This is a genomic window from Streptomyces sp. NPDC008079, from assembly GCF_042957385.1.
In the GTDB taxonomy this organism is placed as follows: Bacteria; Actinomycetota; Actinomycetes; order Streptomycetales; family Streptomycetaceae; genus Actinacidiphila.
Window position 1 is genome coordinate 112,294 of record NZ_JBIBIC010000004.1, and the last position, 369,665, is coordinate 481,958.

Genomic DNA, 369,665 nt, shown 5'->3' on the forward strand with positions numbered 1-369,665 from the left:
TCGCGCAGCCAGCGGGCCAGCCCGTCCGCTCCCCCGAAGCCGCCGATCCTGACCCGGCCGTCCGGCAGCCGGGGCTCCGCGACCCGCCCGGCCAGCGAACTCGTCGTCACCAACCCCGGAACGGCCGCGAGCAGCTCCGCGAGCCGCCGGGCCTCCCCCGTACCGCCGAGGATCAGCACATGCCTCGACTCCGCGCCGGGCGAGGTCACTTGGGGACGCCGCGCCGCAGCAGATAGGTGTCCATGATCCAGCCCTTGCGCGCCCTGGCCCGCGCCCGTACGTCGCTGATCCGTTGCGCGAGGGCGTCGTCCAGCGGTCCGGACAGCAGGATCTCGTCGGGCGTGCCGAGATACGCGCCCCAGTAGATCTCCAGCCCCTGGCCGGTGAAGCGCCCGAAGGTCTGGTGGGCGTCCAGCATCACCACCACGTCGTCCACCCCGTCCGGCAGCCCGCCGTCGGCGAGCCTGCGCCCGGTGGTGATCTGCACCGGCCGCCCGACCTGGTTGAGGCCCGTGCGGTGCTTGGCGGCCAGCGACGAGACGCTGCTGACGCCGGGCACGACCGTCCACTCGAACGCGGCGCTCCCCCGGCCGTGCACCTCTTCGAGGATGCCCAACGTGCTGTCGTACAGGGCCGGATCGCCCCAGACGAGGAACGCCCCGCAGCCGTCGTCCGGCAGTTCTCCGGCGATCAGCCGCTCGTAGATGTCGGCGCGGCGCCGTCGCCAGTCGTCAACCGCCTTCGCGTAGCCGGGAGTTGTCCGTTCCCGGTCGCGCTCCGGGTCGCGCGCGACGACCACGCGGTGCGGCCGTACGGCGTGCCGCCGCAGGATCTCCTCGCGCAGCGCGACCAGATCGGCCTTCTCCTCGCCCTTGTCGAGCAGGAAGAACACCTCGGTGCGGCCGATCGCCCGCACGGCCTGGAGGGTGAGCTGGTCCGGGTCGCCCGCCCCGATACCGATGACGAAGATCTGTTTCACGGTCCGGAGTCTCGCACAGCGGTCAGGGGCGTATGTCACAACGTCGCAGGCCCGATTGACGTGCCTGTTCGACAGCCCCTACGCTCAATTACGTGATGGCGTGAGGAAGCTGGTGAAAATCCAGCACGGTCGCGCCACTGTGTAGCCGGTCATCGAGGAGGTGGCCGGTGAGTCAGATACTCCGCCGTCACAACGCCCCATTCGATCGAGGGACGCCGAATCCCTGAAGGAGGCCCATCCGTGAGCTCTGTGTCCGCTCCCACCACCACCGCCACACCGGTCGTCCTGCCGGTCTCGAAGGCCGTGATGTGGCTGGTAGGCACCGCGATCCTGGCTTTCGCCGTCTACTACTTCATCGGTGTCGACCAGGGCGCGGTCAGCGTCTTCGGCAAGGACACCCACATCCACGAGTTCGTCCACGACGCCCGGCACTTCCTCGGTTTCCCCTGCCACTGAGTTCGCGCCGACGGAGCCGACAGAACAGACGGACAATTCGACATGGAAAAGAAACTCATCCTGCGCGGCATAGTCGTCGGCGCAGTCGCAGGGCTGCTCGCATTCCTCTTCGCGCGGATCTTCGCGGAGCCGGACATCAGTAAAGCGATCGACTACGAGAACGGCAGGGACGACGCGCAGGCCGCGCTCGACAAAGCCGCCGGGCTGCCGATGGAGCACGCGGGACACGAGCTGTTCAGCCGCACCGTCCAGGCGGACGTGGGCATCGGCGTCGGCATGATCTTCTTCGGCATGGCCATGGGCGCGCTCTTCGCGGTCGCCTACGCGGTCTGCCTGGGACGCGTCGGCAATCTGCGGGCGCGCAATCTCGCGCTGCTGGTCGCGGGCGGCGGATTCCTCGGCATCTACCTGGTGCCGTTCCTCAAGTACCCGGCGAATCCGCCCGCCATCGGGCACGAGGACACCATCAAGGACCGCACCGGGCTCTATCTGGTGATGGTCGTGTGTTCGCTGGCCTTTCTGGTCGGCGCGGCACTGCTCGGCAGAAGGCTCCAGGCCCGGTTCGGGAACTGGAACGCGACCCTGCTCGCCGGTGCCGCCTTCGTCGTCGCGATCGGCGTGGTGATGGCGCTGCTGCCGCAACTGGGCCACCTGGCGTACAACAAGGAGAATTTCGGCAACCACGCGACGGAGACGCCGCTGCCGCTCACCGACGACAAGGGCCGGATCGTCTATCCGGGATTCCCCGCCGATGTGCTGTTCTCCTTCCGCTTCTACTCGGTGGCCGCGCAGCTCCTGCTGTGGACGGTGATCGGGCTGGCCTTCGGCCCGTTGGCCGAGCGGGTGCTCGCCTCGCGCACCGCCCCCGCCGCGCAGACCGGCAGGACGGACCCGGTCAGCGCGTGAACCGATGAACGACGACGCGCCGCCGCCGTCCGAGCCGCCCGCCGAGGCGTCCCGGACGGCGGATCTCGCGGCCCTCGGCCCGTTCTTCGCCGCCGAGGGGCACCGCGCCGGTTCCGATACCGGCGTCCCCTGGCGGTCGATGGCCGAGCTGGCCGACGGCGGACCCGCGCTCGGCGACCGGGTGGCGGGCGTCAGGCGGTATCTCGCGGCGGCGGGCGGCCGGGAGGCGGAGGCCGTGGAACCGCGGGTCGCCGCGTCCGTGGCCCACCTCGGCCTGGTCGCCCGGGTGCTGTCGCCGACGCTGGCCCTCGCGGTCCTGCGCGGCGAGGTCACGCCGGGCCTGCGGCTCGCCGATCTGCGCTGGCAGCCGGTCCTGGGCGGCCCCTTCCCGCTGTCGCTGCCGCACACGCCTCAGGACACCGGCCAGGACACGGCTCCCGGCGCGCCCGCGGGAGGGGAGGCCCTGGCCGCCGCCCTCGCCCGCCATCTGCTCGACGGGCCGGTGCGCGAACTGGCCGACGCCTTCACGCCCTTCAAGGTGTCCCCGCACATCCTGTGGGGCAACAGCGCCTCCGCGCTGAACGGCGCCGCCGGGATGCTCGCCGCGGCGCGCCCCGCCGACGCCGGGCGCGTACGGTCGCTGGCCGCCCTGCTGCTGGACCGGCCGCCGCTGCGCGGTACGAGCACGGGGGCGCGTACGGGCGCACCGGGCGCGCCTTTCCGCCGGCGCAGTTGCTGCCTGATCTACCGGGCCGCGCCGGGGGGCGCGGGCGGGCTCTGCGGCGACTGCGTCCTCGCGCCGGTGGTACCGGCACCCCGCTGAGCTTGGGGCAGGCCAGGGTGGGCATCCTTATTGCCAGTACCTTGCAACAAGGACAGAGGTGCGTCTAGCTTGGCTTCGCCCGCTTCGACAAAGGACTGATGAAATGACCACCGCCACGTCTCCGGACGCACCGGCACCACCAGGGTCCCGCTGGCGCCGCATCGCCGGCTCGATGACCCGCGCCGAGTGGACGAGGGTCGGCGGCATGTTCGCCTTCATTCTCGCCCTGCACATCATCGGCTGGTTCACGCTGGTGGCGATCGTGGCCCCCGAGCACTACAGCCTCGGCACCAAGTCCTTCGGCATCGGCATCGGCGTCACCGCGTACACCCTCGGCATGCGGCACGCGTTCGACGCCGACCACATCGCGGCGATCGACAACACCACCCGCAAGCTGATGGGCGAGGGCAAGCGGCCCCTGTCGGTGGGCTTCTGGTTCTCGCTGGGCCACTCCAGCATCGTCTTCGGCCTGGCCTTCCTGCTCTCGCTCGGCATCAAGGCGCTCGCCAATCCCGTCGAGGACGACAACTCCCAGCTCCACAACGTCACCGGCTGGATCGGCACCACCGTCTCCGGCACCTTCCTGTACGTCATCGCCTTCATCAACCTGGTGATCCTGGCCGGGATCTGGAAGGTCTTCCGGCAGATGCGCGAGGGCCACTTCGACGAGGCGGCGCTGGAGGAGCAGCTCAACAACCGCGGTTTCATGAACCGGTTGCTGGGCCGGGTCATGAAGTCGATCACCAAGCCGTGGCAGATGTACCCGCTGGGCCTGCTCTTCGGCCTCGGCTTCGACACCGCCACCGAGATCGCGCTGCTGGTGCTCGCGGGCTCCGGCGCGGCGTCCGGGCTGCCCTGGTACGCGATCCTCTGCCTGCCGGTGCTCTTCGCCGCGGGCATGTCGCTGCTGGACACCATCGACGGCTCGTTCATGAACTTCGCCTACGAGTGGGCGTTCTCCAAGCCGGTCCGCAAGGTCTACTACAACCTGACCATCACCGGCCTGTCCGTCGCCGTCGCCCTCATCATCGGCACCGTCGAACTCCTCGGCCTGGTCGCGGACAAGGCGGGGTTCCACGGCGCCTTCTGGGACTGGGTCGGCGGGATCGACCTCAACATCGTCGGCTACGTCATCGTGGGCCTGTTCTTCGCCACCTGGGCCGTCGCCTTCGCCGTCTGGCGGTTCGGCAACATCGAGGAGAAGTGGTCGGCGGGCCTGCGCACCGCCGACCAGCAGGCCGACTGACCGGCGGCCAGCCCACGGCCCACGACGCGTCCGGGGCGGGCCCTAACCGCCCGCCCCGAGCGGCGGCCGGGTGCCGACGACGACGGTCGCGTACAGCTCGTCCGAGTCGGCGACGTGGGCGCGGAGCCCGGCGGCGGTGAAGAGGCCGACCGCCCGCCGGGCCTGCCGCTCGCTCGACTCGACCAGCAGGGAACCGCCGGGGGCGAGCCAGTCGGTGGCCCGCGCGGCGACACGGCGCATGACGTCGAGGCCGTCGGCGCCTCCGTCGAGCGCCATCAGGGCCTCGTGGTCGCGGGCCTCGGGCGGCAGCAGGCCGACCTCTTCGCTCGGTACGTAGGGGACGTTGGCGGCCAGCAGCCCGACCCGTCCGCGCAGGTCGGCCGGGAGCGGCGCGAAGAGGTCACCCTCGTACACCCGCCCGCCGACGCGGGCCACATTGCGGCGGGCGCAGCGCACCGCGGCCGGGTCGAGGTCGGCGGCGTGCAGTTCGACGCCGCCGCCGAGCGCGGTGGCCAGGGCGACGCCGACGGCCCCCGAGCCGCAGCACAGGTCCACGACGACGGCGCCGGGCGCGGCGAGCCCGGCCGCGACCCGGACGAGGAATTCGGTACGGCGGCGCGGTACGAAGACGCCGGGGTCCACGGCGAACCGCTGTCCGGCGAACTCGGCCCAGCCGAGGACGTGTTCGAGCGGCAGACCGTCCGCGCGGCGTGCGACCATCGCGGTGAGTTCTTCGGGGGTCCCGGCCGCCGCGATGAGCAGCCGCGCCTCGTCCTCGGCGAAGACGCAGCCCGCCGCCCTGAGCGCGGCGACGACGGTGGATTCGGGCGACGGTGCGGTGAAGTCCGACATGTAGAGCCTTTCGGGAAGCCCACGGGCACTCCCCCGGCCTCACCTACGTCGGAGAGACCGCTCGGCCGTACGGCGGGAGCACCCGGCCTGCGATACCGGTAATCGGTCCCACCTCCTCGGCTGATCTCGGCTGATCTCCACTGCTGTGGCGGGTCCTGGCCCGCCGCTGACGGCATCGACCCTACCCCACGGCGCGCCGCGCCCGTCGCCCCGAACCCGCGCCCTCGGACGGCGGCGCGCTGAACCGCAATGTAACGGTTAAGCATCAGCGCTGAATCAGTCCCTTTACCGGCCCACAACCCAATGCAATAGTGCGGTCGTTCCGCCACTGAATCGCTTAAGTACCGCGCTGTGGAGACGGAGATGGTGCACATGAAGGGCAAGGCACTCGCCGGGTCGCTGCTGGCGACCATGGCGCTGCTCGCCGCGGGTTGCGGTGGCGGGGGCTCGACGTCCAAGGGCGGTACCGCCACCGTGCCCGCCGACCCGTCGGCGGTGTCGGGTGACATCAAGGTCCTCACCCAGCGGACCGACCTCGTGCAGGACGGCACGATGAAGAAGTACGCCGCCGAGTTCAGCAAGCGCTACCCGAAGGTGCGGGTGACCTTCGAGGGGATCACGGACTACGAGGGCGAGGTGAAGATCCGGATGAACACCTCGAACTACGGCGATGTGCTGATGATCCCGGCGGCCATCAAGACCGACGACTACCCGAAGTTCTTCGCCTCGCTGGGCAGCGCCGAGGAGTTGGGAAAGAAGTACACCTTCACCGGCAAGGCCACGGTCGGCGGCAAGGTCTACGGCATCGCGAACTTCGCGAACGCGGCGGGCTTCGTCTACAACAAGGCCGTCTGGCGGCAGGCCGGGGTCACCGACTGGCCGACCACTCCCGACGCCTTCCTCGCCGACCTCAAGGCCGTCAAGGCCAAGACCTCCGCGACGCCGTACTACACCAACTACAAGGACGGCTGGCCGCTGACCGCCTGGACCTCGGTGCAAGGCGCGGCCACCTGCGACGCCAAGGCGGCCGACGAGCCCGCCACCGACCCGGACCCCTGGCGCGCGGGCACCGACCTGAACGTCGGCGACACGCTGCTCTACACCATCGTGCACGACAAGCTCTCCGAGCAGGACCCGACCACCACCAACTGGGAGAACAGCAAGAATCTGCTGGCCACCGGCAAGATCGCCACCATGTGGCTGGGCTCGTGGTCCATCGTGCAGATGCAGGACGCGGCGAAGAAGGCCGGGCGCGACCCGTCCGAGATCGGCTACATGCCCTTCCCCTCCCAGAAGAACGGCACCTTCTGCACCCCGGTGGCGCCCGACTACCAGGAGGCGGTGAACGTCCACTCCAAGAACAAGGCGGCGGCCCGCGCCTGGATCGACTGGTTCACCGACAAGTCCGGCTACGTGCAGACCAATCAGGCCGTCCCCACGCTCAAGGGCGGACCGCTGCCGTCGGCCCTCAAGCCGTTCCAGGACGCCGGTGTGCGGTTCGTGGAGATGTCGCAGGCGCAGAGCGCCAAGGTCACCAGGATCGACAACCAGTCCGAGATCGGCATGACCGACAAGCCCGAGTACCGCCAGCACCTGATCGACGTGGCGCGCGGCGCCGCGGGGGGTGATCTCCCCGGAATCTTCGCCGGCCTCGCCAAGAAGTGGGCGAACGCGCAGAAGACCGCCGCCCTGTGACGCGCGCCCGGGTCTGGCGGACCGTGACGCCGTGGCTGTACCTGGCGGTGCCGCTCGCTCTGCTGATCACGTTCACCTACCTGCCGGTCGGCACCATGATCAGGGACAGCTTCACCGACTGGGACGGGGTCAGCCCCGACCGGAACTACGTCGGGGCCAAGAACTACGTGGAGCTGTTCACCAGGCCCGAGCTGTTCCAGGTCTTCTTCGTCAGCGTCTACTACCTGGCTGCGTCGGTGGCGCAGATCGCGCTGGCGCTGTACTTCGCGACCGTGCTCAGCTTCGATCTGCGGTTCCGGAATCTCTTCAAGGGCCTGCTGTTCTTCCCCTACCTGCTCAACGGGGTCGCGATCGGCTTCGTCTTCCTGTACTTCTTCCAGCCGCACGGCACCCTCGACACCGTGCTGAGCGCCTTCGGGGTGCACGGGCACCACTTCTGGCTGGGCAGCGGGCGGACGGCGAACACCTCGCTGTCCGCGGTGTCGGTGTGGCGCTTCATGGGCCTGAACTTCGTGCTGTTCCTCGGCGCGATCCAGTCGATCCCCGGTGAGCTGTACGAGGCGTCGGAACTGGACGGCGCCAACCGCTGGCAGCAGTTCCGGCACATCATCGCGCCGGGCATCAAACCGGTGCTGAGTCTGAGCGCGATCCTGGCGATCTCCGGCTCGCTGTCGGCGTTCGAGATCCCGTACATCATGACCGGCGGCGCGGCGGGCACTCAGACCTTCGTGATCCAGACGGTGAAGCTGGCATTCGAGTTCAACAAGATGGGGCTGGCCTCGGCGGCGGCCGTCGCCCTGCTGGTGATCATCTTGCTGGTGACCTGGTTGCAGCGCGTCGTGGTGCCCGACGAGAGGAACGATCTCGTATGACCTCGCTGCTCGTCCGCGACACGGCGCAGGCTCCGCCGCCGGAGACCGTCGACCGGCCCGCGCGCACCCGCAGGGTGCTGGTCAGGGCGCTGGTGTACCTCTCGCTCGTGCTGGCCTCCGCGGTGGTGCTGCTGCCGCTGGTCGCGGTGTTCCTGACCTCGCTCAAGACGTCGCGGGAGATGACGGCGGACGGCGGGGCGCTGTCGCTGCCGCACAACTGGCTGAACTACCACAATTATGTGACGGCCTTCCGGGCCGGGAAGATGCTGCGCGCGTTCGGGAACACCGCCTTCATCCTGGTCTTCTCGATCGCGGGCACGGTGCTGATCGGCTCGATGGCGGCGTACGCGATCGACCGGTTCCACTTCCGGCTGCGGCGGCTGGTGATCGCGCTGTTCCTGATCGGCTCGCTGGTGCCGAGCGTGACGACACAGGTGGCGACCTTCAAGATCGTGAACAACTTCGGCATGTACGACAGCCGTTGGGCACCGATCGTGCTGTACATGGGCACGGACATCGTGTCGATCTACATCTTCCTCCAGTTCATCCGGAGCATTCCGGTCTCGCTGGACGAGGCGGCCAGGATCGACGGCGCGAACACCTTCACGATCTACTGGCGGATCATCCTGCCGCTGCTCAAACCGGCCATCGCCACGGTGGTGATCATCAAGGGGATCACGGTCTACAACGACTTCTACATCCCCTTCCTGTACATGCCGTCGGAGAGTCTGGGGACCATCTCGACGTCGCTGTTCCGCTTCAAGGGGCCCTACGGCGCGCATTGGGAGGACATCTCGGCGGGCGCGATCCTGGTGATCGTGCCGACGCTGGTGATCTTCCTGTTCCTCCAGCGGTTCATCTACAACGGATTCACCAGAGGCGCGACGAAGTAGGGACGCAGCGGGAGCGAAGCGGACCGGCGCTCGCCGGTCAGGTCGTACGGGCGGGCGGGGCGGTGCTCTCGCGCGGGGTCAGTACCGGGGTGGCCACCGGTCCCGTCGCGGGTGTGCCGCCCTTCAGCACGGTCAGCAGCCGCCGGGCCACCTCGGCGCCGATGCCGAAGACGTCATGGCTCATCGCCGACAGCTTCGGCAGGGTGAGCTGGCACAGCTGCGAGTCGTCCCAGGCGAGCAGGGAGACGTCACGGGGGGACGGCGAGGCCCATCTCGGCGGCCACCGCCAGACCGGCGACGGCCATCAGGTCGTTGTCGTAGAGGATCGCGGTGGGGCGGCGTCCCGGCTCCCCGGCCGGAGGGCTCACCGCTCGTCGCCCGGATCCGTGCGCTGGACCGCGGAGTTGACGCAGTACAGCGCCGCGGCGGCGGCTCCGGGCTCCGGCCGGTCCCAGCCGCGTACGGTGATCGTGACGCGCTCGCCGGGCAGCAGGGTGACCAGGCCCCGGTCGGCGTGGGCCGCGGGGTCGAGCCGGTCGGCCTGGAGCAGCAGGTCGCGCAGGAGCGTCCGGGCGGTGACGGTCACTTCGGTGGCGCCGCCGTCGGAGGTGGCCAGCTCCAGGTCCCAGCGGGGCGCGGGGTAGGCGAAGTCCTTGTCCCTGGCCGGGAACCACAGGGCGCGGACGTCCTCGCCGCCGCCGGGTCCTTCGGCCTCGACGGTCAGCAGTTCCTTGGTGCTGTCGCCCGGCGGTACGAGGTCGCGCGGTACGGCGATCTCGGCGACCGTGCGGGCCGTCGCGGTGAACGGCAGCCGGGCTTCGGCGAGTACGGCGCCGTCCACCGCGACCCTGCGCAGGACCGCCGTGCCCGACCAGTCCCGCGCGCTCTGGTTGACCAGGGCCGCGATCAGGCCGTCGGCGCGCTCCTGGACGGTGAGCAGCCGGTCCGCGTAGAGCCGCTTCAGCTCGTGGTAAAGCGGCTTCTCGCGCTCGTCGCCGTCGATCGCGGCCCACGACGTCACCGGCCAGCAGTCGTTGAGCTGCCAGACGACGGTGCCCGCGCAGGCAGGCCAGTGCGAGCGCCAGTGCTCGATGCCGCACGCGATGGCGCGGACCTGGTTGACCTGCGTCAGGTAGTGCCAGGTGTCGAAGTCGGCGGGGGCCGGGAAGTGGTGGGCCAGGCCGCGGTCCAGCTTGCCGTTGCCGTCGGCGGCCTTCTGGTGGTGCAGCATGCCGGGCGAGTCCGGGGTGAGCGGGTCGTCGGTCAGCGCCCGGCGCAGTGTGGCGTACGCGGGCGGCGCCTGCCAGCCGAATTCGGCGACGAAGCGCGGCACGTCCTCCAGGTAGCCGGTCCAGTCCCGGCGGTTCCACACCTCCCAGGAGTGGGCGGTGCCGTGCGCCGGGTCGTTGGGGTGGTGGTTCCAGGAGCCGGACCAGGGGCTGCCCGCCCAGTAGGGCCGGGTGGGGTCGGTCTCGGCGACCACGCGGGGCAGCAGGCCCAGGTAGTAGCCCTCGCCCCAGGACGCGCCCGCCAGATCCTGCTCCCAGTCCCAGTCGCGGAAGCCCCACAGATTCTCGTTGTTGCCGTTCCACAGCACGAGGCTGGCGTGCGGGGCGAGCCGGGCCACGTTCTCCCGCGCCTCGGCCTCCACCTCCGAACGCAGCGGCTGCTCCTCGGAGTAGGCGGCGCAGGCGAACAGGAAGTCCTGCCAGACCAGCAGCCCGGCCTCGTCGCAGGCGTCGTAGAAGTCGTCGCTCTCGTAGATCCCGCCGCCCCAGACGCGGATCAGGTCGACGCCCGCGTCCTTGGCCTGCTGGAGCCTGCGGCGGTAGCGGTCGGGGGTGATCCGGGTCGGGAAGACGTCGTCCGGGATCCAGTTGACCCCGCGGGCGAATATCGGCTCGCCGTTGACCAGCAGGGTGAAGGGGGTGCCCTTCTCGTCGGGGGCGGTGTCGAGGGTGACGGTGCGGAAGCCGATGCGGCGCTGCCAGTGGTCGAGCGCGACGCCGTCTTCGCTGTCGGGGCTCTCGGTCCCGGCGTCGACGAGGGTGACCTCGCAGTCGTACAGCGGCTGGGCGCCGTAGCCGTGCGGCCACCACAGCTCGGGGCCGGGCACCTCGGCGGTGACGGTGCACCGGTCGGCGCCCGCGGGCACGTCGGCCTCGACCCGCGTCTCCCCCACCCGCAGGCGGACGGTCAGCGGGCGGTTCAGGCCGGACGCGGTGCGCTCGATCTCCAGCCGGGCCTCGACCCGTCCGGTGCCGTCGGCCACCGTGACCAGCGGGGTGACGCCCGACAGCCGCGCGGTCGACCAGTGTTCGAGCCGCGCGGGCTTCCAGATCCCGGCGGTGACCAGTGTCGGACCCCAGTCCCAGCCGAAGGAGCAGGCCATCTTGCGGATGTACTGGAAGGGCTCGGGGTACGAGTTGGGCCGGTCGCCGACCAGCGCGCGGACCCGTTCCGCCTCGGTGTAGGCGGAGGTGAAGGCGACGGTCAGCGCGGTCTCGGCCGCCGGTCCGTACCGCTCGGTGACGTCGTAGCGGTAACCGCGGTGCATGTTGCGCGTGGCGCCGAGGACGGTGTCACCGAGGCGGATCTCGGCCACCGTGTCCAGGCCGTCGAAGACCAGGTCGGTGCGCTCGTGCCCGGTGGCACGCGGCGGCAGCGCCGTCTCGTACGTCCAGTCCGCGCGTCCCACCCACGCCGCCGCGGTCTCGTTCCGGTCCAGGAACGGGTCCTTCAGCAGCCCGGCGGCCATCAGGTCGGTGTGCACGCAGCCGGGTACCTGGGCGGGTACGGTGCCGGACCCGAGCGCGGGCGCGGCGTCCGCTCCGGCTGCCGACCCGGACTCGGGAAGGCGCAGCCTCCAGCCGTCGGCGATCGGCGTGACGTCCTTCATTCCTGCTCCTTGCCTGCTGTTGCCTTGCCGCCGGGCGGTTTCCGGCCGGTTGTCGGCCCCGTGGCCCGCGGCGCCCAACTTCGCGACCCCGCCGACCGGCTGTCCATTAAACGGTAAAGCACCGCAAGTGCTGATGGGAAGCGGGGTGTTCCCTCGATGTCAGGGGCTTTGCTGAACCGATACAGGGCCGTCCCGGGGCCGGCCCGGAGCCTGTCCGGGGCCGGTGCGGGACCCGGCGGACCGTGGCGGTGAAAAAACCTCCGCCGGAGGCGATGAGTTTCGGACGCCGCGCCGGTCAACCCCGCACAAGCCGTATCCGATCCTCGGGAGTGATCCGCATGGCCACGTCCACCACCACCGTCACCGACTACCTCGCCGCCCTGGAGGAGCCGCTGCGCGAAGTCGGCACGAAGGCGCGGGAGATCATCGAGGCCGCGCTGCCGGACGCGCCCGGCGCCATGTGGCACGGCCACCCGGTGTGGAGCCTGGGCGGAGCGCCGGGCGTCGCACCGGTCTGCCTGCTCAAGGCGTACGGCTCCTATGTGACCTTCGGGCTCTGGCAGGGCCAGCAGGTCGAGGACGCCAGCGGGCGGCTGGAGCCGGGCGCGCGGGCCATGGCCTCGGTCAAGCTGCGCGCTCTGGACGACGTGGACGCCGAACTGTTCACGCGGTGGCTCGCCCAGGCCCGCGCGCTGGCCGCGGCGGAGTCGGCCTGAGCGCGGGAGGCCGCGGCACGCGGCGAGGCCGCACCGCGCGAGGAGGCGGCGGTCAGCGCGGGCCGCGCCGGCCGCGCACGGCCAGGGCGACGCAGCCGACCGTCGCCGCCAGGGCCAGCGCGGCGGGCAGCCGTGCCCAGTCGGTACCGGCCACCGGCACCGTCGCGCAGACGAAGGTCAGGGCGACGGCCGCCGCCGCGGTCCGGGCGGGGGCCGGGCCGCGGGCGGCGCGCGGCGCGGTCGCGCCCCGCGTCCAGTCGTCGGTGATCAGCAGATACGCCAGGAAGAGGCCCGCGACGCAGGCGGCCAGCCAGGTCGGCGGTTCGGTGACCGCCGCGGCCACCACCGACCCCACGGCGAGGACGGTGGAACGGCGGCGGGCGGCAACCTTTGCCCAGCGCATCGAATTGCGCACCGGCCGCTCGTCCACCATCGGCGCCGCCCACCAGGCGACCCCGGCCACCACGAGCAGCGCCACCTGTGCGCCGAGCGAGTGGCGTACGGCCTCCGGCGCGTCGCACGCCGCGAGCGCGAGCGCCACGGCCAGGCAGCGGGCGGGCAGTTGGGCGGGAAGCCGGATGCGGCGGGCCGCCCGGGCGGGGGCCGAAGGTACAGAAGGTGCCGAAGGCGCGTCGGCCGAGGGGGCCGGGGCCGCGGGCGTCAGGGCGGGAGCCGAAGGCGCCGCGGGCGCGTCGGCCGAAGGTGCCGCGGGCGTCAGGGGCGAGGGTGCCGGGGCCGCGCCCGGCCGCTCCGCCGTACCGCTCATCGCCTGCCTCCGTGGATACGTGTGCGCACCAGCGGCGCCAGGGCCAGATCGAGGGTCTCGCCGCGCTCGTGGGTGACCACCGCGATGCCGCGCTCCTTCAGCGCGAAGCGCGTCGCGTCCCGCTCGGACCGCCACAGCCGCAGGCCCAGCTCCGCGTTGACGTCGCCGGGTTCGATGTACGGGTCCGCGGTGGCGATCTCGATCACCACCAGGGCGAGGGCCCGCGCGGCCACGCGATGCAGCACGTCGAGGATCCGCTGGTCGGCGAGCGGCGTGAAGACGTACACGATCGCGCCTTCGGGCAGCGCGGGCGGCGGGAGGTTGCTCACGCCCTCGGTGCGGTAGGAGATGTCCTTGCGGACTTCGAGGACGCTCTCGACGATCCGGTAGAAGTAGCCGTCCCCGCTGCCCGGCTGGAGCCAGCGGGTCGTGCCGCCCACCGAGACGACGCCGACCCGGTCGTGGGTGCGCAGATAGGCGCGGACCAGTCCGGCCGCCGCGCGGAAGGTCTCGTCCAGCGAGGACGTGCCGATGACCGGGTCGAGGACGTCGCCGAGTCCGTCGAGCATGACGACGGTGTCGGCGGCGCGCTCCGCGGCGAACTGCTGGAGTTGCAGGGAGCCGCGGCGGGTCGTGGCGGGCCAGTTGATCCGCCGCTGCCGCTCGCCGCGGATGTACGGGTGCACACCGGTGACCTCGACGCCCTCACCGCGCTGCGCCGCGGTGTGCTCGCCGAGCCGCTGCGGGAGGCGGACCGGGATGGGCGTCATCCCGGCGCGGGACGGCACGGGGAACACCCGCACCTCGCCGAGGTCCGCGCGGACCGTGCGGCGGGCGGTGCCGCCCGCGTCGTAGAGGTCGAGATCGACGGTACCGAGCGTCCAGCGGCCCCAGCGCTCGGCGGTCAGCCGCAGTTCCACGCGCGAGCTGCCCACGGTGAGGTGGTCGAGCCGTACACCGGGCCCCAGCGTGACGCCGGGGTCGAGCCGCCCGCGGTCGCCGTCGTACGCGACGGTGATCCTGGCGGTGACGGTCTCGTCCTCGAACAGCCGCCGCGGTTCGACGTCGACCGTGACGTCCATCCGCGCCGTGCGCGTGCCGTACGGGAGTGAGAGCGCGAGCAGCACCAGCGGGCCGGCGGCCAGCGCGATCAGCCACGGCCGTCCGGTGAGCAGGGCGGCGGCGACGGCGACCGCGGTCACCGTGCCGTACCGCAGGGCGCGCTCGCCCGCGCGCCAGCCGGTCGGCGGCGGTGGCGGTGGCTCCGCGGGCACGGCCCGCCGCTCGCCGGGCGGAGGCTGGGCGCCGCCGAGCGCGCGGGCGACGGCCGCGTGGGGGTCGGTCATGACGCGACGGCGTCACGGGCCGCCAGCGGCAGGGTCTGCGGGGCGGGTACGGACTGCACGATCTCCCGGATCACGTCGTCGGCGTTGATCTGCCGGACCCACAGCTCGGGGCGGAGCGTGACGCGGTGGGCGAGCGCCGGGACCGCCACCCACTTCACGTCCTCGGGGGTGACGTAGTCCCGGCCGTCGAGCACGGCGCGGGCGCGGGCGAGTTGGACCAGCGCGAGGCCGCCGCGCGGTGACGCGCCGACCTGGATGTGCGCGTGGTCGCGGGTCGCGCCGACCAGCGCCACGATGTACTCCAGCAGGTCGTCCTCGACCTCGACCCGCTCCACCGCCGCGCGCATCGCGAGCACTTCCGACGGCCCGCTGAGGGTGCGCAGCTTCGCCTCGGGCGCGGCCCTGTCGATCCTGGACCGCAGCATGTCGGTCTCCTGCGGCGCCGACAGATAGCCCATCCGCACCCGCAGCAGGAACCGGTCGAGCTGCGCCTCGGGGAGCGTGTACGTGCCCTCGTACTCGATGGGGTTGGCGGTCGCGATCACCACGAACGGGTCGGGCAGTTGGCGGGTGCTGCCGTCGATCGACACCTGCGACTCGGCCATCGCCTCCAGCAGGGCGGCCTGGGTCTTGGGCGGGGTGCGGTTGATCTCGTCGGCGAGCAGCAGGTGCGTGAAGACGGGGCCGGGCCTGAAGACCATCTCGCCGCTGTGCTGGTCGTAGAAGGGCGCGCCGGTGACGTCGGAGGGCAGCAGGTCGGGGGTGAACTGGATGCGGCGGAACTCCAGTCCGAGGGTGGTGGCGAAGGATCTGGCCAGCAGCGTCTTGCCGAGTCCCGGCAGGTCCTCGATGAGGACGTGGCCGCCCGCGAGCACGCCGAGCATGACCAGCTCCAGCGGTTCCGGCTTGCCGACCACGGCGGTGCGGATCTCGGCGAGCACCTCGGCGGCCCTCTCACCCGCCCGCCGCGGGCTCAGGGCGTCGGCGTCGTGGTCGGATATGCGCTCGGAGCTGGTCACTGCGGTCCTCACCTTGCCTGGTCGTGGAGCGTCGTGAAACGGGGTACGGGGGCGCGCCGCATGGTGCACGCGCGGAATGCGGGCGCGGTCACAGCGTCTCCAGCCGGTCGAGCAGCGCCCGCAGTACGGCTTCGGGAATCGCCGGCTGCGGCGGGCCGGTCGTCGGGTCGATCCACGGCCACAGGTCGGGACCGACGATCGCGCGGGCCCGGTCGGGGCTCTTGCGCAGCAGCACCCCGTGCCGCTCGGCGAGCCGGGCCGCGAAGAGCCGCTGCAACTGCGGGCGGAGCGTGGAGTGGAAGTGCAGGGCGCCTTCGGGGCCGAGCGCCTTGCGGACGACCCGCGGCCATTCGCCGAGCGCCGGGGCGCGACCGCCGAGCAGCCGCACGGACTTGCGGTATCCGCTGTCCTGCGCGCCCGCGCCGCCGACGTACCGGGCGACGCCCAGCGCGACGACGGTGATCAGGGCGAGGCCGGTGGCCGCGGCGACGAGGCCGTCGGTGAGCGCGAGCAGCACTTCGGCGGCGACGACGAGGCAGCCGAGCAGGGTCAGCGAGTGGCGTACGGAGCCGGGCGGGCCCGCCGCCCGCCGGAGGCGTTCTTTCACTGTGCGGCCTCCGCGGCTGTTTCGGTGGTCCGCTTCCCGGGACCGCCGCCGTCGCCCGACGCGGCCTCGTCCGGGGCGAGTTGGGCGGCGATCTCGGTGAGTGCCCGCGCGGCGCGGTCCCGGTGGCCGTCGTCCATGGGGTGGGTGGAGTAGCGCGCCTCACGGAAGAGCGCGGTGAGCGCCGCCGCGCTCGGGCCCGCCAACCGGCCTGCCGTGACGGCCCGTTCGAGCAGGTCCTGCGGGCTGTCGGAGGCGCGGCGGGCGATGCCGGAGGCGGCGAGGGACCGTTCCATGGCGGCGTAGCAGGCGATGACGGCGGCGCGCGCGTCGGCGTCGTCCCGCAGCGCCCGGCGCCCGGACTCCACGGCCTCGGCGAGCAGTTCGTCCTCGTCGTCGGCCTGGTCGTACCCGGGGCCGTCCTGCCGCTCCGCCTCGCCCGACCGCAGATAGCGCCAGAGCAGCACGGCGGCGAGGACGACGGCCAGCACCAGCAGTCCGATGCCGATGCCGATCAGGACGTGCGTCAGCCAGGAGGGGAAGCCGTGGTTGTCCTGGTGCCTCTTGAGCGGACGCGGCGGTGTGGGGGCGCTGGGGGTCGGCGCGGTGGCGTCTCGCCATTTGCGGTCCTTGCCGCCGCCCGAGTTACGGCCGGACGCGTGGAACCGGTGCATGACGAAGATCAGCAGCGGGACGACGAAGGCGGCGCCCAGCAGTGCGGCGCGGACCACGTCCGCGAGCCGCTGCCGCAGCGGGTCGGACTCGGCGTCGTCACCGGCCTGGAGCACATAGCGGTTGTGGAGCATCAGCGCGCCGATGAACCACGCGAGGCCGAGCGCCACCACGAACACATTGCCGCCGAGCGGTCCGCCGCCCTTGCCGAACGCCTTGCCCTCGGGCCGCAGCACCAGGGCGCTGAGTGCCAGACCCGCGATCACCAGGACGCCGAGCGCCGCCCGTGCCCCGGCGCTCGTCCGCGGCCCTCCCCCGTTCCCCGCCCGTCCCACCGCCACCTCCCCTTGTCGCGGAAGGCAGCTTCGCACACGAGTCCAGGGCTGTCAGCAGGCCCCCCGCCGGGGCGGACGCGCTGACGGAGGGCGGGAGCGGGCCGGGGCGTCCTTCAGTAGCGCTGGGCCTGGGCCACGCGCGGGAAGAGCGTCTTGTCGGCGTCCTTCGTGCTGAAGGCGACCGGCTGGGCGTGTTTGCCGGGCTCGACGTCGCGGGCGCCGACGACCGTGGAGTCCACGACGGCGCCGTCGGAGTCGGCGAATTCGACCTTGACGGCGAAGGACGCCTTCGTGTCGGTGGTGTTGGTGATGCTGACCAGGACGGCGTTGAGGCCGCCGGTCCTGGCCTTGGGGAAGCCGGTGAGCTGGACGTCCTTGACGGCGTTGCCCTGCCCGTCGACCTTGGCCAGCTCCGACTTCGCCTCGGCCGCGGCGCTGCCCGCTCCCGCTTCCACCGACGCCTCGAAGCTGGAGGCGGCGGCCTTCGCGGAGGACTGCGCGGCGGAGGCGGTCTGCTGGGCGGCGGAGGCGAGGGAGTCCAGCGGGGAGGGCAGGGTGCCGGAGAAGTTCCCGGTGCTGGGCGGGCCGCCGGGCGTCGTCGCTCCGGTCGAGCTGTTGCCGGAGGAGTTGTCGCAGGCCGACACCAGCGCGAGGCCGCCGGCCGCCATGGCCACCAGCGCCGCCGCGGTCAGTGAGCGCAGGCGGCGCGAGCGGGCCGTACGGGCCCGTCCGTCACCGGTTTCTCCTGCGCGGGTCCCCTCGGTACGACGTCGGCTCACGGGCTTCCCCTCCGGTTTCTGCGCTGGTCACCGGTCGGGCACACGCTCCGGCCGCCCCTCCACCGTGCGGGGTGCCCCGGCGGCGCGCAGCGTGCGCGGTGCCGTACGGGTGACGCGCCGGGCCCGGCGGTCGGGTGTCCGCACCGGCCCTGCGAGGGGGTGCCCGCCGCGGGCCTTGCGCGTTTGCGGGGTCGGCGGGGCGGGCCGAGCATGAGGCCATGACCGATCCGGTGGCGTTCGACGTGGTCAGCGAGGGCTTGGCCGAGGTGCACCGGCGGCTGCTGCCGCTGCGGGACGGCGAGGTGGCGTCGTACATCCCGCAGCTCGCGCTGGCCGACCCGGACGACTTCGGCATCTCGCTGGTGAGCATGGGCGGCCACCGTTACGAGGCGGGCAGGTCACGTACCGAGTTCACCGTGCAGTCGGTGTCCAAGCCGTTCGTGCACGCGCTGGCCCTGTCCGAGCTGGGCCTCGACGAGATGACCCGCTGGGTGGGCAACGAGCCGAGCGGCGACGCCTTCAACGCGATCAGCCTGGAGCACGGCACCGGCCGCCCCGCCAACCCCATGATCAACGCGGGGGCCATCGCGACGACCAATCTCGTACCGGCCGCATCGCCGGGCGAACGGTCCGCGCGCATCCTCGACGCGCTGAGCGCCTTCGCCGGGCGGCGGCTCACCGTGGACGAGGACGTCTACCGCTCGGAGGCGGCCACTGGCGACCGCAACCGGGCGCTGGCGTATCTCATGCACGCGGCCGGTTCGCTGCGCACCGACCCGGTGGAGGCGGCGGAGGTGTACTTCCGGCAGTGCTCGGTGCTGGTGAACACCGTCGATCTGGCCGTGATGGCGGGGACGCTCGCCAACGGCGGGGTCAATCCGGTGACGCGCGAGCGGGTGGTGGCCGAGCAGGTGGCCGTCGAGGTGCTGTCGGTGATGGCGACCTGCGGGATGTACGACGCGGCCGGTGACTGGCTGGTGCGGGTGGGGCTGCCCGCCAAGAGCGGGGTGTCCGGCGGCCTCGCGGCGGCCAGCCCGGCCCGGTTCGGCATCGCCTGCTACAGCCCGCCGCTGGACCGTACCGGCAGTACGATCCGCGGGGTGGTCGCGCTGCGGGAGCTGTCGCGGCGGTTCGGCATGCATCTGATGCACCACCCGGTGCCGGGCGCGGACACCGTGACGCGGGTCGGCACGGGCGGCAGCGGCGGTACGGGGACACGGGTCTCCTCCGGGCGGGAGCGGGTGACGGCCGACCGCGACCTGCTGGACCGGGACGGCGACCGGGTGGTGCTGGTGGCCGCGCGCGGCGAGGTGGACTTCCCCGCGGCGGAGCGGCTGCTGCACGCCCTGGCGAGCGCCGTGCCGCTGGTGCCCGGCTGGGTGGTGGTCGACATGGAGCGCGTGACGCACGTCAATCAGGTGGCCGGGCTGATGCTCGGCAACGCCTTCGAGCGGATCTCGGCGGCGGGGCACCAGGTCGCCCTGGTCGGCGCGCCGGACCAGCACTGGGGCGGTGTCGCGGTACGGCACGACAGCGTGGAGGACGCGCTGGCGTGGGCGGAGGACGCACTGCTGTACGAGCTGCGGCCACTGCCCCAGTGAGATATCCATAAAGAGACAAAGGGATTTCATGTCCGGGGGGACTTCGCCGGAAGGGCCTGCCATGCACTCGCCTCTCAGCCCCGCCACCCTCGCCGACCTGCGCCGTCCGCGCCACTACCCCGCCGTCTCCGTGCTGATGCCGACGCACCGCCGGGAGCCGGACAACGCACAGGACGCCGTACGCCTGCGCAATCTCATCGCACGGGCCAAGGACGAGGTGGAGTCCGACCCCGAGGTGTCCAGGGCCGACCGGATCGATGTGGTCGAGCAGCTGGACAAGGCGCTGTCCGAGGTGGACCTGGTGCACGCCGAGGACGGTCTGGCGATCTTCGCGGCGCCCGGTGAGCACCAGGTGTGGTCGCTGGACCGCTCGGTGCCGGAGCGGGTGCTGCTCGCGCAGACGTTCCTGACCCGAAATCTCATCGCCGCGCAGGCGGCCGACCAGCCGTACTGGGTGCTGGCGGTCTCCGCCGACCACGCCACTTTGTGGGGCGGCGGCCGGGAGCGGCTGACCGAGCACACCGCGAGCGGTTTCCCGAAGACCCGGTCGCTGCCCGACACCGACATCGAGCGCGAGGAGCGCATCGGGGACCGGCCCAGCACCTTCAACGACGAGGAGACCCGCCGCTATCTGCGCGAGGTCGCCGACGCCGTCGGTACGGTGCTCACGGCCGAGCCGCGGCCCCTCTACGTCGTCGCGGAGGCCGAGGCCCTCGCCGTCCTGGACGAGGTCAGCCCCGATGCCAAGGAGGCCGTCCGGGTCCTCCAGGGCGGTCTGTCCAAGGGGCCCGCCGAAGCCGTCCGGCAGGCCGTGCTGCCCGCCGTCCGCGAGCGCGCCGACCAGGACGTCTCCGATGTCCTCGCCGAACTCGACGCCGCCCGTGGCCGCCGTACCTTCGCCGCGGGCGTGGACGAGGTCTGGCAGTCCGTCGTCGAGGGCCGCGCCGCCGTCGTCGTCATCGAGGACGACTACCGCACCACCGTCCGCGACGACGCCGACCACCTCGTCCCCGCCACGCCCGAAACCCCGGGCGCCCGTGAGGACATCGTCGACGAGATCGCCGAACAGGCCCTCGACACCGGCGCCCGCGTGCACTTCGTCCCCGACGCGATGCTCAACGGCTCCCACCACATCGCGGCCGTGCTGCGCTACTGACGGCCCGCACGGCCTTTCTCCGCCTCGGGCCTCGCCTCATACGCGGTCTCTTGCCCGGTCTCTTGCGCGGCGGGCCCCGCCTCTTGCCCGCTCCCCCAGCTCCGGCAGCCGCCGCGCGTCGTGGCGCGGGAACCGCACGGCGGCGCCGCGCTGGCGCGCCTTGGACTCCGCGGCGCGCAGCGCGGTGTCCGCCAGGTCCACCCCGGTCGCGTCCAGATCCAGCCCGGCGCACATCAGCACGTGCTCGCCGGACCGTGTGCCTGCGGTCCGCCCGTACGAGCGCCTCCGTCAGAAGTCGATTTCCACGTAGTCGATGTCGGTGAACTCGACCAGCAGCCCGTCCGCGCGGCGGCCGCTGTCCTTGAAGTAGACCTCCTGGAGGCCCTCGGCGGCGATGGCCTGGAGCTGCTGTTCGGTGGCGCCGGAGGACTGGGCTTCGAAGAGCCGGGCGGCGTAGGCGGGCGGGAGGTGCTGGGTGATCCGCCGCATGCGGCCGTCGTCGGTGGAGCCGGGGGCGGCGGTGAAGCCGAAGCGGGCGCGGGTCTCGATGACGAGGCCGTCGGAGGTGGCGGCGCGGCGCTGGGCGCGCTGTTTGACACGGGGCTGCCAGTCCTGCCGGACGGCGGCGGCGAGGCGGTCGGCGAGTTCGCGCCGCGGCCGTTTGAGCGTGCCCTTCAGGTAGCGCTCGACGGTGCGCTGGGTGACGCCGAGGCGCTGGGCGACGGCGCGGGTGGAGCCCTTGGCGTATTTGACCAGGAAGCGCATCTGGGCCTGCGCGGACTTGGGGATCGGCCGGGTCTGGGTGTTGGCCGTCGCCTTGTCGAGGCTGTCGCCGATGATGCCCACGCTGTGGTCCTACTCTCCGTCGACGGCGGCGTCGGTGCCCTTGATGTGCCGGGCCGGGTTGTGGCCCTGGTCGAGGAGTTCGACCGCCCACATCAGGTCCTGGGTGCCTTCGTGCTTGACCATGCCGGGACTGACGCCGAGCCGGAATCCGCCGGGCAGCGGCTTGCCCTCCGGCGCGCGCGGCAGGAAGTCCAGCGGCGAGGGGCCGTCCGAGGCGTAGACGGCGCAGTCGGACAGCACGGCGAGCGGGTAGAGCCCGACGGCGGCGAACTTCCGCATTTTGCGGTGCATGTTGACCCGCGCGGAGGAGATCACGGCCGCGCGGATGTCGGGCCGCCAAGTGGGGCGGTCCAGCGCGGACCACCGCTCCCCCGGCCGGTAGCCCGCGCCCTGCGGGCGCTCGCGGAGCTTGCCGATGCCGCCCTTGACGGTCGCCTTGACGGCGGACAGCACGGCGGCCAGGCCCGGATCGGTGTCCTTGTGGACGGCCATCGCGGCCAGGAAGTCCGCCTCGTCCATCCCCGCGGTGACGCCGAGCTGCCCCATCGTGGCGAGGTAGGCGTCCCGCAGCCGGGTGTACCAGGCGTCCAGATACGCGCCGGTCTCCGGCCGTACGTACGCCTCGACGGGCTTGACGTCGTGGCCGAGTTCGACGGCGTAGGCGACGGTCGGGGTGGCGTACCAGGCGGGTCCCTCGGGGCGGGTGCCCTGGGGGGTGAAGGGGCTCGGCAGCCGGGGGTCGAGTTCGATGCCGGAGAGGTCGACGAGCCAGCAGCCGGGCAGCGCCTTGTCGAAGCCGGGGGCGGTGCGGTGGACGGGGGCGCCGAGGCCGACGGTGAGGCGGTTCGCGGCGGCGGCGAAGGCCATGTTGACGTCGATGCCGACCGCGTACGGCCGGGCGCACTCGTCGTCACCGAGGAGCTGCGGGTCGCGGATCCAGTCGTACGCCTCCTCGTCCAGCACCTGGTCCGGTGTGCGCCGGTGGCCGCGCGGATGGAGCCGGGCCGCCACGGGGTGCTCGTCGGGGGCCTCGGGCGGCGCGGGGTCGACGGCGGCGCCGAGCGCGCCGGCCACCTGCCCCGACACCCACGCGCCGCTCGCCTCGTCCCGTACGGCCCTGGTCGGCGGGCGCAGGCTCGTCATCAGTTCGAGGCCGCAGACGGCGGTCGAGCCGCGCGGGGTGATCACGCGGGTGGCGTACGTGCCGAGGACGCGGGCCACTTCGGCGGGCGGCGCCTGGTCCACGTTCCCCCACGACCGGCTGTCCAGCGCGCCCCAGGGCAGGATCGCGAGCTGTACGCACTGGCGCTGTCCGGCCTGCGCGGGCCGGTAGACGCGTGCCCAGGGGCCGAAGCCGCGCCGGGTGAGCTGCCAGCCCGCGCGGGCGACGCGGCGTACGGCCTCGTGGTCCTCGGGCAGCCGCAGCCCGCGCCGGTCGGCCAGTTCCGCGGGGAGGCCGAAGCGCGTGGTGGCGGACTCGGTGAGGACGACCAGCGGGTCGGCGTCCTTGCCCGAGCGGTGCAGCCGGGCCGCGCCGAGGCGTGCGTCGGTGAGGGCCCACTGCACGAGCGACGGAATGTCGTCCGCCGGGCATTCCAGGACGAGGCCGCCGACGCAGTACGCGCTGCCGTCGCCGTCCACGACGGCCAGCGGTCCGTTGGCGAACCGCGGATCGGCACCGGGCTCGGGGGCACGGACGGAGGCGGGGGCCTGGGGGCGGCGGGCGGGGGCGGGGCGGCGCGGCGGCGGGGCGGGCTGGCGCGCGGGGGCGGCTGCTGGTTCGGGTGCGGGGTCAACGGGGGCCGGGAGCCGGGGAGTTGGCGGCGCCACCACGGCGACCGGCGCGGGCACAGGTACGGGCACAGGTTGCGGGGCCGGCTCAGGAGCCGTGGCGACCGGCGGCGCCGGATGCAGCGCCGCGAGACCGTCCAGCAGCCGTACGTACGCCGCCCGCTTCGGCGACCTCGGCTCGGCGCGGCCGGACTCCCACGCGGTGACCGTCTCGCGCCGCACCTTGAGCGTCTTCGCGATCTGGTCCTGGCTGATCCCGGCCGCCTCACGCAGCCGCTTGCGCTCGGCGGGTTCCGGCAGCGAGTCCTGCGCGGCCACCTGTTCGAGCAGCGCGTCGACCGAAGCGAACAGCTCGCCCTGCTCATTCGACAACCGGACCACCTCCGGCCGTCACCCTAGCCAAACACACACCCGAACACACGCCGGACACACAGTGTCCGGCGATCATGCCGGCGCGGCGACCGGCTACGGCTGCCGCGTCACCCCGCTCACCGTGAGCCGTACCGGCAGGGCGCCGCTGCCGATCAGAGCGGCCAGGTCCTCCGCGCGCTGCCGGTCCAAGTCGCCGAAGATCTGCGCCGCGCCGTCGGTGATGGCCTGCTGGACGGCCGGTGCGGACAGCAGGTCGTCGTCGAGCAGGATCGCGAACTGATTGGCGGGCGGCGTCTCCTGGGCCAGCGCCGCGGTGACCGTGCCGAATGTCTTCGCGCCCCGCTCGGTGAAGTTCAGATTCACCATCCACTGGCCGGAGTTCGGCTCGTACGCGGACTTGGCGCTCTTGACGTCCTCGCCGTCGAGCGCGACCGGGCCGAGCAGGTACTTCTGGCCGGTCTTGGCGTCGCAGGCCGGGGTCGGCTCCTCGGGCCTGGACAGCGGGGGCGTGCCGGTGACCGGGCAGGTGAGGGCGTCGAAGCGCTGCCGAATCTCGGCGGACCCCTCCGCGTGATCGCCCTTGACCGCCCGGAAGGCCAGCTCGGCGGTCGCAGCCAACTGCCGCAGCCGGTCGCCGCTGTCGCCGGGCGCGTCGGCGGTGATGACGTTGCCGCGCTGTTCGATACGGGTGCCGGTCAGTCCGAAGGCGGCGGCGCGTTCCTTGAGCCGCCGCACCGTCTCCTGGAGTTGGTCCGCGCTCATCGCCGAGGCGGCGGTGTACGTGGCGACGGTGCGGCCCGAGGCGGTCGACTCCGACGGCTTCACACCGCTGTTGGGGTCGACCGCGTCGGGATCGACGGCGCCGGGGCCGGACGGGCCGGAACGGGCGGCGCCGGGCGAGCCGGGGGACGGCGAGCCCGACGAGCAGGCGGCGAGAGCCGGGCCGAGCGTGATCAGGACGACGGTGAGGGCGACCGTGGAAACCGTACGGTGAGGACGCATCCGCCCAGTCTGACGTGTGATCAGCCGCTACGACAGTACGGGCGGGCTCGGCGCCGGCCCAGTCGACGGCCGCCGTACCCACACCAGGAGGACGACGGAGACGACGGCGGCGAAGGCGCACCAGGTGGAGACGAATTCGGTCCGCCACACCGCCGCGCAGACCGCGGCCCCCACCCCGGTGAGGACGCCGAGCAGCCGCAGCATCCGGTCCGCGCTGAGCAGCAGGGAGCCGACGGTGGCCACCAGATATCCGGCGATGACCAGCGGTACGGCGGGCACGTCCACCGCGTAGCCGACGGTGCGGCCGCGGATGTCGGCGACGGGCGCCCGGTCGATCAGGCAGGCGACGAGCACGACGGCGGTGGCGAGTCCGGCCAGCACCGGTACGGCCAGCCGCAGCCGCCCGCCCGGCGGCGCGGCGGTCAGCACGGCGAGCGGCACATAGGCGGCCAGCAGCGGCAGCGCGATGATCGCCCACGCGAGGGTGGCGGGCCCGGTGCCGCCGCCGCGGTGCCAGACCGCGGCCTCGATGAGCTGATGGGCGCCGAGCACCAGCGGCAGCGCCGCCAGCGGCAGGTCCCGGGCCCGGCGTACGCGCGCGACGCAGGTCACGCCCAGGGCGCAGATCACCGAGCCCGCCGCCAGATCGGCCGTGGCGCTCCAGCACATGAGGTCCCCTCGCGTCGTGCGGTCCGATGATCCGTTGTACGTCCCCGTCACGCTACGACGCCTGCCCTCTTCCGGCCGCGGGACCCCGCCGCGCGGCCGGGGGAAATCGCCTCCGGCGGGAATCGCGGGTGAGACGACGAAAAACGGCCCCACGCGCCGAAGCGCGTGGGGCCGTTGACGGTGCTCAGTGCTCAGTGCCAGTGCTCAGTGCTCAGTGCTCGAAGCGTCGGGCGCTCAGGTACTCCTACGGGACCGCCCGCGCTCAACTCGCGAGCAGATCCCGGGTCCCGGCGGTCCAGGCGCGCGGGCCGGTGAAGCCGTGCGCGCGCCAGCGGGCGGCGCCCCGGCGGCGGGCGGCCGTCGCGTGGTCGGCGTCGGCCGCCGCGCGAACGGTGGCGGCGCGGGCGAGCAGCACGGCGGTGACCGCGGCGATCTCCTCGGGTGTCGCGGTGCCGCGCTCGACACGTACCAGCGTCGTCGGCGCCGGAGCCGCCTCGGGTGCGGCGAGCGGCACCACGGCGGGCGCGGCGTTGATCGTCTCCAGCGCGGGCGGTCCCGGCTGCGCCGGGATGGTCAGCGTGCCGACCCGCACCAGGTGCGGTGCGGCGGGGGTGGGAGCGGTGATGGCGGCGGGCATGGGCGGTGTCCCCTTCGGTCTCGGAACTGCCGGACGGAATGCACGAGTTGCGGGCGGCTGCGCTGACGCACCGTCAAGGGCTGTGCGGAGTACGGCGGGCTACTGCGGCGGGTTGCCGTGCTTGCGGCGCGGCAGGTCCGCGTCCTTCGTCCGCAGCATGGACAGCGACCGGATCAGCACCGACCGCGTGTCGCGCGGGTCGATGACGTCGTCCACCAGGCCGCGTTCGGCCGCGTAGTAGGGGTGCACGAGTTCCCTGCGGTACTCCTCGATCTTCTGGATCCGCATCGCCTCGGGGTCCTCGGCGGCGGCGATCTCGCGGCGGAAGACGACGTTGGCCGCGCCCTCCGCGCCCATGACGGCGATCTCGTTGCTGGGCCAGGCCAGCGCGATGTCGGCGCCGATCGACTGCGAGTCCATGACGATGTATGCGCCGCCGTACGCCTTGCGCAGCACCACCGAGATCCGCGGCACCGACGCGTTGCAGTAGGCGTACAGCAGTTTGGCGCCGCGCCGGATGATGCCGTCGTGTTCCTGGTCGACGCCGGGCAGGAAGCCGGGGACGTCGACCAGGGTGACGATCGGGATGTTGAAGGCGTCGCAGAACTGCACGAAGCGCGCGGCCTTCTCCGACGCCTTGATGTCCAGCACCCCGGCCATCGCCGACGGCTGGTTGGCGACGATGCCGACGGTCTGCCCGTCGAGCCGGGCCAGCGCGCAGACGATGTTGGGCGCCCAGGCGGCGTGCACCTCCATCGAGTCGCCGTCGTCGACCAGTTCCTCGATGACGTCCCTGATGTCGTAGCTGCGGTTGCCGTCGGTCGGCACGATCTCCAGCAGCGCGTCGCCCGGCCGGTCCACCGGGTCCTGTCCGGGGCTGGCCGGGGGCAGTTCGCGGTTGTTGGACGGCAGCAGCGACAGCAGGTAGCGGACCTCGGCGAGGCAGGTGTGCACGTCGTCGTAGGCGAAGTGGGCGACACCGGAGACGCTGGCGTGCACGTCGGCGCCGCCGAGCGCGTCCTGGGTCACCTCCTCGCCGGTGACGGCCTGCACGACGTCGGGCCCGGTGATGAACATCTGCGAGATGCCGCGGACGGCGAAGATGAAGTCGGTCAGGGCCGGGGAGTACGCGGCGCCCCCGGCGCAGGGGCCGAGCATCACGCTGATCTGCGGGATCACGCCCGATGCCTTGGTGTTGCGCTGGAAGATGCCGCCGTAACCGGCGAGCGCGGAGACGCCTTCCTGGATACGGGCGCCCGCGCCGTCGTTGAGCGAGACCAGCGGGGCGCCGGCCGCGATGGCCATGTCCATGATCTTGTGGATCTTCTCGGCGTGCGCCTCGCCGAGCGCGCCGCCGAACATCCGGAAGTCGTGGGCGTAGACGAAGACCGTCCGGCCCTCGACGGTGCCCCAGCCGGTGACCACGCCGTCGGTGTGCGGGCGCTTGCCCTCCAGGCCGAAGCCGCTGGCCCGGTGCCGCCGCAGCGCCTCGACCTCGGTGAAGCTGCCCTTGTCCAGGAGCAGGTCGATCCGCTCCCTCGCGGTCAGCTTGCCCTTGGCGTGCTGGCGTTCTGTCGCCGTGGGGTCAGGGCCCTGGCGGGCCAGCTCCTTGAGGTCGCTCAGTTCCTGCAACCGGTCGGGGACCTCGGCGGGAGACTCCGCGTTGGGCATGGCGCTCCACCCTCCCTTGCTCGGGTTCATGTCGATCACTCCTGTGGCCGCCGGACGGCGGCCTGCGGCACGCGGTGCACCCGCGTGCGTGAATCGGCGATCAGCTCCGTGGCGTCCTCGGCGTGGAGGCAGTCGGCGGTCAGTGTGCGGACGACGGTGCGGTAGTGGTGCGGGGTGCGGACGGCCGCCGCGGTGGCGTGGCCCGGCGGTCCCGGCACATCGGTGACGGACCATCCGGACGGGCGGTGCGGGCCGCCGCGCCGGGCCGCCGCGGTCCCGAGGTAGTCGGCGGCCAGGTCGCGGCGCAGACCGGTGCCGAGGCCCTTGAGATACGCCTCCTTGCGGGTCCACAGCCGGGCGAAGGCCGCGGGCCTCCTGCGGCCGGGCACAGCGGCCAACTCCGCCTGTTCCGCGGGGTGCAGGTCGGGCAGGCACAGCCGTACGGCGTTGGCCGGCGGCACCCGCTGCACGTCCACGCCGACGGTGGCGCCCGCGAGGGCGACGACCGCGACCTGGTGGCTGTGGGACAGCGAGAAGTGCGGCCAGTCGGGCACGGGGCCGCGCGGGCGGTCGAGCAGCACCGGGCGGCCGTGCGGGCCGCCGCAGCAGGGGCAGCGGTCCCGGCCGAGCCGCAGCGCCCGCGGCGGGAGGCCGGTGTAGGCCGACAGCAGGCGGCGCAGGGCGACGTGGGCGGAGAGGTAGCGCACCCGGTCGCCCGTACGCAGCAGGCCCGCGGCGCGCTCGCGTTCGTCGTCGTCCAGTTCCCCGACCGGCAGCGGCGCCGGGTCGGTGTGCGTCCAGGGCCGGGGCAGCACCCAGATGTGCAGGTCGCCCGGCGCGACGGTCAGAGCCGGTGCGGTGGCGGCCCCCGTACGGTCCACCGCGGCGCTCACCGCGCGGTGCGCGCCGCTGCGGTGAGCCGCGGCCTCTCCGCCGGGGTGTCGAAGACGGCCCCGGCGACGGCGCCGACCGGGGCCGTCTGCGGGACGCTCTGCGGTACGGGGGTCACCAGCCCGGCCAGCAGCGCCGCCACCTCGGTGACCGAGTCGTCCCGCAGCAGGTCCGCGGCGGGGACGTCGACGCCCAGCGCCGAGACGAGCCTGCGGCGCAGCGCCAGCGCGGTGATCGAGTCGACGCCCTGACTGCGCAGCGACCGGTCGGTGCTGATCCGGTGGGCCGGGGGCACATGAAGATACGGCTCCAACTGACGGCAGATGTAACGCTCGATGATCCTGGTCCGCACGTCGATGCCCGCGGCACGCAGGACGTGCGGGTCGGGAAGCCCCCTCAGGTGCAGGGGGACCGTCTGTTCCATCACGGCATACCGCCTTCCATCGGTAGTGCACGGACCGGTGCCGCCGTTGCGCTGTGGCGCGGCGGTTCACCGGCAGGTTCGAGAACGTGCCGCGCGGACGGCTCCGCGGGGCACGGGTCGCTCCGCGCGGTGGCGGAGCGTCGGCCCGCGGCGGTCGTCCGGAACCGGGCCCGCGGCCCTCGTGGGGACGGGCGCGGTACGGACGGGGCGCGTACGGGCGGGGGTTCGGGGGCCTCGGGGCACCGTGCGCGCGCCGGCGTCACGCGCCGGTCGTCGGGACGGCCGGGGTCTCGGGCGACCGGCTGTCGGTCTCCCGCGCGCGCCCGGCCTCCCGATCACCGTCGCCCTCGCGCTCCGCCCGGTCGCCGTCGTCCGCCCGGTCGCCGCCGTCCCCTCGGCCCCCGCCGTCCCCTCGGCCCGGACGGGGCCGGTCAAGCAGCATGGCGACCGCCGCCGCGGCCAGCGAGACGATGCCACCCGCGTAGAGTCCGGATCTGGCGCCCCAGTGCTCGGTGAGCCAGCCGACCGCCAGCGCGCCCAGCGGGGTGGTCCCCTGGAGGATGAGCGCGTAGATGGCCAGCACCCGCCCGCTGAACGCGGGGTCGGCGCCGAGCTGGATGCGGTGGTTGGCCGCCTGGGCGAAGTAGAGCGTGGTGAAGCCGGTGACCGCGAGCAGCAGCAGCTCGCTCAGGTAGTTCGGCGCCCAGCCCGCCGCGGTCTCGGCCGCGCCGAAGGCCAGCGCGGAGCCGGTCACCAGCCGTCCGCTCGGCCGGGTCGTACGCGAGGTGGTGACCAGCGCCGCCAGCAGCGATCCGGCCGCCAGCGCCGTGGTGAGCAGTCCGAAGGAGGCCGCGGAGGTGTGGAAGACCGTCTTGGCCACCAGCGGCAGCGTGAGCTGGAAGTTGAACCCGGCCAGGCCGATGACGGCGACCAGGGCGAGCGGCAGCAGCAGGTCGGGGCGGCTCGCGGTGTAGCGCAGGCCGTCGATCACGCGGGCGCGGGCTGCGCCCGGCGGCCCGCGGTGCAGTTCGGCGGGCCGCATCATCCGCAGCGCGACGACCGTGGCCAGATAGCTGACGGCGTTGAGTAGGACGACGGGTCCGGTGCCGAGCCAGCCGACGAGCAGGCCGCCGAACGCGGGCCCCGCCACCCGTGCGACGTTGAAGTACGCCGCGCTCAACGCCGAGGCGTTGGGCAGCAGTTCGGGGCCGACCATCTCGCGCACGAACGACATGCGGGTGGGGATCTCCACGGCGCTCGCGGTGCCGAGGCCGAGGGCGAACAGATACAGATGCCACAGCCGCAGCGTGCCGGTGAGCATCAGGGGCGCGAGCAGGGCGGCGAGCACACCGCAGACCAGGTTGGCGGCGACGAGCAGCGCGCGCTTGTCGTGGCGGTCGGCGAGCCGCCCGCCGTACAGCGCGAGGAGCAGGACCGGGGTGAACTGAAGGGCCGTCACCAGGCCGAGCGCGGTGGGTGAGTTGTCGGTGAGCGAGAGGACCGCCCAGTCCTGCGCGACCACCATCATCCAGGTGCCGGCCGCCGAGACGACCTGGCCGAGCGCGAAGAGCCGGAAGTTGCGCACGGCCAGCGACCGGAAGGGCCCGCCCGCGGACCGCCGTGCCCCGCCCTTCGGTTGGCGGAGGGCGCCGGCCCTCGAACGGTCGGCGCCCTCCGGTCGGAGGCTGGAACTCACGCGCCCGTCTCGGGCGCGCCGAACCACCGCTGGAGCGCCTCGGCCAGGCCGTCCTCACCGCCCGTCGAGACCCAGGCGACATGTCCGTCGGGCCGGAGCAGGACCGCGGTGGCCCCCGCCAACTCCCGTGCGGACAGCCCCTCGGGCTCGGCGACCGTGCCGCTGACGGTCAGGACGCGGCTCTTCCAGGGCGCGGCGACCGCGCGCACGGCCGCCGCGTCGGCGAGGTCGACGAGCACGCCCTGCGCGGTGTGCAGCAGTTCCGTGGTGTCGGTGCCGCCGCCGTCGGTGTCGACCTTCAGCGGGGTCAACCGGCGTCCGGTCAGCGGGTGGTCGTCGTCCTTCGCGCCGAAGTCGTAGCGGATGTCGAGGCCGCTGACGGTGCCCGCGAGGTGCCGCTTGACCTCGTCGTACTCGATCAGCTCGGCGAACATCTCGCGGATCGGGTCCATTTCGGGACCGCCGACGTAGACCATGCCCTGGGTGGCGGTGTTCATCATCAGCCGCTCACCGACCCGGTGCCGCTCGGCGTGGTAGGTGTCGAGCAGACCCTCGGGCGCCCAGCCGGTGACGACCGCGGCCAGCTTCCAGCCGAGGTTGGCCGCGTCCTGCACGCCGGTGCTCAGGCCCTGGCCGCCCGCGGGCAGGTGGATGTGGGCGGCGTCGCCCGCCAACAGCACGCGCCCGCGCCGGTATTCGGTGACCAGCCGGTTGGCGTCGGTGAACGAGCCGACCCAGTCGGCGGTACCGGCGCTGATGTCCTCGCCCGTGATCCGCTGCCAGGCACCTGCCACTTCGGCGAAGGTCGGCTCCTCGGTGCGGTCCGGCGGCGGGGTGCCGTTCTCGACCACGATGACCCGGTCGACGTTCTCGCCCAGCGGCGCGGCCATGATCATGCCGCCGGGCAGCCGCTCGCCGAGGAATCGCGGGCGCAGCCCGCAGCCGACCACGTCGGCGAGGTACATGCCGCGGGTCGGGTCGGTGCCGGGGAAGTCGAAGCCGACGGCCTTGCGGACCGCGCTCTTTCCGCCGTCGCAGCCGACCAGGTACGAGGCGCGCAGGTGGCGTACGCCGTCCGCGGTCCCCGCGGTGAGGGTCACCGCCCCTTCCCCGTCGGCGACTTCGAGGAATTCCCAGCCGCGGCGGATGTCGGCGCCCAGGCCCACGGCCCACGCCTCCAGCACGGACTCGGTGAGCGACTGCGGGATGCCGCGGGCGCCGAAGTGCGCGCCCTCCAGCACCGTGTAGTCGAAGACCAGGCCGCCGAAGTGGCCGACCGGGGAGATCTCCAGGGTGCCGTCGGGGCCGCCGAAGGCGGGCAGCAGCCCGCGCTGGTCGAACACCTCCATGGCGCGGGCGGTGAAGCCCAGGCCGCGCGACTGCCCGGTGGGTTCGTCCAGGCGTTCCACGACGATCACCCGGGCGCCGCCCAGCAGCAGTTCACCGGCGAGCATCAGCCCGGTGGGCCCCGCCCCCACGATGATCACATCGGTGTCCAGGGCAGCGGCTCCGCCCGCGTCCGTGCTGTCCCTCTCGTGCACCTTCTCGTCCACCTTCTCGTCCACGTCTGACTCCTGTCTGAAAGGAAGTTGCCTCCGGCGAACGGGGCCACGGGCAGGGACGCGCCGCCGGACGGCCCGTCAGGAGGCGTCCGGCGGCGCTGTCGCGGGTGCGGTACGTCTGCGATGCGTACGGCGGGGGGCCCTGCGTACGGCGGCGCTCGACGACCTGGGTACGGCGGGGGCTCAGCGCGCGAAGAGCTGCGCGATGTGCGCGGGCGCGTCCGTACCGGCCCATTCGACGGCGCTCTGGATCACCGCTGGCGTGGCCTCGAAGCACCTGTTGTCGGGCGAGCCCAACTCGAAGGGGGCGGGGAGGAATTCGGACGTCCGCAGCCGCTCGAAGAGCTGGGCCGCGCCGGCCTTGGCCTCCAGCGTGCCCGCCTCGACCTGCTGGCAGATGGAGCGGGTGAAGCCGAGCAGCTCCGATATGTCCTGGCCGACCGGGGCCGGGAGTCCGGGCACATCGCGCTTCTCCAGGTCGCGGAAGACCTGCTCGTCGCGCTCGGGGTCGGCCATGAAGGTGCGGTACGCCCGGTCGATGGTGACCGTCGGCAGGATGCTGGTCGACTCCCACACCCGGATGACCGCGTTCCACAGGTCGTAGTCGCGGAAGCCGACGAAGGAGCAGTAGACGAGGTCGTCGTGGATGTCGAACAGGCCCTGCTGGAGGCTGTCGACATACGCGAAGCGCTCGACGGACCAGTCGCCGTCCTTGGACGCCTCGATCAGCCGCCAGGCGAGGGCGTTGACGACCTCGAGGGTGTTGGTCAGGCCGCGCGAGTACAGCGCGTCGATGAATCCGGCGGCGTGCGCGGTCAGACAGTAGCGCTCGCCGACGGTCTGCGTCGCGGAGTACTGGAGCCGGCCGGTGGCCACCCACGGGCGTACGGCGGTGGCGCCGGTGAACTGCTCGGCGATCTCGGGGTACCGCTCCAGGAACTGGTCGAACTGCTCCTGCGCGGAGACGCCGGGCTCGGCGGGGAATTTGCGCTCGTCCAGTTGCAGGCCCACGCTGCACAGCGGGTTGAGGGCGCCGTCGTGGTTGTCGAACGGGATCACCCAGAGCCAGCCGCCGTCGAAGACGTGGTGCAGGGTGCCGTTGTGCCAGGGGCTGGGCTGCTTGTGCGAGCGGGCCGCCTTCGCGTCGTCGAAGGGTGTGACGCCGACCATGTGCGTGAACAGCGAGCGCGAGTGCGCCCTGGCGCGGGTCGGGGTCTCGCGCAGCCCGAACTTCTCCGCGACCGGCGACCGGAAGCCGCTGCCGTCGATGAGGTAACTGGCGTGGAATTCCTCGCCCTTGTCGGACCTCAGCAGCACCCCGTGCTCGGGGAACACCTCGATGTCGGCGATCTTCGTGGCGACCTTGGGCACCGCGCCGTACTTCACGGCGAGGTTGAACAGATAGGCGTCCACGTCCTGCCGGAACAGGTGCGTCTCGGTGCGCTGCCACTCGGGCACCACGAGCTGGTTGATCTGTTCGGGGTCCTGCGGCTGCCCTTCGACGTGGTAGACGAAGCCGAAGTTCTGCTTGCGCCCGCACGACGGGGCGATCTTCTCCTGGATGCCCTTGAAGCTGGCCAGCGGCTCGATCTCGGGCACCTGGTAGCGCTCGGCGATGATCCGGGTCATCGACGAGGTGTACGGGATGGTGGACTCCCCCACCGCGAAGCGCGGGTGCACGCCCGCGTCGATGAGCAGGACCTTCACCCCGTTGCGGGCCAGCACCGAGCCCAGCAGACCGCCGGCCATACCCGCGCCGAGGATCGCCACATCGAACTTCTCATTGGACTGGGCCTGTTGGGCGGTTGTGTTCATGCTGCTTCGTCCCTCCCGGGTAGGAATGTGTCGGGGCACGCGAAAACGTCCCCGGCTCCCGGTGCGGGAGAGGGGACGTCACGGGGTCGGTGCGGTGCTGCTGCTCGCCGCGCTGTCGCGGGGCGGTGCGGTCAGTCCAGGGTGCGCAGCACGACGGCGGAGTTGAAGCCGCCGTGGCCGCGGGCCACCACCAGCGTGGTGCGCAGTTCCGCGGTGCGCGGCGACAGGACCAGATTGAGGTCGTAGCCGGGGGACGGCAGATCGTCCGCGGTCGGCGGGATCAGGCCCTCCTCCATGGCGAGCAGGGCTGCCGCCAGGTCCAGCGGCGCGGCCGTGCCCGGGTAGCGGCGCCCGGTCATGGTGCGGGGCGCGGTGACGGGTACCGCGTGCACGCCGAACACCGCGGTGACGGCGGCCGATTCGGCCGCGTCGAGGCCGGGGACGAACACCGCGTCCACCTCTCCGGGGACGGCTCCCGCGTCGCACAGGGCCAGTTCCACCGCGCGCCGCAGGCCCGGTTCGCGTCCGCCGCTCGGGTCGGGGTCGAAGGTCGCGCCGTATCCGGCGACCTCGCCGTAGATCTTGGCGCCGCGGGCCAGGGCCGCGTGCGCGGTCTCCAGCACCAGCAGCGCTCCGCCGCCGGGCCGGGCGGCGGGCGGCGGGGTGTGCGCGCTCCAGGTGGCGGGGCAGACCGGCGCGTCCACACCGCCGGAGACGATGAGCCGACCGCCCTGCCTGATCTGCCGCCGGGCGTGCGCCACGGCGTCCAGGCCCTTCATGCCGTCCCTGATCGAGATCTGGCCGCTGCTGACGGCGTAGAACCAGGCGAAGGAGCGGTACGCGCCGCTCTGCCGCCCGGCCTGGCCGCGCGGTCCGCCGGTGCCGGTGCCGGCCCGGAAGCGGGCGCCGAAGCCGGGCCCGCGGCCCTCGCCGTACCGCCCGCCGGGAGCCGCGGCGGCGGCAGCCGCGGCGGTGACGGCCGTCACCGCGTCGGGGCCGAAGTCGGGCAGGTCCTGCGGGCGGATGCCCGCGTCGGCCAACGCCCAGTCCGCTGCGGCCAGCGCGAGCCGGGCCATCCGGTCGGCCTGCGGCGCGGGCCTGCCCCACAGTTGGTCGCCCGGAGCGGGGTCGAGGAGGGCGGCGGTCTGCCATGCGGGTTCGCCCGCCGTACGGGCCTCGCCGTGCCGTCCGGCGCCGCGCCCGCTCCCGCACGCCTGCGCCCAGTAGTCGCGGGCGCCCAGTCCCGCGGGCGAGACGATGCCCAGACCTGTCACCACCACAGCGCCGGTCACGGCACCCTCCGCAGCAGCTCGGCCGCGCCGGGCACCCGCCCGGTGCGGCGGGCGGGCGGGGCCGGTCGGGCCCGCTCCACGATCGCCGTGCTGTCCATGGCCACGCCTTTCCGCAGTGCCCGAGCATGGACACCGCGCCCGAGCATGGACACCGCGCCCGGTGGCGCGGTGCCCGCCGATTCCGGCCGTTCAGGCGCCCGGTCGTCGGTGCCCGGGTCCGGTCAGACCTTGAACAGCTCCTTCTTCGCGTAACCGCGCTGCCAGATCAGCTTGTTGACGACGCGCAGCGGCGGCGGGAAGGACCCGAGGAACCGCTTCTGGTCGTCCGGCGTCGCGTCGTCGATGACCCAGGGGATGTAGACGCTGACGCCGCTGATGCCGAGGTTCTTGGCGTTGGCGAGCCCGAAGGTCCGCCATTCGGCGGGCGACAGCACGTCCTGGATCAGCGGCAGCGCGGCCTCCTCCTCGTGCGTGAAGTGGCCGTCCATCACCTGGTAAAGGTCCTCGATCAGCGCGGCCAGGTCGCCCCCGCCGCCCTTGATCGCGGTGTCCACCGCCTCGATGCGCGGGCCCAGCTCGGCGTGCTCCTCTTCCATTTCCTTCATCAGCCGCTGATCGTCGGGACGGTCGGCGATCTTGGCCTCCACCTGCGGCCACAGCGCCCGGTCCTCGACCGAGTGGTGGTTGTGGAGCTGGTGATTGAAGTTGTCCCACCCCGCGCGCACCTGCGGCGCCGTCGCCTGACCGGCGGCCACCGCGGTCGCCAGCCGGCGCAGGTCGCGTCGGAACGCCTTGTGCGTCGCATACATGACGGTGAAATCGATGTCCACGTTCGGGTCTTTCGACTCGGCCACGACGGCCCACCACTTTCTTCGTACGAATGTCGTTATCGGCCCCCCGGGGATCGGGGTGACCGCTCGGAGCCTCGACGGTCCGGAGGCTCCCCTCCGGGCCCGGCGTCCGGGCCACCGCCAGACCGTGTCCGGCCCCGCGGATAAAGAGCTTCGGGCCACGGTCGATGTGACATCGTGGCACCGTGTGATCATTCCAGCACTCATGGAGATCGGTGGGGCGCGCCGGAATATCGCAGGTGAAAGAGACGCGCGTCACATTTCGCGGCGCGAGTGTCACGCTTTCGGGTCCGTCGTACCTCATAGGTGAAACGCATCACGGGAGGCTCACATCGTGTCCGACACTCCGGCTCAGCTCCCCTCGGCTGCTGGTGACCGCGCGACCGAGGTGTTCGTCGGCCATCGGGAACTCCTGTTCTCGGTGGTCTACAACCTGCTCGGCAGTGTCTCCGACACCGAGGACGTCCTCCAGGAGACCTGGCTGGCCTGGGCCCGCCGGGTCCGCCAGCCGGACGCCGAGGAGATCGACAACCCGCGCGCGTACCTGGTGCGGATCGCGGTCAACCAGGCGCTCGCCCGGCAGGCGACGATCAGCCGTCGCCGCGAGACGTACATCGGCCCCTGGCTGCCCGAGCCGCTGCTGACCCGTACGCCCGACGCCCTCGACAGCCCGCAGGGCGCGCAGGCCGTGGACGCCGCGGAGTCCGCGCTGCGCACCGAGTCGGTGTCCATGGCGCTGCTCGTGGTGCTGGAGACGCTGACGCCGCTGGAGCGGGCGGTCTTCGTCCTGCACGAGGTGTTCGGCTACGCGCACACGGAGATCGCCGAGATCCTGGGACGCAGCCCGTCCGCGATCCGGCAGCTCGCGCACCGGGCCCGCGAGCACGTCCAGGCCAGGCGGCCCCGCTACCAGGCCGATCCGCACCTCCAGCAGCAGGTCACCGAGCGGTTCGTGGCCGCCGCGCTCGGCGGCGACATCGCCGAGCTGATGAGCCTGCTCGCGCCGGACGTGACGATGTGGACCGACGGCGGCGGCAAGGTCCGCTCCGCGCTCCGGCCGGTCAACGGCCGGGACAAGGTCGCCCGCTTCCTCAACGGCTACGCCACCAGCCGGCTGCCCGAGTCGCTGGACATCCGCTACCAGCAGGTCAACGGCGACCCGTCGGCCGTCGTCTTCTCCGGCGACTCGCCGTACGCGGTCATGGTCATGGACCTCAACCCGAGCAACGACCAGATCACCGACATCTACCTGGTCACCAACCCCGACAAGCTCTCCCGGGTCCGGCTCGACGAGAGCGGTGAGCCGACGGGCGCGCCGCGGCTCGCGCCGGACGCGGTGCCCGAGCCGGAGCTGGACCCCGAGCAGGAGGACGCGCACCCCCGGGAGGCCGGACGGCGCGCGGACACCCCCTAGGCCCGGGAGCCGCCGGGTGAATCCCCCGGACCGGCCGCCCCCCGTCACCCGACGGCGCGCAGGGCGCCGGTCACCCGGCGGCTCCCGACCCCCGTCGCGAGGACGGTGCGCGACGGTACGGACTACTGCGGCGCGCTGACCGGCGGGCCGCCGTGCGGTCCGCCCTGCGGCCGGGCGGCGGTGATGCCGTGCCGCTCGCCGACCGCCTTGATCGTGTCCCAGTCGGGCCGCTCGGGGCGGGTCAGCACCTCGCTCAGCTCCTCGAAGAACAGCTCGATGCCGCCGGGCGTCATCGTGCAGAGCATGAGTCCCGTGGTCTCGCCCACGTTGAAGAAGGAGTGCCACACGCCGCGCGGGCCGTGCACCATCGTCCCGGCGGGCGCCTTGTGGATCTCCTCGCCGACCTTGACCTCGAATTCACCCTCGAGGACGTAGAAGGACTCGTCGGTGTCATGGTGCACATGCCACACCGAGCCCTCCCCCGCGGGCATCCGGACCTCGTAGAACGAGGAACGGCCGCTGGTGTCCGAGCCGCGCAGCAGGAAGCGGGTCTCCTCGCCTCCGCCGTATGTGATCGGTACGACGTCCTCCAGTCGGACGACCTTGCCGGAATCCACGCCCATCACACCCTCCACCGGTCGAATTCGGGAACTCGCAGAAACGTCAGGAACACGAACAGCGCGGATCACCTCGGATCCACGCGGAAGACCGCGGGGCGTCGCGAAATACCGCCGTGCGACGCACCGCCGTGCCAAGGAGACAGGGAACGGGCGGGGCGGTCAGCCGTCGATGATGGGGTGCACGCCGCGCAGTTCCTCCTCCAGCGCGCCGAGCCAGCCGCGGAAGAAGACCAGCGGCTCCTGGTGCTGCCGGGGCACGCCCAACTCGACCACGCGGCCGAGGAAGATCGTGTGGTCGCCGCCGTCGAACTCCTCGACCAGGTGGCAGGACAGGAACGCCAGCGCCTCGCTGAGCACCGGAACGCCCGTCACCGACGGGTGGTTGGCCACGTCGTGGATCTCCGCGGTGCCCTTGCCCGCGAAGGCGCGGGCCACGCCCTCCTGCTGCCCCTGGAGGAAGTTGACGACGAATTTCCCCGACTCCCGCACGACGGACCGCAGTCGGGACTCGTTGTGCAGGCAGAAAAGCACCAGCGGCGGGTCGAGGGAGACCGAGGTGAACGAGTTCACCGTGGTGCCCTCGGCGTTGCCGTCCTCGCCGCTGGTGATCACCGTCACGCCGGTCACGAACATCCCGCACACCGTCCGCAGTGACCGGCCGTCCACCGGGTGCGCCTGGTGCAGTGACATCAGTCTGCTCAACGGGGCAGGTTCGCCCACCCGTTCATCCGGCGGCGCCACCGTATTTCCGGCGACGGTCCCGGCCGCCACCGCGTTCGACGACATCGCACCTGCCATCGTCCACACCTCCCACACCACAGAGCCCGACAACGCGATTCAGGGGCCGCACCCGGACGTCAGGGGACGGTCGCCATGGTCGTTCGGAGAGAATCAAAGAGAATCAGGGAGAATCCGCGAGATTCGTGAAGATTCGTAGAGATTCCGAGAGAAAGGACCGCGCCGGGGGCTTTCGCCGACACCGCACCGGATCCTGACTACCAGGTTCTTCGGTCCGCCGGTCCGTCACAAGATCCCCGGCTTCAGGTCTCGGTCAGGAACCACAGATGCACCGCCCGACCTTCCGGAAAGGGCCAGGCGCGTGTCAGAGGAGTGTCAGATCCGGCGGTCGGCGGGCGAGAGCCGACCGACCGGCGGCCCGCCGACCGACGTCCGGCCGGAGGCGGTTGGCCGTCAGACCGCGCGGCCGAGCACGGTGAGCATCTGCCGTCCGCCGGGGCCGAGCGGGAAGCAGTTGGTCCTGGCGAGCCCGGCGCGCAACGCGAGGCTCCCGCCGAAGGACGCGAGGTCGGCGTCGGGCGCGGTCACGACCAGCGCCACGCCGAACCGGCCTCCGACGGCGACGACGCGCTCGGCGAGCCGGGTGGCCTCCAGGTCGTCGGCGAAGACGAGTCGGCAGTCCTCGACGGCGAGCACGATGCCCTGCCAGGTGTCGGTGGGGTCGGGGACCGGGCCGTGGTGGCGGGCGCGGTCGGCGATCACCGCCACCGCGTCGCGCAGCAGGTCCACGGTCTGCTCGCGGGTGGCGGCGGTACGGGCGGCGGCCTCGGCGATCGGCGCCGGGGTGTCGTGCCGGCCGCCGGGGTCGGCCAGCCACAGCGTGAACTCCTCGCGGCGCGCGGCCTCGTAGAGCACCATCAGCAGGAAGCTGCTCTTGCCGCTACCGGGCGCGCCGCAGATCAGGCCGCTCTCCATGCCGGAGCCGGGGGTGTTGAGCTGCCAGTAGGCGGGCTCGCCGGTCGCGCCGACGCCGACGCGGTGCCGTCCGGTGGTCTCGTCGTAGGTCGGGCCGGGATAGCGCGGGCCGCGCTGCTGGGGCGCGGTATCGCGGGCGGCCCTGTTCTCGGCCTCGCTGAGCGCGGACTCCAGGACGCGGCGGGCGCGGTCGGCGACCTCGGGGTCCACGGCTCCGGTCGCCACGGCGGTGTCGTGCTCGGCGACGGCGAGCAGGCGGCGCCTGGCCCGGTCGTCGCCCGCGGCTCCCGCGTCGACCACCAGCCGGGCGGCGCGCTCGCACAGATCGGCGGCCCTGGCATAGGCGCGGGCGTCCTCCGGCCGTTCGAGCCGCGTGTCGACCGCGGTGCGGTAGCAGGTCCTCGCGGTCGTCTGGAGGCGGCCGAGGTCGGCCCCGAGGGCGATCAGGACGAGCTGGGCGTGGACGATCTGCACGGCCTCCGCGTGCGAGAGCATCCTGGGCCCCGTCTCCGTCCCGACCGTCTCCCCCGAGCCGCCGTCGGCCTCGCGTAACAGGCAGTCGGTGCCCTGCGTCCACGCGTGGACGACGTCTTCCACGGCCTGCGACCGGTCCTCTGCGAACGACACGGCAATTCCCCTTCGCGTCACTGGTGTTGCGCCTGTGCCCTACGGTACGGGGCGGTAGCGTCACCCAACAGCGCGCCAGGGGGTCAGTAACCGGTCAATGCCGTGCCGCCGTCCACCGTGCCGATGGCGATGTGCGGCTGCGCCGCGGGCCGCAGCCACGCGAGGATCCGGCTCATCGCGTCGGCGGGTACCGAGACGCAACCGGCCGTCGCGCCGCTGCCGTTGACGTGCAGGAAGATGCCGGCGCCGCGGCCCTTGACCGGCTTGGCGTAGTTGAAGTCGATCAGGACGGCGTGCGCGTACTGCCCGGGGTAGTCGGCCAGGCGCTCGGACTCGGTGCCCCGGCAGTCCTTGGGCAGCGGGTCGACCCAGCGGTTGTAGGAGGTCGACTGGGTGTCCTCGCACCACCAGGCGGTCGGGGTGACCGCGCGGTACGGCAGGGCGGTGCCCGCGGGCGCGGCGGCGTTGCCGAAGGCGAGCGGCAGGCCGTAGAGGCCGGTGGGCGTGGTGCTGGTGTTCTGGGTGCGGGTCGCGCCGTCGGCCAGGCCGTGGGCGCCGAAGCGGGCGGGCGCGGTGCCGACGGCCTTCCAGCCGCCGCTCTGTTTCTCCCACCAGGTGAGGGTGCCGCTGGTGGAGCCGAGGGTGGGGGCGCTCGCGGTGATGAGCTGGGTGCCGCCGCCGGTGTCCTTCATGATCTGCGGGAGGTTCGCCACGGGCCGGGGCTGCGCCGTACCCGAGCCGGGAGCGGGACCGGCGCCGGTGCCGCCGACCGCGAGCGTGGTGGCGAGGGCTGCGGCGGTGACCAGGGTGGTCGGGGTCAGTGGGCGCACGGGGTCTCCTCGGTGCGGTGGTGGCGGATGAGCGCCAGCCGGGTGTGTGCGGGGTGTGGATGGGCAGCAGCTAAGCATGACCGTTGTGGTAATCGGCCGTATGGAGAGCATTGTCAGCTCCGCGACCACGGTCCTTCGCGAGGAGGGTTTCGACGCGCGTGGCGTCACCGGCGCGCGCGACGCCGTCTCTCTGATCGGTGCGGGCGGTGTGACGGCGCTGGTGATCGGCGGCGGTGTGGGCCCGCTGGCCGCGCGTCGGCTGCGGAAGGCCGCCGCCGCGCACTCGGTGACGGTGATTCGTGGTGGCCTGCGCGGCCAGGACGTGCGCGGTTACGTACGGCAGCAGATCGTGCCCCAACTGCGGGCCGCCGGTTCCTGACGGCCCGCGGCGTCCCGCGGCGCCCCGCGAACGCCCCGCGACCGTCAGCCGGTCGCCGTGGGAGCTCCGGCCGGGTCAGCCTCAGGGGCGTCCGGCGTCAGGTCGATCACCCAGTCGTGGCACGTGATCGGGTTGCCCTTGGGGTACTCGAAGTCGGCCTCGCCCAGCAACGTGAATCCGGCCTTGCGGCAGACGGCGTTCGACGCCGGGTGGCTGACCTTGGGGAAGGCGTGCAGGTGGCGGTGGGCACCGGCGGCTCTGGCCGCCTCGGTCACCGCGCGGGCGGCGTCCGCCGCCAGGCCCCGGCCCTGGAACTCCGGGAGGATCGCCCAGCCGGTCTCGTAGACCTTCCCGCCCCGCCACGTCTGTTCCCAGAAGCCGATGGAACCGGCGACCTCGCCGTCCGGGACGAGCACCACGCGGTACATCCTGCCGCCGGTCTTCTCGATGTCCTGGTAGCGCTGGTGCCGGGAGAGCAGTTGCTCCTCGGTCTCCGGTCCGCCGAGGTACTCGGTCATCTCGGGTGTGTTCGTCCTGCGGAGCAGCCACAGGTCGTCCGCCGACCAGGGCTCGATGCGAATTCGCGGCTCATGTGCGTCGTTCATGTCCGCACCGTACGACGAGGGTCTGACAGTCGACCCCCGAGGCAGGCCGGCGCGGGCCGGACACAGGCGGGAACGAGCCCGGAGCGGGTCCGGAGCGGGTCCGGACATGGAGGAGCCCCGGCCGGGACGGGGGGACCAGGCCGGGGCAGTAAAGGGTGAAGAACGTGTGCGAACGTCTTCACATTATTAGTTTAACACTCAATGAGCGAAGTCAAAGCCACTCGGCGCGGACGTGGACCGCGCCGGGTCCTCGGGGGCCGAGGCGACCGCGGGGGCGGACACGGGAGCGTGCAGCGGGGCGGCCGGGGCGCGGGAGCCGCCGAGCAGATCGCAGAATTTCCTGGCGTCCGCGGGCAGGTCACGGCGCCAGGCCATGGCCACGACCGGGGCGAGCAGGACGAGGGCCGCGCGCAGCGAGCTGGTGACCGACAGCCGCACCAGCGTGCCGTCGGCGTGCGGGGCGAGCTCGAAGCCGTACACGGGCACCTGGGTGCCCAGCGGGCACCACATGCGCTGGCCGCGGAAGACTATCCGGCGGCCCGGTTCGAAGGCGGCGCAGACCAGCCGGTGCGGTCTGCGCCGTCCGGGGTAGCGGTAGCGGTACTCCGCGTCCACGCCCGGCGGGACGGGCGCCGAGTCGACGAAGGCCACCCCCGAGCTCCACAGGGCGAGATTGCGGGCGTCGGCGAGGAAGTCGAAGACCTCCGTGGTCGGCCTCGACACGAACACGTTCGTGGACACGCTCGGCATCACAAACCTCCCCGGTAGCGGCGTGGGCGGCGAGCCGTCGCGGGTACGCCGACCGCACCCGTGGGGTGCGCGGCTCCGGCGCGGTACCGCCGCCTGTTTCACTCCTCTCGCACAGCGTGCCCCGCAAAGGTGCACATGTCGTGGCAATGCGCCCATTGGAGTGAGAACGCTGCGTGCCGGGGGATGAAACCGCAGGCCGGAGGCCGATAGCCTGGCGCGCGTGGAAGAGCAGAAGCTGCCGGCGCACTTCGAGCGCGGCACGGACGGACCGAAGGTCATCCTCGCCGGACTGGACGGCTCCGACACGTCGTGGCGGGCCGCCGCGTACGCGGCGGGGCTCGCGAGGCGGCAGCACGCGCTGCTCGCCCTGGTCTACGTGCAGCCGTACATGCCGACCGGCGCCGCCCTCGGGGTCCCGGTGTCGGAGGTCGACACCGGGATCGCCGAGCAGCTCATGGCGGAGATCCGCGACTCCGTCGAGCGGTTGCAGGGGACGTTCACGGTGCGGTGGGAGTTCCACACCTTCCGCGGCGACCCCTACAACGGCCTGACCACGGCCGCGGAACAGCTCACCGCGGACGCGGTCGTGGTGGGCGCCTCGGAGCGCGCCGGGCACCGGTTCGTCGGCTCGGTCGCCGTCCGGCTCGTGAAAGCCGGACGGTGGCCGGTCACGGTCGTGCCGTAGCCGCGGTCGCGCCCGCGGTCGATACCGGCGCGGCGGGGGCGTACTTGTAGCCGACTCGGCGCACCGTCACGATGCTGGCGCGGTGCTCCGCGCCGAGCTTGCGGCGCAGCCGGGCGACGTGGACGTCGACCGTGCGGCCGTCGCCGACATGCCCGTATCCCCAGACCGTGGTCACGAGCTGGTCGCGCGAGTGCACCCGGTGCGGGTGCGCGACGAGGTGCGCGAGCAGTTCGAACTCCAGGTAGGTCAGGTCGAGTTGGCGACCGTCGACCGCGGCGGTGCGGCGCTCGTCGTCGATGCTGATCGGCACCTGGGACAGCGGGTCGGAGGTCTCCGCCCGGCCGGTGCGGAACTCGGGGGCCGGGGCGGGGACGGCGGTCGGGACCTGCTCGGCCGGGACGAGCACCAGGTAACCGACCATCGGGGCGCCGCCGGGGATGGTGGGCAGCACATGCCCCGGCGCGGGCAGCCAGGTGGCGCCGGGCGGCAGGAAGTCCGGTGCGGGCGGCACCTCGTCGGGGCGTACGGCGCGCAGTCGCTGCCGGTTGACGGCCGGAGCGCCGCCGGAGGAGGGCGCGCCGCCCGGTCGGGCGGGCAGCGTGGAAAGGGAGTGGACGTTCGGCAGGTTCGACATGATTCGGCTCTTTCGCGCGATGGGGTCGTCAGGACGCCGTATTGCGCGGGGACCGGTGGCTGCGGGCAGCGGCTCGGAGGCCGGTGCGGCGGGGTCAGCTCAGGACGCGGGTCCGCGCGGGGGTCGCGCGGCAACACCAGCGGTCGAAGTGGTGCTCCTGCCGGGACGGCCAGAAGGGTTCGAGGTCGTCGCGACCTGTCCCGGAGTCAGTAGTGCTGGCCATGTGTCCTATTGAACCAGACGACGTGCGCGTGCGGTGACCGCCCGGACACACTGGTGCCGCTTTGCCCGCATTCCGGCCACTGACCTGGGCGCGCGCTCCGGGTCGGCGCGCGGGCCGACCCGGAGCGCGGACGGCTCGGGGCGCGGGTCTACCCTGGGCAGCCGGACCATAAGGAGTACCCCCATGCATACCCACATGGATCTCGGCGCGTTCCACGACGTCACGACGTTCGCGATGTCGAATTCGCCCGGCCCCGGTCCGGTGATGCGCAGCATCATCGTCGTCTCGGTGGTCGGTGTGGTGTTCCTCGCCTGGTTCCTGCTGCGCGGTTACCGCAACGACGGGGACTAGTCACGCGGGGCCGCGCCGGGCGGCGGCGGTCATCTCGCGCGCAGGCCGTACGCGACCTCGTAGGCGTACAGCCAGGTCAGCGGCCCGACGGCGCCGTCCGCCGGGCCGAGCGCGGCGACGTAGTGCCGTTGGAGGGCCTTGACCTTGGTCAGGTCGAGCGCGGTCATGGTGCGGGACGGGCCGACCTTGTACGGCGGGCCCCAGTTGCCGCGTTGCAGCCAGGTCTGGAGCAGCAGGGTGTGGTCGCTGACCGCGCCGAGGACGAAGTACTCACGGCCGGGGAACGCGGGCGCCGGGTGCGTGGTGGCGGTCGGGCGCACTCGGTAGGAGGCGACCGCCGTGCCGCCGCGCGGGTCGGCGGGGTCCGCGGTCGGCGGGCAGATCCCGTCGGGGAAGCGCGGCGCGAAGTAGCCGGTGACGCGCTGGGCGTGACGCAGTTCACGGTGCGACCACACGCCGTTGCCCTGGCCCCGGTCGGTGGCCCCGGCCTTCACGCTGTTGCCGCCCTTGGTGTGGACGTAGCGCTCGTCGAAGCCGGTGACGATCTCGGTGTGCCCGCCGCCGTCCAGATTCACCCAGGCGCCGATGCTCGGGTACGCGGACCAGGTGCCCTTGCGTCGGGCCCATGTGCTGAACGCGGTCACGTTGTCGGTCTTCGGGACGGCCTGGTCGAGACCGACGTCGTGGTACATGTCCCAGTCGAAGATCACGCACCAGGAGACGCGGTTCTCTCCGTACTCCTTGCCGAATTCGGTGTCGTTGTCCCAGCCGTCGGCGCCGCTCCAGTGCTCGTAGACGCGTTCCGGGACCGCCATGACGTGTTCGATGAGTCGTTTCCACTGCGGGTCGGCCATCGGCCCTCCCCGGGGCTTGCGCCGGAAATCGGCGCGTATCGGATGATGTACACCCTGCCCAACGAGGGGGTGGCCGCCGGGACATGCGTCAGGGGCGGACACCCCCGGCGTCCGCCCCTGAGCCCTGTGCCGTCGCGCCGCCTCAGCGCAGCGGCATCCCGGACAGCGTGCGGGCGATGACCAGACGCTGGATCTCGCTGGTGCCCTCGAAGATCGTGTAGATCGCGCTGTCGCGGTGCATGCGCTCCACCGGGTACTCGCGGGTGTAGCCGTTGCCGCCGAGGATCTGGATGGCCTGGGCGGTGACCTTCTTGGCGGTCTCGCTGGCGAAGAGCTTGGACATCGAGCCCTCGGCGGAGGTGAAGGGCTTGCCCGCCGTCGCCATCCAGGAGGCGCGCCAGACCAGGAGGCGGGCGGCGTCGATCTGGGTGCGCATGTCGGCGAGCTGGAAGGCGACGCCCTGGTTGTCGATGATCGGGCGGCCGAACTGCTCGCGGCCGGTGGCGTATTCGAGGGCGTATTCGTACGCGGCGCGCGCCGTGCCGACGGCCATGGCGCCGACCGCCGGGCGGGAGGCCTCGAAGGTGGCCATCGCCGCGTTCTTCACCCGCTCGCCGCCATGGGCCGACTTGGCCCGTTCGCGGGCCCGTGCCAGCCGCTCGTCGAGCTTGTCCTTGCCGCCGAGCAGGCAGTCGCCGGGAATCCGTACGTCCTCCAGGACGACCTCGGCGGTGTGCGAGGCGCGGATGCCGTGCTTCTTGAACTTCTGCCCCTGGGACAGGCCGGGGGTGCCGGGGGGCACGATGAAGGAGGCGTGGCCCTTGGTGCCCAGCTCCGGGTCGACCACGGCGACGACGACGTGGACGTTGGCTATACCGCCGTTGGTGGCCCAGGTCTTGGTGCCGTTGAGCACCCACTCGCCGGTGGCCTCGTCGTAGACGGCGCGGGTGCGCATCGCGGAGACGTCGGAGCCCGCGTCGGGCTCGGAGGAGCAGAAGGCGGCGAGCTTGACGTCATCGGCGTCGCCGTACATCTGCGGGACCCAGGTGCCGATCTGCTCCTCGGTGCCGTTGGCGAGGACGCCGACGGCGGCGAGTCCGGTGCCGACGATGGACAGGGCGATGCCCGCGTCACCCCAGAACAGCTCTTCCATGGTGAGCGGGATGCCCAGGCCCGTGGGGTCGAAGAACTGCTGGGCGTAGAAGTCCAGCGAGTACAGTCCGATCTTGGCGGCCTCCTGGATGATGGGCCACGGGGTCTCCTCGCGCTCGTCCCATTCGGCGGCGGCCGGGCGCATCACGTCGGCGGCGAAGCCGTGGATCCAGTCGCGCACGGACTGCTGGTCGTCATTGAGTTCGAGCGTGAAGTCGCCCATCTTCCCCTCCACGTGCCAGTTACTAGCGGTAACAGCAGTCTGTTACCGACCGGTAGGCCATGTCAACTCATTCCGCCGCGCGCGGGGGGCGGCTGGCGGGGTGTTACGTTGCGCTGACCACCAGCAATCGAACAATTGGGGAGGCGCGGGTGGACACCGGCCAGCGGCAGGACCAGCGGACGGCCACGGAGCGGCGCCGGGCGGAGCTGCTCGAAGCGGCCGACCGCGTCGTCCTGCGGGACGGGCCCGAGGCGTCCATGAACGCCATCGCCGCCGAGGCGGGCATCACCAAGCCGATCCTCTACCGGCACTTCGGCGACAAGAGCGGCCTGTACCGGGCGCTGGCCAAGCGGCACACCGACGCGTTGCTGGCCACCCTGCGGGCCGCGCTGGACTCCCCCGGCGACCGCAGGGACCGCGTCGAGGCCACCTTGCACGCGTATCTGTCCGCCATCGAGGCCCACCCGCAGGTCTACCGCTTCCTGATGCACCCGGCCGAGGCGCCCGCCGACGGCGACAAGGGACTGGACGCCGGACGGCACTCCGTACCGCTGCTGCGCCGCATGGGCGAGGACCTGGCCGAGGTGATCGCCGAACGCCTCGACCTCGGCCCCGACTCGGAGCAGCTCGCCCGCGCCTGGGGACACGGCATCGTCGGCATGATGTACGCGGCGGGCGACTGGTGGCTCGGCGAGCGGCCGTTCTCCCGCGACCTGCTGGTCAGGCACCTGGCCGACCTGCTGTGGGGCCGCCTCGCGGCGGCCGGCGACCGGGCGGGCAGCCCGGGGCTGTGACGCGGTCGGCGGATCAGGAACCGCGGGCGGGCCGCACCCGTCCCCACAGACAGCGCCGGTGGCGCGGATGCCCCCGGTGCGCGTGGAGTTCGGCGCACGGTCCGACCGGGGCGGCGCGGTGCGGTCCGGGGGCCCGGAGTCGATAGGCTGAGCCGGGACCGAACCTTGTCGGCCGCCCAAGTGGCGCTCGGAGGCGTACAACCAGCCGCCACGGGGCAGCGGGGCCGGTCGCAGTCGAGGAGGAAGAGAGACGATGGCAGGCAACTCGGAGCCGCTGTCGCCGCGGGCGAAACTGGCCGTGACGGCGGGCAAGGTGGCGGCGGGCGTGTCGCGTGCGGCAGGCCGTGGCAGCGGCTCGGTGATCGGCGGCAAGGTGGCGCTGAGATTCGACCCCGACCTGCTGGCCAGGCTCGCCCGGCACCTCGACGTGATCCTGGTGTCGGCGACCAACGGCAAGACCACCACCACCCGGCTGCTGGCCGAGGCGCTGCGCGCGGGCGGCCCCGTCGTCTCCAACGCGCTCGGCGCGAACATGCCCGCGGGGATCACCTCCGCGCTGGCGGGCGGCTCCGAGGCGCGCTTCGGCGTGATCGAGGTCGACGAGAAGTACCTGGCGGGCGTCGCCCGCGACGTCGCCCCCAAGGCCATCGCGCTGCTCAACCTCTCCCGCGACCAGCTCGACCGCGCGGCCGAGACCCGCATGCTGGCCGAGAAGTGGCGCGAGGGCCTGGCAGGCGTCGAGGCGATCATCATCGCCAACGCCGACGACCCGCTGATCACCTGGGCCGCCTCCTCCAGCCCGACCGTGGTGTGGGTCGCGGCGGGCCAGGAGTGGAAGGACGACGCCTGGTCGTGCCCGTCCTGCGGCGGCGTCCTGCAACGCCCGTCGGAGGACTGGTTCTGCGCCGAGTGCGGCTTCCGCCGCCCCACCCCGACCTGGGCGCTGTCCGGCGACCACGTGATCGACCCGCACGGCTCCGCCTGGCCGATCCACCTCCAGCTCCCGGGCCGCGCCAACAAGTCGAACGCGGCGGTCTCGGCCGCCGCCGCCGCGGCCTTCGGCATCGACCCCAAGGTCGCGCTGGAGCGGATGTACGCGGTGCAGGCGGTCGCGGGCCGGTACGACGTGGTGAGCTTCCAGCAGCGCGAACTGCGGCTGCTGCTGGCGAAGAACCCGGCCGGCTGGCTGGAGACCTTCTCGCTGATCGACGGCCCGCCCACCCCGGTGATCCTGTCGGTCAACGCGCGCGGCGCCGACGGCACCGACACCTCCTGGCTGTGGGACGTGGACTACACCCGGCTGGCCGGACACCCGATCATGGTGATCGGCGACCGCAAGCTGGACCTCGCGGTCCGCCTGGAGGTCGCCGGGCTCCAGTTCCGGGTCTGCGCCAACCTCGACGAGGCGGTGCGCTCCGCGCCGCCCGGCCGGATCGAGGCCATCGCCAACTACACCGCCTTCCAGGACCTGCGCCGCCGGGTCGGCAACTGACCGCGACCACGTCGCGTCACATCGCGTCACGTTGCTGACGACGGACAAGGAGAAGCACGCATGAGTGAGTCCAGCCTCCGCCTGGTGTGGGTCTACCCCGACCTGCTGAGCACCTACGGCGACCAGGGCAACGCGCTGGTCGTGGAGCGCCGCGCCCAGCAGCGCCGGGTGCCGGTCACCCGGGTCGACGTCCGCTCCGACCAGCCGGTGCCGACGTCCGGTGACATCTATCTGATCGGCGGCGGCGAGGACCGCCCGCAGCGGCTGGCCGCGGAGCGGCTGCGCCGCGACGGCGGCCTGAACCGGGCGGTCGCCAACGGCGCGATCGTCTTCTCGGTCTGCGCGGGCTACCAGATCCTCGGCCACGAGTTCGTCAACGACCTGGGCCGCCCCGAGCCCGGCCTCGGCCTGCTCGACGTGGTGAGCGTGCGCGGCGAGGGCGAGCGGTGCGTCGGCGACGTCCTGGCCGACATCGACCCGCACCTCAATCTGCCGCCGCTGACCGGCTTCGAGAACCACCAGGGCGTCACCCATGTCGGCCCGCAGGCCAGGCCGCTGGCCCGGCTGCGGATGGGCAAGGGCAACGGCACGGGGGACGGCACCGAGGGCGCCTTCAACGACACGGTCTTCGGCACGTACATGCACGGTCCGGTGATGGCCCGCAATCCGCAGATCGCCGACCTGCTGATCAAGCTCGCGTTGGACGTCAACGCGCTGCCGCCGGTCGACGACCAGTGGTTCGAGGCGCTGCGCGCCGAGCGGATCGCGGCGGCCGTACAGCCCGCGTGACACCGTTCCGAGCCGCCTGACCCGTACCGCGCCCGTGTCCTCGCAGGAGGGCGCGGGCGTCGTGCGTCGGCGCGGGTCCGAGGTGGGTCCGTCACGCTGCGCAGGCGTTCCCCGGAGTTTGAGTAATCGTCAGGTGTCCGCAGTTCGGTCGCCGTGGAGGCGTGACAGCCGCTCTCGGTAAGCTGGCTGCGATCCATCCGGACGACGGGGTCCGGCCGTCCGGTCGAGTTGCGGGAGTAACGAGAGCAATGCGTATTGGTGTGCTGACCAGCGGCGGCGACTGCCCCGGGCTGAACGCCGTCATCCGGTCCGTGGTGCACCGCGCCGTGGTGGACCACAGTGACGAGGTCATCGGCTTCCACGACGGGTGGAAGGGCCTGCTCGAGTGCGACTACCGCAAGCTGGACCTCGATGCCGTGAGCGGCATCCTCGCGCGCGGCGGCACGATCCTCGGCTCCTCGCGGGTCCAGCCCGCCCACCTGCGCGGCGGGGTCGAACAGGCCAGGGGCCACGTGGCCGACCTGGGCCTGGACGCGATCATCCCGATCGGCGGTGAGGGCACCCTCAAGGCGGCCCGGCTGCTGTCGGACGCGGGCCTGCCCATCGTCGGTGTGCCCAAGACCATCGACAACGACATCGCGTCCACGGACGTGACCTTCGGCTTCGACACCGCCGTGATGGTGGCCACCGAGGCCCTGGACCGGCTCAAGACCACCGCCGAGTCGCACCAGCGGGTGCTGATCGTGGAGGTCATGGGGCGGCACACCGGGTGGATCGCGCTGCACTCCGGGATGGCGGCGGGCGCGCACGCGATCCTGGTGCCGGAGCGGCCGTTCGACGTGTCGGAGCTGGCGCGGGTCGTCGGCCAGCGCTTCGAGGCGGGCAAGAAGTTCGCGATCGTGGTGGTCTCCGAGGGCGCCAAGCCGCGCGAGGGCACCATGGACTTCACGTCGGGCGCGACCGACATCTACGGCCACGAGCGGTTCAGCGGCGTCGCCAACCAGCTCTCGGTCGAGCTGGAGGAGCGGCTGGGCAAGGAGGCCAGGCCGGTCATCCTCGGGCACGTCCAGCGCGGCGGCACGCCCACCGCGTACGACCGCGTTCTCGCCACCCGCTTCGGCTGGCACGCCGTGGAGGCCGTCCACAAGGGCCGGTTCGGCATGATGACGGCGCTGCGCGGCACCGACATCACGCTGGTCCCGCTCGGGGAGGCCGTCGAGCACCTGAAGACGGTGCCCGCCGAGCGGTACGTCGAGGCCGAGTGCGTGCTGTGAGTGGCGTGTCCTGACGCTTCATGACGTGCTCCGACCACGTGGGTCGGCGCTCCCCGCCCCCGGCCGAATCGGCGTCCGGGGGCGGTTCTACTCTGGAGCGGGCACAAGGGTCGAATCGGAGCACGGGCCGGACCGGCAGCACGCGGCCCGGCGCGACAGGAGAGTGACGGATGGACCACGGCGGACACGGCATGCACATGGACTTGCCGCCGTTCACCCTCGGCCGGGGGCTGTCGTTCAGCGGCGGCGATCCGTTCTTCCTCATCGGCTGCCTGGTGGCGCTGGTCCTCTACGGCTGGGGTGTGCTGCGGCTGCGGCGGCGCGGTGACTCGTGGTCGCCCGGCCGTACCGTGGCGTTCGTCACAGGGGTGCTGACGGTCGCTCTGGTGATGTGCACCAAGCTCAACGACTACGGCATGGTCATGTTCAGCGTGCACATGGTGCAGCACATGGTGCTGAGCATGCTCTCGCCGATCCTGATCCTGCTGGGCGCCCCGGTGACGCTGACGCTGCGGGCGCTGCCCGCCGCCGAGCGCGGCCGCACCGGACCGCGCGAGCTGCTGGTGAAGCTGCTGCACAGCCGGTATCTGCGGATCATCACGCACCCGGCCTTCACGCTCCCGCTGTTCATCGCGAGCCTGTACGGGCTGTACTTCTCGCCGATCTTCGACACGCTGATGCACACCAGGACCGGGCACATCGCGATGATGGTGCACTTCCTGCTGGTGGGCCTGCTGTTCTTCTGGCCGATCATGGGCGTCGACCCGGGGCCGCACCGGCCCGGTTATGTGATGCGGATGCTGGAGCTGTTCGCGGGGATGCCCTTCCACGCGTTCTTCGGCATCGCGGTCATGATGGCCAGCGAGCCGATGCTGACCACCTTCGAGCACCCGCCCGCCTCGCTGGGCATCGACGCGCTCGGCGACCAGACGGCGGCGGGCGGCATCGCCTGGGCGTTCAGCGAGATCCCGTCGGTCGTCGTGCTGGTGGCGCTGCTCTTCCAGTGGTACACCTCCGAGCAGCGGCAGGCACGGCGCGGCGACCGGGCCGCGGACCGCGACGGTGACGCGGAACTCGTCGCGTACAACGCGTATTTGGCATCGTTGGAGGCGCGCGGTCGCGGCTGACGGAGGGGGGCCCGGGATGGGCGAACAGGTACGGATCTCGGGGGCGGCGCTGGAGCTGCCCGGCGGGGTGACGGTCCGCTTCATGCGGACGCTGCGGCTGCCCGAGAAGGGCACGCACCCGCTGCCGCCCGGCCTGGGCTCCTTCCCGCTGCGCCGCGTGGGCGACTTCGCCGGGCGGACTCCGGAGCGGTGGCGCGCGCACGGCGGGGTGCTGCTGCCGGTGTATCAGCGCGAGGCGATGTGGCTCAGCTTCTCCTCGGCCGCGCCCGCCGCCCTCCAGGTCGGTGTCGGGAAGGTGTGCGCGGTGTCGGGCCGGCCGTGGAGCGACCGGCTGTCGCGCGACCCGCAGAATTACGTGGTGCTGCCCCGGCAGCCGTGGCTGGACGGCATCAACTCCGGCCCCGGCACGATCCGGCAGTTCGTGGCCGTGCCCCTGGGGCTCGGGGCGACCGTGGAGGGGCAGGTCTCCGGCGAGGAGGTCTGGGGCGGGGTGCAGCTCCAGGTGTTCGAGCTGCGCGAGGAGCCGCTGGCGCGCTGGCGCGCCGAGCAGAGCCGCAGGACGGTGACGACGAACGGGCCGTGGGGTGTGTCGGCGCAGGCGGGCGGAGGGTACGGCGGGCCCGCGCTCCCGTCGATGGCCCCTGGCGCGGGTCCCGTGCCGCCGCCCGCACCGATGGCGGCCAGGTCGGCGCCCGCGATGGGGCTCGGCGCGGGCGGCCGGATGCGCCAGGAGGTGTACCGCGACGAGCGGCCCGCGCAGGACTGGCGGAAGAAGCCGTCCGGCCGGGTCTTCGTCCATCTGGCGACGGCCCCGCAGTGGCGGGAGATCACCGGCGAACCGGCGCCCGCGTCCCCGGTGGACCGGGCGGCGTACAACGCGGCGGGGCTGCCGTGGTTCGACTACTACGACGCGGACGGCGAGGATCTGGCCGCCACCGAGCCGTTGACCGGGGTCAAGCCGGTCGGTGACTGGCTGGGCGACGACGAGCAGCCGTGGGCGCCGCCGAAGCCGGAGCAGGTCGAGCACCTGGGCGACGATCCGGGCCGGGTGACCGACGGGGAGTGGTGAACGGCCTGGCGCGCGGCGGGCCGAGAGGCGTGGTGGCGCGCGGGGTGCCCGTGGGGTCACCATGAAGGAAGGGCCGCGATACGGCTTCCGCCTCGTCGGCGGGTGCGCGCACGCGCCTGCGGAAGGGAGGCGTGCGATGCCGGGTTCCGTGAAAGCGATGGCGTTGACCACGGTGGCGTTTCTGGTCGCGGTGGTCGCCTACACCGTGGCACTGGGGTCGAACGGCTGGCTGTGGTTCGGCTGGGTGGTGCTGGGCCTGTGCACGGCGGGGGCGGCGGCGATCCGGGAGCCGCACTGAGTGTGCGGGCGCGCCGAACGAGCGGGCCGGCTGAGCGAGCCCCGGGCCGGGCGGGCGGCCGACCGGCCTGATACGGATACGGGCGGGCGGCCGGATCTGGGCAGGCGGCCGGATACGGGCGGGCGGCCGGATCTGGGCGAGTGGCCTACTCCCCCGCCGCCGGGACCGCGTGCCGGGCGAGGCCGGAGACCAGCAGGTCGAGGCCGAATTCGAAGCGTTCGTCGCCGACGTCCCGCATCAGCTCGTCGACCATGCCGGTGATGACGGGGAACTGCCCGCTGGGCAGGCTCTTGTAGTAGTCGCGGACCTGGGCGAGGAAGTCGTCCTTGCCCGCCGTCGTGACGCCGGTGCGGAAGGCGAGGGCGGCCTCCTCGGCTGCGGCGGCGGTGACGTACAGCGCGAGCGCGTCGACCCCGTAGGCGCAGACCTGCACGGGCAGTCGCCCCGCGGCGAGGATGGCGAGCACGCCCTCGGCCGTGCGCATCGCGTTCTCGCCGGTGGGGACGCCGATCTCGATCGAGAGCCGGGCAAGGTCGCCGTGCGCGGCCAGCGCCGCGCGGGCCTGCCGCATCACGTCCTTCACCTGCTCCTGCCACCGCTCGGGGTCGGGGACCGGGCAGTGGATCTCGGCCCTGACCCGGTCGAGGACCAGGGCGATCAGCTCGTCCCGCCCGGCGACGTGCGCGTAGAGGGAGGCCGCTCCCGTGCCCAGTTCCTGGGCGACCCGGCGCATGCTCATCGCGTCGATGCCCTCGGTGTCGACGATCCGCAGGGCCGCCGCGATGATCCCGTCCTGGCTGAGGACGCGGCGCGGCGCGCGCTTGCGGGTCGGCCCCCAGGGCGGGGCGGGGATCTCGGTCACGGCGGTGGAACCTCCAGGGACAGCTGCTGCGAACATCGTACTTGACGCGAACAGTGTTCGTAAGTAGAACAGTGTTCGTTCCCAGCACGCCGTCCCGCCACCGCCCGGAGGAATCACCGTGACCGCATCGACCCTCACCGAGGACCCGGATCGCGCGTCGGAGCCGGACGCGGCCCCGGCCGGCGGTGCGCGGCTGCGCTGGCTCGCCCTCGCCGTGGTCCTGGCCGTGGAGGTGATGGACCTGCTGGACGCCACGATCGTCGGCGTGGCCTCGCCCTCGATCCAGGCGGACTTCGGCGGCAGCTCCACCCGTATCCAGTGGATCGCCGCCGCGTACACCCTCGCCTTCGCCGTCCTGATGATCACCGGGGCGCGGCTCGGTGACATCGTCGGCCGCCGCCGGATGTTCCTGATCGGGGTGGCGGGCTTCGCGGTCTGCTCGCTGCTGTGCGCCTGCTCGGGCTCCGCGGACATGCTGATCGGCATGCGGGCGGCGCAGGGCGCGTTCGCCGCGATGATGGTGCCGCAGGGCCTCGGCCTGATCAGGGAGGTCATTCCGCCGGCCGAAATGGGCGCCGCCTTCGGCGTGTTCGGTCCGGTGATGGGTCTGGCGGCGGTCGCCGGTCCGGTGCTCGGCGGTTTCCTGACCGACGCCGATCTCTTCGGCACCGGCTGGCGGGCGATCTTCCTGATCAATGTGCCGATCGCGCTCGTCGCCTTCGCCGCCGCCCTGCGCGTACTGCCGGAGAGCCGCGCCCCACGGCCGCCCCGGCTCGACGTGCCGGGTGTCGGCATCCTCAGCGTCGCCGTTCTGCTGCTGGTCTATCCGCTGGTGCAGGGCCGCGACCTGGGCTGGCCGCTGTGGAGTCACCTCTGCATGGCGGCGTCCGTACCGGTCCTCGTCCTCTTCGCGCGCTACCAGAAGTCAGTACGGGCCCGCGGCGGCTCGCCGCTGATCGAGCCGGGGCTGTTCCGGCACCGCGGCTACACCGGCTCCCTCGCCGTCGGCCTGGTCTTCTTCGCCGCGCTGACCGGCCTGATGCTGGTGGTCACCCTCTACCTCCAGTACGGGCTCGGCTTCAGCGCCCTGCACGCGGGCGCGACGATGATCCCTTGGGCGTTCGGCTCCGCCGTCGGCGCGACGCTGTCCGGCATGTGGCTCGGCCCGCGCTACGGCCGCCGTGCCGTACAGGGCGGACTGCTGCTCACCGCGCTGTCCGTGGGCGCGGTGGCGCTGACCGTGCGCCTGGCGGACGACTCCGTGACGAGCTGGCAGCTCGTACCGTCCCTGCTGGTCAGCGGCGCGGGACTCGGTGTGGTGATGGCGCCGTTCTTCGACATCGCGCTGGCGGGCGTGTCCGACCAGGAGACCGGCTCCGCCTCCGGGGTGCTCAACGCGGTGCAGCAGCTCGGCGGTTCGATCGGCGTCGCCGTCCTGGGCACGGCCTTCTTCGCCCGGACCGGACACGGCATGGGCGCGGCGGCCGTGGCCACCTTGCTGATGGCGGCGGGCGGCCTCGCCGCTGCCTTCCTGGTGGCCTTCCTGATGCCGCGCGCGGCCCAACACGCCGGGCAGGGCGAGGAGTCGGAGCCGGCCGGACACTGACCGGAGAACCGTGCGTACGCCCCGGGCCGGGCAAAGGCGCGGGTCGCGGGCGTGCTCCGGGCTCGCGCGGCGGGGGCGCGGGCACTACTCTGCCGGGGCACCGAGGATCGGGGCACCGCTCTCCGGGCGCACCGGGACGGGTCAGGGGAGGCAGCCACCGTGTTCTACCGACTGCTCAAGTACGTGGTCCTCGGGCCGCTGTTGCGGCTGATGTTCCGGCCCCGGATCGAGGGGATGGAGAACATCCCCGAGAGCGGCCGGGCGATCATCGCGGGCAATCACCTGTCGTTCACCGACCATTTCGTGATGCCCGCGATCCTGCCGCGCCGCATCACCTTCCTGGCCAAGGCCGAGTACTTCACCGGTCCCGGTCTGAAGGGGCGGCTGACGGCGGCGTTCTTCCGCAGCGTCGGACAGATCCCGGTCGACCGGTCGGGCGGCAAGGCGTCGCAGGCGGCCGTCACCGCGGCGATCGAGGTCCTGGAGCGCGACGAGCTGCTGGGCATCTACCCGGAGGGCACCCGCTCGCACGACGGGCGGCTGTACCGCGGCAGGACCGGCGTCGCGCTGATGGCGCTGCGCGCCCAGGCCCCCGTGATCCCCTGCGCGGTGCTCGGCACCTTCGAACTCCAGCCGCCGGGACGGAAGTTCCCGCGGATCGGCCGGGTCACCATCCGCTTCGGCGAGCCGCTGGACTTCAGCCGCTTCTTCGGCATGGAGGAAGAGCGGTACGTGGTGCGGTCGGTGACCGACGAGATCATGTACGCGATCATGGCGATGTCCGGGCAGGAGTACGTGGACCGGTACGCGGGCGAGGTGAAGGCCGAGCAGGCGGCGCTCGCGCAGGGCGGCACCGGGGGGCGGCTGCGCCGCAAGTCGTCCTGATCCGGGGCCTGTTCCCGCCCCGCCGGGATTGCGCCGCGCCCCGCCGGGACCCCGCCACGCGCTGCCGGGGCTCCGCCTCGCGCTGCCGGGGTTGCGCCGAGGGCGAATCCGCGCAGGGCGAACCCCTCTGGTCCGCGCGGTGCCCGCCCGCATAGCGTCCTCACCATGACGGGAACCGCGTTCGTGATCGGCGCTTCTGGACAGATCGGGCGGCAGGCCGTACGCGCCCTGGCCGCGGACGGCTGGCAGGTGACGGCCGCCTCGCGCGGCGGCGGCTCGGACGAGGGGTGGCCGCCGGGCGTGCGTACGGTCCGGGTCGACCGCTCGGACAGCGCCGCGCTGGCCGCGGCGCTCGGCGACGGCTGCGACGTCCTGCTGGACTGTGTGGCCTACGACGGCGCCGACGCACGGCAGTTGCTGTCGCTGTCCGACCGGATCGGTTCCGCGGTGGTGATCTCCAGCGCGGCGGTGTACGAGGACGAGGCGGGCCGTAATTTCGACACGCAGGCCGAGCCGGACGGCTCCCCGCGCTTCCCGGTGCCGCTCCCGGAGACCTGCGCGACGGTCGCGCCGGGCCCCTCGACGTACGGCACCCGCAAGGTCGAGTTGGAGCGGACGCTGCTGGAGGCGGGCGACCGGCTGCCGACGACGCTGCTGCGCGCCGGGGCGATCCACGGCCCGCACAGTCCGCTGCCGCGTGAGATGTACTTCGTCAAACGCGCGCTGGACGGCCGTCCGGTGCGGGTGCTGGCGTACGGGGGCAGGAGCCGGTTCCATCCGGTGCACGCGTCGAACATCGCCGAGCTGGTCCGGCTGGCGGCGGCGAAGCCGGGCTCCCGCGCGCTCAACGCGGGTGATCCGCGGGTGCCGACCGTCGCGGAGATCTCCGCAGCGGTGGACCGGGCGCTCGGTGTGACCAGCGAGACCGTGCTGGTGGACGGGCCGCCGCCGGAGCCGACCGTGGGCGACACTCCGTGGGGCATGCCGTACCCGATGGTGCTGGACATGTCGGCGGCCGAGCGCGAACTGGGCTACCGCGCGGTCACCTCGTACGAGGAGTCGCTGCCGGGGACGGTGGCCTGGCTGGCGGCGGAGCTGGACAAGGCGGACTGGCGCGAGGTGTTCCCGCTGCCCGCGCGGCTGTCGGAGCACGGCGACTGGTTCGACTACGCGGCCGAGGACCGCTGGCTGGCCGGGCGCGGGGCGTGACGCCCGGTCGGCGCCGCGGCGTCAGCGGCCGTCCCGCCAGGGCCACTTGAAGCGGCGCATCACCCGGACGTGGCCGAAGACGGAGCGTCCGGTGATCCGTACGACCGGTCCGTCCACGCCGCTCTTGTCGCTGCGGCGGCCGTGCTGGGAGCGCTTGCCGAACAGCGCCGTGCCGACGTCGTAGACCTGCGCGTGGTCGGGGACGATGACCTCGACCTTGCCGAAGAAGGAGTCGGCCTGGATGACCACCTCGCGGCGGGTGAACACCGCCTGCCGCAGGTCGATCACGACGGCGCCGAAGCTGGCCCGTACGACGGTGTGCGGCGGCACCGGCCACTGGCCCGAGCGGCGGACCTTGCTGAACAGCGCCCGCACCGCCTCGTTGTCGGCGGGCGAGGCGAGCGGGGCGCCGGGCGCGGGGGCGGGCAGGTCGGCGGTGAGCGGCGCCAAGTCGCCGCGGGTCCTGGCGGCGTAGGCCGCCTCCATCCGCTCGGCATGCTCCTCGGCGGTCAGCCGGCCCGCGGCGAAGGCCTCCGCCAGCAGCGCCGCCGTACGGTCGCGCTCGTCGTCGGACGCCCGCATCCTCGGCTCGCCGGAACGCGCCTTCGGGGACAGCTCGGACACGGCACTACCTCCCAGGGAAACGGAACGCGACTCACGATATATCGCGTCCACCGCCGCCCGCAAGAAGCCGGCCGGAAGGCCGGACGAAGCCGTACGACGTCCGGGATCAGCCGTACGGATCGGCCCGACGGCCGCCGCGACCGCCCGAATTCACTCGCGCCGGAGCCCGTACACGCCCTACCGTCCTGGGCATGAGTGCTCGTCTGCGGAACATCGCCACGGAGAATCAGCGGATCGCGGCGGAGGGCGGGTACGACTCCCCGGCCGGACGGTACGTCCCGCTCGGCGAGGCCGTCGCGGCGGCGGCCGACGGGACCCGGATGTACGGTCCCGCGCCGGTCGCGGTCCCCGGCGAGGGAGCGTGGGGCGACGGGCCCGTGCGCTGCGAGGTGACGCCGGAGAGCAGCATGGAGGCGGCGGCCAGGCTGGTCGCGGCAGACGCCGCGGGCGGCGCGGTGGCCGTGCTCAACTTCGCCTCCGCACGCAATCCCGGCGGCGGTTACGTCAAGGGAGCGCAGGCGCAGGAGGAGGCGCTGTGCCGTTCCTCCGCGCTCTACACCTGTCTGCTGCGCGCGCCCGAGTTCTACGCCCACCACCGGGCGGACACCGATGTCTTCTACAGCGACCGCGTCATCCACTCCCCCGCCGTGCCGGTCTTCCGCGACGACAGCGGCACGCTGCTCGACGTGCCGTACACCGTCGGCTTCCTCACCTCGCCCGCGCCGAACGCCGGGGTCATCGCGCGCACGACGCCCGAGCGCGTGCCCCTCGTCGGAGCGGCCCTCGACGCGCGCGCCGAGCGGGTCCTGGAGGTGGCCGCCGTACACGGCTACCGGCGACTGGTGCTGGGCGCCTGGGGCTGCGGGGTCTTCATGAACGACCCGGCGCGGGTGGCCGCCGCCTTCGCCCGGCTGCTGACCGGCGACGGCCGCTTCGTGGGCGCCTTCGACCAGGCCGTCTTCGCGGTCCTGGACCGGCGCGCTGACTCCCCCACCCGTGCGGCCTTCGCCGCCGCCTTCACCGACACCGCCGCGAAGCGGCCGTAGCCGTACCGCGGTCGTCGTCGCCCCGTGGCGGCGCGGCCGTCACGCGGATGCGCGCCGGGCGGCCCACCGCACCGTGAAGGTGGGTGGACCGCCCGTACGCGGTCTCGCCGGTTCCTCGCCCTAGGACGCGGCGGGTACGGGTGCGGCGTGGGGTCCGCACACCACGTCGTGGGCGTCGACCGTGCCCGTCAACAGATAGCTCTCGACACGGGAGTTGATGCACGGGTTCACCAGGTTGGTGACGCCGTGCGAGCCCGCGTCCTTCTCGGTGATCAAGCGGGAGCCCGCCAGGCGGCGGTGGAGTTCGAGGGCCCCGGTGTAGGGGGTCGCCGCGTCCCTGGTGCTCTGCACGATCAGCACGGCGGGCAGCCCGTGGTGCGAGCGGACGTCCACCGGGCGCTGCTGCTTGACGCCCCAGGTGGCGCACGGCAGGTTCAGCCAGGCGTTCTCCCACGTCAGGAAGGGGTACTTGGCGTGCAGCGCGGTGTTGTCCCGGTCCCATGTGCGCCAATTCGTGGGCCACTTGGCGTCGGTGCACTCCACCGCGGTGTACACGGCGTTGCTGTTCTCGGCCGAGATGTTGCCCGCGGTGTCGGACAGGTCGGGCGCCGCCGCGTCGAGCAGCGCCTGGGTGTCACCCGCCTCGTAGCGGCTCCAGACGCCCGCGACCGTGGCCCACGTCGAGTCGTAGTAGGGCGCGTTCTGGAAGAAGCCGAGGAGTTCGTTCGGCCCGACGACGCCGCCGATCGGGTGGCTCTTGGCGGCGGCGCGCAGCGCGAGCCACTTCTGTTCGACCTTCGCGGGCGTGTCGCCGAGGTGGTAGACGGAGTCGTACGTCGCGACCCACGCCTCCCAGTCGTCCCAGCGGCCCTGGAAGGCCACGTCCTGGTCCAGGTTGTTCCGGTACCAGATCTGGTCCTGCGCCGGGTTGACGACGCTGTCCACGATCAACCGGCGCACGTGCGTCGGGAAGAGCGTCGCGTAGACCGCGCCGAGGTACGTGCCGTAGGAGACGCCCAGGTAGTTGAGCTTCTTCTCGTGCAGCGCGGCGCGGATGACGTCCAGGTCGCGGGCGGTGTTCTGCGTGGTCATCTGGGAGAGCGTCCGCGCGCCGGTGCGCTCCAGGCAGCCGTCGGCGTACTCGGCGGCGAGCTTGCGCTGTGCGAGCTTGTCGGCCTCGCTGTCCGGCACCGGGTCGGCCTTGGGGGCTTTCACGTACTCCTGCGGGTCCTCGCAGGAGATCGGGGCGGAGTGGCCGACGCCGCGCGGGTCGAAGCCCACGAAGTCGTACGCCTTCGCCGTCTTGACCCACAGCGCGGAGGAGGTGGTGACCCGGACCGGGAAGCGCAGTCCCGAGCCGCCGGGACCGCCCGGGTTGTAGATCAGCGCGCCTTGCCGTTCGGCCGGGGTACCGGTGTTGCCCGCCCGGTCCACGGCCAGCTTGACGGTCGCGCCGAACGGCTTGCCGTAGTCGACGGGCACGGTCACATAGCCGCAGGTGATCGGCGATGGAATGTTCCAACTCGCCGGGCAGGCAGCCCAGTCGATGCCCTTGCGGGCGGCGTTCGCGGCGGCGATCACCACGCCGACGGACTCGGGTACGGTGACGGACCGCGCCGATCTCGACGGCTGGTCGTGCGACTGTGCGGTGGCCGCCGGGGCGGCTGCGATGGCGCCCGCGATCAGGGCGCCGGTGGAGACGAGCACGATCGTGCGTCTCAAGGCGGAAACTCCCCTCCTGGTCCGTGGCTTGTGGCCACGGTGGTCACAGTTGCTGCGGAGCGAATCCTTTCCCCTGTGAGTCGCCTGTGAACAGGCCAGGCGGGTGATTCTTCATCAAAGTGTGATTCTGCGGACGAGTTGGGCGTGAGGTGGCTGCCGCCGCACGCGTGACGGCCGTTCCCCCGGGCCTGCGCTGGTCGCGCTCCGGGCAACGCGACGGCCGGGCGTGCCAGGCGCCGAAGGGGCCGTTCGTGATCCGCCGGACAGGCTCTAGTCGGCCGGGGCGCTCGCGGCCCGGACGGCCGCCAGACCGGCGTCCAGCAGACGGCGCAGGCGCAGGCCGTCCGCGGCCACCGCGGTGATCAACGCGGCGGGGCCCGCGAGCGGGGTGACGGCCGCCCGGCCTTCGGCGGGGTCGGCGAGCAGCGTGCGGGCGACGGCCGGGAGGTCGGCGAAGCCGGGTTCGATCAGCAGGAGTTGGCCGACTGCCCGGTAGCGGCCGAGGACGGCCGGGCCGTCCCAGCCGGTGGGGGCGCCGGGGCCGAAGCGGAGTTCCTGGTCCAGGAGCGGGCGGCCGTCGAGGTGGGCGGTCAGCCGGGTGCTGAGGTGGCCGGGGGGTTCCGCGTGGCGGCCGAGGATCTGTTCGTCCCGCAGCAGGAGGCGCGCGCCGGGGCCGAGGTCCACGCGGGTGGTCATCCGCAGGTCGCTGCGGTGGGCGGCGATCACCGGCTCGGGCAGCCAGCGCAGCGCGCCACCGGCCCGTACGGTCAGCCGCACGTCGTACGTCGCCCGCCCGCCGTCCCGCCCCGGCAGGGACACCGTGGCCGCGGCGGACCCCACCGCGAGCCGTGCGCCCTGCCCCACCTCCGCCTCGATCCGCAGCCGGTCGCCGCCGAGCGGCGCGCTCATCGCGCCGACCACCATCACCCCGGCCCCTTCGCCGTCGGCGCCGCCGACGACCCGGCTGCGCCGCAGCGCCAGCGGTCCGTCACCGGCCAGCACGGGCAGCGCCGTACCGCCGTGCCCGTCGGGGGCGGCGACGATCCGCGCCGTGGCGACGACGCCGCGCGCGGTGTCGCGGACCGCCACGTCGTTCACGCCGTCGTCGCGGGGACGGCGGCCCAGGCGGCCAGGCGGTCGCCCACCCAGGCGGCGACCGGGGCGACGCCGTCGGGGGCGGCGACGGAGGTGAGGACGACGGGCAGGTCGCCGCGCTGGGCGGCGGCGTCGCGGGACATGCGGGTGAGGTCGGCTCCGACGTAGGGGGCGAGGTCGGTCTTGTTGATCACGAGGAGGTCGGCGGTGGTGACGCCGGGGCCGCCCTTGCGGGGGATGTCGTCGCCGCCCGCCACGTCGATGACGAAGATCTGCGCGTCCACCAGTCCCTTGGAGAAAGTGGCGGTCAGATTGTCGCCGCCGGACTCGACGAGGATGAGGTCGAGCGGGCCGACCGCGTCCTCCAGGTCCTCGACGGCTTCGAGATTCGCGGAGATGTCGTCCCGGATCGCGGTGTGCGGGCACGCGCCGGTCTCCACGGCGGCGATCCGTTCGGCGGGCAGCACCGCGTTGCGCAGCAGGAATTCGGCGTCCTCGCGCGTGTAGATGTCATTGGTGACCACGGCGATCGACAGGTCGTCGCGCAGTCTGCGGCACAGCGCCGCGACGGTCGCGGTCTTGCCGGACCCGACCGGGCCGCCGAGCCCGATCCGCAGCGCGCGCCGCCTGCCGTCGGCGCGGACGGCGGGCGAGGAGTGCGCGTACCGCTCGGGGAAGGTCTCGGGGTGGTCGAGATGCATGGTCAACTCCGTTGGTGCGGACGGCGTTCGGAACCGGGCGGCGGATGAGGCTGCGGATCGAGAGGCGGATCAGGCTGCGGATCGGAAGGCGGATCGGGAGGCGGGTCAGGAGGCGAAGAGGCGTACGGGCCAGGCGGCGTGGTCCTGCGCGGCAAGGTCGAGCAGCGGCGCGGACGCGGCGGGCAGCACGTCCGGGCCTTCGGCGAGGGCGCGTTCGGCGGCGAGCGCCGCAGCGGCGGCCGCCTCGTCGACGCACGGTGCCAGCCGGGCGAGTACGGCCGCGGCGTGGAAGGGGTCGAGGCTCAGCAGCCGTACGGCGGCGGTCGCGGGTCCGCTGACGGACTCGTAGGCGGCGACGTGTGCCGCGTCCTGCGGGAGCAGGCCGGCGGCGCGGGCGGTGACGCCGAGGACGACGGGCTGGTGGGCGCCGCGCGGGCGGGCGGCGGCGAGCTGGTCGAGCGCGGGTGCGGGCCAGGCGGCGCGGGCGGCGCGCAGGAGCTGGCGGCCGAGCTTGCGGGAGGTGGTGCGCAGGGCGGGCGAGGGGGTGCGGGCGTCGGCCGCCGCGTCGAGGACGAGCGGGTCGAGGCCGAAGGTCGCCGCCGCGGCCAGTGCGGCGGCGACCAGTCCAGTGGTGTGCAGACGGCCCCGGCAGAAGTCCGCCAGGGTCGCCGCGTCCCGCACCCGGCCGTCGGCGACCGCGGCCTCCGCGCCGCCGGAGTGCGCGTGGCCGCCGGCCGGGAAGCGGCCGTCGGCGAGCAGCAGCAGGGCGGCGCGCGCGGCGGGTGTCGTGGTCGTAGGGGGCGGTGTCGTCGGGGTCATGGTCTCAGAAGAGGAAGTACCGCTGGGCCATGGGCAGTTCCGGCGCTGGCGCGGGCTCCACGACCTCGCCGTCGATCCGTACGGTGAACGTGTCGGGTTCGACCTCGACTCTCGGCAGCGCGTCGTTCTCCCGCATGTCGGCCTTGGTCAGGGCGCGTGTACTGCGGATCGGCACGAACTCCTTGCCGAGGCCGAGGCGTTCGGGCAGGCCGTCCTCCAGCGCCGCCTCGTTGACGAAGTTGACGGAGTTGGCGGCGGGCGCGGCGCCGACCGCGCCGAACATCGGCCGGGGAAGCACGGGTTGGGGGGTGGGGATGGACGCGTTGGCGTCGCCCATCTGGGCGTAGGCGATCTGCCCGCCCTTGATGACGAGTTGCGGCTTGACCCCGAAGAACGCCGGTTCCCACAGCACCAGGTCGGCGAGCTTCCCGGCCTCGACGGAGCCGATCTCGTGGTCGAGGCCCTGCGCGACCGCAGGGTTGATGGTGTATTTGGCGACATAGCGGCGGGCGCGGTGGTTGTCGGCCGCGCCGTCGCCGGGGAGCGCGCCGCGCCGTCGCTTCATCACGTGCGCGGTCTGCCAGGTGCGCAGGGCGACTTCGCCGATCCGGCCCATGGCCTGTGAGTCGGAGCTGATGATGCTGATCGCGCCGAGGTCGTGCAGGACGTCCTCGGCGGCGATGGTCGACGGGCGGATCCGGGACTCGGCGAAGGCGAGGTCCTCGGGGACCGACGGGTTGAGGTGGTGGCAGACCATCAGCATGTCGAGGTGCTCCTCGACGGTGTTGACGGTGTGCGGCCGGGTCGGGTTGGTCGAGGACGGCAGCACGTGCGGCTGCGAGACCACGGTGATGATGTCGGGCGCGTGCCCGCCGCCCGCGCCTTCGGTGTGGTAGGCGTGAATACCGCGGCCCGCGATGGCGGCCAGGGTGTCCTCGACGAATCCGGCCTCGTTCAACGTGTCGGTGTGGATGGCCAGTTGGGCGCCGGTCCGCTCACAGACCGTCAGGCAGGCGTCGATGGCGGCGGGGGTGGCGCCCCAGTCCTCGTGGATCTTGAACCCGACGGCTCCGGCGCGCAGTTGGTCGTGCATGGACCGCTGGTTGACGGTGTTGCCCTTGCCGAGCAGCCCCACGTTGACCGGGTACGCCTCCAGGCCCGCGAACATCCGCGCCAGGTGCCAGCCGCCGGGCGTGACGGTGGTCGCCTTGGTGCCCTCGGCCGGTCCCGTGCCGCCGCCGATGACGGTGGTGACGCCCGCCGACAGGGCCTGCGGCAGCAGCGTCGGCGAGATGAAGTGGACGTGCGCGTCGATGGTGCCGGCGGTGAGGATCTTGCCGTTGCCCGCGATGATCTCGGTCTCGGGGCCGATGACGAGGTCGGGGTGGACGCCGTCCATCGTCTCGGGGTTGCCCGCCTTGCCCAGCGCGGTGATCCGGCCGTCGCGGATGCCGATGTCCGCCTTGACCACGCCCCAGTGGTCGAGGACGACGGCGCCGGTGATGACGGTGTCGGGCGCGCCCTCCGCCCGGCTGGTCCGCGCCTGGCCCATCGATTCGCGGATCACCTTGCCGCCGCCGAAGACGGCTTCGTCGCCCGCGAGTCCCGGCCCGCCCGCCAGGTCGCGTTCGACCTCGATCAGCAGGTCGGTGTCGGCCAGCCGGACCCGGTCCCCGGTGGTGGGGCCGTAGAGGTCGGCGTATACGGCCCGCGAGAGGTCAGCCATCGAGCGCCCCCGCGGTCTCGCCGCGCAGCCCGGCCACGACGCGCTGTCCGGCGATCGGCACGAGTTCGACCTCGGCGGGGATGCCGGGCTCGAAGCGTACGGCGGTGCCCGCGGCGATGTTCAGCCGCAGTCCGCGGGCGGCGGCGCGGTCGAACTCCAGACCGGGGTTGGCCTCGGCGAAGTGGTAGTGCGAGCCGACCTGGACGGGCCGGTCGGCCGCGTTGAGAACGGTGAGGCGGGTCACCGGACGGCCCGCGTTGAGCGGCACGGGCGCGTCCGCGCTGAGGATCTCTCCGGGGATCATGGCGCTCCTGCCCGTCAGACGATCGGCTGGTGGACGGTGACGAGCTTGGTGCCGTCGGGGAACGTGGCCTCGACCTGCACGTCGTGGATCATCTCGGGGATGCCGTCCATGACGTCGGCGCGGGTCAGCACGGTGCGCCCGGACTCCATCAGTTCCGAGACGCCGCGGCCGTCGCGGGCCCCTTCGAGCAGATGCGCGGTGATGAGCGCGACCGCCTCGGGGTGGTTGAGCCGCAGCCCGCGGGCGCGCCGCTTGGCCGCCACGTCCGCGGCGACATGGATGAGCAGGCGTTCCTGCTCGTGGGGGGTCAACTGCACAGCCACACCTCACAGTCGTCAGAACCCGCGAGATTAGTTCGACGCGGTTTCGACTGCGTTAACCCCTGTTACGGGCGGCGGTCGCTGTTACGGACGGCGGTCGCCGGTCTGGTGACCCCGGTGCTCGGCCGCGATGCCGAACCGTCGGCGTTCGCCCGTGGCGGACGTACGGGAGCCGACGGCGGAGACCGTACTGATCACCTGCTCCTCGGCCTGCTCGTCGAGATCACGCAGTCGTTGCAGGTCAGCGGCGGACACCAGGGCGACGAGGGGCTTGCCGTGGCGGGTCAGCACCACCTGTTCGCCGCCGTAGACCACGCGGTTGATCAGTTCCGCGAGCTCGGCACGCGCTTGTGTCACCGGGACGTCATGGGTCATGCTCCCCATCATAACGAGATGTACGTCCTGTACATTTTGACCAGTGGCCAGTTCCTGCGCCCAGATCCGCCCGGAGGTGCACGCCGTGTTCCGTCCCACCGCCCGCTACGTCCTGCCCGAGTTCACCGAACGCAGCAGCAACGGCGTCCGCACGATGGACCCGTACTCCAAGCTGCTCCAGGAGCGGATCATCTTCCTGGGCACCCAGGTCGACGACACCTCGGCGAACGACGTGATGGCCCAGCTCATCCACCTGGAGAACGCCGCCCCCGAGCAGGACATCAACCTCTACATCAACTCGCCCGGCGGCTCGTTCTCGGCGATGACCGCCATCTACGACACGATGCAGTTCGTCACCTGCGACGTGGCGACGGTCTGCATCGGGCAGGCCGCCTCGGCCGCGGCCGTGCTGCTGGCGGCGGGCGCGCCGGGCAAGCGCATGATCACTCCGGGCGCGCGGGTGCTGATCCACCAGCCGTCGCTCGGCGAGGTGGTCCAGGGGCCCATCTCGGACCTGGAGATCCAGGCCAACGAACTGCTGCGCACCCGCGAGCAGTTGGAGACGCTGCTGGCCCGGCACACTGGCCAGGACATCGAGCGGATCCGTACCGACATCGAGCGGGACAAGGTCCTCGACGGCGAAGAGGCCGTCGCCTACGGGCTGGTGGACAAGCTGACCACCAGCCGCAAGACCAACGGCCCCGCGTACGGCCTGCGGTGACCCGCGGTGGTCCCGGAACTGCCGCCGCTTCCGGCGCTCACCCGCTCCGAGGGTGAGCTGATCGACTCCTACCTGGAGGTCGTCGATCTGCTCGGCCGGATCAATCCGTCCCGCACCGCCGACACCTACAGCGCCCTGCGGGCCGCCCAGGCGCTGGTGGGCCGGGCGACCGCGCTGCGCGACGCGCTGACCGTGATGCACATGCGGGGCGAGACCGAACTGCACCACGCCACACTGGCCCGCGCCCTGCGGGTGCTGGACGGCGAGCGGCGGTCGGGGCTGGTGGCGCTGGCGCCCGATCCGGCCGCGGGGCCGCCGCCCGCGTGAGGCTGGTGCGGACAGCGCGGCCCGTGCGGTCCGTGCGGCCCGTTGGTGTGAGCCTCGTGCGGTCCGCCGACGGAGAGCTCGCGCGGCACGCCGACACAGGCCAGGTGTGAGCGCGGTCACTCTGCGCGCTCGAAACCGTCGGCACTGCACCAAAGGGGCTCATCCCATCGGCGTATCCACCGCCACTTCATGATCTCCGGCCGAATTGCGCGCACCGGCCAAAACCGCCCATCGTCCGTCACATATCCGCAGGTCAGATGATGCGACCGGAGGCGTGGACCGGGCGATTCGCCCCGGTGTCCACCCGAATAGGTGAGTCGTGACCTGACTCACACCGCGCGTTTCCCGCCCGGCTGTGGCCGGTTCTGTGCGTCACCATCCGTAGTGACGACAAGCCCCCGCCGCCGTGGCGGGGCGGTCCACGCGGACGCCCAGTCCCGCCGCCGCGTGGACGTCAGGTCGACATGAGTGCACCGGCGGGAGCGGAGGACCCAGGTACGACGGGTCGGTCACGGCACAGCGCCGGAGCCGTCCCTTGGGGTGAAGCCGCACCACGCGGCCGGGCATCTTCGCCAGCCCGAACCCGACAGGTCATCCTTCGGAGGCTGATGACGAAGGGTTGCGCATGTTCGCGCTCAAGTGCATCTCCGGACGGCTGTCCCGGCTCGGGACGGCCTCCGTGCTCACCGCCACAGCGGTCGCACTGCCCGCGCTGCTGCCGGGCACCGCCCAGCAGGCCGAGGCCGCGACGATGGGCGTGAAGGCCCTGAACGTGGCGGCGTCGAAGAAGGGCTCGCCCTACCAGTGGGGCGCCACCGGCCCGAACCGCTTCGACTGCTCGGGGCTGACGCTGTACTCGTTCAAGCGCGCGGGCAAGAAGCTGCCGCGTACCGCCGCCGCCCAGTACAACAGCACCCGGCACATCTCGTCGGGGGCCCGCCGCGTCGGTGACCTGGTGTTCTTCCACACCGGCCGGTCCATTTACCACGTCGGGATCTACGCCGGGAGCGGCCGGATCTGGCACGCCCCCAAGACCGGCGCCAGGGTCCGGCTGGAAAGGATCTGGACCAGCGCCGTCTGGTACGGGCGGGTGGCGTGACCCGGACGGCCGATTCCGGCCGCGCCGCGTATCGCGCCCGTACGGCGTATACGGTCCGTGGAGCGGTGGGCACTCGCCGCCGCGCGGCCCGGCCGTCGTCCGGCCCGAACAGCGGCCCGGAGCCGTAGGACAGTGCGGGCCGGCGGCTCGGGTGCGACGGGGGCGACCCGCCGCACCCCCTTCAGCGGCGTGGACAGCCGGTCCGGCCGGGGGTACGGCTCCCCCGGCCGGATCAGGGACGGTCAGCCCGCCGGGAGCAGCACCGGCGCGAGCGGACGCGGCGCCGGAATCCCGCGCCACGGCACGTAGTACGGGTTGCGTACGCAGCCGGCCAGGTCCTCGTCCTTGGTCGCCTTGTCGACGGGACAGGCGCCGACGATGAAGCGCCGGGCGAGGCCGCCGGGGAAGGCGACCTCGTGCTGGTCGGCCCACTTGTGGGTGTCACCGATCGTGGCGTTGACGTCGATGCCGCCGGGCGCGTCCACGTAGTAGTTGAAGCCGGGCTTCCACTGCTTGTAGAGGTCGTGGTCGTAGCTGGTGCTCACGAACGGCGACGGCTGGTTCTTCAGCACGTACGCCGCGAGGTCGTACTGCCCGTCCTGCGCGGCCTTGGGCTGGAAGCCCTCCTGGAAGACCACGGCGGGGGCGCGGCCGTCCGAGCGGAACAGCTCCCCGCACGTGCGCCGGTAGGACGGCTCGGGGGTGATGCGCTCGACGTCGACGCTGCGGTCGGCGGCGGCGAACAGCGGGTCGTGGACCACCGGGCACCAGCCGTCGTCGCCCGCGGGGGCGGGACGGGGCACGAGGGACGTGGAGGGCGCGGACAGGGCGGTGGGCGCCGCGGGGGACAGGGGTCCGGAGGCGACGGCCGACGCGGTTTCCGACGTGGCCGCGGTCTGCGCGGCGAGTACGGCGGTCAGGGTCAGCGCGCCGGTCGTGAGAAGCGACCGGACTCGGTTCTTGATCATGACGCACAGACTCGCGGGACCGGCCCCGCGATCGGCCGCATGTCACCCGATCGTAGGCGCGTCCGGCCGCGTACGGGACGGCTGAGAGGATGGTCGGATGAGCTCGCCGACCACCGCGGCGCACCGCGCCGGGCCCTCCCTGCGGTCCCTGCTGGACGCCGCCGCGCGAGGCGACTTCCCGCCCGCCGACGGCACCGTCACCTTCGTCGCCCAGCCGTCGGCCCGCGACGCCGGAGTCATCGCCTTCACCGCCCACACCGTGGTCTTCGCCGACATCGCCGACGCGTCGGGGACGGCGGGTACGGCGGGTACGGCCGAATGCCCGGCGTCCGAAGACACCGGTGCCGGTCTCCGCGCCCTGCTCCCGCCCGACGACCTGTCCGCTCCGCTCAACCCGCCTTTCCTGACCGCTCTTTGCGCCCGCACCGGCCGTGTGGTCAACAACCTCGACCTGCTGGCCCTGGCCGCCCCGCTGCCGGGCCCGCCCCCGCTCCCCCTCACCGAGACCACCGACCGCTCCCATCCGCGGATCGTGCGGGCGCTCCAGCACCGCGACGACGTGCGGGCCTGGACCGCGCCCGGCGGCACCGTCCTCATCGGCCGCGGTGTGGCGGGCCGTTGGGAGACCGCCGTCGAGGTGGACCCGGACGCCCGCGGCAAGGGCCTCGGCCGCCTTCTCGCCCTCGCGGCCCGTCATCTCGTCCCGGACGGCGCGGCGTTGTGGGCCCAGATCGCCCCGGGCAACGCGGCGAGCGTGCGGGCCTTCCTCGCCGCCGGTTTCGCACCGGTCGGAGCAGAGGCGCTGCTGGTGCCGCCGACGCGCCCGTGAACAGCGCCCGTCGCTCAGGCCACCGGGACCGCCCAGGGGATCGTGATCCAGACCGTCTTGCCGCCCTCGTCGGTCGGCGTGATCCGCAGCCTGCCGCCGGACTCCGCCGCCAGATGCCGAATGATCACCATCCCGCGCCCGTTGTCCTGCTGGACCGCCGCGGGCAGCCGCTGGGGCCAGCGCGGGTGGCTGTCGGTCACGCCGATCAGCAACTGCTCCTGCCGTTCGAGACGCACGTCCACGGTGAAGGTCGGCGACATTCCCGAGGTGTGCAGCACCGCGTTGGTGGCCAGCTCGGAGACGATCAGGCGCACGGCGTCGACCGAGGGGGCGTCCGACGGCAGTCCCCATTCGGCGAGTCGGGCGCAGACATAGCGCCGGGCCGCCGGTACCGAGGCAGGGTCGCTCGGCAGAGTGACGGAAGCTTCCTGCAGATCTGCCATGGCGACATCGTTCCTTTCCCATCCCACCGCGGACCGGGGTATCGGCGCGGGCTCTCCGGGCCACGCCCGGAAGTGGCTGGTTCGCGCCAGACTGCCACTAATCGTGCCGCCGTTTCGGACGGTCCACCGCGCAATGCATATATCTGTCGCTCAAATCGGTGAACTCTGCTACGTGGATACGCATTTGGTCGGCACACTGTCGTAATGACTGCCCGACTACCGGCATCCCTCACTTCAGGAGGTGCGAGAGGCCATGGAACGGGTCCCCGCCGTACGACGACGCAAGCTCGGCGGCGAACTGCGCCGACTCCGCGACCTGTCCGGAATGACCAGCGAGCAGGTCGCCGAGGCGGCCGGCTGGCACCAGTCGAAAGTCAGCCGTATCGAGACCGGCCGCAGCAGCGTCAGCGCCGAGGACGTCGACGTGCTGCTCGACGTCTACGAGGTGCGCGACCGCGATCTGCGCGACCTGCTGGGCACGCTGGCAGGTCAGGGCAGACAGCGCGGCTGGTGGCAGGACTTCCGCGACGTACTGCCCGTGGAGTACCGCGACTTCATCAGCCTGGAGGCGGGTGCCAGCCGGGCCCGCTCGATGGAGAACAGCGTGGTGCCCGGCCTGCTCCAGACCCCCGCCTACGCCCGGGCGCTCACCCGCGACGTCATGCCGCATCTGACCCGGAGCGAGGCCGGCGCACTGGTCGACGTGCGGATCGCCCGGCAGGCGGTGCTGCGCCAGGACGAGCCGCTGGAACTGTGGGCCGTGCTGGACGAGGCCGTGCTGCGCCGCGTGGTCGGCGGCCCCGCGGTCATGTCCGATCAGTTGCGGTCACTGGAACGCGCCGCCGCGCTGCCGCAGATCCGGCTCCAGGTGCTGCCCTTCGGTGCCGGAGGCCACATAGGAGTTACGGGTTCGTTCGTTATCTTCTCATTTCCGCGCATCGCTGATCTCGACGTGGTTGTTATCGATCATTTGACGAGTAGTCTCTACGTCGATCGAAAAGAAGACATCACCGCTTACGGCGCCGCTTTCACCCGATTGAGCAACATTGCCCTTCCTCGCGACGAGTCCGTCGCGTTGATCAGTAAGATCGCCGGGGAGATGTCGCGATTCGCAGGCGCATAAAGGAGGCCACCATGGCGGCACAGTCCGGGTACGTTTCCTCGAGCGCGTCGATTTCCGGCGTGACATGGCGGAGGAGCAGTCACAGCACCGCCGCGAACAACTGCGTGGAGACCGCGAGACTGGCCTCGGGGCTGCTCGCCGTCCGCGATTCCAAGGACCAGGAGGGGCCCGCGCTGCTCTTCCCACCGGGTGCCTGGTCGCACTTCGTCGGGGCGCTGCGCCGGGACGACCTCGGCCCCGCGTAGGACCGGGTCGGTTCCTGCGGCGGACGGACGGCGGCGGGCCGCGCCCTCAACCGCGCGGCGCCGTACGGACGATGACGTCCACCGCGCCCGCGACCTGCGCGTCCGTCAGGTCGCAGCGCGCGGTCAGCCGCAGCCGGGACACTCCGTCGGGGACGGACGGCGGCCGGAAGCAGCCGACGGCCAGACCCGCGGCCCGGCACCGGGCCGCCCACTCGACGGCCGCCTCGGGCGAGGGCGCGCGCACCGACACCACACAGGCGTCGGGCGCCGTCGCGTCCAACTCCGCGGCGGTCAGCATCCGGTGGAAGGCGCGGGCCACGTGCAACGCGCGGTCGGCGCGCTCCGGCTCGCGCCGCAGCAGCCGCAGCGCGCCGAGGGCGGCGCCCGCCGCGGCCGGGGCGAGACCGGTGTCGAAGATGAAGGTGCGGGCGGCGTTGACCAGGTGCTCGATGACGGCCGCGGGGCCGAGCACCACACCGCCCTGCGCGCCGAACGCCTTCGACAGCGTCGCCGTGCTCACCACGTCGGGGGCCCCGGCGAGTCCGGCCGCCGCGAGCGCGCCGCGCCCGCCCTCGCCCAGCACGCCGAAGCCGTGCGCGTCGTCGACGAGCAGCGCGGCGCCGTACTCGCGGCAGGCCGCGGCGAGCGCGGGCAGCGGCGCCGCGTCGCCGTCCACCGAGAACACCGAGTCGCTGACGACGACGGAGGACGCTCCCCCGGACCGGGACGCGTCGGCGTCCCGCCGGGCCCGCGCGCCGAGCGCCTTGCGTACGGCCTCGGGGTCGGCGTGCGGCACCACTTCGGTGGTGGCGCGCGACAGGCGGCAGCCGTCGATCAGTGAGGCGTGGTTGGCGGCATCGGAGACCAGCAGGGTGTCGGGGCCGGTCAGCGCGGTGACGGCGGCGAGGTTGGCGGCGTAGCCGGAGGCGAGGACCAGGGCCGCCTCGAAGCCGGTGAAGTCGGCGATCTCCGCTTCGAGTTCCGCGTGCAGCGCGGTGCTGCCGGTGACCAGCCGGGAACCGGTGGCGCCCGCGCCCCAGCGCAGGCAGGCGTCGGCGCCCGCCTGCGTGACCTCGGGGTGCCGGGTCAGGCCGAGGTAGTCGTTGCCCGCGAGGTCGAGCAGTTCCCAGTCCGCCGGGCGGGGGCGCAACTCCCGCCGGAGCCCGGCCTCGCGCCTGATCCGGTCCTGTTCCGCGATCCAGCCGAAGGGACCTGACGGATCGGCGGTGCCGCTCCCGGCGGAGGCGTGCGGGTCGGCGGGGTCGGTGCTCTTCACGGGTGTCCCTGGGGTCGGCGGGTCGATGGATCGGGTGGATCGGGCGGATCGGTGCGCGAGCCGGTCGGGCGGATCGGCGGCTTTTCGGCTCAGCGGTTCTTCGGCTCAGCGTTTCAGTGGCACTTCGGTTCAGCGGCACTTCTGGTCGGGCCGCGCGCCCCCTCACACGGACGCCATCAGCAACGTACTGGCCCGCACACATGCACAGGGTGTGGTGATGCACACACCAGTAGCCACCCGAGTTGTGCGGTCCGCCATTGGCCGCGGGTGCCGTCGTGCGCGAGGATCGCCCCTATGGATCTGCTGACCACTCTCGTGGACAAGGGGCTGCGGCGCGAGCTGCCCACCAGGGACGAGGCGCTTGCCGTCCTCGCGACCTCCGACGACGAACTGCTCGACGTGGTGGCCGCCGCGGGCAAGGTGCGCCGCCAGTGGTTCGGACGCCGGGTCAAGCTGAACTACCTGGTCAACCTCAAGTCCGGGCTGTGCCCCGAGGACTGCTCGTACTGTTCGCAGCGGCTCGGCTCGAAGGCCGAGATCCTCAAGTACACCTGGCTCAAGCCCGACGAGGCCGCCGCGGCGGCGCGCGCCGGGGTGGCGGGCGGCGCCAAGCGGGTGTGCCTGGTGGCGAGCGGGCGCGGTCCCACCGACCGCGACGTGGACCGGGTCTCGGCGACCATCGCGGCCATCAAGGACCAGAACGAGGACGTCGAGGTGTGCGCCTGCCTCGGCCTGCTCTCCGGCGGCCAGGCCGAGCGGCTGCGGACGGCGGGCGCGGACGCGTACAACCACAACCTCAACACCTCCGAGAACACCTACGGCGACATCACCACGACGCACACCTACGCCGACCGCGTGGACACCGTGCGGCAGGCGCAGGCCGCCGGGCTGTCCGCGTGCTCGGGGCTGATCGCGGGCATGGGCGAGAGCGACGCGGACCTGGTGGACGTGGTGTTCTCGCTGCGCGCGCTCGACCCGGACTCGGTGCCGGTGAACTTCTTGATCCCGTTCGAGGGCACGCCGCTGGCCAAGGAGTGGAATCTCACCCCGCAGCGCTGCCTGCGCATCCTGGCGATGACGCGGTTCGTCTGCCCGGACGTCGAGGTACGGCTCGCGGGCGGCCGTGAGGTGCACCTGCGCACGATGCAGCCGCTCGCCCTGCACCTGGTCAACTCGATCTTCCTGGGCGACTATCTGACCAGCGAGGGCCAGGCGGGCCAGGCCGACCTCGACATGATCGCCGACGCGGGCTTCGAGGTGGAGGGCGCGGGGACGTCCACGCTGCCCGCGCACCGCGCCGACGTCGCGGAGGCGGCGACCGGCTGCGGTTCCCACGCTTCCGGCTCCGTGTGCGGCTCGCACGAAGGCGGCTGCGGCCCCTGCGGCCACGACGAGGACGCGGCACCCGCCGCGAGCGCGGCGCCCGTGCGGACCGAGACGGTGCGGACGGAACCGGTACGCGCCGAGGGCCCGCGCCCCGATCTGGTGGCGGTACGGCGACGCGGCGCGGGGACGGACCTGCCGCCCAATGCCTGAGCCCTGCCCCTCGCCCGACGCGCCGCTCGACCCGGACACGCTGCTGGCGCTGGACCGGGAGCACGTCTGGCATCCGTACGGCCCGATGCCCGGCCGTCAGGAGCCGCTTGTCGTCGCGTCCGCCTCCGGCGTACGGCTGCGGCTCGCGGCGCCCGCCGAGGGCCGTACCGAACTGGTCGACGGCATGTCGTCGTGGTGGTCGGCGATCCACGGCTACCGGCACCCCGTGCTGGACGACGCGGCGCACGCCCAGCTCGACCGGATGAGTCATGTGATGTTCGGCGGGCTCACGCACGAGCCCGCCGTACGTCTCGCGGCCAAGCTGGTGGAGATCACGCCGGAGCCGCTGCGGCATGTCTTCCTCGCCGACTCGGGTTCCGTGTCGGTCGAGGTCGCGATCAAGATGTGCCTCCAGTACTGGCGTTCGCTGGGCAGGCCGGACAAGCAGCGGCTGCTGACCTGGCGCGGCGGCTACCACGGGGACACCTGGCAGCCGATGTCGGTGTGCGATCCGGACGGCGGCATGCACGAGCTGTGGTCGGGCGTGCTGCCCCGGCAGATCTTCGCCGACGCCCCGCCGCCCGGCTTCGACGCGGCGCCCGACGCCGTGTACACCGCGCATCTGCGGGAGTTGATCGGACGGCACGCCGACGAGCTGGCCGCCGTCATCGTCGAGCCGGTGGTGCAGGGCGCGGGCGGCATGTCCTTCCACTCCCCCGAGTACCTGCGGGTGCTGCGGGAGGCGTGCGACGAACACGACGTCCTGCTGGTCTTCGACGAGATCGCCACCGGTTTCGGCCGCACCGGCACGCTCTTCGCGGCCGAGCACGCCGGGGTCTGCCCCGATGTGATGTGCGTCGGCAAGGCGTTGACCGGCGGCTATCTCACGATGGCGGCGGCGCTGTGCACAGGCGAGGTCGCCGAGGGCATCTCGCGCGGCGAGGTGCCGGTGCTGGCGCACGGCCCGACCTTCATGGGCAATCCGCTGGCCGCCGCCGTCGCCTGCGCCTCCGTCGACCTGCTGCTCGACCACGACTGGGCGTTGGAGGTCAAGCGCATCGAGTCCGGGCTGCGCGAGGGCCTGGACGGGGTCGCCGCGCTGCCCGGTGTCCGCGATGTGCGGGTGCTCGGCGCGATCGGCGTCGTCCAGCTCGACCACCCGGTCGACATGGCGGCGGCCACCGCCGCCGCGGTGCGCGCCGGGGTGTGGCTGCGGCCCTTCCGCGACCTCGTCTACACGATGCCGCCCTATGTGACGGGCGACGACGACGTGGCGCGGATCTGCGCGGCGGTACGGGACGCGGCCGTCGCGGGCTGACCGGGCCGCGTCCCGGGCGGCAGACGCACGGCATCCGACATACCGCGCGCCGTACGGCATACGTCGTACGAGCTGACCGCGCTCGTCACCAATTGGGCGGAATGAGCGGTCCCGGCACGGGTACGAGGCGCGCCGGGACCGTACGCTCCGGGCACACGCGCGGCGCCCGGAGCGTACGGCGACATGACATGGCACGGCAACGAGGAACGGAGCGACACCATGGCCATCGTGGTCATCACCGGAACGGGTACCGAGGTCGGCAAGACGGTGGCCACCGCCGCCGTGGCCGCCGCGTCGCTCGCGCAGGGGCTGAGCGTGGCCGTGCTCAAGCCCGCCCAGACGGGCGTGGCGGACGGCGAGCAGGGGGACGCCGCGGAGGTGGCCAGGCTCGCGGGTCCGGTGACGGCGGCCGAACTGGCCCGCTACCCCGAGCCGTTGGCGCCCGCGACGGCGGCCCGCCGCGCCGGACTGCGGCCGGTGGGCCCCGAGGACATCGCCGAGGCGGCGGCCAAACTGTCCGCGGTGCACGACGTCGTGCTGGTCGAGGGCGCGGGCGGGCTGCTGGTCCGCTACGACGAGCAGGGCTCGACCCTCGCCGACGCGGCGGCGCTGCTGCGGGCCCGTGTGCTGCTGGTCGCCCCGGCCGGGCTCGGCACCCTCAACAGCACGGCGCTGACCGTCGAAGCGCTCAGCGCCCGCAAGGTCGACTGCATCGGTGTGATCATCGGAAGCTGGCGCGCCGAGCCGGAGCTGGCCGAGCGCTGCAACATCGCGGACCTGCCCGAGGTCGCGCAGGCGCCGCTGCTCGGCGCGCTGCCGGAAGCCGCCGGCGCCCTGTCCCCCGCCGCCTTCCGCACCGCCGCCCCCGACTGGCTGGCCCCGCAGCTCGGCGGCACCTGGGACGCGGCCGCCTTCGCGGAGGTCTTCGCCCCGGCGCCGTACAAGGCGTAGGCGCGCGGGGCATCGCCGTACAGGGCGCAGCCGTACGTACGGGCGACCGCGAGCGGGCGCAGCCGTACGTACGGGCGACCGCGAGCGCGCCGCTATCCGACCTGTCCGGCCGGGCCCAGCTCCGCCTCCGTCGTCCAGGTGCGCAGCTCGTCGGCTATCCGGTCCAGTGGCGCCGAGCCGTCCTTCACCAGCCGGGCCAGGTCACGTACCTGTTCCGGCGTCATGGAGGGCTTGAGGCGGCTGGCGACGAGGTAGGCGTAGGCCACGGCGGAGGCGAACAGCGCGTTCGTCTCCTCCAGCGCCGGGACGTGCACGAGCAACTGGAGCATGGCGGCGGCGCGGGTGTGGGTGTCGGTGTAGACGGGCGTGCCGAAGATCTCCGCGTCGTGCCTGCTGACGGCCGCGACGAGCGCGCCCCAGTCGGTCACCTGCGGGTCGCCCGGCGTGTAGTGCTCGGCGACCATCAGCAGCCATGCGAGGTCGATACGGAGGGTCAACGCGCGCCTTCACCCCGGGCGGCCGCCCGGGTGCCGAACTCCTCGGCGAAGACCTCTTCGTAACGCTTCATGAAGTCGGCGGCGGCCTCGACGAATGCCTTGCCGTTCTCGCCCTCGTCCTGCTGGACGAGTTCCTCGATATAGCGGTTCACACTGATACCGCGCTGCGACGCGCGCTGCCGGGCCGTCTCGGCCGTGGCTTCGTCCACCCGAACGTTCAACTGGGTCTTCGACATGCGTCCACGCTAGCGCCGTGGCGCTAGTAGCGGCAAGGGCGCCTTCCGCGGCAACGCCGGGAACCTCCCGCGCCCCCCGGGGACGGATCGGGGCCTTCGACCGTTGGCAGGGCATGAACGACATTCATCTCGCATGCCGGAATTCCCCACCCGGAAATCGGTGCGGTGATTGGCTGCGGTGATGAGCGATCTTCACCTTCGGACCGCCACCCCCTCCGACGCCCTGCCCGTCCTCGCCTTCTGGCGGGTCGCGGCCGAGGGCACCAGCATCAGCGACGACCGGGCGGGAGTGGAACGACTGATCGCCCGCGACCCCGGCGCCCTGCTCCTCGCCGAGCGGGACGGCGACCTCGTCGGTACGGTCATCGCCGGTTTCGACGGCTGGCGCTGCCACCTCTACCGCCTCGCCGTCCACCCGGACGCCCGGCGTCAGGGCGTAGCGACCGCGCTCCTAGACGCCGCCGAACGCCGCTTCACCGCGCTCGGCGGCAGGCGCGGCGACGCGATGGTGCTCGAACGCAACGAGCGGGCGCAGCACGCCTGGAGAGCGGCCGGGTACACCCGCGAGTCCCGCTGGCGCCGGTGGACCAAACCGCTCACCTCATGACGGTTCACCGAGCGACGACCGGGCCGGCCCCGGACCGCCAATACCGAGCGGTCGGCCCGGTCGTGGCCGATCATGGGACCGAGGTGACCGGATGACTGAAACACTTCTGCTGTTGGTGGCCGTACTGCTCACCCTCGCCTGCGGCGTCTTCGTCGCGGCCGAATTCTCCCTGACCACGATCGAGCGCGGTGAGCTGGAGCGCGCTGCGCGGGACGGCGAGCGCGGCGCCGCGGCGGCGCTGGCGGCCGTCCGCACACTGACCGTGCAGCTCTCCGGCGCGCAGCTCGGCATCACCGTGACGGGGCTGGTCATCGGCATGCTCGCCAAGAGCTCGATCGCGGAGCTGCTGCGCGGGCCGCTGCGGGCCGCGGGGCTGCCGGACTCGGCGTCGTCCTCCGTCGCCCTGGTGCTGGGCACCGCCCTGTCCACGGTGGCGCTGATGGTGGTCGGCGAGCTGGTGCCGAAGAACTGGGCGATCTCCACTCCGCTGCCGGTCGCCAAGGCCGTGGCGGCGCCGCAGCGCGCCTTCACCGCCGCCTTCCACCCGCTGATCCACCACCTCAACAACACCGCGAACCGGGTGCTGCGCGCGATGGGCCTCGAACCCGCGGAGGAGCTGGCGTCGGCGCGCGGCCCGCAGGAGCTGGCCGCGCTGGCCCGGCACTCCGCCAAGGAGGGTGTGCTGGAGGCGGACACCGCCGAGCTGTTCGTCCGTACCCTCAACCTCGCCGAGCTCACCGCGGAGAACGTGATGACGCCGCGCGTCCAGGTCACCGCGCTCGAAGCGCAGGCCACCGCCGAGGACGTGGCGAACGCGACCCGCGCGACCGGCCTGTCCCGCTTCCCCGTCTACCGCGGCAGCCTGGACGCGGTGATCGGCACCGCCCACATCAAGGACGTCCTCGCGGTCCCCGCCGACCGGCGCCCGCGCGTGCCGGTCACCGAGCTGCTGCGCGAACCGCTGCTGGTCCCGGAGACGCTGACGGTCGACCGGCTGCTCGACCGGCTGGGCGGACGGCGCTCGATGGCCGTGGTGATCGACGAGTACGGGGGCACGGCGGGCGTGGTGACCATGGAGGACATCGTGGAGGAGGTCGTCGGCGAGGTCCGTGACGAGCACGACCCGCACGAGCTTCCCGACCTGCTCTTCCTGCGGGAGGCGCCGGACGGGCGGCGGATCTACGACGCGGACGGCGCGACCCGTACCGAGGACCAGTTGGAGCGGATCGGGCTGCACGCCCCCGACGGGCCGTACGAGACGCTGGCCGGTCTGGTGGCCCAGCGCCTCGGCCGTATCCCGGCGCGCGGCGACGCCTTCGAGCTGGACGGCTGGCGGATCGAGGTCACCGACGCGAGCGGGCACCGGGCGTCGCGGGCCCGGCTGATCTCCCCCGCGCGGGCGGCCCGGCCCCCCGCCGCCGCGGACAGGGCGGCGGGCGGCACGCCCGGCGCCACGGCGGGCACCACGCCCGGCGACACCGCGGGCACGGCCGAGCGGAGACGTGACCGATGACCGTCGTCCAGTTGCTCATCGGCGCGCTCACCCTCGTGGTGAACGCGTTCTTCGTCGGCGCCGAATTCGCCATGATCTCGGTACGCCGCGGCCAGGTGGAAACCCTCGCCGAGAGCGGCGACCGCCGCGCCCGCAGCGTGGTGTGGGGTCTGGAACACCTCTCGCCGCTGCTGGCCGCGGCGCAGCTCGGCATCACCGTGTGCACGCTGGTGCTCGGTATCGTCGCCGAGCCCGCCATCGCGCACCTGCTGGAGCCGGTGTTCCACGCCGTGCACGTGCCGGAGGGCGCGATCCACGTCATCGCGTTCGTGATCGCGCTGGCCGTGGCCACGTATCTGCACATGCTGTTCGGCGAGATGGTGCCGAAGAACATCGCGCTGGCCGATCCGGTGCGGTCCGCGCTGGTCCTCGGCCCCCCGCTGGTGGGGCTGACCAGGGCGCTGCGGCCGGTGATCTTCGCGATCAACGCGTTCGCCAACACGCTGCTGCGGCTGCTGCGGGTGGAGCCGCGCTCCGAGGTGGCGGCCGTCTTCTCCGACGACGAGCTGTCCCGGATGGTGGTGGACGCCGGGGCGGCGGGGCTGCTCGACGAGCGGGCCGCCGAGCGGCTGCGGGACGCCCTGGAGCTGGGCAGGCGGCCGATCGGCGAGATCGTGGTGCCGCCCGAGCGGGTGGTACGCGCGCCGCTGGGCATCACGCCCGAGGGCCTGGAAGCGCTCGCCGCCGACTCCGGTTACTCCCGATTCCCGGTCGCCGACCCCGACGGCCGGGTCCTGGGCTACCTGCACGTCAAGGACGCCCTGGACGCCGATCCGCGGGACGCGCCCTTCCGGCGCACCGCCCTGCGGCACATCACCCGCGTCGGCGCCGCCACCCCGCTGGACGACGTCCTCACCGCGATGCGGGCGGGCAGCGCCCACCTGGCGGCGGTCGTGGACGACGCGGGGCGCGGCATCGGGCTGGTGACGATGGAGGACGTGCTCAAGGAACTGGTCGGTCCCGGACGCCCCTGAACGGCCGGGCGACCGGTAACGGGTCCCGACCTCGTTGCCGGTGCTCCTGAGCGGTCGCATAGGATCTCCGGCGCCATGCAGAATGACGCACAGACAGACACACAGGCGGGCGCGCGGACGCCGGCCGCGTACAGCAGCTTCGTCGCGGTCGGCGACTCCTTCACCGAGGGCATGTCCGACCTGCTGCCCGACGGGTCCTACCGGGGCTGGGCGGACCTGCTCGCCGCCCGCCTCGCCGCCGCTTCCCGCACCGCCACCGGTGGCGGGGACGGAACCGCGACCGCGACCGCTCAGCAGCCGGAGCCGGGGGACGGTCCGGGCTTCCGGTACGCGAATCTCGCAGTGCGCGGCAAGCTGATCCGGCAGATCTCCGAGGACCAGGTCGACGTGGCCGCCGCGATGGGCGCCGACCTGATCACCCTGGTCGGCGGCCTCAACGACGTGCTGCGGCCCAAGTGCGACGTGATGGAGGTCTGCGCGGTCCTGGAAAGCTGTGTCGAACGGCTCGCGCCGGCCTGCGGCCAGCTCGTCCTGATGCGCAGCCCCGCCCGGCGCGGGCCGGTCGCCGCCCGCTTCCTGCCCCGGATGGAACAGCTCTTCGCCTTCATCGACGACCTCGCGGCCCGCCACGGCGCCCTGGTCGTCGACCTCTACGGCGCCGAGGTCCTGGGCGACCAGCGCATGTGGGCCGACGACCGGCTCCACCTCACGGCGGACGGCCACCGGCGCGTCGCCGAGGCCGTCTGGCAGACCCTCGGCCATCCCGCCGAGTCCGACTGGACGGTCGGTCTCCCCCCGGCGGTCCGCCCCGGCTGGACCGCCCGCCGCACGGCCGACCTGCGCTTCACCCGGCGGCACCTCGTCCCGTGGATCGGCCGCCGCCTCACCGGCCGCTCCTCCGGCGACGGCCGCCCCGCCAAGCGCCCCGACCTGCTGCCGTGGGCGGCCGGTCCGTCGTACGACGACTGATCCGCCGTACGACGGGGTCGCCCGTCAGCCCAGCGGCAGGTCCAGGTGGGACTCCTCTCCCGGCGGGGAGCTGACGGTGGTCGTGCTGCCCTCGACGTCGGCGTCGGAGTACAGCTTGTCCTTGCTGTTGACGACCAGGGCCAGCCGGTGGCCGACGGGCACGTCGTAGGCGGCGGCCTGGAGCTGCCAGGTGACGGTGGTGTCCTGGCCGGGCACGAGGTCGGACAGGGTGTACGGCTCGTGCGTGACGATCCGCGCCGTCCGGTCCTCGGCGATGTCGAAGAGGTACGCGACCAGGGTCGTGGACGCGGCGGAGCTGCGCACGGTCAGCCGGACCTCGGGGATGCCGCGAATCCGGCGCGCCACGTGCCGGTCCGCGCCCGCGGGGAGCGGATCGGTGGCCCACAGCGCCAGGTGCTGCCGGTCGAACTTCTCCGTCTCGTAGGTCTTCGGATTGCCGTTCCACTCGGCGTTGCCGGTCGCCACGATCCCGTCCACCGCCGTGGCCTCGGTCAGGTGCCCGGCGATGAACCCGCGCGACCAGCCGGGCGCGGGCTCCTCGGTCAGTGACCCGTCCCGGCGCCCGGCCCCGGTGTTGGCCAGATACCAGCGTTCGGTGGAGACGGTGACGTCGCCCCAGGTCTGCCGGGGTTCGCGCCGCGCCGGGGTGACGACGGTGTCGTCTCCGGTGCCGGTGCCCGGCCGGGTCTCGTAGGTGAACATGATCTGGTTGTTGACCTGGGGCCAGTCGGGCACGTCGTTCGCCTCGCCCCGCAGGTGGTGGTCGAGCCAGGCGTACGCCTCGGCCATCGCGAGGTTGGGGCCGGTCGGCCCGGCCAGCGGTCCGGTCAGTCCGGGACCCTCCGGCACCGCGTGGTCACCGATCCACATGTTCAGCCGCTTGGGGACGGTGAGGCGGTTGAAGGTGGCCAGCACCTGGTTGACCGGGAACAGGCCCTCGTGCCAGGTGTTGGAGATGAAGGTCGGCACACCGCGGTCGTTGGTGGCGTCGGTGTACGCCTCCGGTGCGCGCTCCGTGCCCCACGCCACGACCGCGTCCATGTTCTGATTCGCGTGGAAGTCCGCCAGGATCTGCTGGGTGGCCTCGTCGAATTTGCGCTCCACGGGTCCGCCGGTCAGGGCGAGCAGGACGGCCACGGCCTGGAGGTGCCGGGTGTCGTGGTGGTAGAGGCTGGTGGCCAGATTGCCCCAGGTGCTCAGCGCCACGACCGCGTCCACCCGGTCGTCGTTCGCCGCGACGAGCTGGCTGATCCCGGACCCGTAGGACTCGCCCAGGAATCCGATCCTGCTCGGCGCGAAGTGCTCCTGCGCGTAGTCGATCACCGAGGACCCGTCGGCCCAGTCGTTGGGTCCGCCGACGTCGATGAAGCCGCCCGAGGTGAACGGGCCGTCCACGTACCCGTGGCCGGGGATGTTCACGGTCAGGCCGATCCCGCGCGGGGTGTACGCCAGCACGTGGTAGCCCTTGAGGGCCAGGGTCAGGTGCGCGTACTCGAACAGCGGCCAGCCGACCGGGGTCCAGCCCGCGGGGAGGATGACCAGCGGGCGCGGTTCCGCGGAGTTGAGCCTGATGGTGTGTGCCGCCAGCCGGGTCCCGTCCTGGGCCCGGATCCACGGGAAGCCGACGGTGGCGACCCGCAGCACGTCGTCGGTGAGCCGGCGCAGGTCGCGCGGCAGCAGGTTCTGGGTGGTGTTGCCCTGCAACGCGGCGACCAGCGCCTCGCCCAGGTTGGCCGCGTCGGGATTGACGCTCGCGCCCGTGCCCCAGATGCCGTTGTCGGCGACCTGGGTCAGTTGGGCGGTGGTGACCGCGCGGACCTCGTCCTGCGGAGGTCCGTCCCCTGATGACGTGCTCATGAGCGTGTTCCTTCCGTCTCGGTCCCGGACAGCCGGGTGACCGGGTAGCAGAACATGTGGCAGAAATCGTGCGAATCGCCACACCTCGATCGTGGGACCTCGCCGATCACCGGGGACAGGGCGCGAACCGACGCGCGGAAGCGTCCGGGCGGCCGCGTACGCCCGGCGCAGACCTACGACAGACCCGGGTCGACTCGGCAGTGGTACGGCGCCGGGGGCACCTGCCGCGCGCGGCGGTCACGGCCCCGTTCCCGGACCGCTGACCAGGGCTCCGGCGCGTGTGACCGGCGGAATCCGGCCGCCCGGATACCCGGTAAACTCTCCGCACGTGACTGCTAAGCCGCGCATCCCCAATGTCCTCGCCGGCCGCTACGCCTCGGCGGAGCTGGCCACCTTGTGGTCTCCCGAGCAGAAGGTGGTGCTGGAGCGCAGGCTGTGGCTGGCCGTGCTGCGGGCGCAGAAGGACCTGGGGATCGAGGTGCCGGAGCAGGCCATCGCGGATTACGAGCGGGTGGTCGAGCGGGTCGACCTCGGCTCGATCGCGGAGCGCGAGAAGGTCACCCGGCACGATGTGAAGGCGCGCATCGAGGAGTTCAACGCGCTGGCCGGGCATGAGCAGGTCCACAAGGGCATGACGTCACGGGACCTGACGGAGAATGTGGAGCAGCTTCAGATCCGGCTGTCGCTGGAGCACGTCAGGGACCGTACGGTCGCGGTGCTCGCGCGGCTGGGGCAGCTCGCGGGTGAGTACGCGGAGCTGGTGATGGCGGGCCGCTCGCACAATGTGGCGGCGCAGGCGACGACGTTGGGCAAGCGCTTCGCGACGACCGCGGACGAACTGCTGGTGGCCTTCGAGCGGGTCGAGGACCTGATCGGCCGCTATGCGCTGCGCGGCATCAAGGGTCCGGTCGGCACCGCGCAGGACATGCTGGACCTGCTGGGCGGCGACAGCGCGAAGCTGGCGGATCTGGAGCAGCGGATCGCCGACCACCTCGGCTTCTCGCGGGCCTTCACCTCGGTCGGCCAGGTGTACCCGCGGTCGCTGGACTACGACGCGGTGACGGCGCTGGTGCAGCTCGCCGCCGGTCCCTCGTCGCTGGCCAAGACGATCCGGCTGATGGCCGGGCACGAGCTGGTCACCGAGGGCTTCAAGCCGGGCCAGGTCGGCTCGTCGGCGATGCCGCACAAGATGAACACCCGTTCCTGCGAACGCGTCAACGGCCTGATGGTGATCCTGCGCGGTTACGCGTCGATGACCGGCGAGCTGGCGGGCGACCAGTGGAACGAGGGCGATGTGTCGTGCTCGGTGGTGCGCCGGGTCGCGCTGCCCGACGCCTTCTTCGCCTTCGACGGGCTGCTGGAGACGTTCCTGACGGTGCTGGACGAATTCGGTGCCTTCCCGGCCGTCGTCGCCCGCGAACTGGACCGCTACCTGCCGTTCCTGGCCACCACGAAGGTGCTGATGGGCGCGGTGCGCGCGGGCGTCGGCCGCGAGGTCGCGCACGAGGCGATCAAGGAGAACGCGGTGGCGTCCGCGCTGGCCATGCGCGAGCAGGGCACCGAGCGCAACGAACTGCTCGACCGGCTCGCCGCCGACGCGCGGATCCCGCTGGACCGGGCGGGTCTCGACGCGCTGATGGCCGACCGGCTGTCGTTCACGGGCGCGGCGGCCGGACAGGTCGCCGAGGTCGTCCGGCGGATCGAGGACGTCACCAAGGCGCACCCGCGGGCCGCCGCGTACCGCCCCGGCGCGATCCTCTGACCACCGGGACGAGCAGGACGAGCAGGCGGCAGCCCGTATGACTCCGGAACAGCTCACGGCGGCCCGCGACCGCACCCTGGACGATGTCATCGGGGGCGGTCTGCGGGTGCTGTTCTGCGGGATCAATCCGGGGCTGATGTCCGCGCATCTCGGGCAGCACTTCGCCCGGCCGGGCAACCGCTTCTGGCCCGCGCTGCACGCCTCCGGTTTCACCCCGCGCCGGTTCGCCCCGGCCGAGCAGGAGGACATGCTCGCGCTCGGCCTCGGGATCACCAACGTGGCCGGGCGGGCGACCGCGCGGGCCGACGAGCTGACGGCGCGGGAGCTGGTCGAGGGCGGGAAGCAGCTGACCGTGAAGGTCGAGGAGTACCGGCCCGGCTGGCTCGCCGTACTGGGCGTCACCGCCTACCGGGTGGCCTTCGCGGACAAGCACGCCCAGGTCGGCCCGCAGGAGCGGACGATCGGCACGACCCGGATCTGGGCGCTGCCGAGCCCCAGCGGCCTCAACGCGCACTGGTCGCCGGCCGCTCTCGCGGAGGAGTTCGCCCGGCTGCGCGTCGCCGCGGGTCACGAGCCGAAGCCGTAGCCCCCCGCCCTGCCGTTCCGCCTGGGCCGGCGGGACGGCCGCGCGCGGCACCGGCACTCCACCCGTCCCGCGCACCGTCCCCGTAGGACGTTTGGCGTCCCGTCAGCGCTTACGGGACGCCACGCGTCTTGGCGGGTACGGGCGACCACTCGCCGCGACGGCCCGCGCCCGGTACGATCCGCCACACACAGGTACAGGCTGGGAGGACATACGTTGGGGCGGCTCACCGGCGGGGACCCATCCCTGCTCCGGCGGATCAATTCCGCGGTCGTCCTCCATGCGCTGCGCGGGGCGCAGGCCCCGACGCTGACCGAGCTGGTGCACAGCACGGGACTGTCGCGGCCCACCGTCGAGGGCGTCATCGAGGGCCTGGCCGAGTCGGACCTGGTGGTCGAGGTGGCCCCCGAGGGCGCCGACGCGCGCAAACAGGGCCGTCCCGCCCGCAGGTTCCGTTTCCACGCCGAGGCCGGGCATCTGCTGGGCATCGAGATCGGCGCGCACCAGGTACGGGTGGTGCTGTCGGACCTCAGCGGCCAGGTGCTGGGCTCGCACGGCCGCGAGGTCGACGAGGCCGCGTCCGCCGACGACCGGCTGGAGCGGGTCCGCGGCACGGTCGCCGAGCTGCTGCGCAAGGCCGGGGTGGCCCGCAGCACCCTGTGGGCGGTCGGCGTGGGCAGCCCCGGCATCGTGGAGGCGCACGGCGAGGTCCGGCTGAGCACGGCGCTGCCCGGCTGGACGGGGCTGCCGCTGGGCGAGCGGTTGCAGCGCTCCTTCCGCTGTCCGGTGCTGGTGGAGAACGACGCGAATGTCGCGGCGGTCGCCGAGCACTGGAAGGGTGTCGCGGTCGACACCGACGACGTGGTCTTCGTCCTGGCCGGGCTGAGCCCCGGCGCGGGTTCGCTGATCGGCGGGCGGCTGCACCGCGGCTTCGGCGGCGCGGCGGGCGAGATCGGCGCCCTGCACCTGCTGGGCCGCGAGGTCACGCCCGAGCACCTGCTGTCGACCACCGGCACCCCGCTGCACCCGCTCGACGAACCTGCGGTCGCGCGGGTCTTCGCGCTGGCGAAGAAGGGCGACGTACAGGCCAAGGACGCCGTCGAGCGCTTCCTTCGCCGCCTGGTGCACGACGTCGCCGCGCTGGTGCTGGCGATCGACCCGGAGCTGGTGGTCGTCGGCGGCTGGGCGGCGGGCCTCGACGGGGTCCTGGAGCCGCTCCGTTCCGAGCTGGCGCGCTACTGTCTGCGGCCCCCGAAGGTGACGCTGTCCGCGCTCGGGCAGGAGGCCATCGCGACCGGCGCCCTGCGGCTGGCCCTGGACCATGTCGAGGAGCAGCTCTTCGCGGTGGAGCAGACGTCACTGGCGCGGCACTGACGTATCAGTACCGCGCCATGGTGACGTCGGGTCGGCGTACGGCCGCCGGGCTCGGCGCCTCCGGTCGTCTCGACCGGTGGGCGCTCGCCGCCGGGGCAGCCGCCCGGTTCAGGAAGCCTGGCGGCTGTCGTCCTGGTGGTGGGTGACCTCAAGAGCACCCGAGTCGCCGAAGGTCAGCCGGCAGGTGTCGGCGCGGTACGTGGCCACCGACGCGGCGGCGACCCGGCCCTCGGAGAAGTAGCGGGTGGTGACGACCAGGACGGGCGCGCCGGGCAGCCGGTCGAGCTGCTTGGCGTCCTGGGCGCTGGCCGAGCCCAGCTCGACGGAGCGGTCTTCGCCCTCCAGCTCCAGCGTGTGCAACTCGCGCAGGACGGCGGGGCCGTGGTTGGCGGGCGTGAGCATCGTCGACAGCTCGGGCACCGAGGCCGGGGGCACGTACAGCAGCTCGGTCGCGACGTGCTGGCCGCGCATCACGCGCTCGCGGCGGATGGTGTGCACCGCCTCGTCGCCGCCGGTGCCGAGGAGCGCGGCGATCGGGCCGGGCGCGGCGGCCTCGACGCAGCCCACCGTGTTCCAGGAGTCACGGCCGGAGCCGGGCCACGCCTCGGCGACCGGTCCCACGGACACGCCCATCCGCGGCGGTGCCACGGTGGTGCCGACCCCCCTGCGCCGCTGGAGGCGCCCTTCGAGTTCCAACTGTTCGAGCGCCTGCCGGAGCGTCGCGCGCGCGACACCGAAGCGGGCGGCCAGGTCCCGCTCGTTCGGCAGGATCTCACCGACCTCGAACTCCGAGTCGAGGGCGTCGTTCAGCACGGTCTTCAGGTGCCAGTACTTCGGCTCCTGCACCGATTCGAGCTGCGTGGTCCCCACCCTGTCCTCGCAATCACCGGGTCCGCGACGGGCTCTGGCTTGTCGGCCACACCCTCGGCTTGTTCAGCCTTGTTTCCGAACCACTATTTATTAAAGGTCCTTGCACTACTACGTCTCGAAGATAGAGCCGCCTCGTGAACTTGGTCAAGACCAATCCTCGAACGCGACGGCCTGCTATGGGGCGGGCGCGCGAGACGTTCATGAGTTGTTGACGGTGTGCTGAGACGCCGTTCGTGATGTCCGTGGGAAACGACGCGGGTGTTGACCTGGGCATGACTGAAACCCGACGGTGATACGGGGTAACGCCACGGAAACCCGCCGCGGCCGACCGGGGAGCACAATCCGTGTGCCCCGCCCTCGTTCCACCGTTTGTTGAATCCAGAGGAGCACCATGTCAGGACCCGTCGTGGACGCGGAGAAGCCGTCGTCCGGACCACCACCCGCGGCCAGTCCGCTGGACCGCTACTTCCGGATATCGGAGCGCGGATCCACGCCCGGCCGGGAGATACGCGGCGGTCTCGCCACCTTCTTCACGATGGCGTACATCCTCGTGCTCAACCCGATCATCCTGGGCAGCGCCACGGACAAGTTCGGGCACCACCTCTCGGTCGCCCAACTCACCACCGCCACCGCGCTGGTGGCGGCCGTGATGACCGCGATCATGGGCGTCGGCGGCAACCTCCCGCTGGCGATCGCGGCCGGTCTCGGCCTGAACGCCGTGGTGGCCTTCCAGCTCGCGCCCAAGATGAGCTGGCCCGACGCGATGGGCCTGGTCGTCCTGGAGGGCCTGCTGATCTGCGTGCTCGTCGCGACCGGCCTGCGCGAGGCGATCATGAACGCGATCCCGCAGCCGATCAAACAGGCGATCAGCGTGGGCATCGGCCTGTTCATCGCCTTCATCGGCTTCGTGGACGCCGGATTCGCCAGCCGTATCCCCGACGCGGCGAAGACGACGGTCCCGGTGCAGCTCGGCGCGACCGGGACGCTCACCGGCTGGCCGGTGCTGGTCTTCTGCCTCGGTGTGCTGCTGACGGTCGCGCTGGTCGCGCGGCGGATCAAGGGCGCGATCCTGATCAGCATCGTGGTCATGACGATCGTGGCGATCGTCGTCAACAAGATCGCCGACCTGCCCGACTCGGCGTGGGGCCTGACCGTGCCCAAGGTGCCGCACCATGTGACGTCCACGCCCGACTTCGGGCTGATCGGTCACTTCAGCCTCTTCGGCGGCTTCCGCGAGGCGGGCATCGTCACGGCCGCGCTCTTCGTCTTCACCCTCGTGCTGTCGGACTTCTTCGACGCGATGGGCACGATCGTCGGCATCTCCAACGAGGCCGGTCTGCTGGACGAGCAGGGCCGGGTGCCGAACATCGGCCGCGTGCTGTTCATCGACGGCGCCGCCGCCGTCGCGGGCGGCGCGGCCTCCGCCTCCTCCAACACCGCCTACGTGGAATCCGCCGCGGGTGTCGGCGAGGGCGCCCGTACGGGTCTGGCCAGCGTCGTCACCGGCGCGCTCTTCGTGGTGGCGCTCTTCCTGACCCCGCTCGCCGGCGTCGTCCCGTCCCAGGCCGCCGCCCCCGCCCTGGTCGCGGTCGGCTTCCTGCTCATGGCGCAGGTCCGCACCATCGACTGGACGCAGTACGACATCGGCATCCCGGCCTTCCTCACCATCGCCGTGATGCCCTTCACCTACAGCATCACCAACGGGATCGGCGCGGGCTTCCTGTCCTTCGTCGTGATCAAGATCGTGCTGGGCAAGGCGCGCGAGGTGCATCCGCTGGTGTGGGGTGTGTCGGTGTGCTTCCTGGCGTACTTCGCGATCGATCCGCTCCAGCAGGTGCTCGGCGCCAAGTAAGCACTCACGGAGGTCTGGTGACGCGCCGCACGGTCCCTCGGCGCCGCCGAGGGACCGTGCGGGAGGCGCCGCGCGCGGCGGCACCGGGCGGACGACGCCCCGACCGGGACGGGGGCGCCCGGTCGGGGCTGCTGGCCGGACCGGTGTCGCGCACCGGCCCGTACTGTCACAACTCGCCCACCCCAGCGGGAGTTCCCGGCCGCGCGGAATTTTGCCATCCGGCTATGGGGCGTCCGCCGCCGGAACGGTCCGCCGATCGCGGTCGGGTACGTGCTCGGGAAGCCGGTGCTCGGGAAGCGGGTTCGCGGGAAGGGGCTTCGCGAGAGGCCGGTTCGCGAGAGGGCGGTTCGCGGAAGGTTCCTTCGCGAGCGGCCGTCGGCGGGACCGCAGCGCTCCCGAGCCGACGGCGACACCGACCGCGACCAGGACGCTGCCCGCGAGTTGACCCGCCCCGAAGGTGCCGACCGCCACCAAGGGCGCGGTCACCGCGGCGGACACCGGGATCAGCCCGGAGAAGAGGGTGGCGCGCTCGGTGCCGATCCGCTGCACGCCCGCGTACCAGCACAGGAATCCGATCACGGTGGCCACCAGCGACTGCCAGCCGAGCGCCAGCGCCTCGGATCCGGTGGGTACGCGCACCGCCGCCCGGCCCTCGGTCACCAGCCCCAGCGTCCCCGCCTCCACGGCGGCCAGCGCGCACACGCACGCCGACAGCAGCGGCGGCCCCAGCGGCTTCACCAACGGCGCCGCCAGCAGAGCGAATCCGCACTCCCCCACCAACGCCATCACCGACCAGAACAGCCCCACGCCGTCCGTGCCGCCCCAGCCCTGCACCACGAAGGCGCCGGACGCCACGAGCACGGCCCCCGCGGCGACCGTCCGCGTCGGCCGCCGCCCCGCCCCGAGCGGTACGAGCACCGCGACCACGACCGGGGCGCACCCGACCAGCACGCCCGGCACCGCCGGTTCCGCGGTGCGCTCGGCCGCGAGGATCGCGAGGTTGAAGCCGACCATGCCGATCGCCGCCACGCCCGCCGCCAGCGCCCACTGGCGTACGGTCAGCGCCCGCAGTCTCCGCACGGCGCCTTTGCGCGCGGGCCACAGGAGCAGCAGACAGGCCGAGCCGTAACGCAGCGCCTGGCCGCCCGCGTGCGGATAGTCCACGAGCGCGCCGCCCGCGGTGAAGGACGCGCCGACCAGGACACAGGCGACAGTGGCGAAGAGGAAGCCGGCGCGTGGGGATGAGTTCATACGACGACGGTATGGAGACAAGCGGTCCGGTTTAAGGTCCATTCCCATGGGAGTTAAGAGGACCAATTCGGATGGTGCCGGTGCGGACCCGGAGGGGGCGGGCGGCACGCCGACCGCGGCGGCCGGGTCGGACGTACCCCGGACGGCGGTCCCGGCGGGCCCGCCGGACGGCGGGCCGCACGGCGCCCAGCCCGAGGGGTGGACCGCCGCGTGGGAGCTGTTGCTGCCCTCCGCGGGGGCGTCGCCGCGGGGTCGGGGGCGGGCGCTCCAGGCGGCGCTGCGGGACGCCGTGCGCTCGGGGCGGCTCGCGCCCGGCACGCAACTGCCCGCCAGCCGCGAACTGGCCGCCGACCTCGGCGTGTCGAGGGGCCTGGTCACCGACGCGTACGCGCAGCTCACGGCCGAGGGGTATCTCAGCGGGCGGCAGGGCTCCGGCACGTGGGTGACGGGCGCGGGCGCCGTACCCGTACCGGCCGCGACGGCCATGCCCGCCGTGGACGACCGGGGCGGTCCCGCGGACCTCAGGCCGGGTCTGCCGGACCTCTCCCTGTTCCCGAGGGCCGCGTGGTCGGCCGCCCACCGGCGGGTGATCGCCCGGCTCCCGCACCGCGCCTTCGGCTACCCGGATCCGCGCGGCCTGCCCGAACTGCGCGAGGCGCTCGCTGAGTTGCTGGCCAGGCGGCGCGGGGTGGCCGCGGACCCCGACCAGGTGATGGTCTGCTCCGGCGTGGCCCAGGCGCACACCCTGCTCGGCTTCGTCCTGCGCGGGCGCGGCGAGCGCGCGACGGCCGTCGAGGACCCGGGCAGCCCCGAGCAGAGCGGGCTGCTCGGCGCGACGGGGCTGACGGCGGTGCCGGTGCCCGTCGACGAGGAGGGCCTGTCGGTGACGGCGCTGGCCGCCGCCGGAGTACGGTCCGCCATCGTCACGCCCTGCCACCAGTTCCCGACCGGGGTCGCGTACTCGGCGCGGCGGCGCGCCCAACTCACCGACTGGGCCCGTACGGTCGACGGTCTCGTCATCGAGGACGACTACGACGGCGACTTCCGCTACGACCGCGCGCCGGTCGGCGCCCTCCAGGGCCTGGCGCCCGGCCATGTCGCCTACACCGGCTCGGTGAGCAAGACCCTCGCCCCTGGGCTGCGGCTCGGCTGGCTCGTCGCGCCGCCGGACATCATCGCCGACGCCGCCGCGCGCAAGCGCACGATGGACCTCGGCAACCCGGTCACCGAGCAGGCCGTCCTGGCCGACTTCCTCACCTCCGGGCAGTACGACCGCCACCTCCGCCGCTGCCAGCGCCTCTACCGCCGCCGCCGCGACACGCTCACCACCGCGCTCGCCGCGTACTTCCCCGGCGCCACGACCAGCGGCATCGCCGCCGGTCTGCACGCCATCGTCACCCTCCCACCGCGCTGCGGACCCCCGTCCCGTCTGCTGTCCGCCGCGACCGCCGCCGGAATCACCCTCCGCCCCCTGTCCGACTACGAGCACGCGCCGACGCGGGTGCCCGGCGTCCGGTTGGTCATCGGGTACGCGCACCTGTCCCCGGAGTCGATCACTCGCGCGGTCGAGCTGCTGGCCAGGGCGGAGTCGGCCGCACCGCGCTGAGACGAGCGGTCCTGAGCCCGGCCTCAGCTCTCGTCGTCCGCCCGGTCGGCGCTGGTGTAGTCGAGGATCGAGGCGGCCTCGGCGCGGCGGGCGTCGGCCGTGGGGTCCTGGGCGTCGGCGTATTCGGCGGTGACGGTACGGGCGCGGGTGGCGGCGGCGGCGGGGCGGGCGAGGTCGGCTTCCAGCCAGGCGGCCATGAGGGTGGCGGCGGTGCGGTCGTCGCGGGCGGTGGCGCCCAGCGGGGTGAGGGTGGCGATGGCGAGGTCGGCCAGTGCCAGGGCCTCCTCGTGGACGGCGTCCGTGTCGCCCGGACCGTCGTCGGAGCCGACGGTGCCGTCCGCCGCGCGTAGGACGATCTCGGCGGTCTGGCGGTAGGTGTCGGCGAGGTCCACGCGCAGGTGGGCGGTGGCCGTCCCGTCGTCGGGGTCGGCGGCTTCGAGTGCCTGACGCACGGTGTCGGCGGCGGCGGTCATGAGGGAGCGGGCCACGGTGATGCCGCCGCGGCCTTCACCGACTTCGATCCAGGCGCGGGCGCGCAGGGTGCGGATCAGGGCGTGCGGGTCGCCCACGGCGCGCCAGAGGTCCTCGGCGCGGGCGTAGGCGCGTACGGCCTCGTCGTGCAGACCGGCGCGGTTGAGCGCGTCGGCGGCGAGATTGGCGAGCATGGCGTGGTCGCAGGGGTCGTCCCAGCCCTCGGCGATCCGGGCGGCGCGCAGGAACTGCCCGGCGGCCTCGCGGGCCTCGCCGAGGTCGAGTTGGCACTCGGCGAGCCACCAGCGGGCCTGGACGATCTGGGCCTCGTTGCCGCCGCGTTCCAGGTCGGGAAGCACGGACTCCAGGACGCAGGCGCCCTCCTCGGCCCGGCCGAGCCGCCGCAGCGCGCCGCCGAACAGCAGCCGGCCGGTGGCGCCCATGTCGTCGCCGTGGCCGGCTTCGTCGGCCCAGGTCGCGGCCTCCAGCGCCTCGGCCGCGGCCTGTTCGTCGTCGCCGAGCGCGGCGCGCGCCTGGGCGATGAGCAGGTGCAGATGGGCGCGGTGCGGCGGTTCGAGTACGTCGGCGCCGTGGTCGAGCGCGGCGCGCGCGCAGTCGGCCGCGGTCTCGGGGTCACCGCCGCGCAGTGTCAGGTCGGCGAGGGCCGCCTCGGGCTCGGCCGCGTACCAGGGCTGTTCCGCCGCGTGGTGCAACTCGGCTCCTCGGGTGAGGAGTCGGACGGCCCGCTCGCCGTCGCCGCGGCCCGCGGCGAGCCGTCCGAGCATGACGGTGGCGTCCGCGAGTCGTCCGGTCATCCCCGGCTCGGCCTGGTGCTCGTCGCTGAACTCGGCCACGTCGGCGGCCTGTTGGGCGGCCTCCGCGAGCGCGGCCCGCCGGGCCTCGTCGTCGCCTCCCGCCGCGGCGGCCAGCAGGACGCGGCAGCGCAGCAGACCCGCGCCGCTGACCTGGCGGGCGGTGGCCCGCTCCCCGCCGTGCAGGTCGCGCAGCACCGCGCACTGCTCCTCGACCGCCCGCAGCGCCTCGTCCGCCTCGCCGGTGAGCGCGAGCGCGTAGGCGGCGCGGGCCCGGCTCGCCGCGGCCTCCCCCGGCTCCCGCGCGTCCTCGAACTGCCGCGCGGCGCGCAGGAACAGCTCGCGGGACCGTACGGGTTCGCCGATCGCGGCCATCGCGGCGTTGTCGGTGATCTCCGCGCGCGCCGCGGCGTCCACTTCGGCGCCGGTCCGTTCCACGGCGGCGGCCACGTCCGCCCACGCCTGGTGGGCCCGCGGGTCGCCGCCGCCGCTGAGCCGCCGCGCCTCGGCGACCATGTCCGGCAGGTCGTCGGCGGCGGGTTCTGCCGGTACGGAGTCGGCCCGCGGCGGGGGAAGGGCCGGTCCCTCCTCCGTGCCAGCCGCCTCGCCGAGCCGCGCCGCCCGAATTCCCAACGGCAGCCGCTCCAGCAGGGGTTGGCGCGCCATCCGCTCCCGTACGGCCTCGGAGACGGCCCGTGTGCCGTTGCGGGCGTCGAAGCTGTGCGCCAACTCCAGGGCGCGGGTGCGGGCATGGGTGTGCAGGTCGGCGGCGGTCCAGTCACGTCCCGCCGGTCCCGGCACCGGTCGGTCGGCGTGGCCGAGCGCGGTGAGCCGTGCGGTGAGCAGCGCGGTGACGGCGTGGTGGTCCATGAGGCTGTCGGGGTCGCCCGCGGCGGTGAAGTGCGCGGGGTGTGCGGCCAGGATCTCCAGGCCGCGCGCCTCGTTGCCGGTGAGCGCGCAGAATTCGATGTGCTGGGCGACGGCGGACCGCATGCTCTCCATCGACCGGACCATCCGGTAGCCGCGCAGGTGGTTGGCGCGGGCCAGGTCGGCGCTGCCGGTCCTGAGCAGCGGCAGCAGCGAGGAGGCCAGCACCCCGTGCGGCTCGTGCGCACACGTCAACTCGCCCGCCAGCACCGGCTGCCAGCTCTCCAGCGCCCGCCGGTCGTCGCCGAGGCGCACCCGCCAGCCGCCCTGGGCGTGCAGTTCGCAGGCGTGGCAGTCGCTCATCACGTCGCGGTCGGCGGCCAGCCACGCGGCGAAGGCGGCCTCGGCGCGCGGCAGGTCGCCGATGTGCCGGGCGATCCTGAACTGGCCCTGCCGTACGGCGCGTTCGGAGTATCCGGCGAGCCGGTAGCGGTGTTCCATCTCGGCCTGCCATTTCTCGATGGCGGCCAGCGGGATGTGCGGCTGGTCGAGCATGCCGCTGGAGACCCACTTGAAGTACCAGTGCAGGCTCTTGGCGCTGAACTCGTCGAAGTCGCCCGGCTGTTCGTCCCACATCCGCAGCGCCTTCGCGAAGGGCACGAATCTCTTGTCGGACTCGGAGCTGTAGTTGTACGCGGTGAGCAGATTGAACAGCGCCTCGATGATCAGCGGCCGGTCACCGGTGCGGTCGGCCTCCTCGGCGATGCGCTCGGCGCGGGCGTTGCGGGCCGCGCCCTCCGGCTCCGCCGCGTTCTCCTGGATGGCCCGGTGCAGATCCGCCGCGGTCGTGGGCTCGCCGGTCATCGTGGGCTCCCTGGGACGCCGCGCCGGGGCCCGGTCGGACACGTCGTCCTCATCGGCCCTCCTCCTGCCCGGCCGGGTGGTCGGTGGCCCACTGGAGCAGGTCGAGGAAGGCCCGGTTGAGCAGCGCGGTGTCGGCGGGCCGCAACGGCCGCTGCGCCATCAACAGCGCCTGCCCGTAGAGCGCTTCGACGGAGCTGGCCACCAGGTCGCGGGCGCCGAGCGCGCCGATCCTGCGCACCAGCGGGTTGAGGTGGTTCAGGACCAGCCGGGCCCTGGGCGCGGTGCCGCGCAGCGATCCGAGGATGCCCGCCCACAGGTCGTCGGCCTGTTCCTCTTCCTCCTCGCGGGCGCGCTCGTGCCGGGCCGACCGGTCGTCGAGGTGCAGCGCGGGGACGGTCAGCGGGTGGAACGTGCGCAGGACGACGTCGCACCCCAGCGGGTCGAGTGCGGCGCGGGCGACGGCGAGGAAGCCGGACAGGGCCAGTTCCTCGGCCGGGTCGACCGTGTCGAGGTGGGCGGTGACGGTGTCGGCGTCCAGTTCCGCGACCGGGGTGCCCGGCCGTACCCGCGGGAGCATCCCGACCAGGTCGGCGTCGTACGTGTAACCGCCGTTGACCACGCCCATGCCCTGGGCGGCGGCGATGGCGGCGACCTGGCGGAATTCCTCGACGGTGCGGGTGAAGTGCACGGTCGGGTGGCGGCGGGCGAATTCGTCGAGCGACTGCTGCCCGTCGGTGGTCTCGAACGGCAGCCAGGGCAGCATCACCCGCAGCAGGTCGGGGTCGTGCCGGGCGAGCGTCTTCACGCCGAGGTGGTGCACGGACAGGAAGTGTCCGAGGCGTTCCGGCTCGCCCGCGGCCAGCGTCGTCAGCCACTCCTTGATCCGCTCGCCCAGCGCGTCGCGGACGGCGGCGAGCGTCTCGTCGGCGTAGAGGTGTTCGCGGGACGCGGTCGGCCGCAGGCTGTCGGTGTCGATGACGCAGCGGACGAAGAAGGCCCAGTCCGGGAGGAGTTCGTCGGCGCGGTCGGTGAGCAGCATGCCCTTGAGGTGCACGCGGTGGCCCGCGCGCTGGGCCGGGCTGACGGCGGAGGGCAGGACGTACGCGATGCCGCGCACTCCGGCGACCGGCACGTCGAGGTCGATGGCGTCCAGCGGCAGGAAGCCGAACTGCTCCTGGCAGTGCCTGGCCAACTCCACCCGGCGGGCCCCGGCGCTGGCGTGGCGGCGCTCCCAGACCGGCGGCCGGTCGGTGACGGGCGTGTCGTCCACCCGGATGTCGTACGGCAGCAGCGAGCCGAAGTCGCGGGTGACGGCGGTGACCCGCTCGGGTGTGAACCAGTCGGCGGCGCCGGGCCGCGCGGTGAGGTGCACGGTGGTGCCGGGTTCGGTCCTGGCGTCGTCCGGCAGCGTGCGTACGGTGTACGAGCCGTCGTCGCGCGCGGACCATTCGACCGGCGGCGCGTCCGGGGTGCGGGCGGAGCGGCTGACCACGCGGATGGTGTCGGCGACGACGAAGCAGGCCAGCAGGCCGATGCCGAACTGGCCGAGGAATTCGGTGCGGGCGGAGGCGATGCCGTTCTCCAGCGCGTCGCGCTTGGAGCTGCGTCCGATGGTGGCCAGCAGATTGTGCACGTCGGCCTCGGTGAGGCCGATCCCGGTGTCCTCGACGCGCAGCGCGCCGGGTTCGGTGTGCAGCAGGACGCGGGCGGGCGCGTCCTGGTCCTGCGCGCGGCGGGCGGTGATCGCGTCGACGCCGTTCTGCAGAAGTTCCCGCAGGTAGACCTTCGGGCTGGAGTAGAGGTGGTGGGAGAGGAGATCCACCAGGCCACGCAGATCGACCTGGAAGGTGTGCGGTGTCTGTTCTGCAGTCATCGTCGCTGCGCCGGTGGGGGTAGCTGCTTCGGCGCGGGTAGGGCGGCTCGGGTGGTCCGCGGCGGGGTGAAGTCGGGCCATCGTAGGCGGCGCGGGGGCTCGTTGACCATGGGGCCATGGATGCCGCACTCCGGCGCGAGAGGGGCGCATTCGGCAAAAACGTTGAAAACGTAAGTTAACCGAAAAGATCCGTCCTTTACCGGCCGGTCACGGAACGTTCGTGATCACGCAACACATCTTAGGCATGGTAGACGTATGTCTCAGTCGACTCCTGCCCATCCCGGATCCCGTCAGCCTCACTGGCGCCGCGAATTCGTCGAAGTGGCCGCGCTGTTCACGGCGATGGCCACCGCCGACCTGATCGCCGAGACGGTGGGGCACGGACCCGACGGCCGGGTGCTGCTGGTCATGTCGGCGGCGGCGCTGCTCGCGGTGGCGGGCTTCCACACCTGGTGGGCACGCGGGCGCGGCCACGCGCCACCGGCCGCCGCGCCGCGGACGGGCGAGGACGGACGCGCCGACGCATCCGCCGACGAGGCAGGCGCCGAGCGCGCGGGCGGCCGTACCGACGGCGAGACGACGCTGTGGCGGCTGCGGACGACCGTGCGCGACGCCCCCGGCAGCCTGGGCGCGGTGTGCACGGCGCTCGCGGGCAGCCGCGTCGACATCGTCACCCTTCAGACGCACCCGCTGGCCGACGGCACGGTGGACGAGTTCCTGCTGCGGGCCCCTGCGGCGCTGCCCGCCACGGCGCTCGCCCGGACCGTCACCGCCGCGGGCGGCACCGACACATGGACGGAGCGGGCGGACGCCCACGACCTGGTGGACACCCCGACCCGCATGCTCACCCTGGCCACCCGTACGGCGCTCGACGCGGCGGAACTGCCGCTCGCGCTGCGGCAGTTGTTCGGCCGTTGCACCATCCGCTCGACGCCCGCGCCCGCCGACGCCCCCGCTCACGCCGAGGACGCGCTCGACGGCACCGTGATGCGGCTGCGCGACCCGTCGGGCGGCACGATCACCGTCCAGCGCGACCATCTCCCCTTCACGCCCACCGAGTTCGCCAGGGCGCGGGCCCTGCTGGAACTCGACGCGCGGCTCGGCGCGCGCCTCGGGGCCAGGACGCCCGACGCCAGGGACGTCCTGACGCTCCCCGAGGGCAACGAGATCACGATCCGCCGCGCCGGGCCCGAGGACCGCGAAGCCGCCCTGGCGATGCACGAGCGCTGCTCCCCCGGCACTCTCGCCCTGCGCTACCACGGCCCCGTGGGCGACGCCGACCGCTACCTCGCCCACCTGCTCAGCCCCCGCTTCGGCCAGTCCCTCGCCGTCGAGACCGCCTCCGGCCGTCTGGTCGCCCTCGGCCATCTTCTCTGGGACGGCGACGAGAACGAGGTCGCCCTCCTCGTCGAGGACGGCTGGCAGCGGCGCGGCATCGGTGCGGCCATGCTGCGCAAGCTGGTCGCCATGACCGCCGAGGCCGGGCGTGACAGCGTTTACGCTGTCACGCAGTCGACCAACACCGGCATGGTCGCCGCCATGCGCGAGCTTGCGCTGCCGCTCGACTACCAGGTCGAGGACGGCACCCTCGTCATCACCGCCACCCTGGCGTCTGCCGACGCCCCTTCCCCCCTCCCCCGCACCACCCAGGACCGCACCTGACGCTTCGGGTCACGCCCCCCAGGGGCGCGGGAAGGGCGCGCTGCCGTCGCGCAGGGCCTGCTCTTCAGGGGCGCGGGAGAGGTGCGCTGCCGTCGCGCAGGGCCTGATTTCCAGGGGCGCGGGGAACTGCGCGGCCCGCCCCCACCGGGCTGTCAGCCCGAAAACACACAGCAACTGCCCCACTGGGGCCGGTTCTCAGACGTGCCACCGCGCGAGCTGAGCGCGCAGTTCCCCGCGCCCCTCAAACGATCGGCCTACCCTCCTGCGTCAGCGGAGACCGCGGTCAGACGTCGATGCGACGTACGCCGGGTGCGGCCGAGGTAGTGGAGGACGCGAGCGCGAGCGTCAGGTCGAACCAGAGGTCGTCGACGTCTTCGAGGCCGACCGAAAGGCGGAGGAGCCGTTCGCTGACGCCGGAGCGGGAGCGATCGGCCTCGGGGACGATGCGGTGGCTGATGGAGGCGGGGTGCTGGATGAGGGTGTCGACGCTGCCGAGGCTGACGGCCGGGGTGATGAGCCGGACGGCGCCGATGACGGCGTGGGGGTCGCCGATGACTTCGAAGGCGATCATGGCGCCGCCGATCCGCGGGTAGTGGACGGCGCCCACGCGGGGATCGGCGGTGAGGCGCCGGGCCAGTTCCGCGGCGGTCGCGGAGGCCGCCCGCATGCGTACCGGAAGGGTGGAGAGCCCGCGCAGCAGGAGGTAGCCGGCGAGCGGGTGCAGGACGCCTCCGGTGGCGAACCGCACCTTGCGCAGGCGCCGCGCGAAATCCTCGTCGCAGGCCACGGCGCCGCCGAGCACGTCGCCGTGGCCGCCCAGGTACTTGGTCGCGCTGTGCAGCACGATCCGGGCGCCGGATTCGGCGGGCCGCTGGAGTACGGGCGTGGCGAAGGTGTTGTCGACCAGCAGCGGCACGGTGCCGCAGGAGTGGGCGACGGCCCGCAGGTCGACCTCCGCGAGCGTCGGGTTGGCGGGCGTCTCGACGATGACGAGACCGGTGTCGGGCCGCATCGCGTCCGCGATGCCCGCCGGGTCGGTCCAGGTCACCTCGGTACCGAGAAGTCCGGCCGTCAGCAGGTGGTCGCTGCATCCGTACAGCGGCCGGACGGCGACGACATGGCGCAGCCCGTCGGCGGCGCGCGCCAGCAGGCAGGCGGTCAGCGCGGCCATCCCGCTGGCGAAGGCCACCGCGGCCTCGGTGCCCTCCAGCCGGGCCAGCGCGGTCTCGAAGCGGGCGGTGGTGGGATTGTCCAGCCGGGCGTAGACGGGCGGGCCTTCGAGCTGTTCACCGGTGGCGGCGAAGGCGTCGATCCGCCGGGCCTCGGCGCGGCTGTCGTACGACGGGTAGGTGGTGGACAGGTCGAGCGGCACGGCGTGCACGCCGAGGGCCGCGAGGTCTTCGCGCCCGGCGTGCACGGCCTCGGTGGCCAGGGTCAGGCGGGGCCGGGACGGTGTCGTTGCTGCTGTCGTCTCCATGTGCTCCAGGCTGAACGCTCACCGGGCGTCGTGGGAGAACGCCCGTGCTACGTTCGCCCGATGTCTGATTCCGTCGCGCTGGATCCGGTGGATCTGGAGATTCTCCGGCTGCTGCAGAACGATGCCCGGACCACGTACCGCGACCTCGCGGCGGCCGTCGGTGTGGCGCCGTCGACCTGCCTCGACCGGGTGGCCCGGCTGCGGCGCGGCGGCGTGATCCTCGGGCACGAGCTGCGGCTGGACCCGGCGAAGCTGGGCCGCGGTCTGGAGGCGCTTCTTCTGGTGCAGGTACGGCCGCACCGCAGGGAGCTGATCACACCGTTCGTGGACCGCGTCCGCGCGCTGCCGGAGTCCCGCGCCCTGTTCCACCTCACCGGGCCCGACGACTATCTGGTGCATGTCGCGGTGACCGGTGCCACCGATCTCCAGCGGCTGGTGATCGACGAGTTCACCTCACGGCGGGAGGTCGCGCGGGTCGAGACGCGGCTGATCTTCCAGCAGTGGGCGTGCGGCCCGCTGCTGCCGCCCACGCCGTGACCCGGACGGTCCGATCCGTACGGGCCCGGCGGGGCTGTTCCGCGGGGCGCGAGGGCCGGGGAACACGCCCCCAGCTGCGGCGTACGCCCCAGGCGTAAGGCACCACGCACACAATGGTGGTGACGCGAGGGCCGGTCTCGTACCAGGATGGCGCCATGTCCAATATCACCAGCAGCCCTCTGCCCCGCCAGGTCGCCGACACCTACGTCGACGATCTCCTCGCTCTCGACCCGGTCCTCGGCACCTACCTCGGCGCCCCCGGCAGCGCCCGCCGCCTGCCGGACTTCTCACCGGCCGGCGCCGACGCGCTGGCCGCGCTGGCCCGTGCCACGCTGGACCGGTTGACCGAGGCGGAGGCGCGGCCCGGTGGCGAGAGCGACGCCGAGCGGCGGTGCGCGCGGCTGCTGCGCGAGCGGCTGAGCGCGGAACTCGCCGTGCACGCGGCCGACGAGCACCTGCGCGCGGTGAGCAACCTCAGCTCCCCCGCGCACAGCGTCCGGGACGCGTTCACCCTCATGCCGACCGACTCCGCGGCGGACTACGCCGACCTCGCCGCCCGGCTGCGCGCCGTCCCGGCCGCGCTCGACAGTTACCGCGCCGCGCTCGCCGAGGGCCTGTCCCGCAAGCTGTACGCGGGCCCGCGCCAGGTGTCGACGGTCATCGGCCAGATCGGTGAGTGGATCGGCGACGACGGCGGGGAGAGCTGGTTCACCGCGCTCGTCGCCGAGGGGCCGCAGGAGCTGCGCGCCGAGCTGGACGCCGCCGCCGCCGAGACCACCGCCGCCTACGCGGCCCTGCGCGACTGGCTGCGCGACACGTACGCCCCCGCCGCCGAGGGCACGTCCGACACCGTGGGCCGCGAGCGCTACGCCCGCTGGTGCCGGCTGTGGAACGGTACGGACCTCGACCTGGACGAGGCGTACGCGTACGGCTGGTCCGAATACCACCGCATCCACGCCGAGATGGTCGCCGAGGCCGCGAAGATCCTGCCCGACAAGTCCCCCTGGGAGGTGCTGGCCCACCTGGACCAGCACGGCACCGCCATCGAGGGCGTGGACGAGGTACGCGACTGGCTCCAGGGCCTGATGGACGAGGCGATCCAGGCGCTGGACGGTACGCACTTCGAGCTGGCCGACCGGGTCAAGCGCGTCGAGTCCCGGATCGCGCCCCCCGGCGGCGCGGCGGCCCCGTACTACACCGGTCCTTCGGAGGACTTCAGCCGTCCCGGCCGTACGTGGCTGCCGACGATGGGCAAGACCCGTTTCCCGATCTTCGACCTGGTCTCCACCTGGTACCACGAGGGTGTGCCGGGCCATCACCTCCAGATCGCGCAGTGGGTGCACGTCGCCGAGAGCCTGTCCCGCTACCAGGCCACCGTCGGCATGGTCAGCGCCAACGCGGAGGGCTGGGCGCTGTACGCCGAGCGCCTCATGGACGAGCTGGGCTTCCTCACCGACCCCGAGCGGCGCCTGGGGTACCTGGACGCCCAGATGATGCGGGCCAACCGCGTCATCGTCGACATCGGCATGCACCTCGAACTGGACATCCCCGCCGACTCGCCCTTCCACCCGGGCGAGCGCTGGACGCCCGAGCTGGCCCGCGAGTTCTTCGGCCTCCACAGCGGCCGGCCCGCCGACTTCGTCGACAGCGAGCTCATCCGCTACCTCGGCATGCCCGGCCAGGCCATCGGCTACAAGCTCGGCGAGCGTGCCTGGCTCACCGGCCGCGAGACCGCTCGCGCGGCGCACGGCGACGCCTTCGACGCCAAGGCGTGGCACATGGCGGCCCTGTCGCTCGGGTCGCTGGGACTCGACGACCTGGTGGCGGAGATCTCGGCGCTCTGACCTCCGGTCGGGGCATTTCCCGGTGACGCGAGCCCCGCCTCGCCCCCCGGGGAGACCTGTGCCCCGAAGACGCGCCGGGGGAGGAACCGCGCGCTCGGCCCCCACCGGTCCGGTGGTCGCGAAACAGCGTCTGCCCCACTGGGGCGACCCTGTGCCCGCGGCCCCGTGGGGGCCGGTCGCGCGGTTCCCCCCGCCCGCGGAAAAGCCGGGCGCGGCCCTCGGCACGGGGTCGCCGCGCGAGACGGTTACGCTGCTGCCTTCCGGTTCGACGCCGGGACGACAGCTCGCAGAAGGCGGTACGGCTCGATGACGTTGCACGCTTCCCATGACGGTGGACGGCTGGTGCTGACGCAGGGCCGGTTGACCCTGCGTGAGCAGCTTCCGGAGGACGCGGCGCTGTTGGCGGACGGCAAGCCCGCCGGGTTGGTGTGGGTCGACGGCGTGCCGGGGGACGGCACGGTGGGCGCGGCCTCGATGACGGTGGCCGCCGCCGCGGCGGGCGTCTACCGGCCGGGCTGGGGCGTCTTCGCGATACAGCGCAGTGACGACCTGGTGGCGCTGGGCGGCGCCGGGTTCCACGGGCCGCCGGACGGCGGCGCGGTGGAGATCGGGTACGACCTGTCGGAGTCGGGGCGGGGCGCGGGCTGGGCCACGGACGCGGCGCGGGTGCTGTGCCAGTGGGCGCTCGCGCAGCCGGGTGTGCTGGTGGTGCTCGCCACCACGGAACCGGCGAACCGCCCGTCGCAGGCCGTTCTGGAGCGCGTCGGCTTCGTGCGGGTCGCGGACCGCGGCGAGCTGTGGGCGTACGAGCTGACGTCGCTGCCGGACTGAACGGCCGAACAGGCGGACGTCAGGGTCAGCAGCCGCAGTCGTCGGCGCCGACCGGCGCGGTCAGGGGGTCGGCCGCGCGCCGGGCGGGGCCGTCGGCCGTCTCGTACGCGTAGCCCTCGCGGATCCAGTACTCCATGCCGCCGAGCATTTCCTTGACCCGGTAGCCGAGGCCGGCCAGGGCGAGGGCGGCGCGGGTGGCGCCGTTGCAGGCGGGGCCCCAGCAGTGGACGACGACCGGGACGTCGCGGTCGAGGAATTCGGCGGCGAGTTCGGGGACGCGCGCGGTCGGCAGGTGGACGGCGCCGGGGATGTGGCCCTGGTCCCAGGACTCGGTGGAGCGGGAGTCGAGCACGACGAAGCCGGGGTCGCCGCCCGTGGCGCGGGCCGCCTCCAGTGACGCGGCGACATCGGAGACGTCGGTGTGGAAGGCCAGGGAGGCCGCGAAGTACGCGGCGGCGTCGGCGGGGGCTGCCGGTGGCACCCGCAGGACCGGGCCGACGGCGGTGGCAGGGGTGGCGCTGAGCTGGGATGTCCGCTGTGTCATGGCGCAGAATCTACGGTCGCGCCCGGCTTGCCGGAAGTGCGCTTCCCCCGCAAATGCCTTGATCGGCCGGGCTTTCCCCTGCTATCCCTCGTGCATGACCGCTTATTCCCTCGACCCGACCGACTGGCGGCTGCTGGAGGCCCTGCAACGCGACGGCCGGGCCAGTTACGCCGAGCTGGCCCGTACCGTCTCGATGTCGCCGAGCGCCGTCACGGAGCGGGTCCGGCGCCTGGAGGAGGCCGGGGTGATCACCGGATATTCGGCGGTGATCGACCACGACCGGATCGGGCTGCCGATCCTCGCGATGGTCCGGCTGCGCTATCCGACCGGCAATTACCGGCCGTTCCACGACATGCTGGCGACCACCCCCGAAGTGCTCGAGGCGCATCACGTGACGGGGGACGACTGCTTCGTGATGAAGGTCGCGGCGCGGTCCATGCGGCATCTGGAGGAGACCACCGGGCGGATCGCCGGGCTCGGCGCGGTCACGACCAGCATCGTCTACTCCTCACCGCTGGAGCGGCGCCCCCTCACGCTCTGACCGGCCCGCCTCCGGCGGCGGCAGGTGCCCCGGTCCGCATCCGCACGCTCGATCCGTCCCTGCCCTTGACGACCCGCAGTTGGGCCGGGATGCGGTGCCGCAGGTCGGCGACGTGGCTGACGATGCCCACCGCGCGGTCGCGTTCCCGCAGGCCGTCGAGGACGTCGAGCACTTCGTCGAGGGTCTGGTCGTCGAGGCTGCCGAAGCCCTCGTCGATGAAGAGGGTGTCGAGGCGGGCGCCGCCCGCCTCGTCGGTCACGACATCGGCGAGGCCGAGCGCGAGGGCGAGCGACGCGAAGAAGGTCTCGCCGCCGGAGAGCGTCGCGGTGTCGCGTTCGGTGCCGGTCCAGGCGTCGACCACCATCAGGCCGAGCCCCGACTTGGCCCGGCCGCCGCCGCGCGCGTCGGTGTGCACGAGGGTGTAGCGGCCCGAGGACATGCGCTGGAGGCGTACGGCCGCCGCGGCGGCGACCTGTTCCAGCCGCGCCGCCAGCACATACGTCTCCAGCTCCATCCGGTAGCGGTTCTCCGCGGTGGTGGCGGAGGCGAGGTCGGAGAGCCGCGCGATGGCGTCGAACTCCGCGCGGGCCGGGGCGAGTTCCCTGGTACGGGTGGCGGCCTGCGCGGACAGCCGGTCGAGTTCGGCGCGGCGGGTCGCGGCGGCGGACTCGGCGGCCGATGCGGCACGCAGCCGGTCGGTCGCGGCGGCGAGTGCGGCCTGCGCGGCTGCCGGGTCCGCGGGCGGCAGTTGGGCCGCCGCGGCGGGTTCGGGCGCGGCGAGATCCGCTTCGACGGCGGCCTCCTCCTTGGCCCACGCCTCGGCCTCGCGCTCGGCGCGCCACAGCCGTTCCGGGTCGAGCAGCGCGGCCTCGGCGTCGGCGGGGGCCGCGAAACCGGCGCGCGTCGCGGCCTCCGCGAGCGCCGTGTCGGCCTCCGCGAGCCGCTGCCGGCTGTCGCTCCGGTCGCGTACGGCGTGCGCCGCCCGGTCGAGCAGCGCGATCCGCGCCGACAGCCGGGCCCGCCGGTCCGCGACGCTCGCGTACCCGGCCCGCGCCTGGGCCAACTCGGCGCTCAACCGGCGCTGCTGCGCGTCCAGTTCCTCCCGCCGCGAGGTGCGTACGTCGGTCCTGCTCTGTGCTTCGTGCCGCTGCGCCGTGCGGCGGTCGCGCTCCTGTTCCGCGCGCTCCAGCGCCCGGCGCGCCTCGGACACGTCGGCCGCCGCGCCTGCGGCGGTGGAGTGTTCGGCCTCCAGTACGACGCAGGCGGCGGTCAGCCGGGCCAGGGGCTCGTCCCCCGCCGTGGCGGCTGCGGCCTCCCACGCGGCCCCGATCCGGTCGGCTTCGGCACGCGCCGACTCATGCCCGGCCGTGGCGCGTTCGTAGGCCGCGCCCGCCGCGTCCTCGTCGGCGCGGGTGACCTGCTGCGCGGCGGGCCGCGCGGGGGCGGGGTGTTCCGGCGAGCCGCACACCCGGCAGGGCTCGCCGTCCGCCAACTGCTCGGCCAATTCGGCGGCGATGCCGTCGATCCTGGCCTCCCGCAGGTCCTGCCACGTCTCCCTGGCCCGTGCCGCCGTGTCCCGCGCGTCCCGCGCCCGGTCCTGAGCCCGCGTCAACTCCTGCGCCAGCCGGTCGCGTTGGTCCGCCGCGTCCCTGCGGCGGCGCGCGGTCTCCAGCTCAGCCGCCAGGCCCGCAGCCCTGGTCGCGGCCTCGGCCGCGCCGTCCGCCCTGGCCTGCAAGGCGGTGCGCAGCGTCGGCCACTCCTCCAGCCAACCGTCGGCCTCGCGTACGGCTCCCTCGTCCGCGCGCTCCTCCCGGTCGAGCGCCGCGCGCCGCTCGGCGATCTCCCGCACGCGCTGCTCGGCCTCTCCGGCCCGGGCGAGGCCGCCCAGCTCCTCCCGCAGCTCCCCCGCGCGTCCCGCCAGCGCCTCGGCGCGCCAAGGCCCGTGCTCCGCCGGGCTGTTGAGCGACACAGAGGCGGATTCGGGTGCCACCTCGCCCCGGCCGGCCTTCCGTTGCTCGCCGAGCCTGACGTCGTGACGGTCCACGGACCTGACCTCGGTCGGGCCGACGGTCCGCTCTTCGCCGTACCCGATCGACGCCCGATCGGCGGGCCCACCGGCCGACCGCTGCCCGCCGGGCCCGCCGTGCGGCGACTGGCCACCGGGCCCGGTGTCTTGGCCGTCCGAGGACCGGCCGGGCTCGGCCGGGGCGGAAGCCGGTCGGGGGCCCGGCGCGTCGGCCGCCAGTGGACCGGCCGCCTGCCGGGCGGGCGTCTCCACCGGGGATCGGTGGTGCGGTACGGCGGGCGTCGGGGGCTGTTCGCCCGCGGTCGTCAGGTCCGTGAGGACGCGGTGTTCGAGGGCGACGGCTTCGCGGTGTTGGAGGGCGGCCTTGTCGCGCAGGGCGAGGGCGGGTTCGACGGTCGCGGCGCGGTGGGCGCGGGCCAGTCGGTCGCGGGCGGCGGCGCGGTGGGCGCGCTCACCGTCGAGGGCGGCGGCGCGGCGGCGGGCCTCGGCGTGCCGGGACTGGAGGGTGGAGAGGTCGCGGGCGGCGTCGAAGCCGGTGGCGGCGGCGCGGTGGGCGGCCTCGGCGTGCCGCAGGGCCTGCGCGGCGATCGTGGCGGTCTCGCGGGCGTCGCAGCGCAGGACCGCGGCCCACTCCAACAGCCCTTCGGGCGAAGGGCCTTCGTCCGGCGCTCCGTCAGCAACGGCCCCGGCCGCCAGGCCGCCCGCGGCCTGGCGCATCCGCTCGGCGAGGTGGACCAGCCCCTTGTCACCGGCGGCGAGCCGCCCGGCCGCGTCCTGCTTGCGGTCGCGCAGCCAGTGCTCGACGGCCTTGAAGCGGCGCGTGTCGAAGAGCCGTCCGAGCAGTGCGGTCCTTTCGGTGGCGCTCGCGCGCAGGAAGGTGGCGAATTCGCCCTGCGGCAGCAGCACGACCTGGCAGAACTGCTCGCAGCTCATGCCGACGAGCTGCTTGATCTCCTCGCCGATCTCCTGGTGCGACTTGGACAGCGCCTGCCATCCGCCGTCCTTGTGCTCGCGCAGCAGCGTGACGGCCTTGTCCATGGTGGTGCCGGTGCCGCGCTTCTTCGCCCGCGGCTGCTCGGGCCGCCGGGTGATCTCCAACCGCCGTGTCCCCACGGTCAGTTCGAGGACGACCTCGGTGGCGGTGCCCGCCGCCGCGTGGTCGCTGCGCAGCCGCGTCACCGGCCGGGCGCCGGGCACCTGGCCGTAGAGGGCGTAACAGACGCCGTCCAGGACGGAGGTCTTGCCGGAGCCGGTGGGGCCGTGCAGGAGGAAGAGCCCGGCGGCGGAGAGTTCGTCGAAGTCGACGCGCTGGGTGGCCGCGAAGGGGCCGAAGGCGGTGAGTTCGAGGCGGTGCAGTCGCATCAGGCGCGTTCCGTCCGTACGGTGTCCGCCCGTACCGCGTCGAAGGCCGCGCTCAGCGTGGCGCTCTCGTGCGCGGCGGGCGCGGAGCCGCGGACGTGGGCGACGAAGTCCTCGGCGATCTGCTGGTCGCTGCGCCCGCGCAGCCGCCTGGCGTACGAGGCGAGCGGGTCGTCGTCACCGGTCTCGGGCTCGAAGGCGAGGCTGAGGACGTGCGGGAAGCGTTTCGCGAGCGCGGCCATCGGCTCGTGCGGGCGGAAGGGGTCGGTGAGGGTGGCCTCCACCCAGGCGTCCTCGTGCCGGTCGAGCGCCGGGTCGGCGATCAGGTCGTCGAGACGTCCGCGGATCCGGGCGAGCGCGCGCGGCACGGGCGTGTCGACCCGTTCGGCGTCGATGGCGCCTTCGGGGCCGAGGCCGACCAGCCACATGCTCTTGCGGTGGTGCTCCTCGGAGAAGGAGTACGCGAGCGGCGAGCCGGAGTAGCGGATCCTCCCCTGGCCTTCGGCCAGGGGCTCGCCCGTCGCGTCGCGCTCGGTGAGGGTCTGGCAGCCGTGCAGGTGGCCGAGTGCCACGTAGTCGACGCCGTCGAAGACCTCGGCGGGTACGGCCTCGACGCCGCCCGCGGTGATGTCGCGCTCGCTGGCGCAGGGCGCGGCGCCGGTGACGAAGGCGTGCGCGAGCACGACGCTGCGCGTGCCCGCGGGGCGCTCGGCGAGGTCGGCGCGGATCCGGTCCATGGCGGCGCCGAGCACCGCCGTGTGGTCGGCCCGGTCGGCGGCGAACTCCTCGCGGGCCAGGGCCGGTTCGAGGTACGGCAGCCCGTAGACGGCGACGTCGCCGTGTTCGTCGGTGAGCACGACGGGCCGGTGGCAGCTCGCCGGGTCGGTGCGCAGGTGGATGCCGGAGCGGCCCATGACGCGGGCGCCGACGCCGAGCCGCCGGGCCGAGTCGTGGTTGCCGGAGATCATGACGGTGGGCACGTCCAGGTCGGCGAGCCGGTGCAGTACGTCGTCGAAGAGTTCGACGGCGGACAGCGGCGGGACCGCGCGGTCGTAGACGTCCCCGGCGACGAGGACGGCGTCCACGCGTTCGGCGCGGACGGTGTCCACGAGGTGGTCGAGGAAGGCGCGCTGGGCGTCGAGCAGGCTGACGCGGTGGAAGGAGCGTCCCAGGTGCCAGTCCGAGGTGTGCAGAAATCTCACGCGACCGCTCCGACCCGCACGCTCACCCTCGCCGTTCCTCGACTCCCGCGGGCGTCAGACGACTTCGACTGGCTTCCGCGGGCACCTGTGCCGCGCCGCTTCCGGCGCCCGATCCGTACCGCTGCGATCTTCTCATCCGGGCTCGCGGCCCGTGCGCCGTGGCTCACCGGCGGTGGTCATGGAGTGTAGAAGGTCGCCGCCCGGCAGGCGGTGGAGATCGCTGATCAGGTCACCGGAAAGCCAGGAAACTGGCGTAAGACCCTGTAATTCGCCAGCAACTCCCCTAAAAGGGCACACCGCTTGACCCTGACGCGCGGGTCAGGGATTAACGTCACCGCGCCCCGGCCGACGGCACCGCACCACACCGCCGCCCCGAATCCGCGCGTCCTCAGGAGACCCGTCCATGTCCGCAACGCCACCGGTAACCCCTCAGGCAAGCCCCTCTGTCCTGCCCCGCACCAGCCGCGAAGTGCGGATCGTCGCCGACCCCCGAGGACTGCCCTCACCCGGGGACTTCGCCGTCGTGCAGACGCCGCTCCCGGAGCCGGGCCCCGGCCAAGTCCTCGTCCGCAACCGGCACTTCCTCGTCTTCCCCGGCCTGCGCACCCTGCTCGGCGGTGAGAGCGACGGCGTCCCGCTGCCGCCGCTGCGCCACGGCGACACGCTCTTCGGGCCCGCCGTCGGCGAGGTGGTCGCCGCGCCCGACGGCGACGGGCCGCGTACCGGTGACACGGTGCTGCACCTGCTCGGCTGGCGCGAGTACGCGCTGGTGCCCGCCGCCCAGTGCGCCGTGCTGGACGACACGCTGCCCGACCCGGTGGCGTATCTCGCCCAGGGTTCCTCCGCGTACGGCGCGCTCACCCGGCTGGCCCAGGTGCGGGCGGGCGACACCGTCTTCGTCACGGGCGCGGCGGGGGCGGTCGGCACACTGGCCGGGCAGGTCGCCAGGCTGCTGGGCGCGGCCCAGGTGATCGGCAGTACGGGCTCGCCGTGGAAGGCCGACCGGCTGCGCTCCGAACTCGGCTACGACGCGGTCGTGTTGCGCGGCTCCGGGCCGTTCGCGCGTCAGCTCGCCGAGGCTGCGCCCGGCGGTGTGGACGTGGTGCTGGACACCGTCGGCGGCGAGCAGTTGGCCGCGGCTCTCGGCGCGGCCAACCAGGGCGCGCGCTTCGCGCTGATCGGCGCGCTGTCCGGGCAGCTCTCCGCGGACCGGGCGGGCGGCAGCGCTCCCGTCGAGATCGACTCGTACCGGCTCGTCGTCAAGGGCCTGTCCCTGCGCGGCTACAGCGGTACCGACCACCCGGAGGTCGAGGCGGAGTGGACCGCGCGCTTCGGCGGCTGGCTGCGCTCGGGCGAGATCCGCTTCCCGTACACGACGGTCACCGGCATCGATCGCGCGCCCGAGGCGCTGCCGGATCTGATCGGCGGGCGGCACTTCGGGGCTGCGATAGTGGAGCTGGAGTAGGAATGGGCTAGCGGTACGAGGACCGTCGGGGGGACGGATGCGGATCGGCGAAGCGGCGGCAGCCGCCGGAACCACCCCGCGCGCACTGCGCTTCTACGAGCAGCGCGGCCTGCTGCCGCCACCGGCCCGCACCGGCTCCGGCCAGCGCGACTACGGTCCCGCCGAGGTCGCCCGGCTGCGCGTGATCCGTGAGCTGCTCACCCTCGGCCTGACCGTCGAGGATCTGCGCAGCCGCGCCCACCGCCTCCACCTCCTGGCGGCCGACCCGCCCGCCCCCTGCGACGGGTCCGCCGACCGGCCCGGCTCCTTCGCCGACGTCGTCGACCGCCGGCTCGCCCTCCTGGACGCCGAGATCGACCGCCTCACCCGCCTGCGCACCGACCTCGCGGAGCGCGCCCGAGGGCGCTAGGGCGTGTCCGTAAAGTCGCACATGTCCTAGGGTGTCACGGTCACATACGCGCTTCCGCCCACCGTCACCTCGGCGGCGCCCGATGTGGCGTCCGCCAGCCAGGAACGGAAGCCGGGGAGATCCGCCTGCGGTACGCCCAGGTCGATGGTCACGGCGGCGGCGTACGCGACACCGCGGATGGCGTGTCCGGCGGCGCGCAGCTCGTTCTCCAGCCGCCCGGCGCGCTGGTGGTCCACGGTGACCGTGACCAGGACGAGCCGCCGCCGCTCGACCGTGCCGATCTCGTCCAGCGCGGCGGTGACGGCGCCCCCGTACGCGCGGGCCAGTCCGCCCGCCCCGAGCTGGACACCGCCGTAGTACCGCGTCACGACGGCCGCCGTGTCCCGGACCTCGCGGCCCAGCAGCGCCTGGAGCATCGGTGTGCCCGCCGTCCCGCCCGGCTCCCCGTCGTCACTGGCCCGGTGCAGCCGCCCCTCGGGGCCGATGACGTACGCGAAGCAGTTGTGGCTGGCCCCGGCGTGCTCCTTGCGGACGCGGGCGATGAAGTCCTGCGCCGCCTCCTCGCTCGCCACGGGCGCGAGCGCGCACAGGAACCGCGAGCGCTTGATCTCGCTCTCGCAGACCCCCGCCCGCGCCACCGTCAGATACCGGTCCACCATCCGGTCAGCCTACGGGCCGCGACCGGGAATGGCGGGCGCGGGAGGCGTGTTTGACCAGGCACGACGGCAGTACGTGGACGATGTGACGGCGAGCGGCTGGAGGACGGCGTGTACGGCGACGCGGAGACGGTGCGGAAGATCCTGACCGGTACCGGGGACACCTGGGCGGTGGTGGGGCTGTCGAACAACACCTCACGGGCCGCCTACGGAGTCGCGGGCGTGCTCCAGCGGTTCGGCAAGCGGGTCGTGCCGGTGCACCCGAAGGCCGAGACCGTGCACGGCGAGCAGGGGTACGCCTCGCTGGCCGACATCCCGTTCCCGGTCGACGTGGTCGACGTGTTCGTGAACTCCTCGCTCGCGGGTGGGGTCGCGGACGACGCGGTGGCCGTGGGCGCGAAGGCGGTGTGGTTCCAGCTCGACGTGATCGACGAGGCGGCGTACGAGCGCACCCGGGCGGCCGGCCTGGAGATGGTGATGGACCGCTGCCCCGCGATCGAGATTAATTCCCTATGTTAGCAATACAGACACGCCGAAGCCCCACCATCAGCGCGACAGCGGGGCGACCTCGGTGTTTCTACGGATCACGGTCGTGCTGGAGGGTCACAGTTCCCGGCGCGCCAATGGACGACGTACGACTTGTCGAAAATATGAGTCTCGGAGAACTTCGCAGCGTGCTCCGCCTCCCATCTGTTCAGGGCATCTGGGTTGAGGCTCCGAAAGAGCACACCGAAGCTTCGACCCGGCTCGCTCGCCTCACACGTCAGACAGGTGATCTCGAAATGCGTTTGCCTACCCAACGGCCCCTCCATAGGGACACAGGGGCCGTCGTAGGGCTTCTCAAGCATGTCGCCTCCCTCCCACCGATCAAACAGTGGGACTGAGGTGCAGAAGCGTTCCGCCAACGGGACCACCACACGATGGGGTTAACGCACAACAAAACCCCCGTCAGCACTCAGACGGGGGCTCGTGTCCGGCCGACGCGGTGCGGGCGGGCGTGACGTCAGCCGGACGTCGGGCCCTCCTCCACCAGTCCGTAGCCCGTCACTGGCGGAGGAGGAAAGAGACCCGCCCCGGGAGCGGCTCCATGGCGCCTGAGCACATTGGCGACGTGCTCCCCGGGGCGGGCGTTTATGAGGTGCGGCGTGCGGCGCGGTGAGCCGGCCGACGAAGGGCGCTAACTAGCCGTGCGCCCGTCTCGCACAGCGCGCCCCGCTGACATGTCGTACAGCGCCCCAGATGCGTCCTTACTGCCACGAGCGACAGGGAGTCGCCTATCTTCGGTGGGTCGTACACGGCGTCGGGTACGCCCTGCACGCGGACCAGTCCGTCGCTCACGGCGTCTCCTCCCACACGGCTGCCGCTTCCTCCGGCGTCGCCGGCCTGACGTTGCTGAGCGACGCCGTCCAGGGGTAGTAGCCGGGGACCGGAGGATTGGGGCGCAGGTGTACCCACGCCCCCAGCACCTCCGCGACGTCGCCGGTCCGCTTCAGGTTCTCGTCGTAGGCCAGTACGCCCGGCCTGAGTGCGGCCGTCTCCGTCAGCCCCATTGCTGTCCCCTCGTGCGCGTCGTCGGCTGTCACCACTGCCGGTCATTCGGCAGCGGAAACCCCTGCTGCCTTCAATGTAGCGCCTTGTATCGCTACGTGCAGATACGTATCTCTAAGATGCGGGCCTGACAGCGACGCCTAGCGTCGTAGACATGGACGCCGACCCGGACGCAGAGATCGACCACGGAGCGCCGCTGACGCCCTACCGGCAGCTTGCGGAGATCATCCGTGCACGCGTCACCCGTGGCGACTGGGCGGCAGGGCGGATGATTTCTAGTGAGACTCAGCTCGTGCAGGAATACGGTCTCGCGCGGACCACGGTACGCCGTGCCATCGCTGTGCTGGTTGAGGACGGGATCCTCTTCGTGGTACCGCAGCGAGGCACCTTCGTTGCTGAGTCCGCCCCGCCGACTGACGTCGACGACGCCTGAACGCAAAGAAGCCCCGCCGCATCCATGAGGGACACGGCGGGGCAGGATCAGGACGTCAGATCCTCCTCCCCGTGGTGATCCCTGCCGCCACTGCGGCGTCGTACATCTCGATGCGGTAGTCGACGTGTTCCGTAAGCCGGTCGTTTCCGAGGTAAACCGTCAGTTGCGGCGCCTCAACCGTGATCGGTGCGTTACGGGCGCTGGCAGCAGCCTTCATCGTCTCCCACTGGCCCGCCGTCAGAACTGGCTCCGGCTTGCCCGTGTGATTGAAAACCCCGCCGAAATCGCCCGGAGGCAGATACCCGCCCTCGTCGTAGCCTCCGGCCCGGTTGTAGGCCGACGCCAGGGAGCCGTAGCGAGACAGGGCGTACTTCATCGACGCATAAAGGTTGGCGATTGGGTCGACGCTGACGCCGTACTCGAAAGGTCCGCGGGTCCTGAAAGGCCCGGCGTACTGCCGGAAAGTGCCTTCAATCACCTGCATAAGGCCGACGCTCGGGTGACCAGCAATCCAGTTGGAGTCAGTCCGGTTGACGATCGTCGGGTTGCCGCCGGACTCCTGGTTCATTCGTCGGAGCACAGTGCTCAGCAGTTCCGGCGACTGGCCAGTCAGTTGCAGCGCCGTCAGAACCTCGGGCTTCCAGTGGGCCACACCGGGTGAAATTGCATGCCCTCCACCTCCGCCTGGCAGAATGCCCTTCAGCAGATCGACCGCCTTAGACTCCAGACCCTTGACGACGGCCACAGGGAATTTGCCGACCATCGACGCCCACGGCGTATCGCCCAGACCGCGCACTTGATTGGTAATGGTTTTGATCAGCTTCTCGAAGATCTTTGCCGGGTCGGCGAGGTAATCGCCGACTGTCGACGCGATGTCGAGCGCCTTCCCTCCGGCTCCGGAAATGGTGTCGATGATGCCACCGCCGAAGAAACCGGGGGTTCGTCCTCCTCCGCCAAGAGCGGCGCGCACGCCACTAACTCCCTTTGTCGCAGCGAGACGGTTGAAGTAGTCGATGAATCCTGAGCCCACAGCCCGCGTGAATTCCGGTCGCATGATGGCCTCACCACCAGACAACGCGATTCGTCCTCCCGTTGGGGAGAAGAATTCGTGCGGATCACGACCCGGTGTATATCCGGGAAGGACACCGCCCGTTGCCCAGTTCTTGAGGTCGATCTTATCGAGCTTACCGACGCCGGTAATCTTCGCAACGTCGTTCCAAACGGGTCGGATGGCGTTGTTGTAGACGTTGTCGACGACGAACTTGACGGGCGTCTTGGCGTTGTCCTCGATGCCCCGCCAAACGGCGGCGATGCTTTTCCCCGCGACGTCAAACGCGTCCGCCACCTTGCTGATGCCGGACTTGATCAGGTCAAACACCGGTCGGAGGCTCTTGTCGTAGAGGATGTGCGCACCCTCGCCGATCAGGGCAAACGTCGGCCGCAGCACGTTCCGCCACGCCCATGAGGCGGCGTCGCCGAGTGCCCGGACCGTAATCACCATGAGGTCGAATTGCGGCTTTATGAAACCCCGGTACAGGACGACAGCTCCGTCACCGATGAACCTGAATATCGGTGACAGTACCGTCTTCCACAGCCAGGTGGCACCTGTTGCAATCCCCCGGAAAGCGGGGCCGACCGCATAGGTCCACAGCCATGAGAAAACTGCCCCGAGGATTCTGACGCCTATGTACAGCGGGCCGAAAACCACGACGGCAAGAATCGTCGCCATGATCTTCCCCGCCTCCCAGATGAACTGGAAAGCGGGACCTATGGCAGTCTGCCAAAGCCAGACTGCGGCTTTTCCAGTCCACTGGATCGCGGTGACGATTCCGCTGAACGTGGGCTTGAGCACGCTGTTCCACAAAAAGAGCGACGCCACCTTGATGGCGGTCCAGGACGCATCGACTGCTGTCTGAAACCATCCGACGTTCTTGTACGCCCAGATGATTCCGTACGTCAGCGCGCCGACCGCCACGACAATAATCAGAATCAGCTCGGGAATTCCCGTCGCCTCGATTGCCGCCGCCCATGACCACGTTTCCAGTGTCGCCAGGGCAACAATCGTGTTGTAGATTCCGATCGGCACGGCCAGAGCCTTCGTCCCAAGGGCGATCAGCTTTTCCACCAGGTACAGCGCATACATCGCGCGGACGAGGTCCGGAATGTTAGTGGCGAGCCAGCCGATTCCGTCGAGAAGCGGGCCGAGAATGGAAAACATCGTGGTCGACGCCGGGGCGAGCGCCTTCGAGACATCCGTCAGTGCGGACAGAATGTGCCCGATGAACTCTGCCAGCAGCGGGCCGTTCGTCTTGACGTATTCCAGGAAGCTCTCAAAGGCCGGCGAGCCCTTCAGGCCCTTGCCGAAATTAGCGAAACGGCCCGTTATCCGGTCCATGTGCTTGGCGATACCGGCCATGTGCGGGAGGAAGGCGTCTACGATTCCGGCCATCCCCGCAAGGGTGTGGCCGAACGCAACGCCAAGTCCGACAATCGCGGGCTGAGCCGACGTCGCAATGTCGCTCTTGAAGCTTTTCCAGAACGGGGTCCGCAGCGCGGCTGACGCCTTGTCGTAGAGCACCCCGATGCCGTCAGCCGCACTGAGCACTAGCGGCGTCAGGCCGGGGAGCGTGGCCTTAGCGCTGTCGACACCACGGGTGAACAGCGGGAGTACCTGCGGCTGAAGCGAATTCGACCACGCCGTGAACGCGACCTTCAGCCCTCTCGGGCCTGCGATGGCGTCGTACAGGTCCCGTCCCGCCGGCGTCAGCTTGGCCAACGCCTTCTGGAGAAGGTCTTCCTTCGTCGTGGCGTCGACAGTGACCTTCGACGCGGACAGCCGGGCAGACGCAATGCCGCGCTCGGCACTGACGATGGAGTCGGCAGCGTTGGCGCGGACGTTTGCGGCGTTGCGGTAGGCGTCGGCCTCACGCTTCTGAGCGTCAGCGACAGCCCGTGCGGACGATGCCTCGACCTTGCCGACGTTCGCCTGAGCGTCAGCCAGCGCCTTAGCCTGGTCCACAGCCTTCGCCTGAGCATCGGTGAGCTTCTGCTGAGCCGTCTTGACTACGTCGGCCCCGTCTACGCCGGCCTTGCGCTGAGCGTCGGCCGACTCCTTCAGGCCCTTCAGCGCCTGAGCCTGCTCCTTCTGAGCCTGGACCGCCTGGTCGTAAGCAAGCTGGTACCCGGCGAGGTCGAGCGGATTCGTCTTCGGGCTGCTCTTGGCAGCCTTCAGGTCTCCGGCAGCCCGCTGCACGCGAAGATCGGCCTCACGGGCCGACAGGTCCCCGTCGGCAAGCTGGTCGCTCAGGCTGGCGAGCTGATCAGCAGCCTTCTTACGGGCCGCGCTGAGATCGTCCTCCGCAGCCTTGCTTGCCCGCTGCGCGTCGGCCAGAGACTTCTCAGCCGCCGTGACCGACGCGAGAGCAGTCTTCCGCTGCTCAGCCGCAGCCTGCGCAGCGTCAGCGACCGCCCGCTCCGACTGCTGTATCTGCTCGTTGGCAGAGTAGATCTGCTGTGCTGCGGAGCGCTGGGCCGAAGCAAGAGCCTGCTGTGCTCCGGCCATCTGGAGGGCGCGCTGAGCGGCGGTGTTGCCCGCGTTGGCCTGCGCGCTCGTCGCCTTCGTCGTTTCGTTCGATGCCTGCGTCTGCGCCTGGAGAGCGGCGGCGACGCCCTTGATTGCCGGGATGGCGACGAGACCGAAAGCTCCGGCGCCCGCACCAGCGGCGGCAAAGGCGGACACCAGCGCACCGACCCCGGCACCCAGGACCGGGATTGCCGGAATGGCAGCCAGCGCAGCAATATTGATCGCCAGGGCAAGGACCGCACCCTGAGCGCCGCTCGTGTCGACCTTGATGTCTGCGCGTTTCACCGAGAGCGCGTCGACCTCAGCACTGATGGCAGCCAGCTCCGCAGCCGCGCGGGCGGCATCAGCGCGAACGTCGACTGTCGCCGTGCGGTTGCGGGACAGCTCATCGAGCCTCACCCGTAGCCGGTCAACCTCTGCCGTCGCCTCAACGCTGGTAAATTCGGCGTCGGTTCGGAGCCGCACGGGAATGACCGCCAGCTCCGCGCGATACCGGTCCAGTGAGGCACTGGCACGGTCGGTGTCGGCGTCGATCTGAATCGCGGGGAGAGCAGCCTGCACGGCCTCCACGCGGGAAATCAGGTTCTGCTCGAAGCCTCCGACGCGTACGCGGACGTCGAGCGGGCTCCGCGTCGCCTCCGCTACTTCCGCCCGGAAGTCCGCAAGGGCCGCGCGGGCTGTCGCGGTGTCCACACGGACACGGACGTTGGGCGACGAAGCGCCGAGCCGCGCCAGGCGCGCGTCAAGGTCGCTGATCTTCCGGTCTGCGTCCTCAGCGGAGATGTCGATGCCGATCCGCTTGGCGCGGAGGTCTTCGAGCTTCGCCCGGAGACGGGCGAGCTGCGCATCCACGCCCGTGTCGGTCAGGCCGACGTCCAGTTTCGGCATGGCCTTGAAAGCCGCCGTCAACTTGGCACGGAGTGAGTCGGCGAAAGCACCGCCCGTGGATTCACCGCCACGGGCGGCACCGGCCTTGGACGCCTTCACGCCCTCTTCGACGGCACGAGGGATCGCGCGGGCGATAGGCAACGTCAGCGCGTCGCCGATCTTCTGTCCGAGGTCCCTTCCCAGCTTCTCCGCAAGGGGAAGAACCATGGCGCGCAATTTCTCGTTGAACAGCGGTGCAATCGGGACGACGTCAACGCCAGCGGTACCTACGATGTCCAGATCTGCCGACATCACGCCTCCCCGAGTGCGGGGACAGGCCGGCGGTCGAGCAGTTCAGCCGTTTCGCAGAGTTGCTTTGCCGCCAGCTCTACGGCTTCACTCCATGGCGCCTTAGCGACTTCGAGCGCGATGGCGCTCCACGCCCTACACTCCAGAGAACAGAAAGGGTCGTCCTCCCAACCGAATTCGTCGGAGAGGCCGGCCCATGCGGGCCGTTGGCAGCCAGGACGGCCGCACAGTTTTGGTTCGGTATCGAGTTGCATCGGCCCCTCCGGGGGCATAGGGAAACCCCGTCGGCCGGCGGCACGACGGGGCGTAGGAAGTCTGTGAAGGGGTCCGCTAGCCGACTAGCGGACTTCAGGGAAGTGCGGGAGGGTACAGGCCACTGACCGGCTCAAAGGCCGCCTGGCGAGCGTCCAGCGCGCGGGACAGACGCAGCAACTCAGCCACCTCTTCCGCCGGCCCGGCTGCCGCCACAGCACGCTTGGCGCGTCGCTCCCAGAGTTGGCAGGCTTGGCTACAGTGCGGATGCCAACCGCCTCTGCTGATTCGGCGCTGGCAGACGAACGAGCACCCATTACGGCGGCAGATGCGCGGCTCAGGATTCATGAGGTGTTCCCTCCGAAACAAGGAATGGCAAAAGCCCCGCGTGACCTGTCGTCACACGGGGCTGTGAAGTGAGTTGTGAGCTGGCGCTACGTCAATGCAGTGATGACCGCGGAGAGATCCGCAAGAACGGACGGGCAGGAGCCGTGTCGGCGGCCCGTCATTGCGATGTACCGGCCCGTGCCGTAGATCTCCACGGCCGTACCGTCCAGGCGTCGGATGCGTCGTCCCTGCCGGACGTTCGCGCGGCCCCAGATGTGCAGTCCGTCCCCGCTCGGGGACACCTCTACGTAGGTGGCGCCCGCCGAGCGGAGGATGGACGACGCCCACAGCTCCAGGGAGCCGTCAGGGCGGATGCAGTGGTCCAGGTCGAGACAGACCACGTCGTCGACGTCGGACAGGACGAAGCCGAGTCCGACGCCAGCGGAGGACGCTACGGCCTCCGCGTGAGTGCTCCACGTCCGCGGGTCGGTCGAAGACGCTGCCATGCCGGCCGTCGTCAATGGGACCTTCGTCGCGCTCCGACGAATCCACCTGTCGCGGTCCGTCAGTTCAATGGGGAGCTGTGTGCTCGTCCCCCTCCGCTCCCGGAATGCGCGTGAGCGGCATCGGGTGTCGCAGTAGCGAGCGTGCTGACGGGCCATCAGGGGGAGCGGACCGGCGCAGTGCTCGCACGTGCGGAGGAGGGTCGATGTCATGGGTACATCCTACCGGCCGCGAACGCTTTTAGCGCCCTGACCTGCGGAGAAAGTTTGGGTGAGTTCGGCGAGACGTTGTGTGCCCGGCTGCCGATCCGGGGGTCAAATCACCCCGGCGATAGCACCGACGCCCCTCCTCCGGGCGCCTGTGGACGCCTAGGCGGCATCCCCCAGACCCGTACAGACAGCGAGGCCCAGCACCTTAACGATGCGGAGGGTCGGCGTCCGGGGGTCACCCCCTGGGGTTCCGGGGTGGTAGCGTTGGCGCGTGAACTTCGGCGAGATGTAATGCCGGGGGCGCGACCTAGCGCGTTTAACCTAGGACGCTTCCCCTGGTGGGACGCGGAGAACGTCCCCCTGGAGGGGCTAAGGACTGGGCGATTCCGCGTACTGCGGGATGCCACTCTGCCCGCTGATGAACCGTGGCCTATGGTCAGACTCTTAGCGTAGATGCGAACGACCGCAACACACCGTCACATGACGGCGCACGAGAGCGGGCCTCGTGCGTGGCAGGCAGCCGCTTGCTGTTGCAGGTCGCTGCCTTCTCGCAACGTCCTCCCCGCAAGCGGCTTTCACCGTCGTGGAGGACGCAGTGTTGGGCCCGCTCGCTTCGTTTCTCGCCTCGTCACCGAGGCTGTTGGCACTGGCCATCGTCATAGCGACGGCTGCCGTCTGTGCCCTCGTGGTCTACACCTTGAGGGGCACAACCCCTGAGCAGCGCGCGGAGATCATCCGTGCGTGGCGTAGGCAGTGACGAGGCGTCAGCGACCGATCATGCCGGAAGCGCAGCTTCGACCGACGCAATGGCGTACTCGTCGAACGGGCAAAGCAAGCCATCGGCCCTGAGCGTCAGACCAGCATTGCCGGGGTTTCCGACGTAGGTCTGATGCAGAATGCCCGTCATAGTTCGTCCGTCGACGCAATGGACGACTACGGCTGTGATGAGAAGGCTCTGAGCGGCGCTCAGCGCAGCACGACTGATCATGTGGTCTTCCGTTCAGCAGCCGAGCGGCTGCGTGTAGTAGGCGAAGCGCCGGCGGTACAAGCGGCCATGATGGGGGCTGCAAAAGCGCCGATAGCGGCCCGGACCGCGCTTCTGTACAACGGTCTTCCCGCAGTGCTCACAGGGGCTCTCAGCGGGCTTGGGGCCGGTCATCAGCCGAACATCTCGCTACGCGGCATGTAGCGCGCGACGCGCACACCGTCCTCGTCGACGCCGTGCTTCGCGCGGTAGAGCGCCGCGCCTCGCTCGATGCCCATGTGTCCCGACGCGTTCACGTCGGAGCCGGAACCGGTCGCGGGACGCGCGGGAGCCGGCGGAGCGCCGAACTCCGCCTTCAGTGCGTCGGCGTCTGCCGTCATCTCCGCCTCGTCAGCGCCGCGGAGGCGTGCCGACTGTTCAGGCGTCAGGCCCTTCGTCAAGCCGACACGGAGGCGTGCCAGCTCCTGGCGGGCGGTGTCGCGCTCAGCGGCGACGGCAGCGATCTCTTCTGGGGTCATGTCAGTTGTTCCTCATGGTCAGTTGAAGGTCGGGGGTCCGCTCAGCGGCGTGGTGTACGACCGCCGGGGGCGCCTGGATCGGGACGACGCGCGGACTCATGTCGCGGACGGGCCCGTCAGGGACACCGATGTCGGGCATCCTGCGCTCCATCAACAGGTCAGCCTCCGACGTCGGGACCCACGCACGCCCGGACTCAGCGAGCCAGATCAGGTACTCGACACCGCGCGGCTTCCGTCGCAGTAGAGCGGGGACGATGTGAGCAGGTGCGGGGTCGGCACGAAGGCCGGTCACTTCGTCGTGCCCGTTCCGGTACGCGTCCGCAAGGCCCGGTGTCGGCGTCGTGAGGTCGATGGGAGCCATGACCGAGCGCTGCGCCTGACGGATGTTCTCCAGCCGTCCCACGAGCCGTGTCAGCGTCGCGTAGTCCTCCACAGCCGTTCCGCCGGCCGTGATGGCGGCGTCGCCGTCGGTGATGCGACCGGAGCGGGCGACGATGGTCCGCACCTCGTCCATGAGCGCCGTCAGACTGCCTCCCAGGGCCTCCAGGGCGTCCTCTCGGTAGACCTCACGGACGCTCTCCACGTTGGTCTGTGCAGCCTTTTCAGCGGCCAGTACGGCGGCTGTCTCCGCGTGTGGGGCAAGAGCGTCGGTGTAGGCGGCTACCGCCTTCTTACCGACGTCCTTCGGCCAGGGGGAGCCGGTCGTCACAGCCATGACGGCATCGGAGATCACGGCCTGACGAGCCGCGTCGGGGTCCGGAGCCGGCGGAAGCCGTCGCTTCACGTCGCGTACTGTCTCCAGCGCCTTGTCAGCGGTGACGCGGGCGGGGATGGTGGCCCATGCCGCATCCAGTTCGGGGTTAGTGCTCATGGGTTCCTCTCGGGAAACACAAAAGGCCCACCTCGTCGGAGGCAGGCCCAGGGGTCTGTGTGGCTCTGCACGGCCGCTAGGCGGCCTGCCATTGCGGGGACGACGCGAACGCCTTTGCCCGCCGCTGACGGGCCTCACGCTGGCGCTGAAGGACGCTGGGCGCATGAGCGGCGTAGTGGTTACGAATGGCTCGGTTGGTGCAGGTCTTGCAGCGCGTCTTGAGGCCATCGCGACATGCGGCGTCCTTATGGAAGTTCTGCAAGTTTCGGGGCAGCACGCGGCGACACACGCGGCATGCGTAGAGGACCGTGGACACAGAGCCTCCGCCTCCTATCTCTCCATCTGGTGTGGGCGCACAAAAAAGGCCGCCATGCGGCGGCCTACGGTGACGGGACGCCCGTCCAGGCGGAGCGAGCGCAGCTCATCAAGCTCAACGCCCGGACGGGGAGGCGGCTCGGCCTAGAGGAAGGAGAGGCGAGCCGCCCAGGGGACCACACCGCGCCGAATAGAGGTCGTCACGGGGTCTCCCAGCTTCAGAAGAGATGGAGCGCCCGCCACTCGCGACGCTCCATCTCTCCTTCTGTCTTAGTTATGGGGTCCATGTGTGGGTCGCACACATGGAGGAGCGAGCCGTCAAGCCGCTGACCTGCGCAAGCGGGAATCCGATCCTGCAACGGTGATTCTTTTGTTACCACATCGTGATCTCGATGATTCGCGGCGCGGACGCTGAGTGATCGCACGGCATTGGCCGACGCGGTCACTACACGTCGGCTACCGTCCTCCGCCCCGGCGCCAGCGTCTTCGACGGCCGCGTGTCAAAGTGTCAAACTTTACCCCTGTTCCCAAAACCTTCTAACACGCGTTAAGGGTTTAGAAAGTAGGGGGTCAGTTTGACATTTTGACACCACGATCGGTCGCTGCATCTACGCAGAGTAGTAATGATCTCGATATCGCTACGCTCTGCACTCGACGACGAGGACGAGAAGTGGAGGTCGACGGTCCGCTTCCTCTCTCGACGCCTAGGACGAGTCAAACTCGCATGATCATCCGTCTCCGAGCGGAGACGCCGAAGGGCCCGCATCCACGGAGGAGGCGAGCCCTTTCGGTCACTCCGAGTGACGTCAGGCGGTAGAGACGGCGGGCTGACGAGTCACAGTACGGAGCCTGATCCCCTCAGCGCGGGCTCCGTCGATGCAGGGGCGGCACACAGGCATGAAAGTCTGCTCTCTGTCCTCCACGATGATCATGTTTTCATCGAAGGGGTCGGCACCGCAGTGCACGCAGCCGACTGCCGTTCCGACGCACGACGCGCACCACACGGTGCCGTCGTCTCCGTACACGGTCCGGACGGTCTGCATCTGCCCGCACACGCACTCCGCGCCCGCCGACGGGTCCTGACGCTCGTACGTCGGCACTTGCAGCCCCAGAGCCTCCGCCATGAGCACGACGGGCGTGAGGTCGGTCAGGCGCCGGCTAGCCAGCACCTCGAAGGGGACGTGCACCTCAGCGAAGTCGGTGACGGAGTATTCGGAGTGGGTCGCGTAGGTCGTCGACACGCCCAGCTCCGTAGCGACAGTCCAGGCGTACGCACGGAGGGCGTTGATCTCCGAGACGGTCTCGATGGGGGCGACGACGAGAATGGGAAGCTGTGCGAACATGGCGTGCCTCCGCCGTGAGGTTGAAGCGCCCCGCCATCCGCCAAGATCCGGGGCGCTTCGTCGTTAGGTGTGGCTACACCTTAAGCATGGGTGTAGCCACACCGCAAGCCCTCTCCGGGTTTTGGTGTAGCTACACCACGTGTACTCTCATGCGCATGCCTAACCAACCAAAGACGCCGGTCAGTCGATTCCGTATCGATGCTGAGCTGTGGGAGGCATTCGGCCAGGCGGTGCCTGATGACACCGACCGGTCCGAAGTCCTCAGGCGCTTCGTCGCGCACTATTGCCGGCGTCCCGGAGCCAAATTGCCTGCTCGGCCCCCAGTAGGCCCATGGTCGGCACCCAGCAATGACTAGCCCAGCTCGATAGTGATCGCGCGGGCGCTCTGCGCATTGCCGTCATTCGTTGTCCGCAGGGTCACCGACCCAACGCACCTTCAGTCGATCCAGCAGAGGACGTCGATCACCCTGCCCGGTGGACGGGAGGAGGGTCAGCTCCTCAACCGCGCACCGCAACAGCATCCGCTTGTCCACCAGTTCAGCCGCCTGCCACGCTTCCGCAAGTAGCACGCCATCAAGTAGCGGTGTGAGGTCGGCCTGACGTTGGAGAACAGCCATCTCGGTTCGGAGCGCTTCGATCTGAGCCGCCAGGGCGGAGGAGAGCTGTGCGTGTCTGTCGGCCTTCATCCGGCCATGGACGTAATAGGCGTCGTCAAGCTCCTCCGCACGGCGCTCAGCGTCCCCCAGCGCCGCATTGACGTGTCGGTGACGTACCTGTTGCTCCGGGTCCTGATAGGTCAACCAGCGTCGTGCGATCTCGTGGAGCACCGGGTCATCAGGCTCAAGTGCCGACACGTGCGTTACCCACATCTCCCCGACTGCAAAGTCAGCCCTCGCGGCGGCTGTCCGCGCTCCGAGGCAGGCAGCCGGGCCGCCCTCCAGCCGCGTTCGGCATCGGTAGGAGTCGCCTCCTGAAACCATGCCGATGCGGCAGCCGGGACACCGCATGATCCCCGTCAGTAGTTTCCCAGCTTGCTTTGCACCGTGTGCACCTTTGATGCCGCGGAAGGTGCGGGAAGCGAACTGCGCCTTTATGGCGTACCACTCGGTCAGGGACACGACGCCGGTCCCACACGTCACGGGCTGACCCTTGTCGTCCAGGAGGAGATCAGCCTTCCAACCGCCCCACTTGTCGATGGGGTTTCCGAACTCGTCGGTATGCCGCTCGCGGTAGGGAACCAGGCCGGCCCAGAGCGGAGACTGTGCCATGCGTGCGATGGCATTGGCTGACCAGTGACGGCCGTTACGTGTAGTTGCCCCCTCTGCGTTCATCCGATGTGCGACCGTCGTACCGGCCAGCCCTTTGAGGAGAAGATCAGCGATCTTCCGTGCTGTTGGATACTCTTCGGGGTTTGGGCCGATCTGCCCGTCACCGACGCTCATCACTCCGTACGGACGCTGGCCACCCGGAGCGCGCCCGATGATCCGATGCGAATCGAGGCCGATCTGAACGCGCAGCGAAATGTCTTTGGCTTCGTCGCTAGCTCGCTCGGCAAGGATGGCGAACACCATTCGACCACCCTTGGAGCTGTCGAGCCCTTCCGACGTCGACACGAGCCGTGACTTTCGCCTGGCCAGCTCGTCTAGCAACGTTCCTACGGTGCCCATGCCGCGACGGTCCAGGCGGTCTGTCTTCCAGACGGCTAGCGTCTTCGAACGGCCTGCGAGAACGGCGGCCGTGGCGTTCTCGAACTCGTCACGCCTAACGTGCACCTTGCTTGCGCTCTTCTGCTCGAACCACACATGCCGGACCGACAGGCCCTCTCCGCGCCCCCACTGGACAATCTGACGGAGGTGTCCCTTCAGCGTCGTAAGGTCTTCACTCTTCTTCGAGCGCCTGATGTACGCGTCTAGCAGGCTCTCGGGATCCCCTGTCGCGGGAGACGACAGGTCAAGTTCCTCCAGTTCCTCCGGCGTGAACCCCAACGCTGCCAGCGCCGCACTGTCCTCACGTTCCACGGTGCTCCGATCTGTGGGAGTCGTTTCCGACCGCAGGTTGTGACGTGGGGAATTATCCTACCGCTGCCCGGCGATCGAGATCCCGCGCCTGCCCTGACCTGTGGGTTTACGGTGGGGGTATGGGACGCAAAGCTCCGCCGCCGCCGTTCGGACTCGACGAGCGGACGTATGCGCAGCTCTGGTACTACGCGCTGCCGGTGCTGGCTTTCGTCCTCGGTCTGGTCGTGCTCGTGGCGCTGATGGGTGTGCTGTCCGGGGCGTGGAAGATCTTCGCCGTGCTGGCCGGTGTGGCGGTCGGTACGGCCGTGGTGGCGGGCGGCAGGGCCCTGCACCGCAGGCTGGAGGACCGCTCGTGACCTGCGGCTCCGCGGCCCGGTGGCCCCGCGTCGTCAGATGCCGAGTCCTTCGAGGACGACCGCTCCGGGCAGCGCGGCCAGCGCCTTGCCCGACACGATGAGCTTGCCGCGGCGCGCGCCGCTGCCGATGACCAGGTGCGGCGCCTCCACGACGGCCGCGTCGACGAGCAGCGGCCAGTCGGCGGGCAGACCGACGGGGGTGATGCCGCCGTACTCCATGCCCGTCTCGCCCACGGCGGTGTCCATCGGCGCGAACGACGCCTTGCGCGAGCCCAGGTGGCGGCGGACCGCGCCGTTGACGTCGACGCGGGTGGTGGAGAGCACCAGGCACGCGGCGAGCGTGACGTCCTGGCCGCGCTTGCCCGCGACGACCACGCAGTTCGCCGAGGCGGTCAGCAGGTCGTCGCCGTAGGTCTCGACGAAGACGGCGGTGTCGGCCTTCTCCGGGTCCGTGTCGACGTAGAGCATGTCGGGTGTCACGGCGGCGGCGACCGGCGGCGGGAGCAGGTCGCGGCGCTCGGTGGCGGGGTGGGCTTCGTCGAAGTTGCCGATCGGTGCGCGCATACCGGCAACGTAACAAATGCCCGCACGGCCGCGGAGATTCAGGGCGAGCGCCGGGGCCGGGCGCTCAGGGCCGGTCCTCCAGATCGGCCAGCGCCAGCAGTTGCTCGGGGGTGACGCCCTCGGGGACCGGCAGCGGCGGCGGGGTGCGCAGGGGCGGCTGCCAGCCGGTGTCCGGGTCCCAGCGCCGTACGATCCGGGCCGGCGCTCCGGCGACCACCGCGAAGTCGGGCACCTCGCCGCGGACCACGGCGCCCGCCGCCACGACCACATTGCGGCCGAGCCGCGCGCCGGGCAGGATCACGCACCCCGAGCCGAGCCAGCTCCCGCTGCCGATCTCGACCGGCGCGGTGCGCGGCCACTGCTTGCCGACGGGCTGGGTCGTGTCGTCGTACGAGTGGTTGTCGCTGGTGACGTAGACGTACGGGCCGCAGTAGACGTCGTTGCCGAAAACCACCGGTACGGACGCGACGACGTGGCTGCCGCGGCCGAGGACGACGCCGTTGCCGAGGCGCAGGACGGGGTCGGGCCCGAGGTCGAGGCCCGGCATCATCCCGGCGGTGAGGGTGACCTGCTCGCCGATGACGCAGTGGTCGCCGAGGTGGATCCACGGCTCGCCGAAGACGGTGCCCTGCGGGAAGGCGAGCCGGGTGCCCTCGCCGATCCGGCCGAAGCGCAGCGGTCCCGGGCGCGCGGCGGTGACCGCGCCCGCGTTCTGCACCCAGCGCCAGCCGCGGTGCACCATCCGCGATCCGACGCGGCGACGCCAGGCCGTGGCGGCGGCGGTCGCGGAGGAGAACACGTTCTCGTTCTTCGGCACGGGCCCACCGTATACGGTGCCGGGTGGAGACCACAGGACCGACGACGAGGGCGGTGGGCATGACGGACCCGGCGGTTACGCGGAGCGCGGGCGCGGCAGGCGCGGAGGGCGGGAGCACGGCGGGCGGCGGCGTCCCCGTACCGCTGATCGCGGACATTCTGGGCCGCGCACCGGAGATCGACCCGACCGCGTTCACCGCTCCCGGCTCGGTGGTGCTCGGGGACGTCACGCTGGGCGCGGGCGCGAGCGTCTGGTACCACGCGGTGCTGCGCGGCGACTGCGAGTCGATCACGGTCGGCGCGGGCTCCAACATCCAGGACAACTGCACGGTGCACGCCGACCCCGGCTTCCCCGCCGTCGTCGGCGAGGGCGTCACGGTCGGTCACAACGCCGTCCTGCACGGCTGTGTGATCGAGGACGACGTCCTGGTCGGGATGGGCGCCACGGTGCTCAACGGCGCGCATATCGGCACCGGTTCGCTGATCGCGGCGGCGGCGCTGGTCCCGCAGGGGATGCGGGTGCCGCCGGGATCGCTGGTTGCGGGCGTGCCCGCGAAGGTGCGCAGGGAGCTGACCGAGGAGGAGAAGGCGACGGTACGGCTGAACGCCGAGCATTACGTGGCGCTGGCCGACGCGCACCGGGAGTCGCTGGGCTAACGGCGGACGCGCGGACGGCGGGCCCGGAGGTCCGGGGCCCGCCGTCCGCGCAGTGTCGTATGGCCTACTCGCCCTGCGCCACCGCGACACCGGGTGCCGCCGGTGCCTCCTGCTGCTCGAACTCCGCCTGCGCCTTGGCGGCGCGCCGCCTCACGAAGAGGAACGAGGCGATGCCGAAGAGCACGGCCGCGGCGAGTCCGAAGTAGCCGAACCTCTTCAGCCAGGGTTCGGCGACCACACCCACGTAATAGATGACCGCGGTGGTGCCGCCCGCCCAGACGATGCCGCCGAGCAGGTTCGCGATCAGGAACTTCCAGTACGGCATCTTGAGGACACCGGCCAGCGGCCCGGCGAAGATCCGCAGCAGGGCCACGAAGCGGCCGAAGAAGACCGCCCACATGCCCCAGCGCTGGAACGAGCGTTCCGCGGTGGCCACATGGCCGGGTGAGAAGTGTTTGGGGAATCTGCGGCCGAGCCGGTCGAGCAGCGGTTGGCCGCCGCGGTGCCCGATCGAGTAGCCGATGGAGTCGCCGCCGACCGCGCCGATGATGGCGGCGGTGCCGACCAACCAGGGGTTGACGTGCCCTTGCGAGGACAGCAGCGCGGCGCTCATCAGGACGATCTCGCCGGGCAGCGGGATGCCCAGGCTCTCGACGCCGACGACCAGACCGACCATCAGATAGACGAGGATCGGCGGGATGCCGTCGAGCCACTCCTGGACGTGCACAGCGGGGTTCCTCCCCTGGACAACGGTGGGTTGCGCGCACGCGGCGCACACCGCCGAAGCCTAACGGACCGATCGCCGCGAAAGTCCGGTCAAGAGCGAGTCAAACAAGCCGATCGGCGGGCCGTCCGGGGCGGCGCTCCGCGACCGGCGTGAAGTGCCCGGTTCACCGGTTCGGCCGGAGCGTCCACACCACCGTCATGTGCGCGGTCTCGGCGCCGTCCTCCCTGCTGATGGAGATCTCGACGGGGAACTCGGGGCGCTCCCCCGCGTCCAGCTCGGCGACCACGTCGGCGGCGGGCCGCCCCAGTTCGGCGGTGGCCGTCACCGGGCCCATCGCCAGCTTGCTGTAGGCGATCTCGGCGCGGACGGCGAGCGGCACGGCCCGGCCGAGCTGGTCGCCGAAGGCGGCGAGCACGATCGCGCCGCTCGCGGACTCGGCGAGGGTGAACATCGCGCCCGCGTGCGGACCGCCGACGTGGTTGTGGAAGTCGGGCTGGTCGGGCAGCAGCACGACGGCGCGCTCCGCCGTGGTCTCGATGTACTCGAGGTTGAGGGTGCGGGCCATCGGCACGGTGGCCGCCATCATGTCGCCAATGGAAGGCAAGGTCTCGGACATGGCGCGATGTTACCAGCCAGTAGCGGTATCCGGCGTGGAACCGTCGGGCCCACTCCCCTAGTGTTTCCAGCCATGTGGCCAGGAGAACAGCACAACGGGGGAGAGCAGAACCCGCAGGGCGCCCCCCCGCCGAATCCGCCGGGGCCGTACGGCCGGCCGACGCCTTACGACACGCCCTCGCCGTACGCTCAGCCGGGCTACCAGCAGCAACCGAACCAGCCCGCCCAGTCCGGTCCGCCGAACTTCCAGAAGCCGCCGGAGCATCCGCCGGCCCCGCCCTACGGCCAGCCGCCCTCGGGACCTGGCCAGGCCGCGCCGCCGAACCAGTCCGCGGCGCCCACCCAGCCGTACGGGCAGCCCGGTTACGGCACCCCGTCCCCGTACAGCCAGCCCGGCTACGGGCAGCAGCCGCCCGGCGGCTACCCGACTCCGCAGAACTGGGGGCCGCCCGTGCCCGGCGGTCCCGGCGGCCCTGGTGGCCAGCCGCCGCAGCGCGACCGCAAGGGGCTGACGGTCGGCATCGCGATCACCGCCGCTGTCGCGGTGATCGCCGCGGTCGTCGTCGGCGCGGTCTACCTCACCGGTGACGACAAGAAGAAGACGGACGCGAAGGACGGGAGTCCGACCGCGTCGGCGCCGCAGTCGCCCACGGGCACGCCGTCCACCACCGCGCCCACCTCCACCGCCACGGGCGGCAACGCCGACACGGGCGACTCGCCGCGCGGCGACCCGGCGGCGCTCGACGTCAAGCCGGTCATTCCGGGCTGGAAGGTCGTCATCCGCAGCGAGCGCAATGTCGCCTTCGACGTACCGCCGGACTGGTCGGTCGACAGCGAGGGCATGACGATCGGCTTCGAGGACAAGAACGGCGACCCGGCCGTCGCGATGAGCGCGCCCGCGTACTACAAGAAGGACTGGTGCAAGAACGGCAACAGCAGCGCCGACCGCGCCGCCGTGGGCACCAAGGGCGCCAACGGGGCGAAGAGCGTGCGCAACGCCGCCGAGGTGCAGGCCGTGTCGTGGGCGTACTGGGCCTATCAGGACAACGGCAAGGGCACCTTCTCCAAGGTGCAGAACAGCAAGGCGTTCCACAACGCGCACGGCATCTCGGGCTGGCAGGCGTCGGCCACCGCCGCCAACATCCCGAAGAGCAGCAAGTGCTCGGCGGACGGCGCCGCGTACACCGTCGCCTGGAGCGACCCGACGCAGACGGACGCCGCCAAGAAGCTCGTGGTGTGGGTGCTCTACGCCGACCGCGGGGTGCCCGACCAGCTCTCGGATTCGGTGATCGACAAGATCAAGAGCACGATCCGGCCGCTGAAGAAGTAGCAAGGAGCGGCGGGGAGCGAGCGAGGAGCGGCGGGCGGCGGGTGCCCGCCGCTCCCGGACCGGCCGGAATCCGTTTGCGAGAGGAAACGGACTGCGGGCATAGTCCCCCGGGTGACCTCGAACGACACGGCCCGCAGCGGCGGCCCCTCCGACGCCCGCCCGCCCGGCCCGCGTTCTCGGGACCCCAGGAGCCGCCTCCCGTCCTGGGCCGGGCGCAATTTCCAACTGCTGGTCACCGCCTCGTTCATCACCAACCTCGGCAACTCCGGCGCGCTCATCGCCGCCGCCTACGCCGTCATCGAGTCCGGCGGCAGCGCCACCGGCGTCGGTCTGGTGGCCGCCGCCAGGACCCTGGCCATGGTGGTCTTCCTGCTGATCGGCGGCGCGGTCGCGGACCGTATCCCGCGTCAGCGGGTGATGGTGACGGCCAACCTCGTCAACGCGCTCTCGCAGGCCGCCTTCGCGGTGCTCGTCCTGGCCGGGCACGCCGCGCTGTGGCAGATGGCGCTGCTGACCGCGGTCGGCGGCGGCGCGCACGCCTTCTTCTCCCCCGCCTCCGAGGGCATGGTGCTCTCCACGGTCGAGTCCGCGCACGCGGGCAAGGCCTTCGCCGTCTTCCGGATGTCGATGAACGGCGCGACCATCGGCGGCGCGGCCGTCGGCGGCGCGCTCGTCGCCGCGTTCGGGCCCGGCTGGGTGCTGGCGATCGACGCGCTGGGTTTCGCCGCCGCTGCCGCCATGCGCTCCCGGCTGCACGTCGCCGCGGGCGACCGCCCGGCGCGGGCGTCCGGCATCGTCGGCGATCTGCGCGAGGGCTGGCGGGAGTTCGTCTCCCGCTCCTGGCTGTGGGGCATCGTCGTGCAATTCGCCGTGGTCAACGCCGTGGTCGGCGCGGCCGAGGCGGTGTACGGGCCGCTGGTCGCCCGCGACCATCTCGGCGGCGCGGGACCCTGGGGCCTGGCCATGGCCGCCTTCGGTGTCGGCACGGTCGGCGGCGGCCTGCTGATGATGCGCTGGAAACCGCGCCGCATGCTGCTCGCGGGCACCCTCGGCGTCTTCCCACTGGCCCTGCCGAGCGCCACGCTCGCCCTCGCCTCCCCGCTGTGGATCCTGGCGCTCGCCATGTTCATCACCGGCGTGGCCATCGAGGTCTTCGCGGTCGGCTGGATGCTCGCGTTGCACCAGGAGATCGCCGAGGACAAGATGTCACGCGTGTCGGCGTACGACTGGTTCGGCTCGGTGGCCGTGACACCGATCGCCCTGGCCCTCGCCGGCCCCGCCGCCAGCCTCTTCGGCCGTACGCAGGCGCTGTGGGGCTGCTCCGCGGTGGTCGTCCTGCTGACGGGCGCCGTGCTGACGCTGCCGGACGTACGACGGCTGGAACGGCGTACGGGCGGCAGGCACGGGGTGGTGGCGGGCAGCAGCGTGGCGCACGCGGACGCCGTTCCCGCTCAGCCGACGGTGAAGGCGCCGTCCGGCGGGGTCGGCGAGGGCGCGGCCGACGTGTCGTAGACCGGGCGGGCGCGGCCGGTGAAACGGTCGAGCGCGGCGCCGTGCACCACGCGGGCGGGGAAGGCGTCGGCGGCGCACAGCCGGGCGAGCGCGTCCACCGGGAGCGGCGCGGCGCTGGCCACGAGCACCGCGTTGCCGAAGCGACGGCCGCGCAGCACGCCCGGCTCGGCGAGCAGGCAGATCTCGGCGGGGGCGGGGAACACGGCGCGGACCGTGGCCAGTTGGGACCGCAGGAAGGCGAAGGGGGCCGCGTCGGCGACGTTCGCGACGTAGACGCCGCCGGGGCGCAGGACGCGGCGCGCGGCGCGTACGAACTCCACCGACGTCAGGTGCGCGGGTACGCGCGCGCCGCCGAAGACGTCCGCCACGACCGCGTCCGCGCTCGCCTCGGCCGCCGTGGCCAGCCACGCGCGCGCGTCCGCCGTGTGCACCGTCACCGACGCGGGGTCGGCCAGCGGCAGATGCTCGGCGACCAGCGCGGCCAGCCGCCGGTCGGCCTCGACGACGTCCTGCCGCGAACCCGGCCGCGCCCACGTCAGCCACCGCGGCACCGTCATCCCGCCGCCCCCGAGATGCACGGCCGCCACCGGCTCCCCCGGCGCGCTCCCGGCCTCCAGCGCGTACGCGATCCGCCGCACGTACTCGAACTCCAGGCACTCCGGATCGTCCAGGTCCACATACGACTGCGGTGCCCCGTCCACCGTCAACAGCCAGCCCCGTGGCCGGTCCACGTCCGGCATCAGCCGGGCTTCCCCGAAGTCCACGGGGCGGATCACGGGGACCGCTTCGGGGGCGGGGGCCTCGTCCGGGGCGGGGGCCTCTTCTGGGGCGGTTGGCGGGTCCTCCGGGGTGTGGCTCACGGGGTCATTGTCCCAGGCGGGCGGTTTCCGTACGGGGGTGCGGGTGTCCGTGCGGGCCGATGGCCGCCGTCGTGGGATCGGGGCTCCCGAGCGGGCGGGGGTCGGGCGTGATCCGTACCGGCGCGTGCGCGGGGCCCCGCGCACGGCCCGGCCCCGCCGTCCCCCGGTTGTTCGGGGGTCGACGGGGCCGGGTTCTGTCGCGGCCGGGCCGCGATGGCCCGAGCCCTCTTGCGGCCGGGCCCTGTTGGGCGCGGTCGCCGGGTGGGCGGCTCAGCCCACGGCGGTGACCGTGCCCGCGCCGACCGTGCGCCCGCCCTCGCGGATCGCGAAGCCGAGACCCGGCTCCAGCGGGAGCGGACGGCCCAGCTCGACGCTGATGTCGGCGGTGTCGCCGGGCAGCGCCATGCCGCCCGGCCCGCCGAAGTCGACGTCGCCGACCACGTCCGCGGTGCGGATGTAGAACTGCGGCCGGTAGCCGGTGGAGACCGGCGTGTGCCGGCCGCCCTCGGCCGCGGGCACCATGAAGACCGTCGCCGTGAACCGCGTGTGGGTGGCCACGCTGTCCGGCGCCGCGACGATGTCGCCGCGCCGCACCTGGGCGCGCTGCACACCGCGCAGCAGCAGCGCCACGTTGTCACCCGCCTGCGCGGACTCCATCGGCTTGCCGAAGGTCTCCAGACCGGTCACCACACTCACCAACGGCCCGTCGCCGTGCCCCTCGCCGTACACCTCGACGCGGTCGCCCGGCCGTACGGTCCCTCGCTCGACCGCGCCCGTCACGACGGTGCCGCGCCCGGTGATGGTGAGCACGTTCTCCACCGACAGCAGGAACGGCGCCTCGGTGTAGCGCACCGGGACCGGCACGTGCGTGTCGACCGCGTCGAGCAGCGCCTCGATCGCGGCGGTCCACCGCGGGTCGCCGTCGAGCGCGCGCAGTCCGGAGACGCGCACGACGGGCAGCGTGTCGCCCGGGTACCCGTGGGCGGTGAGCAGTTCGCGCACCTCCAGCTCGACCAGGTCGGCCAGCTCCGGGTCCCCCGCGTCCGCCTTGTTCAGCGCGACGACGATGTGCCGGACACCGACCTGCTTGGCGAGCAGGACGTGCTCCGCGGTCTGCGGCATCACGCCGTCGAGCGCGGAGACGACCAGGATCGCGCCGTCGAGCTGCGCGGCGCCGGTGATCATGTTCTTCACGTAGTCGGCGTGCCCCGGCATGTCCACGTGCGCGTAGTGCCGGGTGTCGGTCTCGTACTCGACGTGCGCGATGGTGATGGTGATCCCGCGGGCCGCCTCCTCCGGGGCCCGGTCGATCCGGTCGAACGGCACGAAGGTGCCGGTCCCGCGGTCGGCCAGGACCTTGGTGATGGCGGCGGTGAGGGTGGTCTTGCCGTGGTCGACGTGACCCATGGTGCCGATGTTGAGGTGGGGCTTGGTGCGCACGTAGCTCTGCTTGGACATGACGGACGTCGTCTCTTCTCTTCCTCTGACGGAGTTGTCTGACGCGGCCGGACCCCATGAGCCGGACCGACCCTCCCCCTGCGGGGTCCGCCGGATGACTGTCCGGGGAGGGTCAGCGTCGTGCGCCGTCGAAGAAGGTGTCCCGTGCGCTCCGGGCAGCCTTCGTCGGCGCGACCGCTGCTGCGGTGGCGTCTGCGAGGAAGGTGAGCCGGAACATGCGGTGATCATCCCTGCCGGGTCGGTGGTACGTCCAAAGGTTTTCCGTCGCCTTCCGGGGAGGCGTGGCGTGATGGTCGACACGACTTCACCCGGTGGTGACGTATGCGAAGCAACCGCGTGCGAGAATTTGTTCCGCGAAGGAACTTAGAAGGTGGCGGGCACCGCCGCGAGCCCGAGCGCGGCACTCATGATGTCCGCCCGCACGAACCCGGCTTGCACGAACCCTCCCCGTACGAACCCGGCGCCCACGGGCCCCGAACCCCGAAGCCCGAACACTTCAGAAGGATGCTGCTCCATGCCCCTGGCCATACTCGCTCTGGCGGTGAGCGCCTTCGGCATCGGCACGACCGAATTCGTGATGATGGGCCTGCTGCCCAACGTCGCTGACGACCTGGGCACATCGGTGCCCACCGCGGGCTATCTCGTCTCCGCCTACGCCCTCGGCGTCGTGCTCGGCGCGCCCCTGCTCACCGCGCTCGGCTCCCGCGTCCCGCGCAAGCGGATGCTCCTGCTGCTGATGGCGCTCTTCACGCTCGGCAACGCGGCCTCCGCCGTGGCCCCCGACTACAGCACCCTGCTCGTGGGCCGCTTCCTGGCGGGCCTGCCGCACGGTGCCTTCTTCGGTGTCGGCGCCGTCGTCGCGGCCCGGATGGTGAGCGAGGACCGCAGGGCGCGGGCGGTGGCCGCGATGTTCCTCGGCCTGACGATCGCCAACATCGTCGGCGTGCCGGCCGCGACCGCGCTCGGCCAGAGTCTCGGCTGGCGCGCGACCTTCCTCGTGGTGTCCGTGATCGGCCTGATCGCGCTGGGCTCGCTCGCGCTGCTGATCCCGCGTCTGCCCACCGACGAACACGTGGGAGTGGCCCAGGAGTTCCGCGCCCTGCGCGAGCCGCAGGTGCTGCTCGGCCTGCTCACCGCCGTGTTCGGCTTCGCCGGGATCTTCGCCGTCTACAGCTATCTCGCGTCGATGATGACCGAGGTCACCGGCTACGCCGACTCCTCCGTCACGTGGCTGCTCGCCCTCTTCGGCGTCGGCATGACGCTGGGCACGCTCGCCGCGGGCCCCCTCACCGACCGGGCCCTGCGGCCGACGCTGTACTTCTCGCTCGGCGCCCTGGCCGTCGTCCTCTTCGGCTTCCACTACGCGGCCGAGTCCAAGGTCGCCGCCCCGATCGGGGTGGTCGTGCTCGGCGCCGTCGGCTTCCTCACCACCACGCCGATCCAGATGCTGGTCATGAACAAGGCCCGCCAGGCCCCGACCCTGGCCTCCGCCTCCAACCACTCCGCGTTCAACCTCGCCAACGCCGGCGGCGCCTGGCTCGGCGGCGTCGCCATCTCGGTCGGCTGGGGCTGGACCTCCCCCGCCCTGGTCGGCGCGGTCCTCGCCGCCGCCGGACTCGGCATCGCCGTGACCGCCGGCGTCCTCGACCGCCGCACGCCCCACGCCGCCTCCCCTGTCGTCACCGGCAGCGGCCCGCAGCTTCAGAAGGCGGAGGGCGACGGGGAGTTGACGGTGGCGGACACGGTGTGACGCGGGGGCCGCGCGGTCCGACGATCTTCCGCCGGACTCCGCCCTCGGCCCGTACGACGTGCGCCACGCACCCGTCCCCGGCCGTAGACGTGTCGCGGCGCCCCGCCCCCGCCGTGGGGCACATCGACAGGCGCCATCTGCCGCCCGTCTCGATTACGCTGCCTGAATGCTCGACCGCTTCCCGCGAGTCCCGGTCTCCGCTCCGTACGGGGCGGCCGTCCGTCTTTCGCGCGTGCTGCTCTCCCCGTGGGCGCGGTTCGCGCTGCTGATCCTGCTGTTGGCGGGCGCGGGCGCCGCCGTACTGGCGTGGCAGCCGCAGCATCTGCTGACGCACGGCCTGCCGCGTACATCGGGCACGATGGCGGTCGTCCTCTTCGCGCTCGCGTACGGCGTGTGCACCGTCGCGTTCGTCCCGCGACCGCTGCTCAACGCCGCCGCCGGGGCCCTGTACGGCATCCACGCCGGGCTGCCCGCCGCCATAGCAGGGACGGTGCTGGGCGCGGGTCTCGCGTTTCTGCTCGGGCGGCTGCTCGGCCGTGACGCCGTACGGCCCTTCCTGCGCGGGCGGATCGCGCTCTCGCTCGACCGGCAGCTCAGCAGGCACGGCTTCCGCAGCACACTCGCGCTGCGGCTCTTCCCCGGTGTGCCCTTCGCCGCCGCCAACTACGCGGCGGCCGTCTCCCGTATCCGGCTGCTGCCCTTCCTCACCGCCACGGCGGCGGGCAGCGCGGCGAACACCGCCGCCTACGTGGTCGCGGGCAGCCGCGCCGCCTCCCCGACCTCGCCGGTCTTCCTGCTGGCCCTCGGTTTCCTGGGCGTCACGGGTGTGGCGGCGGCCATGGTGGCCCGCCGCACCCGCTCGGCGCGCGCGGCCGACCCGGATTCCGCCGAGCCCTCGGACTCCTCCGAGACGGTCGCCGGAGCGGTCACATCCCCGGACCGGACCAGTCCGCCAGCGGAATCCGCTTGATCTCCAGGATCTCGCCGAGCGTCCCCCACTCGTCCTTGCCCAGCCGTGACAGCGGGCGCAGTTTCCGTACGTCCGGGTGCCCGTCGTCCATCACCGCCTCCGAGACGGCCGCGTGCACGACGCGCCCGAACACCACCGTCGAGTCCCCCAGCCGGACAGTGCTGTGCAGCTCGCACTCCAGCGCCACCGGCGAGGCCGCCACCCGCGGCGGCTTCACCCTCAGGCTCGGCTCCCGCGCGATCCCCACCGCGTCGAACTCACTCGTCCCCCGCGGGAAGTCCGTCGCCGTCGCGTTGATCTGCTCGAACAGATGCTCCGGCGCCAGGCTCACCACGAACTGCCCGGTCTCCTCGATGTTCCGCACCGAGTCCTTCCGCCCCACCGACGTGAACTGCACCACCGGCGGACTCACGCACGCCACCGTGAAGAAGCTGTGCGGGGCCAGATTGTCCGTGCCCGCCGCCGACGTCGTCGACACCCAGGCGATCGGCCGGGGTACAACGACCGAGGTCAGAAGCTTGTAGAAGACGTTCCGTTCAACCTGGCCGGGATCAATGTCGATGCGCATGGTCCTCAGTATCCATGCGCCCCCCACCGATCCCCACGCCGGATCGCGGCTTCTTCTCAGACGGGAGATGCAAGCCAGCATTCCAGTAGCCCGGCCCTGAGCGTCAAGGCCCGGCCTGATGGTGCCCTCTACCGAACAGATCGCCGACCCCGATCACCCGAATCTGCGACCGGTCTCCGACCGCAACGGTTTTCGCGCCGTTGCGCGCGACCTCGGCCAGGGGCTCACCATCGCGACCTGTCCACGACGAAGAGGACCAACACCGGCCAGACTTGCGCCGGGTGCCTGCAACACCTTGCCGACGTTGCAGACTTCCCGGCCGGGAGGCGAGCAGTCGCTCAACTGTCTCCCATCGCCGGATTCGAGTGACGTCCCCGTTGCACTCCTGCGCGAACCTTGTTGTTCCAGCCAGTCTGGGGAAGAGTCCCGACGTCAGAATGTTCATAATAAAATAGGTTCACTGAGGTGCGCTCGGTATTGATCCCAGACTGCGCCGAGGAAAATCGTGGCGATGACACTGGTCGATCATCTGGGAGGCGGGTTGACCTTTACTGGTTGCTTTCGCCGCCGCCTAAGCGGCTTTCAACACGCGACCAACTTTCAACAGGCGGGTCACAAAAAAAGCTGGTCGATTTCCTCGGCCCAGTGCCACCATCATCGTGTAAGGCTTCCCGGTGGACCGGCCGCCACTACTGAGAACAGAGAAGGCCGCAGGCTGGTGGCCGTGGGGTACCGGACGATTGCGAAAGGTCGTCTGTCGGCGTTCTCGGTTGCGCTGATCCGGGAATACCTCGCTGCCCGACAGCACGTCCGGTACTGCCACCCCGAGGGAGACACAACATGTCCCGCTCTGCCGTGACTTCTCAATGTTTTCGTATCGAGCCTGCCGTCCTGTTCGGCTACCGTCAGGTCTGCGTCGCGCACCTGCAAACGTGGCGGCTCTACACCATCTGGTATCCCGGACTGGTCGGGCTGTCCGGAGCCTGGTTAACCGGAGATGCCGCTCCTGCCCGCCTGGTGTGTGCCTGGCTGGGACCGACCGCCGCCTGGATCGCCGCTCATTACCTAGGCGATTTCCTCGACCGGGAACTGGACGCCCACGCCAAGCCAGGCCGCCCCATCCCATCCGGGCGCATCGCTGAGCAGGCCGCGCTCGCCAGCGCAGGACTGGGGCTATTGGCCTTCAGCGGCACCGCTGTGGTGCTGGGTGCGCGCGAACTCCTGCCCGCTGGTGCGATCGGTGCGGGGATTTTTCTGTACAGCGGCGCGTTGAAAGCGCGAGGGCTGGCCGGAAACCTGGTCCGCGGCTGCCTGACTGCGGCGGCATTCGTCTTTGGAGCGCTCGCCCCGCCAGGCCACCCGGACTGGCGGCTCGTCATCCCACTCGCTCTCGCATTCCTGTCTCATGACACCGCCTCGAACCTGGTTGGCACTCTGCGCGACATTGACGGCGATCGGTCCGGCGGCTATCGCACCTTTCCCGTGCGCTATGGCGCTGGGCCCGCTCTCACTGTGGCCGCAGCCAGCTACTCGGTGGCGCTCTCCATCGGGTGGGCAGTGGAACTTCTTGCCAGGCCCAGGCACCACCTGCTGTTCGGCAGTCTCGTAGCTGCCGCGACCGTCATGGGTGCGCTCGGATTTTGGCGCTTGCACCGCCACCGCGGAGCTCTGGACCAGGCGACTGCTCTGCGTGGCCATGAGGTGCTGGTACTGGAACGCCTGGTGCTCACTAGCGCCGTACTCGCCATCGGCATCGGCTGGTGGTGCCTGCCAGCGCTCGCGCTGCTGCTCACTCTGAGCGGGCTCACCCAGCAACGCATGCGCGCGGCCTACGAACAACCCCAGTCGGCTCGTCCGACGCAGGGACAGCACACCAGCCCGTAGGAGTGAACCGTGTTCGCAATCCTGGTCGTCGCCGCCGGAATCGGCTGGACCGCGACCTACGTCCAGATCATCCAGCACGGCGTCCGCGACCGCGTCTACGGCATGCCACTGGCAGCGCTGTGCGCGAACATCTCCTGGGAGTTCATCTTCGCGTTCGTCCACCCCTACCCGCACCTACTGCGCCCCGTCACCGTCGTCTGGTTCTGCGTCGACCTGATTCTGGTGTACCAGGCCCTCAAGTTCGGGCCTGCGCAGTTCCCCTCCCTGAAACGCGGAATCTTCTACGCGATGTTCGCCCTGACCATGGCGTCCACCTATCTGAGTGTTCTGCTGCTGAGCAGCGAACTCGGCGACCGTTGGGGGGCCTACGCCGCCTTCGGTCAGAACCTGGCCATGTCCGTACTGTTCCTGACCATGCTCCACCACCGCGGCACCCTGGCCGGCCAGTCCCTGGGAATCGCGGTCACCAAACTGCTCGGTACGGTCCCCGCCTCGCTGGCGTTCTCCCTCTACCGGCGCCCCTACAGCGACTCCTCGCTGATCCACTTCCTGTGTGCCGCGATCTTCGTGTTCGACCTGCTCTACGTTCTCGCCGTGCGCGATGCCGTCCACTCCCGCAGGGCAGCGGGCGCCGGCGTACCAACGGCCCGTGCCGGTGCCGAGGCGCTGCCCAGTCAGGAGGCCACCAGGTGGCTGTGATCCGCGACATCGTCCACCACATGCTCAGGGAATGGGGTATGACGACCATCTTCGGCAACCCCGGCTCCACCGAACTCGGATTCCTGCAGGACTTCCCCAGCGACCTCAACTACGTCCTGACCCTGCACGAAGCCGTCGCCGTCCATGCCGCCCACGGCCATGCCCTGGCCACAGGTCGGCCGGCACTGGTGAATCTCCACAGCGGCCCTGGCCTCGGCAACGCGATGGGTGCCATCCTCGCAGCCAAGGCTGGCCGAGCGCCCCTGGTCATCACCGCCGGCCAGCAGAGCCGACGCCTCGTCACCATGGAAGCGCTGCTCACCAACGCCGATGCCACCACGCTGCCCCGGCCGGCGGTCAAGTGGGCCTTCGAATCGCCTCGCCCGCAGGACGTCCCGACCGCCCTGGCCCGCGCCCGGCACCTGGCGATGCAGCCTCCCCAAGGGCCGGTGTTCTTGTCCCTGCCCGCGGACGACTGGGATGTCGAGGGCGAAGACCCGGCCCCGCTCACCGGCCGCCGTATCAGTGCGCGGTCCGTTCCCGCCCCGGGCACCCTCGCCGCCCTGACCGACCGCCTCGACCGGGCCAGACGACCCGTGCTCGTTCTGGGCTCCGGCCTGGACTCCGAGGCGGGGCGCGCCAGCGCCGTCCATCTTGCCGAACGCACCCGAACACCGGTGTGGACTGCGCCTTCCCAAGGGCGCAGTCCGTTCCCCGAAGACCACCCCCAGTATCAGGGCGTCCTCCGCCCCGCCGCGCCGCTCCTGTGCCAGGCACTCGCCGAACACGACCTGATCCTGGTCGTCGGAGCCCCGGTTTTCCGCCATTACCTGGACCTGCCCGGCCCCCTCATCCCCCCGGGCAGTGAACTGGTCCTGCTCACCGACGATCCAGACGAGGCCGCCCGCGCCCCGGTAGGTGACGCCGTACTGGCCGATCCGGCCCTCGCCCTCGCCGCCCTGGCCGATCTGGCCGCCCCGGGCGGCCACCGGCCCCTGGTCCCGAGACGCCCCGCCGCAGCTCCACCCACCGACCGGGCCGACCAGATCCTTGACTGCCTGGCCCACCTGTCCCCCGACACCGTCATCGTCAACGAGTCCCCCTCCACCCTGGACACCTTCTGGAACCGTGTCACCATCCGCCGCGCTGGCGGCTACTACACCAGCCCCGACGGCGGCCTCGGCTTCGGCCTCGCCGCAGCTGTCGGCATCCAACTCGCCGACCCCACCCGCCCGGTGGTCGCCGTGATCGGCGACGGATCGGCCCAGTACTCCATCACCGCCCTATGGACCGCCGCCGCTCTTCGGCTCCCGCTGACCGTCCTTGTCCTGCGCAACGATCGCTACGCCGTCCTGGACTGGTACGCCCAGCTCACCGGCCGAAAAATGGTCCCTGGACTGACCATTCCGGGCCTGGACCACCTGTCCTTGGCCCGTGGCTACGGAGCCACCGCGCATCAGGTCGTCGACCTCGCGGCCCTGCCCGCCCTACTGCACCATCCAGTGTCCGAAAAGCGTCCGAAGGTTCTCGTCGCCGACCTGTGACGACCCGGTCCTCCTCCAGCCGAGCGACCCCACCCCGCGAACGACGGTGGGGAGGAGAGCCGTGGACGTTCAACGCCGCGGAACATTCAACGCCTCCGGTTCGGGCGACGCATGGCGCTCCCGTCCGAGGCTGTGCATTGATGGTCTCCTGAATCCTGGCTCCGGACACCGTCGCGGCAGAAATAGAGCGCCGGGAGGGAGCTTCACGCGATACGACCGGCATCCCGAACTCCTTGGAGAGAGGATGGTTGAGCTGTGTTGTCGGACTCACCAGGGACAACGTCAGCAGAAGGCAGCACGACCGACAGCCCGGACGGACGTACCTACACGGAGGCCGGGCCTCTCGAACGCACCTCCTGGGATTCTCGGCTGACCTGCAATGTCGTCGATCCCTCCGTGCCGCTGCGGATGCACGGCTACGGCGTCTTCGGCGACCTCGCGCGGCACTATCGCTTCTCCGAACTGGCATTCCTCGCCTGGCGCGGAGAACTGCCTGCCGAGTCGGAGGCCGTCGCGATGGAGACCGCGTGGACGTTGCTGATGCCCGTCCCGCTGACCGACGCGGGCGCGCATGCGGCACTGCTGGCGCGCATTACGGCGTGCCCACCGGCTCAGGTGCTGTCGGTCGCGGCGATCACGCTAGCCGAATCGGCTCAAGGGGTGCTCGACGAGCACACGGCGTGGCTGGAGTGGCTGAGGGGTCCCGAGGACACGCCGCCCGCGGCCTACGCCGCCAGCACACCGGACGACCAAGCCGCTTGGGAGGCCGTGCCCGCCGACGCGAAGACCCTCCTTCCCGGCCCGAGATCCTTCGTTCCGACCGTCACGGCGGGCGCGCTGGCCCTGCTGTTCTGCTGCGGACTGCGGGATCCGCAGGAACTGATCACCTCGATCGTCATGGCTCAACTGCCCGCAGTCACCGCTGAGGTACTACGCCACTCGGCGACCGAAATGCTGCGCTACCCCATCAACCTGCCACCCGTCCGCTATGTCCCGGAGTCCGAAGGCAATGGCTGAGACCTTTGATGAAGCCAGGAACGTTGATGAGATCAGAACAGCGATCGGCAGGTTCGGCTGGGGTGACAACCACTTGGCCGGTTACGCGGTCGCCGGTGACCTCGCCGGTTCCACGTCCGTCTGGAGTCTGATGTCGCTGGTGTTCGGGCACCGCAAGCTGACGGACGCGGAGAGCTCGATGCTCGACGACCTCGCCGCGTCGTCCGCTCTCGCGGATCCGCGGATCTGGCCGCTCAAGGCGGGCCGCATCGCGGCGTCCTGGGGCAATCCGACGGCAGGGTTCGCCGCGTCCGTCCTTGCCGCCACAGGTGTGGCCGGCCCGGGCACCTCCCGGCTCTGCGCACAGATGCTGCTCGATCTGCGCAGCCGGCTGAGTGCCGCGGAGGGAGTGAGCCTGCCCACCGCAGTGGGTGAACTGCTGGAGCGCAACCCCCGGCTGCCGGGTTTCGGAGTGCCGCTGCGACCCGCGGACGAACGTGTGCTGGCGTTCCAGCAGTGCGTCCGAGTCCGCCAATGGCCGGTCGGCACCTACCAGTTGCTGGTCTACGACGTCGAGGCCGAGCTGTCCCGGAGGAGGAAGACGGCAGTGAACATCGGCGGCCTCGGCATCGCCGTCCTGCTCGACCTCGGCTTCGCGGCCGACACCGCTGCCGTGATGATGATGCTGATCATTCAGCCGTCCTTCATCGGCAACGCCGTCGAGGGCGCCGCACAGCAGGCCCCTGTCCTGCGTTCTCTGCCGCACTCCGCCCTGCGCTACCGGGGAGTCGCCCCCCGGACGAGTCCACGCCACCGCGACGCCGAACACGACGATAGGACCTTCCGTGGCTGACGTGTCCGACCAGGCAGAAGCCTCCGCCCCCGCACGGCCGGCCGACCTTCGCCCAGCCTCCCCGGACGGCACCGCCTCCACACTCGCGCAGGGCGTGGTGATGATGCTCCGGGCACTGGGTGTCAAAGAGACGTTCGGTGTCTCCGGAGGAGGCATCGTCTACATGTGGGATGCCCTCTCCGCCTCCGGCGTCCCCACCTATCACTGCCGGCACGAGACAGGCGCCCTCTTCGCGGCATGTGAGGCGAGCATCGCCGCCGACCGTCCGGTCGCTGTGTTCGTCACCACGGGACCAGGTCTGACCAACAGTCTCACCGGCTTGATGGCGGCGCGTTACGAGGGCGCGAAGGTGCTGCTGATCAGCGGCTACACCGATCCTGCCTATGTCGGCCGATTCCCCATCCAGGAAACGAGCCCTCTGTCCCTGCCACCGCAGACGCTGCACACGCCCAACCAGACGGTCCAGGGAGTCACCATCCTCGACAGCCCGCAATCTCTGGCCGGCGTATGGGAGGCGTGCGCGGCAGGCTTCGCCCGGTCCACCGGCTATGTGCACCATCTCGCCCTGACCGTTCCAGCCCAGCGCGGTCACCTTCCCGTGCCGCTGTCCGCTCCTCCGCGTGCCACCGCTGCGGACACACCGGCTCTTGACCAGGCGCTCCTCTCCCGGCTGGCCGCCGGTCGGTGCGCGCTGTGGGTCGGCTGGGGCGCGCGCCGGGCAGCAGCGGCCGTCGCCGAACTCTCCGAACGTCTCGACGCGCCGGTGATGTCCACTCCCCGCGGCAAGGGCATCTTCCCCGAGGCAGGTCCCCGATACCTGGGCGTGACCGGACTGGGGGGCGATCCCGAGGTCGCCGACGCACTGCGGCGCCACGACCCGGATTTCGTGATCGCGCTGGGCAGCAGGCTTGGCGACGGGGCCTCCTGCTACGACGAGGCGTATCTCGCCCGAGCCCAGCTCATCCAGGTCGACCTCGCTCCCGACGACCTGCCTCACGTCTACCCGGCCGACCGGCTCATCCGTGTAGAGGCTGATGTCGCCGCCTTCGCGTACGCGCTCGTGGAAGCGGCGCCCGCCATGTGCGCGCCGCCCACCAATACGCATCACACCGGCGGCCCCGCACCGGGGCACACTCCCTCAGCCCCACCGCCGCGAACAGAGCGCCTCGTGCACCCACGCCGGCTCCTGCACGAGATCCAGAGCCGGTTCGTCGACCGGGGCGACCTCGTGATGGGGGACAACGGCAACGCGTTCGCCTGGGGGAACCGCTACCTGCGCTTCTCCCGCCCGGGGCAGTGGCGTGTGAGCAACCTCTACCTGGGCTCCATGGGGCACTTCGCCTGCGGAGCGGTCGGCGCGGCCCTTGCCACCGGCAGACGCGCCGTCGCCCTGGTGGGAGACGGGGCCATGCTGATGCAGAACGAGGTCAGCACCGCGGTCCAGTACAACGCGTCCGTCGTGTGGATCGTCCTCAACGACGCCAGTTACGGTATGTGCAAACAGGGAACGAGAGCTCTCGACCTGCCTTACGCCGACTCCTCGCTCCCCATGACCGACTTCGCCCAGTACGCCGAAGCCCTCGGTGCCCGCGGCATCCGCGTCACCGCCCCGGAGGCTCTGCACGACGCCCTGCGGGAAGCCGCAACCGTCCAGGGCCCATGTGTTGTCGACGTATTGATCGACCCCGAAGCACTTGCTCCCACTCAGCGACGCTTCGCCGGGCTCAAACACGTCCCCTCCGGCGGTCTTCGTCACTGACTTCAGCAGCGCGCCCTTCGGGGCCCCTGGATCCGTTCGCCCGCCCCTTCCCGCCCTGCCGGCGTTCTCGGCCGGCGGGTCGGCGAGAACGGCCCGCCCGTATCGGCCGCACTGCCTGTGTGCGGATCCGACCCGCGTTTCCGGGAACCGGGCAGTGGCCGCAGGGCCGTTCCGGCGAGCCGCCGACCGCGAAGTAGACCTGGGAGCGCCAGCTCCACATCGGACCCGTCCTCGCCGGATCCGACGACGATCTCCTCGCCGCCCTCAGCGCATTCGCGCTCCCGCTGGACGTGGCCTTCCCGTTCCGGACGACCTGCTCGGCATTACGGTGAATCGGCCGGCGGGGCGCCGCTGGCGAACGCCTATGAGTGGCTCCGGTTGAGGACTTCTCGCGCTACTGGTTGCTGCCTGAAGGGCCGCAGTCGTGACCGCATCTCAGCCAGCGCGGAGGCGATCCGACCTGACCGCAAGTGGGCCTGGTCACCAAGGAAGAGGTGCCAGGCCGCGCATGCCTGTTCGAGGTGCCCTTGGTCGAGTTGCAGCCCGCCGAGCCGCGCATTGATCAGGGCACGTGCTCGGCGTTCGTCCGCAGGCCGTTGCCTCAGCGAGGAGGTAAGTTCCCGGATGGCCCGGGCGGGCTCGCCCGCGTAGGCGAATGTCTCCGCGCTCTGGTGTGCGAAGGCGGCGGCGTGGAAGTCATCGATCGTTCCCGTGCTCAATGGGCCTCGGGCAAAGGTCTGTTCAGCCCGGCGCAGTTCCGCGAAGGCCTTGCGGCGCTGACCGTTCGCCGCCAGGGTGAGTGCCCACTGGGAAGTAAGCAGTACGGCTTGCCCCGGCGGGAGGTCTGTGTTGTGCCGAGCTGCGGCCTCAGCGATGTCCAGGGCCAGAGACCGATGGCCCAAATGCAGAGCCTGGATGCTCATCGCCCGCAGGACGGTCGTATAAGTGCGCAGGTCCGCTGACGCGGCCGCCATGCGAACGGCAGTCTGGTAATACGACTGCCCTATTCCGTTCATGTTGTCGTCGAAGTGCATGTACCCGGCGAGATAGGTGAGTCGCGAGGCAGTGCGCAGAAAACGGTCGCGGCGTCCCGGAGGCATCCTCAGGACTAACCGCGGCGTGATGTCGACGGCCAAGTAGGAGGATAGGGCTTGGCGGGCCGCTCCACCGCCGAAAGCCATGTCGATCCGGGCGAAGACGGGAAGCATCAACTCCGTGGCTGGCACCGAGGTGGGCTCGGCCTCCCGGGCGTGCGGTACCGATGGCGCCAGTGGTACAGCGAAGTTTCCCTCGGCCGCGTCCAGTTCAAGGAGGGTCGTGTAGACGCTGGAATCCGCGAGTTCTTTCGTGGGCGGGCGAGCCAGCCGCACCAAGGACAGGCCGAGGTCGTCCGACTGGCGGGTGGCGACCGGAGCGTTGCCGTTCAGAAGGCCGGTGTCCGCAGCAGTGACCTGCCGTCCCAGCGCGCGAGAGAGGACCTCGGCCACCAGGGAAGGCACCGGTTCCGGAGGACGAGTTCCGGAAAGCCAGTGCGAGACGGACGTACGGTCGTAATGCAGGGCCAAGCCGACTTCGCCGCCTGCCTGGTTGACGGCCCTGGACAAATGTCCGGCTGTCATGTTCGCCTCGCGTAAGAGAGCTCGCAGCCGCACGTTGGGCAATCGACCCATTGAGATGCATCCCCTCTCTTTTCTGCCTTTAGGGGGAACAGAACACATACCCGTCAGATGTCCCGGTCTGCTCCGGCTACACCACGTGATGAACAGATTGCGCGGGCAGCCGCACGCCCCACCCATGCGGTACACACCGGCACGCCGGGGCCCAGAGGGCCAGCTGACGGTCAGCCGCTCTCCGTGTCGCCCCGGTCCACGAGGGTGGTCGTAACCTGTCGGGTCACGGCCGACGGCCCCAGACCCGTCAATGCCCGCAGCGTGTCGGCCATGAGAGCGGGGCTGGCTCCAGGGGCCGCGACGATGCCGAGCGCGGCGGCTCCCGCCAGCCACGCGGGCCTCACCTCTGCACTGCGAGCTGCCCCGTATGCCCGCACACCGGAATTCCTCAGGCTGGCCAGAGTGGGGGAGTTTTGGCGTCCCAGGACCAGGACGGCATCGCTGGATGCGGCCAGTCTGAGCAGGGCGTGCTCCCGATCGCTGGCGGCGTGGCAGTACGTGGTCGGGTCCTGGGGCAGCACATGACCCAGTGCGCCCCGCACCGCCTCGGCGACCATCCGGTTCCGCTCGCCTGGGGTCCCCGGCGCGGTCACCACCGCCACACGGCCGGGGGCCTCCACCCGGATGTCTCCTGCTTCGGCGACATCGTGCACCGTCCGGACCGCGTCGGGAGCCTGCCCGACCATGCCGGGCAGCACGGCACTGTCCCGAGGTCCGATGAGAACGACGCTTTCGCCGTGCGCGGCGAATCTGCGGATCTCGGCCTGGGCGGCCGTCACCAGCGGACAGGTCGCATCAATAACACGCAGCCCCTGGCGGACCAGGGAGGCTCGCACAGTTGGGGCCACGCCAGCCGGCCCGATCACTACACGGGTGCCCGCCGCCACTCGGTCGAGTTCGTCCGTCGACAACGCGGAGTGGCCTTCATCACCGGCACCGGCTGAATAGTGCGGCATCGTGCCGGCCAGAATTCGCACCTGGCCGCCACCGGCCGACAAGGCCCCCTCCAGCAGAGCCTGGGCGCGCACGGCACCCCCGCACAAAGGATCACCTTCCGCGACCACGAACTGGCGAGTCCGCATCACAGCCCGCCAGGAAGCCAGCGCCCTCTGCAACGCGATCGAGGCCCCACCAGAAGGAGCCGCCCCTGCCAACCCTGCCGCCTGCCGGTCACGTTGCAAGTAGGACAGCACCTGGACTCCTGCCGCAGCATGACCGGCCCCGTCCGGGAAGCTCGACAGAAGCGGAGGAGATTCGTCCTCATAACGCACAGACCAGCCGTCCCGCTGGAGAGCCCCTCCCAGGAACTCCGCCGCCCGGCAATGGACGAGCCCCCGGACGGGGTGACGGACCGTCGCGAAGACGGTGATCTCCTCCCGGCTTTCCAGGCCAGCCGCTACCTGCCAGTGCTCCGTCCTGCACGACCTCTGCATGTCTCGGCAGCCCTTTCCATCGGCACACTCCCGTCGCACCGGACCACGCCTCCGCCGAACCACACAACGGCGACAAACATAACGAACGGCGCGTTTCCTACTGCGTACTCGTGCCCTGCCCGAGGCACAAATATTGCCCGCCTCCGCATATGCCAATTGGATTCACCCATTCGTGTCACGCCCGACCCGCCGCCTCCGCAGCTGCGATCTCTGAGCCCGCCCCGGACAGCAGCGATGCCCAGCCGGGGAACGGCTCCAGCGGCTCCGACACTGCGAAGAAGGTCACCGCCGAAAGCGGCACATCATGGTGGACACGCTCGGGCTGCTGCTGAGCGTGATGGTCACGGCGGCAACGGTCACCGACCGCGAGGCCGGGCGCGCAGGCTGCCGGAGCGGACGTTCGCGGGCCTGATGCGCTCGCGCTGCCTGGCCCGAGACTACGAACGGCGCACCGACAGCGCCCAGGACATGACCACGATCATGCCGCCGCCTCGGGCTGGCAGGGACGCTGAACGTCTCCGGCCTGTCCTCGGCCAGCCAACCACATGCGGCCAGACGCACGGCGTTCGAACACAAGCCCTCGGCCTTCACCGGAACCGGTTCAAGCCTGCGGCGGGACTGCGCCCCAACCTACGACCACGACATCTACAGCGACCAGGTCAGCGCACGTGGCATCGTGCCCGCGATCGCCCGCCGCGGCACCCTGCACGGCACCGACTGGGCACCTACCGCCTGGCCGTGTTTTAGAAGTCGGTGGCCTGTCTGGTTGGCCGTCCGGGGAAGTCGCGGACGGCCATCCAGATGGTGAGGTCGCGGGCGATGTCGTTGATGCTGTTCGCCGTGGTGACCTCGTGCTCGTTGCGGGTGGTGTGGCGGCGGACGATCTCGTAGCCGCCTTCGTCCAGGACGGCCACGGAGGCGAACCAGACGGGGTCGTCCTCGTCGGGCTGGACGACGAGGAAGGTGTTGTCGGAGTCGTTGAGGTCGCTGAGCATCATGTACAGCGCGTCCTCGGAGGGGTCGTCGATGCGGTCGCCGTTCTCGCTGTCGGCGCCGTAGTACTGAGCCCCCATCGTTGTCTCTCCCTCGCCCGGTTCACCTTGGCCGTGGTCAGCATGGCACGTGGAACCGACAGTTCAGGGGTCACAGCCATTCGCTGATCGCGGCGATCAGGACAGTGGCTTCGAAGCGGACGGCGAGGTTGTCGAACCGGGTGGCGACCGCCCGGTTGCGCTTGAGCCGGTTGATCCCGCACTCGACCGCGTGCCGGGCCTTGTAGCCCTCGCGGTCGAAGACCGGAGGCCGCCCGCCGGCCCTCCCGCGCCGTTTGCGGTTGGCGACCTGGTCGGCCGGCTCCGGGATGGTGCAGCGGATCCCACGCTTTCGCAGGTAGGCCCGGTCGGCGCGGGAGGAGCAGGCGTTGTCACCCCGCACCCGCAGAGGCCGGACACGGGGACGGCCCGGCCCGGTGCGGGGTACTCGGATACCGTCCAGGACGGCGGCGAACTGAGAACTGTCACCATGCTGTCCGGCGGTGACCAGCAAAGATAGCGGCCGTTGGTCTTGTTCGCAGGCCAGATGATTCTTGGTGGTGAAGCCGCCCTGGGACCGGCCCAGACCGTGGTCGTCGGGCTCCGTGCGGGTTCCGCCGGCCGGTTCCTTCTGAGCATGTCCGTCCCGGCGGGCGCCTGCGGCGTGGTGATGGGCCCGGCAGATTGTGGAGTCGACGTTGACCTCCCACGTGATCAGACCTGCCGCATCCGCCCGAGCCTGCAGTACAACGGCTTCAGCACCGCGCACTGCTCGTCAGAAAGATCCCCTCGCCCCACACCGTGATCATCACGGCATGGGACGACGAACAGAGCCGACTTTCAAAACACGCCCCAGGGGGTCGAGCGGAGTTTTGCGTGGCTGCACGGCGTCCGACGTCTGCGCATCCGAGGGGAACGGCGAGCCGACATCCGCGAAGCGTTCCTCAAACTCGCCTGCTGCCTCATCACCCACCGATAACTCGGCTCGTTGTGTTAGCCGTTGTTAGCCGATGTAAGTGACGCCCCATACAGGACGTCGCCCGTGTCGCCGATAGATGTGCGCCATACTCGACCTGCTGAGCCGCGAAGAGGTCATCACGCAAGTGCATTCCGGATACATCTTGATCCATTGGAGCAGCCAGCCTGACAACCGATGATCATTGAGTTCCGTTCATATGCAGCACACCCAGAGGAGGGACGTCCGAAACCGAACCACAGGTCGGAAACGTTGAATCACCCACACCGTTAATTAATTGACTCGACCTCGACTGCCTTCATAGATTTCTCACAACAAAGACAAAGAGAAATCACGGAGGCCCCATGAAGATGACCATGCGCACAACGACAAAAATCGCCGCCGCATTGGGCGCACTTATCATTTCCGGAGGTGTATCCACCGCCGCGCAAGCGGCGCCGGTCCAGCCAGCAGTGCTCAGCCCGACCGCGTGCAACGGCCAGACAGCGGGGCACATCGTTAAGTGGTACGCGCCTCACGTGCCGTACGCACTTGTACCGCTTCGGTGTGGAAGCAGCACCTGGGGTTTCAACCACATTCACTCCAAGCACTGGTCCGCCCACGTCGACGAAGATATTGCCAACACGTTGGCATACTTCACCTCTACTGTCCCGCAAGGGGGAAATTCCATAGCGTTCATCCTCCGTGACCTGGCCCCCTGCGAAGGTCAGTTCCGGGTTGTGGTCCAGTTCAACAGCTACGGGTCCACCGGCATCAAGGGGATCATCACCGCCTACCACGAGAACTCGATAACGCTCCATCGCGGTGAAGTCCAGCCGGCGTGCTGACAGCTCGGCATCTGCGGAAAACTGCCGGACCGCAGTTCGAAGAAGGTACAGTGGCGGCATGGTAGGCGAAGAATTCCCACCCGCCGAGACAACGCGGCTCGTCGCGGAGAAGATGAAAGGTCTAACCGGCCATTCCCCACAGGCAGGCGCCCTCCGCATCGTTGACGCGCAGGGCACGGGGACGAGGTGGCCGATCCGCGTCCGGGGGACGGTGGAATCAGATCAATGGCAGTCAGCCCGGACCTGGGAGACGGAGTTCGTCCCGGAGGACACGCTCGCCGGGGAGTCTGCGGAGGGGAACGCCTCCGCCCTCGCGGACTGTTTCCTCATCCTCGTCATCGAAGACCTGGCAGTGGGACCTGTTCCCGGCATCCAGGAGATCCTTCAGCCCTGATCCGCAACCCTCCCCCACAGGCGCGTGGAGGGGACGGCCCACGCGCCAAGTCCGCGGCTGCGAGTTCCTGCTCCCCCGATTCGTTCGGTGTGGACGACCTGGGTGACCGCCTGCACCGTGCATGGCCCGATTTCAGGCAGTGATGTTGCGGTCGGAGACGATGCCTGCGATGGCTCGGTAGGTGTCGGGGAGGCGGTCACGGCGATGGGTCCAGCGCTGGAGCTGCTTCCAGCGTTTGTGGTCGGCGAGGCGCGTCCGACGGTGATTCGGTCGGACGAGTGGCCGTGGCGGTCTCGTTCCCACTGTTCCACTCTGCCGGGTAGTGCCCACGGGCAGGGTTTTCTCGGAGGGGTGATCGCGTGCCCACGGTGGTCGCGGCTCAGGCCCAGGCAAACTGCTTCTTCTTGCCCGAGACGAACGCGCGCCGTCCGCCGCGGCCGGCCGGTGGTCGGCGGACCTGAACCTCGGTGGCGTCCAAACGCAGCTCGACGCCTTCGGCCCAGGCGTAGGCAAACACATCCGCCAGCGTCCGAAGCCGCAGGCCGGGGCGGTCGGGAACTGCGCACCCCCGCTCCGCCAGGAGCGTGCGCATCTCTCCGATCGCCCGGGTAACGGTGGACCGGTCGACGCCGAACAGCAGCCCCAGCGCCGAGTGCGGCAGGTCGTGCCGCGGATGGATCAGCGTCGCCACCAGCCGATCGTGTTCATGCCCGAGGAATCCCCGTACGAGTGATCACGTTCGGAGCGTCGTCCGGCGTCGGTAAGAGGAGTGACCACCCGGCCGGTCAGGAGAAGGAAGACCAACGGATGTCAGGCGGCTCCGTTCCAAAGCCTGCCGCTCAGCCGAGTTGGTAGTCGAACCAGATACGGTGCGTGCCGTCAACCTCCACAGCCATCCCGCCAGCGCCAACGATCCCCGCCAACTCGCCGGTGCCGCTTGAGGGCACGATGGTGAAGAACTCCGCAGTGCGGTCGTTGCCAGACGTTGTCGCCGAGTGCGCGAAGTTGAAGGAACCCTGCCGACCGTGCAGCGATCCGTCGAACGACTCCATGGCAATGTATGTGCCCACGCCGGTCGTCTGGTCGAACGCGGAAGTGAACAAGGTCGCCGAGCGGCCGGTTGCCTCCCCCTCGTAGTGCTTCTCCATGGTCGCGACACCGACCGGCAGCGCCGTGGATACGGCTGGCCCGGGCTTCAGCTCGGTAGGGACGAACGCTTTGACGGTGAAGGTTGCCGTAGCTCTCATGCGTCGACCGTACCGAGGGGGTCTGACAATCAAGCAGCACCTGAGGCAGCCCCCAGCCCCCAAGGAGACCTTAAAGAACAAGCTAAATGCCTGTTTCGGAACCTCAATCATCAAGGGGAGGCCATGGCAGTTCATCGGCTACCGATACTCGAAGGTGGCTTGACCCTGTCGGTTACTGGCCCGGGTGGCTGTCGCATGCCTGCCTGTCCCTTTACTGTGTCCGTGCCGTAAGTCCCCGAGACAAGGAGACAACCCCATGGTCGCGTCAGCGTTACGTCAGCAGTTCGAACCGACCCTGCGCACGGACCGTCGTCCCCGGCGGTTGGCGCGGCGTGCCATCCTCGGAAGCTCTCTCACCGCCGTATTCACGGCGGTAATGCTCACCGTCACCCAGTCCGCCGCCTATGCCGGCGGCCCCTACCTCTGGGCGAACGACGGCAACATAGGTCAGCGCATGACCGTGTGCGCTCAGACCCTCGATGTCCGTAGCTCCTACGGTGGCACGCCGTTCAACCATCTCACTTACGGACAAACGTTCACCGTGCACCAGAACTATGCGGAGTTCGGCAGCGAGTACGTGCGGGGCTTCGCCTGGGGCAACGTGAACGCGGAGGGTTTCGTGCAGAACGGCTGGTTCTGCTTTTAGTACTCCAGTCGTAGATCGTGATCTTCACGCTTGGGCGGCTTGTCGCAGGTAGTGGCTGGCCTGGGATCGGGCCTGGTGGCGGCGTCGCCAGGTGGACCAACGGAGCCGGTGGGCGGCGCTGTGGGAGGGGCGGATGGCGAGGGCGATGAACAGGCGCTGGATCTCGTTGCAGGTGAGCGGTATCAGGGAATCGGGTACGGGGCGGGTGTGTTCGTCTGCGCGTACGACGGCGAGGAAGGCGTGCGCGAGCATGGCGAGGGTGACCCAGCGGGACCATGACGTGTAGCTGCGGACCTGGTGCTCGTCCAGTGCGGCCAGGCCCTTTCCGGACTGGAAGAACTCCTCCACCCGCCATCGTGATCCGGCGACGCGCACCAGTTCGGTCAGCGGGACCGGGGTGGGCGAGTAGCAGCGGTAGTAGGCGAGTTCGCCGGTGCTGCGGTTGCGGCGGATCAGCAGCTGGCGACTGCCGGAACCTGGGTCGGCCAGGTCGATGACGGCCCAGTCGTAGAAACGGTGTCCCTTCGCCCCGGCACCGGCGGACAGCTTCTGCCAGGCCCGTTTGGGCACCTTCTTGGCCAGGGTGTCCGCGCGGAACTTTCCAGCACCGGTGGTGACTTCGTGCGAGCAGGCCACCGCGAGGACGTAGCCGGTCCAGCGTTCCTCCAGCGCGGTTCGCAGCTTCGGGTTGCCGCCGTAGACCTCGTCGCCCGCAACCCACGCGGCCCGGTGCCCGGCGTCCAGGAACCGGGCGACCATCCGAGCGGCCAGCTCCGGCTTGGTGGCGAAGGAGGTGTCCTCGGCCAGCCCCGCGGCGCGGCAGCGGCCGGGGTCGGAGATCCAAGAACGTGGAACGTATAGTTCCCGGTCCACCGCGGCGTGTCCGCGCTGGCCCGCGTAGACCAGGTAGATGGCGACCTGGGCGTTTTCGATCCTGCCCGCCGTGCCGGTGTACTGGCGCTGGACGCCGACCGCGCCCACGCCCTTCTTCACATCCCCGGTCTCGTCGACCACCAGCACCGCCTGGTCCTCGTGCAGATGCTCCACCACATAGCCGCGCACGTCGTCGCGGACCTGGTCGGCGTCCCACGAGGCTCTGCCCAGCAGGTGCTGCATCCCGCACGGAGTCGCCTCACCCACCCACTCGGCGATGGTCCAGCAGTTCTTGCGCGGCAGGTCCGACAGTAGTCCGAGCACCAATTGCCTCACCCGCCGACGCGGTTCGACCCTCGCGAACCTGGCTGCGATCCGGCCCATTAGACCCTCGAACGTCTCCTGCCAGCGGGCAGGGTCTACGCTGTGACCTGCGGCCACCGCATGATCGTTTGTCTTCACACACTGATGATCAGCGGCGGCCGCACCCGGCCGCCCATCGGCCCCCCACCTGCAACCGAGTCAATCGGTCGCCGGAATTACGCGTGATAGTCGGCAGACTCGATCAAGCTGCTGGGACACCGCTCCAACCAGTTTCGGTGGCCCATCGTTCAGCCGCAGCCATCAGCACCTCCGTAGCGGGGGCCTTGATCTGCCCGTAGTCCAACAGGTTCGGCACGCTCAGCGCCAGCCGCTGCTTGAACACCCCCCACGCCCGGCGGGCGACCTCATCCGCGCGCAGGTAGTCCCGAAACAGCAGGGCAAAGCGGGCGTTGGGTCCGGTGCCCTCCCGAAGGTGGACGTTGCATGAACGTGCGCCGATCGGCGGCGCGAAGACGAGTTTGTGACACCGCCGGCCGCCGGAGACCTCGATGCGGTTCCACGGCTCGGGACGACACCGGAAGCCGATCGCTGCGAGCAGCGGTGCATCCCGTGCCTCGTCGATCGACCTCATCCGCACCTGCACATCGATGCAGTCCTTGGCCGGCAGGCCCGGTACCGAGGTGGATCCCACGTGATCGACCCCGAGCGCGAGGTCACCCAGCGCATCTCGCAATACCTCGGCAAGCAGCTCGAACTCCGCCGACCACCGAGGCCGGGACTCAACCACGGCAACCTGACTGCGCTCATCGGGAAACGGCATATCACCACACGCTACATCCCGTTTGAGCGGTCCTGCAGACAGCCAGACCTCATCGCGGGACCCGCCAACTGGACTGCTCAGAGCCCGACACGACCAAGATCACGATCTACGACTGGAGTATTAGACGTGAGCCCTCGGTTCCTCCGAATCAGGCAAGACCCTGGGCCAAGGTGCCCCTGGAGAACATGAGAACGATCAAGGTTCCGAGCGTTTTCGGTGGGTCCGGGGCGGAGACGCTGATCAGCGTCGCAGCTCCGCTCCCTCCCATCACACCAGCCTCAGAGGTTCCGTTCGGGGAACGGCCGCCGTGACCGTTCCCCGCGGGGGCCCGCACCCAGGTGGCATGTCGACCAACCTGTGGGTGCAGGCTCGTGCCAGTTCAAGACGTTGGCGGCCATCGGGCGTGTCCGTCAGTGCCAGGCCGAGCATTTCTGACCGGATGCGGGACCATTCTCCGTGCATGCCCTGATCCACACGGGATGGCTGTAGTGGAATTCGCCGGTGACGAAGTGCACCGATGTCCCCGCACCCTTGCGAGCACAGTAGTTGTAGGCCGAGTTGGAGGCCTTGATGATCTCTCCGCAGCCGCTGTGCCTGTCGGCCTTGGTGTCGTAGACCTGGCCAGCCACCTTGGCCGTACTCCCGCTCCAGCAGATGGATGCAGCGATCTTCGCCCCGGTGGTCGAGGCGGTGGCGTCACGACACTTCCAGGACTGCGGGGCCGACTGCGCTGGCGCCGCCAGACCTAAGCCGACCAACCCCGCAAGCGCGACGGTGGCCGTGATCGTGGTGATGTGCCTGCGTACCTTCACGTAACCCGTTCCTCTCAAAACGTGGGGCTCAACGTCCGCCCGTAGCCCCTTCAAACACCGTTGCCCAATCCGAAGAGGAGGAGCGAGAAGAATCCCGGCCAACCTGGGTGCAATGGGATGTGGGATGTTCACGGCGCGAGGGAGGGGCGGTCATGCAGTAACGCAGTTCTGACCGACTTCTACGATCGCCTGACCGCCCGTGCGGACGCGCTGTTCGAGCTGGCCGACGCCGTGCTCTGCACGGACGGACCGGCGTGGTCGCTGGTCGACCTGGCGCTGGCGCCCGAGCACCGCCGTGGGCACGGTTCCCTGTACGCCGGCCTGAACCGCGGCCGGGTGGAGGCCGCCCGGCCGCGGCGGGTCCTGGCCGGGGGTGCCGCTGCCGAGGGCGGCGGACGGCCGGCTGGTGTTGGCGGTGGACGTCTCGCCGTGGCTTCGGCCGGACGCCGGGACCGTGCCGAACCGCTCGTTCCGGGTTGCCGGTCGCGGTCTTGTTGCCGGACCCGATCGGACCGGGTGATGCGCCGCCCGGCGCCCTCGGGCGAAGAGTTCCTCCGGTCCAGCCCGAAGGGCGGCCGGCCGCCCAAGCACGGCGGGGAGTTCGTCTCCGGCGACCCCGCCACCTGGGTCCCCGTGCAGGCCGTCACGGTCACCGACCCCCGCCTCTACTGGAGGGCCACCGCTCAGCATGGGACCGCCTGCACCCCAGGCTGGCCCAGCGGGCCGCGCGGCTGGACTACGACGACCCGCTGCCCGTCATCGAGGGCACCGTCATCCGCCTGGCCGTCGAGCACCTGCCGTCCGGCGGGGTGAACAAGCCGGTCTGGCTGTGGTGGTCACGCACCGGCGCCACCGACGCCGACGTCGCACGCCGCTAACGGCGACCTCGACCACACCGTCGGCGTGGATCGCCGACGGCGCCCGCCGCCCGACGGTCAAGAACCGCCTCGGCGTTCTCGTCCGGGCCACCGCTGCCGCCCGCGCATGGTCGGTCTGTTGTTGACAGCGCCGACATTTTAACAGTCCCGATCTGGCAGACCCCGTATTCGGCAAGGTCGCCGCACCAAGCTGGGAGGAGTCCGCAGCACGCACCGGCCGGGACGCGCCGGTACGGTCCGAGCCGGCATCGTCACTTTCCTTGACGGGCCCGCGGAGCTGCCGAGCCTGCGGATTCCGTCCCTGGCAGCCGTCATCGGATCAGCACGGATCCCAGCCAGGAGACCGCAGCCATCTGTCAGGACACAACGCCAAGGACGTGAGTGTGACGAGTGCGCAGATACCGGCCGATGCCACCATGGCAGCTGAACCGGCCCTCACCGTACCGACGGCTTTCGAGCGGCAGGCGCGGGTGGCGCCGGACGCTGTCGCGGTGGCCGGGGACGACGGCGAGCTAACCTACGCACAACTGGACGCGCGCGCCGACCGCCTCGCCGCGCTACTTGCCGCGCACGGCGTCCGGGCCGGCGACATCGTCGCCTTCGCCCTCCCACGCTCGGCCGACTACGCCGTCACAGTGCTGGCGATCCTCAAGGCCGGAGCGGCGTACCTCCCGCTCGACGCAGCCTATCCGGAGGACCGGATCGCCCTGATGCTCAACGACGCGAAACCCGCCGCGCTGGTCACCCGACGGGGGATCGCCGCTCGCCTCGGTACCGACACGACGGCCGGCCGGGCCGCATGGATCGTCCTGGACGACCCGGCGTTCCTGCGCTCCCTCACCGGGACGCGCCGGGGCCGTACGGAGGATGGGCGCGGGCCTATGAGCGGCAGCGGTGACGACTCGGCATATGTGATGTACACCTCCGGTTCCACCGGGCGCCCCAAGGGGGTGATCACCACACACGCCAACATCCTCGCGCTCGCCTCCGACCGCCTTTTCAGCACTCCCGCGCACCGCGCGGTGCTCGTGCACTCCCCGCAAACCTTCGACGCCGCGACTTACGAACTGTGGGTGCCGCTGCTGAACGGCGGCCGGGCCATAATGATGGCGGACGCCCTCGACTCCGACCGGCTGGGCGCCGTCGTCACCGCGAGCGGCGCTTCGGCCGTCTTCCTCACCACGGCGCTGTTCAACGTCATCACCGGCTTCGCCCCGGCGGCCCTCGCAGGTCTGGACGAGGTACTGACGGGCGGCGAGACCTGTTCACCGCAGGCCATGCGGGCTTTCCTTCGCGCCGCTCCGCACACCGTGCTGCGTCATGTGTACGGCCCGACCGAGACCACCACCTTCGCCACCCAGCAGCGAGTTACCACAGCGGACGCGGCCGGTCCGTCCATCCCGATCGGCGGCCCGCTCGACACGGAGCGGCTCTTCGTACTTGACACCCGGTTACGGCCGGTGGCGGCCGGAGAGGTCGGCGAGCTCTTCATCGCCGGGGCGGGAGTCGCCCGCGGGTACCTGCGCCGACCGGAGACCACGGCCGAGCGCTTCGTGGCCTGTCCCTTCGGCGCGCCGGGCGAGCGGATGTACCGCACCGGCGACCTCGTACGCTCGCTGCCGGAGAGCGCCGTGGACTTCATAGGCCGCGCCGACGCCCAAGTCAAAGTGCGCGGGCACCGCATCGAGCCCGGCGAGGTCGAGGCCGCCCTGCTGGGCAAGCCGGAGGTGGCGCAGGCGGCCGTGGTCGTCCATCAGACAGGCCCCGACGACAAACGGCTGGTGGCGTACGTACGTCCGCGCGGCGCCCTAGAGGGCGCCGCGATCCGGGCCTCCCTGCGCCGTACGCTGCCGCCCCACCTGGTGCCGGACGCCGTCATCCCGTTGGACGCGCTGCCCCTCAACGCCCATGGCAAGGTGGACCGCGCCCTCCTCGCGGACCGCCCGCTGCCGGACGGGCCGACGAACGCCGCAGCCGGGGACGACGAGCCACGGAACCGGGTCGCCGCGTTGTGGAGCGCGCTGGGGCTGCCCCCGGTGGAGCAGGGCGCCGCCTTCCTCGACGCGGGCGCCAACTCTCTCCAGATCACCCGGTTCACCTACTTGCTGCGCCGCGAGTTCGGCGTCGGCCTCCCGATCCGCACCGTCTTTGATGCCGGCTCGCTCGGCGCGGTCGCCGACCTGGTCAGCGCGGCCCGCCGCGGGGATCCCGGAAGCGGACCGAGGCCGCCGGAAGCGGGCCCGCGCCGCATGGAGCGGCGCCCTGACCCGCTTCCGCTGTCCCCCGGCCAGGCCCGGCTCTGGCACCTCAACCAGCTCGACCCCGGCCCCGCCTACCACGTGCCGCTGCTCATTCCGGTGGACGGCCCGGTGGACCCGGACGGCCTGCGGGCGGCGCTGAGCGCCTTGGTCGAGCGACATGAGAGCCTGCGCACTATCTTCCCGGTGCTGGACGGGGAGCCCGTCCAGCACGTCCTGGCGCCCGGCGACTGCCCGTTGGCGCTACGGACGCAGCGCGTCGAGCCGGACGGGATCGATGTCGCGGTGCGGGAGGCAGTGGCCGAGCCGTTCGACCTCACCCGTCAAGCGCCTCTACGGGCGTGGCTGTTGCGCGGCCGGTCCGACCTCGCCGGGTCGGTCCTGGTGCTGGTCGTGCATCACATCGCGTGCGACGGTTGGTCCGTGGGGCCGCTGGCCAGGGATCTGGCGGCCGCCTACCGGGCCGTTCTTGCCGGGCGGGCCGAGGCACCGCGCGAAGCACCCGCGCAGTACGCCGACTTCACCGTCTGACAGGACCGGGCCTTCGGGGCCGGCGCCGACCCCGCCGGGCCCGCCGCCGACCAGCTCGCCTTCTGGGAGAAGACGCTGGCGGATCTGCCCGCCGAACTCCCGGGGCTGTACGACCGCCCCAGGACGCCGGGCGCGAGAATGGGCGGCGGCAGCGGCTCGGTAGGCGCCTTCTGGCCCGCCGCCCTGCACCGAGAGCTGGTCGCGCTGGCACGCGGCAACGGGGCGACGCTGTTCATGGTGCTCCAGGCCGGGGTGGCCGCAGTGCTGGCCGAGTCGGCCGCAGCCACAGACCTCCCGCTGGGCACGGTGACGGCCGGCCGGAGCGACCCGCGGTGGGAGGAGGCGATCGGCTTCTTCGTCAACTCCCTCACATTACGCACCGACACATCCGGCGACCCCTCCTTCGCCGGACTCCTGGACCGCGTCCGGAGCACGGTGCTGGCTGCGTTCGAGCACCAGGACGTCCCCTTTGAACGGGTCGTGGAACGGCTCAACCCGCCGCGGAGTCTCGGCCGCAACCCGTTGTTCCAGACAGTCGTCGTGCTCCAGAACATCCCCTGGCCGACCGTCGATCTGGGCGTCCGTCCGGCCCACGTCATTGTGCCCCACAACGGGGCCGTGAAGTTCGACCTGCTGCTGGAGTTCTGGGAGCGGCGCGACCCCGCCGGCGAACTGTTCGGCCTCACCTGCGACGCCGAGTACGACCCGAGGCTGTACGACAGGGGCACGGTCGTCGGGGTCCTCGGCCGGCTCAGGCGCTTCCTCACCGCCGCCGTGAGTGACCCGGGACTATCGCTCAGCCGGCTCCTGGCCGCATCCTTCGCGACGCCCACCGCCCACCCGGCCCGCACGGAAAGGAACCCCGCTCCATGACCACCACCCCGCCGTTGTCACACCTCTTCGAACGCCAGGCCGCCGCGCACAGCAATGAGGCCGCGATCGGCGGCGCCCACGGCGCGCTGACGTACGGGCAGTTGAACGCCCGCGCAAACCGACTGGCCCGCCTTCTGGTGGACCGGCACGTCGGTCCCGGTACGACCGCCGCCCTGCTGCTGCCGCGCTCGACGGACCAGATCGTCGCCGTCCTGGCAGTGGTGAAGGCTGGCGGGGCCTATCTGCCGCTCGATCCGGGCCATCCGCCAGCGCGACTGGCGCAGATGGCGGCGGACACGGCCCCGGCGCTCACCCTCACCGAGAGCCGCCTGCTCGACCGGCTGCCTGACGGCCTCGCCGCAAACGTGCTGCTCTTGGACGCCCCGCAGACGGCGAGGGAACTGGCTGCGGCCGCCCCCGACGACCTGGGCGACGCCGAGCGCACCCGCCCGCCGGCCGCGAGTGACCTGGCATATGTGATGTTCACGTCCGGTTCCAGCGGCGCCCCCAAGGGCGTGATGGTCACCCAGGCCAACATCGCTGCGCTGGTCCTGGACCCCCGCTTGCGCAGTGCCGCGCACAGCCGGGTGCTGGTCCACTCATCGTACGGGTTCGACGCCTCGACGTACGAGCTGTGGGCGCCGCTGCTCAGCGGCCACCAGGCGGTGCTGGCACCGGACGGACCACTGGACATCGCCGGGCTGGCCCACTGCATCGCGAAGTACCGCATCACCTCGCTGCTGCTCACCGCAAGCCTGCTGCAACTGGTTGCCCAAGAGGATCCGGGCTGCCTGGCAGGCGTCCGGGAGCTGTGGACCGGCGGGGAGGCGGTACCGGCCGCCGCGGTGCGCGAGGTGCTGGCGCACTGCCCCGATCTCACCGTCGTGGACGCCTATGGCCCCACCGAGACCACCGTAGCGGCCACCAGCCACCGGCTCCGGCTCCAGGGCGATGTGCGGGACCCGGTGCCGATCGGCCGCCCGCTCGGAGGCAGCCGGGTGTCCGTGCTCGACGCGCGTCTGCGCGAAGTGCCGGACGAAACCGTCGGCGAGCTGTACATCTCAGGGGAGGGCGTCGGGGACGGATACGTCGCCAGGCCGGTGCTGACGGCCGCCCGCTTCGTCGCCTGCCCATTCGGGCTCCCCGGCGAGCGGATGTACCGCACCGGCGACCTCGGCTTCCGGTCGGCGGACGGCAACCTGGTCTTCGCCGGGCGCAACGACGATCAGGTGAAAGTTCGCGGGCGCCGCATCGAACCGGGCGAGGTGGAGGCCGCGCTGACCCGCCATCCCCAGGTGGGCCGGACCGCCGTCGTCGTCCACGGGGACTCACCCGCCGACAAGCGCCTCGTCGGCTACTTCACCGTCGACGGCGCTGGCCCCTCCGCCGAGTCTGTCCGCGGATACCTGGCCGCCGAGCTGCCCCCGCACCTCGTGCCCGACGTACTGGTCCGGCTGGACCGGCTTCCGCTCACCACCAGCGGGAAGACCGACCGGGCCGCTCTCGCCGCCAGGCCCCTCACTCCTGCCGCGGCCTCGCCCGCTGCGGCGCCGCAGGACGACACCGGCGAACAGGTGCTCGCTCTGTGGGCGCACTCCTTGGGCGGCCGCCGAGCCGGACCGCGTGACGACTTCTTCGCGCACGGCGGCACTTCGCTCCAGGCCACCCGGCTGGTCGCCCGCACGGTCAAGGCGTTCGGACTGCGCCCCGAGGACAGCCGCGCCGTACTCCAGGCGCTGCTGGCCAACCCGACCCCTGACGCACTGACCGCGGCCGTGCGCACCGCCCGCGCCGCGCCTTCCGTACCGGCCCGGCGGCGCATCCTCCCCGACTTCGCCGCCGAGTCGGACCCGGGCACCGCTCTCGACTTCGCCGCGACGCTGGCGTCCCGCGCGAGCGGCCCCCGCCAGGCACTGCTGACCGGGGCGACCGGCTTCCTCGGCGCCCACCTGATCGCCGCCCTCCTGGCGGACACGGATCTGACGGTGCACTGCCTGGTGCGGGCCGCGGACGACGCACAGGCACTGCTGCGGGTCAGGTCGGCCCTGCGGGGCAACGGCCTGGAAGTCGCGGACCGGGACGCCTCGCGGATCGTCGCCGTCGCCGGGGATCTGGCCGCCGACCGCCTGGGTCTCACCCCGGAGCGCTACCGGTGGCTCGCCGAGGAGACGGACCTCGTCTACCACAACGGCGCACAAGTGAACTTCCTCTACCCTTACTCCGCCCTCTCCCCGGTGAACGTCGGCGGCACGAGGGAGGTCGTCCGGTTCGCCGCCGTCGGCCGGACGAAGTCCGTCCACTACGTCTCCACCCAGGCGGTCTTCTCGGCCGCCGGCCTGTCCGGTGTCCGGGGCGTCCACGAGGGCAGCATCCCTGTCCACCCCGAGCACCTCTTCATGGGGTACCCCGAGACCAAGTGGGTGGCCGAGGAGCTGATCCGAAAGGCCGGAGCCCTCGGGTTGCCCTTCGCCATCTACCGGCCGCACGACGTCACCGGCCACTCCCGAACGGGGGCGTGGAAGACCGACGGCTTCCTGTGCAGCCTCATCAAGTCTTTCACCGATGTCGGAGCCGCCCCCGACATACGGCTGCCGATGGACTTCACCCCGGTGGACACTGTTGCCCGCGCCATCGTCCGGCTCTCGCTGGACCGTCCGGCCAACGGCTCTGCTTACCACCTCAACAGCCCGCGCTACGCCCTGCTGGAAGACCTCATCGAGCACCTCAACCAAGCCGGCCACAGCGTCGACACCGTCCCGTGGAAGATATGGGTGGACCGTCTGGCCGCGCACGCCGCGCGGGACGCCGAGTCCCAGATAGCGCCGTTCCTGCCGCTGTTCACCGAACGCCTGGAGCAGTCCGGCACCAGCGTCCTCGAGCTCTACCTTGAGGACCGGATGCCAGCGCTGTCCTGCACGCGGACCTGGGACACCGTCAGGGCGCTGACCGGCCAGGCGTGCCCCACCACCGACGAACTGCTCCCGAAATACGTCCGGGAGCTCACCCGCAGCGGATTCCTCGCCCCCGTCGCACCTAAGGACGACTGATCAGGAGACAGCGATGACCGACAGCCCCTTCGACGACCAGGACGGCACGTTCCACGTGCTGCTCAACGAACAGGGCCGGTACTCCCTGTGGCCGGCCTTCGCCGAGATCCCGGACGGCTGGTCCGCGGTGGTCCGCTCCGCGCGCCGCCAGGAGTGCACGGCCTACATTGCCGCGCACTGGACCGACATGGGCCACCTCCCGGCCGGCTGACCCCGGCGCGCGGGGCCGGGTCAACCGCGGGCCGCCCTCCCCGGGGACTCCGCGCTGCGGCACGGAACCCCGGCCGCCTCCTCCGTCCTCCAGCAAGGAAAAGACGTGACGACATGATGTCAAGTCAGTTCGATGCCCTGGCCCAGCTCTACGAGGACTTCTCGGCCCTACCCTTCCGCCAGCACCTGGAGTTCCCCACAGTCCTGGGGGCAGTCGGCACGGTGAACGCCGAGCGGAAGGTCCTGGACCTCGGCTGCGGCAGCGGGGTGTACAGCCGCATGCTGGCCGGACGCGGCGCGTTCGCGGTGACCGGGCTGGACGAGTCGGCAGGGATGATCGGCTACGCCCGGCGCCGCGAGGAGGCCGAGCGGCTCGGTATCCGCTACGTCGCCGGTCCGCTGCCCGCCGAACTGCACGGCACGTTCGACCTGGTGCTGGCCGTCTACGTGCTGCCGTACGCGAGCAGTTATCCGGAACTGGTGGACCTGTTCCGGACCGCGGCCGGAGCGCTGCGCACGGGAGGGGAGTTAGTGACGCTCCCGATCCATCCAGACCTTCCCGCCGACCCCGACTACTACTCCCGCTACGGCTTCCGGCTGAACCCCCTCCACGGGCGCGAGGACGGCGGCGAGGTCGACCTGCACATCCTCTCCGGCTCCTACGACACCCATGTCACCGCGCACTACTGGAGCGCACCAACCCTGGAAAAGGCTCTCGCCGAGACCGGATTCGGTCCCTCCCAGTGGCACAGGCACCGGCTGTCGGACGCGGCCGCGGCTGGCCCCGACACGTTCTGGCGCCCCTATCTGGACGCCCCGCACGCGGGGCTGCTCACCGCCAAGCAGCTCACGGGGAGGAGCTGACGACCGGCGAGGCCAGCCGGGAACGCTGCTGATCTCCTCGGCCGACAACGACGCCAGGAGTTTGACAGCCTGCTTCGGGCGAGAGCACGCTCCCAGAGCGAGCGCCATAGCGACGGGTTCCCTCCACCCGCGGTCGCAGGGCGTTCCCGCCGTTCGCCGAGGAGCCGTCATGGCAAAACTGAACGTGCCGAATTCGCAGTTACGGGCGCTGCTGGCCGAGGCCGGGTGGACGGGTGAGCAACTCGCCCAAGCCGTCAACCGGGCCGGCCGATCATCCGGGCTGGCGCTGTCTTACCAGCGGGCGTCGGTATCCCAGTGGTTGGCGGGCACCACGCCCCGTCCGCCCGTCTCCGACCTGGTCGCGGAGGTTCTGACGCTCCGCCTGGGCCGCAGGGTTACGCCGCTCGACGCAGGATTTGCAAAGAAACCGGCCCCGGCGTCGACCGCTGAGCAGGAGAACAGCGTCCACTGGAGGAGTGTCCTGCTGACGAGTCTCGACAAGCCGTCCACCGCGGCCGGGGCCACGCGCATTTATCGGGCAGCGAGCCTGCCCGGCACCGAGGAGATCCCGATGGCCTGGCCGGACGGTGCGGCTGTTGAGGGTTTGGCCCCGTCCGCCGCCGAACTGCGCTGGGCCGGCTCGATGGTCACTTTGTTCTCCGTTGCGGACCGCACCTTCGGGGGCGGACACGCCAGGCCCGCGCTCCAGGGGTTCCTGGCCCACACCGTCGCGCCCTGGCTGTCGGCCCCGGCCTCGCCCGGTGTCCGCCGTGAACTGCTCACGACCGCTGCCCGGTTGACCTACCTGTGCGGTTTCATGAACTTCGACGACGAGCGCCAGGGCACCGCTCAGTCCCTCTACCGGCTGAGCCTCAGCCTGTGCGAGGGCGCCGACGACCAAACAGGCGCAGCGCTGGCCCTGCGTGCGCTGAGCGTCCAGTCCCGCGCCCTCGGATACTTCGCCAACGCTCGCGTCCTGGCCGAGGCCGCAGTAGCGCGAGGCGCCCGGCAGGCCCCGCGCCACGTCCGGGCCAGCCTCATCGGACAGCTGGGCGTGGCCGAGGCGGCGTCCGGCAACAAGAAGGAGGCATTGCGCCTGCTGGGCCAGGCCGAAAGCAACCTCGGCCGGACATCGAACGCGCCCCACGACGTCGGAGCGTTCGACACCGCCGCCTTCGCCCATCAGGAAGCTGTGGTGATGCATTACCTGGGGCAGAAGAAGGACACGCTCCTCGCGCTGGAACGGTCCGTACGCCTACGCCGACCTGGCGAGGCCCGCTCGCAGGCCATCCTGCTCGCGCGCCTGGCCGAGCGCCAACTCGCCCAGGGCCACGTGGAAGCGGCATGCCAGACCTGGCACGGCTTCCTGGATCTCATCCCCGGCCTCACCTCCCGGCGCATAGACCGGGCCCGCAACGAGTTGGCCGCACGCTTGCGCCCCTACCGTACGCTTCCGGCAGTCGCGGCCTTACTGCGCCGGAACAGCGCGCTGATCCCGGACCGGGACGGCGCGACGTCCGGCATGCGCTGAGGAAGGCACCGGTCGAGAACGGCTCGACAAGGGTCGGGTCGGTGAACTATCAGTGCGGCACTGGGCTGCGCCGGCTCTCAAGCCGCGCATGCCGGGCCCGCCGCCCGGCCAGCCCTCTGCCGACCCGGCCGCAGGACAGCGCCGGAGGCAGAAATCGGTCGAATTGCCCGCGTCAGCGCCCGCGCCGCCGGGCTACGCGGGCGCCCGGCGTCCACCACGGCCGTTCTGACCGCCGCCCGCGCAAGCCAGGGCAAACGTCCCCCTCCGAACTAGCCCAGGTCACGGCGGAGTACGGCCCCGTGCGCTGCTGACCGCAGCCCGTCAAAGGTGGCTGGGAATCTCCGGAAAGATATTCGAAAGCGGGCCTTTTCCTTTATGCGCAGACCTGTCTGTGCTCTGCTGATTTGAGCCAGTCCTATGACTGGGACATAGGACAGATCGCGTAAGGCAGGGCTGGGCATGAACAGGACACGTAAGACCGAGCGCTTCAATGTCACAGCGGACCGCTCCACTGCGGACTTCCGTATCGCCACGACTTTCCTCCATCCCACCAGGGGCGAGGTGCGGTGTCCGGCGTCCGGCGTGGTGACGGAGTGGCTTGGACGCGCGGGAGCCGAGGTGCGGGAAGAGCCGTTCGGAGCCCTCGACTCTCACGGTCCGACGCGGCGGGACACGGAAGCCGTCTTCGGGACTACGTACCTCGAACCCGACGGTACGGCAGTGGGCATCGCCGTCGCGTCTGCCGGGCACTGGCAGGAGGCCGAGGACGCGGTGCACCGGTGGACGCGGGCGATGAGGACCCGGCGCGTGCTTCTGGTTTCCGCCGACGAGCGGTGCGCCGGGCTGTTCCGCGGACCGGCCGCTTCTGCCGGATCCGCTCAGGACGCCCGCCCGCTCCGCAGCCTGCCGAGCGGGCGGGCGTCCCGGCAATGCCCGCACCGCCTCGCAAGCCAGATGCTGACGGCCGACTTCCTCGCCCGGGGCGAGACGGTGGTGGTGCTCGGGCGGTCCGGAGTGCCCCAGGTGCCCGGTGCCGCAGGGGAACGTGGGACCGCCGTCACCGTCATCGCCACCGTGGAGCACGCCCGTCACTTCCAGCCGACGGACCCCGACCGGCTGTCATTCGTCCTCTCTCCGTGCACCCCGGTCGAGCCGGCCGCAGAGATCCTCGGCGTCTTGCGGACTCGCTTCCCCAGGCTGCGCGGGCAGCATCCCGACCAGTGGTGCTACGCGGAATCGGACTTCCGTGCCGCGTCCGCCTCGGTCACGGACGCGAGCGACCTGCTCATCACCGTCGGGCACGGCCCCTTCCCCGCTGCCGGGGCCATCGTGCCTCCCAAGCGGCACCGGCACATCGACGGACTCGGCGACCTGCACCCCGACGATCTGGCGCAGGCACCGACCCTGGGGCTCGTCGAACGTGGCCCCGACTCCGCCCACCTCACCCGGCAGATCCTCACCGCCCTTTCCGGGCTGGGTCCGCTCAGCGTCGTCCAACGGCAGTACCGGACACGGAAGTACGACATCCAGCACGTCCTCCGGTCGGCCAGGACCTCCCCGACTGAAACTACCGGCCTCCGGTCGGCAGACGGACGCATGGACGAGATCGGAGCGCACCTGTAGTACCGCGCCGTATGCGGAGACTGAGCACCTGGACGGGAGGGGCCTTGCGGAAGTTGACATATAGGCAAATCGCCCGTGACTGGCCACGGCATATGCTGGAGGCACAGAAGGCGGAGCCCCTCCATCCAGACCTCCCCCGGCCTTCGCAGTGGGCGCGCCGGCCCAGGCCCGGCGTCGTTCCGCGGAGGGATTGGACAGGCCGCCCCTCCCGACGGTGGCGCTACCGGCAGATACCGACGCCCGATGCCAGGGCGGCGCGGTGGTACCGAGCCGAGAGACGGGGCGACTGAACGGATACCGCCTCGCGGTGTGCCCCCCTGGGGGTACAGGTGGGCATCGCCCTTACCCGCCGGGTTCAGGCGCGGATTTCGTAGACGGCACTCCGCGGTGTTTCGGCGGCACGGCGCCAGTGGGCGAAGCCGGCTTCTCGGGCCAGCGAACGCAGCGCGTGTTCGCCTGCGTGGTTGCCCAGGGCCTGGGGGCCGTGCTGGGCGACCGCTGCGGGCAAGCACAACCCTACGGACAGCGCCATGAAGAGTTTGCTGACGGGGTGCGTGTTCATCGTCGGATCCGCCTCTCCGTTGGGTTCGACGAGCATGACCGTGCCTGCCGGCTTGAGGATGCGGCGTGCACCTTTCAGGGCCGCGAGAGGGTCACCCATATCGTGGAGGCAGTTGAAGAAGGTCACCAGGTCGTAAGCCGGGCGGTCGGCGTCAAGGTCGGCGGCGGCGACGGTGTGGAAGTGAACGCGGTCGTCGAGGTCGCGCTCTTCGGCGATGATCGCAGCCCGGTCGATGGACTCGGCGTGGTAGTCGTATCCGTCGAACGCAGATCGAGGGAAGGCCGCTGCCATCAGCATGGTGGAGTAGCCGACCCCGCAGCCGATGTCGGCGACCTGGGCGCCGCTGTCGAGGCGCTCGCGCACTCCCTGGAGGGCGGGCAGCCACCGAGTGACGATGTTCGCGTTGTAGGCCGGCCGGAAGAACCGCGCCACGGCTCGGAACATCTGTGGCGGGTATTCACTCCAGTCCACGCCCTCGCCGGTGCGGAAGCACTGGGCGAGCCGGTCTTCGACCCGGTAGAGGGTTTGCAGTGCGGTGAAGATGCCGACGCCGGCTGTTGGGGCGTCGGGGTGAGCGAGGACCTGGGCATGGGCGTCGGGGAGCTCGTAGTTGCGCTGACCGTCCGCTTCGGTGCCGGGTGATACCACGTATCCGGCGCCGTACTGGGTGTGCAGCCACTCGCGTACGTAGATCTCCTGAGTACCGGTCCGTTCGGCGAGTTGGGCCGGTGTCAGCGGTCCCGCGCCGGCCATCGCCCGGTACAGACCCAGGCGGTCGCCGAGTGAGACAGCCAGTCCTCCCACCGCGGTCGCCGCGTCGGTGAACACCCGGTCGGAAAAGGCCGTCACCAGCTCAGACGGGGCCGAATCCGCCGCGGGCTCGGGAGAGGCGACCGCACGCGCCTCCGCCTTCTCCCGTGTGGGTGGACCGCCCGCCTGATGCCCGGTGTGTTCGGCGAGTTCAGCGACCGCCTCGAGGAACACGTCGATCTCGTCCTCGGTGTTGTAGGCGTAGAAGGAAGCGCGAGTGGTGGCGGGCAGTCCGAAGCGCACACACGCCGGACGGGCACACAGGTGACCGACGCGGATGGCGATCCCGCGCTCGTCCAGGTGTTCTCCGATCTCGTCGGGAAAGCGTCCCTTGACCGCAAAAGAGATCGCTGGCCCGCGATCACGGCTGTCAGCGGGGCCGACGATCCGGGCGCCCGGGATGTTCGCCAGCCCTTCGAGCGCGCGGGCGGTCAGTCGGGCGCAGTGCTCGGCGATCCGGTCGCGGCCCAGCGTGTCGAGGTAGGCGCAGGCGGCGGCGAGTCCGATGGCTTGGGCGATCATGGGAGTGCCGGCCTCGAATCGCTGCGGCGGGTCGGCGTAGGTGGAGTGCCCCATGGCGACGGTGTCATTCATCTCCCCGCCCGTCAGGAACGGTGGAAGCGCCCGCAGGAGTTCCCCTCTCCCCCACAACACCCCGATCCCGGTGGGGCCGCACATCTTGTGCCCGGAGAACGCCAGGAAGTCCACCCCGAGTTCGGTGACGTCGACGGGGAAGTGCGGCACCGACTGACACGCGTCCAGGACCGTCAGCGCCCCCACCTCCTTGGCGCGTTTCACCAGCACCGACAAGGGGTTCACCGTGCCGTACACGTTCGACTGGTGAGTGAAGGCCACAACCTTGGTGCGCTCGTTGACCACCTCGTCGAGGTTGTCCAGATCCAGTCGCCCTTCTTGAGTGATCGTCAGCCACGCCAGCTCCGCACCGGTCTGGCGGCACAACTGCTGCCAGGGCATCAGGTTCGAGTGGTGTTCCATCTCGGTGATGACCACGCGGTCACCCGGCCCCAGCGCCATGGACCGCAACTCACGCTCCGCACGGGAGGCGTTCGCCAACGCGTATGCGACGAGATTGAGTCCTTCGGAGGCATTCTTCACCAAGACCATGTCCTGCGGCCGGGCACCGATGAAGCCGGCGATCCTGGCCCGCCCCCGCTCCAGCAGATCCGTCGCCTCACGCGCCACCTGGTGGGAACTTCGGTGCACATTGGCGTTGTGTAGACGGTAGAAGTCGGCCTCGGCCGCCAGGACCATCTCCGGCTTCTGTGCGGTGGCCGCGCTGTCCAGATACACCAGCGGAACACCGCTTCCGACCCGGCGCGAAAGGATGGGAAAGTCCGCCCGGATCTCGTCAAGGTCAAACACCCGCTGGCTCGCGCCCGGCACAGAGTCCCGCAGGGCCGAGTGCGCACCGCACGGACAGTCAGAATCAGCATTCATATGCACCCTCCAGTTCATTCGATGAGTTCGAGGACGGCCGCAACACGCCCATTAACCAACTCTCCGCAGGGGACGTGTAGAGAAGCCGGTGACGGAGGTGTTAAATGCGCCGGGACGTTTACAATTGCTGACGCCACGCGGGACGGGCCTGGTGCGGCGGCGGAGAACTTCAGTTGCCGCGACGGGCTGCTACGGCATCGCGGTGATCCCCATCAACCCGCTGCGGGTCGAGGGCGATCTCGTCAATCTCGCTGACATCGCCGACGCACTGGCAGTGGCGCTTGGGCGCTACGGCGTCGGCCGAGCACGGCGCTCGGCTCGACCGTCTGTCGACCAGGACGGTCCGGCACCGGTGTTTTCAAGTCCCCGACGCCCGTTCTGGCGCAGCCAGCATCTTCACAGGTTCCCGTCGAAGCCCCTGGTGCGGGTGAGGCCGTACAACCTGCACACTCCGAGCGCTCAAGCTTCGGTCTCCGATTCGCGGCCGAGCGGCGTCCGGCCGCACCACCATCATCGGGTCCCAAGGTCAATCGGGCGGTACTGACGCACCGGCTGTTCACGGGGATCTCCCGGCGTCATCTCGCTTGCCTGATCGAGGAGTTGGCGGCGCCATGGCAGGCCGACGTCATGCTGTGCGGGGCGGAATCCGCAAGCGGGCCGAGGGTGCCGGAGTTCGCCACTAGCTGATGCTCGTCGATCGGCTGGTGGCCACGCTGATCCATCTGCGCCAGGCAGTTGAGCTTAGGGCGGTCCTCGGGCGGTGCCGTGCTGGTGCTCGGGCAGTTCATCCCAGAAGGTCACCGGTCGGCCAGCGACAATGAGGGGCTGCTCGATGGACAGGGGCACGACCGCGCGGACGTCGTGGCGGCAAGCCAACTTGCCACGGCGACTTCACGCGCTGCTGCCGCGTCCTGCCCCGGCCGGGCGATGCGCACGACGATGCCACCAGGGATCCGTCAGAGATCGTTTTCGGCGAACCGGATCGGCTCGGAGTCGTCAGCTGCCAAGTGGGCGGTACTGGCTGCTTCCTGAAGGATGTGCCGTGATGCTTCGACTCGCGCCGGGCCATAGCGCGACGACATCGGCGATTCTCCGCCTCAGCTCGGCCGCCTCTGGCCTGCGCCCGAAGGGGCGGGCAGCATCGGACAGCGCCGCCACGTCAGTCAGAGCGCGTTTGGACCTCAACCCGCTGACTTCGCTGAGCGCTTTCTGGGCCGTGGCTACAGCTTCGCTGGGGTCACCGATACCCATGGTCAAGGTCGCGAGCTTAGTAAGCGATAGAGCCCGGGATCGGAGGTAACCGTCACTGTGACCGCTCGTCGCCCTCGTAAGGCGCTCGGCTGCGACGCGCCCACGCCGAGGACGCCTGCTTCGTCCCCACCGACGAGCCGGTTGGTGCAGGCTCATTCCCCGAGGCGCTGTGCTGGCTCGGACCGGCGTGAGCAGCGCACGCACCGGCAGCACTGGCCGAGGTCTTCGGGCCCGAAGCCGAGCGCGGCTATGCCTCCTTTGTCCCGACGGCTGACGGCGGGCACGTGCTCAAACGCAAGTGGTTCGCCCAGGACGCGCTTGCGCGGCGCGAGCAACTCCACCCGGGTATAACGGTTCGACCCGACGGCTTGGCGGAGTATCTGCGCTCCCGTGGGGCCCCAGGTCAGGGCGACGCCTCCCTTCCGCAGGGTCCGCCACGACGTCCACTGCGCGAATCCACGTCCACTGGCCGCATCTACAGCCCCCGTTCCGGCGGTGGCCGGGGCTCAGGAGGCGGGTCGCAGAGCCGATCGCGTGATCGTTTTCCGGCTGCGGCACGGATGGGTTTGAGATTGTACTGATTTTCATATGTTCATGACGACATGCACCGTATATGAACATGTGTTTGGAAAGATCGTGCCCAGAAACATGACGCGTATCCCTGTCTCCCGCGGCATCGCCGCTCTCGCGGTGGCCATCACCGCTGCCGCCCTCCCCGCCTCCCGGGCAGTTCTGCATGACGCTCCCACCGTCGCTGTCGTCCGCGCGGCCGACGATCCGACGCCTTCCCCCACCGACTCGAGCTGCCCGGACGGCGCGGAGAAGCCCTGCCCCGCGTCCACGAAGGACCGTGAGGAAGTGGACGGGCAGCGCGACAAGGTGGAGAAGGACGAGGCGCAGGCCAAGGAGGACATCGGCGCCGCCAAGGGCGAGGCCACCAAGTGCCCGCCCACCTCGAAGGACTGCATGACCAACCTCGCCGGGGACGGCCACGAGCAGAAGGAGGGCATGGCGAAGACCCAGCAGGAACTGGAAGGCGTCCACCCCGCTCCTTCAAACAACGCACAGACCGCGGTCAGCGGCGAGTGCTCCGCGTTCGGAGCCGATCTGCCCCCCGCGCTGTCGTCCTCCGGTGACCCCGCCGACCTCACCCGCGTCTGCGAGTTGATGAACCCATGACCGCCACGACGAACCGCCGAGTCCTTGCCGCCGCCGCAGCCCTGGCGATCGCGCTGTCCGCCCCGGCCGCCGCAGCGGCCGACGGCCCCGACCCCGCCGTCCCCGTCGCGCAGGCCTTCGACGGCGACAAGCCGCTGGACTCCCCGCAGAAGATCAGCGACTACTGTGCCGCACACGCCGGTGCCTGCCGCTTCGAGATCAACCGCGACGCCTCCAGGGAGTACGTCACCGCTGTCAGATCGCTGGGCAATGCGGTCCTCAACTGTACCAAGGAGCCGATCAAGGTCAGCCGTCAGGTCTCCCTCCAGGTCTCCAGCTCCGACAACCTCGGCGGCGAGATCACCGGGCAGATCACCATCGAGGGAAGCCTGAACGCCTCCGGCTCGGTGACCGCCGGCGTCGGCGGCGAGGCCGGCGGGACCTTCAAAACCCCGGACCAGTCCAAGGGGCCCAGCGCCGAGGCCACCGCGAAGGGAACCGCCAACGGCAGCGGCACCCTGACCGGCACGGCGGGCCTGCGGGCCGCCTTCGAGGGCGCCTTCAAGCTGTCGTACTCCAAGAACTGGAGCACCCAGCAGACGGAGTCCACCACATACGAGGTCACCGTCGCCCCGGGCGACGCGCTCATGTTCGGCGCGAGCGCTGCGATGCAGCGCGTGGCCGGCAGCATCCTCACCGGCAGCGGCCTCGGGGCGCACAACGTCTTCGTGGACGGTCCTTCCACCGTCAACCGCAGCACCTTCGTCGCGGACACCTACACCGTGCCCGGCAACACCTGCCAGCGGCTGCGGCCCGGCGGCAGGGACGCCATCGACGAGACCACCACGCCCCCGCCCACCCGCAGCGTTCCGGCCCGCCGTGCCGGTGCGCGCGCCGGGTCCGACGCCGGCCTGACCGTCGAAAGGCTGCCCGCGGGCGCCTGGCTCAAGCACCGCGTTCACCTCGCGGGCGTCGCCTCGTGAGCGCCCGCACGAAGCCGCCGCACGGTCCGGCCCCGGAGAGGACCCTCGTGACCACAGCCCGCCCCGTGCTTCGCCGTGCCGCTGTCGGGGCCATGTGTCTCGGCCTGGTGGCCGTCGCCTTTCCGGAGGCGTCCTCGGCGGACACGCCCGAGCCGGTCGCCGTGATCAACGGCGACCTGGCGCTTCCGGCGATCAGCGGAAACGGCAACACCCTCACACCCACGGGATGGTCGGTGGGTTCGACGTCCGCGAACAACGGTGCCGGAACCGCCAGCGGAGTGTTTCGCTACGCGGGCACCGTCACGGGCCACCCCGGGGGGAAGGCCGCGGCGATGCTGCCCCAGAACGGCTCGTCCTACGAGTTCAAGCAGCGTCTGCGCGGTGTGCGGCCGGGCGCACGGGTCACGGTCACCTTCGACGACAGCCCCGGCATCGCGATGCAGTGTGCCCCCCGCACGGTGGAACAGGGGCAGACCTACACCGTCAAAGGTGAGGGCGGCGCCGTTCAGAAAGAGCTGACCGAGCCCGACCCGGACAAGGAATGGAATGTCTTCGGCGCAGGTGTCTGGCGCACCGGGCGCACTTACACCTTCACCGCCAACGCCTACGAGCCGCTGCTCACCTTCGCCTCCACGGTCCCGGTCAAACCCAACGGCGGCGCGGCCGGCACCGGCACCAACGGCGGACAGTGCGGACCGATGATCACCAACATCACGGCGGTCCAGGTTCCGCCCCCACTGGACAAGACCATCCGCAACAACGAACTGCCGCCCTCGCTGGCGTTCAGGGGCAACGACAAGCGGACCGTCACCGAGGCCGTCACCGAGTGCAACACCGCCGCCAGCCGCTGCACGTTCACGGCCGAGTCCGACTACTCCTTCGCGTACTACGAGCCCGCCAGGCAGGCCGAGGAGGGATACATCAACTGCACCCGCGCGACCATCACCCGAGAACGGCCGCTGCGGATCTCCTCACGCACCATCAGCGACCTGCCCGCCGCCGCCGGACTGCCCCCGGCCCCCGGGTCGGCTGCACGCTCGAACATGAACGGCCAGTTCACCACCGGCACCGGCACCACCCCCGCATGGGCCCCGGCGGCCGACCGGACGGTCCGTGAGGTCATCAGCCCCGGCGAGGTCTCCTGGATCGAAACCCAGAGCGGACGCCAGCGCACCGAAGGCTGGTACACCTCCAATCCCACACCCGCCGACCCGAACCTCGACTGGCGCCTCTACACGGTCGTCGACCACCCTTCCACCCAGCTCGCCGACCGCGTCTACCAGCGCACCGGTCCCCTCACCTCCGGTGAGCAGGCACGCTGCCGCTCCAACCGTCCCTCTGCCGAAACCCCCGTCGACGCGGGCGCGCCGGCAGCCGGAGCCGACCGTGGCTGACGTGACCACCACCTCCCCGAGTTCCCAGGGAAAGGGAAACCGCCCCATGCCGACCCGCCGTGAAGCAGGCCGACGCCACTGGAGACCCGCGGCCGTACTGATCACCCTGGCCGCCGTCAGCCCCCTGCCGGCCCTCACCCAGCCGGCCTCCGCCACCCCGGGGACCGCCCCCGCCGTCGTGACGCCGGCTCCCGCCCAGCGCGCCGCAACCGACTGGGCGACACTCGCCTGGGGCGACAACACCTACGGCCAGACCGCCATCCCCGGCGCCGCGCTGCGGGGGGCGAGCGCCATCGCCGCCGGCGCCTTCCATTCGCTGGCCGTCAAGGACGGCGCCGTCACCGCCTGGGGCAGCAACCTCTACCACCAGACAGACGTCCCGGCCGCGCTCCGCTCCGACGTCACCGCCGTCTCCGGCGGCTATCTCCATTCCCTCGCCGTCAAAAACGGCCAGGTCATCGCCTGGGGCAGCGACCGCTACGGCTCCACAGCCGTCCCCGCCGCCGCGCAGACCGGCGTCGACGCCGTCGCGGCAGGCCAGTTCTTCTCGCTCGCCCTGAAGCACGGCCAAGTCCTGGCCTGGGGCGACAACCGCTACGGCCAGACCCAGACCCCCGAGGGAACCCACACCGGAATCACCGCGATCGCCGCCGGCGCCTACCACGCCCTCGCCCTCACCGACGACGGCAAAGTCATCGCGTGGGGCGACAACCGCAAGAAGCAGACGGACGTCGTCACCCCGGTCAAGAACGGCACGGCCACGGCCATCGCCGCCGGCAAGGACTTCTCCGTCGCCGTCGTAGGCGGTCGCGTCTACGCCTGGGGCACCGCGATGACCAACCAGTGGGTGCCGACTACCGCCCAGACCCGGGTCGTCGCGGTGGCAGCCGGATACGACCGCATCGTCGCCCTGCGCGACAACGGCCAGGCCATTGAATGGAAAGCCAACACCACGGCCCTCACCGCACTCCCCACCGACGCCGCCACCAAAGTGCAGGCCATCGCAGCGGGCGGCTACCACTCCCTCGCCCTGCGCGGCGACCCGCCCGCCCAGCCGTGACCACCTGAAACGCCGATCGCGCAACAGGCCCCCGACGTAGACCGGCTGCCGCTCGCCAAAGGCCACGCGGCAGCCGGTGCACATGCCTCACTCCGCCACCCAACCCCGCTCAGGACCTCCCAACTACCGCTACCGGGCTGGGCAGAACACCGCGCGGCTCGAATCATCAAGTACGGCGCGTCCACCGGCCAGTACCCGGTCGCGGTCCTGTCCGACTGCGTCGTCTACGCCGCCGACGGCCCCTCACCGCTGGACGTCCTGGCCTACAAGGACGGCAAGCCGCTGCCCGGCGGCTTCTAGCTCGGCGTCAACCCCGGCTTGGTCAAGCAAGAAGGCACCCAGCCCACCTGCGGTGGTGGCGTTGGCGTAGACGTATTCCAGTACGCGGCAGCCCTTGGTCGCGGACGTGGTGGAGCAGGTGGCCTGCGTGACGGCGGACGTGGGTGCGATGGCGTACTTGGGGCGGGCCAGGAACGTATTGCCGACCGGGATCTTCTCCGAGACGACCTGGGTGGTGGAGTTGGTGGTCGGCAGGAACGTCGAGGTCACCTGCCACGTCGTGGCCGAGGGGTCGACCTTCGCGAACGTGGTGGTCGTGCCTTCACCGCCCTTCAGGGTGAAGGTGCCGGTGAGCGGGGAGCCGGTCAGCGTCAGGTCCTCCGCGCCCGGTTCGGGCTTCCACCCGCCGCCGGAGGCCGCGGCGAACCCGGTCGGATCACCGTCCCCATCCGGACGTGGCCTGGCCCATAAGGCGTACTCCTCCCGTGCGATCCGCGAGCACCTGCGCGCGCGTGGCATTCGGGCGGTTATCCCCGTTCCGGCCGATCAACGAGACCACCACCTGCGTCGCGGAAGGCCACCAGCCCTTGACCGCGAGGCATGCAAACAGCGCGACACCGTTGAAGGCTGCATTAACCGCTTGAAGCAGTGACGGGGCATGGCCGCCCGTGACGACAGGACAGGGACCATCTACCTGGCTGGACTGCATATCGCGGGGATCTTCCTCTGGCCTGCCAGCCGATCCAAACGAAACGACCAAGCGGTAAAGCTAGCCGGGCTGCCGAAGAGAACCCGGTCCTACAGCCTGAAGCACTTCTCCACCACATGGCTCCTTGATTCTGGCCTGAGCCCCAAGGCCGTGCAGGCGCTCTCCCGGCACAGGGAGTTCAACGAGACGATGCATACCTACGCGCACCCGCCGGTTGCGGAGCCGGGCCTCACTGTGCGGACGTGCGGTCACCTGGTCGCTGCGGTCGGCAGGACGAAGACCGAGCCAACGGCTGAAGCAGATTTCGGGTCCTCAGTATCCATGCGCCCCCACCGATCCCCACGCCGGATCGCGACACCACCCGGCCCCAACTCCTCCGCCGACCGCCTCGGCGACGTCGGGATCGCGTTGGCGGGCGGGGACGCTGCCGCGCGGTCAGGCGAGGGTGATCCGGATGCCGACGGTGCCGTCCAGGCCGCGGCGCAGGCGGCTGCCCAGCAGGGTGAGTCTTCCGGTCAACCCGTACTTGCGGGCCAGCAGACGGCGGTAGTGCTGGGTCTGCTCGCCGGTGAGGATGTCCGCCCGTCCTGGGACGGGCTCGCCCGAGGGGTTGCCGCGAATGTCGCAGGCGGACACCAGGACGTCGGCGCGGTTGCGGATCCTCTTGACCTTGCCGGAGTCGGCGACCGTCCAGATACCGAGGGCGTCACCGTCCCGGATCACCCACACCGGGGTCGGAACCTCTGTGCCGTCCCGACGGAAGGTAGTGACCCGGACGTACTTGCCCGATGCCAGCCGCTCAAGGTCCGTTTGACCATCTGTCATGGCGGAAGGGTACGTCACGGCTTGATGGACCCTCCCTCTGCGTGCCCGGCATGCGCTTGCCCAGAAGGCCAGGTCGTGGGTGCGAGAACGGAGTGGGGCGATCGTCGGCCGCGCGGTGGTGACATGCTGCCTCCGTCCAACGGCGGAGGGATCTCTTGGTGTCTTCGTAGCGAATCCGAGCTGCGATGATGCCCTGCAAACCGGAGCCGCCGGAGCCGGTGGCGATCTACCGGCCTGGTACGCGGCCCGGAAGGGCGGTTGCCGGCCGGATCACTCCGTTACGGGCAGGCACTCGGTGAGCAGGTCGATGACGTCGCGCCAGGCGCGTTGTGCGTGCTGTGGGTGGTGGCCGACGCCGGGGACCATGGGGTGGTCGACCGGCGGGTGGTGGAAGGCGTGGAGGGCGCCGCCGTAGACCACGAGGCGCCAGTCGACGCCCGCGGCCTGCATCTCGGCGGTGAACGCGTTGCGTTGCGCGGGAGGCATGATCGGGTCTTCCGACCCGACGCCCGCCCACACCGGGCAGCGGATGCGCGCTGCCTCGCCCGGCCGGCCGGTGGTCGTCGCGTTGACGGTGCCGATCGCGCGCAGGTGGGCGCCGTCGCGCCCGAGTTCCAGCCCGATGGCGCCGCCGGTGCCGTAGCCGATGGCGGCGATCCGGTCGGGGTCGGTGCGCGGTTCGGCGCGCAGCACGTCCAGCGCCGCGTGGCCGATCCCCCGCATCCGGTCCGGGTCGGCGAGCAGCGGCAGGCAACGGGCCAGCATCTCCTCGGGGTCCCCCAGATAGCGCCCGCCGTGCAGGTCGAAGGCCAGCGCTACGTATCCCAGCTCGGCGAGAGCATCCGCCCGACGGCGCTCGACGTCACTGAGCCCCATGCCCTCAGGCCCGACCAGCACCGCGGGCCGGCGGTCGGTACCGGCCGGGAGCGCGAGGTGCCCGACCATCGTCAAACCGTCAGCCGGGTACTCGACCGTACGCGTGGTAACCGTCGTCATACGACTGGACCGTAATGGCCGTCGAGCCCGGTCGGGCCGCTGTTCTCCGCCGGCGGAACAGAAACTTCCGCGCACACCTCGCGCCCGCCCGGCCCGAGTTCCCAAGTCATCGGCAGACCTGGCAGGTCCTGGTAGATGACGGACAAGCCGAGCGGGTCGTTTGGCGTCGCCCGGTGTCGGTGCGTCGAGCCGGACGGTGGCGGGGCTGCCGCAGCCGTGGGGGGGGGGCCGGGCGCCGGTGGCGGATGCCGCCAGTCCACCGGCCGTCGTATCCCGGTCGGCCACCACATGGGCGGGGGCACGGTTGACGGCCGGGTGGCGCGATCCGCCTGTCACGATGCCGACGGCTGGTCCGGGCTAGAGTCCGTCGGTGAACAGAAGTGCGTTGGGGGACGTCGGGTTGAGCTTGGTCAGGACGTTCCGGGTGGCCGTGGTCTCCAGGAATTCGGCGGTCTCGGCGGGGTTGGCCGCGGGGTGTTCCTGCTTGTAGAGGACGGCGACTCCGGTGGCGTGCGGTGCGGCCATCGAGGTGCCGTTCCGGGAGGCGGAGCCGCCGCCGAGTTTGGCTGAGAGGATGCCTTCTCCGGGGGCGTAGAGATTGACGCATGGGCCCCAGTTGGAGAACGTGCTCTGTTCGTCGGACCTGTTGCTCGCCGCGACCGTGACCACCCGCTGCGCGGAGGCCGGGGATTGCTCGCAGGCGTCCTTCGCGTCGTTGCCCGCCGCGAGGACCGGCAGGACGCCCGCGTCGGAGAGGGCGGTTGTGGCGGTGTTGAGCGCCGGGGACTTCTCGCCGCCGATGGAGGCGTTGAGGACGGCGGGCTGCACGGCGTGCTTGGCGACCCAGTCCAGGCCCGCGATCACCGCGGAGTCGTCGCCGTTGCCCCGGCAGTCCAGGACTCGGACACTGACCAGGCTCGCCTTGGTGGCGACGCCGTAGGTGTTGCCACCGACCGTGCCCGCGACGTGCGTGCCGTGGCCGTTGCAGTCGGCTCCGTCCCTGCCGTCTGCGACCGCGTCGAAGCCGAACGTGGCGCGCCCGCCGAACTCGGAGTGGCCGTAGTCGATGCCGGTGTCGAGGATGTAGGCGGTCACTCCGGCACCGTTGCCGGCGGTGATGAACTCCCCGTCGAGCGGCAGATCGCGCTGGTCGATCCGGTCCAGGCCCCAGGACGAGGCCGCCGGACCCTGGCGTACCGCCGGGGCGGACGCGGTCGCCGGGTCGGGAACAGCGACCTTCCCGTCCTCCTCCACCGCCTCCACTCCGAGGCTGCCGCGGACGAGCGTCAGCTGCTGGGGAGTGAGGCGGACAGCGAAGCCGTTGAGGACCGTGTTGTAGAAGAAGGCCGGCTTCAGACCCAGCTTCGCCGCCGTTCCGGCGGGGTCGATTCTCTTGTCGAGGGTGACGATGTACTCGCCCGGCACCCGGTCCGCCGCGTGTACCAGCGGTGCGGGCCCCGGGGCCGAAGCGGAGGCGGAAGCAGAGGGCGTACCGGCGACGAGAGGCCCACTGAGGGCGAGCGCGACGGCACCGGCGAGAGCGATCTTGCTACGAGTGTTCACTCGGCTCAGGTGATCACGCGGAAACGATCCCTCCCAAGGACACCTCCCGGCGATTCGCACGACTTGCTCCTGCGACTTCTGACCCGATACCTCGGGGTCAGCGCGCAGACGCTCGCTCCGCAGCCGGACCGCCCGGCGGGCTACCTTCGATGGCCGGAACAGCTCCGAGCGGATGTCTTGGCGAGGTTCAAACCCTCGGCCGGGTCCGTCGGCGAGGTTCACGCCGCCGTCGGGTCCGTGAGCACCGCCTGGTCATCGACGGTTCCGGCGTGCGCCTCGGCTTGATAGGCAAGTGGGGGCTTGCCTATCATGGGGGTGTGGCCGATGACCTGTTCAAAGCCTTGGCCGACCCCACCCGCCGGACGATCCTCGACGAGCTCGCAGAGAAGTCAGGACAGACACTGTTCGAGATCTGCTCGCGGCTGGCGATGAAGCATCGGCTCGGGCTCTCGCGTCAGGGCGTCTCGCAGCACCTCGCCGTGCTGGAGGCGGCCGGGCTCGTCGAGACCCGGCGGGAGGGGCGCTACAAGTTCCACGACCTGAACACCGACCCGCTGCGGCAGATCACCGAGCGCTGGCCTGTCCGCGGCACGTCCGAACCAAGGGAGAGCACCTCATGAGGATCCATCTGACCAGTGTGTTCGTCGACGACCAGGCCAAGGCCCTGGCCTTCTACACGGACGTCCTCGGCTTCGTGAAGAAGTACGACGTGCCGGTGGGCGAGAAGGACCGGTGGCTGACCGTCGTCTCACCCGACGAGCCCGGCGGGACCGAACTCCTCCTGGAGCCCGCCGGCCACCCGGCCGTCACGCCCTACCGCGACGCGCTCTTCGAGGATGGCATCCCGCTCGCCCAGTTCGCCGTCAGCGACGTGAAGGCGGAGTACGAGCGCCTGTCGGGCCTCGGCGTCCGTTTCACTCAGGAGCCCCTGGAAATGGGCCCCGTGACCACCGCCGTCTTCGACGACACCTGCGGCAACCTCATCCAGATCGCGACCCAGCCCCAGTAGCCGTCCGCCCCGCGTACCCGCCTACTTCGGTCTCCAGCACACGGTGTAGGCGAGGGCCGGGTACTCCGGGGGTTCCCAGGTGGTCCAGCCGTCGTGGCCGCAGAAGGCGCTGGCGTTGTATCGGCTGGTGCGGCCGGTGACCACGACGTTGGAGGAGGCGCAGGAGCCGACGTTGGTGAAGGTCGCGTGGCCGTCCGCGCCGGATTTCAGGAGGCATTCGCGCTGCGTCGCGTATCCGGCGTCGTCGGGGTAGTTCATGGACAGGCAGAGCAGTACGTCGAGTCCTGAGTCGCCCGCGACGCCGAAGCGCTTCCATTCGTTGTAGTGCGGCCAGGAGTCGCACTTCGCGTCGTCGGTGGTGCCTCGGTAGGTGGCCAGGACCTTGAAGTTGCCGGTCCGGCAGGTCTGGGTGCTCCAGGAGCCGCCGGAGTTGGCGCCGTAGACGCAGTCGCCCTGCCGCGCGTGGAAGGCGGTGCCGCCGGGGCTCTGATAACTCAGGCATAGCACACGGTTGTTGACCGTCGAGGACACGCTTTCGTCGTTGTCGGTGACGTCGTCGCAGCGGGACAGGTCGGTGGTGCCGTCGTAGACGCTCACGACCTTGAACGCCCCGTCGCCGCAGTCGGTCGCCATCAAGTCGGCCCGTTTGGTGGTCCCGTGGTCGTAGAAGCAGGATCCGACCTCGGCGGCGGCGATGTCGTCGGGGGGCGGGGACGCCGATGTGGTCACGGGATCGGAGTCCGTGAGGCCGGGATCCGTGGGGCCGGGATCGCTGTCCGTGGTGTCCGTGGGGTCGGGGACGGTGAACGTCGGGTCGGTGATGGCGGGGTAGGGCGCGGTCGCGGAGGTCGACCCGACCGGGGCGGCCGTATCGGAGTCGGCGTGATGGGAGTGTGTGACGCCGAGACCGATCAGTGCGACGAGTACGACGGCGGCCACGCTCGCGGCGACGAGCGCTCCGGTTCTGGTTGTGGTGGTGGTCGTGGTCGGTGCCCCGCCGGGAACGGCCGCCGCGGGCACCGGACGGCCCGGCTGGTGCGGGGTCGGCCGACCGGGCGCGGAAGCCGGGGCCGTCGACGCCGTCCTGACGGCGGCTGCCAGGTTCTCCGCCCACAGGGCGGGAGCCGGACGACGCCTCGGGTCGGGATCGAGGCTGTTCCGGGCGAGGTCGGCGAGTGCCGGGCTGACGGAGGTCAGCACGGCGGGGTCGGCGGCGGTCTGGTCGCGGGCGATGAGACGTACGGCGAGCAGGGCGAGTTTGTAGACGTCGCCGGCCCCCGTCGCCTTCTCCTCGCCGTCGGGGACCTGCCAGTCGGGGGTCTCGGCCTGCGGGAGGACGCTGGTGCCGCGAAGGCGCATGGCGTCGGCGTCGATCAGGAAGCACTCGGGGTGCGGTGCCTTCGTGAACAGCAGGTTCTTCGGTGACAGGTCTCCTACGGTGATGCCGAGGCGGTGCAGTCGGCTGAGGGTTGTGGCGAGGTCGCCCAGGAGGGCGAGACGGTCCCTGTCGCTGATGGTCAGGCCGATACCGGCCACGTAGGCGTCGTCGTTGAGGAGGTACTCCACGGTGGCGAGCCGTCGGGCTCCGGTCGCCCCGTTGAGGCTCTGGAACGCGAATCGGAAGCGGTCGGGAACGGCCCGCATGAGGAACCCGCAGGTGTGCCCGTGGCGTTGGACCACGGCCGCGGGCCAGGCGGTCCTCTCGCACAGCCACTTCCCGTCCGCCGCGCTCAACTCGCCGATCAGGTCGGCTCTCGCGGCGAGCGCGTCGGCGCGCAGGGCGGGCAGTACGGCGGGGCCGTACTCCTTGTAGACCACGTCCCAGCCGCCGCCCGCCGCCTCGTTGATCCTCCGGTTGGTGACCTCGTGGACCGTGCCCTGGCCGCCCTGGCCCAACTGGGCGCCCAGAGCGAGCCTGTGGTGATCGACCGCGGGGGTTCGCGGGGCGTTCACCCCTGTCCCCCGGGCGCCGTGGGCCAGACTGTCAGCAGGGTCCGGTCGTCGTCGAAGGTCTCCCGGGAGAAGTCCAGCAGGTGCGCGAGCCACAGGGGCGGCGGCGGGTTCGTCAGGTGCCGGACGAAGAGCGAGCCGACCTGGCCGTCACCGTCGCCGAGCGGGTCGGCGAAACCGTCGGTCGCGATCACCAGCGCCTCGCTCGGCGACAGGCGTCTGCTGGTCCGTTCCAGCGGGTCGGGCACATGGGGCAGGGGGGTCACCGTGCCGGACACCAGGAGGGTGTCCGTTCCCGTCTTGGTGGGGAAGAGCGGCAGGTACTGTCCGCGCGAGCGGTCCAGGGCCCACGCTCCGGAGTCCCCGATGCGGCACAGCTCGACCAGCGGGCCTTCGGGGCGGGGGCGGACCACCCCGGCTATGAGCGTCGTCGCGTACAGATCGGCCACCTCGCTGAATTGCGGGTTCCGTCCGCCGAGCCGCCAACGGGCCAGTTCGCACAGCCGGTCGGCCGCGTGGCAGGCCACGTCCCGCAGGTCGACGGGGCCTGCCGCCCCGTCGAGAAGATGGAGCGTGCGCTCAACTGCCGCCCGGCAGGCCGCGATCGCGCCTTGCTCGGAGTCGGACGCGCTGGAGACGCCGTCGGCGACCGCGAAGACGACGCTGCCGGTGGCGGCGTGCACGGCCGCGCGGGCGGCGTCCTGTCGCGGTTGCCGGTAGTAGCGGTGCTTGGCGCCCCGAACCGAGGCGTACCGCATGGCCAGTTCGCCCGTCGACCAGCCGTCACATTCGGTGTCGGGGAAGTCGAAGTCGTACTGGCCGGGAGGCAACGCCTCGAATTCCGGCCCCGGCGTGCCGACCGTGATCCGCTGCCAGGGCGGCGTCGACCGCGCCGGAGCCGATACGTCCGGTGTCCCGGCGGACAGGAGTCCGCCGTTGGGGTTCACGCTCACACCTCGTCGATCGCCATGGTGAACTGATCGGGACGGTTCACGACGAGTTGCGGATTCGCCGAGTTCAGCGCGTACCCGGAGGCGACCAGGCTGGCGGTCAGCGAGTGGAAGAACTCGGAGATGGCCTGGCCGAGGTCGGTCCCGGCCTTCGCGACGAAGGCGAACTCGGGACGGGTCGCCACTTCGAGCATGGTGTCGGCCCGGGCGTCACCGATGCCGCAGGCGATGATGTTCGGCGCCGCGGGGGTCCGGGCCCTGTCGGTCAGCTCGGCGTGCGGGCCGCGCCAGGACCTGCCGTCGGTGGGCTGCCCGTCGCTCAGCAGGAACACCACGGGGCGGTGCACCTTGTATCCCTCACCGCGCAGCCACTGCACATCGGCGGGAATCCGGTCCAGCAGATCCTCGAACACGGCCTTGTAACTGGTGAGTCCACGAATCTGCACCTTCGGCAGGGTGCTCTCGGTGCGCATGTCGGCCACGGCCAGCCGCACTTGCACGTCGTCGGAGAACCCCAGCACCGCCAGCCGCAGCTTCGCCGCGACCATCGGCTCCGCGCGAAGTCCCTCGCACAACGACACCAGCCCGTTGGAGAGTTCCTCCAGGTACGGACTCATCGAACCCGACTCGTCCGCCAGCACATACGCGGGCAGCAGCACGCCCCTCGTCTCGGACATCTTCGTTCCTCTCCCTGCGTGACGGTGTTTCCCGCGTGATAGGTGGCTCTTGCGGAGCCCGGCGTTCTCTGCCGGTCGCGTGCGACGGTCGGTCCCGTAGGGTCACGATCCGTTGTGGCAGCGGCTTCCGGCGCCCGTGGGGTTGTTCTCGATGACGCATTCCTCTTCGACGTCGCCCTGGGTGTGGTAGCTGATTGACGTCGGCACGGCGGAATTCGGGTCGCCGTATTCCGGATACGCCTCCACGTACACATGGCCGCCCGCCTTGACGGCCTTCACGACCGGCCGTTCCGCGTACGTGTACATCCATTGGTTGGCTTCTTGGTACAGCGGAACGAAATTGCGGGTGTCGGTGTTCGACCCGCCCATGGCGAATCCGATGAGGTGTCCGCGCGCCCGGTTGCTCGCGGGCAGGGTACGGAGACCCGGCAGCGCGAATCCAAGCTTGATCTGCCGGTCGCCGGTGTAGTTCTGCACGTCGAGCTGCCCGTAGGCCCCGGTGGCCACGCATTCTCCGGCCTGCTTGTGGCGGGGCAGATAGACGATGCTGCTCCCGGTGAATCCCGCGCCTGTGCCGCAAGGGTCGTTGACGCGGTCGTCCGCGGGAACGGTAATGGTCCTGTCGATGACGACCGGCCCGCCGTCGACCGTCGCGGTGGCCTGTCCCCCGTGTGCGAGGACGTTGTCGAAGGCGCTCCGTGCCCGGTCGGCGTCCGTGTCGGGGGCTGCGTCACCGTGCCGGATACCGACGGCGGCGTAGTGTCCGTCCGCTTCGGGCACGACGGCGTCGTAGGTGACCGAGGGCGCCAACCGCGCCGCGTCCGCCGCCGATACGTTCGAGAGCGCGGTCGGCGAGAGGCGTACCACGACGGGCTGGAACCTCACGGGCACATGCGTCACCACCGCGTAGCGACCGAGGGACGCGACCTCGTCGGCACGTGAGGCGGAATCGCCGCCGGGCGCCCGGATCGCCTGGCCGGTGAGGTCCAGGGGCTCGGTCGCGTCCGCGCCCTGAGCCATGGTCGCGGCCTGCGGCGGCGGGGCGTCGAGCAGTGCCTGGAGCGCGGTCACCATTTGCAGGAGCAGGTGCCGATGCTCCTTCTCCAACTCATTCCGGTCGGACCTCCAGGTCCGGGTCCGCGCGTTGTGCTGAGTCATGTCCGCGGCCAACCGGGTCTTCTCGGCGCCGAGTTGGGCCTTCTCGGTGTCGAGCTGCCGCTGCTCGCCCCTGATCGACACCGTCTCCTGGCTCAATGCGACGCCCTCGGCGTCGAGTTGCTCCTTCTGGGCCTCGGCTGCGGCGTAAGCGGACTGCTGTTCGGGGAGGACGAAGTCGTGCGGGGTGGCGTTGTAGGCCGCTACGCGTGCGTTGTAGGCGTCCATCTTGCTGTTGTGGGCCGCCTTCCTGGCCGCGCAGGCGGCGTCCTTGGAGTTGTAGGCGGCGCCCCGCGAGTTGTACGAGGCCGTGGCCCTGGCCAGGGTCCGCTTCTCGGCGGTCAGCTTCGTCTCGCGCTGCTGGAGCGCCGTGACCTCGTTGTTGTAGATGACGGTCTTGAGGGTGAGGCCGGCGGAGATCCCGCCGGTGGCGGGGAGCGGCGCGGGGACCTCGGTGCTGACCGCGGCGGGCGCTGTACGGGTGATCCCAGCGGGTGCCGTACGAGGGGCCGTCGCGGTGGCGGCGGCTGCGGGGCCCGCGCCGAGGACCGGGATGGCGACGGGGACGAGCAGTGCGGTCAGGACCGGCCCCAGGGCACGACGTTCGCCGCTCCGGCGGGACCGGGAAGGAAAGCCGGGCCTCCCGCCCTTGACGTTCACTCGCCCACCCCGGCAGCGATGCGCTCGGTGAGCGTCTGGACGGTCGGCCGCCCGTCGCCCGCCTCACAGATCCCCACCTGCACGAGCGACGTGCCCTTGAGCTGGGCCCGGCGGTAGCACGCCCAGCCGTTGCCGCCGTCCTGGACGGCGGTCCAGGCGACGCCGTTCACTGTGGTGTCATCGACCCGGTAGGTCCATGGGGAGGTACGGCCGTCCTGGTCGGTGCGGACGGCCGACGGGCAGGAGCCGATCCCTGCGGTCAGCGTCCGAAGGACGGCGCTTGCCTTCTCGCTGTCGGAATAGACGCCGACGGCCTGGGTCACCGTGTAGTCGCCGAGTCCTCCGGCGTCCTGGTAGGTGGCGGACAGGAAGGCGGTCCAGTCCTTGCCGAAGACCGCCTGGGTGGTCGGCCCGACCGCGACGCGGCACCTCGACGGATCGGCGGCCAGGGCGGGAGCCGGCTCGCCCGATCGCGGACCGGAAGTGAGGGTCATCCCCGTCAGGCGGCTCGCCTCGTCGGGAGTGAGGAGCGCGGCGTGCACCGTGCCCGCGACCAAGTGCAGCGGTACGGGGGCGGGTTGACTGGGCCAGAACCACCAGCCGACGCCTGCCAGCAGGAGGCAGGGCAACATGGCGAGGAGTACCGGCCGCCAGCGGCGTAACGTCAATCTGTTGGGCCTGGTGGCGGCCGGAGCTTGGGCAGGAGCCGGGACCGGCCCTTGTGCCGAGGTCGAGGTGGCCGAAGTACCGGCGGACGGGCGCGGCGTGGCCGGGCGGCCAGGTCGCGACGGCGCCCTGGGTGCGGGTGTCCTGACAGGCGCGGGCCGCCCCATCGGTGGCGGTGTGGCCCGAGGAGTCTGCTGCCAGGTGGGGAGTCCCGCCTCACCCGAACCGCCACGCGCCCCGGCGGCGGGGTTCGTTCGCGCTTGCCACGTGCTCTTGTCGGTCGACGCGGTCGGACCGGGTGCGTCTTGCTCAGGCACAGTCACTCCCTCCATGCGGTTGCCGGACGCACCGACTCTGCTGCCGCACGTGGCCGTACGTAACCTGAGGGCTCTCAGGGTCCTCACAACTTCCCCACCGGCCTCGTCCGTCCCGTGCGCGGGCCGTTGCTAAACTCCTGGCCCTGCGGGGACGGGCAGCGGGCGGATGACGCGGATGACACGAGGCGCACACGGCATGGAAACTGTCATCGTTCAACTCCCGGACGCACCAGGGCAGGAGGCCGAGCGGCCCGGTCGGCCCCGGCAACTCGCCCTCGGCCCTGGGCAGGTGGCCGCGTTCGGACGCGGCACCGAGGAACAGCCCGTCGACATCCCCCTCCTCGGCGAGGGTGTCTCCCGCTACGCGGGCGAACTCACCGCGAGCGACGACCACTGGCGGCTGACGAACTTCAGCGCCCGTACGACGTACGTCGTGGAGAATCTGGAAGGCGGCGGCGAGTACGTGAAGGTCGCCCCGCGCCGGCTGGGCGCGCCCATCCCGTTCGAACTCTCCCGCGTGGTGCTGCCGTTGACCGATGGCTTCACCCGGTTCACCGTCTTCGCCCCGCGTCATGCCTTCCTCGACCCCGGACCGGAGGCCCCCACCGGCCACGCGGCCGGGCTCACCCTCTTGCCCTTCGCACTCGACCCGACGGCCAAGTACTTCCTGGTGCTGCTCGCCCTGTGCGAGCCCCGGCTGCGCGACCCGTCCAGCCTTGCCATCCCCACGGTCGGCGAGGTCGTCACCCGGCTGCGTCCTCTCCCCGACTGCGGTGACCTGACCGCGTCCGCCGTCAATTTCCACATCGACTACCTGGCGGGCTCCAAGCTCAAGGTGCGCGAGCGCACCGGCACGCAGGACAGCCCACGCCTCGGCTGGAAGCGCGAGGCCCTCGTCTCGCTCGCCCTCCGCTTCGACCTGATCCAGGAGAAGGACCTCCAGATCTTCTGGAATCCGCGCGCGTGAGCGCCGGTCGCCGCGCGCGTGAGCGCCGGTCGCCGCGCGCGTGAGCGCCGGTCGCCGCGCGCGTGAGCGCCGGTCGCCGCGCGCGTGAGCGCCGGGCCCCCGCCGTCGGACGCGCACGCCTTCCGCAGCGAGCTGATGCGATGTCACATCGCTTGGGCGCCAGGGGCTTTCCCTTCATTCACTCCTGCCGCTTCTGGCAGACTGTGCGCTCCGGCTGACAGCCGGTGACCGGGGGAATTCTGGAGGACGGGCGTGTGGGATCGGGGCACCCTGCTCGGCGGGCGCTACACGTTGGCGGAGCGGATCGGCGGGGGCGCCATGGGCGATGTCTGGCGGGCCGACGACGGAGTCCTCGAACGCCGGGTCGCGGTAAAGGTCCTGCGCCCGGAGCTGTTCGGCGACGCCAGGTTCGCCAAGCGGTTCCGGCGCGAGGCCCTGATCCTCGCCGCACTGGACCACTCCGGCATCGTCGACGTCCACGACTACGGTGAGAACGCCTTCGGCGACGGTACGCGGGTGGCCTACATCGTCATGGAACTCGTCCAGGGCCGACCGCTCGACGAGCTTCTCAACGAGGGCGGGCCCCTGCCGCCGGAGCAGGCGCTCACCACCGCCGCCGAAGCGCTCGACGCGCTGCACGCCGCACACCGGCAGCAGATCGTGCACCGCGACATCAAGCCGTCCAACCTGCTGATCTGCGACGACGGCCGGGTGAAGGTCACCGACTTCGGCATCGCCAGCGACCTCGCCACCTCCAAGATCACACCCGATCACGCCATCGTCGGCACCGCCCTCTACATCGCGCCCGAGCAGGTCGAGGGCCACGACGTCAGCGCGGCCTGTGACCTCTACTCGATGGGCGTCGTCTGCTACAAGATGCTCACCGGGAAACTGCCCTTCGACGGCGACCGGCCCATCGAGATCATGCTCAAACATGTGCAGCAGCCGGCGCCGGCCCTGCCCGCCGACTTCCCTCCCGCCGTGCGCGACTTCGTCGCCACCGCCCTCGCCAAGAAGCCCGAGGAGCGCTTTCCCGACGCCGCGGCGATGGCAGAGGCGGCCCGCGCCGCGGCCTCCGCGGGCGCGAGCGGCGCGGTGACCGGCGAAGCCGTCGTCTCCCTCGCGTCCGGAGGGCCGGCCGGGGCCGTGATCGCCCCCCGGCAGGAGCGGCTGGCGCGTGGGCGTCGCCGCGTCCTCGTACCCGCGCTCGTCTTCTGCCTCGTCGCGGTGGTCGCCGGAAGTCTCCTGCTCCTGCGCCCCTCGCTCTTCCGTGCCGACACGGGCACTTCCGGTCGAGGCGCTCCCGCGTCCACGTCCGGCTCGGCGTCCGCATCAGCCTCCCCGTCAGCGTCAGGGGCCGCGCCCAGTTCGCACGGTCCCGGCGCGTCGCCTTCGGGTTCCGCTTCGCGTACGGCCTCGGCGTCACCTTCCGCCGCGACGAGCGGCAGCGCGGGCGCGGCGGGCCTGCCGCCCTCGTCCCCGTCCGCGCCGTCGGGAAGCCCTTCCGCCACCCGCCAAAGCGACACGTCCGCCACCAACGAACCGGGCACGTACCCGATCGACGGCGTGAGCATGAGCGACGACCCCGCCGCGATCAAGGGCTCCGGCGCCTCCGCCGGTCCCGCCGGTGGCTGCACCGCCTGGCTCGACGACGCGGGCGCCGGCAAGCTCTACGGCATGCTGAACACCAGCTACTTCGAGACCTGCCACGCCGAGTTGATCCGCGACGACGGGCTGACCGTCGGCCTCGCCGCCTCCACCGGCGCCGAACGCACCGGCACCGTCTCGGACATCAACCACAGCACCCGCATTTGCGTCTGGCAACAGGGCGCAAGCGCCGACAAACAGTGCTCCGCCACGATCATCATCCACAACGGCGCCCCCACGCTCCGCTGACCGCCGTCCACCTCAGCGCACAGCCTCAGCTGATCACGAGACGGGCGGAAGGTGCTGTGAAGCCGGGCGATGCAACGGCGGACGGACCGTGACATCCACATGCACCACCTGCCCCGCTTCGACCGTGACCTCGTGTGATTCGCCCGTCCACTCGCGCCTCGCCTCCGCAATGCCGTGGGTACGGATTACGTAAATACCAGGCAGAAGGCTCAAGGAGTAGCGTCCAAGATGATTCGTGATCATCGCGATGCTCCGCACCTCGACCGACGAAATCGCTTTCGGCTCCATGACAAAATCGGGGAGCACCGAACCATCGGCCAGGCGAACGACCCCCTTCACCAGCCCTCGAACCGGCTTTACCGCACCGTGCGAAAAGGTGGCCACTTCTTCCCCCGCTCGACCGAACCACAACAGCGATCGTGAATCAGACGACCGCCGGCATGCGCAGTGCGGGCGGCGGGCGATCTGCTCGTCATGTTCCGGGATCATTGTGGCGATGTCGCGCTCGCGCAGCCACGCCCGGTTCAGCCTAATGGTCAGACGGGATCGGTGAACGAGATCGGTTTGCCGGTGGCTTGGGCGTAGGCGATCTCCCGGGTCGTGGACTCGCCGACGTAGCCGCCGGGGTTGACGATCAGAACGCGGTCGGCCAGGTCGATCTTGCGCAGGTGGAGGGCGTCCAGTGCGGTCTTCTGCTCGGTGGTGATCGGCGCGTCCGCCTCGCCCGGCGCGACGACGATCGCACCGGCGAAGGTCAGGTCACGGTTCGCCGCGCGCATCTCGGCCACGAACCGGGTGGAGCCGCAGATGCAGACAATCTCGGGCCGGTCGGCCACGGCTGAGTCCTTCGGGTCGAACGGGAAACCGTCGGAGCCGACAGTTTACGCGGCGAGACGGACACCACGCGGTCGGCGGGAGGCGGCGTGCTCGACGTCGTGAGGTCCGGGGGCGCCCGGCTCACCGGCTTCCGCTGGCGACACAGCCTAGAGCGCGGGTTGGGCGGGGATGGGGGGCGCGTCGGTGGGGTCCGGTGGCGCGGGGGTGGGGTGGCGGAATCGGCGGAGGTGGGCGGAGAGGGAGAGGTAGAGGCGGTCGGGGAGGAAGGCGGTGTCGGCGATGATCATCGCCGCGGAGAAGAGCGGAAGGCCGAGGAAGAGGGCGATGCCGGTGTGCATGCCGATCAGGACGACGAGGACGGGGTACTTGAGGCGGCCGAACAGGACGAAGGGGAAGGCGACTTGGACGAGGACGGTCACGTAACCGGCGATGACGAGCACCGTCGGAAAGCTGTCGGCGAGATGGGACAGCGCGGGCCAGGGCTGGAAGAGGGGGAGGTTGAGTACGTCGTGCAGGGCGGTGCCGTTGCCCCAGGAGGCGCCCTGGACCTTGTAGAGGCCGGCGGATCCGTAGAGGAAGCAGACCTGGGCCGCGATGACGAACATGCCGCAGTTGTGCAGCACCGTGGTCAACGTGCGCCGGACGTAACGGAGTTGCACGAAGGCGAGCGCGTCCGGGCGGGCGGGGCGAAGCCGAGTGCGGCGTGCGTCCAGGGACCAGCGGCGTCCGCAGGCGGTGAACATCAGGTAGACGGACATCAGCAGGGTGAGGTTGTCGCCGCCGTCCGTCATGAAGAGCGCCCTGGCGTGGAATGAGGCGACGACGACGGCGAAGAGCACGGAGACCGCCCGCGTCCGCCAACCCAGCGCGAAGAGCGCGCAGATGATCACGGCGAAGGCGTAACAGGTCTCGAAGTAGACCTTGTTGTCGGACAGCGTCAGGACGCTGGCCCAGCCGCTCTGGGCGAAGAGCTGCCGGGAGAGGTCGGGAGTCCACGGCGAGCCGGGTCCCCAGATCTCGTCGCGATGCGAGAACTCCCGGAGCAGGAAGACGAGGTAGAGCAGTCCGTATCCGATCCGCAGCACGGCCGCCGCGTACAGGGACACCGGTCGCTCCGTGAGCAGGGCGTACGCCCGGCCGGTCCTATTCGGGGTGGGCCGCGGCACGTCGGGCGCCGGCCGCACCGCGTCGTCGGTGGACGTCACCTGGTCAGTGGTCATTCGAGGGCACCTTCCACCAGGGCAGCAAACGGGTGTCGGCGGCCGTGGCCGCGGTGGCGACCGGACGCGCGTGCTGGACGGCGACGGGCACGGTGACCACTCGGAGTTGGACGGACTGGACGGGACCGTCGCCGACGGGTCGGCGGGCCCCCACGCGCTGCACCGCGATGTTGCGCAGGTACCGCTGGGTCATGACCGCGCGGTCCGAGTGGGGCTCGTCGTCGCTCCCGTGCGTGTCGACGTAGGAGGACCAGGCCCGGCGCAACATGTTCTGGTGGGTGTGGCTGGGGAACGGGTCGTGCTCGACCGCCGCCGTGTCGGCTGCGGTCAGGTCGACCCACGCGGTGACGTGCATGGTCCCGTCGGGGCCGGTGCTCGCGACACGGGCGTAGACCGTCCGGTCCACCGACTCGGGATCCGGCGCGAACAACTGCCAATTCTGCTCGAAGACCGGGTAGATCCAGGCGTTGATCTGGCGGCCGAACCGCTGCGAGATCGGATTGGCCGGTGCCACGTGCAGGAACACCATGGCCACATGGGTCAACGCCGTGGCCACGATCAGCGCGATTGCGATCCCCATGCCCGCTCTCAGCGGGACGGGCAGTCGGTGTTGTCCGGAGAACTCCGGTGATTCGTCCGGCAATTCCCGCACGTGCGTGTCGGAATCGACCCGCACCGCTGTCCCTGCTGCCCGCATCTGCGCCTGCCCTCTACTTTCCGCTGCTGCCTTTTGTGCGGCCCGGTGCCGCGGCGCGCGGCGGATTCGGTGTCAATTCCGCCGCGCACCGCTTGGTCGCTCACCGAGCGGGGTCGTGCTCCGGGCGCGTCAGCGCTGGTGACCCGCCTGGGAAGCGGGTTGTGCGCCGTAGCCCTGGTTGTCGGACCAACCGCCGGGCTTGCCCGGCTTCTTCTTCGGCGGGCAGTGCTTCACGGGCTTCTTGGGCGGGCAGTGCTTCACCGGCTTCTTCGGCTTGCAGTGCTTGCCCGGGTAGTGACCCGTGCCGCCGGTCGAACCGCCGGTGGTGGCCCCGCCGGTCGTCGTACCACCCGTCGTGGTGCCGCCGGTCGTGGTGCCGCCCGTGGTCCCGCCAGTGGTCGTGCCACCGGTCGTCGTCCCACCGGTCGTGGTGCCACCGGTCGTCGTCCCACCCGTGGTCGTCCCGGCCGTCGTCCCACCCGTGGTCGTCCCGCCCGTGGTGGTTCCCGCCGTCGTACCGCCCGTGGTCGTGCCGCCGGTGGTCGTGCCACCCGTCGTCGTGCCACCGGTCGTGGTCCCGCCGGTGGTCGTGCCACCGGTCGTCGTACCGCCCGTGGTGGTGCCACCGGTCGTCGTGCCCGTGCCGCACGCCGGCCGCGTGATGCGGTTGGTGTCCAGCGTCACCGAGCCGTTACGGGCCAGGGCGCGGCCGTCGATGCTCGCGCCCGTGGTCACGTTGATCGAGGTCAGGGCGAGGATGTTGCCCACGAAGGTGGAGTTGGTGCCGATCGTGGCCGAACTGCCGATCTCCCAGAAGACGTTGCACGGCGAGGCGCCGTTGACCAGGAGAACGCGGCTCGCGGACGCGGTGGTCAGGCCGGAGCCCACCTGGAACACCCACACGGCGTTGGGATCGCCCTGGGCGTCGAGGGTCAGCGTGCCGGTGAGACCGAGCGTGGACGAGGAGGTGTAGACGCCGGGGACCAGGGACAAACCCCCGGCGTCCGGGGGCAGCGCCGAGTCCGTGGCCTGTCCTGCGGCGTCGTTGAACGCGGTGACCAGGTCGGACTTCGCCTGGAGGGCGACCGCGTCCGCCGAGTGCTGGGCCCCGTTGACCAGGCCGGGCGGGAACCCGGTGATGGCGGTGCCGGGGCTCACCCCGAGGTCTCCGGTGATCACCGAAGGACCCGTGTTGGTGACCGTCTGACCGGCCAGTACGGCGAAACTGTCCGCCGTTCCCAGCGGGACGGCCGTGGCGGTGGCATCCGCCTGGGTCGACACCGCGGCGACGAGAGACGCGGCGATCAGCGGCGCGACCACCGCCGCGACCCACGTGGGAATGGTGCGACCTTTCGGCGCGGGCAGGATCTGTGACGTCATAGAGGCGTGACTCCTGACAGGAACGGCAGCGAAGCCCGAAAGGCGGGTTCTGAGGACGGCCGACTCCGTGCCAGGCACACTAAAGAAAGAGATGCGGAAGCGATGCACGCATACGAGTGAAGGATTGATTTATCAACCGGCATGGTCGAATATCGCAGAATCGCGAGGCCGGAAAAACGTTCCCGCTATTGCACGTCACGCCGGAATGCGCCGCGAGGAAATCATCGCCATGAGCGGCCGATCAAGAGCGCGGGTGCCCGCCGCTCGCGCTCAGGCGGACCGATCCGGCCCATCCGCGGTCGCCCGAAACGGAGTTCGGCCCCGCGCGGACGCGCTCCGGGGTTCAGTCCTGGAGCGCGGACGGCAGGGACGCCGCCAACTCGTCCAGCCTCCGCGCGGAGCGCGCCAGGATCGCGTACCGCCAACTCACGCCGTCCGCAGGGGTGTCGGCGTAGAGGACGACCCCGTCGCCGCGTTCGGGGTCGTAGTCCAGCGCGCGGTCACGGAGGCGGTCGAGTGCGGCGGTGAAGGAGTACGGACCGGACGCGCGGACCGTGCCCGTCGTCCAGGTGACGGGGGTGCCGCGGGCGAGGCGGACGACCAGGTCGTACGGGGTGGTCGTCGCGGTGCGGCGGACGTTGGACTCGGTGGCGTACAGGGTGCCGTCGGTGGCCACGAGGGCGTCGATGTCGTAGGGGCCGCGGTAGCCGTGCGCGATCAGGTGGCGGCCGAAGGCCATGCCCCAGTCGCGCAGTTCGTCGCACACCGTCGGGTGCACGATGCCGCGCAGCGGAGCCCGGTAGCCGGTGAAGGAGCCGTCCTCGGTGCGCATGGCACCGTCGAAGAGCGGTCGCGGTCCCCCCGCCGCGGCCACGAACTGGGCGCTGATCGAGACGGTGTGGGGGACGTACTCCTCCACGGTCCAGCGGCTGTCCGACCCGAATCCTTCTGACGCGAAACGGTCCGGCCCGAAACCGTCCGGCCCGAAACCGTCGACACCACGTCTGTCCACGCCCAAGCCGTCCGAGCCCAGACCGTCCGGCCCGACGACACCACGTCCGTCCACACCCAAGCCGTCCGCCGCGACCAGCGGATCCTCGGCGCCGACGAACCGCAGCCCGTGCCCGCCCGCCGACCGGTCGGGTTTCACGACACCGCGCCCGGAAACGGCCGCGCGGAGCACCGCGCGTACGGTCTCGCGCAGGTCGGGGCCCGAGCAGGTGCGCCCGTACGGCACGCGCATCCCGGTCCGCTCGGCCACGGCGCGGAAACCGGCCTTGGTGTTGCACAGCTCCGTGACCGCCAGCGCTTCGGCGCCGACCGCCGGCCCGCCGCGACCGCAGGGGGACACCGGCACTCCCAGCGCGGCGGCGAGCGCGAACGTCGAGGCGTCCAGGGCGATGGGCAGCAGCCGGGTGCCGGGGCGGGCCGCCGCGAGCGCGCGCAGCTCGTCGGTCAGGCCGGGCGTGTCGGCCACGGAGTCGGCCATCGCGACACCGGGTCGGTCACGGACGGTGACGATCCGTACGGAGTCCCTCGGGACGCCGGTCAGGGCGCACGCGTACTGCGCGAACGGCTCGGACAGCGGGACCGGGGTCAGCAGTACGTCACCGGGCCGGGTCAGCCAGATCTTCCGCGGGGCCTGCTCGGCCCACCGGGCGACCACGGCGTGTTCCCGCAGGTCGACAGCGAGTGCGGAGGCGAAGTTGGCAAGAACGATCAATGATGGAGTGCCACTGTCCTTCGGCGCCATAGAGGGTGTGTGCCCGCGATCGCGGCGGGAAACCCGGTTCCGGAATTTCCGGAACCGTCCGAATCCCTATCGGGTCGCCGTCCGTCGATTGGTACCCCGCATCCGGGGCAGTCGGCCCTGGACCACACAAATAGGTGACTCAAAGTCATCGCATCATGCGTCGGAGGTGGACCGTGCTGTGTATGCCAGGTGTCTATCAACCCCAGCAGGACACCCACCTCCTGATGCGGGCCATGTGCCGCGAGGCCGTGGCGCCCGGGATGCACGTGCTGGATCTGTGCACCGGCAGCGGCGCGCTGGCCATCTGCGCCGCGCGGCTGGGCGCCCGGGTGACCGCCGTGGACATCGCGTGGCAGGCCGTGCTCTCGGCCCGCGCGAACGCCCTCAGGGCCGGGCGGCGGGTACGGGTGCTGCACGGCGACCTCGCGGGGCAGCGGGGACGGCACGACCGCCCGTACGACCTGGTGGTCAGCAATCCGCCCTACGTCCCCTCCCCCGCGGCCGAGCCGCCGGTACGGGGCGCGGCCCGCTCCTGGGACGCGGGGCACGACGGGCGGGCGGTCGTGGACCGGATCTGCGCGACCGCGCCGCGCGTCCTGGCGCCGCACGGCGTCCTGCTGATGGTGCACTCGGCGCTGTGCGGGGTCGAGGCGACGCTGGCTTCCCTGGCGGAGGCCGGGCTGCGCGCGGCGGTGACCGACCGGGAGCTGATCCCCTTCGGGCCCGTACTGCGCGGACGAACGGCGTGGCTGCGGCAGGCGGGACTGATCGACGGGGAGCAGGACAAGGAGGAACTGGTGGTGATCCGTGCCGAACACGCCTGAGCGCCCGCGCCGCGTCCTGGTCGAACGGGACGGGCCCGTCCTGGTCGAGGGGCCGGTGACCGTCGTCGGCGACGACGGTGTCGCCGTGACCTCGCACCGCTTCATGGTCGCGGTGTGCACCTGCCGCCGCAGCCGGACGCACCCGTGGTGCGACACCAGCCACCGCCGCCGGTCCAAGGGCGGCGGGGACGGAGAGCCGCCGGCGTGCGGCGCGCAGCGGACGGCTCCGGCCGGGCCGGAGGGAGAGTCCTGATGACGACCGCGAACCCAACCGCCGCGTACCCGACCGCGAACCCGCCGACCCCGAACCCGACCTCCTACCGCGAGTCGCGTGCCACCACTCCCCCGCTTCCGACGCCCCGCGGGCCGCTGTCGGCCGCCGTGGTGGCGTCGCTGCGCGACGGCGCGGGAGAGCTGCCCGGCGCCGGTCCCGTGGCCGCCGCCGATCCGTACGGCGACGACCTGCAACTCGCCCTGTATTCGCTGTACGAATTGCACTACCAGGGCTTCGCGGGTGTGGCCGACGACCGTGAGTGGGACGTGGAGCTGCTGCGGACACGCGGCTTCCTGGAGGACCGTTTCCTGCGCCAGGTGCGCGCGGACGCGCCGACCCGCCCGCACGCGGCCGACTCCGTCGCCGCCCTGCTGGTCGAACCGGTGGGAGACGACGGCACCGGTGTCAGTCATTACCTCCAGCCCGAGGGCCATCTCGAGCACTTGCGGGAGTACGCGGCCCTGCGGTCCCTGTACCACCTCAAGGAGGCCGATCCCCACGCCTGGGTGATCCCGCGCCTCCACGGCCGGGCGAAGGCGGCGATGGTCGCCGTCGAATTCGACGAGTTCGGCGGCGGGCACGCGGAGGACATCCACGCGCGGCTCTTCGCCGACCTGATGACGGACCTCGGCCTGGACACCGCGTACGGCCGCTACCTGGACGCGGCGCCCGCCGAGGCGCTGGCGGTGGTCAACCTGATGTCGCTCTTCGGCCTGCACCGCGCGCTCCGCGGCGCGCTCGTCGGGCACTTCGCCGCCGTCGAGATCACCTCGTCGCCGGGTTCCCGGCGGCTGGCGCGGGCGATGCGCGCCAACGGCGCGGGCCCTGCCGCGGAGCGCTTCTACGACGAGCACGTCGAAGCGGACGCCGTCCACGAACAGGTCGTACGCCACGAGGTGATCGCTCCTCTGCTGGCCGCGGAGCCGCAGTTGGACGCCGACGTGGTCCTCGGCATCGAGGCGACCGGGCTGCTGGAGGACCGTCTCGGCGCGGCGCTGCTCGACGCCTGGCGGAACGGACGCAGCGCGCTGCGCACGCCGTTGGAGCCGCTACGGGACCGGCCGTCGCCGCGCACCGGAGGCTGACGGTTCCCCTGCCCGACGCGGGTCCGAGGAATTGACCCACCGGCCCGGTCCGGTGGCGGCGCCATGGGCTTGGGGGCGCGCCGCCGGGCCGGTGGCCTCTTCCGGGCGGGCGGGATACGGGTCAGGCCGGACGCGGGGGCCGGGCCGTGTGGTCGGGGTGGCCGTGCGTGCGGCGCGCCTCCTTCATCTCGGCCTCGTGGATGTGGCGCGCGCCGCCCGCCAGGTCGGTGCGGATCTGCTCCTCCATGCGCCGGAAGGGTTCGACGTACGTGTCGTCGTACGCCTCGACCATCTGGAAGGTCCAGTAGCCCGGCAGGACGTTGCGGCCGACGATCTCGCGTTCGAGCCGCTCCGCGTGTTCCGCGTGGCCCGCGGCCTTGAGGTGCTCGACCGCCTCGCCGAGTCGCAGGTCGGCTCCCCCGGTGAGCTGGTGGAAGTCGTACAGCCGCCCGCGCGCCCGCTCCACCGTCTCGAGGGCTTCGGAGAGGATGCCGAGCGCCTCCACCGAGGCGTCGCTCAGCCCTGCGGGACGTCGGGCCGGTGCCGCGGGGCCGCGCTCTTGTTCATGGTTGGTCATGTGCAAGACCTTCCCCGGCCGGCCGTGTCCATCACGGCGATCGGAGCGCCCGGCGCGACCGGCCCGCGGCGGGAGGCCGGGGGCGGCCGACGGCCACGGCGTCGCGGGATAAACCCGTTGGCGAAGCGTGCCCGGCCCTTGCTACCCTCCCCGAGGCCGTGCGAGAGAACGAGGAGGTGGTACCCGTGAACGCAGTATCCACATGGGTGCTCCCCTCTGGGGCCACGGTCGGGCGATAGGTCGTCCGGGAGCGCCGTCAACGAGCACTCCCGAAAGGCACGACCATGCGATTCACTTCTGAGCAGCGCCTCGACGAAGGCGTCCTCGAACGCGAATTCACCCTCGGTGAGATCCCCGGCATTTTGTGGACGCCCGATGCGGCGTCCGCGGCGGCACCGGCGCCGCTGATTCTGCTCGGCCACCCTCCCCTCGGGCTGCGCAAGATGTACCCACGGCTGCTGGGCCGGGCCCGGGGCTGCGCGGCGGAGGGTTTCGCCACGGCCACCATCGAACTCCCCGGAAGCGGCGAGCGGCCTCGCCTGCCCGCCCTCGACGAGGCCCGCGCCGACCTGCGCCGGGCGATGGAGACCGGCGAGCCGGTCGGCGACGAGATCGTCCACGCCCTGGTCCTCCCCCTGGTGGAGGCGGCCGTCCCGGAATGGCGGGCCGCCCTGGACGCCCTTCTCGCACTGCCCGAGGTCGACGGCCCGGTCGGGTACTCGGGAGGGGTGATCTCCGTCGGCGTCCGGCTGGCGGTGGTCGAGCCTCGCGTCTCGGCCGCCGTTCTGTTCGCCGGGAGCCTCGTGCCCCGCGCCATCTTCGAGGAGGCCAGGCAGGTCACCATTCCCCTGCACGTCCTCCTTCTGTGGGACGACGAAGGCAACGACCGGCAGGCGTCCCTGGATCTCTTCGACACCTTCGGCTCCAAGGAGAAGTCCCTCCACGCCCACCTCGGCGGACACGCCGGAGTCCCGGAGTCCGCGGGTGCCGCCGCGGCCCAGTTCTTCACCCGCCACCTGAAGTAGCGGCGCGCCGTCAGACCGGTCCCGGACGGTAGCCCGCTCCGACCGGGACGGCCCCGCAGGAGCGCCGCCACCGGCTCGGCGGCGCTCCTCCACACACGGTCCTACGACCGGAGGCACCGGGGAGCGACGTGGATCGGTCACCTCTGGTCCGACGGGACTTCCCTGACTAGAGTCAGAGAATGGACGCACGAGAGATCGCCCAGGTGCGGCGGTTCAACCGCACCGTTACCGAGCGCGTGGGCGTGCTCCACGACCGTTATCTGGGCCGGGACCGGCCGATCGGTGAGGCCCGGCTCCTGTGGGAGATCGGCGAACGGGGCCAGGACGTACGCCGGTTGCGCGAACGGCTCGGTCTCGACTCGGGATACGTCAGCCGTCTGCTGCGCTCCCTGGAGACGGACGGGCTGGTGACGGTGGAGCCGCTGCCCCGCGACAGACGGGTGCGCACGGTCCGGCTCACCGACGCCGGTCGCGCCGAGCGCGCGGTGCTCGACGGTCGCAGTGACGAACTGGCGGGCTCCCTGCTGGAGCCGCTCAACGCCGTCCAGCGCTCCCGGCTGGTCGCCGCCATGGCCGAGGTCGACCGGCTGCTGACCGCCGCGACGGTCACGCTGGACGTCGTCGACCCGGACCACCCCGACGCCGAGCACTGCATGCGGTCCTACTTCGCCGAGTTGCGCGAACGCTTCGACGCCGGTTTCGATCCCGCGCGCAGTCTCCTGCCCGACGCCGGTGAACTCCGTTCGCCGCACGGCCTCTTCCTGGTCGCCCGGCTGCACGGTGAGCCGGTCGGCTGCGCCGGTCTGAAGCTGCCGCCGGGGGCCCCGGCCGAGATCAAGCGCATGTGGGTCGCGCCGCGGGCCCGCAGACTCGGCCTCGGCCGCCGCTTCCTGGCCGAACTGGAACTGCGGGCCGCCCGCGACGGCCGGGACCTGCTGCGCCTTGACACCAACAAGGCGCTGAACGCCGCGATCAGCCTGTACCACTCCTGCGGTTTCGAGGAGGTCGCGGCCTTCAACGACGAGCCGTACGCCCACCACTGGTTCGAGAAGCGGATCACCACACCGCCGTCGGGATGAATCCCCACCGCCACGATGGCCGCGGCCACTGCGGCCTCACCCGGTGAAGGGGTGGGGGCCGAGGCGGCCCCAGGTGATGAACAGGGCCAGGCAGAGATAGAAGAGGTTGAGGAGGACGAAGGGGGCTTCGGCCGGGCGGCGGGCGTGGGTGGTCATCGCGCCGACCATCAGGAGGCACCAGCAGATCGCGGTGACGGGGACGAAGAAGGGGGCGACGTCGAGAGCGGCGGGAAGGATGAGGCCGAAAGCGGCGAGGAGTTCGAGGACGCCGAGGGATTTGACGAAGGTGACACTGGCGTCACCGGTCCAGCCGCCGCCGTGAGTGGCGGTCAGTTTGTCCTTGGGAATGAAGGCTTTGGAAACACCGCCGGTCAGTGCCACCGCGGCCAGCAGCCCGGTGACGATCCACAGCGCGAGGTTCATCGTCCGCTCCTTGATCGGGAATTGCCTGTGTCCCCTAGGACGAGACAGCCGCCGCGCCCTGTGACACGCCAGCGGAAACGGCGCAGGACGAAGGCGGGAACAGGCGTGGGGCGAGGGCAGGACCGGGGGCGGCACGACGGCAGGACTGGCACGGGACCGGGCGCGGCCAAATACGCTGAATTTGCGCATGCTTGAACCTTGTGCGGGCCGCTTTCACCCCTTTTACCCTCCCCACAGAACCCGTGGGACCGAGAAGTGAACTCCCGCCACTGGCGTCCCCACACGTAACAAAGCGACCAATTGAACCCATGTGATGCAGGTCGGTCCAACCTGCTTACGGGGTGGGGTGACGTACCGCTATTCTCAGCCCCCCAGTGTTCGTAGAACGACGTCAGCAGGGAGACAAGTCACCATGTCGCACGATGTACCGCCGCCGGGCCCACCGACTCAGCCGCCGAGCGCGAGCGGCCCGTCCGGGGGTTCTTTCGACCCGGCTTCGGTCAACCGACTCGACTGGGCAATTCTCGGTATCGGGTTCATTGTGTTGATCTTCTCGTTCTTCGACTACTACTCCTGGGATTTCGGGAGCGGTTACGGCATCAACCTCGGCAGCGTGAGTTGGAGTGCCTGGCACTTCAGCCACGGGCTGTTCATAGCCTGGTTCGCGATGGTCATCACGGTGCTCAGCGCCGCGGTGCTCGCGGTCAGCCTCTTCGTGCCCACCGTCACGCTGCCCGCGCCCGACCGCATGCTGACCTTCGTCGGCTTCGCGGTGGGCTTCGTCCTGTACCTGATCGCGATCTTCGCGCACTCCGACTTCGGCCCGGCCGGTGGCCACGGCTTCAGCTTCTGGGTGAGCCTGATCCTCGCCGGTGTCGGCGCGGTCCTCGCTCTCATGCGGGCCCAGCAGACGAACACCGCACTGCCCGGCAAGCTCAACAGCCTCCCGCGCGTCGGCCGGTAGTCAGGCAGTCCGCAGCACCACACGCGGCACCGGCCGGACCGCCGCCCCACCCTCAGTACGGTGGAGGCGGCGGTCGGGCTCGCGGCTCTCGCGCACCGACGCGTGCGCGCCGCGCATCACACGCGCTACGCCTACGCCCTGCCCGCCGCTGCCACTGCCGCCCGTACGAACGAGGCGACAAGCGCCCGGTCGTCGCTTCGCGACCACGCCACGACCAGCCGGCTCGTGGGCGCGTCGGTCACCGGCACGCACACCAGACCCGGATGCGCCGGCTCGGCGAGCGACCGCGGCAGCACCGCGATCATCCGCCCCAGCACGATCATCTGGACCATCTGCGGCACGTCCGCGACCTCCGGCCCGCTCCCGTCGTCGGGCACACCCGCCCAGCCCACGCCCTGCCAGCTCGGCAGCGTCTCGCCGTCCAGATCCGCGAGCCGCAGCTGCGCACGCCCGGCCAGCCGGTGGTCACGCGGCAGGATCGCCACCCGCCCCTCCACGAACAGCGTCTCGGACGCGAGCCCGGTCAGGTCGTCGAACGGCGCGTACAGCAGCGCCACATCGGCCCTGCCGTCCCGCAGGTGGTCGGCCCGGTCGGTGGCGCCGCCGAACAGCACGTCCACCCGGCGCGCGTCCGGCCGTTCCGCGTACGCGGCGAGGATCCCGGACAGCAGATTGGCATCGCCGCCAGGCTTGATCACCAGCCGCAGCTGGGCCCGCGCGTCACCGGCCCGGCGCGCGCTCTCGGCCGCCGCGCCGACCGCGTTGAGCGCGTGGCGGCCGTGGTGCAGCAGCGCCTCCCCCGCCGGGGTGAGCGCCACATGGCGGCTCGTACGGGTCAGGAGCAGGACACCGAGGCGCGACTCGACCCGCCGGATCGCCTTCGACAGCGCGGGCTGCGCGATGGACAGGCGCTCGGCGGCGCGGCCGAAGTGCAGTTCCTCGGCGACCGCGACGAAGTACTCCAGCTCGCGCGTCTCCAGGTCACTCATGCCCTCAGGTTATCGCCGATGATCCAGAAGGTCTTGGACGTGGCGGCCGGGCGGCGGTTCCATGGACCCATGATCAGCCACACGATGATTGTCTCGTTCGAACCGTCGATCCCGGACGCGGACCTGGATCAATACCTCAAGGACATCGAAAGCCTGATGGTGGGCTCCGGGCACGTGCGTACCTTCTCCGCCCGGCGCCACATCCGTGTTCCCGCGGACGACCACAGCCCGGTGTTCACCGCCACCGCGATCGTCCACATCGGCGTCGCCGACCTCGACGCGCTCAACGCGGCCTTCGCCATTCCCGGCACCGAGGAACTCATCAGCCGCTGGCAGGCCCGCTACCCGTACCAGGTCGTCTGGGCCAACCACGAGCCGCTGGCCTGACCGACCGGGCGGGCGCGTGCTCAGTGCGCGCGCTTCCGCCGCACCCACGCCACGACGAAGCCGACGGCGGGCAGGGGCAGGGCCAGGACCGCGAAGAGCGCGGCCAGCACGAGGACGATCGCCGCCTTGCCCGCCGGGCCCTCGTCACTGGCGCCGACGATCCGGACCGCGCAGGAAGCCGCCGCCCCGGCCACCGCGAGCGCGGCCACGGCGACGGCCTCCCGCCGGACACCCAGGCGTCCGAGCAGGACGCCCAGCGGGATGCCCAGGACGCCGACTGCGGCGAAGGCGGCCAGCAGGGTGACCACCGTGGGGTCGACGGGCGAGGCCGCCCTCGACGCCCATGGAGTCGCCACCGCGGCGGCGATCCATGGGGCCGAGGACAGCCAGGCCCTACGCGTCGTGCGTGTCATCCGTTATTTGTTCTCCATGGCGTTCCGCAGATTGCGGGCCTGCTGCTGCCACTGCTGCTTGGCGGCGCCCATCTTGACCCCGGCCCACGCGAACCAGTTCGAGCCCGTCGTGTACGCCTTCTGCGTCAGGTACACGCCGTCCTTCCGGGACGAGATCGAGAACTTGATCTGCGAACCGGCGTCGTCGAAGTATCCCTTGTTGGTCACCGTGAAGGTGAAGGAGGTCTTGTCCTTGAAGGACACCTTCACCTTGCCGGGTCCGCCCGCGATCCGGCCGAGGCCGTGCGCGATCGAGTCGCCCGGGTGCAGCGTGCACATCGCGCCCTGGGTGAAGGCGTCGCAGCCGGTCACCTTGAACGGGAACATCTCCTTCGGGTGCGCCTTGAAGTAGGCCATGATCTCCTCGGGTGTGCCGAGGCTGTTGGGCCCGATCAGCTCGGACATCGTGTATTTGTAGCTCGGGTGCGGCGAGAAGGCGACGGACTTCTCCTGCGCGTGCGCGGCCGCGTACGTGTCCCGCTCGGGCTCCGGCGCGTTGCCGCCGTACAGGTCCTTGATCAGGTCCTGCCACCGGTGCTCCCTCGGCGAGGAGATGCCGAGGGTGCCGCACAGGTCGTCGCAGTGGCGTCGCGCGTAGGAGACCTTGCGCTGCGTCTTGAGGCTGACGTACGGGTTCTGGTTGACCTTGCTGCTGCTGCACTCGGTGTGCACGCAGTCACCGGTCTGGGTCGCCCACGCGCTGCAGTCCTTGCCGCAGGCGTTGCCGTGCTCGTCACAGCCCTCGTGACCGTTGCGGCAGGTGTACAGGCCCGTCGGGTCGCTCTGGGAGACGGGGTCGTTGCCCGCGTACGCGTAGCCGTTGAGCGACTGCGGGTCGCTGGTGTCGAGGTCGGCGTCGACCGAGGTGAAGCGGCCGGTCGACGGGTCGTAGTCGCGGGCGCCGAGGTGGGTCAGGCCGGTGCCCGGGTCGTTGACGCCGCCGACGAAGCCCTTGTCCCCCGACCAGGCGGTCGGCGCCGTGCCGCGTGGTTCCCCGAAGGGGGTGGTACGGCGCTGCTGCATGGTCAGGTCGGCGCCGTTGATCTGGAGTTGGCTGGTGCCCTGGCTGTCGGCGATCAGGAACGACACCTTGTTGTCGTCGGTGCGCATCGCCTGGTTGCCGTCGCCGAGGTCGTAGTAGCGGGTGGCGCGCGGTGTGGTCGACCCCTTGGCGAGGGCGACCTCGGTGCCGCCGAGGTAGAGCGTGCTGCCGCTGTCGGTACGGACCACCAGCCGGTTGCCGTCGGCGTCGTAGACGTACGAGGTGGTCTTCGTACTGCCGTTGCCGTCGACCGCGGTCACCTGGGTCAGGTGGCCCTCGGTGTCCCACACCTGGGTCTGCTTGGCGGCGCCGACCGTGCTGGTCTGGGTGCCGCCGATCGCGTCGTACGTGTAGGACTTCAGCGTGCTGCCGCCGGGGCCCGTGGTCCGCGTCTGGCTGAGCGTGTGCGGCTGGGGGCCGGTCGGGGCGGGGTAGGAGTAGTCGCGGACGGTGTCCTGTGCGGTGGCGCCGGTGGCGGAGTGGTCCGTCTCCTTGGTGCGGTCGCCCGCCTTGTCGTAGCCGAAGGACTGCCAGTACGCGGCCGGGCCGCCGAGTGCCGCGGCGCTCGGGGTGGCCGCGCAGCCCGCCGAGCCCTGCGCCCACGCCTCGGTCAGCCGGCCCAGGTAGTCGTACTGGAAGCACTGGGCGTCGGTGCCGTCGCGGGAGACGTCGGTGAGCGAGGTGATGTCACCGGCCGGGTCGTAGCCGTACGTGGCGGACTTGTCGGTGCCCGGCACGTCCTGCCGGTCGACGCGGGAGTTGGACAGCCGCTGGGTGCCCCACTGGTAGGTGTTGGTGACCTGGGTCATCTTCTGCCCGGCCGCCTGGAAGGTGTACTGGAGCGCCTGGCCGGTGTAGCTGTACGTGGTGTTGGTCGTGTACGTGGCGCCGCCGGAGCCGGACACCGTGCTGGGCCGCAGCACCTCGTCGTAGGTCGGGGTGACCGCTTCCGCGGGCAGGCTGCCCGCCGCGGGGTAGCCGACGGACTGCGTGGTGCCGTCCGCGTTGTACTGCACGTTGCCCTGGTAGGAACCGGCGAGCGCGCCTTCGGCCGCCGGGATCGTGGTCGTCGTGCGGTGGGCGCGGTACAGGTTGTCGTACAGCGAGTAGGCCACGGTGTACGCGGAGCCCGTGGCGCCGCCGACGTAGCGGGCGGCCGAGGCGATCTGGCCCTTGAAACCGGCCGGGTCCCACACGTGCTTGGTCAGCAGCGGGCCGGTCGCGTCGCCGTCGTGGGTCTCGGTCTCCCGGCCGAGCCCGTCGTAGAGGTGGGTGACGCTCTTGCCGCGCTGGTCGGTGCTGGAGACCAGTTGGCCGCGGTCGTCGTAGCCGGAGTCGGTCGTGCCCTTGTCGGGGTCGATCGCCTTGGTCTGGTTGCCGCGCTGGTCGTAGCGGTACTCCCAGACGGTGCCCGACGCGTCGGTGACCTTGGAGAGCTTGCCCGCCGGGGTGTAGTCGTAGAGCGTCTTGTCGTACGGGCCCGTGGGTGTCGCGGCCTGGTACTGGTCCAGCTCACGGACGTTGCCGCCCGCGTCCACGACCGTGGTGGTCGGTGTGCCGCCCTTCGGCGGGGTGACCGTGGTGCGGTCGCCGCCGTAGGCCGTGGTGGTGGTCGCGAGGACCTGGCCGCCGTCGCCGTTGCCCGCGATCTGCTGGCTGCGCACGACCCGGCCGAGACCGTCGTAGGTGTTCCACGTCTGCGTCTCGACCGACAGCGCGTCGTCCACCTTGTACAGCACGGTGGAGGGCGCCTTCGCCGCGTAGTACGAGGCGAAGGTCTTCGCGGGCAGGCCGCGTTCGTCGTAGAAGGTGTCGGAGACCAGCATGCCGCCCTTGGGCCCTGGCGTCTGGGCCTGACGGACCCTCAGGAAGCCGTCGTACAGCGCGTACGCGGTCTGCGTGCCGGTGCCCGCGAGGCTCGTGGTGGCCACCACCGGGGGCTTGCCGTCGGCCAGTGTGTACGTGAAGGCGGAGTTGGGCGTCTGGTTGTTGGCCTTGGAGCGGTCGGGCAGCCAGATCCTCAGCTTGCGGCCCAGCGCGTCGTATGTGGTGTCGGTGCGCTTGCCGTTGGTGTCGACGGCCGTGACAGGCAGCCCGCGTACGGGGTCCAGGGTCGTGGTGGTGGTCTGCGCGGTGCTCGCGTCTCCCGCGGTGGCCGGCGGTGTGGTGACCGTCGTCGTGGTCGGGAAGCCGGTCGCCGGGGCGTAGACCGTGGTAGTGACGCGGCCGTCGGTGCGGTCGGTGCGCTGGGGCGCGCCGGTCACGGTCGCGGTGACGTTGCCGCTCAGATCGGTGGCCGAGACGGCGCGGCCGTAGGAGTCGTAGGCCGCGGCGGACTCCAAGTAGGTGGCGGTGGTGCCGTTGTGGGACTTCAGGCTCGCCACGTGCGTGGCGTCACCCGCGGTCGGCGCGGCTCCGTAGGCGTGGCCGTCGTAGGCGGTGCGGATGTCGGACAGGACGTCCTTGGTGTAGTCGGGGGTCGCCGAGCAGGGCACCGCGACCGTGAGAATCCGCGAGGGGTTGTCCAGGATCCAGTCGGTGCCGTTGTCGACGTAGGTGGTGGTGGCGCACCGGTCGTCGGCGGCGGTGGAGATGTCACCGTGGTCGTCGGTGGTCAGGACGCGGCCCGCGGTGTTGTCGAAGGTGCGGGTGACGTCGGTGATCCGCCACGACGAACCGGCGCCGTTGTCCAGGGAGGTCCAGGCGCGGGTCTCCGCGGTGCCGGTCAGATTCGCGGCGATGGTGCCCCAACTGCGGGTGACCGAGGCCGTTTCGTGGTGCCAGGGGGTGCTGACGGTCTTGTCCAGCACCTTGCCGTCGGGCCCGGAGTAGTGCTCGGTCTTGTACTCGACGCCCGCCAGCGAGTCGTGGTCGGTGATGGTGCCGCCGTTGTCGTCGGAGACGGTCACGGTGCGCTTGCCGCCGGTCGTCTTGTCGGCGTCCATGCCGCGCAGGTAGTAGTGGTCGGTCCGCGAGCTCATGCCGACCGGGTCCTGGCCGCCGGTCTCGACCTGGACGTGGGCGTAACCGCGCCAGGTGGACCAGGACTTGTACTTCTCCTTGGTGATGCCGTCGTCGGAGTCGTAGTGCCAGGCGGCCCCGCCGAGGTAGTCGTACCTGGTGACCTCGTCGGGCGAGGAGGCGGTGCGGTCGGACTGGATGACCTGCTTCACCACGTACTTGTTGAACCACTGGCGCGACGGGTCCTCGTCGCCCTCCTTGGTGAAGGACTGCGGGAAGCAGAGCGTGGTGTTGGTGTCGGGGGTGGGCAGGTGCGCGGCGTCGCAGGCCGCGGTGGAGTAGGTGATGTCGGTCTGTCCGCCGGTCTCGTCGTCGATGGTCGAGACGCGTTCCTTGATGAACGGCGAGGTGTTGTCACCGGGGATGTCCAGCCGGTTGGTGCGCTGGTCGTACCCGAAGGTGATCTTCGGCATGGTCAGGTCGGGCGCGCCCTCGGGGGTGTCGGCGTTGCCCGTGTGCTCGATCGACGCCAGCTCCAACTGGTAGTCGATGTCGGCCATGCCCCACTGGTGGCCCAGCTTCCACGTGTCGACCGGGGTGTACTTCCCGGCCGAGGTGAGCACCTGCGAGGTGACCGCGGTCAGGCGCTCGCGGGTCCAGAAGGACGGGCCGAAGGAGTGGCAGTCGCCGGTCGACTTGCAGTTGAGGTCCCACGGCGTGTCGTACCAGGGGGAGGCGGCGTTGTCGATCTTCGAGGCGTCGCAGGCGCCAGCCGTGGCGGACAGGCACCTCTCCCCGCTGGTGAAGGCGACCTGCGCGAGGGCCTTGGCCGAGTACATCGCGGTGGACTTCAAGCCGTAGTCGATGTGGTCCAGGTAGCCGCCGCGGACGTAGGTCGTCGGGCTGGCGGCGGTCCTGGCGCGGCCGTAGTAGTTGGTCTCCTTGGTGTAGTAGTACGCGATGGCGTTGCCGTGCGGGTCGACGGAGTAGTCGAGATTCCACCGCCAGCCCTGCTGGCACCAGGAGTTGGCGAAGGTGGAGGCGTGGCACGGCTCGTCGGTGTTGTTGCCGAAGACCGGCACGGTCCACGTGGAGTCGGTGGTCGCCTTGCCGCTCGCCCAGCCGGGCAGCCGGTTGTAGCCGAAGTAGTACTGGCTGCCGTCGGTGAGCGTCAGCCGCCAGTACTCGTCGTTGCGCGCGCCGTTGGAGCGCACGTCGGTGGAGGTGCCGTAGACCCGGTCGACCTTCGTGCCGTCGTCGCCCTTGATACGGAAGGAGTTGGTGCCGGTGGCGACCAACTGGCCGGAGTGGCCGTCGAAGGAGATCGACGCGTTGTCGTACGCCCAGCACAGGTCCTCGTACTTCTTGCCCGAGGAGTCCTTGGCGCCTTCGTCGCCGCAGGACTTGTAGCTGCGCTCGATGTAGCCGGGCGACAGGTCGAAGCCGTCACCGGCCCAGGACGCCTGGTTGTTGGTGCTGCTGGTGCGGCCGTCGACGCTGCCGGAGTCGTAGGACAGGCCGACCTTCGGGGTGAAGCTGCCCGGCACGTCGGGGGCGGGCATGTCGTAGGACCAGGTGAAGGAGCCGGTGTTGGGCCCGACGTTCCAGTTCGAGGACGGGGACAGCGAGGTGGCGGTGTAGTCGCCGTGGTCGCTCGACGTGCCCGCGGTGGCCGCGAGGACCGTCGCGGCGCCGGGCGCGCCCGAGGACGCCAGGGTCAGCGCGTCGGCGGTCAGCGTGTGCGCTGCCGCGTCGTTCGTGGCGCGGACCGGGGTCCGCGTGGTGCAGGCGGGCTTGTCGGGGGTGGTCAGCGCGCACGCGGGCAGTGTGACCAGGCGCAGCCGGGCCGCGTAGGCACCGCCGTACGCCTGGGCGTACGCGCTGTCGTCCACGCGGACGCCGACCGTTCCGCCCTCGGCGTCCGCCCGCGGTGCGACGGTGAACAGGAGGCCGTCCACGCCCGCGGCCCGCGTGGTCTTCCGGTCCAGGACGCGTACGGTCGCGGCGCCGGTCAACGGCGGGGCCGTCGCCTTGGCCGCGCCGCGGGCCGTGGCGGATGTCGCCGCCGCCGGCACGGTGAGGGTCACCGGGAGCTTTCCGGCGCGCACCGCCGTGGGCTCGGCGTGCGCGGCGGGCAGCGTCACCGTGGCGGTTCCGGGCGCGGCCCAGGATTTCTCCGCGGCCCGGTCGTCGGCCCGGTGCGGCAGGCCGTCCTCGGCGCGGGGCGCCGTCGTGGTGCTGGAGTGTCCGGCCACGGGCACGCCCGGGGACGGTGTTCTCGGCATGTCGTCGGCCTGGGCCGCCGGTAGCGCGGCCACTTGCAGCAGGCCCGCCACCAGCGCTCCGCAGGCGAGCAGCGCGGCCTTGCCGCGCGCGCCGCCCGTTGATGTCCGTCTGTCGCTCACGCTTGTCCCGTCCCCATCCCTCACCGTGTGCGCCCCCGTCTTCCGACGTCGGCAGCACGAACCGCCGCCGGGCTCCGCCCGTGCGCACGTGTCTGATCTGTCACTTCGTCGAATGCCACGCGTCCGGGGCGGCGCGCGATGACCCGCGCGCCGCCCCGGTGGTGCTACCGGGTCAGGGCCCGGCGGTGGTGTCGAGATCCACTCCGCTGGCGAGCGCCGCGATCTGGGTGTCGGTCGCGACTCCGCCGAAGGCCCACACGTCGTCGATCACACCGGGCCAGTACTCGCCCCAGGTGGACGTGCCGGTCTTGAGGCGGCCCAGTTGCAGGCCCTTGGCCGCGTCGAACGGCAGCACCGAGGAGTTCCACGACACCGACTCCTTGCACGCCGGGTCGTCGGGGTTGCCGTCGTCGTCACCGTCGGAGCAGAGCGACTGCTGCATCTGGCCGTTGATGTACAACCGCATCTGACCGGCCATCAGGTCGTAGACCACGGCGATGTGATCCCACGCGCCGTTGTCCTGGAAGCTGGTGTCGGAGGCGGTCGAGACGACGGCGCCGGTGCCGTCCGCGTTGGACGTCTGCAACTGCCAGGCGCCCGCGTGGGCCGGGTCGGCGGAGTCGGGTACGTAACGCACCGCGAAACCACTGGTGTTCGTACCGGCCATGCTCAGCACCGTCACCGGTTTCGTCGGCCGCGCCGCGGTGGAGACCCACGCGCCCACCGTGAAGCTGCTGTTGGTGTGGATCGGTGACGTGGTGGTCGACGCGTAGCCGGTGGCCGTGCCGTTGAGCACCAACGACCCGGTGCCGACAATGCTGTTGGCGCCCGTGGCATCGATCTGCGCGCCGCCGCCGAGGGTCAGCGGGTGCTGGTCGGCCGCGGTGGTCAGCGAGTCGGGCGAGACCTGGGGAGTGCCGGACGCGCTGTCCAGCTTCCAACGCCCCTCGACCACGAGCTGGTTGTGGTACATCGACTCGGCTTCCGGCGCCGACAGGGCCCGGTCGTAGAACCGCACGTCATCGATCTGACCGGGGAAGAAGCTGCTCGGTGCGCCGTCGTACGACCCGGCGCCGATCTGGACGGGTCCCTTGCCGTAGAAGGGCGCGGCGAATTTCGTCGTGGCCACCCACAGGCCGTTGACGTACAGCCGCATGTCGTCGGTGTTCGCGTCGTACGAGCCGAGGAGGTGGGTCCAGACACCGGCCGGTGAATGGGTGGTGTCACCCTGGGCGGCCCGCACGATCGTGGCGCTGTCGGAGTCGGCGGTGTAGGCGTCGAAGGACCACCCGTAGGTCGCGGAGTAGTACAGCTCGAAGCCCGGCCGGTAGGTGCCGGTCTGGGTGGCGATGATCGCCGCGTGGTCGGGTTTGGCGGACAGTTTCGCCCAGCCGACCACGGAGAAGCTGCGCTGGTTGTTGACCTGCGGGGAGCGGGTGGACGCGTAGCCGCTGGTGCCGTCGAGGGTCAGCGACTTGTCCTGCGCGCCCGCGCTTCCCGCGGTGACCCCGCCGTGCAGGACCGCGGGGTCCACGTCGGCCTGGCCGTGCACCACCGTGGTGGGGTTGCCGTCGTCCTGCGCGGCCGGTTCGTCCAGCGGGAAGACCGCGCTGGCCGGGCGGCCGGCCCCGAGCTGCTCCCCCTTGTACAGGTGCGCCACGTCGGCGGCCACCAGGGGCTTGTCGTAGATCCGGACGTCGTCGACCGTGCCGGGGAAGAAGCTCCCCGGGGAGCCGGAGTAGCTCCCCGCGCCGATCTGGAGACCGCGCCGCGCGTCCCACGCGGTGGTGTAGCTCGTGGTCCCCATCAGGGTCCCGTTGACGTACAGCGACAGCGTGTGGGCCGTCCCGTCGTACGTGCCGAGCAGGTGGTACCACTGTCCGGCCGTGACGCCGCCCGCCGTGGCGGACATCGCGCGGACCGGGGTGGCGGTGGCCGAGTCGGAGCTGTACTGGTTGAACACCCACCGGTCGTAGCCCTGTGAGTAGTACAGCTCGAAGCCCGGCGCGTTGTTGCCCGGCTGCGCGGCGACGACCGCCGCGGCGGTCGGCATCTGGTCGAGCTTCACCCAGGCGGCGACCGTCATGCCCTGGTCGGTGTGGACGGCCGGGATGTCGGACTGGAGGTAGGAGTCGGTGCCGTTGAAGTCGACGGCGGTGCCGGACTTGCCGGGCGCGCCGAGGGTCGGCGAGCCGACCACGTTCAGGGTGCGGTCACCGGCGGAACCGGCCGCCTGAGTGGCACCCGCGTCGTCGTCGAGTTGCCACTGGGCGCGGGCGGGCTGGCCCTCCTTGACCCGGAACTCGTACACCTCCGGCTCACTGCCGTTGCCCGCGCTGTCGAATGCCTGCACGTTCAGGAAGTTGGTGCCCGCGCGGGTCGGCCGGAAGGTCACCGACTTCGCCGCGCCGCCCGAGGTGGCCACGGTGTGGGCCGTGTCGCACACCGCGTCGGCGTTGACGCCGTAGCAGTACTTCACGACGTCGGTGGAGGCCGAGCGGAAGGTGAAGTCGCCGTCCCGGCCGACACCGTCGTACGTCGGGTCGTTCGGGTTGTTGTCGTCGACGGCCGGGTAGTCGCCCGAGGTGATCACGGGGCCCGCCGGCACGGTGGTGTCGTACACCCAGTAGCAGTTGGTCGCGGAACCCGCGGACGACCACGGGGAGTAGCTGTAGTACTTGCCCTGGTCGTAGTCGACCGCGCGGGCCTGCCAGGCGATCGTCTTGTTCTTCGGGACCGTCTTGCCGCCGAGCGTCGCGGTGAGCTTCGTGGAGAAGGTCGAGCCGGACTTCTTCGGGCCGATCTTCGCCGAAGTCCACTGCGTGACCAGGCCCTTGCCGTCACCGGCGTCCCACGCGACGGAGAACTGCACGCTCACCTGGTCGCCGTCGGGGTCGGTGACATCGCTCGCGCTGATCGTCGGCAGGGTGCGGATCCGCACCGACGTGGACGGGCTGTGGCAGGAGGCGCCGGGGCTCATCGACAGGTGGGACATGGGGATCTGCTTGGGCGGCTGGTTGTAGTGGACCCGCAGATACGCCTTGTTGGTGAAGCGCTTCCAGCCGTACGGGTCGGACTCGTTGGCCTTCAGACCGAAGGTGGTGGTCCCGGAGTTGTGGGCCGCCGCGTACTTCACGCCGGTGGTGGCGTTGAACTCGACGTCGGAGGCCGCGCAGCCGGAGCTGCCGTGCGCCTCGGTCTGGGTGTCGATGTGGTCGAGCCAGTGATCGGCGGAGGAGTTCCAGGTCGTGCCCTTGGTGAAGCCGCTCGTGCGCCACAGCTCGATCGGCTTGGCGGTGCACGACGCGGACCACGTCTCGTGCGCGATGAAGGTGGCGTCCAGGATCGTCTTGCCCGCGAACTTCGACGTCGGGAAGGAGTAGAAGAGCCGCTTGACGTCCCTGGGCGCGCAGTAGGTCCAGTCGCAGTCGCCCACACCCGCGTCGTCGTCGCCGTTGAAGCGGTACTGCGGGCTGGAGGCCCAGTAGCGCGAGACCATCGTCCAGTCCCCCGCCCTGGGGGTGTACGTCTGCGGGTCGATGTACAGCGGGAACGAGGTGTCCGCGCCGGTCAGCAGCGCGTGGTCGGGCGTCAGCGTCAGCGAGCCGGACGCGTCGGAGGTGTCGACGGCGACGGCGATCGGCGCCATCTGGGAGGTACCGGTCGGGCCCTGCGCCGGGTCCTCCGGGCTGCCGTCCTCGGCGGTCGCGGCCTTCGCGCCCTTGGCGGCGCTGGTGGCCCTGGCGCTCGTGGTTCCGGCCGCCGGGGTGTTCGTCCCCTGCATGCCGGAGTCCCACATGATCGGCTGCGGCGCCGCAAAGACCTCGCCGCCGGTCGTGGTGTCGGTGGCGGTCAGACCGCCGTCGGCGGTGCGCGCCACGTCGAGGCCGTCGGTCACCACCCCGAAGGTGAGCTGCGTGAGCGCCGGATTCCGCGCCGCCGCGGCGGTGTTGACCACCAGCAGCTCGTGGAAACCGTCGGTGTCCGCGCGCACCCGGAGGTCGACGTCAGGCAGGACGTTCTTGTACGTGGCGGTGTCGCCGTCGAGCGTCGGCGCGGGCAGCGCCGACGGCCAGGTGTACGACAGTTTCCGCCCGGCCCTGTCCAGGGTCACCAGCGGTGCGGAGCCGCCGCCCGACAGCTCCATGCCGACCGACGCGACCGCGGGTGCGACGCCGCCGTCGGGCCGCCGCACCAGAGTGTTGTCGATCGTCTTCCACTCGCCGCCGACGCGGGCCCGGACCGGACGCAGGTGCTGGTCCGTCTCCAGGCTGCCGTCCGGCAGCGCGTACGTCTCGTTGGACTCCGTCCGCAGCGACGTGATCTCCACGCTCTGCCCGGCCTCGGCCGCCTCGGCGACCGCCGCGTCCTGCGTGAGCGCCGTGCGGTGCGACGCACCGGTGTCGGCCTTCACCGGCTTCGAGGACTGTGCCGCCTTCGACATCGATGTCGATGTCGGCTCCGCGCCCGGAGTCGGTGCCGCGGCGACCGCGATCGCCGCCGCGGGACCCACCGCGACGACCAGAGCGGACGCGAGCGTCACTATCAGCCCACGAGACGCACGCACACGTCTGACCCCACCCAAATCCATAATCCCCCCATGAGACGCGCCGCCTTGTAGGCGTCTGTTAACAGTGCGCGAACAATCGAGAACCGTAGATCAACACCTTCACGACAGCAACACACTTCTCTCGAATATTCGCCCGCCCCCAGCGTTTCGTGACGTTCCGTCAATGTCCGTCGAATATTTCGCGTAGGCGCAGGTAGCGGACGGATGCCCGCGTCTGTGTGAATTCCGCTTAGCCGCTGGTGAGAGCCGCTGCCCGGCTTTGTCCTGCCGTGCTCGCACAACGGCCCTATGCGCCGTCTCGGCGTTATCGGCACCGTCGGTGAGCGCCGCGACGCGGCCCGGACAGACGGCGGGCGGCGGACGTGCGGACGGTCGGACGGTCCGACAGGCGGGTGTTCGGACGGGCGGTCGGTGACGGTCAGTGACGGGGAGGAGCGAGGGTGGTGCCGGCGGCGATCGAGCAGGGGACGAGGAGGCTGTCGGCGCGGCGGCCGGGGTCGTCGAGCATCGCGATGAGCTGGTCCACGGCGGTCCGGCCGATCTCGACGCGCGGGATCTCCAGCGACACCCACCGGCCTTCCGGCTGCTCGGGCGCGCCTTCGAGCACGGCGACGGACAGGTCGTCCGGCACCCGCAGGCCGCGCTCGGCCAGCTTCGTCCGCAGCGTCTCGGCGAGCCGTACGCTCTCGGCGACGACGGCCGTCTCGGGTCCCGTGACCAGGTGGTCGAGCCACGCGTCGGACAGGCCGGTCTCGCCGCGGAAGCCGGGTGACCCGTCGGTGAGGCCGAGTTCGCGGACGGCCCGCGCGTAGCCCTCCCGGCGGTCGGTGTACGGCTCCATCTCCAGGGGCTCGCGCAGATAGCCGATGCTGCGGTGCCCGAGCGCGGCGAGCTTCTCCACGATGCCCGCCGCCGCGGTCTCGTAGTCGGGGATGACGCACGGGATCTCGGCGCCGGGCACCTCGCGGCGGCCGATGTGGATGAACGGGTAGCCCTCGTACCAGAGCCTGGCCAGTTCGCCGCGGTCGGTGGACACGCCGAGGAGCACGCTGCCGTCGGCCAGGCCCAGCCGGTTGGTGCCGTCCCGGTAGATGTTGCGGCGGCCTCCGTCGCCGCTGCCGGTGGAGGTGAACAGCACCAGGTCGTAGCCGGTCTCCTCCGCCCGTTCCTCGATGCCCTGGAGGAATTCGAAGTAGAAGTCCTCGCGGGCGTGCGGGAAGACGGCCTCGAAGGTGTGCACCCCGAGGAGGTTGGTGCGCTTGTTGCGCATCGCGCGGGCGGCCGGGTTGGCGACGTACCCCAGTTCCCTGACCGCGTCGAAGACCCGCTTGCGGGTCTCCTCGGGGATCCGGGCGCGGACGGCGTCGCCGCTGATCACTCGGGAGACCGCCGACTGGGACACCCCGGCGAGACGGGCCACGTCGGCCTGGTTGGGGGCGCGGTCGCGGCGGCGGGCGGTCACGGTGTGCTCTCCTGTCGCAGGGGGCTGTCCTTGTGCGTCACCGGCTCGCGCCGGGCCGGGCCGGTCTCCTGGCGGCGGTGCTCGGTTGCCGCGTGCGCTGTCCCGGCGGGTCCGCCCGCCCGGCCCGGTCCGGAGCCGGTTCGCGCGGGCGCGGCATGGCGTTCCAGGGGGCGACGGGGGCGGAAGGCGCGGCGGGCACGACGGGGGTGGCAGGCGCGGCAGGCGCGGCACAGCGGCTTCAGCGAGCCGAGCGGGTCCGGGAAGATGAGCTGCACGTCAGCATGGTAGGCGCGGGCCGCCCGTCCGGTGCCGCGCATCGGCGGGATCCCGCCGCGGGCGGTCCGCCGGAAGCGGGCTCGACACGTCGGCCTCGCTGCTCGGCTGTCCGTCGAGCGTCAGGGCCCGGCGGCCTTCCGGTGTCCCGGCCGGTCTTGATACGGAGAGCGCGTCAGCACCGCGTGCGGGACGTTTCCGCGAGCACATGGTCCGTGGCCGTCCCGGCGACCGCCGGCCGTTATCGCGGGTCGGCCTCCGCCAGGAACTCCCGCTGTGCTGCCCGCAGTCGGGCGTCCTCCTCGGCGGCGGCCGGGTACTCGACATGGCCCGCCGTCAGGACGAACAGCTCCTTCGGGCCGCCCAGGGCGTTGTGCACGGCGAATTGTCCGGGCGGCGGCACCGCGGGGTCGAACAGGGCCGCGCCGACGTGGACGGGGACGCGGACGCGGGTGGCGGCGACGGCCGCGTCGAAGTAGCCGAGCACTTCGGTGACTTCGGGGTGCCGGGCGTAGTGGGCGCGGACCGCCTCGCCGCTGCCCGTGCAGGGCAGGGTCAGCCGCAGCGGATGGTTGCCGAAGCTGGGCACGGTCAGCAGCCCGTGGTGGAAACGGTCGTCCCAGGGCAGCGCCAGGGCGCCGATCCCGCCGCCGAAACTGCCTCCCACCAGGGCGAGTTGGCGCGCCGCTCCCGGTACCAGAGCGAGCAGCGCGGAGGCCGCGCACCAGGTGTCGGCGACGCATCCGCCGTGCACGTAGGTCTCGCGCGAGGCGATGCCGTGCACGACGTGTTCGGCCGCGGTCGCCGGAATCTCCGGGTCGAGGCTGCGCGTGGCCATTCCGCGGGCGCACGGCCAGATCGCGGCGGTGCCGGGCGGGGGCAGCGTCACATCGACGGCGTCCCTGCCGCCGTAGCCGTGCAGGACGACCATGCCGTGCGTGACGTGTCCGTCGGCGGGCAGCGTCAGCCAGCCGCCCACGCGGAAGCCGCCGACCGAGGTGTACGACACCGCGTGGACGCGTACGCCGTCCCGCTCCTCCTCCAGCGCTCCCACCCGCGGCGCGGTGTCCACCGCCAGCGCCTTGGCGTACGCGCCCTGCCAGAAGTCGCCGAAGTCGGCGGGCGCCTCCGGGGTGCCGACCTGGAGCAGCCGGTCCAGGTCGTATCCGTACGTCGGGTCGAACGGGAAGTCGTGGGTCTCGATGGCCTCGGCCGTCACGGGTGCGGATTCCTCTCGTCGGTCGTTCCGCCCGGCGCCGGAAGGCCCGGCGGGGGCGGCGAATGCGCTGTCGGCGGCCGGACGAGCCGTGGCCGCTTCTCGATCCTCTCGATCGCGCCGCGTCCGGGTCGAATCCGGCGGCGGCCGCCGTTCACCGTCCCGGCCCGCCGGTGAGGCCCGGTACGGTTGCCGACGGCCATGCTAGCGAGTGGCGTTCTCGCAGGTCACGGCCGGGGCCTGCGTTCCGGTGCGCGCGTGCCGCGCCCACTGCGCCGCCGGTCCCGGCAGGCTGGCTCGCCACGCCCGCGGCATCACGTGATCCGGATCCGGCCACTCCCGAAACCTACCCTCGGAGGCATGCTGACTGTCGAACTCGCCTTCACCGCCACCTCCGAACGCCTCGCGGCCCGCCCCGCGCACCGCGCGATCCTCCAGCGCCTCCATGACGAGGGCCGCCTCGTCGCCGCGGGTCCCTGGGCGGACGACACGGGCGCGCTTCTCGTCTTCTCCGCCGACCGCGACGAACTGGACCGGATCATGGCCGCGGACGCGTACTACCGGACGCCCGGAGTCACCGTGACCGCCGTCCACGAGTGGGCTCCGGTGGTCGGGCGGGACCGTCTGACCGACGGCTGATCCGGTGCCTCGGAGGTGGACCATGACCGTCTTGGTCTCGGTGCAGGCGCCGAGAACACTCCCCCATGGAGAACGAGTCGGCCCACGGCCGGTTCGTCGGCCGTGGGCCTCGATCGCCTCGGCGACCTGAAGCAGGATCGCGCCGCGTGGCCACCGCGAGGACTGACGATCAGTCAACTCACCGGTGCAGTAAGCGACTTACGCCGAGCGGCGGCGGCCTGCGGCTGGGTGTCGGTCAGGAGCGGGCGAGGAGTTCGAGGGTGTCGATGACGCGGTTGGAGAAGCCCCATTCGTTGTCGTACCAGGCGACGACCTTGACGTGCTTGCCGTCGACGCGGGTGAGGGCGGAGTCGAAGATCGACGAGGCGGGGCGGCCGGTGATGTCGCTGGAGACCAGGGGCTTGTCGGTGTATTCGAGGACGCCCTTGAGGGGGCCGTCGGCGGCGGCGCGGTAGGCGGCGAGCACCTCGTCGCGGGTGACCTCGCGCGCGACGGTGGTGTTCAGCTCCACGATCGAGCCGACCGGGACCGGGACACGGATGGAGTCGCCGGACAGCTTCCCGTCGAGGTTGGGCAGTACGCGGCCGATGGCCTTGGCGGCGCCGGTCGTGGTGGGGACGATGTTGACCCCGGCGGCGCGGGCGCGGCGCAGGTCGCGGTGCGGGCCGTCCTGGAGGTTCTGCTCCTGGGTGTAGGCGTGCACGGTGGTCATGAAGCCGTGCTCGATACCGGCCAGGTCGTCCAGGACGGCGGCGAGCGGGGCCAGCGCGTTGGTGGTGCACGAGGCGTTCGAGACGATCATATGCGAGGCGGGGTCGTAGTCGTCGGTGTTGACGCCGTACGCGAGCGTCACGTCGGCGCCGTCCGAGGGGGCGCTGACCAGGACACGCTTGGCACCGGCGCGGATGTGGGCGCGGGCGGCGTCCGCCGAGGTGAAGCGGCCGGTGGACTCCAGCACGATCTCGACGCCCAGCTCGGCCCACGGCAGCTTCTCGGGCTCGCGCTCGGCGAGCACCTTGATGCGGCGGCCGTCGACCACCAGGTCGGTCCCGTCGACCTCGACGGAGGCGTCGAGGCGGCCGAGCGTGCTGTCGAACTCGAGCAGGTGGGCCAGCGCCTCGGGCGCGGTCAGGTCGTTGACGGCGACCACTTCGAGGTCGGTGTCGCGGGCGAGCAGGGCGCGGAGGGTGTTGCGGCCGATACGGCCGAATCCGTTGACGGCGATGCGGGTCATGAGAAGGGCTCCTTTCGTTACGTCTTCCATGGTCGGCAACCGCGCGCCGAGCCGACAGTGGCCCGAATGACAGCGCCCGCAAGGATCTCGCCAGCCCGGTCGTGACACCGCGAGCGGTCCGCCATCGACCCGCCGTCGACTCGCCTCAGGTCCAGCGGCTCCGTACCGCTTCAGCCCTCACGGCTCCGGCCAGGAAAGACTCAGGCCGGGAAGCACCAGCCCGGAAAGCTCCGATCCGGAAAGGCTCGGACCGAGACCCCTCAGGCCGAGAACGTGTGCCGGTACTCCGTCGGCGACGTGCCGAGAATCCGCTGGAAGTGCAGGCGCAGGTTGGCGCCCGTGCCGAGCCCGACCCGGTCGGCGATCTGCTCCACGCCCAGGTCGGTGCGTTCCAGCAGTTCACGGGCCAGGTCCACGCGCGCCCGCAGCACCCACTGCATCGGCGTGTACCCGGTGTCCTGCACGAACCGCCGCGAGAAGGTCCGCGCCGAGACCCGCGCGTGGCGGGCCAGCTCCTCCAGCGTCAGCGGCTCCGCGAGGTGCGCCAGCACCCACTCCCGCGTGCTCGCGAAGACGTCGCCGAGCGGTTCCGGCACGCTCCGGGGCACGTACTGCGCCTGTCCCCCGCTGCGGTACGGCGCCGCGACCAGCCGTCTCGCCACGTGGTTGGAGAGTCCCACTCCGTGGTCACGCCGCACCAAGTGCAGGCACATGTCGATACCGGAGGCCGCGCCCGCCGAGGTGAGCACGTCGCCCTCGTCCACGAACAGCACGTTCTCGTCCACCCGCACCAGCGGATGCCGGGTGGCCAATGCCTTCGTGTAGTGCCAGTGCGTCGTCGCCCGCTTCCCGTCGAGCAGGCCGGTCGCCGCCAGCGCGAAGGCCCCCGTCGAGATCGCGGCGAGGCGCGTACCCCGCCCGTGGGCCGCCGTGAGCGCGCTGACGACCGCCGCCGGGGGCTCCGTGGTCGCGGGCTCGCGGTAGCCGGGGATGAAGATGGTGTCGGCGTGCTCGACCGCGTCGAGCCCCTCGGCCACGTGGTACGAGAGGCCGTCACCGCCGGTCACGAGTCCTGGCGCGGCCCCGCACACCCGCACCTCGTACGGCATGCTCGGCCGGTTCGAGAACACCTGCGCGGGGATGCCGACATCGAGCGGCTTCGCACCCTCCAGTACGAGCACGGCGACGCGGTGCCGCTTCCGGCTCATCAGCTCTCCTCCGGTCGCTCCGGTGACTGCGGTGACTGCGTGACTGCTGCGGTGACTCCGCGCGCCTCGCGGCCGGACACGGGTACCCGCCGGGGCGCCGGTGGCCGCGATGGCACCTACCGCAAGCATCCTGCCACCCGGCGGCGTGCGCCTGTCGCCGCCCGCTCCCGTACGGGCGGCGTACACCTGTCCTCGCCCGCTCCCGCACGGGCGGACGTCGGCCCGCGTGACGGCGAGGTCAGCGCCGTACGGCCCGCGCCAGCGCCTCCTCCGCCTGAACGGCCAGTACGGCGACCAGGTCGGCGGCCTGCGGGACGTTGTGGACGAGGTCGACGGCCTCCCCCGCCCACACCGGGAGCGAGGGCACCGCGCCGCGCGCCACATCGGCCTGGTACTCCTGCCGCGCCTGCGGGTCGGCGGCCAGCTCCGCCTCCCGGCCGCGCCAGCGGTCCAGGTAGGGGTGGCCGAGCGTACGAGCGGTGTACGCCGTCGGCCACCGGGAGCCGCGGGCGATGTCCAGGACGCTGTTGCGCTCGGTGTCCTCCCCGCTCCCGCCGACGATCGCCTCGACGGCCGAGGGCTCGGCCCCGGCCTCGGCCGTCGCCTGGAAGCGGGTTCCGATGAGCGCACCGGCCGCGCCCAGCGCCAGCGCGGCGGCCACGCCGCGGCCGTCGCCGATCCCACCGGCCGCGAGCACCGGCACCGGAGCCGCGAGGTCGACCACGACCGGCACGAAGGGCAGCGTGGACCTGCCGTGGCGCGCGCCGTGTCCGCCGCTCTCGGTGCCCTGGGCCACGATGACGTCGGCCCCGACGTCCAGCGCCCGCCGGGCCTCCTCCAGGTCGGTGACCTGCACGATCAGCGGCACGCCCGCCGCACGGACGCGTGCCGCCAAGGGCGCCGGGTCCCCGAAGGACAGCATCACCGCGGCGGGACCGTACTCCAGTGCCTGCTCGACGGCGCCGGCCTCGGCCGCCCAGCTCAGGAACCCGACTCCCCACGGCCTGCCGCACTCGGCCGCCACGGGCAGCTCGCGGGCCAGCCACTCCCGGTCGCCGCTGCCGCCGCCGAGCAGTCCGAGGCCGCCGCCGCGCGACACGGCCGCCGCCAGCGCGCCACCGGCGGAACCGCCCATCGGTGCCAGCGCGATCGGGTGCCGCACACCGAACATCTCCGTGAACGCCGTCGCCAAAGTCATGCGCTCCATCATGGCCCCGGACGGGTCCGTGACGCGTGATCCCCTTCAGCGCGGCGGGAGTTGATCGTAGGTCCTGAACGTGTAGTACGCGCTCAGCCGCATCGCGTTGCCGGTGGCGGCGGGAAGTCCGAGGCGGTTGTCGACGAGGCGGCCGAGGGGGCCGCAGCCGGTGGCGCCGGGGACCGTGAAGGCGGTGCCGTAGGCGTCGAACGCGATGACCGGCGGGTCCTGCGAGACGACGCGGGAGCCGCCAGAGCGCACCAGCCGCAGCTCGACCGGGCTGTCGCCGCCGCCGATGACGCAGCCGTGCGGCAGCAGGGGGCTGAGGGCGCGGAAGCGCAGGGTGAACAGGCCCAGACGGTCGCCGACGGAGAAGAAGTCGGACCGGCCGCCGTACTCCGGTCGCAGGGACAGCCGGAGCAGCGGGTCGCGGTCGGCGCCTGGGATGCCGGTGAGGCCGCCGGGGACGCGGTCGGGGGCGCTGCGCAGGGCGCCCCAGACCTAGCCGTCGGCGCCGTCGGGCAGCGGGCCCTCGGCGTGTGTGAGCGTCATCGGCGCCAGCTCGGGGATCGTCCGGCTGCCGAGCGTCAACGACCCGGTGGCGGTGAGGACTTCGCACTTCCAGAGCGTGGCGTCGACACCGGCGGGGAGGGCCGGGCAGTCGCTGAAGTCGGACGAGTACGGGGGCGGGGCGGGCGCGTCGGTGGCCGCGGACGAGGCTGCGGACAGGGTTGCGGGGTCGGCTGCGGGGTCGGCGCTCGCGGTGCCCGTGACCGTGGCGGCCAGGGCGGCGGCGAGGGCCAGGCCCACGGCTCCGCGGCGGACGGTCGAGCGGCGCGTGTCGGTGGTGGATCGCATGGCTGTCAGCCTGCCGTCGCGCACGGCGGTGCGGCCTTGGGGATGCCCCTTGCCGTACCCCGAAGGGCCCCTGACGTGGTGTCAGGGAGGTGACCCTCAGGTGCGCCCCCGAGAGCGGGAGGCACCGACGCGAGCCGCCCCCGGAACCGTCGCCGACCATCTTTCAATAAACTTGCCGATCCGGCAATCTTGCCATCACGGCAATATTTATCTACCGTCGTAGCCATGACACAGGACGAAGACGCCGCCCGCCTCGGCCTGCGGGAGCGCAAGAAGCGGGAGACGCGTGTCGCGCTGAGCCAGGCCACGATCCGGCTGTGCGTCCAGCGCGGCTGGGACGACGTCACCGTGGAGGACATCGCCGCCGCGGCGAACGTGTCCGTGCGCACCTTCCGCAACTACTTCTCCGGCAAGGCCGAGGCCATCGCCGCCAGCCACCTGGAGCGGATGCGACGCGTCGCCGACGAACTGCGCGCGCGACCGGCCGACGAGCCGCTGTGGGAGTCGGTGGCACATGCCGTGGAGGGCCAGTTCGCGCCGAAGGGCGGTCCTGAGCAGGGCTCGTCCGAGGACCGGCGGCGCTGGACGGACGGCGTGCGGCTGATGCTCGCGGAACCGGCCCTGCACGGCGAGATCGTCAAGGCGAACGCCGCCGCGCAGGAGGAGCTGGCCAGGGCCGTCGCCGAGCGAACCGGCACCGACGTCGCCCGCGATGTGTATCCCAAGCTGGTCGCCGCGGTGGTCGGCGCGGGCAGCGCCGTGGCCGTCGAGCACTCCCTGACCGCGGATCCGCCCGTGTCGCTCGCCGCGGTCCTGCGCGAGACGTTCGACGGGATCGTCGCGGGCCTGCCCGCTCCCTGATCCGCCCGCGCCGTACGTGAGTTGACCCGGTCGGCCGCCGGGTCGCTCCGGCCTGCCCTCGTACGGCGCTCCCCCTTTCCCTTCTTCCGTTCACGCAACGAGTCACTGAGGAGGACCAGTTGGTCACCACGGATGTCGTCATCGTCGGAGGCGGCCCGAACGGGCTGATGCTGGCATGCGAGTTGGCCCTGGCCGGGGTACGGCCGACCGTGCTGGAGAGCCTGTCGGCGCCGAGCGAGGAGCCCAAGGCGAACGGACTGGTCGGCCAGGTCGTACGGCTGGTCGACCGGCGGGGGCTGTACGAGGACCTGAGCGGGACGCCGGGGCCGCCGCGTCCGAACTCCGCCTCCTTCATGTTCGCCGCCCTGCCGCTGGACCTGAGCCTGCTCCCGGACAGCCCGGTGTACGGCATCGCGGCGCCGCAGCGGCACATCGTCGAGATCCTGGAGAAGCGGGCCGGTGAACTCGGCGTGGAGATCCGGCGCGGCCACCGGCTGACCGCCCTGGCGCAGGAATCACAGGACCCGCCCGCCCCGCACGAGGCGTCGGACCCTGACGCTGGCGCAGCGGGCGACGCCGTCACCGTGGACGTCACGGGACCGGACGGCGCGTACCGGCTGCGCGCCCGTTACGTCGTCGGCGCGGACGGCGCGCACAGCGTCACCCGCAAGCTGTCGGGCATCGGCTTCCCCGGCGTGAGTGACGACCGCAGGACCAACCGGTCGGCGCACGCGACCGTCCCCGCTGATTGGGTCCACCCCGCGACCGGTGCCCTGAATGTGCCCGGTTACGGCACCGTCCGGCCGTTCCTGCCGCTCCGTACCGAGCACGGCGGATTCTCGTACGCGCCCTTCCCCGGCCGCCCGGCGCTGATCAGCACCACGGAGTGGGACCAGCCGGAGACCGGGACGCCGATGAGCCTCGAAGAACTGGGCGCGAGCGTCCGGCGTGTGCTGGGCGCCGATCTGCCGCTGAGCCCGCCGACCGGCGAAGGGCCGTACGTCCTGCGGCGGTTGACCGGCGGCAACACGCGGGTGGCCGAGCGCTTCCGGGACCGGCGGGTGTTCCTCGTCGGCGACGCCGCCCACATCTACACGGCGGGCGGCGGCCCCGGCCTGAACCTCGGCCTCCAGGACGCGGTCAACCTCGGCTGGAAACTGGCCGCCGCGATCCACGGCACCGCGCCGGCCCACCTCCTCGACAGTTACGACGCCGAGCGGCGCGGGGCCGCCGACCGTATGGTCGTCTACGCCCAGGCGCAGGCCGCGTTGACCGCTCCCGGCGACGACGTCACGGCGCTGCGTCAGCTCTTCACCGAACTGCTCGCGCAGCCCGCGACCGTCCAGCACCTCGCCGACCTCACGGCGGGCACCGACGTCCGCTACGACATGGGCGGTCCCGAACCGCACGCGCTGGTGGGGCGGTTCGCGCCCGATCTGGACCTCCCCGCCCCGGACGGCACGGTCTCGGTGGCCGAACTGGCCGGATCGGCGCGGCCGTTGCTGCTCGACCTGACCGACGACGCGTCGGCCGCGGCGGCGCTCGGCCCGTGGAGCGACCGCGTCAGCGTCGTCACGGCGCACGTGCCGTCCCGGTCACCGCAGCCGCCGTCGCGGCCGGACGACGCTGCCGCCCCGACCGCCCTGCTGATTCGTCCCGACTCCTACGTGGCCTGGGCGTCGTCCGACCCGCGTCCCGGCGCGGCGGCCCTGGACGCGCTCCGGTCGGCCGCGCGGCACTGGTTCGGCGCCGGGGACGCGGCCGGGGATCAGGCCCGGGGCCGGGCCGGGCGTCCGGCCTGGGATCAGGCCGGGAATCGGACCGGGGACGCCGTCTAGCAGGCCAGCATCTTCTGGATGGCCTGGCGGCTCACGCCCAGCTCGCGGGCGATGTCGGACTGCGAAACGCCCTGTCCGATGAGCTCCTGCATCAGGTCGCGCCGCTCGACGGCGAACTGTCGGGCCAGGCGAGTGTGGTGGATGGCCTGGGCGCGCACTTCCTTGATGCGGGCGAAGGTCGGCTCGTGCATCGAGAGGTCTTTCCTGTCTGTCATGCCCCCCAGAGTGACAACGAGGGGTTGTCATGTCAACCCCTCGTTGTCAAAGGCGGCCCTCACTCGTTCGGGGGACGCTCGGCGTAGCCTGAAGTGGTGCCGTGTCGAGCCGAGCCGAGAAGGAGCCGCGATGTTCAACTTCATGGATGAGCTCTTCGCGCCCGGCCGCAAGCACACCGAGGACGAGCGCAACCGCCTGGAGCTGTCCCGCGACGACGAGGGCAGCAGCGATCCGGCGCGCGGGGCGATAGACCTCGACTCCGGCTCGGTGGTCATCCGTCCGGCCCACGCCGATGCCCACGTCACCGAGGCGGCCCCGTCGGAGCCCGCCCCCGCCGGGGAACCGGCCGTGGACGCGGACGAGGAGTGAGGCGTCGGCACGCCTCATCCGCAGCTCCCGAGCGATCCGCGCGCCACGGCGGGTCTACGGGTGGTCGGCGCAGCAGGGAGTCGGGTTCGGCACCTCGAAGGGGGCCAGCGTGCCACCGGGCGCGGGGGTCAGGTCCAGCACGAGCCGTCCGTCGCGCCACCGCGGGCGTACGTGGTCGCGGGTCCGCACGGGGATGTGCGGATCGGGCCCGTCGCCGTCCGTCGCGGGCGGCGCGCCGACCAGGACGACCTGGTCGATCGCGGTACGTGCGAGCAGGTCCGCGAGCGTGACGGTGCCGGTCAGGGCGTCGGCGCCCGGATAGAGCACCGCCCGGCCGCCGCTCCCGCGGGCGTGTTCCGCCGCCGCCGCGGTCGCGGAGCGCGCCTCCTCGGCCGGGCCGTGCGTAGCAGGGCCGAGTGCGGCGCCCGCACCGTCGAGTCCAGCGCTGGCGAGTCCCGCACCGTCGAGCCCCGCCCCGCCCGGTCCCGCCGTGTCCTCGGGCGAGAGCCGGGCCAGCAGCCGGTCCCATGCCTCCGTCGCGGCCTCGGCGTCGGGCAGCGCGAAGGAGACGGCCGTACGCGGGCGGGCGGTGGCGCGTACGAGGTGGGTGCAGGCGACGGTGGCGGCCGGGAGGTCGAGCACGTCGGCGAGGTGCCGGATGAGGTGGTCGGCCTCGCGCAGATTCACCGACCCGGCGGCCACACCGATGACGGTGTGGCCGCCGGGTCCTTCGTGCGGGGTCGTCATGCGGGCAGGACCCACATCGGGTTGGAGTAGAACCACAGGTCCTTCCAGGGGTCGGCGTCGCCGATCACGTCCATGGCGGGGCCGACCGGGTCGACGGATGCGCCGTTGACGCCGACGGCGGTACGGTTGCCGTCGGTGCCGCGCAGGCGGACGTACACCGGCTTGTCGACCCGGCCCAGGGAGTAGGTCAGGCGGACCGTGCCGGTCGACTTGTCGACCTCGAAGGACTTCACGACCTTGGTGTTCGGCGCGGCGAGGGTGTCCTTGTCCCGCGCGGTGCCGGTCACCTGGCCCTGGATGACGTCGACGCGGGCGAGCTTGGGGACGAACTGGGACCAGTTCGGGCCGCCCGCCAGGGCGACGGTGACGACCAGGTCGACCTTGCTGCCACGGCGCACGTGCAGGACGCCGCCGAGGGTGACCGACCGGCTGCCGTCGCCGAGCCGCGCGTCGAGGCCGCTGATCAGGCCGCCGTGGTCGACCCAGACGCGTCCGGCGCGGATGCCGTCCATGACGGCCGCGTAGGAGAAGCCGGCGGAGCCGACGTGGGTGCGGCTGTACTGGCCGGGCCAGAAGTCGGTGTCGGTGAGGTTGAGCGCGCCGCCGTAGACCGGGTCGTCGTACTTGCCGTTGGCGTTGAAGTCGCCGTTCGGGCCGCGCACCGAATTGTCGGCGTAGACGTTGTGCGAGTCGGAGTTGGCGGTGATCCACCAGGGCTTGCCCTCGGCGAGGAGGCTGTCCCACAGGCCGCCGACGGTGGAGGTCATCCAGTCGAAGCCGCCCCAGGTGCGGTAGCTCTCCAGCGGGTAGCCCGGGAAGGAGTCGGCGCTGGGGCTGTTGTCGTAGATGCCGCGCCCGGACCCCGCGCCCTGCGGGGCGGGCAGGCCGCCCGCCTGGTGGCCGGGGGCTCCCTCCATGCCGACGGCGATCCCCGGCTGGGCGTCACGCCAGGCGCGGATCTCGTGCGGGGAGTCGATGCCCTTGCGCGCCGGGTGGTTGGCCAGGAACAGCACGTCCTGGACCTTGCGCCGCCTGACCTGGTCGGCGAGGAAGTTCAGGCCGGAGATGGCCAGCGCCTCGTTGGCGGGCGTGCTGGCGCTCGCGCCCTTCACCGAACCGTCGAAGGAGTTCTCGAACTCCTTGAGGACCGCGACCTCGTTGCGGCCGGGGTGGACGAAGACGGTGCCGTGCTCGGCGGCCGGGATGTTCCACTCAAGACCCTGGAAGACCAGGGTGTCGGAGACCTTCGCGCGGGCCGCGACGATGTCCGGATTGACCTTCTCCACACCGATCTTGGCGTGCTGCTCACTGCCGTGGTCGGTGATGACCATCCAGTCGAGGCCGTGCGCGTTGGCCTGCCGTACGTGGTCGATCACGCGGTACTTGGCGTCGCTGCTGTACTGGGTGTGGATGTGGTGGTCACCCGCCAGCCACAGCAGGCCGCCGGGGTGCGAACCGCCGTGGCCCGCCTGACCGCCGGAGGAGTGCGCCGCCGCCTGGCCCGCTCCGGCCAGGACGCTCCCGGCCGCGAGTCCCGCGCCCAGCAGGCCCGTTCGGCGCAGCATGGAGCGCCGCGAGAGCTGACTGGGCGTCAACTCCTCGTCCGGTACCGAGGTGTCGAGGGCGGGAGGCAGCGAACCGCCGTCGGTGTGACCGCCGTGCGCGTGATCGTGGGGCCCGTGCTGGTGACCGTGGCTGTGGCCGTGGCTCATATTCAGCTCCCGCTGACGACAGGATGTACGCGTAGGACGCGGCGAGTCTGGGCAGCGCGGGTGAACGGCGGGAGGCACCGTGGGGTGGCAAAGGCGAAGTAAAGCGTAAGCAAAGGCCCACGGCGTGCGCGTCGCGTCGCGAGGACCCCTCGCATGCGGGCGTCGTCGGCGGTACGGGCGAGGGCGCGTCCGGCCCCGGACAGGACCGCGTGGCGGGCCGTCGTCCACGGGCTCGGGACCGGTCCCGAGGCGGCGCCCGTAATCTCCGCGGACGATGGACGACCCGAGGAGTATCCGCGTGACCGCTCGGCAGAACTGGTCCCTGCCCGCGTCGGTGAACTGCGTCCTGGCGCGCCGCGACCCCGCCGGACTCGCGGTGGAACTGGCGGCGGCCCGCCGGGACATGACCGAATTCACCCTCGCGCTGGACGACAGCCGCACCTACCTCTACCCCAAGCGCGCCAACGTCGTCCGCCACCAGGGCAAGGCGCTCGCCCGCAGCCTCCGCCGGATCAGCGCCCGCCTCTGCCGGGGCGGCTGCGCGCGTCTGCGGGCGCACCCCCGGCTGGGGCGGTACGTCAGCGTCCACGAACGCGACGTGCTCGACGACGGCGGTGTCCTCGCCGTCCGCCGGGGCGTCCTCGAACTGACCCGCGCCCTGGCGACGTTGCGCAGCCGCGAGCCGTTCTACGTCCGGGTCCGGGACCGCGAGATGTCGAGCACCAGGTCCCGGATGAGCGCGTACGGCGCTTCGCTCGGCACCCTGCTCGACACGGTGGTCCTCGACCTCACCGCCGCGGACCTGTCCGGCCTGAACGCGCACGCCGTCTCCGGGCTGCGCGCCCTCTGGTCCCCGAGTACGGTCTGGACTCCGACCGCCGCCAAGAAGGCGCGCGCGGCCTCCCGCGAGATCGGCCCCGGCGTCTTCCTGCTCTGACACGGGCCCGTCGTCGCTCCGAAGCGGTGGGCGCGGCGTCTTCCGGGCGCGGTGTTCACCAGCCCGTCGCGGCGGCCACCTCGCGGGCGATGTCCACGACGCTCCTGCCGTCCGTGGCGATCCGTACCGTGTCCGGAGGCGCGTGTTCCGCCAGGTGCCGCGCCATGACGTCGCTCCGGCTGATGTGCGGGGCGAGTTGGGAGCCGGTCTCACGCCGGGCGAGCCGGGCGCGGGCCGTCGCGTCGTCGGCGGTGAGCAGCACCCGGACGACGCGCGGCGGCCCGCCGCCCAGGGCCCGGACGAACATGTCGTGCTCCAGCACGCTCACCGTGTTGGTGTAGATCAGCCTGCGGTGCCCCAGCGCCGCGAAATTCGCCCACACCGCGGCCAGATTCCGCTCGGTGATCGCGGAGCGGCGCGGGTCGTCCGGCGGCGCCGGGTGCACTTGCCCCATGAGGTCGCCCTCGATCACGCAGTGCGCGACCTCCGCCTCCCGCAGCAGCTCCGAAACCTCCCAGGCCACCGTGGACTTGCCCACGCCCGAACGCCCCCCGATGAGCAGCACCTCATACGTCGTCACGCCGGGAGCCTCCCAGAGGCCGACCCCGTCGGGCCACGCGTTTTCCCCGGCCAGGGCGCGTACGCGCTTACGCGCGAGCCGACCGGCCGCGCTCTGACCGGCGCGGCACCGGGAGCCGCCGGGACCCGGAAGGGCGACGTCCGCGCCGCGCGCCGCCCTGTCCTACGTCAGGAGCGCGGCACCGCGCCGTGCTTCCAGCGGTGCCCCGTGGAGGCGGTCTGCGTCTATCCGGGGAGCGGCTAACCGCCCCTGACGGGGCATCACCCGCACCGCCCTGAGGATGCCCGGCGGTCGGGAACGGCGCGCGCCGCCGCCGGTCTCGGCGCCGCGCGGGCGACCCCCCTTTTTCCAACGTTGACCGCCGCCCGTATGGACACCCGCCAGGCACTGTGCTGTCATGCCACCGACATCGTTTGCAACGATGGAAGAAGTGCGGGGAGGTGCCCGTGGGACGCGGGCGCCGCCTTTGTCCAGCATTCCGCCAGGTCGGACCTCAGGAGCCCACGCGGTACGGGGAGGCGGGCTCCGACAACGCTGTCAGCGGCCGACGGAGCCTCACGACGGGTCGACAAGGGGCCCGCTTCAGGACGGAGTTGTGCGTGAGAAGAAGACGAGCGTGGCGCACGATGCGGTACATGCGGCGGCGGGCAGCGGTGATCGCCGTGACCGCCTGCGTGGCGGGGATGACGGTGGCCGGGGCGGGCCAGGCGTCCGCGGGACCGGGACACAGGGCGGGCCACCACGCCGTCCCCTCGGTGACCTCGGGCGGCGCCCGCTTCCAGGTGCTCTCGCCGACGTTGATCCGTACCGAGTACGCGCAGGACGGGAAGTTCACCGACGCCGCGACGTACAACGCGATCGGCCGCGGCGACTTCGCGCCTGCCGCGTACACGACGAGCACGTCCAACGGCTGGCTGACGGTCGCGACGAGTGCGATGACGCTGCGGTACCAGGTGGGCTCCGGGCCCTTCAGCGCGCGGAATCTGTCGGTGAGACTGACAGCCGGATCCTCGGCGGTCACCGCGGCGCCGTGGCAGCAGATGACGTGCGCGGTCGGCGCGCTGTGCGAGGCGGAGAGCCTGCCGTACAGCGGGGTCGGCGTCGCCACGGACCACACCGGGTACACCGGCTCCGGCTTCCTGGCCGGCTTCCAGGGGACGGGCAGTTCGCTGTCGGCCGCCGTCGAGGTCGCGACGGCGGGCACGTACCAATTCGACGCGCGGTACGCCAACTCCGCGGCGGGCGACGGCCAGAACACCACACGCACGCTCACCTTGACGGTCGACGGCGGCGCGGCGCGGACGCTGAGCCTTCCGGTGACCGGCAGTTGGGACACCTGGAGTCTGGCGACCGCCGCGGTGCAGCTCGGCGCGGGCCGTCACACCGTCACGCTGTCCAGGGCCGCCGGGAACTCCGGCAATGTGAACATCGACAGCGTCGCGCTGGTGAACTCGGGGAGCGCGTTCCCCCCGGCCTCGGCGACGGCGATCGCGGACTGTGCCTTCGGCGCGAGTTGTGAGGCCGAGGCGGACCGGATCGCGGGTTCCGCGAAGGTGGCCACCGACCACGGCGGCTACTCGGGCGGCGGCTTCCTCGGGGAGCTGAACCAGGGGTCGAGCGTGACGACCCATGTCGTCGGGGTGCCGTCGGACGGGACGTACTCGGTCCAGGTGCGCTACGCCAACTCCACGGGCGGCGACGGGCTGAACCAGACCCGTACGGCCACGGTGTCGTCCGGCGGTACGAGTCAGACGCTCTCGCTGCCGGTGACCGGCAACTGGGACACCTGGCAGACCGCCTCGGTGCCCGTGGCGCTCAAGGCGGGCGCCGACGACATCACCGTCGGCTGCCCGAACGCGGCGAGTTGCCACATCAACCTCGACACGCTGTCGGTGACCGCGTCCGGCGCGGCGGCCCCGCAGCCGCACCTCGCGCTCGGCGGATACCGGCGCAGCCTGGACGGGCTCAACGGCGACAACGGCAATCCGACGACCACGCCCGGCCTGATGTACAAGGACGGCTGGTATCTGCTGGACGACACGACGTCCGCGCTGTACGACACCACCGCCAAGAAGGTCACGCAGCGCCCCTCGCACAACGGGACGCCGTACCAGGACGGTTATCTCTTCGGGTACGGCCACGCCTACAAGCAGGCGCTGTCGGATCTGGCGACGCTGACCGGCCCGGCGCAACTGCTTCCGCAGTGGGCGTACGGCGTCTGGTACTCGGAGTACATCGACAGGACCGCCGCCGACTACGAGAACACGATCCTGCCCGCCTTCCGGTCCGAAGGCGTCCCGCTGGACGTCCTGGTGACCGACACGGACTTCAAGTCGCCCAACCCGTGGAGCGGTTGGGAGATGAACACCGCCAAATTCCCCGACCCGAAGGGCTTCTTCGACTGGTCGGCGGCGCAGGGGCTGCACAACACGCTCAACACCCACCCGAGCATCCTGGCCTCGGACCCGCAGTTCGCACAGGCCCAGGCGACCGCCAAGGGCAAGCTGGTCAAGGGCGGTTGCGCGGCGGGGGCGAGCGCGGGAGGCGACTGCTACGTCTTCGACTTCGGCGACCCCGACCAGCTCAAGGCGTACATGGACCTGCACAAGACGATGGACCAGCAGGGCAACGACTTCTGGTGGTTCGACTGGTGCTGCGACAACTCCCAGTCCTCGCTCGCCGGAGTGACGCCCGACGCGTGGATCAACCAGGCGTACGCGGCGGAATCCGCTCCGGCGATCGGCCGCGGCTTCGTCATCTCCCGCGCCTACGGCTCGCTCCAGGCCGGCGGGTACAGCGGCCAGCAGGGGCTGCCCACCGGACCGTGGGCCGACAAGCGCACCACCGTGCACTTCACCGGTGACACGTCCTCGACCTGGGGAACGCTGCGGTCCGAAGTCGGTTACACACCGGGCGAGTCGGTCGCGACCGGCATGTCCGCGGTCAGCCACGACATCGGCGGTCACAACGACACGACGGGACTGACCGGCTCCGAGACGTACACCGACGGCGGCGGCACCCACACCACGCACAAGCTGCCGGACGACCTGTACGCCCGGTGGGTGCAGCTCGGCACCTTCCAGCCCGTCGACCGGCTGCACAGCAACCACAGCGACCGGCTGCCGTGGCAGTACGGCACCGCGGCCCGGCAGTCGGCGGACACATTCCTCAACCTCCGCGAGAACCTGGTGCCTTACACGTACAGCCTCGCGCAGCAGGCGGCCACCACGGGCGTCCCCGTGGTCCGCGCCACGTACCTCGAATACCCGGACGAGCCGCAGGCGTACGCCACCGCGGGCAGTGAGTACTTCTACGGCTCCGACATGCTGGTCGCTCCCGTCACCACCCCGGGGACGACGGCCACGACGTCGGTGTGGTTCCCGCCCGGCCAGTGGACGGACTACTTCACCGGGCAGACCTACACCGGCGGCACCACGCGGAACATCACCACGGGGCTCGACCGGATGCCGGTGTTCGTGAAGGCGGGCGGCGTCATCCCGACCCGTACGGACGATGTCACCGCCAACGACAAGGCGCCGCTGACCAAGGTCACGCTGACCGTGGCCGCGGGCGCCTCCGGCTCGACCTCGCTCTACGAGGACAACGGCACCACCGGGGGTCCCGGTCGCAGCGCCACCACGACGGTCCGGTACCGCGAGAGCGGCGGTCGGCACACCGTCACCGTCAGCCCGGCCGCCGGGTCCTTCCCCGGCCAGGTCAGGACCCGGCAGTGGACGGTGACGCTGCTCGGCGTCGCCGCGCCGAGCCACGTTACGGCGGCCGGCAAGGGATTGTCGCCCGACGCGTACCACTACGACAGCGCGACCCGCTCCCTCACCGTCACGCTGCCCGCGCGCAGCGTGCACGCACCGGTCACCCTCAGCTACCGCTGACCGACCGGCCCCGTACGGGCCCGCGCGTACCCCCGCGCGGGCCCGTACCCATGATGCGGCTAGGGCGCGCCACCGCACAGCTCCGCGAAGCGCGCGGTGTCGATGTTGCCGCCGGACAGGATCAGGCCGACGCGGGGCGGTAGGGGGGTGACGCGGGCGGAGAGCAGGGCGGCCAGGGGCGTGGCGCCACTGGGTTCGAGGACGATCTTCAGGCGTTCGAAGGCGAAGCGCATCGCGTCGCGGATCGCGTCCTCGGTGACCAGGACGATGTCGTCCACCAGCCGCCGGTTGATGGAGAAGGTCAACTCGCCGGGGACGGAGGCCGCTTGCCCGTCGGCGATCGTGCGCGGGACGGGGATGGCGACACGCTCGCCCGCCTCCAGCGAGCGCTTGGTGTCGTCGCCCGCCGCCGGTTCGACGCCGATCATCCGGATGGCGCTGTCCAGCCCCTTGACGGCGGTCGCGCTTCCCGCGAGGAGTCCCCCGCCGCCGACCGGCACCACGAGGGCGTCCAACGGCCCTGCCTCGTCGAGGAGTTCCAGGGCTGCGGTGCCCTGTCCCGCGATGACGTGCGGGTGGTCGTACGGCGGGATCAGGGTGAGGCCGCGGTCGGCGGCCAGCGCCTCGCCGATGGCGACCCGGTCGCCCGTATACCGGTCGTAGGTGACGACCTCCGCGCCGTAGCCCTCGGTGGCCTCCCGCTTGGAGCGCGGGGTGTCCTCCGGCATCACGATCACCGCGGTGCTGCCCAGCTCCCGCGCGGAGAGCGCGACGGCCTGCGCGTGGTTGCCGGAGGAGTACGCGGCGATGCCCTTGGCCAACTGCTCGGGCGTGAGCCGGGACGCGGCGTTGTACGCGCCGCGGAATTTGAACGCGCCGACGCGCTGGAAGTTCTCGCACTTGAGATGGACCTCGGCGCCGACGAGGTCGTCCAGGGTGCGCGAGCGCAGGACGGGCGTACGGTGCGCGACGCCGTCGATGCGGGCGGCGGCGTCGCGGACGTCGGCCAGCGTGACCGGCGCGGCGGCGGTCGGGGGGCGGTGGGTTGAGGTCACCACCGCACCCTACGCCGTGCTCCTCGGGCGCCTCGCGGGTGGCCGGACCTCGGACGTTGCGGTCCCGCGGCCTGCGCGGCGGCGGTGCACGGGCCGGGGGCGCGCCCGGAGTGGGTGATTCCGGCAAGGCGTTCATGTGCGCTTCGTCGCGCGTTGGCTGGGGCTGTCATCTCGGTCCGTAGCGTCGGCTTCTGCCGGCCGGACCTGCCCCGTCGACCCCTCGGGGACCCCTCACAGGTTCCGTGCTGCCCCACGGCGACGACCGATGAACCGAACATTAGCGCAGACGAATGAGAGACGCCCATGTGCAGTCCGCAGCACCAGCCCGAGGGATCCCTGCCCGGCGCGAGCCGCCGATCGTTGCTCGTCGGAGCCGGACTCGCCGGAGCCGCGGTGGCCGGTCTGTCGGCCGCGGGACCCGCGTCGGCCAGTACGCCGGGGACGGCCGGAACCGCCGGGCTTCCGGGGTTCGGCGGGCCGTGGCGGCCCGACACCGACGACCAGCGCTTCACCGTCGTGGTGATGCCGGACACGCAGTACATGTTCGACGGTGACGCCCTGTACCCGGCGCCGGTCGAGGCGGCCTTCCGCTATCTGCTGGCGAACGGCAAGGACGAGAACATCGTCTTCATGGCCCACCTGGGCGACCTCACCCAGAACGGCAAGGCGGGCGAATTCGCCTCCATCAGCAAGGCGTTCAAGATCCTGGACGACCACCAGGTGCCGTACAGCGTCCTGGCGGGCAACCACGACATCCCCGGCAAGGACGACCAGCGGGGGAACACGCCGTACCTCGACCACTTCGGACCGCAGCGGTTCCGCAAGGCGCGCTCCTTCGGCGGCGCGAGCCCCGACGGCTACAACACCTTCCACACCTTCCGGGCCGCGGGCCGGGAGTGGCTGGTGCTGGCCCTCGACTGGCGGCCGTCGGCCGCGGGCGTCGCGTGGGCGAAGAAGGTCATCGCCGCGCACCCGAAGTCCCCGGTCATCCTCACCACGCACGAGATCGTCGGCGCCGACACGTACGGCGACGAGGCCGAACTGTCCGACTTCGGGCAGCAGTTGTGGGCCGACCTGATCGACGGCAACGACCAGATCTTCCTCACGCTCAACGGCCACTTCTGGCCGCCCGCCCGCACGGTGAAGAAGAACGCCGCCGGGCACGACACGCACCTGCACATCACCAACTACCAGGACCGGTACTACGGCGGCGCCGCGATGATCCGGCTCTACCGCTTCGACCTGGCGCGCGACACCATCGACGTCGAGACGATCTCCCCGTGGATCCTCGGCAAGGCCGCCGACAGCCTCAACGAGCTGGAGCGGCAGGAGATCGAACTGACGGGACCGCAGGACCGGTTCTCGCTCGACATCGACTTCGAGCAGCGCTTCTCGGGCTTCGCCCCGGCCACCCCGCGGCCCGCACGGCCCGTCAACCGGATGCTCGTCCCCGGCACCCTGGCGTACTGGCGGTTCGACGGCTCGCACGGCACCGACCGGATCGTCGACCTGTCGGGGCGCGGCAACGACCTCACCAAGGTCGCGCTGCCCGGCGCCACGGACGCGGCGCTGACCTGGTCGGCCGACCACCACCCGGACCAGCCCGGCCACGCCAGCCTCTACTTCGGCGGGGACAGGGACAGCGGCGGCCCGCACGGCGCCTACCTCCAGACCGTGGACAGGGCGCCGCTGAACGCGGCCACCTTCCGCTCGGCGTACACCTTCGAGGCGTTCTTCAAGCTGCCCGCCGACTGGGACGGCAACCGCAACGGCTGGTCGGCGCTGCTGAGCCGCTGGGGCACCAGCGGCCAGGCGGGCAAGACGGGTTACTCCGAGACCGAGCCGATCGTCACCCTCAGCCTGTCCGGCGGCGCCGAACTCCAGTGGAACGTCTACCCGTTGAACCTCACGACGTCGACCACCAACTGGGGCCACTACCTGCCGATCAACGTCTGGTGGCACGTCGCCGTCGTCAACAACGGGCGGCAGACCACGATGTACGTCGACGGCTGTCCGGTCGTCCGCAATCCGTCCACCCGCAACAACGGCCTGACCTCGCTCAATCTGCCGTGGATGATCGGCGGTCACGCGGACGGCGGCAAGCCGGACCAGGTCATGCGCGGCTGGATCGGTGACGTCCGGATCGCCGAACGGGCGCTGGCCCCGCGCGAGTTCATGAACGCCTGACGGACACAGCCACCGGGGGGCGGGTCCCGACCCGACCGCACCCGTCCCCCGGCCCCGTCCCCCGGCCCCGGACCTCACTCTCGATCGGACCCGGACCGGGACCCCACCGCCCGAGCAGCCGTTAGCCTCGGGCGGTGAAACGCATCCTCGTCGCAGGCATCACCGGAGCGGGCAAGACCACCATGGCGCGGGCCCTCGCCGAGCGGCTCCGCCTGCCCTTCCACGAGATGGACGCCCTGCGGTTCTCGGGCCCCGACTGGGCCACCGACCCGGAGTTCGAGCGGAAGGTCGCCGACCTCGCGGCCGGCCCCGAGTGGATCGTCGACTCCTTCGGCTACCCGGAGGTACGGGACCTGCTGTGGACACGCGCGGACACCGTGGTCTGGCTCGACTACCCGCGAGCGGTGATCATGCCGCGCGTCCTGCGCCGGTCGCTGAGCAGGACGCTGCGCCGGGAGCGGGTCTTCGGCGGCAATGTGGAGACCGTGTCGGGCTGGTTCAGCGGCGAACACCCGGCGTGGTGGGCCTGGTCCCAGCACGCCGCCCGGCGCGCGGACATCGGCGGGCGCGGCCAGGACCCCCGCTTCGCGCACCTCCAGGTGCTCCGTTTCCCCTCGCCGCGTCGGGCCCGGGCGTGGCTGCGCACCGTGCGCCCGTGACGCGGTGACCTGGCGGGCTCGTCGGCCCGATGGCCGCGTGCCGAACCCGGTACCCCCGCGACCGACGTCTGGGCCGGGTTCCGGATCGCGCCCCGCGCCTCCCCCGGCCGCCCGTCCCTCGCACCCCGCAGCCCGCGCGCACCGCGCCTCCCACCGGCCACAGTCCGCCCGGTCGCCGGCCGCGGTCCGCCCGCTTTGCCGTCTCCCCAGACCTTGACGGCCGCGTCCACGACCGCAAAGAATGGCCCGGCAGCCAATGACAACGTTGTCTAATTGCAAGAGGAGATCTGCCGTGACCCACGACCCCGCCGGACTGGGCAGACGGCGCTTCGCCCAGCTCGCCGCGCTCACCTCCCTGGCCGTCGCCACGCCGCTGTCGATCGGCGCCGCCTCCGCGGACGCCGCGCCCGCGGGCCGGCCCGGCGGCGCAGGGCACGGTCCTGGCCACGCTCCCGACGACGATGTCGCCGCCGCCTACTACCAGGCGCTGCTGACCCACACCCGCTGGGCCGAGACCCAGTGGGACGCTTCGAAGGGCTACTACACGGGGACCGACTACAACTTCGTGGTCGTCCTCGGCAACGCGGTGCTGCTGACCCGCGGTACGTACGACGCCTCGAGCGCGGGCATCGACAAGGAGACGCTGCGGGCGCACACGCTGGCCACCGTCAAGCACTTCGCCGCGTCCAACCGCCTGACGGGCGGCACCGAGTGGGGCCGCACCCTCTTCTTCGACACGACCTTCCAGCTCTACTTCGTGCTCGCGGCGCACCTGCTCTGGGACCAGTTGGACGCGGTGACGCGAGGTCACGTCGACACGATTGTGCGCGAACAGGCCGCGTACACCACGGCGTTGGGCACCGCCAACGACCCGGCGTCCGGCAGCTGGACGCCGAACGGGCTCAAGGGCGGCTTCGTCGGGGACACCAAGCTGGAGGAGATGGGCGTGTACGCCCAGTCCCTGGCGCCGGGTCTGGCCTGGGCCAGCGACGATCCGCGGTATGCCGACTGGAGCGCCGCGTACGGCCGTTGGAGCCGGAACGAGACGGGGCTCCCGGCCGCCGACCTGGCCAACCCGACCGTAGTGGACGGCGTCGCGGTCAGCGCGAACACCGCGACGAATCTGTACGACTCCTTCATCGTGGAGAACCACGGCTCCTTCGGACCGCACTACCAGCAGGAGTTGTGGCGCACCTCGGGCCGTAACGCCGTGCACTTCATCACCGCGGGCCGTCCGCTGCCGCAGGTGCTCACCGAGCAGCCGAACGCCAAGCAGTTGTGGCGCACGCTGCTGATGGTGATGAGCGACGCGGGCGAGCCGCTGATGCCGATGGTCGCCGACCGCGAGCACCTCTACGGCCGTGACGTGATCCCGCTGGCGTTCCTCGCGCAGGTCGCCGGGGACCGTACGGCGGCGTGGGGCGAGGCCGCGATGGCGGCGCGGCTGGCGCCGTACCAGGCGTACGCGCCGCTGTACCGGCTGGCGAAGTTCTCCGGTGAGCCGAAGTACGAGCCCGAGGCGCGCGCCGAGGTGGCGATCAGCTATCTGCTGCACGAGTGGCGGGCGGCGCACGGCGGGATCGTCAAGCCGCTGTCGGACGCGGAGATGTTCGCGCGGGCCTCCGGCGTCAAGGACTTCGGCACCGGCCCCGGCCTGGTCGCGCAGCAGACCCCGGCGGCCTGGGCGGCGGCGGTCAGCAAGCCGGGCTTTGTGAAGTTCGGCTGGCAACCCGCCCACGACGACTGGCTGTTCGCGCTCAGCGGCACGACGCCGATGTTCCTGCCCGCGACGGCGGCGAAGGTGCTCAAGCGGTCGGTGACGACGTACCGGGAGGTGCGCGACGGCTTCGACGCGACCGCGACCGTGCTGACCCTGGACTCGGGCACCGCGGGCTTCACCACTCTGCCGTCCGGCGCGGTGGTCTACGCGACCAGCGGTACGGCGTCGGGCGAGGGCTCGCTGCGGGTGCAGAATCTGACGATGCCCGGTGTCGCGGGGCTCGTCGGCAGCCGTACGTACACCGCGGCCGAGGGCAGCGCGAAGGTCGCCTCGCAGGACAGCGGCAACGCCGGTGTCGGTCCCGGGCCGCGGGTGGACGAGCTGACCGTGCCCAGCGGTTCGTGGCGGTACGTGCGCATGCAGGGCGTCGCGGGCCACACCACGTACGGCTACTCGCTGTACGCCTTCGAGGTCCGTGACGGCGCGAGCGGTCCGGATCTGGCCCAGGGCAGGACGGCCACCGCGTCGTCCGCCGACTCCGGCAAGGGTGCGGCGCTGGCCGTGGACGGCAATGCGACGACCCGGTGGGCGGTCGCGGTCTCGGACCGCGGGCGCGCGGACAGTTGGCTGACCGTGGACCTCGGCGCCGCCAGTGCCTTCGACCGTGTGACGCTGCGCTGGGAGACGGCGGCGGCGCGCGCGTACCGCGTGCAGGGCTCGGCGGACGGGAAGACCTGGACCGATCTGCTCCGCTTCCCGAGCGCGGACCTGTCCAGCCGCGGCGGCTGGCTGTCGGTGGACGGCCGGGCGGGGCTGGTGGTGCGCGGCGCCGCCAACCCGCTGTCGGTGTACGGCGATCTGGTGGTGCTCTCCGACGGTCCCGCCGAGCCGTTGCTGGTGGAGGGGCTGCCGTCGGGCGACCCGCGCGCGGTGAAGGCCGCCGCCGCGCGGCCCGCGCCCCGGGCGCGCGACGCGGCGGTCAAGGCCAGTACGGCGGGCGGGCACTTGAGCCTGTTCAATCTCTCCGCCGGCTCCGTCGCCACCACGGTGTCGGTGCCGCAGAGCCGGTCCCGTCTCACGCTCTACGCGGGAACGCAGCACGTCACCGCGGACGGCACCGACGTCGCCGCCGAGTTGACGGCCGCGAGCGCGGCGGTCGTCCCGGCCCGCTTCACCCTGACGTCGCGTGCGGGCGGTTCGGTCCCCACCGGTCTGCGGGTGGAGGTCGTGGACGCCGCGACCGTACGGGTGAGCGGTCCGCGCGCCCGTCTGCTGGTCACGGCGCCGTCGGGCGCCCACGCCCAGGTCGATGTCCAGCCGGGCAGGACCGCGCAGGTCACCGTGCGCGGCGCGAAGCCGTATCCGCTGGAGGACGTGGCGGTCGGCTGCGACACCTTCCCGACCGGTCCGCTGCCGGCGGGCATGTCGGATCCGGCCGCGGCCGTGGACGGCGACCCGGCGACGTCCTGGCGGCCCGGCTCCGCGCGCGGCCGCATGGTGGTCGATCTCGGCGCGGCGGTCGATGTGCGGGAGATCCGTACCGCCTGGACCGGCGGCCATGTGCCGTCCGCCGCCATCGAGTTCAGCACGGACGGGCTGACGTACACCTCGGCGGGCGAGCTGCGGCGGCGCGGCCGTGCGGCGACGCTCGCGGCGCGTACGACGGCACGCTATGTGGCGCTCGCCGTGTCCGGCGGTCGCGACACGGACGCGCGGCTGGTGAGCCTGGAGGTCGTCCCGGCCTGACCACGGCCGGACAAGAGCCCCGGTTCGGGGCGGCAGACCGGGTCAGGCCGGTCTGCCGCCCCGAACCGGCATCGCCGCGAGGGCCGCTGACGTCGCATCAGGTCGAACTCAGTGCACGACGACGCGCAGCAGGCGGGAGCCGTGGTCGTCGGCGCCCTCACCCCGGGCACGTCGTGCACCGTGAGCGTCGCGGCCGTCACCGGGACCGGTGTCGGCCTCGCGGCGACGGCCACCGGCAGGACGCCGTCCGCGTCCGGCCGATGAGGAGGCCCGCTCCCGCCGAGGGTAGGGCGGGCCTTCAGGCCACGTCGGCCGCGAGGCGGCTGAGCAGGAACCCGGCCATGCCGCGGACGCCGAACCCCAGCGCCCGCTCGTCGGCCGCGAAGTCCGGTGCGTGCGGAGCGCCGTTCATCCCGGCCTCCGGATTAGCGACGCCGAGGTAGAACATCGCGCCCGGCACACCGTTCAGGAAGAGCGCGAAGTCCTCGCCGTTGAAGGGGAAGGAGGCGTGCAGCACCTCCACCGCGGCCGGACCGAGCGCGCCGCGCAGGTACCGCGCCGCGGCCTCGCTCAGTTCCGGCGAGCAGACCATCGCGGGGAACGGCTCGTCCGCGAAGACGGCCGTGGCGCCCGGCAGCGGTTCCACCGCGGCGCGTACGGTGTCGCGGATCTCGGCGTAGCGGCTGTCGGGCCAGGCGCGCAGCGAGACGCGGACGAGCGGGCTGCCGTCGTCGAGCGCGGTCAACTCGGGCCAGGTGACGACGAATCGCGCCAGCGGCCCGTCGGGGTCGCGGAGGTCGGCCAGCAGGCGGTCGTACTCCTCGGGGTTGCGCGGGAGGCGGACGGTGGACAGGCCGTCCACCAGGTCGAGAATCCGGCGCGCGTCGGACGCGGCGTCCGGGCCGGTCAACTCGACCTGGAAATGGTCCTGTCCCGGCAGTCCGTGACCGGGCATGACCGCGAAGGTGCCGACCGGGAACGGCCCGCAGTGCAGCGCGTAGACCTCGCGCGGGGGTGTGTGTTCCAGGGCGCCGTCCTCGATCATGGCCCGCGCTCCGGCCAGCGTCTCCTCGGCAGGCTGGAAGAGGAAGACGATCCGGCCGTGCCAGCGCTCGCGCAGCCGGGCGAGTACCTGGGCGACGCCGACCCCGACGGCCGTGTGCAGGTCGTGGCCGCACAGGTGCGCGGTGCCGGGGACGAGGGAGGCGAAGTCGCTCTCGAACAGCTCGTCCAGCTCGTCGTCGTCCACCGCGTCCATGTCGGCGCGGTAGGCGAGGGTGGGTCCCGGTCCCGCGCCGTCGAGCACCGCGACCACGCCGTGGCCGCCGACGCCGGTGGTCACCGTGAGGCCCGCGGCCCGCAGCCGTTCGGCGACCAGCGCCGCCGTACGTTCCTCGGCGCCCGCGGGCTCGGGGTGGCGGTGGATGTCGCGGCGCAGCAGCACCAGGTCGTTGTCGAACTCTTGCGCGATATTGCCGATCTCCTGGCTGTCCAGTGCTGATGGCATGCGTGGGAGGGTACCGGACGGCGGCGCGGGGTTCGTCGCGCCCGACAGCCTTGACCGGTCGAATGGTTGACCCGCGCGTGCGGCGTGAGTAACTTACCGACGCCAGCTGCCATGCGGTAGGAATCCTTCCACTCCCCCGGCGTCCCTTCCCTGCCGCTCCCGACCACTGCTCCCGATCCAGCCGGCCTCTACAGACGAGGTTTCCATGCGGACCCCTGCACTGACGGCAGCCGCGGCGCTGCTCGCCTCCCTCTCCCTCGTACTCGCCGGGAGCGCCGACGCGACCCCGGCCCCGCAGCACGGCGGGAGCGGCCAATTCGACCGGCCGTACTCCGGATTCGCCCCGGCGGACACCGTCCTGCACCGGGGCACCCCCCGGTCGGCCGGGCTGGACGCGGCGCCGATCGACGCCTTCGAGCGGCAGATGGCGGGCTGGGAGGACCCCGCCTCGGGTGCGAATCGCCTCTTCCCCGGCGCGACCACGCTGATGGCCCACGACGGCGTGGTGGTGGAGCGCGACGCGGGCGGTTACGCGGTCGAATACGCCGACGCCACCCACGAGTTGCCGGCCGACCAGCGGGTCCCGGCGCGTACCGACACCATCTACGACCTGGCCTCGCTGTCGAAGCTGTTCACCTCGATCGTGGCCATGCAGCAGCTCGAAGCGGGCCGGATCGACCTCGACACACCGGTGGCGCACTACCTGCCGGAGTTCGCCACCAACGGCAAGGGCGCCGTCACCGTCGAGCAACTGCTCACCCACACCTCGGGGTTCGACGCCGATCCGGTCCCCTCCCTGTGGCAGGGCTACCCGGATCTGCCGTCCCGCGAGAAGGCGATTCTCGACGCGAAGCCGATCAACGCGCCGGGGACGACGTATCTGTACTCGGATCTGAACATGCTGAGCCTGCAACTGGTGTTGCAGAAGGTGACGGGCAAGCCGCTCGACACGCTGGTGCGCGACGGCATCACAGGACCGCTGCGGCTGACCGACACCGGCTACAACCCGTCGGCCGCGAAGCTGCCGAGGATCGCGGCGACCGAGTACGAGACCAGCCCGGCGCGCGGCATGGTGCGCGGCCAGGTGCACGACGAGAACGCGTGGGCCATGGGCGGCGTCGCGGGCCACGCGGGCGTCTTCTCCACCGTGGACGATCTGGCCGTCCTGGCGCAGACGATCCTCAACGGCGGTACGTACAAGGGCCGTCGGATCCTCAGCCGGAACAGCGTCACGCTGATGGAGCAGAACTTCAACCAGGCGTTCCCCGGTGACTCGCACGGCCTGGGCTTCGAGCTGGACCAGATCTGGTACATGGGCGGCCTATCCGGTCCGCGCACCCTCGGGCACACCGGTTTCACCGGCACCTCGCTGGTGATCGACCCGCAGTCGCGTTCGTTCGCCGTCCTGCTCAGCAACCGGGTGCACCCGACGCGGAACACGCCCTCGACCAATCCGCCGCGCCGGGCCATCGCCACCGCGCTCGCGCAGGCGATCGCGGTCCGGGCCCCCGGCGGCGGCCCGCTGTGGTACTCGGGGCAGGGCGGCGGCACCACCAGCACCCTCACCACGGGACCGATCACCGCGAAGACACGGGTCGACATCGACTTCTCGGCGTTCGTCAACACCGAGTCCACCGACCTGCTCACCGTCGAGTCCTCCACGGACGGCGGCACGACCTGGCAGCCGCTGCCGCTGCGGGTGACCGGCAAGGGCGCGCCGTCCGGCGCCCCGACCTCGCTGTCGGGGCAGGACGTCCGCGCCTGGTGGCGGGTGCGCGCCGAGCTTCCGCGGGACGCGGCCGGTGCGCTGATCCGCTGGACGTACGCCACCGACCCGGTCTACGAGGGCCGCGGCGTCGACCTCGCGGGGCTGTCGGTCACCTCGGGCCACCACGACCTGCTGCGGGCCGCGGGACTCACCCCGGCCGGCGCCTGGCGGACCGTGCACTGATCCGTCCGCCGGCCGCGGAGCGCTCACCCGCGCCGGGGCTCGCCCGAGGCCACGTTGACCCCGACGATCACGGTGGATACGTTTCCCCCGTGTCAGCCGGTTCCGACAACGAATCCCCCGAGGCGAGTCCCTTGGCGCGCGTCCGGTCGCTGCTGCCGGACCTCGCTCCGGCCGAGCGGCGCGTGGCGGCGGCCGTGCTGGCCAATCCGGCGCTCGCCGCGCGCAGCAGCATCACCGAACTGGCCGAGGCGGCGACGACGAGCGAGACCACGGTCATCCGCTTCTGCCGTTCCGTGGGCCTGCGCGGCTACCCGGAGTTGCGGATCGCGCTGGCCGCGGACGCCGCGCGCGCCGAGACCCGCGACGACCGGCACCTCGGCAGCGACATCACGCCGACCGACGACCTGTCGGAAGTCGTCGGCAAGGTCGCCTTCGCCGACGCGCGCGCCGTCGAGGAGACCGCGCGGCAGCTCGACGTCGACACGCTGCGCCGCGTCGTGGCGGCGGTCGCGGCGGCGGGCCGCGTCGACATCTACGGCGTCGGCGCCAACGCCCTGGTCGCCGCCGACCTCCAGCAGAAGCTGCACCGGATCGGGCGGGTGAGCTTCGCGTGGAGCGACACCCACATCATGCTCACCTCGGCGGCGGTGCTCAGCCCCGGTGACGTGGCCATCGGCCTCTCCCACACCGGGGCGACCGCCGACACCGTCGAGGCGCTGCGGGTGGCGCGCGAGCACGGCGCGACGACCGTCGCCCTGACCAGCTTCCCGCGCTCGCCGATCCACGCGGTCAGTGATCACCTCCTGACGACCGTGGCCCCCGAGACCACCTTCCGCTCGGGCGCGACCGCCAGCCGTATCGCCCAGCTCACCGTGATCGACTGCCTGTTCATCGGCGTCGCCCAGCACCATCTGGACAGCGCCCGCAAGGCGCTCAAGGAGACGTACGACGCGGTCGGCGACCACCGGCTGCCGGAGCCGTGACCGGGCGGGTGAGAACACCTGCTACGCCGACGGCCGGGGCGTGTGGATGATGCCGTTGAGCAGGACGTCGAATCCCCAGCTCAGACGGCCGGTGCCGGTGCCGCTCAGCAGGTCCATGCCGAGGGCGGCGATATGGGGGTAGGTGTCGGGCGTGGCGGAGAGGATCGCGTTCGCGAGGTCGCTCTCCTCCTGCTCCGCGCCGTCGGCCACGCTGCGGGTGCCCTGTTCGGTGGCGGTGGAGGTCGCGAAGTGCAGCAGCAGGTCCACCGCCCACGCGGTCCGCTCCGCGGGGACGCCTTCGGCCAGCAGCGCGAGCAGGCCGTCGACCAGCCGTAGGTAACCGGGGCCCGCGGGCCTGGTCACCAGCGCGGACTGGGCGAGCCCCGGGTACTCCATCAGGGCCCTGCCGTACGACCACAGGAGCGTGAACAGCCGCTCGCGCCAGTCCCCTGGCGCGGCCACCGGGCCGAGGTCGAGTCCGGCGAGCAGGTCGTCGAGCATGTACGCGCGCAGCTCGGCGGTGTTGCTCACGTAGACGTAGAGCGAGGCCGGGCCGGTGTCCAGCTCCTGGGCGAGGCGGCGCATCGTGACGCGGTCGAGCCCTTCGGCGCGCATGATCTCCAGCGCCGTGCCGACGATCCCCTCGCGGGAGAGCGCGGGTTTGGCGGGCCGGTCGCGGCGGCTGATGGGGGCGGCTTTCCCAGGCGTCATCGCCTCAGCATAACGAACACGTTCGCCCGGCCATGGCGTGATCACGCCCCCTGGAACGAACATGTTCGCTCTGAACGCGTTCGCGACGAACATGTTCGTGTACGGTGGTGGATGTGGTCGGACAGACCGGTCCGATCACGCAATGTCACAGCGGACGTCACCCGACGTCACCCCGGAAGGAGGTCCCGCCATGACCACCGCGACCACGACTTCGACCGCGCCCCGTCCCGCGGGCACCAGCACATCGGCCCGGCTGATGTGGGCGATCCTGGGGCTGGTGCTGCTCGCCGACGCCCTGGACATGATCGACTCGACCGTCACCAACATCGCCGCGCCCACCATCAGCGCCGAGCTGCACGGCGGCCAGGGCCTGATCAAGTGGCTGGGCTCCTCCTACATGCTGGCCATGGGCGTCCTGCTCGTCATCGGCGGGCGGCTCGGCGACAAATTCGGCCAGCGCCGGATGTTCCTGATCGGCATGGGCGGCTTCACCGTCGCCTCCGCCGTGGCCGGGCTCTCCCCCGATCCCGGACTGCTGATCGCCGCCCGCGTGGTGCAGGGGGCCTTCGGCGCCCTGATGATCCCGCAGGGCATGGCGATCATGACCAAGACCTTCTCGCGCGACATGCTCGGCAAGGCGTTCGCGTTCTTCGGGCCGCTGCTCGGCCTGGCCTCGGTCGGCGGTCCGATCCTGGCCGGATTCATCATCGACGCCGACCTCTTCGGCCTGTCCTGGCGGCCGATCTTCCTGATCAACCTCGTCCTCGGCGCGGTCGGCCTGGTCCTGGCGGTCCGGCTGCTCCCGCACGACGACGGGGACCGTACGGTCGTCGTGGACGGGATCGGCTCGGGTCTGCTCGCCGTCACCATGTTCGGCCTGCTCTTCGGCCTGGTCGAGGGCTCGACCAACGGCTGGACGGCCACTCCCGTCCTCTCCCTCGTCGTGGGCGTGGCGGCCTTCGCGGCCTTCGCCCGCCGCCAGAGCACGGCGGCCGACCCGCTGCTGAAGGCGTCGTTGCTGCGCAACCGCGGCTTCAGCTCGGGACTGGTCGTCGGGCTCGTGGTCTTCGCGACCACCAGCGGGCTGATCTACGTACTGTCCCTGTTCATCCAGGAGGGCCTGCACGCCTCGCCGCGCACCGCTTCACTCGCCCTGCTGCCGATGACGCTCGGCATCATCGTGGCCGCGGGCGCGTGCATGGCGCTGATCAAGAAGCTCGGCCGCACGCTGATCTTCGTCGGCATCGCGATCCTGCTGGCGGGCGGCGGCTGGCTGCTCGCGCTGGTCGCCCACTCGGGCACCGGCGTGGGCCTGTGGACGCTGGCCGCGCCGATCTTCGTCACCGGGCTCGGCATGGGCGCCTGCTACGGCACGATCTTCGACATCGCGCTCGGCGACATCAGCCCCGACGAGGCGGGCAGCGCCAGCGGCTCGCTCTCGGCGATCCAGCAGCTCGCCGCCGGTATCGGTTCGGCCGCGGTGACCTCGGTCTTCTTCCAGACCGCGGGCGGCGGCCTCGGCCACGCCATGAAGATCAGCCTCGCCGTCGTCCTGGGGCTCAGCCTGCTGTGCCTGCCCGCGGTCGCGCTGATGCCCAAGCGCGCGCCGGAGGAGACCGGCCACTAGCGGGTCAGGCCGCCGCGAGGACCCCGCTCCCTTGGGGGGGCGGGGTCCCGGCGTGCGTGCCGCGTACCGAGTCGCGCCGGGCGAATCCCGTACGACGAGGTGAACCGCTACCAGGTGAACGCGGTGGACTGGGCGCTGGTGGCGATGCAGTAGACGGTGGTCACCGAGGGCGAGGTGGTGACGATCTTGACCGACCAGTTGGTGGCGCTCGGCGTGCCGGACAGCACCCAGGAGTCGGTCTTGTCACCGGCGGCGAGCGTGCCGGTGGACTGCGGGAGCGGGCCGAGGGTGACGGCGCCGGTCATCGCGGGGTTCACGGTGCCGGAGAAGTCGACCTCGGTCGAGCCGTTCTTCTTGACCTTGATGGTCGTGGTGATGCTGTTCGGCGGCACCGTGGTGCCGGCCGGGACCGTGATCGTGGAGGAGCTCAGTTTCAGTTTCTTGACGCCGCCGGAGTCGGTGGCGGTCAGCGTGGCCGTCCCGCTGCCCCAGGTGCCGCAGTTGTAGCTGGCGGTGGCGGTGGCCGGGGTGACGGCGACCGCGTGCGGGGCGAGGGTCAGACCGGCGAACAGTGCGCCGCCGCTGAGGACGGCGATCGTCCCCATGCGCTTGGATCTGGACATGGCAAAGCACTCCAATCAAGCAGGGTGAGGGTGCGCCGGGGGACGACCTCGCACAGGCACCCTTGACATCCCGTTGTCGAGTGACTACCCGCTGTCCGGCCCGGCGCGCTGGTCGGGAGTGAAGCCCCATGACCTTGAAGAGTCAAGCGCCACGGGACGACGTGACCCGCGGCCGGCCTCGCCCGGTGCGAACGGCGGCCCAACACCGCGAGGTTACCGGCGGGTTCGCATTGACTTCTGCGTCCCGCGCTGTCGCAATGCCCTGGAACCAGCACCTGACGCACCGTCATATACACGTATGCGTCCCGGAGTCAGGAGGCACGCGTTGCATCATGCAGGGCAGTTCTCTCTACGGCGCCTCGCGCGGGCGGCGGTGCCGGCTCTGGCCCTGGCCGCGGCCTGCACGCTGGCCGCCCCCGCGGCGCACGCGGACACGGTCACTCCGACCGTGCACTGCGTGCTGCCCGCCGGACAGGGTGAGAACACCGGGCCGCAGTCCGTCTCGGTGACCCTCACCCCGGCCACGGTCGCGCCGGGCGGCAAGGTGCACGCCGAGGTCACCCTCGGACCCTCGCCCGCGACCAGCCCGCTCGCACTGTCCGCCGTACCGACCACGCCGAGCATCTACTTCACCATGTCGGGCGGGGCGACCGGGACGGTCTCGGTGACCGGCCCGACCGTTCCCGTGGACATCCCGGCGGCGCCCGCGCCGATCGTCATCCCGCCCTACGGAGGGGACTTCTTCGTCCCCTCGGACGCGTCGGGACCGGTGACGTTCACGCCGTTGAAGATGAACACGCAGACGGTGGTGCTCGGCAGCACCTTCCAGACGCCCTGTGGCATCGTCTCGGGCAGCGGCGGCATCGGCACGGTCACCGTGCAGGGCGGCGGCGGTGGGGCCACCACGCTCACCGCCCCGGCCTCGGCCGTACGTCCCAGCACCTCGGTCGCGCTGAGCGGCAGCGGATTCACCGCGGGGGGCACCCCCGTGGTCTCGCTGTGCGACGCGCAGGGACTGGGCTGCGACCCGTCCCGCTTCACCGCCGACACCCTCGCGATCGACTCGTCCGGCGCCCTCTCGGGAAGCGCGACACTGGCCGCGTCGTCCGTGATCGCCGACGGCTCCTACCAGGTCCAGGTCAGCGACGGCGCCAAGCACGCCACCGCCGACCTCACCGTCAAGGCGTTCGTGCCCACGGGCGCCCGCAGCGTCACGCTCTCGCCCGACCACGGCCCGCTCGGCACCGTGGTGACCGTCAGCGGCGGCAACTTCCACCAGGACCAGTACATCAACGTCTGGGGGGTGGACGCCGACGGCAACCAGACCGCCGACGACGCCGTGTACCCGGTCAGCACACCCGACGGCACCTTCAGCGCCGAGTTCACCGTCAACGACCCCGCCACCACCGCGATCCACACCGACGAGAGCGGTGCGGAAGGCTCCGACGTGAACGCGAAGTTCACCGTGGGCGACAGCGGCGGCGCGACGGCCACCCAGAAGATCAGCGCCACCGTCACCGCGGGCAATCTCCAGATGACCCAGTCCGGGGACACCATCGACTTCGGCACCATCCCCCTGACCGGACGGTCCCAGACCGCCACCAGCGCGCTCAACACCGTCACCGTCGTGGACTCCCGCGGCGTCGACCTCGGCTGGTCCCTGACCGGCACGCTCACCGACCTGACCTCGGGTCAGAACACCATCCCCGCCTCGGCCGTCCGTTGGACACCCGACTGCGTCCGAAGCTCGCAGAGCGTCGGCACGCCCGCACCGGGCACGCCGGGCCCGCTGGGCAGCACCGCGGCGACACTGTGCCAACTCACCGCGGCCGGCGGCGAGAAGGTCGTCGGCGGCACCGTGAAGGTCAACGCCGACATGGACCTGCGGCTCCCCGCGGTGACGGCGCCCGGCGACTACAGCGCGATCCTCACACTCACCCTCACCTGAGCGCCACGTCCCCGTTCCGCACCAACCGACTCCGACGTCCCTCCTCCTGATCCGTTCCTCCCCCGGGCCCATCTCCCGGGCCCATCTCCCGGGGGAGGAACGGCCCGGACCCGACCCCCGCTCCTTCTCCCCCGGGGCTCATCCCCCGCGGACCCATTCCCCGGGACCCCACCCCGCGGACCTTCTCCCTCTTCCCGGACCCCTCCCGTGCCCAGGCTCAGGGAGGGGTCTGCCATGCCCGAAAGGCGGCGCAGCAGATGTTCCCACCCTTCCACCGCAGGCCCGGACGGGGCTGGCGGGCAAGAATCGCCACGGGCGCCGTCGCGGTGCTCGCCCTCGTCGGCGCGGGTCTGACCTCCGCGACGACGGCCCGGGCCGCGACCATCAACCCGACCGTGCACTGCACGCTCCCGGCGGGTCAGGGCGACGCCACCGGGCCGCAGTCGATGACGGTGACCCTCACCCCGGCCGTCGTCACCCCCGGCGGCAAGGTGCACGTCACCGTCACCCTCGGCGCCAGCCCCGCCATCCCCGGCACCTCGCTGTCCAATGTGCCCACCACGCCCTCCATGGACCTGGCGATGTCCGGCGGCGCCACCGGCACCGTGACGGTCACCGGCCCCACGGTGAACATGAACTACCCCTCGGGGCAGCCCGTCGTCGTTCCCCCGTACGAGGGTGACATCTATCTGCCCGCCAACGCCTCGGGGGCCATCACCTTCACGCCGACCCGTACCCTCACCAGCACCGTGGTCCTCGGGGGTACGTACCAGACGCCCTGCGTGGTCACCGCGGGCGGCGGACCGGTCGGCACGGTCACCGCGCAGGGAGCGGGCAGCGGCGCGTCGCTGTCCGGGCCCACCGGAGCGGTCCGGCCGCACACCGCGATCGACCTCGCGGGCGGCGGCTGGACGGCCGGCGGCACTCCGACGGTGTCGCTGTGCGACGCCAACGGCGCGGGCTGCAACCCGGCCGACTTCACGTCCAACACCCTCGCCATCGACAGTTCGGGCATCCTCACCGGCACCGCGACGCTCGCCGACGCCAACACCGTGGCCGACGGCTCCTATCAGATCCAGGTCAACGACGGCACGACCCACGCGAACGCGCCACTGACGGTCAAGGCGTTCGCGCCCACCGGTCCGAGAACGATGACGCTGTCCCAGAACAACGGCGTGGTCGGCACGGTGATCACCGTCGTGGGTCACAACTTCCGCCAGGACCAGTGGATCAACATCTGGGGACTCGACGCCGCCGGAAACGCCCTCGACGATGCGGTCTACGTACAGAGCCTGCCCGACGGCACGTTCAGCACCGACTTCACCATCGACAGCGCCGACCTGGTGGCCGTCTACGCCGACGAGAGCGGCACGGCCGGGACCAGCGTCACCGTACCGTTCACCGTCACCACCACCGCCGTGACGCTCAGCGCCACCACCCCGACCGTCCTTCCCGGCCACGCGGCGACGCTCACCGGATCGGGCTGGCCCGCGGGCACCACCCCGACCGCCGCGCTCTGCGCCGCGGACGGCACCGCATGCTCGACCGCGTCCGTCTCGTCGAGCAGCCTGAGCATCGCCTCCGACGGGAAGCTCTCCGGCTCGGTCACCGTGGCGAAATCCGTCGCCAAGGGCTCCTACCAGGTGCAGGTCACCGCGGGCTCGATCCACGTCCTCGCGCCGCTGTCCGTCGCCACGACGTTCATCACGCTCAGCCCCGCCTCCGGTCCCGCGCACACCAAGGTCACGGTCGTCGGCCAGGGCTGGGCGCCGGTCGCCACGGTGGAGATCGACGGGCTCAAGGCGGACGGCTCCCGCACCTCCGACAGCTACGCCACCAAGATCATCGGCCTGGACGGCACCTGGTCGCAGACCTTCACGGTCAACGACCCGGCCACGGTGGCGCTCTACGCGCACGAGTGGCTGATCAACGGGCACACCGCGACCGCCGCCTTCGCCGTCAACGGCAGCACGGCCCCGCCCGCTCCCGCCTACTCGCTCAGTCCGGCCGCGGGACCGGTCGGCACCTCCGTACTGGTCAGCGGGCGGAACTTCGCCCCCGTCGCCACGGTCGTCGTGTCCGGGCGCCGCGCCAACGGCGCCCAGAGCTCCGACTCCTCGGTGCTGCGCGTCATCGGTCTCGACGGTACCTTCGCGCTCGACTTCACCGTGCGCGACCCGAAGACCGTCGGCATCATGGCCGCCGAAGTGCTGGTGAACGGCAAGACCGTCCAACTCCCCTTCACGGTCCGCTGAGTTGTCACCCACGGCCTGCCCGGACCGCCCGCGCGGCGGCTCCGGGCAGGCCCCGTGCCGGTCCGGGCCGCCAGTCGGGGCCGCTACTCGACGGTCATCGCGGGCTGCACCCCGGCGATGCAGCAGGCCGCGAAGTACAGCAGGATCGGGTGCGTGTACGGCACGGCCTGGTCCGGCGGGTGGATGACGTCGTGGCCGCCGGACACGTCGGGCAGCGTCTCGTACGCGGGCACCAGCACGGCCGCGTCGACCAGGTAGCGGGTGGAGGACGGCCACTCCACGTCGATGTCGGAGCCGGTCGGCACGATCCACGACCACTGCCGTCCGTTGGTGAGGACGCAGCCGGAGCTGGGCAGGCAGCCGAGGATCCGCATGCCGTGCTCCGCGGACGTCTCGACCACGTCGCAGGCCAGTCCCGGCGGGAAGTCTGCGGTGGTCGGGACATGGATCCGTTCCCTGGCGGCCGAAGGCCCGTCCACGCGGGGGGCGAGCCAGTCGAGGCGGGTGCCCCGGGGCGGCAGGGCGGAGCGACGACCGGCCGGGGGGACACGCTTCATCGGGGGGCCTCCGAGTACGTGGCCGACGCGTCGTCGGCCGGGGCGGCGGGCACGGTGAAGGTGGCCCAGGCCGTCCAACCGGCTCCGGGCGAGGGGACGTTGATCCCCCAGGTCGTACTCAGGGCCTCCACGACGACCAGCCCGCGGCCCCCCTCGTCCGGCGGCCGGGCGTCGTGCCGCGACGCGCTGCGCCCCTCGGAGCCGACCTCGACGTAGACCTCGGGGCCGCCGCCGCGCAGATGGCAGGTCACGCTGTCGCTGAGGCTGTGCACGATCGCGTTGGTGACCAGCTCGGAGACGACCAGCACGATGTCGTCGCGGACGCCCTCGGGCAGGCCCCAGCGGTCGAGTTCCGCGCGGGCCTCGTGGCGGGCGGCGCTCACGGAGGTCCGGCGGGCGGCGAGACGGAAGACGGCGTACACATCGCCGCTCGGGCGCGACGACGTGATCGGTGGGGTTCGGAGACCCGTTAATGCTGCCATGGCCGTCACCTCTCGTGGGGGCCGCGTATGTGGGGTCGCGGTTGCGCGCTCGGCGGCATCACTGCCGGGCTCGACCATCGGCGTCACTGCCTGTGTCGGTGCTTCCGCGATGACGACGGCTGAGGACGACCGGGCGCGTGGCGGTTCCTGACAACGTAGTCATCATGGTGATCGGCTACGCCGTCGACTCCAACTATGGTGCTGCTACCCTCAACTCGCAAGCCACAAAGTGCAATTCGCAGAATGAGCCAGGGCGGCGGGAGACTGCGGGGCAACATGGCACACTGCGGCGAGCACTGAACATTCGCACGGGGAGGTAGCAATGGCGGCCACCGACAATGGGTGGGGCGGCGGCCCTCCTACGGTGCTGCGGATGATACTGGGACGCCAGTTGGAGGAGCTCAGATCCCGCGCCGGCGTCTCATTCGAGCAGGCCGGCGAGGTCATCGGGGTGAGCCATTCGACGATCCGCCGGATGGAACAGGCCAAGGTGGCACGGCTGCGGCTGTCCGACGTCGAGAAGCTGCTGCGCACCTACGGCATCACGGAAACGGCCGAAATCGAGACCTTCCTCGAACTCGCCCGCGAGGCCAACAAGCACGGCTGGTGGCACACCTACCGCGACGTGATGCCCGACTGGTTCGGCGCCTATCTCAGCCTGGAGCAGGCGGCGGTCCACATCCGCGCGTACGAGGCGCAGTTCATCCCCGGCCTGCTCCAGACCGAGGAGTACGCGCACGCGCTGCTCACCGCGGGCGACCCGCAGGCGTCGGCCGAGGACATCGACCGCAGGGTCGCTCTGCGGCTGACCCGGCAGCAGATCCTGACCCGTGCTCAACCCCCGCTGCTATGGGCGGTGATGGACGAGACGGTGCTGCACTGGCCGGTCGGCGGACCGAAGGTGATGCGCGCTCAGATCGACCGTCTGCTGGAGATCGGCGAACTGCCGAACGTACGCCTTCAGATGATGCCCTTCACCAACGGGCCGCACCCGGCGACCCGCGCGGGGGCCTTCCAGCTCTTCCGGTTCGAGGCCGCGGAACTGCCCGATGTCGTCTATCTCGGCGGCCTGATCGGGTCGACCTACCTCGACAAGCAGGACGAGGTCGCCGCGTACCGCGAGGCCATGGACCGGCTCGCCGCCCAGGCGCCGCAGGAGAAGAAGACCAAGGCACTGCTGGGTGCCCTACGCAAGGAGCTCTGACGTGGATCACATTCGCAACGGCATGAGTGCCGCCGACCTCGGGCCCCACGGCTGGCACAAGCCGTGGAGCGACGATGCCGGCGGAGCGTGCGTCGAGGCGATGAAGCTGCCCGACGGCCGGGTGGCGCTGCGCCAGTCCACCGATCCGGGCGGCCCCGCGCTGATCTACAACCGCCGGGAGATCGAGAGTTTCATCCGGGGCACCAAGGCGGGCGACGCCGACTTCCTGCTCCAGCAGTGACGCCAGGCCGCGCGAGCGGCACCACCGCACATCGACAAGGAAATCCGGAGGACCGCGTGCCCGAGAACGGCTGGCCGGCCGACCGTATCGACACCAAGAACCCGCACCCGGCACGGGTGTACGACTACATCCTCGGCGGCAAGGACTACTACCCTCCCGACCGCGAGGCGGGCGACGCCATGGTGGAGGTGTGGCCGTCGATCGTGCCGCACATGCTGGAGAACCGGAAGTTCATGCACCGCGCCACGCGCTACCTGGCGCAGGAGGCGGGCATCCGGCAGTTCGTCGACATCGGCACCGGCATACCGACCCGGCCGAACGTGCACGAGGTCGCGCAGTCCATCGCCCCCGAGTCGCGGGTGGTGTACGTGGACAACGACCCGATCGTGCTCACGCTCTCGGCGGGCCTGTCCTCCAGCACCCCCGAGGGGCGGACCGAGTACATCGAGGCGGACATGCGGGACCCCGCCGCGATCCTCGGCTCGCCGCAGTTCCGCGAGACCATCGACCTCGGCAAGCCGGTGGGCCTGACGTTCATCGCGATCGTCCACCTGATCATGGACGAGGACGACCCGCTCGGCATCGTCCACCGCCTGCTGGACCCGCTGCCGTCGGGCAGCTACCTCGCGATGTCGATCGGCACGGACGACTTCGCGCCGGAGGAGGTCGGGCGCGTGAACGCCGAGTACACCGCGCGCGGCATGCCGATGCGGCTGCGGAATCTCAGCGAGGCGCAGGCGTACTTCGAGGGCCTGGAGCTGGTGGAGCCGGGCATCACGCAGGTGCACCGCTGGCGGCCGGACGACTCCGTCGACCCCGCGGTGCGGGACGAGCAGATCGCGATGTACGGAGCGGTCGCCCGTAAGCCCTGATCGCCTCCCGTGCCCCTGTGGCCTGGTCTCCGGTGACGCCGGAGGCCGGGCCGCGACGCGTTTCAGGGGGGCGCTGCCGTGTCCCGGACAGGGGGCAGTGCGGGAGTGCGGCAGTCCGGCCGCCGGCCGCCGGCAGCCGGTAGCCGGTAGCCGGTAGCCGGTAGCCCGACGTAATGACATTCGTTTCCATTAAGGTACGGTGGGGCCGGTCGCCGGGGCATCGGCGGCGGTCGTCCGGGCCGTCGCGGGCCCTCGCGAGTCCGCAACCGCCCTGGAGGCACCGTGTCCGCCCACTGCCAGCTCACCGGGCGCAAGCCCGGTTTCGGCAACGCCATCTCGCACTCCCATCGGCGCACACCGCGCCGGTTCGACCCCAATAAACAGCGCAAGCGCTACTGGCTGGCCTCCGAGGGCCGCTTCGTCCGGCTGACGCTCAGCGCGAAGGGCATCAAGACCGTCGACCGGATCGGCGTCGAGGCGGCCGTCGCCCGGCTGCGCGCCCGCGGGGAGAAGGTCTGATGGCCAAGAAGAGCAAGATCGCGAAGAACGAGCAGCGTCAGGCGGTGGTCGCCCGATACGCGGCACGCCGGGCCGAGTTGAAGCGGATCATCGCCTCCCCCGCCACCACGCCCGGCGAACGTGCCTCCGCGCAGGCCGAGTTGGGCCGACAGCCGCGCGACGCGAGCGCCACCCGGGTTCGCAACCGGGACGCGGTGGACGGCCGCCCGCGCGGCTACTTCCGCGCCTTCGGCATCTCACGGGTCCGGCTGCGCGAGCAGGCGCACGCGGGGTTCCTGCCGGGCGTGCGCAAATCGAGCTGGTAGCTGTCTCTCCCCCGCGCCTCAGTTCAACTTCGGTGTGTCCATGCGTAGATGGCGCGCTTGTAGGAGCTGGGCATGTTCAACTCGGGGATGCTGTCGAGCGGGAAGAGCGAGGACTCCTTGTGCTCCTCGGCCGTCGGCGGCGGCTGGTCGGGCGGCAGCAGCGAACAGCCGTACGTGACGACCAGGACGCGACGGCCGGGCGCGGTCTCGTGGATCCACACCCCGTCGTCGATGAGGCCGTCGGCCTCGACCAGCCAGCCGGTCCTCTCCAGCACCTGGCGTTCGACGGCGGATTCGGGGCTGTCGTCGGCCCGTCGTCCGGTCTGCTCGGCGCCCGACTCCAGGTGCCCGCCGGGGAGTTCCCACTCCTCGCGGTCGTTCCTCGACAGCAGGACACGGCCACGCGCGTCGAGCACCACGGCCTTGACGGACACCGGCCACACAGGCGGCTGATACGGCATGGAAATCCTCATGGGGCGAAGGGACTTCGCGGGACCGTAGCACGCGGAGGTCGGCCGGTGTGATCGTCGTGCGGGGCCGCGCGGCCCGGACCCCGTGCCCGAGCGGCACGGGGTCCGGGCCGCGCCGGAGGCGGGCGCGGTCGGAGAGCGGCGGGTCTCAGAAAGTGGCCGCCGGGTTGACCTCGGACTTGGTGATGCCCGTGCCGGGCACGTCCCACTTCGCGAAGATCTTCGCGTAGGCGCCGTCGGCGATCAGCTTGTTCACGGCGTCGCTGAGCGCCTTGCCGATCGGTGAGCCCTTCGCCGTCACGAATCCGACCGGCGTGGTGCTGATCTGGCCGAGGTACTTCGTGTGGGGCACATGCGTGGCGTCGTACTTCAGCGCCAGCGTCGGGCCGAAGTAGATGTCCACCTTGCCGTTCGCCAGCCCCAGGAAGATGGGGGCGGAGTCGGTGAAGTACTGCACCTTGTACGGCTTCTTCCCGGCGCCCGAGCACTTCGAGGCGCCGTCGGTGAGGATCTGCTGGAAGGTGGAGCCGGGGCTGGTCGCCACGGTCAGCCCGCAGAGGTCGGTGAGCTGGGTGACCGAGTCGACGGGCACGTCCTCGGCGCCGAGGAAGGACTGGCCGTCGTTGAGGTAGGTCGCGAAGTCCACGACCTCCACGCGGGCCTTGGTGACACCGAAGTTGTCCTGGCCGACGTCGTACCGGCCGTTCTGCACACCGGGGATGACGGTCGGGAAGGTGCCGTACTGCACCTTCCACGTGATGCCGAGGACCTTGCCGACGGCGTTGCGCAGGTCGACGTCGAGGCCGATGGGCGTGCCGTCCTCGCTCTCGCCGCCGTGCGGAAGGCCGGTGACGCCCGGCGCGCGGGTGGTGCCCAGGGTGAGCGTGCCGCTGCTCTTCGCCGCGGCGGGCAGCTCCGCCGTCAGCGCGGGGTCGGCCGCGATGCCCGAGACGACGTCCTCGGTCGGGATGGCGGTCGATCCGGCCGACGCGGACGACGACGAGGTGGCGCCGGCTGCCCGGGACTTCGGCGTGCCCGAGTCGTCGGACGAGTCACCGCAGGCGGTCAGCAGGGCGAGGCCGATGACGGCGGTGAGCGTGGCGGCGGCCGGCCGCGGGAGCCGGCGGGCGGGGCGTCTTTCGGTGGTCACGGGGGTGCCTTTCGCAGCGGGGTCGAGACGAGTGCGGGCAGGTGTGTGCGCGGCCTGGCGTGAACCGCGCGACGGCGAGCGTCAATTCGGGGGCGATGCGGGACCGGCGCTACAGGACGGCCGCGAGGAAGGACCGCGCCCTGGGGTGGCGGGGGTCGGCGAGGACGTCGGCGGGCGGCCCCGACTCGATGATCCGGCCGCCGTCGAGGAAGGCGACGGTGTCGGCGACCTCGCGGGCGAAGCCGATTTCGTGGGTGACGACGATCATCGTCATCCCGCTCACCGCGAGGTCCTTCATCACGGCGAGGACGTCGCCGACGAGTTCGGGGTCGAGGGCGCTGGTGGGCTCGTCGAAGAGCAGCAGTCTCGGCTCCATCGCGAGCGCGCGGGCGATGGCGACGCGTTGCTGCTGACCGCCGGACATCTGCCGGGGGTAGGAGTACTCGCGTCCGCCGAGCCCCACCTGTTCCAGCAGGGCGCGCGCCCGGACCGCCGCCTGTTTGCGCGGCACGCCGCGCACCGCGACCGGCGCCTCGGTGATGTTCTCCAGCACCGTCATGTGCGGAAAGAGGTTGAACTGCTGGAAGACCATGCCGACATGGGCACGCTGCCGGGTGATCGAGCGGGCGCGCAGTTCGTGCAGTCGGCCGCGGCCCGGCCGGTAGCCGACGATGTCGCCGCCGACCTCGACGAAGCCCGCGTCGGGCCGCTCCAGGTGGTTGACGCAGCGCAGCAGCGTGGATTTCCCGGAGCCGGAGGGGCCGAGCAGGACGGTCACCTCGCCCTCGTGGACATCCATGTCGACGCTGTCGAGGACGAGTTGCGTGCCGAAGCTCTTGCGCAGGCCGCGGATCCTGACCAGCGGGCGTCCGTCGTCGGTCATGACAGACCCGCCAGGTCGGTCCTGGTCCGGCCGAACACCGGGATGTTGGCGCGGGTGACCTCCCAGAAGCCGCGCTTGGGACCACCGCCGCCGCCGCGACCGCTGCCGCGCGCGTAGTACCGCTCGACGTAGAACTGGCCGATCGACAGCAGCGTGGTGAGGATGACGTACCAGACGGTGGCCACCAGCAGCAGCGGCATGATGAGGAAGTTCTGGTTGTAGATCAACTGGGCCGAATACAGCAGGTCCTGGACGGCGATGACGCTCACGATGGAGGTCGCCTTGAGCATGCCGATCAGCAGGTTGCCGGAGGCGGGGATGATCGCGGGCATGGCCTGCGGGAGCACGATCTTGCGGAAGATCCGGCCGTTGCCGAGGCCGAGCGCCTGCGCGGCCTCGCTCTGTCCCGGGTCGACGGACAGGATGCCGCCCCTGACGATCTCGGAGGAGAAGGCGGCCACGTCGAGGGTGAGGCCGACGTAGGCGGCGAGGATGCCGCTGAACAGGTGGGCGGTCTTGACGGTGACGAATTCGTGGCCGAAGGGGATGCCGAGCGATATCCGCGGGTACAGCGAGGCGAGTTCGTACCAGAAGAGGAGTTGTACCAGCGGCGGCACGGAGCGCAGCAGCCAGACGTAGCCGAAGCTCAGGGCGCGCAGGACGGGGTTGCGGGACAGGCGCATCGCGGCGATGCCGATGCCGAGGAGGTAGCCGCTGGCCATGACGGCGCCCGTCAGCCACAGCGTGAGTTCCAGGCCGTGCAGGATCGATCCGCGCAGGAAGTAGTCGCCGACGGTGCCCCATTGGAACCGCTTGTTGGTCAGCAGGGTGTGCACCAGCATGGCGAACAGCACCAACAGGACCAGCGCGGAGACCCATTGGCCCGGCCTGCGCAGTGGTACGAGCCTGGCGGCGAGCAGTTCGTCGTCCGTGGGGCGGCGGTCGAGGGCGCGCGGCGCGCGGGTCTTCCCCGGTTCGGCCGGTGGTGGAGGATCTTCGGGCACAGCGCGTAGGCGCTGGAAGGTGTCCTGGTGCTCCATGATCGGTGCTTCCCGTCTGGATGTGCGGTCGCGGCAGCGCGCGAACGGCGTCAACGGCCCCGTGCGGCAGGCGGGTTGACGTCGGGAAACGGCGGCGGGGGGGGCGAGCGCGCAGGGGTGTGCGGGGGTGTGCGGGCGCGCGTCGGCGAACGGCTACGCGCCGCCGTGCGGGAAGCGGGGTCGACGTCCCGACGGGACGTGCGGACCTGCGGGCTCCTGGACGGTCAGCGGGCCGGGAGGGTTTCCGGACACAGGGCGCTGCTCACGCGCAGCAGGTCGACGTGGCGCCTGGCCACGTGGAGCTGGAAGGACCCGCCGGGGCGGGGTGTGCCGCCGCTGTCGTGTGCGCCGCGCATGCCCGTCCCCTCTCTCGCGTCGGTCCTGCCGGAAAACAGCAATCACGGTAACCGGCCCGTGCCGTGGGGACAATGCCCGCGCGAGTGACGGAGATCGCACGCGGGATACGCATGAAGCGCCGTCCCGTACGGCCGACCCGGCGTTATCCGGCGTCCGGCGCCCCGAACGTCCGCAGTCCGGCGTCGATGAGGTTCGCGGCACGGTGAACGTCGACGGTGACCGCGTCCCGCACCTGGCCGGGCGTCCGGGTCCCGTCGAGGTGGCGGCCGAGGCTGCGGAACTGCACGGGCCACAGCCCGAGCAGTGCGGTGGCCGTGATCTGCGGCTCCGGGTCGCCGGGCTCCGCGCCGGTCCTGCGGGCGAGCAGTCCTGCGGTGACGGCGACGAGTTCGTCGCGGATCTCCCGTTGCTGGGCGCGCAGCGAGGGGGTCGAGTGGATGAGCGCGCCGAAGCGACGGAAGTCCGCGGCGGCGCCGGCCCGGTCGTCCTGGGCGGCGAGCCAGGAGGTGACGCTCGCCAACTCGTCGGCCAGGACCCGCAGCGCCGCCGCGACCGGTGAGAAGCCGGGAGCGGGGTCGGAGAGCGCCACTTCCAACGAGGCCGCGGTCGCCTGCGGCAGGTCCAGGATCAGCGATTCCTTGGTCGGGAAGTAGTTGAAGACCGTCTTCTCCGACACCCCGCACGCCTCGGCGATCTCGGCGACCCGTACGGCGTCGAAGCCGCGCTCCACGAACATCCGCGTCGCCGCGTCGGAGAGCTGCTGCCGCATCAGGCGCTTCTTGCGCTCGCGCAGCCCCTCACCCTCGGGCTCCCCCGCGGCGGGCGCGCGCAGCACCGTCCAGTTCACCGTGCCCCTGCTCATGCGCACAGCATAGTGCGGGAGCATAATTTATTCTGCTACTGTAAATTTACAGTGACAGTAACCACGGGGAGGCGCATCACCATGAAGACCTGGCAGCTGGTCAACATCCTTCTGTCGGCCGCGGTCTCGGGGATGTTCTGGGGTCCCTGGCTCGCCCTCACCCGGTCCATGCCGCGCTTCGAGCCGGACTTCATGCTGCCGCTCGTGCGGAGGCTGAGCCGGAACATGGCCCAGGTGATGACCGTGCTCATGCCCGCGGCGCTGCTGTCCGCGGTTCCCGTCCTGGTGCTGTCCTACGACGGGCACCGCCGTACGTTCTTCCTCACATTGGCGGCACTCGCGCTGTTCGTCGTCGCCCTGGTGGTGACGGCAGCCGTCGAGGTCCCGATCGTCACGCGCATCGGGACCTGGACGGTCGACACCCTTCCCGACGACTGGCAGGGGCTCCGGGACCGCTGGGGCCGCTTCCACCTCGTACGCATAGGCGCGTCGGTGACCGGGGTCGCTCTCCTACTGGTCGCCGCGGTCTACTGAGCGCTCGTTCTCGGTACGGCACGCCGATTCTGGCCGAGCGCCGCCGGTCGAGTGTCGAGGTCTTCGCCCGGCTCATCGACCGGCTGCCCCCCGACGAGGCGGCGGCGCTGGCCGCCGCCGTCCCCGCGCTCGAACACCTCCGCGCCCTGGACGACGCGCAGCGCGAGCCCGGCCCCGCCTAACCGGCGTCAGCGGCGTCAGCGGCGTCAGCGGCGTCAGCGGCGTCAGCGGCGGTGGAGCGTCTGCACCGCCTCGATCAGCACCTTCGGGTCGTGGCCGCCCTTGTGGACCGGCGGGGGCTGCCGCTCGAGACCGAGCAGTCCCGCCACGGCGGTCCACGCGGTGCGCACCGAGTACTCCACGGTGAAGACGACGTCGTCGGGCACTTCCGCGTACTGCCCGATGAAGGCCAGGTTGGTGGAGCCCTCGGGGACCACCTGGGGGCGGTCGCCCGCGGAGCGGACCAGGAACTGGCTGGTGATGTACGGCATCATCGCCGGGATCACGATCGAGTCGTCCAGAATGCGCGGGCGCTCGGCGAACCGCAGGTGCTGAAGGACCTCGTCCAGGATTTCGCGGCCGGTGCACCGCGCCATCGGCTTGCCGACGAAGTCGCCCTCCCGGTCGGGGAAGAGCGCGTAACCCCACCAGACGTACGTGTCCTCGGGCTGCTCACGGAAGTGCGGCTGGTGGTTGAGGACGATGGTCAGCAGCCACGTGGAGTCCTTGAACGTGATCAGGCCGCCCTTGCCCGCCTCGCTGCCGCTGAACTCCTCCATCAGCTTGAAGAAGAGCGGGTCCTTGGTCGTGACCGTGAACGACTCCCAGGTGGAGTCCTTGACGGAGGAGTCGAACACCTTCGGGTCGCCGAGCCCGCGGCGCTTGGCGGCCAGCGTCTCCCACAGCGCCCAGGACCCGGCGGTGCTCGTGGTGTCCAGGACGGGCACGGTGTCGGTGTCGCCGAGGGTGGAGTTCGCGGTCATCGAACCGTTGGTGACCATCACCAGGTCGTCGGGGCCGACCGCCGTCTCCTCGGTCGCGCCGCCGCGCACCCAGGTGATGGCCTCCACGGTGAGCTCGTCGCCCGGCGCGAGCCGCAGATCGGTGACGCGGGTGCCCAACTGCACGACGACGCCCTGGTCGGCGAGCCACTTCATCAGCGGACGCACGATCGAGTCGAACTGGTTGAACCGCGTGCGGTAGATCCCCGACATGCTGTCGAAGGTCTTGAACAGGTGCACGAAGCGGTTCAGATAGCGGCGGAACTCGATCGCGCTGTGCCAGGGCTCGAAGGCGAAGGTGGTGCACCACATCGCCCAGAAGTTGGTGTGGAAGAACTCCTCGTGGAAGCAGTCCGCGATGCGCTTGCCGTCCAGCAGCTTCTCCGGGGTCGCCACGCACGCCACCAACTCCAGCCGGTCGCGCTCGGAGAAGGTCATCGAGTGCGCGTCGATCACCTTCCCTTCCGCGTCCACCAGCCGGGCGTGGTCGTTCCAGGCGAAGTCCTCGTGGAAGGCGAAGGTGTCCTCGGTGACGGACTTGGTGGGGTCGTCGAGGGAGGGGACGGAGGACAGCAGGTCGTAGGTGCAGTCGAAGTGCACCTCGAACATCCGGCCGCCGCGCATGGTGTAGCCGCTCTCGGGCGTGCCCGCCGCGTCCAGGCTCCCGCCCTCGCGGTCCTGCTCCTCCAGGATCACGATGTCGGAGCCCGTGAATCCGCCCTCGCGGATCAGGAACGCCGCCGCCGAGAGCGACGCGATTCCGCTTCCCACCAGATATGCCTTGGCCACAGCCACTCCTCGATCGGTGTCGTTCGGTACGTCGGAACGTTCGGTGCGTCGGTGTCGGCCGGTACGTCGGAGCAGGTACCCCGGGCACGTCACGGCCTCAGAGGCGGGCCCCGGTCAGGTGGGCGTAGACGACGACATTGCCCAGGTACTGCTGCCGCTTCTTGTCGAATCCGCCGCCGCAGGTGATCAGGCGCAGCTCCGGCCGGGAGGCGGGACCGTAGACCTTGTTGTTCGGGAAGTCCTTGGCCGCGTAGACCTCGATGGCGTCGATCGTGAACAGGGCGGTACGGCCGTCCTGGCGGTCCACCTCGACGGCGGCGCCCTTCTTGAGCGCGCCGAGGTTGTAGAAGACGGCGGAGCCCTGCCGGGTGTCGACGTGACCGGCGAGGATCGCGGTGCCGACGGCTCCGGGCGCCGTACCGCCCCGGTACCAGCCCGCCAGATTCCGCTCGTCGTCCGGCGGCGCGTCGAGGTGGCCGTCCTGTCGCAGGTCGAGGCCGGTCACCGGGGCGTCGAGGCGGATGGAGGGAATCCGGACCTCGGTCGGCGCCGAGGGCGGCAGCACCGTGATCGCCGGGACGCCGGGCCGCGTCGGCGCGGGGTTCGGCGTGTCGTCCTGCGCCGCGAACGCCTGGGCTGCGCCCGGCTGCGGCGGGGGCGTCTGCGACTGGGCGCCGTTGCTGATCAGGGTGATCCCGACGGACACCGCGACCGTCGTCAGCACGGTCAGCGCGATACGGCGGAGCAGGCCGCTGCCTGCGGGGGCGTTGTGGTCCACGGGGTCTGCCTGTCTGACGTCACGTAGGGGGAGGCGGCTCGGGCTGCCGAAAGACGCGGCCTGCCGGGGGACGCGGCCAATCGGATGACGCGGCGAGCAGGCGCCGGGGCGCGGCCCCGCACCGCGCGGTACGACCACGGAGTACGGGGCACGGGTGCGACCGCGGCGGGCCGGCGAGGCCGTGACGGCCGGTGACCAGGACCGCGTCAGGGCTGCGTCAGGGCTGCGCGCCCCGCGTCGGCGACCTCGCGTCGGACCTTCGTCAGACCTGGCCACCGGCGCGGCGGCGGCGCAGTACGAGGGTGCCCGCGCCGACGACACCGAGCAGACCGGCGCCGAGCGCGATCTCGGTGGTGTTGCCGCCCTCGCTCGTGCTGCCGATGCCGGTGTGCACGGTGCCGGACGGGACCTTGGCGTCCGGGCAGACGCGCGAGGCGTCGGAGGCCGTGACGTTGACCTGGTTCTCCAGCGCGGAGAGGTTGTCCTGCTCGGCGGTCCCGGGGTGGCCGCCCGCCGCGACCTGCTTCTTGTAGTCCGCCAGCGCGGCGTCGTAGTCGGCCTGCGCCTTGTCGGCGGCGGCCACCGCCTTGGTGCACTCGGCCGTGGTCTGCGGCAGCGCGGCGGCGGCGTGAGCGGCCGGAGCGGCCAGCGCGATGCTCGCACCGAGAACGGCGGTGCCCAGAAGCGTGTTGATCGAACGCATGAGTGATCCTCCAGCGAGTCCGGACGCGGATGCCGGTGCACCGCAACGGGGGAAATCCGTGCTCGCGCTTCCGAGGCAACCCGGCGGCCGGGCACCGCGCCTGCTGACAACCCGTCACTTCTGGCGGCATCCGGCAGCGTGTCGCGCTCGACATGCGGCAATTCCACAGGTCAGCGTGGTATGGCGGCTCCGCCCGACGCTCCGTCACTCGGATCGCCGAATGGGTGAGTCCGCGCGGGCACGCGTCCGGCCCCGTATCCAGGCGGCATCCGACCCCGTACCCGACCGTGAGCCCGGCGTCCGCTCCCGGCCGCGAGCCCCGCCTCCGCTCCCGGCGCATGCGCCCGTCGGTCAGATCCAGCCGCGCCGGGTCGCGACCACCCCGGCCTGGAAGCGGTTGGTGACCCCGAGACGTCCGTCCAGGCCGCTCGTCCGGCGGCGCATCGTACGGATGGACCAGCCGAGCTGACGGGCGATGGCCTCGTCCTTCAGGCCGCCGACCAGCAGCGACAGCGTCAGCCGGTCCTCCCCGGCCGGCGGGTCCTCGGCCGGGGCGTTCAGCGGGGCGGCCTGCTGCCAGCACAGCTGCCAGTAGTCGGCTGCCAGCGGCTGGACTCCGTCGGCGGCTGGACCACCGCCGACGGCGGCGGGCGCTGGAAGGGGCTGCGCAAGGACGACGTCTACCGCGCCGTCGTGGCCGGTCCGAACCGGCGCGGCCGGATCTGGCGCGGCGGCTACGGCGGCGTCTTCTCCTCCGACGACCTCGGCGTCACGCTCACCAAGGCGGCGGGCGTCGAGGCGCGGAAGGCGTCGCGCAGGGCCGCGAGGCGGTCCCGCGGCAGCCCGGCGGGGGCGAAGAAGGCGTGGCCAAGGTCCAGCACGGCGCTCAGCGCGTGCAGAGCGTCCAGCCGCCAGCCGGGGAGCGGGGTTCAACATCTCGGCGATGTGGCGGCGCCTGGAGGCGCGGGCGCTACGGGAGGGACCCGCCGCTTCCCCGTCGGCGCCGGTTCCGTAACGCCGACAGCCGCGCCTCCGCACAGGGCGGGGCACGGCTGTCGGTCCGTCAGGTCACCGCTACAGAAGTGGCGTTCAGGATGTTCAGGACACGGAGTCCCGCTCGCGATCCGTCCTGAAGTCGGCGTGCAGCCTGCGGGTGTGGTCCACCGTGCGGACCGGGCCGGTCAGGGCGCAGACGACGGTGAGCCGCAGATCGGTGGAGGAGGCGCCGAGCCGCAGCTCCAACTCCCCCGGTTCCACGACGCGTCGGCCGTCGCGGCCGGTGAACGCGGCCAGGTCGGCGGGCACGGTGACCTCGACGCGAGCCGACTCGCCGGGCGCGAGGGCGACCCGGTGGTAGCCGACCAGCCGCTGCACGGGCTGCACGACCGAGGCGACCGGGTCGTGGAGGTAGAGCTGGACGACCTCGGTGCCGTCCCGACGACCGGTATTGCGCACGGTGAAGGCGAGGGCGATCTCCCCGTCCGTCCCGGTGTGCAGGCGCGGCACGTCCAGGTCCGTCCACTGGAATCGGGTGTACGTCAGCCCGTGACCGAAGGCGAAGGCCGCCGTAGGGTCGATGCTGGAGACCTCGCTGGCCTTGCCGAGGCGCGCCGCCAGATACGTGGACGGCTGGACGCCGGGGCGGCGCGGGACGCTGACGGGCAGTCGGCCGGAGGGCTCGACCCGGCCGCTCAGAATTCCGGCGACGGCGGCGGTGCCCTCCTCGCCGGGGAAGAAGGACTGCACGACGGCGGCGGCCTCGGTGGCGGCGCGGCCGAGCGCGTAGGGCCGCCCGGCCAGCAGGGTGACGATCAACGGGGTGCCGGTGCCCGCGAGCGTGTCCAGCAGGGTGTCGAGGAGCTGCTGCTGCACGCCGGGCAGCGTCAGCGACTCCGCGTCGCAGCCCTCGCCGCTGGTGCCGCGTCCGAACAGGCCCGCCCGGTCGCCGAGGGCGAGGACGACGGCGTCCGCGCCGCGTGCCACCCGGACCGCCTCGGCGAAGCCGTCGGTGTCCGCGCCGTCGATGCTCGCGCCGAGCGCCGAGACGATCCGCGCGCCGGGGAATTCGGCGACCAACGCCTCGCGCAGGGTGGGCAGTTCGATGCCGAGCGGGGTGTCGGGGTGCTGTCCGCCGACGTGTACGGGGAAGGCGTAGCAGCCCAGCACGGCGGTGGGGGTGTGGGCGTTGGGGCCGATGACGGCGATGGTCGCGGGGCGGTCCAGCGGCAGGGTGTCGCCGTCGTTGCGCAGCAGGACGACGCTCTGCTCGGCGACCTGCCGGGCGATGGCACGGTTGGCGGGCGGGTCGAGGTCGACCCGGCCGCGCAGCGCCTCGGTGTCGATCCCGGCGTCGGTGAGGTCGGCCGTGCCGTCTGCGGAGGCTGTGCCGTCGACGGAGGCCGTGCCGTCGACGGAGGCCGTGCCGTGGACGGAGGCCGTGCCAAGGCCCTTGAGGGCGGCGGGAGTCGGGTCCCAGTCGGCGTCGAGGAGTCCGAGCTGTGCCTTCTGGATCAGCACCCGGCGTACCGCGCGGTCGACGAGGGCTTCGGGCACCTTCCCGTCGGCGACGGCCTTGAGCAGGGGTTCGCCGTACGCCTTCACGGTGGGCAGTTCGACGTCCACGCCGGCCGCGAGGGCGGCGCCCGCCGCTTCGCCGAGGGTGCCCGCCACGCCGTGCAGCGTCTGGAGGAAGGCGATGCCGAAGTAGTCGGCGACCACGGTGCCGGTGAACCCCCAGGTGTCCCGCAGGAGTCCGGTCAGCAGAAGTTCGTCGGCGGCGGAGGGGACGCCGTCGGTGTCGGTGTAGGCGTGCATGACCGAGCGCACCCCGCTCTCCCGGATCGCCATCTCGAACGGCGGCAGGATCACGTCGGCGCGCTCCCGTACGCCCATGCCGACCGGGGCGAGATTGCGGCCCGCGGTGGAGGCGGAGTAGCCCGCGAAGTGCTTGAGGGTGGCGACGACTCCGGCGGACTCCAGACCCTGGACGTAGGCGGTGCCGAGGGTCCCGACGAGGTACGGGTCCTCTCCGATCGTCTCCTCGACGCGGCCCCAGCGGGCGTCGCGCACCACGTCGAGGACCGGGGCCAGGCCCTGGTGCACGCCGACCGAGCGCATGTCGTCGCCGATGGCGCGGGCCATGCGGCGGATCAGCGCGCGGTCGAAGGTGGCGCCCCAGGCCAGCGGTACGGGGTAGGCGGTGGCGCCCCAGGCGGCGAAACCGGCCAGGCACTCCTCGTGGGCGAGCGCGGGGATGCCGAAGCGGTTGGCCCCGGCGATGGCGCGCTGGGTGCGCAGCAGCGACAGCGCGCCGAGCGCGGGGTCGACCGGCGCGGTCCCGAACGACCGGGTGAGCTGCCCGAGTCCTTGCGGCAGCAGCGCCTCCAGGTCGACCGGCGCTTCCATCTCGTGCTGGAACGGGGCGACTTCGCCGCCGTCGTCGGACGCTCCGACCCAGACGCCGACGAGTTGCGCGGCCTTCTCCCGCAAGGTCATCGCGGAGATCAGCGCGTCGGCCCGCAGTTCGGGGGCCAGGTCGGGGTCGCGCCAGGGTTCGGTGACGGGTTCTGTCTCTTCGACCACGGTGTCGGTCACTTTCCTCCGACGCCCATGAGGCCCTGGACCAGGGCGCGCCGGGCGAACAGGTAGACGATGAAGATGGGCAGCATCGACAGCACCACCGCGGCCAGCAGGCCGGGGACGTCGATGCCGTGCTCTGTCTGGAAGTTGTAGAGGCCGAGGGTGATGACCTTGGACGAGTCGGACTGCGTCAGGACCAGCGGGAACAGGAAGCCGTTCCAGGACTGGAGCGCGGAGAAGACCACGATGGTGGACAGGCCGCCCTTGGACAGCGGCAGCACGAGCTGGAAGAAGACCCGCCAGGGCGCGGCGCCGTCCATCGCCATGGCCTCGTAGAGGTCGGGGGTGATGTCGCGCATGACGCCGGACAGGATCAGCGCGCACACCGGCATGGAGAACGCGGCGGTCGGCAGGATGACGCCGATGAGGTTGTCGTAGAGACCGGCCTTGGTGATGACGTAGAACATCGGCACGATCACGGCCTGCGCGGGGATGGCCAGGCCCAGCAGGAAGACCCGGAAGACGCCGGTGGTGAGGCGCCCACGGCCGCGGACGATCGCGTACGCCAGCGGCGGCACGAGCAGCAGCACGATGGCGACGACGGCGAGGGTGACCAGCACGGTGTTGAGGAAGTACTGGCCGAAGCCGTTGTGGAAGTCCTGCGTGTAGTTCTTCAGCGTGAAGTGGCGGGGGAAGCCCAGCGGGCCGCTCTTGAAGTAGTCGCTGCGGCTCTGGAGGGTCGCGGCGAGCATCACGTACAGCGGCAGGCCCACGAGGAAGAGCCAGACCAGGGAGCCGAGCCCGGCCAGGTAGTTGGGGCGGTGGCGGTTGGTTCGGCGTGTCATCACAGGCCCTCCGCCGAGCTGCGCATCTTGTCGTATCCGGAGACCTTGACGACGATCAACGAGACGATCGTGGCGATCACGATGAGGACCAGGGCGATGGCGGAACCGCCGCCGAAATCGAAGCTCTTGAACGCCTTTTGGTACATGTAGTAGGCGCTGATGGTGGTGTCGGTGCCGGGGCCGCCCTGGGTGAGGATCAGCACGGTGTCGAAGGTGGTGAGGCCGCCGACGACCATCAGGATCATCGAGGTGATCATGGTGTTGCGCAGTTGCGGCAGGGTGATGTGCCAGAACTGCCGGATGGTTCCCGCGCCGTCGATGGCCGCCGCCTGGTAGAGCACGGGCGGGACGGCGCGCGCGGCGCCCTGGTAGATCAGGGTGTGGAACGGGGTGTACTGCCAGGCGCCGACGAAGACGAGCACGCCGATGGCGCCGGACCGCATGCCGAGCAGATTTCCGTCCCCGAAGAGCCATCTGGCCTGTGCGGGCACACCGAAGTTGGGGTCGAGCATCGCCCGCCACAGGACCGAGATCGCGGTGGCCGACAGCAGCAGCGGGATGAAGTAGACCGCCGAGAGGATCGCGCGGTTGCGCTGGTGGCCCGCGGCCCAGACGCCGAGCAGCAGGCTCAGCGGTGTCTGGATCACGACGCCGAGCACCGTGATCAGCGCGCTGAGCCACAGGCTCTGGATCATGGTGTGGTCGTGGATCAGCGCCTTCCAGTTGGCCACGCCCGCCCACCGGGGTGAGCCGAGGCCGTCCCAGCTCGTGAAGGACAGCACGGCGACCAGCAGCAGCGGAACGACGGCGAAGCAGACGAAGAACAAGGTGGCGGGAACCGCCCAGGCCAGACCTGGGCGGGTCACCGCGGAGCCGGAGCGGCGGCTCATCCCGGCCCGGTGGGCCGTGCCGCTCCGTGCCGCAGGGGGCGATGTGGTGATCATGTGGAGGGTTCCCTGGTCAGGACGACGGCAGGGCCTGCATGGCCTTGATGAACCCGTCGGCGTCGAGCTTGCCGTCGAAGAACTGCTGGACCGCCGTGTGCATCGCGGTGCTCGCCGACTGCGGGTACGCCTGGTCCCAGGAGAGCTGGAAGGACTTCGCGTCCTTGACCAGGTTGTACTGGTACTTGGAGTAGGCGGGATCGGCCGAGGTGTCGAGGAACTTCTCGGTGTTCCTCGTCGTCGGCAGATTGCCGATGCCGAGCTGTGCCTGCACGAATTCGTCGCTGTACTGGAGCTTGAGGAATTCGGCTATCGCGTCCGGATACTTGGTCTTCTTCAGCACCGAGTAGAAGTTGTTGGTGTTGCCCACCACGTCGGTCGGGTCGCCGACGCCGCCGGTCACGGTCGGGAAGGTGCTGAAGCCGAGGTCGTTCTTGGCGAAGTCGGCGTTGGCGTCCTGCTGGGTGGAGTAGTACCAGGAGCCCATCAGCTCGAACCCGGCCTTGCCGGTGGCGACCAGGGCCGCGGAGCCGTTGTCGGTGAACTTCACCGAGTCGTAGTTGGTGCCGAAGGCACCGGCGTCGACCAGCTCCTTGAGCATCGACAGCGCCTTCTTGCTGTCGGCGCTGGCCCAGGCGCTCTTGTCGCCCGCGAGCGCCTTCTCGAACAGGCCGGGGCCCGCGACGCGGTCGTAGACGTACTCGTACCACATCAGGGTCGGCCACTGGTCGCCGCCGCCGAGCGCGATCGGGGTGATGTGCTTGGACTTCAGGACCTTGACCGCGTTGAGCAGGTCGTCCCACGTCTTGGGCTCGGTCAGGCCCGCGTCGGCCAGCACCTTCTTGTTGTTGAAGAGCAGGACGGGCTGGGTGCCGCGCATCGGGATGCCGTAGGGCTTGCCGTCCACCTTGGCGCTGTCGAACACCGACGTCAGGAAGTTGTTCTTGAGCCCCGGGTCCTTGGCGATCATTTCGTCCAGCGGCAGCAGAAGCCCCTTCTTGACGAAGGGGGCGATGCTGCCGCCGCCCCAGTTGAAGAAGACGTCGGGCGCCTGCTTGGTGCTGATGAGCGTCTGCAGCTTCTGCTGGTAATCCGCGCCGGGGATGGTGTCGAGGACCGCCTTGACCTTGGACGTCTTGTTGAACGTCGCGACGATCTGCTTCTCGACCTTGTTGGTCGCGTCCCCGTAGACCAGCACGTGGAACGAGCCGGCGCCGCCCGAGTCACCGCCGCTGCTGCCGCCACAGGCGGCCAGGGACATTCCGAGCACGAGCGCCACGCCGCCGGCCAGGGCTCTGGCGGTCGCGGCGCGGGAGAGCAATGCGCGCTTCTTCATCGGTCCAGCCTTTCGAAAGATTCGGCATCATCGCCGAAATTTGCTGCGCGCTGTGACGGTAAAGTGCACCCGGAGAGGGGGTCAAGGCTCGCGTCACGGGTTACCAAAGCGTGACCCAACACCCGATCGGGCCACCGAACTGACGCGGTGTCGGCTTCGACAGTTTCGAGAAAGATGTCGGAACACGGGACGAGACCGGCGAGCGGGGCCGACGGCGGGCCGGACGCGGGGGCGGCCCTGCCGCACCGTTTCAATGACGTTTCAATTCCGCGCCGCGACAATGCGAAGCCTTGGCCGAAGGATGTATTGACCCCCAGCTCAATCGCGCCATAGGTTCAGCGGCGCCGAATTGAATCGTTCTTAGTGGTGCGGGCTGCGGGACGCGGCTCGTGGAACACCTGGAGCCCTCTTGTCCTCTGCGCATCCCCTCCGTGGCACGCTCTCCCGACGGTCGGTCCGCATCGCGCAGGCCGTCGCCGTCGTCGGCGCGCTCACCGCGACCATGGCCCTGTCGGGGCCGGCCTCCGCCAACTCCCCCCACTCCGCCTCCTGGCGGAAGTACGTGCGGGCACCGTCGAGCCGCGAGGTGCGGCCGGTCGCCGTGACGGCCACCACCGGCGACGTCGCCCACCCTCAGGGCGTCCTCGGCAAGGGCACCGCCACCCTCAACAGGCCCGCCCCCAAGCCCGAGCCGACGTGGCCGGCCGACACCACGGCCACCGCCTCCTCGTACCACGACGGCAACAACGGCAACGACGGCAAGCCCCGTACCTACGTGCCAGGCAACGCGGTCGACGGCGACACCGACACGTTCTGGAACGACGCGAACGCGGCCACGTATCCCGCCTGGCTGGAGATCACCAGCCCGACCCCGGTCACGCTCCCCGGCATCACGGTGCTGTCCAACAGCGACGGCGTCCCGCAGGACTTCACCGTCGAGACCTGGGACGGCTCGGCCTGGACCACCCGCGCCACCGTCACCGGCAACTCCGACGTGCGGCGCGCGGTCGCCTTCTCCTCGTCCGTGACCACCGCGCGGGTGCGGATCACCGTGACCAAGGACCAGTCCTCGGGCAAGGGCGAGTACACCAGGATCAACGAGGTGTGGCCGGGGCTGGTCGCCGCCGAGCCGGTGCCCAGCGTCACGCTCGACTTCGGCAAGGTCGTCTCCGGCTACCCCCGGATCAGCTTCGCGGGCGCCTCGGACAACAGCCCCGGCGTGCGGGTGGCCTTCTCCGAGACGCTCGACTACCTCACCGACCGCTCCGACTACACGCGCTCCGACGTCTCCGGCGGCCCCGGCACCGATCAGTACGCGGTCCCCCGGCAGGGCGGGATCTGGACCGACCACAAGAGCTGCCTGAGCGGTACGAAGGTCTGCGCCGACGGCCTGCACGGCTTCCGCTACATGAGGATCAGCCTCGACGCGCTCCCCTCCGACGCGCCGCTCGCGCAGCCGTCGGGCACCGTGCGGATCGACGGTGTCTCGCTCGACTTCACCCCGTTCCTCGGCACCCCGGACTCCTACACCGGCTGGTTCGAGTCCTCGGACGCCGAGCTGAACCAGTACTGGTACGACGCCTCGTACACCAACGAACTGGTCACCGACACCTTCCGGTCGGACGACGTCGACCCGCGCAACGCCGACAGTCCGACGCTGGACGGCAAGCTCGTGCTGCACGACGGCGCCAAGCGCGACCGCGACCCGTATGTGGGCGATGTCGCGGTCTCCGGCCGCACCACGTATCTGACCCATGACGCGGCGGTCGCCGCCAAGAACGTGCTGGCCGACCTCGCCGACCACCAGCGCGGCGACGGCTGGATACCGCCCGCCTCGATCAACAACTACACGCTCCCGCTGTTCGACTACCCGCTGTGGTGGGTGACCAGTAGCTGGGACTACGTGCTGTACACCGGCGACACCGCCTACGCCCGCGACTACTACGCCAACCTGGTGAAGACGCTGGACAGTTGGTACCCGAGCGTCACCGACGCCAACGGCCTGCTGTCCAAGGGCCTGAACGGCACCGGCGGTTACGGCGACTACGCCTTCCTGCCCCGCAGCGGCGAGGTCACCTACTACAACACCCTCTACGTCCAGGCGCTCAAGGACGCGGCGGCGCTGGCGACGTCACTGGGCCACGGCGCGGACGCCGACCGCTGGCAGAAGCGCGCCGCCACAGTGAGCACGGCGATCAACACCCGTCTGTGGGACAGCGCGGCGGGCGCCTATCTCGACTCGGCGACCGGCGCGGTACGGCACGGGCAGGACGGCAACGGCCTGGCCGTGGTCGCCGGGGTCGCCGACCCGACGCGCGCCGCCTCGGCGCTCGACCACCTGTCCCGGACCACCGCCCAGCCGTACGGCAACGCCTTCATGGACAACAACACCCTGGTCCCGGACGGCTCCCAGCGGGTCTACGCCTTCACCTCGTACCCCGAGATCCAGGCCCGCTTCCTGGCGGGCAAGGCCGACTCCGCCATCGACGAGATCAAGCGGCTGTACGGCTGGATGGCCGGGCACGGGCCCGGCATCACCGACTGGGAGGGCATCGGCCCGGGCGGTTCGATGTACGAGGGCGGCTTCACCTCGGCGGCGCACGGCTGGTCGACCGGGGTGGTCCCGGCACTGACCAACGACCTGCTCGGCGCGACGCCCGTCACTCCCGGCTTCGCCACCTGGAGCGTCGCACCGCACCCGGGCTCCGTCACCTGGGCGCGCGGTCAACTTCCCACGCCGCACGGCCCTTTGACGGTGGACTGGAAGCGCGGCGGCGGTGACCGGCAGTTCACGCTCGACCTGACGGCGCCCAAGGGGACGTCCGGTGTCGTCGACCTGCCCGCGACGGGCACGCGCGTCACCGTCAAGGTCGACGGCCGGGTCGCCTGGGACGGCGCGGGGGCGCACGCCTTCCAGGCCACGCTCAAGGACGGCCGGGTGACGCTGCGCGGCATCCCGGCGGGCAGCCACACGATCACGGTGACCGGCAAGGCGTCCTGAACCGTCCGCCGCACACGCCCTCTCCCGGACCGGCGCCTCGGCCGGTCCGGGAGCGGCCGGTCCGGGAGCGGCCGGTCTCAGGAACGGGCCGTGGATTCCGGGAGAGCCGTGGAATCCGGGACATCCGTGGAATCGACGTAGTGGACGGTAGGCCGGGGGTGCATCAGGAAGTCGTGGTGCGAGATGTTCCAGGCGTACGCCCCGGCGAGCGCGAACAGCACCCGGTCGCCCGCGCGGAGTCCCGCCGCCGGGACCCGCCGGGCGAGCACGTCCTTGGGCGTGCACAACTGGCCCGCCAGCGTGACCAGTTCGCCGTCGGCCGCCGAGCGCGGCCACGGGTGTGGCCAGTCGTCGACCGGCAGCAGCGCGCAGGGCTGGTCGTGGCCCTTGGCCGCCGGGGTCCGCAGATGGTGGGTGCCGCCGCGCAGCACCGCGAACTCCTCGCCGTGGCTGGGCTTCACGTCCAGCACGTCGGTGGCGTACCAGCCGCAGTACGCCGTCAGGGCGCGGCCCGGTTCGATGCGCAGCAGCGGTCCGGGGTGGGCGTCGAGCAGCCGGGCGAGCCCCTCGCCGTACGCGGCCCAGTCGAAGCGGTCCGCCGGGCGGGTGTAGTCGACGGCCATGCCGCCGCCGACGTTGACCTCCCGGAGCGGGACGCCGTGCCGCGCCGTGAGGTCACTCGCCCAGGCGACCACGGCCTCGGCGACGGCGAGCAATCGCGGCGCCGGGAGGCCGCTGGCCAAATGGGCGTGCACACCGCGCAGTTCGAGGTGCGGGTGGCTGCCGTCGGTGAGCGCGCGGACGGCCGCGTCGGCCTGCGCCGGATCGAGGCCGAAGGGCGAGGGTCCGCCGCCCATAGCCAGCACACCCGTCGCCAACTCCCCCGGTGCGACAGCGAGGTTGAAGCGCAGCAGCACGCCGACGCGGCTCCCGCGCGCGGCCACGAGATGCGCGAGCACGCGCAGTTCGTACGCGCTCTCCACGTGGAAGCGGTCCACGCCGAGGTCGAGCGCGGCCGTGATCTCGGCGGGGGTCTTCCCCGGTCCGCCGAAGGCCAGCGGGCGGCCCGGCACCGCCGCCGCCACATGGGCGGCCTCGCCGCCGGACGAGACCTCGTAGCCGGTCACGTACGGGCCGAGCGCCGCCAGGATCTCCGGCTCCGGGTTGGCCTTCGCCGCGTAGTACAGCTCCGCCCGCTCGGGCAGCGCCGCCCGCACGGCCGCCGCGTGCGCGCGCAGCGCCGCCAGGTCGTAGAGGTAGGCGGGCAGTTGGGCGGTCGGAAGGGCGAGAGCCGTGGTCCGTACGGAGTCGGGGACGGCGACAGGTGCGGGTGCGGGTGCGGGTGCGGGTGCGGTCATGACTGCGTCCTCGCGTCGTCGGGATCGCGGTCGGCGCCGCGCACGGGGTGTCCGGGTCCGCCGTCCGGTGCCGGCAGGACGTCCTCGGCGAGCGGTGCCGGCAGGACGTCCTCGGCGAGCGGCGACGGCAGGCGTACGTATCCCGCGAACCGGTCGGCCGCGCGTTCCCAGCGGGTGAGGAGATTGGCCTTGGCGGGCAGCGGCGCTCCGGCGAGCAGGGCGTCGAGCCGGGGGTGATGGCCGTGCTCGTCCGCGTGGTCGCGGATGGTGCGGCGGACCTCGGCCCACAGGGCGGGTTCGGTGTCCGGGTGGAGGTCGGCGAGGGCGGCCAGCATCTCGGCGACGTGGTTGACCAGCAGGCAGTAGACCACCCGGTCCCAGCCCCGGTCGGCGTCGTAGCGCAGGGGCTCCGCGACCTCGGGCGGCAGCGCGGCGAGCGCGTCGGCGCAGGGGCCCGAGAGCAGTTCGGGGACCAGTTTGGTGCCCTCCAGGTCGCGGAAGAGCACCTGGACGGGGTCGCCGTCGGTGTCGACGCAGACCAGCACGTTCTGGAGGTGGGGTTCGAGCACGACGCCATGGTCGAAGTAGGCGGCAAGCACCGGGGGTACGAGCAGCCGCAGGTAGGCGCGCCACCAGCGCAGGGCCGCCGCCGGGCCGCCGTCCGCGACCAGCCGGGAGATGTGCCCCGGTCCTGTCGGGTACTCGTCGGCGACGGCGGCGGCCAGCAACGCTGTACCGCCGGGCCCGAGCCGCCGGTCGAGCCCTTCCCTGACGATCACGCCGAAGCCTTCGAGCAGCGACTGGTCGGGGCGGCCGTCGCGGCCGGGCAGGGCCAGGCTGCGGTAGGCGGGCTCGCGCAGTACGTCGGCGCCGGGGAAGCGGGCGGCGAGGTCGGCGAAGGCGGGCCGCAGCATCCGGGTCAGGGCGACGGCCCCGGCCAGCTCGTAACTGGCGTTCTTGCGGAGGCAGTTGGTGATCCGCACATTGAGGCTGAATTTGAGGAAGGTGTCGCCGTCGTAGAGGGTGCGGACGGAGGCGGTGGCGGCGAAGCGGGTCCTGCCGGGGCCCAGGTCCAGCACGTCGCGGCGGTCCAGGGCGGCGCGCAGCGCGGGGTGGCGGCGCAGCAGGTCGTACTGCCAGGGGTGGGCGGGCAGCAGCCGGTAACCCGTGGGCACGGCCGCGAGCCGGTCCAGCGGGTCGGTGGCGCCGGGTTCGGCGCACTCCTGGACGGTCAGATCCTCGCGCACGGCGAGCAGCCGCAGCGGGAAGGACGCGGAGGTCTCCGGTGCGTAGGCGGCCCATGAACCGGGGTCGCCGCCACGGGACTTGGGGGCCGGGTGGAAGCGGTGACCGTAGACGAGCGACTGTTCGGAGGCGAGGTATCCGGCGAGCGGGAGCCCGGCCGCGACGGGGCGCGGGGCGCGCAGCGCGGTGGCGACTCCGTGGTGGCTGGACTCCACCTGATCGAGGAATTCGTCGTTGGACACGCCGGTGAGCGAGGTCAGCTCGGCGTGGGTGTGTTCGGCCAGCCGTCGCCAGTCGATCTCCGTCCAGTCGTCGTGGCCGGTCTGTTCCGTGACCGGTCCCGCGAAGCGGTGCGCGCCGAGCAGTGAGGTGCGGCGCAGCGCGACCCGAAGCCGTACTCCGGTGCGGGGCAGCCGTACCAGCAGGCGGCCGTCGATGACGGCGGTCTGGTGCTCGGGCCCCGACACCTCGCGGAGCAGGCAGTTCAGCAGGGTGTGGGCCACGGCCCGGTCCGCGTCGGGCAGTCCCGCGTGCCGGGCGCAGTCGGCGGGTCCGGTGATGGTGGGCAGCGTCATCAACGGCTCCGCAGAAGGTAGTTGGGTCCGGTGGTGTAGTGCTTGTTGATGTCGGTGGCTCCTGAGCGGTCCTTGGTGAGCAGCGTGCCCGCGCTCACCATCGCTTTGACGGGCAGGCGCGGTGCGTCGAGCACACGCGCGCGCAGGGTCTCGCCCGCTTCGCCCGGCCCGGTGCCGAGCCGCCGCGCGGCCCGGTCGAGCAGGTCGCGTACGCGGCCGAGCAGGTCTTCCAGCGGGGCGCGGCCGAGCCGCGCGAAAGCGAACGCGTAGGCGCCCGCGCACAGATGGACGGTGATGGTGGTGAACAGATCGGCCACCGGGCCGTCGTCGTCCACCAGGATGCGCGGGTCGTCGAAGGCGGCGCGCTCCGGCGCGTCGGGGCCGAGGGCCGCGCGCAGCCGCACGCGGTTGACGCGCAGGCCGTCGTCGTCCTTGAGGAGCAGGCGCAGCCGGGTACGGCCTTCGGGGTCGTCCAGCAGCAGCGAGATGTTCTGCTGGTGGGACTCCAGGGCGATGCCGTATCCGAAGAGCGTGGTCTGCCAGTCGAGGAGCAGGGTGAGGACCGCGTCGAGCAGGGCGAGCGGGTCACCGCCGTAGTAGCGGTCGGCGAGGTGGTCGATGACCGGCCGGCCGTCGGGGGCCTCGGCGAGCAGCGCGGCCATGGGCAGGACGGCGCAGCCGTCGAGGCCGGGCGGGTGGCGGCGGACGAGCACGGCGAGGAGTTCGTGGCCCGCGTGCGCGAACCGGTTCTCGTCGGCGTACAGCACGCTGTCGCGGAAGCGCGGTTCGCGCGCGGTCACCGCCTCCAGCAGCCGCTGCCCGGCCGCGCCGTCGATCAGGCTGCCCGGTTTGATCGTGCGCCGGTTGAGCAGCCCCAACGTCGAGGTGGCCAGGGGCAGTTTGAGGTGGGTGCCGGGGTCGGCGAGGACCGCGACGGTGCGGGTCGACAGTGTGGGCGCCACGTCCAGGTAGGTGCGGTCGGCCAGTACGGACCTGCCGTCGAGGCCGGTGGCGCGCAGCGCGTCCCGCAGCGGGCCGTCCGCCGTGAGGGGGTGGACGGGGAAGGCGACATGGGTGCCGTCCAGCTCCTGCGGCAGGCCGAGGGTGAGGGCGGACGGCCGCAGAACGCCGAGGCCGAGGCCGTCGGGTGCCCGATCGCCGTCCGCGCCCTGCACGGTGACGGCCTCCCTGGGCAGGGCGAGCCAGCGCAGGGCGAAGCGCGGCGCGAATTCGGGCGCGTGGGCGAGGAGTTGACTTTCCGTCAGTCCGCTGCGGGCGGCGGAGGTCGGGTGCACCGGGTGGCCGTACCGGGCGGCCAGGGTGTCGTACGCGAGGGCGCCGGTGAGTCCGGTCCACCCGGCGGGGTCGCCCCCGTGGCGTGCGGTGAGCCGGGCCACGGTGTCGGCGCGGGTCGCGGTCCGCAGCCGCAGGGCGGTCAGCGCGTCCCGGTACTCGGTCGCGAAGGCGGTGAAGCCCGCGCGGTCCTCGGGCGCCGCGAGAGCGCGCAGCGCCGCCAGGACGTCCTCGCCGGTCGTCAACTCCCGCCCGCCGGGTTCCTGGAGCAGCAGCGGAAGCCGGGCGGCGTACTCGCTCTGGAAGCCGTTCGCCGTGACCGGCAGCAGGAGCGCCGACTCCTCCCCTGCCGGGTCGGTCACGGGCAGCGGCAGCGGCAGCGGCAACACGTCCGCATCGGCCTCGGGGACCGGCAGTCGCAGCCAGTCGCCGTCGGGGCGGCGTACGAGGGCGCTGCCGGTGCGCAGGCGCACGACGTCCTCGCGCAGCAGCGTGCTCAACACGTCGAGCAGCAGGGCGCGTTCTTCGTCTCCGGCGGCCCGGCCGGTCACCGTCACGGGGTGATCTCCCAGCGGTGCTCGGCGAGGAAGCTGGTGACGGCCCGCTCCACGGCGTCCTCGTCGGGTCCGATGGCCCGGACGACGCCCAGCAGGTCGCGGTTGGTGCGGTGCAGCGGATGCCGTTCGCCGACCGTCCGCAACGGCCGGTAGGTCAGGCGCACGCCGTCGGCCGTCAGGTCGGCCGGGCCGGGGGCGGCGGTGAGGGTGCCCGCCTGCCGCGCGTAGGGGTAGTCGAGCCGGGCGGCGCGGCCGGTCGCGGTGCGCAGGTCGGCCGGGAGGGGTTCGCCCAGATGGGTGCGGAGGATGTGTTCGAAGAGCGGCAGGTCGAGCAGTTCGGCCAGCAGCAGGTCGCACTGGTCGCCGATGGCGCGGTAGTTGACCTCGATCAGGCGCGCGCGCCCTTCGTGCAGCACGAATTCGGTGTGGCAGGCGCCGAATCCGACACCGAGGGCGTCGAGTTGGGCGAGGACCTGGTCGACGACGGGCGCGGGGTGCGCGGGGACGAAGGTCAGCCGCTCCTCGATGAAGTACGGCGGCGGGGACAGCGTGGTGCGGAAGCCGCCCAGCACATGGCGGGTCGTACCGTCGCCGAGGGTTTCCAGGGTGAGCAGTTCGCCGGGCAGGAACTCCTCCACGACCAGTGCGGCGCCCGGCCGGTCGGCCTGGATCCGCCGGACGCGGCGCTCCAGGTCCGCCGGGTCCTCGGCGCGTACGACGTCCTCGCTCGCCACGCCCTCGCGCGGTTTGACGACGCAGGGGTACGGCACGTCGAGTCCGGCGAGGCAGGCCGCCGGGTCCTGGCCCGCGGGCAACTGCGCCGACCACACCGTGTCGACGCCCGAGGCGGCCAGGACCCGGCGCGTCTCGGCCTTGTCCTTGGTGCGCAGCGCGGCCTGCCAGCTCTTGGCGGGCAGGCCGAAGTAGTCGGCGGCCAGGGCGGCTTGGACCTGGAGGTGGTCGCTGTTGGTGAAGACGGCGTCCGGCGGCCGATAGGCGGAGACGCGGGTGATGACGGCGCGGAAGTCGCGTACGTCGCACTCCAGGACGCCGACCGCCGGATCGTCTCCGTACGCGGCCCGGTGCGCGGCGGGCTGGTCGGTGAGGACCGTGACGTCCAGGCCGAGGCGGCGGGCGGCCGGGAGGAATCCCTCGGTGACCGAGTCGGTCGGGTTCAGAGCCAGCACATAGAGCCGCATGGGGGTCCACTTCCGGGCGCGCAGTCGTTCGGGCCGACGGTCGTGGGACGACCGGTGACCAGGGGCGCGACGAGCCTAGGTTAGGCATGCCTAACTCTGTCAATTCGCCCCGGCGCGGCGCCGGTTGACGGCCGTGGGCACCGGCGCGTCGGTGCGATTCTCATGCTGTCCGCTGATCCGATCATGTCCACCGACCGGCGCGCGCGACACCGATTTCCGCCGTGCCCGGAGGTCCGCCGCCGCCCCGGTTCGCACGCCGTCCGTCCACCGTCCGACCCGAGCGCGGACGGGCGGTGGACGGACCTTGGACAGCAGGTGAAGCGGGCCGAACCGCCCTACGCCATACGGGGGTTCGGGTGGCGCCGGGCCGCGGCGGCGTCGTTAGCATGTCCGGAGATCCGCGATCTCCCCTGGCTCTCCGTGCGATCGGGGCCAGGGCGGAGGGCGGCCGATGACGTCGGATGGAGGTCCGGGTGGACGGTTTCGCCGAGGCGATGCTGGAGCGGGTGCGCGTGGCTCGGGAGGCGGTGGCCGCCGCGGGGCGGGCGGGGGACGCGTACGCGTTGGCCGTGGCCTGCGACGAGTTGGACGACGCGCTCCGGATCGCCCGCGCGAACGGGGTCGACGCGGACCTCCCGGAGAACGGGGACGGCGGCGGCGCGGAGACCGGCGGCTGACCGCGGCCCGACGCCCGGCCCGCACTCCCCCGGCACCGCACCCGTCCGGCCCCGATCCCCCCTGGCGCGAACCCGCCTGTTACCCGCCGCCGCCCATGGGCAGCCTGGGAGCAGGGGTCCCGATGCGGCGTCCGCCCCGCCGTACAGTGTCCGGCACACCGCGACGAGGGGATTCGGCATGATCACCGAGCCGGAGATGGTCGAGGAGCCGGAGCCCGACCGCCCCGCCCCCGACATCCTGAGCGGCGCGGGCCACGCGCCGCCGTCGCTGCGCTCCGCGCTCTCCCGGCTGCGCACCCGCCTCCCGCCGCCGCGCTCCCCCGCGGACCCGTACCGCGTCCGCGACACGGGCGGCGGTCACGGCGGCGAGGACAGAGGACCGACCCTCAAGCCCTGGCGGCCACGGCCCGAGGGACGCCGGGGCCGCGTGCTGTGGGCGCTCGGCGGCGTCGTCACGGCGTCGGCGGTCTGGCTCGCGGTCCTCCAGTTCACCGGGTACGGCGGCCCGCGGCCGGACCTGCACGGCTATCACCTCGCGGACAACCCGTGCACCAGCGACAATCTCCAGCCGCTGTCCGACGCCTTCGGCACCGAATTCCTCCAGGGCATCCCCGTGATCACCAAGGGTCCCGCCCTCGACCACGCCGCCTGCACCCTGACCACGTCGGTGACCGGGAGCGGCGACTGGGAGACGACGTACACGGTCACCGTCACCGTCGACCTGCACAAGAAGTCCGACGTGCACGCCGAATTCGCGGACCTCTCGCATGTGATCGTCCCCGACCCCACAACCGCGGGTTCCGGCGACTTCCTGTTCATGACCGACTCGCCCGAGGTCACCAGGGCGCTGCGCGGCCTCGGCGACCAGGCGTTCACGATCTACGGCACCGCGCGGCAGGCCGTCACCGTCCGGCACGGCGGCGCCGTCTTCTCGCTCAGCGTGGACGGCATCAAGCAGTGGAACGGCGTGGCCGCCCGCCCGCTGAACGCCGACGGCTCCCCCATCGAGGCGACCCCCGCCGACACCATCGCGCTGCGCCCGGCGCTCATCCGGGCCATGCGCCACCTGATGAGCGCCCTCGCGCACTGAGCCGAGCCCTGTCGAACCGAACCGAGTGCCGAGCCGGGCCGAGCTGAGCCGGGCCGAGTCGGGCCGCGTGGAGCCGGGCCGAGCCGGGCCGACTCAGCCCACCGGCCCGGCGCGCGGGCCGCCGCCTCACGTGCCCAGGACGGCCCGCAACTCCGGCTGGAGCGCGTCACCGTGGGCGCGCACCATGTCGTCGCACAGCTCCCAGATCCGTTCGACGGGGAGCGAGGCGGCCGTCGCCGGGTCGGTCATGGCGGCGTGCCGGATGTGGCGGGGGTCGCCCTCGATCGCGGCGCGGACGACGAGGTCGGTGGTGCTGAGGTAGGTGCGGTTCAGCGCGGCGCACTGCGGCGGCAGCGCGCCGATCCGGGTGGGCTGGACGCCCAACGCGTCGACCAGGCACGGCACTTCGACCGTACCGGCGGCCGGGAGGTCGTCGATGAGGCCGTGGTTGGGCACATTGCCGTAGATGGTGCGCGGGGTGCCGGTGGTGATGCTGTGGATCACCTGCGGCGCGTACTCCATCGTGCCCTCGACCGGCAGCGGGAGTCCGGCGGCGAGCGCGGCGCGGGTCTTCTCGTACGCGGCGACGTTCTCGTCCACGATGCCGAGGTACGCGCCGACGGGCAGCCGCAGCCGCTCGATCTCGCTGTCGTGGTGCAGGTACCAGGGCACGTACTCGGAGGAGTGCTCGCTGGTCTCGGTCGGGTAGTAGCCGAGCCGCCGGTACATGTCGACGCGGACCCTGCGGCGCAGTTGCGGGTCCTGCGCGATGAGCGCGTCGAGCCGCGGGTAGACGTCCTCGCCCTGGTACTCGAAGCGCAGCACCCACGCCTGGTGGTTGACGCCCGCCGCGTGGTAGGTCACCTCTTCCAGCGGGATGCGCAGCAGTTCCGCCAGGTCGTGCATCGTCCAGTACACCGAGTGGCACAGGCCGACGACCCGGGTCAGTCCGGTGGCCTCGGCGAGGTACTGCACGTTCATCGCCATCGGGTTGGTGTAGTTGAGCAGCCAGGCGTCGGGGCAGACCTCCGCGATGTCCCGGCCGAGTTCCCGCAGGACGGGGAAGGTGCGCAGCGCGCGGAAGATGCCGCCGACGCCGAGGGTGTCGCCGATGGTCTGGCGCAGGCCGTGGCGGGCGGGGACGTCGAAGTCGGTACGGGTCGCCTCGCCCATGCCGACCTGGATGATGTTGATGACGAAGTCGGCGCCTTCCAGGGCCGCGCGGCGCTCGGCGTGCGCGGTGATCAGCGGCGCCGCGCCGCGCCCGGCCGCGATGTGCCGTGCGGCCCCGTCGGCGGTGGCCAGCCGCTCGGCGTCGATGTCGTGCAGCGCGATGTGCACGTCCTTGAGCTCGGGGAAGGCGAAGAGGTCGGCGAGCAGGCCCTGGGTGAAGACGACGCTTCCGGCACCGATGAAGGCGATCTTGGTCGTACGGGTGGCGCCGCTGGTCGTCGTGCGGGGTGTGGTGCTGGCTGTGCTCATGACGGGTTCTTTCCGTTGCGGGTGGTGGCGGCGCGGGAGGCGCCGAGCGCCTCGTCCCAGGTGGGTTGGGCGGTGGTGCCGCCGTGCGCTCGGGTGGACAGGGCGCCGCAGGCGGCGGCCAGGGCGAGGGCGGCTGCCAGGGGCAGGCCCGCCAGGGTGGCGGCGACGAAGCCGGCGTCGAAGCTGTCGCCCGCGCCGACGGTGTCGAGCGGCCGTACGGGGACGGCGGGGGCGCGCAGCGGGCCGCGGCCGTCGTGGGCCAGGGCGCCGTCCGCGCCGTTCTTCACCACCACCAGCGGACCGCGCGCGGCGAGCAGGGCCGCGGCCCGCTCGACGTCGGCGGGCTCGGGGTCCCCCGCCGGGATCTTCCCGTGCGCCTCGGGGTCACCGGACGCGGCCTCCCCGCCGGCCGCCAGGGCGCACGCCTCCCTGGCGTTCGGCAGCAGGATGTCGGTGACGGGGAGCAGCGCGGCGATTCCGGCCGGGTCCCAGTCGCCCGCCGGGTCGTCGTTGGTGTCGAGCGAGGTGGTGGCGCCGTGCGCGCGGGCGGTGCGGAAGAGGTCGGGCAGCGCGGTCGCGAGTCCCGGCAGCAGGAAGTACGAGGCGGCGTGCACATGGCGGCTGTGCGCGAGCAGCGCCTGGGGCACGTCGGCGCCGACGGTGGCCGTGAGGGTGCCGGGCGCGGTGAGGATGGCGCGGTCGTCGCCGCGGGTGAGCACGGTGGTCAGCGGCGTCGGCAGGTCCGGGTCCACCCGCAGCGCCGCGGTGTCGACGCCGCGCTCGGCCAGGGCGGTACGGACGTACCGGCCGGTGTCGTCGTCGCCGATCCGGCCGGCGATGGCGACCTTCAGGCCGAGCCGGGCGGCGCCGCACGCCATGATCGCGGCGGAGCCGCCGAGGGTCAGCAGGCCGGTGGGGACGAGCTGTTCGCGCTGGCCGAAGGCGAGCGGGGCGTCCAGCGGCCCCAGGACGATGTCGGGATTGGCGTCCCCGATGACGAGCAGGTCGAACGTGTCCGGCATGAGCTGGCTTTCTGTGGTGGTGGGGCGGAAGTCCGGCGGCGGGAGTCCGGGCGGTGTCCCGTCGTCCCTTCGGGCGACGGAGCGGGTCCGTCCGTCCTCGGGCGACGAGGCGGTGTCCCGTCAGCCCTTCAGGCCGCTGGAGGTGATCGACTGGATGAACTGCTTCTGCGCCGCGAGGAAGGCGAGCAGCACCGGCAGGACGGTCAGGACGTTGCCCGCCATCACCGCGGACCAGCGGGTGTGGTGCAGGCCCTGGAAGGTGGTCAGGCCGAGTTGCAGCGTGTACTGCGTGTCGTGGTTGATGGCGATCAGCGGCCAGGTCAGGTCGTTCCAGGTGCTGAGGAAGGTCAGCACCGCGACCGTGCTCAGCGCGGGCCGTGACAGCGGCAGCACGATGAGCAGCAGCACGCGCAGCCGTGAGCAGCCGTCGATCCACGCGGCCTCCTCCAGCTCCCTGGGCAGCGAGAGGAAGAACTGCCGCAGCAGGAAGACCGCGAAGGGCGTGACCAGCGACGGCACGATGAGCGCGCCGAGGGTGTCGATCAGGCCGAGCCGCTTCATCACCAGGAAGGTCGGGATCATGGTGAGCTGGAACGGGATCGCCATGGTGGCCAGCATCAGCACCAGCAGGGTGCGCGAGCCGGCGAACCGCATCCGGGCGAAGGCGTATCCGCCGAGCGCGCCGAAGACGAGGTTGGAGACGACCGCGACGACGGAGACGATCAGCGAGTTGGCGAACCAGCGCGGGAACAGCGCGTTGCCGAGCACGTAGCGGTAGCCGCCGAGGTCGATGTGGGAGGGCCACAGCGCGGGCGGGAAGCGGTTGATCTCGGCGTTGCTCATCACCGAGCTGACCAGCAGCCAGATCAGCGGGACCGCGAAGAGCAGGGCGAGCGGGGCGAGCAGCAGGTGCCAGCCGCTGAAGGGCAGCCGCGACCGCCGGGGGCGGGGCGCGCTCGGCAGCGGGGCGTCGGCGTTCTCGGCGCCGGGCGGCGCCGCGTCGGGCAGGGCTGAGGTGACGGTCATCGCGGGGCTCCTTCGAGGCGTACGGGCTCGCGTCGGCGCAGGGCCCGCGTGCCGACCGCGATCACCAGCAGGGCGAGCGCGAGCACGTAGGCGGCGGCTGCCCCGTAACCGGCGGTGAAGTTCTTGAACGCCTGCTCCCAGATGAAGTAGACGATCACGGTGGTGGAGCCGAGCGGTCCGCCCTTGGTGGTGACGTAGACGAGGTCGAAGACCTGGAGGGAGTTGATGGTCTGCCACAGCAGCAGGAAGACGTTGACCGGGGTGAGCGTCGGCAGCACGACGTGGCGCAGCAGTTGGCGGCGTCCCGCCCCGTCGAGCCTGGCGGCCTCGATGAGGGACTGCGGCACGTCCTGGAGCGCGGCGAGGTAGACCACGACGCAGAAGCCGGTGCCGCTCCACAGGGAGATCGCGACGAGGACGAGGAGGGCCTGCGACGGATCGGTGAGGAACCCCTGCGGGGAGACGCCGATGGAGTGCAGTACGGAGTTGGCGGCGCCGAACTGCGGGTCGAGGATGAAGGAGAACAGCACGCCCTGCGCGGTGGCCGAGATGACGAACGGTACGAAGATCAGGGTGCGGTAGACGCCGACGAGCCGGATGCGCCGGTTGAGCGCGAGGGCGAGCGCCAGGCCCAGCAGCATGCTCAGCGGGACGTACAGCGCGGTGTACTCCAGGGTGTTGCGCACCGCCTGGCTGAAGTGCGGGTCCTTGGACAGGGCCCGGTAGTTGGCCACGCCCACCCAGCGGCTGGGGGTGACCAGGTCGTCCGCGCGGAAGGACAGCAGCAGCGACCAGACCACGGGGACGACGCTGAGGCCGAGGATGACCACGATCGAGGGCGCGATGAAGGTCCACGCGGTCGCGGACTCGCCGCGCAGCCTGCGGCGCCGGGCGCGCAGTTGCTGTGCGTGCTCGCGGTCGCGGTCCTGGTCGGACAGGGTGAGCGGGGCGGGGCGGCGCTGCGCGGGGCCCGGCCTGTGCCGGGGCAGCAGCCGCGGCGTGGTTCTCGACATGGGTCTCCTCAACGCGGGATGAGCAGTGCGGCGTTGGCTTCGTGCGCACAGTCGCGCAGTGCCTTGGCGGGGGTGCTGCGGCCGAGCAGCACCGCGGTGATCGCCTGGCCGAGCGCCTCGGAGATCTGCGGGTAGGCGGGGTGGGCGGGGCGTACCCGCGCGGTCTCCAGGGCCTTGGTGAAGACCGACAGACCCTCCGTGCGGGAACTGCGGTCCTGCCACGCGGGCAGCGCCTGGGTGCTGCGGCTGAGCGGGAGGCTGCCTGCCTGGATGTCCCATCGCACGTCCTGCGGCGGCTGGATCAGCCATTCGACGAAGGTGCGGGCGGCGGCGACGCGCGCCGAGCCGTTGTCGAAGACCGTCCAGGTGTCGGGCCCGGAGATGGTGACCTCTTTCCCGCTGTAGCTGGGCAGCGGGACGACGTGGTAGTCGATCTTGGCCTGGATGACGTCGGGCAGTTGCCAGGGGCCGGTGGGGACCATGCCCATCCGGCCGGAGAGGAAGACCTGGTACATCTGCTCGCTGCCGGGCTTGGGGTCGATGTAGACGCTCTTGTCGGAGGCGAGGGTGGCGATGGTCTCCAGGGCGCGGACACCGGTGTCCTCGAAGCCGATGCCGTGGCCGTCGGCGGAGATGACCTCGCCGCCGAGGTCCCAGATCATCGGCCAGATCCGCCAGACGGTGTCCTCGTCGCCGACGCCCGGCCAGCCGGTGCCGAAGGTGCCGTCGGCGTGGCTGGTGAGCTTCTTCGCGATGGCCGTGAACTCGTCCCAGGTCCAGCCGGGCTCGGGCAGCGGCACTCCGGCGCGGGCGAAGAGCTTCTTGTTGCAGACGACGGCGAGCGAGTCGATGAGCGCGGGCGCGGCGCGTACCCGCTTGTTGACGGTGACGGCCTCGCGGGCCGGGGTCCAGAAGTCGTTCCAGGGGGTGGGGCCGTGGGCCATCGTCGCCGTGAGGTCCACGACCTTGGGGCTGCGGGCGATGCTGGCCAGGTCCGAGCCGAAGATGTAGGCGATGTCGGGGTACGAGCCGGAGGCGAGCGCGGCGGTGACCTTCTGGAGCATGGCGTCGGACAGGACGCCGCCGCCGGGGTCGACCCTGATCTTCGGGTGGGTGCGGTTGAACTCGGCCACCAGTTGCTGGATCGCGGCGCGGCCGGTGTCGGTCTGGCCGTGCCACAGCTCGACGGTGACCCGGCCGTCCGCGCCCACGCCGTCGCTCTCGCCGGTGCCGCAGCCCGCGAGCAGCGCGCCCGCGGCGGCGCCGGAGAGCAGTCCTGTGCCGCGGCGCAGGACGTCACGGCGGGAGAGTCCGGTGTCCCGGCGCGGGTGCCCGGCGGGCGGCGGGTCGCCGGGGAGCGGGCTGCGGGGCAGGACGGGGCCTGCGGTCATCGGTGCCTCCAGAAGGCGGAAGTGCGAGTGCGGGTGCCGGGCGGCGGCTGGGGGGCGGGGCCGTTGCCCGTGCCGGGCGGCGGGGGCCCGGTGCGCCGACGGGGGCGGCGCACCGGGCCGGCCGCGGCCGGCCGGCGGTCCCGACGGCCGGCGTGGTCGGCCGGGCGGGCGGAACAGCCGGTCGGCGGGTTCAGCGGGTCAGCAGGTCTGGCGGACGTATCCGCTGGTTCCCAGCGGTACGACGTCCACGTCGCGGCGGACGACGCTGAGCTTCGTGCCGTAACCCGAGCACGCCTTCTGGAGGCCCTTGGCGGTGTACTCGATGACGATCACGTTGTTGCCGAAGCCGGAGGTGTAGTCGCCGCACTCGTTGTACGTGGCGCATTCCTCGGCGACGGCGAAGTCCAGGCCGTTGGCGACCCGGTCGCCGGACAGTTGCGGGGTGTTCTTCTGCGCGATCGCCATGTTCTTGGAGTGCGCGTGGGCGGAGAGGAGCTTGATGTACGACTCGGCCTCGGCCTTGGTCAGGTAGCCGGAGAAGCGGTCGTAGGTGTCGAAGTTGTCGGGTTCGACGCCCTGGAAGCCCTTGGCCGCGCACTGGTCGACCCAGCCGTTGACCTTGGCGGCGATCCGCTGCCGCTTGTCGGCGGTGCGGATGTCGAGGATCGCCTCGTTCCAGTCCTTGTCCTTGACGACGGCGCCCTTGGAGTCCCGCAGCAGCAGGTCGGCGTCCCACTGGCCCTCGGCGCCCTCCTGGGCCTGGAAGGCGTTGACGTAACAGATGTTGTAGACCCCGGCGGCGGCCGGAGCGGTGTAGTCGCGGCTGACCACGGAGACACCGGCGGGCGGGGTGTAGGGGCCCCCGATCTGGTAGTCGAATCCGGCGTGCGCCGGAGGCGGGGAGACGGACTGGGGCGCGGCCCCTGCGGAATCGGGAGCGAGTGAGGGGACAGCCACGACTGCGGCGACGGCCGCGAGGGCGGCCAGACTCCGACGGGACCGGACACGATTCATGCGCATCATCGAGCTCCTGATGATGGGGGGTACGTCCCCGCCTCGGACGCTGACAGCGATCCTGGCGACTTTGTCCGGGCTTGCGGCGCACGGCCGCCCACCGGCTAGGCGTACCTCTGACGTCGGTGCTCAACTCCGACGTTCGCCAGGAGTTAACCGCGCAGAATTCGTCATGTCAACCGCCCTCTTCTGCGCAAATCATGCTCACTTACGCATCGGAGTGCGCATTATGCTGCACGCATGCTGAGAACTGAGCGTCATGCGCGCATACTTGAGCATGTCTCCGCCAGGGGCGGCATCGACGTCCACGAGCTGTCCCGGCTGCTCGGCGTCTCCACGGCCACCGTCCGCCGCGACCTCCAGCACCTGAGCGAACTCCACCTGCTGCGCCGCACCCACGGCGGGGCGGCGGTCGGCCCGGTCGACCTGGAGGTCCCGCTCCAGCACCGCGCGGGCCGCAGCCGACCGGAGAAGCAGGCCATCGCGAGGGCGGCGGCGGCCCTGGTGCCGGACGGCGCGGTGGTCGGCATGAACGGCGGCAGTACGGTGACGGAGGTGGCCCGGCTGCTGGCCGCCCGCGGACCGCTCACCGTCGTCACCAACGCCGTGAACATCGCGGCCGAGTTGGTTCTGCACAAGCACGTGACGCTCGTCGTGATCGGCGGCAACGCCAGGAACGCCAGCTATGAGCTGGTGGGCCCGATCGCCGAGAAGACCCTGGCCAGCTACCACACCGACATCGCCTTCCTCGGCGTCGACGGCATCAGCGCGGCCCACGGCTGCACCACGCACGACCAGTTGGAGGGCGGCACCGACCGCGCCTTCGCCGACAACAGCGACCGTACGGTCGTGGTCGCCGACCACACGAAGATCGGCCGGGCCACGCTCGCCAAGATCTGCCCGCTCGCCGAGATCCACGACCTGGTGACCGACGGGGCGGCGCCGGACGCCGAGCTGGCCCGTATCGCGGGCGCGGGCGTACGGGTGACGGTCGGCTGAGCGCTTCTCCCGCCACGGTCGGCCGCGTGCTGTGCGGGGGCGCGCCGACCGCTGTTCAGCGGTACCGGGAAGCGCCGACCGTCGTTCACGGCGCCGGGGCGCGCCTGACGCGCAGGGTCAGCACCTCCGACTCCTCACGCCAGTAGGCGATGTTGTGCCGGGTGATGACCGTGTCGCCGTGCTCGGGACCGAGCACCCGCTCCATGTCGACCAGCAGCTCCTCGAAGGCGCGCGCCGCGCCTGCCGCGTCCCCCGCCCGCCCCCGCAGCCGCGCGACATTGTGCCGGGTGGTGAGCGTGTGCGGATGGTCCGGGCCGAGCACGCGGAGCCGGTCCGCCAGCAGCTCCTCGAAGGCGCGCGCCGCGCCGCTGACGTCCCCGGCCCGCCCGCGCAGCCGCGCGATGTTGTGCCGCGTGGTGAGCGTGTCCGGATGGTCCGGGCCCAGCACCCGCGCCGCGTCGGCCAGCAGCTCCTCGAAGGCGCGCGCCGCGCCCTCGGCGTCCCCCGCGCGCCCCTGCCAGTAGGCCAGGTCGTGCCGGGTGGTCAGGGTGTCGGGGTGGTCCTGGCCCAGCACCCGCACCATGTCGACCAGCAACTCCCGTAGCCCCTCGGCCGCTTCGGCCGTCTCCCCCGCGCGACCGCGCAGCCGGGCCATGTTGTGCCGCGTGCTGAGCGTGTCCGGATGGTCGGGGCCCAGCACCCGCAGCCGGTCCGCCAGCAGCTCCTCCAGCGCGGTGGCGGCGTCCTCCGCGTCCTGCGCGTACTCCGCCTCGCCGCTCCAGTAGGCGATGTTGCCGCGGGTGGTGAGCGTGTGCGGGTGGTCGGGGCCGAGCACCCGCAGCCGGTCCGCGAACAGTTCGCGGAAGGCGCTGATCGCGCCCTGCGCGTCGCCCGCCGCGCCCCGCCAGTACGCCAGGTCGTGCCGGGCTGCGAGGGTGTCGGGGTGGTCGGGGCCCAGGTGCTGGTGGGTGGTCCTGGCCAGCAGCCTGAAGTGCCCGGCCGCGGCGGCCACCTGGCCCGCGACGCCCAGGCTCTCGCCGACCCGGTAGAGCAGGGCGTGCGCGTGCGGGCGGTGCAGGGCGCTCTCCGCCTTGCCGGTCAGCGCCGTGGTGTTGGCGCGCAGCGCCTGCGCGAGGTCGGTGTCGCGCTCGACCTCGGGCCAGACCGCGGTCAGTGCGTCGGCCGCGGTACGGGCCAGCGCGTCGTGGTCCGCCTCGCCGAGCGAGTCCCGGACGGCCCGCTGGATGAGCTGGTGGACACGGACCGCCCGGTGCCCGGTCTTCGGGGTGTGGTCGATCAGATTGAGCCCGTGCAGATCGCGCAGGGCCCGTACGGTCTGCTGCTCGGTGATCCCGCGCGCCGGGCACTGCTCGGGGGCGGCCCGGCGCACGACGCGGGTGAGGTGGTCGCGGACCGGCCCGCTGGTGAGCACCGGCTGCGGGATGCCGTTCGGGTCGAGCAGCGCGGCCAGCTCCAGCAGGGACCTGGCCAGACCCCGGGGACCGCGGGCGTCGGCGCGGTCCACCGACAGCGACCAGACGGCGGCCACGCCCGCGGTCTGGTCGTCGGGCAGGGTCGGCGGCCTGAGGTCGGCCAGCCGGGCCCGGTTCGCCAGCAGCGCGCGGTAGTCGTGGCAGCCGATGTCGGCGTCGATGAGATACGCGGCGGCCTGGGACAGGGCCAGCGGCAGTCTGCCCAGGTCCTCGGCGAGCAGCGCGACCTCCTCGGGCGCCTCCACCCGGCCGCGCGCGGCGAGCGCCTCCGTCAGATAGCCGGTCGCCTCCCGCGGGGTGAACAGGCCGACGGTCACCATGCGGCGGCCCGCGCCGGTCAGGGCGGCGTCCCGGCTGCGGGTGGTGACGACCGTACGGCCGAGGGGGTGGTCGGGCGGCCACAGGCCGGTGAGGTCGGCGGGGTCCGTCACATTGTCGAGGACCAGCAGCCAGCGGCAGTGTCCGGCCGCCGCGCCGGGGCCGGGCTCCAGCCAGGCCAGGAACTCCTGCGCGGCGCGCGCCGGTTCGTCCCGCTCGATGTGCAGCACCCTCGCGGCGGCGTCGGCGTACGCGTCGATGACGGCCTGCCGCGTCGAGGCCGTGACCCACATCAGCAGGTCGACCTCGCCCGCCCGCCAGGCGTGGTGGGCGCGCCGGGCGGCGAGCTGCGTCTTGCCGACGCCGCCCATGCCGGTGAGCACCTGGCAGACCACGGCGGTGCCGGGGCCGGTCAGCGCGGTGTCCAGGGCGTGGATCACGTCCCGGTGCTGGAACCAGTCGGCCGACCGGGGCACCACGCCGACCCTGACCGGCCAGTTGACCGGCGAGCGCGGCACGACATGCCAGTGGTGGTGCTGGTGGATGTCGCCCGCGACGCCCGCCGCGACACCGCCGCCGGCCGCGGTGACAGCGGAAGGGGCCGGGGCAGGGACCGGGGCCGCCTGAGACCGGGCCTCGGCGTCGGTACGGGGCCGGGCCTCGGCCTCCGAGCGGCTCCGGCCCTCGGCGCGGACCCGCGACGGGGTGGCCGCGGGCAGCATCGGCAGCGTCGGGACGGTGTCCGAAGGCTCCGGCGCGCGCGGCGGCGCCACCGGCGCGGGTGCGTACGGCGGCGCGGGCGGTGCGTACGGCGGCGCGGACAAAGGGGCGGGGACGGCTCCGGGTGCGCTCAGCCCTGGGGCGGACCCGGCAGAGGAGGGTTTTCCATCCGTACGTCCCCCATCCGTACGTCCCCCATCCGTAACGACGCCACGGACCTGTCCCGGGCTCGTACGTCGACGTCGCCGCCGACCGCGATCCCGTCACCGGTGGCCGCCGCCGTCCCGGCGGGCGGGCCGCCCGGCGGTCCGCCGCCGTAGGGACGGTCCCGCAGCCGGTCCACCGCCTGCCGGAGCGCCGTGGCCAGCGCCGCGTCCCGCTCGACGGCCTCGTCCAGCGCGTCGGTCAGGCGGCGCCTGGTCCGCTCGGTGACCGCGCCGTCAGGGGCGGCGCACTCCTCGGTGGCCAGCCGCAGCGCGGGGTCCTCGCCGAGCAGCACGCGGACCAGCGAGTACAGCCGGTCGAGTTCGCCGACCTGGACCTCGTCCAGGTCGTGCCGCCGCTGCTCGGCACCGCTCGCTCGCCACGTGAGCCACACGCAGACATGGCCGACCGCGGCCTCGACACCCGTCACCCCGTACCCCCATGCGCTCACTCGTCTCCACCGACGGTAGCCAGCCGCGCGCGGCCCGGCATCCGATCTCGGCAAGCCGTCGCGAATTGGCACCGCGGGCACACGATTCCACAGACGACCCACGGTGCACACGCGCCAACTCCGGCCCCGGCCGGGGCACCTCGGCTCCTCAGGCGCCCCCGTGGTGCAGCGCGTCCAGGGCGGCCAGTTCGTCGGCGGTGAACCGCAGCGCGCCAGCGGCCACGTTCTCCACCAGGTGGTCGGGGTTGCCGGTGCCGGGGATGGCCAGGACGTGCGCGCCGCGCTGGAGGGTCCAGGCGGTCCTGATCTGGGCGGCGGTCACACCGTGGGCGCGGGCCGCGGCCAGCACCTGCTCGCTCTCCGCTGCGCCCGCCCCCGACTCGCGGCCCGCGCCCGCGATGGCGAAGAACGGCACGAAGGCGACGCCCTGTTCACCGCACAGGTCCAGGAAGTCGTCGTCCTCGCCGGGCAGTCCGAGCGCGTACTTGTTCTGTACGCACACCACCGGCGCGATGGCGCGGGCCTCGGCGAGGTGGCGCGGCCCGACGTTGGAGATCCCGAGGTGGCGGATCAGCCCGCGCTCGCGCAGTTCGGCGAGCGCGCCGAAGTGCTCGGCGATCGAGTCCGCGCCCTGATTGCGGTAGTTGACCACGTCGAGGTGGTCCCGGCCGAGCTGCCGCAGATTCTCCTCGACCTGTCCGCGCAACTGCGCGGGCGTCGCGGCGGGCAGCCAGGCGCCCGAAGGGTCGCGCCCCGGGCCGACCTTGGTGGTGATGACGAGGTCGTCGGGGTACGGCGCCAGCGCCCGGTTGATCAGCTCGTTGGCCGAGCGCAGGGCGGAGAAGTAGAAGGCGGCGGTGTCGATGTGGTTCACACCGAGTTCGACCGCGCGCCGCAGCACGCCGATCGCGCGCTCGCGGTCGCTGGAGCCGCTGTCGGGCGCGAACGCCCTGCCGTCCTGCGGCAGCCGCATCGCACCGAAGCCCATCCGGTTGACGGTCAGATCGCCGAGCGTCCACGTGCCCGCGGCGTCCGCGGTGATCGTCGTCTCAGAAGTCATCGGAGGATTCTCCCACGGCGGCCCACAGTCGCCCCCGAGGGACGTCGAGGTGACATTCAGGCCACATCCGGAGTCCAGCGGGAGTGTCGCGCGTCACCGTCGCGACCGGGACCGCGCGGGCCGCTCGGCCTTGTGCCCGCAGGTCATGGCGGGTCATAGTCGTTCTTGGCACCGCACCGAAACATTTCGGGACCGCCCGGTGGGGACCGGATCCGGCCGAAGCGGAATCGGCGCGGCGCCGCTGCGTGCCCGCCGTGTCCCCCTCCCCGGCCGCTGGGCTACAGGAGTGCAACAGTCGTTACGGGGAGGCTGACCCCAAAGCGGACCAAACGTTAACCTTGTCGCATCTTGCGGCCGTTTGGGACCGCTGGGGGAACAGCACAGAGCTCAGGGGGGCTCATGCGAAGAGCTGGGGCAATAACCGCTGCCTTCTCACTGGCGGCGGCTTCGATGATCGGATTCACCGCCGCGCAGTCCGCGTCCGCGCTCACCGCGCCGGTCGCGATGACCGCGGACGACCTGCCGACCTGGCAGACCAACGGCGTCGTGTGGGCGCTGGCCCAGGCGCACGGTGTGGTCTTCGCGGGCGGCACCTTCTCCACCGTCCGGCCGCCGGGCGCCGCCGCGGGCACCGGCGAGCAGCAGGCGCTCAACTTCCAGGCGTTCGACGCCGCCACGGGCGCGCCGACGTCCTGCAAGCTGTCCTTCACGGTCGGCTCGGGCACGGCGACGATTCGGGCGCTGGCCGTCTCACCGGACGAGTCGACGCTGTACGCGGGGGGCACCTTCGGTTCGGTGAACGGCGTTCCGTCGAGCAGCCTGGCGGCGATCGACATCGCCACCTGCACCGTGAGGACCACGTTCAAGGTGTCGGTCTCGGCGCAGGTCCGCAGCATCGTGGCGACGAACGACACGGTGTACATCGGCGGCAATTTCCTCACCGTCGCCGGGCAGCCCCGGCAGCGCTTCGCCGCGCTGACGACCACGGGCGCGCTCAAGCCGTTCACGGCCAACGCCGACAAGGCGGGCAAGGCCATGGTGCTCAGCCCGGACGGCACCAGGCTCGTCATCGGCGGCGACTTCAACACCGTCAACGGGGTCAATTCGCACGCGCTGGCCGTGGTCAACGCCACGACCGGCGCCACTGTGAAGACCTATCCGGGCTTCATCTCGGCGACCTCCACCGTGCAGGACCTCACGAGGGACGCCACCGGCTTCTTCACCGCCAACGAGGGCACGGGCGGCGGTGTCTTCGACGGCCGCATCGCGCTCAACTTCAGCGACCTCAACCAGCGCTGGCGCGACACCTGCCTGGGCGCGACCCAGGCCGTCACCGTCTACAAGGGCGTGCTGTACAGCGGCTCGCACGCGCACGACTGCTCCAGCATGCAGCAGTTCCCGCAGCTCAACAACGACCGGCAGCACCTGCTCGCGGAGTCCGTCGACAACCCGAGGCCGCTGCTGGGCTGGTTCCCCGACACCGACGACGGCCCGGCGGGCACCGAGAAGATCGGCCCGCGGGCCCTCACCACCGCCTCCAGCGGCGGCACGGACTACCTGTGGGTGGGCGGCGAGTTCACCCGGATCGCCAGCAACGGCAACCGGCTCCAGCAGGGCCTGGTCCGCTTCCCGAGCGGCCCCGACACGCGCGCGCCGTCCGTACCGCTCCAGGTGACCGCGGCGAACGTGTCCGGCGGGGTACGGGTGAGCTGGCAGGCCAGCCTCGACCTCGACGACTCGACGCTGACGTACAGGATCTACCGCGACGGCACGCAGGTCGGCACGGTCACCGGTGACTCCAAGTTCTGGATCCGCCCGACGCTGACCTTCACCGACACCGCCGCCTCACCCGGCACCACGTACGCGTACCAGGTCACGGCGGGTGACGCGCCCGGCAACACCAGTGCCAAGTCGGCCGCGGCGGCCGTCACGACGCCGGGCGCGCCGACGTCCTCGACGGTGACGCTCAACGCGACGGCGGACAGTTACGTCAACGCGGGCGCGCCCTCGGCGAATTACGGCCCGGACCAGCAGCTCGCGGTGCGCGGCACGTCCGCATACCACACGTACCTGCGGTTCGACCTGCCCGCCGCGCCCGGCGGCATGGTGCTCACGAGCGCGCGACTGACCCTGCGCACCAGCTCCGACGCCATCGCGAACTCGGTCGACACGCTCAATGTGCAGCATGTGACGGGGAGCTGGACGGAGACCGGGGTGACCTGGAACACCCGTCCCACGCTCGACCCGACGGTGCTCGGCACGGTGCCCGCGCCGACCGCGCTCCAGACCGACTACACCGCGACGCTCACCGCGGCGGCGCTGACGCCCGGGCTCGGCGGTCCGTACGATCTCGCGGTGACGTCCACCGGCACGGACTCGGCCTGGTTCTGGTCGAAGGACGCGCCCGGCACGTCGGGACATCCGCAGCTCGTCCTGACCTTCGCGAAGCCGTGACCGCGACCAGAGGCCGGTTCGCCGCGGCCGTCGTCATCGTGACGACGGCCGCGGCCGTCCTGGCCGGATGCGGCGGCGGACACGCGGACGCGGCGCGGGACCGCGCCGCCCCCACCAGCGAGCGCCCGGCCTCCTCCGCGCCCGCCATCGGCCCCGACGGCACCGCGGAGCCGTCCGCCTCGGCCTCGACCGGTCCGGGCGGCGACGGCGGTGCGAACGGCGCCGACGCCAAGGAGTCGACCCTGCCCGAATCCCAGCTCACCCCGGCCACCGGCACGTTCACCGACCAGCAGAAGAGCTATCTGGTCGGAAAGGTGCCCAAGGGCATGGACCCGGCCGCCGTTCTCCAGACCGGCCAGGAGTCCTGCGACCGGATCGCCAACACCGCGGACGCGAGTCCGAAGCTGGCGAAGGAGGCCATCGCGGACGGCGAGATCGCGGACGCGAAGGACGCGATCACGTATCTCTGCCCGAAGTACAAGAGCCTGCTCCGGTAGCGGATCGACCGGCCCGCCCGCGCGGCGGGCCGGTCGGCGCCGGGGACGGTCCGGGTATCGGAATTGGCGCGCGCTCCTTCGGGGCCGCGGATTACGATGCCGGAGCCGTCCCCTTCGCCGTTGTCACCTGCCACGGCGCGCGGGCCCGGTGGTCAAGCAAACGCCGAGCCTGGGAAAGCGCGGGACGTGATGGTTCGTCGAGCACACCGCCGACGGCACGCCGTATCCGTCCGGAGGTGTCGGCGCTGCGCCGGGTGACCGCGTCCGAGGCGGCCCTGGCCGCGCACCGGCAGATCAACGCCACGGCGGTCGGCTATCCGCGCGACAGCGGTGTGCCCGCGCTGTTCGAGGAGCGCGCGCGGCTGCGGCCAGAAGCGCCCGCGGTCGAACAGGGCGCGCGCACGGTCGGCTACGGGCAGCTCGACCGCCTCGCCAACGGCCTCGCCCGTGACCTGCTGGCGCGCGGACTCCCGCCGGGCGCGACCGTCGGCGTGTGCCTCGACCGCTCTCCCGAACTGGTCGTCGCGCTGCTCGCCGTCCTCAAATGCGGCGGCTGCTACCTGCCGTTCGACGCGTCCTGGCCGGACGAGCGGCTGCGCGCCCTGCTGTCGGACGCCGACTGCCGGTGGGTGCTCACCGACCGGCCGGCGGAGCTGGCCGACCGGCTCGACGGCTGCCGGACCGTCCCGGTGACGCGGGGCGGTGTCGCGGAGAGCGAGCGCGGCCCGGAGGTCGAGGTCACGGGCGACGCCGTCGCGTACGTCAACTTCACCTCGGGTTCGACCGGCCGCCCCAAGGGGGTGCCGGTCCGGCACCGCGGTGTGGTCCGGCTGGTGTCCGGCGCCCGCTACGCCCGGCTCGGCGAGGGCGGCAGGCTGCTGCAACTGGCGCCGGTGACCTTCGACGCGGCGACCTTCGAGATCTGGGGCGCGCTGCTGACCGGCGGCACCTGCGTGCTCTACCCCGACGCGCGGCTGAGCCTGTCGAAGCTGGGGCGGGCGCTGCGCGAGAGCCGGGTCAATGTGCTGTTCCTGACCACGGCGCTGTTCAACTCCGTGCTGGACGAGGCGCCCGAAGCCCTCGACACGGTGGCCACCGTGCTGACCGGCGGCGAGCGCGCCTCGGTGCCGCGGCTGGCGCAGGCCGTACGCCGCTACGGCCCCGGCCGCCTGGTGCACGTCTACGGACCGACCGAGTCGACCACCTTCGCCACGTACCACCGGGTCGACGCGCTCCCCGCCGACGCGGCGGAACTGCCGATCGGCCGGCCGATCCAGAACACCCGGCTGTACGTGATCGACACGGACGGCGACGACGGCGGTGAGCTGTGCGAGCCGGGGCGCGCGGGCGAGATCTGGCTGGCGGGGGACGGTCTGTCGCCCGGATATCTGGGGATGCCGGAGCTGACCGCCCGGCTGTTCGTGGAGCGCGAGGTCGACGGCGTACGCGAACGGCTGTACCGGACGGGCGACTACGGGCATCTGCGGGCGGACGGCGCGGCGGTGTTCCACGGCCGCAGGGACGACCAGGTGAAGGTGAACGGCTACCGCATCGAACTGGGCGAGATCGCCCACCATCTGGACCGGCACCCGGCCGTCCGGCGCAGCTTCGTCACCGCGAGCGCCCGCGGCGAGAAGCCGGTGTGGGCGTTCGTCGTCACCGACGACCCGGCCTGCACCCCACAGGCGCTCCGCGCCCATCTGCGCGCGCTGCTGCCCGGCTTCATGGTCCCGGCCCGCATCCAGCTCTGTGACACCCTGCCGTTGACCGCCAGCGGCAAGATCGACCGCACGGCCCTGCTCGCCGCCCACGCGCGCCGGCCGGCCCCGGAGGAGACCTGATGCCCGTCCGCACCACCGCCCCGGAGCCCGTCCGGGACGAGCCCGGCGGTGACTCCGCGCGCTCCGGCCTCTTCCGGGCCTCGACGGCGGGCCTGATCGCCGCCTTCGTCGGCTTCTCCAGCTCCTTCGCGGTGGTGCTCGAAGGGCTCACCAAGGTCGGCGCGTCGCACGCCGAGGCCGCGTCGGGACTGATGGCGCTGTGCGTGGCGATGGGCCTGTGCGCGATCTACCTGAGCCTGCGCTCCCGGCTGCCGATCAGCATCGCCTGGTCGACGCCGGGCGCGGCGCTGCTGGCGGGCTCCGCGGGTACGCACGGCGGATTCGCGGCGGCCGTGGGCGCGTTCCTGCTCACGGGGGTGCTCGTCGTGATCTCCGGGCTGTGGAGGCCCCTCGGCCGGTGGGTCTCGGCGATCCCGAAGCCGCTGGCGAACGCGATGCTCGCGGGCATCCTGCTGCCGCTGTGCCTGGCTCCGGCGCACGCGGTCAAGTCCGACCCGGCGGTGGGCCTCGGTGTGATCCTCGCCTGGGCGGTCGTCGGCAGTGTCCGGAAGCTGTACGCGGTGCCCGCCGCGGTGGTCGTGGCCGTCGTCCTGATCGCCGCCACCACGCACATCGACACGGCCGCGCTCGGCCCGCTGTGGCCGCACCCGGTGCTGGTCACCCCGCACTTCACCGCCTCCGCGGTGATCGGCATCGCGCTGCCGCTGTACGTGGTGACGATGGCGTCGCAGAACATCCCCGGCATCGCGGTGCTCAATGTCAACGGCTACCACCCGGAGCCGGGGCCGCTGTTCGGCTGGACCGGCGTCTTCAGCCTGCTGTCGGCGCCCTTCGGCGGGCACGCGGTCAACCTGGCGGCGATCACCGCCGCGCTGTGCGCGGGCGAGGAGGCGGGGCCCGACCCGCGCAAGCGGTACCGGGCCGCGGTCGTCGCCGGCGGCGCGTACATCCTGCTGGGCCTGGGCGCGGCGGCGGCGGTCGCCTTCGTCAACGCCTCACCGCCCAATGTCATCGAGGCCGTCGCGGGACTCGCGCTGCTCGGCGCCCTCGGCAATTCCCTGACCGGCGCGATGGCCGACGCCGACAACCGCGAGTCGGCGGTCGTCACGCTCGTCGTCACCGTCTCGGGCGTGACCTTCTTCGGCGTCAGCGGCGCCTTCTGGGGCCTGGGCGCGGGCGGCGCGCTGTACGCGACGCGGCAGTGGCAGGCGCGCCGGACGGAGCGGGCGGCAGCGGCGGACGCCGGGCCGGAAGCGGCGGCGCGTCCCGTACCGGAGGCGGACGCGTGACACGCGGCGGCAGCCGCGACCTCCAGGAGGTCGCGGCTGCCCCGGGGTGACGCGTCGGGTCGGAACGCCTCGGCTCAGCGGTAGAGCCGCAGATCGGCCAGGCTCCACCAGTTGGCCGCCGTGCCCGTCGATGTGACGCGCACATAGCGTGCCGTGGTCCTACGGGGCAGGTCGGCGACGGTGAGCTGCCCGGTTCCCGTACCGGCGGCGGCCGTCCGCCAGGTGACGCCGTCGTCGCTGGTCGAGATCTGCCAGCCGCGGGCGTAGTCGCCGAGGTTGTCGCCGCTGTCGACGGCGACGCGGGAGAACGCGGTGCGCTTCTTGAGGTCGATCTGCACGTACTGACCGGGGGTCTGGGCCGCGCCGCTGGACCAGCGGGTCGAGCCGTCGGCGTCGATCGCGAGGTCGGGGGCGCCCTGCCCGGCGGGCTGGGAGGTGGCGCTCGCGCCGTTCAGCGGCACCGCGTGCGACCGGCTGGTCAGATCAGCCGATCTGGGCCACGTGAAGGTCGCCAGCGCACCGCCGGGCAGGGAGTATGCGAAGGTCCGGTCGCCGACGGCGACGGCGAAGGAGCGCGGGTCGTCGTTCTCGTTGTGCACGACGAGCGCGGTGGAGCCGTCGGGGTTGCGGAAGGCGACATCGGTGAGCTGGCCGTTCCAGCCGGTCGTGCCGTAGTTGGTGCTGCCGATCCGTACCGCGCCCGGCCGGACGAACTTCGACAGGTGGCCGATGGTGAAGAACTCGGCGCTGGGGGTGACCGTGCCGTCCGGCTGGACGGTCAGCAGGGCGGTGCAGGTGTCGCAGCCGCCGTTGTGCGGGCCGCCGTCGGCGTCCAGCGCGAGGTTCCAGTCGGCGACGGACTTCGCCCAGTTGCGCGTGGTGCCGACGGTGATCGTGCGCGCGTGCCAGGTCAGCGTGCCGCGGAAGATCTGCGCGGGCGTGTCGGTCGCGCCGTGCGAGCCGGAGCACTCCGTGAACCAGATGCCCTTGTCGGGGTGCGCGTCGTGCAGCGCGCTCTGCGCGCTGGGGTCGCCCGAGTAGCAGTGGTAGGCGGTGCCCGCGATCCATCGGGCGGCCGGGCTGTCCAGCACCTCGTACGGGTAGTCGGTCTGCGGGTCCTCGCCCATCTGCTCGGCGGTCTTGATGTCGTCGGGGTGCGTGGTCCAGTTGTGGTCGTACGCGAGGATCTTGGTGCGCGGGCTGGCCCGGTGCAGCAGCGGTCCCAGCGCCTCGATCACCTTGACCTGCGCCTGCACGGGCAGGTCGGTGCCGGGGTACGCGGAGGGCTTACGGTTCTGCGGCTCGTTCTGCACCGTCAGGTAGTCGACGGGCACGCCCGCCGCCGCGTACGCCTGGACGAATTTCACCAGGTAGCGGGCGTAGGCGTCGTAGACCTTCGGGTCGTCCTTGAGGTGGCCGCCGACCAGCGAGTCGCCGTCCTTCATCCACGCGGGCGGGCTCCAGGGCGTGGCCATGACGGTGAGCCGGGGGTTGAGCCGCTTCGCCTGGCGCAGCAGCGGCAGGATCTGCCGCTGGTCGTGCGCGATGCTGAAGTGGCGCAGCGCGAAGTCGGTCTGCCCCGCGGGCATGTCGTCGTAGGTGTAGTGGGCGGCGGCGGCCGTGAAGTCGGAGGAGCCGATGGGCTGGCGCAGGAAGCTGACGCCGATGCCGCGGGCGGGGTCGAAGAGCTGCCGCATCGCGGAGTCCCGCGTCGTGCGCGGCAGTCGGCTCAGGACGGCGGCCGAGGAGTCGGTGAGCGCGCCGCCGAAGCCGTCCACGCTCTGGTAGCTCTGGTTCGGGTCGACGGTGATGGTGGTGAGGTCGGACGGTCCCCGGCCGAAGTCGACCGGCGCCTGCTGCCGTAGTTCCTGGGCGCCGTCGGCCGTGGTCAGCCACACCTGGGCGCGGGGTGGCGGCGCCGGGCGGGAGGGGGAGGCCGCGGTGGCGGCCGTCGGGGTGACGGCGGCCGTCTGGGCGGCCGGTACGCAGGCCAGGCAGAGTGCGGCGGCTGTGGCAGCGGCGGCACCTACGGCGCGTCTCCTCATCGTTCTCCTCGGGCAGCACTCACTCTGAAACGGAATGAAACGTTTTCTGGAACCGTGGCGAAAATCAGGTAAGCGGTCGACGGCGTGCGCTGTCAATGCCTTGTACCGATCCTGCCGTGACCCTGATGGGTCGGGGCGCTAAGCTGCGCACATGAAACGAACGGGTGTAACAGTTGGCTAGGTCACCGGGCACCCGCGTGACGGTCCGCGCCATCGCGGCGGAGGCGGGCGTCTCCATCGCCACCGTGTCGCGGGTCATGACAGGACAGGCCAACGTGGCTCCCGACACCCAGGCGCTGGTCCGCCGGGCGGTCGAACGGCTGGGGGCCCCGGCCCCCGTCCGGCGCGGCGCGGCGGACGGCGCGATCTACGTGCGCTGCCCGTATGTCCTCACCGACTACTTCGGTGTGATCGTCTCCTCGATCGCCGAGACACTGGACCTGCACGGCAGGCGCGTGGTGCTCAGCGCGGGCGACGCGGCGCGCGAGGTCCAGGTGCTGCCGGGGCTGCCGGGCGACCCGGGCATCGCGGGCGCGATCCTCATCGTCCCGCCCGAGCCGGAAAGGGAGTTGGAGGTCCTGCGGGCCCAGGACTTCCCCTTCGTGGTCGTCGACCCGCGCACCCCGCTCCCCCGCGACATCGCCTCGGTCTCGGCCGCCAACCTCGCCGCGGCCCGCAGTGTCACCGCGCACCTGGTGGAGTTCGGCCACCGCCGGATCGGCGTCATCGGCGGACCGGGCGACTGGCTCGCCAGCAAGTCCCGTCTCGCGGGCCACACTTCGGCCCTCGCCGACGCCGGGGTGCTGCCCTCCCCCGAACTCCTGCGCAGCATCGAGCCGACCGCCGACTGGGGCTACGGGGCCGCCTGCGAACTCCTCGACCTCCCCCAACCCCCGACCGCGCTGGTCGCGTTCAACGACAAGGCCGCCGTCGGCGCGCTGCGCGCCGCCTACGAACGCGGCCTGCGCGTCCCCGAGGACCTCTCCATCACCGGCTTCGACGACATCGACCTCAGCCGCAGCACCGTGCCCCGCCTCACCACCGTCCGCCAGCCGCTCGAAGAGATGGGCCGGATGGCGGTCTCCCTGCTGATGCGGCTCCTGGACCGCCACACGGTCGACACCCTCCACGTCGAACTGGCCACCCACCTGGTGGTCCGCGGCTCGACAGGGCCGGCCCCGGCGCCTCCCCGCTGACGCGGGGGGGGCGGGCGTCCGGGGCCGGTGGGCCGCCCGGAGTCGGCGACAGGTGCGTCAGCGCTTGGGGCCGGTCGCGAAGACGCCCTCGGGGAAGGCGCCCGCGGCCAGCGCGCGCATGGTGAGGCCCTGGGCGATCTCGGTCAGACGGGCGGTGCCGGCCTCGCCGAGGTGCTCGTAGGGGGCGCGGCCGAGACGGTCGGTCTCGGACTCGATGTGGCGGCGCAGTTCGACGCCCTGGTCGGTGAGCGAGCCGTCGGCGTCGAGAAGGCCGCGGTCGCGCAGCCGGGCGACGGCCGCGTCCCATTCCTGCTCGCTCCAGCCGCGGTGGGTCCTGGCGAAGCCCGGCAGGAAGCCCTTGCCGGTCGCGGTGTGGGTGACGAGGGCTTCCAGGCCGTCGAGTTCGGCGCAGAGCAGGACGGCGAGGTGTCCGTCGCCGCGGTACTCGCGCAGCAGCGTGGTGGCGTGCCAGAAGGCCAGGTGCGGCTCCTTCGGCGACGGCAGGGCCGCGTGGGCGGCGTAGAGGATACGGTCGCCGCCGGTGCACGCCTCGGCGGCCCGCTGGGCGAGTTCGGCGGCCTCGGCCATCTCCGGGGAGTCGACGGCGTCGCCGAGCAGACGGCGCTGTACGGCGTCGACCGCGCGCAGCCGCGCCGCGGTGATGTCCTCGGGGGCGGCCAGGGTCCAGGCGAGCGGGATGTGTCGGGCCACCAGGGACGGGCTGAAGTTGTAGAAAGTGCTCGTCACCACGGCGGGGCCGACCGGGCCGAGGGCGGCGGCGCGGCCCGCGAAGTAGCACATGCGGTTGTTCTCCAGCCCGGCCGCGACCAGCGCCGCCTGCGTCTCGGGCGCGAAGTACACCATCGAGTGCAGCGGTTCGAGCACCCGGAAACATTTCCTACCGGCCAGTAGCGTCATATCCGCCACTTTACTGAGATCGCCGCGCACGTCCACCCCCGGCGCACCACCTGCCGGCGCGCGGCCCCGGCGGCTCCCCGGCCCGGCGCGCGCTCGTCGTCCCCGCCCGTGGTCCGTCCCCGTCCGTCCGCTTTGGCACGGTCCCGCACCGGCCGCCGACCGGCCGACTTCAGGTTTTGACACTACCTTCACTACGATCCGGCGATGATCATAAGAAGGTTACTGACGGCCGGAGTTGGCTGCGGCCTGCTGGTCGTCCTGGCTTGCGGTCTGCTGCCCGCGAGCGCGGTCGCCGACGAACCCACGACACCGGCGACGCCGACGGCGCAAGCCGCCCCGAAGGTGGAACTGCTGCTCGATGTCAGCGGCTCCATGCGGGCGAAGGACATCGACGGGCAGTCGCGGATGGCCGCCGCGAAGCAGGCGTTCGACGACGTGCTGGACTCGGTGCCGGAGAACGTGGAGCTGGGCATCAGGACGCTCGGCGCCGACTATCCGGGCAACGACCGCAAGACCGGGTGCAAGGACACCCGGCAGCTCTACCCGGTCGGCCCGCTGAACCGCACCGAGGCCAAGGCCGCGGTGGCGACGCTGGCGCCCACCGGCTGGACGCCGATCGGCCCCGCGCTGCTCAAGGCGGCCGACGATCTCCAGGGCGGTGACGGCACCCGCCGCCTGGTGCTGATCACCGACGGCGAGGACACCTGCGCGCCGCTCAACCCGTGCGACGTCGCGCGGGACATCGCCGCCAAGGGCATCCATCTGGTCATCGACACGCTGGGCCTGATCCCGGACTCCTCGACCCGTAACCAGTTGACGTGCATCGCGGAGGCGACCGGCGGCACGTACACCGCCGTCCAGCACCGGCAGCAGCTCACCACCAAGGTGAAGCAGTTGGTGGGCCGCAGCACCGACGCCGTGGTGGCCCCGGTGGCCGCCCGGGGCGCCGCGCAGTGCGCGGACGCGCCGCAGCTCAAGGCGGGGATCTACACCGACCGCGAGCTGTTCTCGGAGAACCGCTGGTACCGGGTGGACGTGCCGCCGGGGCAGGAGCTGCGCGCCTCGGTGAGCGTCTCCGCCGACCGGGCGGTGAACGCGAACTACGGCGTCCTGCTGCGTGGCGTGACCACGCACGGCCGGGAGATCGTCAGGGACGACGAGGGCGGCACCGGCCGTACCGACGTCGTGTCCGCCGGTATCCGCTACCCCAAGCCGCACGCGGACTCCGACACCCCGCCGGAGACGGTCTGCCTCCAGGTCGGCAACTCCTTCTCTGCCGCGCCGTCGGTCAAGACCACCCCCGGTCTGCCGGTGGAGCTCTCCATCGACCTGGTGGACTCCCCCGACCAGCCCTCCGACGTGGCCTTCTTCGGCCTCGGGCGCGGCTGGTGGCTGTTGGGCACGCTGGCCGTGGCCGGCGCGGTCCTCGGCCTGCTGTCGGGCTGGGTGTCCCGCTGGCGTCTGAACACGGGGAGGACCGTCTGATGCGTACGTCACCACGTAAGGCCGTACGGCTGCTGACGGTCACCGCGGCGGGGCTGCTGGCCGCCGCGGCGCTGGCCCTGAGCGCGGGCGGCGCGGTCGCCGACGACCCGTCGGCCGACCCGAGCGCGAGCACGGGTACGGCCGCTCCCGGCGACGGCGACACCGCGCCGACGGAGGCGGGGACGAGTTTCCGTACCGCCGCCGTCGTCCGGCAGGGGCAGGAGGCGACCGCGGACGCGTCGGCGGGCGACTACCTGTACTGGACGTTCCCCGCCGACAGCGGGCAGAACGTGACGGTGAAGGCCACCGTCACCTTCCCCGAGACCGCGGCCCGGCACGGCGCGTCCACCTGGCAGCTCGATGTGTACGACGGGCTGCGGCGCCGCCAGCCGTGCAGATACGGCGCGCAGAGCAGGTCCGTGGCGGCCGACGCGGGCTCGGTCGAGCTGATCTGCCACCTGCGGGCGATCCGCTCGTGGGCCGACACCTGGTCCAACGATCCGCTGCGCGGCGGCTACTTCCTGCGGCTGACCGTGCTCGACCTGCCCGCGGCCGACCTCGGCCAGCCGGTCAAGGCGGCCGTGAAGGCCACCTCGGAGGGCACGGCGGGGCAGCAGGCGGTCGACGGCTCGGTGACGCCCGTGGTGTCGGCGTACGCGCCGCATGTGGCGCCGGGCGACGGCTGGGCGGGCACCTGGTGGTCGCCGCGCTGGCTGTGGACCGGCGGCGGCGGTCTGCTGGCCGCTCTGGCCGGTCTGGGCGCGCACCGACTCGCCCGGGGTCCGATCCGGTCTCGGCGGGACCCGCGCACCCCTGAGCGGCCCCGCGAGCCCGTGGGATACCGGGACTGAGGCACGGCACGCGAGGAGGGCCCGTCCGACCGGACGGGCCCTCCTTTCTCGCGTGCGACGGCTGCCACGCGGCCACTGCCACGCGAGCGCTACCGCGCGGCGACCTCGACGTGCTGCGGGTAGAAGGCGACGTGTCCGGCGATCGTGCCGACCGCGTCGTACGGCTTCTCGTACGTCCACACCGCGTCGGTGATCTCGCCGTCCGCGGTCACGAGGGAGTAGTAGGAGGCGTCGCCCTTGTAGGGGCAGTACGTCTGGGACTCGGTGGGGCGCAGGGCGTCGGCCTCGACGTCGGCGAGCGGGATGTACTGCACCGGCGGGTAGTCGGCCTCGCGCAGGGTCAGGGCGTGGGTGGTGTCGGCGATGACCTTGCCCGCGGCCCTGACCACGATGCGCTCCGGGTTCGGCTCGACCGTGATGGGGTGGTCGGGACCGGGTGTCTTGACCGTGCGTGCCATGGGGGGCTCCATGAGTAGAACCTGGATGGACCCGAGGTGACCTGGGGGGATCTGCCGCGGTCCGCCTGTCCTGGGCGATACCCACCGAGGGTAGACAGACAGGTCTATACGGGTCAAGGACGGCTGGCGGGTAGTCGCAGATGCGTCGTCCGACGGGACAATCGGACCGCCGACTGGCGCATACTGGTGACAATGACAAAGCCTGATGCAGCGAAGCGCTTTTTGCCCACCAGTCCCTTCAAAGCCCCGGTGGCGCCGCCACCGAAGGAGTTCGCCGTGGGCAATCGGGTCACCCACGATGTGTACGGCCTCGGCCGGGTCACCGGAGTCGAGGAAGGCGTCGCGGTGATCGTCGACTTCGGCTCGCTCCAGAAGCGCATCATGAGCCCGTACACCAAGCTCACCAACCTCTGAGGTTCCAACGGCGTGGGGACCCCGAAGGTTCCTAACGGCGTGGGACCTTGCGGGCCGCCCGCAGCCACTCCTTGTTCATCGCGGTGATCGAGGTCAGCGGGATGCCCTTGGGGCAGGCGGTGGCGCACTCCCCCGTGAGCGTGCAGCCGCCGAATCCCTCCTCGTCCATCCGCGCGACCATGTCGAGGACACGGGTCTCGCGCTCCGGCGCGCCCTGCGGCAGCACGTTGAGGTGGTTGACCTTCGCGGAGGTGAAGAGCATCGCGGAGCCGTTGGGGCAGGCGGCGACGCAGGCGCCGCAGCCGATGCACTCGGCGTGTTCGAACGCGGAGTCGGCGGCGGCCTTGGGTACGGGCGTGGCGTGTGCTTCGGGCGCCGCGCCGGTGGGCACGCTGACGTAACCGCCGGACTGGATGATCCGGTCGAACGACGAGCGGTCCACGACCAGGTCGCGGACGACGGGGAAGGCGGCGGCCCGCCACGGCTCGACGTCGATGGTGTCGCCGTCCCGGAAGGACCGCATGTGGAGCTGGCAGCTCGTGGTGCGCTCCGGGCCGTGCGCGTCGCCGTTGATCACCAGGCTGCACGCGCCGCAGATGCCCTCACGGCAGTCGTGGTCGAAGGCGACCGGGTCCTCGCCCTCGACGGTGAGCCGTTCGTTGAGCGTGTCGAGCATTTCCAGGAACGACATGTCGGGTGAGACGTCGTCGACCTGGTAGGTGGCCATGGCGCCGGGCGCTTCGGTGTTCTTCTGGCGCCAGACGCGCAGGGTGAGCTTCATGCGTAGCTCCGCTGGGTGGGGTGTACGTAGTCGAAGACGAGGTCTTCCTTGTGCAGGACGGGCGCGCCGCCGGTCCGGGTGAACTCCCACGCGGCGGCGTAGGAGAACTCCTCGTCCCGGCGGGCGGCCTCGCCGTCCGGGGTCTGGGACTCCTCGCGGAAGTGGCCGCCGCAGGACTCGGCGCGGTGCAGCGCGTCGAGGCACATCAGCTCGGCCAGCTCCAGGTAGTCCACGACGCGGTTGGCGCGCTCCAGCGACTGGTTGAACTCCGCGCCGCTGCCCGGCACCTTGATCCGGCGCCAGAATTCGTCCCGGATCTGCGGAATCCGGTCCAGCGCCTTGCGCAGCCCCTCCTCCGTCCTGGCCATCCCGCAGAACTCCCACATCAGCTCGCCGATCTCGCGGTGGAAGGAGTCGGCGGTGCGGTCGCCGTCGACGGCGAGGAGCAGATTGAGCCGGTCCTCGGTCTCCGCGAGGACTTCCTGGACGACGGGGTGTTCGGCGCCGATCTCCTCGCGCCCCGGGTGGCGGGCCAGGTAGTCGTTGATGGTGGCCGGCAGCACGAAGTAGCCGTCGGCCAGGCCCTGCATCAGCGCGGAGGCGCCGAGCCGGTTGGCGCCGTGGTCGGAGAAGTTGGCCTCGCCGATCGCGAAGAGGCCGGGCACGGTGGTCTGGAGGTCGTAGTCCACCCACAGGCCGCCCATCGTGTAGTGCACGGCCGGGTAGATCCGCATGGGGACCTCGTACGGGTCCTCGGCGGTGATCCGCGCGTACATCTCGAAGAGGTTGCCGTACTTCTCCTCGACCGCCCTGCGGCCCATCCGCGCGATGGCGTCGGCGAAGTCCAGGTAGACGCCCTGGCCGCCGGGGCCGACGCCGCGGCCCTCGTCGCAGACGTTCTTCGCGGCGCGGGAGGCGATGTCGCGCGGTACGAGGTTGCCGAAGGAGGGGTAGATCCGCTCCAGGTAGTAGTCGCGCTCGTCCTCGGGGATCTCGCCGGGCGGGCGGGTGTCGCCCTTGGTGCGCGGCACCCAGATCCGGCCGTCGTTGCGCAGCGACTCGCTCATCAGCGTGAGCTTGGACTGGTGGTCGCCGGTGCGCGGGATGCAGGTGGGGTGGATCTGGGTGAAGCAGGGGTTGGCGAAGTACGCGCCGCGCCGGTGCGCCCGCCAGACGGCGGTCGCGTTGGAGTTCATGGCGTTGGTCGACAGGTAGAAGACGTTGCCGTAGCCGCCGGAGGCCAGCACCACGGCGTCCGCGAAGTGGCTGCGGATCTCGCCGGTGATCAGGTCGCGGGCGACGATGCCGCGGGCCCTGCCGTCGATGACGATCAGGTCGAGCATTTCGGTCCGCGGGTGCATCTCGACGTTGCCCGCGGCGATCTGCCGGGACAGCGCCTGGTAGGCGCCGAGCAGCAGTTGCTGGCCGGTCTGGCCGCGGGCGTAGAAGGTGCGGGAGACCTGGACGCCGCCGAAGGAGCGGGTGTCGAGCAGGCCGCCGTACTCACGGGCGAAGGGCACGCCCTGCGCGACGCACTGGTCGATGATCTCCACCGAGATCTGGGCGAGGCGGCGGACGTTGGACTCGCGGGCCCTGAAGTCGCCGCCCTTGACGGTGTCGTAGAAGAGCCGGTGGACGGAGTCGCCGTCGTTGCGGTAGTTCTTCGCGGCGTTGATGCCGCCCTGCGCGGCGATCGAGTGGGCGCGGCGCGGGGAGTCCTGGTAGCAGAACTGCACGACGTGGTAGCCCTGTTCGGCGAGTGTGGCGCCCGCGGAGCCGCCCGCGAGCCCGGTGCCGACGACGATCACGGTGTGCTTGCGGCGGTTGGCGGGGTTGACCAGCTTCGCGGTGAAGCGGCGGGTGTCCCAGCGGTCCTCGATCGGGCCTTCGGGTGCCTTGGTGTCGGCGAGGGGCTCGCCGGTCGCGTACCGCGCGTAGTCGGACGGCGCGGAGTCGGACGGCGCGGGCGCGGCGTCGGTCGCGGCGGTCGTCGCGGAAAGCTCGGGGCTGTCGGGGGTCTCGGAGGTCTCGGGCATGTCAGTCAGCTCACGATTCCGGTCATGACGCCGACGGGTACGGCGATGAAGCCGGCCGTCAGCACCAGTGCGAGTGCGTTCGCGGTGGCCTTGAGCACCCGGTCACGGGTGGCACTGCCCGCGCCGAGGGTCTGGGCGGCGCTCCAGAAGCCGTGCCTGATGTGCAGGCCGAGGGCGAGCATCGCCACGATGTAGATGACGTTGTTCCACCAGTCGTGGAAGGCGGCCACGACGTTCTGGTACGGGTGGCCGGGCACGAAGCCGCGCTGCACGGTGCCGGTGGTCAGGTCGAGGATGTGCCAGACGATGAACAGCAGCAGGATCACGCCGCCCCAGCGCATGGTGCGGGTGGCGTAGCTGGCGCGCGGCCGCGGATGGGCGTAGGCGACCGGCCGGGCGCGCCGGTCGAGGCGGCTGAGCTGGTACGCGCACACGCCGTGCAGCACGACGGCGGCGACCAGCACGACGCGGATGATCCACAGCGCCCACTCGTAGTGCAGGAACGGCTCTCCGATGGTGCGCAGCCAGTGCGCGTACTCGTTGAAGCTGCCGGACCCGAAGAAGATCTTGAGGTTGCCGAACATGTGGACGACCAGGTACAGCAGCATGATCAGGCCGCTCACCGCCATGATCGTCTTCTTGCCGACGGTCGAGCCCCAGACCGTGCGCGCCATCGACGGACGTCGGTCCGTCCGCGTTGCCAGTGCCATGTCCACAGACGTTACGGTCACCGGAGTCGAGTGGTCCAAGACATGATCCGGCTCGTGTCCATAGCCTGGGCCTATCGCCGGGTTATCGTGGGACCCATGCAGTTCCAGCAGCTCGCGTACTTCGTGGCCGTCGCCGACGCCCGGCACTTCACCCGCGCCGCCGAGCGGGTGCATGTCTCGCAGCCGTCGCTGTCGCAGCAGATCCGCGCGCTGGAGACGGAGCTGGGCGCGCCCCTGTTCAGCCGGGCGCGCGGCAACATCGCGCTCACCGACGCCGGGGAGGCGCTGCTGCCGCTGGCCCGGCGGATCCTCGCCGACGCAGAAACCGCCCGCCACGAGGTGCTGGAACTGGCCCAGCTGCGGCGCGGCCGGGTCCGGCTCGGCGCCACCCCGAGCCTGTGCACCGGCCTGCTCCCCGACGTGCTGCGCGTCTTCCACGACCGGCACCCCGGGGTGCGGCTGCTGATCGAGGAGAGCGGGTCGCACGATCTCGTACGGGAGCTGGCGCGCGGCGGCCTCGACCTGGCGCTGGTGGTGCTGCCGCTGCCGAACCCGTCGCCCGCCCTGACCACCGTCGAGCTCTTCCAGGAGGATCTGGTCGTCATCTCCTCGGCCGCGGCCGAGCCGCCGCGCTCACCGGTCAGGATCGCCGACCTCGAAGGCCGCCCGATGGTGATGTTCCGGCACGGCTACGACCTGCGCGACCTGACCCTGGCCGCCTGCCGCTCCGCGGGCTTCGAGCCCTACCTCACCGTCGAGGGCGGCGAGATGGACGCCGTGCTCGGCTTCGTGCGGGCCGGGCTCGGTCTGGGCGTCGTCCCCAGCATGGTCGCCGCCCGCGCGGGTCACGACCTGCGGGTCACACCGCTGGCCCGGCCGGGGCTGCGCCGCACCATCGCCCTGGCCCACCGCAGTGACGTGGCTCCGCCACGGGCCGCCCGGGTCCTCCAGGAAGTCCTTCTGACCGCGGCCCACCGGGAGACCTGAAGCCGCGCGGGAGACCTCAGTCCAGCGGGACGGCCGCCAGGGTCAGCGGGCCGCCCCCGCTGCCGGTGTTGAGGGTGCCCGCGGGCTCCAGCATGCCCGCGGGCTCCAGCAGGAGGATGGCGGTCTCCTCGTCGGCGCGGGGGCAGTGCTCGACGCCCTCGGGGACGACGTACAGCTCACCGGGGCCGAGGACGACGTCGCCGTCGCGGAGCTGGATGGTGAGACGGCCGCTGACGACCAGGAACAGCTCGTCGGTGTCCTCGGGGACGGCCGTCGGAACCGCTGCCCAGGTCCGCTGCCCAGGTCGCCGTCAGTGCGTCCTGATCGCCGGGTCGCTCACGCCGGGGCGGCCCGTCTCGACGTGTCCCGCGAAGCGCCGCAGGAACGCGGCGTCGTGGTCGGCGACCACCGTGAGGTCGTACCAGCGCTTGCCCGCGCGGACGTCGACCGAGTGCGTCTCGCGGCGCCCGGCGCGGACCACGTACGTGTGGTGGCGGCCGTCGTAGGAGTTGGTGACCGTGAGCCGGACGTCGCGGCGGCCGGAGTTGCTCATGGTCAGCTCCACCCGTTCGCTCGCGGCGTCGTGACGGGCCGTCACCTCCGCGCCGGATGTGGCGACCGCGCCGCGGAAGGCGCGCAGGAAGCCGTTGGGGCCGTGCACGGTGAGGTCGTAGCCGCCGCCGGTCGCGGCCGTCTCCCAGGCGCCGGAGAGCTTCTTGCCCGCCTCGGTGGTGTACGTCCACGGGCCGTCGGCGCGGTCCGCGGCGGTGACGTGGAAGCAGACGCCCGCGGCGACACCGCCGCCGAAGGTGAGGGTGACCAGGCCGGTGGACGGCGTGACGGCCGCGTCGACCAGCGGCGCGTACGGCAGCGGGCGGGTCGGCCGGGCGCCGCGCTCCTGCGTGGGCACGGCCTGGCGGGCGGGCGGCACCGGGACGTAGCTGTCGTGCCGGTCGCCGTCCGGCGGCCGGTAGCCGTCGGTGCCGGGCAGGTGCGGGGGCCGGTCCCGCGTGAGCTTGAAGTCGAAGGCGGAGGTCAGATCGCCGCAGACGGTACGCCGCCAGGGCGAGATGTTGGGCTCGTGCACGCCGAAGCGGCGCTCCATGAAGCGGATGATCGAGGTGTGGTCGAAGACCTCGGAGCAGACGTAGCCGCCGGTGCTCCAGGGCGAGACCACCAGCATCGGGACGCGCTGGCCGAGCCCGTACGCGCCGGCCGCGTAGGTGCCGTTGCCCGGGAAGATCTCGCCCCGCGTGCTGACGGTGGAGGCGCCGCCGTCCGCGGTGAGCGGGGCGAAGGGCGGGACGACGTGGTCGAAGTACCCGTCGTTCTCGTCGTAGGTGATGAACAGCGCGGTCCTGCTCCACACCTCGGGGTTGGAGGTGAGCGCGTCCAGGACCTGCGAGATGTACCAGGCGCCGTAGTTCGCGGGCCAGTTGGGGTGCTCCGAGAACGCCTCGGGCGCGGCGATCCAGGAGATCTGCGGCAGCCTGCCCGCCGTGACGTCGGCCTTGAGCACGTCGAAGAAGCCGTCGCCCGCCTTGGCGTCGGTTCCGGTGCGGGCCTTCTCGTAGAGCGCGTCGCCGGGCTTGGCGTTGCGGTAATTGTCGAAGTAGAGCAGGGAGTTGTCCCCGTAGTTGCCGCGGTAGGCGTCCGGGATCCAGCCCCAGGAGTGGTCACCGTCCAGGCCGTCGCCGATGTCCTGGTAGACCTTCCAGGAGATCTTCGCCTTCTCCAGCCGCTCCGGGTAGGTCGTCCAGTCGTACCCGGCCTCGGAGTTGTCGAGCACGGGGCCGTTGCCCCTGCCGTCGTTGCCCGTGTATCCCGACCACATGTAGTAGCGGTTGGGGTCGGTGCCGCCGGTGAACGAGCAGTGGTACGCGTCGCAGACGGTGAAGGCGTCGGCGAGCGCGTAGTGGAACGGGATGTCGCCGCGCGTCAGGTGCGCCATCGTGCCGGTGCCCTTGGCGGGGATCCACTGGTCGTACTTGCCGTCGTTGACGGCCGCGTGGCTGCCGATCCACTCGTGGTTGAGGCCCTCGATGAACTGGAGGCCGAGGTCGTCCACGTCCGGGTGGAAGGGCAGCACCTCCTTGTCGCCGTCCGGCTGGTGGAACACCGACTTGCCGTTGGGCAGGGACACCGGGCGCGGGTCGCCGAAGCCGCGGACCCCCTTCATCGCGCCGAAGTAGTGGTCGAAGGACCGGTTCTCCTGCATCAGGACGACGATGTGGTCGATGTCCTTGAGGGTGCCGGTCCTGCGGCTGGCCGGGATCGCGGCGGCGCGGGCGATGCTGCTGGACAGGGCGGTGAAGCCCGCGGTGGCACCGGCTATCTGGAGGAACCGCCGCCGGTTGAGTTCAGACATGGATCCGAGGACCTCTTCGCGGTAGGGGGATGCGCGCAGTGCAGGGTCCTCCCACAGCAGCGACCACAGGCGACCTGCCGGTGTCCGGCGCGTGACAGCGGGCGGTACGCGTCACGAACAGGCCCGGCGCACACGGCCGTTCGCCCGACGGGGGGCGGGTTCTCGCCGCGCCCGGCGGGTCACAGGATTCCGCCGCGTGTGCGACAGGCGGCGTTCAACTGGCCGTCGCCGACGGGCGGGAGCCTTCGGAGGTTCGTGTCGCGAGACCCCGCACCGCACCAAGGAGCAACGATGGTCGCACAGATGGAGACACCGGGTCCGTCAGGAGACCGCCTCAGCCGCCGTACGGCCGTCGGCCTGCTCGGCACCGCGGGTGTCGGCGCGGTCGCGGCGCCGCTGCTGACCGCGGGCCCCGCGTCCGCCGCCGCGCCGTCCCCGTCCGGCACACCCGCGAGCGCCGCCCCCGCCTTCCACCCCACGCCCGACGCGAGCGGCGCGTCCCCGGTGCAGGGGCTGCACCTCACCTTCGGCAAGGACCCCGGCAGCCAGATGGTGGTGTCCTGGCTGACCGACGGCCCGGTCAAGCGCCCGCGGGTGCGGTACGGCACGATCAGCCACGGTCTGGGATCGGTCGCCTCGGCGCGGACCCGCTCCTACAGCGACGGCAAGTCCGGCCGGGTCGTGTACGTGCACCACGCCGCGATCGACCGGCTCTCGCCCGGCACCGAGTACCTGTACCTGGTGTCGCACGACGGCGCCGCGCCGGACAGCGGCACCTTCAGGACCGCGCCGCGCGGCCGTCAGCCGCTGACCTTCACCAGCTTCGGCGACCAGTCGGCGCCGCAGGTCACCTGGACCAGCACCGGCGCGGTGGGCCTCGACGCCAACTCCACGCCCGCCACCAAGGACATCGTCACCGGCATCGAGCAGGTCGCGCCGCTGTTCCACCTGCTCAACGGCGACCTGTGCTACGCGAATCTGGACGTCGACCGGGTCCGCACCTGGAACAACTTCTTCACCAACAACAGCCGTTCGGCGCGCTTCCGGCCGTGGATGCCCGCCGCGGGCAACCACGAGATCGAGTCCGCGAACGGCCCGCTCGGCCTCGGCGCGTACCAGACGTACTTCCAGCTCCCGTCGACCGAGAGCGACCGCGAACTGGCCAACCTCTGGTACGCGTTCACCGCCGGCTCGGTGCGGGTGATCGTGCTCCAGAACGACGACAACTGCCTCCAGGACGGCGGCGACGTCTACATCAACGGCTACTCCGGCGGCCGTCAACTCGCCTTCCTGGAGAAGGAGTTGCGGACGGCGCGCGCCGACCGCGAGATCGACTGGGTGGTCGTCGCCATGCACCAGGTGATGGTCAGCTCGACGGACGCCAACGGCGCCGACCTGGGCCTGCGCGAGAAGTACGGGCCGCTGTTCGACCGCTACGGCGTCGACCTGGTGGTCTGCGGCCACGAGCACAACTACGAGCGGTCGCTGGCCGTTCGCGGTGTGGTCGGCGGCAGCGAGACGCTGACGCCGAACCCGGTGTCGCACGCCACCGACGACATCGACACCGGTCTCGGCACCGTGCACATGGTGCTCGGCGGCGGCGGGGTCTCGGGCACGACCAACCAGTCGTTCTTCAAGGACGGCACCGGCAAGGTCATCACCGCGGTCTCCTCGACGCCCGGCTCCAACGGCAAGCGGACGGCCACGTACGTGCGGGAGCAGGCGGTCTGGGCGGGCGTGCGCGATGTCGACCACCCCTACGGCTTCGCGGCGTTCACCGTCGATCCGGGCCGTCACGCGGGCGACACCACGCGGATGCACGTCACGTACTACAACGTGAACAAGCCGAACGGCGAGCTGTCGGTCTTCGAGACGTTCACGCTGCACCGCAAGCGGTCGGACGGCGGCCGGCGCTGAGGTCGCGCGCTGTTCCCGGGCGGCCGGGCGCGTGCCCGGCCGCCCCCACGATCACTGTTGACCAATAGCAGTCCACTGCATACCTTTGCGGGCACGAGAGAAGGGACGGTGCCCGCAGGTGCCCATCGAAACCGGCTTGGAGACCTCGGCGGTACGCGTAGCGCACCTCGGTTACGGACTCGGCGGCGCACCCGCGGTCGTGGCGGTCCTGCCCGACGGAAGGGCCCCGCGGCGCGTGCAGTTGCTCGGCGCCGACGGCGGCTCGCTGCACGAGCTGGAACCCGGCCCGCTGGAGTCCGTGCCCGGCTGGCACGGCGGTCCCTTCGCCCGGGTGCCGCTGCCCACCGGCCTCGCGCCCGGCCGGTACGCGGTCCGCCTGGTCGACGGCCGCGGCCGTACCTGTGTCTCGGACGACTTCGAGGTGGCCGCCGACCGGCTCCAGCGGCAGACGATGTCCGACGTGCTGGCGTACTTCAAGGCGATGCGCTCCAGCGGCGAGATCGACCGCAAGGACCGGCGCGCCGCGCTGTGGGGCGACGACAGCGGCCGGGAGGTCGACGCGCGCGGCGGCTGGCTCGACGCGAGCGGCGACACCAGCAAATTCCTCAGCCACCTCACGTACACCCGCACCATGAGTCCGCAGCAGATCCCGCTGTGCGCGTGGGCCATGATGGCCGCGCGGGACGCGGTCGCCGAGCGACACCCGCTGCTGGTCCGCTCGTTGAGCGCGCGGCTGCGCGACGAGGCGCTGTGGGGCGCCGACTTCCTGGTCCGCTTCCGCTCCCCCGAGGGCTACTTCTACACCGGAATCTTCGACGCGCTCACCAAGCGGCTCGAAGAACGCGTCGTGACGGCGCCGCTCCCGGAGTGCGTGCGCACCGACCGCTACCAGGCCGCGTACCGGCACGGCGGCGGCCTGGCCATCGCGGCCCTCGCCCGCGCCTCGACCCTGGACGACCACGGCGACTTCACCGGACCCGAGTACCTGGCGGCGGCCGTCGAGGGCTTCACGCACCTCGAGGCGCACAACACCGAATACGTCGTCGGCGGGGCCGAGACGGTCCTCGACGACTACACGGCGCTGCTGGCCGCCTGCGAGCTGGTCGCGGCGGGCGGCGGTACGGTCCTGGCCGCGGCGCGGGACGCGGCCCGGCTGCGCGTACGGTCGCTGCTGGCGCGGTACGTACGGCCCGCGCACGGCCCCGGCTGGTTCGGAGCGGACGCCGAGGGGCGACCGTTCTTCCACGCCGCCGAGGCCGGGCTGCCCGCGCTCGCCCTCGCCCGCTTCGCCGCCGTGCTGCCGGACGCGCCCGAGGCCGGGGCCGCGAGCGCGCTCGCCCTGGAGGCCGTGCTCGACACCGTGGCCAGGACCCGTTCGGTGCCGAATCCCTTCGGCTATCCCCGACAGCGCGTGCAGCCCGCGGGGGGCACACCGCGCGACGCCTTCTTCTTCCCGCACGACAACGAGACCGGCTACTGGTGGCAGGGCGAGAACGCCACCATCGCCTCGCTGGCCGCCGCCGCGAACACCTGCGCCGACCTGCCCGGCACGGCGGAGGCCGACCGCGACCTGCTGCTCGGCTTCGCCGACGACCAGCTCGCCTGGATCACCGGCCGCAACCCCTTCGACGTCTCGATGCTGCACGGCCGCGGCCGTCACAATGTCGACTACGAGTCGGACTTCCCCAACATCCCCGGCGGCATCGTCAACGGCATCACCTCCGGCTGGACCGACGAGGACGACATCGCCTTCCTTCCCGCCGACGCCCCCGAGGACGAGGTCTGGCGCTGGGCCGAGCAGTGGATCCCGCACACCGGCTGGTTCCTGCTGGCGGTGGCGTCGGCCCGCTGAGGAAACGGCCGGGGCGGCGGTGTCCGGACCGGCGCGGCGGCCTCGCGGGAAGCCTCGCGGAACCCCGCGTCAGACCGCCGACGCTCCCGGCCGCTCGGGCGGCGCGTCCGGGAGCGTCACCGTGAAAGAGGTGTCGCCCGGCTCGCTGGTGAGGGTGACCGTGCCGCCGTGGGCCGCGGCGACCGCCGTGACGATGGCCAGACCCAGACCGGCGCCGTGGCCGGCGGCGGGGTCGGCGCGCCGGTCGTCGGCGCGGTGGTGGTCGGCGCGGTGGTGGTCGGCGCGGTGGTGGTCGGCGCGGGCGAAGCGTTCGAAGACGGTGCGCTGGATGGCGGGCGGGACACCGCCGCCGTTGTCCGCGACGGTGAGGACGGTCGCGGCGCCGTCGTGGCGCAGCCGTACGGTGACGCGGGTCCCCTCGCGGGTGTGCACACGGGCGTTGGTCAGCAGATTCCCGGTGATCTGCTGGAGCCGGGCGGCGTCGCCGGTGACGGTGACCGGTTCGGCGGGCAGGTCCAGCAGCCAGCGGTGGCCGGGGCCCGCGGCCCTGGCGTCGTCGACCGCGTCGAGGACGAGGCGCGTCAGGTCGACCGGCTCACGGGCCAGCGGGCGGCCCGCGTCGAGCCGGGCGAGCAGCAGCAGGTCGTCGACCATGCCGCCCATCCGCGCGGACTCCGCCGCGATCCGGTCCAGTGCCCGCGTCACACCGGGCGGCACCGGGCCGGGGTGCCGCTGCGCCAGCTCCGCGTGGCCGCGGATCGCGGCGACCGGGGTGCGCAGTTCGTGGCTGGCGTCGGCGGCGAAGCGCCGCAGCCGTTCCTCGCTGGCGTGCCGGGTGGTCAGCGCGCCCTCGACATGTCCGAGCATGCGGTTGAAGGCCGCGCCGACCTGCCCGACCTCGGTCCCGGGGTCGGTGTCGGGCACCCGGTCGGGCAGCGCCACCTCTCCGCTGTCCAGCGGCAGCGCGGTCACCGAGGCGGCGGTCGCGGCCACCCGGCGCAGCGGTCGCAGCGACCAGCGCACCCAGAAGGCGCCCGCGGCCCCCGCCACGACCAGCGCGCCGCCGAAGACGGCCGCCTCCACCGCGATCAGCCGCGTCTCGGCGTCCTCGATGCCCTGCCGGGGCAGCCCGGTGATCAGGACGTCCCCGTCGTCGCCCGCCACCGCTTTGACCTGGTAGTCGCCGAGCGAGGACAGATCGACCCGGTGGCAGTGGCCGTCGACGGGGACCGCCGCGAGCGCGGTCCGGTCGTCGGGGGTCAGCCGTACCGTGGTGTCCGTGCCCGCGCGGACCACGGCGGCGGCCGTGACCCGGCCTTTGAGCAGCCGCGCCCCGAAGGTGCCGCGCGCCTGGCGGCGGGTGTCCACATGGACGTTGTCCGCGTCCGGCTCCCCCGCGCCGTGCGCGTGTTCCAGGCTGGCGGGGAACGCGCCCCCGGCCTCCGAGAGCTGCTGGTCGAGCCGTTCGCCGAGGAAGGACCGCAGTGCGACGACCGCCGCGATGCCCACGGCGGCACAGCTCAGCGCGAGCAGCACCACGAGGCCGCAGGTGAGCCGGGCGCGCAGCGTGCGCGGTACGAGGACCCGCGACGCGAAAGCGAGCGGCGTGGAGCGACGGCCGGTGCGCGGCGACGGCCGCCTCACCACGGCGGCGCCTTCAGCAGGTAGCCCGCGCCGCGCACCGTGTGGATCATCGGCTCGCGCCCGCTGTCGATCTTGCGGCGCAGGTAGCTGATGTACAGCTCGACCACATGCGCCTGGCCGCCGAAGTCGTACGACCATACGCGGTCGAGGATCTGCGCCTTGCTCAGTACCCGGCGCGGATTGCGCATCAGATACCGCAGCAGCTCGAACTCGGTCGGGGACAGCTCGACGACCGCCCCGCCGCGCGTCACCTCCCGCGCGTCCTCGTCCATGACGAGATCGCCGACGGTGAGGACCGCCGCGTCGCCGCGCGCCCTGGTCATGCCCGCCCGGCGCAGCAGTCCGCGCAGCCTGGCCAGCAGTTCCTCCAGGCTGAACGGCTTGGTGACGTAGTCGTCGCCGCCCGCCGTGATGCCCGCGATGCGGTCCTCGACGGAGTCGCGCGCGGTGAGGAACAGCACGCACACCTCGGGCTGGCTCGCGCGGAGTTGGCGCAGTACGGACAGGCCGTCGCCGTCGGGAAGCATCACGTCGAGCACGACCGCGTCGGGACGGAAGGCCCGCGCCTCGGCGACCGCGGAGGCGACGTCACCGGCGGTGCGCACCTGCCAGCCCTCGTAGGCGAGGACACCGGACAGCACTTCGGCGAGGTCGGGTTCGTCGTCCACGACGAGGACCCGGACCGGGGAGCCGTCCGGGTGGGCGAGGGGGTGCGGTGCCGCGCTGTCTGTGATGTCCATGGTCCTTCCAGCATCGCCCGGCGGGCGGTCGCGCGGCGAGGGCGGGCGCCTCTGCGTTCCCTGTGAGTCCTGTGGGTCGTGTGGGTCGTGTGAGTCCTGTCGCCGATCGGTGAGCGAGCCGCCCGCGCGGCGCCGTCACCACGGGTCCCGCGGGCCGCCGTGAGCCTCTGGATCACCTGTGAGTCCGCGGCCGGGGCGCCGATTCAGAGCTGGCTCAGAGGTTCCGCCCGCACAGTGGCAAGCGTACGACCAGGAAGGGAACCACCGTGAGCGGCACGACATGAGCGGCACCCACAGCCCCCGCACCACCGCGCGGCACGCGGTGACGTATCCCGGCAGGCGGTCACCGGCCGTCGTGGTGCTGGCCCTGGGCTGGGCGGGCGCGGCGGCGGTGATCGCGCTGTGGTGGCAGGACACGTCGTCGGTCGTCGGCCCCGCGGGCTGGCTGATCGGCGCGGGCCGGATCGCCGGGCTGCTGACCGGTTACTGCTGCGCGCTGCTGGTCGGTTTGATGGCCCGGATTCCCGCACTTGAGCAGGGGGTGGGCAGCGACCGGGTGGCGCGCTGGCACGCGATGGCCGGGCGTTACACCGTCTGCCTGCTGATCGCGCACATCACGCTGATCCTGTGGGGTTACGCGGCGCAGGCGCACGCCTCGGTGCTCGGCGAGACATGGACGGTGGTGTTCACCTATCCGGACATGCTCAAGGGCACGATCGGCGGTCTGCTCCTGCTGGTCGTCGGCGCGGTGTCGGTACGCGCGGTACGCCGCAAGGTCCGCTACGAGACCTGGTACTACCTGCACCTGCTGACGTATCTGGCGATCTTCCTGGCCTTCTGGCACCAGCTCGCGCTCGGCGCGGACTTCGCGGGCGGCACGGTCGCGCGCGGGCTCTGGTACGCGCTGTACCTCGGTGTCGCGGCGGCGGCGCTCTGGTACCGGGTGCTGGTGCCGCAGCGGCTGAATCTGCGGCACCGGCTGCGGGTGGCGTCGGTGGTACGGGAGGCGCCGGGGGTGGTGTCGGTGCTCATACGCGGCCGGCGGCTGCCCGAACTGGCGGCGCGGCCGGGGCAGTTCCTGCGCTGGCGGTTCCTGACGCCCGGCCTGTGGTGGACGGCCAGCCCGTACTCGCTGTCCGCCGCGCCGCGTCCCGACCTGCTGCGGATCACCGTGAAGGCGGTGGGCGAGCACAGTACGGCGCTGGCCGGACTGCGGCCCGGCACCCGCATCTGGGCCGAGGGACCGTACGGCGCGCTGACCGCGGAGCGCAGGACCCGGCAGAAGGTGCTGCTGCTCGCGGGCGGGGTCGGGGTGACCCCGCTGCGGGCGCTGTTCGAGTCGCTGCCCGCGGGGCCCGGCGACCTGACGCTGGTCTACCGGGCGCGCACCGAGGCCGATCTGGCGCTGCGCGGCGAACTGGAGCGGATCGCCGCCGTGCGCGGCGCCCGTCTGCACTTCGCGGTCAACGCGCCCGACGGCCGGCGGCCCGTCCTCAGCGCGGACACCCTGCGCGCCACGCTGCCGGACATCGCGCGGCACGACGTGTTCCTGTGCGGGCCGCCCGGAATGGCGCGGGCGTCGTACGAGGCGCTGCGCGCGGCGGGCGTCCCGGCCCGCCACATCCATCACGAGTCCTTCGAACTGTGAGCCGTGCCGTGAACCATGCCGTGAGCCAGATGGTGAACCGAGGTGAGAGCCGTCCATGAGCGCCTTTCCCGCCCGCCCTTTGCGGCGCGTCCTGTTGAGCACCCTGGCCACCGTCGCCGGTGTGGTGGTGCTGCTGACCCTCAAGCCGCACACGACGGCCAGCGCGGGTGACGTGGCCGCGGGCTCCGCGGCCCCCGCACCGGCGCCGTCCGCGACGTCGGGGACGTCCGGCTCCTCCAACGGCCCGTCCAGCGGCTCGTCCAGCGGTTCCTCCAATGGCCCGTCCAACGGCTCGTCCTCGAAGGGGACTTCGGGCACCAGGACGGTCGACGGCGACACCGCGCAGACCCGCTACGGTCCCGTCCAGCTCCGGCTCACCCTCACCGGCGGCAGGATCACCGCGGTGAAGGCCGTCCAGTTGCCGAACGACAATCCCAGGGACGGTGAGATCTCCGGTTTCGCGATCCCGCAGCTCACCCAGGAGACGCTGGCCGCGCAGAGCGCGAAGATCGACACCGTGTCCGGGGCGACGTACACCAGCGAGGGGTATGTGCGGTCGCTCCAGAGCGCGTTGGACAAGGCGGGGGTCTGACCGTGTCCGACACGCGGGCCCGGCCGCGCCGGGTGGAACACACGATGGGCACGGTCTTCTCCTTCGACGTGCGGGGCGGCGGCGACCGCGTGGCGGCGGCGCTGCACGCGGCGGCGGCCTGGCTGCACCATGTCGACGAGGTCTTCTCCACCTACCGCCCCGACAGCCAGATCAGCCGGCTCGCCGCCGGCACGCTCACGCTGTCGGCCTGCTCCCCCGACGTGCGGGAGGTGCTGGCGCTGTGCGAGACGGCCGGACGGCTCAGTCACGGCTGGTTCAGTACGGGGTACGCGGGCGGCTTCGACCCGACCGGGCTGGTGAAGGGGTGGGCGGTGGAGCGGGCCGTCGCCATGCTGGCCTCCGCGGGCGCCGACGCGGTGTGCCTCAACGGCGGGGGCGACGTACAGGTGTACGGCGGCCCCTGGCGGATCGGTGTCGCCGACCCGCTGCGGCCGGGCGCGCTGGTCCGCGTGGTGCACACCGACGGCGAACTGGCCGTCGCCACCTCGGGTCCCGCCGAGCGCGGCTGCCACATCCTGGACCCCTTCACCCATCAGCCGCCCGCCCCCGCGCTCGCCTCCCTCACCGTGGTCTGCCGCGGCCTGACCGACGCGGACGCCCGCGCCACCGCCGGCTACGCGATGGGTCCCGCCCGCGCCCGCCGCTGGCTCGAATCCCTCCCCGACACCGAGGGCTTCGCGGTCGCGGCGGACGGCGCCACATGGCAGACCGCCGGTTACGGCGTGACCACCGCCGCCCACACACCCTGAACCCCCGCTGTGTGGGCCGCGCCCATGCCCGGCCGCCGGTTCGGCCTCTATCCTGCTCGGGCCGTACGGGACGGCGCGAGCGGATCGCGGGAGCGCGCATGCGGGAATTCGAGGATGTCGGCGTCGAGGTGCCGGGCGGACGGCTGGCGGTACGGCGCTGGCCGGGCCCGGCGGGCGGCCCTGTGGTGCTGGCGCTGCACGGGATCGCCAGCAACGGCCTGGCCTGGGCGCAGGTCGCCGAAGCGCTCGACGGGGTCGAGATCCTGGCGCCCGACCTGCGCGGGCGCGGGCTCAGCCGGGAGGTGGCGGGCGCCTGTTCGATGGCCCGGCACGCCGACGACATGCTCGCGGTGCTCGACCGCTTCGACGTCGAACGGGCGGTGCTGGCCGGGCACTCCATGGGCGGCTACGCGGCGTGCGTCGCCGCGCGCCGCGATCCGGGGCGCTATTGCGAACTCGTGCTGGTCGACGGCGGCTTGGGCTTCCCCGTACCCGCGGGCGTGGACATCGACGCGGTGCTGCACGCCGTGGTCGGACCCGCGATGCGCAAGCTGGAGATGGAGTTCGCCGACCGGGCCGCTTACCACGCCTTCTGGGCGGAGCACCCGGCGTTCAGCACGCTCGGCGGGCCGCTGCTCGCCGCGTATCTCGACCGCGATCTCACCGGCGAGGCACCGCACTTGAGGTCGGCCTGCCGGGCGGACGCGATCCGCGAGGACGCGGCGGACGAGCTGCGCAACCCGGACGTCTTCGCCGCGATCCACGAAATCACCCTCCCCACCCGGTTGTTGTGGGCCGAGCGGGGGCTGTCGGACGAGCCGACCGGGCTGTACGCGCCCGACGTGATCGCGGCGAGCGGCCTGGTGGCGGAGGGGATCGCCCTGCACTTCGTCCCAGGCGTCAACCACTACTCGGTGCTGCTCGGCGAGCCCGGCGCCCGCTTGGTGGCCGGGCACCTGACGGACGCGGTACGGCGCACGGCGGCAGCGGCCCGGAGCTGATCCTCCGGGCCGCTGCCCGTACGGCGCGGGGCGGTCAGCCCCGCGCCACCGCGTCCGGCACCAGCAGGTCCGCCCCGGTCGCCGCCCGTACCTCCTCCACGCCGACGCCGGGGGCCAGTTCGGCCAGCCGCAGTCCTTCGGGGGTGACGTCGAGGACCGCGAGGTCGGTGATCACGCGGTGCACGACGCGGCGGCCGGTGGCGGGCAGGGTCAGTTCCCCGACGATCTTCGGGGAGCCGTCCTTGGCGGTGTGTTCCATGACCACCACGATCCGGCGGGCGCCGTGCACGAGGTCCATGGCCCCGCCCATGCCCTTGACCATCTTGCCGGGGATCATCCAGTTCGCCAGGTCTCCGCGGGCGGAGACCTGCATGGCGCCGAGCACCGACACGTCGATCCGGCCGGAGCGCACCATGCCGAAGGAGGCGGCGGAGTCGAAGTACGCGGCGCCGGGTGCCACGGTGACCGTCTCCTTGCCCGCGTTGATCAGGTCGGGGTGCTCGTCGCCGTCGTACGGGTAGGGGCCGACGCCCAGGACGCCGTTCTCCGAGTGCAGCACCACCTGGGTCCCGGCGGGCAGGTGGCCGGGGACGAGCGTGGGCAGGCCGATGCCGAGGTTCACGTACTGGCCGTCGCGCAGTTCGCGGGCGGCGCGGGCGGCGAGTCGGTCGCGGTCGAGTGGCACGGTCAGTTCTCCCGGTCGGAGGTGGCGTGGGCGGTACGGACGGTGCGTCGCTCGACGCGTTTGTCGGTCGGATCGGCGGCCACGACGCGGTCGACGTACACACCGGGCAGGTGGACGGCGTCCGGCGGCAACTCGCCCGGTTCCACGATGCGTTCGGCCTCCACCAGGGTGATCCGGCCGGCCATCGCGCACAGCGGGTTGAAGTTGCGGGCGGCGGCGTGGAAGGCGCAGTTGCCGTGCCGGTCGGCGACGGCCGCCCGGACCAGCGCGAAGTCGGCGGTGATGGCCTCCTCCAGCAGATGGCGTACGCCGCCGAAGTCCCGTACCTCCTTGGGCGGCGAGGCGACCGCGACCGTGCCGTCCGCCGCGTACCGCCAGGGCAGGCCGCCCTCCTCGACCTGGGTGCCGGCGCCCGCCGGGGTGTAGAAGGCCGGGATGCCGCAGCCGCCCGCGCGCAGCCGTTCCGCGAGGGTGCCCTGCGGGGTGAGTTCCACCTCCAGCTCGCCCGTCAGATAGCGCCGGGCGAACTCCTTGTTCTCGCCGACGTACGAGGAGGTCGCCCGCGAGATCCGGCCGAGTCCGAGCAGCAGGCCGAGTCCCCAGTCGTCCACTCCGCAGTTGTTGGAGACGACCCGCAGATCCGTCGGGCCCGCCGCGGCGAGCGCCGCGATCAGCGCCGACGGAATGCCGCACAGGCCGAATCCGCCGACGGCGAGTGTCGCGCCGTCCGGGATGTCCGCCACCGCGCGGGCGGCCGAGGCCACCACCTTGTCCATGCGTCCGCCTTCCCCGCAGGGGTCATCGAGGGTGTGTCGAGCGTGAGTTGAGGGTGCGCCGGGCCGCCGTGCCGGGCGTGATCCGGCCCCTGGCGCCCGCCCTGTCACCTTTGCGACGGCGCCGCGGCGCCGCCATGGTCCCTGTCGACATGGCTCGCGGGGAAGGAGCGTGTGCCGCCCACATGTCCGGTTCGGCGGGGCGCTTCTACGGTTTGCGCAACAATCCACCTCCCCGGGAGCCGGTCGCCATGCGTCGCAGCACATCGAGCACCAACAGATCGAGCCGAGCGAGCCGTTCGAGCGAACCGGCCGCGTCCCGTCGGCCGCGCCCGACGAACGGGCCGGGCGCCTTCCGTACGCGGACCGTACCGGCGCTGGCCGTGCTGACCGCGGGTGTGCTGCTCGCCGGATGCAGCGCCGCGGGGACGGCGGGCAGCGCCAAGTCCTCCGACGGCACGAGCGACTCGGCGGTCAAGGTGGGCCTGGTCTACTCGCGCAGCGGGCCGCTGGCCGCCTACGGCAAGCAGTATCTGGACGGCTTCAACGCCGGTCTGGCGTACGCCACTCACGGCAAGGGCACGGCGGGCGGCCACCGGATCGAGGTGGTCGAGCAGGACGACGCGGGCGACCCCGCGAAGGCCGTCGCCGCGGCCAAGACCCTGATCGGCAAGGGCACGCACATCATCGCGGGCACCACCGACTCGGGCGTGGCGCTCCAACTGGCCCCGCTGGCCGCCCAGAACAAGGTGCTGTACATCGCGGGACCCGCCGCCACCGACGCGTTGACCGGCGTGAACGCGTACACCTTCCGCTCCGGCAGGCAGTCGTACCAGGACATCCTCACCGCCGGGTCGCTGCTGGGCGACTCCAAGGGCAAGAGGGTCACCGTGCTGACCCAGAACTCCGCCTTCGGGCAGGCGAATGTCACCGCCGTGAAGGAGGTGCTGGGCGGGCAGGGCGCGACCGTGGACTCGGTGCTGGCGCCGCCGAGCGCGGGTGATCTGACGCCGTTCGCGCAGCAGGTCAAGTCGAAGAAGCCGGATCTGGTCTTCGTCGCCTGGGCCGGGGCCAGCGCGCCCGCGCTGTGGACGGCGCTCGACCAGCAGGGCGTGGTGACCTCGACCAAGGTCGTGACGGGCCTGGCGGGCACCGCCTCGTACCCGCTGTTCGGCGCGGCCGGGTCCAAGATCTCCTTCCTCGCGCACTACTTCCCCGGCGCCGCGCACAACGCGGTGGAGACGGCGATGCTCGACGGCGTCGCCAAGGCGGGCGGCACGCCCGACCTGTTCAGCCCGGACGGCTTCACCGCCGCGCAGATGATCGTGCACGCGGTGGAGGCGGGCGGCGCGGACAGCCCGACCGCGATGGCGAAGGCGCTGGAGGGCTGGTCGTTCGAGGGCCCCAAGGGCGACGAGCAGATCAGGGCGGTGGACCACGCGCTGCTCCAGCCGATGTTCACGGCGAAGCTGAACGGCACGGGCGCCGCCGCGAAGCCGGAGCTGATCAGCAGGCTGCCCAAGGACGCGGTGAACCCGCCCTCGAAGCAGATGGCGGGCTGACCGGTGACGAGCACGGCCCCGGTACTCCGGCTGCGTGACGTGGGCTGGTCGGTCGGCGGCGCGACCATCGTGGACGAGGTGTCCTTCGAGGTGCGCGAGGGCGAGTTCCTGGCCTTCATCGGTCCCAACGGCGCGGGAAAGACGTCCCTGTTCAACCTGATCAGCGGTCTCGTACCGGCCAGTCGGGGGTCCATCGGGCTCGACGGCGCGGACATCACCGCCGAGAGCGTCCCGGCCAGGGCGCGGCGCGGGCTGGGGCGGACGTTCCAGACGTCCAGTCTGTGGCCCGGAATGACGGTCGCCGACCATGTGCGGCTGGCCGCGCTGGCGGCGGGCGGCGGCTCGTACCGGATCTGGCGGCGCGCCGCGGGATACGCGCGGCAGGTCGGGCAGGTGCTGGAGCGCACGGGGCTCGGGCACCGCGCCGAGGCGCTGTCGAGCGCGCTGTCGCACGGCGAGAAACGGAAGCTGGAGCTGGCGGTGCTGCTGGTCGGCGAGCCGCGCGTGATGCTGCTCGACGAGCCGATGGCCGGGGTCAGCGCCGAGGAGGTGCCGGCCCTGACCGCGCTGATCCGCTCGCTGCACCGCGACGAGGGCCGCACGGTCCTGATGGTCGAGCACCACATGGACGTGCTGCTCGGCCTGGCCGACCGGCTCGCGGTGATGCACCACGGCACCCTGCTCGCGCTCGACACCCCGCAGGCCGTCACGGCCGACGCCACCGTGCAGCGGGCCTATCTCGGGGAGGCGCTGTGACCGTCGAACCCCTGTTGGCCGTACGGGACTTGAAGGTCGTCATCGGCGGCCGTCACATCCTGCACGGCGTGGACCTCGATGTCGCCGCGAGCGGGGTGACCGCGCTGCTCGGCCGCAACGGCGCGGGCAAGACCACGACGGTGCGCGGCGTGCTGGGCCTGGTGCCGCGCAGCGGCAGCGTGCGCTTCGCCGGTCAGGAGACGGTACGGCTCGCCACGCACGCCCTGGTGCGGCGAGGGATCGGCTACGCGCCGGAGGACCGCGGGGTCTTCGCGGCACTGACCGTCGCGGAGAATCTGCGGCTGGCCGAGCGGCGCGGCGCGGGCGAGCCCGCCTACGCGCTGGTGCACGAACTGTTCCCCGAGCTGCGGCAGCGGGCGGCGCAGCGCGCGGGAACGCTGTCCGGCGGGCAGCAGCAGATGGTCGCGATCGGCCGCACCCTGCTCAACGGCAACCGGCTGATCATCGCCGACGAGCCCACCAAGGGCCTGGCGCCGAAGGTCGTCACCGAGGTGGCGCGGGTGCTGGAGCGGGCCGCGCAGGCGGTGCCGGTGCTGCTGGTCGAGCAGAATCTGGCGATGGTACGGCGGCTCGCCGAGCACTGCGTGGTGCTGGCGGACGGCAGGACCGCGCACCGCGGCCCCGCCGCCGACCTGCTCGCCGATCCCGAGGCGACCCGCAGGCTGCTGGGCGTCGGACGCAAGGGCGCGGACGCGCACGTGAGAGAGGCAGAGGCCGTGTCATCCGATCCCGCCAGGGAATCCGCCACCGACGCCGCCGGGACGCACGTCCAGGCCGCGGCCGGGTCGTACCCACCGCCGTCCGCGGCGCGGGAGGCGGGCGCCTGATGTCGACCGTCATGCTGCTCTCGGCCACCGGCCTCGGCCTCGGCGCCCTGTACTTCCTGGTGGCCTCCGGCCTCTCCCTGATCTTCGGCCTGATGGACGTGCTGAACTTCGCGCACGGCGCGCTGCTGTCCATCGGCGCGTACGGCACCTGGTGGGCCGCCTCCGGGCATCTGCCGGGCGCGGGCTCCGGCGGATTCGGCTTCGTCCTCGCCGTCGCCTTCGGCACCGCTGTGGGCACCGTCGCCGCGATGGTGCTCGAACTCGCCCTGATCCGCCCGTTGTACGAACGGCCGCGCGAGCAGGTCCTCGCCACCGTCGGGGTGGGGCTCGCGGTGCCCGCGCTGCTGTCGGCGATCTGGGGCGCCGACGCGCGCACCTTCCCCGGACCCGCGGCCCTGTCCGGCACCTTCGGACTGTTCGGCGCGCGCGTCCCCGTCAACCGGCTGGTGCTGATCGGCGCCGCGGTGCTCGTCCTGCTGGCGCTGCGGCTGTTCCTCGGCCGCACCCGGCACGGCCTCGTCGTCAGGGCCGGGGTCGAGGACCGGGCGATGGTCACCGCGCTCGGCATCGACGTCCGGCGCGCCTTCACCCTGGTCTTCGCGATCGGCGGGGCCGCGGCGGCGCTCGGCGGCGCGCTGGGCGGGCTGTACTACGGCTCGGTCGACCCGGGCCAGGGCACCTCGCTGCTGATCTTCGCCTTCGTCGTGGTCGTCATGGGCGGCATGGGGTCGGTGTCGGGCGCCGCGCTCGCGGCCGTCGGCGTGGGCCTCGTCCAGCAGTTCGCCAACTACTACACCGCGTCGGGGCTCGGCGATCTCGCGGTCGTCGTCCTGCTCGCGGCGCTGCTGCTGCTCCGGCCGCACGGCGCCACCGGGAGGCTCGCATGACCACCGCCACCCCGACCCGCGAGGAGCCGCGTGTCCAGGCGGCGCCCGCGCCGGCCGGACAACTGCGCCGGGTCACCCGCTGGTGGCCCGCCGCCGCCCTGGCCGCGCTGCTCGCGGCCCCGTACAGCTCGCTGCCGCTTCCGGGCCTGCTCGACGGGCCGATCGGCAGCGCGGGCAGCCTTCAACTCCTCGCGCTGTGTCTGGTGTTCGGCGCGCTCGCGACCGGATACGACCTGCTGCTCGGCCGTACGGGCCTGCTCTCGTTCGGCCACGCGCTGTACTTCGCCGCGGGCTCGTACGCCACCGACGTCATCATGATCGAGGCCGGGCTGCCGTTCGCCGCCGCCGCCGTGCTGGGGCTGCTCTTCGGGATCGCGCTGGCCGCGCTGCTGGGCTCGGTGTCGCTGCGGGTGAGCGGGATCGCCTTCTCGATGGTCACGCTCGCCTTCGCGCAGGCCGGTTCGATCCTGGTGGAGCGCGACCCGGGCGGGGTGACCGGCGGCGAGGAGGGCCGGGCGGTGCCCGCGGACAGGCTGCCCGCGTCACTCGTCGGCATCGAGCACACCGTCAATCTCTACTGGATCGCGCTCGCCTACCTCGTGGTGACCGTCGCCGTCGTGCACTGGGCGGTCCGCTCCCCCACCGGGCGGGTCTGGGAGGGCATCAAGGAGAACGAGCGCCGGGTGGAGGTGCTGGGCCTGCGGCCGTACGGTTTCAAGCTGACGGCCTTCGTGCTGGCGGGCGCGCTGGCCGCGGTCGGCGGCATCGTCCATCTGCTGCTGACCGGCGGCGCCACCCCGCAGACCACCACCTCCGACTTCACCTTGTCGCTGCTGGTGATGGTCGTCCTCGGCGGCTCCGGCTCGCGCTGGGGCCCGCTGATCGGCGGGGTCCTCTACACCTGGGCCGACCACCGGCTCGGCGACCTCGCGGGCTCCGGCTCGGTCGCCGGTCTGCCCTCGGTCCTGCGGGTCCCGCTCTCCCAGCCCCTGTTCCTGCTCGGCACGTTGTTCGTCGTGGTCGTCTACGTGCTGCCCGGCGGCGTGGCCCGTCTGCCGCAACGGCTGCGCGCGGCGGCGCGGAAGAGGAGCTGACCGGGAGGCGGTCGCGGCCGGGAGGCGGTCCCGGCCGGGCGCCGCCCCTAGCCGCGAGGTGTGGACAACAGGTGCAGACGGAGGGCGAGTTGGAGCTCCAGCGCCCGGTCGGGGGCGTTCCAGTCGGGGCCGAGGAGGGCCTGGACGCGGTCGAGGCGCTGGACGACGGTGTTGACGTGCAGGTGGAGTTCGTCCTTGGTACGGGTGAGGGTGCCGCCGCAGGCGAAGTAGGCGCCGAGGGTACGGACCAGTTCCGTGCCGCGTCGCGCGTCGTAGTCGAGGAGCGGTCCGAGCGTCGCGGTGACGTAGGAGTCGACGTCCCGTTCGTTGCCCAACAGCACGCCGAGGAAGCCGAGTTCGTCGGCGCTCGCGCCGTCGCCGACGCGGCCGAGCGACTGGAGGGCGCGCAGGCAGCGCAGCGCCTCGGCGTGGGCGTCGGCCAGGGCCCGCGGTCCCGCGGCCGGTCCGCCCGCGGCGACCGTGACGGGCGCGCCCACCAGGTGGCCGAGCTGGGCGACGGCGGCCCTGGCGGCCTCGCCGGGCGGTGCGCCGTCGTACGGGAGGAGCAGGACGACGGTGCCGGACTGCTCGGCGCTGATGCCGTCGCCGCCGAAGAGGTACTGGACGGCGGCGCCCGGCAGTTTGTCGTGGCAGGCGGTGACGGTCTCGGCGACGAGCAGCAGGCACGGCCGGTCGAGGTCGACACCGAGCCTGCGACCGCGCACGACGAGACCGGCCGGGTCGCGCCCCGCCGCGGTCAGCAGGTCGGTGATCAGCTCGCCGCGCACCCGGTTCTCGGTCTCCGCGACGGAGCGGCTGAGCAGCAGCAGGAGCGCGGTGACGACTCCGGCGCGCTCGAACAGCCGCCGGTCGGAGTCGTCGAGCCGTTCGCGCCCGTACAGCACGAGGCTGCCGAGGAGTTCCTGTCCCGCGAGCACGGCGCAGGTCCAGCGGCCGTCGCGGAACACCGCGCGGGCCGCGGCGTGCGAGTCGGCGGCGTGCCTGACCAGGGCCGCCGGCTGCGGGGGCAGACCGTCGAAGTCGCCGCCGCCGCGCCCGACGGCGGCCAGCCGTCGGCCCTCCGGGTCGTGGATGGTGAGGGCGCCGTCCAGCAGTCCCGCGACGGCGGCGGCCACTTCCGACAGGTCGCCGCCGCGCAGCACCAGGTCGGTGAGCCGGTCGTGCGCCTCCTCGGCGCGCTGCATCGCGGCGGCGTGCTCGCGGATCACGGCGCCCGCCTCGGCGAGGTCGGTGATGGCCTTGGCGGTGTCGATGGCGATGGCGGCGTGCGCGGCCAGCGAGCACAGCAGCGCGACCTCGTCGGGCGAGAACGGGCGGGGGGTGCGGTCGGCGGCGAAGAGCACCCCGATCACGTCGCTGCCGACGGCGCCGCCCGCGTGACCGCCCGCGCCGCGCGATCCGAGCAGCAGCGGCACCCCCAGGATGCCGACCAGGCCCTCGTCCAGCACGCCCTCGTCGATGGAGCCGGTGTGCCGGAAGCGCTCGTCGGTGCGGTAGTCGGGGGTCGCGTACGGGCGGGCGGTCAGCGCGACCAGACCGCCGAGACCGTCGCCGTACGACAGCCGGAGGTTCTGGAAGAGCGGTGAGACCGAGCCGTCGGTGACCCGCATGTACGTGTCGCCCGCCTCCTCGTCACGCAGCGTCAGATACGCGGTGTCCGTGCCGAGCAGCATCCTGGCCCTGCGCACGATGGACTGGAGGACGGCGTCGAGGTCGCGGAGCGCGGCCAGGTCGCTCGCGGTGTCGAAGAGCGCGGCGAGTTCGGTCTCGCGGCGGCGGTGCTGCCGCAGCACCCGGCGGACCCGCAGCGCGATCCCGGTGGCCTGTTCCAGCTCCGACAGGTCGGACGCGCCCGCCCCGTTGATCCTCGCCTGCGCGGCGACCGCCCCGAAGTCCTCCGCGGGCGCGTCGGCCGCGACCATTTCGAGCAGCCGACGCATATGGCGGGCGATGGGCGCGGGCTCGGCCGCGGGCCCGAGGGCGGGTGCCGGTGCCGGTGCCGCTACGGACTCGGGCGCCGGTACGGCTGCGGGATCTGCGGATTCTGCGGACATCAGGGGTCACCGTGCCGGAGGGACGAAGAACGGTCCGTGCGGCGCGGCGGTCGGGACCGTCGCGCCGCACGGCTGGTGCGACGGACGCGCGGTGGGGCTCGCCGCCCCGCCGGGACGGGACGACGGCCGCCGCAGACGCCGACCCTATCGACCGGTCGCCGTAAAAGGCGAGGTCAGTGGCCGGATCAGTAGCCGGATCGACGGCCGGATCAGTGGGCCGCCCGGTGGCCGGCCCGACGGTCGGCTCGCGGTCGGCCCGTGCCTGGCCCGACGGTCGGCTCGGTGCGCGCGGGTCAGTGGGCGGTCCACCCGCCGTCCAGCGGCAGCGAGGCCCCGGTGATGTAGCCGGTGTGCGGGGAGCAGAACCACAGGGCCGCCGCCGCGACCTCCACCGGCTCGATCAGCCGCTTGATCGCGGTGCGCTCCAGCATCACCCGGGTCACCACCTCCGCCTCGGGTATGCCGTGCGCGACGGCCTGGGTGGCGATCTGGTCCTCGACGAGCGGGGTGCGGACATAGCCGGGGTTGATGCAGTTGCTGGTCACGCCGTGCGGCGCGGCTTCGAGCGCGACGGTCTTGCTGAGCCCTTCGAGCGCGTGCTTGGCGACGACGTACGCGGACTTGTACGGGCTGGCGCGCAGGCCGTGCACCGACGAGATGTTGACCACCCGGCCCCAGCCGCCCGCGTACATGTGCGGCAGGGTGCGGCGCAGGATCCGGAACGGCGCCTCGACCATCACCCGCTGGATCAACGCGAAGCGCTCCGGGGGGAATTCGTGGACGGGCGCGATGTGCTGAAGGCCCGCGTTGTTGACGACGATGTCGGCGTCGTCGGGCAGCGCGTCCACGGCGGCGGGGTCGGCGAGGTCGGAGACGCAGCAGGTGCCGCCGATCTCCGCCGCCACTTCCTTGGCCGCGTCCGCCGCGATGTCCACCACGTAGACGGCGGCGCCCGCCTCGGCGAGGGCCACCGCGCAGGCCCGTCCGATACCGCTGGCGGCTCCGGTGACCAGGGCGGTCCGCCCGGCCAGGAACCGCGCGCCGGGCGGGTCGTCGGGGGTGGCTGCGGCGGGCGGCGCTGCGGGCGGCCCCTCGGCGCCGGGGCTCTGAGTGCTCTCCATGGCCGCCACGCTAGAAACGATGCGGGGGCCCGCACACGTGGCCGGAGACCATACTTCCCCGTCCCGAGGTGGCGTCCGCAGCCATGTCGCGCGGGCCCTCCAGGGCCCATGCCGGTACGGCCGCGCGGCGCGGGCGGCGGCCGGTCGGCCGCGCCGCCGGGCGCACCGCGGCGCGGCGGACGCAATGGCGGCGGCCCCCACTTCCGCCGCGCAGGGGTGGCGGTCCTTCACGTGTCTGGGGCCGCCGCGGCGGTTCTACCGTCCAGCCGACACGTGGTCCCCGTCACATCAGGAACGCCCCCTACCGCTGTCGTCCGACGTGCCGGTGTCCGCCGACCGTGAGCCGCCCCCGTCCCGAGGAGTCCGCATGCCCCCCAACCCGCCGCCCGGCAGCGCCCGTTCGCCCCTCCCCCGTACCGCCCGCGCCGTGACCACCGCGCTCCTCGGTGTCCTCGCCCTGCTCACCGCCTGCCTCGGCGCGGTCGTCACCGCCGGTCCGGCCGCCGCGACCGGTCTCACCCAGGTCTCGTCCTTCGGCTCCAACCCCGGCAATCTGGCGATGTACGAGTACGCACCCGCCGGTCTGCCCGCGAACGCGCCCGTCGTGGTCGCGCTGCACGGCTGCGGGCAGAGCGCGAGCGACTACTTCGCCAACTCCGGCTGGCAGAAGTACGCCGACCTGTGGGGCTTCGCGCTCGTGCTGCCGCAGACCAGCTCGGCCAACAACTCGCTGTCCTGCTTCAGTTGGTTCGACCCCGCGAAGGACACCCGCGGCAAGGGCGAGGCGGCGTCCGTCGTGTCGATGGTCGGCCACGCCGTCACGCAGTACGGCTCGGACAGCCGTCGCGTGTACGTCACCGGCCTGTCGGCGGGCGGCGGCATGACCGCCGACCTGCTGGCGGACTACCCGGACGTCTTCGCGGGCGGCTCGGTGGACTCGGGGCTGCCCGCGCAGTGCGCCACCAGTCAGACGGCGGCCTCCGGTTGCCAGTACGGCAGCCTCAATCTCACCCCGGCGCAGTGGGGCGACAAGGTCCGCGCCTCCTACCCCGGTTACACCGGGCCGTGGCCGCGGGTGGCGATCTGGCAGGGCGCCTCCGACTACACGGTCTACCCGGTCAACGCCACCGAGCTGCGCGACCAGTGGACAAATGTGTGGGGCATCGGCCAGACCCCGTCGAGCACCCAGAGCCTGCCCGGCAACACCACGCTGACCACGTACAACGACGCTTCCGGCAAGCCCGCGGTGCAGATGTACTCGATCGCCGGCATGGGGCACGGTCTGGCCGTCGATCCCGGCTCGGGCACCGAGCAGTGCGGCGCGACCGGCGCGTACTACCTCGACACGATCTGCTCCAGCTACTACACCGCCCGTTTCTGGGGCCTGGACTCCGGTTCCGGCGGGGGCACGGGCGCGCTGCCCGCGCCCACCGGGCTGAAGGTCACCGGCACCACCGACACGACGGCGAGCCTGAGTTGGGCGGCGGTGACCGGCGCCGCCTCGTACACCGTCTACCGCGCCGGGACCAAGGTCGGCACCAGCACCTCGGCCGCGTACACCGACAGCGGTCTGACGGCGGGGACTTCGTACGCCTACACCGTCGCCGCGGTCGACTCGGCCGGGACGGCCGGCGCCGCGTCCGGCGCGGTCACGGCGACCACCACCGGGTCGGGCGGCGGCGGTTCCGGGCAGTGCTTCACCGCCACCAACTACGCCCAGGTGGCGGCGGGCCGCGCCCATCAGAGCGGCGGATACGCGTACGCCAACGGCTCCAATCAGAACATGGGGCTGTGGAATGTCTTCGTCACGCACACCTTGAAGGAGACCGCGGCCGGTTACTACGTGATCGCCGACAGCGGCTGCTCGGCCTGACCCCGGCCGCGCCCCGGCCCGCGGCACCGACCGGGTACGGACCCCGTACCGGTCAGGTGCTGCGGGCCAGCACCAGCCGACAGCGCGGGCTGCCGTCCGGGCGGCGGCCGAACTCCTCAAGTGCCGTGTGGGTCACGGTGAATCCGGCCCCCGCGAGGTCGTCGAGCACCCCGCGCAGCGGGAACGTCCGGTAGTACATGACGAATTGCGGGCGCCAGACCAGATTGCGCACCCGCATCCCGGCGTCGAAGCCCCACAGTGCCCAGTACAGGGCCGAGTCGACCGGCGGCGGCGCGGTGACCGGGAAGGCGAAGAGCCCGCCGGGGCGCAGCGCGCGGCGCACCTCGGCGAACAGCCGGGGGCGTTCGGCGGGCAGGAAGTGCCCGAAGGCGCCGAAGCTGACGGCGAGGTCGAACTCCGCGTCGAAGGGCAGCGCGCGGACGTCGGCGCGGACCCACTCCGGCTCCGGTCCTTCGGCGGTGTCCCGGCCGGTGTACGCGGCGCGCGCGGCGGCCAGCATCCCCGCGCTGAAGTCCACGCCGGTGACGCGTTTCCCGCACAGCGACCGCAGCGTCCCGACGCCCGCGCCCGTACCGCAGCAGACGTCGAGTCCCGTGTCGAAGGGCCCGAGCGGCGCGAGAGCGCCCGCCACCGCGTCGAGGAAGACATCGGGCGTGCGGAACGGTGTGTGGTCGAACTTCGGCGCGAGCAGGTCGTAGCCGCGGTCGACGGAGGAGAGCGCCTGCACCGCCAACTCGCGGAGGCTCGGCCCCTGATCGGAGAACATCCGGCCACCTTAGGCCGTGCGAAGCCGCGCGACGCCGTGTCGCGGCGAACGCCCGGCCCGCCGCCCGGGTGGATCGGGGAGGCGACGGCAGGCCGGCGCGGACGGGCCCTCGGGGCGGCGTTCCCGCCGTTTATTCCCGGCGGGGACGAAGTGAGGTGTGCATTACACCTCACCTCCACGAAACGGAAGCGTCATTCCTGATGCGATATTCTGCTGGCTTAACGGAATGTTCGTTCCGGTTCAAGCTTGAGGAGTTCCATGGCGTCCGAGACCCGGCGACCGCACCACCAGGTCACGTTCGCGGTCCTGGCGGCGGGTGTCGCCGCCTACGCGCTGTTGCAGTCCCTGGTCACCCCCGTCCTGCCGACGATCCAGGAGAGCCTGCACACCAACCAGAACACCGTCACCTGGGTGCTGACCGCCTACCTTCTGTCGGCGTCGATATTCACCCCGATCATGGGCCGCGTCGGCGACATGATCGGCAAGGAACGCGTCTTCGTGGCGACGATGTCCGCCCTCGCGGTCGGCTCGCTGCTGGCCGCGCTCGCGTCCAACGTGCAGGTGATGATCATCGCCCGCGTGATCCAGGGCATCGGCGGCGGTGTGCTGCCGCTGGCCTTCGGCATCATCCGCGACGAGTTCCCGCGCGAGAAGCTGAACGGCGCGGTCGGCGCCATCGCCTCGCTGATCGCGGTCGGCTCCGGCCTCGGCATCGTCCTCGCGGGACCCATCGTCAGCGTGCTGGACTACCACTGGCTGTTCTGGCTGCCGATGATCATGACGATCCTCGCGGCCGTGGCCGCGCACTTCTTCGTCCCCGAGTCCCCGATCCGCACACCGGGACGCATCAGTTGGCTGCCCGCCGTGCTGCTCTCCGGCTGGCTGGTCGCCCTGCTGGTCGCGCTGAGCCAGGCGTCGGTGTGGGGCTGGGCCTCCGGCAAGGTGATCGGCCTGCTGATCGCCGCCGTCGTCCTGGCCGTCGCCTGGGTGCAGGTCGAACTGCGCTCCGCCGTACCGCTGATCGACATGAAGATGATGCGGCTGCCCGCGGTGTGGACCAACAACCTGGTCGCGCTGCTCTTCGGTGTCGGTATGTACGCGACCTTCGCCTTCCTCACCGAATTCGTGCAGACCCCGAAGTCCACCGGCTACGGCTTCGGATCGAGCATCACCGAGTCCGGCCTGATCCTGCTGCCGATGTCGGTGACCATGTTCGCCGTCGGCCTGGGCGCGAGCCGTCTCGCCCAGCGGATCGGCGGCAAGATCGTCGTCCTGCTCGGCTCGCTGATCGGCACCGTCTCGCTGGCGATGATCGCCTTCGCGCACGGCGCGACCTGGGAGCTGTACATCGCCACCGGCGTGATGGGCGTCGGCTTCGGCCTGGCCTTCTCGGCCATGTCGAGCCTGATCGTCGCCGCGGTGCCGCCGGAGCAGACCGGCGTGGCCAGCGGCATGAACGCCAACATCCGCACCATCGGCGGCTCGATCGGCGCGGCGCTGATGGCCAGCATCGTCACCTCGAACCCGGCCGCCGACGGCCTGCCGCGCGAGTCGGGGTACACCAACGGCTTCGCAATGCTCGGTGTCGCGCTGCTGATCGCGGCCTTCGCCGCGATGCTGATCCCCGTCACCCGGCAGCAGACCAGGCTGGTGGATTTCGCGGACGAGCCCGCGCATCCGGAGTTGGCGGTGGTACCCGGCGGTACGGTCGTGGGTGACAAGCCGGAGTGAGCTCCGGCGTACGAACGGCCGCACCCACCGGGAGTGACGGATGACAGCGCGCGACACGCAGGACCGGCCGATGCGGCGCGATGCCGTACGCAACCAGCAGTTGGTCATCGAGGCCGCGCGTGAGGTCGTCTCCGAATTCGGCACGGAGGCGAGCGTGGAGCTGATCGCCTCGCGCGCGGGGGTGGGCGTCGGTACGGTCTACCGGCGCTTCCCCAACAAGGAGGCGCTGGTCGAGGAGATCGTCGGGCAGATGCTCAGCGAGCTGGTCGCCGAGGCGCGCCGTGCGCTCGCGCTCGGCGACGGCACCGGGCTCGAGGTCTATCTGCGGGCCATGGGCCAGTCGCTGAGCACCCACCGGGGCTACGCGGTCAAGGCGGTCGGCCACTCCAAGGCGGCCTGCGTCGAGCAGTTGCGCGACCTGATCACCGAACTCCTGGCCCAGGCGCAGGAGTTCGGGCGGATCGGTCCCGACATCGTGCTCGGCGACATCATGGCGATCTCGTGGGCGCTGCGCGGCATCGTGGAGACCGCGGGCCCGGTCGCGCCGGAGGCGTGGCAGCGGCATCTGGACATCCACCTCGCGGGGCTGCGCGCCCACGGCACGCCCGCGATCCACGCCCCGGCCACGCGCGAGCAGTTGACGCTCATCAGCAGTGGTGCGGGGCGCGCGAGCTGCGCGCGGGACGCGTAACCGCCCCTGGCGCGGCCCTCACCTGATGGCGCCGCTCCCCCTCACGCGTCGGCCGACGCGAGGGGGTGGCGGCGCGCGTCGTCAGCGGCGGGTGCCGCACCCCGGGCAGAAGGCGGCGCCCTCGGGAATCGGGGCGCTGCACGAGGCGCAGTTGTCGGGCTGGGCGAGCCGGTGGCCGCAGCCGGAGCAGAAGGCGGCGCCCCGCGTCTCCGTGCCGCACTGCGGGCAGACGAGCTGGCGCGCGGCGGTCACGTCGAACGCCTGGCCGCTCTGCTGGCCCACGGTGTAGGCGCGCTCGGAGACCATGTCGTTGAGGCCGCGCTGCTGGGCGGCGAGGGCCTCGGCGGCGGTGTCCGGGGCGCAGGTCAGGCAGATGCCCTGAGCGGCGTTCCAGCAGCGGTTGCAGACGTAGTCGGTGCAGCGCGGGCAGCGGTTGAAGTGGCCCTCGGCGTTGGTGATCGCCCGCTGGAAGGACTTGTCGCGCGCGCTGCCGAAGCCCGCGCCCGCCAGGCCGTCGGCGGCGCTGGACATGCCGTAGCCGCCACGGCCGAGCACGCCGTAGGCCGCGCTGACGCCCTTGCCGAGCCAGCCCGCGACCCGGCCGCTGGTGTACGGCTCGAAGGCCGAGCGCCAGGTGTCCTGGCAGCGCCGGCACGAGAACTCGAACTGGAAGCCCGCTCCCGTGCCGTGCTCCTGGCACAGATCCCGGTAGTTGTTGCTGAAGTAGATCTCGGAACTCATTCCCACGCCTCCACCGCGCGCGCACCTCCGGTCGGGCCCCCTGACCCGCCGGTACCCCCACCAGCACGGACGCCCCGCACCCCACGCCGGTTTCCGAACGCGCCGTCCGGTTCTCACCGGGCCTGTTCGGCGCGCCCTGTACTGCCGCCCGATCCCGGGCAAGGGATACTGTCGCACACCCTGTTCGGTGCACGACACGCTCAACCGGCTCATGCCCGATACAGGGGAGTTGGGGCGGATCCCGGCATTCCGCCCCGGTCGCGGGGGTCAGCCCTGACGGGCCTTGAAGCGGGGGTCCTTGCGGTTGATCACATAGACCTTGCCGCGCCGGCGGACGATCTGGGCGCCCGGACGGCTCTTGAGCGAGCGCAGCGAATTACGGACCTTCATGGGACACCTTCCTGCTCGTACAGTCTCGTACTGTTCGTTGTGTGCATGGCAACGGTGATGCGGCCGGGTTCATTCCGTTCCGCGGACAGGCGGTGCGGACCGCCGTGAGGGGACCGAGATGAGCGACGAACAGCACGGCGGCGGAAGCGGCGACGCGGGCGGTAAGGACGCGGACGCGCCGGACTTCTCCAGCCCCGGTTTCTCCAGTCCGGACTTCTCCAGTCCCGACTTCACGGGCCCCGACGCGCCCGAGATCCACGACTACACCCCGCCCGACTACGTCGTCCCGCCCTTCGAGGGCCCCGACTACGAGGCCGACTCCGCCGACGACCTCGTCCCCCAGGAGGTCGGCATCTCCCCCCACGGCTTCTCCAGCCCCGACTTCTCCAGCCCCGGCTCCATGGCCGAGGACACCCCCGACACCCCACCGACCCCCGACGAGGACCGCACCCGCTGAGGCGCGCGTCCGTCCTTGATCGGCGAGCGGTACCGGCCGGGGCGGCGCACTCTGGGACAAGGGGACAGCCACCCGCGAGGTGAGTCCCATGGCCCGTGTACGACTCCTGCCCGCCACGCTGCTGGTCGCCGTCACGGCGGCCACGGCCGCGGCCTGCGGCAGCACGGACGGCAACTCGTCGGCGGGCGTCACCGTCGCTCCGAGCGCGCCCGGAGCGACGGTGACGACCACCGTGACGACGCCGAATCCGCCGCCTGCGACACCCACGCCCACCCCGACCGCTCCGACGACGACCACGACAGCGACGGCCACCGCCACGGACGCGCACGACCACGGCGCGAGCGACATTCCGAGCGGCGATCCGCGCTATCGGCCGAAGCTCGACCGCGATCACGACGGCCTGGCCTGCGAGCCGTCCGAGGGCGCCGCTCCCTGACCTCGCCAGGCCGCCGGGCGCGCTTTCCCGCACGGCTCGTCACGCAACCCCCGCCGGCGGCGGGAGAGCGCTCTCTGTCAGTCTTGACACGGGGTCTGCGGGGGACGATCGTCGCTTGCGCAGTCCGCTGTCGGCGCCCCCACGCGTCGTGCGGGCTGTGCGTTCCGTCGCTCTCCCACGCGCTGTCGAGCCGCACACAGGAGTCCCCCCATGCGTCGAACACGTCCTTGGATACGAACGGCGCTGCCCATAGCGGCAGCGCTCTTACTCGTGACCGGAGCAAGCGCTGTCTCCGCGAGCCGAAGTCCCGCGCAGGCCGCCACGCAGCCGTGGATGAACACGGCTCAGACGCCCGCGCAGCGGGCCGACGAGCTGCTGGCGGCGATGACGCAGGCGGAGAAGCTGACGATGCTGCACGGCGGGGCGTCGTGCGGGTACGTCGGGTGCGTGGACGGGAACACGGGCCTGGGCATTCCGCCGCTGCACCTTCAGGACGGACCGGTCGGTGCGGGTGACGGCTTCAACGACGTGACGCAGATGGCCGCCCCGGTCGCGGGCGCGGCGAGCTGGGACCCCGCGCTGATGCAGAACTACGGCAAGGTGCTGGGTTCGGAGCAGTGGGGCAAGGGCACCAATGTGGTGCTGGCGCCGACGATCAACATCGTGCGCGACCCGCGCTGGGGCCGCGCCTTCGAGTCGATGGGCGAAGACCCGTATCTGGCGGGCCAGTTGGGCGCCGCCGACATCCAGGGCATCCAGAGCCAGGGCCCGATGGCCCAGGTCAAGCACTATGTGGTCTACAACCAGGAGACCAACCGCAACAACGCCTCGGACAACGCGATCGTCTCCGACCGCGCCATCCGCGAGATCTACACCCCGGCGTTCGAGACGTCGGTCAAGCAGGGCCAGGCCGACTCGGTGATGTGCTCCTACTCGGCGATCAACGGCCCCTTCGCCTGCGAGAACGGCCCGTTGCAGAACGGCCTGCTCAAGGGCGACCTCGGCTTCACCGGCTTCATCACCTCCGACTGGGGCGGCACCCACTCCACGGTCGCCTCGGCCAACAACGGCCTGGACATGGAGATGCCGGGCAAGGACTACTACGGCACCGCGCTGACCAACGCGGTGAACAACGGACAGGTCTCGCAGGCCACCATCGACGACCATGTGCGCCGCATCCTGCTGTCGATGTTCCGCCAGGGCCTGTTCGACAACCCCAACAACGGCTCCACGAACGCGGTCGTGACCTCCCCCGCGCACGCGGCGATCTCGCAGCAGGTCGCCGAGGAGGGCAGCGTCCTGCTGAAGAACGGCTCCTCGGTGCTGCCGGTCGCCTCGTCGGTCAAGTCCATGGCCGTGATCGGTGACGACGCGGGCACCGGCGCGATGACGCAGGGCGGCGGCAGCGCGGGCGTGAACGCGCCGCATGTGATCACGCCGTACCAGGGCCTCAAGTCCCGTGCGGGCAGCGGCACCACGGTGACGTACGCGCAGGGCGTCGCGTCGGCGAACGGTTCGCTGTCGCCGGTCGGCAGTACGTATCTCAAGCCGTCGCAGGGCACCGGCAGCGGCCTGTACGGCGAGTACCACAACAGCAAGGACCTGTCGGGCGCGGTGGTGGCGAGCCGGGTGGACTCGACCGTCGACAACGTGTGGGGCGGCCAGTCCCCGGCCCCCGGGGTCAACACCACCAACTGGTCGGCGAAGTGGACCGGCACGCTGACCCCGCCGACCACCGGCACGTACACCTTCTCGCTCAACAGCGACGACGGCAGCAGGCTGTTCGTCAACGGCCAGCAGATCATCAACAACTGGTTCGACCAGGGTCCGACCACCCGGACGGGCACGATCAGTCTGACGGCCAATCAGCCGGTGAGCATCGAGGTGGACTACTACCAGGCGGGCGGCGGCAGCAACGCCACGCTCGGCTGGCAGATTCCGGGCCTGTCGCTGCACGACCAGGCGGTCGCGACGGCGCGCTCCTCGGACCTCGCGGTGGTCTTCGTGAGCAACTTCGAGTCCGAGGGCGGCGACCTGTCGTCCATCGACCTGTCCTCCGCGCAGAATCAGCTCGTCACCGATGTGGCGGCGGCCAACCCCAACACGGTCGTGGTCGTCAACAGCGGGTCGGCGGTGACGATGCCGTGGGCCAACGCGGTGCGGGGCATCGTCGAGAACTGGTATCCGGGCCAGGAGGACGGCACGGCCATCGCCCGGCTGCTGTACGGCGACACGAATTTCTCCGGCAAGCTGCCGGTGACCTTCCCCGCCTCGATCGCCGACGTCCCGGCGCACACCACCGCGCAGTGGCCCGGCCAGAACAACACGGTGCAGTACAGCGAGGGCGTGAACGTCGGCTACCGCTGGTACGACTCGCAGAACAAAACGCCCGCGTACCCGTTCGGCTTCGGCCTGTCCTACACGACCTTCGGCTACTCGGGCCTGACGGTCGGCGCACCCGATGCGAACGGCAATGTCGCGGTCGGCTTCGACGTCACCAACACCGGTACGCGAGCGGGCGCCGAGGTCGCGCAGGTCTACGTCGGACAGCCCGCCACGACGGGTGAACCGCCCAAGAGTCTGCGGGGCTTCCAGCGGGTCAGCCTCAACCCCGGCCAGAGCCAGCACGTCTCGGTCACCCTGGACGCGCGCAGCTTCCAGTACTGGACGAACGCCTGGACCAACGCGGCCGGTACGAACGCCGTCTACGTCGGTTCGTCGTCCCGCGACATCCGCCTCACCGGCCAGACCACCATCCCCGCGGGCAACGGCGGCGGCGGTCACTCCCTGCTGTCGCGTACGGGGTGGACGGCGTCCGCCTCGGCGACCGGCGGCGGTGACGTGGCCGCGCGGATGCTGGACGGGGACTCGTCGACGCGCTGGAGCACCGGCACGCCGATGGTCAACGGCCAGACGGTGACCGTCGACATGGGCGCGTCGCACACCGTCGACCAGATCACGATGGACTCGGCGGGCAGCGCGAGCGACTACGCCCGCGGCTATCAGGTCGCGCTGTCGGCCAACGGCACCACCTGGAGCGCCCCGGTGGCCACCGGCACGGGTTCCGCCGCGCTGGTCACGGCGGCGTTCCCCGCGCAGGCCGCCCGCTACATCCGGGTGACGCAGACCGGCAGCGCCACGTCCTGGTGGTCGATCGCGGAGTTCAACGCGTACGGGTAGCCGACGCGTACGAGTGACTCGCCGGTGGGCATCCGGCGGTGACCGGCCGGGGCGTGCGCACACACGCCCCGGCCGGTCCGCGTCAGCCCGCCGCCCGCGCGCCGTCGGTGTCCTTGAGCGCGACCGCCGCCGTCCGCACCACGGCCTCGGCGACGGCGGCCAGCGCCGGGGAGTCGAGCTTCCACTGCTGCCAGTAGAGGGGGACGTCGACGGGCCGTTCGAAGGCGAGGTCGACCAGCGTCCCGTCCCTGCGGTGCCCCACGGCCTGCACCTCGGGGATCATGCCCCAGCCGAGCCCCGCCGCGACGGCCGTCACGAAGGAGTCGGAGGAGGGGACGTAGTGCCGGGCGCGCCGGGTGACCTGGGTGCTCGCTGCGCGGCCCGCGACCGGGGTGTTCGCGGCGCGGCGCGGCGCGAGGGCGCGCAGGAAGCGGTCCTGGAGGTCGTCCTTGCGGTCGAAGTCCACCAGCGGCGCGTCCGGCAGCGCCTCCCGCAGCGGCGCCCCCGACAGCCACCGCGTGTGGAAGGCGGGCGCGGCCATGGCGCGGTACCGCATGCGGCCGAGCGCGCGGACCGTACAGCCCTGCACGGGCTCCGGCGAAGAGGTGACCGCCGCCATCACCAGCCCCTGCCGCAGCCACCCGGCGGTGTGGTCCTGGTCGTCGCAGCGCAGGTCGAAGCAGACCGGCAGCCCCGCCGGGACCTCGGCGAGGGCGGGCAGGAACCAGGTGGCGAGCGAGTCGGCGTTGACCGCGATCGGCAGCGCCGTCGTACCGGCGGTCTCGTCGGACAGCCCCAGTTCGGCGCTGGCGTCCCGCTCCAGCCGGGTCAGCTGGCGTGCGAATCGGACGACGATCTCGCCGGACTCGGTCAGCCGTACCGGCTTGGTGCGCAGCAGCAGGACGCGTCCGGTGCGCTGTTCCAGCGCCTTGACGCGCTGGCTGACCGCGGACGGCGTGACGTGCAGGGTCTGCGCCGCGGCCTCGAAGGTGCCCTCGTCGACGGCGGCGAGCAGCGTGCGGACCTGGTCCAGCGGGAGATCGATCATCACGATCCCTTATGCTACCTAAGAATCATTAGCTGGATTGATGACAGGGGCTCTCCTAGCCTCGTCACCATGCACGCAGCCCTTCTCGCGGCTCTGGCGGGTCTCGGTACCGGCCTGTCGCTCATCGTCGCCATCGGCGCCCAGAACGCCTTCGTCCTCCGGCAGGGCATCCGCCGGGAGCACGTCGCCGCGGTCGTCGCGATCTGCGCGCTGTCGGACGCGGCACTGATCACCCTCGGCGTGAGCGGGATCGGCGCCGTGGTGCACGCCTGGCCCTCGGCCGTCACGGTCGCGGCCTGGGTCGGCGGCGCCTTCCTGGTCGGCTACGGCGTGCTCGCCGCCCGCCGCGCGCTGCGCCCGGAACACCTCGACCCGGCGGGCGCGAGCGGCGGCACCCTGCGCGCGGCCGTCCTCACCTGCCTCGCCATGACCTGGCTCAATCCGCATGTGTACCTGGACACCGTGCTCCTGCTGGGGTCGGTGGCCAACGGGTACGGCGGTGGCCGCTGGCCGTTCGCCGTCGGCGCCGCGTCCGGCAGCGTCCTGTGGTTCGGCGCGCTCGGCTTCGGCGCCCGGCTGCTGCGGCGGCCGTTCTCCCGGCCCGGCTCCTGGCGGGTCCTCGACGGGGTCATCGCCGTCACGATGGTGACGCTGGGCGTGGTGATGGTGGTGCGGCTCTGAGGAACCGCCGGTGACCGCGGCCGATGCCCCGGCCCGTCCTCAGCCCCACATCCCCTCCCACACCCGCCCCTGCGCGGTCGGCCGGAAGCCGATCACGGCCGCGTCGTCGCGCCGCGAGTCGGCGGCGGCCAGCAGCCTGGCGCAGAGCGCGGCCAGCGGCACCCCGTCGGACTGCGCCTCCTCCGCGTGCGCGGCCAGATGCGCCATGCCCTCGGTGAGGTCGGTGCCCGGCACCTCGATCAGCCCGTCGGTGTAGAGCAACAGCGTGTCGCCCAGGCGCAGTTCGTGGTGCCAGGTGGCGCGCGGCAGCGCCGGGTCGACGCACAGCGGCAGGTCGGGCCCTTCGCCCTGGAGGAAGCGCGGCGCCCCTGAGACCGGGAGCAGCAGCGGCGGCGGGTGGCCCGCGTTGGACCAGGCCGCGTGCCAGCCGCCGCCCGGCCCCGGCGTGAGCTGTGCGTGGACGGCGGTGACCAGCGGCGCGATGCCCAGGCCGTCGGCGACGCGGTCGAGCCGGGCGAGGCTGTCGGCGGGCGTGCCGGGGTGGACCTGGTCGTAGGCGATGACGCGGAGCATGCTGCGCAGCTGGCTCATCGACGTGGCCGCCTCCAGGTCGTGGCCCGCGATGTCGCCGATGGTGAGGGCGACGGAGCCGTCGGGGAGCAGCAGCGCGTCGTACCAGTCGCCGCCGATCTCGGCGGTCTTGCTGGCGGGCTGGTAGTGCGCGGCCAGTTCGGCGCCCGGCACGCGCGGGGTGGGGGTGAGCAGGGCCCGCTGGAGGGTGAGGGCGGTGTGCCGGGTGCGCTGGAGCTCCAGCGCCTGGCGCAGCGGGTCGCGCACCTCGTGCAGGATCTCGCCGAGCAGCGCGAGGTCGGCGGGGCCCGGCGGCGGGCTGTCGGCGCAGGCCGCCGCGACGGCGAAGGCGACCACGGCCGCGTCGATGACGATCGGCACGATGGTGAGGCTGGTGGCCCTGACCTTGCGCAGCCAGGCGGTGGACGCGTCGGGGACGATGCCGGGCGGCGGTTCGCCGCTGGGGAAGGTCACCAGCCGGGGCCTGCGGCTCTCGATCACCTGCTGGACGACCGGGCCGACCTGGTACGGCTGGTCGTTCAGCGGCGGCAGGTCGGGCAGTCCCGCCCTGGCCGTCTCGGCGATCCGGGTGGCGGTGGCCGCCCCGCCGGGACCGGGAGGCAGCCCCACGGCGGGCAGCAGGAACACCACGCAGGCGTCGGTCAGCTCCGGTACGACCGCCGAGGCCGTCGCGGCGAACGCCTGGGCCACGTCCTGCGCGGCGGTGACGGTGGCGACCCGGGCCAGCAGCCGCTCGCGCAGCCGGTTGCGCCACTGGTCCTCGACGTCGGAGGTGGTGCCGATCCACTCGACGGTCTCGCCGTCGCGCACGACCGGCACCGCCCGCGACTGCACGCGCCGGTACGCGCCGGTCGCCGTACGCATCCGGAAGGTGCACACGAACATCGTGGCCGGCCCGGTCGCCGCCTCCTGGAAGGTCTGGAGGAGCCCGGCGCGGTCGTGCGGGTGCACCGACTCCAACCACACCTCGTCGATCCTGGACCGCCATGGCAGCCCCGTGAACTCCTCGAAGCCGCCGACCAGCTCGGTGATCGCGCCGTCGGGCCGCATCAGCCAGACGATCTGCGAGACGGCCGACATCAGCGCCTCGTAGCGCTGCAACGCCTGGTGGCGCTCCTCCGACAGCTCCTCGGCCCGCTCGGCGGCCTCGATGTGCGCGGTGGTGTCGATCGCGACGGTCAGCACGCCGGGGCCGTGCCGGGACACCACGGGCGAGAGGCTGTACACGAAATGCCGCCGCCCGGGCGCGCCGGGCGTGGTGCTCCGCGTGGTGCGCGGGGTGGTCACCTGGCGCGGCGCCTTGTCCGTGTAGACCACGTCGAGCAGGTCGAGGTACGGCGACTCGTGCGGCTCGTCGAACACCTCGCCCGCCGGGACGCCGAGCGGGCGCGGTCCGAACAGGTCGTGGAAGGCGTCGTTGTAGTACACCAGCCGGTGCTCGGGCCCCGACGTCAGGGCCACGGACACGATGGCACGGTCGAACACCTCGGGCTCCAGCTCGGGGACGCCCATCTCGCGACCGGTACGCCTCATCCCTCGATCATCGCTCGACTGGCGCCGACGGGCGCGTCGGGAGCGCCGGGACGAGTACGTACCGGCGGGTACGGGGCGCACACCGCGGGTACGGGACGCACACGCGCACACCTACCGGCGGATACGCGGCGGCCCGTGCGTACGCGCCCGCGGCCCGTACTCGCGCTCAGCGCAGCAGCGGGAGCCTGCCGACCAGTCGGTCCACCGCGTTGCGCGGGCCCACCAGGCTGATCGCGCTGTACGCCACGTCCTCGCCCTTGGTGCCCGCGAGCTGGTCCAGATACTGGTCGTAGACCCGTGAGGTCTGGGCCGCCTCGGGCATGTCGACCACCAGGACACCGTCCTTGGCCGCCGCCTTGCCGCGCAGCTCACGCAGCGTGCCGGCGTCGGCGGCGAGGACGGAGCAGCCCGCCCAGGGCAGGCCGGGGTGCACGCCGCCCGAGGCGTCCTCGCCGCCGCGCCCCACCAGGTCCGGCAGTTCCTTGCCGACCGAGGCGGCCATGCAGGCGGCGGCGTTCACCAGCCGCCCGGCGGGCAGCTCCTCGTCCACGACGATGACCCATTTGAGTTTCGCCTGCCGGGTCGACAGGTCCGTGCGCACGTCCATGCGGCGCCCTCCATCCGATCGGGAATCCGCCGCCTAGACTAGGCACACGTGCCGTCTTCTCTCAGAGCTACCGAACTTCATCAGGCAGATAGGGACTCTCGTGGAATTTGATGCGCTGGACCAGGCTCTGCTGGGGGAATTGCAGCACGACGCACGGCAGACCAACCGCGATCTCGCCGCCAAGACCGGCGTCTCCCCCTCCACCTCGCTCGAACGCGTCAAGCAGCTGCGCGACCGCGGGGTGATCACCGGCTACCACGCGACCCTGGACCTCGAAGCGATCGGCCGCCCGGTGCAGGCGCTGATCGCGGTACGGGTCAGGCCGCCCGCCCGGCCGGTCATCGAGGGCTTCCGCGAGTGGGCCGCCACGCTGCCCGAGGTGATCGGCCTGTTCGTCACCTCGGGCCCGCACGACTTCCTGATCCACATCGCGGTCCCCGACGTGAACGGCGTCTACGCCTTCGTCATCGACCGGCTCACCGAGCGCCGCGAGATCGCCGATGTGCAGACGACGATGGCGTACGAGCACGTACAGCGGCACCGCGTCGACCCGGCCGGGCCAGCCGCGCGCTGACCGGGCCCGGCGCGCACGGCCGGACCGCGACACGCCCCGCCCGCCTCACACCGCGCGGACTCCGGCACCGCGGCGGTGCGGGTGGCGCGGTCCCGGCGCGCCGGGCGCGGCGCGGTTGGCCGCGATCAGGTCGGCGTACCACCGGGCGCTGTCCTTGAGGGTGCGGCGCTGGCTGGCGAAGTCGACGTGCACGATGCCGAAGCGCTTGCTGTAGCCGTAGGACCACTCGAAGTTGTCGAGCAGCGACCAGAGGAAGTAGCCGCGGACGTCCACGCCCGAGCGCACCGCCTCCAGCACGGCGGCCAGATGGCCGGCCAGGTAGGCGATCCGCTCGGGGTCGTGGACGGCGCCCGACGGGTCGGCGTAGTCGTGGTACGCGGCGCCGTTCTCGGTGATCATCAGCGGCACGCGGGGCAGTTCCCTGCCCAGGCGGCGCAGCAGTCCGGTCAGGCCCTCGGCGTCGACCGGCCAGCCCATCGCGGTGCGCGGGCCCTCCGCGGGCAGGAAGCGGACGACGCCGTCGGTGCCCGGCCACGGCGAGGGCTCCGCCGGGGAGGGGCGGCCGGGCACGGCGGAGGGCGAGGCCGCCGCGGCGGCGACCACGGTGGGGCTGTAGTAGTTGAGGCCGAGTACGTCGATCGGCCGGGAGATCTCGGCGAGGTCGCCGTCCCGTACGAACGACCAGTCGGTGAGCGCCGCCGTGTCCTCCATCAGGTCGCGCGGGTAGCGCGCGTGGAAGACCGGGTCGAGGAAGATCCGGTTGGCCAGCGCCTCGATCCTGCGCACCGCGTCGCGGTCGGCCGCGGAGTCGGAACGGCCGCGCACCGCCGCCAGGTTGAGCACCAGCGAGACCGCGGCCGTGTCGGGGAGCAGTGCGCGCAGGGCGCCGACGGCCATGCCGTGCCCGAGGTTGAGGTGGTGCGCGGCGCGCAGTGCGGCGGCCGGGTCGGTCCTGCCGGGCGCGTGCGCGCCGGAGCCGTAGCCCAGAAAGGCGCTGCACCAGGGCTCGTTGAGGGTCGTCCACAGCGGGATGCGGTCCCCCAGCGCCTCGCCGACGAGCTCCGCGTAGTCCGCGAACCGCGCCGCCGTGTCGCGCTCGGGCCAGCCGCCCGCGTCCTCCAGCTCCTGCGGCAGATCCCAGTGGTAGAGCGTGACCACCGGCCGGATTCCCGCCTCCAGCAGCCGGTCGGTGAGCTGCCGGTAGAAGTCCAGGCCGCGCTGCACCGCGGGGCCCCGGCCGGTCGGCTGGACGCGGGGCCAGGACACCGAGAACCGGTAGTCCGTGACGCCGAGTTCGCGCATCAGCTCGACGTCCTCGGGCATCCGGTGCCGGTGGTCGGCGGCGATGTCGCCGGTGTCCCCGTTGCGCACCCGCCCCGGCGTGCTGCTGAAGGTGTCCCAGATCGACGGTGTCCGCCCGTCCTCCGTCGCGCCTCCTTCGATCTGATACGCGGCCGTGGCCGTCCCCCACCGGAATCCGGCCGGGAACCGCAGCTCCTCGGCAGTGGCGTGGTCGTCGACAGCGGTCATCTGGAAGCGCTCCCATGGCGGGTGGGTCGCGGATACGCGACGGTCGGGCGGAACGGGTGGGTTCGGTGCGCCGAGAGTCGGGGGGCCGCTCCGTCTGAGAGCGCTCTCAGGCCACCAGAAGGAGCGTGCCCGCTCCGGCGACCCCTCGTCAAGAGCCGTCGCACGACGAATACGGGAGGAGTGCCACAATTCGGCCCGCGCGGCGGAGTGGTGACGGTCCGTCGAACCCCGCCCCGGCCGAGCGGGACCAGTCCGTCCGACGCGTCTGATCCGGCCGATCCGGTCCGTCGGATCCCGGCCCGGCCGAGCGAGCCCGACTGGTCCGGCCCGTCTGATCCTGTCCGACCGATCCGGTCCGGCTGATCCGGTCCGGCGGCCTCAGGCGGAGGCGCGGACGATCAGCCGGGTCGGGGTGACGATGGACGACAGCGCCGGAACGGCCTCGGCGGCCAGCGCGGGCTCCAGGGCGCGCAGGAGGAGGCGGGCCATGAGGCGGCCCATTTCTTCGATGTCCTGGCGGACGGTGGTCAGGGGCGGGTCGGTCCATTCGGCGACGGAGACCATGTCGTCGAAGCCGACGACGGCGATGTCGTCGGGGACGCGGTGTCCTGAGGTGCGCAGGACGCGCAGGGCGCCGGAGGCCATGACGTCGGAGGCGGCGAAGACGGCGTCCAGGTCGGGGCAGCGCTGGAGGAGTTCGGCCATGGCGCGGGCGCCGCCTTCCGGGGTGAAGTCGCCCTCGGCGATCATCCGCGGGTCGGTCTCCGGCAGCACGTCACGGAACCCGTCCAGCCGGTCCACCGACGCCAGTTGGTCGAGCGGTCCCGCGATGTGGGCGATCCGGCGGCGGCCGATGCCCAGCAGGTGCCGTACCGCGTCCCGCGCACCGCCCCGGTTGTCGCAGTCCACGTACAGGGCGCGGCGGCCGGACTCCTGATCGGACCAGGTGGGACGGCCGCCGATGACGATCGGCACGTCTCCCCTGCTGGAGAGCACGGGCAGCGAACCGTCGGTGTGCAGCGAGAAGATCAGCGCGCCGTCGACGTGACCGCCCGCCAGATAGCGGCCGACCCGCTCGTAATCCGCGGCCCCCTCGGTCAGCAGCAGCACCAACTGATTGTCCCGCGCGGTGAGTTCCTTGCTGATCCCGCGCACCTGCTGCGCGAAGAACGGGTCGGTGAAGAACCGCGTCTCCGGCTCGGCCACCACCACCGCGATGGCGTCATTGCGCCGCGTCACCAGCGTGCGGGCCGCCTGATTCGGCACATATCCCAGCTCGTCCACGGCCTTGCGGACCCGCTCCACCAGCGGTCCCCGTACTCCCGCTCCCCCGTTGACCACCCGCGAGGCGGTGGCACGCGACACCCCGGCCCGCGCGGCGACGGCCTCCAGCGTAGGACGCGGCGCGAAGCTCGGGTCGGACAAGGGACGTCTCCTTCACGCGGGGCGGCGTGGCACGGAACAGGCACAGCGTAACGGGTTACACCCCTGCCGAGAGAGCGCTCTCCGAAGCGAATTCGGCACGCTCCCGGATTCGGGGTGTTTGGCGGTGCGGGACCCGGGCACCCGAACCTTTGAGGCACCCCCCCGCCTCACAAGCCGATACGGCCGGCGGCATCCCCCCCGTCGTCCGGTCGTATCGGCTGGGCGCCTCTCATGACCCGTTCAGGGTCCGCGCGCCGGGGTCTGCCGTCGGCAGGCCGGATACGTCGGCAGAAGTTACGGTGGGTGAAGGCCGCCCTGTCACTCCGGGCTCGTCGCCGCAGGTCAGGCGGCTCCACCGGGAATCATCCGCCGAGACACGCAAGGAAGTCGCGCACATGTCTGCTGTGCCCGCTCTCACGCTCAACAACGGCGTCGCCATCCCCCAGCTCGGCTTCGGGACGTTCCAGATCCCGCCGAAGGACACCCGGGAGGCGGTCACCACCGCCCTGGAGATCGGCTACCGCCACATCGACACCGCCGAGATGTACGGCAACGAGAAGGAAGTCGGCCAGGCCGTCGGCGCGTCGGGCCTGCCGCGCGAGGAGGTCTTCGTCACCAGCAAGCTCGACAACTCCTACCACGCGTACGGCGACGCCCTCACGGCCTTCGCGCGCTCGCTCGACGACCTGGACACGCCGTATCTGGACCTCTTCCTGATCCACTGGCCGAGGCCCGCGGTGGGCGACTTCACCGAGACGTGGCGGGCGCTGGAGGAGATCTACGCCTCGGGCCGCGCCAAGGCCATCGGGGTGTCCAACTTCCAGCCGCCGCACATCAGCCGCCTGCTCCAGAAGTGCACGGTCGTCCCCGCGGTCAACCAGATCGAGGTGCACCCCTACCTGGTGCAGGACGACGTAAGGGCCTTCAACGCCGAGCACGAGATCGCGACCGAGGCGTGGTCCCCGATCGCCAAGGGCAACGTGCTCAAGGACCCGGTGCTGGTGGCCGCCGCGGAACGGCTGGGCCGCACACCCGCCCAGGTCACACTCCGCTGGCACATCCAGCGCGGCGACATCGTCTTCCCGAAGTCGGTGACCCGCGCCCGCGTCGAGGAGAACTTCCGGCTCTTCGACTTCGAGCTGCCCGAGGCCGACATGGCCGCCATCACCGCACTCGACCGCGGTGAGCGCACGGGCCCCGACCCGGACACCTTCAACTGAGCCCGAGCCCGAGCCCGGACCTGGACCGGGACCCGGACCTCAACCCGAGTCGTCCGACGCCCGGCGGCCGTCAGCGGGCGGGCGTCAGCGGCCGAGCGCCTTGGACAGCTCCGCCTTCGTCATCGACGAGCGGCCCTTGATGTTCCGCTGCCTGGCCTCGTTGTAGAGCTGTTCCTTCGTCGGGCCCTGCGCGCCGGAGTGCGAGCGCAGGCCGCCGCGGCGGCCCGACGACATGTCGTGGGTGGAACTGCGGCTCGCGGTGCGCGCCTCGCCGGAGCGGGCGCGCTCCTTGTTGACGGTGCGCGCCGCGATCTCCTTCGCCCGCTTCTCGGACCCGCCGCGGTCCTCGACGCTCTCCTTGATGTGCTCGTACTGGCGCTCGCGCTTGGCACTCGATCCCCTGGGCATGGCTCGCACCTCTCGGTCGTCGTCATCGCTGCGGCGGCGCCCGCGGGTCACGCGCGGCGCCCCTGTTCCCGCGCCTGCCCGGCACGTGCGGGCCTACACGGAAGCCCCCCCTTCGCGCTCCATGGTCACCGCCCGCGGGAGCGCCCGCACGGCGGTGCGGCCCGTCCGGGCGTCACCCGGCCGCCCTGCTGGACATGCGAGGGGTGCCCCGTACTGCGAGGTTCGTCCACGAGGGCGTCTTCGTGGACGCCCCGGGACGGAGCGCCGGGCATGACGCAACCGATGTGGGCGAGGCCCGAGGGGGCCGAGCCGGTGGAGAGGCTGCCGGAACTGGACATGCCGGACCCGGGCCGCCAGCGGCGGCTGACGGTGCTGCTGCGCTGGCTGCTGCTGATCCCGCAGTTCATCGTGGTGTTCGTGCTCGGCGTCGGCGCGTTCTTCACCGTCATCGTCGGCTGGTTCGCCGCGCTGTTCACCGGGCACCTGCCCGAGGGCGTGGCCCGCTACCTCGGCGCGTTCCTGGCGTACGAGACGCGTGTGCACGCCAGCGCGATGCTGCTGGTCGACCGGTATCCGCCGTTCGCGCTGCGGCCCGCCGAGCACTATCCGGTGCGGATCGAGCTGCGGCCGGGGCCGCTGAACCGGCTCGCGGTGTTCTTCCGCATCATCTTGATGATCCCGGCCGGCATCGTGCAGGGCCTGGTGACCTCCGGCTGGTACGCGCTCGCCTTCATCATCTGGCTGATCACGCTGGTGCTCGGCCGCATGCCCCGGCCGCTGTTCGAGGCGAGCGCCGCGACGCTGCGCTACAGCATGCGGTTCAGCGCCTACGTACTCCTGCTGACCTCCGCCTACCCCAAGCGGCTCTTCGGCGACGGCGACGCGCCTGGGGCCGTACCGGGCGCGGTGCGGCCGGGCATGCCGGGCGCCGTGCCGGGCGACACCTACGGGGCGGTGCCCGGAGCCGTTCCCGGCGCCCTCGCCTCCGCCACCCGGCCGCTGCTGATGAGCACCGCGGCGAAGGTCCTCGTCGGGGTCTTCCTGGCGGTCGGTCTCGCGGGCCACATCGTCGGCGACACCGTGACCGACTGGGACGGGAACAACGACGACAACGCCGCGGCAGCACCCGCCGCCGCGGCCGTCGTCGTCACCCCACCGGGCCGCTGACGCGGCTCAGTCGAACGGGTCGAGCGTGATCGACGCCTCCTGCGGGTCGCCGTCGTGGACCAGCGACTCGTGGTTGCCGACGTCGTCGAAGGCGAAGGCGTACGCGCTCCCGTCGGCCATCTGCTCGTGGATCTCGCGGGCGTACTGGTTGGTGTCCGCGTCCTGGTAGAAGTCGGACGCGTCCGCGTCGGGCTGCTCGGAGTTGGTCAGCAGCGTCGTGCGGTTGTAACCGGCGCACAGCGTACGGGAGATGGGGCCGCGCACCTGGTCGTTCGGCGCGTCCAGCAGCTTGTAGCAGCCGAAGACGCTGTCGGAGTCCGGCTTCTGGAAGCTGGTGACGACCGCGCCCGAGGAGTCGGTGAAGTTCATGACGTCACCGGAGACCCGGCCGAAGTACTTGGTGTCCGGCTGGTCGCCGAAGGGCGTGACCGTCAGGGTCGAGGAACTGTACTTGTCCCAGACCCGGTTGATGTAGTCGTCCATCACCGAGGCGGGCAGCGCGCCGGACTCGATGCCGTGGCCGGGCGCGAGCGCGCGCAGGACGCTGCCGTCGGGCGCGGTCTCGACCAGGCCCGCCCAGCCGCCGGGCCGCGCCTTGAGGCCGTCGAAGAACCCGTTGTAGCCGCCGGGCTTGAGGTGTCCCGTGGTCTTCGTCGTCCCGTCCGCGGTCTTCACGCCGACCGCGTAGGGGGCGGAGAACATGTCGACCTGCGTGCTGTTGATCCACAGGCCCGAGTCGTTGAGCGTGTACTCGGTCCAGTTGAACAGGATGTCGTGGTTCGGGTCGTCCGGATTCTGCACGGCGGGCTGGACGAGGCCGCCGGTGGTCAGCTTGAAGACCAGCTTCTGGCCGTAGGAGAAGTACACCCGGCCGGAGAACTTGGGGAGCTTCAGGGTGAGCGACTGGCCGTCGGCGGGGCCCGCGATGGACGCGTCGGGTGCCTCGGTGGGGGGATTGCCGCCGGCCGGCCACGCGTGGAAGGCGCCGTCCGCGTCGGCCCAGCCCTGTTCTCCGGTGGCGAGGTTGGTGCCGATGTCGTAGACGTAGACCTGGTCGCCGCGGCCGGAGTTGTTGGTGAAGGTGAGCGGAATGGTGTCCGGCACCGAGGCCGAGGCGGTCGACGCGAGCCCCGCGGCGGTCAGTCCGCCGCCGATCAGCGTGGCCGCGGCCAGCGGTACGAACAGTTTCCGTTTGGTGATGTACACGCTCTGTACTCCTCATCAGTTGGGGCACCGCGGAGGACAGACGTCGCCGGACATCGCGGAATCCGTTCCTCCGCAGCGGTTCTGAGAGCGCTCTCACCCTGATGGGGAATGGTGTGCATGTCAATGACGCGACAGTGGACTTCCGCTGCTGACGGTAATCACCGCTGATCCGGGGCGGGTTGGGGAGGCCGGAGGCCGCGGAATTCGCCGGAGCCGCGGATCACGAGACGGGTCAGCAGCACCACGGAGCGGGGTGCGGAGCGGTCGCCGCCGATCCGGGCGAAGAGCAGATTGGCCGCCGTGCCGCCGATGGCCACCGGGTCCTGGCTGACCACGGTCAGCGGCGGGCTGAGCCGTTCGGCGAGCGGCAGATCGTCGAAGCCGACGATCGCCACCGGGGCCGGGTGGTCGAGGCCGTCGAGCACGCCCATGGTGATCAGGTCGTTGCTGGCGAACAGCGCGGTCGGCGGGTCCGGCAGGGCGCGCAGCCCGGCGAGCGCGCCGCGCGCCTCGCGGTGGGAGCGCAGTTCGTGCCGGACGAGGTCGGGGTCCTCGGGTATGCCGTGCGCGGCCAGCGCGTCGAGGTAGCCGAGGTGGCGCTCCCGCTGGGTCCAGATGCCGTAGCGGTCGCCCAGGTAGGCGATACGGGTGTGGCCGTGGCCGAGCAGGTGGCTGACCGCGCGTTCGGCGCCCGCGCGGTTGTCGACGGTGACGGTGTCCACGGCGAGGCCCTTGGCGGGCCGGTCCACGCAGACCACCTGGGTGCCGCCCTCCATGGGCTGCTTGAGGAAACCGTGGCCGCCGCTGGTCGGCACGATGATCAGGCCGTCCACCTGACGGGCGGTGAAGGCGGCGATGACCTCGCGTTCGCGCCGCGGTTCGTCGTTGGTGCTGCCGACGAGCACGACGTAGCCGCGGCGGTGCGCCTCGTCCTCGACCGAGCGGGCCATCAGCGCGTAGAAGGGGTTGGCGAGGTCGTCGACGACGAGCGCGATGGTGGAGGTGCCGAGGTTCTTCTGGCGCAGATTGCGCGCGTTGTCGTTGCGCTGGTAACCGAGCTTCCTGACCGCCCGCTCGACCCTGGCGGCGGTGTCCGGCGAGACGCCCGGCTCGCCCGAGACGACGCGGGAGACCGTCATGGGGCTCACCCCCGCGGTCCGGGCCACGTCCTTCATCGTCGGGCGCTTCACGGGCCTCCTCCTCGGCGTGCTTCGGGCCGACCGCCGTACGGGCTGGTGTCGATGATGTCAGGCCACGGCGCGGACAACCATCGTCCGTGGTGGAGCGCTTGGTAACGTTCACAAAATGTCAGGCCCTCGCGCGTTCGACCCGACGCATCGTCACGCCCCTTTCGCACGGACCTCGTCGGCGGCTCCGCACGGGCATCGTACGGCCGGAAACACCCGATGTCCCGGCCTGGTCCGCACCCTTGACATTCAGTCAGGTACACCTCAACAATTCGGTTCTGCTTGGTAACGTTCACATGCACTTCGCGCAGCCCCCGTGCCCCGAGGCGGCCCGCAAGGACGACGGCGCGCCGCCTCCGCGAGAAGGTGGTCTCCTCCGTGCCCCCCACTCCGTTCCGCATCAGAACCGTCGGCGCCGCGAGCGCCCTGTTACTGGCCGCCTTCGGCGTCGGCGGCCTGGCCGCGGCCCCCGCGCACGCCGCGACGCTGCCGCTGACGCAGTACGCCGACCCGTTCGTCGGCACCGACGACAGCTCGGCCCCCAACCCCGTGCCGGGCGGCGCGGGCGGCAGTACGTATCCGGGCGCGGTGGTGCCGTTCGGCGGCGTACAGTTCAGCCCCGACACCCCGACGGCCTCGCCCTCCGGCTACCGCTACTCCGACACCTCGATCGAGGACTTCAGCCTCACGCACTTCGACGGCGCGGGCTGCCCGAACAACGAGGACCTGCCGCTGATGCCGGTCACCGGCGCGGTCAGCACCTCACCGGGCACCAACTGGACGAGTTACGCGTCCGGTTACACCAAGGCGAACGAGTCGGCCGCTCCCGGCTACTACAAGAACCGGCTGGACAAGTACGCGACCAATGTCGAGCTGACGGCCACCACCCGTACCGGCATGGGGAAGCTGACCTACCCCTCGTCCACGTCGTCCCGGCTGCTGATCAACACCAGCCGCAGCGCGACGGGAAACCGCAGCGGCACGGTGAACGTCAACGGTTCCGAAGTGACCGGCAGCGTCACCGCGGGCGGCTTCTGCGGCTCCACGAAGACCTTCCAGATCTACTTCGACATCCGCTTCGACCGCGCCCCGACCGGGCACGGCACCTGGTCGGGCGGCACGGTCACCGACGGCTCGTCCAGCGCGAGCGGCACCAACACCGGCGCGTACGTCACCTTCGACACGACCGGCAACGCGGCCGTGCAGTTCAAGGTCGGGCTGAGCTACGTGAGCGTGGCGAACGCGCAGGCCAACGTGGTGGCGGAGAACAACGGCTGGGACTTCGGCGCGGTGCGCACGGCCGCCGACACCTCGTGGAACCAGATCCTCAACCGGGCGCAGGTCTCCGGCGGCGCGACCGCCGACCTCAAGAAGTTCTACACCTCGCTCTACCACGTCTTCCAGAGCCCCAACGTCTCCAGTGACGTCAACGGCGACTACCGGGGCTTCGACGGCGCGGTGCACAATTCGACCCGGCCGGTCTACCAGAACTACTCGGGCTGGGACATCTACCGGTCCTGGGCGGCGCTGGTCGCGCTGATCGCGCCGACCGAGGCGAGCGACATCGCCAAGTCGATGGTCCTGGACGGGCAGCAGGGCGGTCTGCTGCCGAAGTGGTCGCAGCAGACCAACGAGGACTTCGTGATGACGGGCGATCCGGGTCCGATCATCGTCAGCAGTCTCTACGCCTTCGGGGCCAGGGACTTCGACACCGCGAGCGCGCTGTCGCTGATGGAGAAGGCGTCCAACGGCGGCACGATGCAGGGCTCGCCGATCCGCGGCAATCAGGGCACGTACACCAACCTGCACTATCTGCCCGGCGCGCCCTCGGACTCCCTCGAATACTCCGCGTCGGACTTCGCGGTCGCGCAGTTCGCCAAGGCGCTGGGGAACACGTCCAGTTACTCCACGCACATGACGCGCGCGCAGTGGTGGCGCAACACGTACAGCACCGAGTCCGGCTACACGCAGCCGCGCAACTCCGACGGGAGCTGGGCATGGCCGCTGAATCCGGCCAGCCAGAACAACTTCACCGAGGGCAACGCGTCGCAGTACACCTGGATGGTGCCGTACGACTTCTCCGACCTGATCAACGACATGGGCGGCCGGCAGACCGCGGTGCAGCGCCTCGACCACCACTTCACGCAGGTCAACGCGGGCCAGAGCCTGCCGTACTACTACATCGGCAACGAGCCGGAGCACGGTGTGCCGTGGGCGTACAACTACGCGCGTGACCCCGCGGGCGCCTCGGACGCGGTGCGCAAGGTGATGACCGAGTCGTACACCACGGGCCCCGGCGGCCTGCCGGGCAACGACGACCTGGGCGCGACCTCGGCCTGGTACGTGTGGGCCGCGCTCGGGGTGTACCCGGCGACGCCCGGCGCGGACACACTGGCGATCCACGGCCCGCAGTTCCCGTCCGTGCTGCTCCAGCGGCCCGGCGGCAACATCACCATCAACTCCTCGGGCAGCGGCGGCTATGTGCAGGGCGTCAGCGTCAACGGGACGGCCACCAGCCACAATTACCTGCGCTACCCGGACGTGGCGGGCGGCGGGACGCTGAACTTCACCATGGGCGGTACGCCGAGCGCGAGTTGGGGAACGGGCGCGGGCGACGTCCCGCCGTCCTTCACCGACGGAGCGACCCCGGTACCGGCCGCGCCCGAACTGGGCACGGACCTGGCCAAGGGCAAGCCGGTGACGGCCTCGGCGCCGTGCGCGACCGCGGAGTCCGGCGACAAGGCCGTGGACGGCACACTGAAGGACAACAGCAAGTGGTGCTCCACGGTGGCCAATCCGTCGATCCAGGTGGACCTCGGCTCGGTGCAGACCGTGTCGTCGTTCGTGCTCAAGCACGCCGGGCTCGGCGGGGAGAACACCGGCTGGAACACGGCCGCGTTCACCATCCAGACCAGTACCGACGGCGCCAACTGGACCACCGCGGCCACCGTCACGGGCTCGCGCTCCAGCCGTACCTACCACCCGGTCTCGGCGCGCCAGGCCCGCTATGTGAAGGTCGCCATCTCCTCGCCGGTCAACGACGCGGCCGGCTCGACCGTGGCCGCCAGGCTCTACGAACTGGAGGTGTACGGCGGCGGCCAGGCCGATCTCGCGCTCGGCCGCACCGCGACCGGCTCCGACGCGTGCGGCACCACCGAGACGCCCGACAAGGCGGTCAACGGCAGTTACACCGGCGGCAACAGCGACAAGTGGTGCTCGAAGGTGTCGGGCACCAAGACCCTCCAGGTCGACCTCGGCGCCTCGCACGCGCTGTCCTCGCTGACCGTCCGGCACGCCGGGGCGGGCGGTGAGGACCCGAGCTGGAACACCAAGGACTTCGATCTCGCCGTCTCCGCCGACGGCAGCACCTGGACCACCGTCGCCCAGGTCCGCGGCAACACCGCTGATTCCACGACCAACGCGGTGAGCGCCACGGCCCGTTATGTGCGGCTCAGCGTGATCACGCCGACCCAGAACACCGATCCCGCGGCGCGGATCTACGAGTTGGAGGTGTACGGCAGCTAGGCGGCGCTCCCCCGGCCGCACGGGAACGGCGGCCACCCCTCGGTGCGAGGGGTGGCCGCCGTTCCGCGGACGGGCGGTGCGTGTCAGAGCACCAACTGGGCCTTGCCCAGCGCGATCACCCCCGCCGCGGAGACCGTGTACAGCTCGCGGTCGCGGTCCGGGTTGACGCCGATGGTGGCGCCCGGCGGCACGTCGACGTTCTTGTCGAGCACCGCGCCCCTGACGATGGCGCCGCGCCCGACCCGTACGTTGTCGTGCAGTACCGAGCCCTGGACGACGGCGCCGGTGTCCACGACCACGCCGGGCGACAGCACCGAGCGGGTGACCTGCCCGCGGATCTCACAGCCGGGGCTCACCACCGACTCGCCCACGATGCCGCCCGCGGCGATCTTGGCGGGCGGGAGCTGCCCGGAATGGGTGTAGATGGGCCAGCGCCGGTTGTGCAGGCTGAAGGCGGGCTGGTCGGAGATCAGGTCCATGTGCGCGTCGTAGTACGCGTCCAGCGTGCCGACGTCGCGCCAGTAGCCGTGGTCGCGGGCGGTCTCGCCCGGCACGTGGTTGTTGTCGAAGTCGTAGACCTGGGCGACGCCCTGGTCGGTGAGCCGGGGCAGGATGCTGCCGCCCATGTCGTGCACGGACTGCGGGTCCTCCGCGTCCTCGTGCAGGGCGTCGATCAGGGTCTTCGTACTGAACAGGTAGTTGCCCATCGAGGCAAAGACATGCTGGGGGTCGCCGGGCAGCCCCGGCGGGTCGAGGGGTTTCTCCAGGAAGCGTTCCACTTGTATGCCGTCGGCGGCGGGCGAGATCACGCCAAAGCCCGCCGCGTCGGCTCTGGGCACCTTGATTCCCGCGACGGTGACGCCCGCGCCGTGCTCGATGTGCTGCGCCAGCATCTGCCGGGGGTCCATCCGGTACACATGGTCGGCGCCGAACACCGCGATGTAGTCCGGCTGTTCGTCGTGCACGAGATTGAGGGACTGAAGGATCGCGTCCGCGCTGCCGAGGTACCAGCGCGGGCCGAGCCGCTGCTGTGCCGGTACCGGCGTCACGTAGTTGCCCAGCAGGCTGGACATCCGCCAGGTGGTGGTCACATGGCGGTCGAGCGAGTGGGACTTGTACTGCGTCAGCACGCAGATCCGCAGGATGTCCGCGTTCACCAGGTTCGACAGGACGAAATCGACCAGGCGGTACGTGCCGCCGAAGGTCACCGCTGGTTTGGCCCGGTCGGCGGTCAGCGGCATCAGCCGCTTTCCCGCGCCACCGGCCAGCACTATGCCCAGTACCGAAGGTCCTCCACGCATCGAGACCCCCCCTTGTCGTCTCTGCCGCTCATATCTGCTCCTCGTGCCGTTCTCGTGCCTGATCCCGGTCCCGTGTTCCGGCGTTCACCGGCTCACTCCGCCTACCGGCCCTGCGCCAGCACCGACGCGTACAGCTCCGCCGTACGCCGTGCCACGGTGTCCCAGCCGAATTCGCGCACCGCGCGGTCCCGGCCCGCCGCCCCCATCCGCTCCGCCTCGGCGCGGTCGCCGATCACCCGGTTGAGCGCCCGCGCGAGTCCCGCCTCGAACGCGGCGGGGTCCTCCTCGCGGTAGGGCACGAGCAGCCCGGTGACGCCGTCCTCGACGACCTCGGGGATGCCGCCGACCGCGGAGGCGACCACGGGTGTGCCGCAGCCCATCGCCTCCAGATTCACGATGCCCAGCGGCTCGTACACCGAAGGACACGCGAACACCGCCGCGTGGGTGAGGAGTTGGACCACGGCGGGGCGTGGCAGCATCGCCGGGATCCAGTGCACGCCGTCGCGTACCGCGTTCAGCTCGTCGAAGAGCGCGCGGAATTCGCGGTCGAGCGCGGGGGTGTCCGGCGCTCCCGCGCACAGCACGAGCTGCGCGGACGGGTCGAGTTCGCGGGCGGCCCGCAGAAGATGGGGCACGCCCTTCTGCCGGGTGATCCGGCCGACGAAGAGCACGTAGGGGCGCTGCGGATCGATGCCGATCCGGCTGAGCACGTCGGTGCGCGGGTCGGGCCGGTAGGTGGCGGTGTCGATCCCGTTGCGGATGACGTGCACCCGGTCGGGGTCGAGCGCCGGATAGCAGCCCAGGATGTCGCCGCGCATGCCGTCGGAGACCGCGACCACCGCGTCGGCCGACTCCATCGCCGTGCGCTCGGCCCAGCTCGACAGGGCGTAGCCGCCGCCGAGCTGCTCCGCCTTCCAGGGCCGCAGCGGCTCCAGCGAGTGGGCGGTGAGCACGTGCGGTATGCCGTAGAGCAGCTTGCTCAGATGGCCCGCGAGGTTGGCGTACCAGGTGTGCGAGTGGACGAGGTCGCGGCCCTGAAGACCGGCGGCCATGGCCAGGTCGACGGAGAAGGTGCGCAGCGCGTCGTTGGCGCCGTCGAGCGTGGACGGGGCGTGGTGCCGGGTCACCCCGGTGTCGGGGCTGTCCGCCCCGTCGCCCCAGCAGTGCACGGCGACATCCACCAATGAGCGCAGTTCACGGGCCAGGAACTCCACGTGGACCCCGGCTCCGCCGTATACATCCGGCGGATATTCCCGGGTCAACAGACCCACCTTCACCGAGACCTCCTGCCGTCGACAACCGTGTGCCCCTGTTGCCTTCCCCGGTTGGACGCGGCCTACCGCGCGGGAGCCTGACGTAATTCCGCCGCCCGCGCGGTCCGACGGCAGGTCGCACCCGCCGCGCGCGGTCCTAGGTGTATTGATCACGAGCGTTGTTGACATGTGCCGGTGCTTGATCATGGCGAAGACCTCCGGTGTGGTGGAGCTGTCTAGGACTGCACCGC

Annotated in this window: 319 protein-coding genes, 8 pseudogenes and 2 riboswitches (1 of these 329 running past the window's edge); of the genes and pseudogenes, 149 read left to right on the plus strand and 178 right to left on the minus strand. The window is 71.8% G+C overall.

The features are described from left to right. Both ACFZAM_RS11910 and cobF read right to left on the minus strand, forming a co-directional pair. On the minus strand, window positions 1-209 hold the start of the coding sequence (locus ACFZAM_RS11910) for a cobalt-precorrin-6A reductase (RefSeq protein WP_391045027.1). The gene continues 619 nt to the left of window position 1, outside the view; only the first 209 of its 828 coding nucleotides appear in the window; it begins with the start codon at window positions 207-209; its stop codon lies off the left edge, out of view. Continuing rightward, window positions 206-979 (minus strand): precorrin-6A synthase (deacetylating), encoded by a 774-nt coding sequence (gene cobF / locus ACFZAM_RS11915; protein WP_391045030.1) that lies wholly within the window; start codon window positions 977-979, stop codon window positions 206-208. Before cobF ends, ACFZAM_RS11910 begins: the two co-directional genes overlap by 4 nt. A 55-nt stretch (window positions 980-1,034) precedes the next feature. Beyond that, window positions 1,035-1,183, plus strand: a riboswitch (cobalamin riboswitch). 36 nt (window positions 1,184-1,219) lie between these two features. On the opposite strand from cobF, the gene ACFZAM_RS11920 reads away from it, so the two are divergent. The 4 genes from ACFZAM_RS11920 (at window position 1,220) to ACFZAM_RS11935 (ending at window position 4,410) form a co-directional block, all read left to right on the plus strand. Next, window positions 1,220-1,435 carry a CbtB-domain containing protein gene (locus ACFZAM_RS11920; protein ID WP_391045033.1) on the plus strand — a complete coding sequence of 72 codons (216 nt, stop codon included), beginning with the start codon at window positions 1,220-1,222 and terminating at the stop codon, window positions 1,433-1,435. Between the two features lie 42 nt (window positions 1,436-1,477). Continuing rightward, window positions 1,478-2,341 carry a CbtA family protein gene (locus tag ACFZAM_RS11925; protein WP_391045035.1) on the plus strand — a complete coding sequence of 288 codons (864 nt, stop codon included), beginning with the start codon at window positions 1,478-1,480 and terminating at the stop codon, window positions 2,339-2,341. 4 nt (window positions 2,342-2,345) lie between these two features. After that, window positions 2,346-3,164 (plus strand): (2Fe-2S)-binding protein, encoded by an 819-nt coding sequence (locus tag ACFZAM_RS11930; RefSeq protein WP_391045038.1) that lies wholly within the window; start codon window positions 2,346-2,348, stop codon window positions 3,162-3,164. A 103-nt stretch (window positions 3,165-3,267) separates the two neighbouring features. Beyond that, the gene (locus ACFZAM_RS11935) at window positions 3,268-4,410 is read left to right on the plus strand and encodes a HoxN/HupN/NixA family nickel/cobalt transporter (protein ID WP_355341022.1); all 1,143 of its coding nucleotides are present in this window, start codon (window positions 3,268-3,270) and stop codon (window positions 4,408-4,410) included. Window positions 4,411-4,452: 42 nt separating this feature from the next. On the opposite strand, the gene ACFZAM_RS11940 is transcribed toward ACFZAM_RS11935, so the two are convergent. Continuing rightward, a complete protein-coding gene (locus tag ACFZAM_RS11940) occupies window positions 4,453-5,262 on the minus strand; it encodes a putative protein N(5)-glutamine methyltransferase (RefSeq protein WP_391045042.1) in 810 nt (269 codons plus the stop codon). A 363-nt stretch (window positions 5,263-5,625) separates the two neighbouring features. Between ACFZAM_RS11940 and ACFZAM_RS11945 the strand changes: the two genes are divergently transcribed. The 3 genes from ACFZAM_RS11945 to ACFZAM_RS11955 are packed head-to-tail and all read left to right on the plus strand — an operon-like array spanning window position 5,626 to window position 8,722. Then, on the plus strand, window positions 5,626-6,957 hold the full coding sequence (locus ACFZAM_RS11945) for an extracellular solute-binding protein (protein ID WP_391045045.1): 1,332 nt from the start codon (window positions 5,626-5,628) through the stop codon (window positions 6,955-6,957). Continuing rightward, on the plus strand, window positions 6,924-7,829 hold the full coding sequence (locus ACFZAM_RS11950) for an ABC transporter permease subunit (protein WP_391045049.1): 906 nt from the start codon (window positions 6,924-6,926) through the stop codon (window positions 7,827-7,829). The genes ACFZAM_RS11945 and ACFZAM_RS11950 overlap by 34 nt, the downstream gene beginning before the upstream one ends. Continuing rightward, window positions 7,826-8,722 (plus strand): ABC transporter permease subunit, encoded by an 897-nt coding sequence (locus tag ACFZAM_RS11955; protein WP_391045051.1) that lies wholly within the window; start codon window positions 7,826-7,828, stop codon window positions 8,720-8,722. Before ACFZAM_RS11950 ends, ACFZAM_RS11955 begins: the two co-directional genes overlap by 4 nt. A 37-nt stretch (window positions 8,723-8,759) precedes the next feature. On the opposite strand, the pseudogene ACFZAM_RS11960 reads toward ACFZAM_RS11955, so the two are convergent. Next, a pseudogene (locus ACFZAM_RS11960) lies at window positions 8,760-9,069 on the minus strand (substrate-binding domain-containing protein); the annotation flags it as partial. 17 nt (window positions 9,070-9,086) lie between these two features. Next, the gene (locus ACFZAM_RS11965; protein WP_391045053.1) at window positions 9,087-11,621 is read right to left on the minus strand and encodes a glycoside hydrolase family 2 protein; all 2,535 of its coding nucleotides are present in this window, start codon (window positions 11,619-11,621) and stop codon (window positions 9,087-9,089) included. Window positions 11,622-11,959: 338 nt separating this feature from the next. Here ACFZAM_RS11965 and ACFZAM_RS11970 point away from each other — a divergent pair, with 338 nt between their 5' ends. Continuing rightward, complete coding sequence (locus ACFZAM_RS11970) at window positions 11,960-12,337, plus strand: DUF1801 domain-containing protein (protein ID WP_355341037.1); 378 nt, start codon at window positions 11,960-11,962, stop codon at window positions 12,335-12,337. 52 nt (window positions 12,338-12,389) lie between these two features. Here ACFZAM_RS11970 and ACFZAM_RS11975 read toward each other — a convergent pair whose 3' ends face one another. The 6 genes from ACFZAM_RS11975 to ACFZAM_RS12000 all read right to left on the minus strand — a co-directional run bounded on the left by ACFZAM_RS11975 (window position 12,390) and on the right by ACFZAM_RS12000 (window position 17,858). After that, complete coding sequence (locus tag ACFZAM_RS11975; protein ID WP_391045056.1) at window positions 12,390-13,103, minus strand: hypothetical protein; 714 nt, start codon at window positions 13,101-13,103, stop codon at window positions 12,390-12,392. Next, window positions 13,100-14,449: a DUF58 domain-containing protein gene (locus tag ACFZAM_RS11980; RefSeq protein WP_391045059.1), complete on the minus strand. Its 1,350-nt coding sequence runs from the start codon at window positions 14,447-14,449 to the stop codon at window positions 13,100-13,102. Before ACFZAM_RS11980 ends, ACFZAM_RS11975 begins: the two co-directional genes overlap by 4 nt. Next, complete coding sequence (locus tag ACFZAM_RS11985) at window positions 14,446-15,468, minus strand: AAA family ATPase (protein ID WP_391045062.1); 1,023 nt, start codon at window positions 15,466-15,468, stop codon at window positions 14,446-14,448. The genes ACFZAM_RS11980 and ACFZAM_RS11985 overlap by 4 nt, the downstream gene beginning before the upstream one ends. An 88-nt stretch (window positions 15,469-15,556) precedes the next feature. Continuing rightward, window positions 15,557-16,075 (minus strand): hypothetical protein, encoded by a 519-nt coding sequence (locus ACFZAM_RS11990; protein WP_355341048.1) that lies wholly within the window; start codon window positions 16,073-16,075, stop codon window positions 15,557-15,559. Next, a complete protein-coding gene (locus ACFZAM_RS11995) occupies window positions 16,072-17,079 on the minus strand; it encodes a DUF4129 domain-containing protein (protein WP_391045065.1) in 1,008 nt (335 codons plus the stop codon). Before ACFZAM_RS11995 ends, ACFZAM_RS11990 begins: the two co-directional genes overlap by 4 nt. A 113-nt stretch (window positions 17,080-17,192) precedes the next feature. Continuing rightward, window positions 17,193-17,858 (minus strand): hypothetical protein, encoded by a 666-nt coding sequence (locus ACFZAM_RS12000; protein ID WP_391045067.1) that lies wholly within the window; start codon window positions 17,856-17,858, stop codon window positions 17,193-17,195. Between the two features lie 218 nt (window positions 17,859-18,076). Here ACFZAM_RS12000 and glsA point away from each other — a divergent pair, with 218 nt between their 5' ends. Both glsA and ACFZAM_RS12010 read left to right on the plus strand, forming a co-directional pair. Continuing rightward, window positions 18,077-19,459, plus strand: a complete 1,383-nt coding sequence (gene glsA / locus ACFZAM_RS12005; protein ID WP_391045070.1) for a glutaminase A — start codon at window positions 18,077-18,079, stop codon at window positions 19,457-19,459. Window positions 19,460-19,520: 61 nt separating this feature from the next. Next, window positions 19,521-20,615, plus strand: a complete 1,095-nt coding sequence (locus ACFZAM_RS12010; RefSeq protein WP_391045072.1) for a chemotaxis protein — start codon at window positions 19,521-19,523, stop codon at window positions 20,613-20,615. Window positions 20,616-20,651: 36 nt separating this feature from the next. On the opposite strand, the gene ACFZAM_RS12015 is transcribed toward ACFZAM_RS12010, so the two are convergent. The 14 genes from ACFZAM_RS12015 to ACFZAM_RS12080 all read right to left on the minus strand — a co-directional run bounded on the left by ACFZAM_RS12015 (window position 20,652) and on the right by ACFZAM_RS12080 (window position 36,137). Then, entirely contained in the window at window positions 20,652-20,849 is a 198-nt protein-coding gene (locus ACFZAM_RS12015) for a hypothetical protein (protein ID WP_391045075.1), read from the minus strand. 54 nt (window positions 20,850-20,903) lie between these two features. Then, on the minus strand, window positions 20,904-21,461 hold the full coding sequence (gene tpg / locus ACFZAM_RS12020) for a telomere-protecting terminal protein Tpg (protein ID WP_355341067.1): 558 nt from the start codon (window positions 21,459-21,461) through the stop codon (window positions 20,904-20,906). Between the two features lie 9 nt (window positions 21,462-21,470). Further along, a complete protein-coding gene (tap, locus tag ACFZAM_RS12025; RefSeq protein ID WP_391045078.1) occupies window positions 21,471-23,624 on the minus strand; it encodes a telomere-associated protein Tap in 2,154 nt (717 codons plus the stop codon). Between the two features lie 93 nt (window positions 23,625-23,717). Continuing rightward, window positions 23,718-24,626 (minus strand): hypothetical protein, encoded by a 909-nt coding sequence (locus ACFZAM_RS12030; RefSeq protein ID WP_391045081.1) that lies wholly within the window; start codon window positions 24,624-24,626, stop codon window positions 23,718-23,720. A 27-nt stretch (window positions 24,627-24,653) separates the two neighbouring features. After that, window positions 24,654-25,295 (minus strand): DUF6629 family protein, encoded by a 642-nt coding sequence (locus ACFZAM_RS12035; RefSeq protein ID WP_391045084.1) that lies wholly within the window; start codon window positions 25,293-25,295, stop codon window positions 24,654-24,656. Window positions 25,296-25,557: 262 nt separating this feature from the next. Continuing rightward, window positions 25,558-25,932, minus strand: coding sequence for an acyl-CoA carboxylase epsilon subunit (locus ACFZAM_RS12040; RefSeq protein ID WP_391045086.1), 375 nt, complete (start codon window positions 25,930-25,932; stop codon window positions 25,558-25,560). A gap of 99 nt (window positions 25,933-26,031) precedes the next feature. Next, on the minus strand, window positions 26,032-27,603 hold the full coding sequence (locus ACFZAM_RS12045; RefSeq protein WP_355341348.1) for an acyl-CoA carboxylase subunit beta: 1,572 nt from the start codon (window positions 27,601-27,603) through the stop codon (window positions 26,032-26,034). Between the two features lie 35 nt (window positions 27,604-27,638). Beyond that, a complete protein-coding gene (locus ACFZAM_RS12050) occupies window positions 27,639-28,496 on the minus strand; it encodes a 4'-phosphopantetheinyl transferase superfamily protein (protein WP_391045088.1) in 858 nt (285 codons plus the stop codon). Next, the gene (locus tag ACFZAM_RS12055; RefSeq protein ID WP_355341083.1) at window positions 28,493-28,918 is read right to left on the minus strand and encodes an acyl carrier protein; all 426 of its coding nucleotides are present in this window, start codon (window positions 28,916-28,918) and stop codon (window positions 28,493-28,495) included. Before ACFZAM_RS12055 ends, ACFZAM_RS12050 begins: the two co-directional genes overlap by 4 nt. Window positions 28,919-29,177: 259 nt before the next feature. After that, window positions 29,178-30,503 (minus strand): MFS transporter, encoded by a 1,326-nt coding sequence (locus ACFZAM_RS12060; RefSeq protein ID WP_391045091.1) that lies wholly within the window; start codon window positions 30,501-30,503, stop codon window positions 29,178-29,180. Between the two features lie 107 nt (window positions 30,504-30,610). Then, a complete protein-coding gene (locus tag ACFZAM_RS12065) occupies window positions 30,611-32,113 on the minus strand; it encodes an FAD-dependent monooxygenase (RefSeq protein ID WP_391045638.1) in 1,503 nt (500 codons plus the stop codon). A gap of 246 nt (window positions 32,114-32,359) precedes the next feature. After that, window positions 32,360-33,991, minus strand: coding sequence for a tryptophan 7-halogenase (locus ACFZAM_RS12070; RefSeq protein ID WP_391045094.1), 1,632 nt, complete (start codon window positions 33,989-33,991; stop codon window positions 32,360-32,362). Window positions 33,992-34,122: 131 nt separating this feature from the next. Beyond that, on the minus strand, window positions 34,123-35,283 hold the full coding sequence (locus ACFZAM_RS12075; protein ID WP_391045096.1) for a beta-ketoacyl synthase N-terminal-like domain-containing protein: 1,161 nt from the start codon (window positions 35,281-35,283) through the stop codon (window positions 34,123-34,125). 221 nt (window positions 35,284-35,504) lie between these two features. Then, on the minus strand, window positions 35,505-36,137 hold the full coding sequence (locus ACFZAM_RS12080) for a hemerythrin domain-containing protein (RefSeq protein ID WP_355341092.1): 633 nt from the start codon (window positions 36,135-36,137) through the stop codon (window positions 35,505-35,507). 331 nt (window positions 36,138-36,468) lie between these two features. Between ACFZAM_RS12080 and sigJ the strand changes: the two genes are divergently transcribed. Further along, the gene (gene sigJ / locus ACFZAM_RS12085; RefSeq protein ID WP_355341095.1) at window positions 36,469-37,548 is read left to right on the plus strand and encodes an RNA polymerase sigma factor SigJ; all 1,080 of its coding nucleotides are present in this window, start codon (window positions 36,469-36,471) and stop codon (window positions 37,546-37,548) included. 122 nt (window positions 37,549-37,670) lie between these two features. Here the strand turns inward: sigJ and ACFZAM_RS12090 are convergent, their stop codons facing one another. The 4 genes from ACFZAM_RS12090 to ACFZAM_RS12105 form a co-directional block, all read right to left on the minus strand. Continuing rightward, window positions 37,671-38,171, minus strand: coding sequence for a cupin domain-containing protein (locus tag ACFZAM_RS12090; RefSeq protein WP_355341098.1), 501 nt, complete (start codon window positions 38,169-38,171; stop codon window positions 37,671-37,673). 156 nt (window positions 38,172-38,327) lie between these two features. Next, the gene (locus tag ACFZAM_RS12095; RefSeq protein WP_391045101.1) at window positions 38,328-38,870 is read right to left on the minus strand and encodes a flavin reductase; all 543 of its coding nucleotides are present in this window, start codon (window positions 38,868-38,870) and stop codon (window positions 38,328-38,330) included. A gap of 489 nt (window positions 38,871-39,359) precedes the next feature. Continuing rightward, window positions 39,360-40,508, minus strand: a complete 1,149-nt coding sequence (locus ACFZAM_RS12100; RefSeq protein WP_391045103.1) for a hypothetical protein — start codon at window positions 40,506-40,508, stop codon at window positions 39,360-39,362. Between the two features lie 83 nt (window positions 40,509-40,591). Further along, window positions 40,592-41,314, minus strand: coding sequence for a L,D-transpeptidase family protein (locus ACFZAM_RS12105; RefSeq protein WP_355341357.1), 723 nt, complete (start codon window positions 41,312-41,314; stop codon window positions 40,592-40,594). Between the two features lie 100 nt (window positions 41,315-41,414). On the opposite strand from ACFZAM_RS12105, the gene ACFZAM_RS12110 reads away from it, so the two are divergent. Next, the gene (locus tag ACFZAM_RS12110; protein ID WP_355341107.1) at window positions 41,415-41,717 is read left to right on the plus strand and encodes a hypothetical protein; all 303 of its coding nucleotides are present in this window, start codon (window positions 41,415-41,417) and stop codon (window positions 41,715-41,717) included. Window positions 41,718-41,761: 44 nt separating this feature from the next. On the opposite strand, the gene ACFZAM_RS12115 is transcribed toward ACFZAM_RS12110, so the two are convergent. Further along, entirely contained in the window at window positions 41,762-42,322 is a 561-nt protein-coding gene (locus ACFZAM_RS12115) for a GNAT family N-acetyltransferase (protein WP_391045105.1), read from the minus strand. Between the two features lie 198 nt (window positions 42,323-42,520). Continuing rightward, on the minus strand, window positions 42,521-43,063 hold the full coding sequence (locus ACFZAM_RS12120) for an SRPBCC family protein (protein ID WP_355341113.1): 543 nt from the start codon (window positions 43,061-43,063) through the stop codon (window positions 42,521-42,523). A 229-nt stretch (window positions 43,064-43,292) separates the two neighbouring features. Here ACFZAM_RS12120 and ACFZAM_RS12125 point away from each other — a divergent pair, with 229 nt between their 5' ends. Further along, the gene (locus tag ACFZAM_RS12125; RefSeq protein ID WP_355341116.1) at window positions 43,293-43,757 is read left to right on the plus strand and encodes a universal stress protein; all 465 of its coding nucleotides are present in this window, start codon (window positions 43,293-43,295) and stop codon (window positions 43,755-43,757) included. Here ACFZAM_RS12125 and ACFZAM_RS12130 read toward each other — a convergent pair. Together ACFZAM_RS12130 and ACFZAM_RS12135 are read right to left on the minus strand one after the other, a co-directional pair. Further along, on the minus strand, window positions 43,741-44,391 hold the full coding sequence (locus ACFZAM_RS12130) for a winged helix-turn-helix domain-containing protein (protein ID WP_355341119.1): 651 nt from the start codon (window positions 44,389-44,391) through the stop codon (window positions 43,741-43,743). The two genes, ACFZAM_RS12125 and ACFZAM_RS12130, sit on opposite strands and share 17 nt — an antisense overlap. A gap of 94 nt (window positions 44,392-44,485) precedes the next feature. Further along, on the minus strand, window positions 44,486-44,614 hold the full coding sequence (locus tag ACFZAM_RS12135; RefSeq protein ID WP_262928374.1) for a hypothetical protein: 129 nt from the start codon (window positions 44,612-44,614) through the stop codon (window positions 44,486-44,488). Window positions 44,615-44,797: 183 nt separating this feature from the next. On the opposite strand from ACFZAM_RS12135, the gene ACFZAM_RS12140 reads away from it, so the two are divergent. Next, window positions 44,798-44,965, plus strand: coding sequence for a hypothetical protein (locus ACFZAM_RS12140; protein WP_355341375.1), 168 nt, complete (start codon window positions 44,798-44,800; stop codon window positions 44,963-44,965). Window positions 44,966-44,994: 29 nt separating this feature from the next. On the opposite strand, the gene ACFZAM_RS12145 is transcribed toward ACFZAM_RS12140, so the two are convergent. Both ACFZAM_RS12145 and ACFZAM_RS12150 read right to left on the minus strand, forming a co-directional pair. After that, complete coding sequence (locus tag ACFZAM_RS12145) at window positions 44,995-45,819, minus strand: hypothetical protein (protein WP_391045109.1); 825 nt, start codon at window positions 45,817-45,819, stop codon at window positions 44,995-44,997. A 142-nt stretch (window positions 45,820-45,961) separates the two neighbouring features. Further along, window positions 45,962-47,194 (minus strand): acyl-CoA dehydrogenase family protein, encoded by a 1,233-nt coding sequence (locus ACFZAM_RS12150; protein WP_355341126.1) that lies wholly within the window; start codon window positions 47,192-47,194, stop codon window positions 45,962-45,964. A 149-nt stretch (window positions 47,195-47,343) separates the two neighbouring features. Between ACFZAM_RS12150 and ACFZAM_RS12155 the strand changes: the two genes are divergently transcribed. From ACFZAM_RS12155 to ACFZAM_RS12185, 7 genes are all read left to right on the plus strand, one after another. Then, a complete protein-coding gene (locus tag ACFZAM_RS12155) occupies window positions 47,344-47,988 on the plus strand; it encodes a TetR family transcriptional regulator (protein WP_188282467.1) in 645 nt (214 codons plus the stop codon). A gap of 253 nt (window positions 47,989-48,241) precedes the next feature. Continuing rightward, complete coding sequence (locus ACFZAM_RS12160) at window positions 48,242-49,480, plus strand: MurT ligase domain-containing protein (protein WP_355341129.1); 1,239 nt, start codon at window positions 48,242-48,244, stop codon at window positions 49,478-49,480. Window positions 49,481-49,540: 60 nt separating this feature from the next. Then, window positions 49,541-50,269, plus strand: a complete 729-nt coding sequence (locus ACFZAM_RS12165) for a type 1 glutamine amidotransferase (protein ID WP_188282469.1) — start codon at window positions 49,541-49,543, stop codon at window positions 50,267-50,269. A 248-nt stretch (window positions 50,270-50,517) separates the two neighbouring features. Then, window positions 50,518-51,543 carry a 6-phosphofructokinase gene (locus tag ACFZAM_RS12170; RefSeq protein ID WP_188282470.1) on the plus strand — a complete coding sequence of 342 codons (1,026 nt, stop codon included), beginning with the start codon at window positions 50,518-50,520 and terminating at the stop codon, window positions 51,541-51,543. Between the two features lie 170 nt (window positions 51,544-51,713). Next, entirely contained in the window at window positions 51,714-52,670 is a 957-nt protein-coding gene (locus tag ACFZAM_RS12175; RefSeq protein WP_391045115.1) for a cytochrome c oxidase assembly protein, read from the plus strand. A 16-nt stretch (window positions 52,671-52,686) separates the two neighbouring features. After that, on the plus strand, window positions 52,687-53,739 hold the full coding sequence (locus ACFZAM_RS12180) for a hypothetical protein (RefSeq protein WP_391045117.1): 1,053 nt from the start codon (window positions 52,687-52,689) through the stop codon (window positions 53,737-53,739). A 136-nt stretch (window positions 53,740-53,875) separates the two neighbouring features. Beyond that, complete coding sequence (locus ACFZAM_RS12185) at window positions 53,876-54,037, plus strand: hypothetical protein (RefSeq protein WP_355341139.1); 162 nt, start codon at window positions 53,876-53,878, stop codon at window positions 54,035-54,037. 145 nt (window positions 54,038-54,182) lie between these two features. On the opposite strand, the gene ACFZAM_RS12190 is transcribed toward ACFZAM_RS12185, so the two are convergent. Continuing rightward, entirely contained in the window at window positions 54,183-54,899 is a 717-nt protein-coding gene (locus ACFZAM_RS12190) for a TetR/AcrR family transcriptional regulator C-terminal domain-containing protein (RefSeq protein WP_391045120.1), read from the minus strand. Window positions 54,900-55,017: 118 nt separating this feature from the next. Here ACFZAM_RS12190 and ACFZAM_RS12195 point away from each other — a divergent pair, with 118 nt between their 5' ends. From ACFZAM_RS12195 to ACFZAM_RS12205, 3 genes are all read left to right on the plus strand, one after another. Then, complete coding sequence (locus ACFZAM_RS12195; protein ID WP_391045122.1) at window positions 55,018-56,505, plus strand: DHA2 family efflux MFS transporter permease subunit; 1,488 nt, start codon at window positions 55,018-55,020, stop codon at window positions 56,503-56,505. Window positions 56,506-56,664: 159 nt separating this feature from the next. Further along, window positions 56,665-57,390 (plus strand): lysophospholipid acyltransferase family protein, encoded by a 726-nt coding sequence (locus ACFZAM_RS12200; RefSeq protein WP_355341148.1) that lies wholly within the window; start codon window positions 56,665-56,667, stop codon window positions 57,388-57,390. Window positions 57,391-57,555: 165 nt separating this feature from the next. After that, the gene (locus ACFZAM_RS12205) at window positions 57,556-58,599 is read left to right on the plus strand and encodes an NAD-dependent epimerase/dehydratase family protein (RefSeq protein WP_391045126.1); all 1,044 of its coding nucleotides are present in this window, start codon (window positions 57,556-57,558) and stop codon (window positions 58,597-58,599) included. A gap of 21 nt (window positions 58,600-58,620) precedes the next feature. On the opposite strand, the gene ACFZAM_RS12210 is transcribed toward ACFZAM_RS12205, so the two are convergent. After that, window positions 58,621-59,223: a DUF1707 domain-containing protein gene (locus ACFZAM_RS12210; protein WP_355341153.1), complete on the minus strand. Its 603-nt coding sequence runs from the start codon at window positions 59,221-59,223 to the stop codon at window positions 58,621-58,623. 191 nt (window positions 59,224-59,414) lie between these two features. Between ACFZAM_RS12210 and ACFZAM_RS12215 the strand changes: the two genes are divergently transcribed. Continuing rightward, the gene (locus tag ACFZAM_RS12215) at window positions 59,415-60,269 is read left to right on the plus strand and encodes a TIGR02452 family protein (RefSeq protein ID WP_391045129.1); all 855 of its coding nucleotides are present in this window, start codon (window positions 59,415-59,417) and stop codon (window positions 60,267-60,269) included. A 120-nt stretch (window positions 60,270-60,389) separates the two neighbouring features. Here ACFZAM_RS12215 and ACFZAM_RS12220 read toward each other — a convergent pair whose 3' ends face one another. The 8 genes from ACFZAM_RS12220 to ACFZAM_RS12255 form a co-directional block, all read right to left on the minus strand. After that, on the minus strand, window positions 60,390-61,991 hold the full coding sequence (locus ACFZAM_RS12220) for an alpha/beta hydrolase (RefSeq protein WP_355341159.1): 1,602 nt from the start codon (window positions 61,989-61,991) through the stop codon (window positions 60,390-60,392). A 270-nt stretch (window positions 61,992-62,261) separates the two neighbouring features. Next, window positions 62,262-63,089, minus strand: a complete 828-nt coding sequence (locus ACFZAM_RS12225) for an urease accessory protein UreD (protein WP_391045132.1) — start codon at window positions 63,087-63,089, stop codon at window positions 62,262-62,264. Then, window positions 63,086-63,787: an urease accessory protein UreG gene (gene ureG, locus ACFZAM_RS12230; protein WP_188282479.1), complete on the minus strand. Its 702-nt coding sequence runs from the start codon at window positions 63,785-63,787 to the stop codon at window positions 63,086-63,088. Before ureG ends, ACFZAM_RS12225 begins: the two co-directional genes overlap by 4 nt. 105 nt (window positions 63,788-63,892) lie before the next feature. After that, window positions 63,893-64,606, minus strand: a complete 714-nt coding sequence (locus tag ACFZAM_RS12235; protein ID WP_355341168.1) for an urease accessory UreF family protein — start codon at window positions 64,604-64,606, stop codon at window positions 63,893-63,895. Window positions 64,607-64,610: 4 nt separating this feature from the next. Then, a complete protein-coding gene (locus tag ACFZAM_RS12240) occupies window positions 64,611-66,332 on the minus strand; it encodes an urease subunit alpha (protein ID WP_391045136.1) in 1,722 nt (573 codons plus the stop codon). Further along, window positions 66,325-66,636 (minus strand): urease subunit beta, encoded by a 312-nt coding sequence (locus tag ACFZAM_RS12245; RefSeq protein WP_355341174.1) that lies wholly within the window; start codon window positions 66,634-66,636, stop codon window positions 66,325-66,327. The genes ACFZAM_RS12240 and ACFZAM_RS12245 overlap by 8 nt, the downstream gene beginning before the upstream one ends. A 14-nt stretch (window positions 66,637-66,650) precedes the next feature. Beyond that, window positions 66,651-66,953 (minus strand): urease subunit gamma, encoded by a 303-nt coding sequence (locus ACFZAM_RS12250; RefSeq protein WP_355341177.1) that lies wholly within the window; start codon window positions 66,951-66,953, stop codon window positions 66,651-66,653. A gap of 87 nt (window positions 66,954-67,040) precedes the next feature. Continuing rightward, the gene (locus ACFZAM_RS12255; RefSeq protein ID WP_188285531.1) at window positions 67,041-67,331 is read right to left on the minus strand and encodes a type II toxin-antitoxin system Phd/YefM family antitoxin; all 291 of its coding nucleotides are present in this window, start codon (window positions 67,329-67,331) and stop codon (window positions 67,041-67,043) included. A gap of 85 nt (window positions 67,332-67,416) precedes the next feature. Between ACFZAM_RS12255 and ACFZAM_RS12260 the strand changes: the two genes are divergently transcribed. The 3 genes from ACFZAM_RS12260 to ACFZAM_RS12270 all read left to right on the plus strand — a co-directional run bounded on the left by ACFZAM_RS12260 (window position 67,417) and on the right by ACFZAM_RS12270 (window position 69,478). Then, complete coding sequence (locus ACFZAM_RS12260) at window positions 67,417-68,052, plus strand: ATP-dependent Clp protease proteolytic subunit (protein ID WP_355341360.1); 636 nt, start codon at window positions 67,417-67,419, stop codon at window positions 68,050-68,052. A 6-nt stretch (window positions 68,053-68,058) separates the two neighbouring features. Then, entirely contained in the window at window positions 68,059-68,379 is a 321-nt protein-coding gene (locus tag ACFZAM_RS12265) for a hypothetical protein (RefSeq protein ID WP_188285530.1), read from the plus strand. 493 nt (window positions 68,380-68,872) lie between these two features. Next, a riboswitch (cyclic di-AMP (ydaO/yuaA leader) is annotated at window positions 68,873-69,001 on the plus strand. A gap of 3 nt (window positions 69,002-69,004) precedes the next feature. After that, window positions 69,005-69,478: a C40 family peptidase gene (locus ACFZAM_RS12270; RefSeq protein ID WP_355341181.1), complete on the plus strand. Its 474-nt coding sequence runs from the start codon at window positions 69,005-69,007 to the stop codon at window positions 69,476-69,478. A gap of 242 nt (window positions 69,479-69,720) precedes the next feature. Here ACFZAM_RS12270 and ACFZAM_RS12275 read toward each other — a convergent pair whose 3' ends face one another. After that, window positions 69,721-70,446 carry an ADP-ribosyltransferase gene (locus tag ACFZAM_RS12275; protein ID WP_391045140.1) on the minus strand — a complete coding sequence of 242 codons (726 nt, stop codon included), beginning with the start codon at window positions 70,444-70,446 and terminating at the stop codon, window positions 69,721-69,723. A 97-nt stretch (window positions 70,447-70,543) separates the two neighbouring features. On the opposite strand from ACFZAM_RS12275, the gene ACFZAM_RS12280 reads away from it, so the two are divergent. Continuing rightward, complete coding sequence (locus ACFZAM_RS12280; RefSeq protein WP_391045142.1) at window positions 70,544-71,275, plus strand: GNAT family N-acetyltransferase; 732 nt, start codon at window positions 70,544-70,546, stop codon at window positions 71,273-71,275. Between the two features lie 14 nt (window positions 71,276-71,289). On the opposite strand, the gene ACFZAM_RS12285 is transcribed toward ACFZAM_RS12280, so the two are convergent. Further along, window positions 71,290-71,718 carry an ATP-binding protein gene (locus ACFZAM_RS12285; protein WP_355341190.1) on the minus strand — a complete coding sequence of 143 codons (429 nt, stop codon included), beginning with the start codon at window positions 71,716-71,718 and terminating at the stop codon, window positions 71,290-71,292. A 253-nt stretch (window positions 71,719-71,971) separates the two neighbouring features. On the opposite strand from ACFZAM_RS12285, the gene ACFZAM_RS12290 reads away from it, so the two are divergent. Both ACFZAM_RS12290 and ACFZAM_RS12295 read left to right on the plus strand, forming a co-directional pair. After that, complete coding sequence (locus ACFZAM_RS12290) at window positions 71,972-72,841, plus strand: helix-turn-helix transcriptional regulator (protein ID WP_355341193.1); 870 nt, start codon at window positions 71,972-71,974, stop codon at window positions 72,839-72,841. Between the two features lie 11 nt (window positions 72,842-72,852). Continuing rightward, on the plus strand, window positions 72,853-73,086 hold the full coding sequence (locus ACFZAM_RS12295) for a DUF397 domain-containing protein (RefSeq protein WP_355341196.1): 234 nt from the start codon (window positions 72,853-72,855) through the stop codon (window positions 73,084-73,086). 46 nt (window positions 73,087-73,132) lie between these two features. On the opposite strand, the gene ACFZAM_RS12300 is transcribed toward ACFZAM_RS12295, so the two are convergent. Further along, a complete protein-coding gene (locus tag ACFZAM_RS12300; protein ID WP_391045146.1) occupies window positions 73,133-74,362 on the minus strand; it encodes an aminotransferase class I/II-fold pyridoxal phosphate-dependent enzyme in 1,230 nt (409 codons plus the stop codon). 294 nt (window positions 74,363-74,656) lie between these two features. Here ACFZAM_RS12300 and bioB point away from each other — a divergent pair, with 294 nt between their 5' ends. From bioB to bioD, 3 genes are all read left to right on the plus strand, one after another. Continuing rightward, window positions 74,657-75,898 (plus strand): biotin synthase BioB, encoded by a 1,242-nt coding sequence (gene bioB, locus ACFZAM_RS12305; RefSeq protein ID WP_391045148.1) that lies wholly within the window; start codon window positions 74,657-74,659, stop codon window positions 75,896-75,898. After that, window positions 75,891-77,216: an adenosylmethionine--8-amino-7-oxononanoate transaminase gene (locus tag ACFZAM_RS12310; RefSeq protein WP_391045151.1), complete on the plus strand. Its 1,326-nt coding sequence runs from the start codon at window positions 75,891-75,893 to the stop codon at window positions 77,214-77,216. The genes bioB and ACFZAM_RS12310 overlap by 8 nt, the downstream gene beginning before the upstream one ends. Window positions 77,217-77,435: 219 nt before the next feature. Then, the gene (gene bioD / locus ACFZAM_RS12315) at window positions 77,436-78,167 is read left to right on the plus strand and encodes a dethiobiotin synthase (protein WP_355341205.1); all 732 of its coding nucleotides are present in this window, start codon (window positions 77,436-77,438) and stop codon (window positions 78,165-78,167) included. A gap of 92 nt (window positions 78,168-78,259) precedes the next feature. On the opposite strand, the gene ACFZAM_RS12320 is transcribed toward bioD, so the two are convergent. Beyond that, complete coding sequence (locus ACFZAM_RS12320) at window positions 78,260-78,664, minus strand: fic family toxin-antitoxin system, toxin component (protein WP_355341208.1); 405 nt, start codon at window positions 78,662-78,664, stop codon at window positions 78,260-78,262. Further along, window positions 78,661-78,900, minus strand: a complete 240-nt coding sequence (locus tag ACFZAM_RS12325; protein ID WP_355341211.1) for an antitoxin — start codon at window positions 78,898-78,900, stop codon at window positions 78,661-78,663. The genes ACFZAM_RS12320 and ACFZAM_RS12325 overlap by 4 nt, the downstream gene beginning before the upstream one ends. Before the next feature lie 181 nt (window positions 78,901-79,081). Between ACFZAM_RS12325 and ACFZAM_RS12330 the strand changes: the two genes are divergently transcribed. From ACFZAM_RS12330 to ACFZAM_RS12345, 4 genes are all read left to right on the plus strand, one after another. Continuing rightward, window positions 79,082-79,507 (plus strand): GNAT family N-acetyltransferase, encoded by a 426-nt coding sequence (locus tag ACFZAM_RS12330; RefSeq protein WP_355341214.1) that lies wholly within the window; start codon window positions 79,082-79,084, stop codon window positions 79,505-79,507. 91 nt (window positions 79,508-79,598) lie between these two features. After that, window positions 79,599-81,020 carry a CNNM domain-containing protein gene (locus ACFZAM_RS12335; protein WP_391045157.1) on the plus strand — a complete coding sequence of 474 codons (1,422 nt, stop codon included), beginning with the start codon at window positions 79,599-79,601 and terminating at the stop codon, window positions 81,018-81,020. Beyond that, the gene (locus ACFZAM_RS12340; protein ID WP_355341220.1) at window positions 81,017-82,033 is read left to right on the plus strand and encodes a hemolysin family protein; all 1,017 of its coding nucleotides are present in this window, start codon (window positions 81,017-81,019) and stop codon (window positions 82,031-82,033) included. The genes ACFZAM_RS12335 and ACFZAM_RS12340 overlap by 4 nt, the downstream gene beginning before the upstream one ends. 75 nt (window positions 82,034-82,108) lie before the next feature. Next, entirely contained in the window at window positions 82,109-83,002 is an 894-nt protein-coding gene (locus tag ACFZAM_RS12345; protein ID WP_391045160.1) for a GDSL-type esterase/lipase family protein, read from the plus strand. A gap of 24 nt (window positions 83,003-83,026) precedes the next feature. On the opposite strand, the gene ACFZAM_RS12350 is transcribed toward ACFZAM_RS12345, so the two are convergent. Continuing rightward, window positions 83,027-84,880 carry a CocE/NonD family hydrolase C-terminal non-catalytic domain-containing protein gene (locus ACFZAM_RS12350; RefSeq protein ID WP_391045162.1) on the minus strand — a complete coding sequence of 618 codons (1,854 nt, stop codon included), beginning with the start codon at window positions 84,878-84,880 and terminating at the stop codon, window positions 83,027-83,029. Window positions 84,881-85,208: 328 nt separating this feature from the next. Between ACFZAM_RS12350 and purB the strand changes: the two genes are divergently transcribed. From purB to ACFZAM_RS12365, 3 genes are all read left to right on the plus strand, one after another. Beyond that, a complete protein-coding gene (gene purB / locus ACFZAM_RS12355; protein WP_391045164.1) occupies window positions 85,209-86,642 on the plus strand; it encodes an adenylosuccinate lyase in 1,434 nt (477 codons plus the stop codon). A 37-nt stretch (window positions 86,643-86,679) separates the two neighbouring features. Then, window positions 86,680-87,228, plus strand: coding sequence for a G/U mismatch-specific DNA glycosylase (mug, locus tag ACFZAM_RS12360; protein ID WP_391045167.1), 549 nt, complete (start codon window positions 86,680-86,682; stop codon window positions 87,226-87,228). A 213-nt stretch (window positions 87,229-87,441) separates the two neighbouring features. Next, entirely contained in the window at window positions 87,442-88,599 is a 1,158-nt protein-coding gene (locus ACFZAM_RS12365; protein WP_355341235.1) for an ROK family protein, read from the plus strand. 108 nt (window positions 88,600-88,707) lie between these two features. Here the strand turns inward: ACFZAM_RS12365 and ACFZAM_RS12370 are convergent, their stop codons facing one another. Then, window positions 88,708-89,469 carry a GntR family transcriptional regulator gene (locus ACFZAM_RS12370; protein WP_355341238.1) on the minus strand — a complete coding sequence of 254 codons (762 nt, stop codon included), beginning with the start codon at window positions 89,467-89,469 and terminating at the stop codon, window positions 88,708-88,710. Between the two features lie 391 nt (window positions 89,470-89,860). Here ACFZAM_RS12370 and ACFZAM_RS12375 point away from each other — a divergent pair, with 391 nt between their 5' ends. Beyond that, a complete protein-coding gene (locus tag ACFZAM_RS12375) occupies window positions 89,861-91,321 on the plus strand; it encodes a solute carrier family 23 protein (RefSeq protein WP_391045172.1) in 1,461 nt (486 codons plus the stop codon). Window positions 91,322-91,543: 222 nt separating this feature from the next. Here the strand turns inward: ACFZAM_RS12375 and ACFZAM_RS12380 are convergent, their stop codons facing one another. Next, on the minus strand, window positions 91,544-92,572 hold the full coding sequence (locus ACFZAM_RS12380) for an EamA family transporter (RefSeq protein WP_391045174.1): 1,029 nt from the start codon (window positions 92,570-92,572) through the stop codon (window positions 91,544-91,546). A gap of 46 nt (window positions 92,573-92,618) precedes the next feature. Between ACFZAM_RS12380 and ACFZAM_RS12385 the strand changes: the two genes are divergently transcribed. Then, the gene (locus ACFZAM_RS12385) at window positions 92,619-94,178 is read left to right on the plus strand and encodes an aminotransferase class I/II-fold pyridoxal phosphate-dependent enzyme (protein ID WP_391045177.1); all 1,560 of its coding nucleotides are present in this window, start codon (window positions 92,619-92,621) and stop codon (window positions 94,176-94,178) included. Between the two features lie 23 nt (window positions 94,179-94,201). Here ACFZAM_RS12385 and ACFZAM_RS12390 read toward each other — a convergent pair whose 3' ends face one another. Together ACFZAM_RS12390 and ACFZAM_RS12395 are read right to left on the minus strand one after the other, a co-directional pair. Further along, the gene (locus ACFZAM_RS12390; protein ID WP_391045180.1) at window positions 94,202-97,192 is read right to left on the minus strand and encodes a tetratricopeptide repeat protein; all 2,991 of its coding nucleotides are present in this window, start codon (window positions 97,190-97,192) and stop codon (window positions 94,202-94,204) included. A 49-nt stretch (window positions 97,193-97,241) separates the two neighbouring features. Continuing rightward, window positions 97,242-99,065: an HSP90 family protein gene (locus ACFZAM_RS12395; RefSeq protein WP_391045183.1), complete on the minus strand. Its 1,824-nt coding sequence runs from the start codon at window positions 99,063-99,065 to the stop codon at window positions 97,242-97,244. A 255-nt stretch (window positions 99,066-99,320) separates the two neighbouring features. On the opposite strand from ACFZAM_RS12395, the gene ACFZAM_RS12400 reads away from it, so the two are divergent. Beyond that, window positions 99,321-100,727: a GNAT family N-acetyltransferase gene (locus tag ACFZAM_RS12400; RefSeq protein ID WP_391045187.1), complete on the plus strand. Its 1,407-nt coding sequence runs from the start codon at window positions 99,321-99,323 to the stop codon at window positions 100,725-100,727. A gap of 283 nt (window positions 100,728-101,010) precedes the next feature. On the opposite strand, the gene ACFZAM_RS12405 is transcribed toward ACFZAM_RS12400, so the two are convergent. After that, entirely contained in the window at window positions 101,011-102,204 is a 1,194-nt protein-coding gene (locus ACFZAM_RS12405; protein ID WP_391045190.1) for a PLP-dependent transferase, read from the minus strand. 60 nt (window positions 102,205-102,264) lie between these two features. Here ACFZAM_RS12405 and ACFZAM_RS12410 point away from each other — a divergent pair, with 60 nt between their 5' ends. From ACFZAM_RS12410 to ACFZAM_RS12420, 3 genes are all read left to right on the plus strand, one after another. Then, entirely contained in the window at window positions 102,265-102,741 is a 477-nt protein-coding gene (locus ACFZAM_RS12410) for an Lrp/AsnC family transcriptional regulator (protein WP_355341262.1), read from the plus strand. Window positions 102,742-102,896: 155 nt separating this feature from the next. Next, entirely contained in the window at window positions 102,897-104,585 is a 1,689-nt protein-coding gene (locus tag ACFZAM_RS12415; RefSeq protein WP_391045192.1) for a DUF885 family protein, read from the plus strand. A 306-nt stretch (window positions 104,586-104,891) separates the two neighbouring features. Continuing rightward, entirely contained in the window at window positions 104,892-105,416 is a 525-nt protein-coding gene (locus ACFZAM_RS12420; protein ID WP_355341268.1) for a GNAT family protein, read from the plus strand. 25 nt (window positions 105,417-105,441) lie between these two features. Here ACFZAM_RS12420 and ACFZAM_RS12425 read toward each other — a convergent pair whose 3' ends face one another. Then, a complete protein-coding gene (locus ACFZAM_RS12425) occupies window positions 105,442-105,960 on the minus strand; it encodes a rhodanese-like domain-containing protein (protein WP_391045195.1) in 519 nt (172 codons plus the stop codon). Between the two features lie 94 nt (window positions 105,961-106,054). Between ACFZAM_RS12425 and ACFZAM_RS12430 the strand changes: the two genes are divergently transcribed. After that, entirely contained in the window at window positions 106,055-106,501 is a 447-nt protein-coding gene (locus ACFZAM_RS12430) for an Lrp/AsnC family transcriptional regulator (RefSeq protein WP_355341274.1), read from the plus strand. On the opposite strand, the gene ACFZAM_RS12435 is transcribed toward ACFZAM_RS12430, so the two are convergent. Together ACFZAM_RS12435 and ACFZAM_RS12440 are read right to left on the minus strand one after the other, a co-directional pair. Continuing rightward, window positions 106,491-109,889 (minus strand): AAA family ATPase, encoded by a 3,399-nt coding sequence (locus ACFZAM_RS12435; RefSeq protein WP_391045197.1) that lies wholly within the window; start codon window positions 109,887-109,889, stop codon window positions 106,491-106,493. The two genes, ACFZAM_RS12430 and ACFZAM_RS12435, sit on opposite strands and share 11 nt — an antisense overlap. After that, entirely contained in the window at window positions 109,889-111,088 is a 1,200-nt protein-coding gene (locus ACFZAM_RS12440; protein WP_355341280.1) for an exonuclease SbcCD subunit D, read from the minus strand. Before ACFZAM_RS12440 ends, ACFZAM_RS12435 begins: the two co-directional genes overlap by 1 nt. A gap of 403 nt (window positions 111,089-111,491) precedes the next feature. Between ACFZAM_RS12440 and ACFZAM_RS12445 the strand changes: the two genes are divergently transcribed. Both ACFZAM_RS12445 and ACFZAM_RS12450 read left to right on the plus strand, forming a co-directional pair. Then, window positions 111,492-112,553: a zinc-binding dehydrogenase gene (locus ACFZAM_RS12445; protein WP_391045201.1), complete on the plus strand. Its 1,062-nt coding sequence runs from the start codon at window positions 111,492-111,494 to the stop codon at window positions 112,551-112,553. Window positions 112,554-112,590: 37 nt separating this feature from the next. Continuing rightward, entirely contained in the window at window positions 112,591-112,962 is a 372-nt protein-coding gene (locus ACFZAM_RS12450) for a MerR family transcriptional regulator (RefSeq protein WP_391045204.1), read from the plus strand. 26 nt (window positions 112,963-112,988) lie between these two features. Here the strand turns inward: ACFZAM_RS12450 and ACFZAM_RS12455 are convergent, their stop codons facing one another. Then, entirely contained in the window at window positions 112,989-113,621 is a 633-nt protein-coding gene (locus ACFZAM_RS12455; protein ID WP_391045207.1) for a YigZ family protein, read from the minus strand. 108 nt (window positions 113,622-113,729) lie between these two features. Here ACFZAM_RS12455 and ACFZAM_RS12460 point away from each other — a divergent pair, with 108 nt between their 5' ends. Continuing rightward, window positions 113,730-114,137 (plus strand): CoA-binding protein, encoded by a 408-nt coding sequence (locus ACFZAM_RS12460; RefSeq protein WP_391045209.1) that lies wholly within the window; start codon window positions 113,730-113,732, stop codon window positions 114,135-114,137. An 815-nt stretch (window positions 114,138-114,952) separates the two neighbouring features. Here ACFZAM_RS12460 and ACFZAM_RS12465 read toward each other — a convergent pair. Then, entirely contained in the window at window positions 114,953-115,201 is a 249-nt protein-coding gene (locus ACFZAM_RS12465; protein ID WP_391045211.1) for a hypothetical protein, read from the minus strand. A 119-nt stretch (window positions 115,202-115,320) separates the two neighbouring features. Between ACFZAM_RS12465 and ACFZAM_RS12470 the strand changes: the two genes are divergently transcribed. Beyond that, window positions 115,321-115,599 carry a GntR family transcriptional regulator gene (locus ACFZAM_RS12470; protein ID WP_391045214.1) on the plus strand — a complete coding sequence of 93 codons (279 nt, stop codon included), beginning with the start codon at window positions 115,321-115,323 and terminating at the stop codon, window positions 115,597-115,599. 55 nt (window positions 115,600-115,654) lie between these two features. Here ACFZAM_RS12470 and ACFZAM_RS12475 read toward each other — a convergent pair whose 3' ends face one another. From ACFZAM_RS12475 to ACFZAM_RS12505, 7 genes are all read right to left on the minus strand, one after another. After that, window positions 115,655-120,361 (minus strand): transglycosylase SLT domain-containing protein, encoded by a 4,707-nt coding sequence (locus ACFZAM_RS12475; RefSeq protein ID WP_391045216.1) that lies wholly within the window; start codon window positions 120,359-120,361, stop codon window positions 115,655-115,657. Between the two features lie 683 nt (window positions 120,362-121,044). Beyond that, window positions 121,045-121,653: a bifunctional DNA primase/polymerase gene (locus ACFZAM_RS12480; RefSeq protein ID WP_391045219.1), complete on the minus strand. Its 609-nt coding sequence runs from the start codon at window positions 121,651-121,653 to the stop codon at window positions 121,045-121,047. A gap of 772 nt (window positions 121,654-122,425) precedes the next feature. Then, window positions 122,426-122,557 (minus strand): hypothetical protein, encoded by a 132-nt coding sequence (locus ACFZAM_RS12485; RefSeq protein ID WP_391045222.1) that lies wholly within the window; start codon window positions 122,555-122,557, stop codon window positions 122,426-122,428. A 251-nt stretch (window positions 122,558-122,808) separates the two neighbouring features. Continuing rightward, window positions 122,809-123,153 carry a hypothetical protein gene (locus ACFZAM_RS12490; RefSeq protein WP_391045224.1) on the minus strand — a complete coding sequence of 115 codons (345 nt, stop codon included), beginning with the start codon at window positions 123,151-123,153 and terminating at the stop codon, window positions 122,809-122,811. Window position 123,154: 1 nt separating this feature from the next. Next, on the minus strand, window positions 123,155-123,886 hold the full coding sequence (locus ACFZAM_RS12495) for a hypothetical protein (protein ID WP_391045226.1): 732 nt from the start codon (window positions 123,884-123,886) through the stop codon (window positions 123,155-123,157). Between the two features lie 1,259 nt (window positions 123,887-125,145). Beyond that, complete coding sequence (locus tag ACFZAM_RS12500; RefSeq protein WP_391045228.1) at window positions 125,146-125,682, minus strand: hypothetical protein; 537 nt, start codon at window positions 125,680-125,682, stop codon at window positions 125,146-125,148. A gap of 398 nt (window positions 125,683-126,080) precedes the next feature. Further along, window positions 126,081-127,700 (minus strand): recombinase family protein, encoded by a 1,620-nt coding sequence (locus ACFZAM_RS12505; protein ID WP_391045231.1) that lies wholly within the window; start codon window positions 127,698-127,700, stop codon window positions 126,081-126,083. A 119-nt stretch (window positions 127,701-127,819) separates the two neighbouring features. Between ACFZAM_RS12505 and ACFZAM_RS12510 the strand changes: the two genes are divergently transcribed. Continuing rightward, window positions 127,820-128,056: a hypothetical protein gene (locus tag ACFZAM_RS12510; RefSeq protein WP_355341295.1), complete on the plus strand. Its 237-nt coding sequence runs from the start codon at window positions 127,820-127,822 to the stop codon at window positions 128,054-128,056. 33 nt (window positions 128,057-128,089) lie between these two features. Here ACFZAM_RS12510 and ACFZAM_RS12515 read toward each other — a convergent pair whose 3' ends face one another. Together ACFZAM_RS12515 and ACFZAM_RS12520 are read right to left on the minus strand one after the other, a co-directional pair. Beyond that, on the minus strand, window positions 128,090-128,620 hold the full coding sequence (locus tag ACFZAM_RS12515) for a YbaK/EbsC family protein (RefSeq protein ID WP_355341298.1): 531 nt from the start codon (window positions 128,618-128,620) through the stop codon (window positions 128,090-128,092). 64 nt (window positions 128,621-128,684) lie between these two features. Continuing rightward, window positions 128,685-129,437: an acyltransferase gene (locus tag ACFZAM_RS12520; protein ID WP_355341301.1), complete on the minus strand. Its 753-nt coding sequence runs from the start codon at window positions 129,435-129,437 to the stop codon at window positions 128,685-128,687. 143 nt (window positions 129,438-129,580) lie between these two features. On the opposite strand from ACFZAM_RS12520, the gene ACFZAM_RS12525 reads away from it, so the two are divergent. After that, the gene (locus ACFZAM_RS12525) at window positions 129,581-130,093 is read left to right on the plus strand and encodes a gamma carbonic anhydrase family protein (protein WP_355341366.1); all 513 of its coding nucleotides are present in this window, start codon (window positions 129,581-129,583) and stop codon (window positions 130,091-130,093) included. A 64-nt stretch (window positions 130,094-130,157) separates the two neighbouring features. Here ACFZAM_RS12525 and ACFZAM_RS12530 read toward each other — a convergent pair whose 3' ends face one another. After that, entirely contained in the window at window positions 130,158-130,820 is a 663-nt protein-coding gene (locus tag ACFZAM_RS12530) for a DedA family protein (RefSeq protein WP_355341304.1), read from the minus strand. Between the two features lie 163 nt (window positions 130,821-130,983). Continuing rightward, window positions 130,984-131,436, minus strand: a complete 453-nt coding sequence (locus tag ACFZAM_RS12535; protein WP_355341307.1) for a DUF4442 domain-containing protein — start codon at window positions 131,434-131,436, stop codon at window positions 130,984-130,986. A gap of 72 nt (window positions 131,437-131,508) precedes the next feature. Here ACFZAM_RS12535 and ACFZAM_RS12540 point away from each other — a divergent pair, with 72 nt between their 5' ends. Together ACFZAM_RS12540 and ACFZAM_RS12545 are read left to right on the plus strand one after the other, a co-directional pair. Beyond that, complete coding sequence (locus ACFZAM_RS12540) at window positions 131,509-132,765, plus strand: hypothetical protein (protein ID WP_391045235.1); 1,257 nt, start codon at window positions 131,509-131,511, stop codon at window positions 132,763-132,765. 111 nt (window positions 132,766-132,876) lie between these two features. Continuing rightward, on the plus strand, window positions 132,877-134,277 hold the full coding sequence (locus ACFZAM_RS12545) for an MFS transporter (RefSeq protein WP_391045237.1): 1,401 nt from the start codon (window positions 132,877-132,879) through the stop codon (window positions 134,275-134,277). Here ACFZAM_RS12545 and ACFZAM_RS12550 read toward each other — a convergent pair. Together ACFZAM_RS12550 and tuf are read right to left on the minus strand one after the other, a co-directional pair. Beyond that, on the minus strand, window positions 134,217-135,017 hold the full coding sequence (locus ACFZAM_RS12550) for a fused MFS/spermidine synthase (RefSeq protein WP_391045642.1): 801 nt from the start codon (window positions 135,015-135,017) through the stop codon (window positions 134,217-134,219). The genes ACFZAM_RS12545 and ACFZAM_RS12550 overlap by 61 nt on opposite strands. A gap of 390 nt (window positions 135,018-135,407) precedes the next feature. Next, window positions 135,408-136,595, minus strand: a complete 1,188-nt coding sequence (gene tuf / locus ACFZAM_RS12555; protein ID WP_391045240.1) for an elongation factor Tu — start codon at window positions 136,593-136,595, stop codon at window positions 135,408-135,410. A gap of 514 nt (window positions 136,596-137,109) precedes the next feature. Here tuf and ACFZAM_RS12560 point away from each other — a divergent pair. Both ACFZAM_RS12560 and ACFZAM_RS12565 read left to right on the plus strand, forming a co-directional pair. Next, window positions 137,110-138,345, plus strand: a complete 1,236-nt coding sequence (locus ACFZAM_RS12560; RefSeq protein WP_391045242.1) for an MFS transporter — start codon at window positions 137,110-137,112, stop codon at window positions 138,343-138,345. Window positions 138,346-138,511: 166 nt separating this feature from the next. Further along, entirely contained in the window at window positions 138,512-139,315 is an 804-nt protein-coding gene (locus tag ACFZAM_RS12565) for a VTT domain-containing protein (protein ID WP_391045243.1), read from the plus strand. Here the strand turns inward: ACFZAM_RS12565 and ACFZAM_RS12570 are convergent. Continuing rightward, a complete protein-coding gene (locus ACFZAM_RS12570; RefSeq protein ID WP_355350251.1) occupies window positions 139,272-139,883 on the minus strand; it encodes a flavin reductase family protein in 612 nt (203 codons plus the stop codon). The two genes, ACFZAM_RS12565 and ACFZAM_RS12570, sit on opposite strands and share 44 nt — an antisense overlap. A gap of 840 nt (window positions 139,884-140,723) precedes the next feature. On the opposite strand from ACFZAM_RS12570, the gene ACFZAM_RS12575 reads away from it, so the two are divergent. The 6 genes from ACFZAM_RS12575 (at window position 140,724) to ACFZAM_RS12600 (ending at window position 147,618) form a co-directional block, all read left to right on the plus strand. Beyond that, window positions 140,724-141,767, plus strand: a complete 1,044-nt coding sequence (locus ACFZAM_RS12575) for a UbiA family prenyltransferase (protein ID WP_391045246.1) — start codon at window positions 140,724-140,726, stop codon at window positions 141,765-141,767. Between the two features lie 9 nt (window positions 141,768-141,776). After that, window positions 141,777-142,466 (plus strand): hypothetical protein, encoded by a 690-nt coding sequence (locus ACFZAM_RS12580; protein WP_391045248.1) that lies wholly within the window; start codon window positions 141,777-141,779, stop codon window positions 142,464-142,466. Beyond that, window positions 142,457-144,010: a benzoylformate decarboxylase gene (gene mdlC / locus ACFZAM_RS12585; RefSeq protein WP_391045250.1), complete on the plus strand. Its 1,554-nt coding sequence runs from the start codon at window positions 142,457-142,459 to the stop codon at window positions 144,008-144,010. The genes ACFZAM_RS12580 and mdlC overlap by 10 nt, the downstream gene beginning before the upstream one ends. Before the next feature lie 396 nt (window positions 144,011-144,406). Beyond that, on the plus strand, window positions 144,407-145,027 hold the full coding sequence (locus ACFZAM_RS12590) for a hypothetical protein (protein ID WP_391045253.1): 621 nt from the start codon (window positions 144,407-144,409) through the stop codon (window positions 145,025-145,027). After that, entirely contained in the window at window positions 145,020-145,859 is an 840-nt protein-coding gene (locus ACFZAM_RS12595; protein ID WP_355350266.1) for a hypothetical protein, read from the plus strand. Before ACFZAM_RS12590 ends, ACFZAM_RS12595 begins: the two co-directional genes overlap by 8 nt. Beyond that, window positions 145,852-147,618, plus strand: a complete 1,767-nt coding sequence (locus ACFZAM_RS12600; RefSeq protein ID WP_391045257.1) for a thiamine pyrophosphate-dependent enzyme — start codon at window positions 145,852-145,854, stop codon at window positions 147,616-147,618. The genes ACFZAM_RS12595 and ACFZAM_RS12600 overlap by 8 nt, the downstream gene beginning before the upstream one ends. Before the next feature lie 362 nt (window positions 147,619-147,980). On the opposite strand, the gene ACFZAM_RS12605 is transcribed toward ACFZAM_RS12600, so the two are convergent. Beyond that, complete coding sequence (locus ACFZAM_RS12605; protein WP_391045259.1) at window positions 147,981-149,237, minus strand: hypothetical protein; 1,257 nt, start codon at window positions 149,235-149,237, stop codon at window positions 147,981-147,983. Window positions 149,238-149,458: 221 nt separating this feature from the next. Then, window positions 149,459-150,481 (minus strand): hypothetical protein, encoded by a 1,023-nt coding sequence (locus tag ACFZAM_RS12610; protein ID WP_391045261.1) that lies wholly within the window; start codon window positions 150,479-150,481, stop codon window positions 149,459-149,461. A 506-nt stretch (window positions 150,482-150,987) separates the two neighbouring features. Here ACFZAM_RS12610 and ACFZAM_RS12615 point away from each other — a divergent pair. Continuing rightward, window positions 150,988-151,100, plus strand: a pseudogene (locus ACFZAM_RS12615) (IS5/IS1182 family transposase); the annotation flags it as partial. A gap of 364 nt (window positions 151,101-151,464) precedes the next feature. On the opposite strand, the gene ACFZAM_RS12620 reads toward ACFZAM_RS12615, so the two are convergent. Together ACFZAM_RS12620 and ACFZAM_RS12625 are read right to left on the minus strand one after the other, a co-directional pair. Beyond that, the gene (locus ACFZAM_RS12620; protein ID WP_391045263.1) at window positions 151,465-151,794 is read right to left on the minus strand and encodes a hypothetical protein; all 330 of its coding nucleotides are present in this window, start codon (window positions 151,792-151,794) and stop codon (window positions 151,465-151,467) included. 70 nt (window positions 151,795-151,864) lie between these two features. Continuing rightward, window positions 151,865-152,521, minus strand: coding sequence for an IS5 family transposase (locus ACFZAM_RS12625; RefSeq protein ID WP_391045265.1), 657 nt, complete (start codon window positions 152,519-152,521; stop codon window positions 151,865-151,867). 90 nt (window positions 152,522-152,611) lie between these two features. Here ACFZAM_RS12625 and ACFZAM_RS12630 point away from each other — a divergent pair. The 3 genes and pseudogenes from ACFZAM_RS12630 to ACFZAM_RS12640 form a co-directional block, all read left to right on the plus strand. Then, a pseudogene (locus ACFZAM_RS12630) lies at window positions 152,612-152,731 on the plus strand (IS5/IS1182 family transposase); the annotation flags it as partial. A 341-nt stretch (window positions 152,732-153,072) separates the two neighbouring features. Beyond that, window positions 153,073-153,555: a hypothetical protein gene (locus ACFZAM_RS12635; protein WP_391045267.1), complete on the plus strand. Its 483-nt coding sequence runs from the start codon at window positions 153,073-153,075 to the stop codon at window positions 153,553-153,555. A gap of 58 nt (window positions 153,556-153,613) precedes the next feature. After that, window positions 153,614-153,949 carry a hypothetical protein gene (locus ACFZAM_RS12640; protein ID WP_391045268.1) on the plus strand — a complete coding sequence of 112 codons (336 nt, stop codon included), beginning with the start codon at window positions 153,614-153,616 and terminating at the stop codon, window positions 153,947-153,949. Between the two features lie 132 nt (window positions 153,950-154,081). Here the strand turns inward: ACFZAM_RS12640 and ACFZAM_RS12645 are convergent. Then, window positions 154,082-154,649: pseudogene (locus ACFZAM_RS12645) on the minus strand (transposase family protein); the annotation flags it as partial. A gap of 139 nt (window positions 154,650-154,788) precedes the next feature. Then, window positions 154,789-155,196 carry a DUF3224 domain-containing protein gene (locus ACFZAM_RS12650; protein ID WP_391045270.1) on the minus strand — a complete coding sequence of 136 codons (408 nt, stop codon included), beginning with the start codon at window positions 155,194-155,196 and terminating at the stop codon, window positions 154,789-154,791. A gap of 256 nt (window positions 155,197-155,452) precedes the next feature. Here ACFZAM_RS12650 and ACFZAM_RS12655 point away from each other — a divergent pair, with 256 nt between their 5' ends. Then, on the plus strand, window positions 155,453-155,842 hold the full coding sequence (locus ACFZAM_RS12655; RefSeq protein ID WP_391045273.1) for a hypothetical protein: 390 nt from the start codon (window positions 155,453-155,455) through the stop codon (window positions 155,840-155,842). Window positions 155,843-155,866: 24 nt separating this feature from the next. On the opposite strand, the gene ACFZAM_RS12660 is transcribed toward ACFZAM_RS12655, so the two are convergent. The 3 genes from ACFZAM_RS12660 to ACFZAM_RS12670 all read right to left on the minus strand — a co-directional run bounded on the left by ACFZAM_RS12660 (window position 155,867) and on the right by ACFZAM_RS12670 (window position 158,671). Beyond that, a complete protein-coding gene (locus tag ACFZAM_RS12660; protein WP_391045276.1) occupies window positions 155,867-157,099 on the minus strand; it encodes an IS701 family transposase in 1,233 nt (410 codons plus the stop codon). A gap of 181 nt (window positions 157,100-157,280) precedes the next feature. Continuing rightward, window positions 157,281-157,859: a GrpB family protein gene (locus ACFZAM_RS12665; RefSeq protein WP_391045279.1), complete on the minus strand. Its 579-nt coding sequence runs from the start codon at window positions 157,857-157,859 to the stop codon at window positions 157,281-157,283. Window positions 157,860-158,269: 410 nt separating this feature from the next. Further along, window positions 158,270-158,671: a hypothetical protein gene (locus ACFZAM_RS12670; RefSeq protein WP_355345470.1), complete on the minus strand. Its 402-nt coding sequence runs from the start codon at window positions 158,669-158,671 to the stop codon at window positions 158,270-158,272. A 117-nt stretch (window positions 158,672-158,788) separates the two neighbouring features. On the opposite strand from ACFZAM_RS12670, the pseudogene ACFZAM_RS12675 reads away from it, so the two are divergent. The 7 genes and pseudogenes from ACFZAM_RS12675 to ACFZAM_RS12705 all read left to right on the plus strand — a co-directional run. After that, window positions 158,789-159,543: pseudogene (locus ACFZAM_RS12675) on the plus strand (transposase); the annotation flags it as partial. A gap of 422 nt (window positions 159,544-159,965) precedes the next feature. Then, window positions 159,966-163,211: pseudogene (locus ACFZAM_RS12680) on the plus strand (amino acid adenylation domain-containing protein). After that, window positions 163,208-166,258, plus strand: a complete 3,051-nt coding sequence (locus ACFZAM_RS12685) for an amino acid adenylation domain-containing protein (protein WP_391045282.1) — start codon at window positions 163,208-163,210, stop codon at window positions 166,256-166,258. The pseudogene ACFZAM_RS12680 and the gene ACFZAM_RS12685 overlap by 4 nt, the downstream one beginning before the upstream one ends. 13 nt (window positions 166,259-166,271) lie before the next feature. Beyond that, window positions 166,272-166,469 (plus strand): MbtH family protein, encoded by a 198-nt coding sequence (locus tag ACFZAM_RS12690; RefSeq protein WP_355345479.1) that lies wholly within the window; start codon window positions 166,272-166,274, stop codon window positions 166,467-166,469. Window positions 166,470-166,582: 113 nt separating this feature from the next. Beyond that, the gene (locus tag ACFZAM_RS12695) at window positions 166,583-167,332 is read left to right on the plus strand and encodes a methyltransferase domain-containing protein (RefSeq protein ID WP_391045285.1); all 750 of its coding nucleotides are present in this window, start codon (window positions 166,583-166,585) and stop codon (window positions 167,330-167,332) included. Between the two features lie 169 nt (window positions 167,333-167,501). Then, window positions 167,502-168,863: a hypothetical protein gene (locus tag ACFZAM_RS12700; protein WP_391045288.1), complete on the plus strand. Its 1,362-nt coding sequence runs from the start codon at window positions 167,502-167,504 to the stop codon at window positions 168,861-168,863. Between the two features lie 720 nt (window positions 168,864-169,583). Beyond that, on the plus strand, window positions 169,584-170,486 hold the full coding sequence (locus tag ACFZAM_RS12705) for a hypothetical protein (protein ID WP_391045291.1): 903 nt from the start codon (window positions 169,584-169,586) through the stop codon (window positions 170,484-170,486). Window positions 170,487-170,841: 355 nt separating this feature from the next. Here ACFZAM_RS12705 and ACFZAM_RS12710 read toward each other — a convergent pair whose 3' ends face one another. Next, window positions 170,842-173,316, minus strand: a complete 2,475-nt coding sequence (locus ACFZAM_RS12710) for a SufS family cysteine desulfurase (protein WP_391045293.1) — start codon at window positions 173,314-173,316, stop codon at window positions 170,842-170,844. A 540-nt stretch (window positions 173,317-173,856) separates the two neighbouring features. On the opposite strand from ACFZAM_RS12710, the pseudogene ACFZAM_RS12715 reads away from it, so the two are divergent. From ACFZAM_RS12715 to ACFZAM_RS12735, 5 genes and pseudogenes are all read left to right on the plus strand, one after another. Then, a pseudogene (locus tag ACFZAM_RS12715) lies at window positions 173,857-174,256 on the plus strand (IS5/IS1182 family transposase); the annotation flags it as partial. 959 nt (window positions 174,257-175,215) lie between these two features. Further along, window positions 175,216-175,746, plus strand: coding sequence for a hypothetical protein (locus tag ACFZAM_RS12720; RefSeq protein ID WP_391045296.1), 531 nt, complete (start codon window positions 175,216-175,218; stop codon window positions 175,744-175,746). Further along, complete coding sequence (locus ACFZAM_RS12725) at window positions 175,743-176,708, plus strand: hypothetical protein (RefSeq protein WP_391045299.1); 966 nt, start codon at window positions 175,743-175,745, stop codon at window positions 176,706-176,708. The genes ACFZAM_RS12720 and ACFZAM_RS12725 overlap by 4 nt, the downstream gene beginning before the upstream one ends. 92 nt (window positions 176,709-176,800) lie before the next feature. Continuing rightward, window positions 176,801-178,102: a hypothetical protein gene (locus ACFZAM_RS12730; RefSeq protein WP_391045302.1), complete on the plus strand. Its 1,302-nt coding sequence runs from the start codon at window positions 176,801-176,803 to the stop codon at window positions 178,100-178,102. Between the two features lie 46 nt (window positions 178,103-178,148). Then, entirely contained in the window at window positions 178,149-179,162 is a 1,014-nt protein-coding gene (locus tag ACFZAM_RS12735) for an RCC1 domain-containing protein (protein WP_391045305.1), read from the plus strand. 243 nt (window positions 179,163-179,405) lie between these two features. On the opposite strand, the gene ACFZAM_RS12740 is transcribed toward ACFZAM_RS12735, so the two are convergent. Continuing rightward, a complete protein-coding gene (locus ACFZAM_RS12740) occupies window positions 179,406-179,960 on the minus strand; it encodes a hypothetical protein (protein WP_391045307.1) in 555 nt (184 codons plus the stop codon). Here ACFZAM_RS12740 and ACFZAM_RS12745 point away from each other — a divergent pair. Next, a pseudogene (locus ACFZAM_RS12745) lies at window positions 179,902-180,171 on the plus strand (transposase); the annotation flags it as partial. The gene ACFZAM_RS12740 and the pseudogene ACFZAM_RS12745 sit on opposite strands and share 59 nt — an antisense overlap. Before the next feature lie 414 nt (window positions 180,172-180,585). Here the strand turns inward: ACFZAM_RS12745 and ACFZAM_RS12750 are convergent. The 3 genes from ACFZAM_RS12750 to ACFZAM_RS12760 all read right to left on the minus strand — a co-directional run bounded on the left by ACFZAM_RS12750 (window position 180,586) and on the right by ACFZAM_RS12760 (window position 183,534). Then, complete coding sequence (locus tag ACFZAM_RS12750) at window positions 180,586-180,975, minus strand: PPOX class F420-dependent oxidoreductase (RefSeq protein ID WP_391045309.1); 390 nt, start codon at window positions 180,973-180,975, stop codon at window positions 180,586-180,588. Window positions 180,976-181,245: 270 nt separating this feature from the next. Then, the gene (locus tag ACFZAM_RS12755) at window positions 181,246-181,971 is read right to left on the minus strand and encodes a dienelactone hydrolase family protein (protein ID WP_391045312.1); all 726 of its coding nucleotides are present in this window, start codon (window positions 181,969-181,971) and stop codon (window positions 181,246-181,248) included. Window positions 181,972-182,328: 357 nt separating this feature from the next. After that, a complete protein-coding gene (locus ACFZAM_RS12760) occupies window positions 182,329-183,534 on the minus strand; it encodes a S8 family serine peptidase (RefSeq protein WP_391045315.1) in 1,206 nt (401 codons plus the stop codon). 317 nt (window positions 183,535-183,851) lie between these two features. Here ACFZAM_RS12760 and ACFZAM_RS12765 point away from each other — a divergent pair, with 317 nt between their 5' ends. Continuing rightward, on the plus strand, window positions 183,852-184,154 hold the full coding sequence (locus ACFZAM_RS12765; RefSeq protein ID WP_391045317.1) for a metalloregulator ArsR/SmtB family transcription factor: 303 nt from the start codon (window positions 183,852-183,854) through the stop codon (window positions 184,152-184,154). After that, window positions 184,151-184,543, plus strand: coding sequence for a VOC family protein (locus ACFZAM_RS12770; RefSeq protein WP_355345517.1), 393 nt, complete (start codon window positions 184,151-184,153; stop codon window positions 184,541-184,543). The genes ACFZAM_RS12765 and ACFZAM_RS12770 overlap by 4 nt, the downstream gene beginning before the upstream one ends. Before the next feature lie 21 nt (window positions 184,544-184,564). Here the strand turns inward: ACFZAM_RS12770 and ACFZAM_RS12775 are convergent, their stop codons facing one another. The 5 genes from ACFZAM_RS12775 to ACFZAM_RS12795 form a co-directional block, all read right to left on the minus strand. Further along, entirely contained in the window at window positions 184,565-186,496 is a 1,932-nt protein-coding gene (locus ACFZAM_RS12775; protein ID WP_391045320.1) for a hypothetical protein, read from the minus strand. Beyond that, the gene (locus ACFZAM_RS12780; RefSeq protein ID WP_391045323.1) at window positions 186,493-187,440 is read right to left on the minus strand and encodes a protein phosphatase 2C domain-containing protein; all 948 of its coding nucleotides are present in this window, start codon (window positions 187,438-187,440) and stop codon (window positions 186,493-186,495) included. The genes ACFZAM_RS12775 and ACFZAM_RS12780 overlap by 4 nt, the downstream gene beginning before the upstream one ends. 2 nt (window positions 187,441-187,442) lie before the next feature. Continuing rightward, window positions 187,443-188,120: a VWA domain-containing protein gene (locus ACFZAM_RS12785; protein ID WP_355345526.1), complete on the minus strand. Its 678-nt coding sequence runs from the start codon at window positions 188,118-188,120 to the stop codon at window positions 187,443-187,445. A gap of 102 nt (window positions 188,121-188,222) precedes the next feature. Then, window positions 188,223-189,935: a DNA/RNA non-specific endonuclease gene (locus tag ACFZAM_RS12790; RefSeq protein WP_391045325.1), complete on the minus strand. Its 1,713-nt coding sequence runs from the start codon at window positions 189,933-189,935 to the stop codon at window positions 188,223-188,225. Next, window positions 189,932-190,567, minus strand: a complete 636-nt coding sequence (locus ACFZAM_RS12795; RefSeq protein ID WP_391045328.1) for a sensor domain-containing protein — start codon at window positions 190,565-190,567, stop codon at window positions 189,932-189,934. Before ACFZAM_RS12795 ends, ACFZAM_RS12790 begins: the two co-directional genes overlap by 4 nt. Window positions 190,568-191,114: 547 nt before the next feature. On the opposite strand from ACFZAM_RS12795, the gene ACFZAM_RS12800 reads away from it, so the two are divergent. Together ACFZAM_RS12800 and ACFZAM_RS12805 are read left to right on the plus strand one after the other, a co-directional pair. Continuing rightward, window positions 191,115-191,885 carry a serine/threonine protein kinase gene (locus tag ACFZAM_RS12800; protein ID WP_391045331.1) on the plus strand — a complete coding sequence of 257 codons (771 nt, stop codon included), beginning with the start codon at window positions 191,115-191,117 and terminating at the stop codon, window positions 191,883-191,885. A 252-nt stretch (window positions 191,886-192,137) separates the two neighbouring features. After that, window positions 192,138-193,781 carry a protein kinase gene (locus ACFZAM_RS12805; protein ID WP_391045334.1) on the plus strand — a complete coding sequence of 548 codons (1,644 nt, stop codon included), beginning with the start codon at window positions 192,138-192,140 and terminating at the stop codon, window positions 193,779-193,781. Window positions 193,782-193,814: 33 nt separating this feature from the next. Here ACFZAM_RS12805 and ACFZAM_RS12810 read toward each other — a convergent pair whose 3' ends face one another. From ACFZAM_RS12810 to ACFZAM_RS12835, 6 genes are all read right to left on the minus strand, one after another. Then, complete coding sequence (locus ACFZAM_RS12810; RefSeq protein ID WP_391045336.1) at window positions 193,815-194,270, minus strand: carboxypeptidase-like regulatory domain-containing protein; 456 nt, start codon at window positions 194,268-194,270, stop codon at window positions 193,815-193,817. 47 nt (window positions 194,271-194,317) lie between these two features. Further along, entirely contained in the window at window positions 194,318-194,617 is a 300-nt protein-coding gene (locus tag ACFZAM_RS12815; RefSeq protein WP_355345544.1) for a hypothetical protein, read from the minus strand. Between the two features lie 147 nt (window positions 194,618-194,764). Beyond that, window positions 194,765-195,838 (minus strand): HTTM domain-containing protein, encoded by a 1,074-nt coding sequence (locus ACFZAM_RS12820; protein WP_391045339.1) that lies wholly within the window; start codon window positions 195,836-195,838, stop codon window positions 194,765-194,767. After that, complete coding sequence (locus tag ACFZAM_RS12825; protein ID WP_355345550.1) at window positions 195,828-196,418, minus strand: DUF5819 family protein; 591 nt, start codon at window positions 196,416-196,418, stop codon at window positions 195,828-195,830. The genes ACFZAM_RS12820 and ACFZAM_RS12825 overlap by 11 nt, the downstream gene beginning before the upstream one ends. Before the next feature lie 246 nt (window positions 196,419-196,664). Further along, entirely contained in the window at window positions 196,665-197,915 is a 1,251-nt protein-coding gene (locus ACFZAM_RS12830) for an ice-binding family protein (RefSeq protein ID WP_391045341.1), read from the minus strand. Between the two features lie 343 nt (window positions 197,916-198,258). Beyond that, window positions 198,259-199,638, minus strand: coding sequence for a peptide ligase PGM1-related protein (locus tag ACFZAM_RS12835; RefSeq protein WP_391045344.1), 1,380 nt, complete (start codon window positions 199,636-199,638; stop codon window positions 198,259-198,261). Between the two features lie 212 nt (window positions 199,639-199,850). Between ACFZAM_RS12835 and ACFZAM_RS12840 the strand changes: the two genes are divergently transcribed. From ACFZAM_RS12840 to ACFZAM_RS12850, 3 genes are read left to right on the plus strand one after another with little or no spacing between them, the layout of a single operon-like run. Continuing rightward, window positions 199,851-200,492 (plus strand): HemK2/MTQ2 family protein methyltransferase, encoded by a 642-nt coding sequence (locus ACFZAM_RS12840; protein ID WP_355345559.1) that lies wholly within the window; start codon window positions 199,851-199,853, stop codon window positions 200,490-200,492. Beyond that, window positions 200,476-200,745, plus strand: coding sequence for a CDGSH iron-sulfur domain-containing protein (locus ACFZAM_RS12845; RefSeq protein WP_355345562.1), 270 nt, complete (start codon window positions 200,476-200,478; stop codon window positions 200,743-200,745). The genes ACFZAM_RS12840 and ACFZAM_RS12845 overlap by 17 nt, the downstream gene beginning before the upstream one ends. After that, on the plus strand, window positions 200,745-201,851 hold the full coding sequence (locus ACFZAM_RS12850) for an iron-containing redox enzyme family protein (RefSeq protein WP_391045348.1): 1,107 nt from the start codon (window positions 200,745-200,747) through the stop codon (window positions 201,849-201,851). The genes ACFZAM_RS12845 and ACFZAM_RS12850 overlap by 1 nt, the downstream gene beginning before the upstream one ends. A 121-nt stretch (window positions 201,852-201,972) precedes the next feature. On the opposite strand, the gene ACFZAM_RS12855 is transcribed toward ACFZAM_RS12850, so the two are convergent. Further along, window positions 201,973-202,428 carry a hypothetical protein gene (locus ACFZAM_RS12855; RefSeq protein WP_391045351.1) on the minus strand — a complete coding sequence of 152 codons (456 nt, stop codon included), beginning with the start codon at window positions 202,426-202,428 and terminating at the stop codon, window positions 201,973-201,975. A 284-nt stretch (window positions 202,429-202,712) separates the two neighbouring features. Between ACFZAM_RS12855 and ACFZAM_RS12860 the strand changes: the two genes are divergently transcribed. Beyond that, window positions 202,713-203,453 carry an alpha/beta hydrolase gene (locus ACFZAM_RS12860; RefSeq protein WP_391045352.1) on the plus strand — a complete coding sequence of 247 codons (741 nt, stop codon included), beginning with the start codon at window positions 202,713-202,715 and terminating at the stop codon, window positions 203,451-203,453. 179 nt (window positions 203,454-203,632) lie between these two features. After that, window positions 203,633-204,532, plus strand: coding sequence for a GNAT family N-acetyltransferase (locus tag ACFZAM_RS12865; protein ID WP_391045353.1), 900 nt, complete (start codon window positions 203,633-203,635; stop codon window positions 204,530-204,532). Between the two features lie 36 nt (window positions 204,533-204,568). On the opposite strand, the gene ACFZAM_RS12870 is transcribed toward ACFZAM_RS12865, so the two are convergent. Continuing rightward, a complete protein-coding gene (locus tag ACFZAM_RS12870) occupies window positions 204,569-204,955 on the minus strand; it encodes a DoxX family protein (protein ID WP_355345577.1) in 387 nt (128 codons plus the stop codon). A 541-nt stretch (window positions 204,956-205,496) separates the two neighbouring features. Between ACFZAM_RS12870 and ACFZAM_RS12875 the strand changes: the two genes are divergently transcribed. Further along, a complete protein-coding gene (locus ACFZAM_RS12875) occupies window positions 205,497-205,919 on the plus strand; it encodes a hypothetical protein (protein WP_355345580.1) in 423 nt (140 codons plus the stop codon). 131 nt (window positions 205,920-206,050) lie between these two features. On the opposite strand, the gene ACFZAM_RS12880 is transcribed toward ACFZAM_RS12875, so the two are convergent. Further along, the gene (locus tag ACFZAM_RS12880) at window positions 206,051-206,908 is read right to left on the minus strand and encodes a LysR substrate-binding domain-containing protein (RefSeq protein WP_391045357.1); all 858 of its coding nucleotides are present in this window, start codon (window positions 206,906-206,908) and stop codon (window positions 206,051-206,053) included. A gap of 18 nt (window positions 206,909-206,926) precedes the next feature. On the opposite strand from ACFZAM_RS12880, the gene ACFZAM_RS12885 reads away from it, so the two are divergent. Continuing rightward, window positions 206,927-207,295 carry a hypothetical protein gene (locus ACFZAM_RS12885; RefSeq protein ID WP_355345586.1) on the plus strand — a complete coding sequence of 123 codons (369 nt, stop codon included), beginning with the start codon at window positions 206,927-206,929 and terminating at the stop codon, window positions 207,293-207,295. 20 nt (window positions 207,296-207,315) lie between these two features. On the opposite strand, the gene ACFZAM_RS12890 is transcribed toward ACFZAM_RS12885, so the two are convergent. The 6 genes from ACFZAM_RS12890 to ACFZAM_RS12915 form a co-directional block, all read right to left on the minus strand. Beyond that, window positions 207,316-207,708 carry a hypothetical protein gene (locus ACFZAM_RS12890; protein ID WP_391045360.1) on the minus strand — a complete coding sequence of 131 codons (393 nt, stop codon included), beginning with the start codon at window positions 207,706-207,708 and terminating at the stop codon, window positions 207,316-207,318. 3 nt (window positions 207,709-207,711) lie between these two features. Further along, window positions 207,712-214,155: an RHS repeat-associated core domain-containing protein gene (locus tag ACFZAM_RS12895; RefSeq protein ID WP_391045362.1), complete on the minus strand. Its 6,444-nt coding sequence runs from the start codon at window positions 214,153-214,155 to the stop codon at window positions 207,712-207,714. Window positions 214,156-214,327: 172 nt separating this feature from the next. Then, window positions 214,328-218,722, minus strand: coding sequence for a LamG-like jellyroll fold domain-containing protein (locus ACFZAM_RS12900; RefSeq protein ID WP_391045365.1), 4,395 nt, complete (start codon window positions 218,720-218,722; stop codon window positions 214,328-214,330). 421 nt (window positions 218,723-219,143) lie between these two features. Then, complete coding sequence (locus tag ACFZAM_RS12905) at window positions 219,144-220,187, minus strand: substrate-binding domain-containing protein (protein ID WP_391045368.1); 1,044 nt, start codon at window positions 220,185-220,187, stop codon at window positions 219,144-219,146. Continuing rightward, window positions 220,184-220,462: a hypothetical protein gene (locus tag ACFZAM_RS12910; protein WP_391045371.1), complete on the minus strand. Its 279-nt coding sequence runs from the start codon at window positions 220,460-220,462 to the stop codon at window positions 220,184-220,186. The genes ACFZAM_RS12905 and ACFZAM_RS12910 overlap by 4 nt, the downstream gene beginning before the upstream one ends. A 239-nt stretch (window positions 220,463-220,701) precedes the next feature. Continuing rightward, window positions 220,702-221,679 carry an acetylxylan esterase gene (locus tag ACFZAM_RS12915; protein WP_391045373.1) on the minus strand — a complete coding sequence of 326 codons (978 nt, stop codon included), beginning with the start codon at window positions 221,677-221,679 and terminating at the stop codon, window positions 220,702-220,704. Between the two features lie 357 nt (window positions 221,680-222,036). Here ACFZAM_RS12915 and ACFZAM_RS12920 point away from each other — a divergent pair, with 357 nt between their 5' ends. Then, entirely contained in the window at window positions 222,037-222,315 is a 279-nt protein-coding gene (locus ACFZAM_RS12920; RefSeq protein WP_391045375.1) for a YciI family protein, read from the plus strand. A gap of 235 nt (window positions 222,316-222,550) precedes the next feature. Here ACFZAM_RS12920 and gap read toward each other — a convergent pair whose 3' ends face one another. From gap to ACFZAM_RS12945, 5 genes are all read right to left on the minus strand, one after another. Then, window positions 222,551-223,549 (minus strand): type I glyceraldehyde-3-phosphate dehydrogenase, encoded by a 999-nt coding sequence (gap, locus tag ACFZAM_RS12925; protein ID WP_391045378.1) that lies wholly within the window; start codon window positions 223,547-223,549, stop codon window positions 222,551-222,553. 260 nt (window positions 223,550-223,809) lie between these two features. Beyond that, complete coding sequence (locus ACFZAM_RS12930) at window positions 223,810-224,757, minus strand: DJ-1/PfpI family protein (protein WP_391045381.1); 948 nt, start codon at window positions 224,755-224,757, stop codon at window positions 223,810-223,812. 238 nt (window positions 224,758-224,995) lie between these two features. Then, entirely contained in the window at window positions 224,996-225,955 is a 960-nt protein-coding gene (locus tag ACFZAM_RS12935) for a nitronate monooxygenase (protein WP_355345615.1), read from the minus strand. A gap of 45 nt (window positions 225,956-226,000) precedes the next feature. Then, on the minus strand, window positions 226,001-226,216 hold the full coding sequence (locus ACFZAM_RS12940; protein ID WP_391045383.1) for a hypothetical protein: 216 nt from the start codon (window positions 226,214-226,216) through the stop codon (window positions 226,001-226,003). 240 nt (window positions 226,217-226,456) lie between these two features. Beyond that, a complete protein-coding gene (locus tag ACFZAM_RS12945; RefSeq protein ID WP_391045386.1) occupies window positions 226,457-226,813 on the minus strand; it encodes a hypothetical protein in 357 nt (118 codons plus the stop codon). 225 nt (window positions 226,814-227,038) lie between these two features. Here ACFZAM_RS12945 and ACFZAM_RS12950 point away from each other — a divergent pair, with 225 nt between their 5' ends. Both ACFZAM_RS12950 and ACFZAM_RS12955 read left to right on the plus strand, forming a co-directional pair. Beyond that, the gene (locus tag ACFZAM_RS12950) at window positions 227,039-227,674 is read left to right on the plus strand and encodes a TetR family transcriptional regulator (protein WP_355345621.1); all 636 of its coding nucleotides are present in this window, start codon (window positions 227,039-227,041) and stop codon (window positions 227,672-227,674) included. A 119-nt stretch (window positions 227,675-227,793) separates the two neighbouring features. Next, the gene (locus ACFZAM_RS12955) at window positions 227,794-229,512 is read left to right on the plus strand and encodes an FAD-dependent monooxygenase (RefSeq protein WP_391045390.1); all 1,719 of its coding nucleotides are present in this window, start codon (window positions 227,794-227,796) and stop codon (window positions 229,510-229,512) included. Here the strand turns inward: ACFZAM_RS12955 and ACFZAM_RS12960 are convergent. Further along, window positions 229,509-229,727, minus strand: coding sequence for a hypothetical protein (locus tag ACFZAM_RS12960; RefSeq protein WP_391045393.1), 219 nt, complete (start codon window positions 229,725-229,727; stop codon window positions 229,509-229,511). The genes ACFZAM_RS12955 and ACFZAM_RS12960 overlap by 4 nt on opposite strands. Window positions 229,728-229,857: 130 nt before the next feature. Between ACFZAM_RS12960 and ACFZAM_RS12965 the strand changes: the two genes are divergently transcribed. Next, window positions 229,858-230,097 (plus strand): DUF6191 domain-containing protein, encoded by a 240-nt coding sequence (locus tag ACFZAM_RS12965; protein ID WP_391045396.1) that lies wholly within the window; start codon window positions 229,858-229,860, stop codon window positions 230,095-230,097. A 54-nt stretch (window positions 230,098-230,151) separates the two neighbouring features. On the opposite strand, the gene ACFZAM_RS12970 is transcribed toward ACFZAM_RS12965, so the two are convergent. Then, complete coding sequence (locus ACFZAM_RS12970) at window positions 230,152-230,844, minus strand: hypothetical protein (RefSeq protein WP_391045399.1); 693 nt, start codon at window positions 230,842-230,844, stop codon at window positions 230,152-230,154. Continuing rightward, window positions 230,841-232,556: a PHP domain-containing protein gene (locus tag ACFZAM_RS12975; RefSeq protein WP_391045402.1), complete on the minus strand. Its 1,716-nt coding sequence runs from the start codon at window positions 232,554-232,556 to the stop codon at window positions 230,841-230,843. The genes ACFZAM_RS12970 and ACFZAM_RS12975 overlap by 4 nt, the downstream gene beginning before the upstream one ends. Window positions 232,557-232,854: 298 nt before the next feature. Here ACFZAM_RS12975 and ACFZAM_RS12980 point away from each other — a divergent pair, with 298 nt between their 5' ends. After that, entirely contained in the window at window positions 232,855-233,493 is a 639-nt protein-coding gene (locus ACFZAM_RS12980; protein ID WP_391045404.1) for a hypothetical protein, read from the plus strand. Between the two features lie 55 nt (window positions 233,494-233,548). On the opposite strand, the gene ACFZAM_RS12985 is transcribed toward ACFZAM_RS12980, so the two are convergent. Beyond that, window positions 233,549-234,073, minus strand: a complete 525-nt coding sequence (locus ACFZAM_RS12985; RefSeq protein WP_391045406.1) for an AAA family ATPase — start codon at window positions 234,071-234,073, stop codon at window positions 233,549-233,551. A gap of 683 nt (window positions 234,074-234,756) precedes the next feature. Here ACFZAM_RS12985 and ACFZAM_RS12990 point away from each other — a divergent pair. Next, the gene (locus ACFZAM_RS12990; RefSeq protein WP_391045643.1) at window positions 234,757-237,966 is read left to right on the plus strand and encodes a TIM-barrel domain-containing protein; all 3,210 of its coding nucleotides are present in this window, start codon (window positions 234,757-234,759) and stop codon (window positions 237,964-237,966) included. 59 nt (window positions 237,967-238,025) lie between these two features. On the opposite strand, the gene ACFZAM_RS12995 is transcribed toward ACFZAM_RS12990, so the two are convergent. Continuing rightward, window positions 238,026-239,021, minus strand: a complete 996-nt coding sequence (locus ACFZAM_RS12995; protein WP_391045409.1) for a pyridoxal-phosphate dependent enzyme — start codon at window positions 239,019-239,021, stop codon at window positions 238,026-238,028. A gap of 303 nt (window positions 239,022-239,324) precedes the next feature. On the opposite strand from ACFZAM_RS12995, the gene ACFZAM_RS13000 reads away from it, so the two are divergent. From ACFZAM_RS13000 to ACFZAM_RS13015, 4 genes are all read left to right on the plus strand, one after another. After that, on the plus strand, window positions 239,325-241,208 hold the full coding sequence (locus ACFZAM_RS13000) for a LamG-like jellyroll fold domain-containing protein (RefSeq protein ID WP_391045411.1): 1,884 nt from the start codon (window positions 239,325-239,327) through the stop codon (window positions 241,206-241,208). A 134-nt stretch (window positions 241,209-241,342) separates the two neighbouring features. Continuing rightward, on the plus strand, window positions 241,343-241,867 hold the full coding sequence (locus ACFZAM_RS13005; protein ID WP_391045414.1) for an AAA family ATPase: 525 nt from the start codon (window positions 241,343-241,345) through the stop codon (window positions 241,865-241,867). A 256-nt stretch (window positions 241,868-242,123) separates the two neighbouring features. After that, window positions 242,124-245,333 (plus strand): discoidin domain-containing protein, encoded by a 3,210-nt coding sequence (locus ACFZAM_RS13010; protein ID WP_391045417.1) that lies wholly within the window; start codon window positions 242,124-242,126, stop codon window positions 245,331-245,333. Window positions 245,334-245,444: 111 nt separating this feature from the next. Continuing rightward, window positions 245,445-245,597 (plus strand): hypothetical protein, encoded by a 153-nt coding sequence (locus ACFZAM_RS13015; RefSeq protein WP_391045420.1) that lies wholly within the window; start codon window positions 245,445-245,447, stop codon window positions 245,595-245,597. A gap of 34 nt (window positions 245,598-245,631) precedes the next feature. Here the strand turns inward: ACFZAM_RS13015 and ACFZAM_RS13020 are convergent, their stop codons facing one another. Further along, window positions 245,632-246,840 carry an amidohydrolase gene (locus tag ACFZAM_RS13020; protein ID WP_391045422.1) on the minus strand — a complete coding sequence of 403 codons (1,209 nt, stop codon included), beginning with the start codon at window positions 246,838-246,840 and terminating at the stop codon, window positions 245,632-245,634. Window positions 246,841-247,045: 205 nt separating this feature from the next. Between ACFZAM_RS13020 and ACFZAM_RS13025 the strand changes: the two genes are divergently transcribed. Together ACFZAM_RS13025 and ACFZAM_RS13030 are read left to right on the plus strand one after the other, a co-directional pair. Further along, window positions 247,046-248,791, plus strand: a complete 1,746-nt coding sequence (locus ACFZAM_RS13025) for a serine hydrolase (protein ID WP_391045424.1) — start codon at window positions 247,046-247,048, stop codon at window positions 248,789-248,791. A gap of 89 nt (window positions 248,792-248,880) precedes the next feature. Beyond that, a complete protein-coding gene (locus tag ACFZAM_RS13030) occupies window positions 248,881-249,774 on the plus strand; it encodes a MurR/RpiR family transcriptional regulator (protein WP_355345666.1) in 894 nt (297 codons plus the stop codon). Between the two features lie 21 nt (window positions 249,775-249,795). Here ACFZAM_RS13030 and ACFZAM_RS13035 read toward each other — a convergent pair whose 3' ends face one another. Beyond that, on the minus strand, window positions 249,796-250,485 hold the full coding sequence (locus ACFZAM_RS13035) for a TetR/AcrR family transcriptional regulator C-terminal domain-containing protein (RefSeq protein ID WP_391045427.1): 690 nt from the start codon (window positions 250,483-250,485) through the stop codon (window positions 249,796-249,798). A 190-nt stretch (window positions 250,486-250,675) separates the two neighbouring features. Between ACFZAM_RS13035 and ACFZAM_RS13040 the strand changes: the two genes are divergently transcribed. Next, the gene (locus ACFZAM_RS13040) at window positions 250,676-252,112 is read left to right on the plus strand and encodes an MFS transporter (protein WP_391045430.1); all 1,437 of its coding nucleotides are present in this window, start codon (window positions 250,676-250,678) and stop codon (window positions 252,110-252,112) included. A gap of 107 nt (window positions 252,113-252,219) precedes the next feature. On the opposite strand, the gene ACFZAM_RS13045 is transcribed toward ACFZAM_RS13040, so the two are convergent. Further along, window positions 252,220-252,735 carry a hypothetical protein gene (locus tag ACFZAM_RS13045; RefSeq protein ID WP_355345675.1) on the minus strand — a complete coding sequence of 172 codons (516 nt, stop codon included), beginning with the start codon at window positions 252,733-252,735 and terminating at the stop codon, window positions 252,220-252,222. A gap of 325 nt (window positions 252,736-253,060) precedes the next feature. Here ACFZAM_RS13045 and ACFZAM_RS13050 point away from each other — a divergent pair, with 325 nt between their 5' ends. Continuing rightward, window positions 253,061-254,683 (plus strand): hypothetical protein, encoded by a 1,623-nt coding sequence (locus tag ACFZAM_RS13050; protein ID WP_391045433.1) that lies wholly within the window; start codon window positions 253,061-253,063, stop codon window positions 254,681-254,683. A gap of 257 nt (window positions 254,684-254,940) precedes the next feature. After that, on the plus strand, window positions 254,941-256,938 hold the full coding sequence (locus tag ACFZAM_RS13055; protein ID WP_391045435.1) for a hypothetical protein: 1,998 nt from the start codon (window positions 254,941-254,943) through the stop codon (window positions 256,936-256,938). A gap of 83 nt (window positions 256,939-257,021) precedes the next feature. Here the strand turns inward: ACFZAM_RS13055 and ACFZAM_RS13060 are convergent, their stop codons facing one another. Both ACFZAM_RS13060 and ACFZAM_RS13065 read right to left on the minus strand, forming a co-directional pair. Then, complete coding sequence (locus ACFZAM_RS13060; protein WP_391045438.1) at window positions 257,022-257,495, minus strand: hypothetical protein; 474 nt, start codon at window positions 257,493-257,495, stop codon at window positions 257,022-257,024. Next, window positions 257,492-257,977, minus strand: coding sequence for an ATP-binding protein (locus ACFZAM_RS13065; RefSeq protein ID WP_391045440.1), 486 nt, complete (start codon window positions 257,975-257,977; stop codon window positions 257,492-257,494). The genes ACFZAM_RS13060 and ACFZAM_RS13065 overlap by 4 nt, the downstream gene beginning before the upstream one ends. A gap of 322 nt (window positions 257,978-258,299) precedes the next feature. Between ACFZAM_RS13065 and ACFZAM_RS13070 the strand changes: the two genes are divergently transcribed. The 5 genes from ACFZAM_RS13070 to rpsN all read left to right on the plus strand — a co-directional run bounded on the left by ACFZAM_RS13070 (window position 258,300) and on the right by rpsN (window position 261,118). After that, a complete protein-coding gene (locus ACFZAM_RS13070) occupies window positions 258,300-259,181 on the plus strand; it encodes a Scr1 family TA system antitoxin-like transcriptional regulator (RefSeq protein WP_391045442.1) in 882 nt (293 codons plus the stop codon). A 1-nt stretch (window position 259,182) separates the two neighbouring features. Beyond that, a complete protein-coding gene (locus ACFZAM_RS13075) occupies window positions 259,183-259,422 on the plus strand; it encodes a DUF397 domain-containing protein (RefSeq protein WP_317452483.1) in 240 nt (79 codons plus the stop codon). Between the two features lie 56 nt (window positions 259,423-259,478). Further along, window positions 259,479-260,294 carry an SAM-dependent methyltransferase gene (locus ACFZAM_RS13080; RefSeq protein ID WP_391045445.1) on the plus strand — a complete coding sequence of 272 codons (816 nt, stop codon included), beginning with the start codon at window positions 259,479-259,481 and terminating at the stop codon, window positions 260,292-260,294. Window positions 260,295-260,576: 282 nt separating this feature from the next. Further along, window positions 260,577-260,813 (plus strand): 50S ribosomal protein L28, encoded by a 237-nt coding sequence (rpmB, locus tag ACFZAM_RS13085; RefSeq protein ID WP_391045448.1) that lies wholly within the window; start codon window positions 260,577-260,579, stop codon window positions 260,811-260,813. Further along, window positions 260,813-261,118 (plus strand): 30S ribosomal protein S14, encoded by a 306-nt coding sequence (rpsN, locus tag ACFZAM_RS13090; RefSeq protein WP_391045451.1) that lies wholly within the window; start codon window positions 260,813-260,815, stop codon window positions 261,116-261,118. The genes rpmB and rpsN overlap by 1 nt, the downstream gene beginning before the upstream one ends. 23 nt (window positions 261,119-261,141) lie before the next feature. On the opposite strand, the gene ACFZAM_RS13095 is transcribed toward rpsN, so the two are convergent. The 6 genes from ACFZAM_RS13095 to ACFZAM_RS13120 form a co-directional block, all read right to left on the minus strand. Continuing rightward, window positions 261,142-261,579: an NUDIX domain-containing protein gene (locus ACFZAM_RS13095; RefSeq protein ID WP_391045454.1), complete on the minus strand. Its 438-nt coding sequence runs from the start codon at window positions 261,577-261,579 to the stop codon at window positions 261,142-261,144. Between the two features lie 157 nt (window positions 261,580-261,736). Further along, window positions 261,737-262,738 carry an ABC transporter substrate-binding protein gene (locus ACFZAM_RS13100; protein ID WP_355345706.1) on the minus strand — a complete coding sequence of 334 codons (1,002 nt, stop codon included), beginning with the start codon at window positions 262,736-262,738 and terminating at the stop codon, window positions 261,737-261,739. 109 nt (window positions 262,739-262,847) lie between these two features. After that, entirely contained in the window at window positions 262,848-263,600 is a 753-nt protein-coding gene (locus tag ACFZAM_RS13105) for an ATP-binding cassette domain-containing protein (RefSeq protein WP_391045645.1), read from the minus strand. Between the two features lie 17 nt (window positions 263,601-263,617). Continuing rightward, on the minus strand, window positions 263,618-264,661 hold the full coding sequence (locus ACFZAM_RS13110; protein ID WP_355345709.1) for an amino acid ABC transporter permease: 1,044 nt from the start codon (window positions 264,659-264,661) through the stop codon (window positions 263,618-263,620). A 224-nt stretch (window positions 264,662-264,885) separates the two neighbouring features. Next, window positions 264,886-265,017, minus strand: coding sequence for a putative leader peptide (locus ACFZAM_RS13115; protein ID WP_355345712.1), 132 nt, complete (start codon window positions 265,015-265,017; stop codon window positions 264,886-264,888). 143 nt (window positions 265,018-265,160) lie between these two features. After that, entirely contained in the window at window positions 265,161-265,880 is a 720-nt protein-coding gene (locus ACFZAM_RS13120) for a TetR family transcriptional regulator (protein ID WP_355345715.1), read from the minus strand. Between the two features lie 81 nt (window positions 265,881-265,961). Here ACFZAM_RS13120 and ACFZAM_RS13125 point away from each other — a divergent pair, with 81 nt between their 5' ends. Continuing rightward, window positions 265,962-266,414: an anthrone oxygenase family protein gene (locus tag ACFZAM_RS13125; protein WP_391045460.1), complete on the plus strand. Its 453-nt coding sequence runs from the start codon at window positions 265,962-265,964 to the stop codon at window positions 266,412-266,414. A 224-nt stretch (window positions 266,415-266,638) separates the two neighbouring features. Here the strand turns inward: ACFZAM_RS13125 and ACFZAM_RS13130 are convergent, their stop codons facing one another. The 8 genes from ACFZAM_RS13130 to ACFZAM_RS13165 form a co-directional block, all read right to left on the minus strand. After that, complete coding sequence (locus ACFZAM_RS13130; protein ID WP_391045463.1) at window positions 266,639-268,210, minus strand: oleate hydratase; 1,572 nt, start codon at window positions 268,208-268,210, stop codon at window positions 266,639-266,641. Between the two features lie 91 nt (window positions 268,211-268,301). Next, window positions 268,302-268,982: a class F sortase gene (locus ACFZAM_RS13135; RefSeq protein ID WP_391045466.1), complete on the minus strand. Its 681-nt coding sequence runs from the start codon at window positions 268,980-268,982 to the stop codon at window positions 268,302-268,304. Between the two features lie 262 nt (window positions 268,983-269,244). Next, window positions 269,245-269,685: a hypothetical protein gene (locus ACFZAM_RS13140; protein WP_188279498.1), complete on the minus strand. Its 441-nt coding sequence runs from the start codon at window positions 269,683-269,685 to the stop codon at window positions 269,245-269,247. A 734-nt stretch (window positions 269,686-270,419) separates the two neighbouring features. Further along, entirely contained in the window at window positions 270,420-270,566 is a 147-nt protein-coding gene (locus ACFZAM_RS13145) for a hypothetical protein (RefSeq protein WP_391045470.1), read from the minus strand. 217 nt (window positions 270,567-270,783) lie between these two features. Continuing rightward, window positions 270,784-273,279, minus strand: coding sequence for a glycoside hydrolase family 3 N-terminal domain-containing protein (locus ACFZAM_RS13150; RefSeq protein ID WP_391045473.1), 2,496 nt, complete (start codon window positions 273,277-273,279; stop codon window positions 270,784-270,786). Further along, the gene (locus ACFZAM_RS13155; RefSeq protein WP_391045476.1) at window positions 273,276-274,109 is read right to left on the minus strand and encodes an ABC transporter permease subunit; all 834 of its coding nucleotides are present in this window, start codon (window positions 274,107-274,109) and stop codon (window positions 273,276-273,278) included. Before ACFZAM_RS13155 ends, ACFZAM_RS13150 begins: the two co-directional genes overlap by 4 nt. After that, window positions 274,109-275,050, minus strand: a complete 942-nt coding sequence (locus ACFZAM_RS13160) for an ABC transporter permease subunit (protein WP_391045647.1) — start codon at window positions 275,048-275,050, stop codon at window positions 274,109-274,111. Before ACFZAM_RS13160 ends, ACFZAM_RS13155 begins: the two co-directional genes overlap by 1 nt. Before the next feature lie 19 nt (window positions 275,051-275,069). After that, entirely contained in the window at window positions 275,070-276,389 is a 1,320-nt protein-coding gene (locus ACFZAM_RS13165) for an extracellular solute-binding protein (RefSeq protein ID WP_355345733.1), read from the minus strand. A gap of 409 nt (window positions 276,390-276,798) precedes the next feature. Between ACFZAM_RS13165 and ACFZAM_RS13170 the strand changes: the two genes are divergently transcribed. Continuing rightward, window positions 276,799-279,390 carry an alpha-L-rhamnosidase C-terminal domain-containing protein gene (locus ACFZAM_RS13170; protein ID WP_391045480.1) on the plus strand — a complete coding sequence of 864 codons (2,592 nt, stop codon included), beginning with the start codon at window positions 276,799-276,801 and terminating at the stop codon, window positions 279,388-279,390. Between the two features lie 77 nt (window positions 279,391-279,467). On the opposite strand, the gene ACFZAM_RS13175 is transcribed toward ACFZAM_RS13170, so the two are convergent. Genes ACFZAM_RS13175 through ACFZAM_RS13190 form a run of 4 tightly spaced genes read right to left on the minus strand, consistent with a single transcriptional unit; the run spans window position 279,468 to window position 285,617 of the window. Beyond that, on the minus strand, window positions 279,468-280,748 hold the full coding sequence (locus tag ACFZAM_RS13175; protein ID WP_391045484.1) for a type III PLP-dependent enzyme: 1,281 nt from the start codon (window positions 280,746-280,748) through the stop codon (window positions 279,468-279,470). Beyond that, on the minus strand, window positions 280,745-282,568 hold the full coding sequence (locus ACFZAM_RS13180; protein WP_391045485.1) for an IucA/IucC family protein: 1,824 nt from the start codon (window positions 282,566-282,568) through the stop codon (window positions 280,745-280,747). The genes ACFZAM_RS13175 and ACFZAM_RS13180 overlap by 4 nt, the downstream gene beginning before the upstream one ends. Beyond that, window positions 282,568-284,412, minus strand: coding sequence for an IucA/IucC family protein (locus ACFZAM_RS13185; RefSeq protein ID WP_391045649.1), 1,845 nt, complete (start codon window positions 284,410-284,412; stop codon window positions 282,568-282,570). Before ACFZAM_RS13185 ends, ACFZAM_RS13180 begins: the two co-directional genes overlap by 1 nt. A 2-nt stretch (window positions 284,413-284,414) precedes the next feature. Next, window positions 284,415-285,617: an ATP-grasp domain-containing protein gene (locus tag ACFZAM_RS13190; RefSeq protein ID WP_391045488.1), complete on the minus strand. Its 1,203-nt coding sequence runs from the start codon at window positions 285,615-285,617 to the stop codon at window positions 284,415-284,417. A 473-nt stretch (window positions 285,618-286,090) separates the two neighbouring features. On the opposite strand from ACFZAM_RS13190, the gene ACFZAM_RS13195 reads away from it, so the two are divergent. Next, complete coding sequence (locus tag ACFZAM_RS13195; protein WP_391045490.1) at window positions 286,091-286,294, plus strand: hypothetical protein; 204 nt, start codon at window positions 286,091-286,093, stop codon at window positions 286,292-286,294. 178 nt (window positions 286,295-286,472) lie between these two features. After that, complete coding sequence (locus ACFZAM_RS13200; RefSeq protein ID WP_391045492.1) at window positions 286,473-287,384, plus strand: hypothetical protein; 912 nt, start codon at window positions 286,473-286,475, stop codon at window positions 287,382-287,384. A 126-nt stretch (window positions 287,385-287,510) separates the two neighbouring features. Here ACFZAM_RS13200 and ACFZAM_RS13205 read toward each other — a convergent pair whose 3' ends face one another. From ACFZAM_RS13205 to ACFZAM_RS13230, 6 genes are all read right to left on the minus strand, one after another. Further along, window positions 287,511-288,866 carry an alpha-galactosidase gene (locus ACFZAM_RS13205; RefSeq protein ID WP_391045495.1) on the minus strand — a complete coding sequence of 452 codons (1,356 nt, stop codon included), beginning with the start codon at window positions 288,864-288,866 and terminating at the stop codon, window positions 287,511-287,513. Next, window positions 288,863-289,888, minus strand: coding sequence for a PfkB family carbohydrate kinase (locus ACFZAM_RS13210; protein WP_391045498.1), 1,026 nt, complete (start codon window positions 289,886-289,888; stop codon window positions 288,863-288,865). The genes ACFZAM_RS13205 and ACFZAM_RS13210 overlap by 4 nt, the downstream gene beginning before the upstream one ends. A 120-nt stretch (window positions 289,889-290,008) precedes the next feature. Next, the gene (locus ACFZAM_RS13215; RefSeq protein ID WP_391045501.1) at window positions 290,009-290,914 is read right to left on the minus strand and encodes an ABC transporter permease subunit; all 906 of its coding nucleotides are present in this window, start codon (window positions 290,912-290,914) and stop codon (window positions 290,009-290,011) included. After that, window positions 290,911-291,927 (minus strand): ABC transporter permease subunit, encoded by a 1,017-nt coding sequence (locus tag ACFZAM_RS13220; RefSeq protein ID WP_391045503.1) that lies wholly within the window; start codon window positions 291,925-291,927, stop codon window positions 290,911-290,913. The genes ACFZAM_RS13215 and ACFZAM_RS13220 overlap by 4 nt, the downstream gene beginning before the upstream one ends. Window positions 291,928-291,935: 8 nt before the next feature. Continuing rightward, entirely contained in the window at window positions 291,936-293,318 is a 1,383-nt protein-coding gene (locus ACFZAM_RS13225) for an extracellular solute-binding protein (protein ID WP_391045505.1), read from the minus strand. Between the two features lie 198 nt (window positions 293,319-293,516). Then, window positions 293,517-294,338: an endo alpha-1,4 polygalactosaminidase gene (locus ACFZAM_RS13230; RefSeq protein WP_355346065.1), complete on the minus strand. Its 822-nt coding sequence runs from the start codon at window positions 294,336-294,338 to the stop codon at window positions 293,517-293,519. A gap of 234 nt (window positions 294,339-294,572) precedes the next feature. Here ACFZAM_RS13230 and ACFZAM_RS13235 point away from each other — a divergent pair, with 234 nt between their 5' ends. Further along, entirely contained in the window at window positions 294,573-295,331 is a 759-nt protein-coding gene (locus ACFZAM_RS13235; RefSeq protein ID WP_355346062.1) for a DeoR/GlpR family DNA-binding transcription regulator, read from the plus strand. An 85-nt stretch (window positions 295,332-295,416) separates the two neighbouring features. Here the strand turns inward: ACFZAM_RS13235 and ACFZAM_RS13240 are convergent, their stop codons facing one another. From ACFZAM_RS13240 to ACFZAM_RS13250, 3 genes are all read right to left on the minus strand, one after another. Next, window positions 295,417-297,966, minus strand: a complete 2,550-nt coding sequence (locus ACFZAM_RS13240) for a tetratricopeptide repeat protein (protein ID WP_391045510.1) — start codon at window positions 297,964-297,966, stop codon at window positions 295,417-295,419. A 26-nt stretch (window positions 297,967-297,992) separates the two neighbouring features. Next, window positions 297,993-298,517 carry a hypothetical protein gene (locus tag ACFZAM_RS13245; RefSeq protein WP_391045512.1) on the minus strand — a complete coding sequence of 175 codons (525 nt, stop codon included), beginning with the start codon at window positions 298,515-298,517 and terminating at the stop codon, window positions 297,993-297,995. A gap of 148 nt (window positions 298,518-298,665) precedes the next feature. Next, on the minus strand, window positions 298,666-299,577 hold the full coding sequence (locus tag ACFZAM_RS13250) for an aldo/keto reductase (RefSeq protein ID WP_391045515.1): 912 nt from the start codon (window positions 299,575-299,577) through the stop codon (window positions 298,666-298,668). A gap of 450 nt (window positions 299,578-300,027) precedes the next feature. Between ACFZAM_RS13250 and ACFZAM_RS13255 the strand changes: the two genes are divergently transcribed. The 4 genes from ACFZAM_RS13255 (at window position 300,028) to ACFZAM_RS13270 (ending at window position 305,658) form a co-directional block, all read left to right on the plus strand. Further along, window positions 300,028-302,031: a DNRLRE domain-containing protein gene (locus tag ACFZAM_RS13255; RefSeq protein ID WP_391045517.1), complete on the plus strand. Its 2,004-nt coding sequence runs from the start codon at window positions 300,028-300,030 to the stop codon at window positions 302,029-302,031. Continuing rightward, entirely contained in the window at window positions 302,028-302,528 is a 501-nt protein-coding gene (locus tag ACFZAM_RS13260; RefSeq protein WP_391045518.1) for a hypothetical protein, read from the plus strand. The genes ACFZAM_RS13255 and ACFZAM_RS13260 overlap by 4 nt, the downstream gene beginning before the upstream one ends. Before the next feature lie 236 nt (window positions 302,529-302,764). After that, the gene (locus ACFZAM_RS13265) at window positions 302,765-304,369 is read left to right on the plus strand and encodes an amino acid adenylation domain-containing protein (RefSeq protein WP_391045520.1); all 1,605 of its coding nucleotides are present in this window, start codon (window positions 302,765-302,767) and stop codon (window positions 304,367-304,369) included. Further along, entirely contained in the window at window positions 304,369-305,658 is a 1,290-nt protein-coding gene (locus tag ACFZAM_RS13270) for a benzoate/H(+) symporter BenE family transporter (RefSeq protein WP_391045523.1), read from the plus strand. Before ACFZAM_RS13265 ends, ACFZAM_RS13270 begins: the two co-directional genes overlap by 1 nt. Before the next feature lie 74 nt (window positions 305,659-305,732). Here the strand turns inward: ACFZAM_RS13270 and ACFZAM_RS13275 are convergent, their stop codons facing one another. Further along, window positions 305,733-307,703, minus strand: coding sequence for a discoidin domain-containing protein (locus ACFZAM_RS13275; protein WP_391045525.1), 1,971 nt, complete (start codon window positions 307,701-307,703; stop codon window positions 305,733-305,735). Window positions 307,704-307,876: 173 nt separating this feature from the next. Here ACFZAM_RS13275 and ACFZAM_RS13280 point away from each other — a divergent pair, with 173 nt between their 5' ends. After that, window positions 307,877-308,899, plus strand: coding sequence for a substrate-binding domain-containing protein (locus ACFZAM_RS13280; protein WP_391045528.1), 1,023 nt, complete (start codon window positions 307,877-307,879; stop codon window positions 308,897-308,899). A 57-nt stretch (window positions 308,900-308,956) separates the two neighbouring features. Here ACFZAM_RS13280 and ACFZAM_RS13285 read toward each other — a convergent pair whose 3' ends face one another. Then, on the minus strand, window positions 308,957-309,817 hold the full coding sequence (locus ACFZAM_RS13285; RefSeq protein ID WP_391045532.1) for a hypothetical protein: 861 nt from the start codon (window positions 309,815-309,817) through the stop codon (window positions 308,957-308,959). 204 nt (window positions 309,818-310,021) lie between these two features. On the opposite strand from ACFZAM_RS13285, the gene ACFZAM_RS13290 reads away from it, so the two are divergent. Both ACFZAM_RS13290 and ACFZAM_RS13295 read left to right on the plus strand, forming a co-directional pair. After that, window positions 310,022-311,302: a VWA domain-containing protein gene (locus tag ACFZAM_RS13290; protein WP_355346029.1), complete on the plus strand. Its 1,281-nt coding sequence runs from the start codon at window positions 310,022-310,024 to the stop codon at window positions 311,300-311,302. Continuing rightward, on the plus strand, window positions 311,302-312,153 hold the full coding sequence (locus ACFZAM_RS13295; RefSeq protein ID WP_391045535.1) for a hypothetical protein: 852 nt from the start codon (window positions 311,302-311,304) through the stop codon (window positions 312,151-312,153). Before ACFZAM_RS13290 ends, ACFZAM_RS13295 begins: the two co-directional genes overlap by 1 nt. A gap of 89 nt (window positions 312,154-312,242) precedes the next feature. Here ACFZAM_RS13295 and ACFZAM_RS13300 read toward each other — a convergent pair whose 3' ends face one another. After that, the gene (locus ACFZAM_RS13300; RefSeq protein WP_355346023.1) at window positions 312,243-312,611 is read right to left on the minus strand and encodes a DUF427 domain-containing protein; all 369 of its coding nucleotides are present in this window, start codon (window positions 312,609-312,611) and stop codon (window positions 312,243-312,245) included. Between the two features lie 192 nt (window positions 312,612-312,803). On the opposite strand from ACFZAM_RS13300, the gene ACFZAM_RS13305 reads away from it, so the two are divergent. Further along, a complete protein-coding gene (locus ACFZAM_RS13305) occupies window positions 312,804-313,025 on the plus strand; it encodes a hypothetical protein (RefSeq protein ID WP_188282053.1) in 222 nt (73 codons plus the stop codon). Window positions 313,026-313,056: 31 nt separating this feature from the next. Here ACFZAM_RS13305 and ACFZAM_RS13310 read toward each other — a convergent pair whose 3' ends face one another. Genes ACFZAM_RS13310 through ACFZAM_RS13320 form a run of 3 tightly spaced genes read right to left on the minus strand, consistent with a single transcriptional unit; the run spans window position 313,057 to window position 316,552 of the window. Then, window positions 313,057-313,806, minus strand: a complete 750-nt coding sequence (locus ACFZAM_RS13310) for a succinate dehydrogenase/fumarate reductase iron-sulfur subunit (RefSeq protein ID WP_355346019.1) — start codon at window positions 313,804-313,806, stop codon at window positions 313,057-313,059. Then, on the minus strand, window positions 313,803-315,842 hold the full coding sequence (locus ACFZAM_RS13315) for a fumarate reductase/succinate dehydrogenase flavoprotein subunit (RefSeq protein WP_391045539.1): 2,040 nt from the start codon (window positions 315,840-315,842) through the stop codon (window positions 313,803-313,805). The genes ACFZAM_RS13310 and ACFZAM_RS13315 overlap by 4 nt, the downstream gene beginning before the upstream one ends. A 5-nt stretch (window positions 315,843-315,847) precedes the next feature. Further along, on the minus strand, window positions 315,848-316,552 hold the full coding sequence (locus tag ACFZAM_RS13320; RefSeq protein ID WP_355346013.1) for a succinate dehydrogenase cytochrome b subunit: 705 nt from the start codon (window positions 316,550-316,552) through the stop codon (window positions 315,848-315,850). 96 nt (window positions 316,553-316,648) lie between these two features. Between ACFZAM_RS13320 and ACFZAM_RS13325 the strand changes: the two genes are divergently transcribed. Beyond that, complete coding sequence (locus ACFZAM_RS13325; protein WP_355346010.1) at window positions 316,649-317,539, plus strand: LysR substrate-binding domain-containing protein; 891 nt, start codon at window positions 316,649-316,651, stop codon at window positions 317,537-317,539. Window positions 317,540-317,555: 16 nt separating this feature from the next. Here the strand turns inward: ACFZAM_RS13325 and ACFZAM_RS13330 are convergent, their stop codons facing one another. Next, window positions 317,556-317,786: a cupin domain-containing protein gene (locus ACFZAM_RS13330; protein ID WP_391045651.1), complete on the minus strand. Its 231-nt coding sequence runs from the start codon at window positions 317,784-317,786 to the stop codon at window positions 317,556-317,558. Window positions 317,787-317,849: 63 nt separating this feature from the next. Continuing rightward, window positions 317,850-319,907 carry a phosphocholine-specific phospholipase C gene (locus tag ACFZAM_RS13335; protein ID WP_355346007.1) on the minus strand — a complete coding sequence of 686 codons (2,058 nt, stop codon included), beginning with the start codon at window positions 319,905-319,907 and terminating at the stop codon, window positions 317,850-317,852. Window positions 319,908-320,198: 291 nt separating this feature from the next. Here ACFZAM_RS13335 and ACFZAM_RS13340 point away from each other — a divergent pair, with 291 nt between their 5' ends. Together ACFZAM_RS13340 and ACFZAM_RS13345 are read left to right on the plus strand one after the other, a co-directional pair. Next, a complete protein-coding gene (locus tag ACFZAM_RS13340; protein ID WP_391045542.1) occupies window positions 320,199-321,824 on the plus strand; it encodes a fibronectin type III domain-containing protein in 1,626 nt (541 codons plus the stop codon). Window positions 321,825-321,942: 118 nt separating this feature from the next. Beyond that, window positions 321,943-323,676: a glycoside hydrolase family 9 protein gene (locus ACFZAM_RS13345; protein WP_391045545.1), complete on the plus strand. Its 1,734-nt coding sequence runs from the start codon at window positions 321,943-321,945 to the stop codon at window positions 323,674-323,676. 69 nt (window positions 323,677-323,745) lie between these two features. Here the strand turns inward: ACFZAM_RS13345 and ACFZAM_RS13350 are convergent, their stop codons facing one another. Next, the gene (locus tag ACFZAM_RS13350; protein WP_391045654.1) at window positions 323,746-325,242 is read right to left on the minus strand and encodes an ATP-binding protein; all 1,497 of its coding nucleotides are present in this window, start codon (window positions 325,240-325,242) and stop codon (window positions 323,746-323,748) included. Between the two features lie 74 nt (window positions 325,243-325,316). Next, on the minus strand, window positions 325,317-326,060 hold the full coding sequence (locus tag ACFZAM_RS13355; protein WP_391045547.1) for a response regulator: 744 nt from the start codon (window positions 326,058-326,060) through the stop codon (window positions 325,317-325,319). Window positions 326,061-326,340: 280 nt separating this feature from the next. Here ACFZAM_RS13355 and ACFZAM_RS13360 point away from each other — a divergent pair, with 280 nt between their 5' ends. From ACFZAM_RS13360 to ACFZAM_RS13375, 4 genes are all read left to right on the plus strand, one after another. Next, window positions 326,341-327,708, plus strand: a complete 1,368-nt coding sequence (locus tag ACFZAM_RS13360) for a ferredoxin reductase family protein (RefSeq protein ID WP_355345995.1) — start codon at window positions 326,341-326,343, stop codon at window positions 327,706-327,708. A 55-nt stretch (window positions 327,709-327,763) separates the two neighbouring features. Further along, complete coding sequence (locus ACFZAM_RS13365; RefSeq protein ID WP_391045549.1) at window positions 327,764-328,300, plus strand: FMN-binding protein; 537 nt, start codon at window positions 327,764-327,766, stop codon at window positions 328,298-328,300. A 44-nt stretch (window positions 328,301-328,344) separates the two neighbouring features. Beyond that, entirely contained in the window at window positions 328,345-329,070 is a 726-nt protein-coding gene (locus tag ACFZAM_RS13370; protein ID WP_391045656.1) for an FAD:protein FMN transferase, read from the plus strand. A 98-nt stretch (window positions 329,071-329,168) separates the two neighbouring features. Beyond that, window positions 329,169-330,071, plus strand: coding sequence for an alpha/beta fold hydrolase (locus ACFZAM_RS13375; protein WP_391045552.1), 903 nt, complete (start codon window positions 329,169-329,171; stop codon window positions 330,069-330,071). Window positions 330,072-330,105: 34 nt separating this feature from the next. On the opposite strand, the gene ACFZAM_RS13380 is transcribed toward ACFZAM_RS13375, so the two are convergent. Then, a complete protein-coding gene (locus ACFZAM_RS13380) occupies window positions 330,106-330,756 on the minus strand; it encodes a 3-oxoacid CoA-transferase subunit B (protein WP_355345986.1) in 651 nt (216 codons plus the stop codon). A gap of 2 nt (window positions 330,757-330,758) precedes the next feature. After that, entirely contained in the window at window positions 330,759-331,532 is a 774-nt protein-coding gene (locus ACFZAM_RS13385) for a 3-oxoacid CoA-transferase subunit A (protein ID WP_391045555.1), read from the minus strand. A gap of 248 nt (window positions 331,533-331,780) precedes the next feature. Here ACFZAM_RS13385 and ACFZAM_RS13390 point away from each other — a divergent pair, with 248 nt between their 5' ends. From ACFZAM_RS13390 to ACFZAM_RS13410, 5 genes are read left to right on the plus strand one after another with little or no spacing between them, the layout of a single operon-like run. Continuing rightward, window positions 331,781-333,091: an ABC transporter substrate-binding protein gene (locus ACFZAM_RS13390; protein ID WP_391045558.1), complete on the plus strand. Its 1,311-nt coding sequence runs from the start codon at window positions 331,781-331,783 to the stop codon at window positions 333,089-333,091. Between the two features lie 3 nt (window positions 333,092-333,094). Further along, complete coding sequence (locus tag ACFZAM_RS13395; protein ID WP_391045560.1) at window positions 333,095-333,847, plus strand: ATP-binding cassette domain-containing protein; 753 nt, start codon at window positions 333,095-333,097, stop codon at window positions 333,845-333,847. Beyond that, window positions 333,844-334,695, plus strand: coding sequence for an ATP-binding cassette domain-containing protein (locus ACFZAM_RS13400; protein ID WP_391045563.1), 852 nt, complete (start codon window positions 333,844-333,846; stop codon window positions 334,693-334,695). Before ACFZAM_RS13395 ends, ACFZAM_RS13400 begins: the two co-directional genes overlap by 4 nt. Continuing rightward, window positions 334,695-335,582 carry a branched-chain amino acid ABC transporter permease gene (locus ACFZAM_RS13405; protein WP_391045566.1) on the plus strand — a complete coding sequence of 296 codons (888 nt, stop codon included), beginning with the start codon at window positions 334,695-334,697 and terminating at the stop codon, window positions 335,580-335,582. Before ACFZAM_RS13400 ends, ACFZAM_RS13405 begins: the two co-directional genes overlap by 1 nt. Further along, window positions 335,579-336,676, plus strand: coding sequence for a branched-chain amino acid ABC transporter permease (locus ACFZAM_RS13410; protein ID WP_391045569.1), 1,098 nt, complete (start codon window positions 335,579-335,581; stop codon window positions 336,674-336,676). The genes ACFZAM_RS13405 and ACFZAM_RS13410 overlap by 4 nt, the downstream gene beginning before the upstream one ends. A gap of 47 nt (window positions 336,677-336,723) precedes the next feature. Here the strand turns inward: ACFZAM_RS13410 and ACFZAM_RS13415 are convergent, their stop codons facing one another. Further along, a complete protein-coding gene (locus ACFZAM_RS13415; protein WP_391045659.1) occupies window positions 336,724-338,637 on the minus strand; it encodes a GAF domain-containing protein in 1,914 nt (637 codons plus the stop codon). A gap of 407 nt (window positions 338,638-339,044) precedes the next feature. Beyond that, window positions 339,045-339,872, minus strand: a complete 828-nt coding sequence (locus ACFZAM_RS13420) for a 3-hydroxybutyrate dehydrogenase (protein WP_391045571.1) — start codon at window positions 339,870-339,872, stop codon at window positions 339,045-339,047. A gap of 367 nt (window positions 339,873-340,239) precedes the next feature. Here ACFZAM_RS13420 and ACFZAM_RS13425 point away from each other — a divergent pair, with 367 nt between their 5' ends. Then, window positions 340,240-341,745 carry a PHB depolymerase family esterase gene (locus tag ACFZAM_RS13425; protein WP_391045574.1) on the plus strand — a complete coding sequence of 502 codons (1,506 nt, stop codon included), beginning with the start codon at window positions 340,240-340,242 and terminating at the stop codon, window positions 341,743-341,745. A gap of 52 nt (window positions 341,746-341,797) precedes the next feature. Here ACFZAM_RS13425 and ACFZAM_RS13430 read toward each other — a convergent pair whose 3' ends face one another. Further along, on the minus strand, window positions 341,798-342,532 hold the full coding sequence (locus tag ACFZAM_RS13430) for a methyltransferase domain-containing protein (RefSeq protein WP_391045576.1): 735 nt from the start codon (window positions 342,530-342,532) through the stop codon (window positions 341,798-341,800). Window positions 342,533-342,790: 258 nt separating this feature from the next. Here ACFZAM_RS13430 and ACFZAM_RS13435 point away from each other — a divergent pair, with 258 nt between their 5' ends. After that, a complete protein-coding gene (locus ACFZAM_RS13435; RefSeq protein ID WP_391045579.1) occupies window positions 342,791-344,263 on the plus strand; it encodes an MFS transporter in 1,473 nt (490 codons plus the stop codon). A gap of 40 nt (window positions 344,264-344,303) precedes the next feature. Next, the gene (locus ACFZAM_RS13440) at window positions 344,304-344,954 is read left to right on the plus strand and encodes a TetR family transcriptional regulator (RefSeq protein WP_391045581.1); all 651 of its coding nucleotides are present in this window, start codon (window positions 344,304-344,306) and stop codon (window positions 344,952-344,954) included. An 81-nt stretch (window positions 344,955-345,035) separates the two neighbouring features. Here ACFZAM_RS13440 and ACFZAM_RS13445 read toward each other — a convergent pair whose 3' ends face one another. Continuing rightward, window positions 345,036-345,695, minus strand: a complete 660-nt coding sequence (locus ACFZAM_RS13445; RefSeq protein WP_355345949.1) for a zinc ribbon domain-containing protein — start codon at window positions 345,693-345,695, stop codon at window positions 345,036-345,038. Window positions 345,696-345,962: 267 nt separating this feature from the next. After that, a complete protein-coding gene (gene ykgO, locus ACFZAM_RS13450) occupies window positions 345,963-346,085 on the minus strand; it encodes a type B 50S ribosomal protein L36 (RefSeq protein WP_188285404.1) in 123 nt (40 codons plus the stop codon). 118 nt (window positions 346,086-346,203) lie between these two features. On the opposite strand from ykgO, the gene ACFZAM_RS13455 reads away from it, so the two are divergent. The 3 genes from ACFZAM_RS13455 to ACFZAM_RS13465 all read left to right on the plus strand — a co-directional run bounded on the left by ACFZAM_RS13455 (window position 346,204) and on the right by ACFZAM_RS13465 (window position 350,158). After that, window positions 346,204-346,542: a hypothetical protein gene (locus ACFZAM_RS13455; RefSeq protein ID WP_391045585.1), complete on the plus strand. Its 339-nt coding sequence runs from the start codon at window positions 346,204-346,206 to the stop codon at window positions 346,540-346,542. Between the two features lie 88 nt (window positions 346,543-346,630). Further along, on the plus strand, window positions 346,631-346,978 hold the full coding sequence (locus ACFZAM_RS13460) for an excalibur calcium-binding domain-containing protein (protein WP_355345942.1): 348 nt from the start codon (window positions 346,631-346,633) through the stop codon (window positions 346,976-346,978). A gap of 333 nt (window positions 346,979-347,311) precedes the next feature. Continuing rightward, window positions 347,312-350,158, plus strand: coding sequence for a glycoside hydrolase family 3 C-terminal domain-containing protein (locus ACFZAM_RS13465; protein WP_391045588.1), 2,847 nt, complete (start codon window positions 347,312-347,314; stop codon window positions 350,156-350,158). A gap of 82 nt (window positions 350,159-350,240) precedes the next feature. On the opposite strand, the gene ACFZAM_RS13470 is transcribed toward ACFZAM_RS13465, so the two are convergent. Then, window positions 350,241-351,209 carry an ArgP/LysG family DNA-binding transcriptional regulator gene (locus ACFZAM_RS13470; RefSeq protein ID WP_391045591.1) on the minus strand — a complete coding sequence of 323 codons (969 nt, stop codon included), beginning with the start codon at window positions 351,207-351,209 and terminating at the stop codon, window positions 350,241-350,243. A gap of 66 nt (window positions 351,210-351,275) precedes the next feature. Between ACFZAM_RS13470 and ACFZAM_RS13475 the strand changes: the two genes are divergently transcribed. Continuing rightward, window positions 351,276-351,887 carry a LysE family transporter gene (locus ACFZAM_RS13475; protein ID WP_391045594.1) on the plus strand — a complete coding sequence of 204 codons (612 nt, stop codon included), beginning with the start codon at window positions 351,276-351,278 and terminating at the stop codon, window positions 351,885-351,887. A 39-nt stretch (window positions 351,888-351,926) separates the two neighbouring features. Here ACFZAM_RS13475 and ACFZAM_RS13480 read toward each other — a convergent pair whose 3' ends face one another. Next, a complete protein-coding gene (locus ACFZAM_RS13480; protein ID WP_391045596.1) occupies window positions 351,927-354,011 on the minus strand; it encodes a SpoIIE family protein phosphatase in 2,085 nt (694 codons plus the stop codon). A 166-nt stretch (window positions 354,012-354,177) separates the two neighbouring features. Beyond that, the gene (locus ACFZAM_RS13485; protein WP_391045598.1) at window positions 354,178-354,618 is read right to left on the minus strand and encodes a DUF2000 family protein; all 441 of its coding nucleotides are present in this window, start codon (window positions 354,616-354,618) and stop codon (window positions 354,178-354,180) included. A 100-nt stretch (window positions 354,619-354,718) separates the two neighbouring features. Between ACFZAM_RS13485 and ACFZAM_RS13490 the strand changes: the two genes are divergently transcribed. Further along, complete coding sequence (locus tag ACFZAM_RS13490) at window positions 354,719-355,192, plus strand: Lrp/AsnC family transcriptional regulator (protein WP_355345924.1); 474 nt, start codon at window positions 354,719-354,721, stop codon at window positions 355,190-355,192. Window positions 355,193-355,237: 45 nt separating this feature from the next. Here ACFZAM_RS13490 and ACFZAM_RS13495 read toward each other — a convergent pair whose 3' ends face one another. Both ACFZAM_RS13495 and ACFZAM_RS13500 read right to left on the minus strand, forming a co-directional pair. Further along, on the minus strand, window positions 355,238-356,722 hold the full coding sequence (locus ACFZAM_RS13495) for a GH1 family beta-glucosidase (RefSeq protein ID WP_391045602.1): 1,485 nt from the start codon (window positions 356,720-356,722) through the stop codon (window positions 355,238-355,240). Window positions 356,723-357,100: 378 nt separating this feature from the next. Continuing rightward, complete coding sequence (locus tag ACFZAM_RS13500) at window positions 357,101-358,147, minus strand: LacI family DNA-binding transcriptional regulator (protein ID WP_355345918.1); 1,047 nt, start codon at window positions 358,145-358,147, stop codon at window positions 357,101-357,103. A 395-nt stretch (window positions 358,148-358,542) separates the two neighbouring features. On the opposite strand from ACFZAM_RS13500, the gene ACFZAM_RS13505 reads away from it, so the two are divergent. Then, the gene (locus ACFZAM_RS13505; RefSeq protein WP_355345915.1) at window positions 358,543-359,367 is read left to right on the plus strand and encodes an aldo/keto reductase; all 825 of its coding nucleotides are present in this window, start codon (window positions 358,543-358,545) and stop codon (window positions 359,365-359,367) included. A gap of 84 nt (window positions 359,368-359,451) precedes the next feature. On the opposite strand, the gene ACFZAM_RS13510 is transcribed toward ACFZAM_RS13505, so the two are convergent. After that, on the minus strand, window positions 359,452-359,775 hold the full coding sequence (locus ACFZAM_RS13510) for a plasmid stabilization protein (protein ID WP_355345913.1): 324 nt from the start codon (window positions 359,773-359,775) through the stop codon (window positions 359,452-359,454). Between the two features lie 270 nt (window positions 359,776-360,045). On the opposite strand from ACFZAM_RS13510, the gene ACFZAM_RS13515 reads away from it, so the two are divergent. After that, window positions 360,046-360,942, plus strand: a complete 897-nt coding sequence (locus ACFZAM_RS13515) for a DUF4389 domain-containing protein (RefSeq protein ID WP_391045607.1) — start codon at window positions 360,046-360,048, stop codon at window positions 360,940-360,942. 6 nt (window positions 360,943-360,948) lie between these two features. Here ACFZAM_RS13515 and ACFZAM_RS13520 read toward each other — a convergent pair whose 3' ends face one another. Both ACFZAM_RS13520 and ACFZAM_RS13525 read right to left on the minus strand, forming a co-directional pair. Beyond that, window positions 360,949-362,148, minus strand: a complete 1,200-nt coding sequence (locus ACFZAM_RS13520; protein WP_391045610.1) for a beta-1,3-glucanase family protein — start codon at window positions 362,146-362,148, stop codon at window positions 360,949-360,951. Between the two features lie 158 nt (window positions 362,149-362,306). After that, window positions 362,307-363,338, minus strand: coding sequence for a substrate-binding domain-containing protein (locus ACFZAM_RS13525; protein ID WP_391045613.1), 1,032 nt, complete (start codon window positions 363,336-363,338; stop codon window positions 362,307-362,309). A gap of 375 nt (window positions 363,339-363,713) precedes the next feature. Between ACFZAM_RS13525 and ACFZAM_RS13530 the strand changes: the two genes are divergently transcribed. Next, entirely contained in the window at window positions 363,714-366,860 is a 3,147-nt protein-coding gene (locus tag ACFZAM_RS13530; protein ID WP_391045615.1) for a GH92 family glycosyl hydrolase, read from the plus strand. An 83-nt stretch (window positions 366,861-366,943) separates the two neighbouring features. On the opposite strand, the gene glgC is transcribed toward ACFZAM_RS13530, so the two are convergent. Together glgC and glgA are read right to left on the minus strand one after the other, a co-directional pair. After that, entirely contained in the window at window positions 366,944-368,161 is a 1,218-nt protein-coding gene (gene glgC / locus ACFZAM_RS13535) for a glucose-1-phosphate adenylyltransferase (RefSeq protein WP_355345901.1), read from the minus strand. 101 nt (window positions 368,162-368,262) lie between these two features. Then, a complete protein-coding gene (glgA, locus tag ACFZAM_RS13540) occupies window positions 368,263-369,438 on the minus strand; it encodes a glycogen synthase (protein WP_391045618.1) in 1,176 nt (391 codons plus the stop codon). Window positions 369,439-369,665 lie beyond the last annotated feature (227 nt).

Coding starts and splice junctions, on each gene's coding strand:
- ACFZAM_RS11925 (WP_391045035.1), top strand. CDS start 1,478: ATGGAAAAGAAACTCATCCTGCGCGGCATAGTCGTCGGCGCAGTCGCA.
- ACFZAM_RS11930 (WP_391045038.1), top strand. CDS start 2,346: ATGAACGACGACGCGCCGCCGCCGTCCGAGCCGCCCGCCGAGGCGTCC.
- ACFZAM_RS11935 (WP_355341022.1), top strand. CDS start 3,268: ATGACCACCGCCACGTCTCCGGACGCACCGGCACCACCAGGGTCCCGC.
- ACFZAM_RS11940 (WP_391045042.1), bottom strand. CDS start 5,262: ATGTCGGACTTCACCGCACCGTCGCCCGAATCCACCGTCGTCGCCGCG.
- ACFZAM_RS11945 (WP_391045045.1), top strand. CDS start 5,626: ATGGTGCACATGAAGGGCAAGGCACTCGCCGGGTCGCTGCTGGCGACC.
- ACFZAM_RS11955 (WP_391045051.1), top strand. CDS start 7,826: ATGACCTCGCTGCTCGTCCGCGACACGGCGCAGGCTCCGCCGCCGGAG.
- ACFZAM_RS11965 (WP_391045053.1), bottom strand. CDS start 11,621: ATGAAGGACGTCACGCCGATCGCCGACGGCTGGAGGCTGCGCCTTCCC.
- ACFZAM_RS11970 (WP_355341037.1), top strand. CDS start 11,960: ATGGCCACGTCCACCACCACCGTCACCGACTACCTCGCCGCCCTGGAG.
- ACFZAM_RS11975 (WP_391045056.1), bottom strand. CDS start 13,103: ATGAGCGGTACGGCGGAGCGGCCGGGCGCGGCCCCGGCACCCTCGCCC.
- ACFZAM_RS11980 (WP_391045059.1), bottom strand. CDS start 14,449: ATGACCGACCCCCACGCGGCCGTCGCCCGCGCGCTCGGCGGCGCCCAG.
- glsA (WP_391045070.1), top strand. CDS start 18,077: ATGACCGATCCGGTGGCGTTCGACGTGGTCAGCGAGGGCTTGGCCGAG.
- ACFZAM_RS12010 (WP_391045072.1), top strand. CDS start 19,521: ATGCACTCGCCTCTCAGCCCCGCCACCCTCGCCGACCTGCGCCGTCCG.
- ACFZAM_RS12015 (WP_391045075.1), bottom strand. CDS start 20,849: ATGTGCGCCGGGCTGGATCTGGACGCGACCGGGGTGGACCTGGCGGAC.
- ACFZAM_RS12030 (WP_391045081.1), bottom strand. CDS start 24,626: ATGCGTCCTCACCGTACGGTTTCCACGGTCGCCCTCACCGTCGTCCTG.
- ACFZAM_RS12035 (WP_391045084.1), bottom strand. CDS start 25,295: ATGTGCTGGAGCGCCACGGCCGATCTGGCGGCGGGCTCGGTGATCTGC.
- ACFZAM_RS12040 (WP_391045086.1), bottom strand. CDS start 25,932: ATGCCCGCCGCCATCACCGCTCCCACCCCCGCCGCACCGCACCTGGTG.
- ACFZAM_RS12045 (WP_355341348.1), bottom strand. CDS start 27,603: ATGCCCAACGCGGAGTCTCCCGCCGAGGTCCCCGACCGGTTGCAGGAA.
- ACFZAM_RS12055 (WP_355341083.1), bottom strand. CDS start 28,918: ATGGAACAGACGGTCCCCCTGCACCTGAGGGGGCTTCCCGACCCGCAC.
- ACFZAM_RS12070 (WP_391045094.1), bottom strand. CDS start 33,991: ATGAACACAACCGCCCAACAGGCCCAGTCCAATGAGAAGTTCGATGTG.
- ACFZAM_RS12090 (WP_355341098.1), bottom strand. CDS start 38,171: ATGGGCGTGGATTCCGGCAAGGTCGTCCGACTGGAGGACGTCGTACCG.
- ACFZAM_RS12110 (WP_355341107.1), top strand. CDS start 41,415: ATGACCGTTGTGGTAATCGGCCGTATGGAGAGCATTGTCAGCTCCGCG.
- ACFZAM_RS12115 (WP_391045105.1), bottom strand. CDS start 42,322: ATGAACGACGCACATGAGCCGCGAATTCGCATCGAGCCCTGGTCGGCG.
- ACFZAM_RS12130 (WP_355341119.1), bottom strand. CDS start 44,391: ATGTCGAACCTGCCGAACGTCCACTCCCTTTCCACGCTGCCCGCCCGA.
- ACFZAM_RS12135 (WP_262928374.1), bottom strand. CDS start 44,614: ATGGCCAGCACTACTGACTCCGGGACAGGTCGCGACGACCTCGAACCC.
- ACFZAM_RS12140 (WP_355341375.1), top strand. CDS start 44,798: ATGCATACCCACATGGATCTCGGCGCGTTCCACGACGTCACGACGTTC.
- ACFZAM_RS12145 (WP_391045109.1), bottom strand. CDS start 45,819: ATGGCCGACCCGCAGTGGAAACGACTCATCGAACACGTCATGGCGGTC.
- ACFZAM_RS12150 (WP_355341126.1), bottom strand. CDS start 47,194: ATGGGCGACTTCACGCTCGAACTCAATGACGACCAGCAGTCCGTGCGC.
- ACFZAM_RS12160 (WP_355341129.1), top strand. CDS start 48,242: ATGGCAGGCAACTCGGAGCCGCTGTCGCCGCGGGCGAAACTGGCCGTG.
- ACFZAM_RS12165 (WP_188282469.1), top strand. CDS start 49,541: ATGAGTGAGTCCAGCCTCCGCCTGGTGTGGGTCTACCCCGACCTGCTG.
- ACFZAM_RS12170 (WP_188282470.1), top strand. CDS start 50,518: ATGCGTATTGGTGTGCTGACCAGCGGCGGCGACTGCCCCGGGCTGAAC.
- ACFZAM_RS12175 (WP_391045115.1), top strand. CDS start 51,714: ATGGACCACGGCGGACACGGCATGCACATGGACTTGCCGCCGTTCACC.
- ACFZAM_RS12180 (WP_391045117.1), top strand. CDS start 52,687: ATGGGCGAACAGGTACGGATCTCGGGGGCGGCGCTGGAGCTGCCCGGC.
- ACFZAM_RS12185 (WP_355341139.1), top strand. CDS start 53,876: ATGCCGGGTTCCGTGAAAGCGATGGCGTTGACCACGGTGGCGTTTCTG.
- ACFZAM_RS12205 (WP_391045126.1), top strand. CDS start 57,556: ATGACGGGAACCGCGTTCGTGATCGGCGCTTCTGGACAGATCGGGCGG.
- ACFZAM_RS12215 (WP_391045129.1), top strand. CDS start 59,415: ATGAGTGCTCGTCTGCGGAACATCGCCACGGAGAATCAGCGGATCGCG.
- ureG (WP_188282479.1), bottom strand. CDS start 63,787: ATGCATCTCGACCACCCCGAGACCTTCCCCGAGCGGTACGCGCACTCC.
- ACFZAM_RS12235 (WP_355341168.1), bottom strand. CDS start 64,606: ATGACCCCGACGACACCGCCCCCTACGACCACGACACCCGCCGCGCGC.
- ACFZAM_RS12240 (WP_391045136.1), bottom strand. CDS start 66,332: ATGGCTGACCTCTCGCGGGCCGTATACGCCGACCTCTACGGCCCCACC.
- ACFZAM_RS12245 (WP_355341174.1), bottom strand. CDS start 66,636: ATGATCCCCGGAGAGATCCTCAGCGCGGACGCGCCCGTGCCGCTCAAC.
- ACFZAM_RS12255 (WP_188285531.1), bottom strand. CDS start 67,331: ATGACCCATGACGTCCCGGTGACACAAGCGCGTGCCGAGCTCGCGGAA.
- ACFZAM_RS12270 (WP_355341181.1), top strand. CDS start 69,005: ATGTTCGCGCTCAAGTGCATCTCCGGACGGCTGTCCCGGCTCGGGACG.
- ACFZAM_RS12275 (WP_391045140.1), bottom strand. CDS start 70,446: ATGATCAAGAACCGAGTCCGGTCGCTTCTCACGACCGGCGCGCTGACC.
- ACFZAM_RS12280 (WP_391045142.1), top strand. CDS start 70,544: ATGAGCTCGCCGACCACCGCGGCGCACCGCGCCGGGCCCTCCCTGCGG.
- ACFZAM_RS12285 (WP_355341190.1), bottom strand. CDS start 71,718: ATGGCAGATCTGCAGGAAGCTTCCGTCACTCTGCCGAGCGACCCTGCC.
- ACFZAM_RS12290 (WP_355341193.1), top strand. CDS start 71,972: ATGGAACGGGTCCCCGCCGTACGACGACGCAAGCTCGGCGGCGAACTG.
- ACFZAM_RS12295 (WP_355341196.1), top strand. CDS start 72,853: ATGGCGGCACAGTCCGGGTACGTTTCCTCGAGCGCGTCGATTTCCGGC.
- bioB (WP_391045148.1), top strand. CDS start 74,657: ATGGATCTGCTGACCACTCTCGTGGACAAGGGGCTGCGGCGCGAGCTG.
- ACFZAM_RS12310 (WP_391045151.1), top strand. CDS start 75,891: ATGCCTGAGCCCTGCCCCTCGCCCGACGCGCCGCTCGACCCGGACACG.
- bioD (WP_355341205.1), top strand. CDS start 77,436: ATGGCCATCGTGGTCATCACCGGAACGGGTACCGAGGTCGGCAAGACG.
- ACFZAM_RS12325 (WP_355341211.1), bottom strand. CDS start 78,900: ATGTCGAAGACCCAGTTGAACGTTCGGGTGGACGAAGCCACGGCCGAG.
- ACFZAM_RS12330 (WP_355341214.1), top strand. CDS start 79,082: ATGAGCGATCTTCACCTTCGGACCGCCACCCCCTCCGACGCCCTGCCC.
- ACFZAM_RS12335 (WP_391045157.1), top strand. CDS start 79,599: ATGACTGAAACACTTCTGCTGTTGGTGGCCGTACTGCTCACCCTCGCC.
- ACFZAM_RS12340 (WP_355341220.1), top strand. CDS start 81,017: ATGACCGTCGTCCAGTTGCTCATCGGCGCGCTCACCCTCGTGGTGAAC.
- ACFZAM_RS12345 (WP_391045160.1), top strand. CDS start 82,109: ATGCAGAATGACGCACAGACAGACACACAGGCGGGCGCGCGGACGCCG.
- ACFZAM_RS12350 (WP_391045162.1), bottom strand. CDS start 84,880: ATGAGCACGTCATCAGGGGACGGACCTCCGCAGGACGAGGTCCGCGCG.
- mug (WP_391045167.1), top strand. CDS start 86,680: ATGACTCCGGAACAGCTCACGGCGGCCCGCGACCGCACCCTGGACGAT.
- ACFZAM_RS12375 (WP_391045172.1), top strand. CDS start 89,861: ATGTCAGGACCCGTCGTGGACGCGGAGAAGCCGTCGTCCGGACCACCA.
- ACFZAM_RS12380 (WP_391045174.1), bottom strand. CDS start 92,572: ATGAACTCATCCCCACGCGCCGGCTTCCTCTTCGCCACTGTCGCCTGT.
- ACFZAM_RS12385 (WP_391045177.1), top strand. CDS start 92,619: ATGGGAGTTAAGAGGACCAATTCGGATGGTGCCGGTGCGGACCCGGAG.
- ACFZAM_RS12390 (WP_391045180.1), bottom strand. CDS start 97,192: ATGACCGGCGAGCCCACGACCGCGGCGGATCTGCACCGGGCCATCCAG.
- ACFZAM_RS12395 (WP_391045183.1), bottom strand. CDS start 99,065: ATGACTGCAGAACAGACACCGCACACCTTCCAGGTCGATCTGCGTGGC.
- ACFZAM_RS12400 (WP_391045187.1), top strand. CDS start 99,321: ATGTCTCAGTCGACTCCTGCCCATCCCGGATCCCGTCAGCCTCACTGG.
- ACFZAM_RS12405 (WP_391045190.1), bottom strand. CDS start 102,204: ATGGAGACGACAGCAGCAACGACACCGTCCCGGCCCCGCCTGACCCTG.
- ACFZAM_RS12410 (WP_355341262.1), top strand. CDS start 102,265: ATGTCTGATTCCGTCGCGCTGGATCCGGTGGATCTGGAGATTCTCCGG.
- ACFZAM_RS12415 (WP_391045192.1), top strand. CDS start 102,897: ATGTCCAATATCACCAGCAGCCCTCTGCCCCGCCAGGTCGCCGACACC.
- ACFZAM_RS12420 (WP_355341268.1), top strand. CDS start 104,892: ATGACGTTGCACGCTTCCCATGACGGTGGACGGCTGGTGCTGACGCAG.
- ACFZAM_RS12425 (WP_391045195.1), bottom strand. CDS start 105,960: ATGACACAGCGGACATCCCAGCTCAGCGCCACCCCTGCCACCGCCGTC.
- ACFZAM_RS12430 (WP_355341274.1), top strand. CDS start 106,055: ATGACCGCTTATTCCCTCGACCCGACCGACTGGCGGCTGCTGGAGGCC.
- ACFZAM_RS12435 (WP_391045197.1), bottom strand. CDS start 109,889: ATGCGACTGCACCGCCTCGAACTCACCGCCTTCGGCCCCTTCGCGGCC.
- ACFZAM_RS12445 (WP_391045201.1), top strand. CDS start 111,492: ATGTCCGCAACGCCACCGGTAACCCCTCAGGCAAGCCCCTCTGTCCTG.
- ACFZAM_RS12450 (WP_391045204.1), top strand. CDS start 112,591: ATGCGGATCGGCGAAGCGGCGGCAGCCGCCGGAACCACCCCGCGCGCA.
- ACFZAM_RS12455 (WP_391045207.1), bottom strand. CDS start 113,621: ATGGTGGACCGGTATCTGACGGTGGCGCGGGCGGGGGTCTGCGAGAGC.
- ACFZAM_RS12470 (WP_391045214.1), top strand. CDS start 115,321: ATGGACGCCGACCCGGACGCAGAGATCGACCACGGAGCGCCGCTGACG.
- ACFZAM_RS12475 (WP_391045216.1), bottom strand. CDS start 120,361: ATGTCGGCAGATCTGGACATCGTAGGTACCGCTGGCGTTGACGTCGTC.
- ACFZAM_RS12480 (WP_391045219.1), bottom strand. CDS start 121,653: ATGACATCGACCCTCCTCCGCACGTGCGAGCACTGCGCCGGTCCGCTC.
- ACFZAM_RS12485 (WP_391045222.1), bottom strand. CDS start 122,557: ATGACGGGCATTCTGCATCAGACCTACGTCGGAAACCCCGGCAATGCT.
- ACFZAM_RS12490 (WP_391045224.1), bottom strand. CDS start 123,153: ATGACCCCAGAAGAGATCGCTGCCGTCGCCGCTGAGCGCGACACCGCC.
- ACFZAM_RS12500 (WP_391045228.1), bottom strand. CDS start 125,682: ATGTTCGCACAGCTTCCCATTCTCGTCGTCGCCCCCATCGAGACCGTC.
- ACFZAM_RS12510 (WP_355341295.1), top strand. CDS start 127,820: ATGGGACGCAAAGCTCCGCCGCCGCCGTTCGGACTCGACGAGCGGACG.
- ACFZAM_RS12515 (WP_355341298.1), bottom strand. CDS start 128,620: ATGCGCGCACCGATCGGCAACTTCGACGAAGCCCACCCCGCCACCGAG.
- ACFZAM_RS12535 (WP_355341307.1), bottom strand. CDS start 131,436: ATGTCCGAGACCTTGCCTTCCATTGGCGACATGATGGCGGCCACCGTG.
- ACFZAM_RS12540 (WP_391045235.1), top strand. CDS start 131,509: ATGTGGCCAGGAGAACAGCACAACGGGGGAGAGCAGAACCCGCAGGGC.
- ACFZAM_RS12550 (WP_391045642.1), bottom strand. CDS start 135,017: ATGCCGGACGTGGACCGGCCACGGGGCTGGCTGTTGACGGTGGACGGG.
- tuf (WP_391045240.1), bottom strand. CDS start 136,595: ATGTCCAAGCAGAGCTACGTGCGCACCAAGCCCCACCTCAACATCGGC.
- ACFZAM_RS12560 (WP_391045242.1), top strand. CDS start 137,110: ATGCCCCTGGCCATACTCGCTCTGGCGGTGAGCGCCTTCGGCATCGGC.
- ACFZAM_RS12565 (WP_391045243.1), top strand. CDS start 138,512: ATGCTCGACCGCTTCCCGCGAGTCCCGGTCTCCGCTCCGTACGGGGCG.
- ACFZAM_RS12570 (WP_355350251.1), bottom strand. CDS start 139,883: ATGCGCATCGACATTGATCCCGGCCAGGTTGAACGGAACGTCTTCTAC.
- ACFZAM_RS12575 (WP_391045246.1), top strand. CDS start 140,724: ATGTCCCGCTCTGCCGTGACTTCTCAATGTTTTCGTATCGAGCCTGCC.
- ACFZAM_RS12595 (WP_355350266.1), top strand. CDS start 145,020: ATGGCTGAGACCTTTGATGAAGCCAGGAACGTTGATGAGATCAGAACA.
- ACFZAM_RS12605 (WP_391045259.1), bottom strand. CDS start 149,237: ATGACAGCCGGACATTTGTCCAGGGCCGTCAACCAGGCAGGCGGCGAA.
- ACFZAM_RS12620 (WP_391045263.1), bottom strand. CDS start 151,794: ATGGGGGCTCAGTACTACGGCGCCGACAGCGAGAACGGCGACCGCATC.
- ACFZAM_RS12635 (WP_391045267.1), top strand. CDS start 153,073: ATGAAGATGACCATGCGCACAACGACAAAAATCGCCGCCGCATTGGGC.
- ACFZAM_RS12640 (WP_391045268.1), top strand. CDS start 153,614: ATGGTAGGCGAAGAATTCCCACCCGCCGAGACAACGCGGCTCGTCGCG.
- ACFZAM_RS12650 (WP_391045270.1), bottom strand. CDS start 155,196: ATGAGAGCTACGGCAACCTTCACCGTCAAAGCGTTCGTCCCTACCGAG.
- ACFZAM_RS12655 (WP_391045273.1), top strand. CDS start 155,453: ATGGTCGCGTCAGCGTTACGTCAGCAGTTCGAACCGACCCTGCGCACG.
- ACFZAM_RS12660 (WP_391045276.1), bottom strand. CDS start 157,099: ATGGGCCGGATCGCAGCCAGGTTCGCGAGGGTCGAACCGCGTCGGCGG.
- ACFZAM_RS12665 (WP_391045279.1), bottom strand. CDS start 157,859: ATGCCGTTTCCCGATGAGCGCAGTCAGGTTGCCGTGGTTGAGTCCCGG.
- ACFZAM_RS12685 (WP_391045282.1), top strand. CDS start 163,208: ATGACCACCACCCCGCCGTTGTCACACCTCTTCGAACGCCAGGCCGCC.
- ACFZAM_RS12690 (WP_355345479.1), top strand. CDS start 166,272: ATGACCGACAGCCCCTTCGACGACCAGGACGGCACGTTCCACGTGCTG.
- ACFZAM_RS12695 (WP_391045285.1), top strand. CDS start 166,583: ATGATGTCAAGTCAGTTCGATGCCCTGGCCCAGCTCTACGAGGACTTC.
- ACFZAM_RS12700 (WP_391045288.1), top strand. CDS start 167,502: ATGGCAAAACTGAACGTGCCGAATTCGCAGTTACGGGCGCTGCTGGCC.
- ACFZAM_RS12710 (WP_391045293.1), bottom strand. CDS start 173,316: ATGAATGCTGATTCTGACTGTCCGTGCGGTGCGCACTCGGCCCTGCGG.
- ACFZAM_RS12720 (WP_391045296.1), top strand. CDS start 175,216: ATGACGCGTATCCCTGTCTCCCGCGGCATCGCCGCTCTCGCGGTGGCC.
- ACFZAM_RS12725 (WP_391045299.1), top strand. CDS start 175,743: ATGACCGCCACGACGAACCGCCGAGTCCTTGCCGCCGCCGCAGCCCTG.
- ACFZAM_RS12730 (WP_391045302.1), top strand. CDS start 176,801: ATGTGTCTCGGCCTGGTGGCCGTCGCCTTTCCGGAGGCGTCCTCGGCG.
- ACFZAM_RS12735 (WP_391045305.1), top strand. CDS start 178,149: ATGCCGACCCGCCGTGAAGCAGGCCGACGCCACTGGAGACCCGCGGCC.
- ACFZAM_RS12740 (WP_391045307.1), bottom strand. CDS start 179,960: ATGCCACGCGCGCGCAGGTGCTCGCGGATCGCACGGGAGGAGTACGCC.
- ACFZAM_RS12750 (WP_391045309.1), bottom strand. CDS start 180,975: ATGACAGATGGTCAAACGGACCTTGAGCGGCTGGCATCGGGCAAGTAC.
- ACFZAM_RS12755 (WP_391045312.1), bottom strand. CDS start 181,971: ATGACGACGGTTACCACGCGTACGGTCGAGTACCCGGCTGACGGTTTG.
- ACFZAM_RS12770 (WP_355345517.1), top strand. CDS start 184,151: ATGAGGATCCATCTGACCAGTGTGTTCGTCGACGACCAGGCCAAGGCC.
- ACFZAM_RS12785 (WP_355345526.1), bottom strand. CDS start 188,120: ATGTCCGAGACGAGGGGCGTGCTGCTGCCCGCGTATGTGCTGGCGGAC.
- ACFZAM_RS12795 (WP_391045328.1), bottom strand. CDS start 190,567: ATGTTGCCCTGCCTCCTGCTGGCAGGCGTCGGCTGGTGGTTCTGGCCC.
- ACFZAM_RS12800 (WP_391045331.1), top strand. CDS start 191,115: ATGGAAACTGTCATCGTTCAACTCCCGGACGCACCAGGGCAGGAGGCC.
- ACFZAM_RS12810 (WP_391045336.1), bottom strand. CDS start 194,270: ATGATCCCGGAACATGACGAGCAGATCGCCCGCCGCCCGCACTGCGCA.
- ACFZAM_RS12820 (WP_391045339.1), bottom strand. CDS start 195,838: ATGACCACTGACCAGGTGACGTCCACCGACGACGCGGTGCGGCCGGCG.
- ACFZAM_RS12825 (WP_355345550.1), bottom strand. CDS start 196,418: ATGGGGATCGCAATCGCGCTGATCGTGGCCACGGCGTTGACCCATGTG.
- ACFZAM_RS12830 (WP_391045341.1), bottom strand. CDS start 197,915: ATGACGTCACAGATCCTGCCCGCGCCGAAAGGTCGCACCATTCCCACG.
- ACFZAM_RS12840 (WP_355345559.1), top strand. CDS start 199,851: ATGCCAGGTGTCTATCAACCCCAGCAGGACACCCACCTCCTGATGCGG.
- ACFZAM_RS12850 (WP_391045348.1), top strand. CDS start 200,745: ATGACGACCGCGAACCCAACCGCCGCGTACCCGACCGCGAACCCGCCG.
- ACFZAM_RS12855 (WP_391045351.1), bottom strand. CDS start 202,428: ATGACCAACCATGAACAAGAGCGCGGCCCCGCGGCACCGGCCCGACGT.
- ACFZAM_RS12860 (WP_391045352.1), top strand. CDS start 202,713: ATGCGATTCACTTCTGAGCAGCGCCTCGACGAAGGCGTCCTCGAACGC.
- ACFZAM_RS12865 (WP_391045353.1), top strand. CDS start 203,633: ATGGACGCACGAGAGATCGCCCAGGTGCGGCGGTTCAACCGCACCGTT.
- ACFZAM_RS12870 (WP_355345577.1), bottom strand. CDS start 204,955: ATGAACCTCGCGCTGTGGATCGTCACCGGGCTGCTGGCCGCGGTGGCA.
- ACFZAM_RS12880 (WP_391045357.1), bottom strand. CDS start 206,908: ATGAGTGACCTGGAGACGCGCGAGCTGGAGTACTTCGTCGCGGTCGCC.
- ACFZAM_RS12885 (WP_355345586.1), top strand. CDS start 206,927: ATGATCCAGAAGGTCTTGGACGTGGCGGCCGGGCGGCGGTTCCATGGA.
- ACFZAM_RS12890 (WP_391045360.1), bottom strand. CDS start 207,708: ATGACACGCACGACGCGTAGGGCCTGGCTGTCCTCGGCCCCATGGATC.
- ACFZAM_RS12920 (WP_391045375.1), top strand. CDS start 222,037: ATGCTGACTGTCGAACTCGCCTTCACCGCCACCTCCGAACGCCTCGCG.
- gap (WP_391045378.1), bottom strand. CDS start 223,549: ATGACCCGCATCGCCGTCAACGGATTCGGCCGTATCGGCCGCAACACC.
- ACFZAM_RS12930 (WP_391045381.1), bottom strand. CDS start 224,757: ATGAGCCGGAAGCGGCACCGCGTCGCCGTGCTCGTACTGGAGGGTGCG.
- ACFZAM_RS12935 (WP_355345615.1), bottom strand. CDS start 225,955: ATGACTTTGGCGACGGCGTTCACGGAGATGTTCGGTGTGCGGCACCCG.
- ACFZAM_RS12945 (WP_391045386.1), bottom strand. CDS start 226,813: ATGCGATCCACCACCGACACGCGCCGCTCGACCGTCCGCCGCGGAGCC.
- ACFZAM_RS12950 (WP_355345621.1), top strand. CDS start 227,039: ATGACACAGGACGAAGACGCCGCCCGCCTCGGCCTGCGGGAGCGCAAG.
- ACFZAM_RS12960 (WP_391045393.1), bottom strand. CDS start 229,727: ATGACAGACAGGAAAGACCTCTCGATGCACGAGCCGACCTTCGCCCGC.
- ACFZAM_RS12965 (WP_391045396.1), top strand. CDS start 229,858: ATGTTCAACTTCATGGATGAGCTCTTCGCGCCCGGCCGCAAGCACACC.
- ACFZAM_RS12970 (WP_391045399.1), bottom strand. CDS start 230,844: ATGACGACCCCGCACGAAGGACCCGGCGGCCACACCGTCATCGGTGTG.
- ACFZAM_RS12975 (WP_391045402.1), bottom strand. CDS start 232,556: ATGAGCCACGGCCACAGCCACGGTCACCAGCACGGGCCCCACGATCAC.
- ACFZAM_RS12990 (WP_391045643.1), top strand. CDS start 234,757: ATGACGGTGGCCGGGGCGGGCCAGGCGTCCGCGGGACCGGGACACAGG.
- ACFZAM_RS13000 (WP_391045411.1), top strand. CDS start 239,325: ATGTGCAGTCCGCAGCACCAGCCCGAGGGATCCCTGCCCGGCGCGAGC.
- ACFZAM_RS13010 (WP_391045417.1), top strand. CDS start 242,124: ATGACAACGTTGTCTAATTGCAAGAGGAGATCTGCCGTGACCCACGAC.
- ACFZAM_RS13020 (WP_391045422.1), bottom strand. CDS start 246,840: ATGCCATCAGCACTGGACAGCCAGGAGATCGGCAATATCGCGCAAGAG.
- ACFZAM_RS13025 (WP_391045424.1), top strand. CDS start 247,046: ATGCGGACCCCTGCACTGACGGCAGCCGCGGCGCTGCTCGCCTCCCTC.
- ACFZAM_RS13035 (WP_391045427.1), bottom strand. CDS start 250,485: ATGACGCCTGGGAAAGCCGCCCCCATCAGCCGCCGCGACCGGCCCGCC.
- ACFZAM_RS13040 (WP_391045430.1), top strand. CDS start 250,676: ATGACCACCGCGACCACGACTTCGACCGCGCCCCGTCCCGCGGGCACC.
- ACFZAM_RS13045 (WP_355345675.1), bottom strand. CDS start 252,735: ATGTCCAGATCCAAGCGCATGGGGACGATCGCCGTCCTCAGCGGCGGC.
- ACFZAM_RS13055 (WP_391045435.1), top strand. CDS start 254,941: ATGTTCCCACCCTTCCACCGCAGGCCCGGACGGGGCTGGCGGGCAAGA.
- ACFZAM_RS13060 (WP_391045438.1), bottom strand. CDS start 257,495: ATGAAGCGTGTCCCCCCGGCCGGTCGTCGCTCCGCCCTGCCGCCCCGG.
- ACFZAM_RS13065 (WP_391045440.1), bottom strand. CDS start 257,977: ATGGCAGCATTAACGGGTCTCCGAACCCCACCGATCACGTCGTCGCGC.
- ACFZAM_RS13070 (WP_391045442.1), top strand. CDS start 258,300: ATGGCGGCCACCGACAATGGGTGGGGCGGCGGCCCTCCTACGGTGCTG.
- rpsN (WP_391045451.1), top strand. CDS start 260,813: ATGGCCAAGAAGAGCAAGATCGCGAAGAACGAGCAGCGTCAGGCGGTG.
- ACFZAM_RS13095 (WP_391045454.1), bottom strand. CDS start 261,579: ATGCCGTATCAGCCGCCTGTGTGGCCGGTGTCCGTCAAGGCCGTGGTG.
- ACFZAM_RS13110 (WP_355345709.1), bottom strand. CDS start 264,661: ATGGAGCACCAGGACACCTTCCAGCGCCTACGCGCTGTGCCCGAAGAT.
- ACFZAM_RS13115 (WP_355345712.1), bottom strand. CDS start 265,017: ATGCGCGGCGCACACGACAGCGGCGGCACACCCCGCCCCGGCGGGTCC.
- ACFZAM_RS13120 (WP_355345715.1), bottom strand. CDS start 265,880: ATGAGCAGGGGCACGGTGAACTGGACGGTGCTGCGCGCGCCCGCCGCG.
- ACFZAM_RS13125 (WP_391045460.1), top strand. CDS start 265,962: ATGAAGACCTGGCAGCTGGTCAACATCCTTCTGTCGGCCGCGGTCTCG.
- ACFZAM_RS13140 (WP_188279498.1), bottom strand. CDS start 269,685: ATGCGTTCGATCAACACGCTTCTGGGCACCGCCGTTCTCGGTGCGAGC.
- ACFZAM_RS13155 (WP_391045476.1), bottom strand. CDS start 274,109: ATGACACGCCGAACCAACCGCCACCGCCCCAACTACCTGGCCGGGCTC.
- ACFZAM_RS13165 (WP_355345733.1), bottom strand. CDS start 276,389: ATGAAGAAGCGCGCATTGCTCTCCCGCGCCGCGACCGCCAGAGCCCTG.
- ACFZAM_RS13175 (WP_391045484.1), bottom strand. CDS start 280,748: ATGACCGCACCCGCACCCGCACCCGCACCCGCACCTGTCGCCGTCCCC.
- ACFZAM_RS13180 (WP_391045485.1), bottom strand. CDS start 282,568: ATGACGCTGCCCACCATCACCGGACCCGCCGACTGCGCCCGGCACGCG.
- ACFZAM_RS13190 (WP_391045488.1), bottom strand. CDS start 285,617: ATGCGGCTCTATGTGCTGGCTCTGAACCCGACCGACTCGGTCACCGAG.
- ACFZAM_RS13200 (WP_391045492.1), top strand. CDS start 286,473: ATGATCACCGAGCCGGAGATGGTCGAGGAGCCGGAGCCCGACCGCCCC.
- ACFZAM_RS13205 (WP_391045495.1), bottom strand. CDS start 288,866: ATGAGCACAGCCAGCACCACACCCCGCACGACGACCAGCGGCGCCACC.
- ACFZAM_RS13210 (WP_391045498.1), bottom strand. CDS start 289,888: ATGCCGGACACGTTCGACCTGCTCGTCATCGGGGACGCCAATCCCGAC.
- ACFZAM_RS13215 (WP_391045501.1), bottom strand. CDS start 290,914: ATGACCGTCACCTCAGCCCTGCCCGACGCGGCGCCGCCCGGCGCCGAG.
- ACFZAM_RS13220 (WP_391045503.1), bottom strand. CDS start 291,927: ATGTCGAGAACCACGCCGCGGCTGCTGCCCCGGCACAGGCCGGGCCCC.
- ACFZAM_RS13225 (WP_391045505.1), bottom strand. CDS start 293,318: ATGACCGCAGGCCCCGTCCTGCCCCGCAGCCCGCTCCCCGGCGACCCG.
- ACFZAM_RS13230 (WP_355346065.1), bottom strand. CDS start 294,338: ATGCGCATGAATCGTGTCCGGTCCCGTCGGAGTCTGGCCGCCCTCGCG.
- ACFZAM_RS13235 (WP_355346062.1), top strand. CDS start 294,573: ATGCTGAGAACTGAGCGTCATGCGCGCATACTTGAGCATGTCTCCGCC.
- ACFZAM_RS13250 (WP_391045515.1), bottom strand. CDS start 299,577: ATGACTTCTGAGACGACGATCACCGCGGACGCCGCGGGCACGTGGACG.
- ACFZAM_RS13255 (WP_391045517.1), top strand. CDS start 300,028: ATGATCGGATTCACCGCCGCGCAGTCCGCGTCCGCGCTCACCGCGCCG.
- ACFZAM_RS13270 (WP_391045523.1), top strand. CDS start 304,369: ATGCCCGTCCGCACCACCGCCCCGGAGCCCGTCCGGGACGAGCCCGGC.
- ACFZAM_RS13275 (WP_391045525.1), bottom strand. CDS start 307,703: ATGAGGAGACGCGCCGTAGGTGCCGCCGCTGCCACAGCCGCCGCACTC.
- ACFZAM_RS13285 (WP_391045532.1), bottom strand. CDS start 309,817: ATGACGCTACTGGCCGGTAGGAAATGTTTCCGGGTGCTCGAACCGCTG.
- ACFZAM_RS13290 (WP_355346029.1), top strand. CDS start 310,022: ATGATCATAAGAAGGTTACTGACGGCCGGAGTTGGCTGCGGCCTGCTG.
- ACFZAM_RS13295 (WP_391045535.1), top strand. CDS start 311,302: ATGCGTACGTCACCACGTAAGGCCGTACGGCTGCTGACGGTCACCGCG.
- ACFZAM_RS13300 (WP_355346023.1), bottom strand. CDS start 312,611: ATGGCACGCACGGTCAAGACACCCGGTCCCGACCACCCCATCACGGTC.
- ACFZAM_RS13305 (WP_188282053.1), top strand. CDS start 312,804: ATGACAAAGCCTGATGCAGCGAAGCGCTTTTTGCCCACCAGTCCCTTC.
- ACFZAM_RS13310 (WP_355346019.1), bottom strand. CDS start 313,806: ATGAAGCTCACCCTGCGCGTCTGGCGCCAGAAGAACACCGAAGCGCCC.
- ACFZAM_RS13315 (WP_391045539.1), bottom strand. CDS start 315,842: ATGCCCGAGACCTCCGAGACCCCCGACAGCCCCGAGCTTTCCGCGACG.
- ACFZAM_RS13320 (WP_355346013.1), bottom strand. CDS start 316,552: ATGGCACTGGCAACGCGGACGGACCGACGTCCGTCGATGGCGCGCACG.
- ACFZAM_RS13325 (WP_355346010.1), top strand. CDS start 316,649: ATGCAGTTCCAGCAGCTCGCGTACTTCGTGGCCGTCGCCGACGCCCGG.
- ACFZAM_RS13335 (WP_355346007.1), bottom strand. CDS start 319,907: ATGTCTGAACTCAACCGGCGGCGGTTCCTCCAGATAGCCGGTGCCACC.
- ACFZAM_RS13340 (WP_391045542.1), top strand. CDS start 320,199: ATGGTCGCACAGATGGAGACACCGGGTCCGTCAGGAGACCGCCTCAGC.
- ACFZAM_RS13355 (WP_391045547.1), bottom strand. CDS start 326,060: ATGGACATCACAGACAGCGCGGCACCGCACCCCCTCGCCCACCCGGAC.
- ACFZAM_RS13360 (WP_355345995.1), top strand. CDS start 326,341: ATGAGCGGCACCCACAGCCCCCGCACCACCGCGCGGCACGCGGTGACG.
- ACFZAM_RS13365 (WP_391045549.1), top strand. CDS start 327,764: ATGAGCGCCTTTCCCGCCCGCCCTTTGCGGCGCGTCCTGTTGAGCACC.
- ACFZAM_RS13370 (WP_391045656.1), top strand. CDS start 328,345: ATGGGCACGGTCTTCTCCTTCGACGTGCGGGGCGGCGGCGACCGCGTG.
- ACFZAM_RS13375 (WP_391045552.1), top strand. CDS start 329,169: ATGCGGGAATTCGAGGATGTCGGCGTCGAGGTGCCGGGCGGACGGCTG.
- ACFZAM_RS13385 (WP_391045555.1), bottom strand. CDS start 331,532: ATGGACAAGGTGGTGGCCTCGGCCGCCCGCGCGGTGGCGGACATCCCG.
- ACFZAM_RS13390 (WP_391045558.1), top strand. CDS start 331,781: ATGCGTCGCAGCACATCGAGCACCAACAGATCGAGCCGAGCGAGCCGT.
- ACFZAM_RS13405 (WP_391045566.1), top strand. CDS start 334,695: ATGTCGACCGTCATGCTGCTCTCGGCCACCGGCCTCGGCCTCGGCGCC.
- ACFZAM_RS13410 (WP_391045569.1), top strand. CDS start 335,579: ATGACCACCGCCACCCCGACCCGCGAGGAGCCGCGTGTCCAGGCGGCG.
- ACFZAM_RS13415 (WP_391045659.1), bottom strand. CDS start 338,637: ATGCGTCGGCTGCTCGAAATGGTCGCGGCCGACGCGCCCGCGGAGGAC.
- ACFZAM_RS13420 (WP_391045571.1), bottom strand. CDS start 339,872: ATGGAGAGCACTCAGAGCCCCGGCGCCGAGGGGCCGCCCGCAGCGCCG.
- ACFZAM_RS13425 (WP_391045574.1), top strand. CDS start 340,240: ATGCCCCCCAACCCGCCGCCCGGCAGCGCCCGTTCGCCCCTCCCCCGT.
- ACFZAM_RS13430 (WP_391045576.1), bottom strand. CDS start 342,532: ATGTTCTCCGATCAGGGGCCGAGCCTCCGCGAGTTGGCGGTGCAGGCG.
- ACFZAM_RS13435 (WP_391045579.1), top strand. CDS start 342,791: ATGGCGTCCGAGACCCGGCGACCGCACCACCAGGTCACGTTCGCGGTC.
- ACFZAM_RS13440 (WP_391045581.1), top strand. CDS start 344,304: ATGACAGCGCGCGACACGCAGGACCGGCCGATGCGGCGCGATGCCGTA.
- ACFZAM_RS13445 (WP_355345949.1), bottom strand. CDS start 345,695: ATGAGTTCCGAGATCTACTTCAGCAACAACTACCGGGATCTGTGCCAG.
- ykgO (WP_188285404.1), bottom strand. CDS start 346,085: ATGAAGGTCCGTAATTCGCTGCGCTCGCTCAAGAGCCGTCCGGGCGCC.
- ACFZAM_RS13455 (WP_391045585.1), top strand. CDS start 346,204: ATGAGCGACGAACAGCACGGCGGCGGAAGCGGCGACGCGGGCGGTAAG.
- ACFZAM_RS13460 (WP_355345942.1), top strand. CDS start 346,631: ATGGCCCGTGTACGACTCCTGCCCGCCACGCTGCTGGTCGCCGTCACG.
- ACFZAM_RS13465 (WP_391045588.1), top strand. CDS start 347,312: ATGAACACGGCTCAGACGCCCGCGCAGCGGGCCGACGAGCTGCTGGCG.
- ACFZAM_RS13475 (WP_391045594.1), top strand. CDS start 351,276: ATGCACGCAGCCCTTCTCGCGGCTCTGGCGGGTCTCGGTACCGGCCTG.
- ACFZAM_RS13480 (WP_391045596.1), bottom strand. CDS start 354,011: ATGAGGCGTACCGGTCGCGAGATGGGCGTCCCCGAGCTGGAGCCCGAG.
- ACFZAM_RS13485 (WP_391045598.1), bottom strand. CDS start 354,618: ATGGACGTGCGCACGGACCTGTCGACCCGGCAGGCGAAACTCAAATGG.
- ACFZAM_RS13495 (WP_391045602.1), bottom strand. CDS start 356,722: ATGACCGCTGTCGACGACCACGCCACTGCCGAGGAGCTGCGGTTCCCG.
- ACFZAM_RS13505 (WP_355345915.1), top strand. CDS start 358,543: ATGTCTGCTGTGCCCGCTCTCACGCTCAACAACGGCGTCGCCATCCCC.
- ACFZAM_RS13510 (WP_355345913.1), bottom strand. CDS start 359,775: ATGCCCAGGGGATCGAGTGCCAAGCGCGAGCGCCAGTACGAGCACATC.
- ACFZAM_RS13515 (WP_391045607.1), top strand. CDS start 360,046: ATGACGCAACCGATGTGGGCGAGGCCCGAGGGGGCCGAGCCGGTGGAG.
- glgC (WP_355345901.1), bottom strand. CDS start 368,161: ATGCGTGGAGGACCTTCGGTACTGGGCATAGTGCTGGCCGGTGGCGCG.